430 protein-coding genes, 6 tRNA genes, 4 pseudogenes and 2 riboswitches (2 of these 442 running past the window's edge) are annotated in these 443,149 nt (G+C 66.3%); of the genes and pseudogenes, 289 read left to right on the top strand and 151 right to left on the bottom strand.

The features are described 5' to 3' along the window. The 5 genes in view from WG898_RS04500 to WG898_RS04480 are tightly spaced (at most 41 nt apart) and all read right to left on the bottom strand, a layout consistent with a single transcriptional unit that may run on beyond the window. Positions 1 to 283, bottom strand: the 5' portion of a protein-coding gene (locus WG898_RS04500) for a GAF domain-containing protein (RefSeq protein ID WP_339601542.1). It extends 215 nt beyond the left edge of the window; only the first 283 of its 498 coding nucleotides appear in the window; its start codon is at positions 281 to 283; its stop codon lies beyond the left edge, outside the window. A 41-nt stretch (positions 284 to 324) separates the two neighbouring features. Then, the gene (locus WG898_RS04495) at positions 325 to 1,599 is read right to left on the bottom strand and encodes a glycoside hydrolase family 10-like protein (RefSeq protein ID WP_339601541.1); all 1,275 of its coding nucleotides are present in this window, start codon (positions 1,597 to 1,599) and stop codon (positions 325 to 327) included. A gap of 8 nt (positions 1,600 to 1,607) precedes the next feature. After that, the gene (locus tag WG898_RS04490) at positions 1,608 to 2,756 is read right to left on the bottom strand and encodes an acyltransferase family protein (protein ID WP_339601540.1); all 1,149 of its coding nucleotides are present in this window, start codon (positions 2,754 to 2,756) and stop codon (positions 1,608 to 1,610) included. Further along, a complete protein-coding gene (locus WG898_RS04485) occupies positions 2,753 to 4,021 on the bottom strand; it encodes an MFS transporter (RefSeq protein WP_339601539.1) in 1,269 nt (422 codons plus the stop codon). The genes WG898_RS04490 and WG898_RS04485 overlap by 4 nt, the downstream gene beginning before the upstream one ends. Beyond that, positions 4,021 to 4,902: an N-acetylmuramic acid 6-phosphate etherase gene (locus tag WG898_RS04480; protein WP_339601538.1), complete on the bottom strand. Its 882-nt coding sequence runs from the start codon at positions 4,900 to 4,902 to the stop codon at positions 4,021 to 4,023. Before WG898_RS04480 ends, WG898_RS04485 begins: the two co-directional genes overlap by 1 nt. Before the next feature lie 204 nt (positions 4,903 to 5,106). On the opposite strand from WG898_RS04480, the gene bufA2 reads away from it, so the two are divergent. From bufA2 to WG898_RS04455, 5 genes are read left to right on the top strand one after another with little or no spacing between them, the layout of a single operon-like run. Continuing rightward, positions 5,107 to 5,376 carry a BufA2 family periplasmic bufferin-type metallophore gene (gene bufA2, locus WG898_RS04475; RefSeq protein WP_339601537.1) on the top strand — a complete coding sequence of 90 codons (270 nt, stop codon included), beginning with the start codon at positions 5,107 to 5,109 and terminating at the stop codon, positions 5,374 to 5,376. Between the two features lie 27 nt (positions 5,377 to 5,403). Beyond that, entirely contained in the window at positions 5,404 to 6,252 is an 849-nt protein-coding gene (bufB, locus tag WG898_RS04470) for an MNIO family bufferin maturase (RefSeq protein ID WP_339601536.1), read from the top strand. Beyond that, positions 6,249 to 7,031, top strand: a complete 783-nt coding sequence (locus WG898_RS04465) for an HvfC/BufC family peptide modification chaperone (RefSeq protein WP_339601535.1) — start codon at positions 6,249 to 6,251, stop codon at positions 7,029 to 7,031. Before bufB ends, WG898_RS04465 begins: the two co-directional genes overlap by 4 nt. Positions 7,032 to 7,076: 45 nt before the next feature. Next, positions 7,077 to 8,417 (top strand): MATE family efflux transporter, encoded by a 1,341-nt coding sequence (locus tag WG898_RS04460; RefSeq protein ID WP_339601534.1) that lies wholly within the window; start codon positions 7,077 to 7,079, stop codon positions 8,415 to 8,417. Between the two features lie 13 nt (positions 8,418 to 8,430). After that, complete coding sequence (locus tag WG898_RS04455; RefSeq protein ID WP_339601533.1) at positions 8,431 to 8,967, top strand: peroxiredoxin; 537 nt, start codon at positions 8,431 to 8,433, stop codon at positions 8,965 to 8,967. A gap of 10 nt (positions 8,968 to 8,977) precedes the next feature. Here the strand turns inward: WG898_RS04455 and WG898_RS04450 are convergent, their stop codons facing one another. Continuing rightward, positions 8,978 to 9,832, bottom strand: coding sequence for a hypothetical protein (locus tag WG898_RS04450; RefSeq protein WP_339601532.1), 855 nt, complete (start codon positions 9,830 to 9,832; stop codon positions 8,978 to 8,980). A 163-nt stretch (positions 9,833 to 9,995) separates the two neighbouring features. Here WG898_RS04450 and WG898_RS04445 point away from each other — a divergent pair, with 163 nt between their 5' ends. The 5 genes from WG898_RS04445 (at position 9,996) to WG898_RS04425 (ending at position 15,345) form a co-directional block, all read left to right on the top strand. Next, positions 9,996 to 10,964 (top strand): ABC transporter permease, encoded by a 969-nt coding sequence (locus WG898_RS04445; protein ID WP_339601531.1) that lies wholly within the window; start codon positions 9,996 to 9,998, stop codon positions 10,962 to 10,964. Next, positions 10,957 to 11,796 (top strand): ABC transporter permease, encoded by an 840-nt coding sequence (locus WG898_RS04440; RefSeq protein WP_339601530.1) that lies wholly within the window; start codon positions 10,957 to 10,959, stop codon positions 11,794 to 11,796. Before WG898_RS04445 ends, WG898_RS04440 begins: the two co-directional genes overlap by 8 nt. Positions 11,797 to 11,841: 45 nt before the next feature. Next, positions 11,842 to 13,344 (top strand): ABC transporter substrate-binding protein, encoded by a 1,503-nt coding sequence (locus WG898_RS04435; RefSeq protein ID WP_444718907.1) that lies wholly within the window; start codon positions 11,842 to 11,844, stop codon positions 13,342 to 13,344. Then, positions 13,341 to 14,780 carry an amidase gene (locus WG898_RS04430; RefSeq protein ID WP_339601529.1) on the top strand — a complete coding sequence of 480 codons (1,440 nt, stop codon included), beginning with the start codon at positions 13,341 to 13,343 and terminating at the stop codon, positions 14,778 to 14,780. Before WG898_RS04435 ends, WG898_RS04430 begins: the two co-directional genes overlap by 4 nt. Positions 14,781 to 14,988: 208 nt before the next feature. Further along, positions 14,989 to 15,345, top strand: a complete 357-nt coding sequence (locus WG898_RS04425; protein ID WP_339601528.1) for a hypothetical protein — start codon at positions 14,989 to 14,991, stop codon at positions 15,343 to 15,345. A gap of 179 nt (positions 15,346 to 15,524) precedes the next feature. On the opposite strand, the gene vapC is transcribed toward WG898_RS04425, so the two are convergent. Next, positions 15,525 to 15,926: a type II toxin-antitoxin system VapC family toxin gene (gene vapC / locus WG898_RS04420; RefSeq protein ID WP_339601619.1), complete on the bottom strand. Its 402-nt coding sequence runs from the start codon at positions 15,924 to 15,926 to the stop codon at positions 15,525 to 15,527. Beyond that, a complete protein-coding gene (locus WG898_RS04415) occupies positions 15,926 to 16,120 on the bottom strand; it encodes a type II toxin-antitoxin system VapB family antitoxin (protein ID WP_339601527.1) in 195 nt (64 codons plus the stop codon). Before WG898_RS04415 ends, vapC begins: the two co-directional genes overlap by 1 nt. Before the next feature lie 865 nt (positions 16,121 to 16,985). On the opposite strand from WG898_RS04415, the gene WG898_RS04410 reads away from it, so the two are divergent. The 7 genes from WG898_RS04410 (at position 16,986) to WG898_RS04380 (ending at position 21,621) form a co-directional block, all read left to right on the top strand. Then, positions 16,986 to 18,365, top strand: a complete 1,380-nt coding sequence (locus WG898_RS04410; RefSeq protein ID WP_339601526.1) for a tetratricopeptide repeat protein — start codon at positions 16,986 to 16,988, stop codon at positions 18,363 to 18,365. 128 nt (positions 18,366 to 18,493) lie between these two features. Continuing rightward, positions 18,494 to 18,898 (top strand): hypothetical protein, encoded by a 405-nt coding sequence (locus WG898_RS04405; protein ID WP_339601525.1) that lies wholly within the window; start codon positions 18,494 to 18,496, stop codon positions 18,896 to 18,898. A gap of 21 nt (positions 18,899 to 18,919) precedes the next feature. Beyond that, entirely contained in the window at positions 18,920 to 19,438 is a 519-nt protein-coding gene (locus WG898_RS04400; RefSeq protein ID WP_339601524.1) for an O-acetyl-ADP-ribose deacetylase, read from the top strand. Further along, the gene (locus WG898_RS04395; protein ID WP_339601523.1) at positions 19,422 to 19,988 is read left to right on the top strand and encodes a hypothetical protein; all 567 of its coding nucleotides are present in this window, start codon (positions 19,422 to 19,424) and stop codon (positions 19,986 to 19,988) included. Before WG898_RS04400 ends, WG898_RS04395 begins: the two co-directional genes overlap by 17 nt. A 171-nt stretch (positions 19,989 to 20,159) precedes the next feature. Next, complete coding sequence (locus tag WG898_RS04390) at positions 20,160 to 20,405, top strand: cupin domain-containing protein (RefSeq protein WP_339601522.1); 246 nt, start codon at positions 20,160 to 20,162, stop codon at positions 20,403 to 20,405. 127 nt (positions 20,406 to 20,532) lie between these two features. Further along, positions 20,533 to 21,186 carry a glutathione S-transferase family protein gene (locus tag WG898_RS04385; RefSeq protein ID WP_339601521.1) on the top strand — a complete coding sequence of 218 codons (654 nt, stop codon included), beginning with the start codon at positions 20,533 to 20,535 and terminating at the stop codon, positions 21,184 to 21,186. Between the two features lie 36 nt (positions 21,187 to 21,222). Beyond that, positions 21,223 to 21,621: a GFA family protein gene (locus WG898_RS04380; RefSeq protein ID WP_339601520.1), complete on the top strand. Its 399-nt coding sequence runs from the start codon at positions 21,223 to 21,225 to the stop codon at positions 21,619 to 21,621. Positions 21,622 to 21,632: 11 nt separating this feature from the next. Here the strand turns inward: WG898_RS04380 and WG898_RS04375 are convergent, their stop codons facing one another. Further along, a complete protein-coding gene (locus tag WG898_RS04375) occupies positions 21,633 to 22,010 on the bottom strand; it encodes a VOC family protein (RefSeq protein WP_339601519.1) in 378 nt (125 codons plus the stop codon). A 64-nt stretch (positions 22,011 to 22,074) separates the two neighbouring features. Here WG898_RS04375 and WG898_RS04370 point away from each other — a divergent pair, with 64 nt between their 5' ends. The 11 genes from WG898_RS04370 (at position 22,075) to WG898_RS04320 (ending at position 32,142) form a co-directional block, all read left to right on the top strand. Next, complete coding sequence (locus tag WG898_RS04370) at positions 22,075 to 22,593, top strand: GNAT family N-acetyltransferase (protein WP_339601518.1); 519 nt, start codon at positions 22,075 to 22,077, stop codon at positions 22,591 to 22,593. A 4-nt stretch (positions 22,594 to 22,597) separates the two neighbouring features. After that, entirely contained in the window at positions 22,598 to 23,380 is a 783-nt protein-coding gene (locus WG898_RS04365; protein WP_339601517.1) for a glutaminyl-peptide cyclotransferase, read from the top strand. A gap of 19 nt (positions 23,381 to 23,399) precedes the next feature. After that, a complete protein-coding gene (locus tag WG898_RS04360) occupies positions 23,400 to 23,786 on the top strand; it encodes a DUF488 domain-containing protein (RefSeq protein WP_339601516.1) in 387 nt (128 codons plus the stop codon). Positions 23,787 to 23,823: 37 nt separating this feature from the next. Further along, positions 23,824 to 24,312 (top strand): DinB family protein, encoded by a 489-nt coding sequence (locus WG898_RS04355; protein ID WP_339601515.1) that lies wholly within the window; start codon positions 23,824 to 23,826, stop codon positions 24,310 to 24,312. Continuing rightward, on the top strand, positions 24,309 to 25,346 hold the full coding sequence (locus tag WG898_RS04350) for a GNAT family N-acetyltransferase (protein WP_339601514.1): 1,038 nt from the start codon (positions 24,309 to 24,311) through the stop codon (positions 25,344 to 25,346). The genes WG898_RS04355 and WG898_RS04350 overlap by 4 nt, the downstream gene beginning before the upstream one ends. Before the next feature lie 11 nt (positions 25,347 to 25,357). Beyond that, positions 25,358 to 25,891: a cysteine hydrolase family protein gene (locus WG898_RS04345; protein ID WP_339601618.1), complete on the top strand. Its 534-nt coding sequence runs from the start codon at positions 25,358 to 25,360 to the stop codon at positions 25,889 to 25,891. A 26-nt stretch (positions 25,892 to 25,917) separates the two neighbouring features. Further along, positions 25,918 to 26,499 carry a GNAT family N-acetyltransferase gene (locus WG898_RS04340; protein ID WP_339601513.1) on the top strand — a complete coding sequence of 194 codons (582 nt, stop codon included), beginning with the start codon at positions 25,918 to 25,920 and terminating at the stop codon, positions 26,497 to 26,499. A 128-nt stretch (positions 26,500 to 26,627) separates the two neighbouring features. Then, the gene (locus WG898_RS04335; protein WP_339601512.1) at positions 26,628 to 27,233 is read left to right on the top strand and encodes a response regulator; all 606 of its coding nucleotides are present in this window, start codon (positions 26,628 to 26,630) and stop codon (positions 27,231 to 27,233) included. Between the two features lie 114 nt (positions 27,234 to 27,347). After that, complete coding sequence (locus WG898_RS04330) at positions 27,348 to 29,729, top strand: penicillin acylase family protein (RefSeq protein ID WP_339601511.1); 2,382 nt, start codon at positions 27,348 to 27,350, stop codon at positions 29,727 to 29,729. Between the two features lie 19 nt (positions 29,730 to 29,748). Next, entirely contained in the window at positions 29,749 to 30,531 is a 783-nt protein-coding gene (locus tag WG898_RS04325) for a hypothetical protein (RefSeq protein ID WP_339601510.1), read from the top strand. Between the two features lie 18 nt (positions 30,532 to 30,549). Beyond that, complete coding sequence (locus tag WG898_RS04320) at positions 30,550 to 32,142, top strand: serine/threonine protein kinase (RefSeq protein WP_339601509.1); 1,593 nt, start codon at positions 30,550 to 30,552, stop codon at positions 32,140 to 32,142. A gap of 4 nt (positions 32,143 to 32,146) precedes the next feature. On the opposite strand, the gene WG898_RS04315 is transcribed toward WG898_RS04320, so the two are convergent. From WG898_RS04315 to WG898_RS04300, 4 genes are read right to left on the bottom strand one after another with little or no spacing between them, the layout of a single operon-like run. After that, positions 32,147 to 32,932 (bottom strand): transporter substrate-binding domain-containing protein, encoded by a 786-nt coding sequence (locus WG898_RS04315; RefSeq protein WP_339601508.1) that lies wholly within the window; start codon positions 32,930 to 32,932, stop codon positions 32,147 to 32,149. Between the two features lie 30 nt (positions 32,933 to 32,962). Next, entirely contained in the window at positions 32,963 to 33,451 is a 489-nt protein-coding gene (locus WG898_RS04310; protein ID WP_339601507.1) for a RidA family protein, read from the bottom strand. Next, entirely contained in the window at positions 33,448 to 33,870 is a 423-nt protein-coding gene (locus WG898_RS04305; protein ID WP_339601506.1) for a c-type cytochrome, read from the bottom strand. Before WG898_RS04305 ends, WG898_RS04310 begins: the two co-directional genes overlap by 4 nt. Then, complete coding sequence (locus tag WG898_RS04300; RefSeq protein WP_339601505.1) at positions 33,867 to 35,468, bottom strand: flavin monoamine oxidase family protein; 1,602 nt, start codon at positions 35,466 to 35,468, stop codon at positions 33,867 to 33,869. The genes WG898_RS04305 and WG898_RS04300 overlap by 4 nt, the downstream gene beginning before the upstream one ends. A gap of 22 nt (positions 35,469 to 35,490) precedes the next feature. On the opposite strand from WG898_RS04300, the gene WG898_RS04295 reads away from it, so the two are divergent. Beyond that, entirely contained in the window at positions 35,491 to 36,027 is a 537-nt protein-coding gene (locus WG898_RS04295; protein WP_339601504.1) for a hypothetical protein, read from the top strand. Here the strand turns inward: WG898_RS04295 and WG898_RS04290 are convergent. The 3 genes from WG898_RS04290 to WG898_RS04280 are packed head-to-tail and all read right to left on the bottom strand — an operon-like array spanning position 35,997 to position 38,316. After that, positions 35,997 to 36,647, bottom strand: coding sequence for a histidine phosphatase family protein (locus tag WG898_RS04290; protein WP_339601503.1), 651 nt, complete (start codon positions 36,645 to 36,647; stop codon positions 35,997 to 35,999). The genes WG898_RS04295 and WG898_RS04290 overlap by 31 nt on opposite strands. A 10-nt stretch (positions 36,648 to 36,657) precedes the next feature. Continuing rightward, on the bottom strand, positions 36,658 to 37,308 hold the full coding sequence (locus WG898_RS04285) for a glutathione S-transferase family protein (protein WP_339601502.1): 651 nt from the start codon (positions 37,306 to 37,308) through the stop codon (positions 36,658 to 36,660). A 12-nt stretch (positions 37,309 to 37,320) separates the two neighbouring features. Continuing rightward, a complete protein-coding gene (locus tag WG898_RS04280) occupies positions 37,321 to 38,316 on the bottom strand; it encodes an XdhC family protein (protein WP_339601501.1) in 996 nt (331 codons plus the stop codon). A gap of 154 nt (positions 38,317 to 38,470) precedes the next feature. Between WG898_RS04280 and WG898_RS04275 the strand changes: the two genes are divergently transcribed. The 12 genes from WG898_RS04275 to WG898_RS04225 all read left to right on the top strand — a co-directional run bounded on the left by WG898_RS04275 (position 38,471) and on the right by WG898_RS04225 (position 51,158). Beyond that, on the top strand, positions 38,471 to 38,944 hold the full coding sequence (locus tag WG898_RS04275) for a (2Fe-2S)-binding protein (RefSeq protein WP_339601500.1): 474 nt from the start codon (positions 38,471 to 38,473) through the stop codon (positions 38,942 to 38,944). Positions 38,945 to 38,964: 20 nt separating this feature from the next. After that, entirely contained in the window at positions 38,965 to 41,322 is a 2,358-nt protein-coding gene (locus WG898_RS04270) for a xanthine dehydrogenase family protein molybdopterin-binding subunit (protein ID WP_339601499.1), read from the top strand. Positions 41,323 to 41,341: 19 nt separating this feature from the next. Further along, entirely contained in the window at positions 41,342 to 42,133 is a 792-nt protein-coding gene (locus WG898_RS04265; protein ID WP_339601498.1) for an FAD binding domain-containing protein, read from the top strand. After that, positions 42,130 to 43,020 carry an AAA family ATPase gene (locus tag WG898_RS04260; RefSeq protein ID WP_444718902.1) on the top strand — a complete coding sequence of 297 codons (891 nt, stop codon included), beginning with the start codon at positions 42,130 to 42,132 and terminating at the stop codon, positions 43,018 to 43,020. Before WG898_RS04265 ends, WG898_RS04260 begins: the two co-directional genes overlap by 4 nt. Beyond that, complete coding sequence (locus WG898_RS04255) at positions 43,010 to 44,218, top strand: vWA domain-containing protein (protein WP_339601497.1); 1,209 nt, start codon at positions 43,010 to 43,012, stop codon at positions 44,216 to 44,218. The genes WG898_RS04260 and WG898_RS04255 overlap by 11 nt, the downstream gene beginning before the upstream one ends. Further along, entirely contained in the window at positions 44,209 to 44,778 is a 570-nt protein-coding gene (locus tag WG898_RS04250) for an SRPBCC family protein (protein WP_339601496.1), read from the top strand. Before WG898_RS04255 ends, WG898_RS04250 begins: the two co-directional genes overlap by 10 nt. A 344-nt stretch (positions 44,779 to 45,122) precedes the next feature. Next, entirely contained in the window at positions 45,123 to 46,334 is a 1,212-nt protein-coding gene (locus WG898_RS04245; protein WP_339601495.1) for an HlyD family secretion protein, read from the top strand. Between the two features lie 534 nt (positions 46,335 to 46,868). Then, on the top strand, positions 46,869 to 47,630 hold the full coding sequence (locus WG898_RS04240; RefSeq protein ID WP_339601494.1) for a hypothetical protein: 762 nt from the start codon (positions 46,869 to 46,871) through the stop codon (positions 47,628 to 47,630). 197 nt (positions 47,631 to 47,827) lie between these two features. Continuing rightward, entirely contained in the window at positions 47,828 to 48,010 is a 183-nt protein-coding gene (locus WG898_RS25290; protein ID WP_444718901.1) for a DUF1496 domain-containing protein, read from the top strand. Between the two features lie 82 nt (positions 48,011 to 48,092). After that, entirely contained in the window at positions 48,093 to 48,479 is a 387-nt protein-coding gene (locus WG898_RS04235; protein WP_339601493.1) for a hypothetical protein, read from the top strand. A gap of 194 nt (positions 48,480 to 48,673) precedes the next feature. Next, a complete protein-coding gene (locus tag WG898_RS04230; protein ID WP_339601492.1) occupies positions 48,674 to 48,973 on the top strand; it encodes a hypothetical protein in 300 nt (99 codons plus the stop codon). A 58-nt stretch (positions 48,974 to 49,031) separates the two neighbouring features. Beyond that, positions 49,032 to 51,158 (top strand): peptidase domain-containing ABC transporter, encoded by a 2,127-nt coding sequence (locus WG898_RS04225; protein WP_339601491.1) that lies wholly within the window; start codon positions 49,032 to 49,034, stop codon positions 51,156 to 51,158. A gap of 34 nt (positions 51,159 to 51,192) precedes the next feature. Here WG898_RS04225 and WG898_RS04220 read toward each other — a convergent pair whose 3' ends face one another. Beyond that, positions 51,193 to 52,119 (bottom strand): alpha/beta hydrolase family protein, encoded by a 927-nt coding sequence (locus tag WG898_RS04220; RefSeq protein WP_339601490.1) that lies wholly within the window; start codon positions 52,117 to 52,119, stop codon positions 51,193 to 51,195. 75 nt (positions 52,120 to 52,194) lie between these two features. On the opposite strand from WG898_RS04220, the gene WG898_RS04215 reads away from it, so the two are divergent. Then, a complete protein-coding gene (locus WG898_RS04215; protein ID WP_339601489.1) occupies positions 52,195 to 53,121 on the top strand; it encodes a LysR family transcriptional regulator in 927 nt (308 codons plus the stop codon). A 9-nt stretch (positions 53,122 to 53,130) separates the two neighbouring features. Here WG898_RS04215 and WG898_RS04210 read toward each other — a convergent pair whose 3' ends face one another. Continuing rightward, a complete protein-coding gene (locus tag WG898_RS04210) occupies positions 53,131 to 54,621 on the bottom strand; it encodes a glycine betaine ABC transporter substrate-binding protein (protein WP_339601488.1) in 1,491 nt (496 codons plus the stop codon). 55 nt (positions 54,622 to 54,676) lie between these two features. On the opposite strand from WG898_RS04210, the gene selD reads away from it, so the two are divergent. From selD to WG898_RS04195, 3 genes are all read left to right on the top strand, one after another. After that, positions 54,677 to 55,759: a selenide, water dikinase SelD gene (gene selD / locus WG898_RS04205; RefSeq protein WP_339601487.1), complete on the top strand. Its 1,083-nt coding sequence runs from the start codon at positions 54,677 to 54,679 to the stop codon at positions 55,757 to 55,759. Between the two features lie 273 nt (positions 55,760 to 56,032). Continuing rightward, a complete protein-coding gene (locus WG898_RS04200) occupies positions 56,033 to 56,800 on the top strand; it encodes an alpha/beta fold hydrolase (protein WP_339601486.1) in 768 nt (255 codons plus the stop codon). Positions 56,801 to 56,927: 127 nt separating this feature from the next. Beyond that, entirely contained in the window at positions 56,928 to 57,701 is a 774-nt protein-coding gene (locus WG898_RS04195) for a substrate-binding periplasmic protein (RefSeq protein ID WP_339601485.1), read from the top strand. Positions 57,702 to 57,725: 24 nt separating this feature from the next. Here the strand turns inward: WG898_RS04195 and WG898_RS04190 are convergent, their stop codons facing one another. Then, positions 57,726 to 58,745, bottom strand: a complete 1,020-nt coding sequence (locus WG898_RS04190) for a hypothetical protein (protein WP_339601484.1) — start codon at positions 58,743 to 58,745, stop codon at positions 57,726 to 57,728. A 320-nt stretch (positions 58,746 to 59,065) separates the two neighbouring features. On the opposite strand from WG898_RS04190, the gene WG898_RS04185 reads away from it, so the two are divergent. Further along, on the top strand, positions 59,066 to 60,160 hold the full coding sequence (locus WG898_RS04185) for an acyltransferase family protein (RefSeq protein ID WP_339601483.1): 1,095 nt from the start codon (positions 59,066 to 59,068) through the stop codon (positions 60,158 to 60,160). Here WG898_RS04185 and WG898_RS04180 read toward each other — a convergent pair. Beyond that, a complete protein-coding gene (locus WG898_RS04180) occupies positions 60,151 to 60,852 on the bottom strand; it encodes a helix-turn-helix transcriptional regulator (protein WP_339601482.1) in 702 nt (233 codons plus the stop codon). The two genes, WG898_RS04185 and WG898_RS04180, sit on opposite strands and share 10 nt — an antisense overlap. Positions 60,853 to 60,887: 35 nt before the next feature. Between WG898_RS04180 and WG898_RS04175 the strand changes: the two genes are divergently transcribed. The 3 genes from WG898_RS04175 (at position 60,888) to WG898_RS04165 (ending at position 66,321) form a co-directional block, all read left to right on the top strand. Next, entirely contained in the window at positions 60,888 to 62,201 is a 1,314-nt protein-coding gene (locus WG898_RS04175; protein ID WP_339601481.1) for an NAD(P)/FAD-dependent oxidoreductase, read from the top strand. A gap of 4 nt (positions 62,202 to 62,205) precedes the next feature. After that, positions 62,206 to 62,406: riboswitch (yybP-ykoY riboswitch) on the top strand. A gap of 8 nt (positions 62,407 to 62,414) precedes the next feature. After that, positions 62,415 to 62,996 (top strand): TMEM165/GDT1 family protein, encoded by a 582-nt coding sequence (locus WG898_RS04170; RefSeq protein ID WP_339601480.1) that lies wholly within the window; start codon positions 62,415 to 62,417, stop codon positions 62,994 to 62,996. A gap of 478 nt (positions 62,997 to 63,474) precedes the next feature. Next, on the top strand, positions 63,475 to 66,321 hold the full coding sequence (locus tag WG898_RS04165; RefSeq protein ID WP_339601479.1) for a TonB-dependent receptor: 2,847 nt from the start codon (positions 63,475 to 63,477) through the stop codon (positions 66,319 to 66,321). Positions 66,322 to 66,461: 140 nt separating this feature from the next. On the opposite strand, the gene glpK is transcribed toward WG898_RS04165, so the two are convergent. After that, on the bottom strand, positions 66,462 to 67,955 hold the full coding sequence (gene glpK / locus WG898_RS04160) for a glycerol kinase GlpK (RefSeq protein WP_339601478.1): 1,494 nt from the start codon (positions 67,953 to 67,955) through the stop codon (positions 66,462 to 66,464). A 22-nt stretch (positions 67,956 to 67,977) separates the two neighbouring features. Here glpK and glpD point away from each other — a divergent pair, with 22 nt between their 5' ends. Further along, positions 67,978 to 69,525, top strand: coding sequence for a glycerol-3-phosphate dehydrogenase (gene glpD / locus WG898_RS04155; RefSeq protein WP_339601477.1), 1,548 nt, complete (start codon positions 67,978 to 67,980; stop codon positions 69,523 to 69,525). Here the strand turns inward: glpD and WG898_RS04150 are convergent. Genes WG898_RS04150 through WG898_RS04140 form a run of 3 tightly spaced genes read right to left on the bottom strand, consistent with a single transcriptional unit; the run spans position 69,519 to position 72,474 of the window. After that, positions 69,519 to 70,844: a DUF3422 family protein gene (locus WG898_RS04150; protein WP_339601476.1), complete on the bottom strand. Its 1,326-nt coding sequence runs from the start codon at positions 70,842 to 70,844 to the stop codon at positions 69,519 to 69,521. The two genes, glpD and WG898_RS04150, sit on opposite strands and share 7 nt — an antisense overlap. Next, positions 70,841 to 71,473: a DUF938 domain-containing protein gene (locus tag WG898_RS04145; RefSeq protein ID WP_339601475.1), complete on the bottom strand. Its 633-nt coding sequence runs from the start codon at positions 71,471 to 71,473 to the stop codon at positions 70,841 to 70,843. The genes WG898_RS04150 and WG898_RS04145 overlap by 4 nt, the downstream gene beginning before the upstream one ends. Then, on the bottom strand, positions 71,470 to 72,474 hold the full coding sequence (locus WG898_RS04140; RefSeq protein WP_339601474.1) for an NAD-dependent epimerase/dehydratase family protein: 1,005 nt from the start codon (positions 72,472 to 72,474) through the stop codon (positions 71,470 to 71,472). Before WG898_RS04140 ends, WG898_RS04145 begins: the two co-directional genes overlap by 4 nt. Before the next feature lie 95 nt (positions 72,475 to 72,569). Here WG898_RS04140 and WG898_RS04135 point away from each other — a divergent pair, with 95 nt between their 5' ends. Then, positions 72,570 to 74,372 carry a DUF885 domain-containing protein gene (locus WG898_RS04135; protein WP_339601473.1) on the top strand — a complete coding sequence of 601 codons (1,803 nt, stop codon included), beginning with the start codon at positions 72,570 to 72,572 and terminating at the stop codon, positions 74,370 to 74,372. 51 nt (positions 74,373 to 74,423) lie between these two features. On the opposite strand, the gene WG898_RS04130 is transcribed toward WG898_RS04135, so the two are convergent. Both WG898_RS04130 and WG898_RS04125 read right to left on the bottom strand, forming a co-directional pair. Next, a complete protein-coding gene (locus tag WG898_RS04130) occupies positions 74,424 to 74,843 on the bottom strand; it encodes a hypothetical protein (RefSeq protein ID WP_339601472.1) in 420 nt (139 codons plus the stop codon). A 91-nt stretch (positions 74,844 to 74,934) separates the two neighbouring features. Further along, positions 74,935 to 76,122: a hypothetical protein gene (locus tag WG898_RS04125; RefSeq protein ID WP_339601471.1), complete on the bottom strand. Its 1,188-nt coding sequence runs from the start codon at positions 76,120 to 76,122 to the stop codon at positions 74,935 to 74,937. 237 nt (positions 76,123 to 76,359) lie between these two features. On the opposite strand from WG898_RS04125, the pseudogene WG898_RS04120 reads away from it, so the two are divergent. Together WG898_RS04120 and WG898_RS04115 are read left to right on the top strand one after the other, a co-directional pair. Beyond that, positions 76,360 to 76,584 (top strand): annotated as a pseudogene (locus tag WG898_RS04120) (transposase); the annotation flags it as partial. 71 nt (positions 76,585 to 76,655) lie between these two features. Further along, a complete protein-coding gene (locus WG898_RS04115) occupies positions 76,656 to 77,249 on the top strand; it encodes a transposase (RefSeq protein ID WP_339601621.1) in 594 nt (197 codons plus the stop codon). A gap of 172 nt (positions 77,250 to 77,421) precedes the next feature. Here WG898_RS04115 and WG898_RS04110 read toward each other — a convergent pair whose 3' ends face one another. The 3 genes from WG898_RS04110 to WG898_RS04100 form a co-directional block, all read right to left on the bottom strand. After that, complete coding sequence (locus WG898_RS04110; RefSeq protein WP_339601470.1) at positions 77,422 to 77,805, bottom strand: hypothetical protein; 384 nt, start codon at positions 77,803 to 77,805, stop codon at positions 77,422 to 77,424. Positions 77,806 to 77,954: 149 nt separating this feature from the next. Next, positions 77,955 to 80,702, bottom strand: a complete 2,748-nt coding sequence (locus WG898_RS04105; protein ID WP_339601469.1) for a protein kinase domain-containing protein — start codon at positions 80,700 to 80,702, stop codon at positions 77,955 to 77,957. Further along, positions 80,699 to 81,268: an ECF-type sigma factor gene (locus WG898_RS04100; protein WP_339601468.1), complete on the bottom strand. Its 570-nt coding sequence runs from the start codon at positions 81,266 to 81,268 to the stop codon at positions 80,699 to 80,701. Before WG898_RS04100 ends, WG898_RS04105 begins: the two co-directional genes overlap by 4 nt. 255 nt (positions 81,269 to 81,523) lie before the next feature. On the opposite strand from WG898_RS04100, the gene WG898_RS04095 reads away from it, so the two are divergent. Both WG898_RS04095 and WG898_RS04090 read left to right on the top strand, forming a co-directional pair. Beyond that, the gene (locus tag WG898_RS04095) at positions 81,524 to 82,078 is read left to right on the top strand and encodes a diguanylate cyclase domain-containing protein (protein ID WP_339601467.1); all 555 of its coding nucleotides are present in this window, start codon (positions 81,524 to 81,526) and stop codon (positions 82,076 to 82,078) included. A gap of 28 nt (positions 82,079 to 82,106) precedes the next feature. Continuing rightward, positions 82,107 to 82,961 (top strand): AraC family transcriptional regulator, encoded by an 855-nt coding sequence (locus WG898_RS04090; protein ID WP_339601466.1) that lies wholly within the window; start codon positions 82,107 to 82,109, stop codon positions 82,959 to 82,961. On the opposite strand, the gene WG898_RS04085 is transcribed toward WG898_RS04090, so the two are convergent. Continuing rightward, the gene (locus tag WG898_RS04085; protein ID WP_339601465.1) at positions 82,900 to 83,802 is read right to left on the bottom strand and encodes a LysR family transcriptional regulator ArgP; all 903 of its coding nucleotides are present in this window, start codon (positions 83,800 to 83,802) and stop codon (positions 82,900 to 82,902) included. The genes WG898_RS04090 and WG898_RS04085 overlap by 62 nt on opposite strands. Positions 83,803 to 83,872: 70 nt before the next feature. On the opposite strand from WG898_RS04085, the gene WG898_RS04080 reads away from it, so the two are divergent. Then, positions 83,873 to 84,505, top strand: a complete 633-nt coding sequence (locus WG898_RS04080; protein WP_339601464.1) for a LysE/ArgO family amino acid transporter — start codon at positions 83,873 to 83,875, stop codon at positions 84,503 to 84,505. 46 nt (positions 84,506 to 84,551) lie between these two features. After that, positions 84,552 to 85,511 (top strand): DMT family transporter, encoded by a 960-nt coding sequence (locus WG898_RS04075; protein WP_339601463.1) that lies wholly within the window; start codon positions 84,552 to 84,554, stop codon positions 85,509 to 85,511. Here the strand turns inward: WG898_RS04075 and WG898_RS04070 are convergent. After that, positions 85,498 to 87,033 (bottom strand): methyl-accepting chemotaxis protein, encoded by a 1,536-nt coding sequence (locus WG898_RS04070; RefSeq protein ID WP_339601462.1) that lies wholly within the window; start codon positions 87,031 to 87,033, stop codon positions 85,498 to 85,500. The two genes, WG898_RS04075 and WG898_RS04070, sit on opposite strands and share 14 nt — an antisense overlap. Before the next feature lie 168 nt (positions 87,034 to 87,201). Here WG898_RS04070 and WG898_RS04065 point away from each other — a divergent pair, with 168 nt between their 5' ends. Then, positions 87,202 to 88,794: a S41 family peptidase gene (locus tag WG898_RS04065; protein WP_339601461.1), complete on the top strand. Its 1,593-nt coding sequence runs from the start codon at positions 87,202 to 87,204 to the stop codon at positions 88,792 to 88,794. An 8-nt stretch (positions 88,795 to 88,802) separates the two neighbouring features. Here the strand turns inward: WG898_RS04065 and pssA are convergent, their stop codons facing one another. The 6 genes from pssA to ypfJ all read right to left on the bottom strand — a co-directional run bounded on the left by pssA (position 88,803) and on the right by ypfJ (position 93,498). Then, positions 88,803 to 89,423 carry a CDP-diacylglycerol--serine O-phosphatidyltransferase gene (gene pssA, locus WG898_RS04060; RefSeq protein WP_339601460.1) on the bottom strand — a complete coding sequence of 207 codons (621 nt, stop codon included), beginning with the start codon at positions 89,421 to 89,423 and terminating at the stop codon, positions 88,803 to 88,805. Between the two features lie 30 nt (positions 89,424 to 89,453). Further along, on the bottom strand, positions 89,454 to 90,542 hold the full coding sequence (locus tag WG898_RS04055; RefSeq protein ID WP_339601459.1) for a nucleotidyltransferase domain-containing protein: 1,089 nt from the start codon (positions 90,540 to 90,542) through the stop codon (positions 89,454 to 89,456). Beyond that, positions 90,539 to 91,450, bottom strand: coding sequence for an HprK-related kinase A (locus WG898_RS04050; RefSeq protein ID WP_339601458.1), 912 nt, complete (start codon positions 91,448 to 91,450; stop codon positions 90,539 to 90,541). Before WG898_RS04050 ends, WG898_RS04055 begins: the two co-directional genes overlap by 4 nt. Beyond that, complete coding sequence (locus tag WG898_RS04045; RefSeq protein ID WP_339601457.1) at positions 91,447 to 91,725, bottom strand: HPr-rel-A system PqqD family peptide chaperone; 279 nt, start codon at positions 91,723 to 91,725, stop codon at positions 91,447 to 91,449. Before WG898_RS04045 ends, WG898_RS04050 begins: the two co-directional genes overlap by 4 nt. Positions 91,726 to 91,791: 66 nt before the next feature. Beyond that, complete coding sequence (locus tag WG898_RS04040) at positions 91,792 to 92,418, bottom strand: hypothetical protein (protein ID WP_339601456.1); 627 nt, start codon at positions 92,416 to 92,418, stop codon at positions 91,792 to 91,794. Between the two features lie 201 nt (positions 92,419 to 92,619). Beyond that, positions 92,620 to 93,498 carry a KPN_02809 family neutral zinc metallopeptidase gene (gene ypfJ / locus WG898_RS04035; RefSeq protein ID WP_339601455.1) on the bottom strand — a complete coding sequence of 293 codons (879 nt, stop codon included), beginning with the start codon at positions 93,496 to 93,498 and terminating at the stop codon, positions 92,620 to 92,622. A gap of 144 nt (positions 93,499 to 93,642) precedes the next feature. Between ypfJ and WG898_RS04030 the strand changes: the two genes are divergently transcribed. Then, positions 93,643 to 94,446: a head GIN domain-containing protein gene (locus WG898_RS04030; protein WP_339601454.1), complete on the top strand. Its 804-nt coding sequence runs from the start codon at positions 93,643 to 93,645 to the stop codon at positions 94,444 to 94,446. Here WG898_RS04030 and WG898_RS04025 read toward each other — a convergent pair whose 3' ends face one another. The 13 genes from WG898_RS04025 to WG898_RS03965 all read right to left on the bottom strand — a co-directional run bounded on the left by WG898_RS04025 (position 94,447) and on the right by WG898_RS03965 (position 111,319). Then, the gene (locus WG898_RS04025; protein WP_339601616.1) at positions 94,447 to 96,276 is read right to left on the bottom strand and encodes an ABC transporter ATP-binding protein; all 1,830 of its coding nucleotides are present in this window, start codon (positions 96,274 to 96,276) and stop codon (positions 94,447 to 94,449) included. A 14-nt stretch (positions 96,277 to 96,290) separates the two neighbouring features. Beyond that, a complete protein-coding gene (locus WG898_RS04020) occupies positions 96,291 to 97,961 on the bottom strand; it encodes an alkaline phosphatase family protein (protein ID WP_339601453.1) in 1,671 nt (556 codons plus the stop codon). 60 nt (positions 97,962 to 98,021) lie between these two features. After that, a complete protein-coding gene (gene glcF / locus WG898_RS04015) occupies positions 98,022 to 99,281 on the bottom strand; it encodes a glycolate oxidase subunit GlcF (protein ID WP_339601452.1) in 1,260 nt (419 codons plus the stop codon). After that, the gene (gene glcE / locus WG898_RS04010) at positions 99,281 to 100,360 is read right to left on the bottom strand and encodes a glycolate oxidase subunit GlcE (RefSeq protein ID WP_339601451.1); all 1,080 of its coding nucleotides are present in this window, start codon (positions 100,358 to 100,360) and stop codon (positions 99,281 to 99,283) included. The genes glcF and glcE overlap by 1 nt, the downstream gene beginning before the upstream one ends. Beyond that, positions 100,360 to 101,829: an FAD-linked oxidase C-terminal domain-containing protein gene (locus WG898_RS04005; RefSeq protein ID WP_339601450.1), complete on the bottom strand. Its 1,470-nt coding sequence runs from the start codon at positions 101,827 to 101,829 to the stop codon at positions 100,360 to 100,362. Before WG898_RS04005 ends, glcE begins: the two co-directional genes overlap by 1 nt. 21 nt (positions 101,830 to 101,850) lie before the next feature. Beyond that, on the bottom strand, positions 101,851 to 103,509 hold the full coding sequence (locus tag WG898_RS04000; protein ID WP_339601449.1) for an L-lactate permease: 1,659 nt from the start codon (positions 103,507 to 103,509) through the stop codon (positions 101,851 to 101,853). A 159-nt stretch (positions 103,510 to 103,668) separates the two neighbouring features. Beyond that, entirely contained in the window at positions 103,669 to 104,550 is an 882-nt protein-coding gene (locus tag WG898_RS03995; RefSeq protein ID WP_339601448.1) for a LysR substrate-binding domain-containing protein, read from the bottom strand. Beyond that, positions 104,547 to 105,731, bottom strand: a complete 1,185-nt coding sequence (locus tag WG898_RS03990; RefSeq protein WP_339601447.1) for an FIST signal transduction protein — start codon at positions 105,729 to 105,731, stop codon at positions 104,547 to 104,549. Before WG898_RS03990 ends, WG898_RS03995 begins: the two co-directional genes overlap by 4 nt. A 14-nt stretch (positions 105,732 to 105,745) precedes the next feature. Beyond that, positions 105,746 to 106,471 (bottom strand): PhaM family polyhydroxyalkanoate granule multifunctional regulatory protein, encoded by a 726-nt coding sequence (locus tag WG898_RS03985; RefSeq protein WP_339601446.1) that lies wholly within the window; start codon positions 106,469 to 106,471, stop codon positions 105,746 to 105,748. Positions 106,472 to 106,495: 24 nt separating this feature from the next. Then, on the bottom strand, positions 106,496 to 107,470 hold the full coding sequence (locus tag WG898_RS03980; protein ID WP_339601445.1) for a TraB/GumN family protein: 975 nt from the start codon (positions 107,468 to 107,470) through the stop codon (positions 106,496 to 106,498). Continuing rightward, on the bottom strand, positions 107,470 to 109,770 hold the full coding sequence (locus WG898_RS03975) for an ATP-binding protein (RefSeq protein WP_339601444.1): 2,301 nt from the start codon (positions 109,768 to 109,770) through the stop codon (positions 107,470 to 107,472). The genes WG898_RS03980 and WG898_RS03975 overlap by 1 nt, the downstream gene beginning before the upstream one ends. 127 nt (positions 109,771 to 109,897) lie before the next feature. Next, on the bottom strand, positions 109,898 to 110,188 hold the full coding sequence (locus WG898_RS03970; RefSeq protein ID WP_339601443.1) for a BTH_I0359 family protein: 291 nt from the start codon (positions 110,186 to 110,188) through the stop codon (positions 109,898 to 109,900). A 171-nt stretch (positions 110,189 to 110,359) separates the two neighbouring features. Then, positions 110,360 to 111,319 carry a DUF3108 domain-containing protein gene (locus tag WG898_RS03965; RefSeq protein ID WP_339601442.1) on the bottom strand — a complete coding sequence of 320 codons (960 nt, stop codon included), beginning with the start codon at positions 111,317 to 111,319 and terminating at the stop codon, positions 110,360 to 110,362. A gap of 47 nt (positions 111,320 to 111,366) precedes the next feature. Between WG898_RS03965 and WG898_RS03960 the strand changes: the two genes are divergently transcribed. Genes WG898_RS03960 through WG898_RS03945 form a run of 4 tightly spaced genes read left to right on the top strand, consistent with a single transcriptional unit; the run spans position 111,367 to position 114,560 of the window. Then, the gene (locus WG898_RS03960) at positions 111,367 to 112,299 is read left to right on the top strand and encodes a fumarylacetoacetate hydrolase family protein (protein ID WP_339601441.1); all 933 of its coding nucleotides are present in this window, start codon (positions 111,367 to 111,369) and stop codon (positions 112,297 to 112,299) included. Continuing rightward, positions 112,296 to 113,231: a nucleoside hydrolase gene (locus tag WG898_RS03955; RefSeq protein ID WP_339601440.1), complete on the top strand. Its 936-nt coding sequence runs from the start codon at positions 112,296 to 112,298 to the stop codon at positions 113,229 to 113,231. The genes WG898_RS03960 and WG898_RS03955 overlap by 4 nt, the downstream gene beginning before the upstream one ends. Before the next feature lie 22 nt (positions 113,232 to 113,253). Then, the gene (locus WG898_RS03950; RefSeq protein ID WP_444718900.1) at positions 113,254 to 113,922 is read left to right on the top strand and encodes a DUF4197 domain-containing protein; all 669 of its coding nucleotides are present in this window, start codon (positions 113,254 to 113,256) and stop codon (positions 113,920 to 113,922) included. Further along, positions 113,919 to 114,560, top strand: coding sequence for a pyridoxamine 5'-phosphate oxidase family protein (locus tag WG898_RS03945; RefSeq protein WP_339601439.1), 642 nt, complete (start codon positions 113,919 to 113,921; stop codon positions 114,558 to 114,560). Before WG898_RS03950 ends, WG898_RS03945 begins: the two co-directional genes overlap by 4 nt. Positions 114,561 to 114,574: 14 nt before the next feature. Here WG898_RS03945 and WG898_RS03940 read toward each other — a convergent pair whose 3' ends face one another. Genes WG898_RS03940 through WG898_RS03930 form a run of 3 tightly spaced genes read right to left on the bottom strand, consistent with a single transcriptional unit; the run spans position 114,575 to position 117,950 of the window. After that, positions 114,575 to 115,663: a branched-chain amino acid ABC transporter permease gene (locus tag WG898_RS03940; RefSeq protein ID WP_339601438.1), complete on the bottom strand. Its 1,089-nt coding sequence runs from the start codon at positions 115,661 to 115,663 to the stop codon at positions 114,575 to 114,577. 55 nt (positions 115,664 to 115,718) lie between these two features. Beyond that, the gene (locus WG898_RS03935; protein ID WP_339601437.1) at positions 115,719 to 116,315 is read right to left on the bottom strand and encodes a general secretion pathway protein GspB; all 597 of its coding nucleotides are present in this window, start codon (positions 116,313 to 116,315) and stop codon (positions 115,719 to 115,721) included. A 15-nt stretch (positions 116,316 to 116,330) separates the two neighbouring features. Beyond that, positions 116,331 to 117,950 (bottom strand): ExeA family protein, encoded by a 1,620-nt coding sequence (locus WG898_RS03930; protein WP_339601436.1) that lies wholly within the window; start codon positions 117,948 to 117,950, stop codon positions 116,331 to 116,333. Between the two features lie 67 nt (positions 117,951 to 118,017). Between WG898_RS03930 and WG898_RS03925 the strand changes: the two genes are divergently transcribed. Continuing rightward, positions 118,018 to 119,079: a homocysteine S-methyltransferase family protein gene (locus WG898_RS03925; RefSeq protein ID WP_339601435.1), complete on the top strand. Its 1,062-nt coding sequence runs from the start codon at positions 118,018 to 118,020 to the stop codon at positions 119,077 to 119,079. Positions 119,080 to 119,088: 9 nt separating this feature from the next. Here the strand turns inward: WG898_RS03925 and WG898_RS03920 are convergent, their stop codons facing one another. After that, the gene (locus WG898_RS03920) at positions 119,089 to 120,285 is read right to left on the bottom strand and encodes an HD-GYP domain-containing protein (protein ID WP_339601434.1); all 1,197 of its coding nucleotides are present in this window, start codon (positions 120,283 to 120,285) and stop codon (positions 119,089 to 119,091) included. A gap of 126 nt (positions 120,286 to 120,411) precedes the next feature. Next, positions 120,412 to 120,510: riboswitch (S-adenosyl-L-homocysteine riboswitch) on the top strand. 52 nt (positions 120,511 to 120,562) lie between these two features. Between WG898_RS03920 and metH the strand changes: the two genes are divergently transcribed. From metH to WG898_RS03905, 3 genes are all read left to right on the top strand, one after another. Next, entirely contained in the window at positions 120,563 to 123,298 is a 2,736-nt protein-coding gene (metH, locus tag WG898_RS03915) for a methionine synthase (RefSeq protein ID WP_339601614.1), read from the top strand. Positions 123,299 to 123,406: 108 nt separating this feature from the next. Next, positions 123,407 to 123,907 (top strand): glycine zipper 2TM domain-containing protein, encoded by a 501-nt coding sequence (locus WG898_RS03910; RefSeq protein ID WP_339601433.1) that lies wholly within the window; start codon positions 123,407 to 123,409, stop codon positions 123,905 to 123,907. A gap of 169 nt (positions 123,908 to 124,076) precedes the next feature. Then, a complete protein-coding gene (locus WG898_RS03905) occupies positions 124,077 to 124,610 on the top strand; it encodes a hypothetical protein (RefSeq protein ID WP_339601432.1) in 534 nt (177 codons plus the stop codon). 8 nt (positions 124,611 to 124,618) lie between these two features. Here the strand turns inward: WG898_RS03905 and WG898_RS03900 are convergent. Continuing rightward, positions 124,619 to 126,040, bottom strand: a pseudogene (locus tag WG898_RS03900) (YifB family Mg chelatase-like AAA ATPase); the annotation flags it as partial. A 41-nt stretch (positions 126,041 to 126,081) separates the two neighbouring features. On the opposite strand from WG898_RS03900, the gene WG898_RS03895 reads away from it, so the two are divergent. The 7 genes from WG898_RS03895 (at position 126,082) to WG898_RS25285 (ending at position 132,109) form a co-directional block, all read left to right on the top strand. Then, complete coding sequence (locus WG898_RS03895) at positions 126,082 to 127,755, top strand: recombinase family protein (RefSeq protein ID WP_339601431.1); 1,674 nt, start codon at positions 126,082 to 126,084, stop codon at positions 127,753 to 127,755. 331 nt (positions 127,756 to 128,086) lie between these two features. After that, positions 128,087 to 128,638, top strand: a complete 552-nt coding sequence (locus WG898_RS03890) for an HAD domain-containing protein (protein WP_339601430.1) — start codon at positions 128,087 to 128,089, stop codon at positions 128,636 to 128,638. Next, on the top strand, positions 128,635 to 128,811 hold the full coding sequence (locus tag WG898_RS03885; RefSeq protein WP_339601429.1) for a hypothetical protein: 177 nt from the start codon (positions 128,635 to 128,637) through the stop codon (positions 128,809 to 128,811). The genes WG898_RS03890 and WG898_RS03885 overlap by 4 nt, the downstream gene beginning before the upstream one ends. Before the next feature lie 339 nt (positions 128,812 to 129,150). Further along, on the top strand, positions 129,151 to 130,197 hold the full coding sequence (locus WG898_RS03880; RefSeq protein ID WP_339601428.1) for a hypothetical protein: 1,047 nt from the start codon (positions 129,151 to 129,153) through the stop codon (positions 130,195 to 130,197). Between the two features lie 834 nt (positions 130,198 to 131,031). Then, a complete protein-coding gene (locus WG898_RS03875; protein ID WP_339601427.1) occupies positions 131,032 to 131,160 on the top strand; it encodes a hypothetical protein in 129 nt (42 codons plus the stop codon). Then, on the top strand, positions 131,157 to 131,807 hold the full coding sequence (locus WG898_RS03870; RefSeq protein WP_339601426.1) for a DUF433 domain-containing protein: 651 nt from the start codon (positions 131,157 to 131,159) through the stop codon (positions 131,805 to 131,807). The genes WG898_RS03875 and WG898_RS03870 overlap by 4 nt, the downstream gene beginning before the upstream one ends. 134 nt (positions 131,808 to 131,941) lie before the next feature. Beyond that, complete coding sequence (locus tag WG898_RS25285; RefSeq protein ID WP_444718899.1) at positions 131,942 to 132,109, top strand: type II toxin-antitoxin system CcdA family antitoxin; 168 nt, start codon at positions 131,942 to 131,944, stop codon at positions 132,107 to 132,109. Between the two features lie 28 nt (positions 132,110 to 132,137). Here WG898_RS25285 and WG898_RS03865 read toward each other — a convergent pair whose 3' ends face one another. The 3 genes from WG898_RS03865 to WG898_RS03855 form a co-directional block, all read right to left on the bottom strand. Then, positions 132,138 to 132,668 (bottom strand): hypothetical protein, encoded by a 531-nt coding sequence (locus WG898_RS03865; protein WP_339601425.1) that lies wholly within the window; start codon positions 132,666 to 132,668, stop codon positions 132,138 to 132,140. After that, positions 132,665 to 132,967: a hypothetical protein gene (locus WG898_RS03860; protein ID WP_339601424.1), complete on the bottom strand. Its 303-nt coding sequence runs from the start codon at positions 132,965 to 132,967 to the stop codon at positions 132,665 to 132,667. The genes WG898_RS03865 and WG898_RS03860 overlap by 4 nt, the downstream gene beginning before the upstream one ends. Before the next feature lie 114 nt (positions 132,968 to 133,081). Further along, positions 133,082 to 133,543: a hypothetical protein gene (locus tag WG898_RS03855; protein WP_339601423.1), complete on the bottom strand. Its 462-nt coding sequence runs from the start codon at positions 133,541 to 133,543 to the stop codon at positions 133,082 to 133,084. An 891-nt stretch (positions 133,544 to 134,434) separates the two neighbouring features. Here WG898_RS03855 and WG898_RS03850 point away from each other — a divergent pair. Next, complete coding sequence (locus tag WG898_RS03850) at positions 134,435 to 134,629, top strand: hypothetical protein (protein WP_339601422.1); 195 nt, start codon at positions 134,435 to 134,437, stop codon at positions 134,627 to 134,629. Between the two features lie 163 nt (positions 134,630 to 134,792). Continuing rightward, entirely contained in the window at positions 134,793 to 137,558 is a 2,766-nt protein-coding gene (locus tag WG898_RS03845; protein WP_339601421.1) for a UvrD-helicase domain-containing protein, read from the top strand. Positions 137,559 to 137,563: 5 nt separating this feature from the next. Here WG898_RS03845 and WG898_RS03840 read toward each other — a convergent pair whose 3' ends face one another. From WG898_RS03840 to WG898_RS03825, 4 genes are all read right to left on the bottom strand, one after another. Next, positions 137,564 to 138,274 (bottom strand): hypothetical protein, encoded by a 711-nt coding sequence (locus tag WG898_RS03840; RefSeq protein WP_339601420.1) that lies wholly within the window; start codon positions 138,272 to 138,274, stop codon positions 137,564 to 137,566. Positions 138,275 to 138,484: 210 nt separating this feature from the next. Beyond that, positions 138,485 to 139,351, bottom strand: a complete 867-nt coding sequence (locus tag WG898_RS03835) for a hypothetical protein (RefSeq protein ID WP_339601419.1) — start codon at positions 139,349 to 139,351, stop codon at positions 138,485 to 138,487. Positions 139,352 to 140,894: 1,543 nt separating this feature from the next. Further along, complete coding sequence (locus WG898_RS03830) at positions 140,895 to 142,031, bottom strand: hypothetical protein (RefSeq protein WP_339601418.1); 1,137 nt, start codon at positions 142,029 to 142,031, stop codon at positions 140,895 to 140,897. 57 nt (positions 142,032 to 142,088) lie between these two features. After that, entirely contained in the window at positions 142,089 to 143,123 is a 1,035-nt protein-coding gene (locus tag WG898_RS03825) for a Fe(II)-2OG oxygenase family protein (protein WP_339601417.1), read from the bottom strand. A 90-nt stretch (positions 143,124 to 143,213) separates the two neighbouring features. Between WG898_RS03825 and WG898_RS03820 the strand changes: the two genes are divergently transcribed. From WG898_RS03820 to WG898_RS03775, 10 genes are all read left to right on the top strand, one after another. Then, positions 143,214 to 144,239: a hypothetical protein gene (locus WG898_RS03820; RefSeq protein WP_339601416.1), complete on the top strand. Its 1,026-nt coding sequence runs from the start codon at positions 143,214 to 143,216 to the stop codon at positions 144,237 to 144,239. A 5-nt stretch (positions 144,240 to 144,244) separates the two neighbouring features. Next, positions 144,245 to 147,586: a UvrD-helicase domain-containing protein gene (locus WG898_RS03815; protein ID WP_339601415.1), complete on the top strand. Its 3,342-nt coding sequence runs from the start codon at positions 144,245 to 144,247 to the stop codon at positions 147,584 to 147,586. A 69-nt stretch (positions 147,587 to 147,655) separates the two neighbouring features. After that, complete coding sequence (gene xseA / locus WG898_RS03810) at positions 147,656 to 149,404, top strand: exodeoxyribonuclease VII large subunit (RefSeq protein WP_339601414.1); 1,749 nt, start codon at positions 147,656 to 147,658, stop codon at positions 149,402 to 149,404. 28 nt (positions 149,405 to 149,432) lie between these two features. After that, positions 149,433 to 149,759, top strand: a complete 327-nt coding sequence (xseB, locus tag WG898_RS03805; RefSeq protein ID WP_339601413.1) for an exodeoxyribonuclease VII small subunit — start codon at positions 149,433 to 149,435, stop codon at positions 149,757 to 149,759. 220 nt (positions 149,760 to 149,979) lie between these two features. After that, positions 149,980 to 152,616, top strand: coding sequence for a type I restriction-modification system subunit M (locus WG898_RS03800; RefSeq protein ID WP_339601412.1), 2,637 nt, complete (start codon positions 149,980 to 149,982; stop codon positions 152,614 to 152,616). Further along, the gene (locus WG898_RS03795) at positions 152,609 to 153,820 is read left to right on the top strand and encodes a restriction endonuclease subunit S (protein ID WP_339601411.1); all 1,212 of its coding nucleotides are present in this window, start codon (positions 152,609 to 152,611) and stop codon (positions 153,818 to 153,820) included. The genes WG898_RS03800 and WG898_RS03795 overlap by 8 nt, the downstream gene beginning before the upstream one ends. Next, positions 153,817 to 154,815: a CBASS cGAMP-activated phospholipase gene (locus tag WG898_RS03790; protein WP_339601410.1), complete on the top strand. Its 999-nt coding sequence runs from the start codon at positions 153,817 to 153,819 to the stop codon at positions 154,813 to 154,815. The genes WG898_RS03795 and WG898_RS03790 overlap by 4 nt, the downstream gene beginning before the upstream one ends. A gap of 17 nt (positions 154,816 to 154,832) precedes the next feature. Further along, on the top strand, positions 154,833 to 156,224 hold the full coding sequence (locus WG898_RS03785; protein ID WP_339601409.1) for a cyclic GMP-AMP synthase DncV-like nucleotidyltransferase: 1,392 nt from the start codon (positions 154,833 to 154,835) through the stop codon (positions 156,222 to 156,224). Between the two features lie 32 nt (positions 156,225 to 156,256). Beyond that, positions 156,257 to 159,484 carry a type I restriction endonuclease subunit R gene (locus WG898_RS03780; protein WP_339601408.1) on the top strand — a complete coding sequence of 1,076 codons (3,228 nt, stop codon included), beginning with the start codon at positions 156,257 to 156,259 and terminating at the stop codon, positions 159,482 to 159,484. 1 nt (position 159,485) lies between these two features. Further along, positions 159,486 to 160,169, top strand: coding sequence for a M48 family metallopeptidase (locus WG898_RS03775; protein WP_339601407.1), 684 nt, complete (start codon positions 159,486 to 159,488; stop codon positions 160,167 to 160,169). A gap of 352 nt (positions 160,170 to 160,521) precedes the next feature. On the opposite strand, the gene WG898_RS03770 is transcribed toward WG898_RS03775, so the two are convergent. Next, positions 160,522 to 161,958, bottom strand: coding sequence for a hypothetical protein (locus WG898_RS03770; RefSeq protein WP_339601406.1), 1,437 nt, complete (start codon positions 161,956 to 161,958; stop codon positions 160,522 to 160,524). Positions 161,959 to 162,331: 373 nt separating this feature from the next. Between WG898_RS03770 and WG898_RS03765 the strand changes: the two genes are divergently transcribed. Next, the gene (locus tag WG898_RS03765) at positions 162,332 to 162,757 is read left to right on the top strand and encodes a hypothetical protein (protein WP_339601405.1); all 426 of its coding nucleotides are present in this window, start codon (positions 162,332 to 162,334) and stop codon (positions 162,755 to 162,757) included. 481 nt (positions 162,758 to 163,238) lie between these two features. On the opposite strand, the gene WG898_RS03760 is transcribed toward WG898_RS03765, so the two are convergent. Together WG898_RS03760 and WG898_RS03755 are read right to left on the bottom strand one after the other, a co-directional pair. Further along, complete coding sequence (locus WG898_RS03760) at positions 163,239 to 163,889, bottom strand: DNA-binding protein (protein ID WP_339601404.1); 651 nt, start codon at positions 163,887 to 163,889, stop codon at positions 163,239 to 163,241. Between the two features lie 230 nt (positions 163,890 to 164,119). Beyond that, a complete protein-coding gene (locus WG898_RS03755; protein ID WP_339601403.1) occupies positions 164,120 to 164,494 on the bottom strand; it encodes a hypothetical protein in 375 nt (124 codons plus the stop codon). Positions 164,495 to 164,917: 423 nt separating this feature from the next. Between WG898_RS03755 and WG898_RS03750 the strand changes: the two genes are divergently transcribed. The 6 genes from WG898_RS03750 to WG898_RS03725 all read left to right on the top strand — a co-directional run bounded on the left by WG898_RS03750 (position 164,918) and on the right by WG898_RS03725 (position 168,885). Then, the gene (locus WG898_RS03750) at positions 164,918 to 165,376 is read left to right on the top strand and encodes an AAA family ATPase (RefSeq protein WP_339601402.1); all 459 of its coding nucleotides are present in this window, start codon (positions 164,918 to 164,920) and stop codon (positions 165,374 to 165,376) included. A 362-nt stretch (positions 165,377 to 165,738) separates the two neighbouring features. After that, positions 165,739 to 166,206 (top strand): hypothetical protein, encoded by a 468-nt coding sequence (locus WG898_RS03745; protein ID WP_339601401.1) that lies wholly within the window; start codon positions 165,739 to 165,741, stop codon positions 166,204 to 166,206. A 16-nt stretch (positions 166,207 to 166,222) separates the two neighbouring features. Then, complete coding sequence (locus WG898_RS03740; protein ID WP_339601400.1) at positions 166,223 to 166,420, top strand: hypothetical protein; 198 nt, start codon at positions 166,223 to 166,225, stop codon at positions 166,418 to 166,420. A 513-nt stretch (positions 166,421 to 166,933) separates the two neighbouring features. Next, positions 166,934 to 167,689: a hypothetical protein gene (locus tag WG898_RS03735; RefSeq protein ID WP_339601399.1), complete on the top strand. Its 756-nt coding sequence runs from the start codon at positions 166,934 to 166,936 to the stop codon at positions 167,687 to 167,689. A 146-nt stretch (positions 167,690 to 167,835) separates the two neighbouring features. Continuing rightward, complete coding sequence (locus WG898_RS03730) at positions 167,836 to 168,063, top strand: hypothetical protein (RefSeq protein ID WP_339601398.1); 228 nt, start codon at positions 167,836 to 167,838, stop codon at positions 168,061 to 168,063. Between the two features lie 564 nt (positions 168,064 to 168,627). Then, positions 168,628 to 168,885 (top strand): helix-turn-helix domain-containing protein, encoded by a 258-nt coding sequence (locus WG898_RS03725; RefSeq protein ID WP_339601397.1) that lies wholly within the window; start codon positions 168,628 to 168,630, stop codon positions 168,883 to 168,885. Positions 168,886 to 168,952: 67 nt separating this feature from the next. Here the strand turns inward: WG898_RS03725 and WG898_RS25280 are convergent. Then, positions 168,953 to 169,063, bottom strand: a pseudogene (locus WG898_RS25280) (magnesium chelatase domain-containing protein); the annotation flags it as partial. 261 nt (positions 169,064 to 169,324) lie between these two features. Between WG898_RS25280 and WG898_RS03715 the strand changes: the two are divergent. Genes WG898_RS03715 through WG898_RS03705 form a run of 3 tightly spaced genes read left to right on the top strand, consistent with a single transcriptional unit; the run spans position 169,325 to position 171,979 of the window. Further along, positions 169,325 to 170,041 carry a TorF family putative porin gene (locus WG898_RS03715; protein ID WP_339601395.1) on the top strand — a complete coding sequence of 239 codons (717 nt, stop codon included), beginning with the start codon at positions 169,325 to 169,327 and terminating at the stop codon, positions 170,039 to 170,041. 22 nt (positions 170,042 to 170,063) lie between these two features. After that, positions 170,064 to 170,402: a P-II family nitrogen regulator gene (gene glnK / locus WG898_RS03710; protein ID WP_285234897.1), complete on the top strand. Its 339-nt coding sequence runs from the start codon at positions 170,064 to 170,066 to the stop codon at positions 170,400 to 170,402. 47 nt (positions 170,403 to 170,449) lie between these two features. Then, on the top strand, positions 170,450 to 171,979 hold the full coding sequence (locus WG898_RS03705; protein WP_339601394.1) for an ammonium transporter: 1,530 nt from the start codon (positions 170,450 to 170,452) through the stop codon (positions 171,977 to 171,979). A 58-nt stretch (positions 171,980 to 172,037) separates the two neighbouring features. Here WG898_RS03705 and WG898_RS03700 read toward each other — a convergent pair whose 3' ends face one another. Continuing rightward, complete coding sequence (locus WG898_RS03700) at positions 172,038 to 172,418, bottom strand: response regulator transcription factor (RefSeq protein WP_339601393.1); 381 nt, start codon at positions 172,416 to 172,418, stop codon at positions 172,038 to 172,040. 127 nt (positions 172,419 to 172,545) lie between these two features. Between WG898_RS03700 and gshA the strand changes: the two genes are divergently transcribed. After that, positions 172,546 to 173,841, top strand: a complete 1,296-nt coding sequence (gene gshA, locus WG898_RS03695) for a glutamate--cysteine ligase (protein WP_339601392.1) — start codon at positions 172,546 to 172,548, stop codon at positions 173,839 to 173,841. 61 nt (positions 173,842 to 173,902) lie between these two features. Continuing rightward, positions 173,903 to 175,786: a potassium transporter Kup gene (locus WG898_RS03690; RefSeq protein ID WP_339601391.1), complete on the top strand. Its 1,884-nt coding sequence runs from the start codon at positions 173,903 to 173,905 to the stop codon at positions 175,784 to 175,786. Here the strand turns inward: WG898_RS03690 and WG898_RS03685 are convergent. Then, positions 175,783 to 176,568 (bottom strand): class II glutamine amidotransferase, encoded by a 786-nt coding sequence (locus WG898_RS03685; protein WP_339601390.1) that lies wholly within the window; start codon positions 176,566 to 176,568, stop codon positions 175,783 to 175,785. The two genes, WG898_RS03690 and WG898_RS03685, sit on opposite strands and share 4 nt — an antisense overlap. An 18-nt stretch (positions 176,569 to 176,586) precedes the next feature. Between WG898_RS03685 and WG898_RS03680 the strand changes: the two genes are divergently transcribed. Next, a complete protein-coding gene (locus WG898_RS03680) occupies positions 176,587 to 177,753 on the top strand; it encodes a benzoate/H(+) symporter BenE family transporter (RefSeq protein ID WP_339601389.1) in 1,167 nt (388 codons plus the stop codon). Positions 177,754 to 177,775: 22 nt separating this feature from the next. Then, complete coding sequence (gshB, locus tag WG898_RS03675; RefSeq protein WP_339601388.1) at positions 177,776 to 178,726, top strand: glutathione synthase; 951 nt, start codon at positions 177,776 to 177,778, stop codon at positions 178,724 to 178,726. Between the two features lie 7 nt (positions 178,727 to 178,733). Here gshB and WG898_RS03670 read toward each other — a convergent pair whose 3' ends face one another. Further along, positions 178,734 to 179,186 carry a hypothetical protein gene (locus WG898_RS03670; protein WP_339601387.1) on the bottom strand — a complete coding sequence of 151 codons (453 nt, stop codon included), beginning with the start codon at positions 179,184 to 179,186 and terminating at the stop codon, positions 178,734 to 178,736. 356 nt (positions 179,187 to 179,542) lie between these two features. On the opposite strand from WG898_RS03670, the gene WG898_RS03665 reads away from it, so the two are divergent. Continuing rightward, the gene (locus WG898_RS03665) at positions 179,543 to 181,417 is read left to right on the top strand and encodes an ATP-binding cassette domain-containing protein (protein ID WP_339601386.1); all 1,875 of its coding nucleotides are present in this window, start codon (positions 179,543 to 179,545) and stop codon (positions 181,415 to 181,417) included. Positions 181,418 to 181,427: 10 nt separating this feature from the next. On the opposite strand, the gene WG898_RS03660 is transcribed toward WG898_RS03665, so the two are convergent. The 3 genes from WG898_RS03660 to WG898_RS03650 all read right to left on the bottom strand — a co-directional run bounded on the left by WG898_RS03660 (position 181,428) and on the right by WG898_RS03650 (position 184,645). Then, positions 181,428 to 182,858, bottom strand: a complete 1,431-nt coding sequence (locus WG898_RS03660; protein ID WP_339601385.1) for an aminotransferase-like domain-containing protein — start codon at positions 182,856 to 182,858, stop codon at positions 181,428 to 181,430. Between the two features lie 93 nt (positions 182,859 to 182,951). Further along, positions 182,952 to 183,512 carry a hypothetical protein gene (locus tag WG898_RS03655; RefSeq protein WP_339601384.1) on the bottom strand — a complete coding sequence of 187 codons (561 nt, stop codon included), beginning with the start codon at positions 183,510 to 183,512 and terminating at the stop codon, positions 182,952 to 182,954. Further along, a complete protein-coding gene (locus WG898_RS03650; protein ID WP_339601383.1) occupies positions 183,509 to 184,645 on the bottom strand; it encodes a DUF6502 family protein in 1,137 nt (378 codons plus the stop codon). The genes WG898_RS03655 and WG898_RS03650 overlap by 4 nt, the downstream gene beginning before the upstream one ends. On the opposite strand from WG898_RS03650, the gene WG898_RS03645 reads away from it, so the two are divergent. From WG898_RS03645 to WG898_RS03630, 4 genes are all read left to right on the top strand, one after another. Beyond that, positions 184,554 to 185,846 (top strand): protease complex subunit PrcB family protein, encoded by a 1,293-nt coding sequence (locus tag WG898_RS03645; RefSeq protein ID WP_339601382.1) that lies wholly within the window; start codon positions 184,554 to 184,556, stop codon positions 185,844 to 185,846. The genes WG898_RS03650 and WG898_RS03645 overlap by 92 nt on opposite strands. Before the next feature lie 94 nt (positions 185,847 to 185,940). Further along, positions 185,941 to 186,870: a DMT family transporter gene (locus tag WG898_RS03640; protein WP_339601381.1), complete on the top strand. Its 930-nt coding sequence runs from the start codon at positions 185,941 to 185,943 to the stop codon at positions 186,868 to 186,870. Beyond that, positions 186,867 to 187,013: a hypothetical protein gene (locus WG898_RS03635; protein WP_339601380.1), complete on the top strand. Its 147-nt coding sequence runs from the start codon at positions 186,867 to 186,869 to the stop codon at positions 187,011 to 187,013. The genes WG898_RS03640 and WG898_RS03635 overlap by 4 nt, the downstream gene beginning before the upstream one ends. 19 nt (positions 187,014 to 187,032) lie before the next feature. Continuing rightward, positions 187,033 to 188,241 carry an aminotransferase-like domain-containing protein gene (locus WG898_RS03630; RefSeq protein ID WP_339601379.1) on the top strand — a complete coding sequence of 403 codons (1,209 nt, stop codon included), beginning with the start codon at positions 187,033 to 187,035 and terminating at the stop codon, positions 188,239 to 188,241. Positions 188,242 to 188,251: 10 nt separating this feature from the next. Here the strand turns inward: WG898_RS03630 and cyoE are convergent, their stop codons facing one another. Genes cyoE through WG898_RS03595 form a run of 7 tightly spaced genes read right to left on the bottom strand, consistent with a single transcriptional unit; the run spans position 188,252 to position 194,222 of the window. Beyond that, positions 188,252 to 189,157: a heme o synthase gene (gene cyoE / locus WG898_RS03625; RefSeq protein WP_339601378.1), complete on the bottom strand. Its 906-nt coding sequence runs from the start codon at positions 189,155 to 189,157 to the stop codon at positions 188,252 to 188,254. 1 nt (position 189,158) lies between these two features. After that, entirely contained in the window at positions 189,159 to 189,479 is a 321-nt protein-coding gene (locus WG898_RS03620) for a cytochrome C oxidase subunit IV family protein (protein WP_339601377.1), read from the bottom strand. An 8-nt stretch (positions 189,480 to 189,487) separates the two neighbouring features. After that, positions 189,488 to 190,174 (bottom strand): heme-copper oxidase subunit III family protein, encoded by a 687-nt coding sequence (locus tag WG898_RS03615; protein WP_339601376.1) that lies wholly within the window; start codon positions 190,172 to 190,174, stop codon positions 189,488 to 189,490. Between the two features lie 24 nt (positions 190,175 to 190,198). Beyond that, positions 190,199 to 190,795, bottom strand: coding sequence for a cytochrome c oxidase subunit 3 family protein (locus WG898_RS03610; protein ID WP_339601375.1), 597 nt, complete (start codon positions 190,793 to 190,795; stop codon positions 190,199 to 190,201). Further along, positions 190,792 to 192,549 (bottom strand): cytochrome c oxidase subunit I, encoded by a 1,758-nt coding sequence (gene ctaD, locus WG898_RS03605; RefSeq protein WP_339601374.1) that lies wholly within the window; start codon positions 192,547 to 192,549, stop codon positions 190,792 to 190,794. Before ctaD ends, WG898_RS03610 begins: the two co-directional genes overlap by 4 nt. Positions 192,550 to 192,573: 24 nt before the next feature. Continuing rightward, on the bottom strand, positions 192,574 to 193,665 hold the full coding sequence (locus WG898_RS03600; RefSeq protein WP_339601373.1) for a cytochrome c oxidase subunit II: 1,092 nt from the start codon (positions 193,663 to 193,665) through the stop codon (positions 192,574 to 192,576). 53 nt (positions 193,666 to 193,718) lie between these two features. Beyond that, positions 193,719 to 194,222: a hypothetical protein gene (locus tag WG898_RS03595; protein WP_339601372.1), complete on the bottom strand. Its 504-nt coding sequence runs from the start codon at positions 194,220 to 194,222 to the stop codon at positions 193,719 to 193,721. A gap of 319 nt (positions 194,223 to 194,541) precedes the next feature. Here WG898_RS03595 and WG898_RS03590 point away from each other — a divergent pair, with 319 nt between their 5' ends. The 3 genes from WG898_RS03590 to WG898_RS03580 are packed head-to-tail and all read left to right on the top strand — an operon-like array spanning position 194,542 to position 196,726. Next, positions 194,542 to 195,378: a PhzF family phenazine biosynthesis protein gene (locus tag WG898_RS03590; protein ID WP_339601371.1), complete on the top strand. Its 837-nt coding sequence runs from the start codon at positions 194,542 to 194,544 to the stop codon at positions 195,376 to 195,378. An 8-nt stretch (positions 195,379 to 195,386) separates the two neighbouring features. Then, positions 195,387 to 196,103, top strand: a complete 717-nt coding sequence (locus WG898_RS03585; protein WP_339601613.1) for an alanyl-tRNA editing protein — start codon at positions 195,387 to 195,389, stop codon at positions 196,101 to 196,103. Beyond that, positions 196,100 to 196,726, top strand: a complete 627-nt coding sequence (locus tag WG898_RS03580; protein ID WP_339601370.1) for a glutathione S-transferase family protein — start codon at positions 196,100 to 196,102, stop codon at positions 196,724 to 196,726. The genes WG898_RS03585 and WG898_RS03580 overlap by 4 nt, the downstream gene beginning before the upstream one ends. Positions 196,727 to 196,737: 11 nt before the next feature. Here the strand turns inward: WG898_RS03580 and WG898_RS03575 are convergent, their stop codons facing one another. Continuing rightward, positions 196,738 to 197,187: a c-type cytochrome gene (locus WG898_RS03575; protein ID WP_339601369.1), complete on the bottom strand. Its 450-nt coding sequence runs from the start codon at positions 197,185 to 197,187 to the stop codon at positions 196,738 to 196,740. 128 nt (positions 197,188 to 197,315) lie between these two features. Between WG898_RS03575 and WG898_RS03570 the strand changes: the two genes are divergently transcribed. From WG898_RS03570 to WG898_RS03500, 15 genes are all read left to right on the top strand, one after another. Further along, the gene (locus WG898_RS03570; RefSeq protein WP_339601368.1) at positions 197,316 to 198,005 is read left to right on the top strand and encodes a cytochrome b/b6 domain-containing protein; all 690 of its coding nucleotides are present in this window, start codon (positions 197,316 to 197,318) and stop codon (positions 198,003 to 198,005) included. Positions 198,006 to 198,025: 20 nt separating this feature from the next. Beyond that, on the top strand, positions 198,026 to 198,517 hold the full coding sequence (locus WG898_RS03565; RefSeq protein WP_339601367.1) for a GNAT family N-acetyltransferase: 492 nt from the start codon (positions 198,026 to 198,028) through the stop codon (positions 198,515 to 198,517). Between the two features lie 32 nt (positions 198,518 to 198,549). Further along, positions 198,550 to 199,440 carry an SMP-30/gluconolactonase/LRE family protein gene (locus WG898_RS03560; RefSeq protein ID WP_339601366.1) on the top strand — a complete coding sequence of 297 codons (891 nt, stop codon included), beginning with the start codon at positions 198,550 to 198,552 and terminating at the stop codon, positions 199,438 to 199,440. A 152-nt stretch (positions 199,441 to 199,592) separates the two neighbouring features. Next, complete coding sequence (locus WG898_RS03555; RefSeq protein WP_339601365.1) at positions 199,593 to 200,114, top strand: ATP synthase subunit I; 522 nt, start codon at positions 199,593 to 199,595, stop codon at positions 200,112 to 200,114. Positions 200,115 to 200,116: 2 nt separating this feature from the next. Further along, complete coding sequence (gene atpB / locus WG898_RS03550) at positions 200,117 to 201,007, top strand: F0F1 ATP synthase subunit A (protein WP_339601364.1); 891 nt, start codon at positions 200,117 to 200,119, stop codon at positions 201,005 to 201,007. A gap of 65 nt (positions 201,008 to 201,072) precedes the next feature. Further along, positions 201,073 to 201,318 (top strand): F0F1 ATP synthase subunit C, encoded by a 246-nt coding sequence (atpE, locus tag WG898_RS03545; RefSeq protein WP_058721792.1) that lies wholly within the window; start codon positions 201,073 to 201,075, stop codon positions 201,316 to 201,318. Between the two features lie 38 nt (positions 201,319 to 201,356). Then, positions 201,357 to 201,827, top strand: coding sequence for a F0F1 ATP synthase subunit B (locus tag WG898_RS03540; protein WP_285234936.1), 471 nt, complete (start codon positions 201,357 to 201,359; stop codon positions 201,825 to 201,827). A gap of 2 nt (positions 201,828 to 201,829) precedes the next feature. Then, complete coding sequence (locus WG898_RS03535; protein ID WP_339601363.1) at positions 201,830 to 202,363, top strand: F0F1 ATP synthase subunit delta; 534 nt, start codon at positions 201,830 to 201,832, stop codon at positions 202,361 to 202,363. Positions 202,364 to 202,450: 87 nt separating this feature from the next. Continuing rightward, a complete protein-coding gene (gene atpA, locus WG898_RS03530; protein ID WP_339601362.1) occupies positions 202,451 to 204,004 on the top strand; it encodes a F0F1 ATP synthase subunit alpha in 1,554 nt (517 codons plus the stop codon). A 54-nt stretch (positions 204,005 to 204,058) separates the two neighbouring features. Further along, positions 204,059 to 204,931 (top strand): F0F1 ATP synthase subunit gamma, encoded by an 873-nt coding sequence (gene atpG / locus WG898_RS03525; protein ID WP_339601361.1) that lies wholly within the window; start codon positions 204,059 to 204,061, stop codon positions 204,929 to 204,931. A 42-nt stretch (positions 204,932 to 204,973) separates the two neighbouring features. Beyond that, positions 204,974 to 206,386 (top strand): F0F1 ATP synthase subunit beta, encoded by a 1,413-nt coding sequence (gene atpD / locus WG898_RS03520; protein ID WP_339601360.1) that lies wholly within the window; start codon positions 204,974 to 204,976, stop codon positions 206,384 to 206,386. A gap of 81 nt (positions 206,387 to 206,467) precedes the next feature. Beyond that, complete coding sequence (locus tag WG898_RS03515; protein WP_339601359.1) at positions 206,468 to 206,881, top strand: F0F1 ATP synthase subunit epsilon; 414 nt, start codon at positions 206,468 to 206,470, stop codon at positions 206,879 to 206,881. Positions 206,882 to 206,955: 74 nt separating this feature from the next. Beyond that, positions 206,956 to 207,825, top strand: a complete 870-nt coding sequence (locus tag WG898_RS03510; protein WP_339601358.1) for a D-hexose-6-phosphate mutarotase — start codon at positions 206,956 to 206,958, stop codon at positions 207,823 to 207,825. A gap of 244 nt (positions 207,826 to 208,069) precedes the next feature. Further along, complete coding sequence (locus WG898_RS03505) at positions 208,070 to 208,546, top strand: hypothetical protein (RefSeq protein ID WP_339601357.1); 477 nt, start codon at positions 208,070 to 208,072, stop codon at positions 208,544 to 208,546. 23 nt (positions 208,547 to 208,569) lie between these two features. Then, positions 208,570 to 209,151: a hypothetical protein gene (locus tag WG898_RS03500; protein ID WP_339601356.1), complete on the top strand. Its 582-nt coding sequence runs from the start codon at positions 208,570 to 208,572 to the stop codon at positions 209,149 to 209,151. Between the two features lie 7 nt (positions 209,152 to 209,158). On the opposite strand, the gene WG898_RS03495 is transcribed toward WG898_RS03500, so the two are convergent. Genes WG898_RS03495 through WG898_RS03485 form a run of 3 tightly spaced genes read right to left on the bottom strand, consistent with a single transcriptional unit; the run spans position 209,159 to position 211,194 of the window. Beyond that, complete coding sequence (locus WG898_RS03495; RefSeq protein WP_444718898.1) at positions 209,159 to 209,659, bottom strand: TPM domain-containing protein; 501 nt, start codon at positions 209,657 to 209,659, stop codon at positions 209,159 to 209,161. A gap of 14 nt (positions 209,660 to 209,673) precedes the next feature. After that, entirely contained in the window at positions 209,674 to 210,567 is an 894-nt protein-coding gene (locus WG898_RS03490) for a TPM domain-containing protein (protein ID WP_339601354.1), read from the bottom strand. Positions 210,568 to 210,576: 9 nt separating this feature from the next. Continuing rightward, a complete protein-coding gene (locus tag WG898_RS03485) occupies positions 210,577 to 211,194 on the bottom strand; it encodes a LemA family protein (protein WP_339601353.1) in 618 nt (205 codons plus the stop codon). 97 nt (positions 211,195 to 211,291) lie between these two features. On the opposite strand from WG898_RS03485, the gene hemE reads away from it, so the two are divergent. Continuing rightward, positions 211,292 to 212,377: a uroporphyrinogen decarboxylase gene (gene hemE, locus WG898_RS03480; RefSeq protein ID WP_339601352.1), complete on the top strand. Its 1,086-nt coding sequence runs from the start codon at positions 211,292 to 211,294 to the stop codon at positions 212,375 to 212,377. A gap of 275 nt (positions 212,378 to 212,652) precedes the next feature. Then, positions 212,653 to 214,782, top strand: a complete 2,130-nt coding sequence (locus WG898_RS03475) for a primosomal protein N' (protein ID WP_339601351.1) — start codon at positions 212,653 to 212,655, stop codon at positions 214,780 to 214,782. Between the two features lie 86 nt (positions 214,783 to 214,868). Here the strand turns inward: WG898_RS03475 and WG898_RS03470 are convergent, their stop codons facing one another. The 4 genes from WG898_RS03470 to WG898_RS03455 are packed head-to-tail and all read right to left on the bottom strand — an operon-like array spanning position 214,869 to position 219,002. Next, complete coding sequence (locus WG898_RS03470) at positions 214,869 to 215,333, bottom strand: DUF2442 domain-containing protein (protein WP_339601350.1); 465 nt, start codon at positions 215,331 to 215,333, stop codon at positions 214,869 to 214,871. Further along, the gene (locus WG898_RS03465; protein WP_339601349.1) at positions 215,330 to 215,560 is read right to left on the bottom strand and encodes a DUF4160 domain-containing protein; all 231 of its coding nucleotides are present in this window, start codon (positions 215,558 to 215,560) and stop codon (positions 215,330 to 215,332) included. Before WG898_RS03465 ends, WG898_RS03470 begins: the two co-directional genes overlap by 4 nt. A 42-nt stretch (positions 215,561 to 215,602) precedes the next feature. Then, the gene (locus tag WG898_RS03460; protein ID WP_339601348.1) at positions 215,603 to 218,041 is read right to left on the bottom strand and encodes an alpha/beta hydrolase family protein; all 2,439 of its coding nucleotides are present in this window, start codon (positions 218,039 to 218,041) and stop codon (positions 215,603 to 215,605) included. 16 nt (positions 218,042 to 218,057) lie between these two features. Continuing rightward, the gene (locus tag WG898_RS03455) at positions 218,058 to 219,002 is read right to left on the bottom strand and encodes an AEC family transporter (protein WP_339601347.1); all 945 of its coding nucleotides are present in this window, start codon (positions 219,000 to 219,002) and stop codon (positions 218,058 to 218,060) included. A 91-nt stretch (positions 219,003 to 219,093) separates the two neighbouring features. On the opposite strand from WG898_RS03455, the gene WG898_RS03450 reads away from it, so the two are divergent. Further along, on the top strand, positions 219,094 to 220,209 hold the full coding sequence (locus tag WG898_RS03450; protein WP_339601346.1) for a serine/threonine-protein kinase: 1,116 nt from the start codon (positions 219,094 to 219,096) through the stop codon (positions 220,207 to 220,209). 5 nt (positions 220,210 to 220,214) lie between these two features. Here the strand turns inward: WG898_RS03450 and WG898_RS03445 are convergent, their stop codons facing one another. Next, positions 220,215 to 220,976: a substrate-binding periplasmic protein gene (locus WG898_RS03445; RefSeq protein WP_339601345.1), complete on the bottom strand. Its 762-nt coding sequence runs from the start codon at positions 220,974 to 220,976 to the stop codon at positions 220,215 to 220,217. A 65-nt stretch (positions 220,977 to 221,041) separates the two neighbouring features. Next, complete coding sequence (locus tag WG898_RS03440) at positions 221,042 to 222,565, bottom strand: alkaline phosphatase D family protein (protein WP_339601344.1); 1,524 nt, start codon at positions 222,563 to 222,565, stop codon at positions 221,042 to 221,044. An 81-nt stretch (positions 222,566 to 222,646) separates the two neighbouring features. Between WG898_RS03440 and WG898_RS03435 the strand changes: the two genes are divergently transcribed. From WG898_RS03435 to WG898_RS03415, 5 genes are all read left to right on the top strand, one after another. Further along, entirely contained in the window at positions 222,647 to 224,971 is a 2,325-nt protein-coding gene (locus WG898_RS03435; protein ID WP_339601343.1) for a VanZ family protein, read from the top strand. Between the two features lie 84 nt (positions 224,972 to 225,055). Then, positions 225,056 to 227,116 (top strand): ATP-dependent helicase, encoded by a 2,061-nt coding sequence (locus WG898_RS03430; protein ID WP_339601342.1) that lies wholly within the window; start codon positions 225,056 to 225,058, stop codon positions 227,114 to 227,116. Between the two features lie 84 nt (positions 227,117 to 227,200). Beyond that, positions 227,201 to 229,171 (top strand): TonB-dependent receptor plug domain-containing protein, encoded by a 1,971-nt coding sequence (locus tag WG898_RS03425; protein ID WP_339601341.1) that lies wholly within the window; start codon positions 227,201 to 227,203, stop codon positions 229,169 to 229,171. Positions 229,172 to 229,174: 3 nt separating this feature from the next. Continuing rightward, positions 229,175 to 229,708, top strand: a complete 534-nt coding sequence (locus tag WG898_RS03420; RefSeq protein ID WP_339601340.1) for a YfiR family protein — start codon at positions 229,175 to 229,177, stop codon at positions 229,706 to 229,708. Between the two features lie 8 nt (positions 229,709 to 229,716). Further along, positions 229,717 to 231,612, top strand: coding sequence for a putative bifunctional diguanylate cyclase/phosphodiesterase (locus WG898_RS03415; RefSeq protein WP_339601339.1), 1,896 nt, complete (start codon positions 229,717 to 229,719; stop codon positions 231,610 to 231,612). Between the two features lie 5 nt (positions 231,613 to 231,617). On the opposite strand, the gene WG898_RS03410 is transcribed toward WG898_RS03415, so the two are convergent. The 6 genes from WG898_RS03410 to WG898_RS03385 form a co-directional block, all read right to left on the bottom strand. Next, a complete protein-coding gene (locus WG898_RS03410) occupies positions 231,618 to 231,824 on the bottom strand; it encodes a type II toxin-antitoxin system antitoxin (RefSeq protein ID WP_339601338.1) in 207 nt (68 codons plus the stop codon). Positions 231,825 to 231,842: 18 nt separating this feature from the next. Further along, positions 231,843 to 232,739, bottom strand: a complete 897-nt coding sequence (locus WG898_RS03405) for an SPFH domain-containing protein (protein WP_339601337.1) — start codon at positions 232,737 to 232,739, stop codon at positions 231,843 to 231,845. A 58-nt stretch (positions 232,740 to 232,797) separates the two neighbouring features. Continuing rightward, complete coding sequence (locus WG898_RS03400; RefSeq protein WP_339601336.1) at positions 232,798 to 236,391, bottom strand: ABC transporter permease/M1 family aminopeptidase; 3,594 nt, start codon at positions 236,389 to 236,391, stop codon at positions 232,798 to 232,800. A 10-nt stretch (positions 236,392 to 236,401) separates the two neighbouring features. Beyond that, a complete protein-coding gene (locus tag WG898_RS03395; RefSeq protein WP_339601335.1) occupies positions 236,402 to 237,301 on the bottom strand; it encodes an ABC transporter ATP-binding protein in 900 nt (299 codons plus the stop codon). 135 nt (positions 237,302 to 237,436) lie between these two features. Further along, the gene (locus tag WG898_RS03390) at positions 237,437 to 239,752 is read right to left on the bottom strand and encodes an alkaline phosphatase D family protein (protein WP_339601334.1); all 2,316 of its coding nucleotides are present in this window, start codon (positions 239,750 to 239,752) and stop codon (positions 237,437 to 237,439) included. Between the two features lie 52 nt (positions 239,753 to 239,804). After that, complete coding sequence (locus WG898_RS03385) at positions 239,805 to 241,268, bottom strand: OmpP1/FadL family transporter (RefSeq protein WP_339601333.1); 1,464 nt, start codon at positions 241,266 to 241,268, stop codon at positions 239,805 to 239,807. A 230-nt stretch (positions 241,269 to 241,498) separates the two neighbouring features. On the opposite strand from WG898_RS03385, the gene WG898_RS03380 reads away from it, so the two are divergent. Continuing rightward, complete coding sequence (locus WG898_RS03380; RefSeq protein WP_339601332.1) at positions 241,499 to 242,164, top strand: lysoplasmalogenase; 666 nt, start codon at positions 241,499 to 241,501, stop codon at positions 242,162 to 242,164. Positions 242,165 to 242,167: 3 nt separating this feature from the next. Here the strand turns inward: WG898_RS03380 and WG898_RS03375 are convergent, their stop codons facing one another. The 6 genes from WG898_RS03375 to WG898_RS03350 all read right to left on the bottom strand — a co-directional run bounded on the left by WG898_RS03375 (position 242,168) and on the right by WG898_RS03350 (position 246,685). Continuing rightward, positions 242,168 to 243,031 (bottom strand): LytR/AlgR family response regulator transcription factor, encoded by an 864-nt coding sequence (locus WG898_RS03375; RefSeq protein WP_339601331.1) that lies wholly within the window; start codon positions 243,029 to 243,031, stop codon positions 242,168 to 242,170. Between the two features lie 14 nt (positions 243,032 to 243,045). Next, a complete protein-coding gene (locus WG898_RS03370; RefSeq protein WP_339601330.1) occupies positions 243,046 to 243,438 on the bottom strand; it encodes a hypothetical protein in 393 nt (130 codons plus the stop codon). 3 nt (positions 243,439 to 243,441) lie between these two features. Continuing rightward, positions 243,442 to 244,773 (bottom strand): sensor histidine kinase, encoded by a 1,332-nt coding sequence (locus WG898_RS03365; RefSeq protein ID WP_339601329.1) that lies wholly within the window; start codon positions 244,771 to 244,773, stop codon positions 243,442 to 243,444. Between the two features lie 133 nt (positions 244,774 to 244,906). Next, positions 244,907 to 245,473, bottom strand: a complete 567-nt coding sequence (locus WG898_RS03360; protein ID WP_339601328.1) for a YceI family protein — start codon at positions 245,471 to 245,473, stop codon at positions 244,907 to 244,909. 65 nt (positions 245,474 to 245,538) lie between these two features. After that, entirely contained in the window at positions 245,539 to 246,114 is a 576-nt protein-coding gene (locus WG898_RS03355) for a YceI family protein (RefSeq protein ID WP_339601327.1), read from the bottom strand. A 28-nt stretch (positions 246,115 to 246,142) separates the two neighbouring features. Then, a complete protein-coding gene (locus tag WG898_RS03350; protein WP_339601326.1) occupies positions 246,143 to 246,685 on the bottom strand; it encodes a cytochrome b in 543 nt (180 codons plus the stop codon). Between the two features lie 181 nt (positions 246,686 to 246,866). On the opposite strand from WG898_RS03350, the gene WG898_RS03345 reads away from it, so the two are divergent. From WG898_RS03345 to WG898_RS03290, 12 genes are all read left to right on the top strand, one after another. Beyond that, a complete protein-coding gene (locus WG898_RS03345) occupies positions 246,867 to 247,415 on the top strand; it encodes an HD domain-containing protein (RefSeq protein ID WP_339601325.1) in 549 nt (182 codons plus the stop codon). Between the two features lie 297 nt (positions 247,416 to 247,712). Next, positions 247,713 to 249,488, top strand: a complete 1,776-nt coding sequence (locus tag WG898_RS03340; RefSeq protein WP_339601324.1) for an ATP-binding response regulator — start codon at positions 247,713 to 247,715, stop codon at positions 249,486 to 249,488. Continuing rightward, complete coding sequence (locus tag WG898_RS03335; RefSeq protein ID WP_339601323.1) at positions 249,469 to 253,551, top strand: alpha/beta fold hydrolase; 4,083 nt, start codon at positions 249,469 to 249,471, stop codon at positions 253,549 to 253,551. Before WG898_RS03340 ends, WG898_RS03335 begins: the two co-directional genes overlap by 20 nt. Continuing rightward, positions 253,544 to 255,217: an alkaline phosphatase D family protein gene (locus WG898_RS03330; protein ID WP_339601322.1), complete on the top strand. Its 1,674-nt coding sequence runs from the start codon at positions 253,544 to 253,546 to the stop codon at positions 255,215 to 255,217. Before WG898_RS03335 ends, WG898_RS03330 begins: the two co-directional genes overlap by 8 nt. Positions 255,218 to 255,481: 264 nt before the next feature. Further along, positions 255,482 to 255,862 carry a hypothetical protein gene (locus WG898_RS03325; RefSeq protein WP_339601321.1) on the top strand — a complete coding sequence of 127 codons (381 nt, stop codon included), beginning with the start codon at positions 255,482 to 255,484 and terminating at the stop codon, positions 255,860 to 255,862. 94 nt (positions 255,863 to 255,956) lie between these two features. After that, positions 255,957 to 256,700, top strand: coding sequence for an abortive infection system antitoxin AbiGi family protein (locus WG898_RS03320; protein ID WP_339601320.1), 744 nt, complete (start codon positions 255,957 to 255,959; stop codon positions 256,698 to 256,700). Between the two features lie 86 nt (positions 256,701 to 256,786). Continuing rightward, positions 256,787 to 257,365 carry an ATP-binding protein gene (locus tag WG898_RS03315; protein ID WP_339601319.1) on the top strand — a complete coding sequence of 193 codons (579 nt, stop codon included), beginning with the start codon at positions 256,787 to 256,789 and terminating at the stop codon, positions 257,363 to 257,365. Positions 257,366 to 257,476: 111 nt separating this feature from the next. After that, positions 257,477 to 257,854, top strand: coding sequence for a hypothetical protein (locus WG898_RS03310; RefSeq protein WP_339601318.1), 378 nt, complete (start codon positions 257,477 to 257,479; stop codon positions 257,852 to 257,854). 73 nt (positions 257,855 to 257,927) lie between these two features. After that, entirely contained in the window at positions 257,928 to 258,464 is a 537-nt protein-coding gene (locus WG898_RS03305) for a hypothetical protein (RefSeq protein ID WP_339601317.1), read from the top strand. Positions 258,465 to 258,493: 29 nt separating this feature from the next. Beyond that, positions 258,494 to 259,171: a class I SAM-dependent methyltransferase gene (locus WG898_RS03300; RefSeq protein WP_339601316.1), complete on the top strand. Its 678-nt coding sequence runs from the start codon at positions 258,494 to 258,496 to the stop codon at positions 259,169 to 259,171. Positions 259,172 to 259,218: 47 nt separating this feature from the next. Then, positions 259,219 to 259,488: a hypothetical protein gene (locus WG898_RS03295; RefSeq protein WP_339601315.1), complete on the top strand. Its 270-nt coding sequence runs from the start codon at positions 259,219 to 259,221 to the stop codon at positions 259,486 to 259,488. Beyond that, positions 259,485 to 259,895, top strand: coding sequence for a DUF1801 domain-containing protein (locus tag WG898_RS03290; protein WP_339601314.1), 411 nt, complete (start codon positions 259,485 to 259,487; stop codon positions 259,893 to 259,895). The genes WG898_RS03295 and WG898_RS03290 overlap by 4 nt, the downstream gene beginning before the upstream one ends. Positions 259,896 to 259,919: 24 nt before the next feature. On the opposite strand, the gene WG898_RS03285 is transcribed toward WG898_RS03290, so the two are convergent. Continuing rightward, entirely contained in the window at positions 259,920 to 260,195 is a 276-nt protein-coding gene (locus WG898_RS03285; RefSeq protein WP_339601313.1) for a DUF3303 domain-containing protein, read from the bottom strand. A gap of 188 nt (positions 260,196 to 260,383) precedes the next feature. Here WG898_RS03285 and WG898_RS03280 point away from each other — a divergent pair, with 188 nt between their 5' ends. Then, entirely contained in the window at positions 260,384 to 260,854 is a 471-nt protein-coding gene (locus WG898_RS03280; RefSeq protein WP_339601312.1) for a hypothetical protein, read from the top strand. Here WG898_RS03280 and WG898_RS03275 read toward each other — a convergent pair whose 3' ends face one another. After that, entirely contained in the window at positions 260,855 to 262,030 is a 1,176-nt protein-coding gene (locus tag WG898_RS03275; protein ID WP_339601311.1) for an alkane 1-monooxygenase, read from the bottom strand. 46 nt (positions 262,031 to 262,076) lie between these two features. Continuing rightward, positions 262,077 to 262,496: a DUF3224 domain-containing protein gene (locus WG898_RS03270; RefSeq protein WP_339601310.1), complete on the bottom strand. Its 420-nt coding sequence runs from the start codon at positions 262,494 to 262,496 to the stop codon at positions 262,077 to 262,079. A gap of 109 nt (positions 262,497 to 262,605) precedes the next feature. On the opposite strand from WG898_RS03270, the gene WG898_RS03265 reads away from it, so the two are divergent. Next, positions 262,606 to 263,478: an AraC family transcriptional regulator gene (locus tag WG898_RS03265; RefSeq protein WP_339601309.1), complete on the top strand. Its 873-nt coding sequence runs from the start codon at positions 262,606 to 262,608 to the stop codon at positions 263,476 to 263,478. Here WG898_RS03265 and WG898_RS03260 read toward each other — a convergent pair. Next, entirely contained in the window at positions 263,453 to 264,352 is a 900-nt protein-coding gene (locus tag WG898_RS03260; protein ID WP_339601308.1) for an MBL fold metallo-hydrolase, read from the bottom strand. The genes WG898_RS03265 and WG898_RS03260 overlap by 26 nt on opposite strands. A 112-nt stretch (positions 264,353 to 264,464) precedes the next feature. On the opposite strand from WG898_RS03260, the gene WG898_RS03255 reads away from it, so the two are divergent. Further along, complete coding sequence (locus WG898_RS03255; RefSeq protein WP_339601307.1) at positions 264,465 to 265,376, top strand: LysR family transcriptional regulator; 912 nt, start codon at positions 264,465 to 264,467, stop codon at positions 265,374 to 265,376. A gap of 66 nt (positions 265,377 to 265,442) precedes the next feature. Beyond that, positions 265,443 to 267,125 carry an AMP-binding protein gene (locus tag WG898_RS03250; protein WP_339601306.1) on the top strand — a complete coding sequence of 561 codons (1,683 nt, stop codon included), beginning with the start codon at positions 265,443 to 265,445 and terminating at the stop codon, positions 267,123 to 267,125. A gap of 28 nt (positions 267,126 to 267,153) precedes the next feature. Here WG898_RS03250 and WG898_RS03245 read toward each other — a convergent pair whose 3' ends face one another. The 3 genes from WG898_RS03245 to WG898_RS03235 form a co-directional block, all read right to left on the bottom strand. Then, positions 267,154 to 269,220: a sensor histidine kinase gene (locus tag WG898_RS03245; protein WP_339601305.1), complete on the bottom strand. Its 2,067-nt coding sequence runs from the start codon at positions 269,218 to 269,220 to the stop codon at positions 267,154 to 267,156. Positions 269,221 to 269,319: 99 nt separating this feature from the next. Next, positions 269,320 to 272,034 carry a M16 family metallopeptidase gene (locus WG898_RS03240; protein WP_339601304.1) on the bottom strand — a complete coding sequence of 905 codons (2,715 nt, stop codon included), beginning with the start codon at positions 272,032 to 272,034 and terminating at the stop codon, positions 269,320 to 269,322. A gap of 84 nt (positions 272,035 to 272,118) precedes the next feature. Further along, complete coding sequence (locus WG898_RS03235; RefSeq protein WP_339601303.1) at positions 272,119 to 272,826, bottom strand: aspartate/glutamate racemase family protein; 708 nt, start codon at positions 272,824 to 272,826, stop codon at positions 272,119 to 272,121. Positions 272,827 to 272,954: 128 nt separating this feature from the next. Between WG898_RS03235 and WG898_RS03230 the strand changes: the two genes are divergently transcribed. After that, positions 272,955 to 273,416 (top strand): Lrp/AsnC family transcriptional regulator, encoded by a 462-nt coding sequence (locus tag WG898_RS03230; RefSeq protein WP_339601612.1) that lies wholly within the window; start codon positions 272,955 to 272,957, stop codon positions 273,414 to 273,416. Positions 273,417 to 273,431: 15 nt separating this feature from the next. Here the strand turns inward: WG898_RS03230 and WG898_RS03225 are convergent, their stop codons facing one another. Both WG898_RS03225 and WG898_RS03220 read right to left on the bottom strand, forming a co-directional pair. Beyond that, positions 273,432 to 274,151 carry a site-2 protease family protein gene (locus WG898_RS03225; RefSeq protein ID WP_339601302.1) on the bottom strand — a complete coding sequence of 240 codons (720 nt, stop codon included), beginning with the start codon at positions 274,149 to 274,151 and terminating at the stop codon, positions 273,432 to 273,434. A gap of 511 nt (positions 274,152 to 274,662) precedes the next feature. Further along, positions 274,663 to 278,232, bottom strand: a complete 3,570-nt coding sequence (locus WG898_RS03220; RefSeq protein WP_339601301.1) for an indolepyruvate ferredoxin oxidoreductase family protein — start codon at positions 278,230 to 278,232, stop codon at positions 274,663 to 274,665. Between the two features lie 219 nt (positions 278,233 to 278,451). Between WG898_RS03220 and WG898_RS03215 the strand changes: the two genes are divergently transcribed. From WG898_RS03215 to WG898_RS03180, 8 genes are all read left to right on the top strand, one after another. After that, the gene (locus tag WG898_RS03215; protein ID WP_339601300.1) at positions 278,452 to 278,976 is read left to right on the top strand and encodes an Lrp/AsnC family transcriptional regulator; all 525 of its coding nucleotides are present in this window, start codon (positions 278,452 to 278,454) and stop codon (positions 278,974 to 278,976) included. A 114-nt stretch (positions 278,977 to 279,090) separates the two neighbouring features. Beyond that, the gene (locus WG898_RS03210; protein WP_339601299.1) at positions 279,091 to 279,927 is read left to right on the top strand and encodes a DUF2306 domain-containing protein; all 837 of its coding nucleotides are present in this window, start codon (positions 279,091 to 279,093) and stop codon (positions 279,925 to 279,927) included. A 14-nt stretch (positions 279,928 to 279,941) separates the two neighbouring features. After that, positions 279,942 to 281,027: a sensor histidine kinase gene (locus tag WG898_RS03205; RefSeq protein WP_339601298.1), complete on the top strand. Its 1,086-nt coding sequence runs from the start codon at positions 279,942 to 279,944 to the stop codon at positions 281,025 to 281,027. Next, complete coding sequence (locus WG898_RS03200; RefSeq protein WP_339601297.1) at positions 281,024 to 281,827, top strand: LytR/AlgR family response regulator transcription factor; 804 nt, start codon at positions 281,024 to 281,026, stop codon at positions 281,825 to 281,827. The genes WG898_RS03205 and WG898_RS03200 overlap by 4 nt, the downstream gene beginning before the upstream one ends. Positions 281,828 to 281,939: 112 nt before the next feature. Further along, positions 281,940 to 283,667: a LuxR C-terminal-related transcriptional regulator gene (locus WG898_RS03195; RefSeq protein ID WP_339601296.1), complete on the top strand. Its 1,728-nt coding sequence runs from the start codon at positions 281,940 to 281,942 to the stop codon at positions 283,665 to 283,667. A gap of 186 nt (positions 283,668 to 283,853) precedes the next feature. Then, a complete protein-coding gene (locus WG898_RS03190; RefSeq protein ID WP_339601295.1) occupies positions 283,854 to 284,525 on the top strand; it encodes a hypothetical protein in 672 nt (223 codons plus the stop codon). Beyond that, positions 284,522 to 287,053 (top strand): hypothetical protein, encoded by a 2,532-nt coding sequence (locus tag WG898_RS03185; protein WP_339601294.1) that lies wholly within the window; start codon positions 284,522 to 284,524, stop codon positions 287,051 to 287,053. The genes WG898_RS03190 and WG898_RS03185 overlap by 4 nt, the downstream gene beginning before the upstream one ends. Positions 287,054 to 287,145: 92 nt before the next feature. Continuing rightward, positions 287,146 to 288,255, top strand: a complete 1,110-nt coding sequence (locus tag WG898_RS03180) for a GGDEF domain-containing protein (RefSeq protein ID WP_339601293.1) — start codon at positions 287,146 to 287,148, stop codon at positions 288,253 to 288,255. 3 nt (positions 288,256 to 288,258) lie between these two features. On the opposite strand, the gene WG898_RS03175 is transcribed toward WG898_RS03180, so the two are convergent. Further along, complete coding sequence (locus WG898_RS03175) at positions 288,259 to 289,749, bottom strand: hypothetical protein (protein ID WP_339601292.1); 1,491 nt, start codon at positions 289,747 to 289,749, stop codon at positions 288,259 to 288,261. A 256-nt stretch (positions 289,750 to 290,005) separates the two neighbouring features. On the opposite strand from WG898_RS03175, the gene WG898_RS03170 reads away from it, so the two are divergent. From WG898_RS03170 to WG898_RS03115, 12 genes are all read left to right on the top strand, one after another. Then, entirely contained in the window at positions 290,006 to 291,034 is a 1,029-nt protein-coding gene (locus WG898_RS03170; protein ID WP_339601291.1) for an EamA family transporter, read from the top strand. Positions 291,035 to 291,057: 23 nt separating this feature from the next. Then, positions 291,058 to 291,498 carry an S-adenosylmethionine decarboxylase gene (gene speD, locus WG898_RS03165; RefSeq protein ID WP_339601290.1) on the top strand — a complete coding sequence of 147 codons (441 nt, stop codon included), beginning with the start codon at positions 291,058 to 291,060 and terminating at the stop codon, positions 291,496 to 291,498. A gap of 47 nt (positions 291,499 to 291,545) precedes the next feature. Beyond that, the gene (locus tag WG898_RS03160) at positions 291,546 to 292,334 is read left to right on the top strand and encodes a hypothetical protein (protein ID WP_339601289.1); all 789 of its coding nucleotides are present in this window, start codon (positions 291,546 to 291,548) and stop codon (positions 292,332 to 292,334) included. 656 nt (positions 292,335 to 292,990) lie between these two features. Further along, on the top strand, positions 292,991 to 293,872 hold the full coding sequence (locus WG898_RS03155) for a CsgG/HfaB family protein (protein ID WP_339601288.1): 882 nt from the start codon (positions 292,991 to 292,993) through the stop codon (positions 293,870 to 293,872). Between the two features lie 77 nt (positions 293,873 to 293,949). Continuing rightward, a complete protein-coding gene (locus WG898_RS03150; protein ID WP_339601287.1) occupies positions 293,950 to 294,744 on the top strand; it encodes a hypothetical protein in 795 nt (264 codons plus the stop codon). 276 nt (positions 294,745 to 295,020) lie between these two features. Further along, positions 295,021 to 295,152: a hypothetical protein gene (locus WG898_RS03145; protein ID WP_339601286.1), complete on the top strand. Its 132-nt coding sequence runs from the start codon at positions 295,021 to 295,023 to the stop codon at positions 295,150 to 295,152. Beyond that, positions 295,149 to 297,155 (top strand): choice-of-anchor X domain-containing protein, encoded by a 2,007-nt coding sequence (locus WG898_RS03140; protein ID WP_339601285.1) that lies wholly within the window; start codon positions 295,149 to 295,151, stop codon positions 297,153 to 297,155. The genes WG898_RS03145 and WG898_RS03140 overlap by 4 nt, the downstream gene beginning before the upstream one ends. Positions 297,156 to 297,348: 193 nt before the next feature. Next, a complete protein-coding gene (locus tag WG898_RS03135; protein WP_339601284.1) occupies positions 297,349 to 297,570 on the top strand; it encodes a hypothetical protein in 222 nt (73 codons plus the stop codon). A 117-nt stretch (positions 297,571 to 297,687) separates the two neighbouring features. Beyond that, on the top strand, positions 297,688 to 298,569 hold the full coding sequence (locus WG898_RS03130) for an EamA family transporter (protein ID WP_339601611.1): 882 nt from the start codon (positions 297,688 to 297,690) through the stop codon (positions 298,567 to 298,569). Positions 298,570 to 298,588: 19 nt separating this feature from the next. After that, a complete protein-coding gene (locus WG898_RS03125) occupies positions 298,589 to 299,287 on the top strand; it encodes a hypothetical protein (RefSeq protein ID WP_339601283.1) in 699 nt (232 codons plus the stop codon). A 21-nt stretch (positions 299,288 to 299,308) separates the two neighbouring features. Further along, entirely contained in the window at positions 299,309 to 299,992 is a 684-nt protein-coding gene (locus WG898_RS03120; RefSeq protein ID WP_339601282.1) for a hypothetical protein, read from the top strand. Beyond that, positions 299,989 to 301,242, top strand: coding sequence for a glycoside hydrolase family 18 protein (locus WG898_RS03115; protein WP_339601281.1), 1,254 nt, complete (start codon positions 299,989 to 299,991; stop codon positions 301,240 to 301,242). Before WG898_RS03120 ends, WG898_RS03115 begins: the two co-directional genes overlap by 4 nt. Here WG898_RS03115 and WG898_RS03110 read toward each other — a convergent pair. After that, positions 301,239 to 301,970 (bottom strand): substrate-binding periplasmic protein, encoded by a 732-nt coding sequence (locus tag WG898_RS03110; RefSeq protein ID WP_339601610.1) that lies wholly within the window; start codon positions 301,968 to 301,970, stop codon positions 301,239 to 301,241. The genes WG898_RS03115 and WG898_RS03110 overlap by 4 nt on opposite strands. Positions 301,971 to 302,113: 143 nt before the next feature. On the opposite strand from WG898_RS03110, the gene WG898_RS03105 reads away from it, so the two are divergent. Then, the gene (locus WG898_RS03105) at positions 302,114 to 303,079 is read left to right on the top strand and encodes a dipeptidase (protein ID WP_339601280.1); all 966 of its coding nucleotides are present in this window, start codon (positions 302,114 to 302,116) and stop codon (positions 303,077 to 303,079) included. A 2-nt stretch (positions 303,080 to 303,081) separates the two neighbouring features. Here WG898_RS03105 and WG898_RS03100 read toward each other — a convergent pair whose 3' ends face one another. Continuing rightward, positions 303,082 to 303,669, bottom strand: coding sequence for a hypothetical protein (locus WG898_RS03100; protein ID WP_339601279.1), 588 nt, complete (start codon positions 303,667 to 303,669; stop codon positions 303,082 to 303,084). Positions 303,670 to 303,731: 62 nt separating this feature from the next. On the opposite strand from WG898_RS03100, the gene WG898_RS03095 reads away from it, so the two are divergent. Then, the gene (locus tag WG898_RS03095; protein ID WP_339601278.1) at positions 303,732 to 304,118 is read left to right on the top strand and encodes a methylglyoxal synthase; all 387 of its coding nucleotides are present in this window, start codon (positions 303,732 to 303,734) and stop codon (positions 304,116 to 304,118) included. Here the strand turns inward: WG898_RS03095 and WG898_RS03090 are convergent. The 9 genes from WG898_RS03090 to WG898_RS03050 all read right to left on the bottom strand — a co-directional run bounded on the left by WG898_RS03090 (position 304,108) and on the right by WG898_RS03050 (position 309,829). Continuing rightward, the gene (locus tag WG898_RS03090; RefSeq protein WP_339601277.1) at positions 304,108 to 305,535 is read right to left on the bottom strand and encodes a M28 family metallopeptidase; all 1,428 of its coding nucleotides are present in this window, start codon (positions 305,533 to 305,535) and stop codon (positions 304,108 to 304,110) included. The genes WG898_RS03095 and WG898_RS03090 overlap by 11 nt on opposite strands. 41 nt (positions 305,536 to 305,576) lie before the next feature. Further along, on the bottom strand, positions 305,577 to 305,954 hold the full coding sequence (locus tag WG898_RS03085) for a DUF6916 family protein (RefSeq protein ID WP_339601276.1): 378 nt from the start codon (positions 305,952 to 305,954) through the stop codon (positions 305,577 to 305,579). Next, positions 305,948 to 306,457, bottom strand: a complete 510-nt coding sequence (locus WG898_RS03080; protein ID WP_339601275.1) for a GNAT family N-acetyltransferase — start codon at positions 306,455 to 306,457, stop codon at positions 305,948 to 305,950. The genes WG898_RS03085 and WG898_RS03080 overlap by 7 nt, the downstream gene beginning before the upstream one ends. A gap of 6 nt (positions 306,458 to 306,463) precedes the next feature. After that, positions 306,464 to 306,982 (bottom strand): phage tail protein, encoded by a 519-nt coding sequence (locus WG898_RS03075; RefSeq protein WP_339601274.1) that lies wholly within the window; start codon positions 306,980 to 306,982, stop codon positions 306,464 to 306,466. Between the two features lie 9 nt (positions 306,983 to 306,991). Continuing rightward, positions 306,992 to 307,513 (bottom strand): phage tail protein, encoded by a 522-nt coding sequence (locus WG898_RS03070; RefSeq protein WP_339601273.1) that lies wholly within the window; start codon positions 307,511 to 307,513, stop codon positions 306,992 to 306,994. 9 nt (positions 307,514 to 307,522) lie between these two features. Then, positions 307,523 to 308,035 carry a phage tail protein gene (locus WG898_RS03065; protein WP_339601272.1) on the bottom strand — a complete coding sequence of 171 codons (513 nt, stop codon included), beginning with the start codon at positions 308,033 to 308,035 and terminating at the stop codon, positions 307,523 to 307,525. A gap of 11 nt (positions 308,036 to 308,046) precedes the next feature. Next, positions 308,047 to 308,346 carry a DUF6916 family protein gene (locus WG898_RS03060; protein ID WP_339601271.1) on the bottom strand — a complete coding sequence of 100 codons (300 nt, stop codon included), beginning with the start codon at positions 308,344 to 308,346 and terminating at the stop codon, positions 308,047 to 308,049. Between the two features lie 20 nt (positions 308,347 to 308,366). Then, positions 308,367 to 309,047 carry a PEP-CTERM sorting domain-containing protein gene (locus WG898_RS03055; protein ID WP_339601270.1) on the bottom strand — a complete coding sequence of 227 codons (681 nt, stop codon included), beginning with the start codon at positions 309,045 to 309,047 and terminating at the stop codon, positions 308,367 to 308,369. Between the two features lie 113 nt (positions 309,048 to 309,160). Continuing rightward, positions 309,161 to 309,829, bottom strand: coding sequence for a dienelactone hydrolase family protein (locus WG898_RS03050; protein WP_339601269.1), 669 nt, complete (start codon positions 309,827 to 309,829; stop codon positions 309,161 to 309,163). Between the two features lie 88 nt (positions 309,830 to 309,917). On the opposite strand from WG898_RS03050, the gene WG898_RS03045 reads away from it, so the two are divergent. Together WG898_RS03045 and WG898_RS03040 are read left to right on the top strand one after the other, a co-directional pair. Beyond that, entirely contained in the window at positions 309,918 to 310,400 is a 483-nt protein-coding gene (locus WG898_RS03045) for a hypothetical protein (protein WP_339601268.1), read from the top strand. A gap of 8 nt (positions 310,401 to 310,408) precedes the next feature. After that, on the top strand, positions 310,409 to 311,752 hold the full coding sequence (locus WG898_RS03040; RefSeq protein ID WP_339601267.1) for a GAF domain-containing protein: 1,344 nt from the start codon (positions 310,409 to 310,411) through the stop codon (positions 311,750 to 311,752). Here the strand turns inward: WG898_RS03040 and WG898_RS03035 are convergent. Beyond that, positions 311,727 to 312,143: a hypothetical protein gene (locus tag WG898_RS03035; protein WP_339601266.1), complete on the bottom strand. Its 417-nt coding sequence runs from the start codon at positions 312,141 to 312,143 to the stop codon at positions 311,727 to 311,729. The two genes, WG898_RS03040 and WG898_RS03035, sit on opposite strands and share 26 nt — an antisense overlap. Before the next feature lie 96 nt (positions 312,144 to 312,239). After that, on the bottom strand, positions 312,240 to 312,491 hold the full coding sequence (locus WG898_RS03030) for a hypothetical protein (protein ID WP_339601265.1): 252 nt from the start codon (positions 312,489 to 312,491) through the stop codon (positions 312,240 to 312,242). Between the two features lie 26 nt (positions 312,492 to 312,517). Between WG898_RS03030 and WG898_RS03025 the strand changes: the two are divergent. Continuing rightward, positions 312,518 to 312,802, top strand: a pseudogene (locus WG898_RS03025) (DUF427 domain-containing protein); the annotation flags it as partial. Between the two features lie 14 nt (positions 312,803 to 312,816). Here the strand turns inward: WG898_RS03025 and mltA are convergent. Continuing rightward, the gene (gene mltA, locus WG898_RS03020) at positions 312,817 to 313,974 is read right to left on the bottom strand and encodes a murein transglycosylase A (protein WP_339601263.1); all 1,158 of its coding nucleotides are present in this window, start codon (positions 313,972 to 313,974) and stop codon (positions 312,817 to 312,819) included. Here mltA and WG898_RS03015 point away from each other — a divergent pair. After that, a complete protein-coding gene (locus WG898_RS03015) occupies positions 313,973 to 314,098 on the top strand; it encodes a hypothetical protein (protein WP_339601262.1) in 126 nt (41 codons plus the stop codon). The two genes, mltA and WG898_RS03015, sit on opposite strands and share 2 nt — an antisense overlap. 9 nt (positions 314,099 to 314,107) lie before the next feature. Here the strand turns inward: WG898_RS03015 and apaG are convergent, their stop codons facing one another. Next, a complete protein-coding gene (gene apaG, locus WG898_RS03010) occupies positions 314,108 to 314,482 on the bottom strand; it encodes a Co2+/Mg2+ efflux facilitator ApaG/CorD (protein ID WP_339601261.1) in 375 nt (124 codons plus the stop codon). A gap of 38 nt (positions 314,483 to 314,520) precedes the next feature. Between apaG and WG898_RS03005 the strand changes: the two genes are divergently transcribed. The 4 genes from WG898_RS03005 to WG898_RS02990 are packed head-to-tail and all read left to right on the top strand — an operon-like array spanning position 314,521 to position 317,771. Next, the gene (locus tag WG898_RS03005; protein WP_339601260.1) at positions 314,521 to 315,135 is read left to right on the top strand and encodes a DNA-3-methyladenine glycosylase I; all 615 of its coding nucleotides are present in this window, start codon (positions 314,521 to 314,523) and stop codon (positions 315,133 to 315,135) included. 35 nt (positions 315,136 to 315,170) lie between these two features. After that, positions 315,171 to 315,854, top strand: a complete 684-nt coding sequence (rpe, locus tag WG898_RS03000) for a ribulose-phosphate 3-epimerase (RefSeq protein WP_339601259.1) — start codon at positions 315,171 to 315,173, stop codon at positions 315,852 to 315,854. A gap of 18 nt (positions 315,855 to 315,872) precedes the next feature. After that, entirely contained in the window at positions 315,873 to 316,316 is a 444-nt protein-coding gene (locus tag WG898_RS02995) for a low molecular weight protein-tyrosine-phosphatase (protein ID WP_339601258.1), read from the top strand. 6 nt (positions 316,317 to 316,322) lie between these two features. Next, complete coding sequence (locus WG898_RS02990) at positions 316,323 to 317,771, top strand: diguanylate cyclase domain-containing protein (RefSeq protein WP_339601257.1); 1,449 nt, start codon at positions 316,323 to 316,325, stop codon at positions 317,769 to 317,771. Here WG898_RS02990 and WG898_RS02985 read toward each other — a convergent pair. The 4 genes from WG898_RS02985 to WG898_RS02970 form a co-directional block, all read right to left on the bottom strand. Then, entirely contained in the window at positions 317,768 to 320,881 is a 3,114-nt protein-coding gene (locus WG898_RS02985) for an efflux RND transporter permease subunit (RefSeq protein WP_339601256.1), read from the bottom strand. The genes WG898_RS02990 and WG898_RS02985 overlap by 4 nt on opposite strands. Continuing rightward, a complete protein-coding gene (locus WG898_RS02980) occupies positions 320,878 to 322,077 on the bottom strand; it encodes an efflux RND transporter periplasmic adaptor subunit (RefSeq protein ID WP_339601255.1) in 1,200 nt (399 codons plus the stop codon). The genes WG898_RS02985 and WG898_RS02980 overlap by 4 nt, the downstream gene beginning before the upstream one ends. A gap of 96 nt (positions 322,078 to 322,173) precedes the next feature. After that, a complete protein-coding gene (locus WG898_RS02975; RefSeq protein WP_339601254.1) occupies positions 322,174 to 323,082 on the bottom strand; it encodes a pseudouridine-5'-phosphate glycosidase in 909 nt (302 codons plus the stop codon). Then, a complete protein-coding gene (locus WG898_RS02970; protein WP_339601253.1) occupies positions 323,075 to 324,160 on the bottom strand; it encodes a carbohydrate kinase family protein in 1,086 nt (361 codons plus the stop codon). Before WG898_RS02970 ends, WG898_RS02975 begins: the two co-directional genes overlap by 8 nt. Before the next feature lie 71 nt (positions 324,161 to 324,231). Between WG898_RS02970 and gph the strand changes: the two genes are divergently transcribed. Then, positions 324,232 to 324,933, top strand: a complete 702-nt coding sequence (gph, locus tag WG898_RS02965; RefSeq protein ID WP_444718897.1) for a phosphoglycolate phosphatase — start codon at positions 324,232 to 324,234, stop codon at positions 324,931 to 324,933. On the opposite strand, the gene WG898_RS02960 is transcribed toward gph, so the two are convergent. Next, on the bottom strand, positions 324,905 to 325,510 hold the full coding sequence (locus WG898_RS02960; protein ID WP_339601252.1) for a chalcone isomerase family protein: 606 nt from the start codon (positions 325,508 to 325,510) through the stop codon (positions 324,905 to 324,907). The two genes, gph and WG898_RS02960, sit on opposite strands and share 29 nt — an antisense overlap. 388 nt (positions 325,511 to 325,898) lie before the next feature. Between WG898_RS02960 and trpE the strand changes: the two genes are divergently transcribed. The 15 genes from trpE (at position 325,899) to WG898_RS02885 (ending at position 341,092) form a co-directional block, all read left to right on the top strand. After that, on the top strand, positions 325,899 to 327,398 hold the full coding sequence (gene trpE / locus WG898_RS02955) for an anthranilate synthase component I (protein ID WP_339601251.1): 1,500 nt from the start codon (positions 325,899 to 325,901) through the stop codon (positions 327,396 to 327,398). Between the two features lies 1 nt (position 327,399). Then, the gene (locus WG898_RS02950; RefSeq protein WP_339601250.1) at positions 327,400 to 327,984 is read left to right on the top strand and encodes an aminodeoxychorismate/anthranilate synthase component II; all 585 of its coding nucleotides are present in this window, start codon (positions 327,400 to 327,402) and stop codon (positions 327,982 to 327,984) included. Beyond that, positions 327,981 to 329,009, top strand: a complete 1,029-nt coding sequence (gene ltaE, locus WG898_RS02945; protein WP_339601249.1) for a low-specificity L-threonine aldolase — start codon at positions 327,981 to 327,983, stop codon at positions 329,007 to 329,009. Before WG898_RS02950 ends, ltaE begins: the two co-directional genes overlap by 4 nt. Before the next feature lies 1 nt (position 329,010). Further along, a complete protein-coding gene (gene trpD, locus WG898_RS02940; RefSeq protein ID WP_339601248.1) occupies positions 329,011 to 330,048 on the top strand; it encodes an anthranilate phosphoribosyltransferase in 1,038 nt (345 codons plus the stop codon). 9 nt (positions 330,049 to 330,057) lie between these two features. Then, positions 330,058 to 330,852, top strand: a complete 795-nt coding sequence (gene trpC, locus WG898_RS02935) for an indole-3-glycerol phosphate synthase TrpC (protein WP_339601247.1) — start codon at positions 330,058 to 330,060, stop codon at positions 330,850 to 330,852. Beyond that, on the top strand, positions 330,852 to 331,559 hold the full coding sequence (locus tag WG898_RS02930) for a uracil-DNA glycosylase (protein WP_339601246.1): 708 nt from the start codon (positions 330,852 to 330,854) through the stop codon (positions 331,557 to 331,559). Before trpC ends, WG898_RS02930 begins: the two co-directional genes overlap by 1 nt. A 95-nt stretch (positions 331,560 to 331,654) precedes the next feature. Then, on the top strand, positions 331,655 to 332,599 hold the full coding sequence (locus tag WG898_RS02925; RefSeq protein ID WP_339601245.1) for a glucosamine kinase nucleotide-binding domain-containing protein: 945 nt from the start codon (positions 331,655 to 331,657) through the stop codon (positions 332,597 to 332,599). After that, on the top strand, positions 332,599 to 333,345 hold the full coding sequence (locus WG898_RS02920; RefSeq protein ID WP_339601244.1) for a GntR family transcriptional regulator: 747 nt from the start codon (positions 332,599 to 332,601) through the stop codon (positions 333,343 to 333,345). The genes WG898_RS02925 and WG898_RS02920 overlap by 1 nt, the downstream gene beginning before the upstream one ends. Beyond that, the gene (gene nagA, locus WG898_RS02915; protein WP_339601243.1) at positions 333,342 to 334,469 is read left to right on the top strand and encodes an N-acetylglucosamine-6-phosphate deacetylase; all 1,128 of its coding nucleotides are present in this window, start codon (positions 333,342 to 333,344) and stop codon (positions 334,467 to 334,469) included. The genes WG898_RS02920 and nagA overlap by 4 nt, the downstream gene beginning before the upstream one ends. Then, positions 334,462 to 335,472: an SIS domain-containing protein gene (locus tag WG898_RS02910; protein ID WP_339601242.1), complete on the top strand. Its 1,011-nt coding sequence runs from the start codon at positions 334,462 to 334,464 to the stop codon at positions 335,470 to 335,472. Before nagA ends, WG898_RS02910 begins: the two co-directional genes overlap by 8 nt. 17 nt (positions 335,473 to 335,489) lie before the next feature. Continuing rightward, positions 335,490 to 336,968, top strand: a complete 1,479-nt coding sequence (gene nagZ, locus WG898_RS02905) for a beta-N-acetylhexosaminidase (protein ID WP_339601241.1) — start codon at positions 335,490 to 335,492, stop codon at positions 336,966 to 336,968. Between the two features lie 31 nt (positions 336,969 to 336,999). Next, positions 337,000 to 338,301, top strand: a complete 1,302-nt coding sequence (locus WG898_RS02900; RefSeq protein ID WP_339601240.1) for an MFS transporter — start codon at positions 337,000 to 337,002, stop codon at positions 338,299 to 338,301. Between the two features lie 3 nt (positions 338,302 to 338,304). Further along, positions 338,305 to 339,204: a glycoside hydrolase family 16 protein gene (locus WG898_RS02895; protein WP_339601239.1), complete on the top strand. Its 900-nt coding sequence runs from the start codon at positions 338,305 to 338,307 to the stop codon at positions 339,202 to 339,204. 26 nt (positions 339,205 to 339,230) lie between these two features. Then, positions 339,231 to 340,304 carry an acyltransferase family protein gene (locus tag WG898_RS02890; RefSeq protein ID WP_339601238.1) on the top strand — a complete coding sequence of 358 codons (1,074 nt, stop codon included), beginning with the start codon at positions 339,231 to 339,233 and terminating at the stop codon, positions 340,302 to 340,304. Positions 340,305 to 340,366: 62 nt separating this feature from the next. After that, a complete protein-coding gene (locus tag WG898_RS02885) occupies positions 340,367 to 341,092 on the top strand; it encodes a DUF6445 family protein (protein ID WP_339601237.1) in 726 nt (241 codons plus the stop codon). Between the two features lie 79 nt (positions 341,093 to 341,171). Here the strand turns inward: WG898_RS02885 and WG898_RS02880 are convergent, their stop codons facing one another. After that, on the bottom strand, positions 341,172 to 343,865 hold the full coding sequence (locus WG898_RS02880) for a TonB-dependent receptor (RefSeq protein ID WP_339601236.1): 2,694 nt from the start codon (positions 343,863 to 343,865) through the stop codon (positions 341,172 to 341,174). Between the two features lie 385 nt (positions 343,866 to 344,250). Here WG898_RS02880 and WG898_RS02875 point away from each other — a divergent pair. From WG898_RS02875 to rpoC, 13 genes are all read left to right on the top strand, one after another. Continuing rightward, positions 344,251 to 344,336 (top strand) — tRNA-Tyr (locus tag WG898_RS02875). A gap of 81 nt (positions 344,337 to 344,417) precedes the next feature. Further along, positions 344,418 to 344,491 (top strand) — tRNA-Gly (locus WG898_RS02870). Positions 344,492 to 344,561: 70 nt separating this feature from the next. Then, positions 344,562 to 344,636: transfer RNA gene (locus WG898_RS02865), tRNA-Thr, on the top strand. 53 nt (positions 344,637 to 344,689) lie between these two features. Further along, positions 344,690 to 345,880: an elongation factor Tu gene (gene tuf / locus WG898_RS02860; RefSeq protein ID WP_285235081.1), complete on the top strand. Its 1,191-nt coding sequence runs from the start codon at positions 344,690 to 344,692 to the stop codon at positions 345,878 to 345,880. 15 nt (positions 345,881 to 345,895) lie between these two features. Then, positions 345,896 to 345,971, top strand: a tRNA-Trp gene (locus tag WG898_RS02855). A gap of 136 nt (positions 345,972 to 346,107) precedes the next feature. Beyond that, positions 346,108 to 346,491, top strand: coding sequence for a preprotein translocase subunit SecE (secE, locus tag WG898_RS02850; protein ID WP_339601235.1), 384 nt, complete (start codon positions 346,108 to 346,110; stop codon positions 346,489 to 346,491). Positions 346,492 to 346,501: 10 nt separating this feature from the next. Next, entirely contained in the window at positions 346,502 to 347,086 is a 585-nt protein-coding gene (nusG, locus tag WG898_RS02845) for a transcription termination/antitermination protein NusG (protein WP_285235083.1), read from the top strand. A gap of 168 nt (positions 347,087 to 347,254) precedes the next feature. Then, positions 347,255 to 347,686 (top strand): 50S ribosomal protein L11, encoded by a 432-nt coding sequence (rplK, locus tag WG898_RS02840; RefSeq protein ID WP_058933584.1) that lies wholly within the window; start codon positions 347,255 to 347,257, stop codon positions 347,684 to 347,686. 1 nt (position 347,687) lies between these two features. Next, positions 347,688 to 348,395: a 50S ribosomal protein L1 gene (rplA, locus tag WG898_RS02835; RefSeq protein ID WP_339601234.1), complete on the top strand. Its 708-nt coding sequence runs from the start codon at positions 347,688 to 347,690 to the stop codon at positions 348,393 to 348,395. A gap of 269 nt (positions 348,396 to 348,664) precedes the next feature. Continuing rightward, positions 348,665 to 349,189: a 50S ribosomal protein L10 gene (rplJ, locus tag WG898_RS02830; protein WP_339601233.1), complete on the top strand. Its 525-nt coding sequence runs from the start codon at positions 348,665 to 348,667 to the stop codon at positions 349,187 to 349,189. A gap of 43 nt (positions 349,190 to 349,232) precedes the next feature. Further along, positions 349,233 to 349,613, top strand: a complete 381-nt coding sequence (gene rplL, locus WG898_RS02825) for a 50S ribosomal protein L7/L12 (protein WP_285235087.1) — start codon at positions 349,233 to 349,235, stop codon at positions 349,611 to 349,613. Positions 349,614 to 349,937: 324 nt separating this feature from the next. Next, a complete protein-coding gene (gene rpoB / locus WG898_RS02820) occupies positions 349,938 to 354,059 on the top strand; it encodes a DNA-directed RNA polymerase subunit beta (RefSeq protein ID WP_339601232.1) in 4,122 nt (1,373 codons plus the stop codon). Positions 354,060 to 354,080: 21 nt separating this feature from the next. Then, positions 354,081 to 358,298 (top strand): DNA-directed RNA polymerase subunit beta', encoded by a 4,218-nt coding sequence (rpoC, locus tag WG898_RS02815; protein WP_285235091.1) that lies wholly within the window; start codon positions 354,081 to 354,083, stop codon positions 358,296 to 358,298. Positions 358,299 to 358,352: 54 nt separating this feature from the next. Here rpoC and WG898_RS02810 read toward each other — a convergent pair whose 3' ends face one another. Further along, on the bottom strand, positions 358,353 to 358,808 hold the full coding sequence (locus WG898_RS02810; protein WP_339601231.1) for a PIN domain-containing protein: 456 nt from the start codon (positions 358,806 to 358,808) through the stop codon (positions 358,353 to 358,355). Positions 358,809 to 359,082: 274 nt separating this feature from the next. Here WG898_RS02810 and rpsL point away from each other — a divergent pair, with 274 nt between their 5' ends. The 37 genes from rpsL (at position 359,083) to WG898_RS02625 (ending at position 381,622) form a co-directional block, all read left to right on the top strand. After that, complete coding sequence (rpsL, locus tag WG898_RS02805) at positions 359,083 to 359,457, top strand: 30S ribosomal protein S12 (RefSeq protein WP_285235097.1); 375 nt, start codon at positions 359,083 to 359,085, stop codon at positions 359,455 to 359,457. A 182-nt stretch (positions 359,458 to 359,639) separates the two neighbouring features. Beyond that, complete coding sequence (gene rpsG, locus WG898_RS02800) at positions 359,640 to 360,110, top strand: 30S ribosomal protein S7 (protein ID WP_285235099.1); 471 nt, start codon at positions 359,640 to 359,642, stop codon at positions 360,108 to 360,110. Positions 360,111 to 360,179: 69 nt separating this feature from the next. Then, positions 360,180 to 362,282 (top strand): elongation factor G, encoded by a 2,103-nt coding sequence (gene fusA / locus WG898_RS02795; protein ID WP_339601230.1) that lies wholly within the window; start codon positions 360,180 to 360,182, stop codon positions 362,280 to 362,282. A 146-nt stretch (positions 362,283 to 362,428) separates the two neighbouring features. Beyond that, positions 362,429 to 363,619, top strand: coding sequence for an elongation factor Tu (tuf, locus tag WG898_RS02790; RefSeq protein WP_285235081.1), 1,191 nt, complete (start codon positions 362,429 to 362,431; stop codon positions 363,617 to 363,619). 99 nt (positions 363,620 to 363,718) lie between these two features. After that, positions 363,719 to 364,030 carry a 30S ribosomal protein S10 gene (gene rpsJ / locus WG898_RS02785; protein WP_285235101.1) on the top strand — a complete coding sequence of 104 codons (312 nt, stop codon included), beginning with the start codon at positions 363,719 to 363,721 and terminating at the stop codon, positions 364,028 to 364,030. Positions 364,031 to 364,334: 304 nt separating this feature from the next. Further along, complete coding sequence (gene rplC, locus WG898_RS02780) at positions 364,335 to 365,006, top strand: 50S ribosomal protein L3 (RefSeq protein ID WP_285235102.1); 672 nt, start codon at positions 364,335 to 364,337, stop codon at positions 365,004 to 365,006. After that, positions 365,006 to 365,626 (top strand): 50S ribosomal protein L4, encoded by a 621-nt coding sequence (rplD, locus tag WG898_RS02775; RefSeq protein WP_285235103.1) that lies wholly within the window; start codon positions 365,006 to 365,008, stop codon positions 365,624 to 365,626. The genes rplC and rplD overlap by 1 nt, the downstream gene beginning before the upstream one ends. Then, positions 365,623 to 365,937 carry a 50S ribosomal protein L23 gene (gene rplW / locus WG898_RS02770; protein ID WP_285235104.1) on the top strand — a complete coding sequence of 105 codons (315 nt, stop codon included), beginning with the start codon at positions 365,623 to 365,625 and terminating at the stop codon, positions 365,935 to 365,937. The genes rplD and rplW overlap by 4 nt, the downstream gene beginning before the upstream one ends. Further along, positions 365,937 to 366,761, top strand: a complete 825-nt coding sequence (rplB, locus tag WG898_RS02765; RefSeq protein ID WP_285235105.1) for a 50S ribosomal protein L2 — start codon at positions 365,937 to 365,939, stop codon at positions 366,759 to 366,761. The genes rplW and rplB overlap by 1 nt, the downstream gene beginning before the upstream one ends. A gap of 10 nt (positions 366,762 to 366,771) precedes the next feature. Continuing rightward, the gene (gene rpsS, locus WG898_RS02760) at positions 366,772 to 367,050 is read left to right on the top strand and encodes a 30S ribosomal protein S19 (protein ID WP_195795806.1); all 279 of its coding nucleotides are present in this window, start codon (positions 366,772 to 366,774) and stop codon (positions 367,048 to 367,050) included. 11 nt (positions 367,051 to 367,061) lie between these two features. Further along, positions 367,062 to 367,391 carry a 50S ribosomal protein L22 gene (gene rplV / locus WG898_RS02755; protein WP_285235567.1) on the top strand — a complete coding sequence of 110 codons (330 nt, stop codon included), beginning with the start codon at positions 367,062 to 367,064 and terminating at the stop codon, positions 367,389 to 367,391. Between the two features lie 16 nt (positions 367,392 to 367,407). Beyond that, complete coding sequence (gene rpsC, locus WG898_RS02750) at positions 367,408 to 368,265, top strand: 30S ribosomal protein S3 (RefSeq protein ID WP_285235106.1); 858 nt, start codon at positions 367,408 to 367,410, stop codon at positions 368,263 to 368,265. Between the two features lie 2 nt (positions 368,266 to 368,267). Then, positions 368,268 to 368,684, top strand: coding sequence for a 50S ribosomal protein L16 (gene rplP / locus WG898_RS02745; RefSeq protein WP_285235107.1), 417 nt, complete (start codon positions 368,268 to 368,270; stop codon positions 368,682 to 368,684). A gap of 12 nt (positions 368,685 to 368,696) precedes the next feature. After that, complete coding sequence (gene rpmC / locus WG898_RS02740; protein ID WP_282824718.1) at positions 368,697 to 368,894, top strand: 50S ribosomal protein L29; 198 nt, start codon at positions 368,697 to 368,699, stop codon at positions 368,892 to 368,894. Next, positions 368,894 to 369,163 carry a 30S ribosomal protein S17 gene (gene rpsQ, locus WG898_RS02735; RefSeq protein ID WP_285235108.1) on the top strand — a complete coding sequence of 90 codons (270 nt, stop codon included), beginning with the start codon at positions 368,894 to 368,896 and terminating at the stop codon, positions 369,161 to 369,163. The genes rpmC and rpsQ overlap by 1 nt, the downstream gene beginning before the upstream one ends. A 155-nt stretch (positions 369,164 to 369,318) precedes the next feature. Then, entirely contained in the window at positions 369,319 to 369,828 is a 510-nt protein-coding gene (locus WG898_RS02730; RefSeq protein WP_339601229.1) for a peroxiredoxin, read from the top strand. Between the two features lie 284 nt (positions 369,829 to 370,112). Then, on the top strand, positions 370,113 to 370,481 hold the full coding sequence (gene rplN / locus WG898_RS02725; protein WP_088286487.1) for a 50S ribosomal protein L14: 369 nt from the start codon (positions 370,113 to 370,115) through the stop codon (positions 370,479 to 370,481). Between the two features lie 25 nt (positions 370,482 to 370,506). After that, positions 370,507 to 370,824, top strand: a complete 318-nt coding sequence (gene rplX, locus WG898_RS02720; RefSeq protein ID WP_285235110.1) for a 50S ribosomal protein L24 — start codon at positions 370,507 to 370,509, stop codon at positions 370,822 to 370,824. A gap of 10 nt (positions 370,825 to 370,834) precedes the next feature. After that, positions 370,835 to 371,374 carry a 50S ribosomal protein L5 gene (gene rplE / locus WG898_RS02715; RefSeq protein ID WP_285235111.1) on the top strand — a complete coding sequence of 180 codons (540 nt, stop codon included), beginning with the start codon at positions 370,835 to 370,837 and terminating at the stop codon, positions 371,372 to 371,374. Between the two features lie 8 nt (positions 371,375 to 371,382). Then, positions 371,383 to 371,688 carry a 30S ribosomal protein S14 gene (gene rpsN / locus WG898_RS02710; RefSeq protein WP_285235112.1) on the top strand — a complete coding sequence of 102 codons (306 nt, stop codon included), beginning with the start codon at positions 371,383 to 371,385 and terminating at the stop codon, positions 371,686 to 371,688. 23 nt (positions 371,689 to 371,711) lie between these two features. Then, complete coding sequence (rpsH, locus tag WG898_RS02705; RefSeq protein WP_285235113.1) at positions 371,712 to 372,107, top strand: 30S ribosomal protein S8; 396 nt, start codon at positions 371,712 to 371,714, stop codon at positions 372,105 to 372,107. Positions 372,108 to 372,126: 19 nt separating this feature from the next. Next, positions 372,127 to 372,660, top strand: coding sequence for a 50S ribosomal protein L6 (gene rplF / locus WG898_RS02700; RefSeq protein WP_285235114.1), 534 nt, complete (start codon positions 372,127 to 372,129; stop codon positions 372,658 to 372,660). Positions 372,661 to 372,671: 11 nt separating this feature from the next. After that, complete coding sequence (rplR, locus tag WG898_RS02695) at positions 372,672 to 373,037, top strand: 50S ribosomal protein L18 (RefSeq protein ID WP_285235115.1); 366 nt, start codon at positions 372,672 to 372,674, stop codon at positions 373,035 to 373,037. Positions 373,038 to 373,055: 18 nt separating this feature from the next. Further along, positions 373,056 to 373,574 (top strand): 30S ribosomal protein S5, encoded by a 519-nt coding sequence (gene rpsE / locus WG898_RS02690; RefSeq protein WP_339601228.1) that lies wholly within the window; start codon positions 373,056 to 373,058, stop codon positions 373,572 to 373,574. Positions 373,575 to 373,594: 20 nt separating this feature from the next. Beyond that, entirely contained in the window at positions 373,595 to 373,777 is a 183-nt protein-coding gene (gene rpmD, locus WG898_RS02685; RefSeq protein WP_285235117.1) for a 50S ribosomal protein L30, read from the top strand. 26 nt (positions 373,778 to 373,803) lie between these two features. After that, positions 373,804 to 374,235 (top strand): 50S ribosomal protein L15, encoded by a 432-nt coding sequence (gene rplO, locus WG898_RS02680; RefSeq protein WP_285235118.1) that lies wholly within the window; start codon positions 373,804 to 373,806, stop codon positions 374,233 to 374,235. Positions 374,236 to 374,255: 20 nt separating this feature from the next. Continuing rightward, entirely contained in the window at positions 374,256 to 375,566 is a 1,311-nt protein-coding gene (gene secY / locus WG898_RS02675) for a preprotein translocase subunit SecY (RefSeq protein WP_285235119.1), read from the top strand. Between the two features lie 48 nt (positions 375,567 to 375,614). Next, entirely contained in the window at positions 375,615 to 375,833 is a 219-nt protein-coding gene (gene infA, locus WG898_RS02670) for a translation initiation factor IF-1 (protein WP_009855680.1), read from the top strand. A gap of 58 nt (positions 375,834 to 375,891) precedes the next feature. Further along, positions 375,892 to 376,005: a 50S ribosomal protein L36 gene (gene rpmJ, locus WG898_RS02665; RefSeq protein WP_077036445.1), complete on the top strand. Its 114-nt coding sequence runs from the start codon at positions 375,892 to 375,894 to the stop codon at positions 376,003 to 376,005. A gap of 34 nt (positions 376,006 to 376,039) precedes the next feature. Next, entirely contained in the window at positions 376,040 to 376,405 is a 366-nt protein-coding gene (rpsM, locus tag WG898_RS02660; RefSeq protein ID WP_124448784.1) for a 30S ribosomal protein S13, read from the top strand. A gap of 28 nt (positions 376,406 to 376,433) precedes the next feature. Further along, positions 376,434 to 376,838 carry a 30S ribosomal protein S11 gene (rpsK, locus tag WG898_RS02655; protein WP_056194196.1) on the top strand — a complete coding sequence of 135 codons (405 nt, stop codon included), beginning with the start codon at positions 376,434 to 376,436 and terminating at the stop codon, positions 376,836 to 376,838. Between the two features lie 219 nt (positions 376,839 to 377,057). Beyond that, positions 377,058 to 377,681 (top strand): 30S ribosomal protein S4, encoded by a 624-nt coding sequence (rpsD, locus tag WG898_RS02650; RefSeq protein ID WP_339601227.1) that lies wholly within the window; start codon positions 377,058 to 377,060, stop codon positions 377,679 to 377,681. A 139-nt stretch (positions 377,682 to 377,820) separates the two neighbouring features. Beyond that, positions 377,821 to 378,810 carry a DNA-directed RNA polymerase subunit alpha gene (locus tag WG898_RS02645; protein WP_285235121.1) on the top strand — a complete coding sequence of 330 codons (990 nt, stop codon included), beginning with the start codon at positions 377,821 to 377,823 and terminating at the stop codon, positions 378,808 to 378,810. Between the two features lie 102 nt (positions 378,811 to 378,912). Beyond that, a complete protein-coding gene (gene rplQ / locus WG898_RS02640; RefSeq protein WP_285235122.1) occupies positions 378,913 to 379,308 on the top strand; it encodes a 50S ribosomal protein L17 in 396 nt (131 codons plus the stop codon). A 173-nt stretch (positions 379,309 to 379,481) separates the two neighbouring features. Next, positions 379,482 to 381,365: a protein-disulfide reductase DsbD gene (gene dsbD / locus WG898_RS02635; protein WP_339601226.1), complete on the top strand. Its 1,884-nt coding sequence runs from the start codon at positions 379,482 to 379,484 to the stop codon at positions 381,363 to 381,365. Between the two features lie 38 nt (positions 381,366 to 381,403). After that, positions 381,404 to 381,480: transfer RNA gene (locus WG898_RS02630), tRNA-Met, on the top strand. A 65-nt stretch (positions 381,481 to 381,545) separates the two neighbouring features. Next, positions 381,546 to 381,622: transfer RNA gene (locus WG898_RS02625), tRNA-Met, on the top strand. A 12-nt stretch (positions 381,623 to 381,634) separates the two neighbouring features. On the opposite strand, the gene WG898_RS02620 is transcribed toward WG898_RS02625, so the two are convergent. The 3 genes from WG898_RS02620 to WG898_RS02610 are packed head-to-tail and all read right to left on the bottom strand — an operon-like array spanning position 381,635 to position 383,536. Next, positions 381,635 to 382,525: an RDD family protein gene (locus WG898_RS02620; protein ID WP_339601225.1), complete on the bottom strand. Its 891-nt coding sequence runs from the start codon at positions 382,523 to 382,525 to the stop codon at positions 381,635 to 381,637. Further along, on the bottom strand, positions 382,494 to 383,081 hold the full coding sequence (locus WG898_RS02615) for a tRNA-uridine aminocarboxypropyltransferase (RefSeq protein ID WP_339601224.1): 588 nt from the start codon (positions 383,079 to 383,081) through the stop codon (positions 382,494 to 382,496). The genes WG898_RS02620 and WG898_RS02615 overlap by 32 nt, the downstream gene beginning before the upstream one ends. Further along, positions 383,078 to 383,536 carry an Lrp/AsnC family transcriptional regulator gene (locus tag WG898_RS02610; RefSeq protein ID WP_339601223.1) on the bottom strand — a complete coding sequence of 153 codons (459 nt, stop codon included), beginning with the start codon at positions 383,534 to 383,536 and terminating at the stop codon, positions 383,078 to 383,080. The genes WG898_RS02615 and WG898_RS02610 overlap by 4 nt, the downstream gene beginning before the upstream one ends. A gap of 144 nt (positions 383,537 to 383,680) precedes the next feature. Between WG898_RS02610 and WG898_RS02605 the strand changes: the two genes are divergently transcribed. Then, positions 383,681 to 384,595 (top strand): DMT family transporter, encoded by a 915-nt coding sequence (locus tag WG898_RS02605; RefSeq protein ID WP_339601222.1) that lies wholly within the window; start codon positions 383,681 to 383,683, stop codon positions 384,593 to 384,595. Between the two features lies 1 nt (position 384,596). Here WG898_RS02605 and WG898_RS02600 read toward each other — a convergent pair whose 3' ends face one another. Both WG898_RS02600 and WG898_RS02595 read right to left on the bottom strand, forming a co-directional pair. Next, on the bottom strand, positions 384,597 to 385,184 hold the full coding sequence (locus tag WG898_RS02600) for a ProQ/FINO family protein (protein ID WP_339601221.1): 588 nt from the start codon (positions 385,182 to 385,184) through the stop codon (positions 384,597 to 384,599). A 125-nt stretch (positions 385,185 to 385,309) separates the two neighbouring features. Then, entirely contained in the window at positions 385,310 to 385,513 is a 204-nt protein-coding gene (locus WG898_RS02595) for a hypothetical protein (RefSeq protein WP_339601220.1), read from the bottom strand. Positions 385,514 to 385,766: 253 nt separating this feature from the next. Here WG898_RS02595 and WG898_RS02590 point away from each other — a divergent pair, with 253 nt between their 5' ends. From WG898_RS02590 to WG898_RS02570, 5 genes are all read left to right on the top strand, one after another. Continuing rightward, the gene (locus WG898_RS02590) at positions 385,767 to 387,533 is read left to right on the top strand and encodes a hypothetical protein (protein WP_339601219.1); all 1,767 of its coding nucleotides are present in this window, start codon (positions 385,767 to 385,769) and stop codon (positions 387,531 to 387,533) included. Positions 387,534 to 387,600: 67 nt separating this feature from the next. Then, on the top strand, positions 387,601 to 388,695 hold the full coding sequence (locus WG898_RS02585; protein ID WP_339601218.1) for a phosphatase PAP2 family protein: 1,095 nt from the start codon (positions 387,601 to 387,603) through the stop codon (positions 388,693 to 388,695). Continuing rightward, positions 388,686 to 390,674, top strand: coding sequence for a S8/S53 family peptidase (locus tag WG898_RS02580; protein ID WP_339601217.1), 1,989 nt, complete (start codon positions 388,686 to 388,688; stop codon positions 390,672 to 390,674). The genes WG898_RS02585 and WG898_RS02580 overlap by 10 nt, the downstream gene beginning before the upstream one ends. A 51-nt stretch (positions 390,675 to 390,725) precedes the next feature. Then, positions 390,726 to 391,094 (top strand): ArsR/SmtB family transcription factor, encoded by a 369-nt coding sequence (locus WG898_RS02575; protein WP_339601216.1) that lies wholly within the window; start codon positions 390,726 to 390,728, stop codon positions 391,092 to 391,094. Positions 391,095 to 391,127: 33 nt separating this feature from the next. Next, positions 391,128 to 391,688 carry a thymidine kinase gene (locus WG898_RS02570; protein WP_339601215.1) on the top strand — a complete coding sequence of 187 codons (561 nt, stop codon included), beginning with the start codon at positions 391,128 to 391,130 and terminating at the stop codon, positions 391,686 to 391,688. A gap of 16 nt (positions 391,689 to 391,704) precedes the next feature. On the opposite strand, the gene WG898_RS02565 is transcribed toward WG898_RS02570, so the two are convergent. Together WG898_RS02565 and WG898_RS02560 are read right to left on the bottom strand one after the other, a co-directional pair. Further along, positions 391,705 to 391,944, bottom strand: coding sequence for a hypothetical protein (locus WG898_RS02565; RefSeq protein WP_285235132.1), 240 nt, complete (start codon positions 391,942 to 391,944; stop codon positions 391,705 to 391,707). 140 nt (positions 391,945 to 392,084) lie between these two features. Next, positions 392,085 to 392,852 (bottom strand): enoyl-CoA hydratase/isomerase family protein, encoded by a 768-nt coding sequence (locus tag WG898_RS02560; RefSeq protein ID WP_339601214.1) that lies wholly within the window; start codon positions 392,850 to 392,852, stop codon positions 392,085 to 392,087. A gap of 238 nt (positions 392,853 to 393,090) precedes the next feature. On the opposite strand from WG898_RS02560, the gene WG898_RS02555 reads away from it, so the two are divergent. Genes WG898_RS02555 through WG898_RS02545 form a run of 3 tightly spaced genes read left to right on the top strand, consistent with a single transcriptional unit; the run spans position 393,091 to position 396,651 of the window. After that, positions 393,091 to 394,128, top strand: coding sequence for a branched-chain amino acid ABC transporter permease (locus WG898_RS02555; protein WP_339601213.1), 1,038 nt, complete (start codon positions 393,091 to 393,093; stop codon positions 394,126 to 394,128). A 5-nt stretch (positions 394,129 to 394,133) separates the two neighbouring features. Next, complete coding sequence (locus tag WG898_RS02550) at positions 394,134 to 395,912, top strand: branched-chain amino acid ABC transporter ATP-binding protein/permease (protein WP_339601212.1); 1,779 nt, start codon at positions 394,134 to 394,136, stop codon at positions 395,910 to 395,912. A gap of 1 nt (position 395,913) precedes the next feature. Next, positions 395,914 to 396,651 carry an ABC transporter ATP-binding protein gene (locus WG898_RS02545; protein ID WP_339601211.1) on the top strand — a complete coding sequence of 246 codons (738 nt, stop codon included), beginning with the start codon at positions 395,914 to 395,916 and terminating at the stop codon, positions 396,649 to 396,651. Here WG898_RS02545 and WG898_RS02540 read toward each other — a convergent pair whose 3' ends face one another. Genes WG898_RS02540 through WG898_RS02515 form a run of 6 tightly spaced genes read right to left on the bottom strand, consistent with a single transcriptional unit; the run spans position 396,652 to position 401,877 of the window. Continuing rightward, the gene (locus WG898_RS02540) at positions 396,652 to 397,890 is read right to left on the bottom strand and encodes an FAD-dependent oxidoreductase (protein ID WP_339601210.1); all 1,239 of its coding nucleotides are present in this window, start codon (positions 397,888 to 397,890) and stop codon (positions 396,652 to 396,654) included. Continuing rightward, positions 397,887 to 398,123, bottom strand: coding sequence for a 2Fe-2S iron-sulfur cluster-binding protein (locus tag WG898_RS02535; protein WP_339601209.1), 237 nt, complete (start codon positions 398,121 to 398,123; stop codon positions 397,887 to 397,889). The genes WG898_RS02540 and WG898_RS02535 overlap by 4 nt, the downstream gene beginning before the upstream one ends. After that, on the bottom strand, positions 398,120 to 399,238 hold the full coding sequence (locus WG898_RS02530) for an NAD(P)/FAD-dependent oxidoreductase (RefSeq protein WP_339601208.1): 1,119 nt from the start codon (positions 399,236 to 399,238) through the stop codon (positions 398,120 to 398,122). Before WG898_RS02530 ends, WG898_RS02535 begins: the two co-directional genes overlap by 4 nt. Continuing rightward, positions 399,235 to 400,185 (bottom strand): proline racemase family protein, encoded by a 951-nt coding sequence (locus WG898_RS02525; RefSeq protein WP_339601207.1) that lies wholly within the window; start codon positions 400,183 to 400,185, stop codon positions 399,235 to 399,237. The genes WG898_RS02530 and WG898_RS02525 overlap by 4 nt, the downstream gene beginning before the upstream one ends. A 17-nt stretch (positions 400,186 to 400,202) precedes the next feature. Beyond that, positions 400,203 to 400,904 carry a GntR family transcriptional regulator gene (locus WG898_RS02520; protein ID WP_339601206.1) on the bottom strand — a complete coding sequence of 234 codons (702 nt, stop codon included), beginning with the start codon at positions 400,902 to 400,904 and terminating at the stop codon, positions 400,203 to 400,205. 52 nt (positions 400,905 to 400,956) lie between these two features. Then, complete coding sequence (locus WG898_RS02515; protein WP_339601205.1) at positions 400,957 to 401,877, bottom strand: dihydrodipicolinate synthase family protein; 921 nt, start codon at positions 401,875 to 401,877, stop codon at positions 400,957 to 400,959. A 166-nt stretch (positions 401,878 to 402,043) separates the two neighbouring features. Here WG898_RS02515 and yajC point away from each other — a divergent pair, with 166 nt between their 5' ends. From yajC to WG898_RS02495, 4 genes are all read left to right on the top strand, one after another. Beyond that, positions 402,044 to 402,376 (top strand): preprotein translocase subunit YajC, encoded by a 333-nt coding sequence (yajC, locus tag WG898_RS02510; protein WP_285235143.1) that lies wholly within the window; start codon positions 402,044 to 402,046, stop codon positions 402,374 to 402,376. A gap of 142 nt (positions 402,377 to 402,518) precedes the next feature. Next, positions 402,519 to 404,402: a protein translocase subunit SecD gene (secD, locus tag WG898_RS02505; RefSeq protein ID WP_339601204.1), complete on the top strand. Its 1,884-nt coding sequence runs from the start codon at positions 402,519 to 402,521 to the stop codon at positions 404,400 to 404,402. An 11-nt stretch (positions 404,403 to 404,413) separates the two neighbouring features. Further along, positions 404,414 to 405,448, top strand: coding sequence for a protein translocase subunit SecF (gene secF, locus WG898_RS02500; protein ID WP_285235145.1), 1,035 nt, complete (start codon positions 404,414 to 404,416; stop codon positions 405,446 to 405,448). Positions 405,449 to 405,486: 38 nt separating this feature from the next. After that, a complete protein-coding gene (locus tag WG898_RS02495; protein ID WP_339601203.1) occupies positions 405,487 to 407,811 on the top strand; it encodes a DUF1631 family protein in 2,325 nt (774 codons plus the stop codon). Positions 407,812 to 407,823: 12 nt separating this feature from the next. Here the strand turns inward: WG898_RS02495 and WG898_RS02490 are convergent, their stop codons facing one another. From WG898_RS02490 to WG898_RS02480, 3 genes are all read right to left on the bottom strand, one after another. Next, positions 407,824 to 408,276, bottom strand: a complete 453-nt coding sequence (locus tag WG898_RS02490; RefSeq protein ID WP_285235147.1) for a Smg family protein — start codon at positions 408,274 to 408,276, stop codon at positions 407,824 to 407,826. Positions 408,277 to 408,362: 86 nt separating this feature from the next. Continuing rightward, positions 408,363 to 409,475, bottom strand: a complete 1,113-nt coding sequence (gene dprA, locus WG898_RS02485; RefSeq protein WP_339601202.1) for a DNA-processing protein DprA — start codon at positions 409,473 to 409,475, stop codon at positions 408,363 to 408,365. Positions 409,476 to 409,502: 27 nt separating this feature from the next. Beyond that, on the bottom strand, positions 409,503 to 410,687 hold the full coding sequence (locus WG898_RS02480) for a LysM peptidoglycan-binding domain-containing protein (protein ID WP_444718896.1): 1,185 nt from the start codon (positions 410,685 to 410,687) through the stop codon (positions 409,503 to 409,505). A 185-nt stretch (positions 410,688 to 410,872) separates the two neighbouring features. Between WG898_RS02480 and def the strand changes: the two genes are divergently transcribed. From def to pyk, 24 genes are all read left to right on the top strand, one after another. Then, a complete protein-coding gene (def, locus tag WG898_RS02475) occupies positions 410,873 to 411,391 on the top strand; it encodes a peptide deformylase (protein WP_339601200.1) in 519 nt (172 codons plus the stop codon). 8 nt (positions 411,392 to 411,399) lie between these two features. After that, on the top strand, positions 411,400 to 412,356 hold the full coding sequence (gene fmt / locus WG898_RS02470) for a methionyl-tRNA formyltransferase (RefSeq protein ID WP_339601199.1): 957 nt from the start codon (positions 411,400 to 411,402) through the stop codon (positions 412,354 to 412,356). 43 nt (positions 412,357 to 412,399) lie between these two features. After that, positions 412,400 to 413,245 (top strand): zinc metalloprotease HtpX, encoded by an 846-nt coding sequence (gene htpX / locus WG898_RS02465; protein ID WP_339601198.1) that lies wholly within the window; start codon positions 412,400 to 412,402, stop codon positions 413,243 to 413,245. Positions 413,246 to 413,288: 43 nt separating this feature from the next. Further along, a complete protein-coding gene (locus WG898_RS02460) occupies positions 413,289 to 413,663 on the top strand; it encodes a hypothetical protein (protein WP_339601197.1) in 375 nt (124 codons plus the stop codon). Between the two features lie 120 nt (positions 413,664 to 413,783). Then, positions 413,784 to 414,548 carry a head GIN domain-containing protein gene (locus WG898_RS02455; protein ID WP_339601196.1) on the top strand — a complete coding sequence of 255 codons (765 nt, stop codon included), beginning with the start codon at positions 413,784 to 413,786 and terminating at the stop codon, positions 414,546 to 414,548. A 65-nt stretch (positions 414,549 to 414,613) separates the two neighbouring features. Then, entirely contained in the window at positions 414,614 to 415,348 is a 735-nt protein-coding gene (locus tag WG898_RS02450; protein ID WP_339601195.1) for an AzlC family ABC transporter permease, read from the top strand. After that, the gene (locus tag WG898_RS02445) at positions 415,345 to 415,674 is read left to right on the top strand and encodes an AzlD domain-containing protein (RefSeq protein ID WP_339601194.1); all 330 of its coding nucleotides are present in this window, start codon (positions 415,345 to 415,347) and stop codon (positions 415,672 to 415,674) included. The genes WG898_RS02450 and WG898_RS02445 overlap by 4 nt, the downstream gene beginning before the upstream one ends. Before the next feature lie 59 nt (positions 415,675 to 415,733). Continuing rightward, positions 415,734 to 416,927, top strand: a complete 1,194-nt coding sequence (locus tag WG898_RS02440) for a phosphoglycerate kinase (RefSeq protein WP_339601193.1) — start codon at positions 415,734 to 415,736, stop codon at positions 416,925 to 416,927. A 101-nt stretch (positions 416,928 to 417,028) separates the two neighbouring features. Beyond that, positions 417,029 to 417,445: a c-type cytochrome gene (locus tag WG898_RS02435; protein ID WP_339601192.1), complete on the top strand. Its 417-nt coding sequence runs from the start codon at positions 417,029 to 417,031 to the stop codon at positions 417,443 to 417,445. 93 nt (positions 417,446 to 417,538) lie between these two features. Continuing rightward, positions 417,539 to 418,150 (top strand): NapC/NirT family cytochrome c, encoded by a 612-nt coding sequence (locus tag WG898_RS02430; protein WP_339601191.1) that lies wholly within the window; start codon positions 417,539 to 417,541, stop codon positions 418,148 to 418,150. Between the two features lie 346 nt (positions 418,151 to 418,496). Beyond that, on the top strand, positions 418,497 to 420,962 hold the full coding sequence (locus WG898_RS02425) for an OmcA/MtrC family decaheme c-type cytochrome (protein ID WP_339601190.1): 2,466 nt from the start codon (positions 418,497 to 418,499) through the stop codon (positions 420,960 to 420,962). A 72-nt stretch (positions 420,963 to 421,034) separates the two neighbouring features. Continuing rightward, positions 421,035 to 422,003 carry a DmsE family decaheme c-type cytochrome gene (locus tag WG898_RS02420; RefSeq protein ID WP_339601189.1) on the top strand — a complete coding sequence of 323 codons (969 nt, stop codon included), beginning with the start codon at positions 421,035 to 421,037 and terminating at the stop codon, positions 422,001 to 422,003. 18 nt (positions 422,004 to 422,021) lie between these two features. Then, a complete protein-coding gene (locus tag WG898_RS02415; protein WP_339601188.1) occupies positions 422,022 to 424,193 on the top strand; it encodes an MtrB/PioB family decaheme-associated outer membrane protein in 2,172 nt (723 codons plus the stop codon). 69 nt (positions 424,194 to 424,262) lie between these two features. Next, positions 424,263 to 424,919, top strand: coding sequence for a heme ABC exporter ATP-binding protein CcmA (ccmA, locus tag WG898_RS02410; RefSeq protein ID WP_339601187.1), 657 nt, complete (start codon positions 424,263 to 424,265; stop codon positions 424,917 to 424,919). Then, positions 424,916 to 425,584 carry a heme exporter protein CcmB gene (ccmB, locus tag WG898_RS02405; RefSeq protein WP_339601186.1) on the top strand — a complete coding sequence of 223 codons (669 nt, stop codon included), beginning with the start codon at positions 424,916 to 424,918 and terminating at the stop codon, positions 425,582 to 425,584. Before ccmA ends, ccmB begins: the two co-directional genes overlap by 4 nt. A gap of 16 nt (positions 425,585 to 425,600) precedes the next feature. After that, on the top strand, positions 425,601 to 426,347 hold the full coding sequence (gene ccmC, locus WG898_RS02400) for a heme ABC transporter permease CcmC (protein ID WP_339601608.1): 747 nt from the start codon (positions 425,601 to 425,603) through the stop codon (positions 426,345 to 426,347). Then, positions 426,344 to 426,520: a heme exporter protein CcmD gene (gene ccmD, locus WG898_RS02395; RefSeq protein ID WP_339601185.1), complete on the top strand. Its 177-nt coding sequence runs from the start codon at positions 426,344 to 426,346 to the stop codon at positions 426,518 to 426,520. The genes ccmC and ccmD overlap by 4 nt, the downstream gene beginning before the upstream one ends. Then, positions 426,517 to 426,993 (top strand): cytochrome c maturation protein CcmE, encoded by a 477-nt coding sequence (ccmE, locus tag WG898_RS02390; protein WP_339601184.1) that lies wholly within the window; start codon positions 426,517 to 426,519, stop codon positions 426,991 to 426,993. Before ccmD ends, ccmE begins: the two co-directional genes overlap by 4 nt. Next, positions 426,990 to 428,978 carry a heme lyase CcmF/NrfE family subunit gene (locus WG898_RS02385; protein ID WP_339601183.1) on the top strand — a complete coding sequence of 663 codons (1,989 nt, stop codon included), beginning with the start codon at positions 426,990 to 426,992 and terminating at the stop codon, positions 428,976 to 428,978. Before ccmE ends, WG898_RS02385 begins: the two co-directional genes overlap by 4 nt. Then, entirely contained in the window at positions 428,975 to 429,505 is a 531-nt protein-coding gene (locus tag WG898_RS02380) for a DsbE family thiol:disulfide interchange protein (protein ID WP_339601182.1), read from the top strand. The genes WG898_RS02385 and WG898_RS02380 overlap by 4 nt, the downstream gene beginning before the upstream one ends. Then, positions 429,498 to 429,950, top strand: coding sequence for a cytochrome c-type biogenesis protein (locus WG898_RS02375; protein ID WP_339601181.1), 453 nt, complete (start codon positions 429,498 to 429,500; stop codon positions 429,948 to 429,950). The genes WG898_RS02380 and WG898_RS02375 overlap by 8 nt, the downstream gene beginning before the upstream one ends. Further along, entirely contained in the window at positions 429,947 to 430,912 is a 966-nt protein-coding gene (locus tag WG898_RS02370) for a tetratricopeptide repeat protein (protein ID WP_339601180.1), read from the top strand. Before WG898_RS02375 ends, WG898_RS02370 begins: the two co-directional genes overlap by 4 nt. 109 nt (positions 430,913 to 431,021) lie before the next feature. Next, entirely contained in the window at positions 431,022 to 433,349 is a 2,328-nt protein-coding gene (locus tag WG898_RS02365; protein WP_339601179.1) for an NADP-dependent malic enzyme, read from the top strand. Between the two features lie 85 nt (positions 433,350 to 433,434). Continuing rightward, positions 433,435 to 434,865 carry a pyruvate kinase gene (pyk, locus tag WG898_RS02360; protein WP_339601178.1) on the top strand — a complete coding sequence of 477 codons (1,431 nt, stop codon included), beginning with the start codon at positions 433,435 to 433,437 and terminating at the stop codon, positions 434,863 to 434,865. Between the two features lie 3 nt (positions 434,866 to 434,868). On the opposite strand, the gene WG898_RS02355 is transcribed toward pyk, so the two are convergent. Further along, positions 434,869 to 435,888 (bottom strand): ATP-binding protein, encoded by a 1,020-nt coding sequence (locus tag WG898_RS02355; RefSeq protein ID WP_339601177.1) that lies wholly within the window; start codon positions 435,886 to 435,888, stop codon positions 434,869 to 434,871. Between the two features lie 202 nt (positions 435,889 to 436,090). Between WG898_RS02355 and fba the strand changes: the two genes are divergently transcribed. The 3 genes from fba (at position 436,091) to WG898_RS02340 (ending at position 439,312) form a co-directional block, all read left to right on the top strand. After that, a complete protein-coding gene (gene fba / locus WG898_RS02350) occupies positions 436,091 to 437,155 on the top strand; it encodes a class II fructose-bisphosphate aldolase (protein WP_339601176.1) in 1,065 nt (354 codons plus the stop codon). 130 nt (positions 437,156 to 437,285) lie between these two features. After that, positions 437,286 to 438,185 (top strand): phosphoribosylaminoimidazolesuccinocarboxamide synthase, encoded by a 900-nt coding sequence (locus tag WG898_RS02345; protein ID WP_339601175.1) that lies wholly within the window; start codon positions 437,286 to 437,288, stop codon positions 438,183 to 438,185. 23 nt (positions 438,186 to 438,208) lie between these two features. Then, positions 438,209 to 439,312 carry a tetratricopeptide repeat protein gene (locus tag WG898_RS02340; RefSeq protein ID WP_339601174.1) on the top strand — a complete coding sequence of 368 codons (1,104 nt, stop codon included), beginning with the start codon at positions 438,209 to 438,211 and terminating at the stop codon, positions 439,310 to 439,312. Here the strand turns inward: WG898_RS02340 and WG898_RS02335 are convergent. Further along, entirely contained in the window at positions 439,309 to 440,271 is a 963-nt protein-coding gene (locus WG898_RS02335) for a tetratricopeptide repeat protein (protein WP_339601173.1), read from the bottom strand. The genes WG898_RS02340 and WG898_RS02335 overlap by 4 nt on opposite strands. 72 nt (positions 440,272 to 440,343) lie before the next feature. On the opposite strand from WG898_RS02335, the gene purE reads away from it, so the two are divergent. The 4 genes in view from purE to WG898_RS02315 are tightly spaced (at most 37 nt apart) and all read left to right on the top strand, a layout consistent with a single transcriptional unit that may run on beyond the window. Next, on the top strand, positions 440,344 to 440,868 hold the full coding sequence (gene purE / locus WG898_RS02330; protein WP_339601172.1) for a 5-(carboxyamino)imidazole ribonucleotide mutase: 525 nt from the start codon (positions 440,344 to 440,346) through the stop codon (positions 440,866 to 440,868). A gap of 2 nt (positions 440,869 to 440,870) precedes the next feature. Continuing rightward, entirely contained in the window at positions 440,871 to 442,043 is a 1,173-nt protein-coding gene (locus WG898_RS02325) for a 5-(carboxyamino)imidazole ribonucleotide synthase (RefSeq protein ID WP_339601171.1), read from the top strand. Between the two features lie 5 nt (positions 442,044 to 442,048). Further along, on the top strand, positions 442,049 to 443,035 hold the full coding sequence (locus WG898_RS02320; protein WP_339601607.1) for an L-threonylcarbamoyladenylate synthase: 987 nt from the start codon (positions 442,049 to 442,051) through the stop codon (positions 443,033 to 443,035). Between the two features lie 37 nt (positions 443,036 to 443,072). Further along, positions 443,073 to 443,149: the beginning of an SGNH/GDSL hydrolase family protein gene (locus WG898_RS02315; RefSeq protein WP_339601170.1), read on the top strand. 874 nt of this gene lie beyond the right edge of the window; 77 of the gene's 951 nt are visible here — the first part of the coding sequence; it begins with the start codon at positions 443,073 to 443,075; its stop codon lies beyond the right edge, outside the window.

The following is a 443,149-nucleotide window of genomic DNA, read 5'->3' as shown; positions in this document are numbered from 1 at the left end:
CCGCCAGCGCATCCGGCACCACCATGATCTCCGCACTGAGGATGGCATGTGCGCAGAAGGCATGCTCGCGCGCGATATTGCATTGGTCAACGCCGACGCAGGACTTGGTCCATTGCCGCTCGCTGTCCACCAGCGAGAGCATCGCCACCGGCATCTCGAACTCCTCGGCCGCAAACTGCACGATGCGGTCGAAGCGCTGCTCGGGCGGAGTGTCCAGGATGAGCAATTCGCGCAGGGCGCGCAGGCGCTCGGCTTCGTTGCTGGGGATGGCGGCGCTGCTCATGGTGCTTGGTGGCCCGATCTTAGAGCGTGTTGACGATCCCGTCATGGCCGCCGACCCAGCCAGGGCATCTCTGGCGGACGCGCAGGTTCGGTGTAAGGCCCGTCCCGCAGGGCGTCGGCCAGGCCGCGGCGGTTCTGCGCCAGCGCCACCATGCTGAAGTGGGCATGACCGGTGCCAGGCGCCAGTTCACGCGTCAGCGCGATCTGCCCGAGGATCTCTTCCACCGGCCAGCTGTCGGGCCTGTCGGTGATGCGGCTGGTGAACAGGCCCGGGTAGATATGCCGGCCCAGCGGGTTCTGACCATGCCAGTAGTCCAGCAGCACCTCGAAGGCTTGGGGCGTCTGCGCGCGCGGCCAGTAGAGCTGCGGCACCAGGTAGTCCAGCCAGCCCTCGCGCAGCCAGCGCTCCACATGGGCGTAGAGCTTGTCGTACTGCGAGAAGCCGGCAATGCCGGCCGGGCGCAGATCGGGGCGCGGCAGGCCGAAGGGGCTGATGCCCAGCTTGACCCAGGGCTTGCCGGCCTCGCGCACCAGCCGGTAGAGCTGCTGCACCAGGCGGTCGACGTTGTCGCGGCGCCAGTCGGCACGGGCGAGGCCGCTGGCCAGGCCATGGCGCAGCCAGCTCGGCTCGTCGGGGAAGTCCAGCTCCTGCTTGTTGCTGGCGTCCAGTACCGGGTAGGGATAGAAGTAGTCGTCGATATGGATGCCGTCGACGTCATAGCGCTGCAGCACATCGCGCACCACCGCCAGCATATGTGCGGCGGCGGCGGGCTCGCCGGGGTCTATCCATTGTTGATCGCCATAGCGCTTGACCCAGTCCGGCCTTGTCTGGCTCAGATGGCCGGCCGCGGGCGCCGAGCGCGCCTGGCTCTGGCGCGCGCGGTAGGGGTTGAACCAGGCATGCAGCTCCAGCCCGCGCGCATGGGCCGCGCTCACCCAGCTGGCCAGAGGGTCGTAGAAGGGCTCGGGGGCCTGGCCCTGGGTGCCGCTCAGGTACTCGCTCCAGGGCTCCAGCGCCGAGGGGTAGATTGCATCGGCGCTGCTGCGCACCTGCAGGATGATGGTGTTGAGCCCGAGCGCCGCGGCGCGGTCGAGCAGGGCGTGCATCTCGGCGATCTGCTCGGCGCTGCCAAGCCCCTTGCGGCTGGGCCAGTCGATATTCGCCACCGTGGCCACCCAGGCGGCGCGGAACTCGCGCGCCGGCGGCGGGGCCAGTGGCGCGGGCGGCGCGAGCGGTGCGGCCGGCGGGATGGGCAGCGGCGCACAGCCGGCCAGGCCCAGCATCGCCATGGCCGTCAGGGCCTTACGTCGTTGCATGCAATCCTTCAAACCTTCACAAACCACTGCCTGCGCCACATGAGCCAGGCCACCAGGTACATGCTGGCACAGAAAGCCAGGGCATACAGCAGCGAGGCATTGCGCGGCGCCAGCTCCAGGGCCTGGATGGGCGCGTAGAGCAGGGCCTTGAGCGAGCGCTCGCCGCCGTCCGACCGCGCCAGCTTGATGAAGAACAGCAGCTTGGCCAGCAGGCCTGAGAGCGCGAAGATGAAGAGCGCGTTCATGCCGAACACCTGCAACGGCTTGGCCCAGCGCGCCAGGCGCGCGCGCAGCAGCGGCAGCGGCATGGCGTCCAGCAGCCAGTAGAAGCTGCCGAACAGCAGGCAGGCCCAGCCCGTCATCGCCAGCGCGTAGGAGGGCGTCCAGAGATTCTTGTTGATGGGCATCAGCCAGGCGTCGAGCAGCTGGCCCAGCCACAGGCAGGCAAGACCTGACACCATGAACCACATGGCCTTTTCGACCGGCGCGCGCCGCGCCATCAGCCAGCGTCCCGCCAACAGGCCCGCGACCTGGCTGGCCAGCGCCGGCAGGGTGGAGAGCAGGCCTTCCGGGTCCCAGCTCCTGCTTTTCGCCCACAGATGGCCGCCCATCAGCGTGCGATCGAGCCAGGCGCCGCTGTCCTCGCCGGGCTGCAGCGAGCCGACATGCCACAGGCCCTGGGCATCCGGCACCGGCAGGCACAGCATCAGCAGGCTGTAGAGCGCCAGCAGGGCCAGGGCCGCGGCCAGCTGCTGGCGCCAGCCCGGCAACAGCGCCAGCGGTGCGGCCAGCAGGGTGATGAGGCCCAGGCGCTGCAGCACGCCGGGCCAGCGCAGGGTCTCCAGATTGAAGGCCGGGATGAGGTTGAGCGCCAGGCCGATCGCGATGATGACCAGGCCGCGCCGCCAGGTCTGCAGCAGCAGGGCCCGCCGGGCGGCACCCGCCGCGGCACGCCGGCCCAGGCTGATGTGCATGGACACGCCGCTGATGAAGACGAAGAAGGGAAAGATCCAATCGGTGAAGGTCCAGCCATGCCACTCGGCATGCGCCAGCGGGCCGTAGAGATGCGCCCAGTCCCCCGGGTTGTTGACCACCAGCATCGCAGCGATGGTGAAGCCGCGGAAGGCGTCCAGGCTGGCTAGGCGTGCGCTACTCATGTATCGGCCTCAGCCTTCTTCCCAAAGCCCTCGGGGATCTGCAGCAGCGCCGTCATCGCGAACGAGGGCAGGGTGGCCAGCAGCACCCAGGCAAAGAACCAGGCATAGCCGATCTGCGCCTGCAGCCAGCCGCTCCACATGCCCGGCAGCATCATGCCCAGGGCCATGAAGCCGGTGCAAATCGCGTAGTGAGAAGTCTTGTGGGGGCCCTCGGCCACCAGCATCATCACCATCAAATAGGCGGTGAAGCCCAGGCCATAGCCGAACTGCTCCAGTGCCAGCACGGCGCTCACCAGCCACAGGCTGCCCGGATGCATCAGCGCCATCAAGAGGAACACCAGGTTGGGTACATGCATGCTGAGAATGAGCGGCCAGAGCGCGCGCTTCAGGCCCACGCGCGAGACGATCCAGCCGCCCAGCAGGCCGCCCAGGGTCAGCGCCGTCAGGCCCACCGTGCCATAGGTGATGCCCACCTCCTTGGTGCTGAGGCCCAGCCCGCCCTGCGCCGGCGCGTCAAGCAAAAAGGGCGTGGCCAGCTTGAGCAGCTGCGCCTCCGGGAAGCGGTAGAGCAGCAGATAGCCCAGGATCACCCCGATGGCGGGCTTGCGGAAATAGGCCTTGAAGACGGCGAAGAACTCGCGCGCACTGGCCTGCGCGGCCGGGCGATCCGCCGCCGGCCGCGGCAGCAGCACGAGGTGGTAGAGCGCCAACAGCGCAAAGGCCGCGGCCAGCAGCATGAAAACCTGGCTCCAGGCCGTGGCCATGCTGCCGCCGCTATTACGCTCCTGCAGCACGCCGGCCAGATAGACCAGGCCGCCCTGGCCGGCGATATTGGCGATGCGGTAGAAGGTCGAGCGCACGCCCACGAAGGCGGCCTGCTGGTGCTGTTGCAGCGCCAGCAGATAGAAGCCATCGGCGGCGATGTCGTGCGAGGCCGAGGCAAAGGCCATCAGCCAGAACACCGCCAGGCTGAGCTGGAACCAGGCCGGCAGCGGCAGCACCAGCGCCACGCCGGCCAGCGCCGCACCGACCAGGAACTGCAGCGCCCAGATCCAGCGCCGCTTGCTGCCCAGCAGCTCGATCAGCGGCGACCACAGCGGCTTGATCACCCAGGGCAGGTAGAGCCAGCTGGTGGTGAGCGCGATCTCGGTGTTGCTGATGCCCAGATTCTTGTACATCACCACCGACAGCGTCATCACCACCACATAGGGGATGCCTTGCAGCAGGTAGAGGCTGGGGATCCAGGCCCAGGGCGAGCGCGGCATCACGCTTGCAGGGCCCGGCGTACGCTGCCGTCGGCGGCGTCCAGCGCGGCGCGCGCCTGCGCCGGCGTGCAGCCACGCCGCAGCGCCACGATGGCCAGCTTCACCGAATGGTTGCAGGCCCGCAGCATGTCCTCGGCGCGGGTCTCGTCGGCGCCGCTGGCACGCATGGTCAGGTCCAGGGCGCGGCGCAGCAGCTTGGCGTTGCTGGCCCGCAGGTCCACCATCAGATTGCCGTAGACCTTGTTCAGCCTGACCATCAGCGCGCTCGAGAAGCTGTTGAGCGCGATCTTCTGCGCGCTGCCTGCCTTCAGCCGCGTGCTGCCCGAGATCAGTTCGGGCCCGGTGTCCAGCACGATGCCGATCTCGGCAAGACCTGACACCGGCGCGCCCGGGTTGTTGGCAAAGCCCAGCGTCAGCGCCCCGGCGGCGCGCGCCGCGCGCAGCGCGCCCAGCACATAGGGCGTGGCACCCGAGGCGGCGAGTAGCAGCACCACGTCCTTGGGTGTGGGTTGCAAAGACAAAATGTCGACGCCGCCCTGGGCGGCGTCGTCCTCGGCACCCTCCACCGCCTCGAACATGGCGCCGCGGCCGCCCGCCAGCAGGGCCAGCGCGCGCTCGTGCGGCCAGGAGAAGGTGGGGTAGAGCTCCACGCTGTCCAGCACGCCCAGGCGCCCCGAGGTGCCGGCGCCCACATAGATGAGCCGGCCGCCGGCGCGGATGCGCGGCAGGGCGGCCTGCACCGCGGCCGCCAGCTGCGGCGCGGCGGCGCGCACCGCCCGCAGCGCCTCGCCCTGGTCGTCCACCAGGGCGGCGATCAGCGCCGGCGTCTCGTATTCATCCAGGTTCTGGTGCGCGCTGCTGGGCATCTCGGTCTTGAGCATGGGCCCGACTCTAAGGGCCAGAGCCGGCCCTGGCCAATGAATGGCGGGCCCGTGGGCATAACCGAGGGTAATCCGCATCCAGAAAAAATTCCGCGGCGTATGTAAGGCCAGGCCGGGTTGCTGCGACACAAGCTCACAAGTCGTGGGCAAGCGCTCCGGCCTGTTCCTTCTCACACCGCAACGATTCACTCTCAGGAGATTCACATGCAAACCACCCTCAAGTCCGTTTCCACCGGCCTGTCGATCGCCGCCGCCGCTGCCGCCCTGTTTGCCGGCGCCGGCTTCAGCACCGCGGTGCAGGCCGCCGACGACGGCATGGTCAAGTGCTCGGGCGTCAACGGCTGCAAGGGCACGTCCGAGTGCAAGACCGCCAAGAGCGAATGCAAGGGCCACAACAGCTGCAAGGGCCAGGGCTGGGTCAGCAAGGCCAGCGCAGCCGAATGCACCAAGGCCGGCGGCAAGGTCGAAAAGTAAACAGCCGAACTCTCGTCAGGAGCGCCCATGTCCAGCATCCAAGCCCATAGCTTCGGCCTGGGCCTCCGCACCGAGCATTACCAGGCCCTGGCCGAGCCCCTGCCGGCCGGCCAGCGGCCGGACTGGCTGGAGATCATTTCCGAGAACTACCTGGTGCCGGGCGGCAAGCCGCTCTGGCATCTGGAGCGCCTGCGGCGCGACTATCCCGTCGTGATGCATGGCGTGTCCATGTCCATAGGCAGCAGCGATGCGCTCAACATCGCCTATCTGCGCGAGCTGAAGGCGCTGGCCGATCGCATCGAACCGGCCTGGCTGTCGGATCATCTGTGCTGGACCGGCGTCGACCATCGCAATCTGCACGATCTGCTGCCCATGCCCTATACCGAGGCGGCGCTACAGCATCTGTGTGCGCGCATCGAGCAGGTGCAGGACATCCTGCGCCGCCCGCTGGTGCTGGAGAACGTCTCCAGCTATGTGGCCTTTGCCGCCGACGAGATGGACGAGGCCAGCTTCGTGGCCGAGCTGCTCAGGCGCAGCGGCTGCCGCTTGCTGCTGGACGTCAACAACGTCTACGTGTCGAGCCGCAATCATGGTTTCGACCCTTGCGCCTACATCGACCGCATGCCCGCCGCGCAGGTGCAGCAGATCCATCTGGCCGGCCACGAGGACCTGGGCGAGCTGGTGATCGACACCCACGACCATGCGGTCTGCCCCGCGGTCTGGGAGCTTTTTTCCTACACGCTGGGCCGGCTGGGCCCCAAGCCCACCATGATCGAGCGCGACGACAACATCCCGCCGCTGGCCGATCTGCTGGACGAGCTGGACCTGGCGCGGCGCCTGGCGGCCGAGGTGCTGCCCGAGCAGGAGGCGGCATGAACCTGCAGGCGCAGCAGCAGGCGTTCCAACGTGCCGTGTTGGGGCAGGCCCTAGTTCCGCAACTGCTCGGCCAAGGCAGCGAGAAGCGCCTGGCCGTCTATGCCCACGCCTACCGGGCGCGCCTGCTGGGCGCTCTGCGCGACAACTACGAGGTTTTGGCCCTGGCGATGGGCGACGCCGCTTTCGATGCGCTGGGCCATGCCTATATCGAGGCGTATCCCTCGCGGCAGGCCTCGATACGCTGGTTTGGCGATGCGCTGGCCGACTTCATGGACGGGCCCTACGCCGCGCGGCTGCCGCATGCGGCGCTGCGCGATCTGGCGCGCATGGACTGGGCCCTGCGCGGCGCCTTCGACGCCGCCGCGGCCGCGCCGATGACGCTGGCGCAGCTGCAGACGCTGGCGCCCGCTGCCTGGGCCGGCCTGGCGCTGCGCCTGCAACCCAGCGTGCGGCTGTTGGCGCTGGACTGGGTTGTGGAGCCGGTCTGGCGCGCGCTGCGCCAGCACCAGCCCGGCGCCGCCGAGCCCGAGCTGCCCGAGCCGTTGGCGCAGGGCCATGGTCTGCTGGTCTGGCGCCAGGGCCTGGAGACGCGCTGGCGCTCGCTGGCTGCCGAGGAACAGGCGCTGCTGCAGGGCCTGGGCGAGGGCGCCACCTTTGCGCATCTGTGCGAGCTGGCCAGCGCGCTGCACGGGCCCGAGCAGGCCGCCGAACAAGTTGCCGCCGTGGCCTTGCGTGCCCTGCAGCAATGGCTGGCCGACGAGCTGCTGGTGGTTACCTGAGGGTTACGGCCTGGACGGCGCGCCTGCATTAGCATGCGCCGCGTCATGACGCCCCGACTGTTCCCGCTCGCCTGGCCCCTGTTCCTCGAACTCTGCCTGGGCATTGCCGTGGGCCTGATCGGCACCCTGCTGGCGGCGCGCATCTCCGACAGCGCGGGCGCCGGCTTCGCGCTCGCCAACCATGTGGCGGGCACCTTGTTCATCCTGTTTCGCATCGTCGGCGCAGGCATCAGCGTGGTGATCACGCAGAGCCTGGGCGGCGGGCGGCGCGAGCTGGCCGATGCGAGCGCGCGCGCCGCCCTGGGGGCCAGCAGCTGGATCGGCGGGCTCACCGCCCTGGCCGCGGCCTTGGCCGCCGCGCCGCTCTTGCGGCTGCTGAATGCGCCGACCGAGGTGCTGCCGCTGGCCGTGCCGCTGCTGCAGGCGCTCGCGCCCGCGATGCTGCTGGATGCCTGGAATGCCTCGATGGCCAGCGTGATGCGGGCCCATCTGCGCACGCGCGACACCCTGGCGGTGCTGGTGGCGATGCAGATCGCCCAGCTGGGCCTGGCGCTGCCCTTCATGCAATGGCTGGGCCTGCCGGGCTTTGCGCTCGCCCTGCTGTGCAGCCGCAGCCTCGGCCTGGCGCTGCATCTGTGGCTGTGGCGCGTGCGCCTGGGCCTGCACCCGCTTTGGTCCGACTGGTGGCGGCTGCCGCGCCGCGAGCTGGCCGGGCTGCTGCACATCGGCCTGCCCGGCGCGGCCGAGAACATCGCCTACCGCCTTGCCTTCATGGTCAGCATCGCCGTGGCCGGCCAGCTCGGCGCCGGCGCCCTGGCCGCGCATTCCTATGCTTCGCAGCTGATGTACTTCGTGCTGCTGTTCGGCCTGGCCACCGGCTTTGCGGCCGAGATCGTGGTGGGGCATCTGATCGGCGCCGGCCAGCTGCATGCCGCGCACCGCTTGGTGCGGCGCGCGCTCGGGCGCGGCCTGCTGGTGAGCGTGGCGGTGGCCGGCGCCGCGGCGCTGGCCTCGCCCTGGCTGCTGCGCCTGTTCACGCGCGACGAGGCCATCGTCGCCCAGGCCGTCACCCTGATGTGGCTGACGGTGATCCTGGAGCCCGGCCGCACCTTCAATCTGGTGGTGATCAACGCGCTGCGCGCCACCGGCGACGCGCGCTATCCGGTCGTGGCGGGCGCGGCCTCGATGCTGCTGGTGCTGGCCGGCGGCAGCTGGCTGCTGGGCCAGGTGCTGGGCCTGGGCCTGGTGGGCATCTGGATCGCCTACGCCGCCGACGAATGGCTGCGCGGCCTGCTGATGTGGCGGCGCTGGGCGCGCCATGGCTGGGTGCCGCATGCCCGTGCGGCTCACAGGCGTTTGAAGGCAGGGCATCATGCGGGTTCCTAAAAGGACGCCTGCCATGAAGCTCAAGACTCTCTGCGCCACCGCCACCCTGCTGCTGAGCGGTGCCGCCCTGGCCGCCCTGCCGGTGGGCGCGCCGGCACCCGACTTCACGGCCGACGCCGCGCTGGCGGGCGCGCCCTACAAGTTCAGCCTGGCCGCCAGCCTCAAGCAGGGGCCGGTGCTGCTGTACTTCTATCCCAAGGCCTTCACCAGCGGCTGCACCGTCGAGGCGCATCTGTTTTCCGAGGCCACGGCGCAATTCAAGGCGCTGGACGTGACGGTGCTGGGCATGTCCAACGACGACATCGAGACGCTCAAGAAGTTCAGCACCGAGGCCTGCCGCGGCAAGTTCGCGGTGGCGGCGGATGCCGGCGCCAAGGTCATGAAGGACTACGACGCCGCGCTGAAGATCGTGCCCGGCATGGCCGACCGCATCTCCTACCTGATCTCGCGCGAGGGCAAGATCGCCGCCGTGCATGCCAGCATGAGCCCCGACGGCCATGTCGGCGCGATGCTGAAGGCCGCGCAGGCACTCAAGGCCGCGGGCAAGTGAGCGGCGTGGCTCAGCTGGCCAGATAGCTCAGGCCCTGGCTCACCTGGGCGCGGCCGACGATGCGGCCGTGGCTGGAAAAGCCCGGGTCGAGCTGGCCCGGCTGATCGAGCACCCAGTTGACGCTCAGCTGGCAGCTCGCCACCGGCGAGGTGGCGGGGTCCTGCTTGTTGTTCTGCCGGCTCAGTTCGTTGAGGCGGCTGTCCAGCTGCGCGCTGTCCACCCGGTAGGCCCAGGCGCCGCCCGCGCCGCTGCCCTGCGGGCTGTAGGCGATGGCGTCGCCCGTCAGCTTGAAACGGCTGCCGTCCACGCGCGAGCATTCGCCCTCGACGCGGGCGCCGAGGTGCGCGCTATCGCCGCTGCTCAGCTGCACGACATAGCCGCCCGAGCTGCGCGTCAGCGTCACGCTCTGCGCTGTGCTCAGCAGCGCCAGCTGCGGCAGCTGCACGCTGCTGGTGAGCGTGCGCGTGCCGCGTTCCAGGGTCAGCTGCACGCTGGGCGTGGCGCCATTGGCAGGAAACTGCGCCACCCAGTTGGCGCGGCTGTCGTCGGTGCTGCTGAAGTCGTGGCGTTGGCCGTCCACGATGGCGCTGAGGCGATCGCTGCTGCTCAGGCGTACCTGGGTCAGGAGGTTGGCGCGGTAGCCGAAGCCTGCCTCCACCCGCAGCTGGCCCGCCGCCCGGCTGACCACAAAGCTGGGGCTGATGTCCTCCAGGGCCAGGCTGTCGGATTCCTTGCAGTTGGTGAAGGCGCAGACATAGGCGTCGGCAATGGGCTTGGCAATGTCGTCGGCCACGCCGCCACAGCCTGCCAGGGCCGCGCCAAGAAGGGTCGCGCCGTAGCGCAAGCCAGCGATATTGATGTGCATAGAGTCCGTCCTCCCTCGGTTTCCGATCTCGGGTGGCGCCGCAGCTCGGGCTGCTTGTGGTGGCCACCGCGGGCGATTTTGTGCGAGCCGCGGGCGCCGTGCCGGTCGTCATGTCAGGCCAGGCCGGGCCTTGATGGCGCGGCGGCGGTGACAATGCGCCGCCATGAGACTCGCCCTGCTGACGCGCCTGGCCAGCCTGCTGCTGAGCCTGTTGGCCGCCACTGCCCTGATCTTTGCGCTGCTGGACGTGCTGCCGGGCAACGCCGCGCAGCTGATGCTGGGCAGCGAGGCCACGCCCGAGGCGGTGGCGGCGCTGGCCGAGCAGCTGGGCCTGCAGCGGCCCGCCGCCTTGCGCTACCTGGATTGGCTGGCCGGCCTGGCGCGCGGCGAGATGGGGCTTTCGCATGCCTATGGCGCGCCGGTGGCCGAGCTGATCGCCGAGCGCCTGGTGCTGACCCTGCCGCTGGCCCTGCTGGCGATGGCTTTGGCGGCGCTGCTCGCGCTGGCGGCGGGCGGCTATGCGGCGGCGCGGCGCGGCCGCCGCGGCGATCTGCTGGTGATGCTGCTGAGCCAGCTGGGCCTGGCCACGCCCAGCTTCTGGTTCGCCATCCTCTTGATGCTGCTGTTCGCGGTGAAGCTGCAATGGGTAGCGGCCGGCGGCTTTCCGGGCTGGAGCGAGGCCAGCGGAGGTGGCTTCCTCCCGGCCCTGCAGGCCCTGGCCCTGCCGGCGCTGGCGCTGGCGCTCACCCAGGCCGCCATCCTGGCGCGCATCACCCGCTCGGCCCTGCTGGAGGTGCTGGGCGAGGACTATGTGCGCAGCGCGCGCGCCGCCGGCGCCAGCGAGCGCCGCATCCTGCTGCACCATGCCTTGCGCAATGCGCTCATTCCCATCGTTACCGTGATGGGCCTGCAGTTCGCCAACCTGCTGGCCGGCACCATCGTGGTGGAGAACATCTTCCAGCTGCCCGGCCTGGGCCGGCTGCTGTTTCAGGCGCTGGCCAACCGCGACCTGATGGTGCTGCGCAACGGTGTGCTGCTGCTGGTGGCGCTGGTGCTGCTGCTGAACTTCGTGGTGGACCTGCTCTACCTGGCGCTGGACCCGCGCCTGCGCAGGGGGGGTGCGCATGGCTGAGGTGAACGGCTTCTGGCCGCGCGCCCGTCGCCATCGCGGCTTCTGTGCCGGCGCCGCCATCGTGCTGGCGGTGGCGCTGACGGGCCTGCTCTCGCTGTTGTGGACGCCCTGGCCGCCCGCAGAGATCGAGCTGGCCGCCAGGCTGCAGCCGCCCAGCGCCGCCCATTGGCTGGGCACCGACGGCCTGGGCCGCGACCTGGTGAGCCAGCTGATGGCGGGCGCGCGCAATGCCCTGCTGGTGGGCGCCTGCGCGGCCGGCCTGGGCCTGCTGCTGGGGGCGGGCCTGGGCCTGCTGGCGGCGGCGCGGCGCGGCTGGTGCGAGGAGCTCATCATGCGCGCCGCCGACCTCGGCTATGCCTTTCCGGCCCTGCTGCTGGCGATTTTGCTGGCCGCCAGCCTGGGGCCAGGTCTTGCCGTCGCGGTGCTGGCGATCGCGCTGCACAGCGTGCCCGTCTATGCGCGCCTGACGCGCGGCGCGGCGCTGGCGCAGTGGCAGCGCGACTATGTGCGCGCCGCGCGCGCCTTCGGTCGCGGCCCGTTGGGCGTTGCCTGGGTGCATGTGCTGCCCAATCTGCTGCCGCTGCTGATCGTGCAGGCCACCATCCAGTTCGGCCTGGCCATACTGGCGGAGGCGGCGCTGGCCTTTCTGGGCCTGGGCAGCCAGCCGCCCGAGCCCTCCTGGGGCCGCATGCTGGCCGAGGCGCAGAGCTGGCTGTTCCAGGCGCCGCTGCTGGCCGTGTGGCCGGGCCTGGCGATTGCGCTCACCGTGCTGGGCCTGAACCTGCTGGGCGATGCGCTGCGCGATCTGCTGGACCCGCGCCTGCGCGACTGAAGCGTGCATGGCAAGATGCGCCGGTCGTGAGGGGAGGGCCGGATGATTCTTAGCCGCCGCAAGGTCTTGCTGGGCAGCGCCATGGTGATGCTGCTGCCGGCCGCGCATGCGCAGGCGCGCGACAGCCTGGTGCTGGGCATGACCCTGGAACCGCCGGGCCTGGACCCGACCCTGGGCGCGGCCTCGGCGATTGCCGAGATCGTGCACTACAACGTCTTCGAGACCCTCACCAAGATAGGCTCGGATGGGCGCGTGAGCCCGCTGCTGGCCAGCAGCTGGGAGGTCTCGCCCGACCTCAAGACCTACACCTTCCGCCTGCGCCCGGGGCTGCGCTTTCACAACGGCGAGCCCTGCGATGCCGCGGCGGTGAAGTTCTCCTTCGAGCGCGCCGCGGGCGAGAAGAGCGCCAACAAGGACAGGCGCGTGTTCGCCAATATCGCACTGCTGGCCACGCCCGCGCCCGACACCGTGGTGATAGGCCTGAAGAGCATCGAGCCCGATTTTTTGTTCCTGCTGGGCCAGGCCACCGCCAGCATCGTCGAGCCCAAGAGTGCCGAGCGCAATGCCACGCAGCCGGTCGGCACCGGGCCTTACCAGCTGGCGCATTGGGCGCGCGGCGCCAGCCTCATGCTGAAGGCCTGGCCGGGCTACCGTGGCGCGGCGCCGCTGCCAGCGCTCAAGCGCGTGCAGTTCCGTTTCATCTCCGAGCCCGCGGCCCAGGTGGCGGCGCTGCTGAGCGGCGATGTCGATGTATTCCCGCGTGTGGCCGCGGCGCGCAGCCTGGCGCAATTCAGGGCGCAGCCGCAGCGCTACCAGGTGCTGGTGGGCGCCTCGCGTGCCAAGACCATCCTGGCCATCAACCACAAGAAGAAGCCGCTCGACGATGTGCGCGTGCGCCGCGCCATCGCACTGGCGATCGACCGCCAGGCCGTCATCGAGGCCGCCGCCGATGGCTATGGCGTGGCGATCGGCAGCCACTATGTGCCCGGCGCGCCGGGCTATGTGGACACCACCGCGATCAACCCCTACGACCCCGAGCGCGCGCGCGCACTCTTGAAGGAAGCTGGCGTGGCTGCGCCCCTGGAACTGAGCCTCAAGCTGCCGCCCACGCCCTATGCGCGCCAGGGCGGCGAGGTGGTGGCGGCGCAGCTGGCCAAGGTGGGCATCAGGGCGCGCATCGAGAACGTCGAATGGGCGCAGTGGCTCTCCGGTGTGTATGCCAACAAGGCTTTTGAACTCACCCTGATCGCCCATGTGGAGCCCTTCGACCTGGGCAACTTCGCCAAGCCCGGCTACTACTGGGGTTATGAGAGTGCGGCATTCAACGCGCTCTACCAGCGCATCCTCAACGCGCCGCGCGAGGCCGAGCGTGCGCAACTGCTGGCCGAGGCCCAGCGCCTGATCGCCCAGGACGCCGTGGCCGCCTACCTCTACCAGCCGCAGTGGATCACCGTGGCCAAGCGCGGCCTCAAGGGCTTGTGGACCGATATGCCGATCTTCGCCAACGACCTGGCCGCGCTCAGCTGGGAACAAGGAACCGCACGATGACATCACGTCCGCTGCACGACTGGAGCGCCACCGAGCTGGTGGGCGCCTACGCCGCCCGCCAGCTCAGCCCGGTGGAAGTGACCCGCGCGGTGCTGGCGCAGATCGAGCGCTGGGAGCCGCGGCTGCATGCGCTCTACGCGCTGGACGCCGAGGCCGCGCTGGCGCAGGCGCGTGCCTCTGAGGCGCGCTGGCTGCAGGGCGAGCCGCTGCTGGGCCCGCAGGACGCCTGCCTGGACGGCGTGCCCGCCACGCTGAAGGAAAACATCGCCACCCGCGGCACCCCCATGCCGCTGGGCAGCGCCGCCAGCGAGCTGCTGCCGGCGGCCGCGGACGCACCACCCGCCGCGCGCCTGCGCGAGGCCGGCGCGGTGCTGCTGGGCAAGACCACCATGCCCGACTACGGCATGCTCAGCTCTGGCCTTTCCAGCTTTCATGCCACCACCCGCAACCCCTGGGATTTAGGCAAGAACCCCGGCGGCTCCAGCGCCGGTGCCGCCGCCGCTGCCGCGGCCGGCTACGGCCCGCTGCATGTGGGCACCGATATCGGCGGCTCGGTGCGCCTACCGGCCGGCTGGTGCGGCATCTTTGCGCTCAAGCCCAGCCTGGGCCGCATCCCCATCCAGCCGCCCTTTGCCGGCCGGGTGGCCGGCCCGATGACGCGCTGCGTGGCCGACGCCGCGCTACTGATGGCCCATCTGAGCCGCCCCGACTGGCGCGACGGCATGAGCCTGCCCTGGCAGGACATCGCCTGGCAGCGGCTCGACGGGATCGAACTCAAGGGCCTGCGCATCGGCCTGATGCTGGACGCCGGCTGGGGCCTGCCCGTCGAGCCCGAGATCGCCGCCGCGGTGCAGGCCGCGGCGCACGCCTTCGAGGCGGCCGGCGCGCACCTGGAGCCGCTCGGCCCCTGCTCGACGCGCGCCATGATCGATGGGCTCGACAACTTCTGGCGCATGCGCTCTTGGCTCGACATCTCGGCCCTGCCCGAGGCGCGCCGCCAGCAGGTGCTGCCCTATATCCGGGACTGGGTGGCACGCGGCGAACACCTCAGCGCCGCCGAGCTGTTCCACGGCTACAGCCAAATGGCGGCCCTGCGCGACGCCGCCATCGCCGCCAGTGAACCCTACGACTATGTGCTCTCGCCGGTCAGCCCGGTGGCCGCCAGCTTCCCGGCCGACTGGGCCAGCCCGCTCAACGACCCCGAGCGCCCCTTCGAGCACATCGCCTTCACCCTGCCCTGGAATATGAGCGAACAGCCGGCCGCATCCATCAACTGCGGCTACACGGCAGTCGAAGGCCTGCCGATCGGACTGCAGATCATCGGCCGCCGCCACGACGACCTGGGCGTGCTGCGCATGGCGCGCGCCTGGGAGTGCATGCGCGGGGCGCAGCAGCCGTGGCCGGCGGCGCCGGTGATGCCCCAGGAAGTGGTGTGAGTTCCCATTTCGAGTGATGCCGCCCGATGAGCGGCGCCTGACTGCCGAGTGACGCGGATGCACATGGTGGTGCCGTGGTGGTCTGGCAGGCTACCGTAGCGTCCCGCCGCGTTGAGGTTTCCCGTCAAGACCTGAGCCCTGCCAAGGGCTGTCGAGTACACGGCGTGCTACAAGGCCTCGACTCGAACATCTGATGTCTGAGCTTTCGATGGAACCCGTCTACCGCTGCCCGGTGTGCCATGGCCGTATTGCGCTATGGGCCATCCAGCGCGCCTTTACCTGCCATCACTGCCATTGGGTGCTGGCGTCGAACCTTCCGGTCGCGTTCTCAGGGGCCGTCACCGTCGGTGCCACCATCGAAGGGCTGCTGCTCGCGGGCCTGTGGCTGTATCTGGGCTCGGTGTCGCTGGCCTTCGGCGCCTGGCTGGCCGCCGGCAGCCTGCTGGGCTTCGCTGGGGGCTGGCTATACCTCAGGCAGGCGCTGCGGCTCGTGCCCCTGCGTCCACAGCGCTCTGCTGCCGCCCAAGCCGCTCAATCCGGCCATGTCGACCGAAAGCATTGTTGAATTCACAGTGCCGTTTCACGGTCGGGGCTCTGGTCTCCCATGTTGCATTTTCCCCAAGGCAACGACGCTACTCCTCGCCTGGCAACTCGCGACAGGGCGGCATGGGAAATGAGAGGCCTGACCCTGATTGCTGCGCTGATTGCTTTTGCGTGCCAGGGATGGGCTATTGGACAGCTTAGCTAGATTCCTTGGACTGCACTGCGAAGGCCGAGATGCTTCACAAATGGTTCGAAGTCGCGGTCCGAATGCAGCAGCGTGTATCCGCCTTCGATGCATCGGGTGGCGATGATCGTGTCAATGGTCTTGCGCACAGTGAAGCCGAGAGCGCGCAGCGTTCGGAAATTCTTCGCCGCTTGGATCGCAATTGCCTTGCCGCCCAGCTCCACGAGATCCAGCGAGTCGAGAAGCTTCCTGGCTTGAGTGAAGTCTCGGTCGGTGACGAAGCCCTGAAGAACCTCGGCCAAGATCAAATCGCCAATTGCCAGGGGCTCTCGCCCGAGCAAGCTATCGAGCTTTTCGGTCTGCACCGTTGCAGCACCGCGGAAGTAGTCGACCCAGACGCTGGAGTCGACGAGGATCATCACTTGGCGGTCCTCATCGCGTCCAAGTCACCTTCCCAGACCACCTTGCCTCGAAGCTGGCGGATCCGCTCTTGCTGGCGCAAGAGAAGGACTGTGCGCAATCCAAGCTCCACCACCTCGCGCTTCGTCTTGAGGCCGGTCGCGCGCAGCGTATCCTTCATCAACTTATCGTCAATCTCGATGTTGGTTCGCACGGTGTGTACTCCTTTGAGTATGAATACACATTCTATCTGCTGCCTGGTAGGCTCGGGCAACGCGCCGGCATCTGACCAGCCGCTCGAACCGACTCGCGTCGGCAGGCCGCCGCTCGCGGCTCAGTTTCAACGTTATGCATCAGGCTAACCATGCTGCCGAGGCTGCCTGTGTTTCCTGCTTGCGCCATCAACTGGGCGCCAGGCCGGCGCCGCGTTCCACCGTGCCACGATGCCTCGCGGCACGCCAGGGCTTCTTCGGAACGATTTGCGGCGCGGGCGCGCCGATTGCTTCGCTAACCACTCATTCGAACCGACACCATTCGTGGCGGCGCAATTAAAACGTTATGTCGCAGAGCATGCACATTCCTCGTGCAACAAAAATTTGCCGGCGCATCTGCGCAGGCACCATGCTCATGGTATTGCTTGCAGGCTGCAGCACTCCACAGAAGTTGAGCAATGCTGGGCTCGAGTCACTCGACGTTCGGGTAGGTGCTGCCCACTGGGAGGCAACATCAAATCTCTCTCGGAAGGGCTATAGATGCTCCGTTGCCGGAGCAAAGCGAGAGCTATTCGATTGCTCCAAGACGGAAGGCATCTTTCCAACATGCGTCTTGCGCGTTGAGTTCACCGTTGATGATCAAAACAGGATCTCGGCAATCTCCGTCCCAGAGCCCGCGTGCCTGGGGACTCCGTAGCCTCAAAATCATGCCGCGGCCAATGTGCTGGTCAAGTGTTTTCGGACACAGCGATAGCTTGTTTGATTGATTGATTGATTGATTGATTGCCGCTTGCTGCTCGAAGGCGTTGGGTAGCAACTGCCGGTTTGGAGTGCAGCCGCAAACACTCACGATTTGGAGTCGGATCTGTGAAAAATACTCTTGTGGCCGCGTTCATGGCCATGCTGGTTTTGATTCCTTCGGCGAAATCTGCTGAAGTTTCCAAGTTCATTTCTGAAAGCCGGGCCGCAGCCGATAAATACCAGGGCTTGGCCGACTCGCCAGAATCAATCCGTCTCGTGCGAGAGGGGAAGAAGAGTGAGGTGAACGCGCGGTTGAAGACCTTGGTGCCCGACAGGAACAAGACGGCCCATGATTACTTCATTTTGTCGAACATGCTGTATCGGGCTGACATCCAGGCCAGCGACTCATACATCAGGATGGCGGATGAACTGGCCCCGGACAACCCCTACATCTTGTTCGAGCGGGCCATGCATGAGCATCGTGCGGGAAACTGTGGTGCGGCGCTTCCAATGTATGAAAAGGCCGTCGCTCTATTCAACAAGGAAACGCAGAACCCTGTTTTATGGGGCTACGTAACGCATTGCCGTCTGGTGCTTGGCGACTATGCCGGTGCGATTGACGCGTGGCGGAAGGTGGACTTCCGCAAGCATCACACGGGAATTGAGAAATCAATGTATGAGATTTTCTCCAGCAAGAACCCTGATTCGGAAAGGGAAAAACTTGTCGCCTCAGTATCCGAAGGCACACCGGATGCGGTTTGTGAGCTGGTGGAGTTGGATCGGAATTGGGAGCGGGATTGGTGGAATATTGCTGAGAACAATGAGTATCTTGAGTACGACGTGGTGCTTGCAAATGGTGTAGCGAAGAAGAATACGAGCGTGCAGGCGACCGTGGGTCTGTGCGTGGACGCTGTCGCGCTGAACGACCGCGACTTTGGGAATTACATCTCCAAACTTGGTCATTGGGGTGGTAGTTATCTTCTTCCTGATGGGCCGATGGCGACCTACATGCTGATCCGGGAACTTGGAAAGCGGAAAATTGCCACGCCGGCAGAGATTGTTGAACGTTACGAAGAGCAGCTCGTGAATCGACATGTCGCAGACCCGAGAGACCAAAGAACGCTGGATATCCTTGCGTATCTTTACAGCACGACCGGCAGCGGAGAAAAACTCAAGAAGATAGACGAACATGGCTGGCGAGTTCTTGGCATACAGAAATATGCGGAAAGCTATATCGAGGGCATTCCTCCTGAGTCACCGGAGTATCGGAAGGCGGTGGCTTCCGCAGCAGTCGAGTTTCCAAACAGTGTGAGAATCCAGGGCGCAAATGCCTTCCTCAGTCACCAGTCAGATGCCAAGAGGGCGGCCTTGATGAAGTACGCCGCGGCGCAGTTTTCAAATGTGAAGAATCACATAGATGGCCCGCATCGGCTCAACGATTTCATGGCATCGCTGGAACACGAGGTGGGTGCGTCTGGCAATTCGCTGCTTGGTCGACGCCCCTGAGCTCAATCGTTGATGTGGCTTCCTCCTGTCAATAGGCAAGACATGACCCCGGCCAAGGGCCATCGCCTTGCCAAGCCGGCGGCGGCAGAGCCAGAGCCCGAGCCCAATCCACCAAGCAGCGCTCCGCCATGATCATCACCGCCGACACCTTCGTTCATGTGCTGTCGCTGTGCATCGTGCTCGCCGGCGCTGAGACCCTGCATGGCATTGCGCGCACCCTGCTGCTGGTGCCGCGCATCGGCAAGCAGCGCGCCATCAAGCTGAGTGCCCTGACGGGCTCGCTGCTGGCCTTGCTGATCTGCCTGGCGCTGGTGCCGGCTATCGGCCTGAGCGGCGTGCGGCAGCATCTCTTGCTGGGGCTGGTACTGGCCCTGTTCATGGCAGGCTTCGACCTTGCCATCGGTAAACTGCTGCTGCGCAAGTCCTGGAGCAAGCTGTGGCCGGACTTCGACCCGCGTAGCGGCAACTACCTGAGCTTGGGCCTGGCCTTCCTGGTGTGGGCGCCGCTGCTCGCCAGCTGGTTGCGTGCCTGAACCCTCCGCGAATGAGCTGATATGACCGTGACCGTTCGCGCGCTGAAAGCCGACATCACCACGCTGGCGGTGGACGCCATCGTCAACGCGGCCAATGCATCGCTGCTGGGCGGCGGCGGGGTCGACGGCGCCATCCATCGCGCCGCCGGGCCCGAGCTGCTGCAGGCATGCCGCTTGCTCGGCGGCTGCCAGACCGGCGACGCCAAGCTGACCCCGGGCTATCGCCTGCCGGCGAAGTTCGTCATCCACACCGTGGGGCCGGTCTGGCGCGGCGGCGGCCATGGCGAGCCGGCGCTGCTGGCCTCCTGCTACCAGCGCGCGATCGAGGTGGCGTGCGCGGCCGGCGCGGCGTCGATCGCCTTCCCGAGCATCAGCACGGGGGTCTACGGCTACCCGATCGAGGCGGCGGCGCGCGTGGCGGTCGCGACGGTGCTGGCGGTGCTGCCGCAGGCGCCCGAGTTCCGCGACGTGGCCTTCTGTTGCTTCTCCGCCAGCGACCTGGCGGTCTACCAGCGGCTGCTCGATGAGGCCGGGGTCTAGCAGCGCGCCCGCGCTGCGGCGCACGCTCGGCATCGGCGGTGTCGACAAGGCGGGCCTGCTGGCGCGGCTGCGGGCGGCCGGCGTGCGCTTGAACCCGCTGGCCGAGCAACTATTCGCCGAGGCCGGCTTCTGCACCGCGCCGCTGCCGTCGCGGGTCGAAATCGCCGAACTCACACCGGCTGAGCTGGGGCTGGCCGAGGGCGGCCGCTGGGCCGAGCTGCTGGCGCAGGCGGCCGCGCAGGGCCTGGGCGAATGCCCGCTGGAGCTGGCGCCGCATCTGCGCCTGGCGCTGCTGGACCAGCCCGAAGGCAGCATGGGCCAGGTCGCGACCCAGCACCGCGCGCCCCCCGGCTCGATCACCGTCGTCAGCGCCGCCCTGAGCGCCGACGAGGAGCTGCCCAAGGGCTTCTACCTGCGCTGCATCGATGGCGTGCAGTGGCTGCGCGGCTATCGTTCCTGGCCCGGGCATCACTGGAGCGCCGACGACCGACTGGTGTTCCTGTGCACGGCCCACACGGCCGAGCCCGGCGACGCGGCGCGCCGCCGCTGAGAGCGGGCGCCGGCCGCGCCGCGCGTACTGCAGCCAGCACATCCGCAGGAGTTGCCCATGCGCACCGAAGGTTTTGTCGCCTCGCACGCGAAAGACGCTCGCTTCGGGCGCGGCCTGCGCTCCTGCTACGAATAGCGCGATCTCGGCATCAAGGCAGCCACGCAGGGGCGGGTGGACGCGCATGTGATCCGCGCCGCGGCGGTCCAGGCCTTTTCCAGCCAGCCGCATATCCACAAAACCGAGTTCCAGCTCGTCTACATCCTGCGGGGCTGGATCGAGTTCGAGCACGAAGGGCAGGGCGTGGTGCGCCTGGAGGCCGGTTACGGCGTGCATCGCCGCCGGGCATACGCCATCGCGAGCTGGGGCATAGCGAGGACATCGAGATGCTCGAGGTCGTGCTGCCGGCCGGCTGCGTGACCGAGGAGGTCGAGTCGGTGAACGGTTTGTGCGGCCGCGCCGCGCCGGAATAGTCGTTGACGCCGGCGCGCGCAGCCTCTAGCGTTGACGGCCGGCGCGCCACCGTCGCCGCTTCAAGGACATCGCGATGCACAAGCTGCACGGTTTTTCCCAGTCCGGCAACACCTACAAGGTGGCGCTGCTGCTCGAGGCGCTGCAGCAGCCCTGGACGCCGGTGCATATCCCCTTCGAGGCCTTCGCGTCCGGCGTCACGCGCACGCCGGCGTGGCGCGAGGCGCAGAACGAGATGGGCGAGGTGCCGGTGCTCGAGGACGGCGATCGCAAGCTCTCGCAGTCCGCCGCGATCATGCTGCACCTGGCCGCCAAGCATGGCGCCTATGCAGGCGGCAACGAGGACGAGCGCTACGAGGTGCTGCGCTGGCTGTTCTTCGACAACCACAAGTTCACCAGTGCCTTCGCCAGCTACCGCTACATGAAGTCCTTCGCACCGACGCCGCCGGACCCGGCGGTGGCCCAATGGCTGCAGGGCCGGATCGACGGGGCCTTCGGCATCGTCGAGAAGCATCTGAGCGGGCGCGAGTTCATGGTGGGTGCCGCGCCGACGATTGCGGACATGTCCATGTGCGGCTATCTGTACTTTCCGGTCGAGGAGAGCGGCTGTGCGATCGCGGCGCGCTACCCGGCGATCGCGGCCTGGCTGCAGCGTCTGCCGCAGCGCCTGCCCGGCTGGAAGCCGCCCTACGAGCTGCTGCCCGGTACCCCGGTGCCGCCGCGCTGGTGAGCGCGCGGTACCAGCCCGCCACAAGGAGAACCGCCCATGTCCACGCGCCTCGCCTCATGCAGCTGCGGTCAGCTCAGTGCCCAGGTGGTCGGCGATCCGCTGCGCATCTCCATCTGCCATTGCCTGGCCTGCCAGCGCCGCACCGGCAGCGTGTTTGGCGAACAGGCCAGGTTTGCGCGCGAACAGGTGTCGGTGGCCGGCGTCTCCACCGCCTATGTGCGCACCGGTGACGAGGGCTCGCGCGTCACCTTTCACTTCTGCCCGCACTGCGGCGCCACGGTCTATTACGAGCCCGAGGGCCTGGAGCAAGACCTGCTGGTGATCCCGGTGGGCGCCTTCGCCGACCCCGGCTTCCCGGCGCCCCGCGTGTCGGTGTATGAATCGCGCAAACATGCCTGGGTACTGCCGCCGCCCGAGGCCGAGCATTTCCCTTGAGGGTTGGTGCGCTACAGATCCTCGTGGATGCAGAGGTAGTTGCCCTCGGTGTCCCTGAACCAGGCCGCCTTTTCCGAGCCCAGCACGCAGACATGGTCGACCGTCTTGAGACCCGGCAGGTCGTAGTCTTCGAACACCACGCCGCTGGCCTTCAGCGCGGCGATGCTGGCGGCGATGTCGGGCACGCGGAAGCTGATGGCGGTGTGCTCGGCCTTGGTGCCCTCCGGTTTCGGGAACAGCGCCAGCGTGCTGCCGCCGACGGCATAGACGAACTTGCCGTCGGGCCGGAAGTTGCCGGGCTTGAGCCCCAGGCAATGTTCGTAAAATGCGCGGGCCCTGGCCATGTCCTTGACGGGCAGCATGGTGGTGACGGATGCGTTGCCGAGCATATGGAATACTCCTTTTGCCGCCGATCAGCATAGACCCGCCGCCCGCCAAACCCAAGCCCCCGCCGTGAGAGAACCCCCGCTAATCACCGCGCGCCTGCGCATCCGGCGCATGTGTCTTGCCGATGCCGGCTTCATGCTGGCGCTGCTGAACGAGCCCACCTGGCTGCACTTCATCGGCGACCGCGGCGTGCGCACGCTCGAGGATGCCCGCAACTACATCCTGCAGGGTCCGGTGGCCATGGTGGCGCGGCTGGGCTACGGCTTCGGCGTGGTGGAGTCGCTGGCCTCGGGCGAGCCGCTGGGCATCTGCGGCCTGGCCAAGCGCGACTATCTGGAGCACGCCGACCTCGGCTTTGCCTTCATGCCCCAGCATGGCGGCCAGGGCTATGCGCATGAGGCCGCCGCGGCGGTGCTGGCCTGTGCGCGAGGCGAGCTGGGCATGGCGCGCGTGCTGGCCACAACGCGGAGCTACAACCACGGCTCGCAAAAACTGCTGGAGAAACTGGGGCTGCGCTTCGAGCGCATGATCAGGCATCCCGATGGCGACCGCGAACTCATGCTCTATGCAGTGGGCGATAGTTAGGCCCATGCAACGAAAGAATTTCCTATCCAGGCTTGGTCTCGCCTCCTGCCTGCTGCTGGCCGCCGCCGCGGCGCTGGCGCAGCGTGCGCGCCTGCCGGTCTACGACGCGGTGGTGGTCAACAGCTATCCGCATGACCCCGAGGCCTTCACCCAGGGCCTGCTGTGGCGCGACGGCCAGCTGTACGAAAGCACCGGCATGCACGGCCGCAGCTCGATCCGCAAGGTGCAGCTGGAGAGCGGCCGCGTGCTGCAGAAGCAGGACATCCCGCAGCAGTATTTCGGTGAGGGCATGACGGCCTGGAAGGACGAGCTCTACAGCATCACATGGCAGTCGCAGGTGGGCTTTGTGTGGGACCTGAAGAGCTTCAAGCTCAAGCGCCAGTTCAGCTACAGCGGCGAGGGCTGGGGCCTGACGCACGACGAGCACCACCTCATCCTCAGCGACGGCACGCCCACGCTGCGCTTCTTCGACCCCGCCAGCATGAAGGAGGTGCGCCGCGTGCAGGTCACCGCGCTGGGCCGGCCGGTGGAGCAGCTCAACGAGCTGGAATGGGTGGAGGGCCAGATCTACGCCAATATCTGGCACAGCGACGTGATCGTTCGCATCGACCCCGCCTCGGGCCAGGTGCAGAGCCTGATCGACCTCAGCGGCCTGCTCAAGCCCGAGCTGGCCGGCCAGGCCGATGTGCTCAATGGCATTGCCTACGACCCGGCCAGGAAGCGCCTGTTCGTCACCGGCAAGCTCTGGCCGCGGCTGTTCGAGATCCGCCTGCAGCCGCGCAGCTAACGTTTTAAGGAGTCAGCCCATGGTGCTGCGCATAGTGAGGCTGGGCACGCCCCGGCTGGCGGACGAAGGCCTGCGCATAGGCACGGTGCGGCGCCCGCCGCGCGGTGTGCCCAAGGCCGAGTTTGCGCGTCAGAACTGGTACGACAGCTGGTTCCCGACGCTGGCGCCCAGCGCCGAGACCATGAAGCTGGGCCAGGCCGCGCAGACCCCGGCCGAATGGGCCGCCTTCATCAAGAAATACCGTGCCGAGATGGCCGCACCCGAGGCTGCCCATGCGCTCAGGCTGCTGGCGGCGCTCTCGCACCAGGCCAACTTCTCGGTGGGCTGCTATTGCGAGCAGGAGGCGCATTGCCATCGCTCGGTGCTGCGCGCGCTGCTGGCCGAGCAGGGGGCGGCCTTGGGCTAAGCTTGCAGTTTCGCCAAAAACATTCGCGAGGATCACGGTGCAAGCACTCCAGCTGATGCGCAGCCTGTTCGCCTACAAGGCATGGGCCAACGAGGATCTCTACAACACCGTGGCCCGGCTGCCTGCCGAGACGCGCGCGGCCGAGCTGCATGCGGCGCTGCGCGTGCTCAACCACATTCATGTGGTGGACAGCATCTTCGCCGCCCATCTGCAGGGGCAGGCGCATGGCTATGCGGGCCTCAACACCCCCGAGACGCCCACGCTGGCCGAGCTGCGCGAGCGCGTGCAGGCCAGCGACCGCTGGTACCTCGGCTATCTGGACACGCTCAGCGACATGGCGCTGGGCGAGGTGCTCGACTTCAGCTTCGTGGACGGCAAGCCCGGCCGCATGTCGCGCGCCGAGATGCTGCTGCATGTGGCCACGCATGGCGGCTACCACCGCGGCGCGGTGGGGCGCATCCTGGTGCAGGCCGAGGTGGGCCCGCCGCCCGATTCCTTCAGCAAGTTCCTGCATCCCGACGCATGAGCTTGCTCGCCCTCTGCGGCAGCTTGCGCGCCGGCTCGCTGCACGCCCAGATGCTGCGCCAAGCGCAAGACCTGGCCCCGGCCGGCCAACCGCTTCGCCAGGCCTCCAGCCTGGGCGAGCTGCCGCTCTTCAACCCCGATCTGGAGGCGCGGCCACCGGATGCCGTGCGGCGCCTGCGCGATGAGGTGGCCGCCGCCGATGGCCTGCTGATCGCCAGCCCCGAATACGCACATGGCGTGAGCGGCACGCTCAAGAACGCGCTGGATTGGCTGGTGAGCTTCGAGCCGGCCGCCGGCATGCGCGTCGGCCTGTGGTCGGCCTCGCCGCGTGCCCGCCATGCCGATGCGGCGCTGCGCGAGACGCTCAAGACCATGTCGGTGCGGATCGTCGAGCCGGCCTGCTTGAGCCTGCCCCTGGTGGGCGCCGGGCCGGCACTTGAGACCCTGCTGCGCTCGCCAGCCACGGTGCAGGCCATGCAAGCCGCCATGCAGGCCCTGGCCGACGATGCGCCGCCCTGCGCACCGCCATGGCATCTGCGCCCGGCGCGGCCCGACGATGCGCAGCGCCTGGCCGTGGTGGGCCTGCAGGTCTGGCTCAACACCTATGTCACCGAGGGCGTCTCCGATGAGGTGGCGGCCTATGTGATAGCGCGCTTCACGAGCGCGAAGGTGAGCCAGCTCCTGGCCGATGCACAGCGCCACGTGCTGGTGGCCGAGGGGCCGGGTGGTCTGCTGGGCTACGCCCAGCTGCATCTGGCCGCCCCGCAGGGCGAGATCGGCACCGAGCTTGAATCCCTCTATGTGCAGGCCGCCTCGCATGGCCAGGGGCTGGGCCGTGCCTTGCTGGCCGCCGCCATGGCCCAGGCCGGGCCGCTGTGGTTCAGCGTGAATGCGCGCAACGAGCGCGCCTTGAACTTCTACCGCCGTGCTGGCTGCATCGAATTCGGCGAGACCTGGTTTGAGCTGGGTCAGGGCCGCTATCGCAATCTGCTGATGCGAACCCCTCTTTCTTCAGACACCGTGGAAACGCCTTGATGATGACGATGATGAATACCGCCCTGCTGGTGATCGATGTGCAACGCGCGCTGTTCGATCCCGAACCCCAACCCTTCGAGGCGCAGGAGACGGTGCAGCGCATCAACGCGCTGAGCGCGCGGGCGCGTGCCGCCGGCGTGCCGGTGGGCGTGATCCTGCATGAGCGCGAGGGCAGCGCGCTGGCGCACCAGAGCGAGGGCTGGCAGCCGGTGGCCCAGCTCTGCGTCGAGCCGGGCGACCGCTTGATACGCAAGACCACGCCCGACTCCTTTCTGCGCACCGAGCTGGGCGCCTGGCTGGCGGGCCTGGGCGTGCAGCGCCTGGTGATCTGCGGTTATGCCAGCGAGTTCTGCGTCGACACCACCACGCGCCGCGCCGCGGCGCTGGGTTTCGAGGTCGAGCTGGCGGCCGATGCCCACACCACCCACGACAAGCCCCACGCCACTGCGGCGCAGATCCGCGCCCACCATAACGCTACCCTGCCGGGCATCACCAGCTTCGGGCCGCGCATCAGCGCGCTGGCCAGCGCCGACATCGCGCTCTGAGGGCGCAGGCAGCGATGGTGCGGCCCTTGTTCAGCGTCGACGGGGTGGAGGCGCGCAGCGTCGATGTCAGCGCCGCGCCCCAGGTGCAGGCCCTGTTCGAGGCCAATCCGGCCTACTTCCTGCTCACCGGCGGCGAGCCACCCGGGCCGGCCCTGGGCCTGGAGGAGCTGGAGAGTCGGCCGCCCGAGGGCTGGCCCTACACGGCGCATTGGAGCCTCGGCTTCGTGCGCCCGGGGCAGCAGGGGGCGCCGGACGCATGGCTGGGCCTGGCCCTGGTCGACACCGATCTGCTCGCCAGCGGGGTCTGGCATATCGGCCTGTTCCTGCTCGCCACGCCGGTGCATGGCAGCGGCCTGGCACCGCGCCTGTACGCGGCGCTGGAGCAATGGGCGGCCAGCCAGGGTGCCGGTTGGATGCGCCTGGGCGTGGTGCTGGGCAATACGCGTGCCGAGCGTTTCTGGGAGCGCCAGGGCTATGTCGAGCTCAAGCGTCGCCCCGACATTGCGATGGGCCGGCTGCGCCAGACCGTGCGCGTGATGCTCAAGCCGCTGGGGACGCACAGCGTGGCCGAGCACCTGGACCGCGTGCCGCGCGATTGCCCCGAGTAGCTGCGAACAGCACCTGCCGCGCGGGCAACTGCTAGGCCAGGCCACGCCGCCAAGGTGGTAGATTGCGACCATCGCCGCGGGGCTTGCCCTGAGGCCGCCTGGGCACGCGCCCGCAGGAGTCTTTACCCATGCCGTTTGATCTGCCCGAGCTGCTCGGCCCTTTTTTGCTGCCGCTGCTGATCGCGATCCCGCTGGCCATCGTGGTCATCATCATCAGCACGCGCCGCGGCGACGATGTGGACGAGCCGCGGCGCCGCGAACCGCCGCCGCCGCGCCCGCCTTCGCGGCTGCCGGTGGCCGTGCCCGAGATCGTGCCTCCGCCGCCAGCGCCCGCGCCGGCGGCAGCGGGGCCGGCGCGCGTGCTGCTGGTGGACGACTCGGCGGTGGTGCGCGCCAAGCTCGGCAAGCTGCTGGCTGGTGCGGGCTACGAGGTGCTGGCGGCACGCGACGGCGTCGAGGCGCTGGAGCTGCTGGGCCGCGAGCATGTGCAGGTGCTCATCACCGACCTCGAGATGCCCAACAAGGATGGCTTCGAGCTGATTGCCGATGTGCAGGGCAGCCTGGAGACCGAAGACCTGCCCATCATCGCCATCACCGGCCATGAGGAGTTGCAGGGCCGCGTGACCCAGGTGCAGGGCCTGTACGGCATCTTCAAGAAGCCCTGGCACGACCGCGAGCTGCTCAAGCGTGTCGAGACCCTGACCCATTTGCGCAAGCCGCCGCCGGCGGCCTGAGCCTGGCCGCTATTGGGGCACGGGGGTCACGGGGGTCCCCCCGATGGCGGCGCGCGGCGCCTGTGCTGCAATCGGCACATGCGATTGTCATCAAGACTCCTCAAAGTAGCGGCCATGCTGCTGGCCCTGGTGGCGGCGCTCGCCGGCGTGCTGGGCTGGCATCTGGGCACCAAGCAGCCGCAGCGCAGCGGCACGCTGGCACTCAGCGGCCTGCAGGCGCCGGTGCAAGTGCGCTGGGACGAGGTCGGCGTGCCGCATATCAGCGCCGCCAACGAGCCCGACCTGTATCGCGCGCTCGGCTATCTGCATGCGCAGGACCGGCTGTTCCAGATGGAGATGGTGCGGCGCCTGGCGCGCGGCGAACTGGCCGAGATCCTGGGCCCCAAGCTGGTCGAGACCGACCGGCTGTTCCGTACGCTGGGCATCCGCGCCCACGCCGATGCCTATGCGGCGCGCGTGCAGGCCGCGCCGCCGACCCCGGCCATGCGCGCCCTGCAGGCCTATCTGGAGGGCGTCAACGAATACCAGGCAACGCGCCCAGCGCCGCTGGAGTTCGAGATCCTGGGCATCCCCAAGCGGCCCTTCACGATGGCCGACACCGTCAGCGTGGGTGGCTACCTGGCCTACAGCTTTGCCGCTGCGTTCCGAACGGAGCCTGCGCTCACTTATGTGCGCGACCAACTGGGGCCGGACTACCTCAAGGTGTTCGAGCTGGACTGGCGGCCCGAGGGGGCGGTGCGCAATGAACCCGGCCAGGCCCTCGGGCTGAAGGCGGGCGACTGGCAAGACCTGACCCGCCTGGCCCTGAACAGCCAGCAGGCGCTGGAACTGGCGGGCGTGCCGCAGTTCGAGGGCAGCAATGCCTGGGCCCTTAGCGGCAGCCGCACGCGCAGCGGCAAGCCCCTGCTGGCGGGCGACCCGCACATCGCCTTCTCGGTGCCCGCGGTGTGGTGGGAGGCGCATCTGCAGGCGCCCGGCTTCGAGCTCTATGGCCACCACCAGGCGCTCAACCCGATGGCGCTGCTGGGCCACAACCGCGAGTTCGGCTGGAGCCTGACGATGTTCCAGAACGACGATATTGACCTGATCGTCGAGAAGCCCAACCCCGACAAGCCCAATGAGGTCTGGCACCAGGGCCGCTGGGTGGCACTGCAGGAGCGTGAGGAGATCATCAAGGTGAAGGGTGCCGAGCCGGTCACGCTCAAGCTGCGCCGCTCGCCGCATGGCCCCATCGTCAACGACGCCGTGCCCGGCGCCACGGGCAATCGTCCGGTGGCGATGTGGTGGGCCTTTCTGGAAACCGAGAACCCGGTGCTGGAAGCCTTTTACGCGCTCAACCGCGCCAACAGCCTGGGCCGCGCGCGTGCCGCCGCCAGCCAGATCCATGCACCCGGGCTGAACGTGGTGTGGGCGAATGCCGAGGGCGACATCGGCTGGTGGGCCGCGGCCCGCCTGCCCAAGCGGCCGGCCGGCGTGAACCCCAGCTTCATGCTGGACGGCGCCAGCGCCGAATCCGACAAACTGGGCTTCGAGGACTTCAGCGCCAACCCGCAGGAGGAGAACCCGGCGCGCGGCTATGTGGTCTCGGCCAATCACCAGCCGGCCGGCGGCCAGCCGGTGCCGGGCTATTACAACCTCTGGGACCGTGCCCAGCGACTGGACGAGCAGCTGCGCCCGGCGGACCTGAAGTGGGACATGGCGCGCGCCCAGGCCCTGCAGCTGGATGTGCAGAGCGGCTATGCTCCGCGCCTGCTGCAGCCGCTGCTGCCGGCGCTGCGCGCGGCCGCGGCCGACGACGCCGAGCGCGCCCTGGTGGAGCGCCTGGCGGCCTGGCCCGGCCGCCATGAGCTGGGCCTCAGCGAGCCGGTGCTGTTCCACCAATTCCTCTACGAGCTGACGCGCGAGGCCATGGCCGACGAGATGGGCGAGGCCATGTTCGACAACCTGCGCCGCACCCGCGCGCTCGACCATGCCCTGCCGCGCCTGGCCGCCGATGCGAATTCGCCCTGGTGGGACAAGCGCGGCACACCGGCGGTCGAGACGCGCGAGCAGATCGTCGCCCTGGCCTGGCGAGCGGCCATCGCGCATCTGCGCCAGACCCTGGGCACCGACCCCGCCAGCTGGACCTGGGGGCGTGCCCATACCCTCACCCATGGCCATCCGCTCGGCCAGCAAAAGCCGCTGGACCGCCTCTTCAACGTCGGCCCCCTGCCGGCCCCCGGCGGTCACGAGCTGCCCAACAATATGGCGCAGCGCCTCGGGCCCGCACCTTGGAGCGTGGTGTACGGGCCCTCGACGCGGCGCGTGATCGACTTCGCGCGTGCCGGCGAGGCCCTGGGCAGCAATCCGGTGGGCCAGAGCGGCGTGTGGGGCGATCGCCATTACGAGGACCAGGCGCGCACGCATGTGCAGGGCGGCTACCGGCTGCAAGTGCTCAACGAACCCGATGTGCTGGCCCATACTCGCAGTACCCTGACGCTCAAGCCGGTGGACTGATATGTCTTTGCGAATGGCTATGGCTTTGTTGCTGGCCCTGCTGGCGCCGATCAGTCGCGCGCTGGACCTGCCCGCTGCCGCGGCCTTGCAGGCCAGGCTGGGCCAGCGCCCCCAGGCGGTGCAGGTGGTCGAGCCGCATCTGAGCGCGGCCGGGCAGCCGGTGAAGCTGCGCTATCTGGGCTACCCGGCGAGCCTGGTGTTCGAGCAATTGCTGGGCGCCGACTGGCGCCAGCCCGGGCGCGAGATCGAGCTGCGCGCGCTCGACGGCTTCGTCTCGCGCGTGCCGGTGGAGCGTTTCGCCAAATACCAGGCCTGGCTGGTGCAGGCGCGCGCCGATGGCGCCGCCTTCGTGGTCGACAACCATGCCCAGCATGAGAAGCAGGTGCCGCTGGGGCCGCATTACCTGGTGTGGGACAACATCGCCGCGCCCGAGCTGCTGGCCGAGGGCGGCGCGGTCTGGCCCTACCAGGTGACCAGCATCGCGCTCAAGCCAGGCAGCCGCGCGGCCCTGCTGCCCGCGGCGCTGGGGTCAGGTTTTGCCGAGCATGCCGAACTGGCGCAGAAATACTGCCTCAGCTGCCACCAGGTGAATGGTTATGGCGGCGAGAAGATGCCGCTGAATCTGGCGGTGCGCGCCAAGCTGCTGGACCTGCGTACCTGGCGCAGCTGGCTGCTCAACCCCCAGACGCTCAAGCCCGGCACCCCCATGCCGCCGTTGCCCGACAGCCTGCCCGCGGCCGAGCGCGAGGCCATCGCGGCCAAGCTGCACGCCTATCTGCGCGCCGTGCCGGTGCTGCCGTAAGAGGCCGAGACAAGCGCCATGGACCAGAGCGCTGCCGACGAACCGACCGACCGCGTGCTGCTGCTGCCGCCGCAGCTGGACGAGGCGAACGCGCTGCCGGCCGGCACGCGCTTTGCGGAGCTGGAGATCATCTCCACCCTGGGCGTGGGCGGCTTCGGCATCGTCTACCTGGCGCAGGACCATGCGCTGCAGCGCCGCATCGCGATCAAGGAATACATGCCGGCACAGCTGGTGCGGCGCGACAGCGGCAGCCTGGTGACGGTGCGTGCCGGCGTGCTGCGCGAGACCTTCGAGCTGGGGCGGCGCAGCTTCGTCAACGAGGCGCGGCTGCTGGCGCGCTTCGACCACCCGGCCCTGCTCAAGGTCTATCGCTTCTGGGAAGCGAACGGCACGGCCTATATGGCGATGCCCTATCTGCAGGGCCAGACGCTCAAGCAGGCAAGGCTGGCAATGGCGCAGCGCCCCGACGAGGACTGGCTGCGCCGCGTGCTGCTCGCGCTGCTGGATGGCCTGGCGCTGCTGCATGCCGAGGCCGTCGTGCACCGCGACATCTCGCCCGACAACATCCTGCTGCCAGAGGGCGGTGGCGATCCCATCCTCTTGGACTTCGGCGCGGCGCGCCAGGCCATCGAGGATCGCAGCCAGCATCTCACCGCCATCCTCAAGCCCAGCTTCGCGCCGATCGAGCAATACGCCGAGGCCACCGGCCTGCGCCAGGGCCCCTGGACCGATCTCTACGCGCTCGGCGCGGTGATGCATTACCTGCTGCTGGGCCACCCGCCGCCGCCCGCCACCGCGCGCGCCATGGTGGACGAATACCTGCCGCTCTCGGGTGCCGGCCTGGTGGGTTATTCGATGCCCCTGCTGCTGTGCCTGGACTGGATGTTGCGCGTCCATCCGCAGGAGCGCCCCGCGTCGGTGGCCGAGCTGCGCGCCGCGCTGGCGGGCGAACGCGCCGCGCCGCTGCCGCCGCAGCCCACCGCGCCGGCGGTGCACCAGGGCATGCTGGAGCGCGGCTATGCGCCCACCCAGCAACTGCCGGAGCCCGCCGTGCCGCCGCCACCCGATCTGCTGCTGGACGAGGCGCCCTTGCCTGAGCCACCGCCGGCCCCGACCTTGGTGCCGCTCGCACCCTTACCGGTGCAGCCGCCGCCGGTGGGCAGGGGCAAGCGTCTGGCACTGGCCTTGGCGCTGACGGGCCTGGCGGCCGCGGCAGGCTGGAACTGGTTGCCCCGGGGGGCGACACCGCCCGTGCCCGCGCCGGCGCCGGCGAGTTCCGCCGCGGCCGCGCTGATCACCGAGACGCGCGACGAGGTCGGCGTGCCGGTGCGCACTGACCAGCCGCCGCGGCCCGCGGTCGGTGCGTCGAGGCCGCCAAGCCCGCGCACCGCTGCGCGCGCCGCCAATGCAGCGTCCGCGCCCGCCGCGAGCAGTAGTGTGTCCAGCGCCGCCGAGCCACCCGCAGGCCCACGCGAGGCCTGCGGCAATCGCAGCTTCCTGGCGCTGGCCTATTGCATCGACCGCGAATGCGAGAAGCCGGTATTCCAGCAGCACCCCGAATGCCTGCGCCTGCGCGAGCTGCGCGAAAACCGGCAGCGCAATCGCCAGTGACTGCTCAGGGCTTGCAACTGGGCGCGCGGCCCTCGCCCTTGAGCCCGTTCAGGTGCTGGCCCAGCCATTTGCCATAGATGCGTTTGGCCGTGCCGTCGTCCACCATGGTCTTGAACACCGCCTGCACCTCGGCTTCCAGCGCCGACTGGGCGGCGCGCTTGGAGTAGGCGACGGTGAGATGGGTGGTGTTGAGTACCAGGGTGTCGCCGAAGGCCTCGTCCAGACCCAGGCTGTTGATCAGGTAGTTGATGGTGGAGAGCGAGCCGCCCACGGCATCGGAGTCGCGTCGCGCGGCGGTCTTCTTCACGCCCATGGTGTAGTCCAGCACCATGTCCTTGCGGGCCGCCTCGTCCTTGTCGAAGCGCGGGTCGATCTTGAGGCCGCGCGAGGCGCTGGTGGTGATCTTGTACAGGTCTTCGTAGCTCTGCAGGCTGATGCCCTTGCGTGCGCGTACGCCAAAGTCCAGCGGCACCAGGCAGGTGCCCTTGTTGGCAATGCGCGCGCGGGCATCGCCCCAGGCCATGATGGAAAAGTCGATCGCGCCTGACTCCAGGTCCATCTCCACGCGGATATAGGGTGTCAGCGTCCGATGGGTCTTGTGGCCGCTGCGGCGCTCGAACTCGTCCAGAAAATCCACCACGATGCCGGTGTAGGGCGCGGCCGCGTTCTTGTCGGGGTTGCGCTGGGCCCAGGGGGTGAACTGGATCATGTCCACCTGGAACTCGGCGGCATTTGACGCGGGCAGACTCAGCGTCAGCAACAGGGCTGCGGCGAGGCGGCAAGACAACATGGCACGGGCTCCGCGTAGGTCTGGGCTTGTTCAGGGCCGCACGGCCGTGACCTCGATCTCGACCAGCCAGCCCGGCAGCACCAGGGCCGCCACCTGCATCACCGAGCGTGCCGGCAGGCGGGGCTGGGCCGGCGTGCCGAAATGTTCGCGGTAGGCGGCCATGAAACCCTCGAAATCCATCTTGCCGCCCTTGGCCGGGTCGCCCACCAGAAACACCTGCATCTTCACCACGTCGCCCATGGTCAGGCCCAGGCCCTTGAGCGTGCGTTCGATGCCGGCCAGGGTGCCGGCGGTCTGGCTGCGGGTGTCGCCATAGGCGGCCAGGCTGCCGCGTTCGGCCTTCTCGTCCAGCACCGGCGGCACCGCGCCGCTCAGATAGACCAGGGTCTTGCCGGCCGGCACCTCCACCGCGCTGGCGATCGGGAAGCTGGAGCCGGGCGTGCGGTGGCGCAGCACCTCGTCGGCATGGGCCGTGCCGACCAGCAGCAGCAGCGAGGCCAGGATGGCGATCAGTTTCATGGTTGTTGGTTTCCTTCTTCTTGTTGGAGGGCGGCGCGCAGCGCGGCGACCTCGTCCTTGCCGATGGGGATTGCGCCGGGCGGGCCGAAGCGCCGCAGCACCTCGCCGGCCACCGCGCCGACCTGGCCATCGTCGAGCACGCTGGCAAAGGCCGGCATGGCCTTGCCGCCCTTCAGAATCATGCGCAGCAGATAGGGCGTGGCGGCCAGGCGCGCATTGCCGGCCAGCGCCGGGTAGGCGGCCGCGCCGCGGGCACCGCGGCCGTCGGGCATATGGCAGCCGGCGCAGATGGCGGCGTAGAGGGCCGGGCCGCTGCGCTGCTCGAAGCCCCAGCCGGCCGAGAAGCGCGGCTCTTCGCCCGCCGCAGCCGGCAGGGCGAGCAGGCTGAGCGTCAGCAGCAGGGCAGGGCGGGTCGTCATGCACTGGCCCTGGCGTGCAGCTGCGTCACCGCATGCTGGGCCGAGAGCACCGCGCCCTCCTGCCAGGCCGGCAGCAGCGAGGCATGCTCGCCGGCCAGGATCAGGCGGCCGTCCATCTGCAGCAGCTGCGGGTAATGGCGCTCGCGCGCCGCCTGCGTCCAAGCGGCAAAGCAACCCAGCGTGGCCGGGTGGCGATGCCAGGCCACCGCCATGCCATGCTCGAACTCGGCCGGGTATTGCGGATGGATCTGCGCGCCCAGGCGCAGCGCCTCGCGCACGCGCTCGGCCGGGGGCAGGGCGCTGAACTCGTAGGCATTGGCGCCAAAGGCATAGGCGCCCAGCAGCACGCCCTTGCGCGCATGGAAATGGTGGCTGGGGTAGCCTATCGTGCGTATCGCCAAGTCGGTGCTGCTGATGCCGCCGTAAATGCCCTCGTCCTCTTCCCAGAAGCGGCGCTTGAACTGCAGGCCCACCTTGAGCGCGGCGAAATAACTCACCGCATCGATGGCCGCGCGCAGCGCCGGGCTGATGCGCATCTCCAGCTGCGACAGCACCGACAGCGGCAGGGTGCAGACGCACCAGTCGGCACTGGCGCTGTGCCGCTGGCCGGGGCTGGCAAGGGTTTCGTAGTGCGCCGTCACGCCGCGCTCGTCCTGCTGAATCTCGGTGACCCGCGCGCCGTAGCGGATGCGCGGCCCCACGGCCTTGGCCAGGGCTCGCGCGATCGCGTCCATGCCGCCCACCGGCTGGAACAGCGGCATCTGGTATTCGAAGGCGCTGCCGAGGTCGAGCCGCCCCATCAGGCCGCTGTCGAGCAGATCATGCAGGCCGAGCGGCTGCTCATGCGGCGGCCCGGCCGACACGCCGGCGCCCGCCTGCGTGCCGGCAAAGCCGCGCCGCTCGGCGGCGATCTCGCCGGCCCGGTAGCGGCCCTGCGCATCCAGCGCGCCGTGGCTGCGCAAGGCCTCCAGCAGGCGTGCCTGGTCCTCGTTGCTGAGGGCCTCGTCGAGCCGCTGCTGCTGCACCACCTTGGCCAGCAGCTCGCTCACCTGGCCCTGGAAGTCGGCCTGCAGCTCGCGCCAGCGCTGCGGCCTGCCGCCGAAGGCTTTTTTCCCATGCACATAGGCGTTCTGGTTGATCTGGATGAAGGGCTGCAGCGCCACGCCCAGGCGCTTGCAATAGCCCAGCACGCCATGGTGGTGGTAGGGGATGCGCCAGGGACCGGGGTTGAAGTACTCGCCGGGTGCGAACTCGCAGCGCTGGCTGGCGCCGCCGAGCTCGGTGTAGCGGTCGCCGCCGCGCAGGGTCCAGCAGCGGCCGCCGGGGCGCGCCTGGTATTCCAGCAGCTGCACCCGGTAGCCAGCGCGCTGCAGCTCATGGGCCGACACCAGGCCGGCAAGACCTGCCCCCAGCACCAGCACACGGGCCCCCGTGGGCGCCCGGCCCAGGCCGAAATCGGCGCGCGCCGGCGAGGCCTGCGCCAGGCCCAGCTGCGCGAGCGCGGCATAGACCGCGCCGCTGCCCGCCACGCGGCCCAGCCGTTGCAGCCAGGCGCGGCGGGTGGGTTGTTGAGGCGGGGTGCTTGCAGGCCGGAGCATGAGCGCAGTCTAGACTGTGGCTATGCTCCGCGCCGCGCTCCTCTTCGCCATCTTGCTGTCGGCTTGCTGTGCCGCGCTGGCGCAGAACCCGCCCTGCCTGATCGTGTACGGACATGGCCGCAACCTCGGCAGCGAGGCCGAGAACCTGGCCTGGGACCGCCTCAATCTGCGCTTCAACCAGCAGGTGGCGGCCAGCCTGGATGCTGCCGGCCGGCGCGTCGTGCCTATGCTGCTGCGCGTTGGCAGCAGCAGCGATCTCGGCGCCACGCTTGAAGCGGTGCTGGGCGAGGCGCAGCGCCAGGGCTGCGAGCTGGTGGTTGACACCGCCGTGTTCGCCGACGACGCGAATGCCGCCCTGGTGTTGCGCCTGCGCGTGCACCCGCTGCTGCCGGCCCTGGGGCCGCGCGCCGCTGCAAGCCTGCCGCGCGTGGGCGAGGCCATCTACACCAGCCAGCGCGATTTCGACTTCAGCCCGCGCGTGCTGGAGCGGCTGCAGCTGGATCGGCTGGCGCAGGAAATGACGGCCGGCTATCTGGCCGACAGCGCCCCCAGACCCTGATCGGCCAGGCCCTCCAGATGGGCCGCGTCGGCCCAGCCGAGGACCTCAAAGCGCCCGCCGTCATGCACGCGCACGCGGTTGATGCCGGTATTGGGAATGGCGCATTCGCGCGGGCCATGCAGGGGCAGGGCCTGGGCATGGCGCCACACCATGTCGAGCACGCCGCCATGGGTGACCACGGCCAGGGTCTGGCGCGGGTGTGCCACCGCCAGCCGGCCCAGCGCGCCGATGACACGCTGGAAGAAGCGCTGGCGGCTTTCGGCGCCACCCGGCAGCGCGTAGTCGGGTTCCTGGCGGGCCCATTGCGCGAACTCCTCGGGATGGGCGCGGCGGATGTCGTCGAAGCTCATGCCTTCCAGAATGCCGAAGCCCTGCTCGCGCAGCGCTGCTTGCCGCTCGGTCTGCAGGCCCAGGGCATGCGCCAGCGGCGCGGCGGTCTGCAGCGCGCGGCTCAGATCGCTGGCCACCAGGGCCTGGATGGGCTCGCCGCGCAGGCGCGCCGCCAGGCGCTCGGCCTGGGCCAGGCCATGGGCGTTCAGCGGCACGTCAATCTGGCCCTGGAAGCATTGGCGGCGATTCCAGTCGGTCTCGCCATGGCGTATCAGCAGCAGCTCGGTCATGGCGCGCCGATCAGATCCAGGGCTGCGGCAGCCTCTCGGTGGCAATGGCGCGCTGCACCGCGGGGCGCTCCAGCATGTGCTGCAGGAAGGCGCCCAGCGCCGGCCAGCTGCGCGCCGGGCGCGCAAAGCCGCGCGTCCAGCGGCACAGCATGAAGGCAAATGGGTCCAGGGCGCTGTAGCGCTCACCCAGCATCCAGGGGCCGCGCTGGAACTCGTCGTCCAGCAGTTCCAGCAGGCCGCCGGGCGCCGAGATGCGCGCCTCGGCGTGGGCCTTGACCTGGGCCACACCGGCGGTATTGCCCTCGTCCACCCAGCGCTCGGGGTAGTAGTAGGCGATCAGCAGCGGCTGCAGGGTGTTGGTGAGCCACATCAGCCATTTATAGGCCTGCGCCCGTTCGGCCGTGCCCAGCGCCGGCAGCAGGCCGGCCTCGGGGTGCGTGTCGGCCAGGTGCAGCAGGATGGCGGCGGTTTCGCTCAGCACCAAATCGCCATCCACCAGGGCCGGTATCAGCCCCATCGGGTTGAGTTTCAGGTAGGCGGGCGAGCGGTGCTCGCCGCGGCTGCGGTCCACCAGCTTCAACTCGAAGGGCTGGCCTAGTTCTTCAAGCAGGATGTGCGGCGCGAAGCTGGCATTGCTGGGGTAGTAGTGCAGTTGGATCATGGTGGCACCATCCTAAAGGCTGCAGCCCGCCTCTGCGCCCGATCCGGCCGATGTGCTGCTGAGCGTGACGCCGTAACGTTCGGCGGTCATGTGGGCGAGGATGGACAGTGCGATCTCGGGCGGCGTGCGCGCGCCGATGTGCAGGCCCACCGGCCCGTGCAAGCGCGCCAGTTCAGCCTCGCTGAGGCCGAAATGCTCGGCCAGGCGGGCGCGGCGCTTGGCCTGGTTGAGGCGCGAGCCGATCGCGCCCACGTAGAAGGCCGGGCTCTTGAGCGCTTCCATCAGCGCCAGGTCGTCGAGCTTGGGGTCGTGGGTCAGGGCCACGATGGCGCTGTGGCCGTCCGGGGCAAAGGCCTGCACGCAATCGTCGGGCATCTCGCGCGTGATGCGGGCGCCGGGGATCTCGGGCTGGTATTCGTTGCGCGGGTCGCACACCAGCACCTGGTAGTCCAGCGCCAGCGCGAAGCTGGCCAGGTATTGGCTGAGCTGGCCGGCGCCGATCACGAGCAGGCGCCATTGCGGGCCGTGGTGGGTGACAAGGGTGGCGGCGCTGAGTTGCACCACATCGGCACCGGCCTCGGGTGCGTGCAGGCTGACGGCGCCGCTGCGCATGTCCAGCACGCGCCGCACGCGCTCGCCGGCGGCCAGCTTGGCGAGCAGGGCATCGATCTGCGAGGTCGGACCCAGCGGCTCCAGCACCAGCTCCAGCGTGCCGCCGCAGGGCAGGCCGAAGCGCGTGGCCTCCTCGGCGCCCACGCCATAGCGGATCAGCTCGGGCCGCTCAAGCCGCAGCGCGCCCTCGCGCAGCCTGGCGACCAGATCGTCCTCGATGCAGCCACCCGAGACCGAGCCGGCGATCTGGCCATCGCCGCGCACCGCCACCAGCGAGCCCACCGGCCGCGGTGCCGAGCCCCAGGTGCGCGTGATGGTGCCCAGCACCACGCCGCGCTTGTCTTGGTCAAGCCATTGCGCCACCTGGCGCAGCACCTGCAGATCTACGTTGTCCATTGCCGCCAGCCCCTTGCTATCGCAGCAGTGTGCCAGCTTGACGCACAACCCAGGGGTGGCGGGCTCTATGGATGGGCATACAGGAGGGATAACGGTAGCTGTCGAGGCGGGCAATCCCCGCGAGCATGGGGCGCTACACCCACAAGGAGACATCATGAGCAGCCAGAAAACGACGCTCAAGGTCAATGGCAAGACGGTCACGCGCGAGATCGCGCCCGAGCGCTTGCTGGTGCAGTTCCTGCGCGAGGACCTCGCGCTCACCGGCACCCATGTGGGTTGCGACACCGGCCAATGCGGCGCCTGCACGGTGCACGTGAACGGCCATGCGGTGAAGGCCTGCAATGTGCTGGCGGTGCAGCTCAATGGCGCCGAGATCACCACCATCGAGGGGCTGGCGGCCCCAAGCGGCGAGCTGCATCCGATGCAGGCGGCCTTCAAGGAATGCCATGGCCTGCAATGCGGCTTCTGCACCCCCGGCATGGTGATGAGTGCGGTGGACCTGGTGCAGCACCATGGCTGCGGCAGCGAAGCCGAGATCCGCGAAGGCCTGGAGGGCAATTTCTGCCGTTGCACCGGCTACCAGAACATCGTGCGCGCCGTGCAGCTTGGCGCCCAGGGCATGAAGTAAGAAGTGAGGAGTACCGCCCCATGAACGCACCCCAGCAAGGCCTGATCGGCCAAAGCGTGCGCCGTCGTGAAGACGCGCGTTTCCTCACCGGCCGCGGCCAGTACACCGACGACATCGTGCTGCCGCGCCAGACGTTTGCCTACTTCCTGCGCAGCCCCTATGCGCATGCGCGCATCAAGCGCATCAACACCGCGGCGGCCAAGGCGGCGCCCGGCGTGCTGGACGTCTATACCGGCGAGCATTTCCGCGCCGTTGGCGGCCTGCCCTGCGGCTGGCTGATCAAGAGCCTGGACGGTACGCCGATGAAGGAGCCCAAGCACCCCATCCTGGCGGATGGCAAGGTGCGCTATGTGGGCGATCAGCTGGCGCTGGTGGTGGCCGAGAGCTATGCCGAGGCCAAGGCCGCGGCGCAGCTGATCGAGGTGGACTATGAAGACCTGACCCCGGTGGTGGACGTGGCCGCTGCCAAGGGCGCGCCGGCCAGCGTGCATGACGCCGAGGCGCCCGACAACGTCTGCTACACCTGGGGTTGCGGCGACAAGGCGGCCACCGACGCGGCCTTTGCCAGCGCGCCGCACATCACCAAGCTGGCGTTCCGCAACAACCGGCTGATCCCCAACGCGATCGAGCCGCGCGCAGCCAATGCCAGCTACAACCCGGCCGACGAGAGCTGGACGCTTTATGTGGCGAACCAGAACCCGCATGTCGAGCGGCTCCTGATGTGCGCCTTCGTGCTGGGCATCCCCGAGCACAAGGTGCGTGTGGTGGCGCCGGATGTGGGCGGCGGCTTCGGCTCCAAGATCTTCCTCTACGCCGAGGAGACCGCGCTGGTATGGGCCAGCAAGCAGCTGGGCCGGCCGATCAAGTGGACCGCCGAACGCAGCGAGAGTTTCCTCAGCGACGCCCATGGCCGCGACCATGCCACGGTGGCCGAACTCGCCACCGACGACGACGGTCATTTCCTCGCCCTGCGCGTGCACACCACCGCGAACCTGGGCGCCTACCTCTCCACCTTTGCGTCCAGCGTGCCGACGATTCTGTACGCCACCCTGCTGGCCGGCCAGTACCGCACGCCCAAGATCTACGCCGAGGTGACGGGGGTGTTCACCAACACTGCGCCGGTGGACGCCTACCGCGGCGCCGGCCGGCCCGAGGCTACCTATGTGGTGGAGCGTCTGGTCGAGACCGCGGCGCATGAGCTGGGCCTCGACCCGGCAGAGATCCGCCGCCGCAATTTCATCCATGACTTCCCCTACGCGACGCCGGTGGGCCTGACCTACGACACCGGCGACTACCAGGCCACGCTCAGCAGCGTGATCGAACTGGCCGATGTGGCGGGCTTTTCCGCGCGCAAGGCGGTCAGCGAGGCCAAGGGCCTGAAGCGCGGCATCGGCTACTCCACCTATATCGAGGCCTGCGGCCTGGCGCCCTCCAACATCGCCGGCGCGCTGGGCGCGCGCGCCGGCCTGTTCGAGGCCGGCGAAGTGCGGGTGCATCCCACCGGCAAGGTCACCATCTTCACCGGCAGCCATTCGCATGGCCAGGGCCACGAGACCACCTTTGCGCAGGTGGTGGCCGACAAGCTGGGCATCCCGATCGACGATGTGGACATCCAGCATGGCGACACCGGCAAGGTGCTGTTCGGCATGGGCACTTATGGCAGCCGCTCGCTCTCGGTGGGCGGCACCGCCATCGTCAAGGCGGTGGACAAGGTGATCGCCAAGGGCAAGAAGATCGCCGCCCACCTGCTGGAGGCGGCCGACACCGACATCGAGTTCGAGCATGGCGTGTTCAAGGTGGCCGGCACCGACCGCGCCGTGCCCTTTGCCTCGGTGGCGCTGACCGCCTATGTGCCGCACAACTACCCGCTCGACAAGCTGGAACCCGGGCTGAACGAGAACGCCTTCTACGACCCCTCCAACTTCACCTACCCGGCCGGCAGCTATGTCTGCGAGGTCGAGGTGGACCCGGCCACCGGCGCGGTGCGGGTGGACCGCTTCAGTGCGGTGGACGACTTCGGCAACATCGTCAATCCGATGATCGTCGAGGGCCAGGTGCAGGGCGGCATCGCGCAGGGCATAGGCCAGGCGCTGCTGGAACATGGCATCTACGACGTCGAGAGCGGCCAGCTGCTCACCGGCAGCTATATGGACTATGCGATGCCGCGCGCCGACGACCTGCCCAGCTTCCAGATCAAGACCGCCAAGGGCACGCCCTGCACCCACAACCCCTTGGGCGTGAAGGGCTGCGGAGAGGCCGGCGCGATCGGTTCGCCGCCGGCGGTGATCAACGCCATCTGCAACGCCATCGGCGTCAAGGATGTGCCCATGCCCGCCACGCCGCATGCGGTGTGGATGGCGATTCAATCCGCACGTTGAGCATGAGGGAGGCACAGCCATGAGCTTCAACTACACCCAAGCCGCCAGCCTGGCCGACGCGGCGCGTGCCGCCAGCGCGCTGGATGCCAAGATCATCGCCGGGGGTCAGTCCTTGCTGGGCGCCATCAAGCTGGGCCTGGCGGCACCGGCCTCGCTGGTGGACCTGAGCGGACTGGCCGATCTCAAGGGCATACGCATGGACGACAAGGGCCGGCTTGTGATCGGTGCGATGAGCACCCACGCCAGCGTGGCCGCCTCCAGCGAGGTGCAGCAGGCCATCCCCGCGCTGGCCGATCTGGCGGGCCATATCGGCGACCGCCAGGTGCGCAACCGCGGCACCCTGGGCGGCAGCCTGGCCAACAACGATCCGGCGGCCTGCTACCCCGCCGCCGTGCTGGCGCTGGACGCCACCATCCACACCGACCGCCGCAGCATCGCCGCCGACGACTTCTTCCAGGGCCTGTACGAGACCGCGCTGCACGAGGGGGAGATCATCACGGCGGTGAGCTTCCCGGTGCCGGCGAAGGCAGCCTGGCAGAAGTTCAAGCAGCCGGCCTCGCGCTTCTCCATCGTCGGCGTGTTCGTGGCCAAGACCAGCGCCGGGGTGCGGGTGGCGGTCACGGGCGCGGGCCCCTGCGTTTTTAGGGCCACGGCGATCGAGAACGCACTCGCCAGCAGCTGGAGCGAGACCTCGGCCAAGCTGGTGTCGATCAAGCCGGACGGGCTCAACAGCGATCTGCATGGCTCGGCCGAGTACCGTGCGGCGTTGATCCCCGTCTTGGCTGGACGGGCTGTGGCTGCGGCCGGATGACAGCGCTGCCCGCCAGCATCGACGACTGCGCGGCCGCGCTGCTCGCCCACGACTATGTGGCCGAGCGCGAGCTGGCCTGTGCGGTCTTCCTGGCCCTGCGCCTGCAGCGGCCGCTGTTCCTGGAGGGCGAGCCCGGCACCGGCAAGACCGAGCTTGCCAAGACCCTGGCGGCCATGCTGGGCCGGCCGCTCATCCGCCTGCAGTGCTACGAGGGCCTGGACATGGCCAGCGCCGCCTACGAGTGGAACTACGCGCGCCAGATGCTGGAGATCCAGGCGGGCAGCAAGGAGGGGATGAATGCCGACGATCTTTTCGCCCGCCGCTTCCTGATCCCGCGTGCCCTGCTGCAGGCGCTGGAGCTGCCCGGCCCTCCGGTTCTGCTGATCGACGAGCTGGACCGCGCCGACGAGCCCTTCGAGGCCTTTTTGCTGGAGGTCTTGAGCGATTTCCAGCTCACCATTCCCGAGCTGGGCACGGTCAGCGCGGCCGCGCCGCCCATCGTCATCATCACCTCCAACCGCACGCGCGAGATCCACGACGCGGTGAAGCGGCGCTGCCTCTACCACTGGGTGGGCTTTCCCGATGCGGCGCGCGAACTCACCATCCTGCAGCGCCGCGTGCCCGGCGCGGGCGAGGCGCTGGCCAAGCAGATCGTCGGCTTCATCCAGGGCCTGCGCGGCATCGACCTCTACAAACTGCCCGGCATCGCCGAGACCATCGAATGGTCGCGCGCGCTGCTGGAGCTTAACGCCCTGGTGCTGGACCCCGAGACCGTGCACATGACCCTGGGCGTGCTGCTCAAGTACCAGGACGACATCGCCCGCGTGCAGGGCTCGGAGGCGGCGCGCCTGCTGGAGCAGGTGCGCGTGGCGACGCATGGCAGCTGATCACCTGGCCACCAATGTGATGCACTTTTCGCGCGTGCTGCGCGACGCGGGTCTGCGCGTGGGCACCGATCGCGTCGAGCTTTGCCTGCAGGCCCTGCAACTCGACGGCATGCTGGCCTCGCGGCGCGACTTCAAGGCCACGCTGGCGGCCTGCCTGCTGGATCGCCAGGAGCACCGCGCCCTGTTCGAGCAGGCCTTTCACATCTTCTGGCGCGACCCCGACCTGATGGGCCGGGTGATGGCCATGCTCTTGCCGCGCGCGCAGGCCAAGGCGCTTGCGCCGTCGCCCCCTTCCGAGAACCGCCGTCTGGCCGAGGCGCTCTTTCCCCATGCCGCCCAGCTGCCCCGGCCGCCGGCCGAGGAAGCGCAGCGCATCGAACTCGACGCCACGCTCAGCTGGAGCCAGCGCGAGCTGCTGCGCCAGCGCGATTTCGAGACCATGACCCACGCCGAATGGGCCCAGGCCAAGCGCCTGCTGGCGCAGCTGCAGGTCCTCATGCCGCGCCACCCCACGCGCCGCTGGGCGCCGGCCGCGCAGGGCCGCGTGGCCTGGCGTGCCAGCCTGCGCGCCTCGGCCCGGGGGCCAGGTCTTGCCATGCTGCGGCGCGAACGGCCGCGCCTGCGCGTGGCGCCGCTCTTGATCCTGGCCGATATCTCGGGTTCGATGAGCCGCTACTCGCGCATGCTCTTGCACCTGGCGCATGGCCTGTCGAATCCGCAGGCAACACAGCAGCGCCATGCGCCGCGCGTCACGAGCTTTGTGTTCGGCACCCGGCTCACGCCCATCACCCGTCTCTTGCGCCAGCGCGACCCCGATGTGGCGCTGGCCGCGGTGTCGCGCAAGGTGGCGGACTGGTCGGGCGGCACCCGTATCAGCGCCTGCCTGCACGAGTTCAACCAGCACTGGGCGCGGCGCGTGCTGCCGGCCGACGCCGCCGTGCTCCTGATCACCGACGGGCTGGAGCAGGGCGGCGATGATGATCCGTGCTGCGAGGCCCTGGCCCGTGAGGCGGCGCGCCTGCGCCTGCGCTGCCGCAGGCTGATCTGGCTGAACCCGCTGCTGCGCTACGAGGGCTTCGAGCCCAAGGCCGCCGGCATCAAGGCGCTGCTGCCCGAGGTCAGCCTGCATCTGCCGGCCCACAATCTCGCCAGCCTGGAACAACTCGCCCGTCTACTCGGCACACAAGCATGCATTTGACCGGACAAGAAACCCTTGCTGTCACCCAGGCCCAGGCCTGGGAGGCGCTCAACAACACCGAGATGCTGAAGGCCGCGATCAGCGGCTGCGAGTCGCTCACGCTCGTCTCCGGCGAGGCTGGCGAGCCTGAGTACGAGGCCCTGGTGGCGGTGTCCATCGGCCCGGTGAAGGCCAAGTTCAAGGGCAAGTTGAGGCTCTCCGATCTGCAGCCGCCCCACAGCTACCAGCTCGCCTTCGAGGGCTCGGGCGGCGCCGCCGGCCATGGCAAGGGCACGGCCCGGGTGCGCCTGGAGGCCCAGGGCCCGGCGCAGACGCTGCTGCACTACGAGGTGCAGGCCAGCGTGGGCGGCAAGATCGCGCAGATCGGCTCGCGCCTGGTGGACATGGCGGCGCAGAAGATGGCTGGCGATTTTTTCGCGGCCTTCAATGACGCGCTGCAAACGCGTTATGGTGCCGCCGTGGTGCCTGCCGAAGCAGCGGCACCGCCGAAGAGCCGCTGGCAGCGCCTGCTGGACTGGTATCTGGGCTGGCTGGGGAGGATCTTCAGCGGCGGCGTGTAGAAAATGCTCGGCGTCCGCGGCAATAACGCAGCCCATGTGCGTGCACGGATAGCACAGAACCCTGGTGTTTCCAGTCCATGCCTCGCTCCCCCCTGAGGGGGATGGACCTGTCAAGGGGGGCGACACAATCCCGTCAAGTCACCGATATAGGTGACACAAAGACAAGACAGACGCCAAGCGAGGCGCGTGACGGGGAGCGTGTGGTGAGTGGGGCTGGGAGTCGAGGACGAGCGGAAGAAGACAAGGGGGCGGCGGCCCCGCTGTTTCGCGCCGAAGTGCTGCAGGCGCGCCAAGTGCAATGGCTGGGCAGCATTCGCATAAGCCGGCCTGCGAGCTTTGCCTGGGTGACCGGCATCGCGCTGGCGCTGGCGCTGGCCTTGGTCGCCTTTGCTGCCTGGGGTGAAGTCACCCGCAAGGCCAAGCTGCCGGGCCTGCTGCTGCCGCGCGCCGGCATGATGGTGCTGGCCGCGCCGCAGGCCGGTGTGCTGGCCGAGATCCTGGTGCGCGAGGGCGACCAGGTGGCTGCCGGCCAGGCGCTGATGCGCCTGAAGAGCGAGCGCATGACCCAGGGCGGCGGCGAGATGGCGCTGCTGAACGCCCAGGCCCTGGCCCAGCGCCGCGCCAGCCTGGACACCGAACGCCTGCTTACCCAGCAGCAGGCGCGCCAGCGCCAGGACGCCCTGACCGAGCGCCTGCGCAGCCTGCAGGCCGAGGAGCGCCAGGCCCTGGGAGAGCTGGAAGCCAACCGCCTGCGCGTGCAACTGGCGCTCAAGAGTCAGGCTCGTTACACCGAGCTGGCCAAGGACGGCTTTGTGTCCGCCGCCCAGGCGCAGCAGAAGCAGGAGGAACTCCTGGACCTGCAACTGCGCGAGCGCCAGGCCGAACGCAGCCTGCAAGCGCTGCAGCGCGATGCCCAGGCCCTGCGCGCTGAACAGCAGAGCAGTCTCAACGCCAGCCAGACCAGCCTGGCGCAGCTGGACCGCAGCCTGGCAGCGCTGAGCCAGGAGGGCGCCGAGAACGACGCCCGCGCCGGCCTGACCCTCACCGCACCCAAGGCCGGCCGGGTGAGCGCGCTGGGCCTGCATGTGGGCCAGGCGGTGCAGCCGGGGCAGACGCTAGTGAGCCTGGTCGCCACCGATGCGGAGAGCGCTGACGAGGCCGGCCAATTGGAAGCTCAGCTGTACGCGCCCAGCCGCACGGCCGGTTTTGTGCGGGCGGGACAGATCGTGTGGTTGCGCTATGCGGCCTACCCGTACCAGAAATTCGGCATGGCCGAGGGGGTGGTGGAGGGCGTGAGCCAAAGCCCGGTGGCGCCGCAGGATTTGCCGGCGGGGCAGGCGCAGGCCTTGCTCACGGCGGCGCAGGCGAATGAGCCGCTGTATCGGATCAGCGTGCGGCTGAGGTCGCAGGCGATCAGGACAAATGGAATTCTCACTGCGCTGAAGGCGGGCATGACGCTGGAGGCGGATGTGCTGCAGGAGAGCAGGCGGGTTTGGGAGTGGGTGGTGGAGCCGGTTCGGACGGCAGCCAGCATTGCAAGGGGTCTGAACGATTAGCCCTTATAGGCAAGAAGGCGGGGTAACTATGAGGCGGTTGTAGGCGCCCGCATAAAGCGCCATTGGCATTCAAAACGGAGGAAATCGAATGCGAGTCATTGAAAGTGCACATCTCTCTCAGGTATCTGGCGGGGATCGTTGGGGCGATGGGGATGACGGGAAAATGCATCCGCAGCCTTGGAAGAACGTTCTTGAAGCGCAATCTAGTGCATTGGCTGCTAGCAGGTCCCGTCAAGAAAGTAACTGTACGGAAGTTGGGGTTTTCTCGATCACAAGGACTGAAACAAGTGGTGGTGGAGGGGGTGTGACGTTCAACACGACGCCGCCGTTCATCCACGCAAGTGTGAATATATCGTCAACTCCTACCACTACCTCAACTTACACAAAAACAATTACCTGCCCGTTGCCGTAATTTCGGCATTCATGATCGGATCAAGTCGGTGCGGTTTCACTTGCTTGATTCGATCAATGACGCTAGGCACACGAAGCTGAAAAGTGTTCGGAGTGTGCGTGAATAATATGAATGGTATATCCATGCAAAGTTTCGCGTTTCTTCTCATATTGGTGCTCGCTGGCACGGCGCCTATCAGAGCTTTTGCTGTTGGTTGCAGCACCAGTGTTCTTTTTTCGAAGACTGCTGTGGGCTTGGTTGGATGCATATCGAAGGAGGCATCGGAACAAGTTATTAACGGTCTGACGAACGAAACGCGGACTCTTGTAATTCAATCCGAGGGCGGGGATGTGAATGCAGCAATGGCGTTGGCCTATGAACTGGCCCGTCGAAAGATCGTCGTTCGAGTGCGGGGGTTCTGCCACTCGGCATGCGTGAATTACATACTGCCGGCGGCAATGCATGCCTCTGTCGAAGAGGGTGGAGTCCTGATGCTGCACGGTGATGCCAGAACTGCCATATTGAACTATGGTGACAAGGATTATCTGGACCCCGCGCTGCTTTCACTACTCATAAAGATTTCGGCCGACGAAGAAAGAGAGTTTTCGGTTCGTTTCCCACGGGCAGAGCAGACGCATCTCCTTCAGCGACTACTGTTTCTGCGCTCAAACGACAAATCAGCCATCGTCTTGGACGGCGTAAGATATTTGTGCAATGGCATGAACAAGAAATACTGGACAGCAACGGCCGCGGACTTGTTGCAGTTCGGGCTGATAGATGATATTTCTGCAAGGGACGATAGTCTATTTCCAACTGTTGCCAGCGCCGCACAGGCTATGCAGAATGAAGTTGCCTTTTCAAAGATTGACATAGTTCGCGGGTGCAATAGGCAGTCAGGCTTGTAATATCACCACCGCAGGGCAGAGGGTCAGGTTTCAATGTTGCATTTTTTCCCGAAAAGGTGGCGTTTCACATCTCCTTTCCAGTCGCGAGCGTGAGAAATGGCGACTGATCCTCGGGTCGAATTTTCATTGATATCCCGTAGTGGTGAAATTTGCGCGCGACTTATGGTTAATGCCGAAATATTTAGTGGGTGATTCCCATGCGTGAAATAGCTTCAAATGAACTGGCTGCCGTTGCTGGTGGCGATGGGGGGTGCAAATATGACAGGAAAGAATACGGTGAGGGTGCCGTGATCAAGGTTGGTGATGCCTATATTCAGTTTGGCGGAGGAATATGGCGACTGATCCCACGCCCTGCTTCAAATGCAAGGCGCCTCGCGTAGTCGTTACGCCCGGCGCGCTATCGAAATAGTAAGGCCTGGCTATTCTGCTGACTACTTCCATCTATACGTTGTTGGCGACAATATGAAAAGAAGCATCACTGGCATGCTGTGTTTCCGAGCGACCAGTGCCCTCCTGCTGTTGTGCAGTATTTCTGAATTGGTCGGCGCACAAAATGACGCACCGCCTCGGCATGATAATAAAGAGATCAGGGCCGATGTCCCAACACCGGCCAACAGTCTGGTCGGTAGCGAATGCCTGATGGCTGGCAGCGAGTACTCGCTTGGGGCCATGGTGCAACGCGATGGGTCTTATTACCGCTGCGTTCAGGCGCGGGTATGGTCCATGGAGGCAGATATTCAGTCGGTATGGATCAAATTCAATGGCGCTCCAAATGATGCGGTGCTCGCTATTCAGGCGCGCGGCTTCGGGGTCAGCGCGGCTTCGGCGGCTTCGGGGTCAGGTCTTTAATCTAAAGGGGTTCAGATTAAAGACTTGGCCCCGCCGACTTGGCAGAGCCCTTGGGGCGGCACTAGGCGGTGCATTCGGTGCCGGGTGGGCCATTGGCGGCGGTATCTACCACTATTTCGTGAAGTAAAAGCATGTCGGTTCCTCGGCTTGCGAAGCGCGGCCCGAGGAGCCGCCAAATTGAGGTTCGCTCTTGTATGAAGAAGAGACTACGCAATCTGAAAAACCTTGTCAGACCACTAAGCCCCGGGCAGGAGCTTGGCTGGTACTGGGCTTCGACGATCTATGGCGTGGCCATAGCTTTGGTCGTGGCAGGGGATGGTGTACTGGACTCTATGGGTGAAGGTGTTGAGTTCGTCATCCCCATCCTGATACTCGCCGCTGCTTGGCTGGTCGGGGTCATTGGTCTACGGCTGTACGTGCAGGACAAGAATCCAAGCGACTTCTGGAATATTTTGGGTGCAAGACGAGGACGAAATGATGAGCGGAGGAAGTGAAGCTGTGTCTTTGCAAGCGTGGGTGGCTACTCCTAATCACCAGTAGTCCAGTCCCGAAATGAAACTCTGCTTGCAATCCGAGGCTTCTGAGTGCAGTCTCGCCAGCCTGGCCATGATCTGCAGCGCCCATGGCCTGCACCAAGATCTGGCCGATCTGCGGCGGCGCTTCTCCGTAAGCCTCAAGGGCGCCAATCTCCAGCAGCTGATTTCGCACGCCGGTGCCCTGGGGTTTTCCTCGCGCCCGCTGCGCCTGGAACTGGATGAGTTAATTCAGCTGCAAACCCCCTGCATCCTGCACTGGGATTTGAACCATTTCGTCGTCCTCAAAAAGGTCACCCGAAATGGCGCCGTGATCCTGGACCCAGCCGTCGGCGAGCGCCGCCTTGCCTCTACCGAAATCTCCCGCCACTTCACCGGGGTGGCGCTGGAACTCACGCCCAATGCCGAATTCAAATCGCAGGCCCCCGCGCCGCGCGTGTCGCTGCGTGCGCTCACCGGCAAGGTGCTGGGCCTGAAGCGCTCGCTCGTTCAAATCTTCGCGGTGGCGGTGGTGCTGGAGCTGTTTGCCATCGTGGCGCCGCTGTTCAATCAGATGGTGGTGGACGATGTGCTGACCTCGGGCGACCGGGACTTGCTCAACGTCTTGGTGATCGGCTTCGGCCTGCTGCTCATCGTGCAGACGGCGATAGGCCTGGCGCGTTCGTGGATGGTGATGGTGCTGGGCCAGACCCTGTCGCTGCAATGGCTGTCCAACGTCTTCGCCCATCTGGTGCGCCTGCCGGTGGACTTCTTTGAAAAGCGCCACCTGGGCGACATCACCTCGCGCTTCGGCGCCGTGGGTGCGATTCAGAAGACGCTGACCACGGCGGCCATCGAGGCGGTGCTGGATGGCCTGATGGCGGTGGCTGCCTTGGTGATGATGCTGATCTATGCGCCCACGCTGACGGCGGTGGTCCTGGCCGCCGTGGCTGCCTACGGCCTGCTGCGCTGGGCCTCGTATCGGCCGTTCCGAGACGCCGCCGCCGAGCGCCTGGTGGTGGCCGCCAAGGAGAACACCCACTTTCTGGAGACGCTGCGCGCCATCACCCCCTTGAAGCTCTTCGGCCGCGAGGAGGAGCGCCGCGCGCGCTGGCAGAACCTGATCGTGGACGTGCAGAACCGCGACGTGCGCACCGCCAAGATGAGCATGGGCTTCAGCACCGCCAACACCTTCATCTTCGGCCTGGAGAACTTGTTGGTGCTGTGGCTGGGCGCCAAGCTGATCATGAGCGGCCAGCAGGCGGGAGGAGCGGCTGTGTCCATGACCGTGGGCATGCTGTTCGCCTTCATCAGCTACAAGAACCAGTTCACGGGCCGCGTCTCGGCGCTGATCAACTATGCGGTGGAGCTGAAGATGCTGAGCCTGCACGCCGAGCGCCTGGCCGATATCGCGCTGGAGCCACCCGAGCGCGCCGATGAGCTGCCGCACAACGAGCTGGCGCATCTGGAATCCAGTATCGAACTGAAGAACGTGAGCTTCCGCTATGGCGAGGGCGAGCCCTGGATCTTGAGAAACGCGAGCTTCCGCGTCGAGGCCGGGGAGAGCGTGGCCGTCACCGGCCCCTCGGGCGCCGGCAAGACCACCTTGCTCAAGCTCGCCCTTGGCCTGCTCAAGCCCAGCGAGGGCGAGGTGCTCTATGGCGGCATGCCGGTGCGCCAGCTGGGTCTGGCCAACTTCCGCCGCCAGATCGGCACGGTGATGCAGGAGGATGCGCTGCTCACCGGCAGCCTGGCCGACAACATTGCCTTCTTCGACGTGCGCCCAGATCCATCCCGCATCGAGGCCTGCGCCAAACTCGCCCAGCTGCATGCCGACATTTGCGCCATGCCCATGGGCTACCAGACCCTGGTGGGTGATCTGGGCTCGGGCCTCTCCGGCGGCCAGAAGCAGCGCCTGCTGCTGGCGCGCGCCCTGTACAAACAGCCCCGCGTGCTGGCCCTGGACGAGGCCACCAGCCATCTGGACCTGGGCAATGAACGCGCCGTCACCGCCGCCCTGGCGCGCATGCGGCTAACGCGCTTGATCATCGCCCACCGGCCCGAGACGATTGCTGGCGCGCAGCGCGTGGTGCAGCTGCGCGCGGGCCAGGTGCTGGAGCTGGCCAGGGCGGCCGTGCCGCCGGCCGAGCTGGCGCTGGCTGGCTGACGGCGGAGCCGTCAGGCCGGGCCTGGCAGTCTCCTCAACCCAAGCGCTCGCGCAAGACCGGCGTCGCCTGCTCGATCGGCGCCAGCAGCAGCGGCCAGATGCGTTCGCCCAGCTCGCGGCGGAACATGCCGAAGTGGCCGATCGCGCGCAGGCCCAGGCTGCGCGGGTCCAGGGTGTGGCGCTGCACCTCGGCGCTGCGGAATTGTTTCGCCAGGTGGTCCACCGCCGGGGCGGGGCCGAACAGCGTGTCGTCCGTGATGTTCCACAAATGCACCGGGCCGGTGTAGCGGTGGTGGCCCAGCTGGCCCTGCAGCGTCGGGTCGCTGAACATATAGCCGCGCCGCCGGCCCCAGCGCGCCCAATCCAGCGCCGCCACCTTGGGCAAGGCTTGCGCGCGCGCGCCCAGCAAGCGGGCGGGAAAGTGGCCCAGCAGATGGCTCAGGCCGGGCAGCAGGGCGTGGAAGAACAGCACCGCCTTGGCCTGCTGCAGGCCCGACCAGAAGCGCCAGTCGGCCGCCTGCGCCGCCACGCCCAGCAAGGCATCGGCGCGCTCGAAGCCCGGCGCCATGCCCACCGCATTGCCGCCGAAGGAATGGCCGATCGCCAGCAGGCCGATGCGGTGGCCCTGGGCCTGCTGCGCCTGCAGGCGGCGCCGGTCGGCGGCGCGTAGCGCGGCGGCCATGTCCAGGCCGGCCCAGTCGCGCAGGCCGGCGGCCTCGTCCCTGACGCGGCCCTGCAGATTCGAGCCAATGCCGCGGTAGTCATAGCTCAGCACCGCATAGCCGCGCCTGCTGAGCCATTCGGCAAAGCCGCGGTAGTAGGGGCTGGCCACCGCCATCGCCGGGCTCAGCACCGCCACCGCGCGCAGCGGGCCGGCCGGTTCATGCCAAGCGGCTTGCAGCAGGCGGCCGTCGCTGCAGCGCAGCTGGGTGGGGCTGGTGGTGATCTCTGTATCGCTCATGCAGCCAGTCTAGGTTGGTGACAATCCAGCGACTAGACTCGCTATCGACGACACATTGATTCCTCACGGTTGACAATGAACCCCAAGCTCCCGCTCGCCCGCCGCAGCGCCGCCGACCAGGCCCTGGACGCCAACGCGCTGGAACTGTTTGCCCGCATCGCCCAGGCCGGCAGCTTTGCGCGCGCCGCGCGCGAGCTGGGGCTGACGCGTGCCGCGGTGAGCCGGCGGGTGGCCGCCATCGAGGCGGCGGTGGGGCTGGCGCTGTTCGCGCGCAGCACCCGCAGCCTGAGTCTCACCGAGCCCGGCCGGCGCCTGCTGGCGCGCGCCCGCAGCGTGCACGAGGCGGCCGAGGGCGCACGCCTGGCGCTGCGCAGCGAGCGCGACCAGCTCGGCGGCACCCTGCGCATCAGCGCCGCGCCGGTGTTCGGCGTGCATGTGCTGGCGCCGCTGCTGGCGCGCTTCCAGGCCCTGCATCCGGCCTTGCGCTATGAGCTGCTGTTCAACTACCGGCGCGTGGACCTGCTGCGCGAAGGCGTGGACCTGGCCTTTCGCGCCACCGCGCGCCCGCCCGAGGATTGGGTGGCCCAGCCGGTGCTGCGTTATGCGGTGCGCCTGTATGGCCGCGCCGGGCGCGCGCCGCTGGCGGGGCCGCAGGCGCTGGCGGCGCTGCCCTGCCTGCTGGTGGGCCAACACGAAGACCCCACCGAGGCCTGCTGGTTGCACGAGAGCAGCGGCGCGCGCCATGAGATGTCGCTGCGCTCCGCTGCCTGGGGCAATGATCTCGACGCGCTGCTGCAGATGGCGCGTCATGGCGACGGCCTGGTGCTGAGCCCCGACTTCTGCATCGGCCCCGACAGCGGCCTGGTGGAGCTGCTGCCCGGCTGGCGGCTGCAGGTCAACGAGGGCGAGTCCATCCAGGCGCTGACGCTGCCGATGCCGGCCGGCTCGGAGACCGCGCGCGCGCTGGTGCGCTTTGTGCGCGAGGCCTTGGCATCGGCCTGACGCCGCGCATCAGCGCCCCCGGCGCAGGCGCCGTTCCAGCACGTCGAACAGCCACTGCACCAGCAGGGCCAGCGCGGCCGCGGGCAGGGCGCCGGCCAGCATCAGATCGCTGTCGTTCACCGCCAGGCCGGCGACGATGCGCTCACCCAGGCCGCCGGCGCCGACGAAGGCCGCCACCGTGGCGGTGCCCACGTTCAGCACCGCGGCGGTCTTGATGCCGGCCAGCAGCACCGGCAGGGCCAGCGGCAGTTCGATGCTGCACAAGAGCTGCCCGCGCCGCAGGCCCAGCGCGCGGCCGGCCTCGCGCAGCCCCGCCGGCACGCCCTGCAGGCCGGCATGCGTCATGCGCACGATGGGCAGCAGGGCGTAGAGGAACAGCGCCAGCAGCGCCGGTACGAAGCCGATGCGGCCCAGCAGCGCGATCAGAAAGGCCAGCAGGGCCAGCGAGGGCAGGGTCTGCAGCAGGCCTGCCGCGCCCATCACGAGGCCGGCCAGGCGCGGGTTGAGCCAGGCCCAGATGCCCAGCGGCACGCCCAGGGCCACGCCCAGCGCCAGCGAGCCCAGCACCAGGGTCAGGTGTTGCCCGAGCAGGCGCCACAGATCGGGCGCCAGCAGGCGCTGCCACAGGCCCGCACGCGGCTCGGCGGCAGGCGCGGCTGCCCGGGCCAGCACACCTTGCGCCACCGCGGCAAAGCTGCGCCCGTCCAGCTCCACCTGGGCGTTCAGCTCCATCATGCGGCGCGCATCGATGCGGCCAGCCAAGGCGGCAAGCGGACCCTCGTCGAGCCCGGCACGCATCAGCAGCAGCGCGTCGTAGCTTGGAAAGAAGCCCAGGTCGTCGCGCAGCACGCGCAGTGGCAGACGCGCCAGCTTGGCATCGGTGGTGTAGACGTCGATCAGGTCCAGCTGGCCGCCGGCCAGCGCCTCGTAGGCCAGACCGTGATCGACGCCAGCCGGAGCGGGCAGTTGCAGTTGGTAGGCCTTTGCCAAACCGGGCCAGCCATCGGCTCGCTGCAGGAATTCATGTGAAAAACCCAGACGCAGCTGTCGCTGCGCCGTGGCGGGCAGACGTGCCAGCGCGGAGATCGAGTCCACGCCCAGCCTTGCGGCGTCGGCCTCGCGCATCGCCAGTGCATAGCTGTTGTTGAAGCCCAGTGCCACGCCGGCCTTCAGGCCATGCGGGGCCAGCGCGCGGTTGAGCGCCGGCATATCGAGCGCTGGGCCATCGTGTTTCAGCAATTCGCGCTGGATCGTCCCGCTGTACTCCGGGTAGACGTCGATGCTGCCGCTCTTGAGAGCTTGCACCAGGATGGCGGTGTTGCCCAAACCTTGCTGATGCTGGGCCGGCACGCCGGCCTGCTGCAAGCGCTGCCGCACCAGCTCGCCCAGCACATAGCTTTCGGTGAAGCGCTTGGAGCCCACCTGCACGGCGGTCTGAGCGCCGGCAGCGCCGCCCAGCAAGCAGCAGGCCAGCAGGCAGCGGAGCAGGAGGCGGCGCATGCGGCGATTCTGCGCCAAGCTATGCTTGCCGCCATCCCCGACCCAGCCTTGCACCATGACAGACGCCGCCACCACGCCTCCCAATGCCCCGCTCGATGAACCCCGCCTGACCTCGCTCTCGCATGGCGGCGGCTGCGGCTGCAAGATCGCGCCGGGCCTGCTGTCGGAGATCCTCAAGGGTACGTCCAGCATGCCGATCCCGAAGGAGCTGCTGGTCGGCATAGCGACCTCAGACGACGCCGCGGTCTACCAGCTCAATGACGAGCAGGCCCTCATTGCCACCACCGACTTCTTCATGCCCATCGTCGACGACCCCTTCGACTTCGGGCGCATCGCCGCCACCAATGCGATCAGCGACGTCTACGCGATGGGCGGCCGCCCCATCATGGCGCTGGCCCTGGTGGGCATGCCGATCAACCGGCTGTCCAGCACCACCATAGGCCGGGTGCTGGAGGGCGGGGCGGCGGTCTGCCGCGCGGCCGGCATCCCGATCGCCGGTGGCCACAGCATCGATTCGGTGGAGGCGATCTACGGCCTGGTGGCGCTGGGCTTGGTGCATCCCAAGCGCGTCAAGCGCAATGCCGACGCGCAGCCTGGCGACCTGCTGGTGCTGGGCAAGCCACTGGGCGTGGGCGTGATGAGCGCGGCGCTCAAGAAGGGCCAGCTGGGCGCGGCCGGCTATGCGCAGATGATCGCCACCACCACCCAGCTCAACACCCCCGGCCCCGAGCTGGCCGAGCTGCCGGGCGTGCATGCGATCACCGACGTCACCGGCTTCGGCCTGGCCGGCCATGCGCTGGAGATGGCGCGCGGCGCCGGCTGCGCGCTCGAGCTTGACTGGGCGCACGTGCCCCTGCTGGACGGCGTGCGCGCGCTCGCCGGCCAGGGCTGTATCACCGGCGCCTCGGGGCGCAACTGGGCCGGCTATGGCGCCGAGGTGGAGCTGCCCGCCGGCTTCGCGTCCGAGGACCAGGCTCTCTTGAGCGATCCGCAGACCAGCGGCGGCCTGCTGGTGGCCTGCGCGCCGGCCGCGCTGGACGCGGTGCTGGCGCTGTTCGCGCGCCATGGCTTTGCCCAGGCGGCGCGGGTGGGGCGCATGGGCGAGCGGGCGGAGCGGCCGCTGCTGCGCGTGCGCTGATCCGAGCGGCTGCCGTCCCGGCGGGGGCCCTAGGCGCAGCCTGCTCCCGCATTCGAGCAGGCCGTCGCAAGCCGCGCGACCCGGCGCAGGGGCAGGGCTACAAACGCGGCTTCTCGCAAACCTGCCTCGCCTTGCCCCACCATGCCTTATTGCTCACGCCTGTGGCCACGCGCCAGCCGCGCCCTTTTGTTCCGCTTCTCCTCCTCCCTGCTAGGGCTTGCGCTGGCGGCTTCGATCTCGATCAGCGCAGCGCCTGCCCGGGCCCATCAAGCGGTGCCGGAGCTGGTGCGCGTACAGGGTCAGCTGATTGAGCAATGGGCCATCAAGCCGGCCGAGGCGCAGGGAACAGTGGTGTTCGAGAACGGCTCGCGCGCCGAGATGGAAGGCTGGAGGGCCGTGATGCAGGCGCTCGCCTCGCAGCCCTTGGCGCCGGGGGTAGACAGCAGCGCAAAACCCTGGGCACTGTTCGCCTACAACCGCCCTGGTGTGGGCCGCAGCGAAGCGACCGAGCGCCCGCGGGATGGCCAGCAGATCGTGGCGGATCTGCGCAGCCAGCTGCAGCAGCAGGGGCTCAAGCCGCCCTATGTGTTGGTAGGGCATTCGCTGGGTGGGCTCTATATGCAGCTGTTTGCACGCCTGCACCCCAGCGAGGTGAAGGGTCTGGTGCTGGTGGATGCGCTCTACCCGGGCGTGATCAAGAAGCCCCAGGATTTCCCCTTCTACACGCGTTGGGGCAAGGCGCTCTTTCTCAGCGCCATGGCCGGGCGCGAGATCGACGCCATCCACGCCACCGGCGAGGCCGTGCTGGCCTTGCCCTGGGCCACTCAGATTGCGGTGACGCGCCTGATCAACGTGCCGAAGTCCGCCGGTGCGATTGCGGTGGACTTTGGCGTCGTCAACGCGGACGACGCCACGATCGCCAGTGTGCGTGCGCTCTATCCGGGTGCCAAGACGGTGGTGCTGGACTCGGACCATCAGATCCAGAAGGCCAACCCGGAGGCGGTGGTGCAGGCCATTCAGGAGATGATGGTGGTGCGTTGAAGGCGGCGCCCAGCGACTGGCGCGGCCGACTGCCGTGGCGCTGCGCCGAGCGCCGCCCGCGGTGGTCAGCGCAGGGCCGTGCCGATAGGATCTCGGCATGCCCGCCCTTTTGCCACTCTGTTCAAGCTTGCGCCGTGCTGCTCTGAGCCTGGCCCTGGCCGCTGGCCTGCTGCCGGCCGCGGCCCCCGCGCAACAAGCATTGGAGCCGGCGCAGGGCCAGGTCTTGCGTTTCTTTGTGCCCGAGACCTGGACCATGCCTCTGGGCGAGCTGGAGGCGCGCGGCACCTCGCGCCAGCTGTTGCGAGGCCTGGGCCTGGACTGGCAGCGCGCCTTGGCCGAGGCCGTTGGAGCCAGCGCCGAGGCCGTGGTGGCGCCGCACAAGCGCCTGGAATATCTGGTGCAGCTGCAGGCCTTTGATGTGCTGTGTTTCATGAATCCCGCCTGGGTGAAGGCCGAGCTGGGCCTGCAATGGTTGCCGCCCTTCATGGAGGTGGACGAGCGCCTGGTGGCCGGGCCGGGGCAGGCCGACATCAGCCATCTGGCCGAACTGCGCGGGCATTCGGTAGGGACGGTGGCCAGCTATCACTACCCGGCGCTGGAGCGCGTGTTTGCTTCCGGCATGGCCAGGCGCGAGAACGCTTCCACCGAGCGCCAGGTCCTGGAGATGCTGCTGCGTGGGCGCAGCGACTTTGCGGTGATGCGCAGCATGGATCTGCAATATCTGCAGCGCCACGATCCGGCCACGCGAGAGCTCAAGCTGTCGAGCCTGGTGATCACGCGCGAGCAGTTCCACTGCGCCACGGTGCCCGGTGGCAGGGCGCAGCCACAGCCTCTGCGGCTGGCCCAGGAGCGCCTGCTCAAGGCCGGCGTGCTGGAGCGATTGCGCGCGTCCTATCGCTGAGTGCCGCGCTGGTGCTTCGCGCCACTATTGAAGATGCGCCCTCACCCAGTCGCCGATCTTGGCGCGCAGCGGGTGCTTGGCGTTGCCCTCGGGCATGCCCGTCACCCAACCCGAAATCAAATCGGCAGCGATTTCATTCGGGTGATAGTTCTCGGTCTTGTTCGGGAAGCGAGCCTGGTAGCCGCTCAGTGACTTCAACTCCTGGGTCATTGGCAGGCCTTTCTCGTTCAACATGAGCCTGAAGCCGGCATCGGTTTCGAGCAGCTTGACGGCCACATAGTGGCTGTCGTCAGCCAGTTTCGGATGCTCGAGTTCGCTCAGCAGCAACTCCAGCACCATCCATGGCGAACCTTCACCCATTCTGTAGGCCCACCGCAAGTCGAGGGCATCGGGGTTGCTGACGCGGCGCTCGGCCAGCCAGGGATGATCGGGGAGTTTGTCCAGGCGACGAAACCCCAGCAATTCGGTATAGAGCTGGTTGAAACGTTCCGGGTATAGGCGCTGCAGCACATGGGTTTGTTCGTGGATCAACAGGGGCGCAGCCATCTGGTCGAGTATGGTGGTCCAGCCCCAGCGGTACATGCGCGTCATCGAGCCCAGTTCCGCGCTGGAAAGAATGATCGAGCCAGCGCGGGTATGTGGCACACCGCCTTCGACGGCGACGCCGGTCTTGACGAAGGAGAACGGCGTGCGCGCCATCAAGGGGAAATCCTGGCTGATCCTTGGCGCGAGCCGACGCAGCACATCGCGCAGCATGGCTGCTTCGTCGCTGCTGAAAGCCTGCACGTCGTCGGCGTATTTGGCGCGTGCCTTGGCACGTGCGTCCGCGAGTTTGCCGCCCTCAAGCGTCAGCCCGGTCTTGGCGCGCATCTCGGCCAGCTGCAGGTTTTCGAAATAGCCGGCTTCACTGCCTTCGGTGAGGATTCTTCTGCCCTCGGCCACAGTAGGGAACTGAACCGTCAGCACGCTGTCGATCTTGTCCTGCGCTTGGGCCGGGAACGTCAATGTGAGTAGTAGCAGGACTAGCGCTGAAAGGTGCTGCATCGTTGTTTCGGTCGGTCGGTCGGTCGGTCGGTCGGTAGGGATGGGTTTGGATTTGGCCCGAGCCGCTGCGGGCCGCGGGCGGCTGGCATGCCGCTGGCACTGTAGGAGCCGCGGGCGGGGCGCGCGACAGGGCTGCGACAGGCTGCGCAAGCATGGGGCTGGAGTGCTCGAATGGCGCCCTGCATATGAGGGGGCCGCGTTTGGCCGCGGCCGACGCCAGGCGCTCCCCGGCTAGAATCGCGGGTTCGCCTGTGCTGCCGGCGCTCCCCCACTTGTAGCAATCCGGCCCGTCGCCGCTCCCCGGCCCGGGCCCTGGGTCCATGTCTGTCTCGTCCCACCGTCTGTTTCACGTCGACGCCCTGAAGGCGCTTGCCGCCCAGCTCATCGTGCTGCACCACCTGTCCGTCTATGGCCCGGTGGCGCAAGCCATGCACGAGCTGCTGCCGGCCTTGAGCGAGCTGCTGTTTCACTACGGCCGCATGGCGGTGCAGGTGTTTCTGGTGCTGGGCGGCTATTTGTCGGCGCGCGGCCTGTCGGCGCGCGGCGGCCTGCTGAGCGGCCATCCGCTGGAACTGCTGTGGCGCCGCTATCTGCGCCTGGCGCTGCCCTTCATGGCCGCCGTGCTGCTGACCCTGGCATGCTCGGAGTTGGTGGAAGACGCCCTGCCCGAGCTGGTGCCGCAAGACGTCAGCCTGGCGCAGCTGCTCTCGCATGCGCTGCTGATGCATGGCGTGCTGGGCCACGAGGCGCTCACCGTGGGCGCCTGGTATGTGGCGATCGATTTTCAGCTCTTCGGCCTGCTCCTGGGCCTGCTGTGGCTGGTGCGCTCGGCCGCGGGCCTGCCGCGCGCCTGGCGCATGCTGCTGGGCCCCGGCCTGGTGCTGCTGCTGTGTGCGGCCTCGCTGTATGGCTTCAATCTGATGCCGGAGCTGGACCATCTGGCGCTCTATTTCTTCGGCGCCTATGGCCTGGGTGCGATGGTGCATTGGCTGAGCCTGTCGCGCTATCCGCGGCTGGCGCTGGCGGGGCTGGGCCTGTTGGCAGGTGGAGCGCTGGTGCTGGCCTTCCGTGAGCGCGCGCTGCTGGCGGCGCTGACCGCCGCCGTGCTCGCGGCCTGGCAGCTGCGCCCCACGCTGTCGCAGTGCTTCGCAGCGCGCGCGCGCCTGGCCCGTCTGCTGGCTCACCACAGCCAGCATTCCTATGCGTTGTTCCTGGTGCACTTCCCCATCGTGCTGTTGCTGAACGCCTGGGTCGAGCCGCAGGACCAGCCCCTGGGCGCCTGGGCCGCCGTCTACCTGCTGGCGGCCTGGCTGCTCAGCAATGTGGCGGCTCTGCCCTTCTACCGCTGGATCGAGGCGCCGGCCGCGCGCCTGCGCCTGAAGGCGGCAGCGCCGATCGCCGCGCTTCAGCGCTGAGCGGAGTCGGCCGGCATTTTGTTTTCCATGCGCTGCAGATCGGCCAGGGTCTTGCCTGCCTCGTCGCGGAAACGTTCGTCCAGCAGCTCCAACTGCTGGATGCGGTCGACGCGGAAGTTGCGAAAGCCTTCGCGCAGCTCGCACCAGGCGGCAATCGTCCAGACCGGGCCCCAGAACAAGCAGGCCAGCGGCCGCAGCACGCGCTCGCTGCTGACGCCGCTGAGGTCCAGGTACTGCACGCGCAGCTTGTGGCGCGTCTCGGTGGCCTGGCGCAGCTGACCCAGGCGCGCGCGCGTGGCCTCGTCCAGGTCGCGCAGCGGCGCATAGACCGCCAGCCGTTCGGCCGCGGCGCGCGCGGCGCCGGGCAGCACCGCGAGGATCTTGCCGAGCGCGTCCTCGGCCTGGCGCGCCAGCGCCTCATCGAGCTGGCCCTGCGCCAGCCGCACCACCGCCACCAGGGCCTGCGCCTCCTCGGCGCTGAACATCAGCGGTGGCAGCTCGAAGCCCGCGCGCATGCGGTAACCCACGCCGGCCTCGCCCTCGATAGGCACGCCCTGCTGCTGCAGGGCGGCGATGTCGCGGTAAATCGTGCGTGCCGACACCTCCAGCCGGCTGGCCAGGAAATCGGCCTTGGTGAGGCGGCGTCCACGGATCAGCTGGACGATCTGGAACAGGCGGTCGGCGCGGCGCATGGGCGGCATTCTCCTCTGCCGCTACAGTGGCTCGCATGCAAAGCAAGGAACTGCCCCATATCGTCATCATCGGTTGCGGTTTCGGTGGCCTGGAAGCCGCCCGCAGCCTGGCTGCTGCTCCGGTGCGCATCACCCTGCTGGACCGCAGCAATCACCATCTGTTCCAGCCCCTGCTTTACCAGGTGGCCACGGCGGGCCTGTCGGCGCCCTCGATTGCCGCGCCGATCCGCCACATGCTCAGGCGCCAGCGCAACTGCACCGTGCTGATGGCCGAGGTGAGCGGCATCGACAAGGCGGCGCGCCGCGTCAGCCTGGCCGATGGACAGCAACTCGGCTACGACGCGCTGATCGTCGCCAGCGGCGCCACCCACAGCTATTTCGGCCGCGACGAATGGGCCCAGCATGCGCCCGGGCTCAAGACCCTGGCCGATGCCTTCAAGCTGCGCGCCAGGCTGCTCAGCGCCTTCGAGCGCGCTGAAACCCTGACCATGCCGGCCGAGCGCGAGCCCTGGCTCAACTTCGTCGTCATCGGCGCCGGCCCCACCGGGGTGGAAATGGCCGGCACGCTGGCCGAGATCGCCCGCCACACCTTGCGCGACGAGTTCCGCCGCATCGATCCGGCCACCGCCAGGGTGATGCTGCTGGAAGGCTCGGAGCGTGTGCTGCAGGCCTTCCAGCCGGCGCTGTCGGCCAAGGCGCAGCAGCAGCTCGAGGCCCTGGGCGTGCAGGTGCGCACGCGTTGCAAGGTGGTGGCCATCGACGCCGGCGGCGTCGAGCTGGAGGCGCAGGGCGGCGAGCGCCAGCGCATTCGCACCCACACGGTGGTGTGGGCGGCCGGCGTGGCGGCATCCCCGCTGGGCCGCGCCCTGGAGGTGCCGCTGGACCGCGCCGGCCGCGTCATCGTCGACGGCAGCCTCAACATCCCCGGCCACCCCGAGGTCTATGTGATCGGCGATCTGGCGGCGGCGCAAAGCCATGAAAAGAATGGCAGCAGCAGGCCGGTGCCGGGCGTCAGCCCGGGCGCCAAGCAGATGGGCCGGCATGCGGCGCGCCAGATCATGGCGCGCCTGATCCTGAACCGGCCCGGGGGTCAGACCTTGCCTCCCTTCCGCTACCGCGACTACGGCGCGCTCGCCACCATCGGCCGCAAGGCCGCGGTGGCGGATCTGGGGCGGCTGCAGTTCTCGGGCTATTTCGCCTGGCTGTTCTGGCTCTTCGTCCACATCTACTTCCTGATCGGTTTCCGCAACCGCATGGTGGTGCTGATGGACTGGGCCTGGGCCTATTGGAGCTTCCAGCGCTATGCACGCATCGTGGCGGATGAGGAGCAGAGCCGGCGCTGCCCTTAGAATCCGCTCCGTCATTGGGGAGTAGTCGCCGTGCAGGGTGCACGGGCCCGCGTCAACATACTTGGTCTGGTTGCAGCTTGCGATTGACCATGGCGCGCGCAGCCTCCGGTTCCACCGGAAGCCTGGCAAGACCTTTGACCATGCAGCGCCCGGGACGGCCGGGGCGCGCGTGGTCAATGGATTTTTCTTGCACCGGCCGTGGAGTCATTCTCAATGGAAGCCTTGCTCGTCTCCACCGGTCTGGTGGCCCTCGCCGAAATCGGCGACAAGACCCAGTTGCTGGCCTTTTTGTTGGCCGCGCGTTTTCGCAAGCCACTGCCGATCTGCCTGGGCATCCTGATCGCCACCCTCGTCAACCATGCCGGCGCCGGCGCGCTCGGGGCCTGGATCACCAGCCTGCTGAGCCCTGGCACGCTGCGCTGGGTGCTGGGCCTGGGCTTTGTGGCGATGGCCGTCTGGACCCTCATCCCCGATCAGATCGACGACGAGGTGGAGGGCGGCAAGGGCATGAAGCTGGGCGTGCTGGGCACCACCATCGTGGCCTTCTTCCTGGCCGAGATGGGCGACAAGACCCAGGTTGCCACGGTGGCGCTGGCGGCCCGTTTCGACGCCCTAACTGCGGTGGTTGCTGGCACCACGCTGGGCATGATGATCGCCAACGTGCCGGCGGTGCTGCTGGGCGATCGCATTGCCCACAAGATCCCGCTGCGCCTGGTGCATGGCCTGGCCGCCATGATTTTCGGCACCCTCGGCGTGGCCACCCTGCTGGGGGCGGGGGCGAGCCTGGGTTTCTGAAACAAAAATATCTGAAGACCGGCCCGCGGGCCGCATGACCATCGGCGTCTACGGCGCAAGCGCCGATGCCTACAGCTCAAACTCGCGCGCTACATCGGCCGCATCCACCGTGCCGCCAGCGGCCCCATCACCTGCATCGGTCAGCCGATTGAGAATCTGGACGGCCTGCACGGCTCGGGGCTTGAGCATCCTTCAAGGTCAAGGATTTGGGCCGAGTCAGCCTTGCGATGACTGCCAGCTATGTGATGAAGCATGAGGACGAGAGTGGCCAGACCACCCCCTAGGCACCCTGTGCGCTTAGGGGGTTATGGCGTTCGGGGTGCAGCATTGGCGCAACTCTGAAGGGTTTTCCTAGGGGTGGGTCGGGCCATGACCGGCCAAAAATCCGGGCTCTTCCGCAGCGGGAAATGATCCCTGCCTGTCGCGTCAGGACGACATCCCGGCTGCGACCCCTATCTCTCATTTCAGGAGTGGAGCCATGTTAAAAACAACTCGTCTGTGTGGTGCGTTGGCGCTGGCCTATGCAGGATTGCACGCAGGAGCCGTTTATGCGCAAGAAGGCCAGAAGCTGGAGCGCGTGGAAATCACCGGATCCAGCATCAAGCGTATTTCCGATGAGGCCTCGCTGCCCGTGACCGTGGTCACCAAGGCCGATATCGAGCGTAGCGGCGTGCAGAACACCGAGCAGCTGATCGACCGCATCAGTGCGGTTTCGTCGGCGGGTGGTCAGGTGGCTGCTGGCGTTTCGGGACTGGCCACCTACGGCCTGTCTGCGGTATCCATGCGCGGGCTGGGCTCGCAGCGAACCCTGGTGCTGGTGAACGGGCGCCGCCTGGCGGTGTTTGCCGGGTCGGGTTCTGCGGTGAATGTGAACGCGATCCCCTTGGCGGCCATCGAGCGTGTGGAAGTGCTGCAGGACGGCGCTTCCGGCGTGTACGGCAGCGATGCCATCGCCGGCGTGATGAACTTCATCCTGCGCCAGAACTATGACGGCGTTGAGCTGTCGGCTTCGTATGGCGAGCCCACGCGCGGTGGCGGTGGCCGCAATCGCAAGGCAAGCGTGGTTGGCGGCTTCGGCAATTACGACCGTGATCGATTCTCGGTGGTGCTGTCGGCCGCCATGGAGAAGGAGTCGAACATGCTTGGTGCCGAGCGTTCGTACACCAAGTCCGACACCAATATTCCCTACTACGAGGGCGGCGCGACCGAGACCGGCCGCATCGAGGGCGCTTGGCTGTTCCCGGGGCAGATCACCGATATTTCCGAACCGGGTCCGAATACCCGCAGTGCTGACAACCCTTACGGCATCAGCAACACCGGCTATGGCAATCCGATGGCAGCCGCCGGCAAATGTGCTGACATCGGCATGCGCGCGCGCAGCGGCAAGGGCCTGAGCCAAGGGTTTACGCCAGGCTTGGACGCTGACGGCAACCCGGCCGACGTTGCAAGCAAGACGGCACCCAACTGCACCTTCGATACCGGCCCATTTGTTGGCCTGGTGCCGAACCGTGACTACTACGGCGCGAGCGGCTCGCTGCGCTTCAAGTTGAGCGAATCCCAGGAGTTGTTCGCCGAGGCCCTGGTCTCGCGCAACAAGTCGGTCAATCCAATTCAGCCAGCGCCTACGCGGCAGGCTTTCAACCAGGGCAACACCAATTTCAAGGGCTCCGGCGTTGACCCCATTCTGCTGATCTATCCGCAGAACCCCAACTACAAGATCGCCGCCGACTACCTGAACTCCATCGGCCTGGGTGCCATGGTGGGCAAGCCTCTGGGCGTGTCGCAGCGTACCTTCCTGATGGGGCCGCGCACGACCAGCGACACGGCCGATCAGGGCCGCCTGGTGCTGGGCACGCGTGGTACCTTGGCAGACCTGGACTACGAACTGGCCTATACCTATAACCGCAGCAAGACCGATGGCGCCGTGATCGACGGTTTCGGCTCGATCTTCGGCCTGCACAAGGTGCTGAACGATCCTGCCAGCAACTGGAACCCTTGGGCGCCGCTGGGCAAGCAGCCCGACGATGTGCAGGCCAAGTTGGAGGCGGTCAAGTACAAGGGACCGACGATGACGTCGAAGTCCATCAACCAGGGTCTGGACGCACGCATCAGCGGCTCGCTGATGGAACTGGGTGGTGGCCCCCTCGGCTTTGCGGCAGGCATGGTGGCCCGTGATGAGCAGTACAAGCTGACGCCTGCGCCCATTCTCGGCACCGGCGACCTGCTGGGCCAGGGTACGGCGGTCGTGGAAACCGATGGTCGCCGCAGCGTCTGGGCCATGTTTGGCGAGGTGAACGCACCGTTCACCAAGTCGCTGGAAGGCAATGTGGCATTGCGCTCGGACAGCTACAGCGACTTTGGCCGCACCACGAATGCAAAGGCCAGCCTGCGTTGGCAACCCATGAAGGAGCTGATGGTGCGCTCGTCGGCAGGTACCGGTTTCCGCGCACCAACGCTGGTCGACCTGTTCCAGCCGCAACAGATTGGCTCGACCGAGCAATTCGTTGACCCCAAGTTCCCTGGCAATGGCCCGATCCAGGTCGTGGCCGTGACTGGCGGCAACCCGCATCTGAAGGCCGAGGAGTCCAAGCAATTCAGCATTGGCATGGTATTCCAGCCCTTCAGCAGCCTGACCGGCAGCCTGGACTACTTCCAGGTGAATGTTGACAACGCCATCGCAACCCCGACGGCGCTGCAACTGGTCGCCGGCTTCCGTCGTGGCGCGCCCGGCTTCGCAGACTTCGTGACGACCAACCCCTCGGGAGAAATCACCAAGGTCAATCAGCTGCCAGCCAACGTGAGCGCCATCAAGACGGCCGGTTTCGACCTGGATCTGCGCTATCGCGAGAAGCTGTGGGATGGCCGCCTGGATGTGGGGCTGAATGGCACCTACATGAGCAAGTACGACCTGACGAACGCAAGCGGCGAGCTGGAGAAGAGCGTCGGTTCCATCGTTCGCCCGGACGGTGCTCCGCTGGTGGCCGCGGCAACTGGCGTGATCCTGCGCTGGAAGCACACCTTGTCGGTGGGTTACAGCTATGGACCGTTCAGCGGCGCCCTGTCGCAGCGCTATTACAAGGGCTACGAGATGGCGCGTGATCTCGACAACAATCGCCAATTTGTCAAGGGTCAATCGACCTACGACCTGGTGATGTCGTACAACGTGATCAAGAACGCCAAGCTGACCTTGGGCGTGCGCAATCTGCTGGATCGCGATCCGCCGCTGTTCATCCACAACGGCAGCCAGTTCCAGGCAGGCTACGACGTGTACCAGGAAGACCCGCGTGGTCGCTTTGTGTACGTGCAGGCCAGCTACAAGTTCTAAACCTGCCACAGGCGCTCAGGCGCCTGGCTTCCAAGACCCCCGGGGTGCTCATGCATCTTGGGGGTTTTTTCTTGGTACTTGCGCCAACGCGTAGGCTCAATACCCGTCTCCCAAGCCGGCGCTGATCGGCGGCTTCATCATCAAGCCGCCGTGGCCTGCCGCACCGCGCGCTCCCAGCCGGCCATCAGCGCGCCGGCCTGATCGCGCGTCATGCCGGGCTGGAACACGCGCTCCACCTGCCAATGGCTGGCCAGTTCGTCCAGCCCCTGGTAGACGCCCGTGCCCAGGCCGGCCAGATAGGCCGCGCCCAGCGCGGTGGTCTCGATCACCTTGGGCCGCAGCACCGGGATGCCCAGCAGATCGGCCTGGAACTGCATCAGCAAATCATTCACACAGGCGCCGCCGTCCACGCGCAGCTCGTGCACCGGTGCGCCGCCCGCGGCCACGGCATCTGCCGACATGGCCTGCAGCAGCGCCGCGCTTTGAAACGCGATGCTTTCCAGCGCGGCGCGCGCGATATGCGCCATGCTGCTGCCGCGCGTCAGGCCGACGATGGCGCCGCGCGCCTCGGCATTCCAATAGGGTGCGCCCAGGCCGGTGAAGGCAGGCACGAACATCACGCCGCCGGCGTCGGGCACGCTCTCGGCCAGGGCCTGGACATCGCCGCTGGAAGGGAAGGCGCGCAGGCCGTCGCGCAGCCACTGCACCACCGCGCCGCCGATGAAGACGCTGCCCTCCAGCGCATAGGCGGGGCTCGCGTCCACCTGGGCGGCGGCGGTGCTGATGAGGCCGTTGCGCGAGTGCTGCAGCTGGCCGCCGGTGTGCATCAGCATGAAGCAGCCGGTGCCATAGGTGTTCTTGGCCATGCCGGCCCGGAAGCAGGCCTGGCCGAACAGGGCGGCCTGCTGGTCGCCGGCGATGCCGCCGATGGCGATCGCGGCGCCGAGGTGCTCGGCGGCGACCTGGCCGTACAAATGCGCGGAGGGGAATACCTCGGGGAGCAAGGCTGATGGAATGTCCAGAGCCTCGCAGAGGCTCTGGTCCCATTGGTTGCTGCGCACGTCGAACAGCATGGTGCGCGCGGCATTGCTGACGTCACTGGCATGCACGCGGCCATTCGTCAGCTTCCAGACCAGCCAGCTGTCCACCGTGCCGAAGGCCAGCTCGCCGCGCTCGGCGCGCGCACGCGCACCCGGCACGTGGTCGAGCAGCCAGCGCAGCTTGGTGCCCGAGAAATAGGGGTCTATCACCAGGCCGGTGTGCTCACTCACCAGCGGGGCCAGGCCTTGCGCGCGCAGCTCGGCGCACAGGGGCTCGGTGCGGCGGTCCTGCCAGACGATGGCCGGGTGCAAGGGCTGGCCGGTCTGGCGGTCCCACAAGAGCGTGGTCTCGCGCTGGTTGGTGATGCCCAGGGCCAGCACCTGCCGGGCGCTGATGCCGGCCTTGGCCAGGGCCTCGCGCGCGGTGGCCAGCTGGCTGGCCCAGATCTCCTCAGCATCGTGCTCCACCCAGCCCGGCTGCGGGTAGAGCTGGCGGAACTCGCGCTGTGCCATTGCCACCACATGACCGCGGGTATCGAACACGATGCTGCGCGAACTGGAGGTGCCTTGGTCAAGGGCTAGCAAATAGCTCATGGCAATGACTTAGAGTTAGGCGATGGACCATTTTGACGCACTGGTGGTGGGTGGTGGCATCAATGGCGCGGGCATTGCACGCGATCTCGCCGGGCGCGGCTGGAAGGTGCTGCTGGCCGAGGCCCAGGACCTGGCCGCGCATACCTCTTCATCCAGCACCAAGCTGATCCACGGCGGGCTGCGCTACCTCGAGTACTACGAGTTTTCGCTGGTGCGCAAGGCGCTGCAGGAGCGCGAGCTGCTGCTCAGGAGCGCGCCCCACATCATCTGGCCGCTGCGCTTCGTGATGCCGCACGACCCGGCGATGCGGCCGGCCTGGATGATACGCATCGGCCTGTTCCTCTACGACCACCTGGCGCGCCGGCGCGTGCTGCCAGGCTCCAAGGGCGTGCAGCTGCGCAAGTCCAAGCTGGGCGAGCCGCTCAAACCCGAATTCACGCGCGGCTTCGTCTATTCGGATGGCTGGGTGGACGACGCTCGCCTGGTGCTGCTGAATGCGCTGGACGCGCGCGACAAGGGCGCCGAGGTGCTGACGCGCAGCCCGGTCACGCGCGTGTTTCGCGGTGCCGCGGGCTGGAGCGCCCGCATCGCCACGCCGCAGGGCGAGCGCATGGTGCATGCGCGCGCGCTGGTGAACGCCGCCGGCCCCTGGGCCGAGCAATTCCTGCGCGAGGTGGCGCGGCCTGCCGGGGGCGAGCAGCTCGCCACCAAGAGCCTGCGCCTGGTGAAGGGCAGCCACATCGTGGTGCAGCGGCGCTTCCCGCACGACCATGCCTACATCTTCCAGAACCCCGACAAGCGCATCATCTTCGCCATCCCCTACGAGCGCGAGTTCACCCTCATAGGCACCACCGACGTGGAGCTGCCGGACGCTGCGCTGGCGAGCCAGGCCAAGGCGCAGATCAGCCATGCCGAGATCGACTATCTGTGCGCCCAGGCCAGCCGCTACCTGGCCGAGCCGGTGCATCCGGCCGATGTGGTGTGGAGTTATGCGGGCGTGCGGCCCTTGCTGGACGACGCCTCGGGCGACCCCTCGGCGGTGACGCGCGACTACCTGCTGGAAACCCATACCGAGGGCGGCGCGCCACTCTTGAGCGTGTGGGGCGGAAAGATCACCACCTTCCGCAAGCTCGCCGAGGATGCCGCGGATTTGATCGGGCAGCTGCTGGGCGAGCGCCGCAAGCCCTGGACCGCCAAGGCCAGCCTGCCCGGCGGCGATTTCAGCGCCTGGATAGGCGCGCCGCGCCGCCCCGACCAGGACTTCGAGCAGTTTCAGCTGGCCGTGTTCGCGCGCCACCCCTATCTGTCCATGCCCCTGCTGCACCGCCTCTGCCGGGCCTATGGCGCGCGCGTCTCGCGCGTGCTGGGCGCCTCGGTGCGCCTCAAGGACCTGGGGCAGGAGGTGGCCCCCGGCCTCCACGAGATCGAGTTGCGCTACCTGATGCGCGAGGAATGGGCCTGCAGCGCCGAGGACGTGCTGTGGCGCCGCAGCAAGCTGGGCCTGCATTACAGCGAAACTGAGCGGGCCGCAGTGGCCTCATGGATCGCCGAAAACTATCCTCCTCAGTGATGCAGCTTGGCGTGCAGCTTCTGCGTCGCGCGCCACACCGCCCACAGCACCAGCGGGATCAGGGCGCCCGCCAGCAGCTCGGGGTTGAGCGGCAGGCCCAGCGACTTGAGCGCCTTGCCGCCATACAGCAGCAGGCTGATCACGTAGTAGGAGATCGCCGCGATCGAGAGCCCTTCCACGGTGGTCTGCAGCTTGAGCTGCAGCTCCTGGCCGCGCGTCAGCTTGGCCAATAGCTGCTGGTTCTGCGTTTCGCGCGCGATGTCCACGCGGGTGCGCAGCAGGGCGCTGGCGCGCTCGGTGCGCGCCGACAGCGAGGCCAGGCGCTGCGCGGTGGCGGCCACGGTGGCAATCGCGGGCGAGAGCCGGCGCTGCATGAATTCGCCCAGCGTCTGCGTGCCGGGGATGGGGCGCTCGCGCAGCTCGGCAATGCGCTGCTGCACCAGACCGTAATAGGCCTGGGTGGCCGAGAAGCGGTAGGCGTTCTGGGCGGTGGCGCGTTCCACCTGGGCGGCGATGGCGATCAGCGCGTCCAGCAGATCCTGCTCCGAGCTCTGCTTGGCCACCAGCTGCTCGGTCACGCGTGCCAGCGCGGCCTCGGCCTCGCCCAGCACCGGCGCCAGCGCCTTGGCGGCCGGCAGGCCGCGCAGCGCCATCAGCCGGTAGGTTTCCAGTTCCAGCAGGCGCTGCGAGATGCGGCCGGCGCGCGTCTCGGTGGTGCCGGGCGCGAACAACACCAGCATGCGTTCGAAACCGCAGGGGCGCAGCTGCAGATCGGTCACCACCATCGAATGGCCGATGCCGTCGCGCCCCGCACCCATCTGTGAAGCCAGCACATCGCCGCCGCCCAGCCAGCGCTGCGCGCGCGCCAGCAAGCCGGCGGGCGCTTCGCTGAATGCATGCTCCAGCATCGCCAGCTTCACCGCTGCCACGGTGCGGCCCGGAATGCCGGCCAGCCAGGACGGCTCCACCTGCAGGGCGCTGGACAGTTGCGGGTTCACGGCATCAAGCCCGGCCTCGGCCGGCAGCGGCTGGACGATGGAATAGCGCGTGAACTCGCTGTGACGCTCCCACTTCACGGTGAAACCGGCGTCCATGTGCAGGCGCAGGAAGTTGCCCTGCAGGGCCTCCGGGGCCAGGTCTTGCTGGCCGGGCAGCAGGCGCAGCTGCGCCAGCTCCTGCTCGCGGCTCACGCCCTGGTTGAGCACCGCCACATAGACCACCAGGGCCGGCAGGCGGATATGGGCTTGCGGGCGCGCATGCACCTCGTTGTGCAGCAGCGCGCGCTGCGTATCGTCGGGCGGCAGGGTGGGAGAAGTCATGGCGGGCAAGTATCGGTGAGGGCCCAGACCAGCAAGAGGTTGTTGGCCGGCATGGCGATGCGTTGCCGCAGGCTCAGGCCGGCGGCTGCGGCCTCCGCGCGCACCGCCTCCAGGCTGCGCAGGCCCCAGGCCGCATCGCGTGCGCGAATGTCGGCATCGAAGGCCAGGTTGCTGGCCGCGGTTGGCACCTCGGCCTCCAGATAGGGGCCGTAAGTCAGCAGCAGGCCGGTGGGCACGAGGTGGCGTGCCGCGCCCCGCATCAGCGCGGCACAGCAGGGCCAGGGGGCCACGTGCAGCATATTGGCGCAGAAGACCAGCTCGTAGCGCTGCCCGTCCAGCGGCCAGGGCTCGGCCAGCACATCCAGCCGCAGCGGTGCCGGCAGGCGCGCGCGCACCTCGGCGGGTGCCTGCTCGGCCCAGGCGGCGATGGCCTCAAGCCGGCTGGTGTCGAGATCGGTGGCCTGCCAGCTCCAGCCCGGCAGGCCGGCCATGAAGTGCGGACCATGCTGGCCGGTGCCGGCGGCGATCTCCAGCGCCCGGCCCTGGGCGGGCAGCAGGCCTAGCAAGGCCTCCAGGATGGGCTGCTTGTTGCGCTCGGCGGCGGGGGAATGCAGGGGAGGATGGCTCATGGTTTCAGCAGCTCCAGTTCACGTTCGCGGCTCAGGCCTTGCGGCGCCTGCGCCGGTTCGCCGCGCAGCCAGGCGGCCGTGTCCAGCAGCGTCTCGGCCAGCGGCCGGTAATGCAGGCCGGCGGCCAGGGCGGCGCTGTCGCGTATCTCCATCATGGCATTGTCGGCATCGGGCAACCAATAGGGCAGGTCGGCAAAGGGCTGCACGCCGGCGGCCAGCAGTTCGGCGTCGCTGCGCCAGCGCAGGCGGGCGCGGCCGCCGCAGGCGCTGTTGGCGGCATGGAGCAACTGGCCCATGTCCAGCCCGTCGGCCCCGGCCGTGATGAACACCCCGTCGCGGCGCTGGGCGGCCAGCCGCAGCGCGAAGCCGGCGATGTCGCGCGCATCGATCAGGCGCACCGTGCGTTCGGGCCGGCCCGGTGCCAGCACCTTGCCGCCCTCGGCCAGGCGCGTGAGCCAGTAGCGCAGGCGCGGACTGAAATCGTAGGGGCCGACGATGAAGCCGGGGCGCAGCACCAGGGTGCGGCCGGGCAGCAGGGCCTGCACGGTCTGTTCGCACAGGGCCTTGAGGCCGCCGTAGGCCGCGCCATAGCCGCCGCCGTTTTGCGAGGCGCCGCTGCTGGCCTGCGCCTCGGCGCCTGCGAGCTGCGCGGCGGTGAGTTCGGCCAGCGGCGAGCCCTCCACGGTCTGGCCGTCGATCTGCGGATAGACCGAGATGCTGCTGATCAGGCAGTAATGCTCCACCGCATCGCGCAGCGTCTCGGCGGCGCGGCGCGCGGCACTGGGCAGGTAGCAGCTGGCATCGAACACGGCGTCCCAGCGGCGCCCGCGCAAGGCGCCCAGGTCCTGCAGGCGGTTGCCGTGGATCTGCTCCACGCCGGGGAAGAGGCCGGCCTGGCTGCCGCGGTTGAAGAGCGTCAGCTCATGGCCGGCCGCCAGCGCGGCCTCCACGAAATGCCGGCCCAGGAACTGGGTGCCGCCGAGGACGAGAATTTTTTGCATGGGTTCGGGCCGCTGCGATGGGAAGGGAGGAGGGCGAGGGCAGGCGCCATTCTTGCAGCTGCGCCCTGGTGCACCGAGGGCAGAATGCCGCACGCTTGTACTCGCTCTTGACCATGCCCATCCTCTCCTGCTCCAAGGCCGCCATCACGCGCGCCGGGCTGGCCCTGGCGCTGTTGTGCGGCCTGGCCTGGCTGCCCCATGCCCAGGCCGCTGCAACGCCCGGCCAGCAGTTGCGGCGCATTGCCGATGACTACTGGGCCTACTACCTGCGCACCGACCCCGAGGCGGCCACGCTGTATGGCGATGCCGCCGGCCTGGACCGGCTGCGCACGCTCACGCCCGCCGCCTATGCGCAGGCGCAGCGCGAGGCCCGCGCCCTGCTGCGTCGCGTGCAGGCGCTGCCCGAGCGGGGCTTGACGGAGATGCAAGGCCTGGACCGGACCTTGCTGCTGCATGTGCTGCGTACGCGTCTGCAGAGCTACCGCGCGCAATGGCATCTGATGCCCATCAATGCTTACAACGGCGTGCAGGCCAGCCTGGCCGGCTTGGTGAGCGCCACGCCCTTCGAGACCGAGGCGCATTACCGTGCCTACCTGGCGCGCCTGCAGCAGGTGCCGGCCCATCTGGCACAGGCGCGCGCGTTGGCGTTGCTGGGCCTGCGCCGCGGCCTGGTGCCGCCGCGCGAGCTGCTCGACAAGGTGGTGGCGCAGTGCGGCGAATTCGCCCATGCCCGCGGCATGCAGAGCGTGTTCGCCGCGCCGCTCGTCAACAAGCCGTGGCCGGCCGACTTCAGCCCGGCGCTGCGCGAGGAGCTCGGCAGCGCCATCCTGCGCGCAGTGGATGAGCAGGTCCTGCCCGCCTATGCCGAGTTGGGCGAATGGGTGCGGCGCGACTACGCGCCCCGGGGCCGCGCCAGCGCGGGCGTCTGGGCCCTGCCGCAGGGGCGGCGCCTGTATGCCGAGGCCGTGGCGGCCCAAACCACCACCCGGCTCGGCCCCGACGCCATCCATGCCCTGGGCCTGCGCGAGGTGCGGCGCATTGAGGGCGAGATGACTGCGCTGGCGCGCCGGCATGGCCATGCCGATCTGCCCGCGCTGCGCCGTGCCATCGAGAGCGACCCGCAGTTCCGTGCGCGCTCGCGCGAGGAGGTGGTGGCCGACTACCGCCGCTACACCGGCCAGATCGAGGCCGAGCTGCCGCGCCTGTTTGGCCGCCTGCCCAAGGCCGCATTGCGGATCGAGGCCGTGCCCGCGGTGCTGGAGAAGGATGCCTCCACCAGCTACCAGCAGGGCACACCGGATGGCAGCCGCGCCGGCCTGGTCTGGGTCAACACCTACCAATTCGAGCAAAGCAGCAAGGCCAGCAACGAGGCCACCGCCTACCACGAGGGCCTGCCCGGCCACCATCTGCAGATCTCGATCGCGCAGGAGCTGCCCGAGGTTCACCCCTTTCACCTTTCGCTCAGCGATGAGCTGAATGCCTATGTGGAGGGCTGGGCCCTGTATGCCGAGGGGCTGGCCAAGGAGCTGGGCATGTACCAGGAGCTGGCCAACGAGTTCGGCCGCCTGGACAGCGAGCTGTTCCGCGCCATCCGCCTGGTAGTGGACACCGGCCTGCATCAGCGCCGCTGGAGCCGCCAGCGCGCCATGGACTACTTCGAGGCCCATACCGGCCAGCGCTGGGAGGCGGAAGTGGATCGTTATGTGCTCACACCCGGCCAGGCCCTGGGCTACAAGATCGGCCAGCTCAAGCTGCTGCAGCTGCGCCAGCGGGCTGAGGCGGCACTGGGGCCGCGCTTCGAGCTGCCCGCCTTCCACGACCTGTTGCTGGGGGCGGGCCCGCTGCCGCTGGACCTGCTGGAGCGGCGCGTGCAGGCCTGGGTGGCGCGGCAGCGCTGAGCTGAATGCAACTCGTGCGTTGCCGGCGCCTGCCTTGACCGAGGGCGTGCATCAGCTGGCACGCACCCACGGCGGCACACCGGGCGCCGCGATCGAATAGTCGATGTCGCCGTACATGCCGAAGACGCGGCCGGCGTAGGCGCCGCCCAGCGCTGCGCGCAAATTGTTGACGTAGACCGGCGCCGAGCCGCAGGCGGACACAAAGATGCGGCCGCGGTAGTTGCCCGGCAGGACGTAGTTGTTCAGCACGGCGGCAAGCTGCTGCGGCGTGTAGGCCGGCGCTCCCGCGGCGTTGCCGATCTCGTCGTCATTGCCGTGGGCCGAAATGAACAGATCTTCGCCCTGGTCAAGCAGGCCGCGGTAGTTGTGCGCGCTCAGATAGCAGTAGGGGATGCCGAACACGCGCTGGTCATAGTCGGCATAGGCTTCCTCGACGATGCCGATGTCGTCGGTGGTCATGCAAAGAATCACGGTGCTACTCCTTCGGTTCTTGCGGACGGGTGGAGGCGCGCATGCCGAGCGACGCGCGCGTCGCTCGGCACACGCGACGGGCCGGTGCTGTCTAGAACAGGTCGGTGATCGGGCTGACCAGCACGCCCAGCACCTGCGGGTTGCCCGCCGGGCTGCTGCTGCTCACCGTGATATTGCCCTGGTCGTCGAAGCTCACGTTGTGGCTCCAGCCTCCGCTGCCTTCGGCCTCGAAGAAGGGGAAGAAGCCACCGGCGGCGGCGGCCTTGAAGCTTGCCTGATCCGCCGTGGACAGGGCGGCCTTGGACGTCATGGTCATCGAGATGCCGTCCACGATCACCAGGGAACTGGCAAAACGCTGCATATTGCCGTTGGGGCCGAAGGTGCTGGCCCAACTGATGGCGTCGCCCGCCTTCCAGACCGTGTTGTCCTGCTTGGCATGGCCTTCACCGAGCGCCGCCGAGTTGAACCAGGGCATGTACTGCGACAGCTCGTTGTCGTCGCTGGGCTGCTTGAGAGGCGCGGCCGGCAGCGTCACCAGCTTGGCGAACTTGGCCTGGATGCTAACGCCCGCGCTGGTGATCTTGGTGGTCAGCGAGTCGTAGGAGGTATCGCCGCCCAGTCCGAAGATGTCGAAAATGCCCGAGGCTTCGGTTTGCGCCCAGGTGTGGCTGACGTCGCTCGAGTCGGTGCTGCTGTTGAGCGTGACCGAGGCCGGTGTGGCGTTGTTCAAGGCCAGCGTCAGCTGCTCGATCGTCGTGGTGTAGACGTAGTCGTTCGGGTGCATATTGCTGGGTGCGAACTGCACATTGAGCAGTTGGTTCGATGCCATCGCAATCGGGTCCTCGAGCATCGTGTTGAAGTCGGTGATGCACTTGGTGACCTGGCTTTGCGGCAGATTCGCCTGTGCCCAGCTGCTGAAGGCCTTGCTCCAGCCCAGGTTGTCGGAGGGCAGCGGCGTGATGGTCTTCTTGTAGTTGTTCCAGGCCGCATAGCTGTCCTGCATATCGGTCTGGAACTGCAGCGCCCCTTGCGCAATCAGCGCACTGATCACGCCGCCGTAGTCCTGGCTCAGGCTGTTGAGCTGCGCGGGGTTGTAGAAGGTCGTGGCCGTCAGCGGCGGCACGCTGTCGAAGATGTTCCACAGATTCTCGGACGTCGCTCCCACCGGCATCGCGCCTTGCATCAACTGGAACTGGTCGGTGGCCAGCTTGCATCCTTTCGTGACGGCGAGGTACCACTGGGCTGCGAGCGTGTTCATCGCGGTTTGGGCTGCACTCATCTGTATCTCCCTGAAGGTCGATTGAGAGCTTGCGCATCGAGGCGATGTGCAAGGCGTGCGGCGGTGGCCCGGTGTGATGATGCTGAGGCGACGCCGCCGCCAACTGACTCTAGGCAGTGCGCGGCCGAATACCATAGGCCCGCTTGATGATGCCGCGCTGTCGGGTTCGGGGCCGACTTCTCGTTGGTTTCGAGTCAGGGGTCAGGTCTTAAATTTTCAATCCCCGCTGCCTAAGCTATGCCCATGGCGCGCCCTCTTCGCATCGAGTTCCCCGGCGCGGTCTATCACGTCACGGCCCGTGGGGACAGGCGTGAGCCGATCTTTACCGACGATGCCGATCGCATCAAGCTGCAGGAGGTCGTGGGGCTGGTGTTGTCGCGCTTCGACGCCCTGATGCTCGCCTACTGCTTGATGGGCAATCACTACCACTTCGTCCTCTACATCCGGCGCGGCAATTTGTCCGCCCTGATGCAGCAGTTGAATGGCATCTACACGCAAGCCTTCAACCGTAGGCATGGGAGGTGGGGCATCTCTTGCAGGGGCGTTTCAAGGCCATTCTGGTGGACCGGGACAGCTATCTGCTCGAGGTCTGCCGCTATGTGGAACTCAACCCCGTGCGCGCGGGCATGGTCGAGCGGCCGGGCGACTGGCCATGGTCGAGCTTTCTCGACCATACCGGCCAGCGCGAGGCGCCGGCATGGTTGGATACGCCCGGCTTGCATGCCTGTCTGATGGGCACTGGCGAAGCCACGACCCCAGCTGCGAGGCGCGAGGCAGCAAGGCGTTACCGCGAGTTGGTGCTGTCCGCGCCCGATCTGCGAATCTGGGATGAGGGCCTGCGCCAGCAGATCTATCTGGGCGACAAGAGTTTTGTGGCTCGCATGCAGGCGCAACTGGCCAGGCCCATGCCTGCGTCACACGATATCCCCAAGGCGCAACGCAGCCAGCCCAAGACATTCGAACAGTGCATGGCTCAGGCAGGCGAACGGGCGCAGGCCCTGTGGCTGGCGCATACGGAAGCCGGCATCACCATGAGCGCGCTGGCTAGGGAACTCGGCCTGAGCGTGGCGCGCATCAGTCAGCTGATCGGCCAGTATGAAAGAGCGAGAGCGGAGCGAAAGACTTGAGGCAGACGGCTGAGGCGTTTCGGGGGCAGGCGTTGACTTGAAATTCAAGGCCTGACCCCGAGGCCGGCTGATGACCCCGAGGCTCTGACCCCGAGGCTCCGCGAGCTCTCGTTTAAGGCCTGACCCCGTGGCTCCTCTCCGTGGTTCCCGTGGCTCCCTGGCGCAGCGTCCGTCACTCCGGGTCGTTGGTGATCTGCGGGTCGCTACTCGGGTAGAGCGTGGTTACTACCCCGGCATTGGCAAACAGCAGCACCACGCCCTTGGTCACCGGCGCGCTGGTGGGCATGACCACGAACACAGTTTGGCCGCTGGCCGGGGTGAAGTTGTTGGCGTCCAGGCACGTGGGGTTGCTAACGGTCTTGAAGACCGCGCCAACCAGCTGCACATTGGACTGCTGGCCCAGGGTGATGGTGCAGTAGCCCTGGCCTTGCGGCACTGTCAGCGGCGAGGGGGCCGGGACTTTGCCTGCGTAATCCGTGGTGTAGCTGCAGTTCGCAAAGCTTGCGCCAGGCTCGACTGAGGCCTGCACATAGTAGTCGGTAACAACGGTGGGCATGAGATCAAGACTCCCTGTTTGGTTGACGGTACTGAAGCACTAAGAATCCCTGCAGCCTTGCCCTGCATGACGGCCTGGCGGAGGGGCGCCAGCGTCAAGCTCGGGGCCGGCTCCTCTCGTAAACCGCCGCGTCTAGGCGCGTGTGACGCTCAACGGGGAAGGGGCTCCGGGGCTTGACCCAGCGGCGTCAGCAGCGTTTTCTGTTTGATCAGCCAGCGCTGCTGCTGCACCAATTTATCGGACGTCTGCCCCAGGCACTGAAGCGTGGCAATCCAGGCCTGTGTGATGCCAGCGTGACTTCCTACCAGTTGCGGCCCGCCATGCATCGACTCGATGCGCTGGCGAAGGGCTCCACAGATCTGTTGCGCGGCCAGCGGCTGGCCATCAACCCTTTGCCGGCTTGCAAGGGCCAGGTCGAGCTGTGCCAGCGCATCGAGGGTTCGCACATCGCGCGGGGCGTGCTGCAGGCTTTGCGCCAACAACTCCCGCGTCTGCTGCACTCGCTGCAAGGTCGAGCGTTGATCATTCTGGTCCCACAGACCCGGAAGAAGTTGTGCGCGTGCGAGTTCGCCGCGTAATCCGTGCCAGCGCGGTAAGGGCTTGCCCCTGGCGTCCAGTTGGGCGAGGCGGTCAGCCAAGGCGGCAAGCTGCTGCGAAGCAGACTTCGGCGGGGAGCCGTTCATCGCCAGCAGCGCCAGCTCGGAACGCACTTGCATGTACTTCCAAAGCCGGTTGTTGGGGTCTTGCTTCAAGAGCTGAAGAAACAGCGAATTGGCCGCCGCAAAACCGTCGTGGGCGATCTTTGCCTGGCCAAGTTCGAGCTGGGCCAGGCTCCACCAGACGCGGTAGTTTGCTTCAATACCCTGCCACTTCAGGTCCAGCGGGGCCTGGCCGCGCGCATCGGCAATCTTGGCCAAACAAGCTTCGAAGGCAAGGGCTGCCTGCGCAAAGCGCCCCTGGGCTAGATAGGTGCTGCCCAACCAGCTCAGGCTGTCGGCCCAGCGCTCCTGCAATTCGAGGTCCTTCGGCCGGGTCTCCAGCACGCGCGCCTTCAAACGCACCGATTGTTCGAAGGCCCGTTCGGCGCCGCTCAGTTCGCCCTGATCCAGCAGGAGGGAGCCCAGGCTGTTCTCGGCAAAGGACACCTCGATCAGTGCGTCCATATCGTCCGGGCTGGCGGCCAGCCATTGGCGGCTAAGTGCAAGATAGGCCGATAGAGGCTCACGCGCCGCTTCGAACTCGCGGCGGGTGTAGTGCACATGGCCCAACCAGAACGCCGCAGCGCCCTGGGCCTTGCGCCAGGCAATGGCATCGACGCCGTCGGGCGGCGGCACGTCACCGCGCCCGAACAACTGCCGCGCGGCCTTGAGCGGTTCCAGCGCCGCATCGAGCTCGCGGTTGGAGACGCGAACCTCGCCAATCACTGTCAAGGCCTTGGCGCGCTGCAAGCGGGTCTGCGGGCTGAGTTGGGCATCCTGCTCACTCAGATAGCCCAGCGCCTTGCCGCCGACGCTATTGAGCAGCTCCAGCCGGCCCACCGGTCTGAGCTTGTCGGCAAACTCGCCCAACATATAGGCCAGCAAATCGTCAGCGCGCACGCGGCGGGCCTCGGCCTGCTGCTCCGCCCGCTCCGCCCGCCACGCCTGCGCCACGCTCAAGACCGTCAGCGAACTCAAGGCCAGCACCGCTGCGGCGCCGGTGGCCACGCCGATGCGATGCCTTCGCACAAACTTGGCAACCCGATACCCCGCGCTGTCCGGCCGCGCCAGGATGGGCTCGTGCGCCAGCCAACGCTTCAAGTCCGCGGCAAAAGTCTCGGCATTCGCATAGCGCTCGCCCGCCGCCTTCTTGAGCGCCTTGGCCAGAATCGTGTCCAGATCCCCACGCAGCTCGCGCGCGCGCCTGGCTTCCGGCGTGCCTCGCACCTGCTCCGAGAGCCGCTTGGGCTCCACCTCCAGCACCGCCTTCATGCGCGCCAGCGGGCTGTCGTCCGGGATCGCGCCCGAGGTGGGATGCTGGCCGCTCAAGAGCAGGTACAGCAGCACGCCCAGCGCATAGACATCGGTGGCGGTGGTGACGTCATGACCCTGCACCTGCTCGGGCGCGGCGTATTGTGGGGTAAAGGCGCGCCCGGCCTGCTGGGTCAACTCGGTCGCCGCGGCCGGCTGGGTGGCATCGCCCAAGAGCTTGGCGATGCCGAAGTCCAGCAACTTCACCTCGCCGGCCTGGTTCACCAGGATGTTGGAGGGCTTCAAATCGCGGTGCAGGATCAGGCGGTTGTGCGCATGCGCCACGGCGGCCAGCACGTCGAGGAACAGCGTCACGCGTGCCGCTACATCGAGGGCCTGCTGCTCGCAATAGCGGTCGATCGGCAGGCCGTCGATGTATTCCAGCACCAGATAGGGCGGGCCACCGTCATTGGCCACACCGGCGTCCAGCAGGCGGGCGATATGCGGGTGCGCCAGGCGGCCGAGGATCTGGCCTTCGCGCGCGAAACGGCCGCCGTCGCCTCGACCCAGCAGGCCTGACGTTAGGAACTTGATCGCCACCTGGCCCTCGTAGCGGCCATCGGTGCGGCGCGCCAGCCATACCGTGCCCATGCCGCCCTGGCCGATCTCGCGCTCCAGGGTGTAGGGGCCCAACAGCTGGCCGGGCTTGATGTTGCTGCCTTGTGTCAGCAGCACCGGGCTGTCCAGCACCGGCGCCAGCGCCATCGCGGCGTCGCGCGCCAGCAGCTCTTGCAGGTCCTCGGCCAGGGTCGGGTCTTGCGCGCGCAGCGCGGTCAGGCGGGCGGCGCGGGCCGTCGCGTCCAGGTCCAGCAACTCGTCCAGCAGCGGGCTGAGCTGGGGCCAGCGGGACTTGGCTATCTCGCGCCTGGGGACCGGTGTGGGGTTCATTGCAAAGACATCGAAAGGAACAGCCGCGCCTTCTGCCAGTCGCGCTGCACGGTGCGTTCGGTGATGCCTAAAGCCGCGGCGATCTCGGCCTCCAGCAGGCCGCCAAAGTAGCGCATCTCCACCACCTGGGCCAGGCGCGGCTCCAGGCGCGCCAGCTCGTCCAGGGCCTCATGCACGCGCAGGATCTCGTCGTCGCGCTGCGGTGGCAGTTCGGCCACCGCGGTGTTGAGCGTGACATGCTGGGCGCCGCCGCCGCGGCGTTCGGTCTCGCGGGCACGCACCAGGTCCACCACCACGCTGTGCATCACCTTGGAGGCATAGGCCAGAAAGTGCAGGCGGTCCGGAAACTCCAGCCCACCGCCCTGTTGCTGCTGCTGTGAGTGCAGGCGCAGCCAGGACTCGTGCACCAGGCCGGTGGCGTCCAGCAGGGTCAGCTGGCCGCTCTGGCGCAGGCGGCTGTGCGCCAGGCGCTGCAGGTCGGCGTAGAGCAGGGCGATGGCCTGGTCGGCGGCCCGGGCGTCGCCGGACTGGGCGGCGCGCAGCAGGGTGGTGATGTCGGAGGACATGGTTGGCGGTGGAGCTTGAGCCGCACTCTAGCCGCCACCGCCGGGGCTTTGGCGAGCGCCGGCAAAAAAGTTTGCGGCGCGATGTCGGGTTTGGGCACGGGGCTGCGTTTTAAGCAATGAGAGCGAAGTAGTAGGCCGGGCAGGGAGGCCCCCGGGCATGAATCAGGGGGTGCTGGCTGGCTGGTTCGCTCTCACCTGCGCCGGCGGCCGCCGTGCGCGCGAGACGAAGAAAGAAGTCATGCCTAAGGAAACACCATGAGCGCCAGCCCCATTCAGCCAGTCATGCCCTGTGCCGCTGCAGCAGGCGCGGCCTCGCGCCAGGCGCAGGCGGTGGCTTGCGAGCCATTGGTGCTGGCGGATGCGCGCCAGCTGGCGGCGGTTCTGAACCGCGAGCTTGTGCAGTGCCGGCGCTTCGGCAGAGGGGGCCTGAGCGTGTTGCTGATCGATGCCTGGCCGCACCCGCCGCTGGGTGAGCCGCTGTCCGCCGAGGGTGGGCAGCGCCTGCGCCAGGCGGTGGCGGCGCGGCTGCGCGCGCGCGTGCGCGGAGGCGACGTGGTGGCCACGCTGGGCGAGCAGCAGCATCGGCTGGCCGTGATCCTGCTGAATGCCGGCCGCAAGGAGAGCGATCTGGTGCAGGCGCGCCTGCACAAGGCGCTGGGCGGGCCTTACGGCGTGGAGGAGCGGCATCTATATATGCGCTTGGTGATGGGTGCCGCCGCCTATCCGGCCGCCGGTGGCAGCGGCGAGGAACTGGTGAGCGCCGCCACCGCCATGCTGGCGCGCCACGCCGGCACGCCGCTGCGCGCCTGAGGCGACGCCGCTTCTGCCATCATGCGGCATGGCCGCGCCGCACCCGCCGTTTGAAGAAGAGGCCACCGACCGGGCCCAGTACCGCCGCCCCGCGCACCGCGCCGGGGTGGAGCTGTACCACGCCAGCATCCTGCACCATTGCTTCGAACCCCATCTGCACCAGGCCTATGGCCTGGGCGCGATCACCGCCGGGGTGGGGCGCTTCCGCTGGCGCGGCGGCCAGCATCTGGCACCGCGCGCCACCCTGATGCTGATGAATCCCGAAGACCTGCACACCGGCCAGGCCGAGACCGAGGCCGGCTGGGGCTACCGCATGCTCTACCTGGACGAGCCGGTGCTGCGCGCGCTGAGCGGCGGCGCGGCCTGGTGGTTTGACGCCGCGGTGGCGCATGACGCTGCCAGCGCCGCCGAGGTGGCGAGGCTGATTGCCGGGCTCTGGCATACCGAGGAGCCGCTCGCCTTCGACAGCCAGCTGCTGCAGCTGGTGCAGGCCTTGCAGCGGCATGCGCGGGTGGGCGGGCGCAGCGAGGGCAGCGCGGCGGCGCTGCGCTACGGCCCGGTGTTCGACTATATGCGTGCCCATCTGCATGAGCGGCTGAGCCTGGAGCGGCTGGCCGCGGTGGCGGGGCTGAGCCCCTTCCACTTCCTGCGCAGCTTCAAGGCGCAGCGCCATGCCACGCCGCAGCAGGCGCTGATGGCCTTGCGCCTGTTCGAGGCCAAGCGCCTGCTGGGCCAGGGCGATGCGCCCGCCGCGGTGGCCGCCGCCGTGGGCCTGGCCGACCAGGCGCACCTGAACCGCAGTTTCGTGCAGCGCTACGGCCTCACGCCGGGTCGCTACCAGGCACAAGTGCGGCCCGGGCGGCGGCCAGCACCCGGGCCGTGATGCGCTCCAGCATCGGCAGGGCCAGGCGGCTGGCCTGCCAGTAGAGCGGCACCCGCAGCGGCGCGCCCAGCGCCACCAGCCGGCCATCGGCCAGCGCCTCGCGCACCAGGCCGGCCGGGTTCATGCCCCAGCCCAGGCCGGCGCAGGCGGCGTCCACAAAGGCCTGGCTGGCGGGCAACCAATGCGTTGGCAGGGCCAGGTCTTGCCCAAGCTCTTGTTGCACCCATTGCGCCTGCAAGCGATCCTGCCGGTTGAAGCTGAGGCAGGGCGCGGCGGCCAGGGCCTGGGCGCTCAGGCCGGCAGAGAAATGCCGGCGCACGAAGGCCGGGCTGGCGGTGGCGATGTAGCGCATCGCGCCCAGCGCATGGCTGCGGCAGCCCTGCACCGGCGCGGCCAGGGCGGTGACGGCGGCCAGCACCTCGGCGCTGCGCAGGCGCTCGGCGGTGTGCTCCTGGTCGTCCAGGCTGAGGTCCAGCAGCAGCGGCTCGGCGGCAGCGATCTCGGCCGCGGCGGCGATGAACCAGGTGGCCAGGCTGTCGGCATTGATGGCCAGGCGCAGGGTGATGCGGCCCTGCCCATCGGTAGCCAGGGCGGGCAGCTCGGCCAGCAGGTCCTGCTCCAGCATGCCCACGCGCTCGGCGTGGCGCGCCAGGCGCAGGCCGGCCTCGGTGCCGCTGCAGGGCGGGCCGCGCTGCACCAGCACCTGGCCCACGCGCTCCTCCAGCAACTTGATGCGCTGCGAAACCGCCGAGGCGCTCAGATGCAGGCTGCGCGCGGCGCGTTCGAAGCTGCCCTCGCGCAGCACGGCGGCCAGGGCGGCGAGCAGGGAGTAATCGAGCATAAGCGTTGCTGCAGCGGGTGAAGCAAGTCTAACTGGCGCCCCGCCGCCGCCGCGGGCATGCTGCGCCACCATGCATCCCCTCTCCGAACTCGTTTCCAGCGCCCTGAGCGGCCTGGCCCTGAGCCTGAGCCTGATCGTCGCGATCGGTGCGCAGAACGCCTTTGTGCTGCGCCAGGGCCTGCGGCGCGAACATGTGCTTCCCATCGTGCTGGCCTGCAGCCTGAGCGATGCGCTCTTGATGGCTGCCGGCGTGCTGGGGCTGGCGGCGCTGATCGCCCAGCATGCCGGCCTGGCGCGGCTGTTGACCCTGGGCGGCGCGGCCTTCCTCGCCTGCTATGGCCTGCATGCGCTGTGGCGGGCGCGGCGGCCGGAGAGCCTGCAAGCCGGTGCCGGCGCGTCGGTGACGCTGCGCCAGGCCCTCATGCAGCTGGCCGGCTTCACCTTTCTGAACCCGCATGTCTATCTGGACACGGTGCTGCTGGTGGGCTCGGTGGGCGCCCAGCAGCCCGGCGCGGTGCGCGCGCTGTTCCTTGGCGGTGCGGCCAGCGGCAGCCTGCTGTGGTTTGCCGCGCTGGGCTTTGGCGCGCGCTGGCTGGCGCCCTGGTTCGCCAGGCCGCGCGCCTGGCAGTGGCTGGACGCCCTGGTGGGCCTGACCATGCTGGCGCTGGCCTGGCAGCTGCTGCGCCAGGCAGTCGCCGCATAGCAATCCGGTACAAGACGTGCCGGTCCGGGCGGGGCAAGATGGCGCCATGTTTGCTGGTGTCCTGTTTGCCCTCGCGGCCGGCCTGATGTGGGGCCTGGTCTTTGTCGCGCCGCTGCTGTTGCCCGAGTACCCGGCGGTCATGCTGGCGGCCGGCCGCTATCTGGCCTTCGGTCTGATCGCCCTGCCGCTGGCGCTGATGGACCGCCGCGAACTGCGTGCGCTCGCCCGCGCCGACTGGCTGGAGGCCTTCAAGCTCAGCGCCGTTGGCAACTTCATTTACTACCTCTGCCTGGCCGCCGCCATCCAGCGCGCCGGCGGGCCGCTGCCCACGGTGATCATCGGCACCCTGCCGGTGGTGATCGCGATCAGCTCGAATATCCGCGACCATGCGCGCGACGGCCGCCTACCCTGGCTGCGCCTGCTGCCCTCGCTGGCCCTCATCGCGGCCGGCATCGCCTGCGTCAACCAGGTCGAGCTGGCGGCGCTGGCGGGCAGCACGGCCGGCGATTTGCGGCGCTATGCGCAGGGCGCCGGCCTGGCGCTGGTGGCGCTGGCCTGTTGGACCTGGTATCCGATTCGCAATGCCGACTGGCTGCGCGCGCATACCCAGCGCAGTCCGCGCGCCTGGGCCACGGCCCAGGGCCTGGTGACCCTGCCAATGGCCTTGGCTGCCTTTGCGCTGATCGCGCTGCTTCAAGCCATGGGCCTGCCCCTGCTGGCGAGCGATTTCACGCCGCCGCTGGGCCCACGCCCCTGGGCCTATCTGGGCCTGATGCTGGCGGTGGGTCTGTGCGCCTCCTGGATCGGTACGCTGTGCTGGAACGAGGCCAGCCAGCGCCTGCCCACCAGTCTGGCGGGCCAGCTGATCGTGTTCGAGACGCTCGCTGCCCTGGGCTATGCCTTTGTGTTGCGCGGCCAGGCGCCGCAGACCCTGACCCTGGCCGGCGTCGCGCTGCTGGTGGCGGGCGTGATCTGGGCCCTGCGCATCAAGCCTAGCCGAGCTTGAACGAGCTGACGATATCGGCCAAGGCGCGCGCCTGCTGTTTCAGGCTCTCGGAGGCGGCGGCCGATTCCTCCACCAGGGCGGCGTTCTGCTGGGTGTTGTGGTCGAGTTGCGAGACGGCGGTATTGACCTGGGCAATGCCGGCACTCTGCTCGCGCGTGGCGGTGGTGATCTCGCCCAGCATGGTGGTCACATGCCGCACCTGACCCACCAGTTCTTCCATGGTGCGGCCGGCCTCGGCCGCCACCTGTGAGCCGCTCTCAACCTTGCTGACGCTGTCGCCGATCAGCGCCTTGATCTCGCGCGCCGCCTGCGCGCTGCGCTGGGCCAGCGTGCGCACCTCGCCGGCCACCACCGCAAATCCGCGCCCCTGCTCGCCGGCACGCGCGGCCTCCACCGCGGCGTTCAGGGCCAGGATATTGGTCTGGAAGGCGATGCCGTCGATCACGCCGATGATGTCGGCGATCTTCTTCGAGCTGCCATTGATCTCGTCCATGGTGGAGACCACCCGGCCTACCGCCTCGCCGCTGCGCTCGGCGGTGCGCGAGGCCTGGTGCGCCAGTTCATTGGCCTTGCCGGCGGTCTCGGCATTGTTCTTCACCGCGGCCGCCATCTGGTCCATCGAGGCGGCAGTTTCCTCCAGCGAGGCGGCCTGTTGTTCGGTGCGCGCGCTCAGGTCATTGCTGCCCAGCGAGATCTCGCCCGAGGCGCCCGAGACGGCCACGGCGCTGTCGCGGATCTGGTTCACCGTCAGCGCCAGCTGCTGCTGCATGCTTTGCATGGCGGCCAGCAGCTGGCCCATCTCGTCGTCGCTGCCGATGCGGATCTGGGCGCTGAGGTCCTTGTTGCTGATCATGCCGGCCACCTGCAGGGCCTCGTGCAGCGGCCGCGTGATTGAGGCGATGATGTGCCAGGCCAGCAGCACGCCCGCGCCCAGCGCCACCGCGAAGGTGAGCAGGATCACCCAGATCGAGAGCTCGTAGGTCTTCTGACCATTGCTGAATTCCTGCTCGGCAACCTTGAGCTGCTCGTCCACCAGATCCGAGACGGCGCCGGTGAAGGGGTCGATGGCGGGGTAGAGCTCCTTGCTGGCGAAGGCCTCCAGCGCCTCCGCGTTCTGGGCCTGCAGGATTTCCTTGAGCTTGGTGGTGGCGGCCTGGGCGGCGGCCTTGAGCGACTCGGCCTTGCGCAGCAGCAGCGCCTCGTTGCCCTCGATCTTGGTGGCCGTATAGGCGGCCCATTGCTTGGCCACCAACTGCTCGGCTTCGTTCACCAGCTTCAGGCCTGCGGCGGTGTCCAGGGTCTTGGCACGCACCTTGTGCGTGGTGTCCACCACATTGACGGCATAGGCGTCGGAGACCTGCTTGAGCTGCTTGAGCGGCACCACGCGGTCGACGTAGACGGTGTCCAGCGCGGCGTCCATCTGCCCCAGCGCCCTGATGCCCCAGCCGCCCACCAGGGCCAGCAGGATCAGCAGCAGTACCGCAAGCATGACCAGACGTGTCTTGATGCTGTTCATTCGCATGGCGAGCTCCTTGATTGGCGTGTTTCGACTCTAGCGCCAGCTGGCTCCCCCAAAAGGGGGATATGCGTGAATTGTGTCGATTTAGCCGCATGGCCCGGCGACGCTGCGGCTACAGTGCGCCGCGGGACCGCGCGCCGTCATGAGCCGTGGCCATGGGGAGGAAGGGCGATGACCATCAAGCAAACACCGGCGCTGCGGCGCCATCTATGGGCCTGCCTGACGCTGAGCCTGGCGGCCTGCGGCGGCGGCGGGACGGACAGCAGCAGCGCGCCGGCGCTGCCGGCCGAGCCACCCGGCAGCAGCGCCGCGGCCCTGCCGCCCAGTGCCGGCCTGGCCCAGCAATGCGCAGCCGACAACCCCTTTGCCGAGGCGCGCCTGAAGACGGGCAGCCTGGCGCGCGAGAAGCAGTGGCTGCGTGCCTATTTCGATGAGGCCTATCTCTGGCCCGACGAGGTGCCGCGCCTGGATGCCGAGGCACAGCGCTTCGCTGGCAGCGATGTCTACGGTGCGCTGAGCAACTACTTCTATGCGCTCAGATCGGTACAGCGCACCGACAGCGGCGCCTACCGCGACCGTTTCAGCTTCCTCTTCCCCACGGCGGAGTGGGAGGCCGGCATGACCGCGGGCATAGAGGCCGGCTACGGCATCGAATGGACGATGGCCTCGCCGACGCCACCGCGCGGCGTGCGCATCGCCTATGTGCAGGCCGGCAGCGTGGCGGCGCGGGCCGGTCTCAGGCGCGGCGATGAGCTGGTGGCGGCCGACGGCATGGCCAGCGATACCGGCGACGCCCTGGGCGTGGACAAGCTCAATGCGGCGCTGTTTCCCGACGGCGCCGGTCAGGCGCATGAGTTCACCCTCAAGCGCAACGGCGCGGATGCGCGCATGCTGAACCTCAGGCTCAGCAGCGAACTGGCCAACAAGCAGCCGGTGCCGCTGCAGCAGGTGCTGACCGGCAGCGACGGCCGCAAGGTCGGCCATCTGCTGTTCACCGAGCACATCGCCAAGTCCGAGGCGCCGCTGATCGCCGCCATGCGGGGCTTCCGCGAGGCCGGCGTGCAGGACCTGGTGCTGGACCTGCGCTACAACGGTGGCGGCCTGCTCTTCATCGCCAGCGAGCTGGCCTACATGATTGCCGGGCCCGAGGCCACGCGTGGCAAGCTGTTCGAGAAGCTCAGCTTCAATGCGCGCCGCCAGGCCGAGAGCAATAGCGCGCACGCTCACACACCCTTCTATGACACCTCCTGCCTACTCGACGCACAGGGTTGCAGCGAAGAAAAGCCCTTGCCTACGCTGGGGCTCAAGCGCGTCTATGTGCTGGCGCAGTCGGGCACCTGCTCGGCCAGCGAGGCCATCATCAACGGCCTGCGCGGCGTGGATGTGGAGGTGGTGCTGATTGGCGGACGCACCTGCGGCAAGCCCTATGGCTTCACGCCCAAGGACAACTGCGGCATTTCCTACTTCCCGATCGAGTTCGCCGGCGTGAATGCCAAGGGCTTCGGCGACTATGCCGACGGCTTCGTGCCGGCCGGCAGCGGCGCCAGCGGCGTGCCGGGCTGCGCGGTGGCGGACGACTTCAGCAAGGAGCTGGGCGCCCCCGAGGAGGCCATGCTGGCTGCTGCGCTGGCGCATCGCAGCAGCGGCCGTTGCCCGGTGCCAGGTCTTGCCAAGCCGCAGGCCAGCGTGGCGGAAGGCAGTCGCACCGAATGGCATTTCAAGCGCTCGCCGTTGCACGGCAAGCGCTTCAACTGGGGTCGCTGATCGATCGATCAGAGCTTGGGGATGCGCAGCCGGCTCACCATCAGCGAGCCCGAGGCGGCGAACATCAGCACCAGCGGGTGCAGGGTGAAGCCGCCGATCAGCAGCTTGCCGCCCCAGAGCTCGCTGCTGCCCACCGCGCCCTGCGCGGCGGCGAACCACAGCACCAGCACCAACAGCAGCGAGGTGGGGATGGGCGTGCCCTCGAAATACCTGACCTTGCCGCCGGCGTCGGAGAGCGCCTCGGCGGTGACGTTGAAGCGCGCCAGGCGCGAGACGCCGCAGGCGACGAAGAACACCAGGATGATGCGGTCCCACAGGCCCTGCATGCCGAAGCCATAGGCGATGGCGGCGGGCGCGACGCCGAAGGAGATCACATCCGCCAGCGAATCGAGTTCGCGCCCCAGCACCGAACTCTGCTGGCGCCAGCGTGCGATGCGGCCGTCCAGCACGTCGAACACCAGCGCGGCCGGGATCAGCGCGCAGGCGTAGTGCAGGTGCAGCAGCTGCTGCGTCTGCAGATAGCTCATCACCGCGAACAGCGCGCCCATGCCGCAGAAGGCATTCGCCAGGGTGAACCAGTCGGCGAGGTGGAACTCGCGGATCATCGAGAAGGGCTTGGGTCGGTTCATGGGGGGAAGCATAAACGAGGGCCGCGGCGCTCAGCCCGCCGCGGCGGCCTCGGGGCCGCGCAGCGCCTTGCGACCCAGGTGCAGCAGCAGCAGGCCCAGCGGCATGCGCATCCAATGGGCGCGCAGGTACAGGAATTGGCGGGCCATGCGGCTACCGGCGTCGCTGCAACTCGCATGCTCGGGGCGCAGTGCACGCGCCAACACGGCGTCCATGAGACGCAGCAGCGGCGCGGCGGGCGCCGCGCCGGACACCGCAGCCAGGCAAGCCGCGGGTACGGGAGTGCCGAACACGCGCATCGATTGGCGCAGGGCGTGGAACAGCATGCGCGACAGACCCAGCGCCTCGGCCCGGGCCGGCAACTGTTGCCAGAACTCCGGCCGGGCGCCGAATTCACGCAACAGCGCGTCGATGTCGCACAGGTCGCGCAAGCCCTTGTCGAACTCGCCGTCCAGGAACAGGTGGCAGGCGCTGTGCAGCACCATGTCGGCGTCGCCAAGTCGGTAGATGCCCGGCCAGCCTTCGATCGGCACGACCTGGGCCAGCAACGCGCCGGCGTCCACGGCGATGCGGCTGGTCAGCGGCAGGATGTTGTGGTGCAGATCGATCACCGTGGCGCGCGTGTTGTGCAGCATCGGCGGAATCTCGTGCATCCACTGGCGGTAATAGCGCTGGTCGTAGGCGTCGTGGTGGGTGCTATGCCAACCGGCCAGCATCAAGGCGGCTTCCGCGTCGTTCAAGCTGGCGCGCGGCACCAGCACGTCGACGTCCGAGAATATGCGCCCGCGCGCGGCCTGCAGTCCGGCCATCACATAGGCGGCGCCCTTCAGCAGCACCACCGGGCCAGGCAGTGGCCTGAGTGCACGCTGGATTTCGTGCACTTCCCATTGCAGGGCCCGGCGCTGTGATTCGGCCAGGGTCAGGGCCGCTTCGAAATGCCTCAGCACCTGCGCGGGCACCCGATCCTGTTGGCCGCTGTCGCGGAATTGCTGGGCCAGGCGCGCCTGCAGGCGTGCGCTGCGCGCCTGATGCAGCAGCAACTCCCATTGCGCTGGCTGCTCAGCGGCCGGGAGCTGCCCCTTGCCGATGGCCGGGCCGACGAGATCAGCGCTGCGGCTCATGACGATGCGGCCAGGCCGGCGAAATAGTCGACGGCCGCGTCGAGACTGCTGTACTGGAAGCGCAGGCATTGCGCGCGCTCGACCAGGCCGGTCAGCATGTCGAAGCCCCGCGAGCCATGGACATGGTAGTTGAAGGAATTCTGGGCCAGGGCCATGAAGGCGGCACCATTGGACAGCGGCTCTATCTGTACCGCGCTCTGCGCCTGGTATTTGGGAAACACCAGCCAACTCAGGCGTGCCCGCTCATGCGCGCGTGCCACGCTATCGCTGGGCGCGCGCATATGCGCCACCGTACCCTTGGCGGTGTCGTGGGTCACCGGGCCGAACACGGCCTCGGGGGCGAAGGCCTGGATGACAGCGATGGATTGGTTCTTCAGGCTCACCGGCCTGGGCAGGGCGACCAATTCGCCGCTGCTCATGTCGATCAGGGCGAGTTCATCGGAGAGCAGGCGCCAGCCGCGGCGCACCAGAGCAGCGCACAGGGTGCTCTTGCCGGAGCCTGGCGGTGCCGGCAGGATCATTGCCCGCTCGCCGTGGGCAATTACCGCCGCATGCACGATCAGGTACTGGTGGCAATGCGAGGAGACACACCAGTTCAGGCCCCATTCCATCATCGCCACGGCCTGGTGGCGCGCCAGCGGCAGGAAGGGTGTGCTGCCCTGGATGCGAAACACCGCCTGGGGCGCGAACCAGCGGCGCAGGCCGCCGGGCGAGCCGATCTCGCAATCGAAGTCGCAGAAGCCGTCCGGATCGCCCAGGGGGTACTCGCCATACAGGGTGGCGAGGCCGTCGGCGAGATGGTCGAATGGGGAGCGCAGGCGCGTCAGCACCGGGCCGGTCTGCAGCGCGATGCCACTGCCACGCAACTGCCGTTTCAGCGCCGGCAGCGACAACTCATCGAGCCTCACGCCGCCGGGCTTTCGATCAGGGCCAAGCGGGCAAAGGATTCCAAGGTGCCTAGCAAGGCCTGGAATTCAAGGGGGTCGGCGCTGGCGTCCTGCTCGTAGAGCTGCTCATAGAGTGCTTCGGCGCTGAGTGGCTGGCCGCTCTGATCCAATGCCTCAAGCACCATGCCGGCCGCTTCCTCAAGCAAGTGGGTGTTGCCGGTGACGGGATTGAACACCGCCCATTGCGCCGGCCAGCGGCGGAACTTGATGGCGCCCCGGCCAGTAGATTGCCACACGATGTCAGAAAACTCCCTGTGTGCGTGCCCACGGCAGCCGCCTCGCGCCGGCGCCGCGGGGCGCACTTACATGGGCTGGGTGGACTTCAGGTAGGTCACGATGGCGTCAGCGTACCACTTCGTGCCGGCGATGGGCTCGTAGTAGCCGCCGGGCGCGCGCATCGCAAACTCCTGCCAGATCGCCTTGACGCGCCCGACGTCCAGCACATTGGCCGGGGTCAGGCCTGCGGCGGCGTTCAGCAAGGCAGCCGTGATGTGGCGTACCAGGGCCACTTCACCATTTGCATTGCCGCCGCACTCCAGGGCCTGCAGCAGGGTCAGGTCGCCATAGGCGAGCGAGGGGCTGAAATAGGCCTTGAACAGCGACGACGGCGGGTAGGGCCAGCTCGGCTGGTTCGGGCTGTTCGTGGTCGGGGCGTTCTTCCAGTAGCCGGGCGTGCGGCCCGAGCAGGTGCCGGACGTATGGGTGTGATTGCTGACGTTGATGGACGCGAAGCCGGAGGGCGTGACGCACAGCCCCGGCAAGCCGCCGGCCATCACCGGCCGGCTACTCAGGCTCAGCACCACCGGCGCCGCGCTCAGACCGCCCTTGAGCAGGCGTCGCCGCGACGCCGCCTTGCTGTTCGAGGCGGCATCGGCTACTGGTGCGGCGGCTGCCCCGGTGGGCTCTTGACGGTGGTCTTGCTTGTCCATGATTGGCTTTCAGAGTCCCGTATTGGAGGGCTCGCTAGTAAGGCGATGCTAGCGGGACACTTCCTTTTCTTCATGGCAGTGTTTCACACAAAGCGGCACCGAGGTAGTCGAGCGGCCCCCTTGAACGGGTGGTGAGGCGGCCATGCTGCCCCCCGCATGGGCGACGCATTGCGCGCCAATGCAAGGGTTAACCCTGATTTTTCAGATCTGCTTGACCCTGAAGGTGTCGCAGTCGCCGATCTCGCCATGTTCCAGCCCGCGCCTGAACCAGTTCACGCGCTGCGCGCTACTGCCATGGGTGAAGCTCTCGGGTACCACCCGGCCCTGGGCGCGCTTTTGCAGGGTGTCGTCGCCAATCTGGGCGGCGGCGTTCAGGGCCTCGGCAATGTCGCCCTGCTCCAGCCAGTCCTTGCCGCGCTGTGAATGGAAGGCCCAGACGCCCGCATAGCAGTCGGCCTGCAGTTCCAGCTTCACACTCAAGGCGTTGTAGACGGTTTGCGACACCCGGGCGCGCGCCTGCTCAAGCTTGTCGGTCGTGCCCATCAGGTTCTGCAGGTGGTGGCCCACCTCATGCGCGATCACATAGGCCTGGGCAAAGTCGCCGGGTGCGCCCAGGCGGTCGCGCAGCGTGGCATAGAAGTTCAGGTCGATATAGACCTTGCGGTCTGCCGGACAGTAGAAGGGGCCCATGGCCGCCTCGCCCGTGCCGCAACCGGTGGGCAAGTGCTCCTTGAACAGTACCAGCTTGGGTGCCTCGTAGCGTTGCTGCTTGCTGCCGAAGTAGCCGCCCCAGACGTCTTCGGTGTCGGCCAACACGGTGGCGACGAAGCGTGCGCCCTGGTCCTGCGGTTTGGGGCCGGGCTTGCCGGCCTGCGCGCCCGGACTCTGCGGCAGCCCCTGACCGCCATCCAGCAGCCCCAGCACCGTCATCGGGTTGATGCCCAAGGCCCAGGAGGCCAGCAGGGCGATGACGATGCCGCCCAGGCCCAGCCCGCGACCGCCCAGCATCGGGCCGCCAGCGCTGCGCTGCTCACGCATGTCCTCGACGTTGTCGCTTTCGCGCTGGCCTTCCCACTTCATCGCTGCTGCTCCCCGCATGAATGGCGTGATCGTATGTCATGCCTGCAGCCTGTGGCAGCCAGCATGCAGATCGTCGCAAGCCGGGTGGCCGGCGCAGGGCGCTCGGGCACAGTGCGGGCCTTGGCAAGTAGCTGGAGCAAGGCAATGCAAATCAACAAGTCATGCGTGATGGGGCTGGGCCTGCTGGCCTGCTCGCTGGCCGCCACGGCCGGCGAGGCCGACTGGACCCTGCGCATCAAGCAGGAGGCCAAGCATCTGGCCATCACCCTGGGTTCCACCCATCAGTACGGGCCGAACGCCGGGCGCATCAAGGGCTCGGGCAATCTGGTGGAGAAGAAGCGCGAGGTCGGCAGCTTCAGCAAGCTGCGCATCGAGGGGCCGCTGGACGTGCAGCTGAATCAGGGCGCGAGCGAGACCCTGATCATCAGCGCCGAGGACAATATCGAGCCGCTGATCGAGTCCCGCCTGGACGGCGATGCGCTGGTGATCGCGCTGAAGGCCGGCGCCGGCTTCACCACGCGCAAGCCGCCGCGCCTGATGCTGGGCTTCCGCAAGCTGAACGCGGTGCAGATCAAGGGTTCGGGCGATGTGGACATTGACCAGCTCAAGGCCGAGCAGTTCGCCGTCAACATCAGCGGCTCGGGCGACCTGAGCATCGGCCTGCTGGACGTGCGCGAGCTCAGCGCCAGCATCAGCGGTTCGGGCGATGTGCATATCGCCGGCCGTGCCGAGCAGCAGAACTGGAACCTCAGCGGCAGCGGTGATGTCAGCGCCGCCAGCCTGAGCGGCCGTGCCGCCAAGGCCCAGCTGTCCGGCAGTGGCGATCTCAGCCTGGGCGTGCTGGAGCAGCTGGATGCGAGCCTGAGCGGCAGCGGCGATCTGAGCTATGCTGGCCGCCCCAAGCTGACGCAGAAGATCAGCGGCTCGGGCGAGATCAGCGGCCGCTGATCAGGCCTCCTCGCCGAGGAAGCCGCCGCTCTGGTGCGCCCAGAGCCGCGCATACAGCCCGCCCTGGGCCAGCAGCTCGGCGTGGCTGCCCTGCTCGACGATCTCGCCCTGGTCCATCACCACCAGGCGGTCCATTGCCGCGATGGTGGAGAGCCGATGCGCGATCGCCACCACGGTCTTGCCCTCCATCAGGCGGTAGAGGCTGCGCTGGATGGCGGCCTCGACCTCGGAGTCGAGCGCGCTGGTGGCCTCGTCGAGCAGCAGGATGGGCGCGTCCTTGAGCATCACGCGCGCGATCGCCACGCGCTGGCGTTGGCCGCCGCTGAGCTTGACGCCGCGCTCGCCCACATGCGCGTCGTAGCCGCTGCGGCCCTTGGGGTCGCTCAGCGCGAGGATGAATTCATGCGCCTCGGCGCGCTCGGCGGCGGCGATCATCTGCGCATCGCTGGCGTCGGGGCGGCCGTAGAGCAGGTTGTCGCGCACCGAGCGGTGCAAGAGCGAGGTGTCCTGCGTCACCATGCCCACCTGGGCGCGCAGGCTGTCCTGCGTGACCCGGGCGATGTCCTGTCCGTCGATCAGCACGCGGCCCTGCTCGATGTCGTAGAAGCGCAGGAGCAGATTCACCAGCGTCGACTTGCCGGCCCCCGAGCGACCCACCAGGCCGATCTTCTCGCCCGGCTTGATGAGCAGCTGCAAATCCTTCAGCACCTGCTTCTTGCCGCCGTAGGAGAAGCCCACGCCCTCGAAGCAGATCTCGCCGCGGCTCACCTGCAGGGCCTGAGCACCCGGCGCATCCTGGATCGCGACGCCGCGCGCGAGCGTCGTGATGCCGTCCTGCACCGTGCCGATGTTCTCGAACAGGCTGGCCATCTCCCACATGATCCAGTGCGAGATGCCGTTCAGGCGCAGCGCCATCGCGGTGGCGGCGGCCACCGCGCCGACACCCACCTCGCCGCGCGACCACAGCCACAGCGTGGCGCCGGCGGTGCTGGCGATCAGTCCCATCGAGAGCGCATGGTTGATGACCTCGAAGCCGCTGATCAGGCGCATCTGGCGATAGGCCGTGCCGAGGAACTCCTGCATCGCGCCGCGCGCGAACAGCGCCTCGCGCTGGCTGTGCGAGAACAGCTTGACGGTGGAGATATTGGTGTAGGCGTCGGTGATGCGGCCGGTCATCAGGCTGCGCGCATCGGCCTGGGCCGCGGCCGCCTTGCCCAGGCGCGGCACGAAGAAGCACAGCGCCAGCACATAGCAGGCCAGCCAGGCCAGGAAGGGCAGCAGCAGGCGCGCATCAAAGCCGCCCACCACGCCCAGCATGGTGAGGAAGTAGATGGTGATGAAGACCAGGATGTCGGTGACGATGAGCACGCATTCGCGCACCGCCAGCGCGGTCTGCATCAGCTTGGCCGAGACCCGCCCCGCGAACTCGTCGGCAAAAAAGCTCATGCTCTGGCCGAGCAGATGGCGGTGGAACAGCCAGCGCAGCCGCATCGGGAAATTGCTCGACAGGCCCTGGTACTTGCACATCGCCTGCAAGGCGATCAGCAAGGGGCTGGCGAGCAGGATGGCGGCCAGCAGGGCGAGCCGGTCCTTGTGCTCGGCCCACAGCCGCTCGGCCGGCACCTGGCTGAGGAAGTCCACCACCGAACCCAGCATCGCGAACAGCAGGGCCTCGAAGGCACCGATGCCGGCGGTGAGCAGGGTCACGCCCAGGATCACCGCCCGCATGCCCTGCGTGCCGGCCCAGACGAAGCGGAAGAAGCCGGCCGGCGGCTGCGCGGGCGCGGCCTCGGGGAAGGGATGGACGAGGCGTTCGAACCAGCGGAACAGCAAGGGCGCTCCGATCATCGCTGCAAGGGCAGCGGCAGTGGCTTGCCCTGCGCCTGGGCCGGCACGCGCAGGCCCAGGATGCCCGCCAGCGTGGGCGCGATGTCGGCCACCTCGACGCGCTGCGCCACCTCGCCGCGGCCCACCCAGGCCGGGCCCCAGGCGAGGATGGGCACATGGGTGTCGTAGGCCCAGGGCGTGCCATGCGAGCTGCCCACCGGGCGGCTGCCGAACAGCCGGCCCTCCTTCATGATGACTTGCACCGGTGCGGCGCGCTCGGGGTGCCAGGACTTGCGCATCTGCTCCAGCAGCGGCGTGCCGGGCGCCTTGCCGGCCAGCTCCTCGGGCGTGTAGACCGCGGCCACGTCGGGCATCTGCAGCATCACGCGCTTGGCCTCGGCATAGACATCGGCCGCCTTCAGCCCGCGCGCCGCGATCAGCGCCTCGTCGAACAGCAGGCCCATGGCCGAGAGCTGGGTCACCCATGGGCCTTCGCCAAAGGTCTTGCCGAGGCCGGCGTTGGCAAAAGCCAGCAGCTGCGTGCCGGGCAGGCGGACGGCGTCGCGGCCCTGCGCCGCGGCCCATTCGGGCGTGTCGGCAAAACCATGGTCGGCGGTCAGCATGGCCATGTAGTTGCCACGGCCCAGTCGGGCGTCCAGGTAGTGGAAGAAGGCCTGCAGATGGCGATCCAGCTGCAGCACATGGTCGTGCGAGAGCCGCGACTCGGGGCCGAAGGCATGGTTCACATAGTCGTGGCTGGAGAGGCTGACGCTGAGGATGTCGGGCTTGTCGTCCGCGCCCAGCGCCTCGCCCTCGATGGCGGCGCGCGCAAAGGCCAGGGTCAGCTCGTCGCCATAGGGCGAGGGCAGGATGTTGGCGTAGAACAGCGGGCCGGGGCCGTCCATGCCGGCGCCCAGCAGCGCGGGCAGCTTGTTGCCATTGCCGGCATTGCTCTGCCAGGGCTGGCCGTCGGGCACCGAGCGGGCGTAGGCCGACTCGGCCAGCAGCGGCGACCAGCTCTTGCCGAAGAAGGCATCGGCCGGCTTGGCGGCGTTGAAGCGCTGCACCCAGGCCGGGTGGCTCTGCATGTAGTAGGTGCTGGAGGCGAACTGGCCGCTCTCGCTCATATACATATAGGCCGTTCCCTTGTGGCCGGCCGGCAGGATGGCGCCACGGTCCTTGCCCGAGATGCCGATCACCTTGGCGACCGGCTCGGCGCCGCGCAACACATCGCCCACCGTTTCGGCCAGCAGCATGCGTGGGCTGGTGCCGGCCAGCGGCGCGGTGCGGTGGCCGATGTACTGGTAGTCGGCGTCCATGGTGTTGTAGACCTGACCGCGCGTCTTGGGGTCCACCCATTCATTGCTGATGATGCCGCTGCGCTGCGGGTAGGCGCCGGTCAGCATGGTCGCGTGGCCCGCGGCCGTGACCGTATGGGCATGGCCGTAATGCGCGTTGGCGAACCAGGCACCCTGGTCGAGGAAGCGCCGGAAGCCGTCGGGCTGGAGCTGGTCGCGGTAGCCCAGCACCTGGCGCATCGGCAGGCCGTCCACCACCATGAAGACCAGCAGCTTGGGCGCAAGCGGGGCGGGCGCTTGCGGGGCTTGCGCGCAGGCACTCAGCAGGGCCAGCGCCAGCATGCTGGACAGGCCCGGTCGGGCCAGGGGGCGGTGCGGGGGTCGGGTCATGGGTCTTGCCGCGGAGCTGTTGGACGCGCCGCAGTATCGCCCAGCGATGCGGGCGGCGGCTCAGCGACGCAGGTCGGCGTCCAGCACCTCGATCCAATGCCGCACCGGCGTGCGGCTACCCGACTGCAGGTGCTGGATGCAACCGATATTGGCCGAGACGATGGCCTCGGCCTGCAGCGGTGCCAGGGCCTCGAGCTTGCGGTCGCGCAACTGCTTGGAAAGCTCGGGCTGCAACACCGAATAGGTGCCGGCCGAGCCGCAGCAGAGGTGGCTGTCGCAGGGGGCCAGCTCGATCGTGTAGCCCAGCTCGCGCATCAGGCCCTCGACGCCGCCACGCAGCTGCTGGCCATGCTGCAGCGTGCAGGGCGGGTGGTAGGCGAGCTTGGCGCCTTCCTTGCTGACCTTGAGTTGGCCCAGCTTGCTCTTGAGGGCAGGCAACAAACCGGGTAGGAATTCGCTCAGGTCCACGCACAGTGCGCTGATGCGCCTGGCCTTCTCGGCATAGGCGGGGTCGCGGGCCAGCGCATGGCCATAGTCCTTCACCGTCACGCCGCAGCCCGAGGCGTTCATGATCAGGGCCTCGACGCGGCCGGCGGCGGTGAGCCCCTCGACCAAGGGCCACCAGGCGTCGATATTGCGGCGCATATCGGCCAGGCCGCCCGCGTGGTCGCCCAGATGGCTGCGGATCGCGCCGCAGCAACCCGCGCCGTCGGCCACCAGGGTCTGCACGCCGGCCGCGTCCAGCACGCGCGCGGTGGCGCTGTTGATGTTCGGCATCATGGCCGGCTGCACACAGCCCAGCAGCATCAGCACCTTGCGTGCATGCGTGCGCGTCGGCCAGTCATGCGCATGGGCCGGTTGCGGGCCGGGCAGCTTGTCCTGCAGGAGCTTGGGCACCAGCGGGCGCAGCCACTGGCCCAGCTTCATCGCCGGCCCGAAGGCGGCCGAGGTCAGGCCCTCCCTGAGGGCCCAGCGCAGCGCGCGTTCGGCGTTGGGGCGTTCCACCTTGGCCTCCACCACGGCGCGGCCGATCTCCAGCAACTGGCCGTATTGCACGCCCGAGGGGCAGGTGCTCTCGCAGTTGCGGCAGGTCAGGCAACGGTCCAGGTGCAACTGGGTGCTGCGCGTCGGCGTGGCACCCTCCAGCACCTGCTTGATCAGGTAGATGCGGCCGCGCGGGCCGTCCAGCTCGTCGCCCAGCAATTGGTAGGTGGGGCAGGTGGCGGTGCAGAAGCCGCAATGCACGCAGCGGCGCAGGATGGCCTCGGCATCCGCGCCGGCGGGCGTGCCTTGGAATTCGGGGGCGAGTTGGGTTTGCATCAGAGGTCTTGGTAGAGCCGGCCTGGATTGAAGATGCCCTGCGGGTCGAAGGACTTCTTCAGCTCGCGATGGATGCGCAGCAGCGGCGCCGAGAGCGGCGTGAACACGCCCGCCGACTTGTCCAGCGCGCGGAACAGCGTGGCATGGCCGCCCACCGCCGCCACCGCCTCGCGCAGCTGCGCGGCCGGCAGCGGCGTGGTGACCCAGCGCTGCGCACCGCCCCATTCGATCAGCTGTTCGCCCGGCAGCTTGAGTTCCGGCGCGGTGCTGGGCAGTGACAGCCGCCAGAGCCTGGCGCCGCCCTGCACGGCGCGCTCTGCGCCCTGGAAGAACTCGTCGCTGTGGTCGCGCAGGCCCTGCCAGAAGGCGGCCGCCATGGTCTCGGGAATGACCTCGCCGCCGAGTTGCGCCTGCGCCGCGCGCACCGCCGCCTCGGCGCCGGCCAGGCGCAGCACCAGCGCACCATCCCACCAGGCGCTGGCCTGGATGGGCAGGGGCAGGCCGCCCCAGCGATTCAGCTGCTGCAGGGCCAGGTCTTGCCTGAGGTCGAAGCGCAGCGTCGCCAGCGCCACCGGCCGCGGCAGCACCTTCAGCGAGACCTCCAGGATCAACCCCAGCACGCCCATCGAGCCGGCCAGCAGGCGCGCGACGTCGTAGCCGGCCACGTTCTTCATCACCGTGCCGCCGAAGTTCAGCGGCTCGCCTTGGCCGTTCAGCATGACCACGCCCAGCAGGTGGTCGCGCAGGCTGCCCTGTGCGGCGCGTGCCGGGCCCGAGAGGCCCGCGGCCACCATGCCGCCCACCGTGCCGGCGCCGCCAAAGCGCGGCGGCTCGAAGCCGAGCTGCTGGTTCTGAGAGGCCAGCAAGGCCTCCAGCTCGGCAATCGGCGTGCCGGCCTTGACCGTGACCACCAGTTCGCTGGGTTCGTAGCTGCTGATGCCCGTGAAGCCGCGCATGTCCAGCAGCTCACCCTGCGGGTGTTGGCCGTAGAAGGCCTTGCTGCCCTGGCCATGGATGTTCAGCGGGGTCCGGCCGGCCGCCGCCGCGCGCACGCGTTCCCGCAGATCGGATAGTTGCATCAGAAGCGCTCCAGCTCGGGGAAGGCCAGGAGGCCGCGTTTCACATGCATGCGGCCGTATTCGGCGCAGCGGTTCAGCGTCGGGATGACCTTGCCCGGGTTGAGCAGCTCGGCCGGGTCGAAGGCGCGCTTGATGGCGGCCATCTGCGCCAGCTCCTCGGGCGAGAACTGCACGCACATGGAGTTCAGCTTTTCGATGCCCACGCCATGCTCACCGGTGACGGTGCCGCCCATCGCGACGCTGGTCTCCATGATCTCGGCGCCAAAGGCCTCGCAGCGCTGCAGCTGGTCGGGGTCCTTGGCATCGAAGAGGATGAGCGGATGCAGATTGCCGTCGCCGGCATGGAAGACATTGGCGCAGCGCAGGCCGTACTTCTTTTCCATCTGCTGGATCGCCAGCAGCATGTCGGCCAGGCGGCGGCGCGGGATGGTCGAGTCCATGCACATGTAGTCGGGGCTGATGCGGCCCGAGGCCGGGAAGGCGTTCTTGCGCCCGCTCCAGAAGCGCAGGCGCTGCGTCTCGTCGGCGCTCACCGCCACCTGGGTGGCACCGCTTTGCAGCAGCACGTCCTGCATGCGGCCGATTTCCTCGGCCACCTCCTCGGGCGTGCCGTCGCTCTCGCACAGCAGGATGGCCTCGGCCGTGAGGTCGTAGCCGGCGTGCACATAATCTTCCACCGCAGCGGTCATGGGCTTGTCCATCATCTCCAGCCCGGCCGGGATGATGCCCGCGGCGATGATGGCGGCCACCGCGTCGCCGGCCTTGCGCAGGTCGTCGAAGCTGGCCATGATGCAGCGCGCCAGCTGCGGCTTGGGGGTGAGCTTGACGCTCACCTCGGTGATCACCGCCAGCATGCCCTCGCTGCCCACCACCAGGGGCAAGAGGTCCAGGCCCGGCGCATCGAGCGCCTCGGCGCCGAACTCGACAGCCTCGCCCTCCACCGTGAAGCCGCGCACGCGCAACACATTGTGCAGGGTCAGGCCGTACTTGAGGCAGTGCACGCCGCCGGCGTTCTCGGCCACATTGCCGCCTATGGTGCAGGCGATCTGGCTGCTGGGATCGGGCGCGTAATAGAGGCCATGCGGCGCCGCCGCCTCCGAGATCGCCAGATTGCGCACCCCGCATTGCACGCGCGCCGTGCGCGCCGGCACGTCGATGCCAAGGATGCGATTGAACCTGGCCAGCGCCAGGGTCAGGCCTTGCCCATGGGGCAGCGCGCCGCCCGACAGCCCGGTGCCCGCGCCGCGCGCCACCACCGGCACCTTGAGCCGGTGGCAGGCCTGCAGCAGCGCGGCCACCTGGCTTTCAGTTTCGGGCAGGGCCACCGCCAGCGGGCGCTGGCGGTAGGCGGTCAGGCCATCGCACTCATAGGGCGTGGTGTCCTCGGGCGTCCACAGCAGGGCATGGGCGGGCAGCAGCGGCCGCAGCGCTGCCACCAGCTCGGCTTGGGTGGTGGGGTGAGGCGACATGGGCTCCGACTGTAGCGCCGCTCAGTGCACCAGCAAGGTGAAGGGCGGCACATAGGCCTGCAGGGTCACGAACAGGCCCACCAGGCAGGCCAGCGCGATCGAGTGGAAGAACACATAGCGCAGGATGTCACCCTCGTGGTTGAACCAGCGTGTGGCGGTGGAGGCCACCACGATGGACTGGGCGTCGATCATCTTGCCCATCACGCCGCCCGAGCTGTTGGCCGCGCCCATGAGGTTGGGGTTGAGCCCGAGCTGCTCGGCCGCCACCTTCTGCATGCCGCCGAACAAGACGTTGGACGCCGTGTCCGAGCCGGTCAGCGCCACGCCCATCCAGCCCATCAGGGTGCCGAAGAAGGGGTAGAACACGCCGGTGGTGGCGAAGGCCAGGCCCAGCGTGGTGTCGAGGCCCGAGTAGCGCGTCAGCGTGCCCAGGGCCAGCATCAGCACGATGGTGAGCAGCGAGTAGCGCACCAGCCAGACCGTCTTGCCGAACTGGCGCAGCAGCGCCGGCAGGCCATAGCCCATCACCAGGCCGCCGATGATGGCGGCCAAGAGGATGCCGCTGCCGGTGGCGGAGAGCAGATTGAAGGTGTATTCTGCCGCCTCGGCATGCGGGGTGGGCACCACGGGGGCGACCTTCAACACCAGCTTGTGCAGGCCCTCGATCGCGAACTTGGGGGCAAAGATGCCGTTCAGCGCCGTCTTGGTGACCGGCAGGCCCCAGGCGAACACGAAGGCGGTGAGGATGACCCAGGGGGTCCAGGCCTTCACCACGGCAGCGCGCGCATGCACGGCCGGGGCCTGCGGCGGCTTGGCCTCGCCACCGTCCAGCGCATGCCCCTTCAGCGACACCGAGGTCCAGATGCGCTTGGGCTGCCAGACGCGCAGAAAGCCCACCAGCGCCGCCATCGAGCACATCGCCGCGATCACGTCCACCAGCTCGGGGCCGATGAAGTTGGACACCAGGTATTGCGGAATCGCGAAGGACAGGCCGGTCACCAGGATGGCGGGCCAGATTTCCCACATGGCCTTGCGGCCGGCGAAGGCCCAGATCAGCCAGAAGGGCACCAGCAGCGAGAAGAAGGGCAGCTGCCGGCCAATCATGCCCGAGACCGCCATCAGGTCATAGCCATGCACCTTGGCCAGGGTGATCACCGGCGTGCCCAGCGCGCCATAGGCCACCGGCGCGGTGTTGGCGATGAGCGAAAGCCCCGAGGCCGCCAGCGGCGAGAAGCCCAGGCCGATCAGGATCGCCGCGGTCACCGCCACCGGCGTGCCGAAGCCGGCCGCGCCCTCGAAGAAGGCACCGAAGGCAAAGGCGATCAGGAGCAGCTGCAGGCGCCGGTCCTGGGTGATGCCGGCGATCGAATCCTGCAGCACCTTGAAGCTGCCGTTCTGCTCGGTGAGCTGGTGCAGAAAGATGATGTTGAGCACGATCCAGCCGATCGGCAACAGGCCGGTGAGGCCGCCCAGGATGGCGGCGCGGCCGGCCATGCCGGCGGGCATGCCGAAGGCCAGCACCGCGATCGCCAGCGCGCTGGCCAGGCCCGCTGCGGCAGCGATATGTGCCTTGAGGTGGAACACGCCCAGACCCAGCAGCATCACCACCACCGGAACGGCGGCCATCAGCGTGCTCAGGAGCATGTTGTCGAAGGGGTTGTATACCTGTTGCCAGATCATGGGCGTCTCCGTCTTTTTTGAGAGTGGGACGGATGGTGGGGCGCAGGCCGCCCGCCGTGCGTGAAAGCTGGCGCGCCGCCGTTTGAGCAAATTTCAAACGCCGGGCCGACACAGGGTCAACCATGAGGGCCGCTGTCAGGCCTGGTTCAGCTGGCTTGTTTAGGCGAGCGCGCGCCTGAGCCAGTCGGCAAAGGCGGCGCATTCCCAGCGCTCCATCGCGCCCGGCTTCCAGCACAGGAAGTGGTGGTAGGGCGAGGCCACGGTATGGCTGGACAGGCGTATCAGCCGGCCGCTGTCCAACCACATGGTGCCCAGCTTCATGCGCATCAGGGCCACGCCAAAGCCGGCCGCGGCGGCGTCCAGCACCAGGCCGACGTCGTTGAACTGGGCACCGGCGCGCGGCTCGTCGAGCTGGATGTCATGCGCGGCAAACCAGCTGCTCCAGGGGTCCAGGGGGCTGCGTATCAGGCGTGCTCGCCCCACTTCGGCGGCGCTCTCGAAGCCTTCGAAGGGCCCGAACTCGTGCAGGTACTCGGGGCTGCACACCGGCGTGACTTCGTCGCTGAGCACGCGCACCGCTTCCAGCCCCGGGTAGGGGCCCATGCCGTAGCGGATCTCCAGGTCGGCGTCCTCGCCCTTCACGTCCAGCAGCGGGATCGAGACCTGCATGCTCAGCTCCACCTCGGGGTAGGCGTGGCGGAACAGCGCCAGCCTGGGCAGCAGGATCTGGCGCGAGAAGGTGGGCGTGACGGCCAGGCGCAGGCGCACGCCGCTGGGCTTTTGCGCCGCGTGGCCGGGCACCTGCTGCAGCGACTTCAGGCCCTGGCGCACCGGCGCGAGATAGGCCTTGCCGTCCTCGCTGAGGGCGAAGTCGCGCGTGAACAGCTTCAGGCCCAGCTGCGATTCGAGCTGGCGGATGCGGTGGCTGATGGCGCTGGGCGTGACGCTCAGCTCCTCGGCCGCCAGGCTCACGCTGCGCAGCCGCGCCAGCGCCTCGAAGGCCTGCAGGCAGTGGATGGGCGGAATGCGCGGCGAGCTCATGACGACGGCTGCAGGAACACCGTCAGCACGCCGGTATAGCCATAGAGCTTGTCGTGCGCGATCTCGCCGCCGGCGAAGAATCCCACCAGGGGCACATCGCCCAGGGCATGGCGCAGCCATTGCAGCTCGGCCGAGGGCGCGCCGAAATGCGGGCCGCCGCGGCCGGCGCAGCTGATGTAGACGGCACCCGCGATCTGGCCCGCACCCGGCCGCGCGGCGGCCAGGCTCTCGCACTCGTCGCGGATCTCGGTGCAGATGCGCATCAGGTCGCGGCGCGCGGCCTCGGCGTGGCGTTCGCAGAAGCTCAAGACCTGACCCTGCTGCAGGCGCTCGGCCACCGCCACGGCGCGTTGCGCCGGGTCGATGCCGATCAGGTGCCGCACCTGCACCTCGGGCCCATAGGCGCGCCCGCCATGGCCCTGGCTGCCACCCTGACGCAGGCCCACCAGGGTGCGCCGCAGGCGCGGCAGGGCCTCGCGCATATCGCTTGCCGCGGTCAGGGCCGGCAGGCTGAGGTCCTGCAGCAGGCAGTCCAGCGCCGGCCGGCCGTCGAGTGCGGTGACCAGATTGCCATCGCAGGCCGTGATGCGGCGTTCCGGGCCCAGCGCCTGGCAGCCCTGGCTGACGCGCGAGACCATGCCCAGCGCGGCCGTGAAGGCCACGCCGGACAAGCCGCCCTGCCAGATGCCGTCAGCGATCTGCAGGGCCTGGCGCCGGCCCGAGGCAAGGCCACCGAACAGATAGCCCGCCTGCGTCAGGCCGGCCAGCTCGGCGATCAACTCCTGCAGCTCGGTGCTGCTGCCATCGGCATGGACCTGGGCGCATTCGGCGCGCCAGGCGCCCAGCGGACGCGTGCCCGAAAAAACGCGGAACTGCTCGCGTGGCAGCTCGGCCAGCATCAGGGCCAGCGCCGGCTCGTCGAAATACTCGACCCCGGTCGCGCACACGCCCACGCCGCTGGCGCCCACCCAGGCCACCCCGGGCCAGCGCTGCTGCAGCTCGGCCAGCAAGGCGGGCGCCTTGGGCGCGAAGGCCTCGGTCAGGTAGATCCAGCCCAGCGTGGGGCGCAGGCCGCTGCTGCTGCCCTGCTGGCTGCACTGGGCCTCCAGCTGCGCCGCGGCCAGCGCCAGCGCCAGATGGGCGTCGGGGTGGGTCGCATGGGCATGCGCGAAGGCAGGCATGGTCGCCGCGAGGGTCAGGTCTTGCGCTTGCGCGCCGGCGCCGCGCGCGCACCGCTGCTGCTGCGCTTGGCCGCGGGCTTGGTGGCCAGCGTCTTGCCAACCGTGTCCGCCATGGTGTTGGCCATGCTACCCACCACCGCACCGGGCACGGAGGCGGCCTTCTTGAGGGTCTCGCCGGCGGCGTCGAAGCTTTGCTTGACGATGGCGCCGGCCAGATTCTTGGCGGCGTCGGTGGCGCTGTCCTTCATGGCATTGGCGGCCAGCTGGGTGAACTGCTGGCTCAAGGCGCCCCACCATTGCATCGGGTCGACCACCGGCGCGGCCGGCTTGGCGGCCTCATCCTTGCCGGCCGCGGCCTCGGCCTTGGGTGCCGCCTTGGCGGCGGCCTTCTTGGCGGCCTTGGCCACGCCGGGCGGCACGCCGGGCCAGTTGCTCAAATCCGGCGTGGGCACCTTGAGCGCGGCGCTCAGCTCGTTGATCGGCACGTTCATGGACTTGAGGGTCGAGAGCGTCATGCGCTGCACCTCCAGGGCCTGGATGGTGGCGCCCAGCATGCGTGCGTTCTGCTCCAGCCAGAACTGCACCGTGCGCAGCTCCTCGATGCGCTTGCTCAGCTCCTCGGGATTGATGGTGGGCGCCACCCATTGCCCGATGCCGGGCAGCGCCGCGCCGGCGTTCTTCACCAGCCCTTGCAGGAACTCGAAACCGGGAACGAATTTGGTGAAGCTGTTGTCGGCCATGTTGTCTCCGTGTTGGGTAGAGCACTATCTCGGCGATGGTAGCCCTTGGCCGCCGCCAGCGGGCAGGGGATGCAGTGCCTGCACCACAAATCCCTGCCCCTCAAGCAGGCGCGGCAGGGCCTGCGGGCCCGTCATGTGCAGGGCGCCGACGGCCGCCAGCAAGATCTGACCCCGCGCGTGCAGGGCGGCGATGCGCGCGGCCAGCATGGGGTTGCGATCGTCGTTGAGGCGCTTGAGTTCGGCGCGGTCGGCGGCGTCGGCCGCGCAGTCGCACCAGCGGGCGTAGTCGGCCAGCTCGGCCAGGTCGCCGCGCTCCCAGGCCGCGGCAAGGCGGCGCAGCACCGGGCGCAGGCTGCCGTCCTCAAGTTGCGCCAGGCCCTGGCGCAGCGCGCGCAACGCCGGCGCGGCGCGGCGTGGCACCAGGGCACGCAGCTGCTCATCGGCGTTTTCCAGCGCCGCGATGGGGCGGCCCTGCTCGGTGGCCCAGCGGCCCAGCATCAGCTCCTGGCCATAGGCGGCGTCCAGCCCCTCCCAGCGTCCGGCCAGTAGGCTGAGGGTGGCCAGCTGCAGCAGCGGGTGCAGGGCGGCAAGTGCCTGCTCGGGCAGGCAGGTGGCGCGCGCCTGTGCCTGCAGGCGCGCCTGGGTGGCGGCATCCAGCCTGAGCGCCTCGGCATGGCGCGGGCCGCGCGCCAGCAGACGCTGCGTCTGGGGGTCAGCAAGGTCTAGCTCCAGCGCGATCAGCTCGCTGTGCGCCAGCGCCTCGCGCAGCAGCGGCCCGGGGTAGGCCCATTCGGGCCTGCCGACATGCAGGCTGGCGAACAGATAGGCGCTGCGACCGTCGCGCGTGAGGCGCCACAGCATGCCGCGGTCGGGCGCAGCAGCGGCGAGCTGGGCGGGCGTGGCGCTGGCCTGCGGCAGGGGCGGGCAGTCGGCATTGGCGAGCCGGCTGCACAGGCTCAGCAAGAAGAAGATGAATAGGAAACGGGCGGCGCCGCGCATCAGTGCAGCTTGAACCCGATGCCGCGACGCGAGCGCACCTCGGGCTTGAGCCGGTGTTCGGCCTCCAGCTGGCAGAGGAATTCGTCGGGCTCCAGCGCCTCACCCAGGATCGCGATCTGCTGGCGCACCGCGGCGAAGTCGCCGGGCGTGAGCGAGTCCAGCGCGGCCAGGCGCTCCTGCTGTTCGCCGTTCGGCGCCTGCGCCTCCGGCAGGGCCTCGCGCTCGAACATGCGCAGGCGCTGCGCCAGCGTGAGCGGCTTGAAGCGGATCTTGAAGGCAAAGCGGCGCAGCGCCGCGTCGTCGAGGTCCTCGAACAGATTGGTGGTGCAGATGAAGATGCCGGCAAAGCGCTCCATGCCGGCCAGCATCTCGTTGACCTCGCTGACCTCGTAGTTGCGCTCGGCCATGCGGCGGCTGCGCAAAAAGCTGTCGGCCTCGTCGAGCAGCAGCACCGCGCCCTCCTGGCCGGCGCTCTCGAACATGCGCGCCATGTTCTGCTCGGTCTCGCCGACGAACTTGCTGGCCAGATCGCTGGCCAGGCGCACCATCAGGGGCCGCTGCAGGCGCTGGGCGATGTGCTCGGCCAGGGCGGTCTTGCCGGTGCCGGGCGGGCCGTAGAAGCAGAGGTTGCCGGTGCCGCGCCTGGCCAGGGCCGCGACGATGCGCGGCAGCTCGTAGCGCGATTCGCAGTTCAGCAGGTCCAGTGCGTACTGCGTCACCACCGGGCGCAGGCCATGGTCCTGCGGCTTGCTGCCCAGGGCCTTGTCGGCACCCTGTAGCTGGCGTTCGATCAGCGCCTCGGCCTCATGCGCGGCGCCGGCCAGCTCGGCAAAGCGCACCGCGGTGCGTATCTGCGCCGGCGTGAGGCCGCGGCGCTCGGCCAGCCGGGCGGCGAACTCGGCGCTCACCTGCACCGGCCCCAGCGCCTTCTGCACCAGGCCCAGGCGCGCGCCCGGCGGCGGCGACTTGAGCTCGAGGTGGTACTGGAAGCGACGCCGGAACGCTGGGTCGATCTGCTCGATGCGATTCGTGACCCAGATCACCGGCACCGGATTCGTCTCGAGGATCTGGTTCACCCAGGCCTTGCCGCTCACCGAGCCCGAGCTGGGCGCATCCAGCGTGGCATCGAGGCGCGCGATCAGGTGCGAGGTGTCGCTGGACAGCGGCGGGAACACATCCTCCACCTCGTCGAACAGCAGCGCGACATTGGCGCTTGCCTTCAGGAACACCTGGCTGATCTGCAGCGAGCGGTAGCGGTCGCGGCCGGACAGCGAGTTGCCATCGCGATCGGCATATTCGACCTCGTAGAGATTCAGGCCGGCGGCCTCGGCCGCTACCTTGGCGAGTTCGGTCTTGCCGGTGCCGGGCGGGCCGTAGAGCAGCACGTTGACGCCCGGCTGGTGGCGCGCCACCGCATTGCGCAGCAGGCAGCCCAGCAGGCGCAGCTCCTCGCTGATGAAGCCGAAGTCGGCCGGCTGCAGTTCGCTGACCGTGGCGGGGCGGGTGAACACCGCCATCAGGTCCTGCGGCCCCTGGTACTCGCGCATCAGCACCGGCGGCAGCTGGTCGCTGACCTTCATGAGGTCGGCCAGGTCGGTGATGTTGTGTTCGGAGATCAGGTTCTCCACCATGCCTATGCGTTCCAGGCGCGAGCCGGCGCGCAGGGCCTCGGCCACCTCCTGCTCGTTCACGCCCGCCACCGCGGCAATCGCCGCAAAGGCCTCCTGCGCGGTATTGACCTTGAACTCGACCAGCGCACCGCGCAGCTCGCGCTGGTAGCGCGCCAGCGTGCCGTAGAGCAGGATGGCGCGCTCGGCCGGATTCAGCTGCAGCAGATTGCCCAGCGCGGCGATGTTCTTCTCCACCAGGGTGGATTCGCGCTTGAGCTGGCGGTCCAGCACCTCGCAGGTGGTGGCCAAGAGGGCCAGCATGTCCTTGGGCGCGTCCTTGATGTACTCGTCCAGATAGAAGAACAGCGTGGCCTCGGCGAAGGGGCCGTTCCACACGCCATGGCGTTCCAGAAACTGCTCGTCGCTCAGGCCCTCGTGGCCGTTCCAGAGTTCGTTGTTGCGGCAGCGCTGGGCCAGGTATTCGCGCAAGCGCGTCAGCACGCGCAGCGGCCACACCAGGTGGCGGCCGGTGAAGGAGAGCAGGCCGTTGAAGTCGCGGCGCAGATTGAAGCGGCCGGCATGCTTGACGGTGAGCGTCAGCACGAAGTGCGAGCACATGCGGTCGAGCACCGGGGCCTCTTTGAGCCCGGGCGATGCCAGTACATGCGTGTCCGCCAGACGCTTGACCATGGGCAGCTCCTCGCAAGGGTGCGGCCAACCCGGCTGATTCCGGGCGGCCGCCCCATCTTGGCGCAGCGGGGGCTTCAGTACAAGTGGCTGTGCGCGGCTTTCTCCCGCCTTTTGCCGGCCAAGCTGTTCAATGCATCACGACCGGTTGATGGCCGAAATTGGCATAACGCTCGATGAAATCGTCGAGGTCCTCTTCGCTGGGATCCTGCTCGATCAGCGCTTCCACGCCCTCCTGGAACTGCTGGGCCAGCGCGCCCTCGATGAAGATTTCCTTGCGGGTGAACTTGTCGACGATCTCGTAGCCGCCGCGCAGCAGCGGCGGGTGCTCGTTGTCGCCCGCGCCATCGGAGCGCAAGGCTTCCACCGGGACCTCGAACTGGACCACGATGAAACTGGGGGAGTTGTAGAGCATGTGCATGAGGTACTCCTGTGTCCCGCAACTGTGGCCAGTCGCAGCGGTTTCAAGAGATCCCGCTGCCCCGATGGCTTCGGCCACGCACAAATAGTGGCAGAAAGCCGGGCTTCTTGAGGCTTGGTGCCAGGAGATTTGTGGTGGGAGCGTCACAAGATCACGCTCGCGCGCCGGTGCTCAGGGATTCGGGCTATCGTCCGACGCTGCGGGCTCGGCGGCTTGGCTGTCCAGCTGCCCTTCCAAGCGCATCTCCCAGCGCTCCTCCTCGCCCACGCTCTGGCGCACCCGCACCGGCAGGTAGCGGCGCTGCGGGTCCAGCCAGATGTCGAGCCTGGCGTCGTAAGGTCCCAGCGCCTGGCGGCTCAGGTGCCAGAGCCCATCCTCCTCGCGGCCCTCGACGCGGAATACCCAGTCCAGCGCCGTGCCGCGCAGCGCGGCCACCGGCAAGCGCAGCTCCTGCCCCGCCACCAGGCGCGTGGGCTGCGCCGCCAGCAGGGCCGGCAGTTGCAGCCACCAGGACAGGCGGTCCTGCACGCCCTCGGGCAGGGCCTGCAGCTCGGCGCTGGCCGAGAAGCTGATCAAGCCCTGCTCGCGGCGGAAGTTGATGGCCTGGCGATCGCGCCCGCCGCGCTGTACCGCAAAGCGCGCCGGCGCCAGGCCCTGCTGCGCGTCGAGCCGGCCCTCGCTGCGCCAGGCCGGCAGGGCGCGGCCCGCCAGCTCGCGCTCCAGCCGCAGCTGGTAGGCCTGCTCGCCCAGCTCCCAGCTCAGCAAGGCCTGGCCCTCGGCCTGCCCCTGGGTGTAGCGATAGCTGAGGCGGCCCGTCCCCTGCAGCGGCAGCGCTAGCGCTGCTGGCAGGGGTTCGGTCGCCGCGGGTGACGGTATCGGCGCTGCACCGGGCGCTGCCGCCGTGGCGCTGGGCCTGGCTGCCGTGACGGCCTCGCGCGGCGCTGCCACCGGCGTAGGCGGCGCTACGGCCGGCAGCGCGCGGGTCTGCATGGCCAGGCGTGCGCCGCCGGCCTGCCAGGCGGGCAGCGCCGGCTGCAGCAGCCGCCACAGGCCGGCGTGCAGGGCCAGCGCGCACAGCAGGGCCACGGCGATGGAGTGCCGGGCAGACTTGTCCTTGACTTCCCTGAGCATGTTCTGGCTTGGACTGACAATGCGGCGAATCGGATTCGGGACCGCCCATGAAACTCGCCACCTATCGAGACGGATCGCGCGACGGCCAACTGGTCGTGGTGTCGCGCGATCTCGCCCAGGCGCACTATGCCACCGGCATCGCCACCCGGCTCCAGCAGGTGCTGGACGACTGGAACTTCATCGCTCCGCAGTTGCAGGAGCTTTCGCAGACGCTCAACCATGGCAAGGCGCGCCACGCCTTCAGCTTCGATCCCAAGCAATGCATGGCGCCGCTGCCGCGTGCCTATGCCTATCTGCAGGGGGCGGCCTATGCGCGCCAGGGCAGCGCCACGGCGCTCAGCCAGGCGGCCAGCGATGGGCTGCTGGGCCCTTGCGAGGCGGCGCGTTTTGCCTCCGAGTCCCTGGGCATCGACTTCGGCGCCGGCCTGGCTGTGCTTACCGGCGATGTGGCCATGGGTAGCACGGCCGAGGCCGCGCTGGAGTCGGTGCGCCTGCTGATGCTGTGCAACGACTGGGCGCTGCGCAGCCTGCCGTCGGGCCATCTGCAGCCCAGCGCCGCCTTCGCGCCGGTGGCGGTGACGCTGGACGAGGCGGGCGAGGCCTGGCAGCGCGGCCGCCTGCACCTGGGCCTGCAGGTGATGTGGAACGGCCGCAAGGTCGGGCTGTGCGAGGCCGGCCCGGAGATGGGCGCCCACTTCGGTGAGCTGATCGCCCAGCTGGCCAAGACCCGCAAGGTGCAGGCCGGCAGCATCATCGGCTCGGGCACGGTCAGCAATCGCGAGGCGGGCAGGGGCTACGCCAGCATCGCCGAGAAGCGTGCGCTCGAGCTTGCCGAGTCGGGCGAGGCGAAGACCGAGTTCATGAAGTTTGGCGACAGCCTGCGCATCGAGGTCAAGGGCCGCGACGGCCTGAGCCTGTTCGGCGCCATCGACCAGGATGTGGCATCGCTGCACGAACCGCAGGAGGACATCACAGCATGAGCCAGGCCATCATCATCGACACCGACCCGGGCCAGGACGACGCCGTCGCCATCCTGCTCGCGCTGGCCAGCCCCGAGCTCGAGCTGCTGGGCATCACCACCGTGGCCGGCAATGTGCCGCTGGCCTTCACCAGCCGCAATGCCCGCATCGTGTGCGAGCTGGCGGGGCGCCGCGAGGTCAAGGTGTTTGCCGGCGCTGACCGGCCGCTGGCCCGCCCGCTGGTGACGGCCGAGCATGTGCATGGCAAGACCGGGCTGGACGGCCCGGTGCTGCCCGCGCCGAGCATGGCGCTGCAGCCCGGCCATGCGGTGGACTTCATCGTCGAGACCCTGCTGAGCCGGCCCGCCGGCACGGTCACGCTGTGCCCGCTGGGCCCGCTCACCAATATCGCCCTGGCCCTGCAGCGCGAGCCGCGCATCGCCGCGCGCATCCGCCGCATCGTCATGATGGGCGGTGGCTTCTTCGAGGGCGGCAACATCACGCCCGCGGCCGAGTTCAACTTCTTTGTGGACCCCGAGGCCGCGGCCCTGGTGTTCGGCGCCGGCGTGCCCATCACGATGTTGCCGCTGGACTGCACCCACCGCGCCCTGACCACGCGCGCGCGGGTGGCGGCGATACGCGGCATCGGCACGCACCTGGCCGAGGTCACGGCGCAGTGGCTGGAATTTTCCGAACGCTTCGACGAGCAGAAATACGGCACCGAGGGCGGCCCGCTGCACGACCCCTGCGTGATCGCCTGGCTGCTGCGGCCGGCGCTGTTCCAGGGGCGCGAATGCAATGTCGAGATCGAGACGCAAAGCCCGCTGACCATGGGCATGAGCGTGGTCGATTGGTGGGGCGTGAGCGGCCGGCGCAAGAACGCGCTGGTGATCAAGGATCTGGACGCCGATGGGTTCTATGCGCTGATCGCCGAGCGCTTGGCGCGACTCTGAGCTTCAACTGGGAGTGAAGGCAATGCAAAGACGAACCATGCTGATGCTGGCCGCCGGCTGGCTGCCCCTGGGCGCCGCCCAGGCGCTGGGCGAGGGCGATGCCGCCAGCGGCGTGCGTGCGGCGCTGGAGCGTGGCGCGCAGGCGGCGGTGGCGGCCCTGGGACGCAGCGACGGCTTTCTGGGCAACCCGGCGGTGCGCATTGAACTACCCGGTTATCTGAAGGACGCGGCCAAGCTGCTCAAGGCCACCGGCCAGGGCAGAAAGCTCGACGAACTGGTGACGGCGATGAACCGCGCCGCCGAGGCCGCCATGCCCGAGGCGCGGCAGCTGCTGGTGGGCGCGGTCAAGTCCATGAGCGTGGAGGACGCCGTCAGGATCGTGCGCGGTGGCGACGATGCGGTGACGCAGTTCTTCGCCGCCAAGACGCGCGCGCCGCTGGCACAGAAGTTCCTGCCCATCGTCACCCGCGCCACCGAGAAGCAGGGCCTGGCCGACAAATACAACGCCGTGGCCGGCAAGGCCGCGGGTTTTGGCCTGCTGCGCGAGGAGGATGCCAACATCCAGCAATACGTGACCGCACGCGCGCTGGACGGCCTTTACTTCATGATCGCCGAAGAGGAAAAGAAGATCCGCCAGGATCCGCTGGGCACCGGCAGTGCGATCCTGAAGAAGGTGTTTGGCGGGCTATGAGCGAAGCACAAGCAGCTTGGCTGGACCGCAGCCACGACGTCAGCGACGCGGAGCAATTGCGCGGCCTCTACGGCTGGCCGGGCGGTACCGCCACCAGCAAGGAGTGCGACCACATCCATGCGCTCTACCGGCCCTATATCGAGGCCGCGCCCTTTGCGGTGCTGGCCACGCGCAGCCCGCGCGGCCTGGACACCTCGCCGCGCGGCGACCGGCCCGGCTTTGTGCAGGTGGCCGACGCGCACACCTTGCTGCTGCCCGACCGGCGCGGCAACATGCGCATCGACAGCCTGCGCAATGTGCTGCACGACCCCGAGGTGGCGCTGCTGTTCCTGATCCCCGGCGTGGGCGAGGCCTTGCGCGTGAACGGCCTGGCGCGCATCAGCACCGCGCCCGCGCTCTTGCAGCGCTTCGAGGTGGACGGCCAGCTGCCGCGCTCGGTGCTGGTGATAGCGGTGAAGCTGGTGTTCTTCCAATGTGCCCGCGCCATCAAGCGCTCCGGCCTCTGGGACGCCGCGGCGCAGCTCGAGCGCAGCCGCCTACCCTCGCCGGGGCTGATCCTGCAGACGCTCAGCGGCAGCATCGACGGCGCGGCCTATGACGCCGCCTTGCAGGAGCGCCAGAACGCGACGCTCTACTGAGCGGGGAAGTGGGCTCAGGGGCCGACGCGAGCCGGCGCCGCCCTGCCATGCTCGGGCAGCGCCCACAGCCCGCGCGGGCGCAGCAGCATCACGCCCAGCATCGCCAGCGCCACCAGCAGCTGACGCAGGATGGGCGCGTCCAGGCGGCCGTCAGTGAGCGCCTGCAGCGGGCCCGCCACATAGCGCAGCACCTCCGGCAGCGCCGACAGCAGCAGCGCACCCAGCACCACGCCGGGGAGGTGGCCGATGCCGCCCAGCACCACCATGGCGACGATCAGGATGGACTCGTTCAGGCTGAAGGATTCGGGCGACACAAAGCCCTGGAAGGCGCCGAACATCGCCCCCGCCACGCCGCCAAAGGTCGCGCCCATGCCGAAGGCGTAGAGCTTGAGCGTGCGCGTGTGGATGCCCATCGCGGTGGCTGCCAGCTCGTCCTCGCGAATCGCCATCCAGGCGCGGCCTATGCGTGAGCGCTCCAGCCGCAGGCACACCAGCAGGCTGATCAGCACCAGGGCCAGGAACAGGTAGTAGTACAGCGTCACGGGCGGCAGCACCAGGCCCAGCAGGTTTTGCCGCTGGCCCATGTCGATGCCGAAGAAGTGGATGTCGTCGATCTGGCTGATGCCATGCGCGCCGTTGGTCAGGTTGACGGGGTGGCGCAGATTGACGATGAACAGCCGCACCACCTCGCCAAAGGCCAGCGTGACGACAGCCAGGTAGTCGCCGCGCAGCTTGAGCGTCGGCGTGCCCAGCAGCACGCCCAGCAGCGCGGCCAGGCCCGCACCCAGCGGTATCACCAGCCACCAGGGCGCATGCAGGCCCTGCGGAAACCAGGCATGCACCGCGCCGAACTGCTCGCTCAGATGCGGCGAACACAGCAGCGCAAACACATAGGCGCCAAGCGCGTAGAAGGCGGCATAGCCCAGATCGAGCAGGCCGGCATAGCCCACCACGATGTTCATGCCAAGTGCCAGCAGCACATACAGCAGGGCCTGGTCGATGATGCGCACCGGGCCTTGGCCGAACTGCTGCGCCAGCAGCGGCAGCAAGAGCAGCGCGGCCGCGCTGGCAGCAAGAGTCAGCGTGCGACTGCGTATGCCCATGGTGATGGCCTCCTAGCGGCGATCTTACGCGCACAGGGGCCGGCCAACTCTTGCGTCAGTAGCTGATGCGAAAACGTTGGCCCTGGAACACCAGCACCGCGCTGTTGAGCCTGATCTGCTCCAGTAGCAGGCCCGGCGCCACCGTGGCGCCTTCCTGGTAGAGCTGGCCGTTGATGATGAGCATGCGCTTGGCCGGTGTTTCCGAGTACATCGCGCCGCCGGTTGCCAGCGGCGGCAGCTGGCGCCGCAGCGCCTCGGGCAGGGCGCTCAGCGCAACAGGCTGCGCAACAGGCTGCGCGGCGGGGCGCGGCGCGGGTGCTGCGACCAGGGCCGGCACGCTGTTCGCTGGCAAGCTGACCAGCTCGGGGGCAGGCGGCGGCGCAACGCGCGGCGCTGGCGTGGGCAGGGGTGCAGCGGGTGCAGGGGCTGTAGGGGCTGTAGGGGGTGTAGGGGGTGGCGTGGCCGACCAGCGTGCCGCCAGCGCGCCCAGCAGCAACAGGCCCAGCGCGGCCGCCAGGCTGGCGAGCCAGAAGCGCGCAGGCCCGGGCTTGGGGGCCGTGCCGGCCGCCGCCGGCTGGGCATGCACGCCGGGCACCTGGCCGCGTTCGCGTTCGGACTCGGCACGGCGCAGGGCGTCGAGAATGTAGGACATGCTTCGGCCCTGCTCTTATGGCGCCGCGGCCGGAAGCTCGTCCAGCCGTGGTTCCTGGACACCCGCCGCGCGGTTGAGCTGCATCAGCGTGACCGGCCCGATCAGGCCGTCGACCCTGAGCCCCTGGCTGCGCTGGAACGCGGCCACGCGCGCCTGCAGCGCAGCGTCCAGCGGCCGCGAGCCGGCCGTGGGCGCCGGCTCGTCCAGCGCCTTGGCCAGCAGGGCGGCGAGCCAGCCGGCCTCATGGCCGGCGGCCAGCTTGCCCGCATAGCCCTCGGGCAGCCGCCACAGCGTGGCGAACTCGCCCTGCCATTGCCTGGCCAGGGTGGCCAGGCTCACCTGCTCGCGCTGGCCGCCGGCGCGCACCGTGGCGGTCTGGCCTTGCAGCCCCACCAGGGTCACGTACGAGGCCTTGCCGGCGGCATCGCGCAGCGTGAGGATGGCGGGGCGGCCCATGAGGCGCAGTGCGCTCATGCCGGCTTCGCTCCTGAAGCAGGCCAGCTGCACGCGCTTGAAGGCCGCGCAGGGCTCGGACTCGTCGGGCGCCAGCCTGGCCTGCCAGGCCGGGGCCAGGTCTTGCCAGGCGGCATGCTCGCTGCGCCAGGCCAGGCTGATGTGCGCGGCCAGCGCGCTGCTGGCCGCCGCGCTGGCGGCTGCGCTGGCGGCCGGTGCCGGCCTTGGCAGCGCCGGCCTTGCTTCCGATGGCCGTGGTTCCGGTGCCTGGGCGCGCAGCAGCAGCGCGCTGGCGCCGGCTGCGGCCAGGGCCAGGCCCAGCGCCCCGATCCAGCGCAGCGGGCGCCGGCTCGCTGGGCCGGCCTGATCGAACACCTCGGCCGCGGCCTTGTTGAGGGTGGCGCGCTTCACCTGCCGCTGGCCTTGCGCATAGGCGCCGAGCAGGGCGCGGTCGCACAGCAGGTTGATGCGACGTGGCACGCCGCGCGCGAGTTGGTGCACGCGCCGCAGCGCGCTGGCGTCAAAGGGCGAGGGGCCGGCGAGGCCGGCAACCTCCATCCGGTGCTGCACATACTGCGCCGTCTCGGCGGCGCTGAGCGCCTGCAGATGGAAGCGTGCGATCACGCGCTGCGCCAGCTGCTCCAGCGCCGGCGCAGCCACCATGCCGCGCAGCTCGGGCTGGCCGATCAGGATGATCTGCAGCAGCTTGCGCTCGCTGGTCTCCAGATTGGTGAGCAGGCGCAGCTGCTCCAGCACCTCGGCCGAGAGGTTCTGGGCCTCGTCGATAATGAGCACATTGTTCTGACCCACCGCATGTGTCCGGAGCAGGAACTCATTGAGCGGGTCGAGGTATTGCTTGACCGTCTCGACGCCGCCCGCGGCGGGCACAGGCGGGATGTGGAACTCCTCGCACACCGTCTTCAGCAGCTCGATCACGCCGAGCTTGGGGTTGAAGATGTAGGCCACGTTGCAGCGCGGCGGGATCTGCTCCAGGAAGCAGCGGCACACGGTGGTCTTGCCGGCGCCGATCTCGCCGGTCAGCAGCACGAAGCCGCCGCCGCCGCGCAGGCCATAGAGCAGATGCGCCAGCGCCTCGCGGTGACGCTCGCTCATGAACAGGTAGCGAGGGTCGGGCGCGATCGAGAAGGGCTCCTGGCCGAGGCCGAAGAATTTCGCGTACATGGCGGCGGCATGGTAACGGTTGGGCCAGCGCCGCATGAGGTCTTGCCGGGTTTTCTACAATGCCGCCATGAACGCATCCACCCCCCAAGGCTATACGCGCGGCGCCCAGCTGCCCGAGCTTCTGCAGCAACGCATCCTCATCCTCGACGGTGCGATGGGCACGATGATCCAGCGCTACAAGCTGGGCGAGGCGGATTTCCGCGGCACGCAGTTCGCCGCCCACCCCAAGGACTTGAAGGGCAACAACGACCTGCTGCCGCTCACCAAGCCCGAGGTGGTGCGCGAGATCCATGAGCAATACCTGGCCGCCGGCGCCGACATCATCGAGACCAATACCTTTGGCTCGACCTCGGTGGCGCAGGAGGACTATGGCCTGCAGGACCATGCCTACGCGCTGAACGTGGCGGCGGCGCGCATCGCCCGCGAGGCCTGCGCCAAGTACAGCACGCCGGAGAAGCCGCGCTTTGCCGCCGGCGCCCTGGGCCCGACGCCGCGCACCGCCAGCATCAGCCCGGACGTGAACGACCCGGGCGCCCGCAACGTCGATTTCGACACCTTGCGCGCCGCCTATTACGAGCAGGCCAAGGGCTTGCTCGATGGCGGCGTGGACCTGTTCCTGGTCGAGACCATCTTCGACACCCTGAACGCCAAGGCCGCGATCTTTGCGCTCGACGAGCTGATGGAGGACACGGGCGAGCGCCTGCCGGTGATCATCTCGGGCACCGTCACCGACGCCTCGGGCCGCATCCTCTCGGGCCAGACCGTGACCGCCTTCTGGCATTCGGTGCGCCATGCCAAACCGCTGGCGATCGGCCTGAACTGCGCGCTCGGTGCGACCCTGATGCGGCCCTATATCGAGGAGCTGGCCAAGGCGGCGGGCGCCACTGCGATCAGCTGCTATCCGAACGCCGGCCTGCCCAATCCGATGAGCGATACCGGCTTCGACGAGACTCCCGAGGTCACCGGCAGCCTGATGGCCGATTTCGCCAGGAGCGGCTTTCTGAACATCGCCGGTGGCTGCTGCGGCACCACGCCGGCGCATATCGCGGCGATCGCCAAGAACGTCTCGGCCTACCAGCCGCGCGCCTGCGGCGCCAAGTTTTTCAGCGGGCTGATGGCCGAGGCCTGATCCGATCCATCAAGCCACCTTCAGCAGCTTGTCCATGTTGACGAACAGCCTGAGTTCGTGCGGAGCCAGGCTGGCGGCAATGGCCTGGCTGGCCAGGCGGGTATCGCGCGGCACCGGATCGCTCAGCGGCGCGCCGCTCTTGCCCAACAGGGAGGCGACCACGGGTTCGGTGGCGCTGTGGCCGCGTTTCACCACGATGCCCAGCTCGCCATTGGCCAGGCGCACCAGCGAGCCGGGCGGATAGAGCCCCACCACCTTGACCAGGGTGGAGCCGGCGGCATCGGGCTGCTGCAACTCGTCCAGGAACACCGCGCGCGCCGCGGCCGCGCCCGACATGGCCTTGCGCGAGCGTCGCGGGCTGAGCCGGGCGCCAAAGATGTCGATGCGGCGCAGCAGGCGGGCGAGTTGCTCGGCCGGCGCACGCCCGGCCAGCGGGCCGGGGCCGGCGTCGTGGTGCAGGCGCACGGCGCCCAGCCAGAGTTCGTCGCTCACGCCCAGGCCGCGCAGCAACTCGGCGCTGCGATCCCCATGGCCAAGCAGATCGTCGCGCTGGCGGTTGTTGAGCTTGTCCTCCTGGGCCGCAAAGCGATCCTGGATGGCGGTGATGCTGATGTTCATCGTCAGGGCGGCATGGGTCAGCGCGCCTTGCTCGACCTGATCCAGGCCCAGTTGCCGGCCCAGCAAATCAGCCAGGCACAGGCTCAGCATGGCGTGACGCGAGCTGTAGTCCTGGTGGCCCTGGCTGGCGTCGAAAACCAAGAGGGTCAGCACCGCATCGGGATGCTGCTGCAGCCGCGCCAATGCGGCGTCATGCAGGATCTGCAGGCGCTGCAGAAAATCCTCGCGCCGCGGATCGCGCAGCAGGCTGCGCGCATGCAGCTGCAGATCGGCCCAGGCGGCGGTCTCGCTCAGGTCGGCGGCGCGCGGCCCGCGGTCGGGGCGGAATTCGGCCTCGGCCTTGACGATGTCCTTGAGCGCCGCGCCCTGCAGCATCATGGTGTCCATCTTGTGCGCCAGGGCGCGCTGATACTCCTTGGTCTCATGCGCCAAGGCATAGGCGCCGCGCTCAATCAGCGCATGCACCAGCGGCGTGTTGGGCAGCACCTGGCCGGCGGCGAACAGCAGCTTGCCCTCGGCGTCGCGCACGGCAAAGGTCAGCACCTGGCCGACGCGCAGGGCTTTGGGTGGTAGGTGTATCAGGTCCAAGATGTGGCGTTCAGCAGCCCCCGGCGATGGCAAGGGCACAGCTGATTTTCGGTTGTCGCGAGCATAAGCTTGAGCCGCCCCGTCCGGCCAGGGTGGCTTCCCTGGGCTTCAGCGTAAAATCTCCCACGGTTCGAGGAGCGTTGCGACGGCTTGCCCACCCAGGCGCCGCCAGGCTCGGACCGGAGCCCGGCGCACCCGCCGGCTCAGCAACGACGCTCACCGAACCATGATTTTTTGTGGCCGCGGTGAGTTCGCGGCCTTCTCCATCGAGGCCGCCATGACCGAATCCACCCGCCAGTCCGCCCCCGCACCGATGAAGCTCTCGGGCCTGGAGCCGGTGCAGATTGGCGCCGGCACCCTGTTCGTCAACATCGGCGAGCGCACCAATGTCACCGGCTCCAAGGCCTTTGCGCGCCTGATCCTGAACGGCCAGTTCGAGGAAGCGCTGGCGGTGGCGCGCCAGCAGGTCGAGAACGGCGCCCAGGTGATCGACATCAATATGGACGAGGCCATGCTGGACAGCAAGGCCGCGATGGTGCGCTTCCTGAACCTGATCGCGTCCGAGCCCGAGATCGCGCGTGTGCCCATCATGATCGACTCGTCCAAGTGGGAGGTGATCGAGGCCGGGCTCAAGTGCATCCAGGGCAAGGGCATCGTCAACTCGATCTCGCTCAAGGAGGGCGAGGCCGAGTTCAAGCGCCAGGCCAAGCTGGTGCGCCGCTACGGCGCCGCGGCGGTGGTGATGGCCTTTGACGAGAAGGGCCAGGCCGACACCTTCGCGCGCAAGACCGAGATCTGCGCGCGCGCTTACCGCATCCTGGTGGACGAGGTGGGCTTCGACCCCGAGGACATCATCTTCGACCCGAATATCTTCGCCATCGCCACCGGCATCGAGGAGCACGACAACTACGCGGTGGACTTCATCAACGCCACGCGCTGGATCAAAGAGAACCTGCCGGGCGCCAAGGTCAGCGGCGGGGTCTCGAACGTAAGCTTTTCCTTCCGCGGCAACGAGCCGGTGCGCGAGGCCATCCACACCGTGTTCCTGTACCACGCGATCCAGGCGGGCATGGACATGGGCATCGTCAACGCCGGCATGATCGGCGTCTACGACGATCTCGAGCCGGTGCTGCGCGAGCGCGTCGAGGACGTGGTGCTGAACCGCCGTGCGGATTCCGGCGAACGCCTGATCGAGGTGGCCGAGAGCGCCAAGGGCGCGGCCAAGGACGATTCCGCGCGCCTGGCCTGGCGTGCCGGCACGGTGGAGGAGCGGCTCTCGCATGCGCTGGTGCATGGCATCACCGACTTCATCAACGAGGACACCGAGGAGGCCTACCAGGCCATCCTGGCCAAGGGCGGCCGGCCCCTGCATGTGATCGAGGGCCCGCTGATGGCGGGCATGAACATCGTCGGCGACCGCTTCGGCGCCGGCAAGATGTTCCTGCCCCAGGTGGTCAAGAGCGCGCGCGTGATGAAGAGCGCGGTGGCCCACCTGGTGCCCTATATCGAGGAAGAGAAGCGCCAGCTCGCCGCGGCCGGCGGCGACGTCAAGCCCAAGGGCAAGATCGTCATCGCTACGGTGAAGGGCGATGTGCACGACATCGGCAAGAACATTGTCACGGTGGTCCTGCAGTGCAACAACTTCGAGGTCGTGAACATGGGCGTGATGGTGCCCTGCCAGGACATCCTGGCCAAGGCCAAGGTCGAAGGGGCCGACATCATCGGCCTCTCGGGCCTGATCACGCCCAGCCTGGAGGAGATGCAGCATGTGGCGGCCGAGATGCAGCGCGACGACTATTTCCGCATGAAGAAGATCCCGCTCTTGATCGGCGGCGCCACCTGCAGCCGGGTGCACACCGCGGTGAAGATCTCGCCGCATTACGAGGGGCCGGTGGTCTATGTGCCGGATGCCTCGCGCTCGGTGGGCGTGTGCTCAGAGCTGCTCTCGGACGAGCGCGCCACACGCTTCATCGATGAGCTCAAGAGCGACTACGACAAGGTGCGCGCGCTGCATGCCAGCAAGAAGCAGACGCCGCTGGTGACGCTTGCGCAGGCGCGTGCCAACAAGACCCAATTGGACTGGGCCCGTTACCAGCCGCCCAGGCCCAAGTTCATTGGCCGGCGCGTGTTCAAGAACTACGACCTGGCCGAGCTGGCCGCCTGCATCGATTGGGCGCCCTTCTTCCAGACCTGGGACCTGGCCGGCAAGTTCCCCGACATCCTCATGGACGAGCTGGTCGGCAGCGAGGCGCAGCGCGTCTTCAGCGACGGCAAACGCATGCTGCAGCGCCTCATCGAGGGTCGCTGGCTGCAGGCCAGCGGCGTGATGGGCATCTACCCGGCCGCCCAGGTGAACGACGACGACATCGAGATCTACAGCGACGAGAGCCGCAGCGAGGTGCTGATGACATGGCGCGGCCTGCGCATGCAGTCCGAGCGGCCCGTGGTGGATGGCGAGCTGCGGCCGAATCGCTGCCTGGCCGACTACATCGCGGCGAAAGGCGGCGTGCCGGATTACATCGGCCTCTTCGCGGTGACGGCCGGCCTGGGCGTGGAGAAAAAGGAAGCCCAGTTCATGGCCGACCACGACGACTACTCGGCCATCATGTTGAAGGCCCTGGCCGACCGCCTGGCCGAGGCCTTTGCCGAGCGCCTGCATCAGCGTGTGCGCATGGAACTTTGGGCTTATGCGGCCGACGAGGCCCTGCCCAACGAGGCCCTGATCGCCGAGCAGTACCGCGGCATCCGGCCGGCGCCGGGCTATCCGGCCTGCCCGGACCATCTGGTCAAGCGCGATCTGTTCCGGGTGCTTGCGCCCGAGGAGATCGGCATGGGCCTCACCGATGCGATGGCGATGACGCCGGCGGCCAGCGTCTCGGGCTTCTATTTCTCGCACCCCGAGGCGAGCTATTTCAATGTCGGCCGCATCGGCGCCGATCAGCTACAGGACTGGGCGCAGCGCTGCGCTTTGGACGAGGCGGCGGCGCGGCGTGCACTGGCGCCGCTGCTCTGATCACAAGCGTTTACAAATTGGCCTGAGCACTTGCGCGGATGGGCTGCGCCGGCTGGCATGCTGACGCCCCCGGCCCTTGAGGGCCATGAATGAAAAAGGATGAAGTCCATGTCCATCAAGTCCAGTCAGATCGTTGCCGGCGTGGCCGTGGCCGCGCTGATGCTGGGCGGCGCCTATGCGGTCGGCCGTTCGCAGTCGCAACCCGCGCCCGATGCGGTGCCGGCGCAGGCGGCACCCTCGGCCAAGCCTGCGGCCAAAGCGGCCGCCGCCAAGACCTGCCATGAGTGCGCCAGCGTGACCGATGTCCGCAGCGAGGAACGCCAGGGCAAGGCCAGCGGCCTGGGCGTGATCGGCGGCGCGGTGGTGGGCGGCCTGCTGGGCAACCAGGTGGGCGGCGGTAATGGCAAGAAGCTCGCCACCGTCGGCGGTGCGGTGGCCGGCGGCTATGCCGGCAACGAGATCGAAAAGCGCAGCAAGTCGCACAAGGTCTGGATCGTGCGCCTCACGTACAAGGACGGCAGCACGCGCACCTTCGAGCGCAGCCAGGATCCGCAGCTGCGCGTGGGCGATCTGGTGCTGGAGCACGATGGGCAGCTCACGCGGCAGTGAGCGCCCCCAGACCTGCCGCTTCGCGTCAGGCCCCCCGAGGGGGGCAAGCAAACTCGGGAGCGGCCCTTCGTTTGCTTGTGACGTCCGGCCCTGTTAGGGGTGGCAGGCGATCCCGCGCAGACCTAGTATCCGCAGACGGGGCGGCCACGGCCCCGGAAGGGGACAAACCGTGAAGCCACAGTTTCGCAACGCCGCTCTGGCGGCCTCCATGGCAGGCCTGATGGGTCTGGCGCCGGTGTATGCGGCCAACAGCGTCACCTCCTTTGTCGACACGCTCACCGACCTGAGCCTGGGCTGGAGCTGGAATGCGGCCGGTGGCACCGCCACCTACAACGGCGTGTTCTGGGACGCCGAGTTGACGGCCACCTTTGCCAACAACCAGTGGACCGTGAGCGGCTGGTACCAGCATCTGTCCGGCCCGCATGGCGAAACCATCGAGGCGCCGCATCTGCTGGCGGGCGTGTTCGCACCCTTTGCCTCGTTCTCGCAAGCCGGTGTCGATGACCATCTGGGCCTGCCGGGCGCGGCGCCCCAGCATCTGCAGGCGCACCAGTGGCAGTTCGGCGCTTTCGGCTCGGCCTTTACCGGGCTCTCCACCCTGGAAGTGACCCATCCCGTGCCCGAACCCGATCCGGCCGTGATGCTGATTGCGGGCCTGCTGGCCGTCGGCTGCTATCTGCGTCGGCGTGGCTTGGAGCGCTGAACCGGGGCTCAACTCATGCGGCCGAGGCCGCGTCGCCACTGAATTGCTTCGCTCAGGTGGCAGATGGCAATGTCTGCGCTGCCGTCCAGGTCCGCCACGGTGCGCGCCACTCTCAGCACGCGGTGATAGCTGCGTGCCGACCAGGCGAGGCGTTGCGCTGCCCTGTGCATGAAGTCGGCAGTGGTCTGGTCGATGCGGGCCACGCTGTCGAGCTGCTTGACGCTCAGCCTGGCATTGCTGCAGCCCTGACGCGCCAGCGCCAGTTCCCTGGTGCGCGCCACGCGGGCGGCTACCACAGCGCTGGAGTCGCCCTCGCTGGCCGCTGCCAAGACCTGGGCCGGCAGCACGGGCACCTCGACCAGCAGGTCCAGCCGGTCTAGAAACGGGCCGCTGAGCCGCCCCTGGTAGCGTGCAATCTGCTCGGGCCGGCAGCGGCAGCTCTGCACCAGGCTGCCGGCGTGGCCGCAGGGGCAGGGGTTCATGGCCGCGATCAGCTGGAAGTCGGCCGGAAACTCCGATTGCCTGGCAGCGCGCGAGATCTGGATATGGCCGGTCTCCATCGGCTCGCGCAGCGCCTCCAGGGCACTGCGGCTGAACTCGGGCAGCTCGTCGAGGAACAGCACACCGTGCAAGGCCAGCGATACCTCGCCGGGGCGCGGCGGCGAGCCTCCGCCCACCAGGGCCGCGCTGGACGCGCTGTGGTGGGGGCTGCGAAAGCTGCGCTGCCCCCAGCGCTCGGGTGTGAACAGGCCGGCCAGGCTCAGCATCGCCGCCGATTCCAGCGCCTCATGCTCCTGCATCGCGGGGAGCAGGCCCGGCAGGCGCTGCGCCAACATGGACTTGCCGGTGCCTGGCGGCCCGATCAGCAACAGGCTCAGGCCTCCGGCAGCGGCAATCTCCAAGGCCCGCTTGGGGCCGGCCTGGCCCTTGATGTCGCTGAGGTCGGGCGCCGGCGTTGCCGCCTGGGGCGGCGCGGTCGGCATCGGCAAGGGCAGTTGCCCGCCGCCGCCGGGGCCGAGCGCCGCCACCACCTCGAGCAGATGGCCGGCGCTGTGGACCGCCGCGCCGCGCACCAGGGCCGCCTCCTGGGCGCTCGTGACCGGCAGCAGGAGCCGGCGCCCCTGGCCCTCGCGCCGCAGCGCCAAGGCCATCGCCATGGCGCCGCGCACCGGGCGCAACTCTCCGGCCAGCGAGAGCTCGCCTGCACATTCAAGCTCGGGCAGCTGCCGCTCGTCGATCTGGCCGCTGGCCGCCAGCAGGCCCAGCGCGATCGGTAGATCGAAGCGCCCGCCCTCCTTGGGCAGGTCCGCCGGCGCCAGGTTCACTGTGATGCGCTGGTTGTGCGGAAAGCTCAGGCCACTGTTGAGCAGGGCGGCGCGCACGCGTTCGCGCGCCTCCTTGACCTCGGTCTCCGCCAGCCCCACCAGGGTGCTGGTCTAATGCTAACTAGATAGGCAACTAGAATGTAGCGATGGTCACCAAGAAGCAAGTTTTTCCCTCTGTACACGCGTACCTGCGTATCTCGTCCGAAGGGCAGCAAGACGGCATTGGCCTCGACCGGCAGCGGGAAGCCGTGCTCAAGCGATTGGTCGACCTGGGCGTAGACAAATCCGAGGTGACTTGGCTGGTAGACCCGGGTCTGTCAGCGTACGCGGGGCTGCACATCAAGAGCGGCGTACTAGGCCAATTTCTCAAGGATGTCCGCGCAGGCAAACACAGGGGTGGCTTGTTCATCTGCGAAACAGTGTCTCGAGCGTCACGCCAAGGCGGCTTCGCGTTGCTGACGATGCTGAACGACTTGCTGGCGGCCGATTTTTCGATTCTGTTCCTGGACCGTGCGCAGCCGTTTAAGCGAGATTCCATGCCGCGGTTCTTGTCTGTCGAGCTGACGCTGCTCGCTGAGCTGGCGCAGGAAGAGAGCCGGCTGAAGAGTCACTACGCGAAAGAGAACTGGTCGCGGCGGCGCGCGGCAGCGCGTGAGACAGGGAAGGCATTTACTGGCGAGTGCCCGAATTGGCTAGAAGTTGTTGAGGGCCGATATGTAGTCTTGGAGGACCGCGCAGCGGCAATTCGGGAGATTTACAGTCTTGCCCAAGCCGGCTACGGCATCTCAAAGCTTGTTCGCCACGCAAATACGAAGCCTCTCACAGCGCCGGGCAAGGTTGGCTCTTGGCACATGTCGCTGATAAAACGCGTTCTCACGAACAGGGCGGTTATTGGCGAGTTCCAGCCGCACATCGATGAAGAGAGAGGGAGGGTCCCAACCGGAGAGCCGATTCGTAACTACTACCCGCGAGTCATAGAAGAAGACCAGTTTTATGCGGTGCAAGCGATTCGCGCCAAAGCATCCAAGTTTCCAAGCCGGCGCGACGACAACAATTTCAACTACGCGATGGGAATCGCGAAGTGCGCCTGTGGTGGGTCATGGCGTCGCTTAAACAAAAATTCTGGTGCGCAAGAGGGCTATGCCCTCTACGGCTGTTCAAACAGGGTGCGCGGCACAACGGACTGCCCCAACATCAACGCCCGCCTTTTTGACCACCAGTTCGTCGAGCTTGCTTTGACGCACATCCCCGACATGCTTGCCGCCGGCGAGAACCAGGACAGCGAACGTCGGCTGTCCCTTGAAGCTCAACTGTCGTCGATAGCGACGAAGAAGCAGAACATTCTGGCAACGATTGAAGATGCGCCTGACCTGCGCGCTGAGTTCAGCGACCGCCTGCGTGAGCTCCTCGCGGAACAGAAGCGCCTGTCGGGGGAGCTCGAAGCGGTGCTGCTCGAGGAGGCTCCTCCCCCAGGATTTTCATTCGACGAGGCGCTGGAAGTGTTCTTGCCCGCATACCTTGATGTGTACTCGCCTGGTACGCCTGAGTTCGATGATGCGTTTCGCGCCCGGGCCCTGTTTCGCACCCGCATTGTTGAGGCCGTTTCGAGCATCCTCGTAGACACGAACCGTACTCGAGTCACAGTCAAACTGAAGAATGGCAGCGCGGCAGCGTTCAACATTGACAAAGATGAGTCCAGCTACGGCCAGCCTGAAGAGCTCGATGCGATGGACCGGCTGCTGCTCGACGAGACGCGTTCAGCCCAGCTGCGCCGCGGCCGGCGCGTCAACAACGCGACGCCGTCAGCCACAGACGACTAGTGGCTTCGACTTCACCTGTGGCTCCAGGCATGCACTGCTGCTACACGAAACACCACTGCTAGCGGCCTAGATTTACGGGGGCTGCTTGGGGACAATCTCCCCATGAAAATGAGAAAGCGCAGGCATCACAGGGAGACCCGCTGGAGGCCTAGGAATCCCCGACCCCGCTACGACCCGCCCCCGTTCCGGAGCGCCTACGGGCACCCGTTCGTCAAGCTGTTGCTATCGACACCTCCGGGGCTACCCCTCGAAATCGAGCGATGCCGCGACCCTGGGCGTTACTACTCGTTCGAGGTCCTGCCCGACGATATTTCCACGTGGAAAGCGGGCAATGTCTAAGCCAATCGTGTTTCTGGACTTTGACGACGTCATTTGCACCAACAAACTCTACGGTGGCTATGACGTCTTGACGTCGGGCCCGAAGCCCGCCGACCTATTCGAGAAGCTCTTCCATCCGCCAGCTGTCGTCGTACTGCTGCGCGCTGTTGACGAGTTCGACGCACGTGTAGTTATCACCACAAGTTGGCTGCGATTCATGGAGCGCCCAGGTTTCGAAGCGCTCTTCCGGGCCACAGGCATGACCACCGTGGCCGAACGGTTCCACACCTCCTGGGAGGCCCCAGCTGACCGCGGAATGACTCGCGCCGCCGCCATAGACCGATGGCTTGACGCGCACCACCGCGGCGAGGCCTATGTGATTTTGGACGACGAGAACTCCGGCACAGGTCTACCAAACTCGAGGCATCACCACCGCGGCCGGCTCGTCCTTTGCCAAGAGAACGTGGGCTTGCACGAAGGCCACTGGCCGCAAATTCGGGCGGCGCTGGACTCGCCCGACGAAACTTTTCCACGTGTAAATCCTGGCCGGAAGAAGAAGCGATGAAGAAGCCCGCTCGCATCGAACTCACGCCCGCGGGCCACGCGCTGACCGGTGTCAGCCGCCTGACGCTTATGCGCCTTCGGCAACAAGAGCGTACCGACCCCGACGGCGTGCGCAGGGAGTTTATGCGGCGCCTGGCCGCGAGATTTCTACGTGGAAAAAAGCGTCATGGCTGAACTCGGTGTGTACCAAAGGCCGGCTGCCGGGGTCGAAGATGAGCCCGATGCCCAGCTGCACAGCTGGTCGATTCGTGCACTGCCGAGCGGCGCCAGGCACTTGGTCGGCTCAAAGCCTTCGGGCGGGTTTCGAGTGACAACGCAGCTCGTCGAACTGGACCCTCTGCAACTGCGCGCAATAACCCAAAGTGGACGCATGTACCAGCTAATAGGAGTCCCGGGGCTGCACCCCCTGGCAGAGGTTGTTTGGGCTCTGTACGTCGAGCAGCTCGGGGAGAGTGAATGGCTTGACGTCACAGCTGCTGTTCTGGCTGCGGAGCGGTTTCCACGTGGAAATACGTGAACATGTTCGGACCTGATGGCCTCATTTTCCGCTTGCTCGGGTACATCATCGACCCGCTTGTAAATGCCTGGGAGCGCGCCAAGCGTCCACCCACTAACACTGACTTTGGGCCCTTCCGTGGACGCAGATTTCTACGTGGAAATCCACCGCCCGAGTCCGCCGATGACGACGATGACGGCAACCCGCAGGCATACCCTGCTGAGTACGCTATTCGCGACTTTCCACGTGGAAACCGGAGGCGCACGAAGGACAAGTCATTGCTCGACATGGCCGGCATGCTTGCGCCACCTGACGGGCGGCACGTAGAGATTGAGGACATGGACCCATTCAAGACGCGCACTCCCGAGCAACACGCTGCAATCGATGCAGCCGCGCCAGCGGGCCAGGGACCAGTTGTTGACACGCTATTGGACGACCCAGGCCTCGGCATCGCCGCGTCTATCGAGAGCATGAGCACCGACGAAATCAAGGCGCTAGTCGCGCAGGCAGAGACGTCCGGCACGACGGCACAGTTGCGAGAAGTAGCCGAATTTGTAGCCTCACCGGCGGTGCAAAGAGTCCTCTCGGACGAGGCTCTTGCCGATGCGCAGAGGGTGGAGAACTCGATGAGGACTCGATGCGATTGCGCCTTTAACGCGGGCTACATCGCACTGTGCGCGTACTCATCAGCGGTGGAAGCGGACCATCCAAACGAAACGACTGCCTTGTCCGGTGGCGCAGAGCTGGGCTTGTCGATTCAAGACCGTGACCTCGCAGCACGGTATGCACGACGCTATTTCCACGTGGAAAGTGAGCTGTCAGAAGAGGACCTGCAGCTCCTGCTGGTCTGGGCCGAGCGCGTGCGTCGCGCGGCATGGGGCAATGAGGTAACCAAGGTTGCTATCAAAGCGTCAAAAGACGGCGACGTTAGCGGCGGTGCGTCCGTCACCATCACGCTGCAGCGTGAATTGGCACAGGAACTGGGGCTGCTGGGCGGCGAGACGCTGGACGGGCTGCTGGAGCAGGTCACTGATAGCAATAAGCACCCGGAGGCAAAGCTGTGAGGCAGTCAAAGCAGCGCACGCGTGCCGAGCTGCTTGAAGCGCTAGACGCCAGCATGCGTTTATGTGAACAAGCCTTGCGCTCGCACTTGCGAGTGCTCAAGCACATGCGCCAAGTTATCGAGTTGCTGCGCGATGACGAGCCGAAACCTCGAGTGCGCAAATGAAGCGATTTCCACGCGGAAACCGGAGGTACTTTTGACAGTTGCGGAATTGATTGAGCTCTTACGCCTGCAGGACCCACGCGCCGTTGTCGTGCTGCGGGACCACGACGCCAGCGACCAACCCGCCGTACACATGCTTGGTCGGGGTCATGTCTTGCCGTTGCAGCTTGGCAGCTGGGAGCGTGGCGGTGTGTCGATTCTTGAGCCTTGGAACGCTGCGGACAAGCGGCAGAACGGGCCCTTCCCTGGCCTTTTGTTCGGCGATTTGGAAGAGCTATGAAGCGATTTCCACGTGGAAACTTGGAGACAAAATGAGCGCAAAAGTCACAATCAGATGGGCCGACCGGACCGAGACAAGGCCGGGTTTCCGGCTCTACGAATATCCGTTCGGTGACGGCAGCGAACCTGTTTATCTCGAGCTCGACGGCGTACAGGTAGAAGAGCTTCGGACTCTAAAAGATGGAGGCGCAGCGATTACCGTTGAGCTCCCGCGAGACTTGGCCCGAGCGCTAGGACTACTCAATGGCATTAAACAGCGATGAAGAGATTTCCACGTGGAAAACTTTCGATGCGACGCCGGCGGCACTGGCCGAACCGCGGGCTAGAAACGGCGCTGCTGGAGCTGGAACGGGCAGTTAACGAAGCTCGCGCGAGCGATAGAGAACGGGCCCGCATGGAAGCCCGCGACAACGTGAGCGACGAGGAACTCATTGTTCGCATAAACGCGGCCCCTCACATGGGCGGCGCGCTGTTGGTCGAGCTCAGCGAGTTCATGGAACGCCGTGAATTTGACGACCTATGAAAACAGACCCGGAGTTCCTGCGAAAGCACTTCCTGCCCATGTCCTCCGCGGAAGCCGAGGCGTTGGCGATTCTCATGACGCTCGAGCAGTCTCGACAGTTTCCAGAGAGCATTTTGAAGAGTCTCTTCGGCCAGGTGGAGCTGCAATCACAAGCATTTCTGCCGGCTGCTGAGTGGGAGGCGCTGAGCGGCTCGAGGGACGTTGCGGCCTGGCGTGCCGCTGTGGCAGCGCATTTTGATAGGCGCAGGGCGGCAGACAAGCACCCGCCTGTCGTCGTCGTGGACCCCGAAATAATGGCAGGAACGCCATGCCTGGCTGGCTCTCGGCTCCCGGCATCGACGGTACTCGCATGCTTAGAAAAAGACGAGTGGTCACGTATCGTCGAGTCGTGGCCATGGTTAACACCTGCCCATGCCGACGCAGTGCGCGAGTATTTCCACGCGGAAATGGGATGCACCATGAAGCTCCTGGATGAAGTGATAACCGTTGTTATGCAGCCGGGCAGCGACATCCAGGTGGGACAGCGCGGGACGATTGTCGACATGCTCCAGGGAGACCCGGTGCTTGTTGAATTTCAGGACGATGAGGGCTACACGCTTGAGGTGGAACCGTGGCCGCTGCAGGCGCTTAGACGGGCTGAGTCGTGAAGAAATTTCCACGTGGAAATTGGTCGGCCCGCCGGCGGCGGCACTGGCCTACGCGCAGCTGGGACAGCGTTGAGCACAGCCGTATAACGCGCGAGTTTCTTGAGACAGCGGAGGACCTGCACCGCCACGGATTGATGTCCGCGGCGGACGTTGAGCGCATGCGCTGGCTCATCCAGAACAGGGAAGCGTTGGACAGCTCGAACGCGTACGTAGAGCAGCACGGTCTGCCATTGGCAGAGGTAGCTAAAGCCGCCGAGCTTAAGTTCCCGGCAGACGCTTTCGGGAAGCCGAAACGGTGGTGATTTCCACGTGGAAATCAACAAGGGGCGTTCATGGTGCGAAGTACTTGCTGAACGCTTCGCGCGCCGCGGGCCAGGCCTTAATCGCCTTGACAGGGTCATTTTCAACAACAGCTTGGCACCAACGCAGCTGTGCGCCCTTTTTGTCGTGCTCCCAGAAGCCAAATCCCTCGTCATCGAGAATTTCTACAGTTGGAGACAGGCCCATCAACGCTGCAAACCACGTGTTTTTCAGCCGCTCTGGAGTACGGTCAGCCGGTGGAATACCGCCCTCGTCCAGAAGCCTATCCATGTCCGCTTTTGTACGGTCACGGAGGAACATTTGAGGGTCATAACAGTTTGGAAACAGGTACGTTGTGCTCAAAAACTTGCAGCGCGCAAGTTCGTTTGGCGTGACATCAGGCTTGCGCGATAGCACCCAGCGCTTACCAGCTGGCGTGCGACCGTACATGTATTCAGCCATGCCCGCTGTGTCAATGTCCCTGCCAGGCACGGCACCCTGCTCGTCTTCAACCTTTGGCGTGCGCTCAGCTGGCCGTTCAAACTTGATGACATTGCTCATTTCTTGGGTGCCTTCAGCATCTTTTCGGCATGCTTTTCCGCGGCTTGCAACGCCCGCGTTGCCTGTGCCATCTCGTACCGGGCGCGATTGCTCGCGGTCCCCGGTCCAGGTGGATACAGGCGGTAATAGTCCATCTTGTCAGCAGCTAGCCAAAGGCGTCTTGCGGCCTTCATGAACAGGATGCCTTCGTTGATTGCAACGTCATTGGCGCCGCTCTTACTCAGGGCGCGTGCACGGGACAGGAGCTTGTCGACAAGCTTCGTTTGGTGTTCTGAGAGAGTCATAGTTTGGATTTCCACGTGGAAATTTCCACGTGGAAAGTTGTTCAAGCTTCTTGCGCTGCGAGGAACTCGAGTGCGCCTTGCACCTCATCTCGCGACAGATTGGCTTTAGGGGGTATTTCTACGTGGAAATCAAGCGGTAGCCTTGGCCTTCTTCGCTGCAGGTTTCTTAGCCGGAGCCTTCTTCGCGACGGGTGCGTCGAGGCGGTAGTCCTCGATGGGGTCGTACTCATCTTCTTCGCCCGACTCGTGCGGAACAAGGTGACGGAAGATGGCGTACTCGGCCTGGTTCACCGCAAGAATCATGTACGTGCGACCGTCGCCACGCTCGGTATAGACGAAGAAGGATGCGTTCTCTTCGTCGTTCTCGTGGTTGAACCGGGGGTCGCGCAGCTCAATCTCAGGGTCCCAGCTGTGAATGCCGCGGATGCGCGCATTGCAGTTGATTTCCACGTTGCAGCTCAGCAAGTCACCGGCTGTATCTGCAACGTCCATAGTCCAGCGCTGGATGTGCTTGCCAGTCAGCTGATACCAGCCCTCTTCACCTGGCACAGGCTCTACTTCGGCACGAATGCCGTTGAACAAAAACATCATTACCAAGGGTCTCCAGTGAGAGATTTCCACATGGAAATCCGGGGGTCTCTACAGCGCCCTCATGGCGCCGCTTGGTGCTCACTATGCCAACGAACACCCCCGATTCAGGGGGCACGCGCCGTTCCGGCGTGACGCTTTCACGCGAGCCGCAACTTTTGTTTCCAACGGTGACGCGCACACCTGGGCCGCTATTTCCACGTGGAAATTGCACGCCGCCAATCGCACAAATTTCCACGAGGAAACCTCCCCGCTAAGGCCTGTAATTCCTAGACGGCAGGCCAATCGAGTTTTCCGCGTGGAAAACTCTGCCGAGTTCGCGCTGACCTTCTTAGTTTGGAGTCCGGCATCAGGCTCTCTGGCAATGCTCACTCATATTTCCACGTGGAAATTTGGCGCGGGCCGGCTTGCAACCGTGAGGGTGGTAGCTTCGCTTGGACCTGCTTTGGCAACTGAGAAGTCCGCATGAACACCTACGGCCTGATGGTGTCGAAGTAGTTGTCGCTACTTCGCGGTCACAGATGCCTTCGTTGAGGGTGGAATTTCCATGTGGAAATTGCACATGCGTTTTTGGCGAGACCTGGTCAGCGCTAGGTCTGGTCCTGAAATTTCCACATGGAAACCGCAGACCGACCCTCACACCGACAACCTCAGAAGCTACACAGCGCATGGAATGCCGCCAGATTTTCATTGACTCATAAGCGCACTGTCCGTCAAGAGTCTGACAGGTCCCATCACTGCAGCTACTTCAAACACCACCTCCAGCGGCCTAGATTTCCAGTTCGTTCATGAGGAAAATCTCAAGCTCGAATACACCTGTCCAAAGACGTTCGGAGGCGATGCCTCCGCGCTCTGGTTCAAGCAGATTGGCAACTCTTACGAAGGCCAACAAACATGGAACAGTTGGGGAAGAAGGCAGCCCTTATCCAAGAGGCGTTCAGCATGGCTCAATCTCTACAGGCGCAAATGCGCAAGGTCGCGCCGGAAGATGCCGCGCTGGACAATGAGTGGTTGGGCGCCTTTGACCTTCTTGGAATGCTCAAGTACTACCTCATAGAGTTGTCAAGGCACACGCAGCCCTATGAGTAGCCTGCGTTTCAGACGAGACAGCACCGGGGTCCGCTCCATAAGTGCCGCCCGAGCACTGATGCATTTCGAACTGGCAACGGCGAAATGATTCCTCTGGTCGCCAAAGACATGACGGGCTACCCTTGTCGAACTAGAAAGCGATAAGCCGCAAGGGAGCAAGTCTTTGTCACAGGTATGGAGGCCGACAGCGCCAGGGAAGCTATTTACCAAGTCCGTTGATTGGCGGTTGACCCTTGACGACGACCAATTCGAGCTCGTAATACAAGGACGCAGACTCGCTGGGCCGGCAACTTTCCTAGAGCGGTTGAGCATTGCGCGAGGCACATTCTGGGCAACAGTCAAGATTGCGCTCGAGAGCGGTAAAACGTTGCCGCTTGATGGCATCCCGAACGCTGATGCCGAAAAGCTTAGGGCCTCCGTTGATAAAACGTTGGGCGTCATACGACACCGCGAACAAGTCGCCAAATTCATAGAAGAATTCAACGAAGCGGTTGGCCCGGTAGTCGATTGGGCACATGCGACTCGTCAGGCCTGCATCTCACAGCTCAAGAATCGTGGGTGGCTCAGCCACGAATTCAAGGAGGCCTTGTCGGCCACCAAACCAAAGGGGCTAACAAAGCTAGTCCATGTCCCTGAGGTGGCACAGAGTTTGGCGATGCAGCCGGAGGCTGTTCAAGAAGCATTTGCCTTGTTGGGACGCTCAATCCAGGCAGTCGCAGATGGCATCAACAAGCGTCACTTGGCGAAGGAACTTGTCGACTCTCGCGAGTTTCTCAACTCGATTGAAAAGTCACCCCTCACACAGGAACAAGCCGAAGCGGTCATCTGCTTCGACAACCGCGTGCTGCTTGTTGCAGCAGCAGGCTCCGGGAAGACCTCCGTCATGGTTGCGAAGGCAGGGTATGCGATTCAGAAGAAGTATTTCAGCGCCGACCGAATGCTCTTGCTTGCCTTCAACAATGACGCAGCGGCCGAACTGCGGCAACGCCTAAAGGATAGGTTTGACTCACTGGGGCTGCCATCAGAGCGAATCGTCGCCAAGACGTTCCATGCGTTCGGGCTCGACGTCATCGGCATGGCCACTGGCAAGAAGCCATCGCTAGCACCCTGGGTCGAATCAGGCCGAGACCAAGAAGCGCTACTGGAGATGGTCGACGAACTCAAAAGCACTGACCAAGCCTTTCGAGCTTCCTGGGACCTGTTTCGCCTGGTCTTCGGTCAGGACTTGCCTAAGTTTGGCAAGGAGGCTGAGAACCCAGAGGCATGGGACAGGGAATCGGGTCGCGATGGCTTCTGGACGCTGAACAACGACGTTGTGCGCAGCCGTGGTGAACTGGTCATAGCAAACTGGCTCTTCTACAACGGCGTTGAGTACGTCTACGAGGCTCCCTACGCGATTGATACAGCGGACCCGCTGCATCGCCAATACCGTCCGGACTTCTATTTGCCTGCGATTGACGCATATCTTGAGCATTGGGCACTCGATGCAAACGGCGAACCACCACAAGAGTTCGCCGGCTACAAAGAGGGCATGGCCTGGAAGAAGCGTACTCATTTGGAACATGGCACGCGGCTTCTCGAGACAACGACGGCGGAACTCTGGTCCGGGCGAGCATTCGCATACCTAGAGTTGGAGCTGACCAAATTGGGAGTCCAACTAGACCCCAACCCTGACCGTGATGTGCCCGGGCGCAAGCCCATTGAGAATCCAAGGCTGGCCCGTACCATCCGCTCGTTTCTGACCCATGCCAAGAGCAACCGGCTGCAGGTTGCCGACTTGCGCAAGCGACTTGCGGATGGCGTAGCTGGTCAATTTAAGTTCCGCCACGATATGTTCCTGGGCATCTTTGAGCGTCTATGGGAGTCCTGGGAGCGGCGCCTAAAGGCGGACAGGTGCATAGACTTCGAAGACATGCTCAACATGGCAGCCGATTGTCTGGAGCGAGGCACTTGGAATAGCCCCTACGAACTCGTGATGGTCGACGAATTCCAGGACGCAAGTCAGGCACGGGCACGCATGGTCGCGGGATTGATAAGCAAGCCCGGCCACTACCTGTTTGCCGTTGGGGATGACTGGCAAAGCATCAACCGATTTGCGGGCGCAGATTTGTCAGTGATGACCGACTTTGAACCCAAGTTCGGGAAAACAGTGACCCTGAAGCTTGAGACCACCTTTCGTTGCCCGCAGTCGCTGTGCGACATAAGCAGTCAGTTCATTCAAAAGAATCCAAAGCAACTTCGCAAGACGGTGCGGTCGCCAAAGCCGCAGATTGCGGAGCCAATCCGAATAGTGAGTGTCGCTGAGGAGTCGAGGATTCGCTCCGCCATTGAGGCGCGCGTTCGCGAGATTGCCGAAGATGCTATCGAGGGCCAGGGGATGACTAAGGTCTACATTCTTGGTCGGTACCGGCGCGACGAGGTCTACCAGCCGAAGTCCTTCGACGCCACACGAATCGAAGTCCAGTTCATCACGGTCCATTCCTCCAAGGGACTCGAGGCTGACCACGTCATCTTGCCCAGGATAACGTCAGAGACCCTTGGCTTCCCAAGCCGTGTGGCCGACGACCCCGTGCTACAACTAGCAATGCCCAGCGGAGACTCTCATGACTTCGCTGAAGAACGCCGCCTCTTCTACGTGGCGCTCACGCGCGCAAAGCAGACCGTGACGCTCATCACTGTCGCCAAGAAGGAATCTTCTTTTGTCACTGAGTTGGTCAAGGAACATAGGCTGGTAGTCCGAAATGCCGATGGCACCGAAAACACCAGTGAGGTCTGCCCGTTGTGCACCAAGGGATTCTTGGTGTCGCGCAAGGGGACGTACGGTCCGTTCTACGGCTGTACAAACTATCCGCGCTGCAAGCACACGCGAAAGATTCGACCTGATAGCCGGGGACAGGGAACCGCTAGCGGGCATCAGCGTCGCAGATAGCGGCTTCACTGTGCGCCAGCAGCTCTTGTACGCCGTTGCGTCATAAGCCGAGCTCGCTTGCAAGCATCCTCAAACTGCTTGTGCAGGTCAATCCGGATAGTGCTGGCCATTGCCTGCAATTCATCGAGTTCGTTCGCTGGCACTGCGAGTTCAGAGCCGCGTCGCCTTAGCGCACTAAGCTCAATGCCTCGCGCTCGGAGCCGCGCGGCCTCAGCTACAAGTTCCGTGTTTGCGTCGCGGAAGGCAACCTCCAAGCGGTCGAACCAACCGCCCTCGGAACGTTGTGCTGCAGCGGCAATCTCCGCCCTCACCTCCGTTTCGACCCTTGCGCGAATTGACTTCTCCAACTCACGCTCAAGCGTCAATTGCTTCTGATGCGCAAGCGCTTCGGCCGCAGCCCTCTTTGCTTGGTCGGCTCGTTGTCGCGGTACGAATGTGCCATGGTCTTCAAGCCAGCCCTTGATGCGCTGCAGTTCAGGAGCTGACAGTTCGAAAGGCCCGCCCTCGAACTGGCGATAGGGCACAAGTCTGACACCGTATGCGCTGCCGCCGGCGGCAATGGCACCGTCAGCAGGAATCTGGCTCGGGTCGGCGTCGATGCTGAAACTGCCGAGATAAGTCGCGCGCGTTCGTTGAGTCTTAGGGTCGTACGGATAGCAGAGCAATGCAACGGTCTTTCGACCCGCCACTGGCATAGAGATGTGAAATGTCTTCATTGGATTCGCCTCGAAATGTTGTCGTGAAGGTCTGCGCTCAGAGCGCATCAATTCGTATAGGAACCTCGAATCGATTCACGAACCGGCTCGCGCTGATTCACATGAGGCAACTAGTCGCTTCGCGTAGAGAGCCTCCGACACGCGCACGGAGGAGCACGACGCTTCGCAGTGACATGAGGCGTCCTTCGAACAGCCTCGCGACCGTTTCACCTAGCGCTTTGAACTGACGCCCGCATCTGGCGAAGCCGCACAGTCCTCTTCACCCACTGGCGCACGAACTGCAGCCATCAATGCCTTTACCGTTTTCGTGAGGTCTTCGCCTACATCGGACTGCTTTCGAACGTAGAACAGCGTCGGAAGCTGGCTGGCTGACGGGAAGCCTCGACTCGTCCAGTACCGTCCATCGTCGCGCTTAGAAACACCAGGGAGTCGGCGAAAGTTCGGTTCGTTGTGAGGGTAGGCAATCGGGCATGGGTCCTGTCCTCGGAGTTGAGCCCACTCGCGCCGCCAGTAGGCGACTAGGTCACCTACCTGCCGTCGTACGCCGCCAAAGCCGGGCACTCGATACAGGCTGTGCCAGTCTCTAAACAGCTCTTGGACGTTGTAGCGAGCGGTATGTAGATGAAGCCTCTCGCGCCACATCGCGACCGTGTCTGCACTTAGGCGCCAAGTCAGACCAGGCTGTGAACGACCTTGCAAAGTTACGCGGACAAGCTCCAACTCACGGTACCGCATCCCTTTAACCCCAGCATCCGCCAAGCGCTCGGTCTCGTGAGCTAGGTGCAACCCTGGCGCGACTAGAAGTGCGAAGTCAATTTCCAAGTTCTCGTTGAGGCGCAGATACAGGCGCGCGTTGCCATGACCCGCCAGCTTTCTTCGATACCGTGCATGCTTATCAAGATGGACGCCATACAGCTCCTTGAACTTCATCACGAGCCCAGGCGCCTTCTGCGGCGCGACAGTGCCGAGAATGTAGAAGCGGTAGCCGTCAGTGACGGCCGCTTGGATGCGCTGCAGGAAGATGGTCTTGCCGGTTAGGACAACAGGGTTGAAGGAACGGGTGCGAGCTTTTGACATTGGTGAGACTCCATAAAGGCTATCCCACGTATAGACAGTGCAGACCAGCCACTTTGGCCAGTCGCTGCGCGACGTCACTAAAAAGGATTCCAAGGCAAAAACCATCTTGGGCCTGGTAGCTATACAAATCAGATTCGACGCTGACAGAAGGGACTCTCACCCCGGCTCGGCGCATCTCTCGGTCTATGGGCCGAGCGATGCTCCCCAGGACTACAAACGGGGGCCTGCCCCCTCAAAGCTCAAATCTCACATGGGCCCTTCAACCAGAAATCTCATCTGGCTGAGGACCGCGGAAGCCGCGTGCATCTAACAGTGCTGGCGCGGCAAACAACGGAGCGCAGGTGGTCGTATTCAAAACACCGCAAGGTGTGATGACAGCGACCCCAGTTCGGAAAGGGAGACTGCAACTCCCGCCTGACGACTCCATTCCCATCGCCGATATGAATGCATCGGGATTGGGCGACGAGGGCATGCTGGCCGCGGGGGAACAATGCAAGCGCATTGGAAACCGCGGTTGGCGTTCAAATCGATACCGTGCAGCGATGCATGGGCGGGGGCAGTCCGAGAGAACTGAACCCGTGTCTTGACCGACACGCCTGAGGTGTTCCGAAAGGGCACAGGCCACCTGAGCGAGAGTGGATGGTGGTGGCCCCAAGGGTTGCGCAAGCAGCTCATGAGGGGTCGGCGAATAGCTTGGCGGTGAAGCACCCGGGCCTGCGGGCTCGTGACGAACTGGTGCGAGAGACTGAATACGAAGGACGTATCGCCGCAACAGCGGCGACAAGCAAGGAAGTGATGAAGGCTGGTGCGCGTAAGGGAGCCGTTACGGAATCCTGGGCCCCCGAAAACCTGCCCATGCGAACGCATGGGGGGTGAGGCGGATGTTCCGCCAGATATGCAACAGCTGGAGCTCGCGTTCGTTGTGTTCGCGCGATTTGAAAGAACTCGGGATGGTCTAAGGCTCGTCGGCGTGAGAAACCGACAAGGAGCTATGACCGGGAGACCTGTTGAGTAGCCACAACTTGACCGCTAGCCATGTGCGACGGTTCGGTGAGTGGAAGCCCCCCTGCAGACTTGCTGATATGTGGGAAGGGTCGAAAGACGGGAGCGGGGCGCTATCCGAGGCGCTGATGTTCATGTGAGAGGCAACGTCGGGAGACGCTGTCAGAGCTTGTGTCTGAACCTGCCGTGCGGTGTGAGAGCCGCACGGAGCTTGCAGGAGTGCAAGCCCAGGGGAGTGTTGGGTCGAGGAAATGTGAATTCTCGTGATTCATGATTCTTTGATTCAGCCCCCGGTCCTTCGGGACCGGGGTGATTTTCAAAGGACCAGTCCACGAGGTCGATGCAACGGTTTCAAGGCGCTGTAGCGGAGACAAAGAGCCGGGCGTAGAGCCCGGTTCTCCCAATCTTCGTCCCCCGTTGCTTGCCGCGTTACCGCAGGCTCCAAGCATCCGGGCACAAGGTGCCGCTCCCAATGTGGATAGCAACATCAAATGGTTGCTTCCGAAATTCACCTTGGTCCATCAGCAAACGAGCGGCTACATCACATACCCTCAAGATACGCGCGCACTTCGCGCTCGTCGGACATTACTCGACAACCAAACGTCTTGTCGGCAGTGACGTTTCCGGCAGTCAACAAGACCTTCAATGGCTTCTCTGTGAAAACGGCATCGTGATAGGCGACGCCAGCATTGCCATGGTGGATGTCGCGCAAGAAATTTCCATTGATTTTTCGCTTCACGTCCATTCGAATTGCTGCGTGGCACATCGCATGTATGTACAGCGTGGGAAGACGTCTGGCCATGAGGTCACGCCTGAGGCGGAACACGTTGGTCAGCGCCGATGTCTTCGTCTTCAGAGCGGTCCGAACTTGCCGCTCAGGCATTCCTTCGAGCGAGTTGCCTTGCCGTATGAATTGCTGGAGCACAACCTCTGCCAACAGTTTCTGGTTCGCATTGATTGCGCCAGATACTTCCACCAAAAATGCCTTCTCGAAGCTCGGAATCTCGTGCTGGAACTTGCGCATCTCCGCATTGATGGCATCGGCAGTCCGTTGGAACCTCTCACTCATGGCCAGAACAGCCGATGATTCATTGGCCAGTTCGCTGAATGTTGTGGCCCACAGTGCATCTAGAGACGCCTTCCGAAACGCCTCGTTGACGTCTGCCGAATCCTCGTCGAAGTGTGGGACCGTGGCCCCTAGGACAAAGCATGGCTTTGTCCATACGAGGTCCCGCAGGGGGATAGGGACATCGTCTGCACTGGGATACATGTAGTACTGTTCAAGCTCAGTGCGCACGCGGCCCTGTTCCGTTTGCAGCGAAACACCCAAACTCAATTCATCCCAGAGCTTCGCGGTGGTCATGCGGGTCTCAGCATCTGTCTGAGCCGTCATTTCCATGAACGCAACGTCGCTCACGGGACATATCGCCACACCACTTGCGACCCTGTCTCTCAATGCGAGCAGGATGGCTTCATGCTCAGGCTTCTTGGCCCGCCCGAGCTCCGCATCCCTGAGGAAAACCCAGTACCTTGTGTCAAGGTAGAGCTTGCACCGACCTTTGATTTCGCTAGCCGCCTGACTCATCAAGGTGCGGAGGTAATCGGCTACCGAGACCTCCGGCGCAGCAAGATGTCGCTCGACGGCATCGGCGATTTCTTTGGGCGTGAGGTCACTCATCTGGTCCCGACCTGATGATGGTTATCAACTTGGCTGACGCCCATGTTTTCGGGCCTGCTACGGAAATAAGACGTGTGGTGGGCTGGCCCCAAGATGGCGCTTGTGCGCAGCCAACTTCGAGGTGTCGAGGGCATACGTACGCAAAAGCCATCGTGACTGGCCACCAACCTCGCCACTCGGCTCGCCGCGGCCATGCAGACTCACCCGATTGCTGACAACGAGCACGTCGCCAGGCTGCACAACCAGGGGAACAACAGTCTGAATGCAGGCTGCCTCGAAATTCCTGGAGGCCTGCTCTGCGGCCCCTCCAGACACCGTTGGAGAGACGGAACGATGGCTGTACCGGACATAGGTGCCCTGCCCAACATCCTTCAGGACTGGCTCGTCGATAACCACGAGCTCGCGGCCCAAGACAGCCTTCATTCCCTGCACGAAGGTCTTCTGAGAATGAATCGAGTACTGCGGTTTTTTCAGCTCGGCTACATCACCAGGCAACATATGAGCCAGGATGTCGTCAAGCGGCATCAGCTTGGTCGGCACGGCCTTGGGATTGCGCAGCCCGACGAGGGTCACGAGGTCAGGCGAAGGGGCAATCCGCACATCATTGGCATCGTCGTCGCCATTGAACGGGAGGCTCACGCCATCCGTGTGGCCGCGCAAGCCCTTCTTGGACTTCTCGGGCATAGCGCCCTGTCCAGCCAGCACAACCAGGTTCACGAACAAATGGCCGCCGTTCTCTGCGCCATACGACACAGTCTCCATACGCAGCAGGCCGTGCACCGCGAGGACTGCAGCACGGCCAGCCAGCGTAGCGGTGGTGTCGGGCACCGGGTTAAATGCAGTCGGGGTATCAACGAGAGAGCTGGCGTCGAACACCCCTTGAAGATGGCAATACGGGGCCTGCAGCACCCGCTCGCGCAGCGCCGCAGGGTCGTGCCCCGCCGCCTGTAGCGTGTGCTCTACGGTCAGGCCTAGCACCGCACCGAGGGTGGCGGGATTGGCCATCTCCATTTGCTGCTGCGCTTGCGTCGTCGCATCTATCCAATCTGCTACGGCAGCTCTGACGGCCGCAGCGAGGTCGGCGTCCGTCATGGTTGCCCCCAGGGTTGATATATTGTTGATACAAGTCTACACTGTTGTCAAGGGGTGAATGTTTGCCCTGCTTCGCCATGGAGGGCGCCAATGAAACTCGTTCCTGACCCTGTGGGTACTGTCGAGGGACGAGCGATGCTGGACCAACTGCCCGAGCTCTACTTCGCTGTCCTCAAGAGCACGCAAATAGAGCGGAATGCTGGCGCAGGAATACGTTGCTCGTTCGAACTCCCAACTCTTGGAAAGCGCACCAAGACCGCGCCCACCGCAAGAGAAGCCATCCGCGCAGTTCTTTTGGAGTTGTCAGACGTCCTAACTATGACACCGGTAGACCAATGGCCAGCGGGTTGGCACATGCTTGCATCGCAGGGGGCAAGCACATCGAAGGACGACGGGCGGAAGCCCGAGAGGTTCCAGTCCAAGGCCCGACAGCTCACGATTGGAGTCACCATGCCTGTAACCCTTAAGGTGTCTTTGCAGAACATCGCAGACCAACAGAAGTCGAGCTTCTCTGAGGTTGCACGCCAATTGGCCGGCGTTGGATTCGAAGACTTTGATGAGCGCTCCTTCTCAGAAGGGTCTGACGATTTGCTCTCATCCTTCTCGTCTGAGCTTAGGAAATGGCCACTCTTGGAGACTGAACAAGTCATGCTCAGGCTCGACCCTCACCTGGGAGTACGCCTGCGTTCTGCTGCCAAGGAATACAGCCGGTCCGCGTCAGAGTTTGGAGCGATGTGCTTGGCACATGGACTCGCTCTACAGACTCAGCTTGTAGAGCTCGAGCAGAAGGTCGCAGCAGTTCGAGGCGCAGCTGTTCGCAAGCTCGCTCCACAGGTCGGACTCGGCACACAAGTAGCTCTTCTCTCGGGGATTCTTGCAGGCACCGTTCGGGCACCTAAGAAGGTGCTGAAGAGCCTCAGTGAGTTCTTTGAGACTCCACAGCTTGCGTTGACAGAGTTCTTCAAGCGCTCCTTTGAGAGTCGCGTTGTCCCCGCGTTTAAGGCCGAGAACGGGAAGCCTCAGGTCTCTCACTCTGCGACATCTTGGGAAGACGCAGTCAGGTCGTTGAACTTGCCTGTGGCCCAAGCCAAGGAACTCCTCCAACTTGATGAGTAGAGCCAATGAATCCATTCCAGCGCGCACGAGACGAAGCCAGAGCGACGAGAGAGAAGCTGGCGCCTGGGAAGGCTGACTCGGCCGTCAAGGCAAGAGACCTCCTCGCAGCTGTGGAGGAACACCTCGGTCTGGCCATCGAACCTGTTGACCCGTCATACGCTGACCTCGGTGACGGCAGTGCGGTCCTCCAGCGCGAGCAGAAGTTCATCTACGTCAGCAAAGACATCCCTCATTGGGGTGAGGAGTTTTGTGGGCTCGTCGCCCACGAACTCGGCCACTGGTTCCTTGATGCGTCCAAGGCCTCTTCAACGGTCGCTCACCTCAAGACCCTCTTTGGGAGCGACGGTTCCCCCGCAGTAATGAAGGTAGAGGCGTACGGAGCCCGAGAGCGACAGGAACTCCAAGCCAACCTCTACGCCAGAGAGTTGCTACTCCCTCGTGACTTGGCGCGCAAATTTGCTTCCAGCGATGTGGGTCCAAGCAAGGTTGCGAAGGACCTCGGCATTCCACTTGAGTTCGCTCGCCAGCAGATGCTTGATGCAATGCTGCTGCCAGACGCAGAATCCACGACCAGCGCGCTGCATCCACCGAGCCCTGACCAGCATGCTGCGGCACGAGCCGAAGAACGTGCGGCTAACGTCGTTGCCGGTCCGGGGACAGGCAAGACGTCCACTCTCATCCACCGGGTCAAGTATCTCGTCGAAGATAAGAAGGTCGACCCCAGTCAAATTCTCGTTCTCACATTCACCAACAAGGCAGCGTTCGAACTCGTCGAGCGTCTGCGCGGCGCCGGCATTGACCGAGCGGCAGACGTCTGGGCCGGCACATTCCATTCGTTTGGCCTTGAGTTCCTCCGCAAGTTTCACCAACGGTTCAAGCTGGAGCCGGACCTGCGAGTGGCCGACCGACTTAGCTCGATGACGATGCTCGTCGCAGGCCTGCCGCAGCTGGACTTGCAGTACTACCTACGGGTAGAAGACCCCTACGACTGGCTCAGCCCCGTCATCGAAGGCATCAAGCGCCTCAAAGAAGAGCTCGTCTCTCCCGATGCGTACCGTGCGTTCGTCGCAAAGTATCCCGCCGAGGACGCCGAACTCCAACGCCGTCGGGAAGACGTGGCCGTGCTTTATGAGGCGCATGAGGGGCTGCTGGCACAGCGCAAGACGGTCGACTTCGTCGACCTCATTGCAAAACCGGCTCTTGCATTGAAGGCGGACCGCACACCGTTCACTGAACTCGCCGACAGGTTCCAGTACATCCTCGTCGACGAGTACCAGGACGTCACCCAGGCGATGGTCGAGCTGCTACGGCAGTTGGCACAGAAGGCGAAGTCCATCTGGGTCGTGGGTGATGTTCGCCAAGCCATCCATCACTGGCGCGGCGCGTCTCTCAAGAGCTTGTTGAAGTTCGAGGTCGAATTCAAGGCACATGCGGGCGGCACAAGGATTCAACGCTACCCCCTCGACACGAACCGTCGCAGTGCCCACGAAATCCTCGAGCTTGTGCAGGAGGTTGGTCGGCAGCACAAGTTAGAACCGAGTATGCCGCTCGACAAGATGTCGGCAGCCAAGGGTACATGCGGTGACTTGCCCAAGGTGGTCACCTGCGCGAAACGGGACGAACTACTGGGTGCAGTGGTCGAGTCCGTCAAAGTTCTGCAGAAGCAGGGCGTGCCCTTTGGTCAGCAGGCTGTTCTATGCCGAAAAGGGAGTGACATTCAACGTGCGGCAGAAGTGTTGGCTTCCCAGGGAATTCCTGTCATCTACATCGGCGAGTTGGCGGAACGGCCTGAGGTCAAGCGCCTGCTCTGCCTCATGCAGTTGCTCGTTGAACGACAGCCGCGCGCACTGATTGGTCTGATGGATGTGTCTGGACTCGCTATGCCCATGGCCGACATTCAGCGACTGCTGGAGGCAGCGCGAGACGACGTGGCGTATCAGCGTGGCCGGTGGCTAGACAACCTGCCACCGGGCGTCTCCGCTCGCGGCAAGGCTGTCATCGCAAAGCTAAGCCAACTGTTGAGTGGCCGTCGTCACAGCTCCAACCCTTGGGCTTTCGTTTGCGACATGGTGCTGGAGCACCACTTTGGCCTCCCACCGCATGCAGACCAATCCGTCGGCGCGTGGACCCAACGCATCGCGCTGTGGCAGTTTGCGTACGCTGTTCGGAACGGCGATGGTGAAATGAAGGAGGCTCGCCTGTCGAGGTTCCTCATGCGCCAGCGCTTGCGTCAGCGCATCGGTGAGAGCTACGTCGACCGTGAGCTGCCACCCGAGGCAGCAGCTCTCGATGGTCTGCGACTGCTGACCGTGCATGGAAGCAAAGGGCTCGAATTCGAGGCGGTGCATGTTGCCTTCGTTAATGCCGACGACTACGGCGCACAAACACCAAGCTGGTCTCCACCGGAGAGCGTGCTGGAAATCGTTCCTCCGGAAGCCCTCGGCAGCAGTCAAGCAGAGTTCGATGTTGAAGAAGCAGTCGAGCGAAACAACCTGCTGTATGTCGCCGTGTCCCGTGCCAAGCGGCATCTGTACTTGTATCAAGAGAAGGAGTTTGGAGACCATACGCTCGCACCACAACTCCAGCACTTTCCACGCAAGTTCCAGCCGCTCCCCTACACCGGTCTAGCCATCAAACTGGGAAAAGCTCAGTCTCACAAGGCATTTACTCCGCCTGCCATTGTGAAGTTCGAGCACTTCGACACTTATGTGAGATGCGCTCTCCAGTACTGGTATTCCCAGGTCCTTGAGCTCAAGAGCGAGGCCGATATTGATGTCTCCATCCGAGCGCGATGGTCAGTGATGAGCGCATTGAAAGCCGCGGCCACTGGCAGGCCAGGAGCTCCGGATGCGCACCTGCTTTCTGCTTGGGTTGAGCAAAAGCTTCCGTCGGAAGTCGAGGACCCGTCGCTTTGGCGAGATGCCTCCCGAGCCCTCTCGCGAGGGTTGGAGCTCATGGGTCAAATCGTCGCGGAAGGCGGGACCTTCGCCGAGCCAACTTCCATCGTCGGCGGAGTGACTATTCAGATGCCGTGGGGGTTCCTTGTCAAAGGCCCATATTCCATCGAGTTCGCGATGATGCGCTTCGCACGCCGCGGGGTGTCGGACATCTCCACTGTGCTCAAGCCGATGGTGCCCGGACTGATGCTCAGCGGAACAAAGAAACTTTCTCTCAATCACGTTCTGTCCGATACGGTCGACCAGGTCCAGGGTGCAAAACGCGTCGAGTCAACCAAGTCATTCAAGACAGCAATCCGCATGCTCGCAGGCGACAACCTCCCTACGAAGGGCCGACACTGCGGCCGCTGTGCATTCATGACCATCTGCCCGTCGGCGCCGACCTTGTAGCAATGCTGCGAAACGGTCCATTAGTCGCTCACCCCGACGCCCCTCACACGGCCGCAACGCCGACGCGCTATGGATGAGCGCATCTACCTCACGACCAGCTTTAAGGAGAAGGACCGCGTCAAGGCCCTCGGTGCCCGCTGGGACCCCGCAGCGGGTCAGTGGTACGTTCCAGCAGGTCTGGACTTGGTGCCGTTTGAAAGCTGGCTCCCCGTCAAAGCTACTGGCGTAGAGCTTGAGGACTCCCTCTCGCCAAATACCCCATCGTCTGCCCGCGAACTCTCCACTCAGGTAAAAGGCATACCTCTTTCCCGACTGCTCGCAGGTGTCACCACCGCCGTCGCGAGGGCCTTCTCAGAAGGCATTTGGACTACGGCGGAAGTTGTGCGGGCATCAGTCAGCAAAGGGCACTACTACCTCGAGCTTTCTGAGCGCAACGAAGCCGGTGAGGTTGTCGCGCAGACTCGAGCAGTCATCTGGGCACGCACCGCCGTGACATTGCTGGCTGAGTTCAAACGCGCTACCGGAGCCGACCTCGACGCCGGCATTAAGGTCCTCCTGCGTGCCAAGCCCGTCTTCAAGGCCCAGTTCGGTTTCAGCCTCGAGGTCGATGGCATCGACCCGTCCTACACCCTCGGAGACCTTGAGGCCAAGAAGCGCGAAATCCGCGAGCGACTCAAGCGCGAAGGTCTTTTTGACCGCAATCCACGCTTGGCACCTCCTTGGGACTACAGCGCCGTCCTAGTCGTAGCGCCAGAACGAGCTGCGGGCCTCGGGGACTTCGCAAAGGAAGCCCAGCGCCTTGAGGCTTATGGCATCTGCCAATTCAGCTACGCCAATAGTCGATTTCAAGGCGAAGGCGCTGCTGCAGAGATAGTTCAAGCCATTCAGAACGGTTTGCGAACATGGTCCAGCCTGGTCCTGCCCGATGCCGTGGTCATCATCCGCGGCGGCGGTTCAGTCAACGACCTCGCCTGGCTAAACAACTACGAGCTCGCACGATGTGTCTGCGAATGCCCGGTCCCTGTGCTCACCGGTGTCGGGCATGAGCGCGACGAGACCTCTGTCGATGAGGTAGCCCACCGCAAGTTCGATACACCCAGCAAGGTCATCGCTGGCATTGAGGACCTGGTGCGCATTCGTGCTCGCGAGGCAAAATCCCAATACGAGTCTGTCCTAACACGCGCTCGGGCCGACACAACTTCGGCGGCCAAGGACGCGCAGCAATTGAGGCAACACGTCGAGCACGCCGCTCGCTCGACCGTTCTACAGGCCCGCGTCGACACGGAATCGCTGCTCAATACCGCTCGGCACCGGTCGGTGTCGACAATTCACGAGGCCCGCACGCAGTCGCGCGAGGCCTTTGACGCCGTCCGAACCGAGGCACGCGCGCAGGTCGCAGCGGCACGGCAATCGACGCCCGGCATGCTCTCGAAGATAGGCGCCCACGCCACATCCACGGTTACTCAGGCACGTCGGGACGTCGAGACGAAGCTCCCCTTGGTACTGGAGCGCGCATCGACACAGACGCGAACCATGAAGCAAGAGGTTACGCGAACCATGCTCGATGCGTTCGAGTGCGCATCGCGAAGCGCCTCCATCGTCTCCGACCGCTCCCAGGCACTGTTCCGAGAGATTGCGGGTCAAGGGCCTCAAAAGACCTTGCGCCGTGGGTTCGCAGTGGTCCGCTCTCTGGGTGGAAAGACTGTCACCACAGCGAGCCAGGTCAGGAGCGGAGCCCAGATTGAAGTAAGACTGCACGACGGCGTCGTAGGCGCAGTTGTCAGTGGCATCACCAAATCAACTGAAGGAGGCAGCTGACCGCTGCCCAAAGAAAGCGAGAAGGTCCATGGAAGCTCAAACATTCCGCGACGCATACGACGTTCTTCAGCGCCACGCAGCGACATTGCGTGAGCAGGACGAGCCCAACATCGACGACCTGTTGGACATCGTCAACGAGTCCGTCGCCGCATACAAGGTCTGCAAACTACGAATCGACGCTGTAGAGAAGGCACTCGAAGAAGCGCTAGTCGGAGCGGGGCTCGAAGGGAGCGCCCGCGGTACCAAGGCAGCACCGAACTCCGCTGAGTCGGCCGACGCCACGCCCGCACGCAAAACGGTCGGACCTGTCAATGCGGGCGGATTCGACGATATAGATGACGAAATTCCGTTCTAGGTCGTACTAGGCGTCCCCGACATGCGCGGGCATCGACTGCAACTGGACCGATAGACACCAGCAGAAGTTACGCACGCTGCTCTTCAACAATGTGTGCGCTACCGAGCTATTTCGGTTCCTGACGTTGCGCAGGCGACACTACCGGTACAGATTTCAGCACCACGTGTAACAGCAGCAGACAACTACAAGTCGCGCTTCACCGCCGACGACCATGTCCCCCATGACGCTCCCCGAGACTTTAAAGATTAACCAACTGCCGAAACCTGGCCTGTCCGCAACTCCGGAAGCCCAGGTCATGGCCGCAAAACCCAAGCGCAAGAAGCTCACCCTCACTCAGCTCGAATCCTTCCTCCTCAGGGCAGCTGACATCCTCCGCAAGACGGGCATGGACGCGTCCGAGTACAAGGAGTACCTGTTCGGCATGCTCTTCCTCAAGCGGCTGAGCGACCAGTTTGAGGAAGACCTTGAGACCCTTCAACGGAAGGCCTCTGCGGAGGGAAAGTCCGAGAAGCAGGTTCAAGCCCTCCTGCGCAACAAAAAGGGCTTCGCGTTTTGGATACCCGAACGCGCGCGTTGGGAACTAGCCGAACCCGTAACGCTCGAGAACGCCCAGCAGTTTCGCGGACTGATGCACGTCAAGAAGCTCGTAGGCGACATGGTCAACAAGGCGCTGGCGGCCATCGAGGAAGACAACGTCGAGGCGTTGTCGGGGGTGCTCAAGCCCATCAACTTTATGGCCACCAAGGGCGACAAGAAGCGTCGCGTCGATGACGACGTCATCGTCGAGCTTATCGAACACTTCTCGACGGTCCACCTCGCTAACGGCTGGTTCGAGTTCCCCGACCTGCTCGGGGCGGGCTACGAGTACCTCATCAAGTACTTCGCCGACACCGCGGGCAAGAAGGGTGGAGAGTTCTACACACCGGCTCCGGTGGTTCGACTGCTTGTGCAACTCATGGAGCCGCTCGAGCTCATGTCCGTGGGAGACCCAACATGTGGCTCCGGCGGCATGCTGGTGCAGACAGGCAGCTACGTCGAAGAGTCCGGCGGTGACCCCAGCACCTTGCAGCTGTGTGGGCAGGAGGTCAACCCGACCACCTGGGCCATCTGCAAGATGAACATGATTCTCCACGGCTACAAGGCTGCGGACATCCGCAATGACGACACGCTGAAGAACCCGCGTCACCTCGCCGAGAACGGTGAGCTGATGCTCATGGACCGACAAATTGCCAACCCGCCGTTTTCATTGAACTACTCCGCCAAGGAGATGCAGTTCAAGGAGCGGTTCCACACCTTCATGCCCGAGACCGGCAAGAAGGCGGACCTCATGTTTGTGCAGCACATCCTGGCAACTCTGGCAGCGGAAGGCAAAGCCGCAGTTGTGATGCCGCACGGTGTACTGTTCCGCGGCTCAAAAGAAAAGGAGGCCCGCAAGCGTATGGTCCTTGCGGGCCAACTTGAGGCCGTCATTGGCCTGCCGCCTGCGCTCTTCTACGGCACCGGCATCCCGGCCTGCGTCCTCGTGCTCAACAAGAAGAGCGCGAGCAAGCGCAAGCACGTTCTCTTTGTCAATGCCGACCGCGAGTATGAGGAGGGCAAAAGCCAGAACAGTCTACGGCCCGAGGACATCGAGAAGATTTCCTATGTTTACCATGAGATGCTGGAAGTTCCGGCGTACTCGCGTCGGGTGCCCATCAAAGAGCTTGAAGCCGAAGACTTCAACCTCAACATCCGGCGCTACGTCGACAATTCACCACCGCCTGAACCTCAGGACGTGCGGGCTCATCTCCACGGCGGCGTGCCCACTCTGGAGGTGGACGCACTCAACCATTGGTGGCAGAACTACGTCGGCCTCCGCGAAGTGCTATTCGGTACTCGCAAGGCCGACCTGACGTACGTGGACTTCACCCCCGCGTTGAAGGCCGACAAGTCAGCGGCCAAAACTCTAGTCGAGAGCCACGAAGCCGTGCGGGCCAAGCATGCCGACTTCCACGGTGTCTTGGCAAAGTGGTGGGCAGCGAACGTGAAGGACCTTCGCGCCCTCCCAACCACTGGGAGCTACTTCCCGCTAAAGAAGAAGTTCGCGCAGAGCCTTGAAGACCTTCTCTTGCCGTTTGGACTGTTGGACCAGTTCCAGATTCGGGGCGCATTCGCTGAGTTCTCGAGCCAGTTGGCCGCGGACTTCAAATCGGTCGCGGCGTCTGGTTGGAATGCCGAACTGATTCCAGCCGATGAAATTCTACGGTCGCAGTTTCCTGAAGTGCTGGCCGAGCTTGAGGCGGCACAGTCGCGGATTGCCGAGTTGCAAGCGATGTTTGACGCGGTGAAAACTGAAGAGGGCGAGGAAGAGGAAGAGGTCGACTTGTCGACCTATGACTTCGACGACGAACAACCGGTTTTGCCGAAGGCGGTGGTTGATGCCCTCAAGGCTCGAAAGAAGGAAGTTGCGGCTGAACTGAAGACAGTCAAGAAGAGCGGCAATGCGGCGTATCACGCAGAGTTGACTGCGGAACTCGAGCAGGCTGATGAGTTGCTCGGCAAGCACTCGGCGCTGGAAGAAGAACTCAAGACAGCCAAGCAGACCGTCAAGTCAATTGAAAAGCGACGAGACGAACTGGTCGAACGTGCGCGTGACCGCATCACTTCGGAAGAAGCGGAGCGGCTCATACTGAACCGTTGGATGGTCGCACTTGCAGAGGCCTATGAGTTACGCCTGCAAAAGTACCGCCTGTGTCTCGTCGGCCTCATCGGACGACTTTGGGATAAGTACGCAGTGACCCTGCGCGACATTCAAAGCAAACGAGAGAGCGCAGCTCTGCACCTGGCTTGCCTGCTGAGGGAGCGCGGAATTGAGTGAGTGGAAGTACACAACACTTGCCGACGTCGCTGACGTCAGAGTGAGCAACGTTGACAAGAAGACTCATCAGGACGAGTACCCCGTTCGACTTTGCAATTACATGGATGTCTACGGTTCAATCGCCGTTGATTCCTCACAAGATTTGATGGCAGCCACAGCCAGTGCGGCTGAGATTCAGAGATTCAAGCTCTATCCGGGGGATGTTGTCATCACCAAGGACTCCGAGACGCCTGACGACATTGCCATTCCAGCGTACATGGGGCCGAATTTGCCGAGCGACGTCGTATGCGGCTATCACCTTGCCATCCTGCGGCCGCGCTCGGGAGTCGATGGACAATTCTTAAGCTACCTGCTGCGCTTGCCCGAGGTAAATCGTCACTTTGCGTGCCGGGCAAGTGGTTCAACTCGCTACGGCTTGAGCCTTAAGACAATTCACAGCGCTCCGCTGCACATTCCCGATAGTGAGACCGAGCAGAAGGACATTGCTGCTCTCTTGGCAGCGGTGGACGCGCAACTGTCTCGCTTGGGAGAAGTTGTTGGCAAAACCGAGATTGTGCGAGCTGCGCTGATACAGGATGCACTTTCGGCGGTCTCCAGTGCGCCACTCGAGCCTCTCTCGAAACTTGCAACGGTTGGCAGTGGCGTCACCCTGGGCCGGAAATTCGCCGGGCCAGGCACTGCCGACTACCCCTACCTGCGCGTTGCAAACGTCCAAGACGGACACGTCGACCTCACTGAGGTCAAGACCCTGCGCCTACCCCAATCCGTGGCGGCGCGAGCGATGCTCCAGTCAGGCGACGTGTTAATGAACGAAGGTGGCGACTTCGACAAGCTGGGGCGTGGAGCCGTATGGCGCGGACAGATTGCGAACTGCCTCCACCAGAACCACGTGTTCCGGGTTAGGTGCAATCAGGACCTGTTGTTGCCAGATTTCCTTGCGCTGTGGGCCGCATCGGAGTTTGGGAAGAAGTTCTTCATGCTGGCATCGAAGCAGTCCACGAACTTGGCCTCCATCAACTCGACGCAGTTGAAAAAGTTCCCCGTGCTGCGGCCGTCCCCAGATGAGCAGAGGGATGTACTCAAGACTGTCGAAGCCGTTGACAACGTGCTCGAGTTGGACCGCGCTGAGTTGGCGGGACTTCGCCTGCTCAAGCAAGGCCTCGCCCGGGACCTATTGACCGGAAAGGTGCGGGTACCCTCATGACCTGGACTGCGGAGCACCCCTTCCAAGCCCTTTCGCTCACGGGCGGCGGCTACCGCGGTCTGTTTACTGCCAGAGCTCTGCAAGTCATCGAGGACCACCTCAAGGTACCAATCGGCCGGCGCTTCGACCTGACCTGCGGGACGTCCATCGGCGGCATCGTCGCGCTGGCGGTGGCCTTCGAAGTTCCGATGAGCAAGGTCGTTGACGTATTCGAGAAACACGGTGCGGACATCTTCCCGCCGCACGAGTCACCGACGAGCAAAATTGGCAAGGGCGTGGACCTATGGAAGCACACACGGAAGCCGCGGTACTCGACCGCCCCTCTCCGCGAAGCCATCACGAAGCTCATCGACAAAGACGCCACGCTCAACGACGCGAAGCACGCAGTCGCCATCCCCGCCGTCAACGTTACGCAAGGTCGGCCGCAAGTCTTCAAGACCCGGCACAAGGCCGAGTGGACACGCGACTGGAAGTTCAAGGCGGTTGATGTAGCCCTGGCGACGGCCGCTGCTCCGACGTTCTTCGAGCTCGCCGAGGTCGGCGGCAACCTGTACGCCGATGGAGGACTGTTCGCGAACGCGCCGGACCTGGTTGCCCTGCACGAAGCGGAACACTTCTTCGGCGTGCCTGCAGAGGCCGTCAGAATCCTCAGCGTAGGCACGACCACCAAGAGCTATTCGGTTTCCTTCAATTCCGGTCGCCAGTTCGGCATCGCCGACTGGATGGAGGACCAACGTCTATTCTCGGTCACGATTTCTGCGCAGCAGCAGTTCGTCGACCAGCTGATTCAGCACAAACTGCAGGAGCGCTACTTCCGGTTAGACCACGAACCGTCGCAAGAGCAAGCACGGGACTTGGGCTTGGACGTTGCGACGGAAGCAGCACGCAAGACGCTCAAGGCGCTTGCTGACAAGGCGACGAGCGACGTACTCGGGACCAAACTGCTGCCTTACCTTTCACATCAACCACAACTCCAACTGGTCAGGGAAGGCTAATGGGGAAAGCATCACGATTGTTCAACGGTAGCGCCGACCAAACGCTGATTGGCCGGGTCACGCCGACCTCGGACCAGCGCGAATTCCTGCAGAAACATTGGAACGACCTGGCTGAGCATCTCAAGAAAACGCTGGGGCCCCGCCACGGCTACACAATTTCCACTTGGCTACAGGGCTCGTACAAGTACGCCACGCTTATCAAGCCCGTGCACGCTGACGAGGAATACGACGTCGACCTCGGGGTGTACTTCGAATGGGGCGACGAGCAGGATATCGAGCCGACTCCAAAGCAGCTCCGAGACTGGGTGCAAGCGGAGATGCTCGAGTACAAGAAGTCATGCGTAGAACTCAAGGAGGTCGAGGTGCCCGCCAAGGAGCGGTGTTCTCGTGCCTCATACATACGGCAGTTCCACATCGACACGCCGGTGTACCACCTCAACCCAGACTCCGATATGCGGCGCTTGGCCTGCTTGTCGGACAAGTGGGAGCACAGCGACCCCAAGGCCATCTACAAGTGGTTCAAGGACGCAGTCAGCGGAGATGACCGAGACCAGCTACGTCGGCTCGTTCGATACCTCAAGGCTTGGGCGGCGGTGTCCTTCGATGATGCGGCCGATTCGCGGCCTTCGTCGATATTCCTGACCGTCGTTGTCACGGAGGCCTACCAGGCCCTGTGGCCGCAGCGGCTGCTGGGAATGGACGACGACGATGCGCTCGCGGCCGTTATCAAGAAGATGCACGACCGCCTCTTCGACGAGCGGAAGGTGGCGAACCCGATTGACGACGACGAAGACCTCAGTCGCATGTCCGCTGACGACTGGAATGGATTCTTGCCCCGGTTGACGAGTCTTCAGGACATTGCGGAACGCGCCGACGAGGCCGACGACGAGCCTTCCGCGGCTCTCATCTGGTCGGAGGCGTTCTCGTTCTTGATGCCGTTGCCTGAGACCGATGAGGTTGAGATGGTTGACGAGAGCTCCGGTCGCGCGGTGATGCAACTGCCAGAGATTGACGTCGAGGTATTCACAGGCAACCCGGAACGCTCCATCGCGCGGCATCGCAATGAGGTCCCGGGCGTTGCGAAGGATTGCTCGCTAGTCTTTACCATCGTGAACCCACATGTCGTCCCGGAGTTTGCGACGGTCGAGTGGACCGTGCGCAATGAGGGGCAGGAGGCAGATGTTCGTAGCGACCTGGGACACCGTCGGGTCGGAATGCGGTTATTGACCACCGACGAGCACACGGCCTACGTCGGTCGGCACTTCATGGATTGCATCGTGCGATTGAACGGACAGGTGTACGCGGTTAGGCGAGTACCTGTGACCATCCGCGACGTGCAACATGTGGGGCGCAATCCGCCCAAGCCTTCCTACACGAAACTCAGGAGCCTCTTCCGCCGGCGTCGTTGATGCTGTAGGAGCCAGCACTCAGGGACAAGAACATGACAGAACGCACCCTAGTAGAACTTCCCTTTCTCGCGCAGCTGAGTGCCCTCGGCTGGACGGTCATCGACCAAGGCGAGACGCTGCCGACCGACCCCGCCAAGAGTCTGCGCACGGACTTTCATGAGGTCGCGCTAAAGGACGTGTTCCGCAACAGTGTGCGAGCTCTGAACCGGGACCCTGTCGGCGTCACTTGGCTGCAGGACTCTGACCTCGACGCCTTGTTTGAACTCGTGAGCACGCAGAAGGGCTCCCTGGTCGAAGTGAACCGCGCCGTGTACACCTTGCTGACCAAGGGTGTACCCCTTGAGCGGAAGACGCCTAACGGCGTGGTCACAGAGTCGGTACGCCTTGTCGACTTTGACGACCCGTTCGCCAACAGCTTCCACGCAATCAACCAGTTCCGCGTGGAAACCCCGGGTCAGGTGAAGTCGCATATTCGGCCAGACGTTGTCCTCTTCGTAAACGGCCTACCGGTGGTCGTTATCGAAGCCAAGGAAGCCAACGCCTTCACCAGCATCCCCATGCAGGAGGCGAAGAAGCAGCTAATGCGCTACTGCGAGCGTCGCCCCGATGACACCAAGGGTGGGAAGCTCGAAGGGGAGGCGCGGCTTTTCCATGCAAACCTCTTCCTGGTCGCCACAACGGGCAACGAAGCGTCATACGGCTCTATCACCACCGACCCCGATGACTTCCAGCGCTGGAAGTCCATCATGCCGACGAAGTACGCGGCATTCACCGCGCCGCTGGGCGGCCAGGTGCGCCAGCAGGAGACCCTCATTCAGGGAATGCTGCCGCGCGACACGCTCATTGACCTGCTGCGCAACTTCGTCCTGTTCACGACCAAGGGCGATTCCCTGGTCAAGGTCGTCCCTCGCTACCAGCAGTACCGCGCCATCTTGAAGGCGCTCGACCGCATCCGCAGCAACACCGGCGCTGCCCGCGGCGGTGTCATTTGGCATACCCAGGGCTCCGGAAAATCGCTGACGATGGTCTTCTTCGTGCGCAAGCTGCGCACGAGCAAGGACCTGTTCGACCTCAAGGTCATCATGGTCAATGACCGTACCGACCTCGAGGACCAGTTGGAAGGTACGGTGCAGCTCGCCGGCGAGAAGGTGACGCGCATCGAGAGCTCGGACGACCTGAAGACCAAGACCGCCGGCAATGACTCTGGCTTCTACTTGGTCATGGTCCACAAATTCCGTGAGCAGCAGGAGCAGTTGTCGCCGGCACTGAAGACCGCGCTTGGCATTCCCGTGGCAGTGCCCAGGGTCAAGCCGTTCCCTCGCGTCAACAGTTCGTCACGCATCATCATCTTCATCGACGAGGCGCATCGGACCCAGTACAGTGACCTGGGCAACAACCTCGCAAATGCGTTTGAAAACGCCATCAAGATTGCCTTCACAGGTACGCCGCTCATCACGAAGCGGCATCGGCAGACCACGGTAGAGCGCTTCGGCGGACTCATCGACACCTACCGGTTGAAGGAAGCGCAGGACGACGAGGCTGTGTTGCCCATCATCTACATCGGCAAGACGACAAACACCGCGCTGACCCACAAGTCAGAGTTCGACCAGAAGTTTGAGGACCTGTTCGCCCAGCGGACCCCCGAGGAGCTCGAGGTCATCAAGCAGAAGTACGGCGGACGCGACGACATCTTGGAAGCCGAGGCGCGCATTGCCGACGTCGCCAAGGACATCGTCAAGCACTACGTCGAGAGCATCCTGCCCGAAGGCTTCAAGGCACAGGTCGTGGCGAACTCCAAGCTGGCGGCTGTGCGCTACCGGGATGCCATCGCAAAAGCACTGGATGCCTACGCGGCGGTCTACGCGAAGCGGCAGGCCTCGGACCCGGCCGTGCTCGAGCGCATTCGGTTCCTCAAGACGGTCGCCGTTGTCTCGGAAGAAGGTACCAACGAGCTCGGCGCAGTTCGGGAAGCTCGAAAGGATGCCAAAGAGCTCGATGCCATCAACAACTTTTTGAAGCGCTTCGACCTAACAAAGCCGGAAACAGGTATCGCCTTCTTAAACGTTTGCGACATGCTACTTACGGGTTTCGATGCTCCTATCGAACAGGTGATGTACATCGACAAGCCGCTGCGAGAGCACACGCTACTCCAGGCGATTGCACGGGTCAACCGCAAGGCTCCGGGCAAGCGCAACGGCATCATCGTCGACTACATCGGCCTGACGAAGCACCTGCGCGAAGCTCTGGACATCTATGTCGGCGAGGACGTGGATGAGTTCCTCGCGTGCTTCCGCTCGGTCGAGGACGAGTTCCTGCGCTTGCAGGCCACGTTCGAGCGGTTGGCGCTGTTCTTCCGTGAGCACAAGATTGACCAGGTCTACGACTGGGCCGCTCAGAAGCTCCCTCCCGACGAGGACTACATCGTCTACGAGTTGATGATGGACGTCATCGCCGACGTCAAAGAGCGTGAGACTTTCGATGTGTTGCTGACGTTGTTCCTACAGTCGATGAACTCGGTGCTCCCCGATGCGCGCGCCATGCAGTATGAGTCAGCGGCAAAGCGGTTCGCGTGGCTCAAGGCTCAGGCACGCGAGCGGTACAAGGATGCAAGCCTTGACCTCGGAAACGCCGGCGAGAAGATTCGCCGTCTGGTTAACGAGCATTTGGTTAGTCTTGGTGTCGACCCCAAGATTCCGCCAATTGAGCTGCTTCAGGCCAACTTCATCAAGCGGACCGAGGCCCAGGCGTCTTCAAAGGCTAAGGCATCGGAGATGGAGCATGCGCTGCGGAAGCACATCACGATGCACATGGACGAGGACCCGGCGTTCTACGGCCCGCTGTCGGAGAAGCTCGAGGAGGTCATTCGCAAGTACAAGGACAACTGGGACGAGCAGGCCAAGCAGTTGCTCCTGCTGGTGGGCTCAGCCACGCCACCCAAGGCAGACGCTGACGACGGCTTGGAACCGAAGGCGGTCGCGTTCTTTCGGTTGCTGACGATGAAGGTCGGCGTATCAACGAAGCTGCAACCTGCCGAAAAGGCAACGCTGAAGTCGTTGGTCAACGACCTGATTCCGCTCTTCCGCGCGGCCATCCAGGCACCAGGATTCTGGACAAACCATGTCAAAGTCTCGGAGCTTGAGGGAGAAGTTTACAGCCGCCTCGTCGACACCGGCATCGACGCGGTTCTCGAGCACCTCGATGAGTGGTCCAAGGCGCTCGTGCATCTCGCGAAGTCCCGTAGCCACGACCTGCTGTCCTGACATGCCTGCTGTTCGCGACGTTGAGTACTCGGTCGCTCGCTCCGACCGAAAGACGGTTTCCATCTACGTCGAGCGTGATGGTGGCGTCACCGTCAAGGCACCGCGGCGTGCCACGGACCAGCAGCTTCAACGACTGGTTGAACGCAAGCTGCCGTGGATATACCGGACGCTCGCTCACTGGGGCGAACTCAATCGCGCCCCCCCCGGGAAGGAGTTCGTCTCCGGCGAAACCTTCTACTTCTTGGGTCAGCCCTGCCGGCTTGATATCTCGCCCGATGCGCCTGAGCCATTGTCCTTGGTTGGAGACCGGTTCGTCCTCCGCCGGGACTGTCGCAAGCAAGCGGAAGAGCTGCTGCGCGCCTTTTACCGGCGCGCCGGATATGAGCGCCTTCCCGCGCTCATTGCCACACGGGCTCTGTCCATGGGCGTCAAACCCGGTAAGTTGCGAGTTTGGGAGCTCAACCACCGATGGGCTTCGTGCTCCCCAGCAGGCAACCTGAACTTCCACTGGCGAGCCCTAGGGGCCCCCCTGGACGTCCTGCACTACCTCGTCGTCCACGAACTGGCGCACCTAAAGGAACAAAACCACACCCCTAAATTCTGGCAGCTCGTCGATACAGAGCTTCCGGGCTGGCGGGAGGCTGCCGAGTGGCTGAAATTGCATGGCGCAAGGATGACGCTGTAGCCGTAGCTCCTAGCGGCGCACGGCGCCGGCAGAGGCGCATCGACGTCGTAGGCAGTCACGGCGCCTGCAGCACAGAAGCAGCACCAAACGAGGGTTGGCCTGACATGCTCTCCGAACATCCGTCCAAGCCCAGGGCGAGGGTTGGCGTGACCTCCTTGCCACCAATCGAAGCCCGCACGGGGCAGAGCCAGTCACCCCATTTCTGGTTGGTGCAACCGTCCCGACCACAGAAAGGAGCTTTTGCGAAAACCACTATGCAAATGTGAATCTTCGACATGAATTGGCGCCACGTCCGGCTGCCGGCTACGCCATTTCCACCATATGTACGGAACAACCTTGCTACCCGTCCTGCTTAGTTCTTGCAATAGGTCGTCACGCTCCGCAGGCTGACACCAAGGACTGAGGCGATGTGCGCATTCGTGTGTCCGCTAGCTTTCATCTCGCGCGCCTGCAGGGCTCTGTCACCAGTCCTCGCCAAGTACGCTTCACGAGTCGGGCAGCCGGCCTCCCGGCGCTTGTTTGCTTTTCGGTCGCGGTCACGCCGCCGAGCCTCATCGACGCCAACAATAGTCTGAAGTTGCCGTTGCTCATCGGACGTAATTTCGAGCAAGGTAACCAAGGTCTCGTTCCGAAACCTGTACCGTGGGCAGACCTCCATACCTTCAAAGATGACCTTCTCGCCGCGCTCAGCCGCTGCTGCCCGCGCGATTGCCGCAGATGTTGCAGACGCCAGTTCCCGAGCGGACCACGATGGTGCGAATTCACGTGCGAGGGATTGAAGCTCGGGTTGAATGTTCTGACACAGCCGCGAATCGGCCAGGAAACAGCTAACCAGAAACATGACGGCGTCTCGCTTCCCGGCCGGTGCTCCAGTCTTGCTCCAGCCGCGCAGCTCAAACAAGTTCCGTATGTCTTCGAGCCTGTCCATTGCGAGTTCGCTAGCTACCAGCTTCTTGCCTGTCTTCGCTTTCCTGCTGCCCAGGTCAGCAGCTCCACCTTCCAGCACCGTTAGGCGGTCGCGAACGGCCGCGCGCTTTAGGCGGTCAGCCTCCCACTCTGCCGCCTGTAGTTCCCGGGTCTCAGCCAGCGTCTTTAGCTCCTGTCGGGATAGCGGTAGCAGTTCGTCAGCCAACAGGTCAAAGTCGTAGGCAATTGCACCTCGGCTTGTTCGGGAGCCTCCCATTGTTGGAATCGAAGCCCTATGCAACACACGAACAATCTCGCCGCTTTTGGCATTGACAGTGCCCGTTACCCTCAATACGCGGGACACGTCGCGAGCCTGGGCATCAGCACCAAAGCAGGTCAAGCGCCTGCATAGCTCGTCCTGGACGGCTTGCCATCGTGGCGCGGCCCGCCGGGGCACAGGATTCGTGAGATACCACTTGACTTGAAGGCCTCGACCGGAAAATACGACAACGCTAGGTGGAGGCAGTTGCTCGTCATCGAGGTACTGCAGCAGCATGTCCCTCTGGTCCTCTGGCGAACGCGAAGCCAGATGCTCGACCCTGTAGGTGTCGAGGTCGATAAAGTTCGCCGTCATTCGCCACAGGTTCACAGCCTGTCGATTCGGTCGAAAAAACTCGTTCTGGCAAATGAACGCATCCCGACCAAATTGCTGCATTCGATGCAGTTGATTGGGGAGTTCTATCAGCTTGAATGACGACTGGCGCATGCGCCCACGTTCCCCCGTGGCCATGAGCGACACGAACCCTGCGCGCTGGGGGTCGTGATAGTCCAGAGCCTCTTCTAGCTCGTCATAGGCACCAGGTGCCAGCGCAATACGCGCCATTTCGGTCTCCCAGGATTGGGAGACCTGTTGCTATACATCTCATCGGTACACCCGCTGCGCCCTACTTCTCTTTGCCGCCAAGCTTTCTGAGATGTAGGGCGTTGTCTATGCAGTTCGCACCTCGCTTGCTGCTGGGATGTGTAGCAACCTGTTTAGTCAGTTATGGCCTGCTGTCGTATGGGCTCTCAGAGCACCGCCGCGATGTGCCTGGGTGTGGACAGTTCCTCGACACCTTCTCCAGTTCCTCATCAAACGGGCGCGCGATGACTGCGTCGCTATATGTCGGTGAGGCCATCTCAACTACGCACCGCTTTGGGCGCAACGCTCAGCGGCGGAGAGTTCGCCTCGCTTCCTAAACTTTCCCACTCCAAAGATGAAAACGCCTTCAAATCAAGCACCCATTCAACCTGACGAGAGTTCAACCAATCCGTCGAGGGAAGACGGCCCGTCGCACCGAGACTTGGCCGCCCGAATCACAGCGGTCGTCAATGCATGGGAACACGCAGGCTCGCCGGAGAACTGCCCCGCACAACTCATTACGCTATATGTCGACGACGAAATCGACATGACGCGCGACGAAGCCATTGCCGCCCTTGCCTCGAAGGGTGATGGATTCGACAGCCCCAACCTAGGCGGGTGCTCTGTGTACTACGACGGACGAGTTCAATGGGACACAGGTCATGACGTGACTTGGTGCAGTCTTGGCACGCTCGTAGACCACGCTGAACGCGGTGACAACGGTGCTCCCTCGTGGTTCGAACAGGCCTGGGTCATTGGTCCAGACCGCGAGGAAGACTGAGATGCAGAGACGTCACACGAAAACAGCACTCGAGCAACCCATGCGCACCGTCCAAAGTAAGTTGGAACAAATCGCTGACATGTGGACGAATGCCAGGGACATACCGGAGCGAGCCCTACAGCTCTCGTCAGGCGAATACGCTGCCTTGGCAATTGCATGTGGTCATGACAATGCCCTAGGTTCCCAAGCCGTTGTACGGTACCTTCAGCTGGACAGCGATTTGCAAGCATGGGTCTTGCGGCGACGAGGAATGGCACACCTCATCGGGACGCGCATAGGAGCTGACTAGAGACCCAGTGCATCGCGGCGGCAAGCCTTCGACTGCACGCTCGGATGATGTGATTTCCTGATTCGCCCTCTGAAGCATCGCGCTTCAGAGGGTTCTTCGTCATGCACCCGTTGACCTCATATGTGAGGGAGTGAGTCGCAGATGCAACTGCTAGACGCCAAGTGCTGGCCTGAAGCGCACTGGCGGTTCGCCTTAGTCAGCCGAACAATTGAGCGAGTCATTTGCAGATTCGACCAAACGGTGTTTCACCGCCCGAAATCGCTTTAGCTCCTCTGCCCATCTCTCAGGTGACAGGCGGTCAGAAAGAAGCTTTCTCTTCGTCGCCGCTTCGTAGAGGCGGACCAACGTGAATTGCCCGTCGATGTCCAACGACCGAATCTGGGCCGTCATCAATGGCCCCCAGTCTGGGTCCTGGCAAACGAAGGTCATCGCCCGGGGGACTTCAGCAGCAAACATCTCTTCTCGCTCGAATGCGTCGCGCTGCGTCAGCCGGCCTGCCATGAACAAAACAGCCAGCCTAGGAATGCCGAGGTACGCCGCGCACGCCATCGAAAACTTATCCGATATTTGATTGACCTGCCGGTGGCCGCTCCTGAGTTGATTCACATATCCAGGCGTCACACCCAAAGATGAAGCCATGTCTTGGTGCCGCTGCCCGCGTTCGTTTGCATGGGTAAGGAGCGCAGCCAGAAGCATGCCACCAGGCCGCTCAAGCTCCGCTGGGTTCAGACCTCCGCTCCATGGAACGGCATCGTCGCTACCCCGAGCGTTCTTGGAAGCAGCACGACCTTGGCCATCGGTTGTCAGTTGACAATTTGATTTTTGAACGATGTTGAATTGCATTGATGTTGGACCCGCGCATGCGCGGAATGACCACCAGGAGCGATTCCTGATGGCAAGTTGATAAGTTGGAGGAGCCGACTTGGGCTGCCTGTGCTTTGAAGCAGCGGCGGAGCAAGCCGAGATGCCATCCTTTGAGTGCCTCGCCGTGCGCGAAGCGTCGCGACGGGCATTGGTGTGACAAGGCCTTGGGCAGCCAGGAGCCCGTCAACCGGACTCCTGGCCAAACCGGGTCAATCGGGAATCTGCTTAGTTCCCTGAGGCCAAATCTGCTTGAACCGCTTAAGCAGCCCTTCCTCAGTGCCGTTGGCGTCGTCGTAGCAGTGGAGCGTCTCGCAAACCAACATGACGACCTGTGAGAACGATATCCGCTGGTTCATCAGACCAGGACCAGGTCTTGCCGGCTCCTTTAGGTCTCCGCTCTTGTACTTCTCGCCCCGAACGGCGGCCGCCAGCGCCCTTTGCAGCACATCAGTCACCTCGATGGCGTAGTCGAATGGCGCCTTTGAGTAGTGCAAAACGTCGGCGCGCAGCTGTTCGTAGGTAGCTTCGTCAACGCCGAAGCGCTCCACGTCGTACAGAAAATCAAAACAAACGTCTGAAAGCATTTTTCGAATCTTTGAAAAGTGCTCAGACCTCGCTCGATAGGCAAGGCCTGAGCGATTGATGGTTGACACGCCGGAGACGTGTCGAAAACTTGTTTCTTGGGGGATTTTTTAAAGAGCACCCGATGAGGGGTCCGCCCGTCTGACGACGGGGGCGGCCGGTGGGTGCTCCTTGCTGAGTTGAGACTCAGGGGCGGTGGCGCATTGCGCGCTCACAAGCCGTAAGGATAGACAGGTTTGACATCGGCGCAAACGAATTGCGCCGATATGGCGTGGAGTAGTTCACGGACAGTCAGCCGATGTCGCAAAGGCACCTTCGGACTGCACGACACGTTCCGCTTCCGGTCATGCCGATTCGATAGCCATCACTTGTCGCGCCAAATATAAACATCGTGGCTGCACTGGGTTCCACAAGTAGGAACCCAAATGTTCAATCAGCACGCGCCCTCCTTCACGCTCAATGCCAAGCCCGGAAGTACGGAATCACGCCAACCAACCCCGCTGGTTCACACGGAGCTAGTGTTGATTCGAGGCCTTCCCGGCAGCGGCAAATCGACAATGGCCAGCGCTCTTGCGCTCGTGGGATACAAGCACTTTGAGGCCGACATGTACTTCGTGGTCGACGGCGCCTACAGCTACGACGCTTCGCGAATCCGAGACGCGCACGCTTGGTGTCAGCGCATGACCCGGGATGCGCTCGTCCACGGACAACGTGCGGTCGTCAGCAACACGTTCACGATGCTCCGTGAAATCGAGCCCTACCGCTCGATGACGACGAACATTCGAATTATTGAGGCACATGGCAAGTGGGAGAACAGCCACGGCGTTCCCGCTGAGGTCATTCAGCGGATGGCTGACCGATGGGAAGTGCTCAGGGCCGAATGATTGAGGGGTTCAATTCACGGAATTGAGCCCCAACCCCGCGGCGGCTCGGCGCCATACGGATAGCGCGGCATTACGACTGTCTTGCGGCCCATTTGCGGGCATAGCAACGTGAAATGGGCGATGCCTGGGCCCGCAGAACTCTGCCTCGCATGGACTCCACGCGAGCCATTAAGGCTCCCGTTAGTCACCTTGATGCCACAACTTTACAAATCGGAAACAAATTAGGTTGTCATGTATCGCGGTCTCGTTGGTCTAACGAAGCTGAGGCACTCACAGTTAGTGCGCACCGGAACTGAATCAGACGGCGAATTTTCAAATAGAAATGCAACTACCGCAAGGCACCAACACTGGAGATATTGAAAATGGAAACATTTAATTACACCGCAGTCGAAATACTGGCACTGTACAACCGCGTTTGTGACACTAACGAACCTGGAAAATTCAGTCCTGAGCTGCGATTGAAGGAGCTTTTCGAGGATGTGCTCGATGAAACTGATGAGGGTACTGCTCCTGAAGCTGCTGAATACATTGCCCGCAAAGGCAGCACGTGGAACGGCGGCGGCGTGGGCGCAATTGGCGTATGCGTGCGGAAACACGAAGACGGCGAAGTGGTAGTTTTGTGGGGCAGCAGCGACGGTTATACGTGGTGCAACCTCGATTGCTTGATTGAAGCCATTTTTGACGGCAATCAAGTGCCCGACTGGTACGAAAGCGAATGGGTCGAGGTACAAGACGACCGCGGCGAATGGGTACAACGTAACGTTCTTGCAGTACGCGAAGAAGAAGCAAAGTACGCGAGCAACGCAACATTCAACCCCTACAGCGACTAACCCAAGGAGCCCGCAAATGAACACATTCAAACTCTTCTGGATTAGCGCAAACCGCCAGGCTTCTATGAATATGGGCGACTTTGACAGCAAAGAAGCAGCAGAGGCAGCCAAGCCGGCAGCGTTGGCAGAATTGCTGGCACAGTGCAGCAGCAGCGAGGACCGCGACGGCATCAACGCTGGCGCTCTCGACGTGCAACAGGTCAACGAGGACTAACCCCCCTTGATTCCAACCCAGCCCGCTTCGCGCGGGCTTTTTTGCGCTCAAAGCTTGCACTCAACTGGCGCATAACGCGCGGACTATGGTCGGTTATGGCGATTTCCATAATTGTACTTTTGCCCCATAACTTCGCTGTTTCCAGCTCACTTCTCTCCCGCTTATGTCCAATCGCCCTCGTAACCCCTTGATTACAAACACTTTCCACCGACCATGCGCAAATTTGCGCGTAATCGGTGGAAAAACAGAATGGTGGCAATTCTATGAGCGTAAACCCTATGTCGGTCCGACCGGAGTGGCCAAGGATGCCGCAAGCGGCCCCTCTATCCAGTAGCGCTGGTGTGGGTGGGGGTCGCGCTAGCGGCGACTACCCAGGATGCAATTGGAGAGCTTTGTAGGCGCTTGTAGACGACTGTAGACAATTGTAGAAAAGTAGTCAGTGCGCACCAACATTGATAATTGCAACTGCCACCCATCCAGGCGGCTACATCAAGAACAGGTCAATTGAGCAAAATGCAGCTCGAATACTTTGAACGCCTCGGTACTGAGGCCAAGAGCCTGGCTGATGAGGTCGAACAAGCTTCCGGCGTCGAAGTCTGCATCCGAGAGAACCTAGCTCTCGCTGGCCGGGGCCCGGGCGGTGCAGGCATCCTGACCTGCGATATCTCCGCAAGGAGCATCGAGATTTCTACGCCTTCGCCCGACTACTTCCCCGACGGCGCGGTGATTCACGAGCTGTTGCACGCCAAGCGGATGCTCATTGAAAACGTGCCAAGACTTTCGGGAAGCGGGGTAAGCAATGACTGGGGCCCTGAGTTTGAGTCAGCCTTGACCCACCTAGACAACGCCATCGAGCACCTCGTCATCGTTCCTGACGAGCTAAGCAGAACCCCTGCCCGACGTGAGCACTGGGAAGCCGTTATGAAGCGCACCTGGGAGGTAGACCTTCCAGCCCTATCTGGGCAGCCTCAAGTGAAGATTTGGGCGTTCGTGCATTGGGCCTTTCTGCAGCATGTTCTTCCAGACTCAAGCAGTGTCAGCCCCGCTCGGGAATTGCTTGAGGCCAGAGGTTGGGCCGAGGAGGCAGGCCAGTTCGTTCTGGAACTCACACCTCTACTGCAGTCCAAACCAGAGCTTGCAATGTACTGCTTCAGAAAATTTGACCTGCCTGTCGAATGGACTGCCCTCGAGTACTTCGATTGCAGAGACGGTTCGTCGCACTTGGTCGAGCTGAGCGACCTACCGTCCAATTGCAGCGGGGTCGACTAGACAGAGTTGATGAGGGAATTCAGTCTTCAGTTCCAGTTCCAGTTCCAGTTCCGCCCGCGACCAGCATGACGAACGCAATGTGCCGAGTCACCATCACATGTCGAGGACTCAACGAACAGGCAGCCCGAGATGGGATTTGCCACATCTTGAGTGAGTTCAAACTTCGCGAATGGCACACCGACGTTGATTGCGCATGGTCTGATGGGCTACTTCACCTCGCTGCAACAAACGACTACGACACGGACGGGCAGGCGTTGCTCGATGAGTTCTGGGACGTGGTGATTGCAAGCATTAGCTTCGACGACCCCATCAGCTTTGAAGTCAGCTCAGTCCAAGAAGTCTCGGGACACGGGTTACCTCATTCGGCAAAGTAGCTTGCTGCACTCGAACGTCTTGAATTGCGTGAGCCCCTGTTGCTTTCAAAAGAGTCAGAAAGAAGGCTCACTGCTAAGATTACTCTCGGAGTTCGACGTTGTCGGCTCCCCTGCTTTTCCTCCCTGAGCGGGGCCTGGACGTGATGACAGCGAAAAGGCTTGCAGCCCCGGCTTTGTGCCGGGGCTTCTTTTTTTGCGTAGCGCGCAGCTATTGGAATAGCTGCCAGCAATTGAGCGCCTGGCAAACGCGATTGCCAGCTCTAGCCGCAATGCCTGGAGAGACCTTTGGATTAAGCGGCCCGCAGACCGCGAGTGGCGTTTGTCAGACGAATGCCGAAGTGAAGGCGCGCAGGAAAGCTGACGCTGGCCCAATTGGAGCGCTTTGTAGGTGACTGTAGGCGATTGTAGAGAAGTGGTCAGTGGGCACTAACCAAGAAGTCGCATCGTTCGCTTAAGGTGTTGGCGCTAGCTGATGCGATGCCAGAACTAGGCTATGGTGTATCGCCAATAGCGATATGGTGCGGATATCGGCTTTGGCGATACGACTGTCTAGCCGCCTTGGCTATGAACCAGCTCCTCTTCGTCCCCAACCAAGTTGGCCTCGTCCTTCGAGCGGTGCGCAAAGGCGCAAAGCTGAGTCAAAAGCAGCTGGCCGCAAGACTTGGCATGAGCCAAAACCGCCTTTCCGAGCTGGAGACCAACCCGGGCTCCATGCGGGTGGACCAGCTCTTTGCTCTCCTGTCTGCGCTGGGCCTCGAATTGCAATTGCAGACCCGGGGCGGCTCGCCCGCTGCCGGCAGCGAGGGCGGCGCGGAGTGGTAAGCAGGGGACGCGCAACGAGCACTCATCGCGTGTAGCTAAAACTGCCGCCGCATAGCATATCTAGTTGAAGACCAACCAGCGTGAAGCTGGGCAGACCATTGGTCAGATGAACCTCCACCGTGACGGGCGCGGCGCTCAGGCCGTCCAGGGCGCGGCTGTGGACGATGGCCAGTGACATATCGCTGTCCTCCCCTGGCGCCGATTGTGCCGTTGCTGCTGCCGCTTTGCGCGTTGCGCACGGTTTCGGGGCGTGCACCAGAACGGCGTCCAGGCGCTTGTGACCCAGCTTGGTGCGGTTTGAGTCCATGGCGACCGTGCTGGGGCTCCGATGCCCCAGGGAAAGCCGCGCATGAGGTCCGAAATGGGGCTGGCACGGAAGCTGCAAACAGGGGGTGAAACCGTTTTTTCTTGCCCGTCTTCCAACCTGAGGAGTTCCGCGATGAAGTCGATCTACGCCGCCATGGCCATCAGCCTGCTCGCCCCGGCCATGCCGGCGCTGGCCGATGAGCCGGCCAGCCCCCTGTCGTTCAACGCCAGTGTGACCACGGACTATCGCTACCGCGGCATTTCGCAGACCCGCCTCAAGCCCGCCCTGCAGGGCGGCGCCGACTATGCCTCGGCCAGCGGCTTCTACCTCGGCGCCTGGGCCTCCACCATCAAGTGGATCAAGGACGCCGGCGGCGACAGCAATGTCGAACTGGACATCTACGGCGGCTACAAGACCGAGATCAGTGCCGGCCTGACGCTGGACGTGGGTGCCCTGCAATACGTCTACTCGGGCAACAAGCTCAGCCCCAGCGCCAACACCACCGAGCTCTATGCCGCGCTGACCTACGGCCCGGTGACGGCCAAGTACTCGCACAGCACCAGCAATCTGTTCGGCTTCGCCGACTCCAAGGGTAGCGGCTACCTGGACCTGAGCGCCACCTTCGAGCTGGGCGAGGGCTTCACCCTGACCCCGCATGTGGGCCACCAGAAGGTGCGCCACCAGGGCTCGGCCTCCTACACCGACTATTCGCTCACCGTGAACAAGGACTATGCCGGCTTCAGCTTCGGCCTGGCCGCGGTGGGCACCGACAACGACAGCTACATCGGCGCCGGCAACAAGAACCTGGGCAAGAACGGCCTGCTGTTGTCGGTCAAGAAGACCTTCTGATTGAACCTGAGGAGACCTCACCATGAAACTCATCACCGCAGTCATCAAGCCCTTCAAGCTGGATGAGGTCCGCGAGGCGCTCAGCGCCATCGGCGTGCAGGGCCTGACCGTCACGGAAGTGAAGGGCTTCGGCCGCCAGAAGGGCCATACCGAGCTTTACCGTGGCGCCGAATACGTGGTCGACTTCCTGCCCAAGGTCAAGGTCGAGGCCGCCGTGGCCGATGCGGTGGTGGAGCAGGTGATCGAGGCGATCGAGAAATCCGCCCGCACCGGCAAGATCGGCGACGGCAAGATCTTTGTCTCGCCGCTCGACCAGGTGGTGCGCATCCGCACCGGCGAAACCGGGCAGGACGCGCTCTAAGCGCCGGCCTCGCTTTCAGAACTTCCCCCTTCCGGAGATTCCCGATCATGAAGAAACTGCTTGCCTGCCTGGCCCTGGCCGCTGCGGCGCTGGCGCCCAGTGCCTGGGCGCAAGACGCGGCGTCCGCGCCTGCTGCCGCCGCTGCCGTCGCCGCGGCGCCTGAGGCCGCTTCGGCCGCCGCGCCCGCGCCCGCTGCTGCGTCGGCGCCTGCCGAGGCCGCCTCGGCCCCGGCCGCTGCCCCCGTGCCCAACAAGGGCGACACCACCTGGATGATGGTCTCGACCCTGCTGGTCATCATGATGACGGTGCCAGGTCTTGCCCTGTTCTACGGCGGCCTGGTGCGCAGCAAGAACATGCTGTCGGTGCTGATGCAGGTGATGGTCACCTTCTCGATGATCGTGGTGCTGTGGGTGCTGTACGGCTACAGCATCGCCTTCACCGAGGGCAATGCCTACTTCGGCGGGCTGGATCGGGTCTTCATGAAGGGCGTCTGGGACAACGCGGCCGGCACCTTTGCCAACGCCGCCACCTTCAGCAAGGGTGTCTATATTCCCGAGATCGTGTTCGCGGCCTTCCAGGCCACCTTTGCCGGTATCACCGCCTGCCTGATCGTCGGCGCCTTCGCCGAGCGCGCCAAGTTCTCGGCGGTGCTGCTGTTCATGGCGCTGTGGTTCACCTTCAGCTATCTGCCGATCGCCCACATGGTCTGGTTCTGGATGGGCCCGGATGCCTACAGCGCCGCGGCCGTGGTGGACGAGATGAATGGCAAGGCCGGCCTGCTGTGGCAATGGGGCGCGCTGGACTTCGCAGGCGGCACCGTGGTGCACATCAATGCTGCCGTCGCCGGCCTGGTGGGCGCCTACTTCATGGGCAAGCGCATCGGCTACGGCCGCGAGTCCTTCACCCCGCACAGCCTGACCCTGACCATGGTGGGTGCCTCGCTGCTGTGGGTGGGCTGGTTCGGCTTCAACGCCGGCTCGGCGCTCGAAGCCAATGGCTTCGCCGCCCTGGCCTTCATCAACACCTTCGTCGCCACCGCCGCCGCGGTGCTGTCATGGAGCGTGGGTGAAGCGCTGCACAAGGGCAAGGCCTCGATGCTGGGTGCCGCCTCGGGTGCCGTGGCGGGCCTGGTGGCCATCACCCCCGCCGCCGGTAATGTCGGCGTGGGCGGTGCGCTGATCATCGGTGCGATCGCCGGCTTCGCCTGCCTGTGGGGCGTGTCGGGCCTGAAGAAGCTGCTGGGTGCGGACGACTCGCTGGACGTGTTTGGCGTGCATGGCGTTGGCGGCATCGTCGGTGCGCTGCTGACCGGTGTGTTCAACTCGCCCAGCCTGGGCGGCCCCAGCGCCGTGGCCGACTGGGTCTCGGTGACCATGATCACGGGCGATGCCTACTCCATCGGCGCCCAGGTACTGACCCAGGCCAAGGCGGTGGGCGTGACCGTGGTCTGGTCGGCCATCGTCTCGGTGATCGCCTACAAGATCGTCGATCTGGTGCTCGGCCTGCGCGTCAGCGAAGAGGAAGAGCGCGAGGGCCTGGACATCAGCTCGCACGGCGAGACGGCGTACCACAAGTAAGCCGCACGCCTTCGACAAAAGGCCGCCCTTGGGCGGCCTTTTTCTTGTACGGTAGGGGTCAGGTCTTGCGGCCGCGCAGCAGAATCGCCAGCAGCTCCAGCAGCTTGGCCGGGCTGAAGGGTTTGGCGAGGAAGAAGTTGGCGCCCAGCCCCAGGGCCTCGGCCTTGTCCTGCTCGCTGGCCGCGGCGGTCAGCATGACGATCAGGGTGTTGGCGAAAGCTGGGTCGGCGCGCAGGGTCTTGCAGACCTCCAGCCCGTCCATGCCGCCGGGCATCATCACGTCCAGCAGCACCAGGTCCGGGCGCACCGTCTGCGCCAGTTGCAGGCCGAGCGCCCCGTTGGCGGCCTCGTAGATGACGTAGGGGCTGTCTTCCAGGGCCCAACGCACCAGGCGGCGGATGTCGGCCTGGTCGTCGACGATCAGGATCTTTGGCTTCATGGGGCTTGCACTGCTGGCGTTCACAGCCCCGAGCATATCGCCTGCTCCTGTCTTGGGATTTCCATTTGCGCCCCCATGTGCATCAGCCTCCTAGAATCGGCCGACGACGCAACGCTGGCTCCGCATCATGGTTCCCCACCTCATTACCGCACTTACCGGCCCCATCAACGAGCTGGAGCAACGCGTGCTCGAGTCCATGCCGGCGATCGAGCGTTGGTTCCGCCTCGAGTGGATGGAGCACACGCCGCCCTTCTACAGCTCGGTGGACCTGCGCAACGCCGGCTTCAAGCTGGCACCGGTGGACACCAATCTGTTCCCGGGCGGCTTCAACAACCTCACCCCCGAAATGCTGCCGCTGGCGGTGCAGGCGGCAATGGCAGCGATCGAGAAGATCTGCCCCGAGGCCAAGAACCTGCTGCTGGTGCCCGAGGGCCATACGCGCAACAGCTTCTATCTCGCCAATGTGGCGACGCTGACGCGCATCTTCACCCAGGCCGGCCTGAACGTGCGCCTGGGCACGTTGGACGAGAGCATCAAGGAGCCCACGGTCTTGGCATTGCCCGACGGTGGCCAGCTGACCATCGAGCCGCTGGTGCGCAAGCGCGGGCGCCTGGGGCTGAAGGACTTCGACCCTTGCACCATTCTGCTCAACAACGACCTTAGCGCCGGCGTGCCGCGCGTGCTGGAGCATCTGCACGAGCAATACCTGCTGCCGCCGCTGCACGCGGGCTGGGCGCAGCGCCGCAAGAGCAACCACTTCCGTGCCTACGAGGAAGTGGCGAAGAAGTTTGCCAAGCTGCTGGGCATGGACCCCTGGCTGATCAACCCGATGTTCGCGCCGGTGCAGGGCCTGGATTTCAGCACCGGCCAGGGCCTGGACGCGCTGCAGACCCAGGTGGACAACATCCTCAACAAGACGCGCCGCAAGTACAAGGAATACGGCATCCAGGAGAAGCCCTTTGTAGTGGTGAAGCCCGATGCCGGCACCTACGGCATGGGCATCATGACGGTGCGCGACGCCAAGGACCTCGATGAACTGAGCCGCCGCACCCGCAACAAGATGAGCGTCTGCAAGGACGGCCAGGCGGTCAGCGAGGTGATCGTGCAGGAGGGCGTGGTCACGCATGAGCGCGTGCACGATGCGGTGGCCGAGCCGGTGGTCTACATGATGGATCGCTATGTGGTGGGTGGCTTCTACCGCATCCATGCCGAGCGTGGCGAGGACGAGAACCTCAACGCCCCCGGCGCCAGCTTCGTGCCGCTGGCCTTTGCGCAAAGCTCGCAGCTGCCGCGCCCGGGCGAGAAGCCGGGCGCCAGCGCACCGAATCGCTTCTACATGTACGGCGTGATCGCGCGCCTGGCCATGCTGGCGGCCAGCTACGAGCTGGAAGTCACCGACCCCGAAGCCGAGGTCTACGCCTGAAGGCGCACAATAGCGCTTTTGGCTATTTGAGCGGCGCCGCAAGGGCCCCGCGGCATTTCCTGTGGGTTCTTCTACTGCGGCACATTCGCCGTCGGCCCTGGCGGGCCTCACGCTCGGGGCATTGGGCGTGGTCTATGGCGACATCGGTACCAGCCCGCTCTACGCGCTGAAGGAGGTCTTCCATGGCGGCCATGTGGCCGCCACCACGGACAACATCCTCGGCGTGCTGTCGCTGATCTTCTGGACCATGACGGTGATCGTCTCGCTGAAGTACGTGCTGCTGATACTGCGCGCGGACAACAACGGCGAGGGCGGCCTGATCGCGATGCTGGCACTGGCCACCACGGCGGTGAGCGAGCGCCCGCAGTTGCGCCGCGTGCTGCTGGTGGTGGGCATGTTCGGCACGGCCATCTTCTATGGCGATGGCGTCATCACCCCGGCGGTGTCGGTGCTGTCGGCGGTGGAGGGCCTGGGCGTGGCCGCGCCGCAGCTGGAGCAATTCGTGGTGCCGCTGACGCTGCTGGTGCTCACCGGCCTGTTTGCGGTGCAGCGTTTCGGCACCGGCGGCATCGGCAAGTTCTTCGGCCCCATCACGCTGATCTGGTTCTTCGTGCTGATCGCGCTGGGCCTGCCGCACATCATCGAGAACCCCGAGGTGCTGGCGGCCATCAACCCCTGGTATGCCTTCCAGTTTGCCGCCGCGCAGCCGCTGGTGGCCTTCATCTCGCTGGGGGCGGTGGTGCTGTGCGTCACCGGCGGCGAGGCCCTGTACGCCGACCTGGGCCATTTCGGCCCGCTGCCGATCCGCCTGGCCTGGTACGGCATGGTGATGCCGGCCCTGGTGGTCAACTACTTCGGCCAGGGCGCCATGCTGCTGAGCGAGCCGGCTGCGGTGGAGAACCCCTTCTTCCACATGGCGCCCGACTGGGCCACGCTGCCGCTGGTGTTCCTGGCCACCGCGGCCACCGTGATCGCATCGCAGGCCCTCATCACCGCGGCCTTCTCGGTCACCAAGCAGGCGGTGCAGCTGGGCCTGTTGCCGCGCATGCGCATCCTGCACACCTCGGTGCGCGATACCGGCCAGATCTACGTGCCCTTCGTGAACTGGGGCCTGTTCGTCTTCATCGTGCTGGCGGTCGTGCTGTTCGGCTCGTCCTCGCGCCTGGCGGCCGCCTATGGCATCGCGGTGACGCTGGACATGAGCATCACCACCATCATGACCTTCTACGTGATCCGCTACGGCTGGAAATATCCCTGGGCGCTGTGCGTGGCGGCCACCGGCTTCTTCTTCATCGTCGACGTCACCTTCTTCGCCTCCAACCTGCTCAAGCTGTTTGCCGGCGGCTGGTTCCCGCTGGTGATCGGCGTCGGCATGTTCACGCTGATGCTGACCTGGAAGCAGGGGCGGCGCCAGCTCAGCGAAAAGTTGCGCGAGGATGCGATCGACCTGAAGAGCTTCCTCGGTGCGGTGTTCGTCAATCCGCCGCTGCGCGTGCCGGGTTCGGCGGTGTTCCTCTCGTCCGAGCAGGGCATGACCCCGAATGCCTTGCTGCACAACCTCAAGCACAACAAGGTGCTGCACGAGCAGAACCTGTTCGTCACCGTCAAGCACCACGAGGTGCCCTGGATCGGTTTCGACAAGCGCGTGGAGGTCGAGGCGCTCGGCAACGACTGCTGGCAGGTCAGCGTGCACTTCGGCTTCAAGAACGAGCCAGATGTGCCCGAGGCGCTGAAGTTGCTGGAGTCGCGCAACGTGCATCTGGAGGAAATGGAAACCAGCTACTTCCTCTCGCGCGACATCGTCTTCCCCACGGTCGGCTCGGGCATGGCGTTGTGGCGCGAGAAGCTGTTCGCCAGCATGCACCGCAACGCCGCCGCCGCGGCCGACTTCCTGCACCTGCCCACCAACCGCATCGTCGAGCTGGGCTCCAAGGTCGAGATCTAGGAGGCCGGCACCGCGTGTAAGGCCCGGCTGCTTTGCCGGCCCGCGCCATCGAAGTGCAGCATCTCGCCCTGCGGGATCAGGGTCCAGCCCTGCGGGTCGCCCTCCAGCGGTTCGGAGGCCACCACCACGCCGGCGTCTGAGCGGTTGACGTAGAGCGTGGGTGCGCGCTTGTCGGTGGCATAGCGGAAGGCCCAGAGCTGCTCGCCGTCGGCCAGCGCGGCCGCGAAGCGCAGCGGCTGCTGGATCTGCAGCAGCTGCATCATGGCCTGGGTCTCGCCGAGCACCTGGCTGGTGGCCCGCAAGGCGTCCAGCCCTTGCTCCATGCGCGCGATGATGAGCAGGAACAGCAGCTCGGAGTCGGTCGCGCCCTTGCGGTGTTCATAGAGATGATCGGGGATGCGCGCCTCCATGCGCCGGCGCAACTGACCATAGCCGCCGATCTGTCCGTTGTGCATGAACAGAAAACGGTCGTAATGGAAGGGATGGCAGTTCTGCCTGGCGATGCCGCCACCGGTGGCGGCGCGTACATGGGCAAAGAACAGCCCCGAGCGCACATTCGCGCACAGCGCCAGCAGGTTCTCGTCGGACCAGGCCGGCATGACCTCGCGGTAGACGCCCGGCGCAGCGCGCTCGCCATACCAGCCCACGCCAAAGCCGTCGCCATTCGTCACCACCTTGGCCTCCTCGGCGCGCAGTGACTGGCGCACCAGCGAATGCCGCGGGGCGCATACCAACTCATCCAGGAAGATCGGCGCGCCCAGGTAGGCCAGAAATCTGCACATGCTGTTTATGCTTGCGGCATGAGAATTTGGCTCAATGATCTCTCGGTGGCATCGGCCGTGGCGGGGTTTGTGGCGGTGCTGGTGGGTTTCACCAGCTCGGTGGCCATCGTATTCCAGGCGGCCCAGGCCCTGGGTGCTACTTCGTCACAGATCAGCTCGTGGATGTGGGCACTGGGCCTGGGCATGGGCATCACCAGCCTCGCGCTGTCGCTGTGGACGCGCCAGCCGGTGCTGACCGCCTGGTCCACGCCCGGCGCGGCGCTGCTGGCCGGCACCGCCGGCATCAGCATGCCAGAGGCCATCGGCGCCTTCATGGTGTGCGGCGCGCTGATCCTGCTGGCCGGCCTCACCAAGGCCTTTGAGCGCGTGATGGATCGCATCCCGGTGGCGGTGGCCTCGGCGCTGCTGGCCGGGGTGCTGGCACGCTTCGGGCTGGACGCGGTGACGAGCGTGAAGACCGCCCCGTTGCTGGTGCTGGTGATGGCGGCCGTCTACCTTGCCGGGCGGCGCTGGTGGCCGCGCTATGCGGTGCCCGCGGTGCTGCTGGCCGGCGTGGCGGTGGCGGCCGCGCAGGGGCGGCTGCACATGGGCGAAGTGCGCTGGAGCTGGGCGCAGCCGGTCTGGACCAGCCCAAGCTTCAGCATGGCGGCGCTGATCGGCGTGGCGCTGCCGCTCTTTCTCGTCACCATGGCCTCGCAGAATCTGCCCGGCGTGGCGGCCCAGCGCGCCTCGGGCTACCAGACCCCGATCTCGCCCAGCATCAGCGCCACCGGTCTGGCGACCCTGCTGCTGGCGCCCTTTGGCGGCTATGCCTTCAACCTTGCGGCCATCACCGCGGCAATCTGCATGGGGCGCGAAGCGCATGAGGATCCGCGGCGCCGCTACACCGCCGCCACCATGGCCGGCCTGTTCTACATCGCCCTGGGCCTGGCCGGCGGCGCGGTGGTGGGCCTGCTGGCGGCCTTCCCGCGCGAACTGGTGGCGGCGGTGGCAGGTCTTGCCCTGATGGGAACCATCGCCGGTGGCCTGGCCGCGGCGCTGAAGGAGGAAAAGCATCGCGATGCCGCCATCCTGACCTTTCTGGTCACGCTCTCGGGCGTCTCCTTGCTGGGCATAGGCTCGGCCTTCTGGGGTGTGGTGGCGGGCACGGTTTCTCTTTTGGTGCAACACTTCCGAGCCAAGTGAATCAACAGCAACCAGAGCCACCATGAAGATCCTGTTCGTCGCCGACCCGCTTGAATCCTTCAAGACCTACAAGGACAGCACCTTCGCGATGATGCGCGAGGCCGCCCGGCGCGGCCATGAGCTGTGGGCCTGCGAGCCCGCCGACCTGGTCTGGCACGCCGGTGCTCGGGTGGTGGCGCGCCAGGCGCGCGCGATCACGCTGACCGGCGATGCCTACGCCTGGTTCAGCGTCGTGAGCAGCGCCGAGCTGGCGCTGGCCGATACCCAGGCCGTCATCATGCGCAAGGACCCGCCCTTCGACAGCGAGTACTTCTATGCCACTCACTTGCTCGGCCAGGCCGAGCGCGAGGGCGCACGTGTCTTCAACAAGCCCGCGGCGCTGCGCGACCATCCCGAGAAGCTCGCCATCCTGGAGTTCCCGCAGTTCATTGCGCCCACCCTGGTGACGCGCAGCGAGGCCGCGATCCGCGCTTTCCATGCCGAGCAGGGCGACATCATCCTGAAGCCCCTGGACGGCATGGGCGGCATGGGCATCTTCCGCGTGCCGGCCGATGGCCTCAACCTCGGCGCCATCATCGAAACCCTCAACAAGGGCGGCGCCGAGACGGTGATGGTGCAGCGCTACCTGAGCGCCATCAAGGACGGCGACAAGCGCGTGCTGGTGATAGGGGGTCAGGTCGTGCCCTTCTGCCTGGCGCGCATTCCGCAAGGCGGCGAGGTGCGCGGCAACCTGGCCGCCGGCGGCAAGGGCGTGGCCCAGGCGATCAGCGCGCGCGACCGCGAGATCGCCGAAACCCTGGGCCCGATCCTGGCCGCGCGCGGCCTGCTGCTGGTGGGCCTGGACGTGATCGGCGACTGCCTCACCGAGATCAACGTCACCAGCCCGACTTGCTTCCAGGAGATCACCGACCAGACCGGCTTCGACGTGGCCAAGATGTTCGTCGACGCGCTGGAGCGCAGCGCCGCCGCCTGAGTCGCTCTCAAGGCATCAGCAAGGCCACGGTGCTGCGCTGCTCGGATTGCTCGTCCGGGGCCTTGAACTCGATCACAAACGCGAACAGCTGATCGTCCGCGTTGTCGTTGCCACAGTCGAGTCGGTGCACCGCGCGCCTGACGGCCTGGCGGTAGTCGGACTGTCGCGTGCTGGCCCTGACGCCATGCATTTGCTCGCCCTGCAGGCGGAACTGCACCTGCACCTGGGCGGGCTCCTCGACGCGCCACCAGGCGCCGCCCAGCTCCTCCTGCAGTTTGGCAGCGATGCCGGGGCAGACCTTGCGCACGTCTGTGCGCAGCATCTCGTCGCGCTTCTGGCCGCTGACCTCGACGCGATTCAAATCCTTGGTGCCGCTGTCGGCCGCGGCTGCGGCACCGGTGAAGATGGTCATGGCGGCGGCGGCCAGCAGGCCGGAAACAGGGGTGCTGAGGTGCTTCATGATGACTCCGTGGCTGAGGGTTGAGGCGGCGGCTTGGCGGCACTGCTGCCCTTCCATGTCCGCGCTCAATCCAGACTAGGCGGCGCTTGCGGCGCCACCAAGCCTGGGCCGACCAAGCGGCGACATGCGCCGACGATTTGCCGTATTGCGGCGACGAACGAAGGCCGGGCGGTGCGGCGTTCCTGCATGCGCTGTGTATGACTTTTTTCCGGGGTCAGGTCTTGCCGTGTGAACTGGCCGTGACCATGGTCATGCGCGGCGTGCCCCACGCTTGGCCGGGCGATGCGCATGACGATTGGCAACCCGATTTCCGTGCCCGCGGCGGCAGGACCGCCGCGTCGGGGACAATCGGCCCCATGGCAGTCCTCTCAATCAGCAACGCCCATCTCGCATTCGGCCATGTCGCCCTGCTGGATGGCGCCAACTTCTCACTCGAAATCGGTGAGCGCGTCGGTCTCATAGGCCGCAACGGCACGGGCAAGTCCTCGCTGCTGAAAATCCTCGCCGGCCTCGAGAAGCTCGACGACGGCTTGCTGCAGCTGCAGCAAGGCCTCACCAGCGTCTACGTGCCGCAGGAGCCCGAGCTGCGCGCCGACGCCACGATCTTCGAGGTGGTGAGCGAGGGCGTGGCCGAGGCCAAGGCGCTGCGCGCGCGCTACGAGATCCACGACGAGAACGACGACCTCGCCTGGGTGCAGGAACGCATCGAGCATATCGGCGCCTGGAACTGGGAGCAGCGCGTCGACGAGACCCTGCAGCGCCTGGGCCTGGACGGCTCGCGCCTGGTGGGCGCACTCTCGGGCGGGCTGAAGAAGCGCGTGGCCCTGGGCCGCGCCCTGGTGGCCCAGCCCGATGTGCTGCTGCTGGACGAACCCACCAACCACCTGGACCTGGACGCCATCACCTGGCTGGAGGACCTGCTCAACAACTTCAAGGGCTCGCTGCTCTTGATCACCCACGACCGCGCCTTCCTCGACAACGTGGCCAACCGCATCGTCGAGCTGGACCGTGGGCAGCTGCGCGGCTACCCCGGCAATTTCGCCGCCTTCACCGCCGCCAAGGAATACGAGCTGCAGAACGAGGCGCTCTTCAATGCCCGCTTCGACAAGCTGCTGGCGCAGGAAGAGGTGTGGATACGCAAGGGCGTGGAAGCGCGCCGCACGCGCAGCGTGGCGCGCATCCAGCGCCTGGAGGCGATGCGCCAGGCGCATGCGGCGCGCCGCGATGTGCAGGGCAAGGTCAAGCTCGATATCGACACCGGTGGTGCCAGCGGCAAGATCGTGGCCGAGCTGGAGAACGTGTTCAAGAGCTATGGCGATCGCACCATCGTGCGCGATTTCAGCGCCACCATTCTGCGCGGCGACAAGGTCGGCCTGGTGGGCCCCAACGGCGCCGGCAAGACCACGCTCTTGAAGATGATTCTGGGCGAGCTGGCACCCGACAGCGGCGAGGTGCGCCAGGGCTCGCGCCTTTCGGTGGCCTATTTCGACCAGATGCGCGACACGCTCAACCTGGACGCGACCCTGGCCGACACCATCAGTCCCGGCAGCGAGTGGATCGAGATCGGCAGCCAGAAGAAGCATGTGAAGAGCTATCTGGGCGACTTCCTGTTCTCGCCCGCGCGTGCCAACTCGCCGGTGAAGAGCCTCTCCGGCGGCGAGCGCAACCGCCTACTGCTGGCGCGCCTGTTCGCGCGACCCGCCAATGTGCTGGTGCTGGACGAGCCCACCAACGACCTGGACATCGAGACCCTGGAGCTGCTGGAAGAGCTGCTGGCCGAGTACGACGGCACCGTCTTCCTGGTCAGTCACGACCGGCGCTTTCTCGACAACGTCGTCACCTCCACCATCGTCAGCGAGGGCGAGGGGCGCTGGCGCGAATACGAGGGCGGGGTACAGGACTGGCTGCTGCAATCCAAGCGTGCCGCGGCGCTGCAGGCCAAGCAGGCGCCGGCGCCCGCACCGGCGCCCACTCCCGCGCCGGCCGTGGCCCTTGCCCCGGTCGCGCCGAAGCGCAAGCTCAGCTACAAGGAGCAGCGCGAGCTGGACGAGTTGCCCGCCCGCATCGAGGCGCTGGAGACCGAGCAGGCCCAGGTGGCCGCGCTGCTGGCCGGCAGCGAGCTCTACACCCAGGGGGCCGCGCGCCTGGCCGAGGTGACGGCGCGCGCCGGCCAGATCGAGGACGAGCTGATGGGCTTGCTGGAGCGCTGGGAAATCCTCGGCGCGCGCTGAAGAAAGAGCGCTAGCGCTTCTCGCCGCGCAGCTGCTGCAGCAGGCGCCAGAAGCGCGCGTCCTGCGAGGTGGCGAAGTTGATGCGCATCAGCGTGCCGGCGCGGCGCGTCGGGCTGAACAGCAGGCCCGGTGCGATCAGCCAGCCGGCGTCCAGCATGCGCTGCGCCAGGCGCTCGGTGTCCATGCCCAGCTCCAGCCAGCCGAACAGGCCCTGCGGCGGGGTCACGAATTCGCAGCCGGCCTCCTCGGCGAGGCGCACCACGCGCTGGCGCGCCGCGTCCAGCCGGGTGATGACGCGCTCGGCATGGCGGCGCAGCTGGCCCTGCTCCAGGCAGATCGCCACCGCGCGGTCCAGCAGCGGGCTGGTGGTGAGGGTGGAGAGCAGCTTCAGCTCGGTAAGCTGGTGCACCTTGTCGGGGCTGGCCGCCACATAGCCGACGCGCCAGGCCGGTGTGAGGATCTTGGAAAAGCCCGAGACATAGAGCGTGCGCTTGAGACCATCCAGGGCCGAGAGCCGCGGCGCGTGGTTGGGCGCCAGAAAGGCATAGGTGTCGTCCTCCACGATCATCAGATCGGCGCTTTCCGCCAGCTTGAGGATCTGGTGCGCACTCGCCAGTGAGAGGCTGTGGCCGGTGGGGTTGTGCAGCACCGAGACGGTCACATACATGCGCGGCCGATGCTCCTCGATGAGGCGCGCCATCACCTCCAGATCCGGGCCCTGCGGGCCGCGCGGCACCGGCAGCAAGCGCATGCCGGCCTGGGTGAGGCGCGCATACTCGATCGCCCAGCCGGGGTCGTCCACCAGCACCGCGTCGCCGGGGGCGAGCAGGCTGCGTGTGATCAGGTCCAGCGCATGGGTGGCGCCCACGGTGCTGACGATCTGCTCGGGCGCGGCATGCACGCCGATGTCCTCCAGCCTGCGCGCCAGCGCGGCGCGCAGGCGCGGGTCGCCGCCGGGCTCGCCGTACTGCAGGGCCAGTTGGTCGGGCTCCTCGCTCTGGCTGACGACGCGCCGCATGGCGCTCTGCAGCATGGGCAGGTCCAGCCATTCGCCCGGCAGGGTGCCCAGGCCCGGCGCGTGGCGCGCGTCGGCCTGGAACATGCCGCGTATCAGGGCCGAGGCGTCGATCGGTGCGTTGTGGTTTGCCGGGCTGGGGGCGGGCCGCTTGGCATGCGGGCGTGCCTCGCGCAGATCGCGCACGAAAAAGCCACGCTGCTTGCGCGCCTCCAGCATGCCCGAGGCCAGCAGCTGGTCGTAGGCCGCCACCACCGTGTAGGGGCTCACGCCATGGTGGCGCGCGCATTCGCGCACCGAGGGCAGGCGCGCGCCCGGCAGCAGCAGGCGCTGCTGGATGCGTTCGGCAAAGCGCAGCGCCAGCTGCTGGGCCAGCGGGGTGCTGGCATCGCGCGACAGGGGTGAGGCGGCGGCGCTGTGGCTCATGGTGGGCTCTCCGGCAATGAACGAACAACAAACAATGCAGCAGCCAAGTGTACTGGTGCTGTATTGCCCTGGCGTCCTGCCGGCGCCCCCGGCTCAGGGGCAGCTGCGCGGGGTCGTCTGATTGCCGCTGAGCCTTTGCAGCTGCAGCAGCGCCAGCAACTGGCCGCTGCCGTTGCGCAGCTCCAGCTGCAGGCGTGGCGTGCCACCATCGCCGCTGCTGGGCGCCAGCGCCTGCACCATGCCCATGGCCAGCACCGGCTCGATCAGCTTGGCGTCCAGATAGCCGCCATAGAAGAGCGCAGGCGCGCTGCCTGCCTGGCCCCATTCGGCGCTATAGCTCACGCGCGGGCAGCCGCCCTCCAGGCTGAGTTTGTTGCCTTCGAAACTCAGCACGAACTCGGGGTTGGCCCCGGCGCTGCTGGCGTACTGAACCTTGAGCGTGCCGGGATGGTTGGGGCTGATGCTGTTGCTGCCAATGGGCGGCTCGCAGCTGAGCTGGGTGGCCCAGGGGGCGCTGCAGACTGGGGCGGACTGGGCGCCGGCCTTGGCGAGGTAGTTCTGGGATTCGGAGGTCAGGCCGGTGCCGCCCGTGCCAGGCCCACAGGCACTCAAGAGCAGGGCGACCGCGCAGCCAAGCATGTGTTTTGGATTCATTGCTTCTTTCCCTTATCCATGGGTTCAGCATAGAAATAGACGCCGAAGCGCGCACGCTGACTTCTTTCGTCAGATTTGGCATGTTTGGCGTCGTCATTGAATCGGTCCTGAGCTTCCTGCATCACCAGCTTGAAGGCCTGGCGCCATGCCTGGCGCGAGACTTGATGCAGTTTGGTGGCTGAGGCCGGAGTGAGTTCGTCGACGAAGATGGACTGCTCCAGGAACTTGCCTTCACCGAGAAGATTGGCGCTACTTGCAGACAAGGCATCGCTCATATTGCTTGCGTACATCCAGGCCATCTCTTCCATGCCTTGGTGTGGGGTGAACTCCTCCGCCAACAAGCGCACGCCATCGGCTTCTTCGGCCACTCCTCCCAGCCGCAGCAATTCATCCAGCACGGCACGCGGTCGGATGTCGCTGCTGACGCGCGTGACCAGCGCATCGAAACTGTCCTCACTGCCGCTTCGAGGCAAGACCCTGGGTCGGCCGCCGTCATCAACAAACGGTGCTGAGTTGAGCCACAGCGCCACCACTTCGGCGGCCATGCTCAGGGGTCGGGTCGAGCCCTCGTCTTCCGGCTTGGTTTCGGCCAGCCGCGTCAGATTGCGCACATCGCGCCGGTGCACGCCCGACAGCAGACTCACCGCACTGTCGGTCTGCGGCATGCCGCGGTCCTTCAATTCGCGCTGCGCCGCGGCCAGGAATTCCGCCTTCAAGGCCTGGGCGAAGGCCGGGTAGGCCACGCCGCGCTTGACCAGCAGCCGCACCAGCGGCCGCAACACCTTGAGGCAGACCTCCAGCGTGAGGGTGGCGGCGGACTTCATAAGTCGCAGCGACACCGCAGCGGCTTGGGCTGAATCTGACTGCTGGCCTGAGGCATGGCGGATGGGCTTTGTGTTTGGTTTTGGATCTGGCCTGGCGGCGCGGGCGCATTGTCGATCGGTTGACGTGGGCCCTGATGTGTGGAATATTATCCCACACAACATTCGACCGGAGGAGAAAACTGTGATGAAGACGATGACGACAAGAAGGAGCGGCGCGATGCCCTGGCTGACGACGCTGGGTTTGGCAGTTGCGGCGGCACTGAGCGCCTGTGGCGGCGGCGGGACGGATTCGCTCGGTCCCGAGCCCAAGCCGCTGATCCTGCAGGGCACGGCGGCGGTGGGCATGGCGGTGGTGGGTGGCCAGGTGAGTGGCAAATGCCTGAAGGGCACAGGCAGCGCCACCACCGCTGCAGATGGCGGCTACAAAATCATCGTCCCGGACGGGCAACTGCCCTGCGCCCTGGAACTCAAGCATGCCGCCAGCGGCCTGCAGTTGCGCTCGCTGGCGGTGCCCGGCGGCAACGGCGAGACCGCCAACCTGACCCTGCTGACCGAGATGGTCACGACCCGACTGGCGCGGCGTGACGCCGCGGCCTACTTCGCCGGCTTCGATGCCGCGGCCGGCAAGGCCCTCAGCGTCGACAAGGTCAAGCTGGCCCAGGCCGATGTGGGCAAGCTGCTGGCGCCCACCACCGAGATCCGCAACCTGGGGGACTTCCTCGGCACGCCGCTGAAGGCCGCCACGCCCGCCAACCCCGGCCAGGGCGATGCGCAGGACAAGCTGCTGGACGCCTTGCACATGCGGCTCAGCAAGGCCCGCCAGGCACAGCTGCTGGGCGTGCTGGCGAATGCCGCCGACCCGGTGGACCCAGCGCCCTTCCAGCCCTGGATCACGGTGGAGCCCCAGGCCCTGAGCATGCTGGCCGGCGCCAGCCAGAGCCTGATGGCCGACATCAACTACCCGCCCAATGTGGTCTATGTGCGCCAGCCGGTGAAGTGGGCGCTGCTGGAAGCCAATGGCGGTGCGGTGGAGGCCCTCAACGGCAAGTACACCGCACCCAGCGCGAACGGTGTCTACCATGTGCGCGCCACGCGCGAGGACTTTGGCAGCGTGAGCGCCGATGTCACCGTGACCGTGGGCCAGCTGCAGAGCCTGGACCAGCGCGCCATCTCGGGCATCAAGAAGGCGCGCAATGCGGTGGTGCTCGACCAGGCCGCCTGGGCCGAGCTGTGGGGCCAGCATGTGGCCGGCAACACGCCGGCACCGGTTCTGCCGGCGGTGGACTTCGGCAAGGAGATGGTGTTGGCGGTGTTCCTGGGCGAGCGCAGCAACGGCTGCGCCAGCGTGGCGATCAGCGGGGTTGCGTCCAACGGCGCGGCGCTACAGGTGGTCTATCAGGAAGGCAAGCCCGCGGCCGGCAGCAACTGCGCCCAGGTGCTCAGCGCCCCGGCGCATCTGGTCAGGTTGCCCAGGTCGGCGCTGCCGGTGGAGTTCGTGCCGAAGCCCTGAGTGCCTCTGTGCCGGTCAGCCTGCCAATACAGAGGAGCTGGCTGATCGGCCGACTGTACTGGCCATGTACTGCATCCGGCCATAGACTGGCTGGATGCAGCCCCAAACCCTCGCATCCACGGCCTCCAGCGCGCCCGCCGATCTGCGCCGCGGCCTGGCCCTGGGGGTGCTGGGGGTGTTCATCTTTGCGCTCAGCATCCCGATGACGCGCCTGGCCAGCGGCAGCGCCGCGGCGCCGCAACTGCCGCCCGAGTTCGTGGCATTGGGGCGGGCGGCGTTGGCGGGTTTGCTGTCCATCGCCTATTTGCGCTGGACCGGGGCGCCGCGCCCGCAGGGGCGCCAATGGGCGCTGCTGGCCTTCACCGCCCTGGGCGTGGTGTTCGGCTGGCCCTTGCTGCTGGGCTATGCGGTGCGCCAGGTGGATGCCGTGCATGCCTCGGTGATCTCGGGCGTGCTGCCACTGGCCACCGCGGTGATCGCGGCCCTGGCGTTGCGCCAGCGTCCCAGTCTGGGTTTCTGGGCCTGCGCGGTGGCCGGGCTGGCCCTGGTGCTGTGCTTTGCCTGGTGGCGCGGCGCGGCCGGCCCGCAGGCGGCCGACCTGCTGCTGCTGGGCGCGGTGCTGAGTGCCGCGGCCGGCTATGTCAGCGGCGCCCAGCTGAGTGCGGCCATCCGGCCCGAGCAGGTGATCAGCTGGGTGCTGGTGCTGAGCCTGCCGCTGACGCTGCCCGCGGCCTGGCTGTTCTGGCCCGCGCAGCCGATCCGCGCGGCGGCCTGGGGCGGCTTTCTGTACGTGGCGCTGTTTTCGATGTGGTTGGGCTTTTTTGCCTGGTACCGGGCGCTGGCCCTGGGCGGCGCGGTGCGCGTCAGCCAGGTGCAGGTGCTGCAACCCTTTCTGTCCATGCTGCTGGCGGTGCCGATTCTGGGCGAGGCGCTGGACGGCGTGACGCTGTTGTTCGCGCTGGCCGTGATTGCCGTGGTTTGGTTGGGCAAGCGCATGCCCGTGCACGCGCAGGACGCGCGATGAAGCTGCTGTGCTTGCTGGCCAGCATGAGCTGGGAAACCCTTGCGCAGCCGCTCAGCCGGCTGCCAATTTTCGACAGTACCGCGCTGCAGGCGCAGGCGACGGTGGACTGGATTTGTACCCCCGGTGGTACAAGGACGGATTGATTTGCAGGAGACACAAGCAATGAGCACCATCTGGACCCAGGCGCGTCGCGCCGCGCGCATGAACCCGTCCATCATTCGCGAAATTCTCAAGGTCACCGAGAAGCCCGGCATCCTCTCGATGGCCGGCGGCCTGCCCTCGTCCGACACCTTCCCGGTGGAGGCGCTGAAGGCCGCCTGCGACAAGGTGCTGAGCGAGAACGCCAAGGAGGCCCTGCAATACGCCGCCAGCGAGGGCTTTGCGCCGCTGCGCGAATGGGTGGCCAAGCGCGTGGCCTCGCTGGGCATGCAGGTCGATCCCGACCAGGTGCTGATCACCAACGGCTCGCAGCAGGGCCTGGACCTGGTGGGCAAGATCCTGTGCGACGCCGGCGCACCGGTGGCGGTGGAAACGCCCACCTATCTGGGCGCGCTGCAGGCCTTCACGCCCTACGAGCCGATCTTCACCAGCCTGGCCAGCGACGCGCAGGGCCCCCTGCCCGAGGCCTTTGCCAGGCTGCCGCATGACGCGCCGGGCACGCGCTTTGCCTATCTGCTGCCCAACTACCAGAACCCCACCGGTCGCGTCATGAGCCTGGCGCGCCGCCAGGCGGTGATGGCGGCGGCCAAGGCGGCCGGCGTGCCGGTGATCGAAGACAACCCCTACGGCGACCTCTGGTTCGACGAGCCGCCGCTGCCCTCGCTCTCCTCGATGTGGCCGGAGGGCTCGATCTACCTGGGCTCCTTTTCCAAGGTGCTGACGCCGGGCTTCCGCCTGGGCTTCATCATTGCGCCCAAGGAGCTCTACCCCAAGCTGCTGCAGGCCAAGCAGGCGGCCGATCTGCACACGCCGGGTTTCAACCAACGCGTCGTTTACGAGGTCATCAAGAACGGTTTCCTGGACGAGCATGTGCCCAAGATCCGTGCCCGCTACAAGGCGAATCGCGATGCCATGGCCACGGCGCTGCAACAGCATCTGCCGGCGGGCTGCGAATGGCAGAGCCCCAAGGGCGGCATGTTCTTCTGGATCCGCCTGCCCGAGGGCCTGGACGCGATGGCCCTGCTGCCCCTGGCAGTGGAAGCGAACATCGCCTATGTGCCGGGCGCGGCCTTCTACGCCAGCGCGCCGGACCCGCGTGCGCTGCGCCTGTCCTTCGTGACGCTCACACCCGAGCTGATCACCGAGGGCGTGGCCATCTTGGGCCGCGTGCTGCACGAGGCGCTGGAAACGCAGGTCGAGCCGACGCCCTGAGGGCCGCTGCTCAAGCTAGCAGCAGAAAGTGATCGGCCAGCAAGAGGCCGAAGAGCGCGAACAGGTAGGCGATGGAGAAGCGGAAGCTCATCATCGCCTGCAGCTTGTCGCGCCGCAGCCGGTAGTTCCAATGCAGATAACGCGCGCCCACCAGCGCCGCGCCCAGCAGGTAGGGCCAGCCGCTCATGCCGATCGCCCAGGGCAGCAGGCTGGTGAACACCAGCACCCAGGTGTATTGCAGGATGCGGCGGCTGGTATGCGCAACGCCATGCGTGACCGGCAGCATCGGCACGGCGGCGCGCGCATAGTCCTCGCGCCGGTGGATCGCCAGGGCCCAGAAATGCGCCGGGGTCCAGATGAAGATGATGAGGAAGAGCAGCAAGGCGCCGGGCTCGATCTGCCCCTGCACCGCCACCCAGCCCAGCAGCGGCGGCGCGGCGCCCGCGGCACCGCCGATGACGATGTTCTGCGGCGTCGCATGTTTCAGAACCAGGCTGTAGATGCCGGCATAGCCGATCAGCGAGCCCAGCGTGAGCGCGGCGCACAGCGGGTTGGTGTAGGCCATCAGCAGGGCCATGCCGGCGCTGCCCAGCAGCAGCGCGTAGGCGAGCACCTGGGGCGCGCCGAGGCTGCCGGTGGGCAGGGGGCGGCCGCGTGTGCGCGCCATCAAGGCATCGATGCGGCGGTCCACCAGATGGTTCACGGCGGCGGCGGCACTCGCCACCAGGGCGATGCCCAGATTGCCGAACAGCAGTAACTGCCAGTCCGGCAGGCCGGGGCGAGCCAGCAGCATGCCCACCAGCACGGTGAAGCTCATCAGCGCCACCACGCGCGGCTTGCCGAGCTCGAAGTAGCTGCGCCAGAGCGGCCGGCGTGCGCCGGCGAGATCCAGGCTGAGGCTGGAATCGTTGCTCATGTCATTTGAAATAGAAGCTGCGCATCTGGTGCACCCAGCTGGCCTCGCTGAACATCAGCCCGATCAACACCGCCAGCAGCAGCGGCGGCAGCAGGATGGCGTAGATGAGCGCCAGCCGCTCCCAGGCCATGTGCATGAAGACGGCGACGATGAGCCCGGCCTTGAGCGCCATGAAGGCGAGGATCAGGGTCCAGCGCAGCAGGCCATGGAGCTGGAAATAGTCCACCAGATAGGACATGGTGCTGAGCACGAACAGCAGGCCCCAGACCTTGAAATACAGGGCGATCGGGGGTTGCTGGTGCTCTGGGCTGCTTGCATGCATGGCTGACCTCACCACAGGTAGAAGAGCGCGAAGATGAAGACCCAGACCAGGTCCACGAAGTGCCAGTAGAGGCCGGCGATCTCGACGATCTGGTAGTTGGGCCCGCCCGGCCCACGCTCGTAGCGACCCTGCTGCACGCGCCGCGCCACGATGGCCAGGTAGATCACCCCGGCCGAGACATGCAGGCCGTGGAAGCCGGTGATCATGAAGAAGCAGGCGCCGAACTGGGCCGCCCCCATCGGATTGGCCCAGGGCCTTACGCCCTCGTGGATCAACTTGGTCCACTCGAAGGCCTGCATGCCCACGAAGGTGGCGCCCAGCAGGGCGGTGGCCAGCATCAGCGCCGCGGCCGCGCCGCGCTGGCGCCGGTAGGCGCAGTTCACCGCCATCGCCATGGTGCCGCTGCTGCTGATCAGCACAAAGGTCATGATGGCAATCAGCAGCAGCGGCACCGGCTGGCCGGCGATCTGCAGCGAGAACACCTCGCTGGGGTTGGGCCAGGGCACGGTGGTGCTGTTGCGCACCGCCATATAGCCGGTGAGGAAGCAGCTGAACACAAAGGTGTCGCTGAGCAGGAAGATCCACATCATGGCCTTGCCCCAGGGCACCTGGAAGGCCTGCTGGTCGGCGGCCCAGTCCTCGACGAGGCCGCGCCAGCCTGGGGTGCTGCTGCCGGTGGTGGAGCTGGCGGTCATGGGGGGCTCCTTGGTGGTGCCGGTTCAGCGCGTGCCGCAGATGGCACGCACCAGTTCGGGGCTTAGCCAGCCCAGGGTGGCGTAAAGCAATGCCCAGAGCAGCAAGAGGAAATGCCAGAAGCGTGCGCACAGCGCCAGGCCTATGGCGCGCTGGGCGGCATCGGCCCGCGGCCAGGCGCGCAGGCAGCGCCACCAGCCCCACAGGCCGCCCAGCACGTGCAGGCCATGCATGGCGGTGAGCAGGTAGAGAAAGCTCGCCGCCGGGTTGCCGCTCGGCAGCACGCGTGCCGCCGCCAGGGCCTGCCAGCCCCAGAGCTGCACCAGCACAAAGGCGAGGGCACAGAGGCCACCCCAGCGCAAACCGCGGGCGTCGCGCGCGGCGTAGCGGCGGCCCAGTTCCAGGGCCAGGCTGCCCAGCGCCAGCAGGGCGCTGCTGAGCATGAACTGCCAGGGCAGGGCGAGCGGGAAGCCCTCCAGCCCGTTCAGCCGCATGACATAGGCCACCAGCAGCAGGAAGAAGATCGAGCTCGACACCGCCATCATGAACCACAGGGCGGTGCTGGCGGCGGCCTGTGGACGTGGCCAGGCGCCGGTTTGCAAGGGGGCGGCCAGGCCGTTCATGCCAGTTGCTCCCGGGGCCTGCCGTGGCTGGTGTCGGGGCCCTCGACACCGCCGGCGGACAGCGGTGCGGTCTGCGGGATGAAGTCCTCCGGCGCGCCCGGCACGCTATAGGCATAGGCCCAGCGATGCACCACCGGCAGGGTGGCACCCCAGTTGCCATGGCACGGCGGGGTGTCGGGCGTGAACCATTCCAGCGAGGCGGCGCGCCAGGGGTTGGGCTCGGCCCTGCGGCCGGCCTTCAGGCTCCACAGCAGGTTGAACACGAACACCAGCTGGGTGATGCCCACGATGATGGCCGCCACCGTGATGAAGGTGTTGAGCTGGTGGGCCGAATCGGGGATGAACTGGTAGTTCCGGTACTCGTAGTAGCGCCGCGGCATGCCCAGCAGGCCGAGGTAATGCATGGGGAAATAGATCGCGTAGGTGCCGATGAAGGTGAGCCAGAAATGCAGATGGCCGAGGCGGTCGTCGAGCATGCGGCCGCTGATCTTGGGGTACCAGTGGTAGATCGCGCCGAACACCACCAGCAGCGGCGCCACCCCCATCACCATATGGAAATGAGCCACGACGAAGTAGGTGCCCGAAAGCGGGATGTCCACGCTGACGTTGCCCAGGAACAGCCCGGTCAGCCCGCCGATGATGAAGGTGGAGATGAAGGCGAGCGCGAACAGCATCGGCACGCTCAGATGTATGTCGCCGCGCCATAGCGTGAGCAGCCAGTTGTAGACCTTGATCGCGGTGGGCACGGCAATGATGAGGGTGCTGGTGGCGAAGAAGAAACCGAAGTAGGGGTGCATTCCACTGACGAACATATGGTGGGCCCACACCACGAAGCTCAGCACGCCGATCGCCAGGATGGCCCAGACCATGGTGCGGTAGCCGAAGATGCACTTGCGCGCATGCACGCTGATGAGGTCGGAGACGATGCCGAAGGCCGGCAGCGCGACGATATAGACCTCGGGGTGGCCGAAGAACCAGAACAGGTGCTGGAACAACAGCGGGCTGCCGCCCTTGGTCTCGGTGATCTGGCCCATCGAGACCAGTGCGGGCATGAAGAAACTGGTGCCTATGGTCTTGTCCAGCAGCATCATGATGCCGCTCACCAGCAGGGCCGGAAAGGCCAGCAGGGCCAGGATGGTGGCGGTGAAGATGCCCCAGACGGTGAGCGGCATGCGCAGCAGGCTCATGCCGCGGGTGCGCGCCTGCAGCACCGTGGTGACATAGTTCAGGCCACCCATGGTGGCGGCGACGATGAAGATCACCAGCGAGACCAGCATCAGGATGATGCCCCAGTCATGGCCGGGCGTGCCGGGCAGGATGGCTTGCGGCGGATACAGCGTCCAGCCCGCGCCGGTGGGGCCGCCGGGCACGAAGAAGCTGATCATCAGCACCACCACCGAGAGCAGGTAGACCCAGAAGCTCAGCATGTTCAGGTAGGGGAACACCATGTCGCGTGCCCCCACCATCAGCGGGATCAGGTAGTTGCCAAAACCGCCCAGGAACAGCGCGGTGAGCAGATAGATCACCATGATCATGCCGTGCATGGTGACGAACTGGTAATAGCGCTCGGCGTTGATGAATTCGAACTGGCCCGGGAAGCCGATCTGCAGCCGCATCAGATTGGACAGCAGCAGGCCCACCAGGCCCACCAGCACCGCGGTACCGCCATACTGGATCGCGATCACCTTGTGGTCCTGGCTCCAGACGTACCTGGTCCAGAAGCTCTGCGGTTCGTCATGCTCGGAATGGCTCATGCGCTCCTCGTTGGTCAGGGCTGTCTATTTGCTGCCGCGCGACTCGATATAGGCCACCAGGGCGTTGACCTCGTCGCTGCTGAGTTCGATCTTGGGCATGATGGGCGCAAAGCCCTTCACCACGCGCGCCTGCGGGTCGGTGATCTCGCCGCGCAGGAACGCCGCATCCACCTGCTGCGTGCTGCCATCGGCGAGGGTCTCGGTCTTGCCGTACAGACCCTTCCATGTCGGGCCCACGCCGGCCGAGCCGTCCACGCTGTGGCAGGCCACGCAGGCCTTGGCCTTGGCCAGCGCTTCGCCGCGCGCCACCGGCGTGTCGGCCACCGCGGCGGCCGGCTGACCGAAGTGCGCCTGGCCACCCAGCCAACTCTGGAACTGCGGCAGCGCCTCCACCACCACGGTGCCGCGCATATTGGCGTGGCCGACGCCGCAGAGCTGTGCGCACAGGGCCTCGTAGCGGCCCGCCTCGGTGGGCGTGAACCAGAAGCTGGTGACGGTGCCGGGCACCATGTTCAGGCGCGCGCGCATCGGCGGCATGTAGAAGTCGTGCAGCACGTCGGCCGAGCGCAGCAGGAACTTCATTGGCTGGTTCAGCGGCAGATGCAGCTCCGAGCCTTCCACCAGCACATCGTCCTGCCCATTGGGGTCGGCCGGGTCCAGGCCATAGGGGTTGCCGGCCGTCATGAAGCGTGCATCGCTGCTGCCGAACTTGCCGTCGGCGCCGGGGAAGCGGTAGCGCCACTGCCATTGCTTGCCCAGCACCTCGACCAACATGGCGTTGGCGGGCGGGCGCACATAGTCGGCGTAGACCAGCAGGCCGGGCGCCAGCAGGCCGATGATGCCCAGCGCGGTGATGCCGATCAGCCAGCGTTCCAGCCGATGGTTCTCGGGCTGATAGGCGGCGCGCCGGCCGGGCTTGTGCTTGAAACGCACGAGCAGCCAGACCAGCAGCAGGTTGAGGACGACGAAGAACAGGCCGGTCACCGCGAAGGTGATGTCCAGCGTGTGGTCCATCTCCAGCCAGTTGGATGCCAGCGCCGGGGCATGCCAGGGGTTGATGAAATGAAACACCAGTGAACCCAGCACCATGATGATGATCACCAAGGCCAAGATCATGCCCAACTCCTTCCAGCGTATGGAGGCTGCGCCCGGCGCAGCGAACCGGCTTGTCAGTGAGGCGTGCGGTACAGGGCCAGGCGCCAGTAGGTGCTGGCGGCGCTGATGCCGAAGATCAAATGCGCGATGAAGGTGCCCCAGCCGCGCAGGTCGCTCATCCAGGGGAACACCGTGCTCATCGCATGGAAGTTCACGAAGTAGACCAGCACCCCGGCCGCGGCCCCGATCACCTCCATCATGGCGGCGCTGGACTCGTAGTGGAAGCCGGCGATCACATAGGCCATGCAGAGGCCGAACACCAGGCCAAGCACATAGTGAGTTAGCAGGGCGACGCTGACAACGGCGAAGTCGAAGCCGGAGCCTTGCAGAACCTGTTGCCCGAGCATGATGGCAGCCACCAGACGCGAGGTATGCCAGGGGCTGACATCGTTCAGTACCGCCGACCAGACCAGCTCCAGCACCATCATCACGGCACCGGCCACCAGTCCGGCGACGCAGGCCACCGGCCAGTCCGGCGCGCCCTGCGACCATCGATGCGATTGCGCTTGTGCTTGCATGCGACCTCCTCAGCAGGGCAGCGATCGAGACGATCGACACACCTGGCATCTGGCCTCCGCCTGCGACGCGTGCAGGCGCTGAGGCGAATGGAGTGACGGACTGCTCTTGACTCGCGTCAATACGGTTTATATACCCCGCCCGTTGGGCCCGCAAGGGCAATGACGTGCATCTTCCCGACGCTGGGGGTCATGCCTTGCCTTGTGCGGTCAGGCCGGCAATACAGTGTGTGTGCGTGTCCGCGTGGCTGTACTGGTGTCGGTGGCCATCAGCCCCCTAATATCGACCCGGGCCGCTTGGGCCCGCCGCGAATCCGGAGTCATGAAGTCACGACGTTTTGCCCAGGTGGATGTGTTCACCGATGTGGCCCTGCGGGGCAATGCGCTGGCGGTGGTGGTCGACGCCGAGGGGCTCAGCGACGCGCAGATGCAGGCGCTGGCATGCTGGACGCAGCTGTCCGAGACCACCTTCTTGCTGCCGCCTAGCGACCCAGCCGCCGACTATCGCCTGCGCATCTTCACGCCGGCCGGCGAGCTGCCCTTTGCCGGCCATCCGACCCTGGGTTCGGCCCATGTCTGGTTGAGCCATGGCGGTGTTCCCAGGCGCGCGGATGAGCTGGTGCAGCAATGCGGCATCGGACTCGTGCGCGTGCGGCGCGACGGCGAGCGCCTGGCCTTTGCTGCGCCGCCGTTGCGGCGTAGCGGGCCGGTGGACGCGGCGCTGCGCGAGCAGGTGGCGCGGTCCTTGCGCCTGGCCGAGCAAGACCTGCTCGACGTGGTCTGGGTCGCCAATGGTCCGCCCTGGGTCGGCGCCAGGTTGCGCAGTGCAGCCGCGGTGCTGGCGCTGCAGCCCGACTATTTGGCCATGCAGGGCATCGAGCTGGGCGTGGTGGGCGCTTATCCCGAGGGCGGGCCGGCGCAGTTCGAGGTGCGTGCCTTTGTGCCCGGCCAGCCTCAGCCGGAGGACCCCGTCACCGGCAGCTTGAACGCCGGTTTGGCGCAATGGATGATGGGCGCCGGACTGGCTCCCGCGGCCTATCTGGTTTCACAGGGCACCGCTTTGCAACGTGCTGGCCGGGTTCATGTGCGGCGCCAGGGCGATGACATCTGGATCGGTGGCGATGTCACGTCCTTGATCCAAGGGCAGATAGGACTTTGATGACGATGCTGACCGAAGACTTGTTTCGAGAAGACGCGCAGCTGGTCGAATGCCAGGCGCGTGTGCTGCGCGTGGACGAGCGCGGCGTGTTGCTGGATCGCACGGTGTTTTACCCGCTTGGCGGCGGCCAGGCCGGCGACGCCGGCGAACTGCTGCTGCCCGACGGCCGTGCGCTGCGCATCGCCGACACCCGCAAGGGCGAGGCGGGCGAGATCCTGCATCTGCCGGCGCCGGAGCAGCCGGAGCTGCTGGCGGCGTTGGTGACGGGGCTGGTCGTCGGCGCCCGCATTGACTGGGCACGCCGGTATGCGCATATGCGCTTTCATACCGCCACGCACCTGCTGTGTGCGCTGGTGCCGCATCCGGTCGACGGCTGCTCGATCACCGCGCAGTACGCAAGGCTGGACTTTCATATGACCGAGCCGCTGGACAAGGACGAGCTCACGGTCGGGCTGGCGCGCCTCATCGCCGAAGCGCATGCCGTCAGCCACAGCTGGATCAGCGACGAGGAACTCGATGCCAATCCCGGCCTGGTGCGCAGCATGAGCGTGCAGCCTCCGCGCGGCTCGGGCCGGGTGCGGGTGCTGCAAATAGAGGGTGTGGACCTGCAACCCTGCGGCGGCACGCATGTGTCGAACACGGCCGAGATCGGTGCCGTGGTCGTCACCAAGATAGAGAAGAAGTCGGCCAAGACCCGCAGGGTCGTGCTGGGGTTTGCAATATGACGATGAAGATACTGGGCAAGGCCTCGTCCATCAATGTGCGCAAGGTCTTGTGGACCTGCGCCGAGCTGGGCCTGGACTTTGAGCGCGAGGACTGGGGCGCGGGCTTCGCCGACCCGCAGACGCCCGAGTTCCTCAAGCTGAACCCGAACGGCATGGTGCCGGTGCTGGTCGACGGCGGCTTCGTGCTGTGGGAGAGCAACAGCATCTGCCGCTACCTGGCGGCACGCGAGGCGCGCGGCGATCTCCTGCCGGCAGCGCCGCAGCCACGCGCCCGGGTCGAGCAATGGATGGACTGGCAGGCCGGCGAGCTCAACAACAGCTGGCGCTACGCCTTCATGGGCCTGGTGCGCCAGAGTCCGGCGCACCAGGATGCCGTGGCACTGGCGGCCGGCGTGGCGGGCTGGAACCGGCACATGGCCATGCTGGACGCGCAGCTGGCGGCCGGCGGCCCTTATGTGCTCGGGGCCGACTTCACGCTGGCCGATGTGGTGCTGGGCCTGTCGGTGCACCGCTGGGTCGTGGCGCCGCTTGTGCATGCCGAGCTGCCCGCTGTGCGCGCCTATTACCAGCTTTTGAGCGCGCGTCCGGGCTTTATGGCGCATGGCCGCAATGGCCAGCCCTGAGGGACCTGCGCTTACTCGTTGCGGAAGTTGTCGTGGCAGGCCTTGCAGGTCCTGGCGGTATTGCCGAACGCGACCTTGAGCTGGTCCAGATTGTTTGATTTGGCGGCCTGCACCAGCTTGCTAGCCTCGGCCTGCAGGCTTTTCGCGGCCTCGTCGAACTTGGCGCGTTCGCTCCAGACATTGGCCTTGGGGCTGCCCTTCTCGCTGCCGCCCGTGCCTTCTACAAAGCCTCCATAGGGCAGCTTGGCGAGTTCGGCCACGATCTCGGCATTGGCCAGCGCGGCAGCGGCGTCGAAGGGCACACGCCCTTGCGCCATCGCGCCGATGCGTCCGAAATGGGTCGCCATCACGGTGAAGGCCGCCTTGCGGTACTTGACCGCATCTTCGGGCTTCTGGAACTGGGCGTGAGATGGCAGGGCGCTGCACAGGCCGACGGCCAGTGCGATCAGGTAACGCTTCATGCTGGAAATCCTTGCAATGTTCGGGTGGCTGGTGCCGGGGCTTGCCCGGGCCAGCGAGTGTATGCAGGGCCGAAATGTTTGGGTTATCGTCGGCACATGTCCTTCTCTTGCCAACAGCGCTTGCTGCCATGAACGAGGCGACGGCTGAATTGCGGGCCCGGGTGCGCGTGTGGGATCTGCCGACGCGGCTGTTCCACTGGGCCCTGGTGCTGGCCGTGCTGGGCTCGGTGCTGAGCGCCAAGCTGGGCGGCAATGCCATGGTCTGGCATATGCGGCTTGGCTATGCGGTGCTGACCCTGGTGGCCTTCCGGGTGCTCTGGGGGCTGGTGGGCGGCCATTGGTCGCGCCTGCAGCATCTGATCTACAGCCCGGCGGCGATCTGGCGCTATCTGCGCCACCAGCCGCTGCCGGGCGAGCGCTTCGACATCGGCCACAACCCGCTGGGCGGGCTCTCGGTGCTGGCGATGCTGGTGTGGTTGCTGCTGCAGGTGGGCTCGGGGCTGATCGCCGACGACGAGATCTCCGTCACAGGCCCGCTGATCCGTTTCGTTAGCAGCGAGCAGAGCCTGGCCTGGACGGCCTATCACAAGCACCTGGGGCAATGGGGCTTGCTGGCCTTGGTGGCCGCCCATGTGCTGGTGGTGCTGTTCTACCGCTTCGGCAAGGATCGCGACCTGCTGGGCCCGATGTTCAGCGGCGACAAGCAGCTGCCCGCCCATGTGCCGGCATCGCGCGATTCGCTCGCCACGCGCCTGTTCGCGCTCACCCTGCTGGGCGCCTGCGGCGCCGCGGTCTACCTGCTGGTGAGCCTGGGCTGATGGGTACACTGCCGGCCTGCATGGAAACACCCGATATCAGCCTGGTCCTGCCGGAGTCGCCCGAAGGCATTGAACTCACCCGCGAGATCCTGCGCGAGTACGCACAGTCCCTGGGCGTGGACCTGTGCTTCCAGAATTTCGAGGCCGAGCTGGCCGGTTTGCCGGGCGAATATGCCCAGCCCGCCGGTCTGATGCTGCTGGCCATGGTGGATGGTCAGCTGGCCGGCTGTGGCGGCTTTCGCCCGGCGCCGGATGTGGACTATCCCAATGCCTGCGAGATGAAGCGCCTGTTCGTGCGCCCGGCCTTCCGGCGTTTCGGCCTGGGGCGCTTGCTGGCCCAGGCCCTGATCGACCGCGCCACCGAGTCGGGCTATTCGGCCATGCTGCTGGATACCCTGGACGATATGGAGGCGGCGCGCGGCCTCTACGAAAGCCTGGGCTTCGAAGAGATCCCGCCCTACTACTTCAACCCGATCGCGGGCGCCCACTACCTGAAAGTGGAGCTGGGCTGAGTTACGCAGCGGTACGGCGCTAGCATCGCGCCATGCCGATCGAACTTGCCTGTCCGCAGCCCGCCACCCTGGGCGAATCGCCGCTGTGGCACCCTTTGGAGCAATGCCTCTACTACGTGGACATCGCCGCGCGCCAGGTCTTGTGCCTGCGCGAGGGTGAGGCGCAGCCGCGGGTCTGGCAGCTGGCCAGCGAGCCGGGTTGCATCGCCGCGCTGGCCGGCGGTGGCCTGCTGGTCGCGCAGCGCAACGGCCTGTGGAGACTGGACACGGCCAGCGGCGCGCATGAGTGCCTGATGCCACCGCCCTTTGATCCCGGCAGGCAGCGTTTTAACGATGGCAAGCCCGATGCACAGGGGCGCTTCTGGGTCGGCACGATCGACGATGCGCGCCAGCCCGAGGCGGGCCTGTACCGCTTCGACGGCCAGCGCTGCGAGAGGGTCGCCGACGGCATCACCACCTCCAACGGGCTGGCCTGGAGTCCCGACCAGCGCCGCATGTACTGGTCGGACACCAAGGCCCACGCGGTCTACGCTTTCGATTTCGACGCCGGCCAGGGCGCGCTGGGTCCGCGCCGCTTGTTCGCGCAATTCGAGCCGCGCCAGGCCGATCAGGCCCTGGACGACTATGCCGGCCGGCCCGACGGCGCGGCGGTGGATGCCGAGGGCTGCTACTGGGTCGCGATGTTCGAGGGACAGCGCCTGTTGCGGCTGTCGCCTTCCGGCGAGTTGCTGCAAACCCTGCGGTTGCCGGTGCGCTGCCCCACCATGCCGGCATTTGGCGGCCCGGACCTGCGCACGCTCTACATCACCACGGCACGCGAAAAGCGCCCCGCCGAGGAGCTGGCCGCCCAGCCCTGGGCCGGTTGCGTGCTGAAGTTGCGGGTGGATGTGCCGGGGCTGCCGGCCCAGCTCGCACGGCTCTGAGCGCTTGCATGGAGCCCAAGGCCAAGGGTGACTAAAGCCACAGCGTGCGCTTTGTCAAGCCCGGCCGCAAAGGCATGTGCAGCGCTGCGTTACCTGGGCGTAAGGGGAAACCACATATAATCCTTGGGTTTTGCTGATTGCACCCCCAAGCCGTGAGCCCTGAGAACCTGCGCGCCCGTGACAATGCCGCGCCGCAGGCCAGGCCTGACGATGCCTGGGGAGATGAGGTCGGCGAAGAGCCTTTCAAGGTGCTGTCGCGTGAAGAAGCGCAAAGCCTGCGGGCCGGGTGGCCAAAGTGGTCGCCCTGGCGCCTGGTGGCGGTGCAGGCCCTGGCAGGCGTGGTGATGGCTGCGCTCTGGTGGTTGTTCACGCAGGAGAGCAGCAAGGCGTGGTCGGCGCTGTGTGGCGCGATCGCGGTGGTGGTGCCCAACGGCCTGATGGCCTGGGGTGCGACCAGACGAACGGTGACGGATGCGGGAGCGGCCTTGCTCTCGATGATGTTCTGGGAGTCGATCAAGATTTTGCTGGCCATTGCCATCCTGGTGGTGGTGGCCAAACGGGTGGCGGATCTGAGTTGGCTGGCGATGCTGGTGACCATGATCCTGTGCCTGAAAGTTAATTGGCTGGTCCTGCTCACGCGGGGCCGTTCTACAAGCATTAGTGACGGAAACTGACGATGGCAGCCGAAGGACACGCGCCGAACGCGGGCGAATACATCCAGCACCACCTGCAGCATATGCAGGTCAATTTCTCGGGGCAGGCGGTCAAGCAGACCAGCATCGTTGACTTCAGCCTGTTCAATCTGGACTCGCTGATCTATTCGGTGATCCTGGGCGTGCTGGGCTGCTTCATCCTGTGGCGCGCCGCGCGCAAGGCCACCTCGGGCGTGCCGGGGCGCTTCCAGGCGGCCGTCGAAATCGTCGCCGAAATGGTCGAGAACCAGGCCAAGGGCGTGATCCACAACGCCGCCAGCCGCAAGGTCATCTCGCCGCTGGCCCTGACGGTGTTCGTCTGGATCTTCCTGATGAACTTCATGGACATGCTGCCGGTGGACCTGCTGCCCTCGGCCTGGACCCAGGTCTGGGCCTCGATGGGCCACGACGCGCACCACGCCTATATGCGTGTGGTGCCCACCGCCGACCTTTCCACCACGCTGGGCATGTCCACCAGCGTGCTGCTGGTGTGCTTCTTCTACAGCGTCAAGATCAAGGGCGTCGGTGGTTGGACGCATGAACTGCTGGCTGCGCCCTTTGGCGACAAGTGGTTCCTGTACCCGATCAACTTCCTGATGCAGCTGATCGAATTCGCTGCCAAGACCGTCTCGCACGGCATGCGACTGTTCGGCAATATGTTTGCCGGCGAGCTCGTGTTCATGCTGATCGCGCTGATGGGTGGTGTCTGGGCCTGGAGCTTGAACCCCCTCACGGGCGGCTTCTGGCTGGGCTTCGGTCATGTGGTGGCCGGTACGGTGTGGACCCTGTTCCACATCCTGATCATCACGCTGCAGGCCTTCATCTTCATGATGCTGACCTTGATCTATACGGGCCAAGCGCACGACGCGCACTGATCCGCAAGCTGTCTTTCTCTTTTCTTCCCTTTACTTTTTTCTTCTATTCCATTCAGGAGCTAATCATGGAAAACATCCTCGGTCTCGTCGCACTGGCTTGCGGTCTCATCGTTGGTCTGGGCGCTCTGGGCGCTTCTATCGGTATCGCTCTGATGGGCGGCAAGTTCCTGGAGTCTTCGGCTCGCCAGCCTGAGCTGATGAACGAACTGCAAACCAAGATGTTCATCTTGGCCGGTCTGATCGACGCTGCCTTCCTGATCGGTGTGGCTATCGCTCTGCTGTTCGCATTCGCCAAGCCCTTCGCGATCTAAGCGGCTCGCCCACCTTTCACGGTTGAAAGGATCGTGCTGTGAATATCAACGCAACCCTGTTCCTGCAAGCGATCGTCTTTGCGATCCTTGTGTGGTTCACCATGCGCTTCATTTGGCCGCCTGTGATGAAGGCGCTGGATGAGCGTGCGCAGAAGATCGCTGACGGGCTGGCTGCGGCCGACAAGGCCAAGAGCGAATTGGCAACCGCCAACAAGCGCGTTGACGAGCAACTGAGCCAGGCGCGCAACGAAACCACCAAGCAGCTGGCCGACGCCGAAAAGCGTGCCGCTGCGATCGTGGACGAAGCGAAGAAGCGCGCAGAAGATGAAGGCGCCAAGATCGTGGCTGCTGCCAAGGCCGAGGCCGAACAGCAAGCCGCGCGTGCCCGTGAGGCCCTGCGCGAGCAGGTCGCCGCACTGGCCGTGAAGGGCGCCGAGCAAATTCTGCAACGCGAAGTCAATGCCAGCGTGCACGCCGAATTGCTGGGCCGTCTGAAGACGGAGCTGTAATCATGGCTGAGCTCGCAACCATTGCACGCCCTTACGCTGAAGCGCTCTACCAGGTCGCGGTCAAGCATGATGTGAAGGCCTGGGGCGCGGCGCTCGACGCGCTCGCCCTGGTCGCGCGTGATGCCGATCTGCGCCAGTTCGCCGACAACCCCAAGGTCACGTCCGAGCAGGTGTACGCGGTGATGACCGCGGCCGCCAAGCAAGACCTGGCCCCGGAGCTGCAGAACTTTCTGCGCGCGGTGATCGAGAACGGCCGCTTGGGCGCGCTGCCCGAAGTGGTGGCGCAGTTCCATGTGCTGGCCAATGCCGCAGCCGGCGTGGCTGATGCGCAGATCTTCAGCGCCTATCCCATCGATGCAGCCCAGCTGAGCGATGTGATTGGCACCCTGGAGAAGCGTTTCGGTCGCAAGCTCGAAGCCCATGTCACGCTGGAGCCTTCACTCATCGGCGGTATCCGTGTGGTGGTCGGCGACGAGGTGCTCGACACCTCCGTCAAGGCCCGCCTGGAACGCATGAAAGTGGCGCTCACAGCTTAAAAGCTAGCGCGAGAAGACACCTATTCCGATTCATCCCTGTGTCACCCGCGCTCTGGCAACAGACGCCCGACCAGATGGGAGCAAGCAATGCAACTGAATCCTGCTGAAATTTCCGAATTGATCAAGAGCCGCATCGAGGGCCTTGGCACATCGACGGACGTCCGCAACCAGGGCACCGTGGTGTCCGTCTCCGACGGTATCGTCCGCATCCACGGCCTGTCCGACGTGATGCAAGGCGAAATGCTGGAGTTCCCCGCCGCCGCCGATGGTCAACCCACCTACGGCCTGGCGCTGAACCTCGAGCGCGACTCCGTGGGTTCCGTGATCCTGGGTGCCTACGAGCACATCTCCGAAGGCGACACCGTGAAGTGCACGGGCCGCATTCTGGAAGTGCCCGTCGGCCCCGAGCTGATCGGCCGCGTCGTGAACGCCCTGGGCCAGCCGATCGACGGCAAGGGCCCGATCAACGCCAAGATGACGGACGTGATCGAAAAGGTCGCTCCCGGCGTGATCGCCCGTAAGTCCGTGGACCAGCCGGTGCAGACCGGTCTGAAGTCCATCGACTCGATGGTGCCCGTGGGCCGCGGCCAACGTGAGTTGATCATTGGCGACCGTCAGACCGGCAAGACTGCCGTCGCGATCGACGCCATCATCAACCAAAAGGGTCAGAACATGACCTGCATCTACGTCGCCATCGGCCAGAAGGCGTCGTCGATCAAGAACGTGGTGCGTGCCCTGGAAGCCAATGGCGCGATGGACTACACCATCGTGGTGGCCGCCTCGGCCTCCGAGTCGGCTGCCATGCAGTACGTCTCGGCCTACTCCGGCTGCACCATGGGCGAGTACTTCCGCGACCGCGGCCAAGACGCGCTGATCGTGTATGACGACCTGTCCAAGCAGGCCGTGGCCTACCGCCAGGTCTCGCTGCTGCTGCGTCGTCCGCCCGGCCGCGAAGCCTTCCCCGGCGACGTGTTCTATCTCCACAGCCGTCTGCTGGAGCGCGCAGCCCGCGTGAACGCCGATTACGTGGAAGCCTTCACCAAGGGCGAAGTGAAGGGCAAGACCGGTTCGCTGACCGCGCTGCCCATCATCGAAACCCAGGCCGGTGACGTGTCCGCCTTCGTTCCGACCAATGTGATCTCGATCACCGACGGTCAGATCTTCCTGGAAACCAGCCTGTTCAACGCCGGTATCCGCCCCGCCATCAACGCCGGTATCTCGGTGTCGCGCGTCGGTGGTGCAGCGCAAACCAAGCTGATCAAGAACCTGTCCGGCGGTATCCGTACCGACCTGGCCCAGTACCGTGAGCTGGCCGCGTTTGCGCAGTTCGCTTCCGATCTGGACGAGTCCACCCGCAAGCAGCTGGACCGCGGTGCCCGCGTGACCGAGCTGCTCAAGCAGGCCCAGTACTCGCCGCTGCCGATCAGCCTGATGGCTGCCACGCTGTACGCGGTGAACAAGGGCTTTATGGACAGCCTGGACGTCAAGAAGGTTCTGGCTTTCGAGCACGGCCTGCACCAGTTCCTGAAAACCAGCCACGCCGCCCTGCTGGCCAAGCTGGAGGCCGACCGGGCCATGGACAAGGATGCTGAAAGCCAGCTGAACGAGGCCATCACCACGTTCAAGAAGTCCTTCGCCTAATGACCATGACCGGGCTGTGATGCAAAGAACGGCCCGGACCTAACAGGAGAAATCATGGCATCAAGCAAGGAAATTCGCGGCAAGATCAAGAGCTTCGAGAACACGAAGAAGATCACCAAGGCCATGGAGCTGGTGTCCGCTTCCAAGATGCGCAAAGCGCAAGACCGGATGCGTGCGGCCCGCCCCTACAGCGAGAAGATCGGCAATATCGCCGCCAATCTCGCCCAGGCCAACCCCGAATACCAGCACGCCTTCCTGGTCAAGAACGACCAGGCCAAGACGGCCGGCTACGTGGTGGTGACAACCGACAAGGGTCTTTGTGGCGGCTTGAACACCAACCTGCTGCGCGCCACCACCAACAAGCTCAAGGAGCTTGAGGGCGCGGGTCAGAAGGCGGAAGTCGTTGCCATCGGCAACAAGGGCTACGCCTTCATGAACCGCATCGGCGCCAAGGTGGTCGCGCATGCCACGCAGCTGGGCGACCAGCCGCATATCGAGAAGCTCATTGGCCCCGTCAAGGTGCTGCTGGACAAGTACGCCGCAGGCGAGCTGTCGGCCGTCTACCTCTGCTATACCCGCTTCATCAACACGATGAAGCAGGAGCCGGTGGTGCAGCAGCTGCTGCCGCTGTCGGCTGACAGCATGAAGACCGCTGCTCACAGCCACTCGTGGGATTACATCTACGAGCCGGATGCGGGCACCGTCATCGACGAGCTACTGGTGCGCTACACCGAGGCCCTGATCTACCAGGCCGTGGCCGAGAACATGGCGTCCGAGCAATCGGCGCGCATGGTGGCCATGAAGGCCGCTACTGACAACGCCGGCAACCTGATCGCCGAACTGAAGCTGGTCTACAACAAGACCCGCCAGGCCGCGATCACCAAGGAACTGTCCGAGATCGTCAGCGGCGCCGCCGCCGTGGGCTGATCGCTTCGAACGCAAAAGTTTTGGAATTGAAGGAACGAAAAAATGGCTAACACTCAATCAGTGGGCAAGATCGTTCAGTGCATCGGCGCCGTGGTGGACGTGGAGTTTCCGCGCAACCAGATGCCGCAGGTCTATGACGCGCTGAAGATGGAAGGCTCGGCTCTGACGCTGGAAGTCCAGCAGCAGCTGGGCGACGGCGTGGTGCGTACCATTGCGCTGGGCTCGTCCGACGGCCTGCGCCGCGGCACCGAGGTCTACAACACCGGCGAGAACATCAAGGTTCCGGTCGGCAAGGCAACCCTTGGCCGCATCATGGACGTGCTGGGCAACCCGATCGACGAGCGCGGCCCCGTGGCTGCCGAGTCGACCGCGTCGATCCACCGCGCTGCACCCTCGTACGACGAGCTGAGCCCCTCGCAGGACCTGCTGGAAACCGGCATCAAGGTGATCGACCTGATCTGCCCGTTCGCCAAGGGCGGCAAGGTGGGTCTGTTCGGTGGCGCCGGCGTGGGCAAGACCGTGAACATGATGGAGCTCATCAACAACATCGCCAAGGCCCACAGCGGTCTGTCGGTGTTCGCTGGTGTGGGCGAGCGTACCCGTGAGGGCAACGACTTCTATCACGAGATGGCCGACTCCGGCGTGGTGAACCTCGAGAAGCTCGAGGACTCCAAGGTCGCGATGGTCTACGGTCAGATGAACGAGCCCCCGGGCAACCGTCTGCGCGTGGCCCTGACCGGCCTGACGATCGCCGAGTCCTTCCGTGACGAAGGCAAGGACGTGCTGTTCTTCGTGGACAACATCTACCGCTACACGCTGGCCGGTACCGAAGTGTCGGCACTGCTGGGTCGTATGCCTTCGGCCGTGGGCTACCAGCCGACGCTGGCCGAAGAAATGGGCCGTCTGCAAGAGCGCATCACCTCGACCAAGGTCGGTTCGATCACCTCCATCCAGGCCGTTTACGTGCCAGCGGACGACTTGACCGACCCCTCGCCCGCCACCACCTTCGCCCACCTGGACGCAACGGTCGTGCTGTCGCGTGACATCGCCTCGCTGGGTATCTACCCCGCCGTGGACCCGCTGGACTCGACCTCGCGTCAAGTGGACCCGAACGTCGTTGGCGAAGAGCACTACAACACCACCCGTGCCGTGCAGGGCGTGTTGCAGCGCTACAAGGAACTGCGCGACATCATCGCGATCCTGGGCATGGACGAGCTGTCGCCGGAAGACAAGCTGGCCGTGGCCCGCGCGCGCAAGATCCAGCGTTTCCTGTCGCAGCCCTTCCATGTGGCCGAAGTCTTCACCGGCTCGCCCGGCAAGTACGTGCCCCTGAAGGAAACCATCCGCGGCTTCAAGATGATTGTCAACGGCGAGTGCGACCACCTGCCCGAGCAGGCCTTCTATATGGTCGGCACCATCGACGAAGCTTTCGAGAAGGCCAAGAAGATGCAGTGATGAGGCACTGGGGCGTCAGAGCCATGAGTTCTCGCCCCAACCGCATGACTGAATCTTTTCAACCGCTTAAGGAAGATTGACATGGCAACCATCCACGTTGATGTGGTTTCCGCCGAAGAGCAGATCTTCTCCGGCGAGGCCAAGTTCGTCGCGTTGCCGGGCGAGGGCGGTGAGCTGGGCATCCTGCCCCAGCACACCCCGCTGATCACCCGCATCAAGCCGGGCGCGGTGCGCATCGAGTGCGCCGACGGCAGCGAAGAGTTCGTGTTCGTGGCCGGCGGCATTCTCGAAGTGCAACCCGGCACCGTGACCGTGCTGGCCGACACCGCGATCCGCGGCAAGGACCTCGACGAAGCCAAGGCCACCGAGGCCAAGCGCCTCGCGGAAGAAGCGATGAAGAACGCCAAGACCGATATCGACTTTGCCGCTGCGCAAGGCGAATTCGCCACCATGGCGGCCCAAATCGTTGCGCTGCGCAAGTTCCGCAAGAAGTAAATAAGCAGCCCGGCTGCTCACGGCGCCCGCCGACGCAAGTCAGGCGGGCGTTCCTTTTTTGTATTCTGTGCCCTATGTCTACGCCCATCGCCATCACCCGCCACCAGGGCATGGAAGCCCTGGAGCTCCGCGCCCCCGACGGCGCCCGTGCCACCGTGCTGCTGCATGGCGGCCATGTGCTGTCCTGGGTGCCCGCCGGTGCGGATGAGCAACTCTATGTGTCCCCTCAGACGGCGATGGCCTCTGGCCAGGCGATACGCGGCGGCGTGCCGGTGATCTTTCCGCAGTTTGCCGCGCGCGGCCCGCTGCAGCGGCATGGCTTCGCCCGCACCAAACCCTGGCAGCTGGTGTTGGCCGAGCAGGGCGAGAGCGACGCGCTGGCGGTGCTGCGCCTGACGGATGACGCTGCCACCCGTATGTTCTGGCCGCATGCCTTCGAGCTTGAGCTGAGCGTGCGCGTGGCCGGCCGCGATCTCGAGATCGAGCTGGCCTGCGAGAACAAGGGCGATCAGATGTTCAGTTTCAGCGCCGCGCTGCACAGCTACTTCCGCTTGAATGCACTCAGCGACGCCAGCCTGCAGGGCCTGTCGGGTTTGCAGTACTGGGATTCCGTGGCCAACGCCGAGCGCCAGCAGCGTACCGACCTGCTTCTGCCGGGCAGCCCCGGTGCGCAGGACCTGGATCGCGTCTACTACCAGGTCAAGCAAGACCTGACCCTTGTCGAGCAGGGCGAGCAGACGCAGCGTCAGCTGTTGTTGCGCCACACGGGTTTCGAAGATGCCGTTGTGTGGAATCCTGGCGCTCAGAAATGTGCCGCGCTGGCGGACATGCCTGCAGACGGTTATCAGCGCTTTCTGTGCATCGAAGCGGCCGCTATCGAGCATCCGGTGCAGCTTGCGCCCGGTGAGTCATGGGCGGGCATGCAATCCGTGACCTTGCTGTGAAGAACTGCGGGTAATTCCCCGTCGGCAATTGGCCTCAGATGGAGGGAGCCGTGCTGTGCCGTTGGTAATATCCGCGCCCGGTAGGGGCCATGCGCGGGAGGCGTGCATAGGCGATCGAGACCGCCGCTGACATTGGAACAGCAAGCGCGGTGGGTCGAGATCAGTGCGTGCCTTGGTGGGCGCAGTCTTCACATGTCTCCCTGAGGAAGAAATCCGTACTCGTGCAGCCGAGAACCAAGCCAGTGTGCATGCCCTGCCGATTTCATATCTCAACAGGGAAACCCACATGCCATTCACGCCCGTACGCGCCATGCAGCGCATTGTTCTGACTGTCAGCCTGTGCGCCTTTCTCGGCGCCTGCGCCACGGCCTCCAAGGACATCTCCGCGGCCTACATCTCGCCGATGCAGTATCAGAGCTACGACTGCCAGCAACTCGGCGCAGAGACCCAGCGCCTGCAGGCGCGCTACGTCGAACTGGGCGGCCGGCTGGACCAGGCAGCGTCCAATGACAAGGCGCTGGTTGGCGTCGGCATGATCCTGTTCTGGCCGGCGCTGTTCGCCCTGGGAGGTACCAAGCAGCAAGAAGCCGAATACGCGCGCCTGCGCGGCGAGTTCGACGCCGTACAGCAAGCCAGTGTGCAGAAGCACTGCGGCATGGCTGCGGCGCCGGCGGACAAGCAGGCGGCCGCGCCGGCGCAGGCCGCCAGCGCCGTCAACTGATGATCGACTTACGGGAGCAAACCATGAACCAACTCGTTCAGACCGCCAAGATCGCGCTCGCGCTGGCTACTGCCGCAGCACTCGTCGGATGCGCCACGCCAGCACGCGTCGATCAGATGCAGACCAACTCTTCGCTGGCCACTCGCACTGCTGTTGCCAACTCGAAGATGCGCGAGAGCATCGCCATTCGAGATGTCACCGGTGGCCAGGAAACCAACCCCATGTGGATCTCCAATGTTTCCAGCAGCGACTTCGAGCGCGCGCTGGAGGCTTCGCTGAAGGACGCCGGCCTGTGGCAACCGAACCGTCAGGCCGGCAAGTATCTGCTGGTGGCGCATCTCGAAAAGCTTGACCAACCCCTGGCCGGCTTCAGCATGACCGTTACCGCAAATGTGCGCTACACGCTGATCGAGCGCAGCAGCAACAAGACAGTGTTCGAGCGCACACTGGCCACCCCCTACACGGCCCAAATGAGCGATGCCTTCCTGGGTGCGGAGCGCCTCAAACTGGCCAATGAAGGTGCCGTTCGCAGCAATATTCAGCAGTTGATCGACGCCCTCATCAATCTCAAGCTGGACGTGGCCGAAGTGCAGATGCAACGCTGACTTGCTGTCAGAGCAGGGCGGGCTCGTCTGGCAACTCGTTCGGATTGAGCTCGCCCGCGCGCAGCGGGAAATGCAGCGCCAGCATCTCGCCTACCGCGTCGATGGCCTGGCTGAGGCCGGCCTCGAACGCACCATCGCGGAAGGCGCCGCGCATGCGCGCCAGCAAGGCGTTCCAGGCTTCGGGGCCGACGCGCCGGGTGAGGCCGCGGTCGGCAATGATCTCGATGCGCCGCTCCACCAGCAAGAGGTAGATCAGCACGCCGTTGTTGTCTTCGGTGTCCCAGACGCGCAGCTTGCCGAACAGGGCCAGGGCGCGCTCGCGCGCGCTGGCCCGGCGCCACAGATAGGTCAGCGGCAGGCTGGCCTCCACGCAGATGCGGATCTCGCCGCCGTGGCGGGCCTCGCTGGCGGCCACGCGCTGGCGCAGGCGCTGCAGCGCGGGCTCGGGCAGCACACGGCGGGCGTCGGCCTCGTCCCAGAGCCGATGCTTGAGCAGGCGTCTTAGCAAGCCGGTTTGCGCCATCACCAGTCCCCCGAGGCGCCGCCGCCGCCAAAGTCACCGCCGCCGCCCGACGAGAAGCCGCCGCCACCGCTGCTCGACCCACCGCCGAAGCCACCGCCGCCCCAGATCACCGGGCCGCCGTGGCTGTTGCGTCCGATACCGCGCCGCGCGGCACCCACGCCCATCACGCCCACCAGCAGCAGGCTCACCAGCGCGGCCGCAGCGGCCACCAGCAGGCTGGTGCTGAGCAGCCAGGCCAGCGCACCCGCGCCGCCGGCGGTGAGCAGGCTGCCCAGCTTGCGGCCAAAGATGGCGGTCAGCGCGGCGCCGAGTATCGGCACGCCGATGAAGATGATGGCTCCCCAGTCTTCGATGCCCAGGCCGAGATCCTGGGCGGGGGCGCGCTGCGCCGCCGGGGCGGGCAGGGCCTCGCCGCGGATGCGCGCCGCCAGCGCGTCAACGCCGAGGTTCAGGCCGCCGGCGTAGTCGCCCGCCTTGAAGGCCGGGCTGATCACTTGCTGGATGATTTGCCTTGCCGCCAGATCCGGCACCGCGCCTTCCAGCGCCTTGGCCACTTCGATGCGCAGCTTGCGATCGTCCTTGGCCACCACGATCAGCAGGCCGTCACCGACCTCGCGCCGGCCAAGCTTCCAGGCATCACCGACGCGCTGTGCGTAAGCTGCGATGTCTTCGGGCGCGCTGCTGGCGACCATCAGGATCACCAGCTGCGCGCCGCTTTCCTGCTCGAACTTCGCCAGCTTTGCCTCCAGCGCGCTGCGCTGGGCGGCGCTGAGCGTGCCGGTCTGGTCAATGACTTGCGCCGTCAGCACCGGCACAGGCCTCAGCTCCTGCGCCAGCGCGGGCAGGGCCAGCGAAGAGAAGGCCCAGAGCAGCAGCAGCAGCCAGCGGCGCATCGCGGGGCCCTATTTGGAGGCCGGCTTGTCGAAGCTCACGGTCGGCGCGTTCTTGATCTCGGCCTCGTTCTGCACCTGGAAGCTGGGCTTGACCGCGTAGCCAAACACCATCGCCGTCAGGTTGCTGGGGAAGGAGCGGGTCAGCACGTTGTAGTCAGCTACCGACTTGATGTAGCGGTTGCGCGCCACCGTGATACGGTTCTCGGTGCCCTCCAGCTGCACGCGCAGATCCTGGAAGCCCTGGTTGGCTTTCAGGCTGGGGTAGTTTTCGCTCACCACCAAGAGGCGCGAGAGCGCGCCGCTCAGCTCGCCCTGGGCGGCCTGGAATTTCTTCAGTGCCTCGGGGTCCTTGGCCAGTTCGGGCGTGACCTGGATGGCGGTGGCCCTGGCGCGTGCCTCGACCACCTTGGTGAGCGTCTCCTGCTCGAAGTTGGCCTCGCCCTTCACCGTGTTGACGATGTTGGGAATCAGGTCGGCGCGGCGCTGGTATTGGCTCAGCACCTCGGCCCAGCTGGCGCCGACCTGCTCGTCCAGGCGCTGGAACTCGTTGTAGCCGCAGCCGGAGAGGCCAAGGGTGGCGGCCGCCATGGCGGTGGTCAAGGCCGCACGCTTCAGACTCACATTCATTGCAAGGCTCCCGGTTGGATTGAAGGACGCAACAGCAGATGGTGCCGACCTTGCCCAGATCAAGGCCAGGCAAGTATCGCAGCGGATAATCGCTGCCATGAGTGCCACCCCCCTGCAAAACGACACCTTCCTGCGCGCCTGCCTGCGCCAGCCCACCGACTACACCCCCGTCTGGCTGATGCGCCAGGCGGGCCGCTACCTGCCCGAGTACCGCGACACGCGCGCCAAGGCCGGCAGCTTCATGGGTCTGGCCACCAACACCGACTACGCCACCGAGGTGACGCTGCAGCCGCTGGAGCGCTATCCGCTGGACGCCGCCATCCTCTTCAGCGACATCCTCACCGTGCCCGATGCGATGGGCCTGGGCCTCTCGTTCCAGATCGGCGAGGGCCCCAAGTTCGCGAAAGTGGTGCGCGACGAGGCCGCCGTGGCCGAGCTGGCCGTGCCGGATATGGACAAGCTGCGCTATGTGTTCGACGCCGTCAGCTCGATCCGCAAGGCCCTGAACGGCCGCGTGCCGCTGATCGGCTTCTCCGGCAGCCCCTGGACCCTGGCCTGCTATATGGTGGAAGGCGGCGGCTCGGACGACTACCGTCAGGTCAAGAGCCTGATGTATGCGCGCCCCGACCTGATGCACCGCATCCTGCAGATCAATGCCGATGCCGTGGCCCAGTACCTGAACACCCAGATCGAGGCGGGCGCCCAGGCGGTGATGCTGTTCGACTCCTGGGGCGGCGTGCTGGCCGACGGCATGTTCCAGCGCTTCAGCCTCGACTACTCGCGCCGCGTGCTGGCCCAGGTGAAGACCGAGCACGAGGGCCAGCGCATCCCACGCATCCTCTTCACCAAGGGCGGCGCACTCTGGCTGGACGAGATCGCCGCCGCCGGCGCCGATGTGGTGGGCCTGGACTGGACCGCCAACCTCGGCCGCGCGCGCGCCCAAGTGCAGGACAAGGTGGCCCTGCAGGGCAATCTGGACCCGAACGTGCTGTTCGCCCCGCCCGCCGCCATCCGCGAGCAGGCGCGCGCCGTGCTGGACAGCTTCGGGCGGCCGCAGCGCGCCGATGGCAAGTGGGGCGGCCATGTCTTCAACCTTGGCCATGGCATCAGCCAGCACACTCCGCCCGAGCATGTGCTGCACCTGGTCGACGAGGTGCACAACTACTCGCGCACGCTGCGCTGAGACCGCGCCGCCGGGCGTGAAATAGGTCCGCCGCAAATGGACTTATCCCCAATTCGAGGCATGTCACCGGCGCAGGCTTCAGATGCTGCATTGCAGCTTGGGGTTTTCACGATTGAAGCCTAAGTGTTTGATTTCAAAGGGGGCGCCCGGCACGGGCCGCTTCAGGGCCGGCAGGCTGTGCGCATGGCGGACGGCCGCGGGCAGAACAAATTGAAACGGTTTCCCACAAAGTTATCCACAGCCTGATGTGGATTCCAGGAAAGCCCCTTTGAATCATGGACTTAAGCGACGTTTCTAATCCGATCTATAGGCTGCGGGTGGCGCTGGACGCGCCCCAGCACAGCGGTATTGGCGCGCCGCTGGACTATCTGAGCGCGCGGGCGCTGCCGCCCGGCAGCCTGGTGCAGGTGCCGCTGGGCAAGCGCGAGCTCACCGGCATCGTCTGGGACCCCTTGCCCGCCAATGCGGATGCCGAGGGTCAGGTCTTGCCGGACGAGGCGTTGCGTCCGATCGGCCAGGCCCTGCAGGAGCTGCCACCGCTGACGCTGAACTGGCGCCGCCTGCTGGACTTCGCCGCCAGCTATTACCAGCGCAGCGTTGGCGAGGTGGCGCTCTCGGTGCTGCCGCCCCAGCTGCGCGAGCTGGACGCCAGGCAGTTGCAGGGCCGCCTCAAGAAGCTGCACAAATGGGTGGCGGCCGAGGCCAGCGCTGAAGAAGCCGCGCCCGTGCAGCGCCCCGCGCTGAGCGAGGCGCAGGCCGAGGTGCTGGCGCAGCTGGACGAGATGCTGCTGGCCGAGCGCGCCGACGCTGACGCGAGCAAACCGGCGCCGGCCCCCGTGCTGCTGCACGGCGTTACCGGCAGCGGCAAGACCGAGGTCTATCTGCGCGCCGCCGAACATGCGCTGAACCGGGGCCGCCAGGTGCTGGTGCTGGTGCCAGAGATCAACCTGACGCCGCAGCTGGAGGCGCGCTTTGCCGAGCGTTTTGCGGGCCATCGCATCGTGTCGCTGCACAGCGGCCTCACGCCTGCGCAGCGCCTGCGCAACTGGCTGGCGGCGCACCTGGGCCAGGCCGAGCTGGTGCTGGGCACGCGGCTGGCGGTGTTTGCCGCGATGCCGCGCCTGGGCCTGATCGTGGTGGACGAGGAGCATGACCCCTCCTACAAGCAGCAGGACGGTGCACGCTATTCAGCGCGCGACCTGGCCATCTACCGCGCGCGCCTGGAGCAGGTGCCGGTGATACTCGGCTCGGCCACGCCCTCGCTGGAGAGCTGGCAGCATGCCAACACCGGACGCTACCAGCGGCTCTCGCTGCCGCAGCGCATCGGCGGCGGCGCCATGCCGCGCCTGCGGATTTATGACATGAACCTGCTGCCGCGCAAGCAGGGCGTTACCACGGCGCTCGCGCAGCCGCTGCTGGCGGCGCTGCGCGAGCGGCTGACGCGTGGCGAACAGAGCCTGATCTTCCTGAACCGGCGCGGCTATGCGCCGGTGCTGCATTGCGGCGAATGCGGCTGGAAAAGCGCATGCCCGCATTGCAGCGCCTACCGCGTCTTCCACAAGGGCGACCGCACGCTGCGCTGCCACCACTGCGGCTTCGGCGAACGCGTGCCGCGCGCCTGCCCCGACTGCGGCAACCAGGACATCGCTCCACTGGGCCAGGGCACCGAGCGCCTGGAGGAGCAGCTGGCCGCGGCCCTGCCCGAGGCGCGCGTGGCCCGCATCGACGCCGATTCCACGCGCCTGAAGGGCGCGCTGGAGGCGCGCTTGAGCGCCGTGCATGCTGGCGAGGTGGACATCCTGGTGGGCACGCAGATGATCACCAAGGGGCACGACTTCCGCCGCATCACCCTGGTGGCGGCGGTGAACCCCGATGCGGCCCTGTTCAGCAGCGATTTCCGCGCCCCCGAGCGCCTCTTCGCCCTCTTGATGCAGGCGGCCGGCCGCGCCGGGCGCGATGCCGAGCAAGCCGCGCGCTCCGAGATGTGGCTGCAGACCTGGCATCCGCAGCATGCGCTCTACCAGGCCCTGCTCAGACACGATTTCGAGGCCTTTGCCAAGAGCCAGCTGGCCGAGCGCGCATCGGCCGGCCTGCCGCCCTATTCGCACCTGGCCCTGTTGCGCGCCGAGGCGCGCACGGTGGAGGCGGCGCAGGGCTTTCTGGAGGCCGCGGCGCGCCATGCCGGCACGCTGCCGGATGCGCAGACCGTGCTGGTCTACCCGCCCGTGCCGATGAGCGTGGCGCGGGTGGCAAATGTGGAGCGCCTGCAGATGCTGGTGGAGTCGCCCACGCGCGGCGCGCTGCAGCGCCTGTTGTGGCAATGGATGCCCGAGCTGCACGCGCTCAAGCGCGAGCACAAGGGGCTGCTGCGCTGGGCGGTGGACGTCGATCCGCTGGCGATTTAGGCCTTGGCAGCCTGACGCACCCGGGCTCGCAGGGCTCGAAGTAGGATGCATCGGCCGGCGCGCTGGGCGTGGAAGTGGTCATGATGTCATGCCGCGCTGAGCAACAGGCCACTCTTCATCGCCTCCTCCCAGCCCAGGCAGGCAAGTGCGACGGTGCGTGGCACCGGCTTGGCGCCGCTGCGGTAGTAGGCCAGCATGCGGCGCGACAGCCCCAAGGCCTCGGCAGCGGCATCCAGGCTCAGCTCGTGCCGGGCCATCCAATTCCAGATGAACTCGTGCGACACGCCACCAGCCTGCTCAATGGCCCGCGCGCGCAGGTTGCTTGCCGCGAGCTCCAGGGCGTCGTCGTTTGCCCAGATGACCGAGGCACCATGCTCGCCGACCTTGGCGGTGCCGAACACCTTGGGATCCTTCAGCCGCTCCAGCGAGGGATGCCGCATGATGGTGTCCACCAGGCTGAGTTCGAACTGTTCGCCGTCCGCGTAGTGCAGCAGCAGCGCGGCGCTGGGCGTGGGCTTGACGCTGAGCAGCGTGAATTGCTTGGGCCTCATGGGTTCAGTTCCTTCCACTTCGCAGCCAGCAGGACCGCGTTCTGGCTGGCCCAGGCCAGCGCCTCCTTCAATGCCGCGCGGTTCACCACGCCCCAGATCACCTGCAGCGTACCCATCTCGACCCAGGCCTCGGCGCCGTCATGGGTCAGTACATGAAAGTGCGGCGGGTTGTGATCGCCAGCGTACATGGTGATCTTGGATTTCGAGAGACGGGCCAAGGTTGGCATGGGTTCATTGTAGTGCAATGATTGCACCAGGGCCGCCGCCCCTCACGGCCCCCTCGGATCCCCCAACCAGGTCTTGAGCCACTGGCTCATCTCCCACTGCACATGGCCCACCGACTCGCGTGCGCTGTAGCCATGCGCCTCGCCGGGCAGCAGCACATAGCGGGTGGTGCCGCCGGTGCCGGCCAGCGCCAGGTAGAGGCGCTCGCTCTGCATGGGCTGGGTGCCGACGTTGTTGTCGGCCTCGCCGTGGATCAGCAGCAGCGGCTCCTTGATCTGCGGCGCATACATGAAGGGCGAGAGCTTCAGGTACAGCTCCTTGGCCTCCCAGAGCGAGCGCCGCTCGCTCTGGAAGCCGAAGGGCGTGAGGGTGCGGTTGTAGGCGCCGCTGCGCGCAATGCCGGCCTTGAAGAGATCGGTGTGGGCGAGCAGATTGGCGGCCATGAAGGCGCCATAGCTGTTGCCGCCCACCGCCATGCGCTTGGGGTCGGAGACGCCCAGTTCCTCGGCCTTGTCGATGATGGCGCGCGCGTTCATGGTGATCTGTTCGATGAAGCCGTCGTTGACGGTCTTCAGGTCGCCGACGATGGGCATGGTGGCGTCATGCAGCACCACAAAGCCGTCCAGCACCAGCAGCAGCGGGCTGCTGCCTGCCACATTGAGGTAGCGGTTCGCCGAGCCGCTCACCTGGCCGGCGATGGCGGCGTCGCTGAATTCCAGCGGGTAGGCCCATACCAGCGTGGGGCGACGCTCGCCCTCCTTGTAGTCGGGCGGCAGGTACATCCAGAAGGACAGTTCCACGCCGTCTGCGCGTTTGAAACTGACCAGTTCGCGCCTGATCTTGCGCAGCTGCGGGGTCGGGTCCTTGCTGCGGGTGAGCGCCTGGGCCGCGCCATAGCCGCTGGCGTTGAGTTCGCGCAGCCAGAGGTTGGGCGCTTCGCTGGGGCTTTCGCGCAGGGTCACGAGATGCTGCGGATCGAGCAGCAGCAAGGGCTGCTCAAAAGGCGACTCGGCCGATTGGAACAGGCGCTGCACGCCACCGTCGCGCAGCGAATAGCGGTCCAGGAAGGGGCGGTCGCCACGCGGCGTGGCGCCCTGGCCCTGCAGCAGGATGTGGTCGCCGCCCTGGGTCTGCACCACCTGGTGGCCGTTGGGCAGGGTGCGCAGCAGCGGCGTGCCGGGGTGGCGGTAGCGCTCGCGCACCGAATGCTCGAACAGCGGCCGGCTCTGCGTGCCGCGCAGCGGCAGCAGATAGCTGCGGGTCCAGGCGCGCTGGCGGTCTTCCTCGGTCAGCAGGGCATGCTGGCCATCGTCCAGAAAGCGCAGCCGCGTGAAGCGGTGCGGCATGCGCTGCACCTCGGTGGGCTCGCCCGTAAAGGGCGGATCCAGGCGCATCACGCGGTCGCGGAAGGCCACGCGCGCATTCGGGTTGCCACCGTCCAGCGCCTCCACCCAGTAGATCGCCGCGTCCTTGTTGGGCGAGGCATAGAACACGCGCGGCCCGGCCTGCACCGCGTCGATGGCGATGCCGTTGCGCATCGGCACCTTGGCGATCTCGCGCAGCACCTTGCCGTCGCGGCTGCGCAGCTCCACCACGGTGGGAAAGTCGTCGTAGCCGAGGGTGTAGCTGAAGGGGCGGGTGATGCGCTCGGTCAGCAGGTACTGGCCCTCGCCCACGCTGCTGATGCTGGTGAACATCGCGGTGGCCGGCAAGTCGCGGCTCTGCAGGCTCCGCAGGTCCACCCAGGTGAGCGTGGCGCGGGCATGGAATTCGAACAGGGCCTCGTCGTGCGGCGACTTCAGCAGATCGGCATAGCTGCGCTCGGGCGAGGCGCGGCCCAGGCTCTCCTGCACCACCGGCGCAGTGGGCACGCGCGGGGCGGCCGGTGGCGTGCCGCGGCGGTCCGGGATGGTGGCCAGCACCAGCTCGTGCGGATTCAGCCAGGCCAGCTCGCCCGGCGCCAGCACCTCGTTGGGGCGCAGGCCCGGCACCTGGCGCAGCCGGCCGCTGGCGGTCTCGCCCACCCAGAGTTCGTTGCCGGTCTCGCCGCGGCGCTCCAGCAGGAAGCGCTGGCCATCGGGGGCCCAGCTGAAGCTGTGGACGAGGCCGCCTGAGGGCAGCTCGACGACCCGCTCGGGCGCCTCCGAGGGCAGCAGCGCGCGCAGGCGCAGGCGTTGGATCTGCGGCGTGCCGGCGGGCACGCCGGTGGCGGCGTCGAAGCGCAGGCCGGCCAGCTTGAGCGTGGGGCGGGCCAGCTCTTCCAGGCTGCTGAAGCGGCGTTGCTCCAGCAGGGCCAGGTGTTGCTTGTCCGGGGAAACCAGATAGCGCGGCAGCGGCGCGGCGTCCAGCAGCTCGCGCACCGCGGGCGAGGGCTGCTGGTAGCCGGTGTGTACCGGCGCCGCGTGCAGGGCGGCGCAGCCGGCCAGCAGCGCCATGCCGGCGAGCAGCGGATGGATGAGACGGGAGAGCGACGACAAGACCATGGCCTGCAAGTGTGCCTCACACCAGCAGCCAGGCCAGGCTGCTGAAGCTGAGGAAGGCCAGCGCAGTGGAGGCCAGGATGATGCGTGCCACACGCCCGTTGTCGGCGCCATAGCGTTCGGCCAGCAGCGCGACATTGCTGGCGCTGGGCAGGGCCGCCGCCAATGTCAGCACGGTCAGCTGGAAGTCCGCCAGCGGCGCGCCCAGCCGGCGCGCGCCCAGGCCCAGCGCAAACACCAGCGCCGGGTGCAGCAGCAGCTTGATCAGTGCCACCGGCAGGAAGCGCTGCCAGGGTGTGCGCGCATGCGCATGCTGGCCGGCGCGCCACAGCACCGCGCCGATCGTGAACAGCGCCACCGGCGTGGCCGCATCGGCCAGCATCCTGATCACCGAGTTCAGCGGGCCCGGCAGTTCCAGGCCGAGCAGGCTGATGCCGGCGCCGAGCGCGATCGACCAGGGCAGCGGGTTGGAGAGCGCGCCGCGCCAAGCCATGCGCAGCGCATCGGCGCCATTGGCGTCGTGCGCGCGCGCCAGCGCGATGCACAGCGAGCTGGTGACGAACAGGTCCGCGAGGATGGTGCAGATCACCGGCCCCGCCGCGGCCGGCCCCAGCAGGGCCACCAGCAGGGGCACGCCCATGAAGCCGGTGTTGGGAAAGGCGGCCACCAGGGCGCCGAAGGCAGCGTCTTTCAGCTGCACCGCCTCCGAAAGGCTGATGGCGATGGTGAAGCCCACCAGCGCCAGGCCCACCAGCAGGTAGACGCCCAGCACCACCGGGTTCAGGAGTTCCAGCAGCGGCGTGCTCTGGCCGAAGCGCAAGAGCAGGCAGGGCAGGGCGAAGAACAGCACGAAGCCGTTCAGCCCGGGGATGGCCGATGCCGCCAGCACGCCGCGCTGCGCCGCCAGATAGCCGCACAGTACCAGGGCGAAGAAGGGCAGGGTGACGGCGAGGACGGCTTGCATGGCAGGCGCCCAGTATCGCAAGCAGGTCTTGAGCGAAGCTGAAAGCGGGGACCGGTGGGAGGGCACGGGCGGCTAATATGCGGGGCTCACCATGAGCGACGACTACCTCAGCGATCCCGAACCCGTCAGCGCCCCGGCACCGGCCGCCGTGCCGCTGCTGCCGGAGGGCGAACGCCTGGGTGTTTGGCGCATCGTCCAGCCCTTGCAGGCCTGCGCCTCCGGTTATTGGTACAGGGCCGAGCATGCGCTGGCGGTCGACGATCACGCGGCCGTGCTGGTGTTCCACCATGCCGACGATGCCAAGGCCGTGCTGCTGCGCTTTGCCGATGGCCAGGGCGATGGCGGCGAGTTCGGCCGGCCCGGCCTGATCGTCACGCTGGATAGCGGCCTCACGCCCGCCGGCCTGCCCTATCTGGTGCTCGCCTGGGTGGAGGGCCAGCCGCTGCTGCCGGCGGCCATGGACCTGCCGCTCAACAAGCGCCTGCAACTGGTGCTGGAACTGTGCGAGCTGCTCGACACCGCGCATCAGCAGGGCATGGTGCTGCGCGAGCTCGACCCCAGCATGCTGTGGCTCACGCCGGCCCAGCATCTCTACCTGATGGGCCAGGGCCTGGTATCGCAGTTCGATGCTGCCGACAACCTGGACGCGCCGTTTTGCAGTGCCGCCAAGCCCTTTGTGGCGCCCGAGCTGAGCGCGGGCATGCCACCCAGCGATGCCAGCGAGGCCTTTGCGGTGGGCATGCTGCTGTGCCTGCTGGTGAACGGCCGCCTGCCGAATCAGGAGACGCAGAACGCCCCGGTGCGCTCGCTCGCCACCTGGCTGTCGCTCACCGGCGCGCAGCGCTACAGCCTGGATGCCCTGTTGCACAAGGCGGTGGCCGAGTCGCTGGCGCAGCGCCACGCGTCGCCGCAGGCGCTGGCCCTCGATATCCAGGCCTGGATGGCCGGCGAGAGCCATTCGGCGCTGGCGCAAACGCCCATGCCCACGCTGGTGCCCGAGGTGCCGGCCATGCCCGCCCAAACGAAGCGTCGTCGCCGCCCGCCGTCAAGGCCCTGGGCCAAATGGGGCATGGTGCTGGCGGCGCTCAGCCTGTGCGCCTCGCTCGCCTGGCTGGTCTACCAGCAGGGGCGTGCCAAGCCCGAGCTGCCTCCTCCGGTGTCCAGCGCCGACGCCGAACGCTGGCGGGATCTGCAGCGCTATCGCTAGGGGCCCTAATCCGGGATCTTCACGCCCCAGCGCTCACCCAGCTCACGCAGGGCGCCGGCGCTGCGCAGGTTGGCGAGGTGGCGGTCGAGCTGATCGCGCAAGGCCTCGCCCTCGGGCGTGTGGGGATAGGCGAAATGGCCGCGCAGTTGCCCGAGCTGCGGGCCCACGCGTACCAGCAAATCGACCCAGCCCTGCGCTTCCAATACCGGTCGGGTATTGCGCTCATTGCTGGCGAGCAGGTCGATGCGGCCCAGCAGCAGCATCTTCAGCCCCGATTCCACATCGAGCGCGGTGCTCAGCCGCAGGCCGGGCCGTGCCTGGTCGAAGGCTTCGCCATAGGCCCAGCCATGCACCAGGCCGATCGAATGGTTGCGCAACTCGGCGAAGTCGCCGTGCCACAAGGGGGGCTGCGACCTGCGTGCGTAGAACACCAGCGCGTCCTCGTAAAAGGCCAGCTGTGAGAAGGCGAACTTGAGTTCGCGCTCGGGGGTGCGGTAGGGCCCCACCAGGATGTCGGCCTGGCCGGCCTGCACCATCGCCTGCGCGCGCGCCCATGGCAGCAGTTCGAAGCGCAGGCTGTGGCCGGCCCTGGCCGCGGCGAGGCTGAGGATGTCGACCCCCAGTCCCTGCACCGGTGCCCCGGCCTCCTGCATGAACAGCCGCGGAAAATGGGTGCCCACCACCAGCAGCTCGCGTGCCAGCACGGGCGCGCACGCCGCCGCGCCAAGCACGGCCGCGACCAGCCAGCTGCAGAGAAGGTTTGGCATGCACAAGCCAGTATGGTGGCGGGGGGCGTGTCGATCATAGTCCCCCGCTACCTCGCGCAGGCTTGCTAGGCCACTTGCGCGCCGGGCCTGCCGGCCTCCACGGCAAAGCGTGCCTGCACGCGCATCGCGCTGGCGGCGTCCCAGGGTTGCAGCACGCTGCGAAGCTCGGCGTCCAGCCGGCGCGGCGTGAGCTCGAACAGCATATAGCCGCGCTCGTCGCTGCGGCCGTGCCTGATATGCGGGTTCTGCGGCAGTGCGCCTTGCACGCGCTCGTTGAGCAGGCCCTGGCTGCTGATCGAGGTGCCGCAGAACTCGCTGGCCAGCACCGGCGCCTTGGGGTCGTCGAAATCCAGCTTCAGGTCGGCCACGTAGTTGGCATGCACGTCGCCGCCCAGCACCACCGGGTTGCGCGCCCCGGCCGCCAGCATGCCTTGCAGCAGGCGCTGGCGCGCTGCCGGGTAGCCGTCCCAGCCATCGGTCCAGTAGCTCGGCTTGGCCGCCGTGCCCCAGTTCATGCGCGCCATCAGGGTCTGCTGGCCCAGCAGATTCCAGGGGCGCTCGGCGTCCCAGCTGCGCGCCAGCCATTGCTCCTGGGCCGCGCCCAGCAGCGTGCGGCCAGGGTCCAGCAGGCGCGGGCAATCCGCCAGCGCCACCGTGTTGGAGCCGCCGCGGCCGGGCTTGGGGCAGGCCTGCGGGTCGCGCCACTGCCTATCGTCCAGGGTGATGAGGCGCGCCAAGCGGCCCCAGTCGAGCTGGCCGTAGAGGCGCAGCTCGCTGTCCTGCGGGCGCAGCGCCTTGGGGAAGGGCTGGTGCTCCCAATAGGCCTTGGTGGCGGCGGCGCGGCGCCGCGCAAAGCCGGGGTCCAGGGTCTGCGACTGGCCGGCGGCATAGTCGTTCTCGATTTCGTGGTCGTCCCAGGTCAGCATCCACGGTGCGCGCGCATGCATGGCCTGCAGCGCCGGGTCGGACTTGTACTGGGCGTAGCGGGCGCGGTAATCGGCCAGCGTCAGGCAGGGCCCGCCGGCGTGGCGGCGCGGTGCATTGCCGATGATGGGGCTGGCGTATTCGTAGATGTAATCGCCCAGGAACAGCACCAGATCCAGCTCCTGGCCGGCCATGTCGCGCCAGGCGGCGTATTCGCCATGGTCCCAGCGCTGGCAGGAGGCGATCGCAAAGCGCAGCGAGGCCACCGCCGCATCGGCCGCCGGCGCGGTGCGCGTGCGCCCCACCGCGCTGCGCGTGCCCAGCGCGTTGAAGCGATACCAATACCAGCGGTCGGGCTTGAGCCCCTGCGGTTCGGCGTGCACGCTGTGCGCATCTTCCGTCAGCGCCAATTCGCTGCCGTGCGCGGCGATGCGGCCGAAGGCCTCGTCCTCGGCCAGCTCCCATTGCACCGGCACGCTGGCCGGCAGATCCGCACCCATCAACCGCGTCCACAGCACCAGCCGGTCCGCGCGCGGGCAACCGGAGGCAATGCCGAGCGCAAAGCGCTGCGACGCCTCGGCCGCGCCGGCATGGCGTATGAACAGCGGCGCGCCGCTGGCGGCAAGGGCGGCGGCAAGGTAGCGGCGGCGGCTGGGGTCGTGCATGAGGAGAAGGGCGACCATGGCAGAGCGAGCGACGCATCATAGGTTCCGTCGGCGCGCCGGCCGGCACCCATAATGCGGCGCGTGACCACACCAGAACACCCGCAACGAGCGCGCACACCGCATCAGCAGTCGCTGCGCCAACGCCGCCGTCTGTTTGGCCTCTACCTGCTGTTTGTGATCTATGGCAGCCTGGTGCCGCTGCACTTTGTCTGGCGCCCGCTGCCGGATGCGCTGCAGGCCTTTGCGGCCGTGCCCTGGCTGGACCTGGGCATAGGTTCGCGCGCCGATTGGGTAGCAAATCTGCTGCTCTTCATCCCGCTCACCCTGCTGGCCGGCCTGAGCCTGGACGGTATACAGATGAGCCTGCGCCTGCGACTGGGCTGGGCCGCCCTGATCTGGCCACTGGCCGTGGCATTGGCGCTACTGATCGAGTTCAGCCAGCTCTATTTTCCCGGCCGCACCGTGTCGCAGAACGACATCCTGGCCGAGGCGCTGGGTGGGCTGCTGGGAGTCGCGCTGTTCGTGCTGCGCGGCCCCTATGCCCAGGCCTGGCTGGAGCTGGTGGAGGGTCTGATGACGCGCCGCTCGCGCATCGGTCGCTTGCTGCAGGCCTATCTGCTGCTGCTGCTGGGCTTTAATCTGCTGCCCCTGGATCTCACCATCAGCCCGGTCGAGCTGTATCACAAGTGGCGCGAGGGCCGGGTCATCCTGCTGCCCTTCTCGGCCCTGCATGGCAGCGCGGTGCAGCAGTTGTATGAGATTACGACCGACGTGCTGGTCTGGGTGCCGGTGGGGATGCTCTGGGCTTGGCGTGATCGCCTCGGCACGCGCGCGGTGGTGGCCAGGGTGTTGCTGGCGGCGGCACTGATCGAATTCCTGCAGCTGTTCGTCTATTCGCGTGTGACCGACAGCGCCGATGTGCTGCTGGCCGGGGTGGGCGGCTGGATCGGTGTGCTGTGCTGTGGTCCGCTGCGGCGCGCCACGCTGCAGCAAGGGGCGATCGGTGCGACGCCGGCGCTCTGGCGGGCCTTGCTGCTGCTCTGGGGGCTGGTGTTGCTGGGCGTGTTCTGGTTCCCGTATGACTTCGAGGCGCAGCGCTTCAACGCCGCGGCGTTGTGGGAGGCTCTGTCACGCCCGCCGCTCGCCAGCTATTACGCCGGCTCGGAGTTCCATGCCACCAACGAGGCCTTGCGCAAGATCGGCTTCTTCATGCCCGCCGGCGTGCTGATGAGTCTGGCCTTTGGGCGGCGGCAGCGCTGGGCCGTACTGTGGTGGCTGCCGCTCGCCTGGGCGCTGCTGATCGAGGGCCTGCAACTGGGGCTGCCCGGCAAGGTGGCCGACCTCACCGACGCGGCGCTGAACCTGGCTGGTGCCTGGTTGGGCTGGCGCATGGGGTGTTGGGTGCTGAGTTCGCCCGAGGCGGCGGGACATGGGCCGATGCCGGCCCCGCCGCCCGCATCGCAGGGCTCGACGCCGCGCCGCCGCGCGCCGTCCGTCATGGCCGAGGGCCTGCCCGATGCTCGCCGCCTGCTGGCCATGCTGCTGGGGCTGACGCTGATCCTGTACCTCGGTCTGCGCCTGCCCGGCCTGCCCTACAACCTGCGCGAGCTGCTGGCCCCGGGCCCGGCGGGCTGGGGCTCGGCACTGGCGCTGTCGGCTTGTATGCTGGGCCTGGCGGTCTGGCCGCAGGCCTTGCTGCTGCCCGGGCAGCGGCGCTGGTTTCTGCGCTTTCCGCTCTTGCTGCCCATGCATGGGCTGCTCTGTTTTGCCATGCTGCGCCTGGCCGTGCCCGAAGAGAGCCTGCATGACATCCTGGGCTCGCCCACGCTGGACTGGCCCTGGGACTGGGAGTTGCTGGGCCGCTATCTGGCACTGCACGCGGTGCTGCTGCTGCAGCTGCTGGGCGCGATGCTGCTGGTGCGGCTCAGCGCCGGCCTGAGCCGCATCGACGATCTGCTGTACTGGCTGGTGATGAGCCTGCTGCTGGCCTGGCCCCTGCACCACATCGTGGTGGACGCGGCCGCCACCGACAATCTGGTGGAGTTGATGGCCGAGGATGGCAGCCTCTGGGCCAGCAGCCTGTTGGCGCTGGGGCTTTGCATGAGCTGCCTGTGCGGCAGCGCGCTGGCCGGTCTGCTGCGCCTGCCGGCGCGGCGCGGCCGCATGCTGCTGTTGCTGCTGCTGGCCGTGCCCGCGGCGGCGGCCTTGTTCTGGTTCGGCACCGAACACCTGATCGTCAAGTACGACAAGGTGTTCTCGGCCTGGCAGTTCCTGCTCAGCAGCGACCGCGAGCACTATGTGCAGGGCGCGCGCCTGTGGCTGCACTTCGGCGTGGCGCTGGCCGCGGTGGGTGGCACGCTGGGCGTGTTGCAGGCGCTCAGCTGGGGGCGCGGCAAGCGCGAATAGCCCCCGCTGTCAGGCTGCTTGGCTATCATGCGCGCCCCTGCTGCCGTTTGGCAGCGGGCCTATTGCTTCTCGCTTCCCTCGCCCATGGCCGAAACCCTCAACCCCGCCCAGCTGGAGGCGGTGCACCATCTGCATGGCCCCTGCCTGGTGGTGGCCGGCGCCGGCTCGGGCAAGACGCGCGTCATCACCACCAAGATCGCGCGCCTGCTGCAGGCCGGTTACCAGGCCAAGAACATCGCCGCCATCACCTTCACCAACAAGGCTGCGCAGGAAATGCGCGAGCGCGCCAAGCAGTTGGTGGGTGCGCGCGCCGCCAAGGATCTGGCCATCTCCACCTTCCACAGCCTGGGCGTGCGGCTCTTGCGCGCCGAGGGCACGCGGGTGGGCCTGAAGGAGCAGTTCTCCATCCTCGACAGCGACGATGTGCTGGGCGTGCTGCGCGATGCCGGTGGCACCACCGACGCCAACCAGGCGCGCTCCTGGCAATGGACCATCTCGCTGTGGAAGAACATGGGCCTGAACGCCGAACAGGCGATGAAGGCCGCCAAGGACGAGAACGAGCGCGTCGCCGCGGTGGTGATGGGCCGCTACCAGGAGCGCCTGGCGGCCTACCAGGCGGTGGACTTCGACGACCTCATCAGCCTGCCGCTCAAGCTGCTGACCGAAGACGCCGAGGCGCGCGGCAAGTGGCAGGATCAGCTGCGCTATGTGCTGGTGGACGAATACCAGGACACCAACGCGGTGCAGTACGACCTGCTCAAACAGCTGGTGGGCGAACGCGCCATGTTCACCGCCGTGGGCGACGACGACCAGAGCATCTACGGCTGGCGCGGCGCCACCATCGAAAACCTCAAGCGCCTGCCGCTGGACTTCCCGCAGCTCAAGGTGATCCCGCTGGAGCAGAACTACCGCTCCACCGGCAACATCCTGCGCGCCGCCAACAACGTCATCGCCGTCAACCCCAAGCTGTTCGAGAAGAAGCTCTGGAGCGAGTTTGGTGACGGCGAGCCGGTGTCGCTCTTGGAAGCCGACGGCGAGGAGCATGAGGCCGAGCGCGCGGTGGCGCGCATCCAGGCGATCCGCGCCAACCTGGGCGCGGCAGTCAAGTTCGCCGACTTCGCCATCCTCTACCGCGCCAACCACCAGGCGCGCATCTTCGAGCAGGCCTTGCGCCGCGCCGAGATCCCCTACAAGGTCAGCGGCGGCCAGAGCTTCTTCGACAAGAGCGAGATCAAGGACCTGTGCGCCTGGCTGCGCCTGCTGGTGAACCAGGACGACGACCCCGCCTTTCTGCGCGCCATCACCACGCCCAAGCGCGGCATCGGCCACCAGACCCTGGGCTCGCTGAGCCAGTTCGCCGGCAAGTGGAAGGTCAGCATGTACGAGGCGCTGTTCTCCGACTCGCTCATCACCGTGCTGAGCAAGAAGGCGATCGGCTCGCTGCACGAGTTTGGCCGCTACATCAACGATCTAGAGTACAAGGCCCGCCATACCGAGGGCGGCGAGGACGCCAAGGCGCTCTTCATGGAGTGGCTCAAGGACATCGGCTACGAGCAGCACCTCTACGACAACGAAGAGAACGAGAAGGCCGCGGCGGCGCGCTGGAACAATGTGCTGGATTTTGTCGACTGGGTCGCCAAGCGCTGCGGCGGCCATATCACCCAGGACGGCGGCAGCACCTTCGAGGAGCCCAAGCAAACCGTGCTGCAGGTGGCGCAGACCATCAGCGTGATCCTCTCGCTGGCCGAGCGCGGCGACGAGCAGGACCAGGTGGTGCTCACCACCCTGCATGCCAGCAAGGGCCTGGAATGGCCGCATGTGTTCCTGGCCGGCGTCAACGAGGGGCTCTTGCCCTTCAAGGCCGACGAGGAGGAGATGACCGCCCAGCGCCTGGAGGAAGAGCGCCGCCTGATGTATGTGGGTATTACACGAGCTCGGACGACGCTGGCCGTCAGTACGCTGCGTCGCCGCAAGAAGAGCCGCGAGCTGGTGATGGGCATCCCCAGCCGCTTCATCGCCGAGATGAAGCTGCACGAAAGTGGCAGCAAGGAAGACCCGCGCGAGAAGCTCAAGCGGCTGCGCGAGAGCTTTGCCGCCAAGGGCGCCGCCAGCAATGCGGCGCAACAGGAACAAAATCGCGGCTGAGCGTGCTCCGCGTGTGACATTCCGTATCGCAGGCCGTAGAGTAGTTGCTCAGCTGCCAAGGGTCCGGTGAGGCCCAACATATCAATGAGACAAGCTCTGCTGGGGCTGCTGCGTTTGGGATCGCTGGCCTTGCTGGCGAACATCGCCCATGCCGCGGCGGACAACGACGAAGCCGCACTCGAAAGCCTGCTGCGCCAGGAGGTGCTCGGACCCTCGCGATTTGCCCAGAGCCTGCTCGATGCGCCGGCCGCGGTGAGCGTGTTCGGGCGCCAGGAGGCGGCGCTGCTGGGCCATGTCACGGTGGCCGAGATGCTGGAGCGCCTGCCCGGCATCTATATGAGCAATACGCGCCAATATTCCAGCGTGGGTGTGCGCGGCTTCAACCGGCCCGGCGATTACAACGCGCGCCTGCTGGTGGCGATCGACGGCTTTCGCGTCAACGATGCGCTCTACGACCAGGCCCTGCCCGAGTTCGAGTTCCCGCTGGTGGCCGACTGGGTCAAACGCGTGGAGCTGGTGCATGGCCCGGGCTCCTCGGTGTACGGCGGCAATGCGCTGTTCGGCGTGGTCAATCTCGTCACCCTGGATGGCGCCGATGCGTCGGGCTGGCGGCTTAAGGGCTCGCTGGGCAGCTTTGGCGAGCGCCGCGCCATGCTGCAGTACGGCAGCGCCGAGCTGGGCGGCGGCGACCTGTTCGTGGGCCTGAATATTCAGCATGCGCGCGGCGAAACCCTGGAGCTGCCCGAGCTGGGCCTGCCTGCCGGCAGTTTGGCCGGCCTGGATGGCCTGTCCTACAGCAGCGCCTTCCTGAAATACCGGCTGGGCGCCTGGCGCGTCTCGGCCGCCAGCATGGTGCGCAGCAAGGCCATCGCCACCGCGCCCTTCGGTACCCTGGCGGGCGCGCCGGGCACCGACTACCGCGACCAATACCTGTACGGCGAGGTCGCCTACGACGACGCCTGGGCGAGCGATTGGCGCCGCAGCCTGCGCCTCGCGCTGGCGCGCAGCGGCTTCCATGGTCGCTATGTCTATGCCGGCGAGAGCGACGACGCGCCGCTGCTCCTCATCAACCGCGACGAGGCGGTGGCGCGCTGGCTGGGACTGGAGGCGCGCGCGCAATGGCGCGGCTGGCTCAACCATGAGCTGGCGCTGGGCCTCGATGCGCGTGTGCTGCGCCATGGCGTGCAGCGCAATTTCGACGAGCAGCCCTTTCGCCTGCTGCTGGACAGCGACGAGCCGCTGCGCAGCCTGGGCCTGTTCGCGCAGGACTCCTGGCATCTTTCCGAGCAATGGCAGCTCACCACCGGGCTGCGCCTGGACCGCGTGCAGGACCGCGCGGCGCAATGGTCGCCGCGCCTGGCCCTGGTCTACCGGCCGCGCCAGGACGAATCCATCAAGCTGATGGCCGGGCGCGCCTTCCGGCCCGCCAATCTGGCCGAGCGCTTTTATGCGGACGAGGTGTCCCAGCAGGCCCACCCCGGCCTGGCGCCGGAAAGGCTCGGCACGCTGGAGCTGGCCTGGGAGCGCGCGCTCAGGCCCGACCTGGCTTTCAGCCTCAACGCCTACCTCACGCGCATGCGCGACATGATCGAGTTCGTGCCGCTGCAGGGCGAAGAGGGCCTGTCGCGCTATGAGAATGTCGCACGCGTGCGCACCCGGGGCCTGGACCTGGGCCTGGAGCAGCGGCATGCCTCGGGCTGGCAGTGGCGCGCCAATCTCTCGCTGGCAGACGCGCGCGACAGCGGGGGCGCGCGGCTCAGCAACTCGCCGCGCTGGCTCTTCAAGGGGCATCTGATCGCCCCGCTGCGGCCCGACTGGACGCTCGCAACCGAGTGGCTGGCGATGGACCGGCGCCTCGGCCGCGGCGCGGTGCCGGCGCTGTACAGCCTCAACGCGGTGCTGCGCTACAGCGGCTGGCGTGGGCAAGACCTGGCCCTGCGGGTGCTCAACGCCACCGACCGCCTCAACTTCGATCCCGCGCCGCCCGACACGCCGTCCACGCGTCTGCCGCGGCCACGGCGTTCGCTGCACCTGGACTGGCAGACGCGCTTCTGAACCATGTGGCCGAGCGCAATACACCTGAGCCCTTGCCAGCTGCTGTGCGCAGGGGCGCTGCTGTGCGCGCAGATGATGGCGACGGCCCAGCCCCAGCCCCCGGACGAGCTGAAGGCGCAGATCGTGTTTCGCAGCCTGCTGTTCGTGGAATGGCCCGCCACCGCGCTGGCGCAGGGCCAGCCCTTGCAGCTGTGCCTGGCGGATGAGGGGCCGCTGGCCACCGCGCTGGAGGGGCTGGCCGGGCGCCGCATCAACGGCCACGCGCTGGAGTTGCGGCGCGTGCGCGGCGAGCAGCTGAGCGGTTGCCATGTCGCGCTGGTGGGTGCGGGCTTCGACGTGCCACGCGCCGCGGTGGCCGACAAGCCGGTGCTGCTGGTCACCGAGGCGCCGGCGATGCTGAACCTGGGCGCGATGCTGAGCCTGCAGATCGAGGACGGCCGCGTGGTCTTCGACATCGGCCTGGAGTCGGCGCGTCGCGCCGGCCTGGAGATCAGCACCAAGTTGCTGCGGCTCGCCCGCTATGTGCGCAAGGCCTGAACCTGACGATGATCATCAACAAGCTCGATCTGCAGAATTTCTTCTACCGCCAGCGCGATGCCATGCTGGCGATCGGCGCGCTGCTGACCTTTGCCCTGCTGCTCACGCTGGCGCAATACCTGGCCCTGGCAGAGCGCTTCCAGGAGGATCTGCAGACCCAGGTCAATCTGGTGGCGCGCACCGCCTCGGCCGCCATGGTGTTCGACAACCGCGACGACGCGGCCGAGATCCTGAGCGCCTTCGACGATGCACCCGAGATCGTCAATGCGGTGCTGTTCCGCCCCGATGGCAGCACGCTGAGCGGCTACCAGCGCGTGCGGCTGGAGCGCGGCTGGCTGGAGCGCATGGCGGGTCAGCAGGAGGTGGTGGCGGCGGTGCAGGCCAACCAGACCAGCGTCGGGCGGCTGGTGGTGCAGGCGCGCCGCGACGGCATCTGGATCGACCTCTTGCGCTTCGTCGGTGTGGCCTCGGGCATGCTGGTGGCGGCGCTGGGCCTGGCCTGGCTGACCGCGCGCCGGCTGCGCGCCGATGTGCGCGAGGCGCAGCGCCGCACCCGCTATCTGGCCCTCAACGACGCCCTCACCGACCTGCCCAACCGCGAGGCCTTCCGGCTCGCGCTGGAGCGCGCGGTGCAGCGCGGCCCACGCCATGGGCAGGGCCTGGCCCTGCTGGTGATCGACCTCGACAACTTCAAGCAGATCAACGACAACGACGGCCATGCCTGCGGCGACCTGGTGCTGCAGACGGTGGCGCAGCGCCTGCGCAGCCTGGCACGCTCGGGCGATACCGTGGCGCGCCTGGCCAGCGACGAGTTCGCGATGCTGATGGAGGCGCCGGTGGACGAGGAGCAGGCACGCCGCATGGCCGGCCAGGTGCTCGCCCTGCTGCCGCAGCCGGTGGGCGATCGCGACAACTGGCTGCGCGTCAGCGCCTCGGTGGGGGTGGCCCTGGTGCCGCGCGATGCCGGCAATGCCGCCGAGGCGATGCAATGCGCCGATGCCGCGATGGTGCATGCCAAGCGCCTCGGCAAGGACGCCTACCAGCTCTACTCGCCCGAGTTCGGCGAGGGCGAGCGCGCGCGCCTGCGCCTGGAGCAGGACCTGCGCGAGGCCTTGCAGGCGGGCGCGCTGGAGCTGGCCTATCAGCCGCTGTTCGATGCCCAGGGCCGGCTCGTGAGCTTCGAGGGCCTGGCGCGCTGGCAGCATTTACAGCGCGGCTGGGTTTCGCCGGCCGAGTTCATCCCGGTGGCCGAGGCCTCGGGCCTGATCGTCGAGCTGGGCCTGCATGCCTTGCGCGTGCTGCGCCGCGATCTCGACGCCATGCATGCCCTGGGCCTGAACTGCCCGCCGGTGGCGATCAATCTCTCCTCGCGCCAATGCCGGCGCGCCCAGCAGCGCGAACGCTTTCTGGCGCTCTTGAACGAGCTGGCCCTGGGGCCGGCCAGCCTGGAGTTCGAGCTCACCGAGTCCTCGGTGTTCGAGGACCTGGACAAGCCCGACTCCATCGTGCTGACCCTGCAGAGCCAGGGTTATGTGCTGGCGATCGACGACTTCGGCACCGGCTATAGCTCGCTGGCCTATCTGCGCCGCATGCGCTGCCGCAAGCTCAAGATCGACCGGCTCTTCGTCAACGGCCTGGCGGGCAGCCCGGATGGGCGCATGCTGGTCGAATCCATCATCCGCGTCGCCCATGCCATGCATATGCTGGTGGTGGCCGAGGGTGTGGAGATGGAGGCCGACCGGCAATGCCTGGTCGAGATGGGCTGCGACCTGTTCCAGGGCTTCGGCCTCTCGCGCCCGCTCAAGCCGGCGCAGCTGCACGAGCTGCTGCGCCGCCATGCCCAGGGCGAGTTGGTGCGGGTGCAGCCCTGGCAGGCCTGGTACGGCGAGCGGCCGCAGGGCTGAAGAGGCTATTCGGGTTCGCGCCTTGCCGGCGGGCGCCCGCGTGGGACGCTCTGGGGCGCCGGCTTGATGCCGCGCCTGGCCAACGCGTCGCGCAGCAGGTACTCGATCTGCGCGTTCGCCGAACGCAGCTCCTGCGCGGCCAGGCGCTCGATCTCGGCCCACAGGGCCGGGTCGATCCGCAGCGCGAAATTCTTCTTGTCGGGGCTGGCCATGCGGGGCGGATGCGGGGCTCAGTTGTACAAGGTACCGGTGTTGACGATGGGCTGCGTCTCCTTGTCGGAGCACAGCACCACCAGCAGATTGGACACCATGGCCGCCTTGCGCTCGTCGTCCAGCACCACGATGTCGCGCTCGCTCAGGCCCTTGAGCGCCTCTTCCACCATGCTCACCGCGCCCAGCACGATCTTCTTGCGCGCGCTGATGATGGCGTCGGCCTGCTGGCGGCGCAGCATCACCTGGGCGATCTCGGGCGCATAGGCCAGGTGGGTGATCTTGGCGTCCAGCACGCGCACGCCGGCCTGCTCGAAGCGCTCCTGCAGCTGCGCCACCAGGGCCGCGGCCACCTCGTCCTGGCCGGCGCGCAAGGTGGTTTCGCCGGTATCCAGGTCATCCCCCTCGTCATAGGCGAACTGGGCCGCCAGATGGCGGATTGCGGCCTCGGCCTGGATGCGCACATAGGCCTCGAAGTCATCCACCTCGAAGATGGCGCGCGCGGTGTCCTGCACGCGCCAGACCACCGCGGCGCTGATCTCCACCGGATTGCCGCGCTTGTCGTTGACCTTCAGCGTGGGGGCGTTCAGGTTGCGCGCGCGCAGCGAGAGCTTGCGCTTGAGCTTCAGCGGGTTCGCCCAGCGCAGGCCGTCCTGGCGGTCAGTGCCGCTGTAATGCCCGAACAGGGTGAGGATGCGCGCCTCGTTGGGCTGCTGCATATAGAGCCCGGCGAGGGCGATCGCCGCGGCGATCAGCAGCGCCAGCCCGCCCAGTATCCGGGCCAGCGTGCCGGCCTCGGCACCGGTGGCCAGCAGCGCCAGGCCGCCGGCAATGCCCAGCAGGCCCAGCAGCACGGCCGCATAGCCATTGGCCGTGCTGGCCACTTTCTCGGAACGAATCTCCTGCCGCACTTGCATGTGATCTCTCCCATAAAGGTGATATCACTTTAATGTCATTCGGCAGGGCAGGCAAGCGCTATTGCATGGCCACCTTGCTGAGGTTGTCGTCCGAGTTGCGGTCGATGCGCATGTTGTAAGGATCCACGCCCACCCATTTGGGCTCCTGGTCCACCACCAGGCTGAACAGCTGCTTGCCGGACTTCAGCGCGCGCCGCTCCAGCAGCAGCACCGCGCTCTTCTTGAAGCCGGGCTTGCCGGGCTCGGCGCTGAACACGCCGATCTCGAAGCCCTCGTCCAGCGGCGCCTCGGTCTCCTTGCCCTTGCCATCGGCGTAGAGTTTTTTCGCCTCGACGCTGAACGTCACCTCGTAGCGGCCATCGGCGCGCTTGCGCGCCTTGGCGTCATTGGCCTTCAGGTCGTAGAGCGTGATGTGCTCGAACAGATCGGCGATCAGCTGCTCGTGCTGCGGGCCGGCCTCGGCGCGCAGCAGGCGCAGGAAGTCGGTGGCGGCGGGGTAGGGCGCGGCCTTGAAGGCGTACTCGGCCAGCAGCTTCTGCAGCGCGCGGTTCAGCACCTGCTCGCCCAGCACCTCCTTGAGCCAGTACATCACCAGCGCGCCCTTGCGGTAATGCACATAACCCTGGTTTTCCACGCGCGCCAGCGGCAGCTCTTCCACCGTCTCGCCGCCGCGCTCGCGCAGATAGCGGTCCAGCTCCAGCTTGAGGAAGCGGCGCAGCTGCTCGCGGCCGTAGAGTTTTTCCATCACCAGCAGGGCCGAGTATTGGGCGAAGGATTCCGACAGCAGGGTCATGCCCTGCTTGTCGGCGCCCACCACCTGGTGCGCCCACCATTGGTGGCCGATCTCGTGCGCGGTCACATAGCTGACCAGGTCGATGTTCTCGTCGGCACGCTCCTGCTTGAAGTCCTGGATGAAGCCGATCGCCTCCGAGTAGGGCATGGTGCCCGCGAAGGCCTGGGCAAAGCGCTGGTAGGCCGGGAACTCCAGGATGCGGGCCTGGCGGAACTGGTAGTCGGAGAAGGCCGTGCCGTACAGCTCCAGCGCGGTGCGCATCGCCTTCAGCATGCGCGGGGCATTGCTTGCGTGTTCCGGGTGGTGGTAGACGGCCAGCTCCACCGGTGCACCGCTCCTGCCCTGCCACTGCTCCTTGAGGATGGCGTAGCGCGCCGATTGCAGCGAGAAGAAATTGTGGATCGGCGCCTCGGTCTTGGTCACCAGGGTGCGGCGGCCGTTGAGCGTGGTGTCGCTGACCGTGTAGCCCGGTGCCAGCGGGGTCTGGTCGGCATCGGTCGTGAGGGTGATGTCGGCCGTCACCCAGTCGCTGTCGTGGCGCAGGTAATGGTGGGCGTTGGCCGCCTGGTCTTCCAGCTTGGCCACGCGCAGCTCGGCCGGCAGGCCGTATTTGCGGCGCTTGCTGCGGTCCTGCAAAAAGGGGCGCCGGCTCACGCCCAGCACCGGGGTGAGCTCGAAGTTGTCGAGGAAGCTGCCGTTGGCAACGATGCGGGTGAAGGGCTGGCTGTTGACGAAGCCCGGCTCCTCGCGCAGGAACTTGAAGCGCAGCACGCGCTGCTCGCCCTGCTGCATCGGCGTGGCCAGGCGGTAGATGCGGTAGCCGTAGGCCGCGTATTCCTTGTCCAGCGTGGCGCCGTCCAGTTCCAGCTGCTGCACCTTCAGGTCCGGATCAAAGCGCACATGCACGGCGCTCAGGGCCTGGCCGCTGCGGTTCTCCAACTGGTAGCTGCCCTCTGCGATGGCGCGGATCTGCTGCGGGTAGAGATCGACCTTCAGCGTCACATGGGTGATGGAGGGCTGGGGCAGGTTCTCGAAGGGCAGCAGGGCGCGCTCGGCATCGGCCTGGCGCTGTTCCTCGGCCGGCTGGGTGCGGTAGTCGTTGAGGATGTTGGTGTTGTAGTAGATCCAGCCTCCCAGGCCCAGCCAGCTCAGCGTGCTGAGCGCGAGCAGGGCGCCGGGCAGGCCCTTGAGCCGCGCCGGCAGGCGCGCCAAGCGCGGGCGCAGGCTGGTCTCGGCGCCGCGGCGCCACAGCAGGTGGGTGAGCACCAGCAGCATCGCCGCAAAGGCCAGCCAATAACCCTGGTGCCAGGCCCGGCCGATCCAGAAATGGCCCATGCCATTCATGTCGGAGAGCGGCACGGCGGCGCCGTCGGCATAGTTGTAGAGCTTGTGCTCGAAGCCCATGGTGGCCATGGTGGTGCCCAGCACCGTGTAGACCAGCATCAGCGCCCAGCCGACGAATTTGTGCGGCACCAGGGCCTGCACGAACACCGCCAGCACGCCCAGCAGGAAGGCGGTGATCAGGCTGGGCAGCACGAACCACAGCAGATAGGCCGGCAACTCGACGTGGGTGTAGCCGTGGTAGAGCTGGAACGCCATGCCGGTGGCCACGCCCACCACCAGGGTGGCCAGCAGCACCAGGGTGATGGCCAGCACCTTGGGGGCCAGAAAGGCCCAGCTCGGCGCGGCCGTGGCGTCGACGATCTCGTGGATGCGGCGCTCGCGATCGCGCCACACCAACTCGCCGGCGTAGTAGACGGCGATGATGATGGGAATGAAGGTGAAGCCGCCCAGCAGGCCCTCCACCACCGCGCGCGTCACCGGCAGATAGGCCACGCCGCGCGTCTCGCCGGTGAGCGAGATCGCGCCGATGGCGTTGAACACGCCCAGCGCCAGCAGCACGAAGAAGGCCGGGCTGCGGAACACAAAGGCCATGTCGAAGCGCGTCAGCGCCTTGAACTGCAGCCAGCTCGCGCGGCCGCCATGGCTGGGGCTGGCGAGGGCTTTAAGCGCGGGCGCCGCATCGCCGGCGGCCTGGCGGCTGGCGCGCTCGGTCTTCGCGCCCTTGGCATCGAAGCGGAACAGGCCGTAGGCGAGCGCGAACAACGCCGCGCCCACGCCCAGCCAGAGCAGGCGGTTCCACAGCAGCACGCCCTGCAGCGCGGGCAGCTGGCTGTTGCGGTCGGCGCTGGTCCAGTACTTGGTGACGCGGCTCAACGCGCCCACGCCGAAGGGGTCGGCCAGCGAGGAGAGCGTGTCCAGCGCCGGATCCGCCAGCATCACGCGGCTGGTGATGAAGAGCACCATGAAGGCGACCACGCCCACATAGGTCCACATCATCGAGCGCGTGGCGGTGGCCAGCGCAAAGAAGCCGGCGCTCATCACCAGCAGGGTGGGCAGGGTGTAGACCAGCAGCGCCCAGGCGTAGTGCGAGAGCACCAGGGGGCCGATCTTCTCGGCGTCCAGCCATGGCATGGCCGAGCCGATCAGCATCGCCAGCGGCACCGCGCAGCTGACCAGAAAGGCCACGCCAAACGCGCCGATGAAGCGTCCCAGCAGGTAGTCGAACTTCTTGATGCGGGTGGCGCGCAGGATGGGCGCGAAGCCGGTTTCGTCGTCGCGTATCACCACATTGGCGACGAAGGCGGTGACGACGAAGATCGCCAGCAGATTCATGGTGCCCAGGGTCTGCAGGATGGCGTAGGGCGAGTTGATGTTGACATTGCCCTTGGCGCCGATCTGGATTTCCTCGATCGTGACGGCGCCAAAGGTCATCAGGAAGAACAGCGCAAAGGCCATCGCAAAGAGCGGCGAGCGCAGCTGGTAGCGCGCCTCGAAGGCGGCAATCTTGGCAAGCATCGCGCGCTCCTCAGGCCGGGGTGGCGGCATTGGCGGCGCCACGGCGCGACTGCGCCAGCGTGGCGAAGTAGAAGTCCTCCAGCCCACCCTCCACCGGCTCGAAGCCGGCCGCCGGCCGCTGGTCGGCCAGCACATGGATGACGGTCTGGCCGCCGCGCAGGCGGTTCGAGATCACCGTCAGGTCCTGCTGGTAGCCGGCCAGCTGGCTGGCCTCGATGCTGCGGCGCCAGACCCGGCCCTTGAGCATGAGGGTCAGGTCTTGCGGGGCGCCGGTCTGCACGATGCGGCCGGCGCTGATCACCGCCATGCGCGGGCAGAGGTCGGCCACGTCGTCGACGATATGGGTGGAGAGGATCACCACCACGCTCTCGCCGATCTCGGCCAACAGGTTGTTGAAGCGGTTGCGCTCCTCGGGGTCGAGGCCGGCGGTGGGCTCGTCGACGATGATGAGCTGGGGCCTGCCGATGAGCGCCTGGGCCACGCCGAAGCGCTGGCGCATGCCGCCCGAATAGCCGGCTACCGCCTTCTTGCGCACCTCCCAGAGGTTCACCTGGGCCAGCAGGGTCTCCACCGTGTCGCGGCGTTCGCCCTTGTCGGCGATGCCCTTGAGCACCGCCAGATGGTCCAGCAACTCATAGGCCGAGACGCGCGGATAGACGCCGAAGTCCTGCGGCAGATAGCCCAGCGTGGCGCGCAGGCGCTCGGGCTCCTTGAGCACGTCGATATCGCCAAAGCGGATGCTGCCGGCGCTGGGCGTCTGCAGGGTGGCGATGCAGCGCATCAGCGTGGACTTGCCGGCGCCGTTGGGGCCCAGCAGCCCGAACATGCCCGTGGGGATGTCGAGCGTGGCGTTGTCGAGTGCCTTGGTGCCGTTGGCGTAGACATGGGTCAGGCCGGTGAGCGTGAGCATGGGAAAAGTCTCCTCTTTTGATGTGGGCGCGCGCCGGAAAGCGCAACGCCGCGCAGTATCGCTACTGCGCGGCGTTGCGGCCCGGCGCTTGCGAGCAAGCGGCCTATTCAGCGGCTGGGCTGCAGCCCGTGCGGATTAACCGGGCAACACCTCCGATTTGCCCGCCAACACCTTCAGGCGCTTGACGCTGGCCACCGGGTCCAGCGGCGCGCTGCCGGCGGCAAGGCGCTTCATCTTGCGGAACTCGCACAGCAGCTCGGTCTTGCTGAGGCTCACCACCGCAAAACCCTGGGCCTCGGTGTCGGCATGGTTGATCCAGGGGTTGTTGGCCGCGGGAGCGGCGCCGGTCGTGCTGTTGGCGAAGGGGTTGAGGCGCTTGATGACCTCGCTGGCGGGCACGAAGCTCACCGGCACGCCCAGCGCGGCGGCCAGCTTCTGCGCGATCAGCCCATACAGCGTCATCGCCGCGGCCGAGCGCGAGGCGCCGGCCAGGCCGGCGATGGTGCCGGCAATCACGCCGCCCATCTGGCCGGCCAGGGTCTCGTCCAGGGTGTTGATCACCGCCGTGCTCAGGCCCGGCGTGGGCTGCACCGCGGCCAGCGGGATCACGCCCGCACCCACCGCCCCCATCACCGCGGCCTGGATGGCGGCGGTGTTGCTGAGATCGGTGACGCCGGCGCCCAGCGCGATCGCGGCCGACAGCATCTGGATCGCGATGCCCTCGGCCACCGCCTCGTTGATCTCCACCAGCGGCTGCACCGGCGCAAAGGCCGGCGTGGCGGCGGCGCCGCGCAGATAGCTGAAGAAGCTGTTGCTGGAGATGCCGGCGGTGACCAGGTCCACCATCGCGGGCTTGGGGTTGGCGGCGTTGTAGTCGTCCATCACCACGCCGGCGAAGAATGCGTGGATGTCGCCCGTTACCGCCACCACATTGCTGACCTTGTTGGCCATCAGATGGTTCATCAGCAGCTTGCGCTCGGCGTTGAAGCCGTCCCATTGGTCGGCGTTGATGATGAAGCGCGTCTTGAAGACGGCCGGCGCGCTCGGGATCTTGGCGCCGTCCACACTCATCTTCAGGAGCGAGGTCTCGTTGCCCCAGATCTTCCAGGTGGCGCTCGAGTTCTTCATGGTGTCCATCCACCATTGGCGCTGCTCGGTGCCGAGCACGCTGACCACGGTGTAGGGGTCCGGCAGGCCATTCTTGGTGGCGGCGGCGATCTTCTGCGCCTCCACGCCGTACAGCGAGGTCTCGGGCACCATATAGCGCGCGCCGATCTGGCCCAGCGGCTGGCCGGTCAGTGGGCTCGGCGCGGCCTCGGGGATCATGTGGTCGGCGCGGTAGAGGCGCTGGTCGGTCATCACCAGATGCATCAACTTGCCGAACTTGAGGTCGCGGTAGATGCGGATGTTGCCAATGCCGTAGTTCGGATTCAGCGTGAAGCTGATCTCGGCCGGCATGTACTCGAACCAGGCCTGGCTGGCGGCGCGGCGGCGCGCGGGCTGGGCGGTGTTGTCGCCGCCGGTGGTGGCCGAGTAGCTGCCGTTGTCGTAGGTCTCGCGGTCCTGCCAGCAATCGTCGGAGAACTCGTGGTCGTCCCAGATCGCCACGAAGGCAAAGCGCTCGTGCAGGGCCTGCAGGCGCGCGTCGCTGCGGTAGCGCTTGTAGAGGTAGCGGTAGTCGTCGATCACGGTGGCATAGCGGCCGCCCGAGGGCAGCGGCGTGCCCTGCGGCAGGATCAGCGCGCTGTGCGCCGGCTCCACGCCGCCCTGCTGGTAGTCGGCGCCCACCGCCTCGTAGATGTAGTCGCCCAGGTGGACGATGAAATCCAGCTCTTCCTTGGCCAGCTCGCTCATGCCGGCCCAGTGGTTGACGCTCCAGTCCTGGCAGGTCATGTAGGCGAACTTGAGGCTGTCGATGTCGGCGTCGTTGGCGGGCGCGGTCTTGAAGCGGCCCACCTTGGAGCGCGTGTCGCCGGCGCTGAACTGGTAGTAATAGACCGTGGCCGGCTTGAGGCCGCTGATGCGGTGGCGCAGCGTGTGGTCGTAGAGCGCGTAGACCGGCACATCGGCCTCGGCGTCCATGCTGCCGGTCAGCGCCGTGTTGCCGCCCAGCAGGCCGGCGTTGGCGGCGCTGCTGCTGATGCGCAGCCTAACCTGGAAGTTGCCTGCCGCGGGGCTGACGGCAATGTCGTCGGCGCTGGCGGGCAGCACGCGTGCCCACAGCAGGGCGCCATCGGGCTTGGGGTCGCCCGAGGCCACGCTTTGCGGGAACTTGTAGGCGCCGGCCGCTGCCGGGGTGGCGGGGATGGGGGTGTCGGTGCCGGGGAAGGTGGGCGGCAGCGGCATCACCGCCGCACCGTTCTCGCCACCACCCATGCAACCGGCCAGGCCGCCCAGGGCCGACGAGGCGGTGATGAGGGCGCCGGCGCGCAGGAAATTTCTTCTGTCCATGACCATGATGGTGTGACCTTGTTCGGGGGTTGAGCCGCGGGCTTCGATGTCGTCAGAAGCCGTGGTTGAGCTGCACGCCGACGGTGGCGGCGGAGCTGCGGTAGGTGCCGCGCACGGTCGAGTAGGCGCAGCTGCAAGGCGTCTGGCCGCCACCGTCGTCGGTGGCCTGCATCGGTGCCTCGCGCAGCTTCACAAAGCCCAGCGCCAGGTCCACGTTGGTGCTCTGGGCCAGCTTCAGATTGGCGCCCAGTGCCAGCCAGGTGCGGTCGGAGTCGGGCAGGGCCGGGCTGCGCAGCGCGCCTTCCACCGGCGAGCGGTCGTACGAGAGGCCGGCGCGCAAGAGCAGGTCCGGGTTGACGCGGTAGCTGCCGCCCAGCGAGACGCGCCAGACGTTCTTCCACTTCTCGGGCGTGATCGAGGGCGCGGCGGTGCTGTCGAACTCGATGCGCAGCTCCTGCAAGGTGGATTGGCGCGTCCAGGTGGCGTCGGCCATCACGGCCAGGCGTTCGTCCAGCTGGTGGAAGGCCTGGAAGGACAGCGAGTCGGGCGTCTTCACCTTCAGGCTGGCGCCCGAGTCGTTGTGGTCCAGCTTGCTGTGGCCGTCCGAGGGCTTGCCGGTGATGGCGGCCAGCACCTGCGGCGGCAGCGTGGCCGGCTGGCTCCAGTCGGCATCGCCCTTGAGTTTGTGCGAAACGCCCGAGCGGTAGGCCAGGCCGAAACGCGTCTTGGCGTCCATTTCCCACAGCAGCGCGAGGTTGAAGCCCAGCGCCCAGCCCTTGCCCTGCACATGGATGCTGCCGTCAAGGGCCGGGTTGCCGAAGGCCTGCGCCGCCTGCTGCTGCAGCTGCAGGGCCAGTCCGGCGGCGCCGCCGGCGGCGGCCTGGGCAGCCGCGCCCAGCAGGCCAGCAGCCACTGCCGAGCCATAGGGTGTGGCGCGCTGCAGGTCACCCTGCATGTATTCGATGTTCAGGCCGCCGGCCAGCGAGAGCTGGGGGTTGAGCTTCCAGGCCACATTGGGATTGAAGGCGAGCGACTTCAGCTCCACCTTGTTGAGGTTGTAGCGGCCGCCCCAGCTTGGCTCGTAGTCGAGCTTGTTGCCCGAAGGCACGAACACGCCCAGGCCATAGGCCAGTGCGTCGGAGGCGCGGTAGGCCGCATACATATGCGGCACGAACACGCCGCTGGCGGCGTTCTGGGTCGTTCCGGCTTGCGAGGTTGGCACCGGCTTGAAGCCCGAGCCGGGCAGCGAGATGAAGGAGCCGGCGTCGGTGAACTGCGCGTCGGGCGCCACATAGTCGAGCACGCCGGAGACATGCAAGCCGCTGCCCAGGCGCGTCAGCGCGGCCGGGTTGGCGAAGATGGTGCTGGCGTCGGCGCCCTCGGCGCCATTGGCGTTGGCCGTGCCTTCGGCGGCCGCGCTCTGCGTGCCGAAGCGGTAGCCGGCGGCCTGGGCCAGGCCGGTGCTGAGGCTGAGGGTCAGCAGCGTCAGCGCCAGGCGCCGCGCTCGTGAGTTCATTGCCATCCGAGTCTCCTTACTCATTTATTCGCTTCTTGTTGCAAGCGTCTGATTCTGCAAATTCCGCATGTCAGCGCCGTGAGGGTATGCCTGGGCTGTGTCGTACGAAACCCACGTCTGCGCGACTTTTAGAGCCGTGGCTCCAAAGCGCTGCAGCTTACTCTTGCTGCGGCAATTGAACAGGGCTTTCCCGCTGTTAGGGGGCAGGTCTTGCGCCGCAGAATTCGCCGATGCCCTTGCCCGCATTCATCCTGCCCCTGCTGACCCTGGTGTCGGCCCTGCTGAGCATCGTGGCGCTCAGCGATCTGGGCCTGCCGCACGAGATGGCCTTTCTGGCCAAGCCGCTCACCACCGTGCTGATCATTCTGTACGCCTGGCCGCGCGGCGCCGCGCAGCCGCGCATGCAGCGCCTCTTGCGCGCCGGCCTCGCGTTCTCGCTGGGCGGCGACATCGCGCTGCTCTGGCCCGAAGCGGGTTTTCTGCCGGGCCTGGTGAGTTTTCTGATCGCCCACCTCTGCTACATCCTGGGCTTCGCCAGCCAGGGCCGCTTCGCCTGGCCCCGCTGGCCCTTCGCGATGTTCGCCCTCATCGCCGGCGCGGTGCTGTGGCGCCTGTGGCCCGGCATCGCCGCCGAGCTGCGCCTGCCGGTGCTGGTCTATGTGGCCTGCCTGGCCAGCATGGCGGCGCAGGCCTGGTGCTGGTGGCGCAGCAGCCTGGGCCAGGCGAGCGAGGCGCTGGCGCGCAACGCCGCCTGGGGCGGCACCTTGTTCCTGCTCTCCGACAGCCTGATCGCCATCAACAAGTTCGCCGGCGCCGTGCCGCTAGCCGCGCTGTGGATACTGGCGAGCTACTGGCTCGCGCAGTGGCTGCTGGCGAGCAGCTTGGGCAAGGACTGACCCTCACATCCCCTTGAACAGCTGCGTATAGCTGCGGCTGACCTCAAGCTTTTCGCTGAGGCCCTTCACGCCCACCAGCTGGCGGCCGCGGAAGTCGCGCGTGATGCCGTTGATGGCCTTCACGTTCACCAGGGTGGAGCGGTGGATCTGCCAGAAGAGGGCGGGGTCCAGCTCGTCCACCAACTCCTTGATGGGCTTGCGTATCAGGGCCTCGACGCCGGCGGTCTGCACGCGGGTGTATTTTTCGTCGCTGATGAAGAACAGCACGTCCTCCACCGGAATCATCTGGATCGCCTGGCCCACGGTGGCCTGTATCCATTGCAGGTATTTGGGCGCGCCGCCCGGATTGAGCTTGGCCGAGAGCTGGTGCAGCAGTTGCTGCAGCGGTTGCACCTGGCTGCTGGCTTGCGCGGCCGGTGCGGCCTCGCCGCTCTCGCCGCCCTCGACACTCTGGCGCTGCGCCAGCCGCTTCTTGATGCGCGCCACGGTGAGCGTGAGACGCTCGCGCTCGGCGGGCTTGAGCACATAGTCGGCCACGCCCTGCTCGAAGGCCTCCACCGCGTACTGGTCGTAGGCGGTGATGAAGACGATCTCGGGCACCAGCCAGCTGTCGTCCTCCGGCAACTGGGCAATCTGGCGCGCCGCATCCACGCCGGTGAGGCCGGGCATGCGGATGTCCAGGAACACCAGGTCCGGGTGGTGCTCACGCACCAGCTCCACCGCTTCCTGGCCGTTCTTGGCCTCGGCCACGATCTCGAGTTCGGGCCAGACCTCGGCCAGGCGGCTGCGCAATTGCTCGCGCATCAGGCGTTCGTCATCGGCCAGCACGGCGCGCACGGGGGAGGGCTTGTTGGTTTCTTCGCTCATGGCGCGATGCTAAATCAGGCCCCGGCGATTTTTCTCGGCTTGCGCAATATCAGCCACAGCAGCAGGCCGAACAGGAACAGCGGCGAGAACAGCAGCGCGCCGATGCCCGAGAACAGCAGGCAGACCAGGGCCAGCACGCCGCCCACGATCAGCAGAGGCAGGCCGATGCTGAACAGCAGCACCACCGGCACCACCAGCAACACCACCACGCCTGCGATGCCCAGGCCCAGCACCAGGCCCAGGAAGTCGCCGATACCAAAGCCGGCGGCGCTCAGCTCCTCGTCGTTGATGGTGATGTGCAGGCCTGGCGAGGCGGCCAGCTCATGCCAGACGGCCACACCGGCCAGGCTGGCCAGCAACATCATCAGCAGGACTAAGGCCAGCATCACTCTGAAAGCGGTCCTCATGGCTCAAGCTCCTTCATGGTCTTGGTTGCGGCTGCGGTAGGGCACGGTGATGGTCACGATGGTGCCCGAGGGTTGGTTCTCGGTGACGGTGATGCCGCCCTTGCTGCCGTACAGCAGCATCAGGCGTTCGCGGATATTGGCCAGGCCCACGCCGGTGCCGGCGGTGGCGGCGCGGCCGAAGCCCAGACCGGTGTCGGCCACGGTGACGGCCAGCTTGCCGTGCACGATCTCGGCCTTGACCTTGAGGCTGCCGCCCTCGGCCTTGGGTTCCAGGCCATGCTTGATGGCGTTCTCCACCAGGCTCTGGATCATCATGGGCGGGAACTCGGCCGACAGCAGGCCCTCGGGCACGTCGATCTCGGTCTGCAGCCGCTCTTCCATGCGCACCTTGAGTATTTCGAGATAGGGCTTGATCACGCTCATCTCGCGCCCCAGGTCGCGCACGCCGCCGGCATTGGCCTCGCGCATGGTGGGCATGGAGGCGCGCAGCAGCGCGATCAGGTTGCGCTGCATCTGCGAGGCGCGCGGCGGATCGGTTTCGATCAGATGGTCGATCGAGGCCAGGGTGTTGAAGAGGAAATGCGGCTCCACCTGGGCCTGCATCGCGGCCATGCGCGCCTCGATGACCTGGCGTTTGAGCGATTCGGCCTCGGCGGTTTCCTCGGCCTGCGCGGCCTTCACCTCGGCCTGAATGCGGCCCTTGTAGGTGACCTTGATGACGCCCGAGCCGAGGATGATGAAGACGGCCAGATTGACCAGGAAGTCGCCCAGGTGCACCACCCGCGTGCGGGTGTGGCTGCCCACGGCGCCGGCTTCCTCCAGCGCCTGGCGCGCCTCGTCGCGCACCTCTTCGGCGGCTTCCTGTGCGGCACGGGCCTGCTGGGCCAGTTCCTCCAGCGCGTCCTTGGCCTGTTCGATGGCGGCCTTGGCATCCTCGCTGCTGATGCTCTCGGGCAGCTTGATCTCGACGCCGGGCTGTGCCTCGACACCCGAGGCCGCGGGGCTGGCCATCGGCACGATGCGCACCCCATGCTTGTCGATTTTGACCTCGTAATGCAGGCCCGCCGGCAGCTTGGCGCTGCTGGCGGGCTTGGGCAGCTTGGGGAGTTTGGGCAGCGCCGGTCCGTCCACATGCTCGGTGACGCGCCAGGTGAAGGGCGGCAGGTCCTGCAGGATGTTGGTGCCGATCAGCAGCAGCAGCGACAGCACCACGAAGCGCTTCCAGCTGATGCTCACCAGCCAGTTGGCGTAGACGTGGAAGCCGCGCACGCAGGCCTTGGAGAAGCGCTGCCAGCGTTGCATCAGGGTCGGATTGAGGGGGACTGCTGCGTTCATCGGGGACCTTGTTCGATGGTCCCCACTGTACGCAAGGCCGCGGGGCGGCCCTAAGCGCAGGCGATGCGCCGGCCGGCCAGCGGCATGAAGTGCAGATCGCGCCGACGGGCGGCGCGGCACCCGCGGCGGTTTTTTACTGGCGCACGGCCTCCACCTGGATCAGCAGGCGCACGTTCTTGGGGAAGCCCCAGGCCAGGCCGTAGTCCACGCCCCACTGGGTGCGGTCGATGGTGGCTTCGAAGTCGCCGCCGCAGACCTCGCGCTTGAGCATGGGGTTCTGGTAGCAGTTGAAGTGGCTGGCCTTCAGCGTCACCGGGCTGGTCTTGCCGCGCAGGGTCAGCTGGCCCGCCACCTCGGCCACCTTGTCGCCGTTGAAGACGAACTTGTCGCCCACGAACTTGGCGCTGGGAAATTTGGCGGCATCGAAAAAGTCTTCGCTCTGCAGATGCTTGTCCAGCGGGGCCACGCCGGTGTTGACGCCGGCCAGCTCGAAGCTGATCTCGACCTTGCCGGTCTTGGCCGCGCGGTCCAGTTGCACCGAGCCTTCCTTCTTGTCGAAACGGCCGCGGTTGGTGGAGGTGCCGAAATGCTGGATCTCGTAGGTCACGAAGGTATGGGTGGGATCGACCGCGTAGCTGGCGGTTTCGGCCTGGGCCAGGCCAGCGGCCAGGGCGGCGATCAGGAAGACGGTATTTTTCATGTCAGGGACGGTTTGAACAGGGTTTGAAAAGACAGAGGAAGAAGGGGAGGAGGGAAGGAAGCAAATCACAGCGGCGCCACGCCGCTGAAGGCGAGCTTGAACTTCACCTGCACATCGTTGGCAACCATGGAGGTATCGGCCCATTCGCCGTCGCCGATCTTGAATTCCAGGCGTTTCAGCACGAAGCCGCCGCTGGCGGTGGTGGTGGCGCCGGCCTGGGCCAGGCTCAGCGGCACCACCAGGTCGCGCGCCTGGCCCTTGATGCTCAGCTTGCCGGCCACCTCGTAGCGGCCGCCGCCCAGCGCCTTGATGGCGCTGCTCTGGAAGCTCGCCTGCGGCAGCCTCTTGCTGTCGAACCAGGCGGGCTTGGCGAGTTCGGCATCCAGGGCCGGGTCGCCCAGGCTGACGCTGGCCAGCTCGATGTTGAAGCTCACGCGGCCGGCCTCGGGCTTCTTGGGGTCGAAGCTCAGCTGGGCATCGAAGCGCTTGAAGCGGCCGTCCACCGGCACGCCCATCTGCTTGCTGGTGAAGCCCAGCTGGCTCTGCGCGGTCAGCAGCTCGGGGTTGGCATGGGCGGGCGCCTGATGCACCAGCAGGGCGGCCGAGGCCAGCGCGATCAGCGTCGTGGAAATGGTGTTCATGGTTTCTCGCAAGTTGTCGCTAAGAAGCTCAGGCGCGGCCCGGCAGCATGCGCTGCAACAGGTCGTCCTTGTCGACGAAATGGTGCTTGAGCGCGCCGGCCACATGGGCCAGCACCAGCAGGGCCAGCAGCCAGGCGAGTTGCTGGTGCAAGGCCTTCATCAGCTCGGCCAGCGGCTTGTCAACCGGCACGAAGTCGGGCAGCGGCAGCACGCCGAACCAGACGATGGGAAAGCCGGCGGCCGAGCTGTAGGCCCAGCCCGACAGCGGCACGGCGAAAAAGCACAGATAGAGCAGCCAGTGCACCGCGTGGGCGGCGCGCGCCTGCCAGGCGGGCATGGGCAGATCGGCCGGCGCCGGCTTGGCCAGGCGCCACAGCAGGCGCAGCGCCGACAGCGCCAGAATCGTCACGCCCGCCCATTTGTGCCAGTTGAAGAGCTTCAGGCGGGTGGGCGAGAGTGGCAGATCGCTCATGTAGAGCCCCATGCCGAAGGCGCCCACGATGGCCAGTGCCAGCACCCAGTGCAGGGCGATGGTGAGGCCATGGTGGCGGGTGCTGGGCGTGCTGGGCATGGTGCGGGCGAGGGCTTGGCTGCGATGTGCTCAGTGTGCTTGGCTCCGGCCGGCCGGTGGTTCAGCTTGCTTGAGGTCAAGATTCAGCGCTTTTGAACGCCAAGGCCGCTCATACGCCCCGGCGTCACAGCCGCGTCACCACAGCGCCGCAGACTGCCGCCAGCCAAGGAGGTGAGCCGTCATGGACCTGATCAGCAAGATCGAAGCGCTGTTCCTGCGCCGCGGAGGTCAGCGCTACTGCGGCGAGCGCGATGAGCCCGTCAGCGCGCTGGCCCATGCCCTGCAATGCGCACAGCTGGCCGAGTGGGCCGATGCCGACCACCATCTGGTGGTGGCCGCGCTGCTGCACGACCTCGGCCAGCTGATGGACGCCGCCCCCGGCGAGGCGCTGCGCGACGACCAGCATGAGCTGCGCGCGCTGCCGCTGCTGGCCAGCGGCTTCGGCCTGACCGTGCTGGAGCCGATACGCCTGCATGTGCAGGCCAGGCGCTACCTGCTGAGCGCGGATGCGCGCCATGCGCAAGACCTGACCCCGGCATCGCCCATGAGCGGCGAGGAGAAGCTGCTCTTCATGACCCGGCCCTTTGCGCGCGAGGCCCTGCAGCTGCGGCGTTGGGACGAGCTTGCCAGGCAACCCGGCAAGCGCACGCCGCCGCTGGCCTATTACCTGGGCATGATGCAGGAGCTGTTGCGCGCACAGCGCACAAACAAGCGCCTGGCCATCGCCTGAGCGGCGCGCACCGGGCCCGCATCCCTCCACGGAGGGATAGGCGCCGCCCGGCCGCACCGAGATACTGCAGTCCAGATCACGCGCTGCCTGGACCTCAGCGTGATGATCGAGGGGAGGAGTGCTATGCCGACCACCAAGACCCGCAAGGGCGGCGGTGGTCGGCTTAGTTTTTGTGCAGCAGCGGCTTTACCACGCCGGCCGATGAACTGCTGCGTTTGTTGCGCGCGCGGTGCTACTCGCGCGGCCGGCTCGGGCTATATTGGCTCCTGCCCAACAACCCCAAGCAGCACCGGCCGCATGACGCGCGAACCGCTCCAAGAAGACTACAGCGTCAAGCTCGAACTCCTGCAGTTGCTGGCCCGGCAGGGCCGGCGCATGCCCTACCCGGTGGGCCTCAGCGCAGTGGTGATCGCGGCCATGGCGGCGCCACGCCTGCCGCTATGGCTGCCGGTGGGCTGGGTGGCCCTGGTGTTCGCGGTGCTGGCGCTGCGCTGGGTGCTGCTCGGGCGCCTGCCCGCCATGCAGCAGGTGCCGGTGGACAAGCGCCTGCAATGGGCGGTGGGCCTGAGCCTGCTGAACGGCCTGGTGTTCACGCTTTCGCTCGCCTTCGCCCCCGCCATGAGCGACTACCAGCGCATGGTGCAGACCCTCTTGCTGCTGGGCCTGTGCGCCGGCGCGGTGGCCTCCACCGCGGGCAATGCGCCGGTGTTCCGTGCCTTCCTGGTGCCGCTCACCCTGGCCAACAGCCTGGCCTGGCTGGTGGGCGGTGCGCATGGCCTGGGCTGGGAGGATTGGGCGCTGAGCCTGCTGATCCTGGGCTTTGGCCTGATCCTGGCGGGGCTGGCGCGCGACACCTACCGCGTCTTCGTCGAATCGGTGCTGATACGCCAGCAGCAGGTCAAGAGCAACCAGCAGCTGCGCCTGGCGCTCTCGCAGGCCGAGCAGGCGATGCTGGCCAAGACGCGCTTCCTGGCCTCGGCCAGCCACGATCTGCGCCAGCCCATGCACACGCTCTCGCTGTTCGGCGCGGCGCTGGCGATGCGCCAGCTCGACAAGCCCACCGCCGACATCGCCGCCAATATGAATCTGGCGCTGCGTTCGCTGTCCAGCCAGATGGACGCGCTGCTGGACATCTCCAAGCTCGACGCCCAGGTGGTGCCGGTGCACAACCAGGCGATGGCGCTGCAGCCCTGGCTGACCCGGCTCTACCAGGAATTTCTGCCGATGGCGCAGCGCAAGCACCTGGGCCTGAGCCTGCAATGCCCGCCCAGCGCCTGGGTGGAGAGCGACCCGGTGCTGCTGGAGCGCGTGGTGCGCAACCTGCTCGACAACGCCATCAAATACACCCAGGTCGGCGAGGTGGTGGTCGAGGTCAGCGAGGGCGACGAGGTCTGGATCATCGAGGTGCGCGATACCGGCGCCGGCATTGCCGAACATGAGCAGGCGCGCGTGTTCGATGAGTTCTACCAGATTGGCAACCCCGAACGCGACCGCAACAAGGGCCTGGGCCTGGGCCTGTCCATCGTCAGCCGCCTGGTCGACCTGCTGGACCTGCACCTGGAGCTGCGCTCGGTGCAGGGCCTGGGCAGCTCGTTCAAGCTCAGCATCGCCGCCACCGAGGCCGGCAGCGCCGTCAGCGCCGAGCAGGGCGGCACGCCCGAGCTGGGCCTGCCGCCGCTGCGCGTGCTGGTGATCGACGACGAGGAGCCGGTGCGCCTGGCCATGCAGACCCTGCTGAGCGCGCATGGCTGCGAGGTGGTGGGCGCCAGCGGCACGCGCGAGGGCCTGCTCAAGAGCCTGGCGGCGCGCCCCGACATCGCCCTGGTGGACTACCGCCTGCGCGCGGGCGAGGACGGCATTGCCGCGGTGCGCTCGCTGCGCAGCGCCGTGCCCGATCTGCCCGCGGTGCTGATCAGCGGCGACACCGCGCCCGAGCGCCTGCGCGAGGCCCATGCGGCGGGCCTGATCCTGCTGCACAAGCCGGTCTCGCAAGAGCAGTTGATTGCGGCCATGCAGGCGGCGCTGGCGGCCGCCCGGTCATCGTCGGCTTCCTATGACGGGCCCGGCATCTGAGCCCAGGCAAGCGCAGCGCTGGCTCTCGCAGGGCCTGGAGCGCCTGTGGTGGGAGCTGCTGCAGGCCGAGCGCGCGGGCGCGCGGCCCGCGTTCGACTTCGACCTGCTGATCGTCGGCAGCGGCTATGGCGCGGCGGTGGCCGCGGCCGAGCTGGCCGGCAGCCTGGATGCGCAAGACCAGCCCTTGCGCATCGCCCTGCTGGAGCGCGGGCGCGAATACCTGCCCGGTGCCTTCCCGGCGCGCCTGGCCGATCTGCCCGGCGCGGTGCGCTTCAGCGGCCCCGGTTTCCAGGCCCCCAAGGGCCGGCGCGAGGGCTTGTTCGACATCCGCCTGGGCCCCGACATGACGGTGGTGCTGGCCAACGGCCTGGGCGGTGGCTCGCTCATCAACGCCGGCGTGATGGAGCCGGCCGCGCCGGCGGTGTTCGCGCAAGCGCCCTGGCCCGCCGCGCTGCGCAGCGAGGCGGCGCCGCTGCAGGCCTGGTACGAGCGCGCGCATGGGCTCCTGGGCAGCCAGGGCAACACCATCGCGCGCTTGCAGGGCTACCAGCCGCGCCGCCTGGATTGGCTGCAAGGCCTGGCCGGCACGGACGCCCAGGCGCGCGCGGCACGCATCACCGTGGCCCTGGCCGAGCGGCCCAAGAGCGCGGCCGGCCTGGCGCTGGAACGCTGCATCGCCTGCGGCGACTGCGCCACCGGCTGCAATGCCGGCGCCAAGGAATCGCTGGACACCAATCTGCTGCTGCAGGCCGCGCAAGCCGGTGTGCAGATTTTTACCGGCGCCACCGTCGAGCTGCTGCTGCCCGCGGCGGGCGGCGGCTGGGAGCTGCAGCTGCAGCACACCGACGAGCAGCTGCGTGCGCGCGAACCCGCGCCGCTGCGCCTGCGTGCGCGCCGCGTCATCCTCGCCGCGGGCAGCCTCGGCTCCACCGAAATCCTGCTGCGTTCGCGCGCCGCCGGCCTGGCCTTGTCAAGCTGTCTGGGCCAGCGCTTCTCGGGCAATGGCGATGTGCTGGCCGCGGCGGTGGATGCGGCGCAGGCGCTGCATGGCTGCGCCGATGAAGACCAGGCACCGGCCGAGCGCGGCGTCGGCCCCACCATCACCGGCCTGCTCGACAGCGGCAAGGGCTTTGTGGTCGAGGACCTGGCCATCCCCGGCGCGCTGCGCTGGGTCTGGGAGGAAAGCTTTGCGCTCGCGGGCACGCTCGACGGCCTGGCGCGTGGCGACGAGGGCCGGCATGTCGGCGGGCGCGCGCCCTTTGACGACCCCTTTGCGATCGACCCCGCGCGCAGCTTGCGCAGCGTGGCGTTGGCCATCATGGGCCTGGACGCCGCCGCTGGCGAGTTGCGCCTGCCCGCATCCAATGTCGGCGAGGACGGCAAGGCCCCGGAGAGCGGCGTGCTGGGCGTGCATTGGCCGGCGCTCAAGGACGATGGCGAGGTCGATGCGCGCCACCGCTGGCTGGCCGAGCGCCTGGCCACGCAGGGCGCGCGCCTGCTCGCCAATCCGGCCTGGCGGCTGCTGCCGGCCGAGCTGGAATTCCTGCTCGGCAGCGCGCGCGGGCCCATGCTCACGGTGCACCCGCTGGGCGGCTGCGGCATGGCCGACAGCGCCGCGGCGGGCGTGGTGAATCAATGGGGTCAGGTCTATACGGGCCAGGGCAGCGAGGTCTATCCCGGGCTGGCGGTGCTGGACGGCGCCATCATGCCCACCGCCCTGGGCATCAACCCGGCACTCACCATCAGCGCGCTGGCGCTGCGCGCCGTGGCCGCGCCGGGCGGGCTGCGCGAGCAATGGGGGCTGCAGCAGCAGGCCGCGGCCGCAGCCGCGTCGCCGCCGGCGCTGCAGGGCCCGCGGCCGTTTTACCGCGCCCCCATGCACCGACCCGGCCTGCCCACGCTGGCCGAGTTCCGCGAGCGCATGGCCGGCTTTGTGCGCCTGCCCGGCGCGCCCGGCGGCGAGGTCAAGTACCTGGAGCTGAGCTTCGTCTACGGCGAGCTGCCCTTGCGCCAGCTGCTGCGGCCGGGCCCCGAGCGGGCGCTGCGCATAGACGCCGGGCAGGGCCGGGGCATGCTGCGTCTGTTTGACGCCGAGCCCGACCCCGACGCGCCCGGCCTCTATATGGTGGTGGCGCGCGAGCGCCGCCCCGGCGAGGGCAAGCTCTGGATGCATGCCGAGCGCCGCGACGAAGATGCGCGCTGGTGTGCGCCGCTCGCCAGTGCCGAGCTGGCGATCTTTCATCGCGCGCCCAGCGGGCCGCTCAAGCGGCGCCTGCGCGGCCTCTACGCCTGGTTCATGAACCGCGGCTGGCGCGACATGGTGTTCGCGCTGCAGGATGAGCTTGCCGGGAGGGCCCCGGCGCAGCCGGGCCGTGGTCTGTGGGCAAGACTCTGGGCGCAGGCCCGCAATGCCTGGCACCTGGCCAGCCATGCGGGCGAGCAGCGCCTGATGGACTACCGGCTGACGGTGGGCCACCCCGCGCCCGAGGCTGGCCGCCTGCCGGTCTGGGCCATCGGCCTGGTGGGGCTGGAATTGCGCGGCAGCAAGCGCATCGGCTACGGCCGGCGTGCCAACCCCTGGATGCAGATGAGCCGGCTCTATCTGGCGCCGGGCTCGCCCTTCGAGCCGCTGGCCGGCCAGCGCGAGGCCGAGCTGGAGCTGGACCTCTACTACCTGGCGCGCCAGCGCGTGCCACTGCTGCGCCTGACACAGGCGCAGGACCTGCCCAGCGCGATCCGCGACGTGGGCGCGCTGATGGCCTATGCCACGCGCATGCTGATCGGCCTGCATGCCTGGAGCATGCGCCAGCCCGACCCCGCCCCGCCGCGCGAGATCTGCCGCCTGCCGCAGGAAGTGCCGGGCCTGCCCTCGCCCGAGATCGTCGAACTGCCCACCGGGCGCTGGGGCGAGGCCGGTGCGCAGCGCCGCCCGGTAGGCCGAAAATCTAGCATCGACGACGAGCGCACCGTCTATTGCCGGCTCACGCGCTACCGCGGCAAGTGCGCGGGCGCCATGCCGCTGCTGATGATCCATGGCTACAGCGCCAGCGGCACCACCTTCGCCCATCACTCGGTGCAGCCCGGCCCGGCCAAGCTGTTGTGGGACGAGGGCTACGACATCTGGATCGTCGACATGCGCACCAGCGCCGGCATGCCCACCGCGCGCCTGCCCTGGACCTTCGAGGAGGCCGCCTTCAACGACATCCCGGTGGCCATAGCCCATATCCTGCGCGCCACCGGCCAGCCGCGGCTGCAGGTGCTGGCGCATTGCATGGGCTCGGTGATGCTGCATATGGCGCTGCTGGAGCCGCGCGAGCACAAGGGCATCGAACATTTCTACGCGCTGCGCCGCGCGCTGCTGGAGCAGCGCCAGATCAGCAAGCTGGTGATCTCGCAGGTCACGCCGATGCTGATCTTCTCGCCCACCAACACCTTGCGCGCGCACCTGATGCAATACCTGCGCCCCTATCTGCCGCTGCAGGACTATGCCTTCCGGCCCGAGGGCGAGCAGACCCTGCTCGACCAGCTCATGGATAGATTGCTGGCCACCCTGCCTTACCCCGACGGCGAGTACGACATCGAGAACCCGCCGCCGCCCAGCATCGCGCGCACGCCCTGGGTGCGCACGCGCCACCGCATGGACATGCTGTACGGCCGCGACTTCGCGATCGGCAATGTGGACCAGCCGGTGTTCGACCATATCGACGACCATTTCGGCCCGCTCAGCCTGGACACCGTGGCCCAGGCGATCAACTTCGCGCGTGCCAACGAGATCACCGACTGGCAGGGCGCCAGCGTCTACCTCGACGATCTCTCCAAGAGCCTGGCCCTGCTGCAGGCCTTTCCGGTGCTCTCGGTGCATGGGCAGGACAACGGCCTGTGCCAGGCCGAAAGCGGCGAGCTCACCGCCGACCTCTATGCCCATGTGGCCCCCGGCCGCTACCGCTATGTGGTGGTGCCCGAGCATGGGCATCAGGACTGCCTGATCGGCCGGCATGCCGCCACCAAGGTGTTCCCCGCCATCATCGAGTTCCTCAAGCAGGAGGGCGCTGCCGATGCGTGAACATAAATCGGTGCTGTGCGCGCACGCACCCTGGCACCGCGTCGAGCGCGCGCCCGACCCCGACGACTTTTCTTCCCACATGCAGCTGCTCACCGCGCTCAAGCCCGAGCAGGGCTGGCCGCGCCTGTGGGCCTGGGTGCCGGTGCGCTGGCGGGGTGGCGATCGCTTCGAGCGTGTGCGCGCACCCGTGCACAGCGAGCTGTTCCGAGCTGAGCCCGCGGCCTGTCCCGGCGAGCCGCTGCGCCATGCGCTCGCGCTGCGCCACTTCCCGGCCGGGCCCGACACCGGCCTGCTATGCCTGTTCATCTACCTCGACCCGCGTGCCGACGCCGAGGAGGGCGGCAACGGCGCCACCCTGGCCGATCTGCGTGAGCAGGACCTGGACCTGGCGATAGCCGAACTGCTGCAGCAGCAAGCACCCAGCGAATGGGCGCATGCCTTTGTGCCCAGCCCTTCTGCCGAGATCGAGGCCGAGGGCTTGAGCTTTCTGCTCGCCGCCTGCCAGTACCCGCCCGGCCTGCTGGACGTGAGCCGCGGCGCCGAACGCGACCCCGCGCTGGCCAGCCCTGCAGACGCCGCGATGGCGCGGCTGCTGGCCTTCTGCCGCCAGCATCCGGACGGTCGCAAGGTCTCGCTGCTCTTGATCGCCGGTGACGAGATCTATGCCGATGCCAGCGGTGGCCTGGCCGATCCCAGCACCAGCGCCGAGCGCTATGCACGGCCCTACCAGCAGTTCAAGGCCGGCCTGGCGCGCCACCTGCCGCCCACGCTGGCGCGCATCGTGCACGCGCCCGACGACCACGAGGTGCAGGACGCCTGCGAGCCCTGCCTGCGACCCGATGGCAGCCAGGACCCCGGCGCCTACACCGCCAGCGCGCGCACCGCCGCCTGGCAATACCGCTGGGAGCCCGATGGCCAGCGCCCGCAGGGCTCGCCGCAGCGCTTCTGGCACAGCTTCGACTGGCGTGGCGCCGCCTCCTTCTTCATCGCCGACACCCGGCTCGAGCGCGAGCCCCGCACGGTGGCGCGCGTGGCCGAGGCGCAGATGATCGGCGCCGCGCAGCGCCAGGCCTTCAGCGCCTGGTTGCAGGCCAGCGCCGGCCGTCCGCGTTTTGTGCTCAGCGGCGCGCTGCTGCTGCCGCGCCGGCGCGCCAGTGCCGCGCATGTGTCGGGTTCGCTGCGCTCCGATGCCTGGTGCGGCTACCCGGCGAGCCAGCAATGGCTGCTGGCCGAACTCTGGCGCCAGCGCGCCAGCGGCGTGGTCTTCCTCTCCGGCGACGAGCACCGCTCCGGCCATGTCAGCGCCGAGCTGCGCCGCGCCGATGGCCAGGGCCCCAGCCTGCGCCTGCATTCCATCCACAGCTCGGCGCTCTATGCGCCCTGGCCCTTTGCCGTCACCGCACCCGAGGAGTTCGCCGCGCCGGAGGTATTCGGCATTGACGCCGCGACCGGCCTGACTCCCGAGGCCCTCGCGCAGCAGCGCCACCCCGAACTGCTGTGCTGCGAGGTCGGCGAATGGCAGGACCATCCCGGCGATGGTTTTGCCTGGTTGCGCGTGACCGACGATGGGCGGCGGCTGGAGCTGCGTTATGACAAGGCGGGGGAAAAAGCGCTGCATGCGGCGATGCCGATGCGGGGGGCGGATGCGGTGCTGGCGTTGGACTGAGGTGGGCGGGCTGGGCGGCGGCAGATGGTGGCGGGATTCCACTCAAGCCCGGGGCCTCGGACGCCGCTAGACTTGGCACCTAACGTGGAAGTGTTAGGTGTGAGGTTGCATGTGGCGCGGCGGGAGCATTTGGCACTATCCATTTCTGGCTAGAAATGGACAGATAGGACGAAAAATGTCCGCGGCTGCCCATTGAAGGTGCCGTCTAAATTACGCAAGGCCCCTCCAACCGGCCGCTCTATTTCCGCCCATAAGGAGAGTTCCATGCCCGCAGAAGCCGCTGCTCTACTCGGCCCCCTTCAGAGTCTGCTTGCCTGGTTTCAGAAGAATCGAATGCACAAAGACGAGCAAAAAGATGCCGCGCTTGAGGCGATCAACAAGGCTCTATTCGCCAGCATGAAGTACGCCGAGGAGCAGCGCCTTTTAAGCCAGCCCATTCGCGAACGGGAGTTCGAGCTCGCGGAGTTATGGGCAAATGCGGCTGCTAAGGTTCGTCATGCAAGTGAAGAACTCGCGATGCGACTCCAGGACAAGTCAGTGTATTGGTCCCAGCCGGTGAAGTGGTCCCGAGAGGAGGTTCTGCTAAAACGCATCGACTTTGAGGCAATCCAGCATGAGATCAAACAACTTCTCAAAGAGGCCTAGCCCTTCCATCGAGGGGACTCGCTCTAGCGGGCTCTACCTGCCTACGCAAGCAGCTCATTTCAAACGCTAGCCATCACAAGCCGGCATCGCGCTTATGCGACCAAAATCCCAAAGCCTCTTTCACTTCACGAAAGACCTCACAACGCTCCAGAAGATTCTTACGGGAGGATTCTGGCCACGCTATTCCGTAGAGGACTACAACTGGCAGGCCCTGGGCCCAGGCTCAATCGATTTTGCGGCGATTCCGATGGTTTGCTTCTGTGACATCCCGCTTTCTCGCATAGACGAGCATGTCGCCTTCTACGGGTACTACGGAATTGGTCTGTCGCGCGAATGGGCGGAATCAAACGGGTTGAATCCACTGCTCTACATTGCCGCTGAAAATAGTTTGGCTCGTTCATTGATTGGGCTTGCCGACGTGGCGCGGAAGGCGCCTGGAGATGACGCGCTGATCGGCGGGGCGTTGATTCAGCATGCCGCGAGCTTCATGAAGCAAACGTCTGGGAAGACGACTCGTAGTGGAACCGAAATTGAGAAGGACTTCTACCAGGAGTCTGAGTGGCGTTTTGTTCCTTTCCATGCGGAAATTCCGCAGATCCTGACGCGCGAGAAGTTTGAAGACACGGCGTTTCTTGAGCAGTGCAATTCGAAGACGCAAGCGTTGGCGACTCTCAAGTTTTCTCTTTCAGACGTGCGCTACGTCTTCGTCCGCGAAGACAGCGAGATCCCAAGCATGATCAATTTCATTCAGAACGCGATGGATCACCACCCAGGAGCAGCGACGAAGGTTCTTATGTCCAGAGTCACATCTCTAGAGACACTCCGAGGAGATTGGTGATGGCTAACTCGTTAGAGGAGCCGGCAGCCCGCGGCAAGCCTAGGTTTGCGGCTGAGGTTCAACGCTAGAAGGAGCGCACCACCGTTATGCCCTCTCCTCTGCCGGATGCCGACGCCCACGCACAAGCCGCCCCCAGCTTCGATGCGACAGGCTTTGTCGTGAGGGCGCTTGTGCTCTATGCCTTGGCGGAACATCAGGCTGGCCATGCAGAAGAGATTCGGGTCATCGCCCAGGGGTATGACTTCTCAGTGTCCGATGACGGTCGTGGGCACTCAATCAACAAGGTAGTCGACGGTTCGCCTTACCTGAACTTCATCTACGGACAGCTGGACTACCCATTTGCGGCCAATCCAGGCGGCGCAATTCAGTTGCAGGGCATCGGTATGTCGCTTGTCAATTCGCTTTGCAGCGATCTCGCGGTCGAGGTTCGCAAGTCGGAGCAGGTGCTCCGCCTTCGATTCAGCAGTGGGCAACTCAGGGAAAAGCAAGTGCAGACGGTGGGCTCGGGGCAAACTGGCAACACAGTCTCAGGCACCATTGCGCCTCAACTGGCGGGCTCACCAATGAATGAAGCGCGGCTTGAAGGCTGGTTGCGCCGTGTTGCCGCCACAAACCCGGCGCTGCGGCTTTCGTTCAACGGAAGCGCTTTGCACAATGGTTCTTAGGGCGCGGTCTTGCTGGGCTTTCGTTCGAGCGCCTTCTGGTGCCGCGCACGTCAAGCGCCGAGCCGACGCTGCGCTGATGCTGGCTGAGTACGCATCAAGGCCAGGCTGCTAATGGAACTCCTCGTCGAACTGCTGCTCGAATTCCTGATCCAGGTGTTCGGCGAAGCGCTGTTTGAGCTGGGCCTGCACTCCTTGGCCGAGCCATTTCGACGGCCTCCCGATCCCTGGCTGGCCGCGATTGGCTACGCGATCTTCGGGCTCATCGCCGGCGGCCTCTCGCTATGGCCGTTTCCGCAGCACATGGTGGCGGCGCCGATGTGGCGCTGGGTCAATCTGCTTGCCACACCGGTGCTTGTGGGCCTGTGCATGTCTTGGCTGGGGGCCTGGCGCTCGCGGCGGGGGCAAACGGTGTTCCGTATCGACCGCTTTTCGTATGGTTACCTCTTCGCTCTATGCTTTGCCGCCGTCCGGTTTTCGTGGGCGGCGTGACGGCCACAGCAACAGTTAGCATCTTGTCTCGAAGTGGACGAGAAGTCCGGGCGAAAAATGATGGATTGAAACGATGCAAGTGATGCGAAGGATTGCGGTGCTGCTGCTCGGCTTGGTGCTCGCCACCCCCGGTGCCCAAGCCTCCGAGCCCGTCACCAACTTCAATGTCGTGTTGCTGCAGCCTAGCGATGTGCTGGAAGCCCGTGTGCCAAGCGTCGATGCGCTCGCGGACTACATCAAGGCGGTGCAGGGTGCATTGCGCGAGGCCGTGGCGGGCACCGAGGCTCAGGAAAAGACCAGGCAGTCGGTGGGCGGCTTTGTCGTGCTGGCGGTTCGGCCCGGCCTGCAATCCAAGGTCTGGCTCGACTTCGATCAGCTGCTGGACCTGCAAGTCAGGAAGCAGATCGCCCTCAAGGTCGGCGCTGTGAAACCCTTCGAGGCCCGCGAGGGCCCTGTGGTGTTCGCGCTCAAGGTGGCCTTGTGGGATGGCAAGGAATCGAGACGAGTCGCACCCCTGCCGGCAGAGTGGAAGCGAAACGCGCCGGCTGCTTCAGCGTCAGCGGCAGCGCCGGAAGTTGGTGCCCTGGTCGAAAGCATCTGGAACGATTGAGGCCGCAAGCAGCAACGCCACACCACGCCATGTCATCCCCTGCCCAGCAAATGCACAGCTACTACGCCGCCCGCGCCGCCGAGTACGACGCCGTCTATCTCAAGCCCGAGCGCCAGGCCGATCTGCGCGCCATCGAGGCCTGGCTGCCCACGCGCTTCGGCGAAGGTGCGGCCGTGCTGGAGGTGGCCTGCGGCACCGGCTACTGGACTCAGTTCATCGCGCCCAAGGCCTCGCGCATGCTCGCGCTCGACGCGGCGCCCGAGACCCTGGCGATCGCGAGGAACCGCTTGGCCGGAGAGCAGGCTGTCGAATTCGTGGTGAGCGACGCCTACGCCCTGCCCAAGCGCGGTGGCAGCGTCTTTGACGCCGCCTTCGCCGGCTTCTGGTTCTCGCATGTGCCCAAAGGCCGGCGCAGGGAGTTCCTGGCCGGGCTGGCCGAGGCCGTCGAACCCGGCGCGCGCATCGTCCTGATCGACAACCGATTCGTCGAGGGCAGCAGCACGCCGCTGAGCGAGCATGACGCCGAGGGCAACACCTATCAGCTCAGGACGCTCAACGACGGGTCCAGGCACAGAGTGCTGAAGAACTTCCCCAGCCGGGCCGAGCTTGAGGGCGCCATCGAGGGATTGGGGAGCAGCCCTGTTTTCACCGAGTGGCAGTATTTCTGGGCGTTTGAGTATCTGGCGGCCGGGCCCAGTCAAGGCTAATCTGGCATGCCAGTGTCAGGAGCCGCCCTGCTTGGAGGCCCAATCCCATGTCGATTCATCCTCAGCAAGAAGTAGAAGAAGCGAAGGACTATTGGTTCCCTGCCAAGCGTTATGGCTGGGGCTGGGGCCTGCCCAGTGCCTGGCAGGGCTGGCTGGTGCTGGTGGCCTTCATGGCGCTGCTTGTCGCGGGCACGCTGTTGCTGAGGACGGAGCCCCCTGTGTTCCTGCTTGCCTACACCGCCGTACTTGGCGTGGCGCTGGTGGTCATTTGCTGGCGCAAGGGCGAGCCGCCGCGCTGGCGCTGGGGTGACAAGTGAGCAACTCTGCCGCTGCCTCAGCGGCCACCGCTGCGGCCGCCCTGATAGACGCCAAGATCCAGGCGCTGGGTGATTGGCGCGGAGCCTTGTTGAGCCGGCTGCGCGTGCTGATGCGCGATGCCGATCCCGAGGTGCTGAAGGAGTGGAAGTGGAGCACGCCGGTGTGGTCGCATGGCGGCATCATCTGCACCGGCGAGAGCTACAAGGCGGTGGTGAAGCTGACGTTTCCCAAGGGCGCGGCCCTCCCCGACCCCGCGCGCCTGTTCAATTCAAGCCTGGAGGGCAAGGTGCGCCGCGCCATCGACATCCGCGAGGGCGAGGCGCTGAACGAGGCGGCGCTGAAGGCGCTGATCCGCGCCGCCGTGGCGCTCAACCGGCAAGCGGCGGCACGGGCCGGGTCGCGCTGATTCATCAATCAACGAATCAATCAATCAACGCTTGCCCAGCGCTGCCAGCACGGCGCCGGCGTCGGCGTCTTCCAGGCAGGGGGTGACCGCCATGGCGAGCAGGTCGGCCCATTGGGCCTGGTACTGGAACATGGCCTTGGCATCATCGGACTCGGTGATGGCAAAGCCCTGGCCGCTCATGCCGTGCCAGCGCCCCAACAGGCTCACGCCCTTGGGGGGCGCGCCGCCGGTCTCCAGGAAACGCGCCACGGCCGCGTTGTAAGTGCCTTGCGGCAGGGTCCAGCTAACGATGTATTTCATGACTGAATCTCCAGCATGGAAAGTGCTAAGCCGCCGCCCTATGCGTGTGGGCCTGGCGGCGGCCCGTATCCTTCGCCCACCGAGGAGGGGGCATGCAGCGTACGTCCGCCGCCAGGGCGATGGAACCCCCACAATCATGGCCAGCCGAGCTGCGCCGGCCGTGGCGGTGACGATGGAGGTTCAGATCGATGACAGACCTAGCAGCTAGCGATGCGCTGCGGCCCGAGCGGGCCTTTGATTTCTGGCTGGGCGACTGGGAGGTGCGCAGGCCCGATGGAAGCCTGGCCGGCCACAACCGCATCGTGCTGGCCCACCAGGGGCGTGTGCTGCGCGAGCAGTACCGCACCGAGCGCGGCTACAGCGGCGAGAGCCTCAATATCTATGACAGCACGCGCCAATGCTGGCACCAGAGCTGGGTGGACAGCGACGGCCTGCTGTTGCTGCTCGAAGGGGGCTGGCAAGCGCAAGAGCGATGCATGCAATTGCAGGGCACAGCGGCGGCGGGCGCTGCGCCGCCCACCCTGCAGCGCATTCGTTGGACGCCGCAGGCCGATGGCACGGTGCGCCAATGCTGGGAATGCAGCAGCGAGGCCGGCGCCGCGCCGGGCGCCTGGGAGCTGGTGTTTGACGGGCTGTATCGCCGCGTGGCGGCTGCCTAGCTAGCCGGCCCAGCGCCGCAGCAGCGCCGCGCGCTTGCTTGGCTGCAGATTGGCGCGCCGCAAATCGCCGCCGTAATGCCTGAGCACGCGCGCGTCCATGACGCGAAACCACAGCGGCGGCAGATAGGCCAGCAGCAGCATGGCGGCATAGCCCGAGGGCAGTTGCGGGCTGTGCTCGAAATGGCGCAGCGCCTGGTAGCGCCGGCCCGGGTGGGCATGGTGGTCGCTGTGGCGCTGCAACTGGTAGAGAAAGAGATTCGAGACGCGGTGGCTGGAGTTCCAGGAATGCTCGGGCGCGCAGCGCACCGGGCGGCCGGTGTTGGGGTCGATGGGACGCAGCAGGCCGTAATGCTCGATGTAGTTCACCACCTCCAGCAGGCTGGCGCCGTAAAAGGCCTGCACCAGCAGGAAGGGCAGCACCGCAAGGCCCAGCCACAGGCATAGCGCGCCATAGAGCAGGGCCGTCATGGCCCAGGCCTGCAGGCATTCGTTGCGCCAATTCCAGGGGCCCAGGTCCAGCCTGGCCAGGCGCGTGCGCTCGATGTCCCAGGCCGAGGCCAGGCTGCCCCACATGGTGCGCGGCAGAAAAGCCCAGAAGCTTTCGCCCAGGCGCGCGCTGGCCGGGTCGCTGGGGGTGGCCACGCGCAGGTGATGGCCGCGGTTGTGCTCCACATAGAAATGCCCATAGGCCACCGGCGCCAGCGCGATGCGCGCCAGCCAGCGCTCCCAGCGCGGCAGCTTGTGGCCCAGTTCATGCGCGGTGTTGATGGCCACACCGTTGATGCCGCCCACGCTGAGAATCAGGCCGGCCCAGCCGAAGGCGCTCAGCTCCTGCGTGGCGGCGATCCAGGCACCATGCAGGGTCAAACCGAACTGGAAGGGCACGAAGGCCACCACGATGGCGCGGTACCAGCGCGCCTGCTCCAGCGCCGGCACGGCGGCCTCGGGCGGATTGCGCGGGTCGGTGCCCAGCAAGGTGTCGAGCAGGGGGATCAGCACGTACATCACCGCACTGCTGACCCACAACCACCATTCATGGCCGGTGGCCTGGTATTTGACGAGGTTCAGCCACACCAGGCCGGGGAAGGCGGGCGAGAGCAGCCACCACCAGCGGTAGCGGTCGCGCCAGGCGCCGCCGGCCGGGGCTGCGGGGAGGGTGCTGCTGCCCATACTCATGCGCCGCATGCTGCGCGCAGCGGCGGGCCCGGTCAAGCTGCGGCGTTTACGGATGATGAGCGAGCTGGTAGTTCAGCTCGTAGTGGTGCACGCCGGCGGCTATGCGCAGCAGCAGTTCGCCGCTGATGCCAAGGAGCTCGCCCTGGCCCGAACCCGGCACGATGGCGATGCGCAGATCCTGCTGGCCGTCGCTCATCATCAGGCCCAGATGCGCCAGCGCAAAGCTGCCGCTGCGCCCCTGCAGCCGGCCCACAAAGGATTCCAGCGCGGTGTAGGCGGCCGCGCCGGCCTGCGGCTGGCCGGCGGCCAGCATCTCGCCAACGGCCTGCCCCTGCATGTCGCCCTCGTACTGCTTGGCCAGGCTGCGCCTGAACATGGGGGTGCCGCCGGCAGGGACGGGCATGGCCTCGGGCGCGCCGATCGTGACGCTGAACTGGCCGCTGGCGCTGTGGCTTTGCTGGGTCATGGTGCTGGGGGCTGCGTACAGGCGGGGGTTGGACAATAGCAGGCTGGCGGCGAGCAGCTGGCGCCGCCGCCCTGCCTTTGCGGCGTTTGTGTCAGGCGGTTTTTTCTTCATGGCCTCATCTTCCGAGCTATCAGCCTTGCCGGCTTGTACAAACCCGACGGGGCTTCCTGGGTGTGAGATCGACGCGCGTGCGCTGCTGGACAGGCAGCCGCAGCAGGGCTTCCAGCTGCAGCGCCTGCCGGTGTGCGCCGCCCTGGCGCCCTGGCTGGACTACCACTGGCTGATCGAATGGGATCTGCCGCCGGGCCGGGTGCATAGGCAGCGCGTGCTGCCCTATCCGAACACGCATCTGGTCTTCGAGGCCGGCGCCACCGCCCTGCATGGGGTGGCGCGCGGCGTCTATGTGCGCGAGCTGTCGGGCCGCGGCCGGGTGCATGGGCTGCGCTTCAAGTGCGGTGGCCTGCGGCCCTGGCTGGCTGGGCCGGTGCAGGCGCTGCATGGACGATCCGTGCCGGCCACCCCCTGTGTGGGCGCGGATGTGCCGGCCGCCGAGCAGGCCGTGCTTGGCGAGCGCGAGCCGCAGCGCGCTTGCGCTGCCGCCGAGGCCCTGCTGCTGGCGCGGCGCCCGGCGGTGCCTGCGCTGGCGGGCCTGGACGAGGCGGTGCAGCACGTGCTGGCCGATGTCAGCATCACCCGTGCGGTGCAGCTGCAGGCCCTGCTGGGTCTGGGCGAGCGTGCCCTGCAGCGCTGCTTTGCCGAGCATGTGGGCGTGGCGCCCAAATGGGTGATACAGCGCGCCCGTCTGCAGGATGCCTTGCTGGCGCTGGGCCAGCCGGATGCACCGCCGCTGGCCGAGCTGGCCTTGCGGCTGGGCTTTTGCGACCAGGCGCATTTCAGCCGCAGCCTGCGCCAGACCCTGGGTCAGAGCCCGCAGCAGCTGCGTGCCATGCTGCTGGTCACCACTTCATCTCGCCCTTGTTGACCTTGGCGCCGATCTCCAGCGCGATGCCCAGCCCGGCCTGCGGGTAGACGGCCTTCATGGTGGCGATCAGCGCGGCGGCGTCGGCGGCACGGGGCAGCTCGGCTTCGAAACGCTGCAGATAGGCGCGCGTGTGGTTCAGGGCCGAGAGGTCCTGCGTCGTGCCGGGCAACATATGGCCGGGCACCACCACGGCGGGCTGCAGGGCGGCGATGCCGTCCAGCTTGGCCAGCCAGGCGGCGCGCTCGGCCGCGCTCTGGGTGTCGGCCGTCCAGGCGTGCAGATTGCCGAACACATTCACGCCGCCCACCACCGCCTTGATGGACGGGATCCACACATAGCTGCGATGCGCCAGGGCATCGTCCAGGCCGCGGATCTCCAGGGTCTGGCCTTCCAGGCTCAGGCTGTTGCCGGCCAGTGCCTCGGGCAGCACAGGCTGGCGCGGCGCGTTCGCGCCCAGCCGCGGGCCCCAGACCTGCAGCTTGGTGGGTAGCAGGGCCTGGATCTTCTTCAGCGTGGGCGCGGCGGCCACGATCCTGGCCTCGGGGAATTCGGCATGCAGCACTTCCAGGCCGAAGTAGTAGTCGGGGTCGGCGGCGCTCACATAGATGGTGCTGAGCTTCTTGCCGCTGTCCAGCACGGCGGCGGCCACGCGCAGGGCGTCGGCGCGGGTGAAGCCGGCGTCCAGCAGGATGGCCTCCTTGGCGCCACTCACCAGCACCGAGTTCACATGGAAGCTGGCCGGGCCATGGTTGATGACTTGCAGGCTCAGCGGCGCCGCGGCGGCGCTGCTGCCCTGGGCCACGGCGCTCAGGCCGCTGCTGAGCAGGGCGGCGGCGAGCAGGGGGCGGATGAAGCGGGGCAGTTGGGTGTTCATGTCGGCTACCTTGTGTTGGGGTGAAGCGAACTTTATTTGCGCTTGTTCTGCGGATAAACAGCCGTCGCGTAGACTGTTTGTTGCATCAATCGAGCAAATTGGCAGGAAGGCGATGGACAGACTCAAGGCGGCCCAGGTCTTTGTGGAAGTGGTGGAGCGCGGCAGCCTTACCGCCGCGGCCGAGGCCCTGGGCCTCTCGCGCGCCATGGCCAGCCGCCATCTGGAGGCGGCCGAGCGATGGCTGGGTGCGCGCCTGCTGCAGCGCAGCACCCGGCGCCTGAGCCTCACCGATGCCGGCGCCGAGGCCCTGCCGCGCTGCCGCCAGCTGGTGGAGCTGGCCGAGGAGACGCAACAGGCCGCCAGCGCGCGCCAGCAAAGCGTGCATGGGCGGTTGCGCGTGGCGGCCTCGATGTCGTTTGCCCAGCAACACCTGGCCCCGGCGGCGGCGGCCTTTCTGGCCCTGCATCCACGCACCCAGATCGAGGTGCTGGTGTCGGAGCAGGCGGTGAACCTGGTGGAGGACCGCATCGACCTGGCGCTGCGCATCAGCAATCAGCTCGACCCGGCCCTGATCGCACGCCGGCTGACGCTGTGCCGCTCGGTGCTGTGCGCCGCACCGGCCTATCTGCGCGAGCACCCGGCTCCGGCCCAACCTGCCGAGCTGCTGGCCCATGCCTGCGTGGCCCATGCGCGCTTTGGCAGCGAGGCCTGGGCGCTGCAGAACGCCCAGGGTGAGCGGCTGCTGCAGCCGCTGCCGCCGCCGCGCCTGCTGGCCAACGAGGCCTTGCTGCTGGTGCAGGCGGTGCGCGCGGGCGTGGGCATAGGCCTGCTGCCCACCTATCTGGTGGGCCCGGCGCTGGCCGCGGGCGAGCTGCTGCGCGTGCTGCCCGGCTGGGAGCCCGAGCAATTGGGCGTGCATGCCGTCTACACCAGCCGCCGCCACCAACCCCTGCTCTTGCGCAGCTTCGTGGACTTTCTGGCCGAACGCTTCGACGCGGATCTACCCTACTGGGACAGGTCCTAGGCACGGGCCGCGGCGGCGCTCTCCATAATCGGCCCACCCCAGCTGGATGATGAGTGAGTGCCGACCATGCCGAATCAGCGCCTGATGCTCGACTACGTCTACGAACATGAGGCCGCCCAGCCCGACAAGGTCTACCTGACCCAACCGGTAGGCGGCGGGCCTTGCATCGACTACAGCTGGGCCCGCACCCTGGACGAGGCGCGCCGCATGGCCGCCCATCTGCGCGGCCTGCAACTGCCCGCCGGTGCGCGCATTGCCATCCTCTCCAAGAACTGTGCCCACTTCATCATGGCCGAGCTGGCGATCTGGATGGCGGGCGGCACCACCGTGGCGATCTTCCCGACCGAGACCGCCGAGACGGTGCGCTTCGTGCTGCAGCACAGCGAGGCCAGCCTGCTGTTCGTCGGCAAGCTCGATGGCTGGGCCCAGCAGGCGGCGGGCGTGCCGGCGGGCCTGCCCTGCATCGCCCTGCCGCTCGCGCCAGCCGGCCACGGCCTGCCGACCTGGGACGACATCATCGCGCGCACCGCGCCGCTCGCCGGCCGGCCAGAGCGCGCCGGCGGCGAGCTGGCGATGCTGATCTACACCTCGGGCTCCACTGGCGAGCCCAAGGGCGCGATGCACAGCTTCGAGCGCATCACCCGCGCCACCGAGCTGAGTGTGGACTTCGTCAAGACCCTGGTGCCGGACCTGCCGGAACAGCGCGTGCTGTCGTATCTGCCGCTGGCCCATGTCTACGAGCGCGCGGTGGTGGAATGTGCCTCGCTGGTCCATGGCCATACCCATGTGTTCTTTGCCGAATCGCTGGATACTTTTGTGCAGGATCTGCAGCGCGCCCGCCCGACCCTGTTCTGCTCGGTGCCGCGGCTGTGGCTGAAGTTCCAGCAGGGCGTGTTCAGCAAGATGCCGGCCAGGAAGCTGGATCGGCTGCTGGGCATCCCCATCCTGGGCCAGATTGTGCGGCGCAAGGTACTCAAGGGCCTGGGCCTGGACCAGGTGCGCGTGGCCATGAGCGCCTCGGCGCCGATCCCGGCCGAGCTGATCCGCTGGTACCGCCGGCTTGGCCTGAACCTGCTGGAAGGCTATGGCATGACCGAGGATTTCGCCTACTCGCATGCCTCCACGCTGGCACTGAATGCACCGGGTTATGTTGGCGTGCCCCTGCCGGGCGTGGAGGTGAAGCTCAGCGAAGAGGGCGAGATCCTGGTGAAGTCGCCCGGTCAGCTGCTGGGTTATTACAAGCGCCCCGATCTGGACGCGCAATGCTTCACCGCCGACGGTTTCTTCCGCACTGGCGACAAGGGCGAACGCCGGCCCGACGGCCTGCTCAAGCTCACCGGCCGGGTGAAGGAGCTGTTCAAGACCGCCAAGGGCAAGTATGTGGCGCCGGCGCCGATCGAGAACCGCATCAACGCCCACCCCATGGTGGAGATCACCCTGGTCTCGGGCGTGGGCCAGCCGGCCGCCTTCGCCCTGGTGGTGCTGGCCGAAGACCTGCGCCCCAGGCTCAGCGACGCCGCCCTGCGCGCCGAGGTCGAGCAGCAGATGGCGGCGCTGCTGCAAAGCGTCAACGCGCAATCGGCCGACTACGAGCAGTTGCAGATGCTGGTGCTCAGCACCCAGCCCTGGACGATCGAGAACGGCTGCCTCACCCCCACCATGAAGATCAAGCGTAGCCGCATCGAGACCGAGGTGGCGGCGCGTGTGGAGGGCTGGTATGCGGCGGGGGAGAGGGTGGTGTGGGCCTGAGGCGCACGGCGCCCTGAGCGCGGCCTCGTCATAAGGCCGGCAACAGCAGGCTGAAGCAGCTGCCCTGGCCGGCCTGGCTGCTCACCTCGATGCGGCCGCCCATGGCCTGCATCAGGCGGTGCGTGATGGACAGGCCTATGCCCGTGCCTTCGATCTGGCCGCGCTCGGCACCAAGCCGGTTGAAGGGCTGGAACAGCTCGCCGAGCCGGTCGGGCGCGATGCCGGCGCCGGTGTCGGTGATGCTCAGCCGCAGCCATGGCTGCGCGTCATTCTCTTGTTCCTCCAGCTGCCAGCTCAACGCCACCGCGCCGCCCTGGCGGTTGTACTTGATGGCATTGCTGAGCAGATTCAGCAGCACCTGCTGCAGGCGCTGTGGGTCGGCCAGCAGCCGCAGGCCGGGCATGGGCGCCACGACGATCTGCAGCTGCTGATGCTTGGCCGCCTCCGACACCAGGCTCAGGCAGGAATCCAGCAGTGGCGCGAGCTCGACCGGGCCCAGGTCCACATGCAGATGACCGGCCTCGATCTTGGCCAGGTCCAGCACCTCGTCGATCAGGCGCAGCAGATGGCGCCCGGCATGCAGAATCTGCTCGACCTGGCGCTGTTGCGGCGCCTGCAGGCTCTGGTCCATGGCCAGCAACTGGCCGAAGCCCAGCACCGCGTTCAAGGGCGTGCGCAGCTCATGGCTCATGCTGGCCAGAAAGTCCGATTTGGCGCGATTCGCCTGCTCGGCCAACTCGCGCGCCTGCTGCAGCTGCCGCAGGGTCTCGGCCTCGGCGCTCACGTCGCGATAGCTCCAGACCCTGATGCCGCGCCCCTGGCCGGTGGTGGGGATGCAGCGGCGCAGCAGCACGCGCCCGTCGTTGAGCGTCATATGGTCTTCGCTGGGCAGGCCGGCGGCAGCGATGGCCTGGATGCGCTGCGCCTCGTAGGCTGGGTCCACATACAGGGGCTTGCTCTGCGCACGCACATCGTTGAGCGTCAGATCGGCGCGGCGCTCCGGCGCGATGTCCCACATCTGCAGCATGCGCTGGTTGCAGAACAGCAGCGGCTCGTCGGGCGCATCGGCATAGAGGGCAAAGATGGCGTCGCCGGTGGCGTTGAGGGTGAGCTCCAGATTCGCCAGGCTTCGGCTCAGGGCGGCGGCGCTCTCCTTGCGCGCGCTGACGTCGCGCGAGACCAGCACGGCAGCCTTCCAGCCCTGCTGCACATAGGGGTAGAAGCTGGTCTCCCACCAGCGCGGGCCGGCGGCGGGGCGATCCACCCGGACTTCGATGCTGCGCTGCTCACCCTGGTCTATGCAGTCGGCCAGCGCCTGGCGGCATTCGGCGCTGTCCAGCGCCGCCACCATGGTCGCGGGGCACGTGCCCAGCACGTCCTCGGCCCGCAGCCCGGCCTCGCGGCACCAGGCCTGGTTGACGAGGTGGTAGCGCAGCTCGGCATCCACCACGCTGACCGGGCTGGCGATGGAGTTGACGACGAATTGGTAGGTCTGCAGGTCACGCAGATGCGCGGCCTCGGCATGGCGCGAACGGCAGTGCTCGAGAAAGAGCCGGTGGCTGCGCAGCGCGGCCAGGCCCGTCGTGGCGATGAAGAGTCCGGCCAGGCAGAGTCCGGGCAGGTTCAGGGGCAGCAGGCCAAGCCACAGCATCAGGGGCAGGCCGGGCAGGGCCAGCAGCGTGAACAGCCAGCCCGCCATCAGGTCGAAGGAGGCGATCACCAGCGCACCGGCACTCATCAGCAGCAGGGCGAAGGCCAGGTAGAGCGCGCTGTCGGGCCCCTCGGCGAGCAGCAGCACGCCCGAGCTCCAGGCCAGGGCATGCAGGGCGAAGGCCAGGCGCACCGCACGCAGCCTGGCATGCGCGGCGGCCCCGCTCGGGGGGCGGGCGCACAGCGCGGCGCGCAGCAGCAATGCGGCGGCTACCAGGGCCAACCACAGCAGCCAGCCGGTGCCGACATGCATCTGGCGCACCGTCAGGGTCAGCAGCAGGGCGCCGGCCAGGCTGGTGAGCGAGGAGCCCAGCACGGTGCGCCGATGCAGGCGCAACTGCTCATCTCGCAGCGCAGCGATGTCGAAACTGGGGCCCAGATGCATGCGCCAATTCTGCCCGCAGGCCGGCGCCGCGCTGCTGGGAATTGGCCGGGGTTGACGGCCGTCTTTGCCGCCGCCGGCCGGCGCCCCAGCCCCTGCTGCTTACTTGAAGTCGCCCACGAACACGAGCTGGAAGTCTTCCAGCTTGAAGTACTTGCGCAGCGCGCCGTTCACCTGCTCCAGCGTCAGCTTGGCAATGGCGTCATCCACCTGCTGCGACTTGGCCATGGTGCGGCCGAGGAACTGGTTGCCGGCGAGAGCGCGCACCAGGCCGGCGTCCTGCGCGCGGCCGAGGCGGCGTGCGTTCAAGATGGCCTGCTTGCCGGCATCGAGCTCGGCCTGGCTGTAGCCATCCTTGAGGGCGCGGGCCACTTCCTCGCGCAGCGCCTGCTCGACCTTGGCACGGTTCTGCGGCGCAAAGATGGCGCCGACGTTCCAGGGCGAGCTCAGGTCCTTCTGGCCCCACATCAGGTAGGACCAGACGCCGTAGCTCAGGCCGTCCTTCTCGCGAATGCGTTTCCACAGCCGCGAATCGCCGCCGCTGCCGAGCAGGTAGTTGGCCATGGACACGGCGGGGTAGTCGGCATGCTCGTCGTTGAGCGCCAGCGGCATGCGGCCGGCCAGCACCGCGTTCTGCTTGTCGGGCGCGGGCACCAGGCTCAGCTTGCCAGGCTTGGCCACGCTGGGGTAGGCCACCCGCTGGTGCGGCGCTTGCGAGTTCCAGTCGCCCAGCGCCTCGCTCACGGCCTGCTTGAGGGCCGTGGCGTCGAAATCGCCGACGGCCGCGAACTCGGCATGGTTGGCGCCGTAGAAGCGCCGGTGGAAGGCGCGCAGCTGCTCGTTCGTGACGCCCTGGGCATCGGCCGTCATCTGGTCGAACGTGCGGGCCAGGCGCACGTCGCCGCTCGGGTAGTCGCCATTGAGCGCCAGCGCGACGGTGTTCTCGGCCATGGCCTCGGGCTCATCGCGCTGCGCCTTGATGCCGGAGAGCATCTGGGCGCGCACTTCTTCCAGTGCCTCGGGCGCCAGGCGCGGCTGGCGCAGCATCTGCGCGATCAGCCTGGCGGCTTCGGCCGCGTGGGCGCGCTTGGTGACCCAGGCCACCGTCAGGGAGTCGGGGCCGGGCTGGATCTGCAGCTCGACCTTGAGCGCGTCGAGCCGGTCGCGCAGCTGCTGGCGGTCCAACGTGGTCGTGCCCTTGTCCAGCACATAGGCCAGTGCCTCGGCGGCGGCGCGCTGGCCGCGCAGGCTCTCGGCATCGCCAAAGCGCAGGGTCAGAAAGCCTTGCACCGCTTCGCCGCGGGTGGGCTTGGGCAGCAGCGCCAGCTTGAGGCCGTTGGGCAATGTGCTGGTCTGGGTGAGCTTGTCGATATTGGCGGGCGTGGCCTCGAAGGCGGCCACGGCGGCCTGCGCCGCCGCCGGCACAAAGCTCTTCATCTGCTCGTCCACCTTCACCAGCGCGGGCGCGGGCGCGCGCAGCGGCTTGTCGGTGGGGATGTACTGGGCCAGCGTGCGGTTGGCCTGGATCAGGCGCTCGTTGGCGACGCGCTGCACGTCCTCGAGCTTGAGCGCCTTGATGCGGTCGCGCAGCAGGAAGAACATGCGCCAGTCGCCCTGACTCACCGTCTCGGAGAGCGCGGTGCCGACCTGCTCGGGGTCGGAGAACTGCTGCTCCCAGCGGTTCAGCCAGCGCTGCTGGGCGCGCTTGAGTTCCTCGGCGGTGATCGGGTTCTGCGCCAGGCTTTCGATGACCTTGAGCATCTCGCGGCTCATCTCGTCCAGCGAGGCGTTGGGCGCGCTGTCGGCGCCCAGCATCACGAAACCTGGCTCGGCCAGCGCCATGCTGAAGGCGCTCACCGAAGCGGCCAGCTTGGTGTTCTCGACCAGCTGCTTGTGCAGGCGGCCGGCGGGCGGCTCGGTGAGGATCAGGCCCAGCACCTCCACCGCCGCATAGTCCGGGTGCGGCCCGGCCGGCACATGGTAGGCTGCGGTGGCGCTGGCCACGCCACCGAGGCGGCGCACGGTGACGCTGCGCTCGCCGTCCTGCACCGGGTCGACGGTGTAGAAATGCGTCAGCTGACGCTTGGGGGCGGGGATGGCGCCAAAACTCTTGCTCACCCAGCCCAGCACCTTGGCGGCATCGAACTTGCCCGAGACGATGAGGGTCGCGTTATCGGGCTGGTAGTAATTGCGGTAGAAGCCCTGCAGGCGCGGGATGTCGACGTTCTCGACGTCGGCGCGCGCGCCTATGGTGCTCTTGCCGTAGTTGTGCCACTGGTACATGGTGGCCAGGACGCGCTCGAACACGATGTTGCCGGGGTTGTTCTCGCCCATCTCCATCTCGTTGCGCACCACCGTCATTTCGGTGTCGAGATCCTTGCGGGCGATATGGCTGTGCACCATCGCGTCGGCCTGCCAATCGAGGTACCACTTCAGGTTCTCGTCGTTGGCGGCAAAGCTGGCGAAGTAGTTGGTGCGGTCCAGCCAGGTCGAACCATTCGCGCGCAGGCCGCGCTTGCTGAACTCGGCCCAGGGATTCTTGTACTTGGGCGAGCCCTTGAAGATCAGGTGCTCCAGCAGGTGCGCCATGCCGGTCTCGCCATAGTTCTCGTGCTTGGAACCGACGCGGTAGGTCACGTTGACCGTGGTGCTGGGCTTGGAGGCGTCGGGCGCGAGCAGCACCTGCAGGCCGTTAGGCAGGCGGTACTCGGTGATGCCTTCGACGGCGGTGATAGGTTTCATCGCGCCCTGCGCGCCGGCCGCGCTGGCCAGCAGGGACAGGCTCAGGGTCAGGCTGAGTCTTTGAATGGGGGTCATGAACCGGCTCCTCGTTGAGACGCGCGCCAGCCTAGCAGGCTTGCGGGTCCGTGAAAGAAGTCTGGCCGCGCCCGCTGCCCCGATTCAGGCCGCCTGGGGGTAATCACCGAGGGCGAAGTCCACCGCCGCGAGTGCGTGCAGGCGGGTGGTGTCGAACAGCGGCAGCGCCACGTCGGCTGCTTGCAGCAGCAGCGGCAATTCGGTGCAGCCCAGGATGGCGCCCTCGGCGCCCTGCGCGGCCAGGCCGGCGATGATGGCCTTGAGGGTCTGGCGCGAGGACTCCAGGCAGTGGCCCTGGCACAGCTCATCGAAGATGATGCGATGCACTTCGGCGCGCTCCGCCTCCTCGGGCACCAGGCAGGCAATGCCATGGCGCGCCAGATGCTCGGTGTAGAAGGGCTGCTCCATGGTGTAGCGCGTGCCCAGCAGCGCCACGCGCCGGCAGCCCGCCGCCTTGATCGCGGCGGCGGTGGCGTCCGCGATGTGCAGCAAGGGCACTTGCAACTGCGCCTGTACCTCGGGGGCCACGCGGTGCATGGTGTTGGTGCCGATCAGCACGCAGTCGGCGCCGCTGTGCTGCAGGGCCTGACCGGCGCTGGCCAGCATGCCCGAGAGCTCGGCCCAGGCGCCGCTTTGCTGGCGCGCCACCACCTGCTGGAAGTCCAGGCTTTGCAGATGCAGCCTGGCCGAGTGCAGGCCGCCCAGGCGGCGCGCCACCTCGCGGTTGATGATCTGGTAGTACAGGGCGGTGGATTCCCAGCTCATGCCGCCGATCAGGCCGATGGATTTCATGTCGTGCTCCGGTGAGGTTTGGAAGATGGCGAAATTCTGCGCATCCACGCGGAGCAAGCGATCGCGTTCTTTACCGTGTGGGCTCCGATAATTGGAAACACATTCCAAAATCTGGTGGGCGAATGAAACTGGATGCGATTGATATCAAGATCCTGCAAATCCTGCAGGTGGACGCCGAGCAACAGCTGGCGCAGATCGCCGCCGCCGTGGGGCTCTCCGCCACGCCCTGCTGGCGCCGCATCCAGCGCATGAAGGAAGCCGGCGTGATCAGCCGCCAGGTGGCCCTGGTGGACCCGCGCCAGGTGAATGTGGGGGTGACGGTGTTCGTCTCGGTGCGCACCAGCACGCACACGCAGGAATGGTTCGAGATCTTTCGCGCCACCGTACAGGCCATCCCCGAGGTGGTGGAGTTCTACCGCATGAGCGGCGACATCGACTACCTGCTGCGCATCGTGGTGCCCGACATCGCGGCCTACGACGCCGTCTACAAGCGCCTGATCGCCGGCACCCAGCTCTTCGACGTGAGCTCCAGCTTTGCGATGGAGGAGCTCAAGTTCACCACGGCCTTGCCGCTCACATACGTGAAGTGACGACCAGCGCCGTGCTCAGCGCGGCATGGCGTTCAGCATCTCGTGAACATCGTGCGTCATCACCGCCAGAAAGCCGGCCAGCGCGATGTAGTACGTGCCGTACTCCCACTTCACCGCCGTGGGCACGGCGTAATAGGTCTCCGCTTCCACGCTGTCGTGCCGGTATTTCCAGGCCTTCCAGAGCTGCGGCCAGGCCATCAGCGCGATCAGGAACAGCATCGGACTGGGCCGCCATATGAACAGCGCCACCAGCACCGGCACGCCCAAGAACCAGATGCGCGGCGAGAGCACCGCGGTGATGCGCCCGCCGTCAAAGGGCGAGAGCGGGATCAGGTTGAAGAGGTTCAGAAAAAAACCGCTGTAGGCCACCGCCAGCAGCCAGTCGATGCCCCAGTTGCGGGCCGCGAAATAGACCAGCACCGCTCCGATAGTGCCCAGGAGCGGCCCGCCCAGGCCCACATAGGCCTCGGTCTGCGCGTCATGCGGCAGCTCCTTGAGTTCGATCCAGGCGCCCACAAAGGGGATGAAGGTCGGCGCGCCGACGTTCAGGCCCTTGTGCCGCGCCGCGATGTAATGCCCCATCTCGTGCACGAACAGCAGGGCCACAAAGCCCACCGCATAGCGCCAGCCATAGATCCAGGCGTAGACGAACACCGAGAGCAGCATGCTGCCGCCGGTAGTGAGCAGCTTGCCGAACTTGAGCCCGGAGAAGAGCAGGAGCAGGAGTTTGAGCATGGGCGCGACCTTATCAGGACTCGGGGATGGGCGGCCGGAACCGGCGCCAAGCCGCCTGTTGTGGGTTGGCGTGTGCCAAGCGACGCCGGGGGTGTGATTCCGTTCATGCCTGGGCCAGAGGCCCAGTCCTTCGCCAGGCTCAAGCAGTCCACAGGACTGTTTGAGTCCGGGCTCAGTCCCCCGCCCACGCCCTGCGGGCGCCGGCTCCTCCTTTACTTCACTCCACCACACCCCCGACGCCACTTGGCAATTCCACCGCAGGCCGCCTGCAAGGGATTGGCACGGCCTGCCACCTCCATGCAGTGCAAGGCGGTGGATGTGCCAAGGGCGTCGGGTGAGGGGCGCAGCGAGGTAGAGGAGGAGGGCCTGGCGAAGCCAGGGCCGGGGGACAGGAGCGAAGTCCCTCACCCGATGGCCTTGGCAAACAGAGCAGACTCAATAGCCCAAAGAACAAGACCCGCCGGCCTTGCGGCACAGCGGGTCTTGATGAAGCGAGCTCAGCGCCAGCGCATCAAGCCGCGCGCCACTGCCCCATCAGCGTCTGCCACTTGGCCTTGGCGGCGTGCAGATGGCGTTCCTTCACATGGCCATAGCCGCGGATCTCCTCGGGGATGCGGGCGATCTCGGTGGCCAGCGCCAGACGCTCGGGCGTCAGGCCCTTGCTCAGGATGGCCTCAATGCTCTCGCGGTACTCGCCAATCAGCGCGCGTTCCATCTTGCGCTCTTCTGTGCGGCCGAAGATGTCGAAGGCGGTGCCGCGCAGGCCCTTGAGCTTGGCCAAGATGCCGAAGGCCGGGCGCACCCAGGCGCCCCAGAATCCATCAAACGGCTGCTTGACCAGCTCGCCCTTCTCGTTCTTCTTGGCCAGCAGCGGCGGGGCCAGGTGGTGCACCAGCTTGTAGTCGCCTTCGAACTGCGCGGCGATCTTGTCAAGGAACTTGGCATCGGTGTGCAGGCGCGCCACCTCGTACTCGTCCTTGTAGGCCATCAACTTGAAGAGGTAGCGGGCCACCGCCTCGGTGAGCTTGGTGCTGTTGAGCTTGCCCTCGGCCGCGCGCACCTTCTCGACGAAGGCCCTGTACTGCTCGGCATAGGCGGCGTTCTGGTAGTCGGTGAGGAACTCCACCCGCTTGGCCACCAGCTCGTCGACGCCGGGGCGCTTGACGATGTTGATGACCTGGGTCGCGGCATACAGGCTCTGCACCGCGGCCAGATCGACGGCGCAGCGGCGGCCCCACTCGAAGGCGGCCTTGTTGTTGTCGATCTGCACATTGTTGAGCTCGATGGCGCGCATCAGCGCGGCATAGCTCAGCGGCACGCGGCCCTTTTGCCAGGCGTAGCCCAGCATCAGGGGGTTGGTGTAGAGCGAATCGCCCAGCAGCTTGACGGACACCTCCTCGGCATCAAAGCTGCCCAGCCCGGCCTGGCCCACGGCCTTGCCGACGGCGGCCTCGCAGGCGGCGCCCGGGAAGCTCCAGTTGGCATCGTTCACCAGCGTGGCGGTGGGCGAGCCATGGGTGTTGAGCGCCACAAAGGTACGGCCTTCGCGCATCACCTGCAGCGAGGCCTTGTTGGCGGCGACGATGGAATCGCAGGCGATCACCAGATCGGCCTCGGCGGTGCCGACCTTGGTGCAGTGGATGTCGTCGGCATGGTTGGCGATCTGGATATGGCTCCAGGTGGCGCCACCCTTTTGCGCCAGACCGGCGGCATCCTGGGTGATCACGCCCTTGCCTTCCAGGTGCGCGGCCATGCCCAGCAACTGGCCGATCGTGATCACGCCGGTGCCGCCCACGCCCGCCACCACGATGCCCCAGGCCTTGTCGGCGTTAGGTATTTGCGGCTGCGGGATGGCCGGCAGCGCGCTGTCGAAGGGGCTGCGACGGCTTTCCTTCTTGGGCTTCTTGAGCTCGCCGCCCTCGACGGTGACGAAGCTGGGGCAGAAGCCCTTCACGCAGGAATAGTCCTTGTTGCAGGTGTTCTGGTTGATCTGGCGCTTGCGGCCGAAATCGGTCTCCAGCGGCTCGATCGACAGGCAGTTGGACTGCACCGAGCAATCGCCGCAGCCCTCGCACACCAGCTCGTTGATGACCACGCGCTTGGCCGGGTCCACCAGCTTGCCGCGCTTGCGGCGGCGGCGCTTCTCGGTGGCACAGGTCTGGTCGTAGATGATGGCAGTGGTGCCCTTGATCTCGCGGAACTGGCGCTGGATCGCATCGAGCTCGTCGCGGTGGTGCACGGTCACGCCGGCAAGCAGTGAGACGCCGTTGTACTTGCTCGGCTCGTCGGTCACGATCACCAGCTTGGCCACGCCCTCGGAGATCAGGCTCTGCATGATCTGCAGCACCGTGTGGCCCTCGGCGCGTTCGCCCACCTGCTGGCCGCCGGTCATCGCGACGGCGTCGTTGTAGAGCACCTTGTAGGTGATGTTCACGCCCGAGGCGATGCTCTGGCGTATCGCCAGGATGCCGCTGTGGAAGTAGGTGCCGTCGCCCAGGTTGGAGAAGATGTGCTTCTCGTCGGTGAACCATTGCTGGCCGGTCCATGGCACGCCCTCGCCGCCCATCTGGGTGAAGGTGGCGGTGTTGCGGCCGGGCATCCAGGTCACCATGTAGTGGCAGCCGATGCCGCCCACGGCGCGCGAGCCCTCGGGCACGCGGGTGCTGGTGTTGTGCGGGCAGCCGCTGCAGAACCATGGCGTGCGGTCCGCGCCGCCGGCGGTCTGGGCCTCGGCCTTGAGCGCGTTTTCCTTGGCATCAATGATGGCCATGCGCGCGTCCAGGCGCGCCGCTACGTCCGCATCGACGCCCAGCTTCTTCAGGCGCTTGGCGATGGCGCGGGCGATGATGGCCGGGGTCAGGTCGGCCTGCGGGCGCAGCAGCCAGTTCTTGCTGGGGTTGGGCAGGCCCCATTCACCACCCATGCCGCCTTCGGCGTCGTCGTCGAACTTGCCCAGCACATGCGGGCGCACGTCGGGGCGCCAGTTGTAGAGCTGTTCCTTGATCTGGTATTCGATGACCTGGCGCTTTTCTTCAACGACCAGGATTTCCTTCAGGCCGTCGGCGAAGTCGCGCGTGATGGTGGCTTCCAGCGGCCACACCACATTCACCTTGTGCAGGCGGATGCCAAGGCGGCGGCAGGTGTCGTCGTCCAGGCCGAGGTCGTGCAGGGCCTGGCGCGTGTCGTTGTAGGCCTTGCCCGAGGCGATCAGACCGAAGCGGTCCTGCTTGCTCTCGATGACGTTGTAGTTGAGCTTGTTGGCACGCACATAGGCCAGCGCGGCGTACCACTTGTGGTCCATCATGCGCGCTTCCTGGTCCAGCGGCGGATCCGGCCAGCGGATGTGCAGCCCGCCAGCGGGCATGGGGAAGTCGGTGGGGATGACGATCTTGACGCGGTCCGGGTCCACGCTCACCGAGGCCGAGGACTCGACGATCTCCTGGATCGTCTTCATGCCCGACCACAGGCCCGAGAAGCGGCTCATCGCGATCGCATGCAGGCCCATGTCCAGGATGTCCTGCACGCTGCTGGGGAAGAACACCGGGAAGCCAGCGGCCTTGAAGACATGGTCACTCTGGTGCGCGGCGGTGGAGCTCTTGGCGATATGGTCGTCGCCCGCCACCGCGATCACGCCGCCATGCTTGGCGGTGCCGGCCATATTGGCGTGCTTGAACACGTCGATGCTGCGGTCCACGCCCGGACCCTTGCCGTACCAGATGCCGAACACGCCGTCGAACTTGTTCTTCTCGGGGAACAGGTCCAGCTGCTGCGTGCCCCATACGGCCGTCGCACCCAGTTCCTCGTTGACGCCCGGCTGGAACACGATGTTCTGCTTGGCCAGGTGTTTCTTGGCCGCCTGCAGGGCCTGGTCGTAGCCGCCCAGCGGCGAGCCGCGGTAGCCCGACACAAAGCCGGCGGTGTTCAGCCCGGCCATCGCGTCGCGCGTGCGCTGCAGCATGGGCAGGCGCACCAGGGCCTGCACCCCGCTCATGAAGGCACGGCCGTGCTCGAGCGCGTACTTGTCGTCCAGCGTGACCTTTTCCAGCGCGCGCAGGATATGGTCGGGTAGCGGTGCATTCATCGGGGGAACTCCAGAGGGTGGGCGGGGCAGGCGGGGCGACTTGTGATCGCGCGCATGGCCGTGATTTCGGCAGTATGTGCCGGCAGGGGAGTGTAGGGAAAGGGCCGCGATGGGTGCTTGCTAATTGCCGCGCGATTTGCGTTCGTTGAGCAATAATCTTTCTCAGCTACCCAATTGAGGTGACGATTGGTATCCAAGAACTCAAAATCAGGGCAAACCATGAGCAAGCCCGCGGTGCTGCCTGACGAACCGGCCTCGCAGGGCGACAGCCTGGATCGCTGGCATATCGCCATCCTGGCCGAGCTGCAGCGCGATGCGCGGCTCTCGAATGCCGAGCTGGCGGCGCGCATCGGCCTCTCGGCCGCGCCCACCTGGCGGCGTGTGCGCTGGCTGGAGGAGCAGGGCTTCATCACCGGCTACCGCGCCGAGATCGACCGCCGCAAGGTCGGTCTGGGCGTGCTGGCCTTTGTGCGCCTGGACGCCGACCGCAACAACGGCGCCTCCACCAAGCCGCTGGAAGACGCGATCCGCGAGCTGCCCGAGGTGATCTCCTGCCACTACATCTCGGGGGCAGGCACCTTCGAGCTGCAGGTGCTGGCCACCGACCTCGACGCCTTCAGCCGCTTCACCATCGACACCTTGCTGAATCTGCCGAACGTGAAGGATGTGCACACCAGCTTCTCGCTGGGCGAGGTCAAGGCGGGGGGCATGACGCCGCTGGCGCAGCTGGGCGCCAAGGGCTGACCAGGCCCTGCCGGCGTTGCTTCGTCGCCGCCCGGCGTGGCCCGTCGCGCCGTGCCACCGGGCGGGCGCGGGCTTGGGCACAGTGGCCGCCATGTTCATGTTCGAGACCCCGCCATGAGTGCCGTGCTGACCCCCTCCTTCGCCCAGGCCCCGGTGGCCACGTCCGCCAGGCTGCTGGCGCGCAGCATGGCCGTCTGGCTGTCCGTGGCCCTGCTGGGCCAGCTGCTCTTCGTCGTCTATGTCATGGGCTTCTACGGCCGCCATGCCTGGCAGGGCCGGCCCGAGCTGTGGAACAAGGTGCTGCCGCATGGCTGGGAGGCAGGGCATACGCTGGGCAACAGCGTGCTGGCCGGTCACCTGCTCTTCACTGTGGTGATCCTGGTGGGCGGTGCGCTGCAGCTGCTGCCCGCGCTGCGGCGCCGGGCACCGGCCCTGCACCGCTGGAACGGCCGGCTCTACCTGCTCTCGGCCCTGCTGCTTAGCCTGGGCGGGCTGGCCATGGTGTGGACGCGCGAGGGCGTGGGCCTGGGCGGCCTGGGCCAGCGGCTGGGCATCAGCCTGAACGCGCTGCTGATCCTGGGCTTTGCCTGGCTGGGCTGGCAGGCCGCCCGCGCACGCCGCTTTGACGCGCACCGGCGCTGGATGCTGCGGCTGTTTCTGGTGGTGGGCGGGGTCTGGTTCTTCCGCATCGGCCTGATGCTGTGGTTGGTGGTGCACCGGGCGCCGGTGGGCTTCGACCCCAAGACCTTCGAGGGCCCGTTTCTTACCTTTCTGAGCTTCGCGCAGACCCTGCTGCCGCTCGCGGTGCTGCAACTGGTGCTGTGGGCGCAGGCCAGCCGCCGCGCGCTGCCACAGGCCGCCATGGCCGGCGTGCTGGCCTTGCTGACCCTGGCCACGGCGGCCGGCATGGGCGCCGCCGCCATGCTGATGTGGCTGCCACGCCTGGCCTGAGTTAGGCTGCCGCCGTGAATGAAGCCAGCACCCCAGCAGCCAAACCGCAAGGCCTGCGCCTGCTGTTCAACCCGCGCCGGCTGCGCGCCACCGCCATCGCCACCTTGCTGCTGGCCCTGCCCATCAGCCTGACCTGGCAGAGCGGCAAGCTTAGCTTCGTCATGCGCGCTGTTTCGGTGGGCCTGAGCGCGATGCTGGCCTATGGCCTGGCCGAGCAATGGCCGCGCCGCCTGCCGGCCTGGCTGGCGCGCTGGGCCCTGCAGGTGCTGGCGGTCGCGCTCGCGATTCCGATCTGCACCCTGAGCATCTATGTGCTCAGCACCCCGGCCGGTGCGCCGCCCTTCTGGCGCGAGAGTGCGCGCTTGAGCGGCTTTCTGATGCTGACCATTTTTCCCCTGCTGGTGGCGCCCTGGGTGGCACTCACCGCCCTGGTGCGTCAGCGCGAGGCCTGGGCGCGCGAGCAGGCCCTGGCCTTCGAGCTCGAGCGCAGCGAGCTGGCGCGCCAGGCCCTGGACGCGCGCATGCGCCTGCTTAGCGCCCAGGTGCAGCCGCATTTTCTGTTCAACACCCTGGCGAATGTGCATGCCCTGGTGGAGACCGACGCGCCGCATGCCAGCGCGGTGCTGGAGCATCTGATCGAGTACCTGCGGGCGGCCGTGCCGCGCCTGGACGAGAGCCAATGCCTGCTGTACCAGGAACTGGAGCTGGTGCGCGCCTACCTGGGCCTGATGCAGATGCGCATGCCGGACCGCCTGAGCTTTGGCATCGAGGTCGAACCCGGCTGCGAGCGCCTGCGCTGCCCGGCCATGAGTCTGCTGACGCTGGTGGAGAACGCCGTGCGCCACGGCATAGACCCGAGCGAGGAGGGCGGTCGGATCGATGTCAAGGTGTGGCGCGAGGGCCTGCGCTGCCGGCTGCAGGTGCGCGACACCGGCGTGGGCCTGCGCGCCGGCGGCAGCGGCCTGGGCACCGGCCTGGCCGGCCTGCGTGAGCGCCTGGCCCTGGTGTTCGACGGCGATGCCACACTCACGCTGCGCGAGGTGCTGCCGCATGGGGTCAGCGCCGAGCTGGATCTGCCCGCCCAGGATTTGAGCGCATGAGCGAAGCTGCCCCCACCGCCCTGATCGCCGACGACGAACCGCTCTTGCGCGCGGTGCTGCGCCGCCGCCTGGCCGAGGCCTGGCCGGCGCTGCGGATCGTCGCCGAGGTGCGCAATGGCCGCGAGGCGATCGCGCAGGTCGAGGCGCTGCGGCCCGACATCTGTTTTCTGGACGTGCACATGCCTGGCGTCGACGGCGTCGAGGCGGCACGCCGCATCGGCCGGCGCGCGCACCTGGTGTTCGTCACCGCCTACGAGCAATACGCGCTGCAGGCCTTCGAGCATGGGGTGCTCGATTACCTCGTCAAACCGGTCACGTCCACGCGCCTGGCCGAGACGGTGCAGCGCCTGCAGGAGCGCCTGGCCAGCGCGGCGCCGGTGGTGCATTCCGAGGCCTTGCTGCAGCAGCTGGCGGCACAGCTGGCGCGCGCCGCCGGCATCGCCGCGCCCGGCGTCGAGCCGCTGCGCTGGTTGCGTGCCTCGGTGGGCAATGCGCTGCGCATGATCCCGGTGCAGGCGATCGCCTATCTGCGCGCCGATGCCAAGTACACGCTGGTGGCCTGGCGCGACGAGGAGGAGGGCAAGCACGCCGAGGCGCTGGTCCGGCTCTCGCTCAGGGAACTGCTGGCGCAGCTGGACCCGGCCCAGTTCGCACAGGTGCACCGCGCGGTGGTGGTGAACCTGGCGGCGATCCAGCGCGTCACCCGCGGCGACAACGAGACCGCCGAGATCGCGCTCAAGGGCAGGCCCGAACGCCTGCCGGTGAGCCGCAGCTATCTGCATCTGTTCAAGGAGATGTAGCAGTCCCCTAAACTGGGCCACGCCCCGGCCCGCATGGCCGGCGCCACCTTGCCGAACCTGCCACCCATGACGGACATCCGCGCCAAGCGCTTGCTGCACAAGAGCATGCCGCATGACTGAGCCCGCCGCGAGCCTGCCTCTGTATCTGTCGGGCGCCCAGCTGGCGGCGCTGGAGTGCCAGCTGCCCGGGGCGCAGCCGGCGCAAAGTGCGGCCTTGGCCTGGGCCCTGCGGCAGCGCGACAGCAGCCGCGCCCAACGACTGGTGGACGAGGCGCTGACCCAGTTGCGCGCTGCGGCCGGCACGCCCGACTGGCGCCTGCAGATCCGGCTGGCGCTGACGGGCAGTGAGATCGCCGCCCTGTTCGGGCGCCTGGACGCGGCCGAGGAGCAGCTGGCGCACGCCCGCGCCTGGCTGGCCGAGCACCCCGATCCGCTGGCCAGCGGCGATGCGCTGCTGGCCGAGGCCGCCGTGGCCAAGGCGCGCGGCCAGCGCGAGCGCGAGCTCGATGCCTACCGGCGTGCCGCGGCCGTCTACGCCGAGGCGCGGCTGCTCGAGCGCCAGGCGCTGGCCGAGGCCTGGGCTGCCTACGAGGGCGCTTTTGTCGATCCGGGCGAGGCTCCGCCCGCGGGCGTGGGCATCGACGCGGCGGGCGATGCGCTGTGGAGCGCGGCACGCGCGCTGCGCCTGTCGCGGCGCGAGCCGGCCGAGGCGGCGGCGCTGTTCCTGCATGCCAGCGAGCAGGCCCAGCGCATGGGACTGCTGCGCCTGGCGCTGATCTGCGTCATCAACGCCGGCACGGCGCTGCAGGGCCTGGGCGAGACCGACGATGCGGTGGCCTGTTTCGACCTGGCCGAACGCGTCGCCCAACAGACCGGCTGGCCGACCCTGCTGGGCGCCATCCAGACGCGCCTGGCGGCGCTCTTCAACGAACTCGGCCGACTGGAGGAGGCGCATGAGCTGGCCAGCGCCTCGCTGCGCTCGCTGGCCGCCACGCCGGGCGGCATCAACCGCGCCAATGCCTGCGCCGAGCTGTCGCGCAACCTGCTGCTGCAGGGGCGTGGCGTCGAGGCGGTGGCGCCCATGGACGAGGCGATACGCATGTACCGCGAGGCTCGCTCGACCGACAACCTGGCGCTGTGCCTGATCCATCAATCGCGCGCCCTGGCCGCGGCGGGCCGGCCCGATGCGGCGCTGGCGGCGATTGCCGAGGCCCGCGAGCTGATCGCCGCGCATGGCTTCACGGCCCTGACCCTGGGCGTTTACGAGGCGCTGGCGGAGATCCATCGCCGCCACCGTCTGCCGCCCCCGGCCGAGATGCGCGCGGCCACGCCGGCCCTGCACTACTCGCTGGCCGCGCTGCACGAGGGCCAGCAGATCCCCGGCTGGAAGCCGCTCGCCCCGCTCTATATCGAGCTGGCCGACGATTGCGCGGCCGCGCAGGACTGGCCCGCCGCCTTCGGCCACGCGCGCAAGGCCATCGAGCTGCTGCAGCAGCAGCAACAGCGTCAGCCGGCCAGCGGCCAGGCGCCGGCCGCGCGCCGTGTGGCCGAGGCGCCGCTGGCCTTGCTGTCGGATGAGGGCGGCCTGTGGCGCCCGGCCTTTGCCACCCCGCTGGGCGATGCGGACGCCGCGGCCGCGGCGCTGCAGATGACGCCGCGCGAGCGCGCCATCCTGGCCTTGCTGGCGCGCGGCTATTCGAACAAGGAAATTGCCCAGGCCTTGGCGATCGGCGACGAAACGGTCAAGTGGCACCTGAAGAAGGTCTACGCCAAGCTGCAGGCCGGCACGCGCAAGCACGCGGTGAGCCGTGCCCGGGCGCTGGGCCTGATCGGCGCCTGATAGGCGGGCCCCGAGCCTCCGGCGTCGAGGCCGGCAGCGGCCTCATGGCTTTCCCGCCCCCATGGCTCAGGGCCCCCCGCGCCGGGGGGCCCGGGCCACCCCCCTGGCTCCCTATGCTGGGCCTTCCCGGTGCCCGCATGTCTGCATGTGAACGCACCGCCGCCCCAGCCCATAGGAGAGACCCCCATGATTGCTCGCCCCGAGGCGCCCGAGCCCCGAGCCCCTTCCGCCACCAGTGCCTGGCGCCAGACCGGCCTGGCGGCCTTGCTGCTGGCCGGCGCCCTGACGGCCATGCCGGCGGCGGCCACCCAACTGCTGCCGCACAACCTCACCAAGCTGATCGCAACCTCCGACCTGATCGTCTCCGGCACGGTCAAGAACGTCAGCGACGGCATGGACAACGGTGTGCCCTACACCGAGGTGACCCTGTCGGTGGCCTCCTCGGCCAAGAAGAAGCTGGCTCCGCGCTCGGAGTTCAAGTTCCGCCAGTTCGGCATGCTCAAGCCCCGCAAGATGGCCAATGGCAAGTTCTTCCTGGGCCAGGCGCCCGAGGGCTTTGCCAAGTGGCGCAAGGACGAGCAGGTCATCGCCTTCATGTACCGGCCCGCGGCCAAGACCGGGCTGCGCACCACCGTGGGCCTGGAGCAGGGCAAGTTCACCACGGTGGGCGGACGCACCGCGAATGCCGATTTCAACCGCAACCTGTTCAAGGACGTGGCGGTCAACGCCGGCCTGCTGAGCGCTACCGAAACCGCGATGCTGAAGAAGCCCGCCGGCGATGTGGACGCCGTAGCACTGATGTCGCTGGTGAACCGCGCGGTTGCCGGCCAGTGGATTGAAAAAGGAGTGATGCGATGATGAATAACAAGACCTACCGAATCGTCGCCGCACTCGCGGTCGGCCTGCTGGGCAGCGTGGCCGTGCAGGCCGCCGGCCCGCTGATGCTCAACGACAAGCCGCGCGATCCCCAGCCGCTGCGCTGGAACACCGCCACGCCGATCCCGGTCTATACCGACCTGGGTGTCTTTACCTACGACTTCGACGGCACCACGCCCTTCATCACCAACGCGCGCGCCAACGAGATGGTCAAGTTCGCGATTGGGCAGTGGAGCGCCGTGCCGACCTCGACGCTGAAGGCCTACTGGGCCGGCGACTTCAGCAAGGTGCCGTCCATCAATGCCGACGTGACGGTGAACAATGCCCGGCAGGTCTATGCGCAGGAGAACGGGCGCGGACTGCATGTCGTCTACGACACCACCGGCGAGATCCTGGCCGACTTCTTCGGCGTCTCGCCCGACTCGGTGCTGGGCATCGCTTTCCCCAAGATCGCCATCGACAGCGACGGCGACGGCTACGAGGACACCATCGTCGAGGCGATGGCCCTGATGAACGGCTATGCGGTGCAGGCCAACGATACCGACGGCCGCTTCTTCAACGGCATCATGACGCATGAGTTCGGCCATGCCTTCAACCTGTCGCATTCGCAGGTGAACGGCTCGATGGCCTACTTCAGCATGCCGGGCTGGTACGACCTCTACCCCGGAGTACCTGGCTGCGTGCCGGCCCGCCACATCCCGGGCTGGGGCGGCAACGACATGCCCATCCAGTATGTCGAGACCATGTTCCCCTACATCAATCCGCGCGCCCAGATCGGCGCCGAGATGAGCACGGTGGACATGCCCGACGACATCGCGGCGATTTCCGACCTCTATCCCACCGCGGCCTACCGCAGCGGCACCGGCTCGATCAGCGGTGTGCTGCGCCTGAAGGACGGCCGCACCCCCTACAGCGGCATCAACATCATCGCCCGCAACGTCAACAACCCGCTCGGCGACGCCGTGTCGGCGATGACCGGGGATCAGACCCAGGGCAAGCTCGGCCCGGATGGCCGCTTCCGCATCAACAACCTGAAGCCGGGCCAAAGCTATTGGCTGTACATGGAGGAGATCGTCGCCGGCGGCTATCCGACCACGCCGCGCCCGTTGGTGTCCGAGGCCGAATACTGGAACGTGGCCGAGAGTGCCAACCCGGCCAACGACAAGGCCTGCGACATGACGGCCATCACCGCGGTGGCCGGCAGCACCCAGACCGCCAACCTGACCTTCAATGGCTATGACCAGGGCGTGCAGTTCTATCCGGTGGTCGATGCCGCGTTGGCAAAGCTGTCCAAGAACGGCGGCATGGCCTCGGGCCTGTTCTATGCGACCCAGTTCACCTGGGACATCAACAAGGGCATCCAGGTCATGCCGCCGAATGTGATCGGCACCAATGGCGCGATCAGCCGCAACGGGCAGAAGATCCTGGTCAACGCCGATCTCAACGGCAACGGCATCAACGCGATGGCCTTGTGGGCCGGCCCGGGCAAGCTCAGCAGCATCGGCGACCTGAATGGCGACAGCTGCGGCGGCGAGGGGCAGCAGGGCGTGTCCTCCAGCTACGGTTTTGCGATGGACGACGACGGCCGCACGGCGGTGGGTCTGGCCTATCTGGACGTCAAGAAGAACGGCCAATGCCAGGACAGCTTCGGCGGCTCCATCGTGCCGGTGGCCTGGACCGAGGCGGGCGGCATGCGCAAGCTCGACGACAGCGGCTTCGACTACGCGAGCGAAGGCTGGCTGCGCGCCCAGGCTGTGTCGGGCGACGGCAGCGTCGTGCTGGGCGAGACCAACTATTCGAAGGCAATGGCCTGGGTCAACCAGGGCAAGCGCATCGACCTGTTCAAGCTACACGGCGCGGTGAATGCCTATGCGGTGAATCGCGACGGCACCCGGGTCATGCTGGACACCACCAAGGCGGTCATGCGCAACTATGACGGTGTCAGCTACGAGGACCGCATCTCCAACGGCCCGCTGTTGTGGAACCCCAAGAAGGGTCCGAACGCGGTCAGCAAGATCGCCGGCCTGCGCTGGTGTACCGACGTGGCGCTGCCGGCGCAGATCGATTGGGCAACCTGGCAGTATGTCGATCGCTGCGCCACCGAGGGCCCGGCGGCCGTCGAGGCCGACCTCGGCCTGGTGCCGCTGCAGATCAACGACATGAGTGACGATGGCAAGGTCATCATCGGTCGTGCCGGCTCCTACTGGCTGGGCAACTTCGAGGGCGTGATGTGGGTCGAGGGCGTGGGCTGGATCAAGCTCGCGGACTTCTTCCGCAAGCAGGGCGTGGCCGAGGCCTACCGTCTGGGCATGCAGAACCCGGGCTCGATCAACGGCGCCGGCACCGAGATGGTGGGCGGCCTGCTGGGGGCGATGGGCACCTGGTATGTGGACATGAAGCAGGTCTTCGTGTGCCAGAACGGCAACTCGGTACAGACCGGCTTCCCGCTGGGCTTCATCTCCAAGATCCAGTCGGGCGCCAAGATGGGGCGCTGCGAACACCAGGGTTGACAGGAAGGGCAGCCCCCACCGCGCAAGGTGCAGGCGCAGGCTAGACTGCGGCGAGTCGTATCCCTTCAACGACTCTCCCCCGCGCCCACACCTTGCTGCCAGCACTGCGCCAAGCCCTCGCCGACCTGCTGCTCACCCGCGAGCCCAGGCAGCGCCTGCGCCTGGCCCAGGCCGGCCTGGCCCTGCTCTTGATGAGCCTCAGCATCGCGGTGATGCACTATGCCGTCTGGGTGGGCGAGGCGCCCCGCACGCCGGTGGCCTGGTGGACGGGCTTCTCGCTGGGCGGGCTGCTGGCCGCCTATCTGGCGATACGCTGCGGCTGGTCCTTGCGGCTCAAGGATCCCTCGCTGACGGTGCCGCAAATGGTTTATGCCATCGCTTGCGGGGCCGCGGGCTACGCGCTGGCCGGGCCGGTGCGCGGCGCGGTGTTTCCCATCCTGATGGTGATCCTGATGTTCGGCATGTTCCAGGTGCGCGCCCGCACGGCCTTGGCGGTGAGCCTGTACGCGCTCGCGATGATGGGCCTGGCGATGGCGCTGATGGCCTGGATCAAACCGGCGGTCTATGTGCCCGCGGTCGAGCTGGGCCATTTCGTGATGCTGGCCTGCATGCTGCCGGCGGTGTCGATACTGGCCGGGCGGCTGAGCCAGATACGCGAGCGCCTGGCCGAGCAGAAGAAGGAGCTGGCCGAGGCCTTGGCCCGTATCCAGGCCCTGGCCACGCGCGACGAGCTCACCGGCCTCCTGAACCGCCGTCATATGCAGACCCAGCTGGAGCAGGAACTGCTGCGCAGCCTGCGCAACGGCCGCGGCCTGTGCATCGCGCTGCTGGACATCGACCATTTCAAGCGCGTCAACGATAGCCATGGCCATGCCGCCGGCGATGCGGTGCTGCGCGCCTTTGCACGCACCTGCACCGAGACCCTGCGCGCCGCCGATGTGATGGCGCGCTGGGGCGGCGAGGAGTTCGTGGTCCTGCTCACCGACAGCAGCCTGCCGCCGGCCCTGGCCGCGCTGGAGCGCCTGCGTGAGCGCGTCGCAGAGCAGCGCGTGGCGGTGGCGGAAGCCAGCCTGAATGTGACCGTATCAGCCGGCCTGACCCAGCAACGTGCGGGCGAGACCCTGGAACAAACACTTGAACGTGCCGACCGCCTGCTTTACCGCGCCAAGCACGAGGGGCGCAATCGGGTGGAGATGGAGTAGGGCCTAGCCTGCCTGCAACAGCTCGGTTGTCGCGGTGCCGCGCAGGTTGGGCAGCGGATAGCCCTCGGCGAGCAGGATTTCCAGCACATCCGGATGCGCGCGCAACACGCGGCTCAGGGCGCTGCGGCTCGGCTCGATCAACTCGCCCAGCCCACGCTGGCGCACGAAGTGGTACAGGTTCAACGCGGCGTGCGCGGTCTGCCGAGGGTCGCCAATCTCGCGGGCGCGACGTTCGGCATAGACGTAGAAATCCAGCGAATCGGGGCGGCGTCCTTCCCACTCTGCGCGCACATCCAGCTTGGCGAAGGCCTGGCGCGCTTGCGGGTGGTAGAGCCAGAAATCGCCCAGGAACACATACTCCCAGACGGTGTTGTCGGCCAGGTCGAAACGGTTCTGCCAGGCCTGCGCCAGCCCATACCAGGCCAGCGCGCCGTCGGGCTCGGCGCTGAGACCCAGCACATAGCAGCGCTGCAGGAAGTAGGCGAGATTGGCGCAGGCGTACTGTACATACTCGAACTGGCAGCTCACCAGATAACTGAACAAGGCCGCGCACCAGTAGCGCAGCGCGGCCTGCCAATGCGGTTGCCACAACTCGGGCGCCTCGCGGCGCGCATGCTCTTCGATCCAGCGGCGCTCGCACAGCGCGGCCAGGTTCAGCGCATTGCCGCGCACAAAGCAATCCACCTCCAGATGCGCCTGGCCGGCGGCCTGGCCGACAAAAGGGCGCAGCACCGCGCCGATGGCCGCGTAATTCGTGGTGGGTGCCTCGCTGTAGCTCATGCGCTGCTCCAGCACCAGCGCGGTACCGGCCAGGTAGCTGCGCGCGAGGCTGTGTTCGGCCAGCAGGGCCTGCGCAGCGCGCATCGCCGCGCGCCCGCGCGGGAAGTCGCGCAACGTGCGGTAGCTGTCGTTGAGCCGCAGCAGACGCAAGGCGTCCAGCTCCTGGCTGGCCCCCTGCCAGGCCGTCGCATCGGTGAGCGTCTCGACCGCCGCGGCATGGTTGCCATCGGCCACCTGGCCGTGAAACAGCAGGAACTGTCGGCACAGCGCCGCTGTGGCGGCGACATCGGCCTGCGCAGCCAAACCCGGCAAGGCGGTGGCATACAGCTGCTGTTCATCCAGCGCCGGGTGCGACAGCACGCAATGCAACTCATCGCTCGGCAGCCGCGCCCACCACCAGGGCCCCACCGTGCGCGCCCGCGGCGCATGGCCAAAGCGTGCGGCAAACGCCGTCGCCTGCCCCGCGGCCTCGAACAGCTCGGCCAAACTGTCCCATAGCCGGCTCAGCTGCTTGCGGTTCAGCGCCGTCTTCTGCCCCAGCTGCGCCAGCCGGGCCTGCAGCCTGGCCATACCGCAGGCGCTGGCCGCATCTTCATGCCCGCCTTGAATCAGCAAGGCCAGCACAGCGGCCTCCCAGCGCAAGCGCCCGGTGACCGGCTCGGTATCGACGCCGATGCGCAGTTGATTGCGCGCCTGATCGATGTGAAGTTGCATCACGGATTCGTCCTCCCTGCGTTGCTTGGCCCTTGTTGACCGGGCTGGTGAAGGGACTCTGACACAAGTGACACAAGACAACCATGCACGGAATCAAGGATGCTGCGGGGGCTTGCCGAGGGGCGCTGTTGGGCTAGTGCCGTGACGTTGCGTCACAGTGGCTTGCACGACTGGCGTTCATTGCGAAAAGGCCGCATTTCCGGCGCAGTAGGCGCAACTGATTCGTAGAAACGGCATTAGCCCTAGACGTGCAGTGGTGGCCGCTTTTGCTGATTTCAGGGAGGTATTTCAAGGCGACCTGGAAAGAAGGCCTTTGCGCGCCATTGCCTCATTGAACATTGTTTCCGATTGGATATCCGGGACGCCGATGGATATTAAATTGTTTCTTGTGGCGCAGATATCGCCCATAGCATATGCCGTCACGAATATCGTCGACAAGAGACTATTGTCGACATACTTCAGCGAAGGCGGAGTGAGCACCTTGCTCATCTTTTCCTCCTTGCTCTCTGCCATCGTCATCCCCTGTGCGTATGCGATGGATCCCACTGTTTTCACAATGAGCCCCGGCAATATCGGGGGCATGGTCCTGGTCGCGGTGATCAATGTGCTGCTGCTATGGGCGTACCTGCGTGCGCTGAGCCAGGACGATCCGACGACGGTAGTCATTTTTTATCAAATGGTGCCAGTGCTCTCTCTTGGCGTGGGTTATGTACTTCTGCATGAGATCGTGACACTCAAACAAGGCCTGGCGATGATTGTCATCATGCTTGGGACAGGGATCGCGTCATTCGACCTGCGCATGGGATCCCGGGGTTTCAAGCGCAAGACCGTGGGGTTCATGCTCATTGCTTGCAGCTGCTGGGCCGCCGAGACGGTGGTCTTCAAGATGGTGGCGCTTGACGCACGTGTGTGGCCCTCGCTGTTCTGGACCAGCGTCGCGCATGTCGCTTTGGGTATGGCGGTCTTCAGCTGTTCGACAACGAGCAGACGGTCATTCCTCGAGAAATTTCGCGATCAGCGAAAAGGCATCATTACCTTGTGCGTGCTCAACGAAACTCTCTACGTCGTGGGTAACACGATGATCTACATCGTGGCAATGGAAACCGTGGTTGCACTCGTCGCGCTGATGCAGACTTTCCAGGCAGTCTATTTATTCCTCTTTGAGGCACTGATTGTTGCCGTGTCGCTTCGTCGCAGACGTGCCATGGGGGGGCGGCGAGCCTTGGCGCAGAAAGCATTAGCACTCATCATCTCCGGAGCGGGGACAACGCTGCTCTTTTCTTGATACTTGGTCTTGGAGCTTGTTGCATGCATTTTGGTGAACATATAACTATCGACGGCTACGGTGGAAACGAGGAAAAGCTCGCCAGCCGTGAGCTCGTTCTGCGCGCGCTCGATGAGCTTCCCCTGCTTCTTGGTATGAAAAAGCTCTCGACACCTGAGGTGTATTTCGCGAAGGGGAATGACGGCAAGGACCCTGGCGGTTGGAGCGGCTTTGTGGTGATTGAGGAGAGCCACATCAGTATCCACAACTTTCCGAAACGGCGCTTCCTCACGGCGGATGTTTATACCTGCCAAAACGGTCTTGATCGCGAGACGATTCGGGAGTATTTCAGTGAACAGTTTGAGCTCAAGGATATTGAGGAGAACTTCATTCGGCGCGGCACTCGTTACCCGCAGGATAATATTCAAGCTGAATCAATGGGCGCTGCACATGCCCACGTCAGGTGCCCACTTGTTGCAGAGTAGAAACTGCAAATAGATCTGCGCGTTTGCAATAATATTAAGACAACACAATGGATCGCATCAACAAAGCCATTGGCAGATTGTTCGTTCCGCGCGAGCATGCCTTGGAGACCTTGCGCACCCGCAGGAGGGATTCAATTCTTCTTGGAAAAGTAACCGATCGGCTCGACGGGGATCTTCCGAAGTGGGTGGGCGGTGAAGTCGCATACTTTTCACGCCATGTTGCATCCCCCAATCATGAAACCATCGCAATGGTCAAGGATTTCAGTGCATTGGGGTTTGAGGTCGTCATAGGTCAGGATTCTGGCGACAAGTTCACATCGGTCAATCATATGAAGCGCGCGCTGGGTAGTATTCACGTCCTGGTCGATGTGGCGGAGGTGGGTGGCGTGCGAAAAGAGATATTTAGAAAATATAAAATAGTTGATTTTGATGCTGTTAATGGAAAGCGAATCGAGGATGTGAAAACTTTGTGGGGACAGTCATTGATGCAGTTTCACAATGAACTGTTCAGCGAAATCGTTACAGATCGCGTGCGTCTTGTCGATGACGCAAAGTGGATCTCCCGAAGGGGCCGCAGTGATATAAAAAGGCATTACGCTGATCAGTTCTCACTGTACGCAGCTCACGCCGTGATGGTGGAAGGGTACTTCACCCACGTCAGAGAGGAGGCAGAGTTTGTTGAAAAGCTCGTCCTGCCTACTTTCGAGTCGGTGGCGCAGGAGTTTGGTGTTTTGCCGCTGATTGCCAACTTGTACCCGTACCGAAGAAGCGATGAGTATTGGTTTGGATACCCTCCGGAAGTCGAGGTGGTCCTCAGGAGTCTTCTGAACAAATAAAGCCGTTTCGCCTAAATTCTGCTGCCAGTCATCGTGGATCTCTCCCATCTTGAATGCCGGCGCCAAGGCCGAGGGTCCAATGCCGAGAGCAAGGCGGAGAAGGCGGAGAAAAGGCGGAGGGTCAAGGCGGAGGGTCAGGTCTCCCATCTTGCATGACGCGAAGGCTGAGGGGGGCCAGTCCTGCCGCCGGCATGAACTCAGAGGAATGCCGCTTGACGAAGAGTTTGCTCATGCGGCAATTGTCGGCGAATGTTCTGATGAAAGACTCTTCGACTTTAGCGAGAGGGTGCAGGCCGCCGTCACCTGAAACGGCAGGATTCGTGTATCAGATTAAGGAATTGTGAATGGCTGGGTAGGATGAAGTCGCGGATTCAGCCTGAAGAAGTGGTCGCCGTGGAAATACAGCCAAAGTTCTACGCGTCACGCGGCACAGTATCACCATACATTCCACGCGCGGGATCGCGAGATGGCCGGTCCTTCTACGAGTCCACTACCGGTCGCGGACGCCCGTAACGGAGACGTCGGTACGGAAATAGCACCCCAGCTATCAAATCGTTGACGGCAAAAATCAGCTGTTGCAATGGTATTGCAATTATTGGGGACAGCGCTTTTTGAGGCTTTCAAATTTTTCAAACCAACGACAGGAGTTCGGTTCAATGCTTCCATTTCGTGCCCTTGGCAGGCTGATTGCAGGGTTAATCACCATCACCAGTATTTTCGTGAGCCCACAATGCACAGCGGACACTCTACCCACGCTTGCTATTTTGCCGATCGTCAAGAAGGATCACTATTGGAATTGGTCCAACAAAGAGAAGGTGGAAGCGGAAATTAATCAGACGGTAACAGAGGCGTTCTTCGGGTTAAAACGTTTCAAAATCATCGAGCGCGAAATGCTTGGAAAAGTACTGCGCGAAGGAGGGTTTCAGAAAAGTGGACTCGTTGACGAAGGAACCGCAGTCGCCATCGGGAAACAGATCGGCGCCAGGCAGGTTGTTGTGGGTTCATTCTCGACATTTTCAAATAGTCGGCACGAGCAGGGTCTGGGCACGATGTATGAGTCTGGCATTAATTTAAATATTCGCATCGTCAATACCGAGACTGGCTCGGTCGATAACGTTATCACCGTGGAGGGAAAGTCCTCTGGGATTTCGCATGCTGAGTCCATCAATGATGCGGTGAAAATGCTGAGTAAAAATACGCAGCGCGAGATAGGAAATCTATTTCCGTCATTGGGTTTTGTTATCAAATTGGTGAATGATGGCGAGGCACTGATCGACCTTGGAAAAAGTCATGGCGTGAAACCCGGGGACATGTTCGTCGTTTACGCGCAAGGCGAAGACATCATCCATCCTGTGACCGGCAAACGCATCAAGGGTGAGAGGCGCATAGTCAACGAGTTGAAGGTCACCGCCGTCAATGACGACGACCTCTCCACTGCGAAGGTGGTTGGCGAGAAGAATGTGCTCCAGGTTGGCATGCCCTTGGAGTCGAAGAAGAAGAATGGTGGACTTTCCGAGCTGTTTGATCGATTTAAATAGCCGATTTTAGAAATTTTCCTAATAGGCGCGGCAGTTGGAAGTAGCGTCATAGCGACAGTCAAGATAAAAGGGTGATCATGAGAAAATTGGCGTTCGCATCTTTGTTTATTGTATTTAACGTCGCTGGTTGTTCCGACCATGTTGGCGAAAATCTAAAAGCCGCGGAGGCGGCGATTAAGACGGGAGAGGATTATCGACAGTATCTTTCGCTTGCAGAGCGGCAAGGAAGGTCTCCTGAGGATGCTAAACGGATTCAGGCGACACAGGAAAAACTTGAACGTGCAGAGAAATTCAATGCAACGTTGAAGCATATCCGGGGATATATCGACAAAGACGGTTATCAAGTAAGAAATCTAAAGGTTGATCTCCGTGAACTGGAGAAGAACTTCGCTTTTGACGGCGACGTTGAGCGTGGCAAGCAAATAAAAATAGAAAGCTGCGAAAAACTACTCGCAAAAGGCATCAAACAAATGGAAATTCGCGGATGGGTCTCCGGCGCGAACGTGATCGACAATGGCGGGATCGATGAGGTGTGGGGCGAATTCAATCGCTATTCATGTGAAAAGCCCGATGACACGGTTATGGCAGCTGCCGCCAGTGCATTGCTTGACGGCTTCATCAAGAGGCTGATGTCTTTTGCCAAAGAGAAGCGCGCTTACGAAAGGCACGATATTGGCGATCAAGTCTATGCTATTCGCTCATTTGTGGAGCTTTTCAGCTCCGCAGAAAGTCTTGATAAGAACAGGAGCAAATCCGAGGAGGCCTTCACACAGGCCCGGAAGCTCTTGAAGAGTCGGTGTGACACTGGCAGTTGCTTTTCAGGAGAGCTTGAGAGATTTGAAAAATCGTTGACGCGCGGAATCTCGGGTTGACGTCTGATCAGTCGGCCCCGCTGAACGCCAGCATGCCGCATGAAAACTAATGATTCCGGGTCGATGCCCAGGAAGACAGGTAGACGGCGAGTTTGATATTTGCTTTCGTTCTGGTTTTTTGAACATCTCTAAATTGCACGCGCGTTTAGAGGGGCGTAAGCTCCCGACAGGTTGTGGAATTCAACTAGATTGATTAACCTAGGTATGTAGGCGGCCGAATGTGTACTTATAAGAGGACTTCTTTTCAACTAATCTCTGCAGCGCTCGTTCTCATGGTTGCAGCCTGTGGTGGTGGTGGTGGTGGTGGTGGTGGTGGTGGTGGTGGTGGTGGTGGTGGTGGTGGTGGTGGTGGTGGTGGTGGTGGTGCGGTTTCCGGGCCAATCACTCCACCAACTCCAGCGGTTGTGACCTATACCGTCCTGACGTCGGCGATTGAGGGGGTATCTTTCGCTCCAGCAACGGTGGCGGTGGAAGCAGGAAAAACTGCGACTTTGACTGTGACGCTCCAGCCTGGTTATACCAGCGGAGTTTTTGACGGCTGCGGTGCGCATATCGAGCTCGCAAGTGCGGGGACAGCAGCGATCGCGACAGCGGCATTAGCTGGAAATTGCACGATCACGGGCTCGGCAAAGAAGCCGCCGTCGGTCAGCAAGGTAAGCTTTGCCTCGGTGAATGGTGTCATTTCGACGTTTGACGGTACTCAGTCGCTTAGTGGCGCGATTGTCGACGTCAAGCCGGGTGATTCGATCGAGGTACTGCTGACTCCCGATCGTGGGTATCAGCTGTACCAGGGGATCGGTTATCGCGAAGACTCTGATGGTCTCTCGGGTGACTGCCCTGCCACGCAGGTCAGCTTCTCTGTCCGCCGCATTACGCCGGTGGCTAATTGCTCGGTGAAATATAAATTCACCCTGCTAGATGACAACCAAAATGGCAAGCCAGACAGAGACGAAGCAAGTTTCATCTTGCATGCCGTTGAAGTAGCGCCGAAGGCCATGCGTGAAGCGATGCTGGGGAAAACAGATGTGACCTACACGGCGTATCTCACGGGCAACCAAGGGAAGCGCAAGGATGGAACGGTCGCCGCAGTGAATAAGGTTGTTGCACGTACACGCTTCCTTGGAGTAGGTTCGCCTGCTCCGAATGAGGAAGAATACGTCACACTTTATGACGACGGCACTCATGGCGACTCGAGTGCAGCTGATGGCATATACACCGCCACCATCCGCCCGACTCGCTACGAGAATCGTTACAGCACCCTTCATAATGGGATGATGCGCGCAGTGTCCTCGGAAATCGTTGCACTCGACAGCGCGGGGAATGAACTTTCTCCGTTCAATATCGATCGGCTGATGACTTCAGAGGTTACTTTGATGATCCTGAAGGACACGGCGCCGGCGTCCGACGCGGCCCAAAAAATCGCAGATAACGTCTATCGCTCGCGTCACTTCATCACTATTATTGATCCGACTTACGCGCGTCGCGATGACAGTCAGTGGGTTTCTCGATTGGCAGCGAAGTATGTTGTGGGTACGTTCGATACGGTCGCCAAGTTCAATTATGGCGAAACCTATGGTGCGAACTGGGCGTATTTCGAACGCGCCAAACAGTACGCGGCGGGCATCGGTATTGACGATGCCTATGACAACTCGGCGAACTTTGGCTTGCCTGGCATTTGCGGTGTCATCAATTTCGGCTCGTCTTCACTGGCGGCGTATCCTTTCAATCATGAAACGGGGCACTGCTGGTCTGCATATATGACCAAGCCGGAGCTACGCCTCGCATATCAAGGTGGTCACTGGGGCATTTCGTCTCTCGGTGAGACGATCATGGAGCAGGGTGGTCTCACGCTCGCGGGTGGCATGGGTGCATGGAAGACAACGTTGGTTGATGGTAGCTACGAGAAGTTTTCTATGCTCGACCTGTATTTGGCTGGCATGGCGAATATCTCGGAAGTTTTGCCGTTCTACTACGTGAACGACCTCGACTACGGCTGGTCGCTTGGTGTGAATTCGAGTGTTCCCGACGCGAAGGTTTCACTTGCCACGGGTGTGGATATTCTCCGTGTGTACGGTGCGAGAACTCCGGTATACGCAGGCGCAGTGAAAAACATGCATCTGCTCACGCTGGTGATTTCTAGCAAGCCGCTCACGGAAGCAGAAGCTGCGGTCGTTGACATCGTACTCAGCACGCACACGGGTAACGGTGCGGGCAACCGGATGAACGGCGATGTGACGCCCCCAGGTCTGGCGTATGCGTGCAGCAATCGCTGCACCGTAAGCGCTGAAATCACCGGTCCTACAGTGCAGTCCGCGCAAGCCCACGCAATGGGCATGAGTCGGCCCGCGCGCTATGCTCCCGCAGACGTGATCATCGATCGCAAGAACGCCTGGAGGCAACTCATGCATTGACCCATGCAGCGGCCGAGCGGGCCAAGGGTCAGGTCTCCCATCTTGCATGCCGGGTCGTCCCTGTAAGGCCTGCGGATCGCGCGGAACCGCGGGGCAGGCCTTGCATCGTTGCAGCTTTTGAGCCCGTGCCCTTGCACCACACCATTTGCATGGCGGCACTGCCGCTGACGTCGAGGCGGTGTACGGCAAGTGCATGCCCACCACCTTCCGCGATGCCAGTTTGCTGTTCATCTCGCGGCGCCCGGCACTGCCCGAGGAGATGGCTGCGGTGGAGGCGCTGGCGAAGTTCTGCGCCAGCAAGGGGACGCCCTCGCCCGAGATGCCTTGCGCCGGCTGGCAGAACGGTCTGGCCTTCTACTACCACTCGACGCGGGGCCGCGGAACGCTCGTGACTGAGCTGCCGGCGCGCAAGTAAGCAGGCTCCAAGGCCATGCCCCCGCCGCGCCACGTCGCCGGCCGGAGTTCGCACATCCGCTCGTGCTCGCGACTAGCGTGATGCTAGTCTCGCCGGATGAGTCAAGCGCCCGCCTCCCTGCCGCTGCGGCACTTCCTGCTGGCCCTGGCCGTCGTCGCCATCTGGGGCAGTAATTTCGTCGTTATCCGGCTGGGGCTGGATGCCTTCCCGCCGCTGCTGTTCGCGGCCTTGCGCTTTGCCATGGCGGTGCTGCCGGCGATCCTGTTCGTGCCGAGGCCCGCCAGCTCCTGGCGCAATCTGGCCGCCTACGGCCTGCTGATCGGCGTGGGCCAGTTCGGCATGCTGTTCCTGGCGATGCGCGGCCAGATCTCGCCGGGCCTGGCCTCGCTGGTGATACAGACCCAGGTGTTCTTCACCCTGATGCTGGCGATGCGCCTGAACAAGGAGCGCGTGCAGGGCTACCAATGGTTGTCGCTGCTGCTGGCCGCCTCGGGCATAGGCGTTATCGCCAGTCACACGGATGGCAGCACCACCGTGCTGGGCCTGGCGATGATTCTGCTGGCGGCCTTCAGCTGGGCCTGCGGCAATATGGTGGGCAAGCGCGCCGGCCGGGTGAATATGCTGGCCTATATGGTGTGGAGTAGCGCCTTCGCGGTGCCGCCGCTGCTGGCGTTGTCGCTGCTCGTCGAGGGGCCAGGTCTTGCTTGGCAGAGCGTGCAGGCGGCAGGTGCCGGGGCCTGGGCGGCGGTACTGTGGCAGGCGGTGGGCAATACCTTGTTCGGCTACGGTATCTGGGGTTGGCTGCTGGCACGCAACCCGGCCGCCACCATCGTGCCGATGGCCTTGCTGGTGCCGGTGTTCGGCATGAGCACGGCAGCCTGGTATCTGGGCGAGTCGCTGCCGGCCTGGAAGCTGCTGGCCGCCGCCCTGGTGCTGAGCGGCCTGGCGCTCAACCTGCTGTGGCCGCTGCGGCCCTGGAAGCGGGTGGCGGGCATTTAGCGCGCTATGCTCGGCCGCCATGGAGACTGACAAACTCATCGCGGCGGCTCCCGAGGCCAAGGTCCGGGCCGTGCTGGCCGGTCTGCTGACGGCGTATACGGCGCCGTCCTTCGGCGTGCTGCCCAAGGCCGAGCTGGAGCTGGCGATGCTGCTTGCGCTGCAGGCCCTGGGCGCCATCGGCCCCGACCCGTCGATCTACGAGCTGGTGGCGACGCTGCGCGTCACGCGCGCCAAGGCGCGCAACCTGCTCTATGCGCTGGAGTTACGCCGCTCCACGCCGGCTCTGCTGGACGCCAAACTCAAGGCCCTGCTGCGCACACCCATGCTGCACAAGCAGGGCGAGCTGTTCGCACTGGAAGTGGAGAACCCGCTGCTGGCCGACCACCTGAAGGCACGCCTGCAGCAGCTGGGCCATGCCAGCGACGGTTCGTTCTCGGCCAGCCTGGTCACGCTCAAGCTTGAGGCGATGGTGGCCCTGGTGGCCTCCTGCCTGAGCATCGACGAGCAGGAGCAGCTGCGCCTGGCGCTGGTCAAGGCCGGCGCGCCCGACACCTCGCTGCGCGGCCTGCTCGCCGCCGCCTTCAAGAAGCTGGGCGCCAAGCTGGCGTCCAAGGCCGGCGAGGCGCTCATGGAACAGGCCGCCGATACCCTGGGACCCGTGCTCGATGGCACGATCAAGCCGGCGGTTGGCCGCCTGATGGCGCTGCTCAAGGCCTGATCGTCGGCGTATGCTGCCTGCATGTATCGCCGCCTCCTCGTTCTGTTGACCGGTTTGCTGGCCCTGCCCGCCTGGGCCGCCGAGGGGCCGCGCCAGAACCTCTGGGTCGAGCTGCGCTGGGTCGAGTCCAGCGTCAGCGGCGCCGCGGTGGCGGGCGTGCGCGAGGGCGCGGTGGTGGTGGGCACGGCCGGCTCGGTGTCGCCGCGTGGCGCGGTGGAGCTGAGCACCCGGCGGCGCGACGAAGGCGAAGAGCAGGCGCAACAGCGCTTGCTGGTGCTGAACGGCCACAGTGCCTCGGTGCAGCACGGCGAGCTGGCGCCGGTGGAATGGCTGGACTACGGTGTGCAGGCCGACCTCAACGCCGGTCAGGCTCAGCCCGGCAAGGTCTATGCAGTGCCGCGCATGAGCGTGGTGGAGCGGGAAACGCGCGGTTTCACCGTCAGCCCGCATTGGCCCGGTGGCAGCCAGCCGGTGCGGGTGGAATTGAAGGCGCAAGACCTGGCCCCAGCCGGCCCGGGCGCCCATGCCGGGGCGGCCGCGCGCCAGCAGGTGCTCAGCACGGTGCAGGTGCCGCTGGGCGATTGGGTCACGGTGGCGCGCAGCGGCCAGGACCTGCAGCGCCAGCAGCGCGGCGTGCTCAGCAGCCGCGACGCCGAGGCGCGCGGCCAGCGCGAGCTGCAGTTGCGGGTGCAACTGGCGCCATGAGATCTCGCCTTGCGTTTCTGGCCCTGGCCGCCAGCCTCAGCCTGGCGGCGGTAGCTAGCAGCCAGGCCCAGCCCGCGGCCGAGCTGTTTGCCGCCAAGGCACTCGACTTCGAGCGCAACAGCGCCAAGGTGGTGGGCGCCTATGTGGCCAACTGGCAGCCGCTGGCCCAGGTTGAGGCGATTCCATCGGGCAGCCTGAGCCATATCCTCTACGCCTTCCTGCGCCTGTGCGGCCCCGGCCAATTGCCGGCGGATGCGGTGCGCTGCGAGGGGCGAGCTGACTTCCAGCTCGCCAGCAGCGAGGTCGATCGTCGCTTTGACGCCGCCTTTGCCCGCCTGAAGGCGCGCGCGCCGCAGCTCAAGGTGCTGGCCTCGGTGGGCGGCTGGGGCGGCTCGGACCCCTTCTTCCATCTGGCCAATGATGCGGCGCGGCGCGCCTTGTTCGCGGCCTCGGTGCAGCAGTTTCTGCGCGAGCATGCGGCCTTCGACGGCATCGACATCGACTGGGAACACCCCGGCGGCAATGGCGCGGCGAATGGGGTATCGCTAGGCAGCCCCGCCGATGGCCAGGGTTATGCGGAGCTGATGCTGGAGCTGCGCCGGGCGCTCGACCGGCTGAGCGCCGAGACCGGCCGGCTCTACCTGCTCAGCAGCGCCGTCAACAGCACCCAGGCGATCGTGCAAGGCATCAACTTCCGCCAGGCGGAGCCGGCGCTGGACCTGGTGTTCATGATGACGTACGACTTCTACGGCGGCTGGAGCAGCGGGGCGGGCCATCACAGCGCCCTGCGCAGCTCCGCCCCCGGCGCCGACGACAGCCTCGAACGCTCGGTGCAGAACCTGGTGGCTGCCGGCGTGCCCAAGCGCAAGCTGGTGGCCGGCGTGGCGATGTACGGACGCGGTTTCAGCGGTGTGGCCAAGCCCGTTAGCGGCGCGGCCAAGAGCGGCGTCTATCCCGGGTCCGACGGCTCGGCCGGCTACCGCGAGATTGCGCAGCGCCAGCTGGGCCCGCGGGGTCAGGGCTTGCGCGGCTACCGCGCCCTGTTCGATGCGCAGACCCAGGCCTGGAGCCTCTACCACCCGGGGCTCAGGCTCTGGATGAGCTACGACGACCCACGCGCGGTGCTGGCCAAGGGCCGCTTCGTCACCGAGCAGGGCCTGGCCGGCCTGTTTGCCTGGGAACTGAGCCAGGACAACGGCGCCATCCTGAATGCGATGAACCGCGGCCTCGGGCATCTGGCCTTGCCCTAGCGCAGCCCGTAGCGGCCACGTATCTCCTTGAGTACCCCGCGTTCCTCCAGCACCAGCAAGGCTGCGCTGATGGTGCGCGCATCGGCCGCGCTGACCGACTTCTTGCTGAGCATCAGGTGCACCGGTTCGCGGACCGGCACAAAGGGCAGCTCCGCCAGCGCCACGCCACGCTGGGCGGCCTCGTAGAGCGCGGCGCCGCGGTCGGCCATGAGGATCTCGCCGCGCGCGGCCAGCAGCATTTGCAAGCCCTGGCGGGTGTTCTCGTACTGGGATATCAGCTTGGCCTGCTGCAGCTGCGGCAGCAGGGTGGCGTACTCGACACCGAACCAGCCCAGGTTCTGCGTCACCATGGTGATGCGGCGCTGCAGCACGGCGCCGAAGCCGTCCAGCTCGCGCAAGGCCGCGGCCTTGGCCGGCAGGGCGAACCAGGCGGTGGTCTCCATGCGGTAGGGCGGGGTGAACCAGGCCACCTCGCGGCGCTCCACGGTTTCGCTGGCGGCCAGCAGGATGTCCAGTTCGCCGGCCAGGAACATCGCATAGCGGCGCTTGCGCGGCAGGTCGGGCACGATTTCCAGCTGGCAGCCGGCCTGCTGCAGGATGGCGCGCAGCAGCTCGGGCTCGGCGCCGCTGGCCGCACCACGCGCATCGCGCAGGATGTAAGGCGGGAATAGACCCATCGCCACCCGCAGCGGGCGATCACAGGCCGAGGCTGCCGGGGCGCAGAGCATTATCAGCAAGGCCAGCAGCTCCAACCATCGCCGGCCCGTTTGCCAGCACCGCGCTTGCATCGCTTTTCCGATCGTTGACAACAACGGCCCGAGTGTATCGAGCCTCACCTTCGCCGATACTGGCCGGAAATCACGAAGCCGCCATGACCGTCTGGGACGCCCACGCCTGCCTGCCGCTGCACCCCGATGCCAGCCTGGCGCCGCTGCAGGCCTATGCCGCCCAGGGGGTGGACTATGTGTCCGTCAACGTGGGCATGGACATGAATCCGCTGGAACAGGTGATGGCGGTGATCGCTGCATTCCGGGCCCGCATCGCCGCCGAACCCACGCGCTATGCCCTGGTGCAGCGGCTGGCCGAGCTGGACGCCGCCCGCGCCGCCGGCCGGCTGGCGCTGGGCTTCGACCTGGAGGGCAGCCTGCCGCTGCTGGGCCGGCCCGAGATGGTGGCGCTGTATCGCAGCCTGGGGGTGAACCAGATCCACTTCGCCTACAACCGCAACAATGCGGTGGCGGGCGGCTGCCACGACGAGGAGCAAGGCCTGACCCCGCTGGGCCGGCGCATGGTCGAGGCCGTGAATGCCGCGGGCATGCTGATGGACTGTTCGCACACCGGCCGGCGCTGCAGCCTGGACATCATGGCGGCCTCAAGCCAGCCGGTGGTCTTCAGCCATGCCAACCCGCTGGCGCTGGTGGCGCATGGCCGCAATATCAGCGATGCGCAGATCCGCGCCTGTGCCGCCACCGGCGGGGTGGTGTGCATCTCGGGCGTGTCGGCCTTCCTCGGCAGCGCCGCGCCGAACGCGACCGATGTGGCCCGCCACGCCGCCCATGTGGCCGCCCTGGTGGGCGTGGCCCATGTGGGCCTGGGGCTGGACATCGGTTTCTCCAAGCCGGGCCTGGACGATAGGCCGCCCGGCCGCTTCGACCCCGGCTACTGGTGGCCCGCCGCGGCCGGCTATGGCGCGGCGCTGGGCGGCATCTCTTACACGCCGGTGCAGACCTGGGGTCAGATCTTGCCGGCGCTGCGGGCCGCGGGCTTCAGTGCGGCCGACGCGGCGCTGGTGATGGGCGGCAATATGCGGCGCGTGGCCGCGCAGGTCTGGGGCTGAAATCACCTCAGCCAGCGCAGCCACTGGCTGCGCAGCACGCGGCGCCAGTCGAGCTTGGCAAAGGCATAGACAAGGGCCAGCAGCAGCAGCTGGGTGAGCAGGAAGTACGCGCCCGTCCAGCCGCTCAATTCGCGCGGTAGCCGACTGGCCGCATAGGCGCCGCCGGCCAGCGCCAGGCTGTAGCTGACGAGGCGGCCGCAGAAGAACGGCAGGGCCAGCCAGGCCAGCGGCGCGCGCGTCATGCCATAGGCCAGGAACAACAGGTTGGAGGGCAGCGGGCTGAGCGCGAACATCAAGAAGGCCAGCGCGCTGGCGGTGCGGCGCCGCTGCAGCGCCTCGGCCACCGCATCCAGGTTGTCGCGCGTCGCGGCATTGATCCAGCGGCTGTGCGTCACGCGCTGGGCGAAGCGCGCCAGCAGGCAGCGGCCCGCGGTGGCCGCCAGCGCCGCCACCAGGCCGATCTCCCAGGCCTGCCAGAGCTGCTCAGGCGGGAAGTTGAAGCCATAGAAGGCCAACACCATCCAGGTGGGCGGCGCAAAGGCCGGCAGCACGTTGATGACGAGAACGGCGAGGAAGAGCAGGGTGAGCATGGTCCGATTTTGCCGGCTCAACTTGAGTCGGTGATGTAACTGCCAAGGCCTAAGATGCAGGCATGCGAATTGCCCTGATCGCCCATGACGGCAAGAAAGACGCGATGGTGGCGCTGGCGGCCGGCTTTGTGCCGTTCCTGCAGTGCTGCCGCTTGATGGCCACCGGCACCACCGGCGGCCGCCTGCGCCGCGAACTGGGGCTGGAGGTCGAATGCCTGCTCTCGGGGCCGCTGGGCGGCGACCTGCAGATCGGCGCGCGCCTCGCGGTGGGCGAGGTGGACGGCGTGATCTTCTTGCGCGACCCGATGACGCCGCAACCGCACGAACCCGACATCAACGCCCTGGTGCGCGCCTGCGATGTGCACGACGTGCCCTGCGCCACCAATGTGGCGGGTGCCAGGCTGTTGCTCGCTGCCTGGGCCGAGACCCTGGCTGCTCCTAGCGCCTGAGCGGCAGCGGGTAGCTCGCCAGGCTGGCATATCCGGCCTTGGAAAGCGCCTGCACGCCGAAGATCACGTTGTCCTTGGAGACGCCAGGCAGGCGATGGCTGGTGACCAGGCCGACATCCCTGGACTGCTGCCAGGTCGCCGAATCGGTGCTGCGCCAGACGATGCGGTAGCCGGCCAGCTCGGGCTCGCTGCTGGCGGCCCAGCTGAGCGTGCTGTCGTTGCTCAGCTCGGTGGCGTCGAGGCGCACGTTCTGCGGCGCGGCAGGCGCCAGCGCCAGCGTGGCCAGGCCCACGGCGTTGATGCGCGCGACATTGGCCACATAGTCGAAATCGACGAACTCGGGCAGGTCGCCATAAACCACGCCGCCCTCGGTGCGCGGGTTCTGGTGCTGGTGGCGGAAGTCCTCGAAGGGTTCGGAGAAGCGCACCGCGGCATAGCCGCGCTCCAGGAAGGGCAGGTGATCGCCGCCGCGCAGATAGCGGTCGCGGCGCTGAATCAGGTTGACCTTGAAGCCGGGCAGATAGCGCTCGCCCGCGGCCTTCAGATGGCGGCCCAGCTGCTGGGTGGGCAGGTCCTCGGCGCCTCCCGCCAGGGCCAGCTGGGTGAGCGGCTCGCGCCAGGCCTCGTTGGCGCGCGCCTCGGCTTCGCTGGCGGGGCTGTTGCTGCGCGCCTGCACCAGCAGGCGCAGCAGCGGGTCGAAGCCATCGGCAAACAGCCGCAGCTGCCGCGGGTCGCGCTGGCCGGCGTCGCCGGTAGAGCTGCCGATGATGTCGTTGGTGATCATGGCCTCTACGCGCAAACCCTTGGCGCGCGCCCGCTTGGCCCAATGGGTGGCGCCCAGCAGACCCTGCTCCTCGCCCGGCACAGCCATGAAGATGAGGGTCGCGTCGAAGCTGTGCCTGGCCATCGCGCAGGCCATCTCCATCACCGCGGCCACGCCCGAGGCGTCGTCGTTGGCGCCCGGCGCCGCGCCCTCGGCGTCCATCACATCGCTGTTGCGCGAGTCGTAATGGCCGCTCACCACCAGCAGGCGATCGCGCGCGGCTGGCGAGCTGCCCGGCAGGGTGGCGACCACGTTCACTAGCTCGGTCGGGCGGGCCACGCGCGGGCCCGCGGGCTCGATGAAACTGTCCATCTCGACCTGCAGGCGGCCGCCGCTGGCCTGGCTGCAGGCCTGCAGCTCGCGCTGTATCCAGCGCCGCGCCGCGCCGATGCCGCGCGACTCGGAGGCGGTTTCGGAGAGCGTGTGGCGGGTCTGGAAGCCCACCAGGGCGCGGATGCGGGCCTCGATGCGCGGGGCCGAGATGTCCTGCAGGATCTGCGCCAGCTTGGCGTCGGTGGCCGCGTCGGCATGGGCGGCAGGAAGCTGCAGGGGCAGCACAAGCGCGGCCAGCGTGGCCACTCGCGCGATCGTCATACCGGCTCGCTCCAGGCATTGTGGAGCGGCCATTGTGGCATTCAGCCGCTGCGCAGCAGGTTGAAATCGGCGCGCAGCCCCGCGCTCATATAGAGCGCCGTGGCATGGCCATCGGCATGCTCAAGCCGGTAGAGCCCGGCGGGTGGCGCCGGCTCGCCCTGCGGCGCTTCGAACACCAGCGAGAACTGCTCGCAGCCGCGCCGGGCCGGAGCCGTGCCGATGCTGGCCAGTCGCACCATGGCGCGGGCCCCTTGCTCGTCTTCAAGCTCGAAGCGTTCGCCGAGGTAGGCCTGCCAATCCAGGCGGCCTGAGCGCCCGTCGAGGGCGGGTCTGCAGCTGGCCGCCGCCATGGCCGCGGGCGCCGCCAGAGTGGCTGCAGTGCCGAGCATGAAACTGCGCTTGTTCATGGTGATCAACATGGCTGACTTTCCTGCGGGTGGGAAGAAAGGGCGACCAGGCTGTGGCGGATCATGTGCTGATGCAGGCCACGTGGCGCGCCATCGACGCGGAAGCCCAGGCGTTCATAGAGCCGGCGCGCCGGGTTGTGCAACTCAACATAAATGCTCACCTGCAGGCCTTCTGACTCGGCCTCGGCGATCAGCGCGCGCAGGCAATGGCTGCCCACGCCGCGGCCACGCGCGGCCTCCAGCAGGCTGATGTCCAGCACATGCAGGGCCTGCGGGCGGCGGTCGACCCAGAGCCGGCCGACGGGCTGGCGGTCGAGCTCGATGATCTGGCAGAGCGCGCGCGGATATTGTTCGGCGTAGTAGCGCCGCTGCGCCTCGTACTGCATGCCGGTGAAGGCCCGGCATTGCGCCTCGTCCCATTGGGTCAGCGCGAGTTCGGCCGAGCGGGTGCTGGCATAGATGCGCTGCAGCAGGGCTTGGTCCTGCTCGGTGGCGGGGCGCAGGCAGATCGACATCGGGCCTCAGCCGCGCGGCGGGAAGACGCCCTGCATCGCAATGCAGAAATTCACTGCGAGGTAGGGCGGCAGATTGGCATGCGGCTGGTTGCCGCCGACGGCGCCGCTGCTGTCGCCTGCCATCGCCACCTGATTGCCCGGGATGCGGTAGGCCAGCGCCCCCGCGGCCGGCGGCGCCAATGCAGCACCGGCCGGGTTGCCGGTCTGTGCCGACGCGCCGGCCATCAGGCTGTGCTTGTGCGCAGGCATTTCCGTGCCGATCAGCGTGACCTCGCTGGCACCGCCGATCTCGCCGAGATCACGTGGGCTCAAGCCGGGCCCCTGGCCGGCACCGAGGGCAAAGCGCTCGCGCAGATTGGGCAGGCCGAAGTTGGATTTTCCATCTCCGCCATAGGTGGTGCCCAACAAGGAGAACAGCGCGGTGTTCTGGCTGATTGGCAGCAGCTGGCCGTCGCATTTGGCCCAGCCTTTGGGCGCAAAGTTGAAGCCGAACATGCGGATTTCTGCGACAAAGGGATCGGACATGGCGGGCCTCTAGCTCTGCGAAGGGAAGATGCCGAACAGCGAGATGATGTAGTTCATCGCGCAGAAGGGCGCCATGTTTTCATGCGGCTGCGAGCCTCCCGCCACCGGAAGGGCGCTGGCTGCCATGGCCACGCTGGGCGCCGCAGTGTCATAGCTGTTGCCGGCGGTCTTGGCCAGCACCGTGCCGGCCGGGCTGCCCAGACTGGCCAGGCTTGCGGAGGCTGCCCGCAAGGCGTGCGAATGCATGGGCATTTGCGCGCTGGTGAGCGTGACCGTCTCGCTGCCGCCCACTTCGCCCAACACATGCGTCGAACCCAGGCCCGGCCCCGAGCCCTGATGCATGGGTACGCGCCCACGCAGATCGGGCAGGCCAAAGGTCTGCTGACCATCGCCGCCATAGGTGGTGCCGATCAGCTGGAACAGCACCTCGTTCTCGCTGATCGGCAGCAAGCTGCCGTTGCAGAACGCCCAGCCGGCGGGCGCGAAATTGCCGGCGAACATGCGGATCTCTCCGACATAGGGTTGGCCCATGACGCGCTCCTAGTTTTGCGAGGGGAAGATGCCTTGCAGCGCAATGCTGAAATTCAGCACGGCGTAGGGCTGCAGATTGTTGTGCGGCTGGCTGCCGCCGCTGCGGCCGATCGAATCGGTATGCATCAGCGCATCGCTGCTGCCGGCACCGGCATAGCGGTTGCTGCCGCCGCGGCCCTTGGCCGCCGGCAGGGCCAGGCCGGGTGCGTTGGCGTTCGCGATGTCGCCAGTGCCGTACAGCCCATGCTGATGGGCGGGCATCTGATTCATATTGAGCGTCACCGCCTCGGTGCCAGCGCGCTGCCCCTGCGTGCTCTGCGGCCCGACATGCATGGGGCTGCGCCCGCGCAGGTCCGGCAGGGCGAAGTTCACCCTGCCATCCCCACCATACATGGTGCCCAGCAAGGAAAACAGCGCCTGGTTCTGGTTGATGGGCAGCAGTTGGCCATTGCACAGGGCCCAGCCCTTGGGTGCGAAGCCAAAGCCCAACATGCGGATTTCGCCGAGGAAGGGTTCGGACATGGTGGGTGCTCCTAATTGAAGACGGCCTCGTACTGCGTGGCGCTCTGGGTTCGACCCACGGGTACCAGGAAGATGTCCATCGCGTCGAGTTTCGGATGGCTGATGCGGTAGATGCGCTGCGGCAGTAGCGGTTGCGGCGGCCCCTCGAACAGCAGGCTGAAGGGCTGGCGGCCTTGGAACACCGGCTTCGGCAAGGCCTTGGCCTCGACCAGCGCGGCGCTGCAGGCGCTGCCGTCGTCCAGCTGCAGTTCGAAGCGCTCGCCCACCAGGGGGCTGAAGCGCTCCAGGGTGTCGATGGCTGACGCTGGCATGACGGCTCCCGCAGCGGCGCTCAAGGCCTGGCCGCGCTGCGGCCGCACCACAGCAGGCCCATGCCCAGCAAGGCCAGGGCGAGGCTGGCGGGTTCGGGCACCGGATTGGGGGTACTCGGGCGCGTCTGCAGGTCCAGCCGCACGTCCATATAGCGGTAGCCGCCGTTGAAGGTATGCGTGCCAACGAACAGCAACTCGTCGAGGTCGAAACTGACGCTATGGGCGTCGAGCAGGTGCACGAAGTCCTGCGCCGGGCCCGGGCCGGCCAGGCCGGTGCTGCCGCTGTTCGCGAAACCATCGAAGGCCGAGGCGAGCACGCCGGTGATGGTGAAACCGCTGATGTTCAGGCCGCTGAACACATAACGCGCATGTTCACCGGCAGCGCCCAGGTAGCCGGTGCTGAAGACGCCGTTGCTGTCGTCGCCGGCCTCCAGCCTGAGCTGGATGGAGTTGCCATCGAAGTGGATGAACTCGTCGTCCAACATCCAAGCACCCACGTTGCCGCTGCCGACCGAGACGCCGGTGGCCACCGCCGCGCTCTCGGTGACATTGATGGGCGGATTACCTTGGGCGGTGCCACCGGGCGCCAGCAACTGCACCTGCACCGGGCTGAGCAGGGCCGCCTGGGCCGCCAGGCTCAGCGCCAAGCCGCCCAACAGGGCGCAGCCGCGCGCAACAAAACGAGTCGAGGCAAAGCTCATGGGAACCCCCTTTTGACAGGCGCGCAGCACACCAGCGCCGTTTCATAAGACCAGCGTTGCCCAGCGGCGTCAGCCCCCCAAGGGTAGGGGCAGGGATTGCCTCGCCCTGCAACTCAGGGGTGCAAATGCCGGCGCAAGAAGCCTATGGAGCGCTCCCAGGCCAGCTGGGCGCAGGCGGCGTCGAAGACCTCGGGGCGCGCGTTGTTGAAAAAAGCGTGGTCGGCCTGGTAGTGGTAGATCTCGGGTTGGGCGCCGGCCGCGCGCATGGCCTTCTCAAGCGCGGCCGCGGCGGCCGGTGTGCACCAGTCGTCGCGGCTGGCGAAATGGCCCTGGAAGGGGATCTTGATCTGCGCCGGGTCGGCCAGGCCGGCCGGCGGGATGCCGTAGAAGCAGACCGCGGCGGCAAGACCTGGCACATGCACGGCGGCGGCCACCGTCAGCGCGCCGCCCATGCAAAAGCCCAGCACCCCGACCTTGCGTCCGCCGGCCGCCAGCTGCTGGCAGGCGCCGCGCAGGTCCTGGTGGGTGGCGTCGGCGAAATCCAGGCCGGTCATCAGGTGGCTGGCCTCGTCGGCGCTGCTGGCCAGGCGGCCGCGGTAGAGGTCGGGCGCCAGGGTGCTGAAGCCGGCGGCGGCAAAGCGCTCGGCCAGGCCGCGGATATGGTCATTCAAGCCCCACCATTCCTGGATCAGGATCAGGCCTGGGCTGCCGGGGCCGGCATCGGCCAGATAGGCCTGCGACAGTCCGCCATCCGGGCGCTTGAATTCGATCATCTGTCCCATGTCCGCTCCCGCTTGCCTTGCGAGCGTGCAGGATAGCGGGCATGTGCTGGCGTAGGCAAGCGCTGGCCTTGGCATAACATCCGCAGCCATGAGCGCGCGCTTGATCAGTCCGGCCATCGCTGAGTTCATCCAGTCCGGCTTGTCCATCACGGTGGCGGCGCGCGGCGAACGGCTGCAGCCCTCGATCTGCAAGGCGGCCGGATGCCGGGTCGACGAGGATGGGCGCGCGCTCACGGTGCTGCTGTTTGCCGATGCTGCAGAGGCGGTCTGCCGGGATATTGCCAGCAACGGCCAGCTGGCGGTTTGCTTCAGTCGACCCAGCACGCACGAGACGGTGCAGATCAAGGGCAGCGATGCGCAGGCGCGAGCAGCCAACGCCCAGGACCTGGCCTGGGTGCGGCGCAGTCTCGACCTGTTCGCGCAAGACCTGGCCCCGCTGGGCTGGGACGCCGCCTATGTGGACGCCGTGCTCTGGCGCGATCCGGGCGCGCTGCTGGCGATCCGCTTCACGCCCAACGGCGCCTATGCCCAGACCCCCGGTCCGCAGGCTGGCAGCCCCTTGAAGCCCTGAGGTCGACGATGCCGCGCGTCAGCCTGGATGCCATCCGCAGCTGCCTGGAGGGGGCGATACCGGCCACCGTGGCGACCTGCTCGGCCGACGGTATTCCGAACGCCACCTATGTCTCGCAGATGCAGTATGTGGATGCCAGGCATGTGGCACTGTCGTTCCAGTTTTTCAACAAGACGCGCGAGAACATCCTGGCCAATCCCCAGGTCACCGCCCTGGTGATCGATCCCGTGACGGCGGCGTCCTACCGGCTGGAGCTGCTGTACCTGCGCACCGAAACCGAGGGCGCGCTGTTCCAGAGCATGAAGGCCAAGTTGGCGGGCATAGCCTCGCACACCGGCATGAGTGGGGTGTTCAAGCTGCAGGGCGCGGACGTCTATCGCGTGCTGCTGGTGGAGCGCGTGCCGGGGCCCGAGCTGGCGCGCCCGGCGCCGCCGCGCAATCTGTTGAATGCGCTGCGCAACAGCTCGGCACGCCTGTCGGCCTGCAGCGAGCTGTGCGTGTTGTTTGATCAGGTGCTGGCCGATCTGCTGAGCGAGTTTCAGATCCCCTATGCCTTGCTGATGATGGCCGACGAGCAGGCGCGCAGCCTCTACACGGTGGGCAGCCGTGGCTACAAGGCCAGCGGCGTGGGATCGGAGATCGCGTTCGGCGACGGCGTGATCGGCGTTGCCGCCGAACATCGCTGCGCCATACGCATCAGCCATATGACGATGGAATACCGCTATGGCTGTGCCGGCCGAGAGGCGGCGCGGGCGCAGGCGCTGCCGCTGCACGCGGAAATTCCCTTCCCGGGTTTGCCGGCGCCGCACAGCCAGCTCGCGGTGCCCATCCTGGCCGGCGGCCGATTGCTGGGCGTGCTCTGTGTGGAGAGCATGGAGGAGCTGCGTTTCAGCTATGACGACGAAGACGCGCTGATGACGCTGGCCAGCCAGCTGGGGCTGGCAACGCTGCGCCTGCAGCAGGACGACGAGGCCCCGCAGGCGGGCTCGGCGGCGGCAGCAGCGGCGCTGGCCGGCCAGACCGGGCCGGTGCTGGAAGTTCGCCACTTTCCGCAGGACCACAGCGTGTTCATCGCAGGCGACTACCTGATCAAGGGCGTGGCCGGTGCGATTCTGTGGAAGCTGCTGCGGCAGTACAGCGGCAGCGGCCGTAGCGAGTTCAGCAACCGGGAGTTGCGCATGGCCGGCGACCTGGGCCTGCCCGAGGTCAGCGACAACCTGGAGGCGCGCCTGATCCTGCTGCAGCGGCGCCTGCTCGACCGCTGCCCGCAGCTGGCGATCGAGAAGACCGGCCGCGGGCAGTTCAGGCTCGGTGTGGCCGCCACGCTCAAGCTTGTTGAAGCCGAGGCGTAGCCAGCGCGCGAGCCTGGCGGTGCCAGAACACGTTCAGCACGAAGATCAATATCGCCAGCCACATCAGCACGCTGCTGGCGGCCACCACGGGCTCGGCCTGGGTCTGCCCGAGCAGCAGCGCCCCCAGCGAGCCCATCATCACCGGCAGCGCCAGGTTGTAGAGCCAGAAATGCGTGCGTGCGGCCACGCCGGCCGCCGCCGCCGGGAACTGCTGGTAGACCCAGGCCGTCAGCGCGGCCGAGACCCAGCCCAGCAGGTTCAGATGCACATGCAGGCCGCGCAGGCGGAAGTCGTGCGTGGCTGCCATGCCGACACCGAGCGTGACGGCGAGCAGGAAATAGACCAGCGCGACCAGGATCCAGCGCTGTTGCCAAGTCGTTGAGGAGTTCATGAGGCTGCTCCGAGGGTGTTGAGGACAGGGCTCAACCTTAGGGCGCCCGTTCGATGCGCGCTCTTAAAACTTGGCTCGCAAGACCCTAAAAAATTGCTAAGCCGCGCCCTCGGCCGGCTGCATCAGCTCGATCAGTTCGCGGGCGAAGTCCAAGGCCTCCTCGGGCGTGGCGAAGTAGTACTCGCCGCCCAGATCGGCCACATCGCCCTCGGGCCCCACATGCACCACGGCCCAGCCCTCGGCGCCGCCGCCGATCGCGCAGATGCCGAAGCTGCCGGGCGCGAGTTCACGCGCGCTGCCGGAGGTGACGAAGATGTCGCGGCCGAGGTGGGTGTGGTAGCGTTTCAAACAGTGGACTTTGTGAAAGAGATCAAGCGATGACCAAGGCGATCTGGAACGGCGTGGTGCTGGCCGAGAGCGAGGATACCGTGGTGCTGGAAGGCAACCACTACTTTCCCGCCGACAGCCTGAAGCGCGAATACACCAGCTTCAGCAACCACCGCAGCAGCAGCGACAAGGGCCAGGCCCAGTACCTGAGCCTGTTCGTGAACGGCGAGATGAACCCCGATGCGGTCTGGTTCTACTCCGAGCCCAGCGAGTCCGCGGCCGCCATCAAGGGCCGCTATGCATTCTGGAAAGGCGTGCAGATCGTCGATTGAGGAGACGGGGGCGATCAGCTGCGCGGCCACAACACCCACATGCGCAGCGGCTGCTTCATGCGGCCGGCCTGCGCCTCGGCCTCGCTGCCCCAGCCCCAAAAGTAATCGGCCCGCACCGCGCCGGTGATGGCGCTGCCGGTGTCCTGCGCCATCACCAGGCGGCGCAGGGGCTGGTTGGACAGGGGCTCGCTGGTGTCCAGCCAGACCGGCGTGCCATAGGGAATGCTGGCGCGGTCCACCGCGATCGAGCGGCCCGGCGTGAGCGGCACGCCCTGGGCGCCGCGCGGGCCCAGATTCGGGTCGGGCAGGGCCTCCTCGCGGAAGAACACATAGCGTGGGTTGCTCCACAGCAGCTCGGCCAGGCGCTGCGGGTTGCGGCGCGCCCAGTCCTTGATGGCGGGCCAGGAGGCCTCGCCGGCACGCAGTTCGCCGCGCTCGATCAGGCTGCGGCCGATCGATTGGTAGGGCTGGTCGTTGTGGCCGGCAAAGGCCAGCCGCATCCACTTGCCGTCCTGCAGGCGCAAGCGGCCCGAGCCCTGGATCTGCAGCACCAGCGCGTCGAGCGGGTCTTCCACATAGGCCAGTTCGTGCCGCCGCAGGCGCGCGCGCAGCTCGGCGTCGCTCTCGATCTGCTGGCGCGTGTAATAGGGGCGGCGCTGCGCCAGATCCGGCGGCGGGCCGTGCAGGGGGGTGCGGAAACCGCCCTGCGGCGCCCGCCGCGCCTCCAGCATGGGCTCGTAATAGCCGGTGATCAGGCCCTGCGCCTCGCCCTCCAGGCTCTCCACCCGGTAGGGCTGCAGATGCTTCATCAGGAACAGCTGGGCCTCCATGTCATCGGCCGGGGCCTGCAGGGCCGCGTGCGCGCACAAGGCGGACCATCCGGGGGCAGGTCTTGCGCAGGACTGCAGCAGCGCGGGCCAGAGCTCGGTGGCGCGGTCCTCGCCCCAGCCGGGCAGCTCGGACCAGTCATGCGCCACCCAGCGCGCGCGTTCGCGCTGCAGCACCATACGCTGGCGCTCGGGCGCGCTGGCGTTGGTGCTGGCGGGCGCGGCTGCCTGGGCCGGCTCGGGCTCGCGCATGGGCGGCGGCGCGGCGCAGCCGGCCAGCGCACCTAGAATCAGCGCCGCCGCGCATGGGGCGCAGCGAGACGACAGGAAAGTACGGACCGACATGGGCGTGATCTTGCTGGAAGCCTTGGGTGCCTTGGCCCTGCTGCTGTTCATTGTCTGGTGGACCATGTTCTCGGGCCGCAAGCGTGGTGAGCGGCGCGACGACGCGGACGACAAGCGCTCCTGAGGGGTCTGCTCAGTGCAGGCTGGCGCTGTCGGCCAGCGTGAATTCGGGCACCTCGGCGTAGAACACCTCGGCCGCCTCGGTGACGCAGAGGTAGCGCCCCTTCATGCTGCCCTGCTTGGTGGTGATCTGGGCCCAGGAGCTGTACTGGAAGCGCTCGCCCGGCTGCAGCAGTGGCTGGTGGCCCACCACTGCCAAGCCATGCACCTCCTGTACCTCGCCGCGCGCGTCGGTGATCTGCCAATGCCTGGCCACCAGCTGCGCGGCGATGTCGCCGCTGTTCTCTATCGTCACGGTGTAGCTGTAGGCATAGAGGTCCTGAGCGGCATCGGTCTGCTCGGCCAGGGGCTGCACTTGCACGCTGCAACGGAATTCGGGATGTGGCATGCGGGTCATTCTAGGGACCCTAGGCAGAATGCTCGGCCATGAGCACCGATGAGACCACTCTATACATCGCCCCCGACGGCGGCGCACGCTGCCGCTGGTGCGAGGCGCCCGGCTTCCCCGCCTATCTGCATTACCACGACGCTGAGTGGGGCTTCCCGGTGGACAACGATGTGCGGCTGTACGAGAAGCTGTGCCTGGAGGGTTTTCAGGCCGGTCTGTCCTGGCGCACCATCCTGAGCAAGCGCGCGGCCTTTCGCGCCGCCTTTGCGGGCTTCGACTTCGAGCGCGTGGCCGCCTTCGGCGCGGCCGATGTCGAGCGCCTGCTGCAGGACGCCGGCATCGTGCGCCATCGCGGCAAGATAGCGGCGGCCATCCACAACGCCTCACGCGCCATCGAGCTGCGCGCCGAATGCGGCAGCCTGGCGGCCTTTTTCTGGCGCTATGAAGAGGCGGCGCAGCCGGGCTGGCGTGCCGAGTCCGAGCGCTCGCGCGCGCTCTCCAAGGACTTGAAGAAACGCGGCTGGAAGTTCGTCGGGCCCACCACCATGTATGCGCTGATGCAGGCCATGGGCCTGGTAAACGACCATCATCCGGCCTGCGTGACGCATGGCCGCGTGCTTGAGGCGCGGCGTGCCTTCAAGGTGCCCACCTAAAATCGCTCAGCATCAACTCCGAGCGCCGCCGCACCATGAGCACTACCTATCGCATCGCCCCCAGCATCCTCTCCGCCGATTTCGCCCGCCTGGGCGAGGAGGTGCGCCAGGTGCTGGCCGACGGCGCCGACTGGATCCACTTCGACGTGATGGACAACCATTACGTGCCCAACCTGACCTTCGGGCCGATGGTCTGCGAGGCGCTGCGCAAGCATGCGGTCAAGCCCGACGGCACGAAGGCGCCCATCGACGTGCACCTGATGGTGCAGCCGGTGGACAGCCTGGCGGTGGCCTTTGCCAAGGCCGGCGCCGACCTGGTGAGCTTCCACCCCGATGCCTCCACCCATGTGGACCGCACCCTGCAGCTGATCAAGGCCGAGGGCGCGCAGGCCGGCCTGGTGTTCAACCCGGCCGAGCCGCTGGATGTGCTGGAGTGGGTGATCGACAACGTCGACCTGATCCTCATCATGAGCGTCAACCCCGGCTTCGGTGGCCAGAGCTTCATCCCCTCGGCGCTGAAGAAGCTTGAGCAGGCGCGCCGCATCATCGAGAAGAGCGGCCGCGACATCCGCCTGGAGATCGACGGTGGCGTCAAGGTCGACAATATTCGCCAGATCGCCGATGCCGGCGCCGACACGTTCGTGGCCGGCTCGGCCATCTTCGGCAAGCCCGATTACAAGGCCGTGATCGACGCGATGCGGGCCGAATTGAGCCGCTGAGCTTTATCATCGGCGCCCATGAGTTCCATCCTCCTCGTCTGCGTGGCCAATATCTGCCGCTCACCCATGGCCGAGGTGGTGTTCAGGGCGCGCGCACCGCTGCTGGGCCTGGCGCGCATCGAGTCGGCCGGCGTGCGGGCCTCGCCGCGTGGCAATCCGATGGACCCGCGTGCCATCGCCGCGCTGGCACAGCGCCGGTACCAGGCCGCGAAGAAATGGCGCTCGCGCCGTGTCACACCGGCGGACTTCGAGCGTTTCGACCAGATCCTGGCGATGGACCTGGAGGTGCTGGAGGCCTTGCGCGAGCAATGCCCTCCGGCGCTGCTGCCGCGCCTGGGCCTGTTTCTCGGGGACGGTGCCGAGGTGCCCGATCCCTACTATGGCAGCGCCAAGGGCTTCGAGCATGTGCTCACGCTGATCGAAGCGCGGGCCGAGCAGTTGGCCCGAGGTCCGGTCGCCTAAGCGCTCATGCTGATACGCACCAAGCTCGCCCTGCATCTCTCGCTCCAGGCGGTCTTGGTCGGCGCCATGATGGCGGCGCTGCTGCATCTGGCGATGTCCTACAAACGCCTGGGCGAGGTGCAGACGCGCCGCGTCGAGGCACGCGAGCTGGCCGGCGAGATGCAGAAGTCCTCCGACGATCTGACGCTGATGGCGCGCCTTTTCGTGGTGACGCGCGAGCCCCGCTATGCCGAGTACTTCCGCGAGATCTCGCGCATGCGCGACGGCCTGGTGCCGCGCCCGCAGCATGACGACGGCTTCTACTGGGACATGGTGCTGGCCGAGCCGGGCCGGCGTCAGGTGCGCGGCCAGGGCCGCGAGAGCTCGCTGAGCGAGCGTATCCGCCAGGCCGGTTTCGCCACCGACGAGTTGGCGCTGCTGGACGCCGCCAAGCGGCGTTCCGATGCCTTGCTGGCGGTGGAGGAGCAGGCCATCGGCATGGTGGACACGCGCGGCTCGGCGCAAAGCCTCAGCGACGAGGAGTGGCGTCAGGCGCTGGAACTGGTGCATGGCGCTGCCTATCGTCAGGCCAAGGCCGAGATCATGCGGCCGCTGCGCGAATTTCATCAGCTGCTGGAGCAGCGCCTGAGCGCGCAGCGCGAGGCCACCGAGCAGCAGATCAGCTGGGCCATCTGGCTGGCCGCGGGCGTGGCCATGGTGCTGTTTCTGCATGCGCTGCTGCTGTTCTACAACTTCGATCGCTCGGTGCGGCATCCTCTTGAGGTGCTGCGGCGCTGGGCGCAGGCGGTGCGGGAGGGGCGGCATGGCAGCCGCACCAAGCTGCAGGACAGCTCGGAGTTCGGCGAGCTATCTGCGGTGATCGACGCGATGGCCGAATCGGTGGAGCGCAGCCTGGCCGAGCTGAAGGACGAGGTGGCCAAGCGCACCCGCGCCGAGGAGGTGGTGCGGCACCTGGCCAACCACGATGCGCTCACCGGCCTGCCCTCGCTGCGGCTGCTGCACGACCGCCTGGACCGCGCCCTCGCCCATGCCCAGCGCCACCAGCAGGGCCTGGCGCTGATGTTCGTGGACCTGAACGGCTTCAAGCCGGTGAACGACCGCTATGGCCATGAGAGCGGCGACGTGGTGCTGAAGACGATGGCACAGCGCCTCGCCGCCGGCCTGCGCGACGCCGACACGGTGGGTCGCGTGGGTGGCGATGAGTTCCTCATCATCCTGCCCGAGGCGGCCAGCCGTGAGGCCGCGGCCCTGGTGCGCGAGAAGCTGGTGGCGGCGCTGGCCGCGCCGGTGTTCCTGGCCCAGCACCATGTGGCGGTGCATGTCAGCGCCGCCATGGGCATCGCCATCTTCCCCGACGATGCGCGCGATATGCAGGACCTGCTGCGCGCCGCCGATCAGGACATGTACAAGGTCAAGGCCGAGATGCAGAAGGCCGCGGCCGGGGCGGCAGGCTAACCTGTCGCATGCTCGGTCATGCGCGTGGCCTTGACCTCGCGCATATCCGGCCCCTTGCCGCTGTAGCGGTCCAGCGCCAGATAGATCACCGGCGTGATGTAGAGCGTCACCGCCTGCGAGACGATCAGGCCGCCCACCACCGCCAGGCCCAGGGGCTGGCGCAGCTCGGCGCCGGCGCCCAGGCCCAGTGCGATCGGCAGCGCGCCCATCAGCGCCGCCAGCGTGGTCATCATGATGGGGCGAAAGCGCAGGATGCAGGCCTCGCGTATGGCGGCCTGCGGGCTCATGCCGCCCAGGCGCTGCGCGTCCAGCGCGAAGTCGATCATCATGATGGCGTTCTTCTTCACGATGCCAATCAGCATCACGATGCCGATGGTGGCAATCACCGTCAGCTCGACATTGAAGAGCTGCAGCGTCAGCAAGGCCCCGGCCGCCGCCGAGGGCAGGCCGGCCAGGATGGTGATGGGGTGGATATAGCTCTCGTACAGCACGCCCAGCAGCACATAGATGACCGCCAGCGCCAGCGCGATCAGCAGCAGCTGGCCGCCCTGCGAGTCCTGGAACACCGCGGCGTCGCCGCCGTAGCTGGTGATGATGCTGGCGGGTAGCTGCAGCTCCTTCACATAGGCGTCCAGCCTGGCGGTGGCGTCGCCCAGCGGTACCTCGGGCGCGAGATTGAAGGACAGCGTGATCGCCTGCAGCTGGCCCTGGTGGTTGATGGCGGTGGGCCCGAGGCCGCGCCGCACCGTGGCAAAAGCGGTGAGCGGCACCTGGGCGCCGTTCTTGCCGCGCAGATGGATCTTGTTGAAGGCATCCTCGCTGAGGCGGTCGCCCTCGCTGGCCTCCATGATCACCTGGTAGGTATTGCTCTCGGCAAAGATGCTGGAGATCTGGCGCTCGCCGAAGGCGTCGTAGAGCGCGCTGCGCAGGTCCTGCATCTGCACGCCCAGCATGGCGGCGCGCTCGCGGTCGATGACGAGGTTGGCCTCCAGGCCGCGCAGCTGCGAGTCGCTGGTGACGTCGCGGAACAGCGCATCGCCGCGCAGCTTCTCCTGCAGCTTGAGCGCCCATTGGTTGAGCTCGCCCGCCGCCACCGATTGCAAGCTGTACTGGTAGCGGCTCTTGCTCTGGCGGCCGCCCAGTTGCAGGTTCTGCACCGGGCGCAGATAGACGGCGATGCCGGGCAGGCCGCGCAGCTTCTTGCGCAGGCTTTCCAGCACCTGGGGCATGGGCGGGCGCTCGGCGCGCGGCTTCAGGTTGATGAACATGCGGCCGGTGTTGCTGGCATTGCCGCCGCCGCCGCCCTGGCCCACCGCGGCGGCCACGCTGGCCACCGCGGGGTCGGACCGCACCAGCGCGGCCGCCTGTTCCTGCAGCACCGTCATGGCGTTGAAGCTGATGTCCTCGCTGGCCTCGGTGCTGGCCTGGATCTGGCCGATGTCCTCCTCGGGGAAGAAGCCCTTGGGGATGGTGGTGTAGAACCATATGGTGGCAGCAAAGCTGGCCAGCGCCAGGCCCAGGATCGAACCGCGATGGCGCAGCGCCCAGTCGAGGCTGCGCGTATAGGCCGCCAGCAGCGCGTTGAAGCCGGCTTCGAAGGCGCGGCCCAGCGCGCTCTCCTGCACCTGCCCATGCGGCCTGAGAAAGCGGCTGCTGAGCATGGGCACCAGGCTCAGCGAGACGCCGGCCGAGACCAGGATGGCCAGCGACACCACCACCGCGAACTCATGGAACAGCAGGCCGATGACCCCGGGCATGAAGAAGATCGGGATCAGCACCGCCACCAGCGAGATCGAGATCGACATGATGGTGAAGGCCATCTCGCGCGCACCGCGTATCGCCGCGGCGAAGGGCGCCATGCCGTCCTCGACATGGCGCACGATGTTCTCCAGCATCACGATGGCATCGTCCACCACCAGGCCCACCGCCAGCGTGATGCCCAAGAGCGAGATGTTGTCCAGGCTGTAGCCCAGCGCGAACAGCAGGGTGAGGGCGCCGATCAGCGAGATCGGCAGCGACAGCGTCGGGATCAGCGTGGCCGCCGCGCGGCGCAGGAAGATGAAGATCACCAGCACCACCAGGGCCACCGTCAGCGCCAGCGTGAAATAGACATCGTGCAGCGACTCGCGGATCGAGCGCGAGCGGTCGTTCAGCGTGGTCATCTGCACCGAGGCGGGCAGCTGGCTGGCAAAGCGCGGCAGCATCGCCTTCACCGCGTCCACCACCTGCACCGTGTTGGCATCGGGTTGGCGCTGCACCGCCAGCACGATGGAGCGCTCGCCGTTGAAGTTGCTGAAGGACTTGACGGTCTCGTAGCTGTCCTGCACCTCGGCCACATCGCGCAGGTAGATGGGCGCGCCATTGCGCGAGGCCACCACCACGCCTCCGAACTCGCGCGCGTTCTTGAGCTGCCGGTTGGCCTGGATGGTGAGCATCTGGCGCGTGCCGTCCAGCACGCCCACCGGGGTGTTGGCATTCGCGCCCCGGATGGCGGCCTGCAGCTCCTCCAGCGTGATGTCGCGCTGGTTCAGCTCCTCGGTGCGCACGCGGATGCGCACCGCATAGCGCTTCTGGCCGAAGATCGAGACCTGGGCCACGCCGTTGATGGTGGAGAGGCTGGGGGTGATGAGGTTCTCGGCAAAGTCGTTCAGCTCCGAGAGATTCAGCGAGGGCGAGGTCAGCGCCACCAGCAGCACCGGCGCATCGGCCGGATTGACCTTGCGGTAGGAGGGCGGCGAGCTCATCTCGGCCGGCAACGCGCGCAAGGAGCGGAACAGCGCCGCCTGCACATCCAGCGCGGCGGCATCGATATTGCGGGCGGGGTCGAACTCGATCGTCAGCGAGGTCGAGCCGAGGATGTTGGTGGACGAGATCGTCGTCACCCCGGCGATGGTGGAGAACTGCTTCTCCAGCGGCAGCGCCACCGAGGACGACATGGTCTCGGGGCTGGCGCCGGGCAGGCTGGCCTGCACATTGATGACGGGCGTGTTGTAGGAGGGCAGGGCGGCCACCGGGATCTTGCCCCAGGCGGCCAGGCCGGCGATCACCAGCGTGATGTTCAGCAGCACAGTCATCACCGGCCGCCGGATGAACAATTCTGTGAGGTTCATTTGGCGGCTCCGGATGCCGCATCGAAAGCCTTCTTGGCCGCGGCCGCGGGATTCACTGCCGCTGCCTGTTCCTGCACCGGCGTGCCCGGGCGCAGGTTCTGCTTGCCGTCCAGCACCACGGTGGCGCCGGGGGCAATGCCCTCCACCACCGCCAGCTCGCCGAAGGCGTGGCGCAGCTGCACCGGCAAGAGTCGCGCGGTCTTGTCGGCATCCACCACATAGACCGAGCGCTCGTTGCCGCGCAGGATGATGGCGGCCTGCGGAATCACCACCGCGTCCTTGAGCGTGCGCAGCGTCACGCGGACGCGCACATACTGGCCGGGCCAGAGCGTCGCGCGGGCGTTCTCGAAATCGGCGCGCACCTTGATCGTGCCGGTGCTGGCATCCACGCTGTTGTCCACGAAGCTCACCCGGCCCAGCAGCTTGGCTGCTGCCGCTGGCGTCGCGCCGGGCAGCTGCAGCTGGACCTCCAGACCGGCCGCCTGGCCCTGCCGGGTGGCGTCCAGCAGGGGCCCGAGCTGGGTCTCGGGCAGGCTGAAGCTGACGCCGATCGGATCGATCTGCGCGATGCTCACCAGCGGCAGCGCGGCGGCATTGGCCTGCACCAGGCTGCCCGCCACCACGCTGACGATGCCGGCGCGGCCCGAGAGCGGCGCGTGCAGTTCGTTGTAGCTGAGCGCCACCTGGGCCGACTGCAGCGCGGCCTCGTCGGCCTGCAGCTGGGCGCGCTGGGCTTCCAGATTGGCCAGCGCGGTATCCACCGCGTTCTGCGCCACGAAGTGCTGCGCCAGCAACTCGCGGGCGCGCTGGTACTGGCGCTCCAGGTCGGCCAGGCTGGCGCGGCTGCGCGCCGCCTGGGCGCGCGCCCTGTCAAGACCGGCGCGGTCGGCACGGTCGTCAAAGCGGAACAGCAGCGCGCCCTTGCGCACCATCTGGCCGTCCTTCACCAGCACCTCGCGCACGGTGCTGGTGGTCTGGGCGCGCAGGTCCACATGGTTGAGCGCAGTGACCGTGCCGCTGGCCTCCAGGGCTACCGGCACATCCTGGCGCAGTGCCTTCACCACGCCCACGCTCTGCGGCGCGGCCGCCTTGCCGGCCGCCGGCGTGGCGGGCGCTGGCGCGCGTGTCCACCACCAGGTGGCGCCTCCCAGGGCAATGAGGAGGGCGGTGAGGGCGATGGGCTTGGCGCTGCGCATGCGGTGTCGGGCTCGGCTGGAGAGGCCACTCAGCTTAGCCGCTCCCTCCGCCGCGCTTGTTTCGCGTCGGTGAACGGCCGCCGCGCCGTGCGCATGTCAAACCATCAGCGCAAGCGCCAGCCGCGCCCCCGCCACCGCGTTGTGCTTCACCAGCGCGATATTGGTGGCCAGGCTGCGCCCCTCGGTGAGGGCCTTGATGCGCGCCAGCAAAAATGGCGTGACGGCCTTGCCGCTGATGCCCTGGGCGGCCGCCTCGTGCAGGGCCTGCGCGGTGATGGCGGCTATCTCGGCGCGCGGCATGGCCTCGGCCGCCGGCACCGGATTGCTGATCACCACGCCGCCGGCGAGGCCCAGCGCCCATTTGGTTTTCAGAAAGCGCGCCTGCTCGGCCGCGCTGTCGATGCGGAAGTCCGCCTTGAAGCCGCTGTCGGGGGTGTAGAAGGCGGCGAAATTGTCCTGACCGATGGACAGCACCGGCACGCCATGGGTTTCCAGGTATTCCAGCGTCAGGCCGATGTCCAGGATGCTCTTGGCACCGGCGCAGACCACCGCCACCGAGGTGCGCGCCAGCTCCTGCAGATCGGCCGAGATGTCGAAGCTGGTCTCGGCGCCGCGATGCACGCCGCCGATGCCGCCGGTCACGAACACCTGGATCTCGGCCAGCGCCGCGCAGATCATGGTGGCGGCCACGGTGGTGGCGCCTATCTTGCCCGCGCTGATCGCGTAGGGCAGGTCGCGCCGGCTCAGCTTCATCGCCTCGGGTGAGCGGCCCAGCAGTTCCAGCTCTTCTTCCGCGAGGCCGATGCGGATCTTGCCGCCCAGCACGGCGATGGTGGCCGGCACCGCGCCCTCGGCACGTATCAGCGCCTCCACCTCGCGCGCCGTCTGCACGTTCTGCGGGTAGGGCATGCCATGCGAAATGATGGTGGACTCCAGCGCCACGATGGGCAGTCCGGCGCGGCGTGCTGCGGCCACTTCGGCCGAGAACTCAAGAAACTCATGCATGGCTCAGAAACTCCGGCGTTAGGTCGGGGTGCACGGTGTGTTCGGTCTGCAGTGTCAGCTCGGCGAGCCTGAGGCCCAGGCGGCAGGCAGCCGGCAGATCCTCGGGTGCCTGGTGCAGGGCGGCGCAGACGCCGGCGGCAAAGGCGTCGCCGGCGCCGGTGACATCGGCCACCGGCACGGCCGCGGCCGCCATGGTCTGCAGGCTGCCGCCCTGCTCGGCCAGGCGCAGGCCGGCGGCACCGTCGGTCACCACCAGGCGTTGCAGGCCGCGCGCGCGCAGCTGCTCAAGCGCACGCTGCCAGGCGCGCTCGCTGCTCAGGCGCAGGCCGCAGAGGGTCTGCAGCTCGTCGCGATTCAGGATCAAGAGGTCCAGGCCCTGCAGATCCTCGGGCAGGCGCTGCATCTTGGGTTGCGAGACCGCCACCGCGCTGAGGCGCTGGCCGCTGGCGCGCGCCTCTTTGATCAGCAGCTGCACGCTGGCGGCCGGCAGGTTCAGGTCCAGCACCAGGCTGCCGGCCTGGGCGCGCTGGGCCGCGCACAGGCGCAGGTAGTCGGGCCCCAGGCGCTCGGTCAACTCCATCTGCGCCAGCGCCAGCACGAGCTCGCCGGAGCGGTCCAGCACCGCGGTATAGCTGCCGGTATGGGCGTCGGCGGCCTGCAGGCTGCCGCCGGTCTGCGCGCCCAGCTGCTGCAGCTGGCTCAGCAGGCCGCGCCCGGCCGGGTCGTCGCCCACCGCGGTGAGCAGATGCACCGGCAGGCCCAGCCGTGCCAGGTTCTCGGCCACATTGCGCGCCACCCCGCCCGGGGTCTCGCGTAGGGCCGCCGGGTTGGAGGTGCGCATCTGCAGCGGCGCCAGGCTGCGCAGCTTGCGGTCCACATTGCTGCCGCCTATGCAGACGATGGGGCGCGCCTGCGGCAGCACATAGGCGCGACCGAGGATGCGCCGCTCCTTGGTGAGCACCGCGATATGCCCGGCCACCGCCGAGCGCGACAGCCCCAGCTGCCGGGCCAGGTCCTGCTGGCTCACATAGGGGTTGGCGCGCAGCAGGGCGTAGAGCTGTTCTCTCTTGTTGTCCATGCTTGCATTTTAGGACAAGTGTTTTTGTGAGAGAACATTTGTCTTTGCGCGGCATGGCGACAATGCGCAGCATGAGCCTGTTCCCCACCCCCCGCGCTTTCATCATCGACCTCGACGGCACCCTGGTCGATACCCTGGGCGATTTCGTCGCCGTGCTGCAGCGCGTGCTGGCCGAGCTGTCGCTGCCCCTGGTGAATCGCGAATTCGTCGCGCATACGGTGGGGCAGGGCAGCGAGCATCTGATACGCAGCACCCTGGCCGAGGTGGGCGGTGCGGCCAGCCTGTACGAGCCCGCTTGGCAGCTTTATCAGCGCTACTACCGCGACATCAACGGCCGCCATGCCGAGGTCTACCCGGGCGTGCGTGCGGGCCTGGATGCGCTCAAGGCCATGGGCCTGCCAATGGCCTGCCTCACCAACAAGCCGGCGGCCTTCGCGCGCGAGTTGCTGGCGCGCAAGCAACTCGCCGGCTATTTCGATCGGGTGTTTGGCGGCGACGATTTCGAGCGCAAGAAGCCCGACCCGCTGCCCTTGCTGAAGACCTGCGAGGCCCTGGGCACGGCGCCGGCGCATAGCTGGATGGTGGGCGACTCCAGCAACGATGCGCGCGCCGCGCGTGCCGCCGGCTGCCCGGTGGTGCTGCTGAGCCATGGCTACAACCATGGCCAGCCCATCCACGCGGTGGATGCCGACGCGGTGTTCGATTCGCTGGACGAATTTCCGCGCTGGCTTGATTGGGGGAAAGTTAGCCGCGACCAGGGCGCTCGCGTTTGATACCCAGCAGGGCGTCCTTGAGCTGCTCGTCGGCGGGCGACTTGCCGAGCCAGATCTTCAGCAGCACGTTGTAGAACTCGGCCTCCTTGATGGGCTCGCCCTGCACCTTGCCGTTCACATAGACCACCGTGCCGGTGCCCGGCACCCAGTCGACGCTGAAATGCTCGCCGGTGCTCATGCGCTTCTTGCTGGAGAAGATCTCGGCGACGCGCAGCACGCCGTTGATGGCCTTGGAAAACTCCTCGCGCGTGGAGTTGTCTTCCATGCCCTTGGTGAAGAGCTTGCCGAGTTCGTTGCCGTCGATCTCGCGCAACATCTGGATGTGCAGGCGTTTCGCGCCCGCCGCGCCCAGCACGGCCTCGGGCGAGCCGGCCTTGGCCGCGAGATAGAGGCCGGCGGTATAGACCTTGAAGAAGGCCTTGTAGCGGATGCCCGCGCCATTGAGCTGCAGCTTGGCGCCACCAACCTCGGCCGTGGGCTCGTACTTGACCCCGGCCACCTCGACGTTTTGCGCCAGCGCGCTCAGGGGCAGGGCCATGGCCATCGCGGCCATGGAGGCCAGTATTGCTCGTCGCATTTGTTGTCTCGCTCCGTTCAGAGTCTGTCTGCGCCTGGACCCAACGACCTGCAGGCTTGTGCGCCAAGTATCTGCCATCGACGCGCCTGCCGTGCATAGGGGCGATGCGTAAGCCGTGCGAGCAGTGAGCACTGCTACACTCGGCCGTATCATGTTCATCACGCGCAAGCAGATCAAGGGGTCGAACGACCGGGGAGCCTGGCCCTGGCGTCGCCCGCACGACTTCGCCTGAAGCCGCTGCCGCTGCTTGCCGTCTGCCGCCCGTCCTGGCCGGCCGAGATCCAAGACCTTATGCTTTGAGCCACACCAGGCTTGGAGTGGCCGCAGCGCGGCAACCCTGAGACGGCGCGCGCCTGCTGCGCCTCCAAACGCAAGGTTTGAGCACGTGATGATCACCGAACTTGAATTCCAGAGCCTGGCCGCCCAAGGCTACAACCGCATCCCCCTCATCAGCGAGGCTTTTGCGGACCTCGAAACCCCGCTGTCGCTCTACCTGAAGCTGTGCGCCGGCGCCGGCGCCTATGGTGGCAATGCGGGTCGCCACAGCTTTTTGCTCGAATCGGTGGTGGGCGGCGAGCGCTTCGGCCGCTACTCTTTCATCGGCCTGCCGGCGCGTACCGTGCTCAAGAGCAGCGGCCTGCGCACCGAGGTGATGCGCGACGGCGAGGTCGTCGAGACCCATGAGGGCAATCCGCTCGACTTCATCGAGGCCTATCAAAAGCGCTTCAAGGTGGCGCTGCGCCCCGGCATGCCGCGCTTTTGCGGCGGCCTGGCCGGTTACTTCGGCTACGACGCGGTGCGCTATATCGAGCCCAAGCTGGCCAAGACCGAGAAGAGCGGCGGCCTGGATACGCCCGACGTGATGCTGCTGCAATGCGAAGAGCTGGCCGTCATCGACAATCTCTCGGGCCGGCTCTACCTGATCGTCTATGCCGACCCGGGCCAGCCCGAGGCCTTCCACAAGGCCAAGAAGCGCCTCACCGAGTTGCGCGACAAGCTCAGCTACAGCGTCTCCGCCCCGCAGGTCAAGCGCGGCCTGGCGCATCCGGTGGAGCGCGAGTTCGCCAAGGCCGACTTCGAGGCGGGTGTGCGCAAGGCCAAGGAATACATCGCGGCCGGCGACTGCATGCAGATCGTCTTCGGCCAGCGCCTGCGCAAGCGCTACACGGAGTCGCCGCTGTCGCTGTACCGCGCTCTCCGTTCGCTCAATCCCAGCCCTTACATGTACTTCTACGACATGGGCGATTTCCAGATCGTCGGCGCCTCGCCCGAGATCCTGGTTCGGCATGAGCGCACGCCCGAGGGGCAGCAGGTCACGATACGGCCGCTGGCCGGCACGCGGCCGCGCGGCGGCACGCCCGAGCAAGACCTGGCCCTGGAAGCCGAGCTCAAGGCCGATCCCAAGGAGCGCGCCGAGCATCTGATGCTGATCGACCTGGCGCGCAACGACATTGGTCGTATCGCCAAGACCGGCACGGTCAAGCTGACCGACGCGTTCGCGATCGAGCGCTACTCGCATGTGATGCACATCGTCTCCAACGTCGAGGGCACGCTGCGCGATGGGCTCAGCAATATGGATGTGCTCCGCGCTGCCTTCCCGGCCGGCACGCTGAGCGGCGCGCCCAAGATCCGCGCGATGCAGATCATCGACGAGTTGGAACCGGTGAAGCGCGGCATCTACGGCGGCGCCTGCGGTTACCTCAGCTTTGCTGGCGACATGGACCTGGCGATCGCGATCCGCACGGGCGTGGTGCAGGATCAGACCCTCTATGTCGCGGCGGCCGCTGGCGTCGTCGCCGATTCGGTGCCCGAACTGGAGTGGAAGGAAACCGAGGCCAAGGCGCGTGCCTTGCTGCGTGCCGCTGAACTGGTGGAAGAGGGGTTCTGAAATGTTGTTGATGATCGATAACTACGACAGCTTCACCTTCAACCTGGTGCAGTACTTCGGCGAGCTGGGTGCCTCCGTGCGCGTGGTGCGCAACGACGAGATCAGCGTCGAGGAGATCGGCGCGCTGAAGCCGGACCAGCTGGTGTTCTCCCCCGGCCCCTGCTCGCCCGCCGAGGCCGGCATCTGCGTCAGCGCCATCCAGGCCTTCCAGGGCAAGCTGCCCATCCTGGGCGTCTGCCTGGGGCATCAAAGCATGGGCGCGGCGCTGGGCGGCAAGATCGTGCGCGCCAAGACCCAGATGCATGGCAAGGCCAGCACCATCAGCACCGATCAGCAGGGCGTGTTCAAGGGCCTGCCGCGTGAGTTCAGCGTCATCCGCTATCACTCGCTGGTGATCGAGGAGGCCAGCCTGCCGGCGGTGCTGGACATCACCGCGCGCAGCGAGGACGGCGAGATCATGGGCGTGCGCCACCGCGAGCTCGCCGGCACGGCCACGCCGATGGAGGGGGTGCAGTTCCATCCCGAGTCCATCCTCAGCGAGCATGGCCATGCGATGCTGAAGAACTTCCTGCAGGGGGCGCTTTGACCACGGTAGACCTACGCAGCGACACAGTCACTCGCCCGACCGCCGCGATGCGCGCCGCCATGCTGGCGGCGCCGCTGGGCGACGATGTGTTCGGCGACGACCCCAGCGTCAACGCGCTGCAGGCCGCAACAGCCGAGCGCCTGGGCTTTGAGGCCGCGCTCTTCATGCCCACCGGCACGCAGAGCAATCTGTGCGCGCTGATGAGCCATTGCCAGCGCGGCGACGAATACCTGGTGGGCCAGTTCGCCCACACCTACCGCTGGGAGGGCGGCGGCGCCGCGGTGCTGGGCTCGATCCAGCCGCAGCCGCTGCCGCATCAGGCGGATGGCTCGCTGGCCCTGGCCGACATCGAGGCCAACATCAAACCCGACGACGCCCATTTCGCGCGCACAAGGCTCTTGACGCTGGAGAACACCAGCGGCGGCAAGGTGCTGCCGCTGGCTTATCTGTCGGCGGCCTCGCACCTGGCGCTGGGCAAAGGCCTGTCGCGGCATCTGGATGGTGCGCGGCTGTTCAATGCCGCCGTGGCGCTGGCCGCAGGGGGCGACCCCTACCAGGCGGCGCGCCAGATCTGCAGCCATTTCGACAGCGTCTCGGTGTGCTTCTCCAAGGGCCTGGGCGCGCCGGTGGGCTCGGTGCTGTGCGGCAGCCGCGACTTCATCGCGCGCGCGCATCGCTGGCGCAAGATGGCCGGCGGCGGCATGCGCCAGGCCGGCATGCTGGCCGCGGCGGCCCAGCATGCGCTGGACCATCATGTGGCGCGCCTGGCCGAGGACCATGCACTGGCGCAGCGCCTGGCCGCCGGCCTGCAGGGCCTGCCCGGCGTGACGGTGGAGGCGCCGCAGACGAATATCGTGTTCGTCGATGTGGCGGGTGAAAAAGCGGCGGGCGTGATCCCGCACCTGAAGGCGCGCGGAATCCTGGCCACCGGCCTGTATCGCCTGCGTTTCGTGACCCATCTGGATGTGGATGAGGCGGGCGTGGATCGCGCCATCGCCGCCATGCAAGCGTATTTCGGAGACTGATATGCCCATCACCGACAACGAAGCCCTGACCCGCGTCATCGAGCACCGCGAGATCTTCCACGACGAGATGCTCACCCTGATGCGCCGCATCATGAGCGGCGAGATGTCGCCGGTGATGTCGGCGGCGCTGCTGATCGGCCTGCGCGTCAAGAAGGAGACCATAGGCGAGATCACCGCGGCGGCCCAGGTGATGCGCGAGCTCTCCAACAAGGTGCCGGTGCCCCCCTCGCCGCATCTGGTGGATGTGGTGGGCACGGGCGGCGATGGCGCCCATACCTTCAACATCTCCACCTGCTCGATGTTCGTGGCCGCGGCCGCGGGCGCGCAGGTGGCCAAGCATGGCAACCGCAGCGTCTCCAGCAAGACCGGGAGTGCCGATGTGCTGGAAGCCCTGGGCGCCAACATCATGCTGACGCCGGCCCAGGTGGCCGAGAGCGTGCTGCAGACCGGCATAGGCTTCATGTTCGCGCCCAACCACCATCCGGCCATGAAGAACATCGCGCCGGTGCGGCGCGAGCTGGGCGTGCGCACCATCTTCAACATCCTGGGTCCGCTCACCAACCCGGCCGATGCCAAGAACATCCTGATGGGTGTGTTCCACCCGGACCTGGTGGGCATACAGGTGCGTGTGATGCAGCGCCTGGGTGCCGAGCATGCGGTGGTGGTCTACGGCAAGGACGGCATGGACGAGATCTCGCTGGGCGCCGCCACCCTGGTGGGCGAGCTGAAGAACGGCGAGGTGCGCGAATACGAGATCCACCCCGAGGACTTTGGCCTGGCCATGGTCAGCAACCGCAGCCTCAAGGTGGCCGGCCCGGAAGAGTCGCGCGTGATGCTCTTGGGTGCGCTGGCCGACGAGCCCGGCGCCGCGCGCGACATCGTGCTGCTGAACGCCGGCGCCACGCTCTATGCCGCCAACGTGGTGGGCAGCATTGGCGAGGGCATCGCCAAGGCACGCCAGGCCATCAGCAGCGGTGCCGCGCGCACCAAGCTTGAGCAATTCGTGGCCGCCACCCAGGCGCTGGGGAAGAAGGGTTGAAGAAAAATCATGTCGGACATCCTGAACAAGATCAACGCCGTCAAGCATGAGGAAGTGGCCGCCGCCAAGGCGCGCCGCTCGCTCGCCAGCCTGCGCGAGGAGGCCGAGGCGCGGCCTGACACGCGCGGCTTCGAGGCCGCCATGCGCGCCAAGATCGCCGCGGGCCAGAGCGCGGTGATCGCCGAGATCAAGAAAGCCAGCCCCAGCAAGGGCGTGCTGCGCGCGGATTTCCGCCCTGCGGAGATCGCACAGAGCTATGCGCGCCACGGCGCTGCTGCCTTGAGCGTGCTGACCGACGAGCGCTTCTTCCAGGGCTCGGTGGCCTATCTGCAGCAGGCGCGCGAGGCCTGCACCCTGCCGGTGCTGCGCAAGGATTTTCTGGTGGACGAATACCAGGTCTACGAGGCGCGCGCGATGGGGGCGGATGCCATCCTGCTGATCGCCGCCAGCCTCGACGACGCGCTGATGGCCGATCTGGAAGCCTGCGCCCTGGGCCTGGGCATGGACGTGCTGGTGGAGGTGCATGACGGCGCCGAACTCGAGCGTGCGCTGCTGCGGCTGAAAACCCCGCTGCTGGGCATCAACAACCGCAATCTGCGCAGCTTCGAGGTGACGCTGCAGACCACGTTGGACCTGCTGGACCGCGTGCCCGCGGAGCGCCTGCTGGTCACCGAATCCGGCATCCTGGCCCGCACCGATGTGCAGACCATGCGGGCCGCCGGGGTCAACGCCTTTCTGGTGGGCGAGGCCTTTATGCGCGCGCCGGATCCGGGCACGGCCCTGGCCGAGCTGTTCGCCGCTTGATGTCGCTGGTCGACGCAATCCGCGGCGCCAGTCTCGACGCTGGCTGGCAGGCGCCGCTGGATAGCTGGCTCGCCAGCCCCGCCGGCCGCGATGTGCTGGCGCATCTGCAGGCGCGCGAGGCGGCCGGCGCCGCCATCTACCCGCCCGATCCGCTGCGCGCGCTACGCCTCACGCCGCTGGCCCAGGTGCGCGTGGTGATCCTCGGCCAGGACCCCTATCACGGCCCCGGTCAGGCCGAGGGCCTGGCCTTCTCGGTGCCCGATGGCAACAAGCTGCCGCCCAGCCTGCGCAATATCTTCAAGGAGCTGCAGCGCGACCTGGGGCAACCGCCGCCCATGAGCCCACATCTCGGCCCCTGGGCCGCGCAGGGCGTGCTCTTGCTCAATACCTGCCTGACGGTGGAAGACGGCGCGCCCGCCAGCCATGCCAAGATCGGCGGCAAGGCGGGCGGCTGGGAGGCGCTGACCGACGCGCTGATACGCGCCGCCGCCGCCGACCCCATGCCCAAGGTCTTCATGCTCTGGGGCGCCCATGCCCAGGCCAAGGCGCCCTTGATTGCCGCGGCCGGCCCGACGCAACTGGTCTTCATGGCCAACCATCCCTCGCCGCTGTCGGCCACGCGCCCGCCTGCACCCTTCATCGGTTGCGGGCATTTTTCCGAGGCGGCCGCCTGGCTGGCGGCAAGAGGCAGGCCCATCACTTGGTAGCTTGCCGGCCTGGGCGGGGGAGGGTTTGCGATAGGTTAAGTCCAGTGGCGTACCAATTGACGCTTTGTCGTCTTTGGTACTAAACTGGTATTAACATGAATCGCCCCAACTCCGAGGCCACAGCGGCCAAGCTGTCCACCGCCAAGGCGCCCCTGAACAAGGTGCGCTATCTCGTCGGCGTGGATGGCGGCGGCACCGGCACGCGGGTGCGTTTGAGCGATCTGGCTTGCCGCACCCTGGGTCAGGGCGAAGCCGGCCCGTCGGCACTCGGGCAGGGCGCCGAGCAGGCCTGGCGCCACATCCAGCAAGCCGTCGCCGCGGCGGCCGAGCAGGCCGGCCTGGCGCCGCTGGATCTGGGCGAGGTGGCGATCGGCCTGGGCATCTCGGGCGCCAATCTGGTCGAGGCCGTGGCAGAGTTTCATGCCCGTCAGCCCGGCTATGCCCTGGTGACCCTGGACAACGATGGCTACACCACCGTGCTGGGCGCGCATGGCGGCCGGCCCGGCGCCGTGATCGCCTCCGGCACCGGCGCGGTGGGCGAGGCCCTGTGCGCCGACGGCTCGCGTGCCTATGTGAGTGGCTGGGGCTGGATCACCGGCGACGAGGGCAGCGGTGCCTGGTTGGGGCTGAAGGCCATGCGTCACGCCCAGCAGGCGCTGGATGGCCGCGCCGCGCCCGGCGCGCTGGCGCGCGCGGTCTGGGCGGTGGCGGGGCAAGACCGCAACACCATCCTGGCCTGGTGCGCCAAGGCCGGCCAGCATGGCTATGCCAGGCTCGCGCCGCTGGTGTTCGAGGCCGCGGCCGACGACGACGTGGCCCGGGCCTTCCTGGCCGAGGCGGTGGCCGAGCTGGAAAACCTGGCGCGCGCGCTTGACCCCAGCGAGCAGCTACCCCTGGCCTTGTGCGGCAGCATTGCGCTGCGCTTGCGCGAAAAATTCTCAGGCAATATGCGTGCCCGTTGTGTCGAGCCGCTAGGCGACTCGGCCGACGGCGCACTGCTGCTGGTACGCAGTGCACTCAACTCAGAACCGGGTGTGTGATGTCGATTGCCAAACTGCCGTTCCAATTCAAACCTGACGCCGAGGCGGCGTCGCCGCTGTATATGCAGCTGGCGCACAAGCTGGCCCAGGCGATCCGCGAGGGCCAATACCAGGCCGACGAGGCCCTACCCTCCGAGCGCGTGCTGTCCGAGGCGCTGGACCTTTCGCGCGTGACCGCCCGCAAGGCGATTGACCGCCTGGTGGAGCAGGGGCTGATCATCCGCAAGCGCGGCAGCGGCAACTACATCGCGCCCAAGCTGGAGCAGCCGCTCTCGCGCCTCACCAGCTTCTCGGAGGAGCTGCACCAGCGCGGCTTCCAGCCCAGCTCGCGCTGGCTGCTGCGCGGCTTTGCGATGGCCGCACCCGACGAGCAGCTCTCGCTGGGCCTGGTGACGGGGCAGCGCGTGGCGCGCCTGGAGCGCCTGCGCCTGGCCGATCGCGTCGTCATGGCCTATGAAGTCAGCGTCCTGCCGGAGGCGGTGCTGCCCGACCCCGAGGCGGTGGACAGCTCGCTCTACGAGCATCTCTCGCAGGGCGCGGGCGCACCGGCGCGCGCGCTGCAACATATACGTGCCATCAATGCGGACACGAAACTGGCCGGCCTGCTGGAAATTCCGGTCGGCCAGGCGGTCTTGTTCATCACGCGGGTGGGCTATCTGGAGTCGGGTCAGGCGGTGGAGCTGACCCATTCGTATTGCCGCAGCGATTACTACGATTTCGTGGCGGAGATGAGGCGTGAGGGATGAGCAAGGTTGAAGGGTTTGTTCTGACGCCGCAGGGCTTCGTCCGTGGCGCGCTGGAGCAGACCGATGGGCGCATCACGCGCATCACGGGCGAGGCGGTCAGCGAGTCCGAGGTGCGCAACGGCAAGCAGGACTTGCCGCTGCTGCTGCCCGGCTTCATCGACATTCACGTGCATGGCGGCGGCGGGCGCGACACCATGGAAGGCGGCGATGCCGCCGCGCAGATTGCGCGTCTGCATGTGCGCCATGGCACCACGGCCTTGCTGGCCACCACCATGACGGCGCCGCTGGACGAGATCCGCAGCGCGCTGGCCGCGCTCGGCCCGGCCTGCCATGGCCGCGTCTCGCAGGGCGCGCGCATCCTCGGCGTGCACCTCGAGGGCCCTTACATCAACCCCGGCAAGCTGGGCGCCCAGCCCGACTTTGCCAAGCCCGCCAGCATCGAGGAAATCCAGGCGCTGAACGCGCTGGCGCCTATCAAGCTGATTACGCTGGCGCCCGAGCTGCCCGGCAATCTGGAACTGATCACGGCGCTGCGCGCGGCCGGCTTCCAGGTACAGATCGGCCACACCCTGGGCACCTACGAAGACGGCGTGGCCGCGCTCGAGCGCGGTGCTGGCGGCTTTACCCATCTCTTCAATGCGATGACCGGCCTGCACCACCGCGAGCCCGGCATGGTGGGCGCGGCGCTGGCGCATGCGCGCTATGCCGAGATCATCCCGGACCTGCTGCATGTGCATGAGGGCGCCGTGAAAGTGGCGCTGCGCGCCATCCCCTGCATGTTCTGCGTCACCGATTCGACCGCCGCCGCCGGCATGCCCGACGGCGATTACCAGCTGGGCCGCCACACCGTCACCAAGTGCATGGGCGGCGTGCGCCTGCCCGACGGCACCCTGGCCGGCAGCACGCTGACGATGGATCAGGCGCTGCGCAATCTGGTGGAGCTGGGGCTGGAGCTTGCGGACGCGTCGCGGCGCGTCTCGAGCTATGCGGCCGAATACATGGGCTTGAGCGAGCGTGGCCAGCTGGCCGTGGGCGCCTGGGCGGATCTGGTGGTGATGGACCGTGACTTGCAGTTGCAACGCGTGGTCGTTGAAGGGGAAGAGATTGACCTCGCGAATGTATGAGGAGTGCCTGAGCGCTCCGACCGTGGTGGCGCGCCAACTGGCCGCTGATCAAAATGCTTATGCCGCCCTTGGCAAGTCGCTGCGCGAGCAGCCGCCGACCTCGCTGCTGACGGTGGCGCGCGGCAGCTCGGACCATGCGGCGCACTACATGGCCTATCTGATGATGGCGCGTCTGGGCCGCCTGGTGACCTCGCTGCCGATGTCGCTGGTGACGCTGTACCAAAGCAGAATAGCCTGCGAAGGCCTGGTCTCGCTGGCCTTCTCGCAATCGGGCCAGAGCCCCGACCTGGTGGCGCCGACCAAGTTCTTCCGCGCCGGCGGCGCCCGCACTGTCGCGTTCGTGAATGCCGAGGGCTCGCCGCTGGCCGAGGCCGCCGAGCATGTGTTCCCGCTGCACGCCGGCGTGGAGCAGAGCGTGGCCGCCACCAAGAGCTATATCGCCCAGTTGGTGGCCGGCGCCCGCGTGGTGGCCGCCTGGAGCGAAGATGAAGACCTGCAGGCCGCGCTGCAGCAACTGCCGCAGGCCTTGGAGCAGGCAGCGTCCAAGCGCTGGGATGTGGCGGTGGACGCGCTCAAGGATGCCGACCGCCTGTTCGTGATCGGCCGCGGCACCAGCCTGGCGGTGGCCATGGAAGCCGCACTCAAGTTCAAGGAAACCTGCGGCATCCAGGCCGAGGCCTTCTCGGGCGCCGAGGTCAAGCATGGCCCCATGGCGCTGGTGGACGAGGGCTATCCGCTCCTGGTGTTCGCGCCACGCGGCCCGGCCCAGGCCGGCCTACTGAGCCTGGCCGAGGAAATGCGCGGCCGTGGCGCACGCGTGCTGCTGGCTGCGCCCGAGGGAACGCCGGGTGCCGAGCTGCCGCTGGCCTGCACCGGCAACGAGGATCTGGACGCGATCGCCGCGGTGCAGAGCTTCTACCCCATGGTGGAGGCGCTGGCGCGCGCACGCGGGCTGAATCCTGACCAGCCGCGCCATCTGGCCAAAGTTACCAAGACGCATTGACCGAGGTTCACAGCGCCATGTCCAAGGCATTTCATCCCGGCCATTTGGTGATGGTGGATATCCAGGGCAAGCGCCTGGATGCCGAGACCGCCGCCTTTTTGCGCCAGCACCAGATCCGCGCCGTCTGCCTGTTCCGCAAGAACCTGGGCAGCGAGGCCGAGGTGCAGCAGCTCACCCGCGATCTGCGCGAGGTGATGGGCCCCGACGCCCTGATCGGCCTCGACCAGGAGGGCGGCTCGGTCGTCCGTGCGACCTTTCTGCCCCAGGCGCCTTCGGCGATGGCGCTGGGCGCCGCCGACGATGAGGCCCTGGCCGAAAGCGTCGGCGCGGCGGTGGCGCGCGGACTGAGAAGCATCGGCATCAACTGGAACTTTGCGCCGGTGCTGGACATCAACAACAACCCGGCCAATCCGGTCATCGCCGAGCGCAGCTTCTCGGAAGACGCCGACGATGTGACCCGCCTGGCCGGTGCCTGGATGCGCGGCTCGCTGCGCGAGGGCGTGGCCTGTTGCGTCAAGCATTTCCCAGGCCATGGCGACACCCATGTGGACTCGCACCTGGCCCTGCCCACGGTGGACAAGAGCCGCGCCGAACTCGACGCGCTGGAGTTGCGCCCGTTCAAAGCCCTGCGCGATACCGCGCCCGCCGTGATGACGGCGCACATCGTCTACCCGCAGATCGACCCCGAGCACCCGGCCACGCTTTCGAAGAAGGTCCTTGGCGGCATCCTGCGCGGGGAATGGGGCTACGACGGCGTGGTGATCACCGACGCGCTGATGATGAAGGCCATCTGCGAACGGTATGGCTATGCGCGTGCCGCCGTGCTGGCGCTGCAGGCCGGGGCCGACATGATCCTGGCGCAGGGCTCGCTGGCAGAGCAGGGCCAGTCCATTGCGGCACTTGAGGCCGCCTTTGCCAGCGGCGAGTTGACCCTGGCCCAGGGAGAACGCGCAGGCGCACGTCTGGATGCCCTGGCCCGGGCCTACCCGGTGCAGCATGCCGCCTACGACGCCGCGGCACGCGCAGACGACGACGCCTTGATGCGTCGCGCCTGGGCGCGCGGCCTGACGCTCTTGCGCGGCGCTGAGGCACCCTCGCTGCAGGCACCGCTGCGCGTGTACGTGCAGGGTCAGGTGCCTACCGATGGCGTCTCCGAGGCCGGCCCGACCGGCGCCCAGGTGGCTGCCTTGTTCGATGGCTTTGCCGATGCCGAGGTGCTGGTGCTGCCGGACATCGCCGCATTGGACTGGGCCCAGGTGCCCAAGGACGGCCGCAAGACCATCGTTGCCTCCACCCAGCGTGCCCGCTACGAGGCTCAGGCGCAGGCCTGGCGCCCCGATCTGCACCTGGTGCTCTGGAATCCCTTCCAGGCTCTGGATGTGCCCGCACCGACCGTGATCACCTGGGGTTATGCCGATGGCGCCCTGGAGGGGCTGAAGCAATGGCTGGAAGGCCGGGCCCCGTCCACGGCGCGGTCCCCCGTGACACTGAACTGAACGTCTAGCAAAGCTTCCCCAGGAGACCCGCATGTCCAGCAGCCCCAACCGATCGCCGATGCGCTGGATCCCCAGCCTGTACTTTGTGCAGGGCATGCAGTTCTTCGTGGTGATGTTGATCGCCGGGCTGATGTTCAAGAACATGGGCGTGGCCAATGACCAGATCGCGCGCTGGACCGGGCTCCTGGGCCTGGCCTGGGCCTTCAAGCCGCTGTGGAGCCCCTTCCTGGAACTGGCGCGCAGCAAGAAGCTGATCGTGGTGGCGATGCAGTTCACCGGCAGCGCGGGCCTGGGCCTGATGGCGCTGGCGCTGCAGCTGCCGATGTACTTCGCGGCCAGCATCGCGGTGCTGTTTCTGCTGGCCTATGCCTCGGCCACGCACGATATCGCCTGCGATGGCTTGTATATGGCGGCCCTGGACAGCAAGAAGCAGGCGGCCTATGCGGGCTGGCAGGGCGCGTTCTTCAACGCCTCCAAGTTCCTCACCCTGGGCGGCCTGCTTGTGCTGGCCGGGCATCTGGAGAAGAGCCTGGGGGTGTTCAATGCCTGGTCCATCATCTTCGCCGCGCTGGCCCTCTTGCTGGCCTTGCTGGCAGGCTACAACGCCTACGCGCTGCCGGGCACGCTCAATACCGAGCATGCGGACCTGACGGTGCGCAGCGTGTTCGCCACGCTCAGGGAAGTGGTGGCGGATTTCCTCAAGAAGCCCGGCATCTGGCTGGCGATCCTCTTCATCGTCTTGTTCCGCTTCGGCGAGGGGCAGGTGCAGACCATAGGCCCGCTGTTCCTGATCGAGCCGCGCGAACATGGCGGGCTGGGGCTCAGCACCGAGCAGGTGGGCGGCATCTATGGCACGGCGGGCACGGCGGCCTTTCTGGTGGGCAGCATTCTGGGCGGTTATTTCACCTCCTGGCTGAGCCTCAGGCGCGCCATGCCCGTGCTGATCCTGGCGATGGCGGTGCCCAACGCGGTGTTCTACTACCTCAGCGCCAGCCTGCCCGCCGATCTGTTCCATATCGGCGCGGCCATCAGCGTGGAGATGTTCGGCTATGGCTTCGGCTTCGTCGGCATGATTCTCTACATCATGCAGGCGGTGGCGCCGGGCAGGTACCAGACCGCGCATTACGCGCTGGGCTCGGGCGTGATGCAGCTGGGCTTCATCTTTTCCAAGACCATCAGCGGCGACATCCAGCTGGCGCTGGGTTACCAGAGTTTTTTCCTCTGGACCATCGCCTGCGGCCTGCCGGCCCTCGTGCTGATGTTCTTCGTGAAGATTCCGGCGGCGGCCGAGCCGCCCCAGGCCGCCGTGGGCACGCCCGCCACCAGCAGCTGAGCCATGTACACGCTCTCGCTGCTGGTCACGGGCCTGGCGCTGGCTGCCGCCCCCGCATGGGCGGCGGAGCGCTTTTTTGACGATTTCAGCTACGCCGATCTGCAGCAACTGCGTGCCGGCGGCTGGACCCCGCGTACCCAGGCCGGCCACCCGGGCGTGGAGGGCGCGAACTGGAGCGAGCAACAGCTGCGCCTGCTGGCCGACCCGGCGCAACAAGGCAATCGCCTGCTGCGCCTGCGCGCCAGCACCGATGGCAGCGGCGTGGGCACCTACCAGGCCCAGCTCTGCCACCAGCGCAAATACCTGGAGGGCACCTATGCCGCGCGGGTGCGCTTCAGCGATGCGCCAACGCAGGGCAGCGATGGCGACCCCATCATCCAGACCTTCTACACGGTCACGCCGCTGCGCTTCGACCACGACCCCGAGTTCAGCGAGATGGACTGGGAATACCTGCCCAATGGCGGCTGGGGCAGCACGCAGACGCGGCTCTATGGCATCGCCTGGCAGACCGTGCAGCTCAATCCCTGGAAGAGCTACAACCAGGCGCATGAGGAATCCGGCAGCCTGCAGGGCTGGCATCAGCTGATGATGCAGGTGGCCGACGGCCAGGTGCGGCTGTTCCTGGACGGGCGCCAGATCGCCCGGCATGGCGGGCGCAACGTTCCCGTGTCGCCGATGTCTATCAACTTCAATCTCTGGTTTTCCCCCGGCGGGCTCTTGCCCAGCAGCGCCGAGCCGCGCGTCTACGAGCAGGACGTGGACTGGGTGTTCCATGCGCGCAAGGAGCTGTTGAGCCCGGCCGAGGTGGAGGCGGCAGTGGCGGCCTATCGCGCGGCCGGCCAGGCGCGGGTGGACACGGTGCCCGCTGCAACGCCCGCGCTGGCCAGCCCCTGCGACTTCTGATTCCGGGTCAGAGGAGGCCCGCCCTCATGCATCAGCAACAGCAGCGTCTGGCGTCGGTGGACGCCCTGCGAGGCCTGACGGTGGCAGCGATGCTGCTTGTCAACAACCCCGGTGATTGGGGCCATGTGTTCTGGCCGCTGGAGCATGCCGAGTGGCATGGCTGCACGCCCACCGACCTGATCTTTCCCTTCTTCCTCTTCATCGTTGGCGTCTCGCTGGCGCTGGCGCTGGGGCCGCGTCTGGACGCGGGCGCGCCGCCGGTGCCACTGCTGCGCGGTGCCCTGCAGCGTGCCGGCCGCATCATGGCGCTGGGCCTGCTGCTGCACCTGCTGGCCTGGTGGTTGATGCACAAGCCCGAGTTCCGCGTGACGGGTGTCCTGCAGCGCATTGCCCTGTGCTTCGGCTTGGCCGCGCTGCTGGCCTGTGGCTGGCGCTCGGCCAGGGCGCAGTGGGCCGTGCTGCTGGCCCTGCTGCTGGGCTATGGCGGCTTGCTGCTGGCCGGCGGCGATCTCAGCAAGGTCGGCAATATCGCGTCCCGGCTGGACACGCAGTTGCTGGGGCGCTTTGCCTACGAGTGGGATGCCGGCACGGGCCGCGCACATGACCCGGAAGGTCTGCTCAGCACCCTCGGCGCGCTGGCCACCACCTTGCTGGGCCTGCGCGCCGGCGCTTGGCTGCGCCGCGGCGCGCGCCGCGAGCTGTGCTGGCTGGCCGCCGGCTGCTTGCTGCTGGGAGCATTGCTCACGCCATGGCTGCCCTGGAACAAGCAGCTCTGGACCCCCAGCTTCGTGCTGTGGACCGGCGGCTGGGCCACCGCGGCCCTGCTGCTGGCCCACCAGCTGGTGGACCGTCTGCAATGCCGCCCGCTGGGGCGGGCCTTCGGCGTGAATGCGATTGCCGCCTATGCGGGCGCCTGGATGTGCACGGTGCTGCTGGAAGGTCTGGGCTGGATGGCGCCGCTCTATGCCCATGGTTTCGACTGGCTGGGCGAGCTCGCCGGACCGAGCATGGCATCGCTTGCCTTTGCGCTGCTGTTCGTGGCCGTCTGGGCGCTGATCGTCCGTTGGCTCGACCGTCGCGGCTGGTACTTCAAGGTCTAGCCAGGCAGGCTGCGCTTGTACCATCTTGCGGCGCATTGAAAGAAGAAGCCAAGGATCTCCGCATGAGCCAGCGCTTTGCCGTACGCATGCCACCCGATGTCCGCTCGGTGCGGATCGGCGATCACGACGTCGTTTTCATCGACGATTTTCTGGAGGACCCGGACGCGCTGCATGCGCAGGCGCTGGAACAACCCTTCCTGCCATATCCGGGCGTGGGCGAGCACAAGGGCTATCCGGGCGTGCGTGCCGAGGCGCCTGGCGATTACACCCAGCATCTGGTGGCGCTGGTGGAGCCGCTGATACGCATCAACTTCGGTGTGCCCGAGGCGCTGCCGCTGCGCAAGAGCATGTGCGCGTTCTCGCTCATCACCGAGGCGCCCGGCAAGCTGGGGCCGCTGCAGCGCACCCCGCATTTCGATGCCAGCACGCCACATCACATGGCAGTGCTGCTCTATCTGTGCGGGGAACAGCATGGCGGCACCGGCTTCTACCGGCACAGGGCCACCGGTATCCAGCGGGTGACGCCCGACAACCGCGATCGCTACCTCGATGCCTACCAGCAGGAGCTGGCCCGGCGGCCGCCCAGGCCGCGCTACTTTGCCGACTCCGACGAGCATTTCGAGCTGCTGGGCATGATGCCGGCACGCCGCAACCGGCTGGTCGTCTACCCCGGCAGCCTGCTGCACAGCGCCTGCATCAATCCGGCCATCAGCCTCACGGGTGATCCGCGCAGCGGCCGCCTGACGGTCAACTCGTTTTTCGACTTCGGTCTGCCGGCAGACGCTTGATCACCCATCCGAGACGGCGCCGAAGGAGCAAGAAAAAAGCCCGGCGACTGCCGGGCTTTTGCATTCGGTCAGCGACCGATCAGAACTTGGCGCTCAGGCCGAGGCGGTAGGTGGTCTCGCCCTGGAAGGACCAGGCCGGGAAGCCGGCGCGCAGCGGATCCTTGATGGCGGTGTTGGACGCCTCTGCCGCACCGTACTGCACGTCGTCCTGCTTGAGCAGGTTGATGACCTCCAGCGACAGCTTCAGGTTCTTGTTGATGTTCCAGCCGAAGCTTGCGTCCAGCGTGCCGTAGGCATCATGCATGCGGTTGCCGTACCAGAAGGCGCCTTCGCGAATCATGTACTTCGAGCGCCAGTTGTAGGCCAGGCGGCCGGAGTAGGTTTCGTTCTCGTAGTAGCCGACCAGGTTGACGTTGTGCTTGGAGGCCTGGGTGAAGATGCCGAGATTGTCGATATAGCTGCTGGCCGGTGCGGTGCCTTCGGTGAAGGTGTAGTTGGCAATCACGCCATAGCCGTTGTTGAAGGCATGGTTGGCCTGCAGTTCGAGGCCACGGATGCGGCCGCCGCCGGCATTCACGTAGCTCTGCACCGTCCAGTTGTCGAGCTTGGACACCGGGTCCACCAGACCCACCTTCTGGTTGTTCTTGACCTCCGCAGTGATGAAGTTGGAGATGTCCTTGCTGAAGAAGGTGGCCGACAGCAGGTTGCCCTTGCCGTAGTAGTACTCCACACCGATGTCGGCGTTGCTGGACTTCATCGGCTTGAGCGAGACGCTGCCGTTGGTCCAGGTCTCGTTGCCGACGCGGTCATCGTTGTAGCCCGACACCGTCACGCCGAACATATTGGCGAAATTCGGGCGCGTGATGGTTTGCGAGGCAGCGACGCGCAGCACCATATTGCGGCTCAGGTCGAAGGCCAGGTTGGCGCTGGGCAGCACGTCGTTGTAGCTGGACTTCTTGGTGGCGGTGTTGCGGCCCCAGTTGAGGTTGCCCGAGTAGTCGCCGGTGGCCAGCGGGCTGCCGTCGAAGGCATAGCCGGTGCTCTTCACGTCGGTGGAGATGTAGCGCAGGCCGAAGTTGCCGCGCATGTTCTGCGCGTCGAACTCGAACATGCCGTAGGCCGACTTGTTCTTCTCGTTCAGCTCGCTGTAGCCAGAGCGGTCCTCGATCCAGGATGCGATGTTCTTGTTGGTGTTGGCGATCATCGCGCCGATATTGGGACGCGGCACGTCCCAGCCACCCACGCCCACCGAGCCGCTGTAGAGGCTGGCGGTGTCGATCGGTGCAATCGTCGAGCTCCAGACCGGGCGGAAGCTGCGCTTCTCGAAGGTGTGGTCGGCCATGCGGATGCCGGTCTTGAACGAGGAGATCGCGCCCCAGGCAAGGTCAAAGGTGGCGTCCAGCTGGGCGAACTTCTCCTGATCCTTGTTCGGGCCCTGCGACGAGGCCCAGGTCTCCGGCGAGCTCTGCTTGGGCAGGGCGCTCACGCCGAAGGATTGATCCTTGCTGGGGTTCACGGCGATCTGCTTGCCGGTGGCGTCGATGGTGCCCTGCCACTTGGCTGGCGTATCCCACCAGCCGTAGGCGTAGTTGGTGGTCAGCGAGGTGCCGCCTTTGGCCTTGGTGCTGCCGGCGACCAGATCGAACTTGGCGCCGTCGACACGGTAGTGGCCGTCGACGGTGACGCTGTCCGAGGTCATCGCTGCGGCGCGGGCCCAGTTCTGGAAGAACTGGTTCATCAGCGGCTTGGCGGCCGTGGTGGTGCTGTGCAGGCAGACGCCGTTGGGGTTGAAATCCGACTTCACAGCGGTATTGCGTTGGTCGCAATTGGCGTCGTGGAAGATGTAGTCGCTGCTGTTCGAGTTGTCGGCGCCCAGCTTCAGGTGCAGGACATTCAAGCCCAGCTCCATGCCGTCGACCGGCTTGGCTTGCAGGATGACGTTGACGGCATCGCGCTTGCGGTCTTGCACAAAGGCGGTCGGTGCAACGTCCGACGACCAGCGGCTGTCGGCTTCGATGCCTTGGCGGATATAGGCGCCTTCCGAATGGCCGCCGGCGATCAGCGCGCCGAAACGGCGGCTCTGGTCGCGCCAGCTATAGAGGCCGGAGACCTCCTTCTCATCGTCGCTGATCGTGCCCTTGCCATACTTGACGCTGGCGAAGGCGGTGCCGGCTGCCATGTCGAGGGGCTTGCGGGTCTTCACGATCACGGTGCCGCCGATGCCACCTTCGGTCAGGTCGGCTTGGGAGGACTTATAGACCTCCATGCCGCCGATCAACTCGGGGGGCAGCAGCGAGTAGTTGAACGAGCGGTCGATGTCCATCTGGTCGTACCAACCGGTGGACGCGACGGTCTGGCCGTTCAGCGTGGTGTAGGTCATCTGCGGGTCAGAGCCGCGGATCGACACCGAGGCGCCCTGGCCAAAGGCGCGACCCACCGAGACGCCGGGGATTCGGCCCAGCGATTGGCCGACGTCGGAGTCGGGAAGCTTGCCCACGTCTTCCGCGGACACGGCGTCGACGACCGCGCTGGCGTTCTTCTTGATGTTGACCGCGGTCTCCAACGAGGCGCGAATGCCGGTGACAACCACCTGATCCAGCTGCGACGCCTCAGCCTTCTTGTCGACCTGTTGGGCGTGCGCGCCAAAGGCGGCACCAAGCAGGGTGATCGTCACCGCTGCGGCGATAGGGGTCTTTCGGACCTTCATGAACTGCTCCTCGATATGGCCGTTGGCTTCGTGCTCGGCCTGTTGAGACTCGGAGCCAAGGCGCATGACCGTGTGAGCGACATGTGCCTGGCGCCTCGAAATGCAATGCAAATGCAACCAATGCCATGCCACTATAGCCATCAGTAGTGCCACTTTGCTACCACTTTCGGGGGCGTGTTTTCCCTGCTGTGGCAAGCCTGCAATAGTGATTGAGGCGCAGGTGTCGGCGCCGTTGGGGGTGGCCGGGGCGGACTTCTGGGTGCTGCCGAGTGCTGGGCTTGGTAGTAAATTGGTATCTAGTTCCGTGCGTTGGGGCGGCAGGTTTGCATTGCTGACTCGTGCGCATGTTGTTCCAGCGTGCCGAGCGAGCCGCTTTCCAGGTTCTGTTGCGCCAGCTGTTGAAAATTGTTTGCAGCGCAAAAATGCTGTGCTATAGTTGCGGGCTTGCCTCGGAGGGGTGGCCGAGTGGTTAAAGGCAGCAGACTGTAAATCTGCCCGCTAACGCGTACGCTGGTTCGAATCCAGCCTCCTCCACCAAGGCAAACACAATTCAAGCGATTGAAGCTTGTTTAGGGCAAGGGTCGAAAGGTCCGAGCGATGAGCAGGCGTTACTCCCGGGCGGGAGTAGTTCAATGGTAGAACCTTAGCCTTCCAAGCTAATGACACGGGTTCGATTCCCGTTTCCCGCTCCAGTCGGCTTGCTTGGAAGGAGTATGTGTCGGCACTGGTTTGCTGATCTGTGGTCAGCAAACCTGTGTCGATGCCCATGTGGCTCAGTGGTAGAGCACTCCCTTGGTAAGGGAGAGGTCACGCGTTCGATCCGCGTCATGGGCACCACCTCTTCTCGTCTTTTCTTCTCCCTTCTCTGATCTGATCGCCAGGAGCGCAAGATGGCAAAAGGTAAATTCGAACGTACCAAGCCCCACGTGAACGTGGGCACGATTGGTCACGTTGACCACGGCAAGACCACGCTGACCGCTGCGATCGCCACCGTGCTGTCGAAGAAGTTTGGCGGCGAAGCCAAGGCTTACGATCAGATCGATGCGGCCCCCGAAGAAAAGGCCCGCGGCATCACCATCAATACCGCTCACGTCGAGTACGAAACGGCGAACCGCCACTACGCTCACGTGGACTGCCCTGGCCACGCCGACTATGTGAAGAACATGATCACCGGCGCGGCTCAGATGGACGGCGCGATCCTGGTGTGCTCGGCCGCTGACGGCCCGATGCCCCAGACCCGCGAGCACATCCTGCTGGCTCGCCAAGTGGGCGTGAAGTACATCATCGTGTTCCTGAACAAGTGCGACATGGTGGATGACGCCGAGCTGCTGGAACTGGTGGAAATGGAAGTGCGCGAGCTGCTGTCCAAGTACGACTTCCCCGGCGACGACACCCCCATCATCAAGGGTTCGGCCAAGCTGGCGCTGGAAGGCGACACGGGCGACCTGGGCGAGCAAGCCATCATGCGCCTGGCCGATGCGCTGGACACCTACATCCCCCAGCCGGACCGCGCCGTTGACGGCACCTTCCTGCTGCCGGTGGAAGACGTGTTCTCGATCTCGGGCCGTGGCACCGTGGTGACCGGTCGCGTTGAGCGCGGCATCATCAAGGTTGGCGAGGAAATCGAAATCGTCGGTATCCGCGACGTGCAGAAGACCACCGTGACCGGCGTGGAAATGTTCCGCAAGCTGCTGGACCAAGGTCAAGCCGGCGACAACGTCGGTATCCTGCTGCGCGGCACCAAGCGTGAAGACGTCGAACGCGGCCAAGTGTTGGCCAAGCCCGGCTCGATCAAGCCCCACACCCACTTCACGGCCGAGATCTACGTGCTGTCGAAGGAAGAGGGCGGCCGTCACACCCCGTTCTTCAACAACTACCGTCCCCAGTTCTACTTCCGCACGACGGACGTGACCGGTGCCGTGGAGCTGCCGAAGGACAAGGAAATGGTCATGCCCGGCGACAACGTCGGCATCACCGTGAAGCTGATCGCTCCGATCGCCATGGAAACCGGCCTGCGCTTCGCTATTCGCGAAGGTGGCCGTACCGTCGGCTCGGGTGTGGTTGCCACCATCCTCGAGTAAAGTCTGAAAGACCACAGGGGCATAGCTCAATTGGCAGAGCGTCGGTCTCCAAAACCGAAGGTTGGGGGTTCGAGACCCTCTGCCCCTGCCAGCAGTCACTGATCTGACGCTGGTATAGTGGTCAAAGCAAGCCCGCGGGATTTGGTCCCGGCGGGCTTTGCTGCTGTTGGGTCAATTCATTCCCTATGCGTGCCGAGTCCGCTCAGGCGGGCTTGAAAGTTAGTTCAATGTCGAATCCTCAAGTCGAAACAGTTACCACCAGCGCCGACAAGGCCAAGCTGGCGGGTGCTGTGCTGCTGCTGATTGGTGGCCTGGTGGCGTTCTATGCGCTGGCCAAGCAAGGGCCGATCGCGCAGTGGGCGGCGCTGCTGGCCCTGCTGGCGGCCGCTGCGGGCGCGTTCTTCACCTCCGAGTCCGGCAAGTCGCTGGTGGCCTATGGCCGCGACTCGCTGCGCGAAGTGCGCAAGGTGGTGTGGCCCACGCGCAAGGAAGCGACCCAGATGACCGGCTATGTGTTCGCCTTCGTGGTGGTCATGGCCTTGTTCCTCTGGCTGACCGACAAGACGCTGGAATGGGTCCTGATCGACCTGATTCTGGGCTGGAAGCGCTAAAGGATTCCCGATGAGCGAAGAACTGAACGTCGTTGCGAACGAAGCGGCAGTGCCTGCTGGCCTGCCCAAGCGCTGGTATGTGGTGCATGCCTACTCGGGCATGGAAAAGGCCGTGGAGCGCAATCTGCGCGAGCGCATTGATCGCGCCGGCATGCAGGACAAGTTTGGCCGCATCCTGGTTCCGACCGAAGAGGTTGTGGAGCTGAAGAACGGCAAGAAGGCGGTCACCGAGCGTCGCTTCTTCCCCGGCTATGTGTTGGTGGAAATGGTGATGGAGGATGACACCTGGCATCTGGTCAAGCACACCTCCAAGGTGACGGGTTTTGTGGGTGGCGCGAAGAATCGCCCGGCCCCGATTTCGGAAGCCGAGGTGATGAAGATCGTCAACCAGATGCAAGAAGGCATCGAGAAGCCCCGGCCCAAGGTCGAGTGGACGGTGGGCGAGATCGTGCGCGTCAAAGAAGGCCCGTTCACGGACTTCAACGGCGCTATCGAGGAAGTCAATTACGACAAATCCAAGGTGCGCGTCTCGGTCACGATCTTCGGACGTGCCACGCCGGTGGAATTGGACTTCGCGCAGGTCGAGAAGGTTTAAGAGCCTGGTGAGGCTCGCTCGCTGCGCAAGCGGTGGGCATCTCACTCGTAGTCAGTCCGCAACGAGATGCGGACAAGAGGAGCAAGGGTACGAGGCGTGAGCCTCTAGCCCCTTGCGCTAGCACTCAGGCGTTGCGGCGAGGCCGCCGTGGCGCTGTCAGGAGAAATCATGGCCAAGAAAATTGTCGGCTTTATCAAGCTGCAAATTCCGGCTGGCAAGGCAAATCCTTCGCCTCCGGTCGGTCCCGCGCTGGGTCAGCGTGGTCTGAACATCATGGAATTCTGCAAGGCGTTCAACGCCCAGACGCAGAGCTATGAGCCGGGCCTGAAGCTGCCGGTGGTTATCACCGCCTTCGCGGACAAGAGCTTCACCTTCGTGATCAAGTCGCCCCCGGCGACCGTGCTGATCAAGAAGGCTGCCAAGATCGAAAAGGGCTCGCAGCGCCCCCATCTGGACAAGGTCGGCAAGCTGACCCGCGCCCAGCTGGAAGAGATCGCCAAGACCAAGCAGAAGGATCTGACGGCCGCCGACATGGACGCCGCCGTTCGCACCATCGCTGGTTCCGCCCGTTCGATGGGCATCATCGTGGAGGGCGTGTGACATGGCTAAGCTGACCAAGAAGCAAAAAGCCCTGCAAGGCAAGGTCGAGACCACCAAGCTGTACCCCCTGACCGCCGCCCTCGGCCTGGTCAAGGAACTGGCGACCGCCAAGTTTGACGAGTCCATCGACGTGGCCGTGCAACTCGGCATCGATGCCAAGAAGTCGGACCAAGTGGTGCGTGGCGCCGTCGTGATGCCTCACGGCACCGGCAAGACCAAGCGCGTGGCTGTGTTCGCCCAAGGCGCCAAGGCTGAGGAAGCCAAGGCCGCCGGCGCCGACGTGGTCGGTATGGAAGATCTGGCCGAGCGCGTCAAGGCTGGCGACATGCCTTTCGACGTGGTCATCGCCTCGCCCGACACCATGCGTATCGTCGGTACCCTGGGTCAGATTCTGGGCCCGCGCGGCCTGATGCCTAACCCCAAGGTTGGCACCGTGACCCCGGACGTCGCTACCGCTGTCAAGAACGCCAAGGCTGGCCAGGTCCAGTTCCGCGTTGACAAGGCCGGCATCATCCACGGCACCATCGGCCGTCGTTCCTTTGACACCGAAAAGCTGGAAGGCAATCTGCGCGCGCTGATCGAGGCCCTGAACAAGGCCAAGCCGGCGTCGAGCAAGGGTGTCTACCTGCGCAAGGTCGCCGTGTCGTCCACCATGGGCGTCGGCGCTCGCGTGGACATCGCTTCGATCAACGCTCAGGCTTCGGCCTAAGCGAATTCAGATGAGGTGTGGCGCTAGTCTGGCGCCGCGCTGATGAATTGGTGGGGCGCTGCTGGTTTCGGCCGGTGGCGCGTCATCCAAGACCGCTGGAGATGCGCCCCCTGCAGTACTGGGGGCAAGGCTTAATCGGGAACTCTGTTTCCGTCCAGCGCAGATGGCGGTCCCGCTGTAAGGAATGAATGTTTCCTGACAGAAGGTCGCTGAATCCCGGTGTGTCGGAGGCTGCGAGGCCGAAGACACGTTTTTGTGAGGAGTAGACCTTGAGTCTCAATCGCAACGAGAAGGCAACCGTCGTCTCCGAAGTGGCAGCGCAAGCCGCCAAGTCGCAGACGCTGGCGCTGGCCGAGTACCGTGGCCTCACCGTTGAAGCCTTGAACAAGCTGCGCGTCACTGCGCGTGCCCAAGGTGTGTATCTTCACGTGCTGAAGAACACCCTGGCACGTCGTGCTGTCGCCGGCACTTCGTTCGAAGCTGCTTCGGAGAGCATGGTCGGCCCGCTGATCTACGGTTTTTCCGAGGACGCGGTCGCTGCCGCGAAGGTCATCGCTGACTTCGCCAAGACCAACGACAAGCTCGTCATCAAGGGCGGCGCTTATGGTGGCAAGGCTCTGGACGTCAATGCCGTCAAGGCCCTGGCATCCATCCCCAGCAAGGAAGTGCTGCTGTCCCAAGTGGCTGGCCTGCTCATGTCGCCGGTGCAACGCACCGCCGCCGTGCTGGCTGCCCTGGCTCAGCAAAAGGGTGGCGGCGCTACTGCCGAAGCCCCGGCCGAAGCTGCTGCTTAAGACGCTACGTCCCCTGCAATCTATCTGTTATTAGGAAACTATCATGGCATTCGATAAAGACGCATTCCTGGCCGCTCTGGACAGCATGACCGTTCTGGAACTGAACGATCTGGTCAAGGCAATTGAAGAGAAGTTCGGCGTGTCCGCCGCTTCGATGGCTGCTCCCGCCGCTGGCGGCGCTGCTGGCGGTGGCGCTGCTGCTGCTGAAGAGAAGACCGAGTTCAATGTCGTGCTGCTGGAAGCCGGCGCGAACAAGGTTGGCGTGATCAAGGCCGTGCGCGAAATCACCGGCCTGGGCCTGAAGGAAGCCAAGGACCTGGTCGACGGCGCTCCCAAGGCTGTCAAGGAAGCCGTGGCCAAGGCCGACGCCGAAGCCGCCAAGAAGAAGCTGGAAGAAGCCGGCGCCAAGGTCGAACTCAAGTAAGACCTTGGGGAGCGGGGTGGCGCAAGCTGCCCGGCTCCACTGTGCTAAAGGGGTGGTCCTGCGGGCCTCCCCTTTAGTCGTTTCAAGGGTAAACACTCTTGAGGATAGCTGAAAGGATCGCGTGCGGTATGATGCGCGGTTCTTTCAAGTGTTCTCTGATCCGACTGCAGAGAGCCGGTTTGGTCGGGCCTTGGTGCAATGCCAGGGTTGTCCGCCAGCGGTTGGTAGTGGCCAACCACCAAGCATCGAGCGCAATACTCGAGAAGCCAGTCGCCGACGAAGCCCGTCCCACGGCCAGGGGTGGGCTCTCGACACGGAGTGTTTATGGCGCAAGCAACCCCCTATAGCTATACCGAGCGCAAGCGAATCCGCAAGAGCTTCGGCAAGCGTGAGAGCGTTCTCAACGTTCCCTATTTGCTCACCATGCAGAAGGACTCGTACGTCGCCTTCCTGCAAAAAGACGTCCCCCCTGCCAAGCGCAAGCCCGAAGGCCTGCAGGCAGCCTTCCTTTCCGCGTTCCCGATTGTTTCGCACAACGGTTTCGTGGAAATGAAGTTCCTCGAGTTCAATATCGCTAAGCCCCCGTTCGACACCCGCGAGTGCCAGCAACGTGGCTTGACCTATGCAGCGGCCGTGCGCGCCAAGCTGCAAATGATCATTTACGACCGTGAGAGCCCGCAGGCCAAGACGGTCAAGGAAATCAAGGAACAAGAGGTCTACATGGGCGAAGTGCCCCTGATGACCGATTACGGTTCCTTCATCGTCAATGGCACCGAGCGTGTCATCGTCAGCCAGCTGCACCGCTCGCCCGGCGTGTTCTTCGAGCACGACAAGGGCAAGACCCACTCGTCCGGCAAGCTGCTGTTCTCGGCCCGCATCATTCCCTATCGCGGTTCCTGGCTGGACTATGAGTTCGACCCGAAGGACATCCTGTACTTCCGCGTCGACCGTCGCCGCAAGATGCCGGTCACCATCCTGCTCAAGGCCATTGGCCTGAACCCCGAGCAGATCCTGGCGCACTTCTTCGTGTTCGACAACTTCCGTCTGATGGACTCCGGTGCCCAGATGGAATTCGTGGCCGACCGCCTGAAGGGCGAAGTGGCCCGCTTTGACATCACCGACAAGAGCGGTGCCGTCATCGTAGAGAAGGACAAGCGCATCACCGCCCGCCATGTGCGCCAGCTGGAGCAATCCGGCACGCAGCATGTGACCGTGCCCGAAGACTTCCTGCTCGGCCGCGTGCTGGCCAAGAACATGGTCGACGGCGACACCGGCGAGATCATTGCCAAGGCCAACGAAGAGCTGACCGAAGCGCTGCTGAAGAAGCTGCGCAGCGCCGGCATCAAGGAGATTCAGGCGCTCTACACGAACGAACTGGACGAAGGCGCCTACATCAGCCAGACCCTGGCCTCGGACGAGACCGACAGCCAGCTGGCTGCGCGTGTCGCGATCTATCGCATGATGCGCCCCGGCGAGCCGCCGACGGAAGACGCGGTGGAAGCGCTGTTCAACCGCCTGTTCTACAGCGAAGACACCTACGACCTCTCGCGCGTGGGCCGCATGAAGTTCAACGCCCGCGTGGGCCGCGACACGCCGGAAGGCGCCATGACCTTGTCGAACGAGGACATCCTCGACGTCGTCAAGATCCTGGTGGAACTGCGCAATGGCCGCGGCGAGGTCGATGACATCGACCACCTGGGCAATCGCCGTGTGCGCTGCGTGGGCGAGCTGGCTGAGAACCAGTACCGCTCGGGCCTGGCACGTATCGAAAAGGCCGTGAAGGAGCGTCTGGGTCAGGCTGAGACCGAAGCCCTGATGCCGCACGACCTGATCAACTCCAAGCCGATCTCCGCGGCGCTGAAGGAGTTCTTCGGTGCCTCGCAGCTGTCGCAGTTCATGGACCAGACCAACCCCCTGTCGGAAATCACGCACAAGCGTCGCGTTTCCGCCCTGGGCCCGGGTGGTCTGACCCGCGAGCGCGCCGGCTTTGAAGTCCGCGACGTGCACCCCACCCATTACGGCCGCGTCTGCCCGATCGAAACGCCGGAAGGCCCGAACATCGGTCTGATCAACTCGCTGGCGCTGTTCGCTCAGCTCAACGAGTACGGCTTCCTGGAAACGCCTTACCGCCGCGTCGTCGATGGCAAGGTGACGACCCAGATCGACTACCTCTCGGCCATCGAAGAAGGCAAGTACGTGATCGCGCAGGCGAACGCGACGCTGAACGCCGCTGGCGAGCTGACCGACGAGCTGGTGTCTGCGCGTGAAAACGGCGAATCGGTGCTGACCTCGCCCGAGCGCATCCAGTACATGGACGTGGCGCCGACGCAGATCGTCTCGGTGGCTGCCTCGCTCGTGCCCTTCCTGGAGCACGACGATGCGAACCGCGCATTGATGGGCGCCAACATGCAGCGTCAGGCCGTGCCGGTGCTGCGTCCCGAAAAGGCCCTGGTCGGTACGGGCGTCGAGCGCGTCGCCGCCAAGGACTCGGGCACAGTGGTGGCCGCACGCCGCGGCGGTATCGTCGACTACGTGGACACGAACCGCATCGTGATTCGCGTGAACGACGATGAGACCGTGGCTGGCGAAGTCGGTGTCGACATCTACAACCTGATCAAGTACCAGCGTTCCAACCAGAACACCAACATCCACCAGCGCCCGATCGTGCGCCGTGGCGACAAGGTGGCTGCGGAAGACATCATTGCCGACGGTGCATCGACGGACATCGGCGAGCTGGCCCTGGGCCAGAACATGCTGGTCGCCTTCATGCCCTGGAACGGCTACAACTTCGAAGACTCGATCCTGATCTCCGAACGCGTGGTGGCCGAAGACCGCTACACCTCGATCCACATCGAGGAGCTGGTGGTGATGGCCCGTGACACCAAGCTGGGCAGCGAAGAAATCACCCGCGACATCCCGAACCTGAGCGAGCAGCAACTGGCGCGCCTGGACGAATCGGGCATCGTCTACATCGGCGCCGAGGTGAACCCTGGCGACGTGCTGGTGGGCAAGGTCACGCCCAAGGGCGAGACCACGCTGACGCCGGAAGAGAAGCTGCTGCGCGCCATCTTCGGCGAGAAGGCTTCGGACGTGAAGGACACCTCGCTGCGCGTGGATCAGGGCACCAACGGTACCGTGATCGATGTGCAGGTCTTCACCCGCGAAGGCATCCAGCGTGACAAGCGCGCCCAGCAGATCATCGACGACGAGCTGAAGCGCTTCCGCCTGGACCTAAACGACCAGCTGCGCATCGTCGAGGCCGACGCCTTCGACCGTATCGAGAAGCTGCTGAACGGCCGCGTGGCCAACGGCGGCCCGCAGAAGATCGCCAAAGGCACGGTCATCGACAAGGCCTATCTGGCCGGCGTTGAGAAGTTCCATTGGTTCGACATCCGTCCGGCCGAGGACGAGGTCGCCAACCAGCTGGAATCGATCAAGAACTCGCTGGAGCAGACCCGCCACAGCTTCGACCTGGCGTTTGAAGAAAAGCGCAAGAAGCTGACGCAGGGCGACGAGTTGCCGGCCGGCGTGCTGAAGATGGTCAAGGTCTACCTGGCCGTGAAGCGCCGCCTGCAGCCTGGCGACAAGATGGCCGGCCGTCACGGCAACAAGGGTGTGGTGTCCAAGATCACCCCGATCGAAGACATGCCCTATATGGCCGACGGCACCCCTGCCGACATCGTGCTGAATCCGCTGGGCGTGCCCTCGCGGATGAACGTGGGTCAGGTGCTGGAAGTGCACCTGGGCTGGGCCGGCAAGGGTATTGGCCAGCGTATCGGTGATCTGCTGCAGCAGCACTCGGCCGTGGCCGAGCTGCGCAAGTTCTTCGACGAGCTCTACAACCAGAGTGGCGGCAAGTCCGAGAGCCTGGACGAGCTGAGCGACAAGGAAATCGTCGAGATGGCGCAGAACCTGTCGAATGGCGTGCCCTTCGCGACGCCGGTGTTCGACGGTGCCAAGGAAGAAGAAATCCGCGGCATGCTGAAGCTGGCCTATCCGGACGACATCGCGGCGAAGAAGGGCCTGACCCCGACGCGCACGCAGGCCTTCCTGTACGACGGCCGCACCGGCGAGCAGTTCGAGCGCCCCACCACCATTGGCTACATGCATGTGCTGAAGCTGCACCACTTGGTGGACGACAAGATGCACGCCCGTTCGACCGGCCCGTACTCGCTCGTCACGCAGCAGCCGCTGGGTGGTAAGGCGCAGTTCGGCGGCCAGCGTTTCGGTGAGATGGAAGTGTGGGCCCTGGAAGCCTATGGCGCGTCCTACGTGCTGCAGGAAATGCTGACCGTCAAGTCCGACGACGTGAACGGCCGTACCAAGGTCTACGAGAACATCGTCAAGGGTGAGCACGCGATCGATGCCGGCATGCCGGAGTCGTTCAACGTGCTGGTGAAGGAAATTCGTTCGCTCGGCATCGACATCGAGCTCGAGCGCAACTAAGCATAGGAACAGGAGAAACACATGAAAGGTTTGCTGGACCTGTTCAAGCAATTCACGCCCGACGAGCACTTCGACGCGATCAAGATCGGGCTGGCCTCGCCCGAGAAGATCCGTTCGTGGTCTTTCGGTGAGGTGAAGAAGCCCGAGACCATCAACTACCGGACTTTCAAGCCCGAGCGTGATGGCCTGTTTTGCGCCAAGATCTTCGGCCCGATCAAGGACTACGAGTGCCTGTGCGGCAAGTACAAGCGCTTGAAGCACCGCGGCGTGATCTGCGAGAAGTGCGGCGTTGAAGTCACCCAGACCAAGGTGCGCCGCGACCGCATGGGTCATATCGACCTGGCCGCGCCCTGCGCCCACATCTGGTTCCTGAAGTCGCTGCCCTCGCGTCTGGGCCTGGTGCTCGACATGACGCTGCGCGACATCGAGCGCGTGCTGTACTTCGAAGCCTATGTGGTCGTCGACCCCGGCATGACCCCGCTGAAGAAGTTCAGCATCATGAGCGAGGACGACTACGACGCCAAGCGCGTCGAGTACGGTGACGAGTTCATCGCGCTGATGGGTGCGGAAGGCGTCAAGAAGTTGCTGGAAGACATGGATCTCGACGTCGAGATCGACAAGCTCCGCAACGACATGACCGGCTCCGAGCTCAAGGTCAAAAAGAACTCCAAGCGCCTGAAGGTGATGGAAGCCTTCAAGAAGTCCGGCATCAAGCCGAACTGGATGGTGCTGGATGTGCTGCCCGTGCTGCCGCCGGACCTGCGTCCGCTGGTGCCGCTGGACGGCGGCCGCTTCGCGACCTCGGATCTGAACGATCTGTATCGCCGCGTCATCAACCGTAACAACCGCCTGGCCCGTCTGCTCGAGCTGAAGGCCCCTGAGATCATCGTGCGCAACGAAAAGCGCATGCTGCAGGAAGCCGTGGACTCGCTGCTGGACAACGGCCGTCGTGGCAAGGCCATGACCGGCGCGAACAAGCGTGCCCTCAAGTCGCTGGCCGACATGATCAAGGGCAAGAGCGGTCGCTTCCGTCAAAACTTGCTGGGCAAGCGCGTCGACTATTCCGGTCGTTCGGTGATTACCGTGGGCCCGACGCTCAAGCTGCACCAGTGCGGTCTGCCCAAGCTGATGGCGCTGGAGCTGTTCAAGCCCTTCATCTTCTCGCGCCTGGAGGCGATGGGTATCGCCACCACCATCAAGGCCGCGAAGAAGGAAGTCGAATCCGGCACGCCGGTGGTCTGGGACATCCTGGAAGAGGTCATCAAGGAGCATCCGGTTCTGCTGAATCGCGCGCCGACGCTGCACCGTCTGGGTATCCAGGCCTTCGAGCCGGTGCTGATCGAAGGCAAGGCGATCCAGCTGCATCCGCTGGTCTGCGCGGCCTTCAACGCCGACTTCGACGGTGACCAGATGGCCGTCCACGTGCCGCTGTCGATCGAAGCGCAGATGGAAGCCCGCACGCTGATGCTGGCCTCCAACAACGTGCTGTTCCCGGCCTCGGGCGAGCCCTCTATCGTGCCGTCGCAAGACGTGGTGCTGGGCCTGTACTACGCCACCCGCGATCGCATCAACGCCAAGGGCGAAGGCCTGGTGTTCTCCGATGTCAGCGAAATGCTGCGCGCGCTGGAGAACGGCGTGGTCGAGATCACCGCCAAGATCGCCGTGCGCCTGACCGAGTACAGCAAGGGTGCGGACGGTGAATGGGTGCCCGAGACCAAGCTGGTGGACACCACCGTCGGCCGTGCCCTGTTGAGCGAGATCCTGCCCAAGGGCCTGCCGTTCTCGAACATCAACAAGGCGCTGAAGAAGAAGGAGATCTCGCGCCTGATCAACACCTCGTTCCGCAAGTGCGGCCTGAAGGAAACCGTGGTGCTGGCAGACAAGCTGCTGCAATCTGGTTTCAAGCTGGCTACGCGTGCTGGCATCTCCATCGCTATCGACGACATGTTGGTGCCCAAGGAGAAGGTGCAGCTGATCGAGCGTGCCGAAAAGGAAGTCAAGGAAATCGAGCAGCAGTACGTCTCGGGCCTGGTGACCGCCGGCGAGCGCTACAACAAGGTGGTGGACATCTGGGGCAAGACCGGCGACGAGGTCGGCAAGGTCATGATGACCCAGCTGTCCAAGCAGAAGACCATCGACCGCAACGGCAAGGAAGTGGATCAGGAGTCCTTCAACTCCATCTACATGATGGCCGACTCGGGCGCCCGCGGTTCTGCGGCCCAGATTCGCCAGCTGGCTGGTATGCGGGGCCTGATGGCCAAGCCGGATGGCTCGATCATCGAGACGCCGATCACGGCGAACTTCCGCGAAGGCCTGAACGTGTTGCAGTACTTCATCTCCACCCACGGTGCTCGTAAGGGCCTGGCGGATACGGCGTTGAAGACCGCGAACTCGGGTTACCTGACGCGTCGTCTGGTGGACGTGACCCAGGATCTGGTCGTGACCGAAGCCGATTGCGGCACCGACAACGGCATCGCGATGCGCGCCCTGGTCGAGGGTGGTGAAGTGATCGAATCGCTGCGCGACCGTATCCTCGGCCGCGTGGCAGCCATCGATGTGCTGCACCCCGAGACGCAAGGCCTGCTGCTGCCGGCCGGCCATATGCTGGACGAAGACAACCTGGACATGCTGGAGCAAGCCGGCGTGGACGAGGTCAAGGTCCGCACGCCGCTGACCTGCGCCACGCGCTTCGGCCTCTGCGCCAAGTGCTATGGCCGCGATCTGGGCCGCGGCGGCCTGGTCAACACCGGCGAGGCCGTGGGCGTGATTGCCGCGCAGTCGATCGGTGAGCCGGGTACCCAGCTGACCATGCGTACCTTCCACATCGGTGGTGCGGCTTCGCGTGCAGCGGTGGCCTCCAGCGTCGAAGCCAAGTCGGACGGCATCATCGGCTTCAATGCCACGATGCGCTACGTCACCAACGGCAAGGGCGAACTGGTGGTGATCTCGCGTTCTGGCGAAATCATCATCAGCGACCAGCATGGCCGCGAGCGCGAGCGCCACAAGGTGCCGTACGGCGCGATCCTGAACATCAAGGCCGACCAGACCATCAAGGCTGGCCTGATCTTGGCGAACTGGGATCCGCTGACCCGACCCATCATCACGGAATTCGCCGGCCAGGCTAAGTTCGAGAACGTGGAAGAGGGCGTCACCGTGGCCAAGCAGGTCGACGAGGTGACCGGTCTGTCCACCCTGGTGGTGATCGATCCCAAGCGTCGTGGTGCCGCCAAGGTGGTGCGTCCGCAGGTCAAGCTGCTGGACGCCAATGGCAACGAGGTGAAGATCCCCGGCACCGACCACTCGGTGACGATCGGCTTCCAGGTCGGCTCGCTGATCCAGATCCGCGACGGCCAGGACCTTGCGCCTGGTGAGGTGCTGGCGCGTATCCCGGTGGAAGGCCAGAAGACTCGAGACATTACCGGCGGTCTGCCGCGTGTGGCCGAGCTCTTCGAAGCCCGCTCGCCCAAGGATGCCGGCGTGCTGGCCGAGCAGACCGGTACGGTCTCCTTCGGCAAGGAAACCAAGGGCAAGGTGCGCTTGGAGATCACCGATCCGGACGGCAACAAGCACGAAGAGCTGGTGCCCAAGGAAAAGAACATCTTGGTGCACGAAGGCCAGGTGGTCAACCGCGGTGAGCTGATTGTGGACGGCCCGGCCGATCCGCAAGACATCCTGCGCCTGCTCGGTATCGAGGAGCTGGCTCGCTACATCGTCGACGAAGTGCAGGACGTGTACCGCTTGCAGGGCGTGAAGATCAACGACAAGCACATCGAGGTGATCGTTCGCCAGATGCTGCGTCGCGTGCAGATCACGAACTCGGGCGACTCGAACTACATCGTCAACGAGCAGGTGGAGCGCTCGGAGCTGCTGGACACCAACGACCGTCTGCGCAAGGAAGGCAAGATGATTGCCACCCATGCCGACGTGCTGCTCGGTATCACCAAGGCTTCGCTGTCGACCGATTCCTTCATCTCCGCGGCTTCCTTCCAGGAAACCACTCGCGTGCTTACCGAGGCTGCCATCATGGGCAAGCGCGACGAGCTGCGCGGCCTGAAGGAAAACGTCATCGTCGGCCGTCTGATCCCGGCCGGTACCGGCATGGCCTTCCACGACGCTCGCCGCGTCAAGGAAGAGATGGACGACGCCGAGCGCCGCGCCATCGCCATGCAGGAAGCCGAGGAAATGGCCGCCGCACAGCTGGCAGCCGTGGACGACGCGAGCGATCGCAGCGCCGACTGATCAGGCCCGCAAGGGCTTCATGCCTAAAAGGGCTGCCGGTTCGGCAGCCCTTTTCTACTTCTGAGGCGGCAATGCCTGTGCCTTGATCCAGGCTTGGGGCGTGAGTATGTTCAGCCGCAAGGCGCGCGCCCGCTTGGCCAGGGCCAACACGGCGCGGTCGCGTGAGATCAGCCATTCGCATTGCTGCGCGACGGCCAGGTCGATGAACATCTGATCGTCCGGGTCGCGACAGCTCAGCCGGACCGCCGGCGGCGGCGCTTCCGGAACGGTATGGCACCATTGATCGAATGCCGCCTCGATGGCACCCAGGTCGGGTGCGCGGCTGGCGGCAATGCCCCTGCCCAACACATGCAGCAACTCCGCGCGCATGGCCGCACTACCGACCCAACGCAGGCGCCCGGACGTCAGGGCCAGCACCAGCGCTTGCACCGAGGGCTCGGCAAATATCAGCCAATCCATTACCACCTGGGTATCGATGACGGCGCATGGGACGGCCTGGGGTGTGGGCATGGATGGAGGCAACGGCAAATGGCGGCAAGCATAGCCGTTGCCAAGGCCCTTGAGTGCCTCACTTGTGCCATTGCCAGCTTCTGATCTACAATCGCGGGCTCTTCAATGGGCCTTGCTGCGCCTAGGCATCAGCGTCCGGAAAGTTTGCGCACAGCGTCATGCCTTGCATGGTGTCGTGCGCTTTTGGCTTTTCGTCAGGTGTTGCGTAGCAGGGTTGCTGGCCGTCGTGGTCAGTCCATCGAAGACTGTGACTTCAAACGGGAACAAGTTACTTATGCCAACCATCAATCAGCTCGTGCGCCACGGCCGTCAGGTCGAGGTCACGAAATCCAAGTCGCCGGCGATGCAGGACTGCCCGCAGCGCCGCGGCGTTTGCACCCGCGTGTACACCACGACCCCGAAGAAGCCGAACTCGGCGCTTCGTAAGGTTGCCAAGGTGCGCCTGACCAACGGTTTCGAGGTCATCTCGTACATCGGCGGTGAAGGCCACAACCTGCAAGAGCACAGCGTCGTGCTCGTGCGCGGCGGCCGTGTCAAGGACTTGCCCGGTGTGCGTTACCACATCGTGCGCGGCTCCTTGGACCTGCAGGGCGTGAAGGATCGCAAGCAATCGCGTTCCAAGTACGGCGCCAAGCGCCCGAAGAAGTAAGCATCAAGAGTTTGTCATGGCGCGGCACTGGCATCGTCTAGGCTGTCGTCGGATATTTAGCGGTTTGTGCTGACTCAGTAGAGCGGTAGCAGCCGAGTAAGTGGATGACCCCTGATGTTGGTGGTCGTTCAACGGTGACGGGCCTAAGCCCCGAGCCAAACTGAAGCAAGAGGAAGAATCCCATGCCACGTCGTCGCGAAGTACCCAAGCGCGAGATCCTGCCTGATCCCAAGTTCGGCAATGTTGATCTGTCGAAGTTCATGAATGTTGTGATGGAGTCCGGCAAGAAGGCCGTCGCCGAGCGCATCATTTATGGCGCTCTCGAGCAAATCGAGAAGAAGGTCGGCAAAGATCCGCTGGAAGTGTTCATCGTCGCGCTGAACAACGTGAAGCCCATGGTCGAAGTGAAGTCACGCCGCGTTGGCGGTGCGAACTACCAAGTTCCCGTGGAAGTTCGCCCCGTCCGCCGTATGGCTCTGGCCATGCGTTGGCTGAAGGAATCGGCCCGCAAGCGCGGCGAGAAGTCGATGGCACAGCGCCTCGCCAACGAACTGCTGGAGGCCTCCGAAGGCCGCGGCGGCGCGATGAAGAAGCGTGACGAAGTGCACCGCATGGCAGAAGCCAACAAGGCCTTCTCGCACTTCCGCTTCTAAACTACACCGTTCCAGCCGCCTCGGGTTTCTACCAACCCGTTGGCGGCTCAATGCATTTGGAGTCACATCATGGCCCGCAAGACCCCCATCGAGCGCTACCGCAATATCGGTATCTCTGCGCACATCGATGCTGGCAAGACCACCACGACCGAACGTATCCTGTTTTACACGGGCGTGAACCACAAGATCGGTGAAGTGCACGACGGTGCTGCCACCATGGACTGGATGGAACAAGAGCAGGAGCGTGGTATCACCATCACGTCGGCTGCGACCACCTGCTTCTGGAAGGGCATGGACATGTCCTATCCGGAGCACCGCTTCAACATCATCGACACCCCTGGACACGTGGACTTCACGATTGAAGTCGAGCGTTCGATGCGTGTGCTGGACGGCGCTTGCATGGTCTATTGCGCCGTGGGTGGTGTGCAGCCCCAGTCGGAAACCGTCTGGCGTCAGGCCAACAAGTACAAGGTGCCGCGTCTGGCCTTCGTGAACAAGATGGACCGCACCGGTGCCAACTTCTTCAAGGTCTATGACCAGATGCGCCTGCGTCTGAAGGCCAACCCCGTGCCCGTCGTGATCCCTATCGGCGCCGAAGAGAACTTCAAGGGCGTCGTCGACCTGATCAAGATGAAGGCCATCTACTGGGATGAAGCTTCCCAGGGCATGAAGTTCGACTACCGCGACATCCCTGCCGAGCTGCAGGCTGACGCGCAGAAGTGGCGCGACAACCTGGTTGAAGCGGCTGCCGAGTCGAGCGAAGACATGATGAACCAGTACCTGGAAACCGGTGAGCTCAGCGAAGCTGAAATCATGCAAGGTATCCGAGTGCGCACGCTGGCTGCTGAAATCCAGCCGATGTTCTGCGGCACCGCCTTCAAGAACAAGGGCGTGCAGCGCATGCTGGACGGCGTGATCGACTTCCTGCCCTCGCCGGTGGACGTGCCGCCCGTGCCCGGTACGGATGAAGACGACCAGCCGGCCTCGCGCGACGCTTCCGACGAAGCCAAGTTCTCGGCGCTGGCCTTCAAGCTGATGACCGACCCCTATGTTGGTCAGCTGACCTTTGTGCGCGTCTACTCCGGCGTGCTGAAGTCGGGCGACTCGGTCTACAACCCGATCCGTGCCAAGAAGGAGCGTATCGGCCGTATTCTGCAGATGCACGCCAACCAGCGTGAAGAAATCTCGGAAATTCTGGCCGGTGACATCGCTGCCTGCGTGGGCCTGAAGGACGTGACCACGGGCGAAACCCTGTGCGATCCCGAAGCCATCATCACGCTGGAAAAGATGGTGTTCCCCGAGCCGGTGATTTCGCAGGCCGTCGAGCCCAAGACCAAGGCCGACCAGGAGAAGATGGGTATCGCCCTGGGCCGTCTGGCCAAGGAAGATCCGTCGTTCCGTCTGCGTACCGACGAAGAGTCGGGCCAGACCATCATCTCGGGCATGGGCGAGCTGCACCTGGAAATCATTGTCGACCGCATGAAGCGCGAATTCGGCGTGGAAGCCAACGTCGGCAAGCCGCAAGTGGCCTATCGCGAAACCATTCGCAAGACCGCCACTGATGTGGAAGGCAAGTTCGTTCGGCAGTCGGGCGGTAAGGGCCAGTACGGCCACGTCGTGCTGACCGTCGAGCCGCAAGAGCCGGGCAAGGGCTTCGAGTTCGTCGACGCCATCAAGGGTGGTGTGGTGCCCCGCGAGTTCATTCCCGCGGTTGAAAAGGGCGTGATCGACAGCCTGCCGAACGGCGTGCTGGCGGGCTACCCCGTGGTGGACGTGAAGGTCACGCTGACCTTTGGTTCCTACCACGAAGTGGACTCGAACGAAAACGCCTTCAAGATGGCCGCTTCGATGGGCTTCAAGGATGGCTGCCGCAAGGCTTCGCCGGTGATCCTGGAGCCGATGATGGCCGTGGAAGTCGAGACGCCGGAAGACTACGCTGGTACGGTGATGGGCGATCTGTCCAGCCGTCGTGGCATGGTGCAGGGCATGGACGACATGGTCGGCGGCGGCAAGATCATCAAGGCCGAAGTGCCCCTGTCCGAAATGTTCGGCTACTCGACCACGCTGCGTTCGGCCACGCAAGGCCGTGCGACGTACACGATGGAGTTCAAGCACTACGCCGAAGCTCCGAAGAACGTGGCCGACGCCATCATCACTGCCCGCGGCAAGTGATGCCAAGCCGGGGCGCCTGCCCCGGCTGCTTGATTTCGAGAATCGTCTTCGCAGAGGCTCTCCCGGTTGCCAGTCGCCGGGGCATCAGGGCACTGCGGAAACGCTAAACCAACAGACTGGCGGATGCTCTTTTCTGGAGAATTGAAATGGCAAAAGGTAAATTCGAACGTACCAAGCCCCACGTGAACGTGGGCACGATTGGTCACGTTGACCATGGCAAGACCACGCTGACCGCTGCGATCGCCACCGTGCTGTCGAAGAAGTTTGGCGGCGAAGCCAAGGCTTACGATCAGATCGATGCGGCCCCCGAAGAAAAGGCCCGCGGCATCACCATCAATACCGCTCACGTCGAGTACGAAACGGCGAACCGCCACTACGCTCACGTGGACTGCCCTGGCCACGCCGACTATGTGAAGAACATGATCACCGGCGCGGCTCAGATGGACGGCGCGATCCTGGTGTGCTCGGCCGCTGACGGCCCGATGCCCCAGACCCGCGAGCACATCCTGCTGGCTCGCCAAGTGGGCGTGAAGTACATCATCGTGTTCCTGAACAAGTGCGACATGGTGGATGACGCCGAGCTGCTGGAACTGGTGGAAATGGAAGTGCGCGAGCTGCTGTCCAAGTACGACTTCCCCGGCGACGACACCCCCATCATCAAGGGTTCGGCCAAGCTGGCGCTGGAAGGCGACACGGGCGACCTGGGCGAGCAAGCCATCATGCGCCTGGCCGATGCGCTGGACACCTACATCCCCCAGCCGGACCGCGCCGTTGACGGCACCTTCCTGCTGCCGGTGGAAGACGTGTTCTCGATCTCGGGCCGTGGCACCGTGGTGACCGGTCGCGTTGAGCGCGGCATCATCAAGGTTGGCGAGGAAATCGAAATCGTCGGCATCCGCGACGTGCAGAAGACCACCGTGACCGGCGTGGAAATGTTCCGCAAGCTGCTGGACCAAGGTCAAGCCGGCGACAACGTCGGTATCCTGCTGCGCGGCACCAAGCGTGAAGACGTCGAGCGCGGCCAAGTGCTGGCCAAGCCCGGCTCGATCAAGCCCCACACCCACTTCACGGCCGAGATCTACGTGCTGTCGAAGGAAGAGGGCGGCCGTCACACCCCGTTCTTCAACAACTACCGTCCCCAGTTCTACTTCCGCACGACGGACGTGACCGGTGCCGTGGAGCTGCCGAAGGACAAGGAAATGGTCATGCCCGGCGACAACGTCGGCATCACCGTGAAGCTGATCGCTCCGATCGCCATGGAAACCGGCCTGCGCTTCGCTATTCGCGAAGGTGGCCGTACCGTCGGCTCGGGTGTGGTTGCCACCATCCTCGAGTAAATCTTTTGCGTGACCGGCCCGGCGTGCTTGCACGCTGGGTTCACACCAAACGCGGCTCAGGCCTGATGGTCACGCCGCACGTTCTTTGAAGGAATCGTCATGCAAAAGCAAAAGATCCGCATCCGTCTGAAGGCCTTCGATTACAAGCTGATCGACCAATCGGCTCTGGAAATCGTTGAGACTGCCAAGCGTACCGGCGCCATCGTCAAGGGCCCCGTGCCTCTGCCGACGCGCTTCGAGCGTTTCGACATCCTGCGTTCGCCGCACGTCAACAAGACCTCGCGCGATCAGTTCGAAATCCGTACGCACCAGCGTCTGATGGACATCGTTGACCCCACCGACAAGACCGTCGACGCTCTGATGAAGCTCGACCTGCCGGCCGGCGTCGACGTCGAAATCAAGCTGCAGTAAAGCGCAGCAATCACTGACTGAGGCTGCTTGCCGCCTCAGGAGGCGAGAGAAGGGGCGATCGTAAGATTGCCCCTTTTTCGTGACTCGGCGATGACGGCGCTTGCGGTCAAGCTAGGGTTCACGCTATACTCGCCAGCTTTTCCGCGTAAGCATTTGCTTGCGCGGTTTCGGCGCATCATCAGCAACAAGCTCGCACGCAATTGCGGGTGGGGGTTGATGGTGCACTTGGTCAGCCCGACCAATCGATGTCGGGTGTGTGTAAATGGCTCTCGAGGCGTATGCCGCAGGGGGCTGGAGAAAAACCATGAGTCTAAGCAATCGTCTCGGATTGCTGGGCCGCAAGGTGGGCATGATGCGCATCTTCACGGACGATGGCGATGCCATTCCTGTGACGGTGCTGGATGTGTCCAACAACCGCGTGACCCAGGTCAAGACCGAAGAGACCGACGGCTACAGCGCCATTCAAGTGGCGTTCGGTACGCGCAAGGCATCGCGCGTCACCAAGCCGGAAGCCGGCCACCTTGCCAAGGCAGGTGTCGAGGCTGGTGAAGTCCTGAAGGAATTCCGTGTTGCTGCCGATGTGGCTGCCGAGTACAAGGCCGGCGCGCAAGTGCCCGTGACCCTGTTTGCTGCGGGCCAGCTGGTCGACGTACAGGGCACTTCCATCGGTAAGGGCTTCGAAGGCACCATCAAGCGTCACAACTTCAGTTCGCAGCGCGCATCGCACGGTAACAGCCGTTCGCACAACGTGCCTGGCTCGATCTCGATGGCGCAAGATCCTGGTCGCGTGTTTCCCGGCAAGAAGATGTCGGGTCACCTGGGCGACGTGACGAAGACGATCCAAAACCTGGACATCGTGCGCGTTGACGAAGCTCGTCAACTGCTGCTGGTCCGCGGTGCGGTGCCGGGCGCCAAGAACGGCCACGTGGTCGTGCGTCCCGCTGTCAAGGTCAAGCTCAAGAAAGGGGCCAACTGATGCAGCTCGAGCTCCTGAATGAGCAAGGTCAGGCCACCTCCAAGGTGGATGCTCCTGATACCGTGTTTGCTCGCGATTACAACGAAGCCCTGGTGCACCAGGTGGTCGTGGCCTTCCAGGCCAACGCCCGTCAAGGCACCCGCGCCCAGAAGGACCGCGAACAAGTTCATCACTCGACGAAGAAGCCGTTCCGCCAAAAGGGTACGGGCCGCGCACGTGCCGGTATGACTTCGTCGCCGTTGTGGCGTGGGGGCGGTCGGATCTTTCCGAACATGCCCGATGAGAACTTCTCGCACAAGCTGAACAAGAAGATGTACCGCGCCGGTATGGCCGCCATCCTCTCGCAGCTGGCTCGCGAAGGTCGCCTGGCCGTGGTGGATTCGATCGCGATCGAAGCCCCCAAGACCAAGCTGCTGGCTGCCAAGTTCAAGGCCATGGGTCTGGACTCGGTGCTGCTGATCTCGGACGTCGTGGACGACAACCTGGCGCTGGCTTCGCGCAACCTGGCCAATGTGCTGGTTGTTGAGCCGCGTTACGCCGACCCGCTGTCCCTGGTGCACTACAAGAAAGTGCTGGTCACCAAGGCCGCAGTGGAGCAACTCAAGGAGATGCTGGCATGAGCGCCGTGAAATATTCTGAAGGCCGTCTGGCCTCGGTGCTGCTGGCTCCCATCGTGTCCGAAAAGGCCACGGCGGTTGCTGAGAAGCACAACCAAGTGTTGTTCAAGGTCCTGCGCGACGCCACCAAGCCCGAAATCAAGGCCGCCGTTGAACTGATGTTCAAGGTCGAAGTTGAGTCGGTGAACGTGGTGAACGTGAAGGGCAAGGCCAAGCGCTTCGGCGGCCGTGCCGGCCGTCGCGACCACGTCAAGAAGGCGTATGTCGCTCTGAAGGCGGGCCAAGAGCTCAACTTCTCCGGGGAGGCTGCGTAATGGCCGTCGTTAAAGTCAAGCCGACCTCGCCTGGCCGCCGTGCCGTGGTGAAGGTGGTGCACAAGCACCTGCACAAGGGCGCTCCGGAAGCTTCGCTGCTGGAACCCCAAAAGCAAAATTCTGGCCGTAACAACAACGGTCACATCACGATTCGCCACAAGGGCGGTGGTCACAAGCACCACTACCGCGTGGTGGACTTCCGTCGCAACAAGGACGCGATCCCGGCCAAGGTCGAGCGTATCGAGTACGACCCCAACCGTACGGCCCACATCGCTCTGGTGTGCTATGCCGACGGCGAGCGTCGCTACATCATCGCTCCGCGTGGTCTGGAAGTGGGTTCGACGATCTTGAGCGGCGCGGAAGCGCCGATCAAGGCCGGCAACACCCTGCCTATCCGCAACATCCCCGTGGGTTCGACGATCCACTGCATCGAGATGCTGCCTGGCAAGGGCGCCCAGATCGCACGTTCGGCCGGCACTTCCGCTGTGCTGATGGCGCGTGAAGGCACCTACGCTCAAGTGCGTATGCGCTCGGGTGAAGTGCGCAAGATCCACATCGACTGCCGCGCCACGATTGGCGAGGTGAGCAACGAAGAGCACAGCCTGCGCCAGTACGGCAAGGCCGGTGCGATTCGTTGGAAGGGTATCCGCCCGACCGTTCGTGGTACCGCCATGAACCCGGTGGACCACCCGCACGGTGGTGGTGAAGGCCGTACCGGTGAGGGTCAAGCCCCTGTGTCGCCGTGGAACACCCTCACGAAGGGCTACCGCACTCGTAACAACAAGCGCACGCAGACGTTCATCGTTTCGCGTCGCAAGAAGTAAGGGGTAGGCCATGACTCGTTCACTGAAGAAGGGCCCGTTCGTTGACGCTCACCTGTTGGCCAAGGTCGACAAGGCAGTTGCCAACAAGGACAAGAAGCCCATCAAGACCTGGTCGCGCCGCTCGACGATCCTGCCCGAGTTCATCGGTCTGACGATCGCTGTGCACAACGGCAAGCAGCACGTGCCGGTCTATGTGTCTGACCAGATGGTCGGCCACAAGCTGGGTGAATTCGCACTGACCCGTACCTTCAAAGGCCATCCGGCCGACAAGAAGGCCGGGAAGAAGTAAGGATGCCAACGATGGAAACCAAAGCAATCGTTCGTGGCGTTCGCCTCTCGTGTGACAAGGGCCGCCTGGTGGCGGACCTGATCCGCGGCAAGAAGGTGGACCATGCGCTGAACATCCTGGAATTCACCCAGAAGAAGGCGGCCCTGATCATCAAGAAGGCACTGGAAAGCGCCATCGCCAACGCCGAGCACAACGACGGCGCTGACATTGATGAACTGAAGGTCACCTCGATCTATGTGGAACAAGGTGCCACGCTGAAGCGTTTCTCCGCCCGCGCCAAAGGCCGTGGCAACCGCATCAGCAAGCCCACGTGCCACATCTTCGTGTCGGTCGGCAACTGAAGGCTGAAGGAAGACTATGGGACAGAAAATACATCCGACCGGCTTCCGCCTGCCCGTCACCCGTAACTGGGCTTCGCGCTGGTATGCGTCGAACCAGAACTTCGCCACCATGCTGGCCGAAGATCTGCGCGTTCGCGAATACCTGAAGGCCAAGCTGAAGAATGCTGCCGTGTCGCGCATTCTGATCGAGCGCCCCGCGAAGAACGCCCGTATCACCATCTTCTCGGCACGTCCGGGCGTGGTGATCGGCAAGAAGGGCGAGGACATCGAAAACCTGAAGGCCGAACTGACCAAGCGTCTGGGCGTGCCGGTGGCAGTGAACATCGAAGAAGTGCGCAAGCCTGAAATCGATGCTCAGCTGATCGCCGACTCGATCACCCAGCAGCTGGAAAAGCGCATCATGTTCCGCCGCGCCATGAAGCGCGCGATGCAGAACGCGATGCGTCTGGGCGCCCAGGGCATCAAGATCATGTCCGCCGGCCGCCTGAACGGCATTGAAATCGCTCGTACCGAGTGGTATCGCGAAGGCCGCGTGCCTCTGCACACCCTGAAGGCTGACATCGACTACGGCTTCTCCGAAGCCAAGACGACGTATGGCGTGATCGGCGTGAAGGTGTGGGTCTACCGCGGTGACCGCCTTGCCAATGGTGAGGCACCGGTGATCAACACGCCTCCGGGCGCTGAAGACGACCGTCGTCCTCGTCGTAACGCCCGTCCGGGTGCTCCGAGCGGCCGTGGCCGTCCCGGCAGCGACCGTGGCCCGCGTGATGGTGCAGATAAGCCCGCTGACGCCGCCGCTGGCGACGCAGCCAAGCCCGCCGCAAAGCGTGTGGTCCGCAAGGCCCCCGCTGCCGGTGAGGCCAAAGGAGAATAAGCATGCTGCAACCTGCTCGTCGCAAATACCGCAAAGAGCAAAAGGGTCGTAACACTGGTGTTGCCACCCGTGGTGCTGCCGTGTCCTTCGGTGACTTCGGCCTGAAGGCCACCGAGCGCGGCCGTCTGACGGCTCGCCAGATCGAAGCTGCACGTCGTGCGATTTCGCGCCACATCAAGCGCGGTGGTCGTATCTTCATCCGCATCTTCCCGGACAAGCCGATCTCGCAAAAGCCTGCCGAAGTCCGGATGGGTAACGGCAAGGGCAACCCTGAGTACTACGTCGCTGAAATTCAGCCTGGCAAGGTGCTCTATGAGATCAACGGTGTGCCGGAAGCCCTGGCTCGCGAAGCGTTCACGCTGGCTGCTGCAAAGCTGCCCCTGCGTTGCACCTTCGTCGCGCGCATGGTCGGCGCCTGATTGGAGAACACCATGAAAGCATCTGAACTGCGTGGCAAGGACGTCGCTGCCTTGGAAAAGGAAGTGACCGATCTGCTCAAGGCCCATTTCGGCCTGCGCATGCAAAAGGCGACCCAACAGCTGACGAATCACTCGGTGCTGGGCAAGACCCGTCGCGACATCGCTCGCGTCAAGACCGTCTTGGCCGAGAAGAAGAAGGGAGCCGTGTAATGACGCAAGCTCAAGAAAAGAACACGCGCACCCTGGTTGGTCGCGTGGTGAGCGACAAGCGCGCCAAGACCGTCACGGTCCTGGTCGAGCGTCGCGCTAAGCACGAGCTCTACGGCAAGATCGTGGCCCGTTCCCGCAAGTACCACGCCCACGACGAAAAGGGCGAGTACAAGATGGGCGACGTGGTCGAGATCGCTGAAGGCCGCCCCCTGTCCAAGACCAAGAGCTGGGTCGTGACCCGTCTGGTCGAGAAGGCAGAAGCAGTCTAAGCAGGCCTTGTGCCTGTGCGTCGCGGGGTTATCAACGCCGCGACTCACACAAACGGTCGGAACGCTGGAATACTGGCGTCCGGCCGTTTTTCATTGACGCCCAGCCATGTCCCTGGCGGATGTGCTGGGCGTAGTTCATACAGAAGGAGCGAGACATGTTGAAGATTGGTGACCGCCTGCCCTCGGGCAAGTTGCAGGAATTCGTGGAAGTTGAAGGCAACGGCTGCTCCTTGGGCCCCAACACCTTCGAGATCGATGCCCTCACGGCCGGCAAGAAGATTGCCGTCTTCGCACTGCCGGGTGCCTACACCCCTACCTGTTCGGCCCAGCATGTGCCGGGCTATGTCCAGCAGGCCGAGGCGCTGCGCGCCGCCGGCGTCGATGAGATCTGGTGCATCTCGGTCAACGACGCGTTCGTGATGGGCGCCTGGGGCCGCGACCAGAAGACCGCCGGCAAGGTGCGCATGATGGCCGACGGCAGCGCGGACTTCACCAAGGCTGCCGGCTTGACGCTGGATCTGACGGCCAAGGGCATGGGTCTGCGCTCGCAGCGCTACTCCATGTTGGTGGTGGACGGGGTGGTAAAGACGCTCAATATCGAAGGCCCCGGCAAGTTCGAGGTCAGTGACGCCGGCACCATGCTGGCGCAAGCCAAGGCCGCCTGAGCGCTGCCGTCGACTGGGCGCCGTCTCGGCTGAGGCGCCGCCTCCAGTATTTGTGCGGCACCGCTTGACATGCGGAGGCCATCTAGTGCACAATCCAATGCTTCGCCGAACGTCAGGCGCATCTTGTGGTGCGTTATGGCCTCGGGTTCGCCCTCAACCACCGGGCGCTTCAAGCGAAGGCTGAACAGCCAAGCGGGAAGCGAACGGGCTACGGGCCCAAGACTGACCGTTGAATTCGCTGCGAATGGTCGCATCGGTGGATACGGGAAAAGTTGGGGACAGACATGATTCAAATGCAATCGCGACTTGACGTCGCGGACAACACTGGCGCCAAGTCCGTCATGTGCATCAAGGTGCTTGGCGGGTCCAAGCGTCGTTATGCCGGCATTGGCGACATCATCAAGGTCAGCATCAAAGAAGCTGCGCCGCGTGGCCGCGTCAAAAAGGGCGAGGTCTACAGTGCTGTGGTCGTGCGCACTGCCAAGGGCGTGCGTCGCCAAGACGGCTCTTTGGTCAAGTTCGACGGCAATGCCGCCGTGCTGCTGAACGCCAAGCTGGAGCCGATCGGCACCCGTATCTTTGGCCCCGTGACGCGTGAACTGCGTACCGAGCGCTTCATGAAGATCGTGTCGCTGGCACCTGAGGTGCTCTAAGCATCGTCAAGTCAAAGGTATTGCCATGAACAAGATTCGTAAAGGCGACGAGGTCATCGTGTTGACCGGCCGCGATAAGGGCAAGCGCGGCACTGTGTCGCAGCGTGTCGATGACGCACACCTCGTGGTGGACGGCGTCAATATCGTCAAGAAGCACGTCAAGCCCAACCCCATGAAGGGCACCACCGGCGGCGTGGTCGACAAGACGATGCCCATCCATCAATCCAACGTGGCGATTTTCAACGCTGCATCCGGCAAGGCCGATCGCGTGGGCATCAAGCTCCTCGCCGACGGCAAGAAGGTGCGCGTTTACAAGTCGACCGGCGAAGAGATCAAGGCTTAAGAGGTCCGACATGGCTCGTTTGCAAGCGTTTTATCGCGAAAAAGTTGTGCCAGGCCTCGTTGAGAAGTTTGGCTACAAGTCGATCATGGAAGTGCCGCGCATCACCAAGATCACGCTCAATATGGGTGTGAGCGAGGCGGTCGCCGACAAGAAGGTCATGGACCACGCCGTGAGCGACCTGACCAAGATTGCCGGCCAGAAGCCCGTGATCACGAAGTCGAAGAAGGCTATCGCCGGCTTCAAGATTCGTGACGGCGTGCCTATCGGCTGCATGGTCACCCTGCGTGGCGTTCAGATGTACGAATTCCTGGACCGTTTCGTGACGATCGCGCTGCCGCGCGTTCGTGACTTCCGCGGTATCTCGGGTCGTTCGTTTGACGGTCGCGGCAACTACAACATCGGCGTCAAAGAACAGATCATCTTCCCCGAAATCGAATACGACAAGGTGGATGCTCTGCGTGGTCTGAACATCAGCATCACGACGACTGCCAAGACGGATGACGAAGCCAAGGCCCTGCTCGGCGCCTTCCGCTTCCCGTTCAAGAACTGAGGTGATCTGTGGCTAAAACTTCGATCAAACAACGTGAACTGAAGCGCGAACAACTCGTCGCCAAGTTTGCCAAGAAGTACGCGGACCTGAAGGCCATCATCAACGACGCCAAGAAGTCGGATGAGGAGCGTTACGCCGCTCGCCTCGAGCTGCAGAAGCTGCCCCGCAATGCATACCCGACTCGCCTGCGTAACCGCTGCGAGTTGACCGGTCGTCCGCGCGGTACCTTCCGCAAGTTCGGCCTGGCCCGTAACAAGATTCGTGAGCTGGCCTTCAAGGGCGACATCCCCGGTGTCGTCAAGGCCAGCTGGTAATCGGCAGGTTTAGGAGATTTCGTATGAGCATGAGTGATCCTATCGCCGATATGCTGACCCGCATTCGCAACGCTCAGAGCGTTGAGAAGGTCAGTGTCGTGATGCCTTCCTCGAAGCTGAAGGTTGCGATCGCCAAGGTCCTGAAGGACGAAGGCTATATCGACGGTTTCGCGGTGCGCGGCGACGCAGCCCGCCCGGAGCTGGAGATCGCGCTGAAGTATTACGCCGGCCGTCCGGTGATCGAGCGCATCGAGCGCGTGAGCCGTCCCGGCCTGCGCATCTACAAGGGCCGCCACGATATTCCTCAGGTCATGAATGGCCTGGGTGTGGCGATTGTCACCACGCCGAAGGGCGTGATGACTGACCGCAAGGCACGTCAAGCCGGTATCGGCGGCGAAGTGCTCTGCTACGTCGCCTAAGCGCAAGGAGAGACAGACAATGTCCCGCGTAGGAAAAATGCCGGTCGCCGTCCCGCAAGGTGTGGACGTGACGATCACCGCTGAGCAGATCAGCGTGAAGGGCTCCCTGGGCACGCTGGTTCGTCCGGCCAATGCTCTGGTGAGCGTGAAGAACGACGCTGGCAAGCTGACCTTCACTCCGGTGAACGAGTCGGCCGATGCCGATGCGCTGAGCGGCACGATGCGCGCCCTGGTGGCCAATATGGTCAGCGGTGTGAGCAAGGGCTTCGAGCGCAAGCTGAATCTGGTCGGCGTGGGCTATCGTGCCCAGGCTCAAGGTCAGAAGCTGAACCTGCAGATCGGTTTCTCTCACCCCGTGGTGAAGGACATGCCGGCTGGCATCAAGGTTGAGTGCCCGACCCAGACCGAAATCCTGATCAAGGGTGCGGACCGCCAAGTGGTGGGTCAGATCGCCGCTGAAGTTCGCGCGATCCGTCCTCCCGAGCCTTATAAGGGCAAGGGCATCCGCTATTCCGACGAGAAGGTCTCCCTCAAAGAGACCAAGAAGAAGTAAGGAGCAGCGCCATGTTGACCAAAAAAGAACAGCGCATCCGTCGCTCGCGTCAAACCCGTGCACGTATCGCCGTGCAACGTGTGGCTCGCCTGACGGTGTTCCGCTCCAACCTGCACATCTACGCCAGCGTCATCTCCGACGACGGTTCCCAGGTGCTGGCCAGCGCCTCGACTGCCGAGAAGGAAGTCCGCGCTCAGCTGGGCGCCGATGGCAAGGGTGGCAACGTCGCTGCTGCGACCCTGATCGGCAAGCGTATCGCCGAAAAGGCCAAGGCTGCTGGCATCGAGAAAGTGGCTTTCGACCGCGCGGGCTTTGCCTACCACGGTCGTGTCAAGGCTCTGGCCGAAGCTGCTCGTGAAGCCGGCCTGCAGTTCTGACGCATAAAGGAATTCGAAATGGCAAAGTTTCAAGCACGTGCGCAGACTGAAGGCAATGACGACGGCCTGAAGGAAAAGATGATCGCGGTCAACCGCGTCACCAAGGTGGTGAAGGGCGGCCGCACGCTGTCTTTCGCAGCGCTGACGGTGGTGGGTGACGGCGACGGCCGTATCGGCATGGGCAAGGGCAAGGCGAAGGAAGTTCCGGTCGCCGTGCAGAAGGCCATGGAGTCGGCACGCCGCAATATGGTCAAGGTGAACCTGCGCAACGGCACCATTCACCACAGCGTGAATGGCGAGCACGGCGCTGCCCGCGTCATGATGATCCCGGCCAAGACTGGTACCGGCGTGATCGCTGGTGGCCCGATGCGTGCCGTGTTCGAAGTGATGGGCGTGACCGACATCGTGACCAAGAGCCACGGTTCGACCAACCCCTACAACATGGTTCGCGCCACGCTGGACGCGCTGAAGCGCTCCACCACGGCAGCCGAAGTGGCAGCCAAGCGCGGCAAGTCGGTCGAAGACATCGTCGGCTGATCGCTGCACTGGAGAGACACATGTCTGACAAGAAAACTCTGACGGTCAAGCTGGTTCGCAGCCCCATCGGTACGCGTGCATCGCACCGCGCCACCGTGGCTGGACTCGGCCTGCGCAAGATGAACAGCACCAGCGTGTTGGAAGACACGCCCGCGGTTCGCGGCATGATCAACAAGATCGCCTACCTCGTGCAAGTGCTCTAAGCACATCACGGACTAAGGACAACAAGATGCAACTCAATACCATCAAGCCTGCCGCTGGCGCCAAGCACGCCAAGCGTCGTGTGGGCCGTGGCATTGGCTCGGGTCTGGGCAAGACTGCCGGCCGTGGCCACAAGGGTCAAAAGTCGCGCGCCGGTGGCTACCACAAGGTCGGCTTCGAAGGCGGCCAGATGCCCCTGCAGCGTCGTCTGCCCAAGCGTGGCTTCAAGTCGCTGGCTCGTCCCTTCAACGCCGAAATCACGCTGAGCGATCTGCAAGGCCTGGCTGGCGATGAAATCGACGTGCTGACGCTCAAGGCCGTGGGCCTCGTGCCCGAGCTGGCCAAGAACGTCAAGGTCATCCTGTCGGGCGCCATCAGCCGCAAGGTCGCGCTCAAGGGCGTGGCTGCGACGGCTGGTGCCAAGGCGGCCATCGAAGCCGCTGGCGGCTCGGTCGCCTAAGGCGGCAAGGGATCAGGCGAGTGGCTACCAACGCAAACCAACTGGCCAAGAGCGGCAAGTTCGGCGACTTGCGTCGCCGGCTTGTGTTCCTGCTGCTGGCGCTGGTGGTGTACCGACTCGGGGCGCATATCCCCGTGCCTGGTATCGATCCGGCGCAGCTGCAGCAGTTCTTCAAGGGTCAGGAGGGTGGCATCCTGAGCCTGTTCAACATGTTCTCGGGCGGTGCGTTGTCGCGCTTCACCGTCTTCGCGCTGGGCATCACGCCCTACATCTCGGCCTCCATCGTCATCCAGTTGATGACGTATGTGCTGCCGCAGCTGGAGTCGCTGAAGAAGGAAGGCGAAGCAGGGCGTCGCAAGATCACGCAGTACACGCGTTACGGCACGCTGGGTCTGGCCATTTTCCAATCGCTGAGCATTGCGCTCGCGCTTGAAAGTTCGCCTGGCCTGGTGATTGCGCCTGGTTTTGGTTTCCGCCTCACCGCGGTGACGAGCTTGGTGGCCGGAACGATGTTCCTGATGTGGTTGGGCGAGCAGATCACCGAGCGTGGTCTGGGCAACGGGATCTCGATCCTGATCTTCGGCGGTATCGCCGCGGGTCTGCCTGGCGCGATTGGTGGCTTGCTGGAGTTGGTGCGTACCGGTGCGATGGGCCCTGTGTCCTTCCTCATCGTGGCTGCCATCATCGTGGCCGTGACTTATCTGGTGGTGTTTGTCGAGCGCGGTCAGCGCAAGATCTTGGTGAACTACGCCAAGCGCCAGGTCGGCAACAAGGTCTACGGTGGTCAGTCTTCGCACCTGCCGCTCAAGCTGAACATGTCGGGTGTGATTCCGCCGATCTTCGCGTCGTCGATTATCCTGTTGCCGACCACGCTGGTGAGCTGGTTTGCCACGGGTGACAGCATGCGCTGGTTGAAGGACATCGCTGACATGCTGCGTCCGGGTCAGCCGATCTATGTGCTGCTCTACGCTGCTGCGATCGTGTTCTTCTGCTTCTTCTATACGGCGCTGGTGTTCAACAGCCGTGAGACCGCAGACAACCTGAAGAAGAGCGGCGCCTTCATCCCCGGGATTCGTCCTGGTGAGCAGACCGCCAAGCACATCGACAAGATCCTGTCGCGTTTGACCATGGCTGGCGCCATCTACATCACCGGTGTGTGCCTGCTGCCTGAGTTCCTGACGCTGAAGTACAACGTTCCGTTCTACTTCGGCGGCACCTCCCTGTTGATCATCGTCGTGGTCACCATGGACTTCTGGGCCCAGGTTCAGTCTTACGTGATGAGTCAGCAGTACGAGTCGCTGCTGAAGAAGGCAAATTTCAAGGCTGGCTGAAAGGCCGACCTGAAGGTGAATTAGACCAACTGAGCAAGAAGCGTAGGCATGGCGAAAGACGACGTCATACAGATGCAGGGTGAGATTCTGGAGAACCTCCCCAACGCTACGTTTCGAGTGAAGTTGGAGAACGGCCATGTCGTTCTCGGTCACATCTCCGGCAAGATGCGTATGCACTACATACGCATCCTCCCTGGTGACAAAGTGACCGTGGAGCTGACGCCGTACGATTTGAGTCGTGCTCGCATCGTGTTCCGGGCGAAGTGAGCTAAGGTTTCCCCGGGCACGCTGTTTGAGCGTTAATGAGTAGGTCAAGGAGCAGACCATGAAAGTTTCGGCATCCGTCAAGGCAATGTGCCGCAATTGCAAAGTCATCCGCCGCAAGGGCGTGGTGCGTGTGATCTGTACAGATCCGCGCCACAAGCAGCGCCAAGGCTGATTGCTGCACGACACGAGCGAATTAGAGGACGCACATGGCACGTATTGCTGGTATCAACATTCCGCCGCAAAAGCACACTGAGATCGGTCTGACTTCGATCTACGGCATTGGCCGTACGACCGCACAGAAGATCTGCACCACTTGCGGCATTCCGTTCGACAAGAAGGTCAAGGACCTCACCGACGCTGATCTGGAAAAGATCCGTGACGAAGTGGGTCGCATGACCATCGAAGGCGATCTGCGCCGTGAGATGTCGATCAACATCAAGCGTCTGATGGATCTGGGCTGCTATCGCGGCTTCCGTCACCGCCGTGGCCTGCCGATGCGCGGTCAGCGCACGCGTACGAACGCACGTACCCGCAAGGGTCCGCGTAAGTCCGCCGCTACCGGCAAGAAGTAACGCGCGGCCCCACTGAAGAAAGCTCATCATGGCAAAAGCACCCAATAACTCGGCTGCCCAGCGCGTTCGCAAGAAGGTTCGCAAGAACGTTGCCGACGGCATTGCGCACGTCCACGCTTCGTTCAACAACACCATCATCACCATCACCGACCGTCAAGGCGGCGCCCTGTCCTGGGCTTCGTCGGGTGGTCAGGGCTTCAAGGGTTCGCGCAAGTCGACGCCCTTCGCTGCCCAGGTGGCTGCTGAGGTGGCGGGCCGCGCCGCTCAGGAACAAGGCATCAAGAACCTCGACGTCAAGATCAAGGGCCCCGGCCCTGGCCGTGAGTCTTCGGTTCGTGCCCTGGCTGCACTCGGCATCCGCATCAACTCGATTTCCGACGTGACGCCGGTGCCGCACAACGGTTGCCGTCCGCAGAAGCGTCGTCGTATCTAAGATTTCGTCTTTAGTGCGATAATCGCGGTTTTGACCCCCGCGCCGGCGGGCACGCAAGTGCCGCGCCGGCTGTTTTGCTGAGGCCCATGACGCATCCCCCGGATGTCTCGAAAGCCTCCTAAGACCACCGTTCGAGCCTAGAAAAACACTGGCCGGACTCGCGCAAGCTCAGCTGCTTACTGCGGCAGACCTGCGTCAGATTGAACAAGGACACGCAAAGTGGCACGTTATCTCGGCCCCAAGGCCAAACTTTCCCGCCGCGAAGGCACCGACCTGTTCCTGAAGAGCGCCCGCCGCGCCATCAGCGACAAGGCCAAGTTTGATTCCAAGCCTGGTCAACATGGTCGCACTTCCGGTCAGCGCACCTCGGACTTCGGTCTGCAACTGCGTGAGAAGCAGAAGGTCAAGCGCATGTACGGCGTGCTGGAGCGTCAGTTCCGCCGCTACTTCGCCGAGGCCGAGCGCCGCAAGGGCTCGACCGGCGTGAACCTGCTGACCCTGCTGGAATCGCGTCTGGACAACGTCGTCTACCGCATGGGCTTCGGCTCGACGCGCGCTGAAGCACGTCAGCTGGTCTCGCACAAGGGCATCACCGTGAACGGTGAAGTCGTGAACATCGCTTCCTACCTGGTCAAGGCCGGTGACGTGGTCGCCGTGCGCGAAAAGGCCAAGAAGCAGCTGCGCATCATCGACGCGTTCAAGCTGGCTGATTCCATCGGCCTACCGGCCTGGGTTGCCGTGGACGGCAGCAAGCTAGAAGGCGTGTTCAAGAAGGCTCCGGACCGTGATGAATTCGGTGCTGAAATCAACGAATCGCTGATCGTTGAGTTGTACTCGCGCTAATCGACCCGTGTCTGCCGAGCGGCTCCTGAGGGGCCTGCTCGGCTGTTCCTCGTCCGGGTCTGGCTATTGCTGGCCTGCACCCGGTTGGTCCATCAGCCTTATCGGTGTAACGAACCGAGGGTATTGAAAGAAAGACCTCATGCAAACCAATCTGCTCAAACCCAAATCCATCAATGTGGAGCCCCTGGGCGGTCACCGCGCCAAGGTCACCCTGGAGCCGTTCGAACGCGGTTATGGCCACACCCTGGGCAATGCCCTGCGCCGTGTGCTGCTGTCCTCGATGGTGGGTTATGCGCCGACGGAAGTCACGATCGCTGGGGTGCTCCACGAGTACTCGGCCATCGATGGCGTGCAAGAAGATGTCGTTCACATCATGCTCAACCTCAAGGGTGTGGTGTTCCGTCTGCACAACCGTGAGGAAGTGACCCTGGTCCTGCGCAAGGAAGGTGAAGGCCCGGTGACGGCTGCCGACATCCAGACTCCGCACGACGTCGAGATCATCAACCCGGACCACGTGATCGCCCATCTGTCGCAAGGCGGCAAGCTGGACATGCAGATCAAGGTCGAGAAGGGCCGTGGCTATGTGCCCGGCACGATGCGCCGTTACGGCGACGAGCCGACTAAGAGCATTGGTCGTATCGTGCTGGACGCTTCGTTCTCGCCTGTGCGCCGCGTCAGCTACGCCGTCGAAAACGCCCGCGTTGAGCAGCGTACCGATCTGGATAAGCTGGTCATGGAAATCGAAACCAACGGTGCGATTTCGCCCGAGGAAGCGATCCGTGCCTCGGCCAAGATTCTGGTTGAACAGCTCGCCGTCTTCGCTCAGTTGCAAGGCACCGACCTGGTCGACGCCTTCGACCAGCCGGCCCAGCGCTCCAGCAGCTTCGACCCGATCCTGCTGCGCCCGGTCGACGAGCTTGAGCTGACGGTGCGTTCGGCCAACTGCCTGAAGGCCGAAAACATCTACTACATCGGCGACCTGATCCAGCGTACCGAGACCGAGCTGCTGAAGACCCCGAATCTGGGTCGCAAGTCGCTCAACGAAATCAAGGAAGTGCTGGCTTCGCGCGGCCTGACCCTGGGTGCCCGCCTGGAAAACTGGCCGCCGCAAGGCCTGGACAAGCGTTAACAAGTAGTTTTGAAAGTGGCTGGGGCGCTGACCAACCCCAGCCGGTGCACCCGGCAGTACCTGATACGGCTGCCGGCGATTATTTAGGAAAGGAAAAGCACCATGCGTCACCGTAACGGACTCCGTAAGCTCAACCGTACCAGCGAGCACCGCGCCGCCATGCTGCGCAATATGGCTGTGTCGCTGCTGCGTCACGAAGCCATCAAGACCACGGTCCCCAAGGCCAAGGAACTGCGTCGCGTCGTTGAGCCCCTCATCACGCTGGCCAAGGTGGCTACCGTGGCGAACCGCCGCCTGGCCTTTGCCCGCCTGCGCGACCGCGAAATCGTCACCAAGCTCTTCAACGAGCTGGGCCCGCGCTACAACACCCGTCCGGGCGGCTACACCCGCATCTTGAAGATGGGTTTCCGCGTCGGCGACAACGCTCCGATGGCGTTTGTCGAGTTGGTGGATCGCCCCGAAGTGGCCGAAGCCACCGTGGAAGCCGCTGCAGAATAAATTCATCTGCAACGCGCATCGAGAAAGGCCAGCACCAGCTGGCCTTTTTTTCGTCTGCAGCAAGGTCTGCCGTAAGACCTAAGGCGGCCAGTCTTGAATGGCGCTAAGCTGCGCGCTTCGCTTGAGCGGGCATGCCGTAGGCCTGCATTCGAGCTCACATCCTGCTGATCTTCATGTCCATCCTGCGTCGCCTATTCTTCTTCGTACTGCTCGGCCTGGCATCCGCTATTGCCGTGCATGCCGATGATTTCCTCGAGCCCGAACAAGCCTTCAAGCTGGCGGTGCGCGCTGTGGATGAACGCAGCGCCGAAGTCAGCTTCATCATTGCGCCCGGGTATTACATGTACCGCGACCAGTTCAAGTTCGAACTGCAGGGCGCCGGGCAACTGGGCGCCGTGAGCATTCCCGATGGCAAGAAGAAGTACGACGAGACCTTCCAGAAGGAAGTCGAGGTCTACCGCGATGGCCTCAAGGTGCGCGTGGCGATCGAGCAGGGGGCGCCCATTCTTGAACTGCGCGTGACCGGCCAGGGCTGTGCCGACAAGGGCCTGTGTTACCCCCCCATGACACGTCCCGTCGCGTTGAGGCTCAAGCAGTTCGGTGGCGACGGCTCGGCGAGCCTGCTGCCTGCTGCCGAAGGCTTTGGCAGCTTTGGGGCGGCGAGCGGGAGCGGCGAGTTGTCGCCCGCCATAGACACTGTGGCCAAGTCGATACCGAGCGGTGCGGCCGACAAGCCGGCTAACCGGCTCGATGAGGTGCTGCAGTCCGGCCGCTTCTGGCTGGTGGTGGGCCTGTTCTTCATTGGCGGCGTCGGCCTGTCGTTGACGCCTTGCGTGTTGCCCATGGTGCCCATCCTGGCTTCCATCATCGTGGGCGGCGGCGGCAAGGTTTCGCGCGGTCGTGGCTTTGCGCTGGCGCTGGCCTATTCCCAAGGCATGGCCTTGGTCTATACCGCCCTGGGCATCGCGGCCGGCTTGGCGGGCGAGGGCCTGGCGGCCTATTTCCAGTCCACCCCGGTGCTGATCGTGTTCGGCCTGGCCCTGCTGCTGTTCGCGCTGTCGATGTTCGGTGCCTACGAGCTGCAACTGCCCAGCCGTTTTGCCAACAGGCTCAACGACACCACGCAAAAGCTTGAGGGCGGTCGCTTCGCGGCGGTCTTCCTGATGGGGGCGGTGTCGGCGATTCTGGTGAGCCCATGCGTCACGGGCGTGCTCGCCAGTGCCTTGCTCTATCTCAGCAAGAGCCAGGATGTGGTGCTGGGCGGTTCGGCCCTCTATGCCATGGCCAATGGCATGAGCGTGCCGCTGCTGCTGCTGGGGCTGTCGGCGGGCACCTTGCTGCCGCGCGCCGGGCCGTGGATGGATGGCGTGAAGCATTTCTTCGGCATGCTGCTATTGGCGGTGGCGCTCTGGACGGTGCAGCCCGTTCTGCCTGACGCGCTCCACCAGGCCCTTGTGGGCGCCCTGCTGGTCGGCAGCTCGCTGGCCCTGGGCCTGTTCAAGCCCTGGCATGCAGGTGCTGGCCCGCGTGCATGGTTGCGCAAGACGCTCGCGTTCGCGGCGCTAACCTTTGGCCTGTTGCAATGGGTGGGGGCCGCCGCGGGAGGCACCGATCCGTTCAAGCCACTGAGTGGCGTGAGCCTGGCGCAGGCGTCGACGCTCAAGAGCGGCGCGGTCCCGCTTGCCGCGGGCGCATCGGCCGATTTGCCGTTCAAGCTTGTTCACGACGTGGCCGAGCTCGACCAGATCCTCAAGACTGCCGGCAAGCCGGTGATGCTTGATTTCTACGCCGATTGGTGCAAGTCCTGCAAGGAGATGGAGCGTTTCACTTTCAGTGAACCCGCGGTGCAGCAACGGCTCGCGAAGGCGCTGCTCTTGAAGGCCGACGTCACGGCCAACTCGGCGACCGATCGCGAACTGCTCAAGCGTTTCAAGTTGTTTGGCCCGCCCGGCACCATCTTCTTCAGTCCTGCCGGTGAGGAACTGCAGGGCGTGCGCGTGATTGGTTTTCAGGACGCGCCACGCTTTCTTTCTTCGCTAGAAGCCGCCGGGCTCTGACAAGACTCGCAATAGTGCGCTATACTGCTAGCTTCAGTCGCGGGGTGGAGCAGTCTGGTAGCTCGTTGGGCTCATAACCCAAAGGTCGTAGGTTCAAATCCTGCCCCCGCAACCAAATAACAGAACTTCGGTTCGGCAAGAGCCGCTCACCAGTCGGGCGGCTTTTTTGTTCAGATCAGTCGCGGGGTGGAGCAGTCTGGTAGCTCGTTGGGCTCATAACCCAAAGGTCGTAGGTTCAAATCCTGCCCCCGCAACCAAGTCAAAAGCCGCTAATTGCTAGCGGCTTTTTCGTTTCCGGCGTTTGCCTCGCCCCCTGCCTGCATGGCCAGGCGCGCAGGATTGCGCAGATCAATCACCACCGTGTGCGCCGTCTTGTCCTCGATGGTCTGGCAGTTGCTGTCCCAGAAGATCTGCAGAAAACCCATGAAGCCGGTGGCCATGCCGGCGGCGTACCCGCCATAGCGCTTGAAGCAGGTCATCAGCGTCAGCGGTTTGCCGGTCAACTCGACCACGCGCAATCCGAGCAGGCGTTTGCCAGCCGTCTGGCCGGGCCAGGCCACCGGCAGGAATGTGAAGTACAGCAAGGCCCAGCCGTAGCTGAGTCCGATTTCATCGATCCAGTGCTTGATCTGGCCGCGCAAGTCCAGCGGTTGTTTGGCGCGCTCCTTGGCGAGCTTGGCTTCCAGTTCGGCGATGCGCCGGTCCTTGCTGTCTGCCTCGTCATCCGTGCTCGCCGACTCCGCAGCCTCATGCGGTCGGGCGGCGTGCGGTTCACGGGTCAGGTCTTGCCAAGTCTGCTGCGCCCCCAGCGCCAGCATCACAGCGACGACGGCCCAGCCGATCCGGCGTGGCTTCTCGGGCTTGCGGCGCAGCCAAAGCAAGCCACCGACGCCGGTGGCACAAAGCCACCAGATATTGCCAAGATTGGATGTCAGCGAGATCAACAGCAGGTCGATGAGCATTGCCATCGCCCGCTTGGCCGGCGTGGCCAGCGGCTTGCCGAGCAACTCGGGCGCCACGTTCAGGTCCTCGGGCGTGACCCAGGCACGCACGTCGGTGCTGCGGGGGCTGATCAATGCGCGCATGTGTTTCGGTTGCCAAGCATTTTTCGATCGCGGACTGTAGCGCTCATTGGCGCTGCCGTTCCAGTTCGCGCGCAATGAAGGCTTCAAAGCTCTGCCAAAGCGGCTGCCAGTGCGCCGGCCTGCCCTCGAGTTGCTGCAGGGCACAGGCCACGGCCTCCAGCGTGGAGAGCTGATGCTTGGCATGTGCGCGCCGGATGCGGTAGGCCGGTGCTGGCAGGCTCTGTAGCGGCAGCCGTGGCAAGGCCTGCAGCCAGGGGTTTTGATAGAGCAGTTTGCGGCTCTTGCGCCAGGTGCCGTCCAGCACGATCAGCCGCAGTCCTGCCAACTGGGTCAGACGCGTGACGTCCGGTGGCGGACCCGCCGGCAACATCGCGTCGGCGGGGCTGCTCGGGTAAAGCAACAGGCTGTAGCGCCCATTTGTGTCTGGATCGGGCGCAAACTGCTCGCCCACACGCAGCTCGCAATGCTGCAAGGACAGCAACAGCAGGCGCGCCGTGCCCTTGGCCTGCCGCTTCTCCGAGGGGTGCTGCAGGATCAGCACCCGCACCCGATTCGACACCGGCTGCACCAGTTCGCACAGGCAGGCGCTCAGTGGGCGCTCGCAGCGCGGGCAGAGGGCGCGGCGGCTCACAGCGATTTGAGCGGCAGCGCCGCGCCGCTCTTGACGCTGCGGATGGCGAAATTGCTGGTAATGTCCTGCACCATGGGATGGGCCTGCAACTTGCGCACGCTCTGCTCATAGTCGGGCAGGTCGCGCACGACGACCTCAAGCAAATAGTCGTGTGCGCCCGACACGACGTGGCAGGCCACCACCTCACGCATCGCCTGCATGGCCGCCTCGAACAGGCGCACCGCGTCCTCGCGATGGTGCATCAGGCGCACGTTCACGAACACGGTGGTGGCGAGCTGCAGACGCTGGCGGTCCAGCACGGCGCGGTAGCCGGCAATGTACCCGCCTTCCTCCAGGCGCTTGAGTCGCCGCGCGCAGGGCGTGGGTGAAAGCGCCACGCGCTCGGCCAACTCCGCGATGCTGAGCCGGCCTTCGGCCTGCAGCAACTCGAGCATTTGCACATCGATGCGATCCACAGCGTGCCTCCTTGGAGGGAAAACGCCTGATTCTCGCAGTCATTGGTGAATTCGCGCGCAGATGAAGCAGCGATGGGGAAAAGCTGGTCGATTCGGCTCGAGCTTGCTCGAGAAAATGCGTTCTGGTAGTAACCCTAGGTCCACATGCAAATAGTTCCCCACCCCGTCCCCGCCACCGCCGGCATGAGCGCCAGCTTCGGTCGCGAGCGCCGCGATACCGCGGGCTGGATCGCCCTGGGCGTCACGGTGTTGATCTGGGCCGGCTTCTTTGTCTCGCTGCGCGCCGGTGCGCGTGCACAACTGGCGCCGGCCGAACTGGCATTGGTGCGATTCCTGCCGGCCGGCTTGGTGTTCGCACCGGTGCTGTGGATGCGCTGGCGCCGCCTTGCCGCTCTGCCGTTATCGGCTTGGCTGAGCATCGTGGCCGGTGCCGGCCTGCCTTACTTCTTGATTGCTGGTTGGGGCATGAAGCATGCGCCGGTGCTGGACGGCAGCACCCTGATTCCAGGCACCATTCCCCTGTTCGTGGCCCTGCTCAACGCCCTGCGCCTTGGTCGGGCCGCCTTGTCCAAGCCAGCACCACTGGTCATGATTGCCGCGGGCGTAGCCTGCTTGCTGGCCTTTAACCATGGCCATGGTGGCCTCGCTCAGGGCTATGCCCTGTTTCTGCTGGGCAGTCTGATGTGGGCCAACTACACGCTGGCGCTGCGCCGTGCTCAGCTGGCGCCCGTCGAAGCGGCTGCGCTGATCTCGTGCGTGTCGCTGCTGCTGCTGGCGCCCTGGTTGCTGCTGCATCCGCCGCTGGGCCTGCTGAGCATGTCGGGGCACGACATGCTGCTGCACGGTGCCATCCAGGGCCTTGGCGTGGGGCTGGCGTCCACCCTGTGCTATTCCTACGCGATCGCGCGCCTGGGCGCGCAACGTGCGGCCACGGGTGGCGCGCTGGCCCCCGTGCTGGCGGCCCTGATGGCCATGCCCTTGTTCGCGGAGTTCCCCGGCCCGGTGTCGGTGATCGGCATGGTGCTGATCGTGGCCGGGGTGATCTGGACGCAGCGTTGAGCTACTGCGCCTCGGGCTTGGCCTTGGGCCGACGCTGATCGGCCCGGCGCGGCGCCGGCCGGCGCACCGGCGTTGGTACGGCACGACGAGCCTTCTCTTCCTCACGCGCCTGCTCCAGCAGGGGCTCCAGCGCCTCGGGGGCAATACCCTTGAGGGCGCAGAAATTGGCCGGTGTCAGCGTGGTGCGCGAGAAATCGTGCAGGAGCTGGGCGCGCTGGCGCTGCTGCTGTTCTTCCTCGGCGCGGCGTGTCTCGGTCAGATTGCGGCGGCGCGCCAGCTCCTGCACGGCCGCATCGCGGTGTTCCTGGCTCAGCTCACCGGCTGGCTGGCCATCGAGGTCAAAACGATGCTGGGCCTTGCTGAGCGCGATCAGGTAGCCGGTGCCACCGGTGTAGCGGCGCAAAAAGGCCGACAGCATCTGCTTGGTGAAGACGCCGGGCGCCCGTTCCTGGATGTCGGCTTGGATGCGCAGCTTCAGCGGCTTGGCGCCGCCGCTGAACAAGGCAGGGAACAGTTGCTTGAGCTGGGCAGCGCAGGCGGCCGGGCTCTGATCGACCGGCGCGGCGGGCTGCGGATTGGGAGACGACATGGATGGCGCCGGCTGGCGGCTTTGTGAGCAGGAAAGGCGGCATTGTGCCCATGCCGCGCCAGCCCTGGCAAATCTCACCCCATTCAGTCGAGCCGCTGCCGTGACCGCAGCGTCGTCAATGCGCGCTACTTGCCCGTGCTGCAACCAGGTTTGCAGACCACCTCGGTGCGCCCGAGGATGCGCTTGGACTGCAGGCTGGTGGGTGGGCGGTGCTTGCCGCACTTGAAGCAGGAGCGGGTGTGGCCGCTGCCCAGAAACGGTGATCCCCCCAACTTCGACTCATAGCGCAGGCCGTCTTCGCTGACGCTGGTGTAGGTGTCTTTGCTCATTGTGGTGGCTGTCTGGTTCGAGCCCGTACCGCCTTGTGTGCGGTCGGTCCCGGTTGTGATGGTGGTCGCTTGCTTCCCTCTCGGCTCATATTAGGCGCTCCGCTTGTGACAGCGCCATCTCGCTTGCCCGGGGGTCATGCGATAAACAACCAGCATGTGGCTGGCCAAGGTTACGGCCGTGTCTAAAAAGCACCGCCACGGCTTGCTGTGGCTCGGGCGTATCCCGCACAATCGCCCTCAGCAAGGGGGTGCTGTGGAGACAGGCTACTCTGAGTCGCATGCACTGGACGCCGGCGCATCGCAGCACGCGATGAGCAGCCTGGCGATACTGGCCGACGCCGGACATGATGCCCCGCCCCTGCGTACCCATGTGATATGGCGCCAGGTGCGCGAACAGGTCCACGAGGCCGTGGGTAGCCAGCCCGGCTTCAGCGTGGCCAGCGAAGCGCCCGACTGCATCGTGCTGCGCGACGGCCCGCCACTGGCCATGCTGGCCTTGGCGCGCAAGCTGCGCCAGGGCTTGCTGCCCATGAGCGGCAAACCCGGCGACATCGCCTTGCGTTTTGGGCTGCACGCCCACCCCGTGCCGGAAAGCCTGGAGGCCGATGCCAGCGAGTTGCTCGTGGCACGCCGGCTGGCCTCGCTGGCCGAGGCGGGCGGCCTGTGGTTGTCCGCTCAGGCCTGCGATGGTGTGAGCGCCCGCCTGGATGCGGAATTGGAAGATCAGGGCGAGGCCAGCTTGCGCGTGGGGCTGGACCCTTGCCATGTGTTTCGGGTCTTGGACGATGCACCCTGGTTGCCCGCCGAGCGCGCCGGCCCTGGACTGCTGCCCAGCATTGCCGTGTTGCCCCTGCAGGTGCTGGGCGGCGAGCCGCAGTTCGCGGTGGCGGGGGATCTGTTCGCCGATGCCGTGATCACGGGGCTGTCGCGCTCCAGCCATTTGCGCATCATCACCAGGCTTTCCAGCGCCGCGTTCAGGAATCGCCAGCAAGCGGTTGCCGACATCGGTGCCAAGCTCGGCGCGTCGCATCTGTTGCGGGGGCAGTGCAGCGTCGGCATGGGGCAGCGTCTCTTTCTGGAGCTGCAGTTCTTCGAGGTGGCCAGCGGCCGTCCCATCTGGGCCGAGCGGCTCTCATGCGACATCGGTGACCTGCTGCGCGGCGACGCCGAGGTGGTTGGGCGCGTGGTCGAGGACGTCAATGCCTTGGTGGTGTCCGGCGCCTTGCGCGCGGCCCAGCTGCCCAACTGGGACAGCGTGCAGGACTACAGCCTGTTGCTGGCCGGGATAACGCAGTTGCACAAACTGTCGCCGCCCACATTCCGGCAGGCGCGTGTGCTGCTGGAGCATGTGCATGCCTTGCATCCGCGGGCCGCCGAGCCGCTGGCCTGGTTGGCCAAATGGCATGTGATGAGCGTTGCGCAGGGGTGGACCCATGCCGACGAGGGCTATGAGGCTGCACATGCGGCCACGCAGTCGGCGCTGCAGGCGCAGCCCGAGCATGCGCTCAGCCTCGCGATGGACGGGCTGGTCGAAGGCTTTCTGCGCGGTGAGCTCGAGACCGCGCGGCTGCGCTACGACGCTGCCCTGCAGCAAAACCCCAGCGAGGCCCTGGCCTGGCTGTTCAAGTCGGCCCTGCTCAGCTACCAGGACCAAGGCCAGCGCGCGGCCGAAGCCGCCGCCGTGGCCCTGTCGCTCTCACCGCTGGACCCCTGGGCCTACTACTACGACGCCTTCGCCGCCAACGCGATGCTGGCCGCTGGGCGCTTGCACGAATGCATGAACCTGGCGCAGCGATCCATCCGCGCGCGCGGCAACCACTATCCGACCTATCGGGCGCTGGCAATCGCACAGGTGTTTGCCGGCCAGTTGCCGGAGGCGCGCCAATCGGTGCAGCGCCTGCTCAAGCTGAATCCCGGCTACAGCCTGCATGAATTTCGGCAACGCTATGCGGGGCGCCAGGCGGCGCACGCGGATGCTTATGCGCAGGCACTGCGCGAAGCGGGGCTGCCGGAGCATTGAAACAGGGCGCGGTGGCCGCGATGGCGTCACCGGTGCAACGCTTGCTGCCATCGTCTGAAGGTGAAGCATGGCCACGACCGTCGAGCTTTCATTTCCGAACCAGTCCTCGTTCTCGCGGCGCTTCGCGCACGCCCCCGGTTACTCGTTCAGCCAGGCGCAGGCAGTGGCCGCGACGGGCGGGCCGGGCGAAGACCCCATGGTCAGCAGTGCGCTGGTGGAGACCAGGCTGGCCTTGCTGCAGGGCGGTGGCCTGGACGCCATGGGCGGCCCGGGCGACCGCGGCGGGCCTCCCGAGATGCCGGCGCTGGACCAGCCCGCCGCACTGCTGCGCTGGGGGGAGCAACCGCGCGCTGCCCTGCTGACCTTTGAGTTGCTGGGCTCGGTGCGCTTCGGCTGTGACGGCAAGACCGGTGAGGCCAGGCTGAGCTGCCCGACGGGCCTGATCGCCTCGCTGACCCGTCCCGAGTCGGACTATTTCCTGGCCCAACTGCCGCTGGTCGAGGCGCAGACGCCACGGCGTGAACCGCGCCTCAACGAGATCATCGCGCAGACCCAGGCACCATGGCCGTTCTTCGCCTCGGTAGTGGGCCTGCAACCGGGGCGACACAAGCGCAGCATCGAATTCATCGACACCGCACTGGCGCTGACCTATGCGGTGGTGATGAGCTTCAAACATGCGCTGGCCTGCCCGCGTCCGCATGAGTATTCGGCCGCCATCCAGCCCGTCATTGAGGTGCCGCAGCATGCCACCTTGCCGGCCGGGCACGCCGCGGAATCGCATCTGATGGCGCGGCTGTTCAGCGCCCTGGTGCCGGGTTTCGAGGGCCATCAAGGTGCCACCTATCTGCGCCGGCTGGCCGGCCGAATCTCGGAAAACCGCGTTATTGCGGGCGTGCACTTTCCGATCGATCTGGTGGCCGGTCGTTTGCTGGGCGAGGCGGTCGCCGACTACCTGCTGGCGGGCCTGGGCGCGATGGCGGGCGGGCGCCGACAGCCACGCCGCTTCGTCCTGCCTGCCGACGCCCAGGGCGGGCAGGGTGGATTTGATCCGATGGCCGCGGGCCCGGGCGTCGGTTGCTATCTGGATGAAGCGATCGCGCAGCCCCTGTGCCTGCCCTTGCTGGCGGAAATCTTTGCCCAGGCGCGCAAGGAATGGCCATGATGCAGGCGCCGGCGCGCTGGAGTGAGCCAGGTGCGGCGGCCTGGCTGGTGCCGGGTTTCGATCCCTATGCATGCTGGAGCATTTGCACCGGCTTCAGCGGCCATGCCGCCCTGGCCGATGGCAAGGGGCTGCTGCCCCTGTTGGTGAAGCGGCGACCCGATGCTGCGTGGGCGAGCTTAGATCGCTTTGGCATCTTCAGCCACACGCCGGAACCTAACAGTCAATTTGCCTGCCTGTGGGTGCCCATCGAACGGGTCGAGGCGCTCAGCGAGGAATTGGGCCGGGGCATCGAGGCCCTCGAGATGTCGCTGCCGATTGCCGCCGGACCCGTGGAGGAGCGCCATATGCGGCCGGCCGCGACCGCCGGCCAGCCACAGCACACCGTGGCCGTGATCGACAAGGGCGGTGGCGCCTTTTTGCATGCCAACTTCCGCCATGCGCGCGCGGGCGACGGCGCCGCGCATACCCGCATCGCCGCCTTCTGGGATCAGGGCCATGGCAACGTGGCGGGCACCTGGCAGGGCCCGGATTTTGCCGCCTATGGGCGCGAGCTGCGTGCGCCACAGATCGACGCGCTGCTGGCCAAGCGCGAGCACCATAGCGAAGCCGATCTCTACCGCAAGCTGGGGCATTTCGGTACCCCAGCTGAGCCCGTGCCCGTCAGCGACCACGGCAGCTTTGTGCTCGACTGTGCCGCCGGGCTGCCCGAGCCCCAGGCCTACCGGGACAGTGCCAAGCCACAAGTGGCCGACAGCGCGAGCGCTGCCGCGCTGGTCTATGTGTCGATTCCCGATGTGCAGGCCCAGGACGGCACTTGTGGCGGGCCGGCGGTCTACATCCTTGACGGCCTGCGCTATGCGATGGCCAACAGCGACCCGACGGGGCGCCTGATCGTCAATCTCAGCGTGGGCGTGCAGGCCGGGCCACATGATGGCCGCTCGCTGCTGGAGCAGGCCATGGACGAACTGCTCACCCAGCCTGGCGAGCGTGCGCTGAATATCGTGATTGCGGCCGGCAATGGTGCTCGCCAGGCCTTCAATGCGGGTGGCCAATTGGCCGCGGGGGCTGGCACGACCCTCTATTGGCGCAGCATGCCGGGCGACAGTACCGACAGCTTTCTGGAGTTCTGGTGGCCCGAGTTGCCCGAGCCGGGCGAGTCTGAGGCCGGACCGAGCCTGCGGCTGCGCTCGCCCGATGGGCAGGAGTCCGCGCCGGTGCGGCCCGGCCAGGCCAGCCTGTTGATGCGCGACGGCCGACCCTTGGCGGCCATCTTTGTGCAAGCGCGTCGGGGCGAGGTGCGCGCGCGTGGCCTGATCGCCCTGGCGCCAAGCGATGGGCCGCGCGGCAGCGGCATGCCGGGCCGTTGGCGCGTCCAACTCGTCAACGAAGGCAAGCAGGCGCTGGACTGGCTCGCCTGGGTGCAGGGTGATCAACCCACCAATGCCAGTGGCGACCTCATGCAGTCGCGCCTGGAGGACATCGACGACGGCAATGCCTTGCTGGGAGGCACGCTCAACGGCATCGCCACCGGCCGGCATTGCCTGGTGGTTGGCGCGAGTCGCCTGGTGGATGGTCAACCGGCGGACTATGGTTCGCGCGGCGGTGACCCCAGATGGCCGTGGCGGCGCGATGTGGATGCCCTGGCCAGCGCCGATGCCTCGGGCACTGCGGATGGGCTGTGTGCGGCGGGGGTCGAGTCGGGCGGCCTGGTGCGCATGAGCGGATCCAGCGTGGCCGCGCCGGTTGCTGCCAGGCAGTTCTTCAACTGGATGTGTGCGCAACCCGCTCGCGCGGCGGGGCACGCGGCGATCAAGGCGCTGCTGGCGCCGGCCGAATCCCCGCCCAACCGCAAGACCTGGGTCCAGGGCGCCGACGGGTCCACGGCTGCGCCAAGCCGTCGGGTGCTCGCGCTGACCCCGGACATGCCGCTCTCGCAATGGAGCTTGGCCAGGCCGACGACAGGCAGTACCGCCGCCTGAGCTTGGCATCAGGCATCATGGCGGCCTGTTCACGAGCCGAGCAAGCGTTCCATGCAAGACCTGCCCCCCGAAGCACTGGACCAGGTGGCCAGCTACTTTCAGGTGCTATCCGAGCCCACGCGCCTGCGCATCCTCAACCTGCTGCGCGGCGGCGAGCGCAATGTGGGTGACTTGGCGACTGCCTGCGAATGCACGGCCGCGAACGTGTCGCGCCACTTGAACCTGCTCACCAAGCAGGGCTTCGTCAGCCGCGAGGGGCGTGGCACCAGCGTCTTCTATCGCATCGCCGACCCCTCGGTCTATGCACTCTGCGATCTGGTCTGCGGCAATATCGCGCGCCAGTTCGAGCAGCAACTGCAGGCGCGCCAGGCCTTTGTGCAGCGCCCGGCGGGCGCGGCGCGCAAGCAGCAGGCCCGCTGAACCGGCGCACCCATTCCACGCATCCGATCCAAGATGGCCAAACTGTTTTTCCGCTATGCCGCCATGAATGCCGGCAAGTCCACCGCCTTGCTGCAGGTGGCGCATAACTACGAGGAGCGTGGCCACAGTGTGCGCATCTTCACCGCCCAGGTCGACGATCGCTATGGGCATGGCGTCGTCACCTCACGCCTGGGGCCACAGCGCCATGCGGAGGTATTCAACGCCGAGACGGATTTCCAGGCCCTGCTGGGCGAGCAGCCGGGCATTGCCTGCATCCTGGTGGACGAGGCGCAGTTCCTCACCAAGGCCCAGGTCTGGGCCCTGCACGAGATCGCGCATCTGCGCAATCTGCCGGCCATCTGCTACGGGCTGCGCACCGACTTCCAGGGCGAGCTGTTCCCCGGATCGGCCACGCTGCTGGCCCTGGCGGACGAGATGGATGAGATGAAGACGATTTGCGACTGCGGTCGCAAGGCGACGATGAATATGCGGGTGGATGCCAGCAACCGCAAGATCACCGAAGGGGCGCAGGTGGAGATAGGCGGCAACGCCCGCTACCGTGCGGTCTGCGGGCGTTGCTTCAGGCAGAGCTGAGCGGGCGTTCCCTCCTTCAGGGCTTCTTGCTCAGCTGCTCTTCCAATTCCTTGCAGGACGGCGCGCAGACGGGCTGCGACTTGCCCAGCAGCTTCTTGGACTTGAGCATCGCGCGCGGGCGATGCTTGCCGCAGAGGAAGCACGACATGGTGGCCGCGCCGAAGGAAGAGGTCGCCGCAAAGGGCGAGCCGGGTGCTTTTGATCGGTAGCGCAAACCATCGGCTTCGATGGTGGTTTTGGTACTGTCCTTGGCCACGCTGGTCCTGAGTAGAGTAAGAGTATTGATGCCAGACGGTTGGCGTCAGCCCCGATTTTCCTCTATCTGGGCCGCGCACCTGTCCAAAGCTCTATTTTCCACCATTGCCGGCCCGCCATGATTGGGGGCAATCCGGTTGTTCAAAACCCACGGAACTGTGGTGCGCGTTTTTCCTGCCAGGCGCGCACGCCCTCGGCAAGGTCCTGCGAGGCCTTGGACGCGGCGATGTCGGCCTGCAGCTGGGCGCCGTCCAACCGGCCGCTGGCGATCGCATTCAAGTGCTGCTTCATGGCCGCCAGCGCCAGCGGTGCGTAGCCGGCCAGGCGCGTGCAAAGTTCCTCGGCCGCGGCCCGCAGTGCGGCGCGGTCGGGCAGCAGCTGGTCCAGAAAACCGCAATCCCGCATGGCCTGGGCATCCAGGGTCTCGCAGGCCAGCAGCACGCGCTTGGCCACGCCCACGCCCAGGCGATTCACATAGCGTTCCAGGCCGCCGCGGTAGAAGTGCAGGCCCAGGCGAGCGGCCGGCACGAACATCTCGCAGCTGGGCACGCCCAGGCGGAAGTCGCAGGCCAGGGCCAGGTCGGTGGCGCCGCCGTAGACGCCGCCCTGGATCGCAGTCACCGTCACCGGGCGGGCGTTCTCCCAGGCGTTGGTGAGGGCCTCGAACAAAGCCCCGGCGTCCACGCCGGGAACTGCTTCCATGGCGTCGATATTGAAGCCGCTGCAGAAATGCTTACCCTCGGCCTGCAGCAGCAGCACGCGCACCGCGGCGTTCGCATTCACCTCGCGCAGCTGCGCGCCAAGCGCCTGCAGGTCCTGCAGTTCGAGGCGATTGGCCACATGGCTGCGTCTGAGGGTGATACGCGCGAGCGCGCCATCGATCTGGAGGGCTGGGATCTTGTCGGGCATCGCCGCAGTCTAGCCGTGCATCTCGCGCCACAAGCCCGAGCAAGGTGCTCGGACATAGGCGCCGCGGGCGACATTTGCCGGTCGTCAGTCTCGTGTCAGAAGCGGGCTCTGCCCTGGGTAAGTCTGCTGGCGTTTACCCCAAATCAATTTCGACCGACCGGTCGGCTGGGAAATTTGCGCTTTGTCAATGCGGCCCTGTACCAGGGGTGCTTGGGGGCATTTTGTTTAGAGTGGGCTCATGGACTTCTCGATAGCAAGCATCCTGATGCTGGATGGCGTGACCAACGGGGCCATTTACGCCTTGCTGGCGCTGGCCACCGTGCTGGTGTTCGCGGTCACCCGCGTGATCTTCATTCCGCAGGGCGAATTCGTCGCCTTCGGGGCGCTCACCATGGCGGGCCTGCAGCTGGGCCAGACCCCGCTGACCGTGCATTTCCTGATCGCCATGGGCGCCCTGGTGGCGCTGCTGGACCTGCTGGCCGGCTGGCGTGCCGGGCAGGCCCTGCCGCGTGCCGTGGCGGCGGCGCTCAAGTCCGCCGCGCCGGCGCTCCTGATCGGCCTGCTGGCGCTCTGGGCGGCACCGCAGAAGCTGCCGCTGGTGCTGCAGGCGCTCTTGACCCTGGCCATCGTCACGCCCATGGGCGGCCTGGTCTACCGCCTGGCCTACCAGTCGCTGGCGGATGCCTCGGTGCTGGTGCTGCTGATCGTCTCGGTGGGTGTGCACTTTGCGCTCACCGGCCTGGGCCTGGTGTTCTTCGGTGCCGAGGGTTCGCGCAACCCGAGCTTCTGGGATGCCAGCTTCAGCGCCGGCCCGCTGATGCTCTCGGGCCAGACCTTGATCATCATCCTGGCCTCGGCGGCGCTGATCCTGATGCTGTGGCTGTTCTTCGAGCGCAGCCTCTATGGCAAGGCGCTGCGCGCCACCGCGGTGAACCGCCTGGGTGCGCGCCTGATGGGCATCTCCAGCACCGCCGCGGGGCGGCTCTCGTTCACCATGGCGGCCTTCATCGGCGCTCTTTCGGGGCTCTTGATCAGCCCCACCACGACGATCTTCTACGACAGCGGTTTCCTGATCGGCCTGAAGGGCTTCGTCGCCGCCGTGTTCGCCGGCCTCTCCAGCTATCCCGGCGCCGCCCTGGGCGCGGTGCTGGTGGGTCTGCTGGAATCCTTCAGCTCCTTCTGGGCCAGCGCCTTCAAGGAAGTGATCGTCTTCACCTCCATCCTGCCCGTGCTGCTGTGGCGCAGCCTGCGCGACCCGCACACGGAAGAACATTGATCGCCATGCAATCGCGCAAACTTCTTCCCGCACTGGGCCTGCTGCTGCTGTTCATGCTGCCGGTCTTGCCGGTGCCCGAGTTCTGGATCACCCAGCTCAACTACATCGGCATGTTCGCCCTCGTGGCCCTGGGCCTGGTGCTGCTCACCGGCGTGGGCGGCCTGACCTCCTTCGGCCAGGCCGCCTTCGTGGGCGTGGGGGCGTACACCACGGCCCTGCTGTCCACGCGTTATGGCATCTCGCCCTGGCTGGCCCTGTTCGCCGGCCTGGCCTGCACCGTGCTGATCGCACTGCTGCTCGCCTGGCTGACGCTGCGCATGTCGGGCCATTACCTGCCGCTGGCCACCATCGCCTGGGCGCTGAGCCTGAACTACCTGATCGCCAATACCGAGTTCCTCGGCAAGTACGACGGCATCCTGGGCCTGCCGGCCCTGAACCTGTTCGGCCTCAGCCTGCAGGATGGCCGCGCGCTCTACTACCTGGTGTGGATCTTTGCGCTCGCGGGCGCCTGGGGCGTGAAGAACCTGCTCGACTCGCGCCCCGGCCGCGCCATCCGCGCCCTCAACGGCGGCACCGTGATGGCCGAGGCCATGGGCGTCTCGACCTTCCGCTACAAGGTCATCATCTTCGTCATCGCGGCCATGCTGGCCTCGGTCTCGGGCTGGCTGTTTGCGCATTTCCAGCGCACCGTCAATCCCAGCCCCTTCGCGCTGAAGATGGGCATCGAGTACCTCTTCATGGCGGTGGTGGGCGGTGTCGGCACGGTCTGGGGCGCCTTCATCGGCTCGGGCGTGCTGAAGATCCTGGAAGACCAGCTGAAGGAGTGGCTGCCGCGCCTGCTGGGCAGCAATGGCAACTTCGAGATCATCGTGCTGGGCGTGCTGTTGGTGCTGATGCTCAAGTACGCGCCCAAGGGCTTGTGGCCTTTTTTCCAAGGCCTGGCGGCACGCTGGCTGCCGGCACGCCGCAGGGCGCGTGATTGGGATGGCGCCGCGCCCCTGCCGGCGCGCGACAAGCCCGAACCGGGCGAGCTGCTGCTCGAGGTCGACAAGGTGCGCAAGACCTTCGGCGGCCTGGTGGCGGTCAACGACGTTAGCTTCAAGATCCGGGCCGGCGAGATCATCGGCCTGATCGGCCCCAACGGTGCCGGCAAGTCCACCACCTTCAACCTGGTCTCGGGTGTGCTGAGCCTGAGCGGCGGCAAGGTCAACTTCCGCGGCCTGCCGGTGGGTGGCCTGAGTTCGCGCCGCATCGCCGAGCGCGGCATGTCGCGCACCTTTCAGCATGTGAAGATGATTGCCGACATGACGGTGCTGGAGAACGTCGCGCTGGGCGGCTATCTGCGCAGCAGCAGCGGCACGCTGCGCGCCATGCTGAGGCTGGACCGCGCCGAGGAGCGCTGCCTGCTCGCCGAGGCCGAGAAGCAGCTCAAGCGCATCGGCATGCAGGGCCAGATGCACGAGCTGGCCGGCAATCTGGCCCTGGGCCCGCAGCGCCTGATGGAGATCGCCCGCGCCCTGTGCACCGACCCCTCCCTGCTGCTGCTGGACGAACCCGCCGCCGGCCTGCGCCACAAGGAGAAGCAGGCCCTGGCCGAGGTGCTGCGTCAGCTCAAGGCCGAGGGCCTGAGCATTCTGCTGGTGGAGCACGACATGGAATTCGTGATGGGACTGACCGACCGCATCGTCGTGATGGAGTTCGGCACCAAGCTGATCGAGGGCACGCCCGAGGAGGTGCAGGCCAGCCCCGAGGTGCGTGGCGCCTATCTGGGAACCGAGCACTGAGATGGCAAATGAACTGCTGACAGTACGCGACCTGCATGCCGGCTACGGCCGCGCCGAGGTCTTGACGGGCCTGAACCTGGCGCTGCCAGAGGGCAGCGTGGTGACGGTGATAGGCCCCAACGGGGCCGGCAAGAGCACCACGCTGAACGCCTTGATGGGCGTGCTGCCCGCCCGGGGTCAGGTCTTGCTGGACGGCCAGGACATCAGCGCCTTGAGCCTGGAAGAGCGCGTGATGCGCGGCCTGGCCCTGGTGCCCGAGAAGCGCGAGCTCTTCGGCAGCATGAGCGTGGAGGACAACCTGGTGCTCGGCGGCTACCGCCCGATGCGCCTGGGCCAGCGGGATTGGCGCGAGGAACTGGAAAAGGTCTACGCCCTGTTCCCGCGCCTGAAGGAGCGCCGCGAGCAGCTCTCGGGCACGCTCTCGGGCGGCGAGCGCCAGATGCTGGCGGTGGGCCGCGCCCTGATGGCCAGGCCCAAGGTGCTGATGCTGGACGAGCCCAGCCTGGGCCTGGCGCCGCTCATCGTCAAGGAGATCTTCCGCATCGTCGCGCGCCTGCGCGATACCGGCGTGAGCATCCTGCTGATTGAGCAGAACGCCCGCGCCGCGCTGGAAGTGGCCGACTACGGCTATGTGCTGGAGACCGGCGAGATCGGGCTGGAGGGCAAGGCCAGCGAGCTGGCGAATGACCCGCGCGTGATCGAGACCTATCTGGGCGCGGCCAAGAAGCCGGTTTCCTGATCAATCGTCCATCAGGCAGCGCAGCGGCACCGGCTGCAGCGGCGCGCGCGTGCCGCGCCCGCCACTCGCCTCGGGCCAGCCCAGCAGGGTTTGCGTGATGGGCCCGCAGATGCGGCCCTGGCAGGCGCCCATGCCGCAGCGCGTCTGCAGCTTGGCGTCGCGCCACTGCGGCCAGGACTTGAGGGCGCCCAGCGTCACGTCCTCGCAGCGGCAGATCAGGGTCTTGGCGTCGGCCAGCTGCAGCAGCTCGGGGCGCAGCGCGAAATGCCGCACGAGCCGGCGCGCGAAGGCGAGCTGGCCGGCATGGCGACGGGCATAGGGCCGGAGCGCCTGCCCCAGCATCGCCGCGGCCGCCATCTCGCCCTCCAGGCTGGCCTTGTCGACGCCGCCGAAGCCGGTGCATTCGCCGGCGGCAAACACGCCCGGCAGCGAGGTCTGCATCGCGGCGTCCACGGCGATCGCGCCGTCCTGCAGGGCACAGCCCAGCAGCTCGGCCAGCTCGGTATTGGGCAAGAGGCCGAAGCCCACGCCCAGCGCGTCGCAGGCCTGCGTCCACTCGCGTCGTCCGTCCGTCAGCAGCACGGCCTCGAGCTTGCCCTCGCCGAGCGCGCGCAGCGGCCAGCAGCCAGCGGCGTAGGGCAGGCCGCGCAAGCGCCAGCCCAGGCCCAGGGCCTGCGCCATCTTGCCCGGCGGCAGGCCGACGGCAAAGCGGGCCAGCGCGCCGCGCGGGGCCTGCTCATAAATGCCCAGCAGCTTGGCGCCGGCGGCGCGCAGGGTGGCCGCGCTGGCCAGCAGCAGCGGGCCCGACCCGGCCAGCAGCACGCGCCGGCCGGCGATCGGCCAGCCCCCCTTGACCAGGGCCTGCAGGCCGCCCGCGCCATGCACGCCGGGCAGGGTCCAGCCGGGGAAGGGCAGCATGCGCTCGCGCGCGCCCAGTGCCAGCAGCAGCTGTGGCGCGCGCACGTGTAGCGTTTGCTGGCCGGCCGCTGCGTGCAGCAGCAGCTCCTGCGGGCTTTCGGCCGCCACCACCGCATGGCCGGGCAGGTAGCTGAGCCCTGGATGCTGGCGCAGCGCATCGACCCGGGGCAGGGCGGTGCCGCGCCAGATCTGGCCGCCCGGGCGCGGCTGTTCGTCGACCCAGATCACGCGGCGCCCGGCCGGCAGCAGGCGGGCCACGGCCGCGATGCCGGCCGGCCCGGCGCCTACCACGATGGCATCGGCCTGCAGCTGCTTGCTCATGTCAGCGTCTCCACTCGCATGTCCTCGACCGCCAGGCTCATGCAGGCGAGGCGCTCGGGCTGGCCGTCGATGCGCACGCGGCATTCCTGGCACACGCCCATGCCGCAAAAAGCCTGGCGCGGTTGGCCGCTGAGCGAGCGGCGCGTGGCGCCCTGGCCCGCTTGCGCGAGCGCGGCGGCCACCGTCACGCCCGCGGGCACCTCGGTCGGCTGGCCATTGATGAACAGCTTCATGCGACAAACCTCGATGGCTCGTAAGGGCGCGGACTCAGCTGCGGCGTGCGGCCCAGGCTCAGGTCGGCCAGCAACTCGGCGCTGGCCAGCGAGGTGGTGATGCCCAGGCCCTCGTGCCCGGTGGCCAGCCACACGCGCGCCAGCTCGGGGTGGGCGCCGATGAGGGGTTGGCCGTCGGCGCTGGCCGGCCGGATGCCGCTCCAGCAGCGCAACAGGCTCAGCTCGGGCAGGCCGGGCAGATAGTCGGCCGCGCATCGCAGCATGCGGCGCAGCATCGCCAGGTCCAGCGGCGCATCGCTGCGGCCGACCTGGCGCGATGAACCAATCAGCAACTGGCCGCCGGGGCGCGGCTGCACATTGAAGGACACCGTGTCCTCGGCCACCAGGTGCGCCTTCTTGATATAGCCCAGCTCCACCAGCTGATGGCGTAGCGCCACGGGCGCGCGCTGGGTGATGGCCAGCTGGCCCTTCTTGGGCAAGAGCCAGCCGGGCGGCAGAAAGCGCTGGCTGGCCAGGCCCGCGCATAGCACCACCATGGCGCCCCATAGCGTGCGGCCGTCGGCCAGGCGCAGGCTCGCGCCGTCGATGGCCGTGACCTCGCCGCGTATCAGCTGCGCCCTGGCCTGCTGCAACCAGGCGGCTGCTACCTTGGGCGGGTAGACGCGCGCATCGCCCGCGATGCGCAGGGCGCCGGCCAGGCCTGGGCGCAGCAAGGGCTCCAGCCGCATCAGCTCCGCTGCATCCACGAGTTCGGCCGCCAGGCCTTGTGCCGCCAGCCAGGCGCGCTTGCGCTCGGCCAGCGCGAGTTCCTCGGCGTCGGCGGCGATCCACAGCGTGCCGCAACGCTCATGCTCGGCCAGCTCGGCATGGGCCGGCGCTTCGTCCAGCCAGTCCTGCCACAGCCGCAGCGAGCGCCGCGAGAGCTGGAACTCGCTGGCGTCGCCGCCGTCCTCGGCATCGACCACCAGCAGATGGCCCATGGATGCGGCGCTGGCGCCGCCGCCGATGGCGCCTTGCTCGATCACCGCCACGCTCAGTCCCTGGCGCGCGTATTCGCGTGCGCAGGCGGCGCCGACAATGCCGCCGCCGACGATGAGGACGTCTGCCGACCTCACCGCTGCGGGATGCCCCAGGCGAACGGGTCGCCGGGCTGGAACACCAGGGTCGCGTCCAGGTTCACATGGGCACGGCCGGTGATGGTCGGCAAGACCTGACCCTGCTCGTCGAGCCGGTAGCTGGCCTCGAACACGCTGCCGATCACGCTTTCCTGCCGCCACAGCGCGCCCGGCGCCAGCTTGCCATCGGCCGCCAGGCAGGCGATCTTGGCGCTGGTGCCGGTGCCGCAGGGCGAGCGGTCGTAGGCCTTGCCGGGGCACAGCACGAAGCTGCGGCCCTGGTGGCCGGCCTCCACGGCGGGGCCGATCAGCTCGATATGGTCGATCTCGGCGCCGGCGGCGCCGGCGATGTCCTGGGCCGCGAGGGCCTGCCGCATGGCCCAGGAAAATTCGGTGAGGCGCTCGGCATGCGCCAGGGTCAGCGCAAGCCCATGGTCCTCGCACAGAAAGAACCAGTTGCCGCCCCAGGCCACGTCGCCGTGATAGACGCGCCCGTCCAGCTCGACCGGCACGCGCCTGGCCAGGCGATAGGCCGGCACATTGGCGATGCTGACGCGACCGTCGGCATGCAGCTCGGCGCTGATGCGGCCCACCGGCGTCTCGATCTTGTGCACGCCGGGCTTGATGCGGCCCAGATAGGCCAGGGTGGCGATCAGGCCGATGCTGCCATGGCCGCACATGCCCAGGGTGCCGACATTGTTGAAGAAGATCACGCCGGCGGCGCTGTCAGGCAGCTCCGGCTCGCACAGCAGCGCACCCACCATCACGTCCGAGCCGCGCGGCTCGTTCACCAGGGCGCCGCGCCAGGCGTCGTGCTCGGTCCTGAAGCGCTGCAGCCGCTCGGCCATGCTGCCTTGGCCCAGCTCGGGGCCGCCGGACACCACGATGCGGGTGGGCTCGCCGCCGGTATGGGAATCGACGATGCGGGTGGGCAGGGCGGGGCTCATGGTCTCTTGCTACTCATTCATTCAATCACTTGCTGCGCAAACTGGCGCAGATAGTCCATCAGGGCGTCGCTGGCGGCCGCGGCCTCCTCGCCCTTGCCTGCGGCGATGGCGCGCGCCAGCAGCAGATGGCAGCGCGCACCCTCGCCGATGTCGCCCTGGTGCTGGTAGGCGACCCAGAAGCGCCGGCATTGGATCACCATCGGGATCACCGCGGCCACCGCGAAGGGGTTGCGGCAGGCCGCGTGGTTGACGCGGTCCAGCGCCTGGTCGGCCTGCATATAGGCGGCCAGATCGCCGCGCTTGGCGGCATCCAGCATGTCCTGTGCGCATTGCAGCAGGGCCTCGCGCTGCGGCGGTGTGGCGCGGCGTGCCGAGCTGGTGGCGATCAGGCGCTCCAGCGCGCGGCGTGCTTCCAGCAGGTCCAGATGCTCGGCCAGCAGGATGTCGCTTACCAGCAGGCCGCGCCGTGGCAGCTGCACGATCAGGCCGTTCGCCACCAGGCGCATCAAGGCCTCGCGCGTAGGTGTGCGGCCCAGGCCGGTGCGCTCGATCAACTCCGCCTCGACGATGGGCGCGCCCGGTTTCAACACCAGGGTGGCGATCATCGATTCGATGGCGTCGTAGGCCTGGTCGGCATAGCGGCGCTTGTCGGCATCTGGAGCGGCAGCTGCAGCGGTCACTTTGGTCGCGGGCTTTTTGGTCAGGGCTTTGGCGTTCATGCCGGCATCATCGCAGCAGCGGGGTGCCACCCCGCTGCGGGCAAACGCTCAATCAAAACAGCGCCTGCAGATTGGGCCGGGTGTCCAGGCCACGCTGGATGATGGCCTGCACGCGCTCGCGCTCGGCGCCCACCAGGGGCAGGCGCGGGCGACGCACATGCTCGTTGCCGACGCCGGCCATGGCCTCGGCCAGCTTGATGTTCTGCACCAGCTTGGCGGAGACATCCAGGTGCAGCAGCGGCATGAACCATTGGTAGAGCTTGAGCGCCTCGTCGTAGCGCTTGGCCCGGATCAGCTTGTACATGGCCACGGTCTCGGCCGGGAAGGCATCGCACAGGCCGGCCAGCAGGCCGTCGCAGCCCAGCACCAGGCCCTCGAAACTGAGGTCGTCCACGCCGATGAAGAGCTGGTAGCGCGTGCCCACCACATTGCGCAGGTCGGTGATGCGGCGGATGTTGTCGGTGGACTCCTTGATCGCCACCAGCCAGGGGCAGTCGGCCAGCTCGGCAAAGTCCTCGGGCCTCAGATCGACGCGGTAGGACACCGGGTTGTTGTAGACCATGGTGGGCAGGGCGGCGGCATTCGCCACGGTGCGCACATTGGCCATGGCCTCGCGGGTGTCGGCAGGGTAGAGCACGGCCGGCATCAGCATCAGGCCCTGCACGCCCAGCTGGGCGCAGCCTTCCACATACTTGAGCGCCTGTCGGGTGCTGGTTTCCGACACATTGGCCAACACCGGCACGCGGCCATTCGCCACGCGCAGCGCGGTCGCCGCCACTTCCAGCTTCTCCTCGAGCGTCAGCGTGCTGGCCTCGCCCAGCGAGCCGCAGGTCACCAGGCCGTCCACGCCGCTGGCGATCTGGAACTCGAAATGGCGCTCCATCTCGGCGATGTCGAGCTCTTCGTTGGCGGTGAACTTGGTGGTGACGGCGGGGAATACACCGGTCCAGCGGGGCAGGTTGGGAGCGCTCATGGGGACAGCTTTCGGAAGCAAGTTAATATATTTGGAGAATATTGCTTGAATGGCGGCTTGTCAACCCCAGCTTGGATCGCGGGTGCGGCAATCGCCGCCTCACTTACAATCCGCGGTTCTTCCGCCTGCATCAGACTGGGCGGAGCTAGTCCAAAGGGATATCGACGTGTTTATTTCGAATGCATATGCGCAAGCGGCCCCAGCTGCCGCGGCCGGTGGCGACCTGATGAGCCAGCTGGGTGGCATGCTGCCCCTGGTGCTGATGTTCGTGGTGCTGTACTTCGTGATGATTCGTCCGCAGATGAAGCGTCAGAAGGAACACAAGGCCATGATCGACGCGCTCGCCAAGGGCGACGAGATCGTCACCTCCGGCGGCCTGCTGGGCAAGGTCAGCAAGCTGGGCGAGACCATCGTCAGCCTGGAAGTGGCCAATGGCGTGGAACTGCAGGTGCAGCGCTCGGCCGTGGTGCAGGTGCTGCCCAAGGGCACGGTCAAGTAAGAAAAAGTCCGGCCCGGCCCGCCGCTTGCGGGCCTGTTCTTGAATTGACTTCTCCCAGCCCGGCCCATGCCAGACATGGCGCCGGGCTTTATTCAGAGGCGTACCAGCCTGGTGCGCCCATCGGCCTCCCGAGGACGCCCTCATGAACCGTTATCCGCTGTGGAAGTACGCGCTGCTGCTGGTCGCGCTGCTGATCGGATTGATCTACACCCTGCCGAATCTGTTCGGCGAGGCCCCGGCCGTGCAGGTCTCCAGCGCCAAGGTCACCGTCAAGGTGGACGCCGCGCTGAGCGGCCGCATCGAACAGGCGCTCAAGGATGCTGGCATCCAGCCCGACTTTGTGCAGTTGGAGGGCAGCTCGGTACGCGCCCGTTTCACCGACCCCGATGTGCAGATCAAGGCCAAGGACGCGATCAGCAAGGCGCTCAACGCCGACCCGGCCGAGCCCACCTATATCGTGGCGCTGAACCTGGTGTCGCGCTCGCCCAAGTGGCTGTCCAGCCTGCATGCCTTCCCGATGTATCTGGGCCTGGACCTGCGCGGCGGTGTGCATTTCCTGATGCAGGTGGACATGAAGTCCGCACTCACCAAGAAGGCCGAGTCGCTCACCGGTGACCTGCGCACGCTCTTGCGCGACAAGGGCATACGCCACGCCGGCATCAGCCGCGATGGCAATAACGTGATCGTGAACTTCCGCGAGGCCGAGTTGCGCGACAAGGCGGCCGTGCTGCTGCGCGAGCAACTGGCCGAGGTGGAATGGACCGCGCTGGGCGCGGGCAGCGAGCTGCAGCTTTCGGGTGCGCTCAAGCCCAAGGCCATGGTGGCGGTGCAGGAAGCTGCGCTGCGCCAGAACATCACCACCCTGCACAACCGCGTGAACGAACTGGCCGTCTCGGAGCCGGTAATCCAGCAACAGGGTCTGGACCGCGTGGTGGTGCAACTGCCCGGCGTGCAGGACACCGCCAAGGCCAAGGACATCATCGGCCGCACCGCCACGCTGGAGCTGCGCATGGTGGACGACAGCACCGAGGCCCAAGCGGCCGCGGTGGGCAGTGCCCCCGTGCCCTTTGGCACCGAGCGCTTCACCGAGCGCGGCGGCGCGCCCCTGATCGTGAAGCGCCAGGTGGTGCTGACCGGCGATAACCTGAGCGATGCCCAGCCCGGCTTCGACGAGCACCAGCAGCCCGCCGTGCACCTGACGGTGGATGCCAAGGGCGCGCGCATCATCAAGGACGTTTCGCGCGAGAACATCGGCAAGCGCATGGCCATCATCCTGTTTGAGAAGGGCAAGGGCGAGGTGTTGACGGCGCCGTCGATCCGCGGCGAGCTGGGCAATCGCTTCCAGATCTCGGGCGCAATGACCACGCAGGAAGCCGCCGACACGGCCCTCTTGCTGCGCGCCGGTTCGCTGGCCGCGCCCATGACCATCATCGAAGAGCGCACCATCGGCCCCAGCCTGGGCAAGGAAAACATCGACAAGGGCATCAACAGCGTGATCTGGGGCTTTGCCGCGGTGGCGCTGTTCATGTGCCTGTACTACATGCTGTTCGGCGTGTTCTCGACGCTGGCGCTGGGCTTCAACCTGCTGCTGCTTGTGGCGGTGCTGTCGATGCTGCAGGCCACGCTCTCGCTGCCTGGCATTGCCGCCATCGCGCTGGTGCTGGGCATGGCGATTGACTCGAATGTGCTGATCAACGAGCGCGTGCGTGAGGAGCTACGCGGCGGTGCCTCGCCCCAGGTGGCGATCAACGCTGGCTATGAGCGTGCCTTCGCGACCATCCTGGACTCCAACGTCACCACGCTGATCGCCGGCATTGCCCTGCTGGCCTTCGGTTCGGGCCCGGTGAAGGGCTTTGCCGTGGTGCATTGCCTGGGCATCCTGACCTCGATGTTCTCCTCGGTGATGTTCTCGCGCGCCCTCGTCAACCTCTGGTACGGCGGCAAGAAGAAGCTCAAGTCGGTGTCGATCGGGCAGGTGTGGAAGCCTGCCGCTGAGCCCGGCACCACGGACGCCCCGCAGGCCTAAGAAAGCGAATCATGGAACTCTTCCGTATCAAGCGGGACATCCCGTTCATGAAGCACGCGTTGGTCTTCAACGCGATCTCCTTCCTGACCTTTGCCGCTGCCGTGTTCTTCCTGATCACGCGCGGCCTGCACTTCTCCATCGAGTTCACCGGCGGCGCGGTGGTCGAGGTCGAATACTCGCATCCGGCCGAGATCCTCAAGACCCGCGAGCACATCGAGTCGCTCGGTTTTGGCGAAGTGCAGGTGCAGAACTTCGGCACCTCGCGCGACGTGCTGATCCGCCTGCCGCTGCGCGGCGACATCAAGCAGGATGTGCTGGTGGACCGCGTCTTTGGCGAACTCTGCAAGGTCGAGGGCGGCAGCATCTCGCAACGCCAGGGCGTCACCGAGCAGGGCGAGACCGTCAGCAAGCAGATCTGCGCCAAGGCCGACGGCGCCGAGCCGGTGAAGCTCTCGCGCAGCGAGGTGGTGGGGCCCTCGGTGGGCGCCGAGCTGGCCGCCGACGCGGCCAAGGCCCTGGCCGTGACCGTGGTCGGCATCATGATCTACCTGGCCTTCCGCTTCGAGTGGAAGTTCGCGCTGGCCGGCATCATCGCCAACCTGCACGATGTGGTCATCATCCTGGGCTTCTTCGCCTTCTTCCAGTGGGAGTTCTCGCTGCCGGTGCTGGCGGCGGTGCTGGCGGTGCTGGGCTATTCGGTGAACGAGTCGGTGGTGATCTTCGACCGGGTGCGCGAGGCCTTCCGCAAATACCGCAAGCTCACCACCCATGAGGTGATCGATCACGCCATCACCTCCACCATGAGCCGCACCATCATCACCCACGGCTGCACCCAGCTGATGGTGTTGTCGATGCTGATCTTCGGCGGCCAGACCCTGCACTATTTCGCGGTGGCGCTGACCATCGGCATCCTGTTCGGCATCTATTCGTCGGTGTTCGTGGCCGCCGCCATTGCGATGTGGCTGGGGGTCAAGCGCGAGGATCTGGTGAAGGTGCCGCTCAACAAGGAAGATCCCGACGACCCGAACGCCGGGGCGCTGGTGTAGAGTGATCCGCAGCGAATTCCCGCCACTTTCCTGACTCAATGACCCCGACCGCCGACGCCCGTTCCAAAGCCCTGGCTACGCAAGCGCGGCGCGTCTATCTGGATGCCCTCGTGCGCGGCGCGGCGCATGTGGCCAAGGCGCTAGGCGAGGCAGCCCAGCAGCTGCAGTTGCAGCCGGCGGAATACGCCCTGCAGGTGGTGCGCCGCGATGCCGTGAATGCCTGGCAGCGCCAGGGACCGGCCTGGCAGAGCGGTTTTGTCAGCGGCCTGCGTCATGCCGCGGTCTATGGCGTGGCCGAGCCCAAGGCCGTCGTGGCCGGCTCAGGCGCCGCGCCCATGAGTACCGGCGCGCAGACGCTCAGCCTGGTGGACGACCTCACCATCGAACGCGAGATCACCGGTTCGCGCCTGGTGCTGGCGATGATGGACAAGGCGTCCTGGGAATACACCGATTTGCGCACCCGCATGCAGGCGCTGGAGCACAGCGACGACCTGCCGCCGCACGATCTGCTGCGCGCACAGGTGATTTCGCGCGTGGTGCTGGAGGCCTGGCTGCGTGCCGGCCTGGGCCCTTCGGAATGGCAGCTCCTGCAGCCCTGTCTGCATGAAGAGCTGGGCCTGCTGCTCAGCGAGGCCTATCACGAGACGAATCGCTGGCTGGTGACCCAGCAGGTCATGCCCGAGGTGGACCTGCGGCCCTTCATACGTCGCAGCCGTAGTGCGGCCGGCGGGACGCCGGGTTTTGGCGCCGGCGGCGCTGCGCCGGGCCAGGTCGGCGGGCGCGCTGCTGTGGCCATGCCCGCCGATGCGCCTGCGGCGCGCAGCCAGTCCGTTACCCAGGCCGAGGAGGTGCTGGCGCAGCTGCAACGCGTGCTGGCGCGCCATGTGCCGGACATGCTGCCGCGTGCTGCGGCCGCGGTGAGCGCGGCCGCAGCGGCGCCGGCTCACAGCGCCGACGCGCCGGCGATGGTGACGGTGTCGGCCCGCCTCAGCGCCGCCATCAACCATGCGCAGGACGCGCTGCAACGCCGCCCGATGCCGGCCGAGAGCGCCAAGCACACCGCACCGCAGGTGCTGGACGACCTGAAGGCGCGCAACCAGGCCTTCAAGCAGGTGCTCAAGCAGGCGGCCGACACGCCGGCCGAGCGCGCCACCATCGAGGTGGTGGCCCTGCTGTTCCAGAGCATACTCACCGAGGAACGCATTCCTGCGTCGGTGCGCGTCTGGTTTGCACGCCTGCAGATGCCGGTGCTGCGCGTGGCCGTCACCGAGCCCGACTTCTTTGCCACCACCGACCATCCGGCGCGCCGCCTGATCGACCGCATGGGTGCCTGCGTGATGGGCTTCAATGCCGCCCAGGGCGATGTGGGCGACGCGCTGGAGCGCGAGATCAAGCGTGTGGTGCAGGTGGTCGAGGCCTACCCCGATACCGGCCGGCGCGTGTTCCAGACCGTGCTGACCGAGTTCGAGAAATTCCTCGCGCATTACTTCGAGCAGGAGAACCGGGCCTCGGTCAAGGGTGTCTCGCTGGCCCAGCAGGTCGAGCAGCGCGAGACCATGGCGATCCAGTACACCATCGAGCTGCGCAAGATGCTCAACGAGGTGCCGGTGCAGGATGGGGTGCGCGAATTCCTGTTCCAGGTCTGGGCCGATGTGCTGGCCGTCAGCGGGGTGCGCCACGGGCCGCAGTCCGAGGACACCAAGCTGATGAAGCGCGCCGCCGCAGACCTGATCTGGTCGGCCAGCGCCAAGGTCTCGCGCGAGGAGCGCGCCGAGGTGATACGCCGCTTGCCGCCTCTGCTCAAGACCCTGCGCGACGGCATGAGCCATGCGGGCCTGGCCACCGACAAGCAGGATCAGCATATCCGCGCCCTCAACAACGCCCTGGCCGCCGCCTTCACCGCCAAGACCGCGGCGATACCGCGCGAACGCCTGGACGATCTGATGGGCCAGCTGGAGGCGCTGGAGGCCCTGCTGCCCGAGGGCGAGGGCGAACTCAACGAGTCGCTGGTGCGCGATCTCTCCAGCCATGAGACCGAAGACCTGGAAGTGGTTGCCGAGGGCGGTTCTGTGCCCACGCCGGCGATGCTGGCCTGGGCCCATGAGCTGCAGGTGGGCGGCTGGTACATGCTGGACTACCGCGGCCGCAACGAGGCGGTGCAACTGGCCTGGCGCGGCGCGCGCCACAGCCTCACGCTGTTCGTCTCACCCAAGGGGCGCGGTGTGCTGTTCCAGCTGAATCGCCTGGCGGCCTTCCTGCAGGCTGGCCTGTTGCTGCCTGCTCAGGACGAGGCCCTGACGGTGCGCGCCACGCGCAATGCGCTCGCCAAGCTGGACGTGGATCCGAGCCGGCTGGTGAGTTGATCGCCCTCCGGGCTAGTGAATCAGGCGGTCTTCGGGGGCGACGAAGAGTTCGTCCAGGATCAGCGCGTCGGGCTCCTCGCCCAGGCTCCAGAACACCATCAGCACGATGATCTTCAGGTCCTCCAGGTCCATGGGCGCACCGGGGATGGCCATGGCGCGGTCTATCACCATCTCGCGCATCGGTGGCGGCAGCACGCCGGCGGAAGCCAGGAAGCTGATGAAGCCCACCGAGGCCTCGCCCAGATGGTCGAGCTCGTCGACCGAGTAGACGCGCATGCTCGTGACGCCCTGTTCGCCCTGGTAGGACTCGGCCGCATGGGCCAGCCCGTCCAGCCAGGAGAGCGCCTCCTGGATCTCGTCGGTCTCGAAGCCTACGGCCGACAACTTGCGCGTCAGCTGGGCGTGGTCCGGGCAAGCGTCCGGGCGCCAGTAGGTTTCGTAGAGGTAGACGAGCACGTCAAACATGGGCGCACTATAACCCAGGGCCCCAAAGCCCCATGGTGCGCAAAGGGCGCCGGAAACGGCCATTTGCTGCGCAAATCCTGCCTGTTTCAGGCCTGCGCGCGGCGCTGGAACAGCGCGCCCGGCAGGCGCGCCACCGCACCGGCCAATTCGAGATCCAGCAGCAGCGCGCTCAGCTGGGCAGCGCTCCAGCCGCCGCGTGCCATCAGCGCATCCAGCGACACCGGGTCATAGCCCATCGCCTCCAGCACCAGGCCGGCCTCGTCCAGGGCGGCGCGCGGCGTGTGCAGGGCGGGCAGCACCGCCGCCGCGCTGTGGCGGGTGCTGGGCTCCAGCGCGTCCAGCACCTCCTGCGCGCTCTCCACCAGCGCCGCGCCCTGGCGCAGCAAGGCATGGCAGCCCTGGCTGAGCGGCGAGTGGATCGAGCCGGGAATGGCAAACACCTCGCGGCCGGCCTCGCTGGCCAGGCGTGCGGTGATCAGCGAGCCGGATTGCAGCGCGGCCTCCACCACCAGGCAGCCGCGCGCAAGCCCGGCAATGATGCGGTTGCGGCGCGGGAAGTTGGCGGGCAGGGCCGGCATGCCCAGCGCGTATTCGCTCACCAGCAGGCCCTGCTCGCTGAGCCGCTCCGCCAGGGCCACGTGGCGGCGTGGATAGATTTCATGCAGCCCGGTGCCCAGCACCGCGATGCTGCTGCCCGGCCCCTTCAGCCCGCCCTCGTGGGCGGCGCCGTCGATGCCCAGGGCCAGGCCAGAGACGATGCAGTAGCCCGCCTCGCTCAGAGCAGCGGCGAAGCGCAGGGCGTTGTCGCGGCCCTGGTGCGAGGGATGGCGGCTGCCGACCACGGCCACCGCGTCGCTGCCCAGCAGCGCGCGCCGGCCCTGTAGATAGAGCAGCAGCGGCGGATCGGGGCTGTTCAGCAGGGGCAGGGGATAGTCGGCGTCGCCCAGGCAGAGCAGGCTGCGGCGCGCGTCGCCGGCCAGCCAGGCCAGCGTCCGCTCCAGCAGTTCGGGCAGCTGCGGCGGCGGCTGTTGCAGCGCCTGCACCAGCTCGGGCCGGACCAGCGCGGCCCAGGCCAGTGGGCCGGCCGCCAGCACCGCCTGGGGGCTGCCCAGGCCTGCCAGCAGGCGGCGCACGCTCGCACGCCCCAGCTCGGGCGTCTCCAGCAGCTGCAACCAGGCGCACAGCTCATCGCGGTCCATGGTGGCGACGCGATGGGCGCGCGGGCCTCAGGGCTGGCTGAAACGGTCGCCGGGCGCCACCGGGTCCTTGACCGAGACGATCAGCGCATAGGACACGCGCTGGTAGACCTGGAACACGAACAGCAGGCCATGCCGTTCGTCGGGCAGGCGGATTTCCTGAGGCTTGTCGCCGGTCTTGTCGCGCGCGATGCGGCCGGCCTGCCAGAGCGCCAGCACATGGCCGCGCTCCATGCCGTCCTGCTTGCCGCGGTTGATCGCAACGATTTGGTTCTGGCCGGCGGTGAGCGCGTCGCCATAGATGGAGATGACCTGGCCCGACACCGGCTGGGCCGGCGAATGCGGCACATAACGCTCGAAATTGCGAGGCGGCACCAGCGAGAGGCGGTCGCCCTCGCCCATCTCCTGCCTGGCGGTGCGGATGCTCAGGGTCGCCGGCACGATTTCAGCCTTGCCGTTGGCGTCCGGGCCCTCGCGGCCTGGCCTCAGCATGTCCGCCGTGCCCAGGAACGGCGCCTCGTAGCCGAGGATTTCCTTGCTGGCCGGATCGCGCAGCGGCGTGGTGTTGCGAAACACGCGGTACTCGCCGCCCTGCACCAGTTCGCCGCGCGCATAGGCGAGGTCGCCACGCGTCACCAGCACGCGGCCCTCGGGCGTGGCCACGATGCGCGGCGCCAGCGCCAGCTCGTTGGTGTCGAACACCACCGCATCGGTCAGGAAGGGTTCGATCAGATGCTGGGGGATCGCCGTGATCGGGTTGTCTTCCAGGCGGCTGCTGCGCACCCGTGGCGACAGCTTGGTGGTGCCGGCCGCCACGGCCGCGGTGTCGGTCATCGAACGCGCCAGCTCCAGCCGCGCGCGACCATTGCTCTTCACCAGCAGCAAGACCTGACCCGGGTAGATCAAATGCGGGTTGCTGACCTGGTCACGGTTCATGCCCCAGAGCTCGGGCCAGCGCCATGGGCTGGCGAGGAAGAGCTTGGAGATGTCCCACAGCGTGTCGCCGGGCTTGACGGTGTGCGAGTCCGGCGCGCCAGGCGCCAGCTCGGAAATCGGCACGCCGGCGTCGGCCACGCGTTGCGCGGTGTCGCGTTGCTCGGGGGTGATGGGATAGTTGGTCGCGTGGCCAGGGCCGCTGGCGATGCAGATGCTCAGGCCAAGCAGGCCGGCAGTGAGTCTTGCGTGGGAGCTCAAGGGCTGCCTTTCTATCGTCATTGCAGGGCGTTTTTTGCAGGTGCAGGCGGCGCACGCGCGGATCGGCGAAAATGCCGCCTCGGCTCGCGGCGATTCTGCCCCCATTCCGGGGTGGTCGCAATGAAAGCGGTGGGCGCCCCGGCGCTCTTGCAAGCACTTACAAACAGACGTTGTGCGGCGTCCACAAGGCGCGCATGGAAGCCACTATGGCCAAACTGAACATCCTCCGTTATCCCGACCCCCGCCTTCACACCGTGGCCAAGCCCGTGGCCGAGGTGGACGAGCGCATCCGCCAGCTCGTCGACGACATGCTGGAAACCATGTATGCGGCCGAGGGCGTGGGCCTGGCCGCCACCCAGGTGGACGTGCATGAGCGCGTGGTCGTGATAGACACCTCGGAGGACCGCAACAAGCCGCGCGTGCTCATCAACCCCGAGCTGATCGCCACCAGCGCCGACTTCACCGAGGGCGAGGAGGGCTGCCTGTCGGTGCCCACTATCTATGACAAGGTGCCGCGCCACAGCCGCGTCACGGTGCGCGCCCTGGGTCGCGATGGCCAGCCGCACGAGTTCGACGCCGAGGGCCTGCTGGCGGTGTGCGTGCAGCATGAGATGGACCATCTGATGGGCAAGGTGTTCGTCGAATACCTGAGCCCGCTCAAGCGCGAGCGCATCAAGACCAAGCTGATCAAGAAGGCCCGCGAAGAGCAGGGGCGCGGCCGCTGATGGTCGGCATGCGCGTCGCCTTCGCCGGCACCCCGGAGTTCGCCGCCAGCGCGCTGGCGGCGCTGCTGGCGGCCGGTTTTGATGTGCCCTTGGTGCTGACCCAGCCGGACCGCCCGGCCGGCCGCGGCATGAAGCTGCAGGCCTCGGCGGTGAAGCAGCTGGCGCTGCAGCATGGCATCAAGCTGGCGCAACCCATCAGCCTGAGGCTGGACGGCAAGCACCCCGACGAGGCCGCGGCCGCACGCCAGGCCTTGCTGGACGCGCGCCCCGACGTGATGGTGGTGGCGGCCTACGGCTTGATCCTGCCGCAATGGGTGCTGGACCTGCCGCGCCTGGGCTGCCTGAATATTCATGGCTCGCTGCTGCCGCGCTGGCGCGGCGCCGCGCCCATCCATCGCGCCATCGAGGCCGGCGATGCCGAGACCGGCATCACCATCATGCAGATGGATGCGGGCCTGGATACCGGCGCCATGCTGCTGACCGAGAGCCTGCCGATCGCCGCTAGCGACACCACCGCCAGCCTGCACGACAAGCTGGCGGCGCAGGGCGCGCGGCTGATCGTCGCGGCGCTGGAGCTGGCGGCCCGCGGCGGCTTGCATGCGCAGCCCCAGCCCGAGGCGGGCGTTTGCTATGCGCACAAGATCGAGAAGGCCGAGAGCCAGATCGACTGGTCGGCGCCGGCCGTGCAGATCGAGCGCCGCCTGCGCGCCTTCGACCCCTTTCCCGGCGGCCTCAGCCAGCTGGGCGACGAGGCGCTGAAGATCTGGCGCGCCGAGGTCTGCGCGGGGCGTGGCGCGCCCGGCGAGGTGCTGGCCGCCGACGCCGCCGGCCTGGTGGTGGCCTGCGGCGAGCAGGCGCTGCGCCTTACCGAGTTGCAGCGCGCCGGCGGCAAGCGCCTGCCGGTGGCGGCCTTTTTGCAGGCGCGCCCGGTGCATCCGGGCGAGCGCTTGAAATCCGCAGTCTGACCATCACCTAAGCGGCTCCAGCCACTCCGACGCAGAGACCACGATGTTCAACATCATGAAGACGGCCATCCTGATGGCTGCCATCACCGCCCTGTTCATGGCGATCGGCGCGCTGCTGGGCGGGCGTAGCGGCATGATGCTGGCGTTTGTGGTGGCGCTGGGCATGAACTTCTTCAGCTACTGGTTCTCCGACCAGATGGTGCTGAAGATGTACAACGCGCAGGAGGTGGACGAAACCTCGGCGCCGCAGTTCTACGCGATGGTGCGCGAGCTGGCTGCCAAGGCCGAACTGCCGATGCCGCGCGTCTATGTGATCGACGAAGAGGCACCGAACGCCTTTGCCACCGGGCGCAACCCCGAGCATGCAGCCGTGGCCGCCACCACCGGCATCATGCGGGTGCTTTCCGAGCGCGAGCTGCGCGGCGTGATGGCGCACGAACTTGCGCATGTGAAGCACCGCGACATCCTGATCTCCACCATCAGCGCCACCATGGCCGGCGCGATCTCGATGCTGGCCAATTTCGCGATGTTCTTCAGCGGGCGCGATTCCGAGGGTCGCCAGACCAACCCCATCGTCGCCATGCTGGTGATGATTCTGGCGCCCATCGCCGCCAGCCTGATCCAGATGGCGATCAGCCGCGCGCGCGAGTTCGAGGCCGACCGCGGCGGCGCCGAGATCTCGGGCGACCCGCGCGCACTGGCCGCGGCGCTCGACAAAATCCAGCGCTATGCCCGCGGCATACCGCTGGGCCCGGCCGAGGCGCACCCGGAAACGGCGCAGATGATGATCATGAACCCGCTCTCGACCGAGGGCATCAAGGGCTTGTTCAGCACCCATCCGGCCACCGAGGAGCGCGTGGCGCGCCTGCTGGCGATGGCGCCGCGCTGAATGCACGCTCAAGACCGGCACCGCAACAGCCGATAGCTCCGGGATGAAGCGACTCCTTCTGCTGCTGCCCCTGCTCGCCAGCCTGGCGGCCTGCGACCAACTGGGCATCGAAGATCCGGCCAAGCTGGCCGCCGCCAAGGAGGCCGAGGGCAAGGCCGTGGGCAGTGCCTGCCGCCACGCCCTGCGCGCCATCGAGGACTGCTACACCCTCAACCCCAAGGCCCAGAAGGCGGCGGTGTTCGCCGGCTGGAAGGAGATGGACGAGTACATGCGCGAGAACAAGCTTGAGGGCGTGGCGCCGGTGGTGCCGCGGCCGGGCAGCGTCAAGCCGGGCGAGGGCGAGCCTGAGAAGGCCGAGAAGGTCGACGACAAGGCCAGCCCCGCCAAGGAAGGCAAGGGCGCCAAGGCCAAGCATTGATGGCGGGGGGCGCATTTCCTGCAGCTGGCACCCGCCGGCCTGCACTTGGTCGATTCGTGATGGCCGCTCGCGGCGCATGGCATGCATGATGCGCGGCACCAGATTCATATGGAGCCCATCATGCACAGCACCCGTCGTTTCGCCGCCCTGACCCTGATCACCGCCGCCGGCCTGGCCGCCCTGGGCTCGGCCCAGGCCTGGAGCTGGAACATCGGCTCCGAGCGCGTGACTGGCTCGGGCGAACTGGGCACCGAGACCCGCGAACTCGGCAGCTTCGACGCCATCTCGGTCACTGGCGGCTTCAAGGTGCAGGTGCGCCAGAGCAGTGCCCACAAGGTCGAGGTCAAGACCGACAAAAACCTGCTGCCTTACCTTGAAACCAAGGTGGTGGACGGTAGCAAGGGCCGCACGCTCGAGATCGGCCCCAAGCGCGGCTATTCGCTGCATGCCAGCAGCACGCCCATGATCAGCATCGACATGGCGCAGCTGCGCGCCGTCGCCATCGCAGGCTCCGGCGATGTGCGCGTGGAGGCCATGAAGACCGGCGAGCTCGACGCCTCGATCGCCGGCTCCGGCGACATCCGCTTCGACGAGCTCAACGCCGAGCGCCTGGCGCTCAAGATCGCCGGCAGCGGCGACATCGTGGCCAGTGGCCGCGCCGGCAATCTCAACGTCTCGGTCTCGGGCAGCGGCGATGTGAAGGCGCGCGGCCTGGTGGCCGAGGATGCCAAGGTGCGCATCGCCGGCAGCGGCGATGTGATCGTGCAGGCCAATAAGAAGCTGGACATCTCGATCGCCGGTTCGGGCGGGGTCAGCTATCTGGGCAACCCCGAGATCAGCATGCACACGGCCGGCAGCGGCACGGTGCGCAAGCTCAGCAACTGAGCGCAGCTCGCACGCCGCAGGTCGCGGCGACGGCACAGCGTCTGAGCCCATACGACAATCGTCGCATGGGCTTTTTTCCTTGGGCGCAGTGGCGTCATCCCGAATTCCGCCGCGGCGCGCGAGAGATGCTGGGCATCGTCTTGGGCATCTCGGCCTGGGGGCTGGTGACCGGCGTGGCGATGGTGAAGAGCGGGCTGTCGCTGTGGTTATCCCTGCTGATGAGCCTGATCGTGTTTGCCGGCAGCTCGCAGCTCGCCGCCCTGCCGTTGATCGCCGGTGGCGCGCCGCTGTGGGTGCTGTGGGCCACGGCCTTTTGCGTCAATCTGCGCTTCGTGATCTTCAGCGCGCAATGGCGCCTCTATTTCGGGCATTTGCCACGCTGGCAACGCCTGACCCTGAGCTATTTCGCGGCCGACCTGAACTACGTCGCCTTCATGCGGCGTTTTCCTGACCCGCAGCTCGAACGCGAGGCGCAGCAGCCCTATTACTGGGGCGGTGTGACGCTGAACTGGAGCGCCTGGCAACTGCCGTCGATCGCCGGCATCCTGCTGGCCGACCGCGTGCCCACCGAATGGGGCCTGGGCTTTGCCGGCGTGCTGGCGCTGTTGGGCCTGACTTACTCGCTGCTGTCCTCGGGCAAGTCCTGGATCTCGGCGGGCGTGGCGGGCTGCGCGGCGGTGGCCGCCTACGCGCTGCCGCTGCGGCTCAATATCGTGGTGGCGATTGCGGCGGCGGTGGCCGTCGGCCTCTTGCTGGACCACTGGAAACCTGATGCACCCAAGCCGGAGGCAGGCAGATGAGCAGTTGGGAAACAGCACTGGGCATCCTGGGCCTGGCGCTGATCACGCTGCTGACCAGGGGTTTCTTTCTTCTTTCCAAGCGAGAGCTGCCCATGCCCGACTGGGCCAAGCAGGGCCTGCGCTATGCGCCGCTGGCGGCGCTGGCGGCCGTCATCGTGCCCGAGATCGTGCTGACCAAAGGTCAGCTGCTGTCGACCTGGCAGGATGCGCGCCTGTTCGCGGTGGCCGTGGGCACGGCCTATTTCTTCTGGAAGCGCGGCATTCTCGGCACCATCGTGAGCGGCACCGCGGTGATGCTGGCCTTGCGCCTGGGCCTGGGTTGGTAAGCTAGCGGCCTGCGACGCCGCTGGCGCGCCGCCCTGATTACCAACCAAGCAAGCCCATCATGAACGTCCTGCGTTTCTCCGATCTGGTTGCTGCCGGCCAAGTGGCCGGACAGCGTGTCTTCATCCGTGCCGACCTGAATGTGCCGCAGGACGATGCCGGCAACATCACCGAAGACACGCGCATCCGCGCCTCCATCCCCTGCATCGAGCTGGCCCTCAAGGCCGGTGCCGCCGTGATGGTGACCTCGCATCTTGGCCGCCCCACGGAAGGGGAGTTCAAGCCCGCGGATTCGCTCGCACCGATCGCCATGCGCCTGGGCGAGCTGATGGGGCGCGAGGTGCCGGTGCTGGCCAACTGGGTCGACGGCGTGAGCGTGGCGCCCGGCCAGCTGGTGCTGCTGGAGAACTGCCGCGTCAACAAGGGCGAGAAGAAGAACAGCGAAGAGCTGGCCAGGAAGATGGCCGCGCTGTGCGATATCTATGTGAACGATGCCTTCGGCACCGCGCACCGCGCCGAGGGCACGACCTATGGCATCGCCCAGTTCGCAAAGAAAGCCTGCGCCGGCCCCTTGCTGGCGGCCGAACTCGACGCCATCAGCAAGGCGCTGGCCCAGCCCAAGCGGCCGCTGGTCGCGATCGTGGCTGGCTCCAAGGTCTCGACCAAGCTGACCATCTTGAAAGCCCTGTCCGAGAAGGTCGATGGCCTGATCGTGGGTGGCGGCATCGCCAACACCTTCCTGCTGGCGGCCGGTCTGCCGATCGGCAAGTCACTCGCCGAGCCGGATCTGGTGGCCGAGGCCAAGGCGGTGATCGAGGGTATGAAGGCGCGCGGTGCCGCCGTGCCCATTCCGGTCGACGTGGTGGTGGCCAAGCGCTTTGCCGCCGATGCCGAGGCCACCGTGAAGCCGGTGGCCGAGGTGGCCGAGGACGACCTGATCCTCGATATCGGCCCACAGACCGCCGCGCAGCTGGCCGAGCAGCTCAAGGCCGCCGGCACCATTGTCTGGAATGGTCCGGTGGGCGTGTTCGAGTTCGACGCCTTTGCCCATGGCACCGAGACGATTGCGCGCGCCATTGCCGCGTCCGCGGCGTTCTCGATCGCAGGGGGTGGCGACACGCTGGCGGCGATTGCCAAGTACGGCATCGAAAAGCAGGTCGGCTATATCTCCACCGGCGGTGGCGCCTTCCTGGAGGTGCTGGAGGGCAAGACCCTGCCAGCCTTCGAGATCCTGGCAAAGCGCGCCGGCTCCTGAGCGTGATCCCGGGGTGGGTGTTGCTTTGCAGCCCCATCCCGTTCGCACTTGCGTTGGATCAAGTGCAAGAATCTCATCTGCCCGTTAGGCTTGCCACGCTGATGGGTGCGCGCCTGCTTCATGCAGCGCGGCGCTCGGCGCTTGTCACAAGCATTGAAAGGGTGAAGATGAACTCCAAGAGCCTCTCACCGCGCTGGGCCTTGTGCGCCCTGGTCGCCGCCGCCTTTGCCGTGCCCCAACCGGCGCATGCCGTCGATGCCGATGCCGCGAAGGCCCTGGCCAGGCAGAACAACTGCCTGAAATGCCATGGTACAGAAAAGGCCAAGGACGGCCCGTCTTTCAAGGAGACCGCGGCCAAGTACAGGGGCAAGCCCGATGCCGTGGATCAGCTCACCAAGCACCTGACGACCGCTCAGAAGGCGAAGTTCCCGGATGGGCACGAAGAGGAGCACAAGGTCGTCAAGGCCAAGGATGCCGCTGACGTGAAGAACCTGGCGGAGTGGGTCCTCTCGCACTGATTTGCCTGGCCGTGCATCTGCGCGGCCCTTGCCTTCGCAGTCGCCATTGCCATCAGCTCGGGCGGCTCGGCTCCACGCATCCGGAGAAGAACAATGAGCGACACCAAGTCCGGCATGTTCGCGCGTATCTGGGGCGCCCTGCGAAACCCCAGCGCCAGGTACTCGCTGCTGAGCCTGCTGCTCATCGGTTTTGCGAGCGGCATCTTGTTCTGGGGCGGTTTCCACACCGCGATGGACGCCACCAACCGCCTGGACTTCTGCATCAGTTGCCACGAAATGCGCGACACCGTGTATGCGGAATACAAGGAAACGGTGCATTACAAGAATCGATCCGGTGTGCGGGCGAGCTGTTCGGACTGCCATGTACCCAAGGACTGGGGCCACAAGGTGCTTGCCAAGATCAACGCGAGTTCTGACGTCTATCACACGCTGATGGGGCACGCCAATACGCCGGAGAAGTTCGAGAGCCGCCGCATGCAGATGGCGCAGCATCAATGGGCGAGCATGAAGGCCTCGGATTCGCGCGAGTGCCGCAACTGCCACGACTTCGACGCGATGGGCGATGAGGCGCAGAAGCAGAGCAACTTCAAACGCCACATGGCAGCCAAGCAGAAGGGCAAAACCTGCATCGACTGCCACAAGGGCGTCGCGCATCAATTGCCCAAGGAATATGACGAAGACGCCGATCCGGATGCGAGGGACTGATTGAACGACATCGTCCGGATGGCGTGGCAATGTTGCCGCTGCGGCACGTCCAGTCGACCTCGGTTCAGTCATCCACCCACAGTTGATTCAACGCAAGTTCGCCTCGCGGTCGGCGCGTAAAAGCAAGCTTGTTCTGCGCCGCAAGTTGTTTGGTGTGTTGAGACGCAGCCATGGAGTCTTTTGTCCATTCGTTCTTCTCGAGCAAGGCGGAGGAAGTATGAAGCTCTCTCAAAGTCGCTGGGTCCTGTTGGGCCTGTGTGTCGCAGCCTTGGTGGCTTGCGGCGGAGGTGGAAGCTCGGAACCCGCCCCGGTGCCCCCCGCGCCGACGCCGCCCCCGGCGCCGACGGTGAAGGAACAGATCGCGACGGCCGGCGCCTTGGCAGCCAACGACACGGCGAGCAATTCGCTGGCGCCCTTCGCCGTTTTGCAGGCCGCCGGCGTGAGCGCGGTAACGATCAGCAGCCCAGCAAAAGTGAACTTCACCGTCTTCTCCGACGGCAAGGTGAAGACGGGGCTGTTGATTGGCAATGTGAGCTTTGCGATCGCCAAGCTCGTGCCTGGCAGCAATGGCAACCCGGACCAGTGGGTCAACTACGTGTATCGCACGGAAACGGCAGCCACCAACGTCGGGCCTAACGGCAAGCCTGTGCTTGCAACGGCCAAGCAGGCGACGACCGATCCGAAGCAGACGGATGCAGCGCTCCTGGCGGCGCAAATGGTCTATAACGACGATGGCTATTACACCTACACGTTCAGGACTGACGTCAAGGATCCCGCCCAAACCAACGGCGTGGTGTTCGAGCCCGATCGCACCCATCGCGTCGCGATTCAGCTGAGTTATCAGAACGCGGCCGGCGAGACGGTGCGCGTGAATCCCTACTTCGATTTCACGATCGATGCGAACGGCAAATCCGTGCCGGTCACCGACCCGAGCAAGACACGCAAGATGACCGATGTGGCCAGTTGCAACGGCTGCCATGAAAGGCTCGCGCTGCACGGCGGTGGTCGGGTCGACACGCAGTTCTGCGTGATGTGCCACAACCCCGGAACGGTCGATGCCAACAGCGGCAACAACCTCAATCTGGCGACCATGGCGCACAAGATCCACGCCGGCAAGCTGCTCAAGTCCAAGCTGGACGCCGGCAAGGGCGGCGAGGACTTCACCATCTGGGGCTACCAGAACGCCAAGCATGACTACGCCGAGGTGGGCTTCCCGCAAGACCTGCGCAACTGCACGGTGTGCCACTCGGGCGCCAATCCGGCCACGCCACAGGGCGACAACTGGAAGAGCAAGCCCAGCAAGGAAGCATGCCTGAGCTGCCACGCCAATGGCACGGGTTCCGATTGGGAAATCAGCCACAAGACCTATGCCGGCACGCTGGTGAAGGCGGGTGCGGCGGCCAAGGACCTGAGCAACGCGCAATGTGTCGAGTGCCACAAGGCCGGCACCAATATCGGTTCGGACCGCGTGCACTGGAACCAGAACGAAGAGAACGCTGCCAAGTACAAGATGAATATCGAGAGCGTGGCCTTCAATGACACCGCGGACCACAAGGGTCGCAGCGTCACCGTCAAGTACTTCCTGTCCGATCCCACCAATGGCAATGCTGCCTACAACCTGGTGACCTCCGATTGCACCGGCAGCGGCGCGAGCCTGAACTGTGCCAACACTACCAAGTTCGGCAACCTGCGTTTCTACCTGGCCTATCAGAACATGGTCGGGCAGGCGACCGGGCAGACCGAGTTCTCTAGCTACAACAACGGCGGCAGCACGGCCAATGCCTATGCCTACAAGGGGACGAACGACGGTTCCAACCACTACACCGTCAATATTCCGCTGCCGGACGATACCGCCACGGCCATGGCCGTCGGTACCGCCCGTGTGATCAGCATCGGTCAGATCAAGGAGCCCAAGCTGCAGGCCAAGTGGTCCACCGACCCCAGGCCGGAAGTGGCGCCCAAGGTGCTGATCAACACCATCGCCAAGCACACTTACAAGGAGCTCGCGCTGAGCGGTACCTTGCAACCGCGCCGTACCGTGGTGTCCAACGACAAATGCAATGTGTGCCATGGTGCGCTCGGCACGACTTCGGGCTCCAACACCCTGTCCGAGGCCTTCCACAGCGGAGCGCGCAATACGGTGGAAGCCTGCGTGATGTGCCACGATGCCAACCGCATGTCGTCGACCATCATGACCAACGGCCTGGCGCTGAGCGAGAGCTACCAGTTCAAGCGCATGATCCACGGCATCCATGGCAGTTCGCGGCGTACCTACCCCTTCACCCACGGCAATACCGTGCTGGGCGTGTGGGGCAAGGACGGCATCCTGCAAGGCAGCGGCTTTGTCAGCGGTGCCTTGGCGGCGGCACCGGTGGGCACGAGTCAGCAGCCCTTCGCGAGTTCGACCCTGGTGGCCAGTGGTTCTACCTTCCTGGCTGGGACCGAAAACTACGCTGCCGAGGTGGCCTATCCGCAGGTCGGCCTGAACTGCGACACCTGCCATGAGAACAAGTCCTGGAAGCAGGATCTGGGTACCTTGGGTGCCGTGGTGGCCAAGCCGCTGATCGGCAGCGCCATGCCTCTGAGCGTGGACAGCAACGCCAACAACTGGCGCGTGATCTCGCCCAAGGCCTCCAGCTGCACGGCCTGCCACGACTCCAGCAAGGCGATCGCCCATGTGACGTCCTTCGGGGGCTCGGCCTTCGGTGACAAGACTCAGGGTCAGATCGCGGCGCTGCCGCGCGAAACCTGCGACGACTGCCACGCCAGTGGCGGCTTCAAGGGGGTGGACGCGGTCCACGGTCAGAAGTAGCGATGTGCCCGACCGACGGGGCGGCAGGTACCGCCCGTCGGTCTCGGTTTGCATGACCCGCAGGGAGTTCGAATGCGTATCACAGCTTGGATGGCAGCCCTCGCGGTGAGCTTGCTGGGTGTTACCGGTATGGCGATGGCCGCGACGGAGCCCACCGGCGCCGCCTTCTGCGTCACCTGCCATGACAGCGACGACTTGCCCGACATGAGCCGCTCGGCCCATGCCGCGAGCAAGGACGCGCGCGTGCCCGATTGCATCAGCTGCCACGGCCCCAGCGAGGCGCATGCGCACAAGCCCAAGGATGCCAAGACGCAGCCCAAGCCCGACCGAATGTTCACCAAGGCGCTGGCCATGCCCGCCCATGAAAGCAGTGCGGTGTGCCAGACCTGCCATGCGAAGGACGCCAGGCGCGCGCTCTGGAACGGCAGCCAGCACCACAGTGCCGATGTGGCCTGCAGCAGCTGCCACAAGATCCACACCAACAACGACCGCGCACTCGCCAAGGCCAGCCAGTCCGAGCTCTGCTACGCCTGCCACAAGGAGCAGCGAGCCCAGCTCGGCAAGCCCTCGCACCATCCGGTGCCTGAGGGCAAGATGAGCTGCTCGGATTGCCACAATGTGCATGGCTCGATGGGGCCCAAGCTGGCCAGGCGCGACAGCACCAACGCCACCTGCTACAGCTGCCATGCCGAGAAACGCGGTCCCTTCGTGCACCAGCACGAACCGGTCAGCGAGGATTGCGCGAACTGCCACAACCCGCATGGCAGCAGCGTGCAGGCGATGCTGAAGTCGCGCCCGCCGATGCTGTGCCAGCAATGCCATACGCCTCATGTGGCCGGCGGCGTGGGCGCGGTGGGTGGCCAGGCCGGCGTCTTCACGCCGCTGCAGCCCGGCCAGCCGGCGCTCATCACCGGCACCAGCAGTGGCAAGAATGTGGTGAACCTCTGGCAGGGGCGCAGCTGCATGAACTGCCATACCCAGGTGCATGGGTCCAACAACCCGTCGGCCAACAATCCAACGCCGCACCTGATGCTGCGCTGAGACTTTGGGGAATCCATCATGACGCACGCAAGGCATGCCGCACTGACCCTGGCGCTGCTCACCGCGCTGGGCGGCGTGCGGGCCGAAGGCAGCGAGGTCGAGTCCACCATCCATTTCGGGCTGGGCATGCTGGGCAGCGGGCGCGCCGACAACGCGCGCTTCGGCCAGTACAGCGGTCTGCGTCTGGGCGATCGGCCGGTGGGACTATTGAGCCTGGACTATCAGCGCCGCGACGACGAGGCCGGCACTGCGATGTGGTTGCGTGGCAGCGACCTGCTGGGCGAAACGCGCGAGCTGGCGCTGGGTTGGATGAAGCAGGGCGACTGGAAGCTGCGCGCCCAGTACGGCGAGACCGTGCGCCACGATCCCTACAGCGTCAACACGCTGCTCACCGGGGCCGGTTCGACCAGCCCGCAGGTGGTGGCAGGCGCTGCCGGCGGTGGCAACGAGCTGCACCTGAAGCAGCAGCGCAGCGGTTTCGGCATCGGCCTGTGGAAGGCACTCGGCCCGGCGCTGTCGCTGGAACTGGACCTGAAGACCGAGGACAAGGTCGGTACGCGCCTGTTCGGCGTCGGCATGAACTGCCCCAGCCTGCTGCTGCCGAGCTGCCGCGGGGCTACCGGCATCAGTACCGGCTCGGCGCTGCTGATGTTGCCTGAGCCCATCCATGCGAATCACAGCCAGGTCGAGGCCCGGCTGAGCTATGCGGGCGAGCGCCTCAGTGTCAGCGTGGGTTATTACGGCTCCTTCTTCAACAACCGCTATGACGCGCTGACGCCGCAAATCCCTGGCAGCCTCAACAACCCGGTCGGCAGCCTGCTGCCGGCGAGCCCAGGCCTGCTCGCGGCGCTGAGCCAGCCGATCGCGCTGGCGCCCGACAACCAGGCGCACCAGCTGGACATTACCGGTGTCTACACGCTCGCGCCAATCGCGCAGCTGAACTTCAAGCTGGGCATGGGCCAGGCGCTGCAGCACCAGGACTTCGCCGCCTCGGGCTTCAGCGGCGCGCCGGCCGGCGTGGCCGACATGGGCGGCCGGCTCGACAGCACGCAGGCTCAGCTGGGCTTGAGTCTGCGGCCCACACCTAAGCTGGCGCTGCAGGCGGAATGGCGCTACGAGGATAGAGACGACAAGACGCCGATCCAGCTCTACAACGCGGAGGACAAGTCTTTCTATACCAACCGCAGCCTGCCCAGCAGCAAGTCGCGCGGCAAGCTGCAGCTGAGCTACCGCTTCACGAGCAATCTGCGTGGCACCCTGGTGGGGCAGTTCGAGGCCATAGACCGTGGCGTGTTTACCGCCAGCAGCGCAATCTCGGGTGTCAGCGCGCTGCGCCAGCGCACCGACGAGACGGTTTACAAGGCCGAGTTGCGCCACAGCGTGTCCGAGTTCTTCAGCGGCAGCCTGGGCTTCGAGCGTAGCCAGCGGGACGGCAGCAACTGGCTGAAGGACAACAGCGGTCTGGGCGTCAGCGAGGTCAGCGACCCGGCCAACCCGGCCCACGGCTTCGCCACGGCGATCTTCATGCCGACACTGGCCGATCGCCAGCGCGACAAACTCAAGCTGCGCGCCGAGTTGCAGCCCAGCGAGGCGCTGACCCTGCAGCTTAGCGCCGAGGGCGGGCGCGACCGCTACACCTCGCCCAGCAGCTACGGCCTGCAGCGCACCGAGATGGACATGGTGGCGCTGGATGCCGACTACGCGCTCTCCGACAACTGGCACCTCAACGCCTATCTCTCGCAGGGCATCCAGACCCTGCACCAGGCGCGGCCGGCCGGTTACCTGCTCTCGTTCCGCAACAAGAACATCGGCGTGGGCGCCGGCTTCAGCGGCAAGCTGTCGGCCAAATTCAGCGTGGGCGGCAGCCTCGGCTATGTTGATGACGTCAACGTCTACACCCAGGCACTCGATGCCCAGGCCGGCAGCGACAGCGTGGCGCTGTTGGCGGCCACCGGCGGCCTGCCCGATGTGGTGTACCGCCAGACCTCGCTGCGCCTGTTCGGCCGCTACGAGATCGACGCCAAGTCGGCGCTGCGGCTGGACCTGGTGCACGAGCGTTCGCGGCTGAGCGACTGGGCCTGGGGCTACCAGGGCCGGCCCTTTGCCTACTCGGATGGCAGCACGGTGTGGCAGCAGCCCAATCAGCGCGCGACGCTGATCGCGATCACTTACAGCAGCAAGTGGCGCTGAGCGGGGCCGTCCCTTGCCGTCTTGCGATATGTCAAGAGCGGAACGGGCGCCGCCTTTACGATAGGGCCCATGCATGCGCCAGTATCAGCGTCGAACTCATCATCGCCCGTGCTGACGGCGCGCGGCCTGACCTGCCGGCGCGGCCGCCGTACCCTGTTCCGCGGCCTGGACATGCAGCTGCGGGGTGGCAGCATCACCTGGCTGCGTGGCACCAATGGCAGCGGCAAGACCAGCCTGATGCGCATCCTGGCCGGTCTGTCGGCCGCCAGCGAGGGCGAGTTGCAATGGCGCGACGGTGCCGGCCAGCAGCTGATCTACATCGGCCACAGCAACGCGCTGAAGGATGATCTGACGCTGGCCGAGGCGCTCGCCTTTCTGGCCCGGTTGCAGGGTCTGGACGATGCCGATGCGCGCGCGCGCCAGGCCCTGGGCCTGCTGGGCCTGGCCTCACGCCAGGAACAGGCGGTGCGCACGCTGTCGCAGGGCCAGCGCCGCCGTGGCGCGCTGGCACGCCTTGCGCTGGACGACCAAACGCCGCGTGCCTGGATACTGGATGAACCCTATGACTCGCTGGACAGCGACAGCATGGCGGCACTGTCGTGCCTGATCGAGGCGCATGCCGCACGCGGAGGCACGGTGCTGTTGACCAGCCACCAGAGCGTGGATCTGCCCGGGGCCAGCGAGTTCGATCTTGAACCCTGGCGTGACATGCGGTCGCGGGCATGACGGGGCTGCTGTGGGCCGTCACCAAACGCGATCTGCTGCTGGCAAGGCGCCGGCGCGTCGAGGCCTTGCTGCCGCTGGGCTTCTTCGTGGTCGCGGCGGGGCTGTTCCCGATCGCGATCGGGCCGGAGCCCAACACCCTGAAACTGATAGGGCCAGGTGTTGCCTGGGTCTGTGCGCTGTTGGCGGCGATGTTGTCGGTGACGCAGATGTTCGCCAGCGACCATCACGACGGTTCGCTCGAGCAGATGCTGCTGGCCGCCGAAGGCCTGGAGTGGCTGGTGCTGGGCAAGGTGCTGGCGCATTGGCTCAGCTCTGGCCTGCCCCTGGTGCTGGCCGCGCCGCTGATCGGCGTGTTGTTCGACATGCAGGCGCCGGCAATCGCCACGCTGGCGCTGAGCCTCTTGCTGGGCACGCCGGTGCTGAGCCTGCTGGGCGCGGTCGGCGCTGCGCTCACGCTGGGTCTGCGCAGCGGCGCCTCGCTGGTGTTTCTGCTGGTGCTGCCGCTGACCGTGCCGACGCTGATTTTCGGCACCGGTGCGGTGGGCGCGGTGGACGCCGGCCTGTCGCCGCAAGCGCAGTTGTCGCTGCAGGGCGCGCTCTTGCTGCTGACCCTGCTGGGCGCACCGCTGGCCGCGGCCGCCGCGCTGCGCATCTCTCTCGACTAGGGGCGTGACCCTCACCATGCATCTGCGCTTCAACACCTTTGCCGCCCCGTCGCGCTTCTACGGCCTGGCCGGCAGCTTGCTGCCCTGGTTCTGGGCCTCGGCCCTGTTGTTTGGCCTGGCCGGTCTGTATGTCGGCTTTGCGATGGCGCCCACCGATTTCCAGCAAGGCGAGGCCTACCGCATCATCTTCATCCATGTGCCCGCCGCCTGGATGTCCATGTTGATCTACCTGGTGATGGCCTTCTGGGCCGCCTGGGGCTGGATGCTCAATGCCCGCATGGCCTCGATGTATGCGCGTGCGCTGGCGCCCACCGGCGCGCTCTTCACCCTCATTGCGCTATGGACCGGCGCGCTGTGGGGCAAGCCGACCTGGGGCACCTGGTGGGTGTGGGACGCGCGCCTGACCTCGGAGTTCATCCTCTTGCTGATGTACCTGGGCTATATCGCCCTCACCGAGGCGATCGACGATCCGCGCCGCGCCGCCAATGCGGGCGCGCTGCTGGCCCTGGTCGGCGCGGTCAACATTCCCATCATCTATTTCTCGGTGCGCTGGTGGAATACCCTGCACCAGGGTTCCACCATCAGCATGACGGCCGCACCCAAGATGGTGAGCACCATGCTGACAGCCATGCTGCTGATGACGCTGAGCTTCTGGGCCTACAGCTTCGCGGTGGTGTTCACGCGGGCGCGCGCCATCGTGCTGGAGCAGGAGGGCGAGACCGAATGGGTGCGCGCCCTGACACATGCGCGGGAGCTGGCATGAACTGGCAGTCGCTCGACAATTTCCTGCACATGGGCGGCTACGGCCTCTATGTGTGGGGTTCCTATGGGCTGACCTTGGTCGTGATGGTGTTCGAGGCCGCCGCGGTGCGGCGCCGCCAGCGTCGGGCCTTCGTGGCCGCCAAGCAGATTGCAGATCCGGAGAACGAACGATGAAGCCCCGCCACAAACGCGCCGCCCTGATCCTGGGCGTGCTGTCCATCGTCGGCCTGGCCGCCGCCCTGGTGCTGAACGCCTTCAACAGCAATCTGGTGTTCTTCTACACGCCCACCCAGATCGAGGCCAAGGAGGCGCCAGTGGGTCGCACCTTCCGCGTCGGCGGCCTGGTGCAGCCCGGCAGCGTGGTGCGCGAGGGCGTGACGGTGCGTTTCGTCGTCACCGACACGGTGAAGAATGTGCCGGTGAGCTACGAGGGCGTGCTGCCCGATCTGTTCAAGGAGGGCAAAGGCGTGGTGGCCCAGGGCCAGTTGGGCGCCGACGGCCGCTTTGCCGCGCGCGAGGTGCTGGCCAAGCATGACGAGAACTACATGCCGCCGGAAGCCGCCGACGCCTTGCAGCGTGCCGACAAGATGCGCGCCAAGATGCAGGGCACGCTCAGCCCCGCGACAGCTGAGGGAGCCCACAAATGATCCCCGAACTCGGACAAGTGCTGCTCCTGCTGGCCCTGGCCGTGGCCCTGATCCAGGGCGTGCTGCCGCTGGCCGGGGCGCAGCGCGGCCGCGCTGACTGGATGGCGCTGGCGCGCCCCGCCGCCGCCGTGCAGTGCCTGCTGGTGCTGGCCGCCTTCGCCTGCCTGACCTCGGCCTTTGTGCGCCACGACTTCTCGGTGCTCTACGTCGCCTCCAACTCCAACTCGCTGCTGCCGCTGCCCTATCGCATCGCCGCGGTATGGGGTGGCCATGAGGGCTCGCTGCTGCTGTGGGTGCTGATGCTGAACCTCTGGACGGTGGCGGTGGCGCGCTTCAGCCGCAGCCTGCCCAGTGTCTTCGTGGCGCGCATCCTGGCGGTGCTGGGCCTGGTGGCGGCGGGCTTTCTGCTCTTCATGCTGGTGACCTCGAATCCCTTCGAGCGCCTGTTGCCCGCCGCGGCCGACGGGCGCGACCTGAATCCGCTGCTGCAGGACCCCGGCATGGTGGCGCATCCGCCCATGCTTTACATGGGTTATGTCGGTTTCTCGGTGGCCTATGCCTTTGCCATCGCGGCGCTGATCGGCGGCAACCTCGACGCCACCTGGGCGCGCTGGACGCGGCCCTGGACCACCGCGGCCTGGATCTTCCTGACCTTCGGCATCGGCCTGGGCAGCTGGTGGGCCTACAACGAGCTGGGCTGGGGCGGCTGGTGGTTCTGGGACCCGGTCGAGAACGCCTCCTTCATGCCCTGGCTGGTGGGCACGGCGCTGATCCATTCGCTCGCCGTCACCGAAAAGCGCGGCAGCTTCAAGGTCTGGACCGTGCTGCTGGCCATCATGGCCTTCTCGCTCTCGCTGCTGGGAACCTTTCTGGTGCGCTCGGGCGTACTGTCCTCGGTGCACGCCTTTGCCACCGACCCGCGCCGCGGCCTCTTCATCTTGATCTTCCTGGTGCTGGTGATCGGCGCCTCGCTATTGCTGTTCTCCTGGCGCGCGCCCAGCGTCGGCCTGGGCCAGCGCTTCGGCCTGCTGTCCAGGGAGACCTCGCTGCTGGTCAACAATATGCTGCTGGCGGTGGCCTGCGGCGCGGTGCTGCTGGGCACGCTCTATCCGCTCTTCCTTGATGCCATGGGCATGGGCAAGATCTCGGTGGGGCCGCCTTACTTCGACACCGTGTTCACCCTCATCATGGCGCCCCTGCTGATGCTGCTGGGCATAGGCCCGCTGATGCGCTGGAAGCAGGACCAGGTGTCAGGTCTTGCGCGCCGCCTGCGCTGGGCCTTGTTGATTGCCATCGCTGCCGCCGTGCTCAGTGGCTGGCTGGCCGGGCGCATCGCGCCGGCCACCACTGGCGCCTTGGCGCTGGCCTACTGGATCGTGGCATCGATAGGCGTGGACCTGATTGAGCGACTTCGCCCCAAGAGTGGCATGGGTGGGAGCGTGATCGGGCGCCTGCGCCTGCTGCCGCGCGCCATGCTCGGCATGTGGATCGCGCACCTGGGCGTGGCACTGTTTGCCTTCGGCGTGGCCATGGTCAAGACCTACGAGACCGAGCGCGACGTGAAGATGAGCGCCGACGCCAGCACAGAGGTGGCGGGCTACCGCTTCCGCATGGTGTCGGTGAGCGATGTGCAGGGCCCCAACTATGTGGCGGCGCAGGCGCTCATCGAGGTCAGCCGCGACGGCCGCTTGCTCGCCACCCTGCGCCCCGAGAAGCGCATCTACAAGGTGCAGAGCAACCCCATGACCGAGGCGGCGGTGGACAGCAATCTGCTGCGTGACCTCTACATCTCGATGGGCGAGCGCCTCGACAACGGCGACTGGATCGTGCGCGTGCAGCACAAGCCCTTCATCAACTGGATCTGGCTGGGCTGCCTGGTGATGATGGGCGGTGGCCTGCTGGCCACCAGCGACCGGCGCTATCGCAGCCGGCAGACGCGCAGCGCGGCGTTGCCCGTGGCCATGGCCGGGGAGGGCAGGCAATGAACCGCTTCCTGCTGCCCCTGGGCGCCTTTTTGCTGCTGGCCCTGTTCCTGGCGCTGGGCCTGCGCCTCAATCCGCGCGAGGTGCCGTCGCCCCTGATCGACAAGCCCGCACCCGCCTTCCAGGCCAGCACGCTGGCGCGGCCCGAGGCGAGCATCAAGCGCGAGGATCTGCTGGGCAAGGTCTGGGTGCTGAATGTCTGGGCTTCCTGGTGCGCGGCCTGTCGCGACGAGCATGCCTTGCTGGTGGACTTCTCGCGCCGCGGCGTGGCGCCCATCTACGGCCTCAACTACAAGGACAAGCGTGAGGACGGCCTCGCCTGGCTGGGTCGTTTCGGCAACCCCTATACCGACACGCTGTTCGACCCCCAGGGCCGCATCGGCATCGACTACGGTGTCTACGGTGTGCCCGAGACCTTTGTGATCGACCGCGCCGGCATGATCCGCTACAAGCACATCGGACCGGTCACGCCCGAGGTGCTGCGCGACAAGATCGAACCGCTGCTGAGGAAGCTCGATGCCAATGCGTGAACGAATCCTGCATGTCTTGCTGGCGGCGCTGCTTTGCTTGGCGCTGGGCCGCGCCCAGGCCAGCGAAGCCCCGCCGGTGGCCGCCAATGCCGAGATCGAGGCGCGCATGATGGTGCTGGCCGCCGAGCTGCGCTGCCTGGTGTGTCAGAACCAGACCATCGCCGATTCGCATGCCGGCCTGGCCGAGGATCTGCGCCGGCAGATCCGCGAGATGCTGGCCAAGGGCATGAGCGAGCGTCAGATCCTCGACTACATGACCGAGCGCTACGGCGACTTCGTGCTCTATCGCCCACCCTTCAAGGCCAGCACCCTGCTGTTGTGGGTGGGACCGGGCCTGCTGTTGCTGCTGGCCCTGGGCACGCTGTGGCGGGTGCTGCGGCGCCGCCAGGCCATGGCGCCCGAGGCCTTTGATCCCGACACGCCCGATGATGAAAGTACACCATGAGTAGCGCAGCGCCGACGCCGGCCGCCCGACCCTCAGCCCGCCTGCTGCTGGCCCTGACCCTGTTTGCCCTGCTGTTTACCGCCGCAGGTTACGCATGGCTGGGCAATCCGGCGGGCCTGGCCCATGTGCCTGGCCGGGCGCCCGAGCAGGCTGGTGGCCATGGTTCCGAGGCCAAGCAGTTCGAGGCCATGGCCGAGCGCCTGGCCGAACGCCTCAAGAGCCGGCCCGACGACGCCGAGGGCTGGACCATGCTGAGCCGCTCCTATGCGGTGTTGGGTCAGTTCGACAAGGCAGTGACGGCCTATCAGCGCGTCGTCAAGCTGCGCCCGGACGATGCCCAGGTGTACGCCGACTACGCCGACGCGCTGGCGATGGCGAATGGCAGCAAGCTCGATGGCGAGCCCGAGACGCTGATCAAGCGCGCGTTGGAGCTGGATCCTGGCAATGCCAAGGCCCTGTCGCTGGCCGGCACCCTGGCCTTCGACCGCGGCGATGCGGCCAGCGCGGCGCGGCATTGGGAACGTGCTCTTCAAGGCATGGAGCCTGGCAGCGAGCTGGCACAGCAGCTGCAGGGCGCGCTGGCCGAAGCACGCCAGCGTGCCGGCCTGTCGACGGCTGGCGCCAGCCTGCAGGTGCGCGTGAGCCTGGCGCCCGAGCTCGCCGCCAAGGCCGCGCCCGACGACACCTTGTTCGTGTTCGCGCGCGCCGCGCAAGGATCCAAGGCGCCGCTGGCCATCCAGCGCCGCCAGGTCAAGGAACTGCCGCTCACGCTCACGCTGGACGACTCGATGGCGATGAACCCGGCGCTCAAGCTCTCCGGCGCCGAGCAGGTGGTGGTGGGTGCGCGCATCAGCAAGAGCGGCAATGCGATGCCGCAGCCGGGGGATATGCAGGCGCTGTCGGCGCCGCTCAAGCCGGGCGCGGCCCAGGTTCAGTTGCAGATCAAAGACCTGTTGCCCTGATGCGAAAGCTGCCTGCCATCTTTGCATGGCGAGCAAAACAGACGGCATCGCCAGGCAGCCAGCGCGGGAGTAAGCTCGCCAGCCCAAGAATCAGAATCAGGAGACCTGGATGAGCAACAAGCCCTTGTCGCCGGCCGAAAGTGCGCTGCGTGATGCTGCGCTCGACTACCACCGCAGCCCCACGCGCGGCAAGATCGCCGTCACGCCGACCAAGGCGCTCTCCAATCAGCGCGACCTCTCGCTGGCCTACTCGCCCGGCGTGGCCTATGCCTGCCTGGCGATCGAGGAAGATCCCTCGCTGGCGGCCGAGTACACCTCGCGCGCCAACCTGGTGGGCGTGATCACCAATGGCACGGCGGTGCTGGGCCTGGGCGATATTGGCCCGCTGGCCGGCAAGCCGGTGATGGAGGGCAAGGGCTGCCTGTTCAAAAAATTCGCCGGCATCGATGTGTTCGACATCGAGCTGGCCGAGCGCGACCCCGACAAGCTGGTCGACATGATCGCCGCGATGGAGCCCACGCTGGGCGGCATCAACCTCGAGGACATCAAGGCGCCCGAATGCTTCTACATCGAGAAGAAGCTGCGCGAGCGTATGAACATCCCGGTCTTCCACGACGACCAGCATGGCACCGCCATCATCTCCAGCGCCGCGCTCTTGAATGGCCTGGAGCTGGTGGGCAAGGACATTGCCCAGGTCAAGGTGGCGGTGTCGGGCGCGGGCGCGGCGGCGATCGCCTGCCTGGACGTGATGGTGGGCCTGGGCGTGCAGCGCGCCAATGTGTTCGTGTGCGACTCCAAGGGCGTGATCCAGAGCGAGCGCGAGGACGCCAAGGCCGGCAAGCTGGACGAGTCCAAGCAGCGTTATTGCCAGGTCACGGGCGCGCGCACGCTGGGCGATGTGGTGGACGGTGCCGATGTCTTCCTGGGTTGCTCGGCCGCCGGTGTGCTGACGCAGGCCATGGTCAAGAGCATGGCCGATCGCCCCATCATCCTGGCGCTGGCCAATCCCGAGCCCGAGATCCGTCCCGAGCTGGCCAAGCAGGTGCGGCCCGATTGCATCATCGCCACCGGCCGCTCGGACTATCCCAACCAGGTCAACAACGTCCTGTGCTTCCCCTACATCTTCCGTGGCGCGCTTGACTGCGGCGCCACCAAGATCACCGAGGCCATGAAGCTGGCCTGTGTGCGCGAGATCGCGGCGCTGGCCAAGGCCGAGACCAGCGACGAGGTGGCCGCCGCCTATGTGGGTCAGGAACTCAGCTTCGGCCCCGACTACCTGATCCCCAAGCCCTTCGATGCGCGCCTGATCCTGCGCATCGCGCCGGCGGTGGCCAGGGCCGCCGAGGAATCCGGCGTGGCCGAGCGCCCCATCAAGGATCTGGCAGCCTATCGCCAGTCGCTGGAGCGCTTCGTCTACCAGACCGGCATGTTCATGCGCCCGGTGTTCAATGCCGCCAAGGCATCATTTGCCAAGGGTTCGGCGGCACGCGTGATCTACGCCGAGGGCGAGGACGAGCGCGTGCTGCGCGCGGTGCAGGTGGTGCTGGACGAGGGCCTGGCCAAGCCCACCCTGATCGGCCGCCCCGAGGTGATCGCGATGCGCATCCAGCGCGCCGGCCTGCGCCTCAGGCTGGGCGAGGATGTGCAGCTCATCGACCCCGACAACGACGCGCGCTTCCGCCAGTACTGGGAGACCTATCACAAGGCGATGGGCCGGCGCGGCTTCACGCCCGAGATGGCCAAGGCAGCGGTGCGCCGCTCGGCCACCACCATAGGCGCGCTGGCGATCAAGCTGGGCGATGCCGACGCGATGATCTGCGGCATGGTGGGGCGCTTCGACTCGCACCTGGAGCATGTGGCCGAGCTGATCGGCCTCAAGCCCGGGGCGCAGAGCTTCGCCACCATGAATGCGCTGATGTTGGAGCAGCACACGCTCTTCATCACCGACACCTTTGTCAACGATGATCCGAGCGCCGAGCAGCTTGCCGAGATCGCCGCGATGGCGGCCGAGGAGGTGCAACGCTTTGGCCTGCCACCCAAGCTGGCCTTTGTCTCGCACTCGATGTTCGGCTCCAGCAAGCGCCCCTCGGCCATCAAGATGCGGCGCGCCCACGAGCTGTTCGCGGCCGCCCATCCCGAGATCGAAAGCGATGGCGAGATGCATGGCGACGCCGCGCTCTCGGAGAGCGTGCGCCAGGCCTTTCTGCCCGACAGCACGCTCAAGGGCTCGGCCAATCTGCTGGTGCTGCCCACGCTGGATGCCGCCAACATCCTCTTCAATGTGCTGAAGATCACCAGCGGTCATGGCGTCACGGTGGGCCCGGTGCTCTTGGGCGCGGCGGCGCCGGTGCATATCCTCACGCCCTCGGCCACGGTGCGCCGCATCGTCAATATGACGGCGCTGGCGGTGGCCGATGTGCTGGCCGGGAAATCCTGATCTTCTGTAATCGGGCGTAACCGATGGGGGCCTCTAATTGGGGCTCATAATCGTTTGCCTGTAACTGAATTACTGCGAGTGCCCCATGTCCCGAGCCACCAAGATCGTCGCCACCCTTGGCCCCGCGTCCTCCACCCCCGAGGTGCTGGAGCGCATGATCCGGGCCGGCGTCGACGTGGTGCGGCTGAACTTCTCGCATGGCAAGGCCGAGGACCATATCGCCCGCGCCGGCCTGGTGCGTGAGGCCGCCGCGGCGGCCGGCAAGCAGGTCGCCATCATGGCCGACCTGCAGGGCCCCAAGATCCGCGTCGGCAAGTTCGAGCACGGCAAGATCGAGCTCGTCAACGGCAACAAGTTCATCCTCGACGCCGACCGTACCGAGCTCGGCAACGAGGAGGCCGTGGGCCTGGACTACAAGGAGCTGCCGCGCGATGTGAAGCCCGGCGACACCCTCCTGCTCAACGACGGCCTGCTGGTACTGACGGTCGACGCGGTGCGCGGCGCGGCGGTGTTCACCACCGTCAAGCTGGGCGGCGAGCTGTCCAACAACAAGGGCATCAACAAGCAGGGCGGCGGCCTCACCGCGCCGGCGCTGACCGCCAAGGACATGGAAGACATCAAGACCGCGATGAGCTTCCAGGCCGAGTACGTGGCCGTCAGCTTCCCCAAGAACGCCACCGACATGGAAATGGCGCGCCAACTCTGCAATGTGGCCGGCGAGCCCTACCGCCACAAGCCCGGCCTGATCGCCAAGATCGAGCGCAGCGAGGCGATCCCGCATCTGGAGTCCATCCTCAAGGCCAGCGACGGCATCATGGTGGCGCGCGGCGACCTGGCCGTGGAGGTGGGCAATGCGGCCGTGCCGGCGCTGCAAAAGCGCATGATCAAGCTGGCGCGCGAGCTCGACAAGGTGGCCATCACCGCGACCCAGATGATGGAATCGATGATCGTCAATCCGGTGCCCACCCGTGCCGAGGTCAGCGATGTGGCCAACGCGGTGCTGGATGGCACCGATGCGGTGATGCTCAGCGCCGAGACCGCGGCCGGCAAGTTCCCGGTCGAGACCATCGAACAGATGGCCGCGATCGCGCTGGAGGCCGAGCGCGCCGAGTTCGTCAGCCTGGACACCGACTTTGCCGGCCGCCAGTTCGGCCGCATCGACCAGAGCATCGCAATGGGCGCGCTCTTCACCGCCTACCACCTCGGTTGCAAGGCCATCCTGGCGCTCACCGAGTCGGGTTCCACCGCGCTGTGGATGAGCCGCCACCGCATCCAGGTGCCTATCTACGCGCTCACCACGCAAGCGATCAGCCAGACCAAGATGACGCTGTACCGTAACGTCAGGCCGCTGCTCATGCCCAAGTACGAGGACCGCGACACCGCGCTGGCTGCGGCCGAGAAGATTCTGGTGGACAAGGGTGTGCTGATGCCCGGAGATACCTACGCCATCACCTGCGGCGAGCCGATGGGCTACCCCGGTGGCACCAATATGCTCAAGGTTTGCAGGGTGGGTTGAACCTCACCCGTTCTGCGCGCTCTTCACCAGCGCCGCGATGCGCGGCGTCATATGGGTGGGCAGCAGTTCCACCTCCTGGTGGGCGCGCGCAAAGACGCGGAACAGCTCGTCTGTGAAGCCGTGGCCCACGTCCTCAACGCCGGCGAAGCTGATCTCGGCGCGGCGAAACTGCGGCAGCCGCGCCGCCACGCGCCGCGCCTGGGCGCGGCTGTCCAGCGCCTGGCCGGGGCCGGCCAGCAGGCGCAAATGGATGGTGGTGCGGTCGAACTCGATGCCGCTACCGTCCATGCTCCAGGCCTCCATCACCTGATCCAGGGTGCGCGTGGTATCCAGCGCCACCGACATATAGATCGAGCTGCCCTGGCGCGGCAGCGGCCGGCCGGGTTGCCAGCCGGTGCTCTCCCAGGCGCGGCGCTGGAAGGCCGTGCCATTGGCGTGGATGTCGAACACATCGGCCAGTTGCGAGCTGAAGAACAGGCCGCGGCCGGTGTGCATTTCGGGTTGGCTGGTGAGGCGGCCCTTGCTCAGCTCCAGCATGGCGTGCTGCGGGTCGGCAATGTCGAAGGCCTCGCAGATCTTGTTGAACACGCCGCAACCATCGTCCGACACCAACAGCTGCGCGTGGCTGGGGGTCTGGCGCAGCGACACGGTGACGCTGCTGCCGCCGCTATGGTCGACGGCGTTGTTCACCAGCTCGGTGAAGCCATGCTGGACCATGCGCGCCACATGCCGGGGCAGCTCGAAGTTGGGCGCGAAGTCGCGCTGCCAGGGCAGGTCCTCCTGCAGGCCGTAGAGGGTGTAGGAGCGCACCACCTGGCGTAGCAGGCCGGGGCCATAGACCGGGCGGCGGCTGCTACCGCTGCGCGTGAGCCACTGCGCATCGACCAGGCGGCGCAGCGCGGCCAGGCTGGCGCGGTGGCTGGCGCCGGTGCGCTCTTCCACATGGGCGGCCAGGTCCAGCCCATGCTCGCGCGCGGCCGCGGTGATCCAGAGCGTCAGGTGATCGAGGGCAAGTCGGGTCATAGGGGCTTTACGGCGGGTCTGGTAACAGACTAATGGGAGGCGCTGGGCGCCGCAAGCGAGCTTGCACGCCCCCGTGGCTGGGGCGACACTGGTCTCGCCGCTAGAATCGTCGGCAGTTACGGCGCGGTTACATGGCAGGGGGGCTTGCGGCCCGGCGCCTTGCGCCAGCAGGTTTTTTTCTTATCTTCCTCGGAGAACTTCCATGGCTCTCGTATCCATGCGCCAATTGCTGGACCATGCCGCCGAACACGGCTACGGCATCCCGGCCTTCAACGTCAACAACCTGGAGCAGGTGCAGGCCGTGATGGCCGCGGCCGACGAGGCCGGCGCCCCGGTGATCCTGCAGGCCTCGGCCGGCGCGCGCAAATACGCCGGCGAGAGTTTCATCAAGCATCTGGTGATCGCCGCCGTCGAGTCCTATCCGCATATCCCGGTGGTGATGCACCAGGACCATGGCCAGACCCCGGCGATCTGCCAGGGCGCGATCGACCTGGGCTTCAGCTCGGTGATGATGGACGGCTCGCTGCGCGCCGACGGCAAGACCCCGGCCGACTTCGCCTACAACGTCGACGTGACCCGCCAGGTGGTGGAGCTGGCGCACAAGGTGGGTGTCACCGTCGAAGGTGAGCTGGGCTGCCTGGGATCGCTGGAAACCGGCCAGGCCGGCGAGGAAGACGGCATTGGCGCCGAGGGCGTGCTGGACCATTCGGCCCTCTTGACCGACCCCGAGGAGGCCGCCCAGTTCGTCAAGGCCACCGGCCTGGACGCTTTGGCCATCGCCATCGGCACCAGCCATGGCGCCTACAAGTTCAGCCGCAAGCCCACAGGCGACATCCTGGCGATCAGCCGCGTGAAGGAAATCCACGCCCGCATCCCCAACACCCATCTGGTCATGCATGGCAGCTCCAGCGTGCCGCAGGAACTGCTGGCCATCATCAACCAGTACGGCGGCAAGATGAAGGAAACCTACGGCGTGCCGGTCGAGGAAATCCAGGAAGCCATCAAGTTCGGCGTGCGCAAGATCAATATCGACACCGACATCCGTCTGGCCATGACCGGCGCGGTGCGCAAATTCCTGGCCGAGAATCCCGAGAAATTTGACGCACGCGAGTGGCTCAAGCCGGCCCGCGAGGCCGCCAAGGCGGTATGCAAGCAGCGCTATATGGAGTTCAATTGCGAGGGCCAGGCGGGCAAGATCAAGGCACGCAGCCTGGTTGACGTCGCGGCGGCCTATGCGCGCGGCGAGTTGAATCAAGTCGTGCAGTAACAGACTCCACAAGAAGAAGGACAGCGATTCGCGTTTGTGGCCCGAGGGTGCGAACCCCCGGGCCCTTTTTTTGCCCGATCCGCATGCATTGCGCGCCTAAAATCCAGCCCTCTTCGTTGGAACCCCCGCCATGACCGCTGCTGCCCTGCTGAACTCCTCGCTGACCTCGCTGCCCCTGATCGCCCGTGGCAAGGTGCGCGAAAACTATGCGGTGGGCAGCGACCGCATCCTGATGGTGGCGAGTGACCGCATCTCGGCCTACGACGTCATCATGGGCGAGCCCATCCCCGGCAAGGGCGCGCTGCTGACCCAGATGGCGCTGTTCTGGTTCAAGCGGCTCGATGGCATCGTGCCCAATCACCTCACCGGCGAGGACCCGCTCTCGGTGGTGAGCGAGGCCGACAAGGCGCAGGTGCGCGATCGCTCCATGCTGGTCAAGCGCCTCAAGCCCCTGCCCATCGAGGCAGTGGTGCGTGGCTATCTGGCCGGCAGTGGCTGGGCCGAGTACAAGCAAAGCGGCGAGGTCTGCGGCGTCAAGCTGCCGGCCGGCCTGCGCAACGCCAGCAAACTGCCGGCACCCATCTTTACGCCGGCCACCAAGGCCGAGATGGGTGATCACGACGAGAACATCAACTTCGCGCGCTGCGTCGAGATCATCGGCCAGGACCTGGCCGAGCGCGTGCGCGACATCTCGATCCAGCTCTACCAGCGCGCCGCCGACTATGCGCTCAGCAAGGGCATCATCATCGCGGACACCAAGTTCGAGTTCGGGCTGGACGCCGATGGCACGCTGACCCTGATGGACGAGGTGCTGACGCCCGATTCCTCGCGCTACTGGCCGGCCAAGAGCTATGCGGAGGGCAGCAACCCGCCCAGCTACGACAAGCAGTACCTGCGCGACTGGCTGGAGCAGGCCCAGGTGGATGGCAAGCCCTGGGGCAAGGTGGCGCCGGCGCCGGCCCTGCCCGCCGAGGTGATTGAACAGACGGCGGCCAAGTACCGCGAGGCGCTGGAACGCCTGACGCGCTGAGGCGCAGCAACTGGGGGCGGGCCATGCAAGAGATCAAGTCGCGCCTGCTCAAGCAGCTGGACCAGCAGATCGCTGCCGCGCCCTCGCCGGTGCAGGCGGCATGCTTCAAGGCCAAGCGCGCGATGCTGCTGGCGCGCCATGGTGCGCTGGTGGAAGCGCGCGCGGAACTCACCGGACTGCATCAGCTCGCCTTCCAGCACCCCCATCCCGAAATCGGCGCCTGGCTGCATATGGCCGAGGGCCTGATGAGCTATTACACCGACTTCAGCGCCAGCACCCAGGACAAGGTGCAGCGCGCCTATGCGATCGCCAAGTCGGTGGGCGTGGCCGAGATCGAGTCGCTCGCCTGCGCCTGGCTGGCCCAGCTGGCCTATGTTCGCCATGATCTGCCGGCGATGCTGGAGCATGTGCGCACCTGCCTGCGCACGGCCGCACCCGAGCACCGCGTGGCACGCAGCCGTGCCTGCATGAGCATGGGTCTTGCCTGGCACCATGCCGGCGCGCCTGAGCAGGCCCAGCCCTGGTATGCGAAGGCGCGCGCCCATGCCGCTGCCGAGGGCGACGACGCCACCCTCTCGGCGCTGATGTACAACATGGCCGAGATGCGCACCGCCGAGGCGCGGCGCCTCGCGCTCTCGGCACCGGCCCAGGCGCGGCCGGAGCTGCTGCTAGGCGTGGATTCGGTGCGTCACTACGATGCCGCCGTCGGCGCGGCGGCGATGGCCGGCCTGACGCCGGTGTTGCGTGCCCAGATCCTGGCCATCCAGGGCGACTACGAGCAGGCCCGTCAGCTCTATGAGGAACATCTGCCGCTGGCGATGTCGCGCGGGCTGGAACGCCTGGGCAGCAGCCTGCTGGCCGATCTGGCCTGGTGCCGCATCAACTGCGGCCAGCGCGAACATGCGCTGCACCAGGCCCGCGAGGCCGAGATCGAACTCGATCCGCGCTGCGACGTCGACGACCGCGCCGCCACCCATAGCCGTCTGGCCCAGGTCTATGCGGCGCTCGATGATCAGGCCAACGCCCAGCGCCATGCCGTGGCAGCGCAGCGCGAATGGGCCGAGTTTGCGCGCCAGCAGCAGAGCTGGCGCGAGCAGCTGGCCGCCGCCGCGCTGCAGCCTTCCTAAAACAGCGCCATGCTGAGCTTGCGGCGGTACTGGTCGATGAGCGGATCGCTGGACGCCACGCTGGTCTGACCCGCCAGCTGCAGGGCCCCGGCCTTGGGTTCGCCGGCCGTTGCAGCCGCCGTCTTGGCGACCGGCTTGGTCAGCAGTTCCAGGATCGCCACATAGGCCTTGCGCGCCGCCTCCTGGTTCCATGCCTTGTCGCGCATGATGATCTCAAGCAGCTCGTCCATCGCCTCGGTGTGGCGCAGCGCGGCCAGATGCAGCTGGGCGAGGGCGTAGCGGGCCTCGAAATCACGCTTGTTGGCGGCAATCGCGGCCTGCAACGCGCCCGCGTCCAGCGTGGGCGCGCGTTCGGCCGCCTGCAGCCAGATCGACAGCGCCGCAAAGCGGGCATGCGGGGTGATGGTGTCGGCGGCGCGTGCGGCCACCGGCTCGAAGGCGCTGCGCGCGGCCGCCACCTGGCCGGCCTCCAGCAGGGCCTTCACCAGGTCGAAGCGCGCCACCTCGTTGGCCGGGTCGGCCGCCACCGCGGCGGTCAGCTTGTCGAGTGCCGAGGCGGTGTCGCCCTCGGCCAGCAGGGCCTCGGCCTCGGCCATGTCCTCCTCAGCCGCCAGCTCGTCGGGGCTGGGCACATGCTTGTCGATGAACTCGCGGATCTGCGCCTCGGGGATCGCGCCTACGAAGCCGTCCACCGGCTGGCCGCCCACGAACATCACGCAGAAGGGAATGCTGCGCACGCCGAAGGCCTGGCTCAGCTGGCTGGCGATCTCGGGTTGCTCGTCGCTGTTGAGCTTGGCCAGGGTGAAGCGGCCGGCATAGGCTGCCTCGAGCTTTTCCAGCACCGGGCCCAGGCTCTTGCAGGGGCCGCACCAGGGCGCCCAGATGTCCAGCAGCACGGGTTGCTGCAGCGAGGCTTGCAAGAGGTCTTGTTCGAAATTCTGGAGGGTGATGTCGATCATGTCGTCTCGGGGCCTGCGAGGGAATCGGCGGCAGTTGGAGGCTGCCGCCTACAATTCAAGGTTTTCCAGCCTATGGACAGCGCCGTGCAGACTACTTCGTTGCAAAACGCCTCTCCCCTGGTTGGCGTGGTGATGGGTTCCAGCAGTGACTGGGAGACCATGAAGCACGCCGCCGACATTCTCTCCGAGTTCGGTGTCGCTTTCGAGGCGCGGGTGGTCTCGGCGCATCGCATGCCCGACGATATGTTTGCCTACGCCGAAGCCGCCGCGGGCCGCGGCCTGCGCGCCATCATTGCGGGCGCTGGTGGCGCCGCCCACCTGCCTGGCATGCTGGCCGCCAAGACCCTGGTGCCGGTGCTGGGTGTGCCGGTGGCAAGCCGCCATCTGCAGGGCGTCGATTCGCTGCACTCCATCGTGCAAATGCCCAAGGGCATCCCGGTCGCCACCTTCGCCATCGGCACGGCCGGTGCCGGCAACGCGGCCTTGTTCGCCCTGGCCATGCTGGCCCAGGACGATGCGCAGCTGCGCGAGAAGCTCGCCGCCTACCGCGTGCGCCAGACCGAGCTGGCACGCGCCATGAGCAAGGACCTGATCTGATGATGAGCGGCAAGCCTTTGCTGCCGGGCACCGCCACGCTGGGCGTGCTGGGCGGCGGCCAGTTGGGTCGCATGTTCGTGCAGGCGGCGCAAAGCCTGGGCTACCGCACCGTGGTGCTGGATCCGGACGCGCTGAGCCCCGCCGGCGCCGTCGCGCACGAGCATGTCCAGGCCGACTACCTCGACGAGGCGGGCCTGGCAAGGCTGGCCCTGCTGTGCGACGCCATCACCACCGAATTCGAAAACGTGCCGGCCGCGGCGCTGGAGCGCCTGGCGCAGCAGCGCTTCGTGGCGCCGGCCGGCGCCGCCGTGGCGGTATGCCAGGACCGCGCCGACGAGAAGGCGCATTTCCAGGCCAGCGGCGTGGCCTGCGCGCCCTATGCGGTCTTGCGCAGCGAGGCGGATCTCGCGGCCGTGCCGGCCAGTCTGCTGCCCGGCATCCTCAAGACCGCGCGCATGGGCTATGACGGCAAGGGCCAGGTCCGCGTGCGCAGCGCGGCCGAGCTGACCCGGGCCTGGGACGAGCTCAAGCGCGTGCCCTGCGTGCTGGAGCAGATGCTGCCGCTGGCGCTGGAGCTCAGCGTGCTGGTGGTGCGCAATGCCGGTGGCCAGGTGGTGAGCTTCCCGGTGCAGCAGAACCTGCACCGCGACGGCATCCTGGCCGTGACCCAGGTGCCCGCGCCCGCCGCGAGTGCCGCGCTGCAGGCGCAGGCGCGCGAGTCGGCCGAGCGCATCGCCGCCAGCCTGCACTATGTGGGCGTGCTGTGCATCGAGTTCTTCGTGCTGCAGGACGGATCGCTGGTGGTCAACGAGATGGCGCCGCGCCCGCACAACTCGGGCCATTACACGATGAATGCCTGCGACGTCTCGCAGTTCGAGATGCAGGTGCGCGCGCTCGCCGGCCTGCCGCTGCCGACGCCGCGCCTGCATTCGCCCACCGTGATGCTGAACCTGCTCGGCGACCTCTGGTTCGAATCGGGTACCGGTGTCGAGCGCTGCCCCGACTGGGCTGCCGTGTTGGCACTGCCGGGCAGCCATCTGCACCTCTACGGCAAGACCAGCGCGCGCCGCGGCCGCAAGATGGGCCATCTGAACATCACGGCGGCCACGGCCGCCGAGGCCGAGGCGGTGGCGCGCCAGGCCGCGGCCCTGCTGGGCCTGCCCACCGAGTGGTGAGACCGATGTTGCTGGACGGCCAGGACCCCGCCGCGATTGCCCGAGCCGCGCAGGCACTGGCCGATGGTGCCTTAGTGGCGCTGCCCACCGAAACCGTCTATGGCCTGGGCGCACGCGCCGACAGCGACGCCGCGGTGGCGCAAATCTTCGCGGCCAAGGGCCGGCCGGCCGACCATCCGCTGATCGTGCATGTGCTGGACATCGGCGACGCCGAGCGCTTTGCGCAAGACCTGCCCCCGGTGGCGCGGCGCCTGATGCAGGCCTTCTGGCCCGGCCCGCTGACGGTGATCGTGCCGCGCGCCGCGGGCATGGCCGCGGCCGCCGCGGGCGGGCAGGGCAGCATAGGCCTGCGCTGCCCGGCGCATCCGGTGGCGCGCGCGCTGCTGGCGGCGGCGCACAAGCTGGGCGTGCCGGGCGTGGCCGCGCCCAGCGCGAATCGTTTCGGCCGCGTCAGCCCCACCTCGGCCGCCCATGTGCTGAGCGAATTCGAGCCCGGCCTGCTGGTGCTGGACGGCGGCGATTGCGAGGTCGGCATAGAGTCCAGCATCGTCGATTGCAGCCGTGGGCGTCCGGTGCTGCTGCGCCCCGGCGTGCTCACCGAGGCCGAGATCAGCACGGCGGCGGGCGAGCCGCTGGCGCCGCGCGACGCCGCGACACCGCGCGCCTCCGGCACGCTGGCGGCCCATTACGCGCCCAGCGCGGTGGTGCGCCTGCTGGCGCCCGCCGACTTGCAAGCTGCCCTGGCTAAAGAAACCCCTCATGCCCTGGCGGTATATTCGCGCACGGTCGCCGTGCCGCCAGGCCTGTTGCAGCGCGTCATGCCCAGGCATGCGCGGGCGGCGGCCCGGCAACTGTTTGCAGTCTTGCGCGAGTTGGACGCGCAGGGCGCACGCGAAATTTGGATCGAAGCACCCCCGGCCGATGCGGCCTGGGATGGCGTCAGGGACCGTCTGTCCCGCGCCGCAGCCGCCTTTTTTGATGCAGCCTCTTGAGGCGGGCGGCGCCAAGTCAATTTCTCTCGGAGCGTTCATGAGTAAGAAGAAGAGTTTCAAGCATGGGTGGGGACAGGCGGTGCTGGCGCTGCTGAGCGCGGCGGCGATGGCCGG

Origin of the sequence: Paucibacter soli (assembly GCF_037482845.1) — a bacterium.
In the GTDB taxonomy this organism is placed as follows: Bacteria; Pseudomonadota; Gammaproteobacteria; order Burkholderiales; family Burkholderiaceae_C; genus Paucibacter_B; species Paucibacter_B soli.
Note: the sequence above shows the minus strand (reverse complement) of the source record. Positions and strands in the feature narration are given on the sequence as shown.

What these genes read in the sequence shown, in the direction of transcription:
- WG898_RS04425 (WP_339601528.1), top strand. Translation starts at nt 14,989, where the DNA reads ATGGAACCCGTCTACCGCTGCCCGGTGTGCCATGGCCGTATTGCGCTA.
- WG898_RS03840 (WP_339601420.1), bottom strand. Translation starts at nt 138,274, where the DNA reads ATGAAGACATTTCACATCTCTATGCCAGTGGCGGGTCGAAAGACCGTT.
- WG898_RS04310 (WP_339601507.1), bottom strand. Translation starts at nt 33,451, where the DNA reads ATGAAACTGATCGCCATCCTGGCCTCGCTGCTGCTGCTGGTCGGCACG.
- WG898_RS02490 (WP_285235147.1), bottom strand. Translation starts at nt 408,276, where the DNA reads ATGTTTGACGTGCTCGTCTACCTCTACGAAACCTACTGGCGCCCGGAC.
- WG898_RS04150 (WP_339601476.1), bottom strand. Translation starts at nt 70,844, where the DNA reads ATGACTTCTCCCACCCTGCCGCCCGACGATACGCAGCGCGCGCTGCTG.
- purE (WP_339601172.1), top strand. Translation starts at nt 440,344, where the DNA reads ATGGACAGCGCCGTGCAGACTACTTCGTTGCAAAACGCCTCTCCCCTG.
- WG898_RS02970 (WP_339601253.1), bottom strand. Translation starts at nt 324,160, where the DNA reads ATGGACAACAAGAGAGAACAGCTCTACGCCCTGCTGCGCGCCAACCCC.
- WG898_RS04220 (WP_339601490.1), bottom strand. Translation starts at nt 52,119, where the DNA reads ATGAGCGATACAGAGATCACCACCAGCCCCACCCAGCTGCGCTGCAGC.
- WG898_RS04075 (WP_339601463.1), top strand. Translation starts at nt 84,552, where the DNA reads ATGTTTGCTGGTGTCCTGTTTGCCCTCGCGGCCGGCCTGATGTGGGGC.
- ccmD (WP_339601185.1), top strand. Translation starts at nt 426,344, where the DNA reads ATGAACTGGCAGTCGCTCGACAATTTCCTGCACATGGGCGGCTACGGC.
- nagZ (WP_339601241.1), top strand. Translation starts at nt 335,490, where the DNA reads ATGTCCAAGGCATTTCATCCCGGCCATTTGGTGATGGTGGATATCCAG.
- fmt (WP_339601199.1), top strand. Translation starts at nt 411,400, where the DNA reads ATGCGCGTCGCCTTCGCCGGCACCCCGGAGTTCGCCGCCAGCGCGCTG.
- WG898_RS02440 (WP_339601193.1), top strand. Translation starts at nt 415,734, where the DNA reads ATGAACGTCCTGCGTTTCTCCGATCTGGTTGCTGCCGGCCAAGTGGCC.
- WG898_RS04300 (WP_339601505.1), bottom strand. Translation starts at nt 35,468, where the DNA reads ATGCTCCGGCCTGCAAGCACCCCGCCTCAACAACCCACCCGCCGCGCC.
- WG898_RS04315 (WP_339601508.1), bottom strand. Translation starts at nt 32,932, where the DNA reads ATGTTGTCTTGCCGCCTCGCCGCAGCCCTGTTGCTGACGCTGAGTCTG.
- WG898_RS03755 (WP_339601403.1), bottom strand. Translation starts at nt 164,494, where the DNA reads ATGCTTTCAGACGTTTGTTTTGATTTTCTGTACGACGTGGAGCGCTTC.
- rpsE (WP_339601228.1), top strand. Translation starts at nt 373,056, where the DNA reads ATGGCAAAGTTTCAAGCACGTGCGCAGACTGAAGGCAATGACGACGGC.
- rplQ (WP_285235122.1), top strand. Translation starts at nt 378,913, where the DNA reads ATGCGTCACCGTAACGGACTCCGTAAGCTCAACCGTACCAGCGAGCAC.
- WG898_RS03320 (WP_339601320.1), top strand. Translation starts at nt 255,957, where the DNA reads ATGCGACCAAAATCCCAAAGCCTCTTTCACTTCACGAAAGACCTCACA.
- WG898_RS03420 (WP_339601340.1), top strand. Translation starts at nt 229,175, where the DNA reads ATGTGGCCGAGCGCAATACACCTGAGCCCTTGCCAGCTGCTGTGCGCA.
- WG898_RS02355 (WP_339601177.1), bottom strand. Translation starts at nt 435,888, where the DNA reads ATGACCCGACTTGCCCTCGATCACCTGACGCTCTGGATCACCGCGGCC.
- WG898_RS03590 (WP_339601371.1), top strand. Translation starts at nt 194,542, where the DNA reads ATGAAGTCACGACGTTTTGCCCAGGTGGATGTGTTCACCGATGTGGCC.
- WG898_RS04055 (WP_339601459.1), bottom strand. Translation starts at nt 90,542, where the DNA reads ATGAGCCGCAGCGCTGATCTCGTCGGCCCGGCCATCGGCAAGGGGCAG.
- secE (WP_339601235.1), top strand. Translation starts at nt 346,108, where the DNA reads ATGTCGAATCCTCAAGTCGAAACAGTTACCACCAGCGCCGACAAGGCC.
- ccmC (WP_339601608.1), top strand. Translation starts at nt 425,601, where the DNA reads ATGCATCTGCGCTTCAACACCTTTGCCGCCCCGTCGCGCTTCTACGGC.
- rplV (WP_285235567.1), top strand. Translation starts at nt 367,062, where the DNA reads ATGGAAACCAAAGCAATCGTTCGTGGCGTTCGCCTCTCGTGTGACAAG.
- WG898_RS03600 (WP_339601373.1), bottom strand. Translation starts at nt 193,665, where the DNA reads ATGATCTTGGCCTTGGTGATCATCATCATGGTGCTGGGTTCACTGGTG.
- WG898_RS03995 (WP_339601448.1), bottom strand. Translation starts at nt 104,550, where the DNA reads ATGAGCTCGCCGCGCATTCCGCCCATCCACTGCCTGCAGGCCTTCGAG.
- WG898_RS02320 (WP_339601607.1), top strand. Translation starts at nt 442,049, where the DNA reads ATGTTGCTGGACGGCCAGGACCCCGCCGCGATTGCCCGAGCCGCGCAG.
- rpsJ (WP_285235101.1), top strand. Translation starts at nt 363,719, where the DNA reads ATGCAAAAGCAAAAGATCCGCATCCGTCTGAAGGCCTTCGATTACAAG.
- WG898_RS03265 (WP_339601309.1), top strand. Translation starts at nt 262,606, where the DNA reads ATGGCCTCATCTTCCGAGCTATCAGCCTTGCCGGCTTGTACAAACCCG.
- WG898_RS04330 (WP_339601511.1), top strand. Translation starts at nt 27,348, where the DNA reads ATGCTGCTGGCCCTGGTGGCGGCGCTCGCCGGCGTGCTGGGCTGGCAT.
- WG898_RS02885 (WP_339601237.1), top strand. Translation starts at nt 340,367, where the DNA reads ATGAGCCAGCGCTTTGCCGTACGCATGCCACCCGATGTCCGCTCGGTG.
- WG898_RS03245 (WP_339601305.1), bottom strand. Translation starts at nt 269,220, where the DNA reads ATGCATCTGGGCCCCAGTTTCGACATCGCTGCGCTGCGAGATGAGCAG.
- WG898_RS03485 (WP_339601353.1), bottom strand. Translation starts at nt 211,194, where the DNA reads ATGAATGTGAGTCTGAAGCGTGCGGCCTTGACCACCGCCATGGCGGCC.
- rplW (WP_285235104.1), top strand. Translation starts at nt 365,623, where the DNA reads ATGAGCGCCGTGAAATATTCTGAAGGCCGTCTGGCCTCGGTGCTGCTG.
- WG898_RS02910 (WP_339601242.1), top strand. Translation starts at nt 334,462, where the DNA reads ATGTATGAGGAGTGCCTGAGCGCTCCGACCGTGGTGGCGCGCCAACTG.
- WG898_RS04350 (WP_339601514.1), top strand. Translation starts at nt 24,309, where the DNA reads ATGAGCTTGCTCGCCCTCTGCGGCAGCTTGCGCGCCGGCTCGCTGCAC.
- WG898_RS04325 (WP_339601510.1), top strand. Translation starts at nt 29,749, where the DNA reads ATGGCTTTGTTGCTGGCCCTGCTGGCGCCGATCAGTCGCGCGCTGGAC.
- WG898_RS03315 (WP_339601319.1), top strand. Translation starts at nt 256,787, where the DNA reads ATGCCCTCTCCTCTGCCGGATGCCGACGCCCACGCACAAGCCGCCCCC.
- WG898_RS03815 (WP_339601415.1), top strand. Translation starts at nt 144,245, where the DNA reads ATGAATCCATTCCAGCGCGCACGAGACGAAGCCAGAGCGACGAGAGAG.
- WG898_RS03475 (WP_339601351.1), top strand. Translation starts at nt 212,653, where the DNA reads ATGGACTTAAGCGACGTTTCTAATCCGATCTATAGGCTGCGGGTGGCG.
- WG898_RS04235 (WP_339601493.1), top strand. Translation starts at nt 48,093, where the DNA reads ATGAAAAGAAGCATCACTGGCATGCTGTGTTTCCGAGCGACCAGTGCC.
- WG898_RS04145 (WP_339601475.1), bottom strand. Translation starts at nt 71,473, where the DNA reads ATGAGCCATCCTCCCCTGCATTCCCCCGCCGCCGAGCGCAACAAGCAG.
- WG898_RS02730 (WP_339601229.1), top strand. Translation starts at nt 369,319, where the DNA reads ATGTTGAAGATTGGTGACCGCCTGCCCTCGGGCAAGTTGCAGGAATTC.
- WG898_RS02550 (WP_339601212.1), top strand. Translation starts at nt 394,134, where the DNA reads ATGCAATCGCGCAAACTTCTTCCCGCACTGGGCCTGCTGCTGCTGTTC.
- WG898_RS03560 (WP_339601366.1), top strand. Translation starts at nt 198,550, where the DNA reads ATGCCGATCGAACTTGCCTGTCCGCAGCCCGCCACCCTGGGCGAATCG.
- rplP (WP_285235107.1), top strand. Translation starts at nt 368,268, where the DNA reads ATGCTGCAACCTGCTCGTCGCAAATACCGCAAAGAGCAAAAGGGTCGT.
- atpG (WP_339601361.1), top strand. Translation starts at nt 204,059, where the DNA reads ATGGCATCAAGCAAGGAAATTCGCGGCAAGATCAAGAGCTTCGAGAAC.
- WG898_RS03635 (WP_339601380.1), top strand. Translation starts at nt 186,867, where the DNA reads ATGAAGCTGCTGTGCTTGCTGGCCAGCATGAGCTGGGAAACCCTTGCG.
- WG898_RS02560 (WP_339601214.1), bottom strand. Translation starts at nt 392,852, where the DNA reads ATGCCCGACAAGATCCCAGCCCTCCAGATCGATGGCGCGCTCGCGCGT.
- WG898_RS04430 (WP_339601529.1), top strand. Translation starts at nt 13,341, where the DNA reads ATGACATCACGTCCGCTGCACGACTGGAGCGCCACCGAGCTGGTGGGC.
- WG898_RS03990 (WP_339601447.1), bottom strand. Translation starts at nt 105,731, where the DNA reads ATGCCTGCCTTCGCGCATGCCCATGCGACCCACCCCGACGCCCATCTG.
- WG898_RS03885 (WP_339601429.1), top strand. Translation starts at nt 128,635, where the DNA reads ATGAAGAAGCCCGCTCGCATCGAACTCACGCCCGCGGGCCACGCGCTG.
- WG898_RS03110 (WP_339601610.1), bottom strand. Translation starts at nt 301,970, where the DNA reads ATGCTCTGCGCCCCGGCAGCCTCGGCCTGTGATCGCCCGCTGCGGGTG.
- WG898_RS02995 (WP_339601258.1), top strand. Translation starts at nt 315,873, where the DNA reads ATGAGTTCCATCCTCCTCGTCTGCGTGGCCAATATCTGCCGCTCACCC.
- WG898_RS03950 (WP_444718900.1), top strand. Translation starts at nt 113,254, where the DNA reads ATGCAAAGACGAACCATGCTGATGCTGGCCGCCGGCTGGCTGCCCCTG.
- rplO (WP_285235118.1), top strand. Translation starts at nt 373,804, where the DNA reads ATGCAACTCAATACCATCAAGCCTGCCGCTGGCGCCAAGCACGCCAAG.
- pssA (WP_339601460.1), bottom strand. Translation starts at nt 89,423, where the DNA reads ATGAACCGACCCAAGCCCTTCTCGATGATCCGCGAGTTCCACCTCGCC.
- ccmA (WP_339601187.1), top strand. Translation starts at nt 424,263, where the DNA reads ATGCATGCGCCAGTATCAGCGTCGAACTCATCATCGCCCGTGCTGACG.
- WG898_RS03190 (WP_339601295.1), top strand. Translation starts at nt 283,854, where the DNA reads ATGATTGCTCGCCCCGAGGCGCCCGAGCCCCGAGCCCCTTCCGCCACC.
- WG898_RS03360 (WP_339601328.1), bottom strand. Translation starts at nt 245,473, where the DNA reads ATGAAAAATACCGTCTTCCTGATCGCCGCCCTGGCCGCTGGCCTGGCC.
- gph (WP_444718897.1), top strand. Translation starts at nt 324,232, where the DNA reads ATGAGCCTGTTCCCCACCCCCCGCGCTTTCATCATCGACCTCGACGGC.
- WG898_RS03745 (WP_339601401.1), top strand. Translation starts at nt 165,739, where the DNA reads ATGGAAACATTTAATTACACCGCAGTCGAAATACTGGCACTGTACAAC.
- WG898_RS04250 (WP_339601496.1), top strand. Translation starts at nt 44,209, where the DNA reads ATGCATTTGACCGGACAAGAAACCCTTGCTGTCACCCAGGCCCAGGCC.
- rplN (WP_088286487.1), top strand. Translation starts at nt 370,113, where the DNA reads ATGATTCAAATGCAATCGCGACTTGACGTCGCGGACAACACTGGCGCC.
- WG898_RS03260 (WP_339601308.1), bottom strand. Translation starts at nt 264,352, where the DNA reads ATGAACACCCAACTGCCCCGCTTCATCCGCCCCCTGCTCGCCGCCGCC.
- WG898_RS03350 (WP_339601326.1), bottom strand. Translation starts at nt 246,685, where the DNA reads ATGCCCAGCACGCCCAGCACCCGCCACCATGGCCTCACCATCGCCCTG.
- WG898_RS03770 (WP_339601406.1), bottom strand. Translation starts at nt 161,958, where the DNA reads ATGGCGCGTATTGCGCTGGCACCTGGTGCCTATGACGAGCTAGAAGAG.
- def (WP_339601200.1), top strand. Translation starts at nt 410,873, where the DNA reads ATGGCCAAACTGAACATCCTCCGTTATCCCGACCCCCGCCTTCACACC.
- WG898_RS04345 (WP_339601618.1), top strand. Translation starts at nt 25,358, where the DNA reads ATGAATACCGCCCTGCTGGTGATCGATGTGCAACGCGCGCTGTTCGAT.
- rplK (WP_058933584.1), top strand. Translation starts at nt 347,255, where the DNA reads ATGGCCAAGAAAATTGTCGGCTTTATCAAGCTGCAAATTCCGGCTGGC.
- WG898_RS03835 (WP_339601419.1), bottom strand. Translation starts at nt 139,351, where the DNA reads ATGTCAAAAGCTCGCACCCGTTCCTTCAACCCTGTTGTCCTAACCGGC.
- WG898_RS04100 (WP_339601468.1), bottom strand. Translation starts at nt 81,268, where the DNA reads ATGTCCTCCGACATCACCACCCTGCTGCGCGCCGCCCAGTCCGGCGAC.
- rpsC (WP_285235106.1), top strand. Translation starts at nt 367,408, where the DNA reads ATGGGACAGAAAATACATCCGACCGGCTTCCGCCTGCCCGTCACCCGT.
- WG898_RS03400 (WP_339601336.1), bottom strand. Translation starts at nt 236,391, where the DNA reads ATGCTTGCCAAGATTGCCGCCTTCGAGGCGCGCTACCAGCTGCGCTCG.
- WG898_RS02920 (WP_339601244.1), top strand. Translation starts at nt 332,599, where the DNA reads ATGTCGATTGCCAAACTGCCGTTCCAATTCAAACCTGACGCCGAGGCG.
- WG898_RS03220 (WP_339601301.1), bottom strand. Translation starts at nt 278,232, where the DNA reads ATGAATGCACCGCTACCCGACCATATCCTGCGCGCGCTGGAAAAGGTC.
- WG898_RS02460 (WP_339601197.1), top strand. Translation starts at nt 413,289, where the DNA reads ATGAAGCGACTCCTTCTGCTGCTGCCCCTGCTCGCCAGCCTGGCGGCC.
- WG898_RS03470 (WP_339601350.1), bottom strand. Translation starts at nt 215,333, where the DNA reads ATGAGGCCCAAGCAATTCACGCTGCTCAGCGTCAAGCCCACGCCCAGC.
- bufB (WP_339601536.1), top strand. Translation starts at nt 5,404, where the DNA reads ATGTCCAGCATCCAAGCCCATAGCTTCGGCCTGGGCCTCCGCACCGAG.
- WG898_RS03865 (WP_339601425.1), bottom strand. Translation starts at nt 132,668, where the DNA reads ATGAGCAATGTCATCAAGTTTGAACGGCCAGCTGAGCGCACGCCAAAG.
- WG898_RS02415 (WP_339601188.1), top strand. Translation starts at nt 422,022, where the DNA reads ATGACGCACGCAAGGCATGCCGCACTGACCCTGGCGCTGCTCACCGCG.
- WG898_RS04260 (WP_444718902.1), top strand. Translation starts at nt 42,130, where the DNA reads ATGACAGCGCTGCCCGCCAGCATCGACGACTGCGCGGCCGCGCTGCTC.
- WG898_RS02340 (WP_339601174.1), top strand. Translation starts at nt 438,209, where the DNA reads ATGCAAGAGATCAAGTCGCGCCTGCTCAAGCAGCTGGACCAGCAGATC.
- WG898_RS03310 (WP_339601318.1), top strand. Translation starts at nt 257,477, where the DNA reads ATGGAACTCCTCGTCGAACTGCTGCTCGAATTCCTGATCCAGGTGTTC.
- WG898_RS04385 (WP_339601521.1), top strand. Translation starts at nt 20,533, where the DNA reads ATGCACAAGCTGCACGGTTTTTCCCAGTCCGGCAACACCTACAAGGTG.
- rpmJ (WP_077036445.1), top strand. Translation starts at nt 375,892, where the DNA reads ATGAAAGTTTCGGCATCCGTCAAGGCAATGTGCCGCAATTGCAAAGTC.
- WG898_RS03045 (WP_339601268.1), top strand. Translation starts at nt 309,918, where the DNA reads ATGAGCGCGCGCTTGATCAGTCCGGCCATCGCTGAGTTCATCCAGTCC.
- WG898_RS03610 (WP_339601375.1), bottom strand. Translation starts at nt 190,795, where the DNA reads ATGAACGGCCTGGCCGCCCCCTTGCAAACCGGCGCCTGGCCACGTCCA.
- WG898_RS03750 (WP_339601402.1), top strand. Translation starts at nt 164,918, where the DNA reads ATGTTCAATCAGCACGCGCCCTCCTTCACGCTCAATGCCAAGCCCGGA.
- WG898_RS03910 (WP_339601433.1), top strand. Translation starts at nt 123,407, where the DNA reads ATGTCCATCAAGTCCAGTCAGATCGTTGCCGGCGTGGCCGTGGCCGCG.
- WG898_RS03055 (WP_339601270.1), bottom strand. Translation starts at nt 309,047, where the DNA reads ATGAGCTTTGCCTCGACTCGTTTTGTTGCGCGCGGCTGCGCCCTGTTG.
- WG898_RS04175 (WP_339601481.1), top strand. Translation starts at nt 60,888, where the DNA reads ATGCAAAGCAAGGAACTGCCCCATATCGTCATCATCGGTTGCGGTTTC.
- WG898_RS03455 (WP_339601347.1), bottom strand. Translation starts at nt 219,002, where the DNA reads ATGCAAGCCGTCCTCGCCGTCACCCTGCCCTTCTTCGCCCTGGTACTG.
- secF (WP_285235145.1), top strand. Translation starts at nt 404,414, where the DNA reads ATGGAACTCTTCCGTATCAAGCGGGACATCCCGTTCATGAAGCACGCG.
- WG898_RS03780 (WP_339601408.1), top strand. Translation starts at nt 156,257, where the DNA reads ATGACAGAACGCACCCTAGTAGAACTTCCCTTTCTCGCGCAGCTGAGT.
- gshA (WP_339601392.1), top strand. Translation starts at nt 172,546, where the DNA reads ATGGTTCCCCACCTCATTACCGCACTTACCGGCCCCATCAACGAGCTG.
- WG898_RS03150 (WP_339601287.1), top strand. Translation starts at nt 293,950, where the DNA reads ATGAGAAAATTGGCGTTCGCATCTTTGTTTATTGTATTTAACGTCGCT.
- glpD (WP_339601477.1), top strand. Translation starts at nt 67,978, where the DNA reads ATGGACCATTTTGACGCACTGGTGGTGGGTGGTGGCATCAATGGCGCG.
- WG898_RS02980 (WP_339601255.1), bottom strand. Translation starts at nt 322,077, where the DNA reads ATGCGCAGCGCCAAGCCCATCGCCCTCACCGCCCTCCTCATTGCCCTG.
- WG898_RS02595 (WP_339601220.1), bottom strand. Translation starts at nt 385,513, where the DNA reads ATGAGCAAAGACACCTACACCAGCGTCAGCGAAGACGGCCTGCGCTAT.
- WG898_RS03630 (WP_339601379.1), top strand. Translation starts at nt 187,033, where the DNA reads ATGAGCACCATCTGGACCCAGGCGCGTCGCGCCGCGCGCATGAACCCG.
- WG898_RS03655 (WP_339601384.1), bottom strand. Translation starts at nt 183,512, where the DNA reads ATGAATCCAAAACACATGCTTGGCTGCGCGGTCGCCCTGCTCTTGAGT.
- WG898_RS03820 (WP_339601416.1), top strand. Translation starts at nt 143,214, where the DNA reads ATGAAACTCGTTCCTGACCCTGTGGGTACTGTCGAGGGACGAGCGATG.
- WG898_RS04400 (WP_339601524.1), top strand. Translation starts at nt 18,920, where the DNA reads ATGACCGTGACCGTTCGCGCGCTGAAAGCCGACATCACCACGCTGGCG.
- WG898_RS04320 (WP_339601509.1), top strand. Translation starts at nt 30,550, where the DNA reads ATGGACCAGAGCGCTGCCGACGAACCGACCGACCGCGTGCTGCTGCTG.
- WG898_RS02985 (WP_339601256.1), bottom strand. Translation starts at nt 320,881, where the DNA reads ATGAACCTCACAGAATTGTTCATCCGGCGGCCGGTGATGACTGTGCTG.
- WG898_RS03090 (WP_339601277.1), bottom strand. Translation starts at nt 305,535, where the DNA reads ATGACGATCGCGCGAGTGGCCACGCTGGCCGCGCTTGTGCTGCCCCTG.
- WG898_RS03395 (WP_339601335.1), bottom strand. Translation starts at nt 237,301, where the DNA reads ATGCTCACGCTCACCGGCCTGACCCATGTCTACGCCAACGGCACCAAG.
- WG898_RS03515 (WP_339601359.1), top strand. Translation starts at nt 206,468, where the DNA reads ATGGCAACCATCCACGTTGATGTGGTTTCCGCCGAAGAGCAGATCTTC.
- rplR (WP_285235115.1), top strand. Translation starts at nt 372,672, where the DNA reads ATGTTGACCAAAAAAGAACAGCGCATCCGTCGCTCGCGTCAAACCCGT.
- WG898_RS03225 (WP_339601302.1), bottom strand. Translation starts at nt 274,151, where the DNA reads ATGCTCAAACTCCTGCTCCTGCTCTTCTCCGGGCTCAAGTTCGGCAAG.
- selD (WP_339601487.1), top strand. Translation starts at nt 54,677, where the DNA reads ATGACAGACGCCGCCACCACGCCTCCCAATGCCCCGCTCGATGAACCC.
- WG898_RS02990 (WP_339601257.1), top strand. Translation starts at nt 316,323, where the DNA reads ATGCTGATACGCACCAAGCTCGCCCTGCATCTCTCGCTCCAGGCGGTC.
- WG898_RS03500 (WP_339601356.1), top strand. Translation starts at nt 208,570, where the DNA reads ATGAACCAACTCGTTCAGACCGCCAAGATCGCGCTCGCGCTGGCTACT.
- WG898_RS04270 (WP_339601499.1), top strand. Translation starts at nt 38,965, where the DNA reads ATGAACGCACCCCAGCAAGGCCTGATCGGCCAAAGCGTGCGCCGTCGT.
- WG898_RS04030 (WP_339601454.1), top strand. Translation starts at nt 93,643, where the DNA reads ATGCAAATCAACAAGTCATGCGTGATGGGGCTGGGCCTGCTGGCCTGC.
- trpC (WP_339601247.1), top strand. Translation starts at nt 330,058, where the DNA reads ATGTCGGACATCCTGAACAAGATCAACGCCGTCAAGCATGAGGAAGTG.
- WG898_RS04125 (WP_339601471.1), bottom strand. Translation starts at nt 76,122, where the DNA reads ATGAGTGCAGCCCAAACCGCGATGAACACGCTCGCAGCCCAGTGGTAC.
- WG898_RS03175 (WP_339601292.1), bottom strand. Translation starts at nt 289,749, where the DNA reads ATGCAACTTCACATCGATCAGGCGCGCAATCAACTGCGCATCGGCGTC.
- WG898_RS04140 (WP_339601474.1), bottom strand. Translation starts at nt 72,474, where the DNA reads ATGCAAAAAATTCTCGTCCTCGGCGGCACCCAGTTCCTGGGCCGGCAT.
- vapC (WP_339601619.1), bottom strand. Translation starts at nt 15,926, where the DNA reads ATGATCCTCGTCGACTCCAGCGTCTGGGTCGACTACTTCCGCGGTGCT.
- WG898_RS03100 (WP_339601279.1), bottom strand. Translation starts at nt 303,669, where the DNA reads ATGCTCACCCTGCTCTTCCTCGCCGTTCTCGTCATCAACGTGCTGCCG.
- WG898_RS02385 (WP_339601183.1), top strand. Translation starts at nt 426,990, where the DNA reads ATGATCCCCGAACTCGGACAAGTGCTGCTCCTGCTGGCCCTGGCCGTG.
- WG898_RS03275 (WP_339601311.1), bottom strand. Translation starts at nt 262,030, where the DNA reads ATGAGTATGGGCAGCAGCACCCTCCCCGCAGCCCCGGCCGGCGGCGCC.
- WG898_RS02445 (WP_339601194.1), top strand. Translation starts at nt 415,345, where the DNA reads ATGAGCAGTTGGGAAACAGCACTGGGCATCCTGGGCCTGGCGCTGATC.
- WG898_RS03135 (WP_339601284.1), top strand. Translation starts at nt 297,349, where the DNA reads ATGCCCACCACCTTCCGCGATGCCAGTTTGCTGTTCATCTCGCGGCGC.
- WG898_RS25285 (WP_444718899.1), top strand. Translation starts at nt 131,942, where the DNA reads ATGTCCGCGGCGGACGTTGAGCGCATGCGCTGGCTCATCCAGAACAGG.
- WG898_RS03970 (WP_339601443.1), bottom strand. Translation starts at nt 110,188, where the DNA reads ATGCACATGCTCTACAACTCCCCCAGTTTCATCGTGGTCCAGTTCGAG.
- WG898_RS02335 (WP_339601173.1), bottom strand. Translation starts at nt 440,271, where the DNA reads ATGATCGACATCACCCTCCAGAATTTCGAACAAGACCTCTTGCAAGCC.
- WG898_RS02555 (WP_339601213.1), top strand. Translation starts at nt 393,091, where the DNA reads ATGGACTTCTCGATAGCAAGCATCCTGATGCTGGATGGCGTGACCAAC.
- WG898_RS03295 (WP_339601315.1), top strand. Translation starts at nt 259,219, where the DNA reads ATGTCGATTCATCCTCAGCAAGAAGTAGAAGAAGCGAAGGACTATTGG.
- WG898_RS03185 (WP_339601294.1), top strand. Translation starts at nt 284,522, where the DNA reads ATGATGAATAACAAGACCTACCGAATCGTCGCCGCACTCGCGGTCGGC.
- WG898_RS03450 (WP_339601346.1), top strand. Translation starts at nt 219,094, where the DNA reads ATGAGCGACGACTACCTCAGCGATCCCGAACCCGTCAGCGCCCCGGCA.
- WG898_RS04295 (WP_339601504.1), top strand. Translation starts at nt 35,491, where the DNA reads ATGCTCCGCGCCGCGCTCCTCTTCGCCATCTTGCTGTCGGCTTGCTGT.
- WG898_RS03390 (WP_339601334.1), bottom strand. Translation starts at nt 239,752, where the DNA reads ATGGACAGAAGAAATTTCCTGCGCGCCGGCGCCCTCATCACCGCCTCG.
- WG898_RS04445 (WP_339601531.1), top strand. Translation starts at nt 9,996, where the DNA reads ATGAGACTCGCCCTGCTGACGCGCCTGGCCAGCCTGCTGCTGAGCCTG.
- WG898_RS02370 (WP_339601180.1), top strand. Translation starts at nt 429,947, where the DNA reads ATGAGTAGCGCAGCGCCGACGCCGGCCGCCCGACCCTCAGCCCGCCTG.
- WG898_RS03490 (WP_339601354.1), bottom strand. Translation starts at nt 210,567, where the DNA reads ATGCGCCGCTGGCTGCTGCTGCTGCTCTGGGCCTTCTCTTCGCTGGCC.
- glnK (WP_285234897.1), top strand. Translation starts at nt 170,064, where the DNA reads ATGAAACTCATCACCGCAGTCATCAAGCCCTTCAAGCTGGATGAGGTC.
- WG898_RS04290 (WP_339601503.1), bottom strand. Translation starts at nt 36,647, where the DNA reads ATGACCGAGCTGCTGCTGATACGCCATGGCGAGACCGACTGGAATCGC.
- rplB (WP_285235105.1), top strand. Translation starts at nt 365,937, where the DNA reads ATGGCCGTCGTTAAAGTCAAGCCGACCTCGCCTGGCCGCCGTGCCGTG.
- WG898_RS02325 (WP_339601171.1), top strand. Translation starts at nt 440,871, where the DNA reads ATGAGCGGCAAGCCTTTGCTGCCGGGCACCGCCACGCTGGGCGTGCTG.
- fba (WP_339601176.1), top strand. Translation starts at nt 436,091, where the DNA reads ATGGCTCTCGTATCCATGCGCCAATTGCTGGACCATGCCGCCGAACAC.
- WG898_RS04485 (WP_339601539.1), bottom strand. Translation starts at nt 4,021, where the DNA reads ATGCCGCGCTCGCCCTGGGCCTGGATCCCCAGCCTCTACCTGCTGCAA.
- WG898_RS03095 (WP_339601278.1), top strand. Translation starts at nt 303,732, where the DNA reads ATGCGAATTGCCCTGATCGCCCATGACGGCAAGAAAGACGCGATGGTG.
- WG898_RS03700 (WP_339601393.1), bottom strand. Translation starts at nt 172,418, where the DNA reads ATGAAGCCAAAGATCCTGATCGTCGACGACCAGGCCGACATCCGCCGC.
- WG898_RS03465 (WP_339601349.1), bottom strand. Translation starts at nt 215,560, where the DNA reads ATGCCAACCTTGGCCCGTCTCTCGAAATCCAAGATCACCATGTACGCT.
- WG898_RS04395 (WP_339601523.1), top strand. Translation starts at nt 19,422, where the DNA reads ATGAGGCCGGGGTCTAGCAGCGCGCCCGCGCTGCGGCGCACGCTCGGC.
- WG898_RS04095 (WP_339601467.1), top strand. Translation starts at nt 81,524, where the DNA reads ATGAGCGCCAGCCCCATTCAGCCAGTCATGCCCTGTGCCGCTGCAGCA.
- WG898_RS03955 (WP_339601440.1), top strand. Translation starts at nt 112,296, where the DNA reads ATGAGCCAGGCCATCATCATCGACACCGACCCGGGCCAGGACGACGCC.
- secD (WP_339601204.1), top strand. Translation starts at nt 402,519, where the DNA reads ATGAACCGTTATCCGCTGTGGAAGTACGCGCTGCTGCTGGTCGCGCTG.
- pyk (WP_339601178.1), top strand. Translation starts at nt 433,435, where the DNA reads ATGTCCCGAGCCACCAAGATCGTCGCCACCCTTGGCCCCGCGTCCTCC.
- WG898_RS03510 (WP_339601358.1), top strand. Translation starts at nt 206,956, where the DNA reads ATGTCTACGCCCATCGCCATCACCCGCCACCAGGGCATGGAAGCCCTG.
- WG898_RS02575 (WP_339601216.1), top strand. Translation starts at nt 390,726, where the DNA reads ATGCAAGACCTGCCCCCCGAAGCACTGGACCAGGTGGCCAGCTACTTT.
- xseA (WP_339601414.1), top strand. Translation starts at nt 147,656, where the DNA reads ATGGATGAGCGCATCTACCTCACGACCAGCTTTAAGGAGAAGGACCGC.
- WG898_RS03855 (WP_339601423.1), bottom strand. Translation starts at nt 133,543, where the DNA reads ATGATGTTTTTGTTCAACGGCATTCGTGCCGAAGTAGAGCCTGTGCCA.
- rplA (WP_339601234.1), top strand. Translation starts at nt 347,688, where the DNA reads ATGGCTAAGCTGACCAAGAAGCAAAAAGCCCTGCAAGGCAAGGTCGAG.
- WG898_RS03210 (WP_339601299.1), top strand. Translation starts at nt 279,091, where the DNA reads ATGAGTGCCGTGCTGACCCCCTCCTTCGCCCAGGCCCCGGTGGCCACG.
- WG898_RS04460 (WP_339601534.1), top strand. Translation starts at nt 7,077, where the DNA reads ATGACGCCCCGACTGTTCCCGCTCGCCTGGCCCCTGTTCCTCGAACTC.
- xseB (WP_339601413.1), top strand. Translation starts at nt 149,433, where the DNA reads ATGGAAGCTCAAACATTCCGCGACGCATACGACGTTCTTCAGCGCCAC.
- rpoC (WP_285235091.1), top strand. Translation starts at nt 354,081, where the DNA reads ATGAAAGGTTTGCTGGACCTGTTCAAGCAATTCACGCCCGACGAGCAC.
- WG898_RS02570 (WP_339601215.1), top strand. Translation starts at nt 391,128, where the DNA reads ATGGCCAAACTGTTTTTCCGCTATGCCGCCATGAATGCCGGCAAGTCC.
- bufA2 (WP_339601537.1), top strand. Translation starts at nt 5,107, where the DNA reads ATGCAAACCACCCTCAAGTCCGTTTCCACCGGCCTGTCGATCGCCGCC.
- WG898_RS02430 (WP_339601191.1), top strand. Translation starts at nt 417,539, where the DNA reads ATGAGCGACACCAAGTCCGGCATGTTCGCGCGTATCTGGGGCGCCCTG.
- WG898_RS03415 (WP_339601339.1), top strand. Translation starts at nt 229,717, where the DNA reads ATGATCATCAACAAGCTCGATCTGCAGAATTTCTTCTACCGCCAGCGC.
- WG898_RS03765 (WP_339601405.1), top strand. Translation starts at nt 162,332, where the DNA reads ATGAAAACGCCTTCAAATCAAGCACCCATTCAACCTGACGAGAGTTCA.
- WG898_RS03965 (WP_339601442.1), bottom strand. Translation starts at nt 111,319, where the DNA reads ATGCTCAGGGAAGTCAAGGACAAGTCTGCCCGGCACTCCATCGCCGTG.
- WG898_RS04020 (WP_339601453.1), bottom strand. Translation starts at nt 97,961, where the DNA reads ATGACCCGACCCCCGCACCGCCCCCTGGCCCGACCGGGCCTGTCCAGC.
- WG898_RS03200 (WP_339601297.1), top strand. Translation starts at nt 281,024, where the DNA reads ATGAGCGAAGCTGCCCCCACCGCCCTGATCGCCGACGACGAACCGCTC.
- rpsK (WP_056194196.1), top strand. Translation starts at nt 376,434, where the DNA reads ATGGCAAAAGCACCCAATAACTCGGCTGCCCAGCGCGTTCGCAAGAAG.
- WG898_RS03645 (WP_339601382.1), top strand. Translation starts at nt 184,554, where the DNA reads ATGCCCTGGCTGACGACGCTGGGTTTGGCAGTTGCGGCGGCACTGAGC.
- WG898_RS03365 (WP_339601329.1), bottom strand. Translation starts at nt 244,773, where the DNA reads ATGAACGCAGCAGTCCCCCTCAATCCGACCCTGATGCAACGCTGGCAG.
- WG898_RS03945 (WP_339601439.1), top strand. Translation starts at nt 113,919, where the DNA reads ATGAGCGAAGCACAAGCAGCTTGGCTGGACCGCAGCCACGACGTCAGC.
- WG898_RS04360 (WP_339601516.1), top strand. Translation starts at nt 23,400, where the DNA reads ATGGTGCTGCGCATAGTGAGGCTGGGCACGCCCCGGCTGGCGGACGAA.
- gshB (WP_339601388.1), top strand. Translation starts at nt 177,776, where the DNA reads ATGAAGATCCTGTTCGTCGCCGACCCGCTTGAATCCTTCAAGACCTAC.
- WG898_RS04265 (WP_339601498.1), top strand. Translation starts at nt 41,342, where the DNA reads ATGAGCTTCAACTACACCCAAGCCGCCAGCCTGGCCGACGCGGCGCGT.
- WG898_RS03255 (WP_339601307.1), top strand. Translation starts at nt 264,465, where the DNA reads ATGGACAGACTCAAGGCGGCCCAGGTCTTTGTGGAAGTGGTGGAGCGC.
- WG898_RS04170 (WP_339601480.1), top strand. Translation starts at nt 62,415, where the DNA reads ATGGAAGCCTTGCTCGTCTCCACCGGTCTGGTGGCCCTCGCCGAAATC.
- WG898_RS04240 (WP_339601494.1), top strand. Translation starts at nt 46,869, where the DNA reads ATGCAAAGTTTCGCGTTTCTTCTCATATTGGTGCTCGCTGGCACGGCG.
- WG898_RS03115 (WP_339601281.1), top strand. Translation starts at nt 299,989, where the DNA reads ATGAGATCTCGCCTTGCGTTTCTGGCCCTGGCCGCCAGCCTCAGCCTG.
- WG898_RS03080 (WP_339601275.1), bottom strand. Translation starts at nt 306,457, where the DNA reads ATGTCGATCTGCCTGCGCCCCGCCACCGAGCAGGACCAAGCCCTGCTG.
- WG898_RS04090 (WP_339601466.1), top strand. Translation starts at nt 82,107, where the DNA reads ATGGCCGCGCCGCACCCGCCGTTTGAAGAAGAGGCCACCGACCGGGCC.
- glcE (WP_339601451.1), bottom strand. Translation starts at nt 100,360, where the DNA reads ATGCAACTATCCGATCTGCGGGAACGCGTGCGCGCGGCGGCGGCCGGC.
- WG898_RS03075 (WP_339601274.1), bottom strand. Translation starts at nt 306,982, where the DNA reads ATGTCCGATCCCTTTGTCGCAGAAATCCGCATGTTCGGCTTCAACTTT.
- WG898_RS02960 (WP_339601252.1), bottom strand. Translation starts at nt 325,510, where the DNA reads ATGCGACGAGCAATACTGGCCTCCATGGCCGCGATGGCCATGGCCCTG.
- WG898_RS02930 (WP_339601246.1), top strand. Translation starts at nt 330,852, where the DNA reads ATGTCGCTGGTCGACGCAATCCGCGGCGCCAGTCTCGACGCTGGCTGG.
- WG898_RS02375 (WP_339601181.1), top strand. Translation starts at nt 429,498, where the DNA reads ATGCGTGAACGAATCCTGCATGTCTTGCTGGCGGCGCTGCTTTGCTTG.
- WG898_RS03120 (WP_339601282.1), top strand. Translation starts at nt 299,309, where the DNA reads ATGTATCGCCGCCTCCTCGTTCTGTTGACCGGTTTGCTGGCCCTGCCC.
- fusA (WP_339601230.1), top strand. Translation starts at nt 360,180, where the DNA reads ATGGCCCGCAAGACCCCCATCGAGCGCTACCGCAATATCGGTATCTCT.
- WG898_RS04165 (WP_339601479.1), top strand. Translation starts at nt 63,475, where the DNA reads ATGTTAAAAACAACTCGTCTGTGTGGTGCGTTGGCGCTGGCCTATGCA.
- hemE (WP_339601352.1), top strand. Translation starts at nt 211,292, where the DNA reads ATGAGTGCCACCCCCCTGCAAAACGACACCTTCCTGCGCGCCTGCCTG.
- WG898_RS04065 (WP_339601461.1), top strand. Translation starts at nt 87,202, where the DNA reads ATGACCATCAAGCAAACACCGGCGCTGCGGCGCCATCTATGGGCCTGC.
- rplL (WP_285235087.1), top strand. Translation starts at nt 349,233, where the DNA reads ATGGCATTCGATAAAGACGCATTCCTGGCCGCTCTGGACAGCATGACC.
- WG898_RS04275 (WP_339601500.1), top strand. Translation starts at nt 38,471, where the DNA reads ATGAGCAGCCAGAAAACGACGCTCAAGGTCAATGGCAAGACGGTCACG.
- WG898_RS04280 (WP_339601501.1), bottom strand. Translation starts at nt 38,316, where the DNA reads ATGGACAACGTAGATCTGCAGGTGCTGCGCCAGGTGGCGCAATGGCTT.
- WG898_RS03680 (WP_339601389.1), top strand. Translation starts at nt 176,587, where the DNA reads ATGAGAATTTGGCTCAATGATCTCTCGGTGGCATCGGCCGTGGCGGGG.
- WG898_RS03665 (WP_339601386.1), top strand. Translation starts at nt 179,543, where the DNA reads ATGGCAGTCCTCTCAATCAGCAACGCCCATCTCGCATTCGGCCATGTC.
- WG898_RS02900 (WP_339601240.1), top strand. Translation starts at nt 337,000, where the DNA reads ATGTCCAGCAGCCCCAACCGATCGCCGATGCGCTGGATCCCCAGCCTG.
- WG898_RS02420 (WP_339601189.1), top strand. Translation starts at nt 421,035, where the DNA reads ATGCGTATCACAGCTTGGATGGCAGCCCTCGCGGTGAGCTTGCTGGGT.
- WG898_RS03125 (WP_339601283.1), top strand. Translation starts at nt 298,589, where the DNA reads ATGGAGACTGACAAACTCATCGCGGCGGCTCCCGAGGCCAAGGTCCGG.
- WG898_RS03370 (WP_339601330.1), bottom strand. Translation starts at nt 243,438, where the DNA reads ATGAGGACCGCTTTCAGAGTGATGCTGGCCTTAGTCCTGCTGATGATG.
- WG898_RS03270 (WP_339601310.1), bottom strand. Translation starts at nt 262,496, where the DNA reads ATGACCCAGCAAAGCCACAGCGCCAGCGGCCAGTTCAGCGTCACGATC.
- WG898_RS03850 (WP_339601422.1), top strand. Translation starts at nt 134,435, where the DNA reads ATGGAACAGTTGGGGAAGAAGGCAGCCCTTATCCAAGAGGCGTTCAGC.
- WG898_RS04255 (WP_339601497.1), top strand. Translation starts at nt 43,010, where the DNA reads ATGGCAGCTGATCACCTGGCCACCAATGTGATGCACTTTTCGCGCGTG.
- WG898_RS04000 (WP_339601449.1), bottom strand. Translation starts at nt 103,509, where the DNA reads ATGATCTGGCAACAGGTATACAACCCCTTCGACAACATGCTCCTGAGC.
- dprA (WP_339601202.1), bottom strand. Translation starts at nt 409,475, where the DNA reads ATGGACCGCGATGAGCTGTGCGCCTGGTTGCAGCTGCTGGAGACGCCC.
- ccmB (WP_339601186.1), top strand. Translation starts at nt 424,916, where the DNA reads ATGACGGGGCTGCTGTGGGCCGTCACCAAACGCGATCTGCTGCTGGCA.
- WG898_RS03890 (WP_339601430.1), top strand. Translation starts at nt 128,087, where the DNA reads ATGTCTAAGCCAATCGTGTTTCTGGACTTTGACGACGTCATTTGCACC.
- WG898_RS03790 (WP_339601410.1), top strand. Translation starts at nt 153,817, where the DNA reads ATGACCTGGACTGCGGAGCACCCCTTCCAAGCCCTTTCGCTCACGGGC.
- atpA (WP_339601362.1), top strand. Translation starts at nt 202,451, where the DNA reads ATGCAACTGAATCCTGCTGAAATTTCCGAATTGATCAAGAGCCGCATC.
- WG898_RS02545 (WP_339601211.1), top strand. Translation starts at nt 395,914, where the DNA reads ATGGCAAATGAACTGCTGACAGTACGCGACCTGCATGCCGGCTACGGC.
- WG898_RS03085 (WP_339601276.1), bottom strand. Translation starts at nt 305,954, where the DNA reads ATGTTGATCACCATGAACAAGCGCAGTTTCATGCTCGGCACTGCAGCC.
- WG898_RS03735 (WP_339601399.1), top strand. Translation starts at nt 166,934, where the DNA reads ATGCAGCTCGAATACTTTGAACGCCTCGGTACTGAGGCCAAGAGCCTG.
- WG898_RS04185 (WP_339601483.1), top strand. Translation starts at nt 59,066, where the DNA reads ATGTCTGTCTCGTCCCACCGTCTGTTTCACGTCGACGCCCTGAAGGCG.
- WG898_RS03060 (WP_339601271.1), bottom strand. Translation starts at nt 308,346, where the DNA reads ATGCCAGCGTCAGCCATCGACACCCTGGAGCGCTTCAGCCCCCTGGTG.
- WG898_RS02605 (WP_339601222.1), top strand. Translation starts at nt 383,681, where the DNA reads ATGCAAATAGTTCCCCACCCCGTCCCCGCCACCGCCGGCATGAGCGCC.
- WG898_RS03575 (WP_339601369.1), bottom strand. Translation starts at nt 197,187, where the DNA reads ATGAAGCGTTACCTGATCGCACTGGCCGTCGGCCTGTGCAGCGCCCTG.
- WG898_RS02890 (WP_339601238.1), top strand. Translation starts at nt 339,231, where the DNA reads ATGCATCAGCAACAGCAGCGTCTGGCGTCGGTGGACGCCCTGCGAGGC.
- WG898_RS03385 (WP_339601333.1), bottom strand. Translation starts at nt 241,268, where the DNA reads ATGAACTCACGAGCGCGGCGCCTGGCGCTGACGCTGCTGACCCTCAGC.
- atpB (WP_339601364.1), top strand. Translation starts at nt 200,117, where the DNA reads ATGGCAGCCGAAGGACACGCGCCGAACGCGGGCGAATACATCCAGCAC.
- WG898_RS04110 (WP_339601470.1), bottom strand. Translation starts at nt 77,805, where the DNA reads ATGCCCACCGTTGTTACCGACTACTATGTGCAGGCCTCAGTCGAGCCT.
- rplD (WP_285235103.1), top strand. Translation starts at nt 365,006, where the DNA reads ATGCAGCTCGAGCTCCTGAATGAGCAAGGTCAGGCCACCTCCAAGGTG.
- WG898_RS02495 (WP_339601203.1), top strand. Translation starts at nt 405,487, where the DNA reads ATGACCCCGACCGCCGACGCCCGTTCCAAAGCCCTGGCTACGCAAGCG.
- tuf (WP_285235081.1), top strand. Translation starts at nt 362,429, where the DNA reads ATGGCAAAAGGTAAATTCGAACGTACCAAGCCCCACGTGAACGTGGGC.
- WG898_RS04365 (WP_339601517.1), top strand. Translation starts at nt 22,598, where the DNA reads ATGCAACGAAAGAATTTCCTATCCAGGCTTGGTCTCGCCTCCTGCCTG.
- infA (WP_009855680.1), top strand. Translation starts at nt 375,615, where the DNA reads ATGGCGAAAGACGACGTCATACAGATGCAGGGTGAGATTCTGGAGAAC.
- WG898_RS04180 (WP_339601482.1), bottom strand. Translation starts at nt 60,852, where the DNA reads ATGCGCCGCGCCGACCGCCTGTTCCAGATCGTCCAGCTGATCCGTGGA.
- WG898_RS03640 (WP_339601381.1), top strand. Translation starts at nt 185,941, where the DNA reads ATGCAGCCCCAAACCCTCGCATCCACGGCCTCCAGCGCGCCCGCCGAT.
- WG898_RS03160 (WP_339601289.1), top strand. Translation starts at nt 291,546, where the DNA reads ATGGATCGCATCAACAAAGCCATTGGCAGATTGTTCGTTCCGCGCGAG.
- WG898_RS03285 (WP_339601313.1), bottom strand. Translation starts at nt 260,195, where the DNA reads ATGAAATACATCGTTAGCTGGACCCTGCCGCAAGGCACTTACAACGCG.
- WG898_RS03340 (WP_339601324.1), top strand. Translation starts at nt 247,713, where the DNA reads ATGACGCGCGAACCGCTCCAAGAAGACTACAGCGTCAAGCTCGAACTC.
- WG898_RS03105 (WP_339601280.1), top strand. Translation starts at nt 302,114, where the DNA reads ATGACCGTCTGGGACGCCCACGCCTGCCTGCCGCTGCACCCCGATGCC.
- WG898_RS02580 (WP_339601217.1), top strand. Translation starts at nt 388,686, where the DNA reads ATGGCCATGATGCAGGCGCCGGCGCGCTGGAGTGAGCCAGGTGCGGCG.
- WG898_RS02810 (WP_339601231.1), bottom strand. Translation starts at nt 358,808, where the DNA reads ATGCCCACACCCCAGGCCGTCCCATGCGCCGTCATCGATACCCAGGTG.
- glcF (WP_339601452.1), bottom strand. Translation starts at nt 99,281, where the DNA reads ATGCAAACCCAACTCGCCCCCGAATTCCAAGGCACGCCCGCCGGCGCG.
- WG898_RS25290 (WP_444718901.1), top strand. Translation starts at nt 47,828, where the DNA reads ATGCGTGAAATAGCTTCAAATGAACTGGCTGCCGTTGCTGGTGGCGAT.
- trpD (WP_339601248.1), top strand. Translation starts at nt 329,011, where the DNA reads ATGCCCATCACCGACAACGAAGCCCTGACCCGCGTCATCGAGCACCGC.
- WG898_RS03445 (WP_339601345.1), bottom strand. Translation starts at nt 220,976, where the DNA reads ATGCCAAACCTTCTCTGCAGCTGGCTGGTCGCGGCCGTGCTTGGCGCG.
- rplE (WP_285235111.1), top strand. Translation starts at nt 370,835, where the DNA reads ATGGCTCGTTTGCAAGCGTTTTATCGCGAAAAAGTTGTGCCAGGCCTC.
- mltA (WP_339601263.1), bottom strand. Translation starts at nt 313,974, where the DNA reads ATGTCGGTCCGTACTTTCCTGTCGTCTCGCTGCGCCCCATGCGCGGCG.
- WG898_RS02975 (WP_339601254.1), bottom strand. Translation starts at nt 323,082, where the DNA reads ATGCATGAGTTTCTTGAGTTCTCGGCCGAAGTGGCCGCAGCACGCCGC.
- WG898_RS03980 (WP_339601445.1), bottom strand. Translation starts at nt 107,470, where the DNA reads ATGCGCGGCGCCGCCCGTTTCCTATTCATCTTCTTCTTGCTGAGCCTG.
- WG898_RS04405 (WP_339601525.1), top strand. Translation starts at nt 18,494, where the DNA reads ATGATCATCACCGCCGACACCTTCGTTCATGTGCTGTCGCTGTGCATC.
- WG898_RS04105 (WP_339601469.1), bottom strand. Translation starts at nt 80,702, where the DNA reads ATGAACCCCACACCGGTCCCCAGGCGCGAGATAGCCAAGTCCCGCTGG.
- WG898_RS02435 (WP_339601192.1), top strand. Translation starts at nt 417,029, where the DNA reads ATGGGTGCGCGCCTGCTTCATGCAGCGCGGCGCTCGGCGCTTGTCACA.
- WG898_RS03740 (WP_339601400.1), top strand. Translation starts at nt 166,223, where the DNA reads ATGAACACATTCAAACTCTTCTGGATTAGCGCAAACCGCCAGGCTTCT.
- WG898_RS04495 (WP_339601541.1), bottom strand. Translation starts at nt 1,599, where the DNA reads ATGCAACGACGTAAGGCCCTGACGGCCATGGCGATGCTGGGCCTGGCC.
- WG898_RS03070 (WP_339601273.1), bottom strand. Translation starts at nt 307,513, where the DNA reads ATGGGCCAACCCTATGTCGGAGAGATCCGCATGTTCGCCGGCAATTTC.
- WG898_RS03960 (WP_339601441.1), top strand. Translation starts at nt 111,367, where the DNA reads ATGAAACTCGCCACCTATCGAGACGGATCGCGCGACGGCCAACTGGTC.
- WG898_RS03830 (WP_339601418.1), bottom strand. Translation starts at nt 142,031, where the DNA reads ATGAGTGACCTCACGCCCAAAGAAATCGCCGATGCCGTCGAGCGACAT.
- WG898_RS02455 (WP_339601196.1), top strand. Translation starts at nt 413,784, where the DNA reads ATGCACAGCACCCGTCGTTTCGCCGCCCTGACCCTGATCACCGCCGCC.
- WG898_RS03355 (WP_339601327.1), bottom strand. Translation starts at nt 246,114, where the DNA reads ATGAACACCATTTCCACGACGCTGATCGCGCTGGCCTCGGCCGCCCTG.
- WG898_RS03305 (WP_339601317.1), top strand. Translation starts at nt 257,928, where the DNA reads ATGCAAGTGATGCGAAGGATTGCGGTGCTGCTGCTCGGCTTGGTGCTC.
- WG898_RS04005 (WP_339601450.1), bottom strand. Translation starts at nt 101,829, where the DNA reads ATGTCGCCTCACCCCACCACCCAAGCCGAGCTGGTGGCAGCGCTGCGG.
- WG898_RS02520 (WP_339601206.1), bottom strand. Translation starts at nt 400,904, where the DNA reads ATGAACGCCAAAGCCCTGACCAAAAAGCCCGCGACCAAAGTGACCGCT.
- WG898_RS03935 (WP_339601437.1), bottom strand. Translation starts at nt 116,315, where the DNA reads ATGTCCTACATTCTCGACGCCCTGCGCCGTGCCGAGTCCGAACGCGAA.
- WG898_RS03330 (WP_339601322.1), top strand. Translation starts at nt 253,544, where the DNA reads ATGCGTGAACATAAATCGGTGCTGTGCGCGCACGCACCCTGGCACCGC.
- WG898_RS03215 (WP_339601300.1), top strand. Translation starts at nt 278,452, where the DNA reads ATGAGCAAGCCCGCGGTGCTGCCTGACGAACCGGCCTCGCAGGGCGAC.
- WG898_RS04190 (WP_339601484.1), bottom strand. Translation starts at nt 58,745, where the DNA reads ATGCAGCACCTTTCAGCGCTAGTCCTGCTACTACTCACATTGACGTTC.
- WG898_RS04455 (WP_339601533.1), top strand. Translation starts at nt 8,431, where the DNA reads ATGAAGCTCAAGACTCTCTGCGCCACCGCCACCCTGCTGCTGAGCGGT.
- WG898_RS04480 (WP_339601538.1), bottom strand. Translation starts at nt 4,902, where the DNA reads ATGCTCAAGACCGAGATGCCCAGCAGCGCGCACCAGAACCTGGATGAA.
- WG898_RS02540 (WP_339601210.1), bottom strand. Translation starts at nt 397,890, where the DNA reads ATGAGCAAGCAGCTGCAGGCCGATGCCATCGTGGTAGGCGCCGGGCCG.
- WG898_RS04490 (WP_339601540.1), bottom strand. Translation starts at nt 2,756, where the DNA reads ATGAGTAGCGCACGCCTAGCCAGCCTGGACGCCTTCCGCGGCTTCACC.
- rpsG (WP_285235099.1), top strand. Translation starts at nt 359,640, where the DNA reads ATGCCACGTCGTCGCGAAGTACCCAAGCGCGAGATCCTGCCTGATCCC.
- WG898_RS02450 (WP_339601195.1), top strand. Translation starts at nt 414,614, where the DNA reads ATGGGCTTTTTTCCTTGGGCGCAGTGGCGTCATCCCGAATTCCGCCGC.
- nagA (WP_339601243.1), top strand. Translation starts at nt 333,342, where the DNA reads ATGAGCAAGGTTGAAGGGTTTGTTCTGACGCCGCAGGGCTTCGTCCGT.
- rpsS (WP_195795806.1), top strand. Translation starts at nt 366,772, where the DNA reads ATGACTCGTTCACTGAAGAAGGGCCCGTTCGTTGACGCTCACCTGTTG.
- WG898_RS03380 (WP_339601332.1), top strand. Translation starts at nt 241,499, where the DNA reads ATGCCCTTGCCCGCATTCATCCTGCCCCTGCTGACCCTGGTGTCGGCC.
- WG898_RS02950 (WP_339601250.1), top strand. Translation starts at nt 327,400, where the DNA reads ATGTTGTTGATGATCGATAACTACGACAGCTTCACCTTCAACCTGGTG.
- WG898_RS04085 (WP_339601465.1), bottom strand. Translation starts at nt 83,802, where the DNA reads ATGCTCGATTACTCCCTGCTCGCCGCCCTGGCCGCCGTGCTGCGCGAG.
- WG898_RS03040 (WP_339601267.1), top strand. Translation starts at nt 310,409, where the DNA reads ATGCCGCGCGTCAGCCTGGATGCCATCCGCAGCTGCCTGGAGGGGGCG.
- WG898_RS03005 (WP_339601260.1), top strand. Translation starts at nt 314,521, where the DNA reads ATGAGCACCGATGAGACCACTCTATACATCGCCCCCGACGGCGGCGCA.
- rplC (WP_285235102.1), top strand. Translation starts at nt 364,335, where the DNA reads ATGAGTCTAAGCAATCGTCTCGGATTGCTGGGCCGCAAGGTGGGCATG.
- WG898_RS03975 (WP_339601444.1), bottom strand. Translation starts at nt 109,770, where the DNA reads ATGGTCAAGCGTCTGGCGGACACGCATGTACTGGCATCGCCCGGGCTC.
- WG898_RS02645 (WP_285235121.1), top strand. Translation starts at nt 377,821, where the DNA reads ATGCAAACCAATCTGCTCAAACCCAAATCCATCAATGTGGAGCCCCTG.
- ctaD (WP_339601374.1), bottom strand. Translation starts at nt 192,549, where the DNA reads ATGAGCCATTCCGAGCATGACGAACCGCAGAGCTTCTGGACCAGGTAC.
- WG898_RS02895 (WP_339601239.1), top strand. Translation starts at nt 338,305, where the DNA reads ATGTACACGCTCTCGCTGCTGGTCACGGGCCTGGCGCTGGCTGCCGCC.
- WG898_RS03580 (WP_339601370.1), top strand. Translation starts at nt 196,100, where the DNA reads ATGACGATGAAGATACTGGGCAAGGCCTCGTCCATCAATGTGCGCAAG.
- WG898_RS03870 (WP_339601426.1), top strand. Translation starts at nt 131,157, where the DNA reads ATGAAAACAGACCCGGAGTTCCTGCGAAAGCACTTCCTGCCCATGTCC.
- WG898_RS03705 (WP_339601394.1), top strand. Translation starts at nt 170,450, where the DNA reads ATGAAGAAACTGCTTGCCTGCCTGGCCCTGGCCGCTGCGGCGCTGGCG.
- WG898_RS03345 (WP_339601325.1), top strand. Translation starts at nt 246,867, where the DNA reads ATGGACCTGATCAGCAAGATCGAAGCGCTGTTCCTGCGCCGCGGAGGT.
- rpe (WP_339601259.1), top strand. Translation starts at nt 315,171, where the DNA reads ATGAGCACTACCTATCGCATCGCCCCCAGCATCCTCTCCGCCGATTTC.
- atpE (WP_058721792.1), top strand. Translation starts at nt 201,073, where the DNA reads ATGGAAAACATCCTCGGTCTCGTCGCACTGGCTTGCGGTCTCATCGTT.
- WG898_RS03460 (WP_339601348.1), bottom strand. Translation starts at nt 218,041, where the DNA reads ATGGTCTTGTCGTCGCTCTCCCGTCTCATCCATCCGCTGCTCGCCGGC.
- WG898_RS03825 (WP_339601417.1), bottom strand. Translation starts at nt 143,123, where the DNA reads ATGACGGACGCCGACCTCGCTGCGGCCGTCAGAGCTGCCGTAGCAGAT.
- rpsL (WP_285235097.1), top strand. Translation starts at nt 359,083, where the DNA reads ATGCCAACCATCAATCAGCTCGTGCGCCACGGCCGTCAGGTCGAGGTC.
- metH (WP_339601614.1), top strand. Translation starts at nt 120,563, where the DNA reads ATGACCGAATCCACCCGCCAGTCCGCCCCCGCACCGATGAAGCTCTCG.
- WG898_RS03670 (WP_339601387.1), bottom strand. Translation starts at nt 179,186, where the DNA reads ATGAAGCACCTCAGCACCCCTGTTTCCGGCCTGCTGGCCGCCGCCGCC.
- WG898_RS03300 (WP_339601316.1), top strand. Translation starts at nt 258,494, where the DNA reads ATGTCATCCCCTGCCCAGCAAATGCACAGCTACTACGCCGCCCGCGCC.
- WG898_RS04335 (WP_339601512.1), top strand. Translation starts at nt 26,628, where the DNA reads ATGCCGTTTGATCTGCCCGAGCTGCTCGGCCCTTTTTTGCTGCCGCTG.
- WG898_RS02515 (WP_339601205.1), bottom strand. Translation starts at nt 401,877, where the DNA reads ATGAGCGCTCCCAACCTGCCCCGCTGGACCGGTGTATTCCCCGCCGTC.
- WG898_RS03930 (WP_339601436.1), bottom strand. Translation starts at nt 117,950, where the DNA reads ATGTACGCGAAATTCTTCGGCCTCGGCCAGGAGCCCTTCTCGATCGCG.
- WG898_RS04285 (WP_339601502.1), bottom strand. Translation starts at nt 37,308, where the DNA reads ATGATCCAACTGCACTACTACCCCAGCAATGCCAGCTTCGCGCCGCAC.
- WG898_RS03800 (WP_339601412.1), top strand. Translation starts at nt 149,980, where the DNA reads ATGACGCTCCCCGAGACTTTAAAGATTAACCAACTGCCGAAACCTGGC.
- WG898_RS03015 (WP_339601262.1), top strand. Translation starts at nt 313,973, where the DNA reads ATGGGCGTGATCTTGCTGGAAGCCTTGGGTGCCTTGGCCCTGCTGCTG.
- WG898_RS03425 (WP_339601341.1), top strand. Translation starts at nt 227,201, where the DNA reads ATGAGACAAGCTCTGCTGGGGCTGCTGCGTTTGGGATCGCTGGCCTTG.
- tuf (WP_285235081.1), top strand. Translation starts at nt 344,690, where the DNA reads ATGGCAAAAGGTAAATTCGAACGTACCAAGCCCCACGTGAACGTGGGC.
- WG898_RS03715 (WP_339601395.1), top strand. Translation starts at nt 169,325, where the DNA reads ATGAAGTCGATCTACGCCGCCATGGCCATCAGCCTGCTCGCCCCGGCC.
- WG898_RS04070 (WP_339601462.1), bottom strand. Translation starts at nt 87,033, where the DNA reads ATGCGAATGAACAGCATCAAGACACGTCTGGTCATGCTTGCGGTACTG.
- glpK (WP_339601478.1), bottom strand. Translation starts at nt 67,955, where the DNA reads ATGAGCTATTTGCTAGCCCTTGACCAAGGCACCTCCAGTTCGCGCAGC.
- WG898_RS03925 (WP_339601435.1), top strand. Translation starts at nt 118,018, where the DNA reads ATGAACGCATCCACCCCCCAAGGCTATACGCGCGGCGCCCAGCTGCCC.
- WG898_RS04440 (WP_339601530.1), top strand. Translation starts at nt 10,957, where the DNA reads ATGGCTGAGGTGAACGGCTTCTGGCCGCGCGCCCGTCGCCATCGCGGC.
- WG898_RS03280 (WP_339601312.1), top strand. Translation starts at nt 260,384, where the DNA reads ATGACAGACCTAGCAGCTAGCGATGCGCTGCGGCCCGAGCGGGCCTTT.
- WG898_RS03440 (WP_339601344.1), bottom strand. Translation starts at nt 222,565, where the DNA reads ATGCACGACCCCAGCCGCCGCCGCTACCTTGCCGCCGCCCTTGCCGCC.
- WG898_RS03570 (WP_339601368.1), top strand. Translation starts at nt 197,316, where the DNA reads ATGAACGAGGCGACGGCTGAATTGCGGGCCCGGGTGCGCGTGTGGGAT.
- WG898_RS02600 (WP_339601221.1), bottom strand. Translation starts at nt 385,184, where the DNA reads ATGTCGTCTCCCAATCCGCAGCCCGCCGCGCCGGTCGATCAGAGCCCG.
- WG898_RS03595 (WP_339601372.1), bottom strand. Translation starts at nt 194,222, where the DNA reads ATGCAAGCACAAGCGCAATCGCATCGATGGTCGCAGGGCGCGCCGGAC.
- WG898_RS03410 (WP_339601338.1), bottom strand. Translation starts at nt 231,824, where the DNA reads ATGGCCAGCCCCGACAAGAAGAATTTCGCGCTGCGGATCGACCCGGCC.
- WG898_RS02480 (WP_444718896.1), bottom strand. Translation starts at nt 410,687, where the DNA reads ATGACGATAGAAAGGCAGCCCTTGAGCTCCCACGCAAGACTCACTGCC.
- cyoE (WP_339601378.1), bottom strand. Translation starts at nt 189,157, where the DNA reads ATGAGCAACGATTCCAGCCTCAGCCTGGATCTCGCCGGCGCACGCCGG.
- atpD (WP_339601360.1), top strand. Translation starts at nt 204,974, where the DNA reads ATGGCTAACACTCAATCAGTGGGCAAGATCGTTCAGTGCATCGGCGCC.
- WG898_RS02380 (WP_339601182.1), top strand. Translation starts at nt 428,975, where the DNA reads ATGAACCGCTTCCTGCTGCCCCTGGGCGCCTTTTTGCTGCTGGCCCTG.
- WG898_RS03035 (WP_339601266.1), bottom strand. Translation starts at nt 312,143, where the DNA reads ATGAACTCCTCAACGACTTGGCAACAGCGCTGGATCCTGGTCGCGCTG.
- WG898_RS04230 (WP_339601492.1), top strand. Translation starts at nt 48,674, where the DNA reads ATGAAGAAGAGACTACGCAATCTGAAAAACCTTGTCAGACCACTAAGC.
- WG898_RS03685 (WP_339601390.1), bottom strand. Translation starts at nt 176,568, where the DNA reads ATGTGCAGATTTCTGGCCTACCTGGGCGCGCCGATCTTCCTGGATGAG.
- WG898_RS03620 (WP_339601377.1), bottom strand. Translation starts at nt 189,479, where the DNA reads ATGCATGCAAGCAGCCCAGAGCACCAGCAACCCCCGATCGCCCTGTAT.
- WG898_RS03875 (WP_339601427.1), top strand. Translation starts at nt 131,032, where the DNA reads ATGGAAGCCCGCGACAACGTGAGCGACGAGGAACTCATTGTTCGCATA.
- ypfJ (WP_339601455.1), bottom strand. Translation starts at nt 93,498, where the DNA reads ATGAAGTGGGAAGGCCAGCGCGAAAGCGACAACGTCGAGGACATGCGT.
- WG898_RS03335 (WP_339601323.1), top strand. Translation starts at nt 249,469, where the DNA reads ATGACGGGCCCGGCATCTGAGCCCAGGCAAGCGCAGCGCTGGCTCTCG.
- rplF (WP_285235114.1), top strand. Translation starts at nt 372,127, where the DNA reads ATGTCCCGCGTAGGAAAAATGCCGGTCGCCGTCCCGCAAGGTGTGGAC.
- WG898_RS04040 (WP_339601456.1), bottom strand. Translation starts at nt 92,418, where the DNA reads ATGGACAAGCAAGACCACCGTCAAGAGCCCACCGGGGCAGCCGCCGCA.
- WG898_RS03065 (WP_339601272.1), bottom strand. Translation starts at nt 308,035, where the DNA reads ATGTCCGAACCCTTCCTCGGCGAAATCCGCATGTTGGGCTTTGGCTTC.
- WG898_RS04375 (WP_339601519.1), bottom strand. Translation starts at nt 22,010, where the DNA reads ATGCTCGGCAACGCATCCGTCACCACCATGCTGCCCGTCAAGGACATG.
- WG898_RS03375 (WP_339601331.1), bottom strand. Translation starts at nt 243,031, where the DNA reads ATGAGCGAAGAAACCAACAAGCCCTCCCCCGTGCGCGCCGTGCTGGCC.
- nusG (WP_285235083.1), top strand. Translation starts at nt 346,502, where the DNA reads ATGAGCGAAGAACTGAACGTCGTTGCGAACGAAGCGGCAGTGCCTGCT.
- WG898_RS03895 (WP_339601431.1), top strand. Translation starts at nt 126,082, where the DNA reads ATGGTCACCAAGAAGCAAGTTTTTCCCTCTGTACACGCGTACCTGCGT.
- WG898_RS03535 (WP_339601363.1), top strand. Translation starts at nt 201,830, where the DNA reads ATGGCTGAGCTCGCAACCATTGCACGCCCTTACGCTGAAGCGCTCTAC.
- WG898_RS04305 (WP_339601506.1), bottom strand. Translation starts at nt 33,870, where the DNA reads ATGACGACCCGCCCTGCCCTGCTGCTGACGCTCAGCCTGCTCGCCCTG.
- WG898_RS04210 (WP_339601488.1), bottom strand. Translation starts at nt 54,621, where the DNA reads ATGCGCCGCCTCCTGCTCCGCTGCCTGCTGGCCTGCTGCTTGCTGGGC.
- WG898_RS03985 (WP_339601446.1), bottom strand. Translation starts at nt 106,471, where the DNA reads ATGGCCGACAACAGCTTCACCAAATTCGTTCCCGGTTTCGAGTTCCTG.
- WG898_RS03155 (WP_339601288.1), top strand. Translation starts at nt 292,991, where the DNA reads ATGCTTCCATTTCGTGCCCTTGGCAGGCTGATTGCAGGGTTAATCACC.
- trpE (WP_339601251.1), top strand. Translation starts at nt 325,899, where the DNA reads ATGATCACCGAACTTGAATTCCAGAGCCTGGCCGCCCAAGGCTACAAC.
- WG898_RS02535 (WP_339601209.1), bottom strand. Translation starts at nt 398,123, where the DNA reads ATGAAGCTGTTCATCAATGGCCAGCCGACCGAGGTGCCCGCGGGCGTG.
- WG898_RS02585 (WP_339601218.1), top strand. Translation starts at nt 387,601, where the DNA reads ATGGCCACGACCGTCGAGCTTTCATTTCCGAACCAGTCCTCGTTCTCG.
- speD (WP_339601290.1), top strand. Translation starts at nt 291,058, where the DNA reads ATGCATTTTGGTGAACATATAACTATCGACGGCTACGGTGGAAACGAG.
- WG898_RS03660 (WP_339601385.1), bottom strand. Translation starts at nt 182,858, where the DNA reads ATGAGCCACAGCGCCGCCGCCTCACCCCTGTCGCGCGATGCCAGCACC.
- WG898_RS03240 (WP_339601304.1), bottom strand. Translation starts at nt 272,034, where the DNA reads ATGACCCCCATTCAAAGACTCAGCCTGACCCTGAGCCTGTCCCTGCTG.
- WG898_RS04225 (WP_339601491.1), top strand. Translation starts at nt 49,032, where the DNA reads ATGAAACTCTGCTTGCAATCCGAGGCTTCTGAGTGCAGTCTCGCCAGC.
- WG898_RS04215 (WP_339601489.1), top strand. Translation starts at nt 52,195, where the DNA reads ATGAACCCCAAGCTCCCGCTCGCCCGCCGCAGCGCCGCCGACCAGGCC.
- WG898_RS02365 (WP_339601179.1), top strand. Translation starts at nt 431,022, where the DNA reads ATGAGCAACAAGCCCTTGTCGCCGGCCGAAAGTGCGCTGCGTGATGCT.
- htpX (WP_339601198.1), top strand. Translation starts at nt 412,400, where the DNA reads ATGTTCAACATCATGAAGACGGCCATCCTGATGGCTGCCATCACCGCC.
- WG898_RS03050 (WP_339601269.1), bottom strand. Translation starts at nt 309,829, where the DNA reads ATGGGACAGATGATCGAATTCAAGCGCCCGGATGGCGGACTGTCGCAG.
- WG898_RS02345 (WP_339601175.1), top strand. Translation starts at nt 437,286, where the DNA reads ATGACCGCTGCTGCCCTGCTGAACTCCTCGCTGACCTCGCTGCCCCTG.
- WG898_RS03725 (WP_339601397.1), top strand. Translation starts at nt 168,628, where the DNA reads ATGAACCAGCTCCTCTTCGTCCCCAACCAAGTTGGCCTCGTCCTTCGA.
- WG898_RS03405 (WP_339601337.1), bottom strand. Translation starts at nt 232,739, where the DNA reads ATGCAAGTGCGGCAGGAGATTCGTTCCGAGAAAGTGGCCAGCACGGCC.
- WG898_RS03565 (WP_339601367.1), top strand. Translation starts at nt 198,026, where the DNA reads ATGGAAACACCCGATATCAGCCTGGTCCTGCCGGAGTCGCCCGAAGGC.
- WG898_RS03235 (WP_339601303.1), bottom strand. Translation starts at nt 272,826, where the DNA reads ATGAAATCCATCGGCCTGATCGGCGGCATGAGCTGGGAATCCACCGCC.
- rpsM (WP_124448784.1), top strand. Translation starts at nt 376,040, where the DNA reads ATGGCACGTATTGCTGGTATCAACATTCCGCCGCAAAAGCACACTGAG.
- WG898_RS02925 (WP_339601245.1), top strand. Translation starts at nt 331,655, where the DNA reads ATGAATCGCCCCAACTCCGAGGCCACAGCGGCCAAGCTGTCCACCGCC.
- WG898_RS03775 (WP_339601407.1), top strand. Translation starts at nt 159,486, where the DNA reads ATGCCTGCTGTTCGCGACGTTGAGTACTCGGTCGCTCGCTCCGACCGA.
- WG898_RS02525 (WP_339601207.1), bottom strand. Translation starts at nt 400,185, where the DNA reads ATGAGCCCCGCCCTGCCCACCCGCATCGTCGATTCCCATACCGGCGGC.
- rpsQ (WP_285235108.1), top strand. Translation starts at nt 368,894, where the DNA reads ATGACGCAAGCTCAAGAAAAGAACACGCGCACCCTGGTTGGTCGCGTG.
- dsbD (WP_339601226.1), top strand. Translation starts at nt 379,482, where the DNA reads ATGTCCATCCTGCGTCGCCTATTCTTCTTCGTACTGCTCGGCCTGGCA.
- WG898_RS03195 (WP_339601296.1), top strand. Translation starts at nt 281,940, where the DNA reads ATGACTGAGCCCGCCGCGAGCCTGCCTCTGTATCTGTCGGGCGCCCAG.
- rpmD (WP_285235117.1), top strand. Translation starts at nt 373,595, where the DNA reads ATGTCTGACAAGAAAACTCTGACGGTCAAGCTGGTTCGCAGCCCCATC.
- WG898_RS03940 (WP_339601438.1), bottom strand. Translation starts at nt 115,663, where the DNA reads ATGGGCATACGCAGTCGCACGCTGACTCTTGCTGCCAGCGCGGCCGCG.
- rpsH (WP_285235113.1), top strand. Translation starts at nt 371,712, where the DNA reads ATGAGCATGAGTGATCCTATCGCCGATATGCTGACCCGCATTCGCAAC.
- WG898_RS04380 (WP_339601520.1), top strand. Translation starts at nt 21,223, where the DNA reads ATGTCCACGCGCCTCGCCTCATGCAGCTGCGGTCAGCTCAGTGCCCAG.
- ccmE (WP_339601184.1), top strand. Translation starts at nt 426,517, where the DNA reads ATGAAGCCCCGCCACAAACGCGCCGCCCTGATCCTGGGCGTGCTGTCC.
- WG898_RS04465 (WP_339601535.1), top strand. Translation starts at nt 6,249, where the DNA reads ATGAACCTGCAGGCGCAGCAGCAGGCGTTCCAACGTGCCGTGTTGGGG.
- rpmC (WP_282824718.1), top strand. Translation starts at nt 368,697, where the DNA reads ATGAAAGCATCTGAACTGCGTGGCAAGGACGTCGCTGCCTTGGAAAAG.
- apaG (WP_339601261.1), bottom strand. Translation starts at nt 314,482, where the DNA reads ATGCCACATCCCGAATTCCGTTGCAGCGTGCAAGTGCAGCCCCTGGCC.
- WG898_RS03615 (WP_339601376.1), bottom strand. Translation starts at nt 190,174, where the DNA reads ATGACCGCCAGCTCCACCACCGGCAGCAGCACCCCAGGCTGGCGCGGC.
- WG898_RS03250 (WP_339601306.1), top strand. Translation starts at nt 265,443, where the DNA reads ATGCCGAATCAGCGCCTGATGCTCGACTACGTCTACGAACATGAGGCC.
- WG898_RS04450 (WP_339601532.1), bottom strand. Translation starts at nt 9,832, where the DNA reads ATGCACATCAATATCGCTGGCTTGCGCTACGGCGCGACCCTTCTTGGC.
- rpoB (WP_339601232.1), top strand. Translation starts at nt 349,938, where the DNA reads ATGGCGCAAGCAACCCCCTATAGCTATACCGAGCGCAAGCGAATCCGC.
- WG898_RS02880 (WP_339601236.1), bottom strand. Translation starts at nt 343,865, where the DNA reads ATGCGCCTTGGCTCCGAGTCTCAACAGGCCGAGCACGAAGCCAACGGC.
- rplX (WP_285235110.1), top strand. Translation starts at nt 370,507, where the DNA reads ATGAACAAGATTCGTAAAGGCGACGAGGTCATCGTGTTGACCGGCCGC.
- WG898_RS03760 (WP_339601404.1), bottom strand. Translation starts at nt 163,889, where the DNA reads ATGCAATTCAACATCGTTCAAAAATCAAATTGTCAACTGACAACCGAT.
- WG898_RS04080 (WP_339601464.1), top strand. Translation starts at nt 83,873, where the DNA reads ATGCATCCCCTCTCCGAACTCGTTTCCAGCGCCCTGAGCGGCCTGGCC.
- WG898_RS03325 (WP_339601321.1), top strand. Translation starts at nt 255,482, where the DNA reads ATGCCCGCAGAAGCCGCTGCTCTACTCGGCCCCCTTCAGAGTCTGCTT.
- WG898_RS03430 (WP_339601342.1), top strand. Translation starts at nt 225,056, where the DNA reads ATGGCCGAAACCCTCAACCCCGCCCAGCTGGAGGCGGTGCACCATCTG.